At 49.5% G+C, this 461,373-nt stretch carries 400 protein-coding genes, 8 tRNA genes, 2 other RNA genes and 4 pseudogenes (2 of these 414 cut by a window edge); 203 read left to right on the top strand and 211 right to left on the bottom strand.

Annotation, left to right across the window (positions count from 1 at the left end):
- The 3 genes from ACYX4J_RS04545 to ACYX4J_RS04535 all read right to left on the bottom strand — a co-directional run.
- Positions 1-244, bottom strand: partial view of an efflux RND transporter periplasmic adaptor subunit gene (locus ACYX4J_RS04545; RefSeq protein WP_152456399.1) — the beginning only. 1,106 nt of this gene lie to the left of the window's left edge; 244 of the gene's 1,350 nt are visible here — the first part of the coding sequence; its start codon is at positions 242-244; its stop codon lies off the left edge, out of view.
- A gap of 14 nt (positions 245-258) precedes the next feature.
- On the bottom strand, positions 259-1,590 hold the full coding sequence (locus ACYX4J_RS04540) for a TolC family protein (RefSeq protein ID WP_152454491.1): 1,332 nt from the start codon (positions 1,588-1,590) through the stop codon (positions 259-261).
- A 75-nt stretch (positions 1,591-1,665) separates the two neighbouring features.
- Complete coding sequence (locus ACYX4J_RS04535) at positions 1,666-2,067, bottom strand: hypothetical protein (protein ID WP_282933837.1); 402 nt, start codon at positions 2,065-2,067, stop codon at positions 1,666-1,668.
- 516 nt (positions 2,068-2,583) lie between these two features.
- On the opposite strand from ACYX4J_RS04535, the gene ACYX4J_RS04530 reads away from it, so the two are divergent.
- On the top strand, positions 2,584-3,327 hold the full coding sequence (locus ACYX4J_RS04530; RefSeq protein ID WP_152454492.1) for a transglutaminase-like domain-containing protein: 744 nt from the start codon (positions 2,584-2,586) through the stop codon (positions 3,325-3,327).
- A gap of 57 nt (positions 3,328-3,384) precedes the next feature.
- Here ACYX4J_RS04530 and ACYX4J_RS04525 read toward each other — a convergent pair.
- The 3 genes and pseudogenes from ACYX4J_RS04525 to ACYX4J_RS04515 form a co-directional block, all read right to left on the bottom strand.
- Positions 3,385-4,325 (bottom strand): annotated as a pseudogene (locus tag ACYX4J_RS04525) (IS1595 family transposase).
- A gap of 102 nt (positions 4,326-4,427) precedes the next feature.
- Positions 4,428-5,633, bottom strand: a pseudogene (locus tag ACYX4J_RS04520) (IS256 family transposase).
- A gap of 447 nt (positions 5,634-6,080) precedes the next feature.
- The gene (locus tag ACYX4J_RS04515) at positions 6,081-6,686 is read right to left on the bottom strand and encodes a 3'-5' exonuclease (protein WP_216646256.1); all 606 of its coding nucleotides are present in this window, start codon (positions 6,684-6,686) and stop codon (positions 6,081-6,083) included.
- Positions 6,687-7,013: 327 nt separating this feature from the next.
- Here ACYX4J_RS04515 and ACYX4J_RS04510 point away from each other — a divergent pair, with 327 nt between their 5' ends.
- Entirely contained in the window at positions 7,014-8,129 is a 1,116-nt protein-coding gene (locus tag ACYX4J_RS04510; protein ID WP_152454493.1) for a hypothetical protein, read from the top strand.
- 9 nt (positions 8,130-8,138) lie between these two features.
- Here the strand turns inward: ACYX4J_RS04510 and ACYX4J_RS04505 are convergent, their stop codons facing one another.
- The 6 genes from ACYX4J_RS04505 to dcd all read right to left on the bottom strand — a co-directional run bounded on the left by ACYX4J_RS04505 (position 8,139) and on the right by dcd (position 16,509).
- Positions 8,139-9,554 carry a TnsD family Tn7-like transposition protein gene (locus ACYX4J_RS04505; protein WP_152454494.1) on the bottom strand — a complete coding sequence of 472 codons (1,416 nt, stop codon included), beginning with the start codon at positions 9,552-9,554 and terminating at the stop codon, positions 8,139-8,141.
- Between the two features lie 22 nt (positions 9,555-9,576).
- The gene (locus tag ACYX4J_RS04500) at positions 9,577-10,971 is read right to left on the bottom strand and encodes an ATP-binding protein (protein ID WP_216646257.1); all 1,395 of its coding nucleotides are present in this window, start codon (positions 10,969-10,971) and stop codon (positions 9,577-9,579) included.
- A 59-nt stretch (positions 10,972-11,030) separates the two neighbouring features.
- Complete coding sequence (locus ACYX4J_RS04495) at positions 11,031-13,175, bottom strand: hypothetical protein (protein ID WP_476177983.1); 2,145 nt, start codon at positions 13,173-13,175, stop codon at positions 11,031-11,033.
- Between the two features lie 2 nt (positions 13,176-13,177).
- The gene (locus ACYX4J_RS04490; protein WP_152454496.1) at positions 13,178-13,984 is read right to left on the bottom strand and encodes a TnsA endonuclease N-terminal domain-containing protein; all 807 of its coding nucleotides are present in this window, start codon (positions 13,982-13,984) and stop codon (positions 13,178-13,180) included.
- 713 nt (positions 13,985-14,697) lie between these two features.
- Complete coding sequence (locus ACYX4J_RS04485; RefSeq protein ID WP_476177982.1) at positions 14,698-15,906, bottom strand: BaiN/RdsA family NAD(P)/FAD-dependent oxidoreductase; 1,209 nt, start codon at positions 15,904-15,906, stop codon at positions 14,698-14,700.
- A gap of 33 nt (positions 15,907-15,939) precedes the next feature.
- Positions 15,940-16,509, bottom strand: a complete 570-nt coding sequence (dcd, locus tag ACYX4J_RS04480) for a dCTP deaminase (RefSeq protein ID WP_282933840.1) — start codon at positions 16,507-16,509, stop codon at positions 15,940-15,942.
- A 205-nt stretch (positions 16,510-16,714) separates the two neighbouring features.
- On the opposite strand from dcd, the gene imuA reads away from it, so the two are divergent.
- The 3 genes from imuA to ACYX4J_RS04465 all read left to right on the top strand — a co-directional run bounded on the left by imuA (position 16,715) and on the right by ACYX4J_RS04465 (position 22,178).
- The gene (imuA, locus tag ACYX4J_RS04475; RefSeq protein ID WP_444925676.1) at positions 16,715-17,422 is read left to right on the top strand and encodes a translesion DNA synthesis-associated protein ImuA; all 708 of its coding nucleotides are present in this window, start codon (positions 16,715-16,717) and stop codon (positions 17,420-17,422) included.
- A 21-nt stretch (positions 17,423-17,443) separates the two neighbouring features.
- Complete coding sequence (locus tag ACYX4J_RS04470) at positions 17,444-18,949, top strand: Y-family DNA polymerase (RefSeq protein WP_444925677.1); 1,506 nt, start codon at positions 17,444-17,446, stop codon at positions 18,947-18,949.
- 82 nt (positions 18,950-19,031) lie between these two features.
- Complete coding sequence (locus ACYX4J_RS04465) at positions 19,032-22,178, top strand: error-prone DNA polymerase (protein ID WP_476177981.1); 3,147 nt, start codon at positions 19,032-19,034, stop codon at positions 22,176-22,178.
- Between the two features lie 89 nt (positions 22,179-22,267).
- Here the strand turns inward: ACYX4J_RS04465 and ACYX4J_RS04460 are convergent, their stop codons facing one another.
- Positions 22,268-22,684, bottom strand: a complete 417-nt coding sequence (locus ACYX4J_RS04460) for a pilin (RefSeq protein WP_476177980.1) — start codon at positions 22,682-22,684, stop codon at positions 22,268-22,270.
- A gap of 384 nt (positions 22,685-23,068) precedes the next feature.
- Between ACYX4J_RS04460 and pilB the strand changes: the two genes are divergently transcribed.
- The 5 genes from pilB to yacG all read left to right on the top strand — a co-directional run bounded on the left by pilB (position 23,069) and on the right by yacG (position 28,048).
- The gene (gene pilB, locus ACYX4J_RS04455; protein ID WP_476177979.1) at positions 23,069-24,781 is read left to right on the top strand and encodes a type IV-A pilus assembly ATPase PilB; all 1,713 of its coding nucleotides are present in this window, start codon (positions 23,069-23,071) and stop codon (positions 24,779-24,781) included.
- Between the two features lie 171 nt (positions 24,782-24,952).
- The gene (locus ACYX4J_RS04450; RefSeq protein WP_476177978.1) at positions 24,953-26,167 is read left to right on the top strand and encodes a type II secretion system F family protein; all 1,215 of its coding nucleotides are present in this window, start codon (positions 24,953-24,955) and stop codon (positions 26,165-26,167) included.
- 2 nt (positions 26,168-26,169) lie between these two features.
- Positions 26,170-27,060: a prepilin peptidase gene (locus tag ACYX4J_RS04445; RefSeq protein WP_476177977.1), complete on the top strand. Its 891-nt coding sequence runs from the start codon at positions 26,170-26,172 to the stop codon at positions 27,058-27,060.
- Between the two features lie 111 nt (positions 27,061-27,171).
- Positions 27,172-27,780, top strand: coding sequence for a dephospho-CoA kinase (gene coaE, locus ACYX4J_RS04440; RefSeq protein WP_476177976.1), 609 nt, complete (start codon positions 27,172-27,174; stop codon positions 27,778-27,780).
- Positions 27,781-27,832: 52 nt separating this feature from the next.
- Positions 27,833-28,048 (top strand): DNA gyrase inhibitor YacG, encoded by a 216-nt coding sequence (gene yacG, locus ACYX4J_RS04435; RefSeq protein ID WP_108734183.1) that lies wholly within the window; start codon positions 27,833-27,835, stop codon positions 28,046-28,048.
- Positions 28,049-28,101: 53 nt separating this feature from the next.
- Here yacG and mutT read toward each other — a convergent pair whose 3' ends face one another.
- The 21 genes from mutT to rsmI all read right to left on the bottom strand — a co-directional run bounded on the left by mutT (position 28,102) and on the right by rsmI (position 53,279).
- Positions 28,102-28,500: an 8-oxo-dGTP diphosphatase MutT gene (gene mutT / locus ACYX4J_RS04430; RefSeq protein WP_444925689.1), complete on the bottom strand. Its 399-nt coding sequence runs from the start codon at positions 28,498-28,500 to the stop codon at positions 28,102-28,104.
- Positions 28,501-28,509: 9 nt separating this feature from the next.
- Complete coding sequence (gene argJ, locus ACYX4J_RS04425) at positions 28,510-29,712, bottom strand: bifunctional glutamate N-acetyltransferase/amino-acid acetyltransferase ArgJ (protein WP_476177975.1); 1,203 nt, start codon at positions 29,710-29,712, stop codon at positions 28,510-28,512.
- A 232-nt stretch (positions 29,713-29,944) separates the two neighbouring features.
- Entirely contained in the window at positions 29,945-32,695 is a 2,751-nt protein-coding gene (gene secA / locus ACYX4J_RS04420) for a preprotein translocase subunit SecA (protein WP_476177974.1), read from the bottom strand.
- Between the two features lie 163 nt (positions 32,696-32,858).
- A complete protein-coding gene (locus tag ACYX4J_RS04415; RefSeq protein WP_413663007.1) occupies positions 32,859-33,794 on the bottom strand; it encodes a M23 family metallopeptidase in 936 nt (311 codons plus the stop codon).
- A gap of 157 nt (positions 33,795-33,951) precedes the next feature.
- Positions 33,952-34,866 (bottom strand): UDP-3-O-acyl-N-acetylglucosamine deacetylase, encoded by a 915-nt coding sequence (gene lpxC, locus ACYX4J_RS04410; RefSeq protein ID WP_282933860.1) that lies wholly within the window; start codon positions 34,864-34,866, stop codon positions 33,952-33,954.
- A 394-nt stretch (positions 34,867-35,260) separates the two neighbouring features.
- A complete protein-coding gene (ftsZ, locus tag ACYX4J_RS04405) occupies positions 35,261-36,502 on the bottom strand; it encodes a cell division protein FtsZ (RefSeq protein ID WP_413663008.1) in 1,242 nt (413 codons plus the stop codon).
- An 88-nt stretch (positions 36,503-36,590) separates the two neighbouring features.
- On the bottom strand, positions 36,591-37,826 hold the full coding sequence (ftsA, locus tag ACYX4J_RS04400; RefSeq protein WP_282933862.1) for a cell division protein FtsA: 1,236 nt from the start codon (positions 37,824-37,826) through the stop codon (positions 36,591-36,593).
- 115 nt (positions 37,827-37,941) lie between these two features.
- Positions 37,942-38,628, bottom strand: coding sequence for a cell division protein FtsQ/DivIB (locus tag ACYX4J_RS04395; RefSeq protein WP_413665884.1), 687 nt, complete (start codon positions 38,626-38,628; stop codon positions 37,942-37,944).
- Positions 38,629-38,760: 132 nt separating this feature from the next.
- The gene (murC, locus tag ACYX4J_RS04390; RefSeq protein ID WP_475709562.1) at positions 38,761-40,224 is read right to left on the bottom strand and encodes a UDP-N-acetylmuramate--L-alanine ligase; all 1,464 of its coding nucleotides are present in this window, start codon (positions 40,222-40,224) and stop codon (positions 38,761-38,763) included.
- A 29-nt stretch (positions 40,225-40,253) separates the two neighbouring features.
- The gene (gene murG / locus ACYX4J_RS04385) at positions 40,254-41,351 is read right to left on the bottom strand and encodes an undecaprenyldiphospho-muramoylpentapeptide beta-N-acetylglucosaminyltransferase (RefSeq protein ID WP_444907506.1); all 1,098 of its coding nucleotides are present in this window, start codon (positions 41,349-41,351) and stop codon (positions 40,254-40,256) included.
- The gene (ftsW, locus tag ACYX4J_RS04380) at positions 41,351-42,574 is read right to left on the bottom strand and encodes a putative lipid II flippase FtsW (protein WP_476177973.1); all 1,224 of its coding nucleotides are present in this window, start codon (positions 42,572-42,574) and stop codon (positions 41,351-41,353) included. Before ftsW ends, murG begins: the two co-directional genes overlap by 1 nt.
- A complete protein-coding gene (murD, locus tag ACYX4J_RS04375) occupies positions 42,571-43,953 on the bottom strand; it encodes a UDP-N-acetylmuramoyl-L-alanine--D-glutamate ligase (RefSeq protein WP_476177972.1) in 1,383 nt (460 codons plus the stop codon). Before murD ends, ftsW begins: the two co-directional genes overlap by 4 nt.
- 8 nt (positions 43,954-43,961) lie before the next feature.
- On the bottom strand, positions 43,962-45,047 hold the full coding sequence (gene mraY, locus ACYX4J_RS04370; RefSeq protein ID WP_444893034.1) for a phospho-N-acetylmuramoyl-pentapeptide-transferase: 1,086 nt from the start codon (positions 45,045-45,047) through the stop codon (positions 43,962-43,964).
- Entirely contained in the window at positions 45,047-46,426 is a 1,380-nt protein-coding gene (locus ACYX4J_RS04365) for a UDP-N-acetylmuramoyl-tripeptide--D-alanyl-D-alanine ligase (protein WP_444936473.1), read from the bottom strand. Before ACYX4J_RS04365 ends, mraY begins: the two co-directional genes overlap by 1 nt.
- Positions 46,419-47,951, bottom strand: a complete 1,533-nt coding sequence (locus ACYX4J_RS04360) for a UDP-N-acetylmuramoyl-L-alanyl-D-glutamate--2,6-diaminopimelate ligase (protein WP_476177971.1) — start codon at positions 47,949-47,951, stop codon at positions 46,419-46,421. The genes ACYX4J_RS04365 and ACYX4J_RS04360 overlap by 8 nt, the downstream gene beginning before the upstream one ends.
- On the bottom strand, positions 47,948-49,708 hold the full coding sequence (locus tag ACYX4J_RS04355) for a peptidoglycan D,D-transpeptidase FtsI family protein (protein WP_476177970.1): 1,761 nt from the start codon (positions 49,706-49,708) through the stop codon (positions 47,948-47,950). Before ACYX4J_RS04355 ends, ACYX4J_RS04360 begins: the two co-directional genes overlap by 4 nt.
- Positions 49,709-49,896: 188 nt before the next feature.
- Positions 49,897-50,172 (bottom strand): cell division protein FtsL, encoded by a 276-nt coding sequence (gene ftsL / locus ACYX4J_RS04350; protein WP_413663017.1) that lies wholly within the window; start codon positions 50,170-50,172, stop codon positions 49,897-49,899.
- Between the two features lie 4 nt (positions 50,173-50,176).
- Entirely contained in the window at positions 50,177-51,109 is a 933-nt protein-coding gene (rsmH, locus tag ACYX4J_RS04345; RefSeq protein ID WP_476177969.1) for a 16S rRNA (cytosine(1402)-N(4))-methyltransferase RsmH, read from the bottom strand.
- 12 nt (positions 51,110-51,121) lie between these two features.
- Positions 51,122-51,565: a division/cell wall cluster transcriptional repressor MraZ gene (gene mraZ, locus ACYX4J_RS04340; RefSeq protein ID WP_444925699.1), complete on the bottom strand. Its 444-nt coding sequence runs from the start codon at positions 51,563-51,565 to the stop codon at positions 51,122-51,124.
- Positions 51,566-52,020: 455 nt separating this feature from the next.
- Positions 52,021-52,377: RNase P RNA component class A (gene rnpB, locus ACYX4J_RS04335), an RNA gene on the bottom strand.
- Between the two features lie 59 nt (positions 52,378-52,436).
- The gene (gene rsmI, locus ACYX4J_RS04330; protein ID WP_444915744.1) at positions 52,437-53,279 is read right to left on the bottom strand and encodes a 16S rRNA (cytidine(1402)-2'-O)-methyltransferase; all 843 of its coding nucleotides are present in this window, start codon (positions 53,277-53,279) and stop codon (positions 52,437-52,439) included.
- Positions 53,280-53,318: 39 nt separating this feature from the next.
- Here rsmI and ACYX4J_RS04325 point away from each other — a divergent pair, with 39 nt between their 5' ends.
- The 4 genes from ACYX4J_RS04325 to ACYX4J_RS04310 all read left to right on the top strand — a co-directional run bounded on the left by ACYX4J_RS04325 (position 53,319) and on the right by ACYX4J_RS04310 (position 56,830).
- Positions 53,319-55,232 carry a penicillin-binding protein activator gene (locus ACYX4J_RS04325; RefSeq protein ID WP_476177968.1) on the top strand — a complete coding sequence of 638 codons (1,914 nt, stop codon included), beginning with the start codon at positions 53,319-53,321 and terminating at the stop codon, positions 55,230-55,232.
- Entirely contained in the window at positions 55,219-55,581 is a 363-nt protein-coding gene (locus ACYX4J_RS04320) for a YraN family protein (protein WP_476177967.1), read from the top strand. The genes ACYX4J_RS04325 and ACYX4J_RS04320 overlap by 14 nt, the downstream gene beginning before the upstream one ends.
- 64 nt (positions 55,582-55,645) lie before the next feature.
- Positions 55,646-56,236, top strand: coding sequence for an SIS domain-containing protein (locus tag ACYX4J_RS04315; protein ID WP_108734203.1), 591 nt, complete (start codon positions 55,646-55,648; stop codon positions 56,234-56,236).
- Between the two features lie 3 nt (positions 56,237-56,239).
- Positions 56,240-56,830, top strand: a complete 591-nt coding sequence (locus ACYX4J_RS04310; protein WP_413663022.1) for a BON domain-containing protein — start codon at positions 56,240-56,242, stop codon at positions 56,828-56,830.
- Between the two features lie 70 nt (positions 56,831-56,900).
- Here ACYX4J_RS04310 and ACYX4J_RS04305 read toward each other — a convergent pair whose 3' ends face one another.
- Positions 56,901-58,091, bottom strand: a complete 1,191-nt coding sequence (locus ACYX4J_RS04305; protein ID WP_444896362.1) for an acetyl-CoA C-acyltransferase — start codon at positions 58,089-58,091, stop codon at positions 56,901-56,903.
- 174 nt (positions 58,092-58,265) lie between these two features.
- On the opposite strand from ACYX4J_RS04305, the gene ACYX4J_RS04300 reads away from it, so the two are divergent.
- Positions 58,266-58,862, top strand: coding sequence for a LemA family protein (locus ACYX4J_RS04300; RefSeq protein ID WP_445358848.1), 597 nt, complete (start codon positions 58,266-58,268; stop codon positions 58,860-58,862).
- A gap of 2 nt (positions 58,863-58,864) precedes the next feature.
- Positions 58,865-60,772 (top strand): M48 family metallopeptidase, encoded by a 1,908-nt coding sequence (locus ACYX4J_RS04295; RefSeq protein ID WP_444896360.1) that lies wholly within the window; start codon positions 58,865-58,867, stop codon positions 60,770-60,772.
- Between the two features lie 38 nt (positions 60,773-60,810).
- Here the strand turns inward: ACYX4J_RS04295 and ACYX4J_RS04290 are convergent, their stop codons facing one another.
- From ACYX4J_RS04290 to zapE, 9 genes are all read right to left on the bottom strand, one after another.
- A complete protein-coding gene (locus ACYX4J_RS04290) occupies positions 60,811-61,434 on the bottom strand; it encodes a Yip1 family protein (protein WP_413663026.1) in 624 nt (207 codons plus the stop codon).
- Positions 61,435-61,541: 107 nt separating this feature from the next.
- The gene (locus ACYX4J_RS04285) at positions 61,542-62,729 is read right to left on the bottom strand and encodes a GGDEF domain-containing protein (protein ID WP_476177966.1); all 1,188 of its coding nucleotides are present in this window, start codon (positions 62,727-62,729) and stop codon (positions 61,542-61,544) included.
- Positions 62,730-62,863: 134 nt separating this feature from the next.
- Positions 62,864-63,259, bottom strand: a complete 396-nt coding sequence (locus tag ACYX4J_RS04280) for a ClpXP protease specificity-enhancing factor (RefSeq protein ID WP_108735312.1) — start codon at positions 63,257-63,259, stop codon at positions 62,864-62,866.
- 25 nt (positions 63,260-63,284) lie between these two features.
- Positions 63,285-63,911: a glutathione S-transferase N-terminal domain-containing protein gene (locus tag ACYX4J_RS04275; protein ID WP_476177965.1), complete on the bottom strand. Its 627-nt coding sequence runs from the start codon at positions 63,909-63,911 to the stop codon at positions 63,285-63,287.
- 107 nt (positions 63,912-64,018) lie between these two features.
- Positions 64,019-66,220: a ubiquinol-cytochrome c reductase gene (locus ACYX4J_RS04270; RefSeq protein ID WP_444896358.1), complete on the bottom strand. Its 2,202-nt coding sequence runs from the start codon at positions 66,218-66,220 to the stop codon at positions 64,019-64,021.
- The gene (gene petA / locus ACYX4J_RS04265) at positions 66,217-66,816 is read right to left on the bottom strand and encodes a ubiquinol-cytochrome c reductase iron-sulfur subunit (RefSeq protein WP_413663029.1); all 600 of its coding nucleotides are present in this window, start codon (positions 66,814-66,816) and stop codon (positions 66,217-66,219) included. Before petA ends, ACYX4J_RS04270 begins: the two co-directional genes overlap by 4 nt.
- Before the next feature lie 302 nt (positions 66,817-67,118).
- A complete protein-coding gene (gene rpsI, locus ACYX4J_RS04260) occupies positions 67,119-67,511 on the bottom strand; it encodes a 30S ribosomal protein S9 (protein WP_413663030.1) in 393 nt (130 codons plus the stop codon).
- A 15-nt stretch (positions 67,512-67,526) separates the two neighbouring features.
- Entirely contained in the window at positions 67,527-67,955 is a 429-nt protein-coding gene (rplM, locus tag ACYX4J_RS04255; protein WP_108734214.1) for a 50S ribosomal protein L13, read from the bottom strand.
- Positions 67,956-68,069: 114 nt separating this feature from the next.
- Positions 68,070-69,194 (bottom strand): cell division protein ZapE, encoded by a 1,125-nt coding sequence (gene zapE / locus ACYX4J_RS04250; RefSeq protein WP_476177964.1) that lies wholly within the window; start codon positions 69,192-69,194, stop codon positions 68,070-68,072.
- A 350-nt stretch (positions 69,195-69,544) separates the two neighbouring features.
- Here zapE and ACYX4J_RS04245 point away from each other — a divergent pair, with 350 nt between their 5' ends.
- Positions 69,545-69,985 (top strand): Z-ring associated ZapG family protein, encoded by a 441-nt coding sequence (locus tag ACYX4J_RS04245; protein ID WP_157954137.1) that lies wholly within the window; start codon positions 69,545-69,547, stop codon positions 69,983-69,985.
- A gap of 87 nt (positions 69,986-70,072) precedes the next feature.
- Here ACYX4J_RS04245 and sat read toward each other — a convergent pair whose 3' ends face one another.
- The gene (gene sat, locus ACYX4J_RS04240) at positions 70,073-71,263 is read right to left on the bottom strand and encodes a sulfate adenylyltransferase (RefSeq protein WP_476177963.1); all 1,191 of its coding nucleotides are present in this window, start codon (positions 71,261-71,263) and stop codon (positions 70,073-70,075) included.
- 391 nt (positions 71,264-71,654) lie between these two features.
- Between sat and ACYX4J_RS04235 the strand changes: the two genes are divergently transcribed.
- Entirely contained in the window at positions 71,655-72,797 is a 1,143-nt protein-coding gene (locus ACYX4J_RS04235) for a S1C family serine protease (protein WP_476177962.1), read from the top strand.
- A gap of 21 nt (positions 72,798-72,818) precedes the next feature.
- On the top strand, positions 72,819-73,247 hold the full coding sequence (locus ACYX4J_RS04230; RefSeq protein ID WP_476177961.1) for a nuclear transport factor 2 family protein: 429 nt from the start codon (positions 72,819-72,821) through the stop codon (positions 73,245-73,247).
- Between the two features lie 47 nt (positions 73,248-73,294).
- On the opposite strand, the gene hisD is transcribed toward ACYX4J_RS04230, so the two are convergent.
- The 5 genes from hisD to ACYX4J_RS04205 form a co-directional block, all read right to left on the bottom strand.
- Complete coding sequence (gene hisD / locus ACYX4J_RS04225; RefSeq protein WP_476177960.1) at positions 73,295-74,605, bottom strand: histidinol dehydrogenase; 1,311 nt, start codon at positions 74,603-74,605, stop codon at positions 73,295-73,297.
- A 14-nt stretch (positions 74,606-74,619) separates the two neighbouring features.
- Positions 74,620-75,258: an ATP phosphoribosyltransferase gene (hisG, locus tag ACYX4J_RS04220; RefSeq protein ID WP_476177959.1), complete on the bottom strand. Its 639-nt coding sequence runs from the start codon at positions 75,256-75,258 to the stop codon at positions 74,620-74,622.
- Positions 75,259-75,308: 50 nt separating this feature from the next.
- Positions 75,309-76,571: a UDP-N-acetylglucosamine 1-carboxyvinyltransferase gene (gene murA, locus ACYX4J_RS04215; RefSeq protein WP_476177958.1), complete on the bottom strand. Its 1,263-nt coding sequence runs from the start codon at positions 76,569-76,571 to the stop codon at positions 75,309-75,311.
- Positions 76,572-76,615: 44 nt separating this feature from the next.
- Positions 76,616-76,849 carry a BolA family protein gene (locus tag ACYX4J_RS04210; protein ID WP_444896351.1) on the bottom strand — a complete coding sequence of 78 codons (234 nt, stop codon included), beginning with the start codon at positions 76,847-76,849 and terminating at the stop codon, positions 76,616-76,618.
- 87 nt (positions 76,850-76,936) lie between these two features.
- Positions 76,937-77,590: an MlaC/ttg2D family ABC transporter substrate-binding protein gene (locus ACYX4J_RS04205; protein ID WP_476177957.1), complete on the bottom strand. Its 654-nt coding sequence runs from the start codon at positions 77,588-77,590 to the stop codon at positions 76,937-76,939.
- A 410-nt stretch (positions 77,591-78,000) separates the two neighbouring features.
- On the opposite strand from ACYX4J_RS04205, the gene ACYX4J_RS04200 reads away from it, so the two are divergent.
- The 12 genes from ACYX4J_RS04200 (at position 78,001) to yjgA (ending at position 87,430) form a co-directional block, all read left to right on the top strand.
- On the top strand, positions 78,001-78,972 hold the full coding sequence (locus ACYX4J_RS04200; protein WP_476177956.1) for a KpsF/GutQ family sugar-phosphate isomerase: 972 nt from the start codon (positions 78,001-78,003) through the stop codon (positions 78,970-78,972).
- Positions 78,973-79,067: 95 nt separating this feature from the next.
- Complete coding sequence (locus tag ACYX4J_RS04195; RefSeq protein ID WP_476178644.1) at positions 79,068-79,604, top strand: KdsC family phosphatase; 537 nt, start codon at positions 79,068-79,070, stop codon at positions 79,602-79,604.
- The gene (gene lptC, locus ACYX4J_RS04190; protein ID WP_476177955.1) at positions 79,604-80,170 is read left to right on the top strand and encodes an LPS export ABC transporter periplasmic protein LptC; all 567 of its coding nucleotides are present in this window, start codon (positions 79,604-79,606) and stop codon (positions 80,168-80,170) included. Before ACYX4J_RS04195 ends, lptC begins: the two co-directional genes overlap by 1 nt.
- On the top strand, positions 80,157-80,714 hold the full coding sequence (gene lptA / locus ACYX4J_RS04185; protein ID WP_476177954.1) for a lipopolysaccharide transport periplasmic protein LptA: 558 nt from the start codon (positions 80,157-80,159) through the stop codon (positions 80,712-80,714). Before lptC ends, lptA begins: the two co-directional genes overlap by 14 nt.
- Positions 80,715-80,806: 92 nt before the next feature.
- On the top strand, positions 80,807-81,532 hold the full coding sequence (lptB, locus tag ACYX4J_RS04180) for an LPS export ABC transporter ATP-binding protein (protein ID WP_444940945.1): 726 nt from the start codon (positions 80,807-80,809) through the stop codon (positions 81,530-81,532).
- Between the two features lie 194 nt (positions 81,533-81,726).
- Positions 81,727-83,193, top strand: coding sequence for an RNA polymerase factor sigma-54 (locus tag ACYX4J_RS04175; RefSeq protein WP_476177953.1), 1,467 nt, complete (start codon positions 81,727-81,729; stop codon positions 83,191-83,193).
- Between the two features lie 197 nt (positions 83,194-83,390).
- Positions 83,391-83,681, top strand: coding sequence for a ribosome hibernation-promoting factor, HPF/YfiA family (hpf, locus tag ACYX4J_RS04170; RefSeq protein ID WP_108734230.1), 291 nt, complete (start codon positions 83,391-83,393; stop codon positions 83,679-83,681).
- Between the two features lie 3 nt (positions 83,682-83,684).
- Positions 83,685-84,146: a PTS IIA-like nitrogen regulatory protein PtsN gene (gene ptsN / locus ACYX4J_RS04165; RefSeq protein ID WP_444958468.1), complete on the top strand. Its 462-nt coding sequence runs from the start codon at positions 83,685-83,687 to the stop codon at positions 84,144-84,146.
- Between the two features lie 105 nt (positions 84,147-84,251).
- Complete coding sequence (rapZ, locus tag ACYX4J_RS04160) at positions 84,252-85,112, top strand: RNase adapter RapZ (RefSeq protein ID WP_476177952.1); 861 nt, start codon at positions 84,252-84,254, stop codon at positions 85,110-85,112.
- A 19-nt stretch (positions 85,113-85,131) separates the two neighbouring features.
- The gene (locus tag ACYX4J_RS04155) at positions 85,132-85,401 is read left to right on the top strand and encodes an HPr family phosphocarrier protein (protein WP_444907482.1); all 270 of its coding nucleotides are present in this window, start codon (positions 85,132-85,134) and stop codon (positions 85,399-85,401) included.
- Between the two features lie 99 nt (positions 85,402-85,500).
- The gene (mgtE, locus tag ACYX4J_RS04150) at positions 85,501-86,868 is read left to right on the top strand and encodes a magnesium transporter (protein WP_413663049.1); all 1,368 of its coding nucleotides are present in this window, start codon (positions 85,501-85,503) and stop codon (positions 86,866-86,868) included.
- A gap of 46 nt (positions 86,869-86,914) precedes the next feature.
- A complete protein-coding gene (yjgA, locus tag ACYX4J_RS04145; protein ID WP_444958469.1) occupies positions 86,915-87,430 on the top strand; it encodes a ribosome biogenesis factor YjgA in 516 nt (171 codons plus the stop codon).
- A gap of 59 nt (positions 87,431-87,489) precedes the next feature.
- On the opposite strand, the gene msrB is transcribed toward yjgA, so the two are convergent.
- From msrB to ACYX4J_RS04110, 7 genes are all read right to left on the bottom strand, one after another.
- The gene (gene msrB, locus ACYX4J_RS04140) at positions 87,490-88,032 is read right to left on the bottom strand and encodes a peptide-methionine (R)-S-oxide reductase MsrB (protein ID WP_444958470.1); all 543 of its coding nucleotides are present in this window, start codon (positions 88,030-88,032) and stop codon (positions 87,490-87,492) included.
- A gap of 74 nt (positions 88,033-88,106) precedes the next feature.
- Complete coding sequence (locus ACYX4J_RS04135) at positions 88,107-92,309, bottom strand: YhdP family protein (protein WP_476177951.1); 4,203 nt, start codon at positions 92,307-92,309, stop codon at positions 88,107-88,109.
- Positions 92,310-92,345: 36 nt separating this feature from the next.
- The gene (gene rng / locus ACYX4J_RS04130; protein ID WP_413663053.1) at positions 92,346-93,833 is read right to left on the bottom strand and encodes a ribonuclease G; all 1,488 of its coding nucleotides are present in this window, start codon (positions 93,831-93,833) and stop codon (positions 92,346-92,348) included.
- The gene (locus ACYX4J_RS04125; protein ID WP_476177950.1) at positions 93,830-94,441 is read right to left on the bottom strand and encodes a Maf family protein; all 612 of its coding nucleotides are present in this window, start codon (positions 94,439-94,441) and stop codon (positions 93,830-93,832) included. Before ACYX4J_RS04125 ends, rng begins: the two co-directional genes overlap by 4 nt.
- 97 nt (positions 94,442-94,538) lie before the next feature.
- Positions 94,539-95,018 carry a rod shape-determining protein MreD gene (gene mreD, locus ACYX4J_RS04120; protein WP_476177949.1) on the bottom strand — a complete coding sequence of 160 codons (480 nt, stop codon included), beginning with the start codon at positions 95,016-95,018 and terminating at the stop codon, positions 94,539-94,541.
- Positions 95,005-95,847 carry a rod shape-determining protein MreC gene (mreC, locus tag ACYX4J_RS04115; protein ID WP_413663056.1) on the bottom strand — a complete coding sequence of 281 codons (843 nt, stop codon included), beginning with the start codon at positions 95,845-95,847 and terminating at the stop codon, positions 95,005-95,007. Before mreC ends, mreD begins: the two co-directional genes overlap by 14 nt.
- A 139-nt stretch (positions 95,848-95,986) precedes the next feature.
- Positions 95,987-97,021 (bottom strand): rod shape-determining protein, encoded by a 1,035-nt coding sequence (locus ACYX4J_RS04110; protein WP_020412569.1) that lies wholly within the window; start codon positions 97,019-97,021, stop codon positions 95,987-95,989.
- A 357-nt stretch (positions 97,022-97,378) separates the two neighbouring features.
- On the opposite strand from ACYX4J_RS04110, the gene gatC reads away from it, so the two are divergent.
- The 5 genes from gatC (at position 97,379) to cysZ (ending at position 101,883) form a co-directional block, all read left to right on the top strand.
- Complete coding sequence (gatC, locus tag ACYX4J_RS04105) at positions 97,379-97,666, top strand: Asp-tRNA(Asn)/Glu-tRNA(Gln) amidotransferase subunit GatC (protein WP_444907477.1); 288 nt, start codon at positions 97,379-97,381, stop codon at positions 97,664-97,666.
- A 71-nt stretch (positions 97,667-97,737) separates the two neighbouring features.
- Positions 97,738-99,183: an Asp-tRNA(Asn)/Glu-tRNA(Gln) amidotransferase subunit GatA gene (gene gatA, locus ACYX4J_RS04100; protein WP_444907476.1), complete on the top strand. Its 1,446-nt coding sequence runs from the start codon at positions 97,738-97,740 to the stop codon at positions 99,181-99,183.
- 11 nt (positions 99,184-99,194) lie between these two features.
- The gene (gene gatB, locus ACYX4J_RS04095) at positions 99,195-100,646 is read left to right on the top strand and encodes an Asp-tRNA(Asn)/Glu-tRNA(Gln) amidotransferase subunit GatB (protein ID WP_444958473.1); all 1,452 of its coding nucleotides are present in this window, start codon (positions 99,195-99,197) and stop codon (positions 100,644-100,646) included.
- A 66-nt stretch (positions 100,647-100,712) separates the two neighbouring features.
- Positions 100,713-101,009 (top strand): PA4642 family protein, encoded by a 297-nt coding sequence (locus ACYX4J_RS04090; RefSeq protein WP_444896334.1) that lies wholly within the window; start codon positions 100,713-100,715, stop codon positions 101,007-101,009.
- A 43-nt stretch (positions 101,010-101,052) separates the two neighbouring features.
- Positions 101,053-101,883 carry a sulfate transporter CysZ gene (gene cysZ / locus ACYX4J_RS04085; protein WP_444958474.1) on the top strand — a complete coding sequence of 277 codons (831 nt, stop codon included), beginning with the start codon at positions 101,053-101,055 and terminating at the stop codon, positions 101,881-101,883.
- 53 nt (positions 101,884-101,936) lie between these two features.
- Here the strand turns inward: cysZ and ACYX4J_RS04080 are convergent, their stop codons facing one another.
- The 3 genes from ACYX4J_RS04080 to ACYX4J_RS04070 form a co-directional block, all read right to left on the bottom strand.
- Positions 101,937-103,139 (bottom strand): hypothetical protein, encoded by a 1,203-nt coding sequence (locus ACYX4J_RS04080; protein ID WP_476177948.1) that lies wholly within the window; start codon positions 103,137-103,139, stop codon positions 101,937-101,939.
- 243 nt (positions 103,140-103,382) lie between these two features.
- A complete protein-coding gene (gene rhlB, locus ACYX4J_RS04075) occupies positions 103,383-104,891 on the bottom strand; it encodes an ATP-dependent RNA helicase RhlB (protein WP_444958476.1) in 1,509 nt (502 codons plus the stop codon).
- A gap of 47 nt (positions 104,892-104,938) precedes the next feature.
- On the bottom strand, positions 104,939-105,556 hold the full coding sequence (locus tag ACYX4J_RS04070) for an HvfX family Cu-binding RiPP maturation protein (RefSeq protein WP_444958477.1): 618 nt from the start codon (positions 105,554-105,556) through the stop codon (positions 104,939-104,941).
- A gap of 144 nt (positions 105,557-105,700) precedes the next feature.
- Between ACYX4J_RS04070 and ACYX4J_RS04065 the strand changes: the two genes are divergently transcribed.
- The 3 genes from ACYX4J_RS04065 to ACYX4J_RS04055 all read left to right on the top strand — a co-directional run bounded on the left by ACYX4J_RS04065 (position 105,701) and on the right by ACYX4J_RS04055 (position 109,612).
- On the top strand, positions 105,701-106,414 hold the full coding sequence (locus tag ACYX4J_RS04065; protein ID WP_476177947.1) for an alpha/beta fold hydrolase: 714 nt from the start codon (positions 105,701-105,703) through the stop codon (positions 106,412-106,414).
- A 179-nt stretch (positions 106,415-106,593) separates the two neighbouring features.
- A complete protein-coding gene (locus ACYX4J_RS04060; protein ID WP_476177946.1) occupies positions 106,594-108,024 on the top strand; it encodes an MATE family efflux transporter in 1,431 nt (476 codons plus the stop codon).
- Positions 108,025-108,145: 121 nt separating this feature from the next.
- The gene (locus ACYX4J_RS04055) at positions 108,146-109,612 is read left to right on the top strand and encodes a succinylglutamate desuccinylase (protein ID WP_444915717.1); all 1,467 of its coding nucleotides are present in this window, start codon (positions 108,146-108,148) and stop codon (positions 109,610-109,612) included.
- A gap of 11 nt (positions 109,613-109,623) precedes the next feature.
- Here the strand turns inward: ACYX4J_RS04055 and ACYX4J_RS04050 are convergent, their stop codons facing one another.
- The 4 genes from ACYX4J_RS04050 to hemA are packed head-to-tail and all read right to left on the bottom strand — an operon-like array spanning position 109,624 to position 113,799.
- Positions 109,624-110,523, bottom strand: coding sequence for a cation diffusion facilitator family transporter (locus ACYX4J_RS04050; protein ID WP_444958480.1), 900 nt, complete (start codon positions 110,521-110,523; stop codon positions 109,624-109,626).
- A 42-nt stretch (positions 110,524-110,565) separates the two neighbouring features.
- Positions 110,566-111,393: a peptide chain release factor N(5)-glutamine methyltransferase gene (gene prmC, locus ACYX4J_RS04045; protein ID WP_444892993.1), complete on the bottom strand. Its 828-nt coding sequence runs from the start codon at positions 111,391-111,393 to the stop codon at positions 110,566-110,568.
- Positions 111,394-111,442: 49 nt separating this feature from the next.
- Positions 111,443-112,525 (bottom strand): peptide chain release factor 1, encoded by a 1,083-nt coding sequence (gene prfA / locus ACYX4J_RS04040; RefSeq protein WP_444892992.1) that lies wholly within the window; start codon positions 112,523-112,525, stop codon positions 111,443-111,445.
- Positions 112,522-113,799 (bottom strand): glutamyl-tRNA reductase, encoded by a 1,278-nt coding sequence (gene hemA, locus ACYX4J_RS04035; protein WP_282933939.1) that lies wholly within the window; start codon positions 113,797-113,799, stop codon positions 112,522-112,524. Before hemA ends, prfA begins: the two co-directional genes overlap by 4 nt.
- Positions 113,800-114,036: 237 nt before the next feature.
- On the opposite strand from hemA, the gene ACYX4J_RS04030 reads away from it, so the two are divergent.
- From ACYX4J_RS04030 to ACYX4J_RS03980, 11 genes are all read left to right on the top strand, one after another.
- The gene (locus tag ACYX4J_RS04030; protein WP_476177945.1) at positions 114,037-115,854 is read left to right on the top strand and encodes a tetratricopeptide repeat protein; all 1,818 of its coding nucleotides are present in this window, start codon (positions 114,037-114,039) and stop codon (positions 115,852-115,854) included.
- Entirely contained in the window at positions 115,838-116,485 is a 648-nt protein-coding gene (gene lolB / locus ACYX4J_RS04025) for a lipoprotein insertase outer membrane protein LolB (protein ID WP_444896324.1), read from the top strand. The genes ACYX4J_RS04030 and lolB overlap by 17 nt, the downstream gene beginning before the upstream one ends.
- A gap of 86 nt (positions 116,486-116,571) precedes the next feature.
- Positions 116,572-117,477: a 4-(cytidine 5'-diphospho)-2-C-methyl-D-erythritol kinase gene (gene ispE / locus ACYX4J_RS04020; RefSeq protein WP_476177944.1), complete on the top strand. Its 906-nt coding sequence runs from the start codon at positions 116,572-116,574 to the stop codon at positions 117,475-117,477.
- An 11-nt stretch (positions 117,478-117,488) separates the two neighbouring features.
- Positions 117,489-117,563 (top strand) — tRNA-Gln (locus ACYX4J_RS04015).
- Between the two features lie 355 nt (positions 117,564-117,918).
- Positions 117,919-118,848 (top strand): ribose-phosphate pyrophosphokinase, encoded by a 930-nt coding sequence (locus ACYX4J_RS04010; protein ID WP_108735320.1) that lies wholly within the window; start codon positions 117,919-117,921, stop codon positions 118,846-118,848.
- A gap of 189 nt (positions 118,849-119,037) precedes the next feature.
- Positions 119,038-119,658: a 50S ribosomal protein L25/general stress protein Ctc gene (locus ACYX4J_RS04005; protein WP_282933942.1), complete on the top strand. Its 621-nt coding sequence runs from the start codon at positions 119,038-119,040 to the stop codon at positions 119,656-119,658.
- Between the two features lie 5 nt (positions 119,659-119,663).
- A complete protein-coding gene (pth, locus tag ACYX4J_RS04000; protein WP_444892988.1) occupies positions 119,664-120,260 on the top strand; it encodes an aminoacyl-tRNA hydrolase in 597 nt (198 codons plus the stop codon).
- 206 nt (positions 120,261-120,466) lie between these two features.
- Positions 120,467-121,558 (top strand): redox-regulated ATPase YchF, encoded by a 1,092-nt coding sequence (ychF, locus tag ACYX4J_RS03995; RefSeq protein ID WP_413663075.1) that lies wholly within the window; start codon positions 120,467-120,469, stop codon positions 121,556-121,558.
- A gap of 58 nt (positions 121,559-121,616) precedes the next feature.
- On the top strand, positions 121,617-122,570 hold the full coding sequence (locus ACYX4J_RS03990; RefSeq protein ID WP_445358861.1) for a DMT family transporter: 954 nt from the start codon (positions 121,617-121,619) through the stop codon (positions 122,568-122,570).
- Positions 122,571-122,662: 92 nt separating this feature from the next.
- A tRNA-Met gene (locus ACYX4J_RS03985) sits at positions 122,663-122,739 on the top strand.
- A gap of 39 nt (positions 122,740-122,778) precedes the next feature.
- Positions 122,779-122,853, top strand: a tRNA-Gln gene (locus ACYX4J_RS03980).
- A gap of 109 nt (positions 122,854-122,962) precedes the next feature.
- On the opposite strand, the gene ACYX4J_RS03975 is transcribed toward ACYX4J_RS03980, so the two are convergent.
- Positions 122,963-124,045, bottom strand: coding sequence for a sulfite exporter TauE/SafE family protein (locus tag ACYX4J_RS03975; RefSeq protein WP_476177943.1), 1,083 nt, complete (start codon positions 124,043-124,045; stop codon positions 122,963-122,965).
- Between the two features lie 139 nt (positions 124,046-124,184).
- Positions 124,185-124,892, bottom strand: coding sequence for a SapC family protein (locus ACYX4J_RS03970; protein WP_475709533.1), 708 nt, complete (start codon positions 124,890-124,892; stop codon positions 124,185-124,187).
- A gap of 428 nt (positions 124,893-125,320) precedes the next feature.
- On the opposite strand from ACYX4J_RS03970, the gene ACYX4J_RS03965 reads away from it, so the two are divergent.
- Positions 125,321-125,476, top strand: a complete 156-nt coding sequence (locus tag ACYX4J_RS03965) for a DUF5993 family protein (RefSeq protein WP_475709532.1) — start codon at positions 125,321-125,323, stop codon at positions 125,474-125,476.
- Between the two features lie 10 nt (positions 125,477-125,486).
- Entirely contained in the window at positions 125,487-126,047 is a 561-nt protein-coding gene (locus tag ACYX4J_RS03960) for a disulfide bond formation protein B (RefSeq protein ID WP_444933996.1), read from the top strand.
- Positions 126,048-126,128: 81 nt separating this feature from the next.
- On the opposite strand, the gene ACYX4J_RS03955 is transcribed toward ACYX4J_RS03960, so the two are convergent.
- Together ACYX4J_RS03955 and ACYX4J_RS03950 are read right to left on the bottom strand one after the other, a co-directional pair.
- Positions 126,129-126,203, bottom strand: a tRNA-Cys gene (locus ACYX4J_RS03955).
- Between the two features lie 197 nt (positions 126,204-126,400).
- Entirely contained in the window at positions 126,401-127,582 is a 1,182-nt protein-coding gene (locus ACYX4J_RS03950; protein ID WP_476177942.1) for an MFS transporter, read from the bottom strand.
- A gap of 408 nt (positions 127,583-127,990) precedes the next feature.
- Between ACYX4J_RS03950 and ACYX4J_RS03945 the strand changes: the two genes are divergently transcribed.
- From ACYX4J_RS03945 to ACYX4J_RS03935, 3 genes are all read left to right on the top strand, one after another.
- Positions 127,991-129,004, top strand: coding sequence for a Vgb family protein (locus tag ACYX4J_RS03945; protein WP_444958489.1), 1,014 nt, complete (start codon positions 127,991-127,993; stop codon positions 129,002-129,004).
- Between the two features lie 364 nt (positions 129,005-129,368).
- Positions 129,369-129,968, top strand: a complete 600-nt coding sequence (locus ACYX4J_RS03940) for a class I SAM-dependent DNA methyltransferase (RefSeq protein WP_444958490.1) — start codon at positions 129,369-129,371, stop codon at positions 129,966-129,968.
- Between the two features lie 37 nt (positions 129,969-130,005).
- Positions 130,006-130,869, top strand: coding sequence for a DUF4396 domain-containing protein (locus tag ACYX4J_RS03935; RefSeq protein WP_476177941.1), 864 nt, complete (start codon positions 130,006-130,008; stop codon positions 130,867-130,869).
- 77 nt (positions 130,870-130,946) lie between these two features.
- Here the strand turns inward: ACYX4J_RS03935 and ACYX4J_RS03930 are convergent, their stop codons facing one another.
- From ACYX4J_RS03930 to ACYX4J_RS03920, 3 genes are all read right to left on the bottom strand, one after another.
- A complete protein-coding gene (locus ACYX4J_RS03930) occupies positions 130,947-131,381 on the bottom strand; it encodes a hypothetical protein (protein ID WP_444958492.1) in 435 nt (144 codons plus the stop codon).
- Entirely contained in the window at positions 131,381-132,295 is a 915-nt protein-coding gene (locus ACYX4J_RS03925) for a zinc metalloprotease (RefSeq protein ID WP_444958493.1), read from the bottom strand. The genes ACYX4J_RS03930 and ACYX4J_RS03925 overlap by 1 nt, the downstream gene beginning before the upstream one ends.
- A 554-nt stretch (positions 132,296-132,849) precedes the next feature.
- A complete protein-coding gene (locus ACYX4J_RS03920; protein WP_476177940.1) occupies positions 132,850-133,401 on the bottom strand; it encodes a putative adhesin in 552 nt (183 codons plus the stop codon).
- 1,502 nt (positions 133,402-134,903) lie between these two features.
- Here ACYX4J_RS03920 and ACYX4J_RS03915 point away from each other — a divergent pair.
- The gene (locus ACYX4J_RS03915) at positions 134,904-135,506 is read left to right on the top strand and encodes a hypothetical protein (RefSeq protein WP_476177939.1); all 603 of its coding nucleotides are present in this window, start codon (positions 134,904-134,906) and stop codon (positions 135,504-135,506) included.
- An 84-nt stretch (positions 135,507-135,590) separates the two neighbouring features.
- Here ACYX4J_RS03915 and ACYX4J_RS03910 read toward each other — a convergent pair whose 3' ends face one another.
- A complete protein-coding gene (locus ACYX4J_RS03910) occupies positions 135,591-135,839 on the bottom strand; it encodes a hypothetical protein (RefSeq protein ID WP_445362355.1) in 249 nt (82 codons plus the stop codon).
- Positions 135,823-137,370 carry an RHS repeat domain-containing protein gene (locus ACYX4J_RS03905; RefSeq protein WP_476177938.1) on the bottom strand — a complete coding sequence of 516 codons (1,548 nt, stop codon included), beginning with the start codon at positions 137,368-137,370 and terminating at the stop codon, positions 135,823-135,825. The genes ACYX4J_RS03910 and ACYX4J_RS03905 overlap by 17 nt, the downstream gene beginning before the upstream one ends.
- A gap of 169 nt (positions 137,371-137,539) precedes the next feature.
- On the opposite strand from ACYX4J_RS03905, the gene ACYX4J_RS03900 reads away from it, so the two are divergent.
- Positions 137,540-137,722, top strand: a complete 183-nt coding sequence (locus ACYX4J_RS03900; protein WP_476177937.1) for a hypothetical protein — start codon at positions 137,540-137,542, stop codon at positions 137,720-137,722.
- A gap of 121 nt (positions 137,723-137,843) precedes the next feature.
- Positions 137,844-137,978, top strand: a complete 135-nt coding sequence (locus tag ACYX4J_RS03895; protein WP_476177936.1) for a hypothetical protein — start codon at positions 137,844-137,846, stop codon at positions 137,976-137,978.
- A gap of 254 nt (positions 137,979-138,232) precedes the next feature.
- Here the strand turns inward: ACYX4J_RS03895 and ACYX4J_RS03890 are convergent, their stop codons facing one another.
- The 8 genes from ACYX4J_RS03890 to edd form a co-directional block, all read right to left on the bottom strand.
- The gene (locus ACYX4J_RS03890; protein ID WP_444915694.1) at positions 138,233-138,679 is read right to left on the bottom strand and encodes an SMI1/KNR4 family protein; all 447 of its coding nucleotides are present in this window, start codon (positions 138,677-138,679) and stop codon (positions 138,233-138,235) included.
- Positions 138,680-138,697: 18 nt separating this feature from the next.
- Positions 138,698-140,473: an HNH endonuclease gene (locus tag ACYX4J_RS03885; protein WP_476177935.1), complete on the bottom strand. Its 1,776-nt coding sequence runs from the start codon at positions 140,471-140,473 to the stop codon at positions 138,698-138,700.
- A gap of 868 nt (positions 140,474-141,341) precedes the next feature.
- A complete protein-coding gene (pyk, locus tag ACYX4J_RS03880) occupies positions 141,342-142,778 on the bottom strand; it encodes a pyruvate kinase (RefSeq protein ID WP_444907446.1) in 1,437 nt (478 codons plus the stop codon).
- Between the two features lie 118 nt (positions 142,779-142,896).
- Positions 142,897-143,931: a type I glyceraldehyde-3-phosphate dehydrogenase gene (gap, locus tag ACYX4J_RS03875; RefSeq protein WP_444958500.1), complete on the bottom strand. Its 1,035-nt coding sequence runs from the start codon at positions 143,929-143,931 to the stop codon at positions 142,897-142,899.
- 75 nt (positions 143,932-144,006) lie between these two features.
- Entirely contained in the window at positions 144,007-144,633 is a 627-nt protein-coding gene (gene eda, locus ACYX4J_RS03870) for a bifunctional 4-hydroxy-2-oxoglutarate aldolase/2-dehydro-3-deoxy-phosphogluconate aldolase (protein ID WP_413663094.1), read from the bottom strand.
- A 21-nt stretch (positions 144,634-144,654) separates the two neighbouring features.
- Positions 144,655-145,365: a 6-phosphogluconolactonase gene (gene pgl / locus ACYX4J_RS03865; protein WP_413663095.1), complete on the bottom strand. Its 711-nt coding sequence runs from the start codon at positions 145,363-145,365 to the stop codon at positions 144,655-144,657.
- Between the two features lie 69 nt (positions 145,366-145,434).
- Positions 145,435-146,895: a glucose-6-phosphate dehydrogenase gene (gene zwf / locus ACYX4J_RS03860; protein WP_476177934.1), complete on the bottom strand. Its 1,461-nt coding sequence runs from the start codon at positions 146,893-146,895 to the stop codon at positions 145,435-145,437.
- A gap of 53 nt (positions 146,896-146,948) precedes the next feature.
- The gene (gene edd, locus ACYX4J_RS03855; RefSeq protein ID WP_445361231.1) at positions 146,949-148,769 is read right to left on the bottom strand and encodes a phosphogluconate dehydratase; all 1,821 of its coding nucleotides are present in this window, start codon (positions 148,767-148,769) and stop codon (positions 146,949-146,951) included.
- Positions 148,770-149,597: 828 nt separating this feature from the next.
- On the opposite strand from edd, the gene ACYX4J_RS03850 reads away from it, so the two are divergent.
- Positions 149,598-150,677, top strand: a complete 1,080-nt coding sequence (locus ACYX4J_RS03850; RefSeq protein ID WP_476177933.1) for a LacI family DNA-binding transcriptional regulator — start codon at positions 149,598-149,600, stop codon at positions 150,675-150,677.
- Here the strand turns inward: ACYX4J_RS03850 and nagA are convergent.
- Positions 150,674-151,804, bottom strand: a complete 1,131-nt coding sequence (gene nagA, locus ACYX4J_RS03845; RefSeq protein ID WP_476177932.1) for an N-acetylglucosamine-6-phosphate deacetylase — start codon at positions 151,802-151,804, stop codon at positions 150,674-150,676. The genes ACYX4J_RS03850 and nagA overlap by 4 nt on opposite strands.
- Before the next feature lie 32 nt (positions 151,805-151,836).
- Positions 151,837-152,835 carry a glucosamine-6-phosphate deaminase NagB-II gene (gene nagB-II, locus ACYX4J_RS03840; protein WP_413663100.1) on the bottom strand — a complete coding sequence of 333 codons (999 nt, stop codon included), beginning with the start codon at positions 152,833-152,835 and terminating at the stop codon, positions 151,837-151,839.
- A 262-nt stretch (positions 152,836-153,097) separates the two neighbouring features.
- Between nagB-II and ACYX4J_RS03835 the strand changes: the two genes are divergently transcribed.
- Together ACYX4J_RS03835 and ACYX4J_RS03830 are read left to right on the top strand one after the other, a co-directional pair.
- Positions 153,098-153,964, top strand: coding sequence for a DUF6279 family lipoprotein (locus tag ACYX4J_RS03835; RefSeq protein WP_476177931.1), 867 nt, complete (start codon positions 153,098-153,100; stop codon positions 153,962-153,964).
- Between the two features lie 191 nt (positions 153,965-154,155).
- The gene (locus tag ACYX4J_RS03830) at positions 154,156-155,430 is read left to right on the top strand and encodes an aspartate aminotransferase type Ic (protein WP_444958506.1); all 1,275 of its coding nucleotides are present in this window, start codon (positions 154,156-154,158) and stop codon (positions 155,428-155,430) included.
- Positions 155,431-155,514: 84 nt separating this feature from the next.
- Here the strand turns inward: ACYX4J_RS03830 and olsF are convergent, their stop codons facing one another.
- The 3 genes from olsF to ACYX4J_RS03815 form a co-directional block, all read right to left on the bottom strand.
- Positions 155,515-157,188 (bottom strand): bifunctional ornithine lipid synthase OlsF, encoded by a 1,674-nt coding sequence (gene olsF / locus ACYX4J_RS03825; protein ID WP_444907436.1) that lies wholly within the window; start codon positions 157,186-157,188, stop codon positions 155,515-155,517.
- A complete protein-coding gene (locus ACYX4J_RS03820; protein ID WP_476177930.1) occupies positions 157,185-157,976 on the bottom strand; it encodes a UDP-2,3-diacylglucosamine diphosphatase in 792 nt (263 codons plus the stop codon). The genes olsF and ACYX4J_RS03820 overlap by 4 nt, the downstream gene beginning before the upstream one ends.
- A 311-nt stretch (positions 157,977-158,287) precedes the next feature.
- Complete coding sequence (locus ACYX4J_RS03815; RefSeq protein ID WP_172975496.1) at positions 158,288-158,620, bottom strand: DUF1820 family protein; 333 nt, start codon at positions 158,618-158,620, stop codon at positions 158,288-158,290.
- Positions 158,621-158,800: 180 nt separating this feature from the next.
- Here ACYX4J_RS03815 and miaB point away from each other — a divergent pair, with 180 nt between their 5' ends.
- The 6 genes from miaB to ACYX4J_RS03785 all read left to right on the top strand — a co-directional run bounded on the left by miaB (position 158,801) and on the right by ACYX4J_RS03785 (position 165,531).
- Positions 158,801-160,168: a tRNA (N6-isopentenyl adenosine(37)-C2)-methylthiotransferase MiaB gene (gene miaB / locus ACYX4J_RS03810; RefSeq protein ID WP_476177929.1), complete on the top strand. Its 1,368-nt coding sequence runs from the start codon at positions 158,801-158,803 to the stop codon at positions 160,166-160,168.
- 194 nt (positions 160,169-160,362) lie between these two features.
- The gene (locus tag ACYX4J_RS03805; protein ID WP_476177928.1) at positions 160,363-161,418 is read left to right on the top strand and encodes a PhoH family protein; all 1,056 of its coding nucleotides are present in this window, start codon (positions 160,363-160,365) and stop codon (positions 161,416-161,418) included.
- Positions 161,419-161,434: 16 nt separating this feature from the next.
- Positions 161,435-161,905 carry an rRNA maturation RNase YbeY gene (gene ybeY, locus ACYX4J_RS03800; protein ID WP_476177927.1) on the top strand — a complete coding sequence of 157 codons (471 nt, stop codon included), beginning with the start codon at positions 161,435-161,437 and terminating at the stop codon, positions 161,903-161,905.
- Positions 161,906-161,976: 71 nt separating this feature from the next.
- On the top strand, positions 161,977-162,873 hold the full coding sequence (locus tag ACYX4J_RS03795) for an HlyC/CorC family transporter (RefSeq protein ID WP_413663108.1): 897 nt from the start codon (positions 161,977-161,979) through the stop codon (positions 162,871-162,873).
- Between the two features lie 60 nt (positions 162,874-162,933).
- Positions 162,934-164,499: an apolipoprotein N-acyltransferase gene (gene lnt / locus ACYX4J_RS03790; RefSeq protein WP_476177926.1), complete on the top strand. Its 1,566-nt coding sequence runs from the start codon at positions 162,934-162,936 to the stop codon at positions 164,497-164,499.
- A gap of 114 nt (positions 164,500-164,613) precedes the next feature.
- On the top strand, positions 164,614-165,531 hold the full coding sequence (locus ACYX4J_RS03785; RefSeq protein WP_476177925.1) for a TIGR01777 family oxidoreductase: 918 nt from the start codon (positions 164,614-164,616) through the stop codon (positions 165,529-165,531).
- Positions 165,532-165,541: 10 nt separating this feature from the next.
- Here the strand turns inward: ACYX4J_RS03785 and ACYX4J_RS03780 are convergent, their stop codons facing one another.
- From ACYX4J_RS03780 to ACYX4J_RS03770, 3 genes are all read right to left on the bottom strand, one after another.
- Complete coding sequence (locus ACYX4J_RS03780) at positions 165,542-165,955, bottom strand: hypothetical protein (RefSeq protein ID WP_413663111.1); 414 nt, start codon at positions 165,953-165,955, stop codon at positions 165,542-165,544.
- Between the two features lie 172 nt (positions 165,956-166,127).
- Positions 166,128-166,709, bottom strand: coding sequence for a YdcF family protein (locus tag ACYX4J_RS03775; RefSeq protein WP_444958513.1), 582 nt, complete (start codon positions 166,707-166,709; stop codon positions 166,128-166,130).
- 197 nt (positions 166,710-166,906) lie between these two features.
- On the bottom strand, positions 166,907-167,356 hold the full coding sequence (locus ACYX4J_RS03770; RefSeq protein ID WP_108734284.1) for a zinc ribbon-containing protein: 450 nt from the start codon (positions 167,354-167,356) through the stop codon (positions 166,907-166,909).
- Between the two features lie 161 nt (positions 167,357-167,517).
- On the opposite strand from ACYX4J_RS03770, the gene leuS reads away from it, so the two are divergent.
- The 3 genes from leuS to holA all read left to right on the top strand — a co-directional run bounded on the left by leuS (position 167,518) and on the right by holA (position 171,743).
- Positions 167,518-170,115 carry a leucine--tRNA ligase gene (gene leuS, locus ACYX4J_RS03765; protein WP_444934024.1) on the top strand — a complete coding sequence of 866 codons (2,598 nt, stop codon included), beginning with the start codon at positions 167,518-167,520 and terminating at the stop codon, positions 170,113-170,115.
- Positions 170,116-170,200: 85 nt separating this feature from the next.
- Positions 170,201-170,725, top strand: a complete 525-nt coding sequence (locus ACYX4J_RS03760; protein ID WP_444896284.1) for an LPS-assembly lipoprotein LptE — start codon at positions 170,201-170,203, stop codon at positions 170,723-170,725.
- A 13-nt stretch (positions 170,726-170,738) separates the two neighbouring features.
- The gene (gene holA, locus ACYX4J_RS03755; protein ID WP_476177924.1) at positions 170,739-171,743 is read left to right on the top strand and encodes a DNA polymerase III subunit delta; all 1,005 of its coding nucleotides are present in this window, start codon (positions 170,739-170,741) and stop codon (positions 171,741-171,743) included.
- Positions 171,744-171,835: 92 nt separating this feature from the next.
- Here holA and ACYX4J_RS03750 read toward each other — a convergent pair whose 3' ends face one another.
- The 6 genes from ACYX4J_RS03750 to ACYX4J_RS03725 all read right to left on the bottom strand — a co-directional run bounded on the left by ACYX4J_RS03750 (position 171,836) and on the right by ACYX4J_RS03725 (position 176,265).
- Positions 171,836-173,014, bottom strand: a complete 1,179-nt coding sequence (locus ACYX4J_RS03750; RefSeq protein WP_475709513.1) for a hypothetical protein — start codon at positions 173,012-173,014, stop codon at positions 171,836-171,838.
- A gap of 54 nt (positions 173,015-173,068) precedes the next feature.
- On the bottom strand, positions 173,069-173,554 hold the full coding sequence (locus ACYX4J_RS03745) for a hypothetical protein (RefSeq protein WP_413665886.1): 486 nt from the start codon (positions 173,552-173,554) through the stop codon (positions 173,069-173,071).
- Between the two features lie 306 nt (positions 173,555-173,860).
- A complete protein-coding gene (locus ACYX4J_RS03740; protein WP_413663117.1) occupies positions 173,861-174,706 on the bottom strand; it encodes a CsgG/HfaB family protein in 846 nt (281 codons plus the stop codon).
- A gap of 41 nt (positions 174,707-174,747) precedes the next feature.
- Positions 174,748-175,149 carry a curli assembly protein CsgF gene (locus ACYX4J_RS03735; protein WP_444907428.1) on the bottom strand — a complete coding sequence of 134 codons (402 nt, stop codon included), beginning with the start codon at positions 175,147-175,149 and terminating at the stop codon, positions 174,748-174,750.
- Positions 175,149-175,577, bottom strand: a complete 429-nt coding sequence (locus ACYX4J_RS03730; protein WP_444907427.1) for a CsgE family curli-type amyloid fiber assembly protein — start codon at positions 175,575-175,577, stop codon at positions 175,149-175,151. The genes ACYX4J_RS03735 and ACYX4J_RS03730 overlap by 1 nt, the downstream gene beginning before the upstream one ends.
- A gap of 4 nt (positions 175,578-175,581) precedes the next feature.
- Positions 175,582-176,265 (bottom strand): helix-turn-helix transcriptional regulator, encoded by a 684-nt coding sequence (locus ACYX4J_RS03725; RefSeq protein WP_444907426.1) that lies wholly within the window; start codon positions 176,263-176,265, stop codon positions 175,582-175,584.
- 691 nt (positions 176,266-176,956) lie between these two features.
- Here ACYX4J_RS03725 and ACYX4J_RS03720 point away from each other — a divergent pair.
- The gene (locus ACYX4J_RS03720; protein WP_476177923.1) at positions 176,957-178,615 is read left to right on the top strand and encodes an acyl-CoA dehydrogenase family protein; all 1,659 of its coding nucleotides are present in this window, start codon (positions 176,957-176,959) and stop codon (positions 178,613-178,615) included.
- Between the two features lie 42 nt (positions 178,616-178,657).
- Here ACYX4J_RS03720 and ACYX4J_RS03715 read toward each other — a convergent pair whose 3' ends face one another.
- The 7 genes from ACYX4J_RS03715 to ACYX4J_RS03685 form a co-directional block, all read right to left on the bottom strand.
- A complete protein-coding gene (locus ACYX4J_RS03715) occupies positions 178,658-179,398 on the bottom strand; it encodes an SDR family NAD(P)-dependent oxidoreductase (RefSeq protein ID WP_476177922.1) in 741 nt (246 codons plus the stop codon).
- Between the two features lie 31 nt (positions 179,399-179,429).
- Complete coding sequence (locus ACYX4J_RS03710) at positions 179,430-181,478, bottom strand: aminotransferase class I/II-fold pyridoxal phosphate-dependent enzyme (RefSeq protein WP_476177921.1); 2,049 nt, start codon at positions 181,476-181,478, stop codon at positions 179,430-179,432.
- Between the two features lie 247 nt (positions 181,479-181,725).
- Positions 181,726-182,130, bottom strand: coding sequence for an NUDIX hydrolase (locus tag ACYX4J_RS03705; protein WP_413663124.1), 405 nt, complete (start codon positions 182,128-182,130; stop codon positions 181,726-181,728).
- A gap of 80 nt (positions 182,131-182,210) precedes the next feature.
- Positions 182,211-183,323 (bottom strand): phospholipase A, encoded by a 1,113-nt coding sequence (locus tag ACYX4J_RS03700; protein ID WP_413663125.1) that lies wholly within the window; start codon positions 183,321-183,323, stop codon positions 182,211-182,213.
- A 236-nt stretch (positions 183,324-183,559) separates the two neighbouring features.
- On the bottom strand, positions 183,560-184,282 hold the full coding sequence (locus ACYX4J_RS03695; RefSeq protein WP_413663126.1) for a hypothetical protein: 723 nt from the start codon (positions 184,280-184,282) through the stop codon (positions 183,560-183,562).
- A gap of 1,152 nt (positions 184,283-185,434) precedes the next feature.
- Positions 185,435-185,944, bottom strand: coding sequence for a GNAT family N-acetyltransferase (locus ACYX4J_RS03690; protein WP_475709510.1), 510 nt, complete (start codon positions 185,942-185,944; stop codon positions 185,435-185,437).
- A 136-nt stretch (positions 185,945-186,080) separates the two neighbouring features.
- Positions 186,081-186,284: a hypothetical protein gene (locus ACYX4J_RS03685; RefSeq protein WP_444934032.1), complete on the bottom strand. Its 204-nt coding sequence runs from the start codon at positions 186,282-186,284 to the stop codon at positions 186,081-186,083.
- A gap of 136 nt (positions 186,285-186,420) precedes the next feature.
- On the opposite strand from ACYX4J_RS03685, the gene can reads away from it, so the two are divergent.
- The 4 genes from can to ACYX4J_RS03665 all read left to right on the top strand — a co-directional run bounded on the left by can (position 186,421) and on the right by ACYX4J_RS03665 (position 190,295).
- Complete coding sequence (gene can, locus ACYX4J_RS03680) at positions 186,421-187,077, top strand: carbonate dehydratase (protein ID WP_413663129.1); 657 nt, start codon at positions 186,421-186,423, stop codon at positions 187,075-187,077.
- Positions 187,078-187,171: 94 nt separating this feature from the next.
- The gene (locus tag ACYX4J_RS03675) at positions 187,172-188,788 is read left to right on the top strand and encodes an FAD-dependent oxidoreductase (RefSeq protein ID WP_475709508.1); all 1,617 of its coding nucleotides are present in this window, start codon (positions 187,172-187,174) and stop codon (positions 188,786-188,788) included.
- A 103-nt stretch (positions 188,789-188,891) separates the two neighbouring features.
- Complete coding sequence (locus ACYX4J_RS03670) at positions 188,892-189,404, top strand: flavin reductase family protein (RefSeq protein ID WP_475709507.1); 513 nt, start codon at positions 188,892-188,894, stop codon at positions 189,402-189,404.
- 159 nt (positions 189,405-189,563) lie between these two features.
- Complete coding sequence (locus tag ACYX4J_RS03665) at positions 189,564-190,295, top strand: glycerophosphodiester phosphodiesterase (protein ID WP_413663131.1); 732 nt, start codon at positions 189,564-189,566, stop codon at positions 190,293-190,295.
- A gap of 126 nt (positions 190,296-190,421) precedes the next feature.
- Here ACYX4J_RS03665 and ACYX4J_RS03660 read toward each other — a convergent pair whose 3' ends face one another.
- The 3 genes from ACYX4J_RS03660 to ACYX4J_RS03650 all read right to left on the bottom strand — a co-directional run bounded on the left by ACYX4J_RS03660 (position 190,422) and on the right by ACYX4J_RS03650 (position 196,866).
- A complete protein-coding gene (locus ACYX4J_RS03660) occupies positions 190,422-193,049 on the bottom strand; it encodes a TonB-dependent receptor plug domain-containing protein (protein WP_476177920.1) in 2,628 nt (875 codons plus the stop codon).
- Positions 193,050-193,406: 357 nt separating this feature from the next.
- Positions 193,407-194,972 (bottom strand): M28 family peptidase, encoded by a 1,566-nt coding sequence (locus ACYX4J_RS03655; RefSeq protein WP_476177919.1) that lies wholly within the window; start codon positions 194,970-194,972, stop codon positions 193,407-193,409.
- Between the two features lie 472 nt (positions 194,973-195,444).
- Positions 195,445-196,866 (bottom strand): amidase, encoded by a 1,422-nt coding sequence (locus ACYX4J_RS03650; protein WP_476177918.1) that lies wholly within the window; start codon positions 196,864-196,866, stop codon positions 195,445-195,447.
- Positions 196,867-197,114: 248 nt separating this feature from the next.
- Here ACYX4J_RS03650 and ACYX4J_RS03645 point away from each other — a divergent pair, with 248 nt between their 5' ends.
- Positions 197,115-197,675 (top strand): DUF2799 domain-containing protein, encoded by a 561-nt coding sequence (locus tag ACYX4J_RS03645; RefSeq protein WP_476177917.1) that lies wholly within the window; start codon positions 197,115-197,117, stop codon positions 197,673-197,675.
- A gap of 288 nt (positions 197,676-197,963) precedes the next feature.
- Here ACYX4J_RS03645 and arfB read toward each other — a convergent pair whose 3' ends face one another.
- Positions 197,964-198,383 (bottom strand): alternative ribosome rescue aminoacyl-tRNA hydrolase ArfB, encoded by a 420-nt coding sequence (arfB, locus tag ACYX4J_RS03640; RefSeq protein ID WP_413663136.1) that lies wholly within the window; start codon positions 198,381-198,383, stop codon positions 197,964-197,966.
- A 427-nt stretch (positions 198,384-198,810) separates the two neighbouring features.
- Here arfB and ACYX4J_RS03635 point away from each other — a divergent pair, with 427 nt between their 5' ends.
- The 3 genes from ACYX4J_RS03635 to ACYX4J_RS03625 all read left to right on the top strand — a co-directional run bounded on the left by ACYX4J_RS03635 (position 198,811) and on the right by ACYX4J_RS03625 (position 202,277).
- A complete protein-coding gene (locus ACYX4J_RS03635; RefSeq protein WP_476177916.1) occupies positions 198,811-201,189 on the top strand; it encodes an autotransporter domain-containing protein in 2,379 nt (792 codons plus the stop codon).
- Positions 201,190-201,308: 119 nt separating this feature from the next.
- A complete protein-coding gene (locus ACYX4J_RS03630; protein WP_476177915.1) occupies positions 201,309-201,839 on the top strand; it encodes a GNAT family N-acetyltransferase in 531 nt (176 codons plus the stop codon).
- 147 nt (positions 201,840-201,986) lie between these two features.
- Positions 201,987-202,277 carry a DUF1540 domain-containing protein gene (locus ACYX4J_RS03625; RefSeq protein ID WP_413663139.1) on the top strand — a complete coding sequence of 97 codons (291 nt, stop codon included), beginning with the start codon at positions 201,987-201,989 and terminating at the stop codon, positions 202,275-202,277.
- 70 nt (positions 202,278-202,347) lie between these two features.
- Here the strand turns inward: ACYX4J_RS03625 and ACYX4J_RS03620 are convergent, their stop codons facing one another.
- The 14 genes from ACYX4J_RS03620 to ACYX4J_RS03555 all read right to left on the bottom strand — a co-directional run bounded on the left by ACYX4J_RS03620 (position 202,348) and on the right by ACYX4J_RS03555 (position 217,253).
- Positions 202,348-204,063, bottom strand: coding sequence for an AMP-binding protein (locus ACYX4J_RS03620; RefSeq protein WP_476177914.1), 1,716 nt, complete (start codon positions 204,061-204,063; stop codon positions 202,348-202,350).
- Between the two features lie 889 nt (positions 204,064-204,952).
- The gene (gene lipA, locus ACYX4J_RS03615; RefSeq protein ID WP_476177913.1) at positions 204,953-205,936 is read right to left on the bottom strand and encodes a lipoyl synthase; all 984 of its coding nucleotides are present in this window, start codon (positions 205,934-205,936) and stop codon (positions 204,953-204,955) included.
- Positions 205,929-206,630 (bottom strand): lipoyl(octanoyl) transferase LipB, encoded by a 702-nt coding sequence (lipB, locus tag ACYX4J_RS03610; RefSeq protein WP_282931474.1) that lies wholly within the window; start codon positions 206,628-206,630, stop codon positions 205,929-205,931. Before lipB ends, lipA begins: the two co-directional genes overlap by 8 nt.
- Positions 206,630-206,911, bottom strand: coding sequence for an HP0495 family protein (locus ACYX4J_RS03605; RefSeq protein WP_282931473.1), 282 nt, complete (start codon positions 206,909-206,911; stop codon positions 206,630-206,632). Before ACYX4J_RS03605 ends, lipB begins: the two co-directional genes overlap by 1 nt.
- A gap of 167 nt (positions 206,912-207,078) precedes the next feature.
- Positions 207,079-208,224 (bottom strand): D-alanyl-D-alanine carboxypeptidase family protein, encoded by a 1,146-nt coding sequence (locus ACYX4J_RS03600; RefSeq protein WP_282931472.1) that lies wholly within the window; start codon positions 208,222-208,224, stop codon positions 207,079-207,081.
- Between the two features lie 249 nt (positions 208,225-208,473).
- On the bottom strand, positions 208,474-209,349 hold the full coding sequence (locus ACYX4J_RS03595; RefSeq protein WP_282931471.1) for a septal ring lytic transglycosylase RlpA family protein: 876 nt from the start codon (positions 209,347-209,349) through the stop codon (positions 208,474-208,476).
- A gap of 147 nt (positions 209,350-209,496) precedes the next feature.
- Entirely contained in the window at positions 209,497-210,507 is a 1,011-nt protein-coding gene (gene mltB, locus ACYX4J_RS03590) for a lytic murein transglycosylase B (RefSeq protein ID WP_444958531.1), read from the bottom strand.
- A gap of 42 nt (positions 210,508-210,549) precedes the next feature.
- Positions 210,550-211,695 (bottom strand): rod shape-determining protein RodA, encoded by a 1,146-nt coding sequence (gene rodA / locus ACYX4J_RS03585; protein ID WP_444934043.1) that lies wholly within the window; start codon positions 211,693-211,695, stop codon positions 210,550-210,552.
- Positions 211,688-213,583 carry a penicillin-binding protein 2 gene (gene mrdA, locus ACYX4J_RS03580; protein ID WP_445361212.1) on the bottom strand — a complete coding sequence of 632 codons (1,896 nt, stop codon included), beginning with the start codon at positions 213,581-213,583 and terminating at the stop codon, positions 211,688-211,690. Before mrdA ends, rodA begins: the two co-directional genes overlap by 8 nt.
- A gap of 120 nt (positions 213,584-213,703) precedes the next feature.
- Positions 213,704-214,180 (bottom strand): 23S rRNA (pseudouridine(1915)-N(3))-methyltransferase RlmH, encoded by a 477-nt coding sequence (gene rlmH / locus ACYX4J_RS03575; RefSeq protein ID WP_444896240.1) that lies wholly within the window; start codon positions 214,178-214,180, stop codon positions 213,704-213,706.
- Positions 214,181-214,185: 5 nt separating this feature from the next.
- The gene (gene rsfS, locus ACYX4J_RS03570) at positions 214,186-214,563 is read right to left on the bottom strand and encodes a ribosome silencing factor (RefSeq protein WP_413663146.1); all 378 of its coding nucleotides are present in this window, start codon (positions 214,561-214,563) and stop codon (positions 214,186-214,188) included.
- Positions 214,560-215,243 (bottom strand): nicotinate-nucleotide adenylyltransferase, encoded by a 684-nt coding sequence (nadD, locus tag ACYX4J_RS03565; protein WP_444934045.1) that lies wholly within the window; start codon positions 215,241-215,243, stop codon positions 214,560-214,562. The genes rsfS and nadD overlap by 4 nt, the downstream gene beginning before the upstream one ends.
- 48 nt (positions 215,244-215,291) lie before the next feature.
- Complete coding sequence (locus ACYX4J_RS03560) at positions 215,292-216,575, bottom strand: glutamate-5-semialdehyde dehydrogenase (protein ID WP_444934046.1); 1,284 nt, start codon at positions 216,573-216,575, stop codon at positions 215,292-215,294.
- Positions 216,576-216,671: 96 nt separating this feature from the next.
- Entirely contained in the window at positions 216,672-217,253 is a 582-nt protein-coding gene (locus tag ACYX4J_RS03555; RefSeq protein ID WP_444915651.1) for an LON peptidase substrate-binding domain-containing protein, read from the bottom strand.
- Positions 217,254-217,441: 188 nt separating this feature from the next.
- Between ACYX4J_RS03555 and ACYX4J_RS03550 the strand changes: the two genes are divergently transcribed.
- Positions 217,442-217,723, top strand: coding sequence for a peptidylprolyl isomerase (locus ACYX4J_RS03550; RefSeq protein WP_282931463.1), 282 nt, complete (start codon positions 217,442-217,444; stop codon positions 217,721-217,723).
- A gap of 72 nt (positions 217,724-217,795) precedes the next feature.
- Here ACYX4J_RS03550 and ACYX4J_RS03545 read toward each other — a convergent pair whose 3' ends face one another.
- The 4 genes from ACYX4J_RS03545 to mpl all read right to left on the bottom strand — a co-directional run bounded on the left by ACYX4J_RS03545 (position 217,796) and on the right by mpl (position 222,850).
- Positions 217,796-220,378 (bottom strand): efflux RND transporter permease subunit, encoded by a 2,583-nt coding sequence (locus ACYX4J_RS03545; RefSeq protein ID WP_444915650.1) that lies wholly within the window; start codon positions 220,376-220,378, stop codon positions 217,796-217,798.
- A gap of 118 nt (positions 220,379-220,496) precedes the next feature.
- Entirely contained in the window at positions 220,497-220,784 is a 288-nt protein-coding gene (locus tag ACYX4J_RS03540) for an Rdx family protein (RefSeq protein ID WP_282931461.1), read from the bottom strand.
- Entirely contained in the window at positions 220,774-221,436 is a 663-nt protein-coding gene (locus ACYX4J_RS03535) for a flavin prenyltransferase UbiX (protein ID WP_444891899.1), read from the bottom strand. Before ACYX4J_RS03535 ends, ACYX4J_RS03540 begins: the two co-directional genes overlap by 11 nt.
- Before the next feature lie 31 nt (positions 221,437-221,467).
- Complete coding sequence (gene mpl, locus ACYX4J_RS03530; RefSeq protein ID WP_444907407.1) at positions 221,468-222,850, bottom strand: UDP-N-acetylmuramate:L-alanyl-gamma-D-glutamyl-meso-diaminopimelate ligase; 1,383 nt, start codon at positions 222,848-222,850, stop codon at positions 221,468-221,470.
- Between the two features lie 287 nt (positions 222,851-223,137).
- Here mpl and ACYX4J_RS03525 point away from each other — a divergent pair, with 287 nt between their 5' ends.
- The gene (locus ACYX4J_RS03525) at positions 223,138-224,400 is read left to right on the top strand and encodes a 6-phosphofructokinase (RefSeq protein WP_444915648.1); all 1,263 of its coding nucleotides are present in this window, start codon (positions 223,138-223,140) and stop codon (positions 224,398-224,400) included.
- A 66-nt stretch (positions 224,401-224,466) separates the two neighbouring features.
- Here ACYX4J_RS03525 and ACYX4J_RS03520 read toward each other — a convergent pair whose 3' ends face one another.
- The 3 genes from ACYX4J_RS03520 to ACYX4J_RS03510 all read right to left on the bottom strand — a co-directional run bounded on the left by ACYX4J_RS03520 (position 224,467) and on the right by ACYX4J_RS03510 (position 228,537).
- Positions 224,467-224,829 (bottom strand): VOC family protein, encoded by a 363-nt coding sequence (locus ACYX4J_RS03520; RefSeq protein WP_444915647.1) that lies wholly within the window; start codon positions 224,827-224,829, stop codon positions 224,467-224,469.
- 30 nt (positions 224,830-224,859) lie between these two features.
- Positions 224,860-225,228, bottom strand: coding sequence for a hypothetical protein (locus ACYX4J_RS03515; protein ID WP_476177912.1), 369 nt, complete (start codon positions 225,226-225,228; stop codon positions 224,860-224,862).
- Positions 225,229-225,684: 456 nt separating this feature from the next.
- The gene (locus tag ACYX4J_RS03510; protein ID WP_476177911.1) at positions 225,685-228,537 is read right to left on the bottom strand and encodes an ExeM/NucH family extracellular endonuclease; all 2,853 of its coding nucleotides are present in this window, start codon (positions 228,535-228,537) and stop codon (positions 225,685-225,687) included.
- A gap of 264 nt (positions 228,538-228,801) precedes the next feature.
- Between ACYX4J_RS03510 and ACYX4J_RS03505 the strand changes: the two genes are divergently transcribed.
- Entirely contained in the window at positions 228,802-229,272 is a 471-nt protein-coding gene (locus ACYX4J_RS03505) for a MarR family winged helix-turn-helix transcriptional regulator (protein ID WP_444911424.1), read from the top strand.
- A 2-nt stretch (positions 229,273-229,274) separates the two neighbouring features.
- Positions 229,275-230,249 (top strand): S41 family peptidase, encoded by a 975-nt coding sequence (locus tag ACYX4J_RS03500; RefSeq protein ID WP_444911425.1) that lies wholly within the window; start codon positions 229,275-229,277, stop codon positions 230,247-230,249.
- 28 nt (positions 230,250-230,277) lie between these two features.
- On the opposite strand, the gene ACYX4J_RS03495 is transcribed toward ACYX4J_RS03500, so the two are convergent.
- On the bottom strand, positions 230,278-230,877 hold the full coding sequence (locus ACYX4J_RS03495) for a pyridoxamine 5'-phosphate oxidase family protein (protein WP_445361207.1): 600 nt from the start codon (positions 230,875-230,877) through the stop codon (positions 230,278-230,280).
- 103 nt (positions 230,878-230,980) lie between these two features.
- Here ACYX4J_RS03495 and pdxR point away from each other — a divergent pair, with 103 nt between their 5' ends.
- The 3 genes from pdxR to ACYX4J_RS03480 all read left to right on the top strand — a co-directional run bounded on the left by pdxR (position 230,981) and on the right by ACYX4J_RS03480 (position 234,638).
- Positions 230,981-232,435 carry a MocR-like pyridoxine biosynthesis transcription factor PdxR gene (gene pdxR / locus ACYX4J_RS03490; RefSeq protein ID WP_444911427.1) on the top strand — a complete coding sequence of 485 codons (1,455 nt, stop codon included), beginning with the start codon at positions 230,981-230,983 and terminating at the stop codon, positions 232,433-232,435.
- 260 nt (positions 232,436-232,695) lie between these two features.
- A complete protein-coding gene (locus tag ACYX4J_RS03485; RefSeq protein ID WP_444911428.1) occupies positions 232,696-233,505 on the top strand; it encodes a right-handed parallel beta-helix repeat-containing protein in 810 nt (269 codons plus the stop codon).
- 200 nt (positions 233,506-233,705) lie between these two features.
- The gene (locus ACYX4J_RS03480) at positions 233,706-234,638 is read left to right on the top strand and encodes an ADP-ribosylglycohydrolase family protein (protein ID WP_444959755.1); all 933 of its coding nucleotides are present in this window, start codon (positions 233,706-233,708) and stop codon (positions 234,636-234,638) included.
- Positions 234,639-234,816: 178 nt separating this feature from the next.
- Here the strand turns inward: ACYX4J_RS03480 and ACYX4J_RS03475 are convergent, their stop codons facing one another.
- The 5 genes from ACYX4J_RS03475 to ACYX4J_RS03455 form a co-directional block, all read right to left on the bottom strand.
- Positions 234,817-235,860, bottom strand: coding sequence for an alpha/beta fold hydrolase (locus ACYX4J_RS03475; RefSeq protein WP_476177910.1), 1,044 nt, complete (start codon positions 235,858-235,860; stop codon positions 234,817-234,819).
- A 25-nt stretch (positions 235,861-235,885) separates the two neighbouring features.
- Positions 235,886-236,479, bottom strand: a complete 594-nt coding sequence (msrA, locus tag ACYX4J_RS03470) for a peptide-methionine (S)-S-oxide reductase MsrA (RefSeq protein ID WP_444891909.1) — start codon at positions 236,477-236,479, stop codon at positions 235,886-235,888.
- A 62-nt stretch (positions 236,480-236,541) separates the two neighbouring features.
- A complete protein-coding gene (locus ACYX4J_RS03465) occupies positions 236,542-237,726 on the bottom strand; it encodes an iron-containing alcohol dehydrogenase (RefSeq protein ID WP_444915641.1) in 1,185 nt (394 codons plus the stop codon).
- 105 nt (positions 237,727-237,831) lie between these two features.
- Positions 237,832-239,238: an aldehyde dehydrogenase family protein gene (locus ACYX4J_RS03460; RefSeq protein WP_475709486.1), complete on the bottom strand. Its 1,407-nt coding sequence runs from the start codon at positions 239,236-239,238 to the stop codon at positions 237,832-237,834.
- A gap of 18 nt (positions 239,239-239,256) precedes the next feature.
- On the bottom strand, positions 239,257-240,630 hold the full coding sequence (locus tag ACYX4J_RS03455) for a glutamine synthetase family protein (protein WP_444907395.1): 1,374 nt from the start codon (positions 240,628-240,630) through the stop codon (positions 239,257-239,259).
- A gap of 162 nt (positions 240,631-240,792) precedes the next feature.
- Here ACYX4J_RS03455 and ppa point away from each other — a divergent pair, with 162 nt between their 5' ends.
- Positions 240,793-241,329, top strand: a complete 537-nt coding sequence (ppa, locus tag ACYX4J_RS03450) for an inorganic diphosphatase (protein WP_282931443.1) — start codon at positions 240,793-240,795, stop codon at positions 241,327-241,329.
- 83 nt (positions 241,330-241,412) lie between these two features.
- Here ppa and ACYX4J_RS03445 read toward each other — a convergent pair whose 3' ends face one another.
- The 3 genes from ACYX4J_RS03445 to ACYX4J_RS03435 all read right to left on the bottom strand — a co-directional run bounded on the left by ACYX4J_RS03445 (position 241,413) and on the right by ACYX4J_RS03435 (position 243,589).
- Positions 241,413-241,889, bottom strand: coding sequence for a hypothetical protein (locus ACYX4J_RS03445; protein ID WP_476177909.1), 477 nt, complete (start codon positions 241,887-241,889; stop codon positions 241,413-241,415).
- A gap of 18 nt (positions 241,890-241,907) precedes the next feature.
- Entirely contained in the window at positions 241,908-242,714 is an 807-nt protein-coding gene (gene cysE / locus ACYX4J_RS03440; RefSeq protein ID WP_476177908.1) for a serine O-acetyltransferase, read from the bottom strand.
- A gap of 155 nt (positions 242,715-242,869) precedes the next feature.
- Entirely contained in the window at positions 242,870-243,589 is a 720-nt protein-coding gene (locus tag ACYX4J_RS03435) for a M15 family metallopeptidase (RefSeq protein ID WP_444934063.1), read from the bottom strand.
- 246 nt (positions 243,590-243,835) lie between these two features.
- Here ACYX4J_RS03435 and ACYX4J_RS03430 point away from each other — a divergent pair, with 246 nt between their 5' ends.
- From ACYX4J_RS03430 to ACYX4J_RS03405, 6 genes are all read left to right on the top strand, one after another.
- A complete protein-coding gene (locus ACYX4J_RS03430) occupies positions 243,836-244,120 on the top strand; it encodes a TfoX/Sxy family protein (protein ID WP_476178643.1) in 285 nt (94 codons plus the stop codon).
- 174 nt (positions 244,121-244,294) lie between these two features.
- Positions 244,295-245,179, top strand: coding sequence for a protease HtpX (gene htpX / locus ACYX4J_RS03425; protein WP_282931439.1), 885 nt, complete (start codon positions 244,295-244,297; stop codon positions 245,177-245,179).
- A gap of 108 nt (positions 245,180-245,287) precedes the next feature.
- Positions 245,288-245,647, top strand: a complete 360-nt coding sequence (locus ACYX4J_RS03420; protein ID WP_476177907.1) for a hypothetical protein — start codon at positions 245,288-245,290, stop codon at positions 245,645-245,647.
- Between the two features lie 7 nt (positions 245,648-245,654).
- Positions 245,655-246,185 (top strand): hypothetical protein, encoded by a 531-nt coding sequence (locus ACYX4J_RS03415; protein WP_476177906.1) that lies wholly within the window; start codon positions 245,655-245,657, stop codon positions 246,183-246,185.
- Positions 246,186-246,470: 285 nt separating this feature from the next.
- Positions 246,471-247,526: a S1C family serine protease gene (locus ACYX4J_RS03410; RefSeq protein ID WP_282931426.1), complete on the top strand. Its 1,056-nt coding sequence runs from the start codon at positions 246,471-246,473 to the stop codon at positions 247,524-247,526.
- A gap of 48 nt (positions 247,527-247,574) precedes the next feature.
- Positions 247,575-247,919: a Rieske (2Fe-2S) protein gene (locus ACYX4J_RS03405; RefSeq protein ID WP_108734344.1), complete on the top strand. Its 345-nt coding sequence runs from the start codon at positions 247,575-247,577 to the stop codon at positions 247,917-247,919.
- An 18-nt stretch (positions 247,920-247,937) separates the two neighbouring features.
- Here the strand turns inward: ACYX4J_RS03405 and sfsA are convergent, their stop codons facing one another.
- A complete protein-coding gene (gene sfsA, locus ACYX4J_RS03400; RefSeq protein ID WP_444940859.1) occupies positions 247,938-248,639 on the bottom strand; it encodes a DNA/RNA nuclease SfsA in 702 nt (233 codons plus the stop codon).
- A 258-nt stretch (positions 248,640-248,897) separates the two neighbouring features.
- On the opposite strand from sfsA, the gene dksA reads away from it, so the two are divergent.
- The 5 genes from dksA (at position 248,898) to ACYX4J_RS03375 (ending at position 255,081) form a co-directional block, all read left to right on the top strand.
- Positions 248,898-249,335, top strand: coding sequence for an RNA polymerase-binding protein DksA (dksA, locus tag ACYX4J_RS03395; RefSeq protein ID WP_108734345.1), 438 nt, complete (start codon positions 248,898-248,900; stop codon positions 249,333-249,335).
- 29 nt (positions 249,336-249,364) lie between these two features.
- Positions 249,365-250,288, top strand: coding sequence for a tRNA glutamyl-Q(34) synthetase GluQRS (gene gluQRS / locus ACYX4J_RS03390; protein WP_476177905.1), 924 nt, complete (start codon positions 249,365-249,367; stop codon positions 250,286-250,288).
- A 142-nt stretch (positions 250,289-250,430) separates the two neighbouring features.
- Positions 250,431-250,607, top strand: a complete 177-nt coding sequence (locus tag ACYX4J_RS03385) for a hypothetical protein (RefSeq protein ID WP_169337099.1) — start codon at positions 250,431-250,433, stop codon at positions 250,605-250,607.
- Complete coding sequence (locus ACYX4J_RS03380; RefSeq protein ID WP_444937308.1) at positions 250,597-253,560, top strand: ATP-binding protein; 2,964 nt, start codon at positions 250,597-250,599, stop codon at positions 253,558-253,560. The genes ACYX4J_RS03385 and ACYX4J_RS03380 overlap by 11 nt, the downstream gene beginning before the upstream one ends.
- Before the next feature lie 129 nt (positions 253,561-253,689).
- Positions 253,690-255,081 carry a sigma-54-dependent transcriptional regulator gene (locus ACYX4J_RS03375; protein WP_475709483.1) on the top strand — a complete coding sequence of 464 codons (1,392 nt, stop codon included), beginning with the start codon at positions 253,690-253,692 and terminating at the stop codon, positions 255,079-255,081.
- Between the two features lie 182 nt (positions 255,082-255,263).
- On the opposite strand, the gene ACYX4J_RS03370 is transcribed toward ACYX4J_RS03375, so the two are convergent.
- The gene (locus ACYX4J_RS03370; protein ID WP_475711969.1) at positions 255,264-255,887 is read right to left on the bottom strand and encodes a hypothetical protein; all 624 of its coding nucleotides are present in this window, start codon (positions 255,885-255,887) and stop codon (positions 255,264-255,266) included.
- A gap of 6 nt (positions 255,888-255,893) precedes the next feature.
- On the opposite strand from ACYX4J_RS03370, the gene pcnB reads away from it, so the two are divergent.
- From pcnB to ACYX4J_RS03335, 7 genes are all read left to right on the top strand, one after another.
- On the top strand, positions 255,894-257,270 hold the full coding sequence (pcnB, locus tag ACYX4J_RS03365; RefSeq protein ID WP_444918100.1) for a polynucleotide adenylyltransferase PcnB: 1,377 nt from the start codon (positions 255,894-255,896) through the stop codon (positions 257,268-257,270).
- The gene (gene folK, locus ACYX4J_RS03360; protein ID WP_445361196.1) at positions 257,270-257,746 is read left to right on the top strand and encodes a 2-amino-4-hydroxy-6-hydroxymethyldihydropteridine diphosphokinase; all 477 of its coding nucleotides are present in this window, start codon (positions 257,270-257,272) and stop codon (positions 257,744-257,746) included. Before pcnB ends, folK begins: the two co-directional genes overlap by 1 nt.
- Before the next feature lie 101 nt (positions 257,747-257,847).
- Positions 257,848-258,534 (top strand): deoxynucleoside kinase, encoded by a 687-nt coding sequence (locus ACYX4J_RS03355; RefSeq protein ID WP_444915629.1) that lies wholly within the window; start codon positions 257,848-257,850, stop codon positions 258,532-258,534.
- Positions 258,535-258,539: 5 nt separating this feature from the next.
- Positions 258,540-259,352 carry a 3-methyl-2-oxobutanoate hydroxymethyltransferase gene (gene panB / locus ACYX4J_RS03350; protein WP_413663177.1) on the top strand — a complete coding sequence of 271 codons (813 nt, stop codon included), beginning with the start codon at positions 258,540-258,542 and terminating at the stop codon, positions 259,350-259,352.
- Between the two features lie 78 nt (positions 259,353-259,430).
- Complete coding sequence (locus ACYX4J_RS03345) at positions 259,431-260,222, top strand: acyl-CoA thioesterase (RefSeq protein WP_475711968.1); 792 nt, start codon at positions 259,431-259,433, stop codon at positions 260,220-260,222.
- Between the two features lie 398 nt (positions 260,223-260,620).
- On the top strand, positions 260,621-261,658 hold the full coding sequence (locus ACYX4J_RS03340; RefSeq protein ID WP_476177904.1) for an endonuclease/exonuclease/phosphatase family protein: 1,038 nt from the start codon (positions 260,621-260,623) through the stop codon (positions 261,656-261,658).
- A gap of 164 nt (positions 261,659-261,822) precedes the next feature.
- Positions 261,823-263,385 carry a hypothetical protein gene (locus tag ACYX4J_RS03335; protein ID WP_476177903.1) on the top strand — a complete coding sequence of 521 codons (1,563 nt, stop codon included), beginning with the start codon at positions 261,823-261,825 and terminating at the stop codon, positions 263,383-263,385.
- A gap of 55 nt (positions 263,386-263,440) precedes the next feature.
- Here ACYX4J_RS03335 and ACYX4J_RS03330 read toward each other — a convergent pair whose 3' ends face one another.
- The 14 genes from ACYX4J_RS03330 to ubiM all read right to left on the bottom strand — a co-directional run bounded on the left by ACYX4J_RS03330 (position 263,441) and on the right by ubiM (position 276,728).
- The gene (locus ACYX4J_RS03330) at positions 263,441-264,409 is read right to left on the bottom strand and encodes a zinc transporter ZntB (protein WP_444918103.1); all 969 of its coding nucleotides are present in this window, start codon (positions 264,407-264,409) and stop codon (positions 263,441-263,443) included.
- Between the two features lie 51 nt (positions 264,410-264,460).
- On the bottom strand, positions 264,461-264,865 hold the full coding sequence (locus ACYX4J_RS03325) for a GFA family protein (RefSeq protein WP_476177902.1): 405 nt from the start codon (positions 264,863-264,865) through the stop codon (positions 264,461-264,463).
- Positions 264,858-265,508, bottom strand: coding sequence for a hypothetical protein (locus ACYX4J_RS03320; RefSeq protein ID WP_476177901.1), 651 nt, complete (start codon positions 265,506-265,508; stop codon positions 264,858-264,860). The genes ACYX4J_RS03325 and ACYX4J_RS03320 overlap by 8 nt, the downstream gene beginning before the upstream one ends.
- A 114-nt stretch (positions 265,509-265,622) precedes the next feature.
- Positions 265,623-267,746 (bottom strand): polyribonucleotide nucleotidyltransferase, encoded by a 2,124-nt coding sequence (pnp, locus tag ACYX4J_RS03315; protein WP_444911446.1) that lies wholly within the window; start codon positions 267,744-267,746, stop codon positions 265,623-265,625.
- Positions 267,747-268,009: 263 nt separating this feature from the next.
- Positions 268,010-268,279 (bottom strand): 30S ribosomal protein S15, encoded by a 270-nt coding sequence (rpsO, locus tag ACYX4J_RS03310; RefSeq protein ID WP_476177900.1) that lies wholly within the window; start codon positions 268,277-268,279, stop codon positions 268,010-268,012.
- 146 nt (positions 268,280-268,425) lie between these two features.
- Entirely contained in the window at positions 268,426-269,367 is a 942-nt protein-coding gene (gene truB / locus ACYX4J_RS03305; protein WP_108734360.1) for a tRNA pseudouridine(55) synthase TruB, read from the bottom strand.
- 3 nt (positions 269,368-269,370) lie between these two features.
- Positions 269,371-269,769 (bottom strand): 30S ribosome-binding factor RbfA, encoded by a 399-nt coding sequence (rbfA, locus tag ACYX4J_RS03300; protein WP_108734361.1) that lies wholly within the window; start codon positions 269,767-269,769, stop codon positions 269,371-269,373.
- A 90-nt stretch (positions 269,770-269,859) separates the two neighbouring features.
- Entirely contained in the window at positions 269,860-272,754 is a 2,895-nt protein-coding gene (infB, locus tag ACYX4J_RS03295) for a translation initiation factor IF-2 (RefSeq protein ID WP_444940850.1), read from the bottom strand.
- A 64-nt stretch (positions 272,755-272,818) separates the two neighbouring features.
- Positions 272,819-274,321 carry a transcription termination factor NusA gene (nusA, locus tag ACYX4J_RS03290; RefSeq protein WP_413663186.1) on the bottom strand — a complete coding sequence of 501 codons (1,503 nt, stop codon included), beginning with the start codon at positions 274,319-274,321 and terminating at the stop codon, positions 272,819-272,821.
- Between the two features lie 42 nt (positions 274,322-274,363).
- Positions 274,364-274,828 (bottom strand): ribosome maturation factor RimP, encoded by a 465-nt coding sequence (rimP, locus tag ACYX4J_RS03285; RefSeq protein WP_108734364.1) that lies wholly within the window; start codon positions 274,826-274,828, stop codon positions 274,364-274,366.
- Positions 274,829-274,964: 136 nt separating this feature from the next.
- Positions 274,965-275,041 (bottom strand) — tRNA-Met (locus ACYX4J_RS03280).
- Positions 275,042-275,078: 37 nt separating this feature from the next.
- A tRNA-Met gene (locus ACYX4J_RS03275) sits at positions 275,079-275,155 on the bottom strand.
- Between the two features lie 41 nt (positions 275,156-275,196).
- Positions 275,197-275,273, bottom strand: a tRNA-Met gene (locus ACYX4J_RS03270).
- Positions 275,274-275,561: 288 nt separating this feature from the next.
- Positions 275,562-276,728: a 5-demethoxyubiquinol-8 5-hydroxylase UbiM gene (ubiM, locus tag ACYX4J_RS03265; protein ID WP_476177899.1), complete on the bottom strand. Its 1,167-nt coding sequence runs from the start codon at positions 276,726-276,728 to the stop codon at positions 275,562-275,564.
- A gap of 194 nt (positions 276,729-276,922) precedes the next feature.
- Here ubiM and ACYX4J_RS03260 point away from each other — a divergent pair, with 194 nt between their 5' ends.
- Both ACYX4J_RS03260 and ACYX4J_RS03255 read left to right on the top strand, forming a co-directional pair.
- Positions 276,923-277,714: a PhzF family phenazine biosynthesis protein gene (locus ACYX4J_RS03260; RefSeq protein ID WP_476177898.1), complete on the top strand. Its 792-nt coding sequence runs from the start codon at positions 276,923-276,925 to the stop codon at positions 277,712-277,714.
- Positions 277,715-277,796: 82 nt separating this feature from the next.
- Positions 277,797-278,219 carry a GFA family protein gene (locus tag ACYX4J_RS03255; protein WP_444896197.1) on the top strand — a complete coding sequence of 141 codons (423 nt, stop codon included), beginning with the start codon at positions 277,797-277,799 and terminating at the stop codon, positions 278,217-278,219.
- Positions 278,220-278,301: 82 nt separating this feature from the next.
- On the opposite strand, the gene ACYX4J_RS03250 is transcribed toward ACYX4J_RS03255, so the two are convergent.
- Positions 278,302-279,462 carry an NnrS family protein gene (locus ACYX4J_RS03250; protein ID WP_444907373.1) on the bottom strand — a complete coding sequence of 387 codons (1,161 nt, stop codon included), beginning with the start codon at positions 279,460-279,462 and terminating at the stop codon, positions 278,302-278,304.
- A gap of 810 nt (positions 279,463-280,272) precedes the next feature.
- Between ACYX4J_RS03250 and ACYX4J_RS03245 the strand changes: the two genes are divergently transcribed.
- The gene (locus ACYX4J_RS03245) at positions 280,273-281,484 is read left to right on the top strand and encodes a hypothetical protein (RefSeq protein ID WP_444907372.1); all 1,212 of its coding nucleotides are present in this window, start codon (positions 280,273-280,275) and stop codon (positions 281,482-281,484) included.
- Between the two features lie 35 nt (positions 281,485-281,519).
- Here the strand turns inward: ACYX4J_RS03245 and ACYX4J_RS03240 are convergent, their stop codons facing one another.
- On the bottom strand, positions 281,520-282,908 hold the full coding sequence (locus tag ACYX4J_RS03240; RefSeq protein WP_444934079.1) for an MFS transporter: 1,389 nt from the start codon (positions 282,906-282,908) through the stop codon (positions 281,520-281,522).
- A 1,307-nt stretch (positions 282,909-284,215) separates the two neighbouring features.
- Here ACYX4J_RS03240 and ACYX4J_RS03235 point away from each other — a divergent pair.
- The 5 genes from ACYX4J_RS03235 to ACYX4J_RS03215 all read left to right on the top strand — a co-directional run bounded on the left by ACYX4J_RS03235 (position 284,216) and on the right by ACYX4J_RS03215 (position 292,977).
- Positions 284,216-285,511: a hypothetical protein gene (locus tag ACYX4J_RS03235; RefSeq protein WP_476177897.1), complete on the top strand. Its 1,296-nt coding sequence runs from the start codon at positions 284,216-284,218 to the stop codon at positions 285,509-285,511.
- Between the two features lie 553 nt (positions 285,512-286,064).
- Positions 286,065-287,489 carry a hypothetical protein gene (locus ACYX4J_RS03230; protein ID WP_475709477.1) on the top strand — a complete coding sequence of 475 codons (1,425 nt, stop codon included), beginning with the start codon at positions 286,065-286,067 and terminating at the stop codon, positions 287,487-287,489.
- Between the two features lie 71 nt (positions 287,490-287,560).
- Positions 287,561-288,859 carry a hypothetical protein gene (locus tag ACYX4J_RS03225; RefSeq protein ID WP_476177896.1) on the top strand — a complete coding sequence of 433 codons (1,299 nt, stop codon included), beginning with the start codon at positions 287,561-287,563 and terminating at the stop codon, positions 288,857-288,859.
- A gap of 628 nt (positions 288,860-289,487) precedes the next feature.
- Complete coding sequence (locus ACYX4J_RS03220; RefSeq protein WP_476177895.1) at positions 289,488-290,792, top strand: hypothetical protein; 1,305 nt, start codon at positions 289,488-289,490, stop codon at positions 290,790-290,792.
- 871 nt (positions 290,793-291,663) lie between these two features.
- Complete coding sequence (locus tag ACYX4J_RS03215; protein ID WP_476177894.1) at positions 291,664-292,977, top strand: autotransporter outer membrane beta-barrel domain-containing protein; 1,314 nt, start codon at positions 291,664-291,666, stop codon at positions 292,975-292,977.
- Positions 292,978-293,822: 845 nt separating this feature from the next.
- On the opposite strand, the gene ACYX4J_RS03210 is transcribed toward ACYX4J_RS03215, so the two are convergent.
- Complete coding sequence (locus tag ACYX4J_RS03210) at positions 293,823-294,662, bottom strand: right-handed parallel beta-helix repeat-containing protein (RefSeq protein ID WP_476177893.1); 840 nt, start codon at positions 294,660-294,662, stop codon at positions 293,823-293,825.
- Positions 294,663-295,072: 410 nt separating this feature from the next.
- Between ACYX4J_RS03210 and ACYX4J_RS03205 the strand changes: the two genes are divergently transcribed.
- From ACYX4J_RS03205 to ACYX4J_RS03195, 3 genes are all read left to right on the top strand, one after another.
- Positions 295,073-295,315: a hypothetical protein gene (locus tag ACYX4J_RS03205; RefSeq protein ID WP_445355749.1), complete on the top strand. Its 243-nt coding sequence runs from the start codon at positions 295,073-295,075 to the stop codon at positions 295,313-295,315.
- Positions 295,316-296,391: 1,076 nt separating this feature from the next.
- Positions 296,392-297,750, top strand: a complete 1,359-nt coding sequence (locus ACYX4J_RS03200; RefSeq protein ID WP_476177892.1) for a hypothetical protein — start codon at positions 296,392-296,394, stop codon at positions 297,748-297,750.
- A gap of 125 nt (positions 297,751-297,875) precedes the next feature.
- Positions 297,876-299,099: a hypothetical protein gene (locus tag ACYX4J_RS03195; RefSeq protein ID WP_476177891.1), complete on the top strand. Its 1,224-nt coding sequence runs from the start codon at positions 297,876-297,878 to the stop codon at positions 299,097-299,099.
- A 127-nt stretch (positions 299,100-299,226) separates the two neighbouring features.
- On the opposite strand, the gene ACYX4J_RS03190 is transcribed toward ACYX4J_RS03195, so the two are convergent.
- Complete coding sequence (locus ACYX4J_RS03190) at positions 299,227-301,662, bottom strand: glycoside hydrolase family 19 protein (RefSeq protein ID WP_476177890.1); 2,436 nt, start codon at positions 301,660-301,662, stop codon at positions 299,227-299,229.
- An 846-nt stretch (positions 301,663-302,508) separates the two neighbouring features.
- Between ACYX4J_RS03190 and ACYX4J_RS03185 the strand changes: the two genes are divergently transcribed.
- Positions 302,509-303,462 (top strand): hypothetical protein, encoded by a 954-nt coding sequence (locus tag ACYX4J_RS03185; protein WP_413663205.1) that lies wholly within the window; start codon positions 302,509-302,511, stop codon positions 303,460-303,462.
- A gap of 376 nt (positions 303,463-303,838) precedes the next feature.
- Here ACYX4J_RS03185 and ACYX4J_RS03180 read toward each other — a convergent pair whose 3' ends face one another.
- Entirely contained in the window at positions 303,839-304,345 is a 507-nt protein-coding gene (locus ACYX4J_RS03180) for a hypothetical protein (protein WP_476177889.1), read from the bottom strand.
- A 281-nt stretch (positions 304,346-304,626) separates the two neighbouring features.
- On the bottom strand, positions 304,627-306,132 hold the full coding sequence (locus ACYX4J_RS03175; RefSeq protein ID WP_476178642.1) for an MFS transporter: 1,506 nt from the start codon (positions 306,130-306,132) through the stop codon (positions 304,627-304,629).
- Between the two features lie 28 nt (positions 306,133-306,160).
- On the opposite strand from ACYX4J_RS03175, the gene ACYX4J_RS03170 reads away from it, so the two are divergent.
- Complete coding sequence (locus tag ACYX4J_RS03170; RefSeq protein WP_282931385.1) at positions 306,161-306,595, top strand: helix-turn-helix domain-containing protein; 435 nt, start codon at positions 306,161-306,163, stop codon at positions 306,593-306,595.
- 20 nt (positions 306,596-306,615) lie between these two features.
- Here the strand turns inward: ACYX4J_RS03170 and cueO are convergent, their stop codons facing one another.
- Entirely contained in the window at positions 306,616-308,187 is a 1,572-nt protein-coding gene (gene cueO / locus ACYX4J_RS03165; protein ID WP_476177888.1) for a multicopper oxidase CueO, read from the bottom strand.
- 236 nt (positions 308,188-308,423) lie between these two features.
- Between cueO and ACYX4J_RS03160 the strand changes: the two genes are divergently transcribed.
- From ACYX4J_RS03160 to ACYX4J_RS03150, 3 genes are all read left to right on the top strand, one after another.
- Positions 308,424-309,158 carry a tetratricopeptide repeat protein gene (locus ACYX4J_RS03160; protein WP_476177887.1) on the top strand — a complete coding sequence of 245 codons (735 nt, stop codon included), beginning with the start codon at positions 308,424-308,426 and terminating at the stop codon, positions 309,156-309,158.
- Between the two features lie 26 nt (positions 309,159-309,184).
- Complete coding sequence (locus ACYX4J_RS03155; RefSeq protein WP_476177886.1) at positions 309,185-309,688, top strand: endonuclease V; 504 nt, start codon at positions 309,185-309,187, stop codon at positions 309,686-309,688.
- A 343-nt stretch (positions 309,689-310,031) separates the two neighbouring features.
- Entirely contained in the window at positions 310,032-311,390 is a 1,359-nt protein-coding gene (locus ACYX4J_RS03150) for a hypothetical protein (RefSeq protein WP_476177885.1), read from the top strand.
- 783 nt (positions 311,391-312,173) lie between these two features.
- Here ACYX4J_RS03150 and cas6e read toward each other — a convergent pair.
- The 15 genes from cas6e to rlmE form a co-directional block, all read right to left on the bottom strand.
- The gene (cas6e, locus tag ACYX4J_RS03145; RefSeq protein WP_476177884.1) at positions 312,174-312,944 is read right to left on the bottom strand and encodes a type I-E CRISPR-associated protein Cas6/Cse3/CasE; all 771 of its coding nucleotides are present in this window, start codon (positions 312,942-312,944) and stop codon (positions 312,174-312,176) included.
- Between the two features lie 10 nt (positions 312,945-312,954).
- Positions 312,955-313,713 (bottom strand): type I-E CRISPR-associated protein Cas5/CasD, encoded by a 759-nt coding sequence (cas5e, locus tag ACYX4J_RS03140; protein ID WP_476177883.1) that lies wholly within the window; start codon positions 313,711-313,713, stop codon positions 312,955-312,957.
- An 8-nt stretch (positions 313,714-313,721) separates the two neighbouring features.
- Positions 313,722-314,798 (bottom strand): type I-E CRISPR-associated protein Cas7/Cse4/CasC, encoded by a 1,077-nt coding sequence (gene cas7e / locus ACYX4J_RS03135; RefSeq protein WP_476177882.1) that lies wholly within the window; start codon positions 314,796-314,798, stop codon positions 313,722-313,724.
- Between the two features lie 183 nt (positions 314,799-314,981).
- Positions 314,982-315,560: a type I-E CRISPR-associated protein Cse2/CasB gene (casB, locus tag ACYX4J_RS03130; RefSeq protein WP_444940825.1), complete on the bottom strand. Its 579-nt coding sequence runs from the start codon at positions 315,558-315,560 to the stop codon at positions 314,982-314,984.
- Positions 315,560-317,161, bottom strand: coding sequence for a type I-E CRISPR-associated protein Cse1/CasA (gene casA / locus ACYX4J_RS03125; protein ID WP_476177881.1), 1,602 nt, complete (start codon positions 317,159-317,161; stop codon positions 315,560-315,562). The genes casB and casA overlap by 1 nt, the downstream gene beginning before the upstream one ends.
- A gap of 739 nt (positions 317,162-317,900) precedes the next feature.
- A complete protein-coding gene (locus ACYX4J_RS03120) occupies positions 317,901-318,446 on the bottom strand; it encodes a hypothetical protein (protein ID WP_476177880.1) in 546 nt (181 codons plus the stop codon).
- Between the two features lie 1,107 nt (positions 318,447-319,553).
- Positions 319,554-319,850, bottom strand: a complete 297-nt coding sequence (locus ACYX4J_RS03115) for a hypothetical protein (RefSeq protein WP_476177879.1) — start codon at positions 319,848-319,850, stop codon at positions 319,554-319,556.
- On the bottom strand, positions 319,840-322,005 hold the full coding sequence (locus tag ACYX4J_RS03110) for a hypothetical protein (protein ID WP_476177878.1): 2,166 nt from the start codon (positions 322,003-322,005) through the stop codon (positions 319,840-319,842). The genes ACYX4J_RS03115 and ACYX4J_RS03110 overlap by 11 nt, the downstream gene beginning before the upstream one ends.
- Positions 322,006-323,377: 1,372 nt before the next feature.
- A tRNA-Leu gene (locus ACYX4J_RS03105) sits at positions 323,378-323,463 on the bottom strand.
- A gap of 9 nt (positions 323,464-323,472) precedes the next feature.
- Entirely contained in the window at positions 323,473-323,907 is a 435-nt protein-coding gene (secG, locus tag ACYX4J_RS03100; protein ID WP_413663227.1) for a preprotein translocase subunit SecG, read from the bottom strand.
- A gap of 70 nt (positions 323,908-323,977) precedes the next feature.
- Positions 323,978-324,712 carry a triose-phosphate isomerase gene (gene tpiA, locus ACYX4J_RS03095; RefSeq protein ID WP_444925834.1) on the bottom strand — a complete coding sequence of 245 codons (735 nt, stop codon included), beginning with the start codon at positions 324,710-324,712 and terminating at the stop codon, positions 323,978-323,980.
- A 119-nt stretch (positions 324,713-324,831) separates the two neighbouring features.
- The gene (gene glmM, locus ACYX4J_RS03090) at positions 324,832-326,184 is read right to left on the bottom strand and encodes a phosphoglucosamine mutase (protein WP_282931361.1); all 1,353 of its coding nucleotides are present in this window, start codon (positions 326,182-326,184) and stop codon (positions 324,832-324,834) included.
- 94 nt (positions 326,185-326,278) lie between these two features.
- The gene (folP, locus tag ACYX4J_RS03085) at positions 326,279-327,124 is read right to left on the bottom strand and encodes a dihydropteroate synthase (protein WP_444915602.1); all 846 of its coding nucleotides are present in this window, start codon (positions 327,122-327,124) and stop codon (positions 326,279-326,281) included.
- Positions 327,125-327,214: 90 nt separating this feature from the next.
- Complete coding sequence (ftsH, locus tag ACYX4J_RS03080) at positions 327,215-329,134, bottom strand: ATP-dependent zinc metalloprotease FtsH (RefSeq protein ID WP_444896163.1); 1,920 nt, start codon at positions 329,132-329,134, stop codon at positions 327,215-327,217.
- A gap of 187 nt (positions 329,135-329,321) precedes the next feature.
- The gene (gene rlmE, locus ACYX4J_RS03075; protein WP_108734402.1) at positions 329,322-329,942 is read right to left on the bottom strand and encodes a 23S rRNA (uridine(2552)-2'-O)-methyltransferase RlmE; all 621 of its coding nucleotides are present in this window, start codon (positions 329,940-329,942) and stop codon (positions 329,322-329,324) included.
- A gap of 143 nt (positions 329,943-330,085) precedes the next feature.
- Between rlmE and yhbY the strand changes: the two genes are divergently transcribed.
- Positions 330,086-330,388, top strand: a complete 303-nt coding sequence (gene yhbY, locus ACYX4J_RS03070; protein ID WP_413663230.1) for a ribosome assembly RNA-binding protein YhbY — start codon at positions 330,086-330,088, stop codon at positions 330,386-330,388.
- 34 nt (positions 330,389-330,422) lie between these two features.
- Here the strand turns inward: yhbY and ACYX4J_RS03065 are convergent, their stop codons facing one another.
- The 4 genes from ACYX4J_RS03065 to ACYX4J_RS03050 form a co-directional block, all read right to left on the bottom strand.
- Positions 330,423-330,797 carry a hypothetical protein gene (locus ACYX4J_RS03065; RefSeq protein ID WP_413663231.1) on the bottom strand — a complete coding sequence of 125 codons (375 nt, stop codon included), beginning with the start codon at positions 330,795-330,797 and terminating at the stop codon, positions 330,423-330,425.
- A 1-nt stretch (position 330,798) separates the two neighbouring features.
- Positions 330,799-332,406 (bottom strand): S41 family peptidase, encoded by a 1,608-nt coding sequence (locus ACYX4J_RS03060; RefSeq protein WP_476177877.1) that lies wholly within the window; start codon positions 332,404-332,406, stop codon positions 330,799-330,801.
- Positions 332,407-332,619: 213 nt separating this feature from the next.
- A complete protein-coding gene (pntB, locus tag ACYX4J_RS03055) occupies positions 332,620-334,011 on the bottom strand; it encodes a Re/Si-specific NAD(P)(+) transhydrogenase subunit beta (protein WP_413663233.1) in 1,392 nt (463 codons plus the stop codon).
- A 15-nt stretch (positions 334,012-334,026) separates the two neighbouring features.
- Positions 334,027-335,574: a Re/Si-specific NAD(P)(+) transhydrogenase subunit alpha gene (locus ACYX4J_RS03050; RefSeq protein WP_476177876.1), complete on the bottom strand. Its 1,548-nt coding sequence runs from the start codon at positions 335,572-335,574 to the stop codon at positions 334,027-334,029.
- Positions 335,575-336,347: 773 nt separating this feature from the next.
- Here ACYX4J_RS03050 and ACYX4J_RS03045 point away from each other — a divergent pair.
- The 7 genes from ACYX4J_RS03045 (at position 336,348) to ACYX4J_RS03015 (ending at position 347,526) form a co-directional block, all read left to right on the top strand.
- Positions 336,348-336,935, top strand: coding sequence for an ANTAR domain-containing response regulator (locus tag ACYX4J_RS03045; RefSeq protein WP_444934107.1), 588 nt, complete (start codon positions 336,348-336,350; stop codon positions 336,933-336,935).
- Positions 336,936-336,942: 7 nt separating this feature from the next.
- Positions 336,943-338,007, top strand: a complete 1,065-nt coding sequence (locus tag ACYX4J_RS03040; RefSeq protein WP_476177875.1) for a CmpA/NrtA family ABC transporter substrate-binding protein — start codon at positions 336,943-336,945, stop codon at positions 338,005-338,007.
- Positions 338,008-338,187: 180 nt separating this feature from the next.
- A complete protein-coding gene (locus ACYX4J_RS03035; protein WP_444915595.1) occupies positions 338,188-339,651 on the top strand; it encodes a NarK family nitrate/nitrite MFS transporter in 1,464 nt (487 codons plus the stop codon).
- Entirely contained in the window at positions 339,641-341,422 is a 1,782-nt protein-coding gene (locus tag ACYX4J_RS03030; RefSeq protein ID WP_476177874.1) for a bifunctional protein-serine/threonine kinase/phosphatase, read from the top strand. Before ACYX4J_RS03035 ends, ACYX4J_RS03030 begins: the two co-directional genes overlap by 11 nt.
- 270 nt (positions 341,423-341,692) lie before the next feature.
- Complete coding sequence (gene nirB, locus ACYX4J_RS03025; protein WP_476177873.1) at positions 341,693-344,230, top strand: nitrite reductase large subunit NirB; 2,538 nt, start codon at positions 341,693-341,695, stop codon at positions 344,228-344,230.
- An 87-nt stretch (positions 344,231-344,317) separates the two neighbouring features.
- Positions 344,318-344,764 carry a nitrite reductase small subunit NirD gene (gene nirD / locus ACYX4J_RS03020; RefSeq protein WP_282931350.1) on the top strand — a complete coding sequence of 149 codons (447 nt, stop codon included), beginning with the start codon at positions 344,318-344,320 and terminating at the stop codon, positions 344,762-344,764.
- Positions 344,764-347,526 (top strand): nitrate reductase, encoded by a 2,763-nt coding sequence (locus ACYX4J_RS03015; RefSeq protein WP_476177872.1) that lies wholly within the window; start codon positions 344,764-344,766, stop codon positions 347,524-347,526. The genes nirD and ACYX4J_RS03015 overlap by 1 nt, the downstream gene beginning before the upstream one ends.
- A 99-nt stretch (positions 347,527-347,625) precedes the next feature.
- On the opposite strand, the gene ACYX4J_RS03010 is transcribed toward ACYX4J_RS03015, so the two are convergent.
- Positions 347,626-348,558: a LysR family transcriptional regulator gene (locus ACYX4J_RS03010; RefSeq protein ID WP_444915590.1), complete on the bottom strand. Its 933-nt coding sequence runs from the start codon at positions 348,556-348,558 to the stop codon at positions 347,626-347,628.
- Between the two features lie 375 nt (positions 348,559-348,933).
- On the opposite strand from ACYX4J_RS03010, the gene ACYX4J_RS03005 reads away from it, so the two are divergent.
- The 3 genes from ACYX4J_RS03005 (at position 348,934) to ACYX4J_RS02995 (ending at position 350,839) form a co-directional block, all read left to right on the top strand.
- Positions 348,934-349,536 (top strand): LysE family translocator, encoded by a 603-nt coding sequence (locus ACYX4J_RS03005; RefSeq protein WP_444918136.1) that lies wholly within the window; start codon positions 348,934-348,936, stop codon positions 349,534-349,536.
- Between the two features lie 83 nt (positions 349,537-349,619).
- A complete protein-coding gene (locus tag ACYX4J_RS03000; protein ID WP_282931346.1) occupies positions 349,620-350,033 on the top strand; it encodes a VOC family protein in 414 nt (137 codons plus the stop codon).
- An 80-nt stretch (positions 350,034-350,113) separates the two neighbouring features.
- Complete coding sequence (locus ACYX4J_RS02995; RefSeq protein ID WP_444940808.1) at positions 350,114-350,839, top strand: dienelactone hydrolase family protein; 726 nt, start codon at positions 350,114-350,116, stop codon at positions 350,837-350,839.
- 93 nt (positions 350,840-350,932) lie between these two features.
- Here ACYX4J_RS02995 and soxR read toward each other — a convergent pair whose 3' ends face one another.
- Positions 350,933-351,421, bottom strand: coding sequence for a redox-sensitive transcriptional activator SoxR (gene soxR / locus ACYX4J_RS02990; RefSeq protein ID WP_282931344.1), 489 nt, complete (start codon positions 351,419-351,421; stop codon positions 350,933-350,935).
- An 84-nt stretch (positions 351,422-351,505) separates the two neighbouring features.
- Between soxR and ACYX4J_RS02985 the strand changes: the two genes are divergently transcribed.
- The 5 genes from ACYX4J_RS02985 to ACYX4J_RS02965 all read left to right on the top strand — a co-directional run bounded on the left by ACYX4J_RS02985 (position 351,506) and on the right by ACYX4J_RS02965 (position 355,242).
- Positions 351,506-351,661 carry a hypothetical protein gene (locus ACYX4J_RS02985; RefSeq protein ID WP_476177871.1) on the top strand — a complete coding sequence of 52 codons (156 nt, stop codon included), beginning with the start codon at positions 351,506-351,508 and terminating at the stop codon, positions 351,659-351,661.
- Between the two features lie 18 nt (positions 351,662-351,679).
- Complete coding sequence (locus ACYX4J_RS02980; RefSeq protein ID WP_476177870.1) at positions 351,680-352,903, top strand: MFS transporter; 1,224 nt, start codon at positions 351,680-351,682, stop codon at positions 352,901-352,903.
- 92 nt (positions 352,904-352,995) lie between these two features.
- A complete protein-coding gene (locus ACYX4J_RS02975; RefSeq protein ID WP_476177869.1) occupies positions 352,996-353,961 on the top strand; it encodes an ABC transporter ATP-binding protein in 966 nt (321 codons plus the stop codon).
- Positions 353,958-354,719, top strand: a complete 762-nt coding sequence (locus tag ACYX4J_RS02970; protein WP_413663248.1) for an ABC transporter permease — start codon at positions 353,958-353,960, stop codon at positions 354,717-354,719. Before ACYX4J_RS02975 ends, ACYX4J_RS02970 begins: the two co-directional genes overlap by 4 nt.
- Positions 354,720-354,777: 58 nt before the next feature.
- Entirely contained in the window at positions 354,778-355,242 is a 465-nt protein-coding gene (locus tag ACYX4J_RS02965) for a GFA family protein (RefSeq protein ID WP_476177868.1), read from the top strand.
- Here ACYX4J_RS02965 and ACYX4J_RS02960 read toward each other — a convergent pair.
- Entirely contained in the window at positions 355,223-355,855 is a 633-nt protein-coding gene (locus tag ACYX4J_RS02960) for a TetR/AcrR family transcriptional regulator (protein WP_413663250.1), read from the bottom strand. The two genes, ACYX4J_RS02965 and ACYX4J_RS02960, sit on opposite strands and share 20 nt — an antisense overlap.
- A gap of 134 nt (positions 355,856-355,989) precedes the next feature.
- Here ACYX4J_RS02960 and ACYX4J_RS02955 point away from each other — a divergent pair, with 134 nt between their 5' ends.
- Entirely contained in the window at positions 355,990-357,108 is a 1,119-nt protein-coding gene (locus ACYX4J_RS02955) for an efflux RND transporter periplasmic adaptor subunit (protein ID WP_476177867.1), read from the top strand.
- Between the two features lie 120 nt (positions 357,109-357,228).
- Positions 357,229-360,348, top strand: coding sequence for an efflux RND transporter permease subunit (locus ACYX4J_RS02950; protein ID WP_476177866.1), 3,120 nt, complete (start codon positions 357,229-357,231; stop codon positions 360,346-360,348).
- Positions 360,349-360,412: 64 nt separating this feature from the next.
- Here ACYX4J_RS02950 and ACYX4J_RS02945 read toward each other — a convergent pair whose 3' ends face one another.
- From ACYX4J_RS02945 to ACYX4J_RS02930, 4 genes are all read right to left on the bottom strand, one after another.
- Positions 360,413-361,315, bottom strand: coding sequence for an MBL fold metallo-hydrolase (locus ACYX4J_RS02945; RefSeq protein WP_476177865.1), 903 nt, complete (start codon positions 361,313-361,315; stop codon positions 360,413-360,415).
- Positions 361,316-361,459: 144 nt separating this feature from the next.
- The gene (locus ACYX4J_RS02940; protein ID WP_476177864.1) at positions 361,460-361,768 is read right to left on the bottom strand and encodes a hypothetical protein; all 309 of its coding nucleotides are present in this window, start codon (positions 361,766-361,768) and stop codon (positions 361,460-361,462) included.
- A gap of 29 nt (positions 361,769-361,797) precedes the next feature.
- The gene (locus tag ACYX4J_RS02935; protein WP_476177863.1) at positions 361,798-362,589 is read right to left on the bottom strand and encodes a glycerophosphodiester phosphodiesterase family protein; all 792 of its coding nucleotides are present in this window, start codon (positions 362,587-362,589) and stop codon (positions 361,798-361,800) included.
- 163 nt (positions 362,590-362,752) lie between these two features.
- On the bottom strand, positions 362,753-364,189 hold the full coding sequence (locus ACYX4J_RS02930; protein WP_476177862.1) for a hypothetical protein: 1,437 nt from the start codon (positions 364,187-364,189) through the stop codon (positions 362,753-362,755).
- 868 nt (positions 364,190-365,057) lie between these two features.
- On the opposite strand from ACYX4J_RS02930, the gene ACYX4J_RS02925 reads away from it, so the two are divergent.
- The 11 genes from ACYX4J_RS02925 to ACYX4J_RS02875 all read left to right on the top strand — a co-directional run bounded on the left by ACYX4J_RS02925 (position 365,058) and on the right by ACYX4J_RS02875 (position 376,033).
- On the top strand, positions 365,058-365,489 hold the full coding sequence (locus ACYX4J_RS02925; RefSeq protein WP_282931332.1) for a response regulator transcription factor: 432 nt from the start codon (positions 365,058-365,060) through the stop codon (positions 365,487-365,489).
- The gene (locus ACYX4J_RS02920; RefSeq protein ID WP_413663257.1) at positions 365,486-365,914 is read left to right on the top strand and encodes a CsgE family curli-type amyloid fiber assembly protein; all 429 of its coding nucleotides are present in this window, start codon (positions 365,486-365,488) and stop codon (positions 365,912-365,914) included. Before ACYX4J_RS02925 ends, ACYX4J_RS02920 begins: the two co-directional genes overlap by 4 nt.
- Positions 365,914-366,333 (top strand): curli assembly protein CsgF, encoded by a 420-nt coding sequence (locus ACYX4J_RS02915; RefSeq protein ID WP_413663258.1) that lies wholly within the window; start codon positions 365,914-365,916, stop codon positions 366,331-366,333. Before ACYX4J_RS02920 ends, ACYX4J_RS02915 begins: the two co-directional genes overlap by 1 nt.
- 32 nt (positions 366,334-366,365) lie before the next feature.
- On the top strand, positions 366,366-367,238 hold the full coding sequence (locus ACYX4J_RS02910) for a CsgG/HfaB family protein (RefSeq protein ID WP_413663259.1): 873 nt from the start codon (positions 366,366-366,368) through the stop codon (positions 367,236-367,238).
- Positions 367,239-367,297: 59 nt separating this feature from the next.
- Positions 367,298-367,840 (top strand): hypothetical protein, encoded by a 543-nt coding sequence (locus ACYX4J_RS02905; protein ID WP_476177861.1) that lies wholly within the window; start codon positions 367,298-367,300, stop codon positions 367,838-367,840.
- Positions 367,841-368,308: 468 nt separating this feature from the next.
- On the top strand, positions 368,309-369,331 hold the full coding sequence (locus ACYX4J_RS02900; protein ID WP_476177860.1) for a hypothetical protein: 1,023 nt from the start codon (positions 368,309-368,311) through the stop codon (positions 369,329-369,331).
- 448 nt (positions 369,332-369,779) lie between these two features.
- Complete coding sequence (locus ACYX4J_RS02895; RefSeq protein WP_444896140.1) at positions 369,780-370,799, top strand: hypothetical protein; 1,020 nt, start codon at positions 369,780-369,782, stop codon at positions 370,797-370,799.
- 652 nt (positions 370,800-371,451) lie between these two features.
- The gene (locus tag ACYX4J_RS02890) at positions 371,452-372,336 is read left to right on the top strand and encodes a hypothetical protein (RefSeq protein WP_476177859.1); all 885 of its coding nucleotides are present in this window, start codon (positions 371,452-371,454) and stop codon (positions 372,334-372,336) included.
- 306 nt (positions 372,337-372,642) lie between these two features.
- A complete protein-coding gene (locus ACYX4J_RS02885; protein WP_476177858.1) occupies positions 372,643-373,533 on the top strand; it encodes a hypothetical protein in 891 nt (296 codons plus the stop codon).
- 295 nt (positions 373,534-373,828) lie between these two features.
- The gene (locus tag ACYX4J_RS02880; RefSeq protein WP_476177857.1) at positions 373,829-374,710 is read left to right on the top strand and encodes a hypothetical protein; all 882 of its coding nucleotides are present in this window, start codon (positions 373,829-373,831) and stop codon (positions 374,708-374,710) included.
- A gap of 447 nt (positions 374,711-375,157) precedes the next feature.
- On the top strand, positions 375,158-376,033 hold the full coding sequence (locus ACYX4J_RS02875) for a hypothetical protein (protein WP_475711914.1): 876 nt from the start codon (positions 375,158-375,160) through the stop codon (positions 376,031-376,033).
- A gap of 49 nt (positions 376,034-376,082) precedes the next feature.
- Here ACYX4J_RS02875 and greA read toward each other — a convergent pair whose 3' ends face one another.
- The 7 genes and pseudogenes from greA to dapB form a co-directional block, all read right to left on the bottom strand.
- The gene (greA, locus tag ACYX4J_RS02870) at positions 376,083-376,559 is read right to left on the bottom strand and encodes a transcription elongation factor GreA (protein WP_413663270.1); all 477 of its coding nucleotides are present in this window, start codon (positions 376,557-376,559) and stop codon (positions 376,083-376,085) included.
- Between the two features lie 87 nt (positions 376,560-376,646).
- Positions 376,647-379,874 (bottom strand): carbamoyl-phosphate synthase large subunit, encoded by a 3,228-nt coding sequence (gene carB / locus ACYX4J_RS02865; protein ID WP_444925862.1) that lies wholly within the window; start codon positions 379,872-379,874, stop codon positions 376,647-376,649.
- 380 nt (positions 379,875-380,254) lie between these two features.
- Positions 380,255-381,403 carry a glutamine-hydrolyzing carbamoyl-phosphate synthase small subunit gene (gene carA / locus ACYX4J_RS02860; protein WP_282931318.1) on the bottom strand — a complete coding sequence of 383 codons (1,149 nt, stop codon included), beginning with the start codon at positions 381,401-381,403 and terminating at the stop codon, positions 380,255-380,257.
- 330 nt (positions 381,404-381,733) lie between these two features.
- Positions 381,734-382,309, bottom strand: a complete 576-nt coding sequence (locus ACYX4J_RS02855) for a YfiR family protein (protein ID WP_444896134.1) — start codon at positions 382,307-382,309, stop codon at positions 381,734-381,736.
- Positions 382,310-382,477: 168 nt separating this feature from the next.
- A complete protein-coding gene (rimK, locus tag ACYX4J_RS02850) occupies positions 382,478-383,386 on the bottom strand; it encodes a 30S ribosomal protein S6--L-glutamate ligase (protein ID WP_413665891.1) in 909 nt (302 codons plus the stop codon).
- Between the two features lie 129 nt (positions 383,387-383,515).
- A pseudogene (locus tag ACYX4J_RS02845) lies at positions 383,516-383,800 on the bottom strand (ATP-dependent zinc protease family protein); the annotation flags it as partial.
- A gap of 224 nt (positions 383,801-384,024) precedes the next feature.
- Complete coding sequence (gene dapB / locus ACYX4J_RS02840) at positions 384,025-384,840, bottom strand: 4-hydroxy-tetrahydrodipicolinate reductase (protein WP_476177856.1); 816 nt, start codon at positions 384,838-384,840, stop codon at positions 384,025-384,027.
- Positions 384,841-385,072: 232 nt separating this feature from the next.
- Between dapB and ACYX4J_RS02835 the strand changes: the two genes are divergently transcribed.
- A complete protein-coding gene (locus ACYX4J_RS02835) occupies positions 385,073-385,522 on the top strand; it encodes a hypothetical protein (RefSeq protein WP_282931315.1) in 450 nt (149 codons plus the stop codon).
- Positions 385,523-385,647: 125 nt separating this feature from the next.
- Here ACYX4J_RS02835 and dnaJ read toward each other — a convergent pair whose 3' ends face one another.
- The 3 genes from dnaJ to grpE all read right to left on the bottom strand — a co-directional run bounded on the left by dnaJ (position 385,648) and on the right by grpE (position 389,691).
- Positions 385,648-386,772, bottom strand: a complete 1,125-nt coding sequence (dnaJ, locus tag ACYX4J_RS02830) for a molecular chaperone DnaJ (protein ID WP_282931314.1) — start codon at positions 386,770-386,772, stop codon at positions 385,648-385,650.
- Between the two features lie 228 nt (positions 386,773-387,000).
- On the bottom strand, positions 387,001-388,947 hold the full coding sequence (dnaK, locus tag ACYX4J_RS02825) for a molecular chaperone DnaK (RefSeq protein ID WP_282931313.1): 1,947 nt from the start codon (positions 388,945-388,947) through the stop codon (positions 387,001-387,003).
- A 123-nt stretch (positions 388,948-389,070) separates the two neighbouring features.
- A complete protein-coding gene (grpE, locus tag ACYX4J_RS02820) occupies positions 389,071-389,691 on the bottom strand; it encodes a nucleotide exchange factor GrpE (protein ID WP_282931312.1) in 621 nt (206 codons plus the stop codon).
- A 228-nt stretch (positions 389,692-389,919) separates the two neighbouring features.
- Here grpE and recN point away from each other — a divergent pair, with 228 nt between their 5' ends.
- A complete protein-coding gene (gene recN / locus ACYX4J_RS02815) occupies positions 389,920-391,587 on the top strand; it encodes a DNA repair protein RecN (protein WP_476177855.1) in 1,668 nt (555 codons plus the stop codon).
- A 280-nt stretch (positions 391,588-391,867) separates the two neighbouring features.
- Positions 391,868-392,467 carry a 1-acyl-sn-glycerol-3-phosphate acyltransferase gene (locus tag ACYX4J_RS02810; RefSeq protein WP_413663277.1) on the top strand — a complete coding sequence of 200 codons (600 nt, stop codon included), beginning with the start codon at positions 391,868-391,870 and terminating at the stop codon, positions 392,465-392,467.
- A gap of 50 nt (positions 392,468-392,517) precedes the next feature.
- On the opposite strand, the gene fur is transcribed toward ACYX4J_RS02810, so the two are convergent.
- The gene (gene fur, locus ACYX4J_RS02805) at positions 392,518-392,928 is read right to left on the bottom strand and encodes a ferric iron uptake transcriptional regulator (RefSeq protein ID WP_282931309.1); all 411 of its coding nucleotides are present in this window, start codon (positions 392,926-392,928) and stop codon (positions 392,518-392,520) included.
- 278 nt (positions 392,929-393,206) lie between these two features.
- On the opposite strand from fur, the gene ACYX4J_RS02800 reads away from it, so the two are divergent.
- Positions 393,207-393,551 (top strand): outer membrane protein assembly factor BamE, encoded by a 345-nt coding sequence (locus tag ACYX4J_RS02800; protein ID WP_413663278.1) that lies wholly within the window; start codon positions 393,207-393,209, stop codon positions 393,549-393,551.
- On the opposite strand, the gene ACYX4J_RS02795 is transcribed toward ACYX4J_RS02800, so the two are convergent.
- Positions 393,548-393,901, bottom strand: a complete 354-nt coding sequence (locus ACYX4J_RS02795; protein WP_413663279.1) for an RnfH family protein — start codon at positions 393,899-393,901, stop codon at positions 393,548-393,550. The genes ACYX4J_RS02800 and ACYX4J_RS02795 overlap by 4 nt on opposite strands.
- A complete protein-coding gene (locus ACYX4J_RS02790) occupies positions 393,898-394,338 on the bottom strand; it encodes a type II toxin-antitoxin system RatA family toxin (protein WP_413663280.1) in 441 nt (146 codons plus the stop codon). Before ACYX4J_RS02790 ends, ACYX4J_RS02795 begins: the two co-directional genes overlap by 4 nt.
- 190 nt (positions 394,339-394,528) lie before the next feature.
- On the opposite strand from ACYX4J_RS02790, the gene ACYX4J_RS02785 reads away from it, so the two are divergent.
- The 10 genes from ACYX4J_RS02785 (at position 394,529) to ACYX4J_RS02740 (ending at position 402,761) form a co-directional block, all read left to right on the top strand.
- Positions 394,529-395,947, top strand: a complete 1,419-nt coding sequence (locus tag ACYX4J_RS02785; RefSeq protein WP_413663281.1) for a sodium-dependent transporter — start codon at positions 394,529-394,531, stop codon at positions 395,945-395,947.
- A gap of 15 nt (positions 395,948-395,962) precedes the next feature.
- On the top strand, positions 395,963-396,442 hold the full coding sequence (gene smpB / locus ACYX4J_RS02780; RefSeq protein ID WP_282931304.1) for an SsrA-binding protein SmpB: 480 nt from the start codon (positions 395,963-395,965) through the stop codon (positions 396,440-396,442).
- Positions 396,443-396,482: 40 nt separating this feature from the next.
- A complete protein-coding gene (locus tag ACYX4J_RS02775) occupies positions 396,483-397,829 on the top strand; it encodes a sodium-dependent transporter (protein ID WP_445358945.1) in 1,347 nt (448 codons plus the stop codon).
- Between the two features lie 172 nt (positions 397,830-398,001).
- Positions 398,002-398,391, top strand: a transfer-messenger RNA (tmRNA) gene (ssrA, locus tag ACYX4J_RS02770).
- A 185-nt stretch (positions 398,392-398,576) separates the two neighbouring features.
- On the top strand, positions 398,577-399,806 hold the full coding sequence (locus tag ACYX4J_RS02765) for a tyrosine-type recombinase/integrase (RefSeq protein WP_476177854.1): 1,230 nt from the start codon (positions 398,577-398,579) through the stop codon (positions 399,804-399,806).
- A 106-nt stretch (positions 399,807-399,912) separates the two neighbouring features.
- A complete protein-coding gene (locus tag ACYX4J_RS02760; protein WP_476177853.1) occupies positions 399,913-400,596 on the top strand; it encodes a hypothetical protein in 684 nt (227 codons plus the stop codon).
- A gap of 128 nt (positions 400,597-400,724) precedes the next feature.
- Positions 400,725-400,949: a helix-turn-helix transcriptional regulator gene (locus ACYX4J_RS02755; protein WP_476177852.1), complete on the top strand. Its 225-nt coding sequence runs from the start codon at positions 400,725-400,727 to the stop codon at positions 400,947-400,949.
- A 13-nt stretch (positions 400,950-400,962) separates the two neighbouring features.
- On the top strand, positions 400,963-401,331 hold the full coding sequence (locus ACYX4J_RS02750; protein ID WP_476177851.1) for a hypothetical protein: 369 nt from the start codon (positions 400,963-400,965) through the stop codon (positions 401,329-401,331).
- Positions 401,331-401,933, top strand: coding sequence for a hypothetical protein (locus ACYX4J_RS02745; RefSeq protein WP_476177850.1), 603 nt, complete (start codon positions 401,331-401,333; stop codon positions 401,931-401,933). The genes ACYX4J_RS02750 and ACYX4J_RS02745 overlap by 1 nt, the downstream gene beginning before the upstream one ends.
- Positions 401,934-402,131: 198 nt before the next feature.
- A complete protein-coding gene (locus ACYX4J_RS02740) occupies positions 402,132-402,761 on the top strand; it encodes a hypothetical protein (protein WP_476177849.1) in 630 nt (209 codons plus the stop codon).
- A gap of 292 nt (positions 402,762-403,053) precedes the next feature.
- Here ACYX4J_RS02740 and ACYX4J_RS02735 read toward each other — a convergent pair whose 3' ends face one another.
- Positions 403,054-403,956: a putative phage abortive infection protein gene (locus ACYX4J_RS02735; protein WP_476177848.1), complete on the bottom strand. Its 903-nt coding sequence runs from the start codon at positions 403,954-403,956 to the stop codon at positions 403,054-403,056.
- Between the two features lie 484 nt (positions 403,957-404,440).
- The gene (locus ACYX4J_RS02730) at positions 404,441-405,316 is read right to left on the bottom strand and encodes a hypothetical protein (protein WP_476177847.1); all 876 of its coding nucleotides are present in this window, start codon (positions 405,314-405,316) and stop codon (positions 404,441-404,443) included.
- Between the two features lie 791 nt (positions 405,317-406,107).
- Here ACYX4J_RS02730 and ACYX4J_RS02725 point away from each other — a divergent pair.
- The 4 genes from ACYX4J_RS02725 to ACYX4J_RS02710 all read left to right on the top strand — a co-directional run bounded on the left by ACYX4J_RS02725 (position 406,108) and on the right by ACYX4J_RS02710 (position 408,304).
- Positions 406,108-406,527 (top strand): hypothetical protein, encoded by a 420-nt coding sequence (locus ACYX4J_RS02725; protein ID WP_476177846.1) that lies wholly within the window; start codon positions 406,108-406,110, stop codon positions 406,525-406,527.
- A gap of 238 nt (positions 406,528-406,765) precedes the next feature.
- Complete coding sequence (locus ACYX4J_RS02720; protein ID WP_476177845.1) at positions 406,766-407,305, top strand: hypothetical protein; 540 nt, start codon at positions 406,766-406,768, stop codon at positions 407,303-407,305.
- Positions 407,302-407,496: a hypothetical protein gene (locus ACYX4J_RS02715; protein ID WP_476177844.1), complete on the top strand. Its 195-nt coding sequence runs from the start codon at positions 407,302-407,304 to the stop codon at positions 407,494-407,496. The genes ACYX4J_RS02720 and ACYX4J_RS02715 overlap by 4 nt, the downstream gene beginning before the upstream one ends.
- Positions 407,497-407,605: 109 nt before the next feature.
- The gene (locus tag ACYX4J_RS02710; RefSeq protein ID WP_476177843.1) at positions 407,606-408,304 is read left to right on the top strand and encodes a hypothetical protein; all 699 of its coding nucleotides are present in this window, start codon (positions 407,606-407,608) and stop codon (positions 408,302-408,304) included.
- Positions 408,305-408,390: 86 nt separating this feature from the next.
- On the opposite strand, the gene ACYX4J_RS02705 is transcribed toward ACYX4J_RS02710, so the two are convergent.
- On the bottom strand, positions 408,391-409,443 hold the full coding sequence (locus ACYX4J_RS02705) for a competence protein CoiA family protein (protein WP_476177842.1): 1,053 nt from the start codon (positions 409,441-409,443) through the stop codon (positions 408,391-408,393).
- A gap of 2,381 nt (positions 409,444-411,824) precedes the next feature.
- Between ACYX4J_RS02705 and ACYX4J_RS02700 the strand changes: the two genes are divergently transcribed.
- From ACYX4J_RS02700 to ACYX4J_RS02685, 4 genes are all read left to right on the top strand, one after another.
- Positions 411,825-415,508 (top strand): S8 family peptidase, encoded by a 3,684-nt coding sequence (locus ACYX4J_RS02700; RefSeq protein ID WP_476177841.1) that lies wholly within the window; start codon positions 411,825-411,827, stop codon positions 415,506-415,508.
- A gap of 14 nt (positions 415,509-415,522) precedes the next feature.
- Complete coding sequence (locus tag ACYX4J_RS02695) at positions 415,523-415,798, top strand: hypothetical protein (RefSeq protein ID WP_476177840.1); 276 nt, start codon at positions 415,523-415,525, stop codon at positions 415,796-415,798.
- 764 nt (positions 415,799-416,562) lie between these two features.
- A complete protein-coding gene (locus tag ACYX4J_RS02690) occupies positions 416,563-417,015 on the top strand; it encodes a nucleoside deaminase (protein WP_476177839.1) in 453 nt (150 codons plus the stop codon).
- A 749-nt stretch (positions 417,016-417,764) separates the two neighbouring features.
- Complete coding sequence (locus ACYX4J_RS02685) at positions 417,765-420,326, top strand: hypothetical protein (RefSeq protein ID WP_476177838.1); 2,562 nt, start codon at positions 417,765-417,767, stop codon at positions 420,324-420,326.
- 479 nt (positions 420,327-420,805) lie between these two features.
- Here the strand turns inward: ACYX4J_RS02685 and ACYX4J_RS02680 are convergent, their stop codons facing one another.
- Complete coding sequence (locus ACYX4J_RS02680) at positions 420,806-421,693, bottom strand: LysR family transcriptional regulator (protein ID WP_476177837.1); 888 nt, start codon at positions 421,691-421,693, stop codon at positions 420,806-420,808.
- 110 nt (positions 421,694-421,803) lie between these two features.
- On the opposite strand from ACYX4J_RS02680, the gene ACYX4J_RS02675 reads away from it, so the two are divergent.
- The 8 genes from ACYX4J_RS02675 (at position 421,804) to ACYX4J_RS02640 (ending at position 429,428) form a co-directional block, all read left to right on the top strand.
- A complete protein-coding gene (locus tag ACYX4J_RS02675; protein WP_444934137.1) occupies positions 421,804-422,778 on the top strand; it encodes an MBL fold metallo-hydrolase in 975 nt (324 codons plus the stop codon).
- Positions 422,779-422,860: 82 nt separating this feature from the next.
- Positions 422,861-424,693, top strand: coding sequence for an amidohydrolase (locus tag ACYX4J_RS02670; protein ID WP_476177836.1), 1,833 nt, complete (start codon positions 422,861-422,863; stop codon positions 424,691-424,693).
- Between the two features lie 56 nt (positions 424,694-424,749).
- Positions 424,750-425,973, top strand: coding sequence for an MFS transporter (locus ACYX4J_RS02665; RefSeq protein WP_476177835.1), 1,224 nt, complete (start codon positions 424,750-424,752; stop codon positions 425,971-425,973).
- 712 nt (positions 425,974-426,685) lie between these two features.
- Complete coding sequence (locus ACYX4J_RS02660) at positions 426,686-427,051, top strand: pirin family protein (protein ID WP_476177834.1); 366 nt, start codon at positions 426,686-426,688, stop codon at positions 427,049-427,051.
- Positions 427,052-427,075: 24 nt separating this feature from the next.
- Positions 427,076-427,531, top strand: coding sequence for a pirin family protein (locus tag ACYX4J_RS02655; RefSeq protein ID WP_476177833.1), 456 nt, complete (start codon positions 427,076-427,078; stop codon positions 427,529-427,531).
- A 385-nt stretch (positions 427,532-427,916) separates the two neighbouring features.
- The gene (locus ACYX4J_RS02650; protein ID WP_476177832.1) at positions 427,917-428,099 is read left to right on the top strand and encodes a hypothetical protein; all 183 of its coding nucleotides are present in this window, start codon (positions 427,917-427,919) and stop codon (positions 428,097-428,099) included.
- A 342-nt stretch (positions 428,100-428,441) separates the two neighbouring features.
- Entirely contained in the window at positions 428,442-428,993 is a 552-nt protein-coding gene (locus ACYX4J_RS02645; RefSeq protein WP_476177831.1) for a hypothetical protein, read from the top strand.
- A 6-nt stretch (positions 428,994-428,999) separates the two neighbouring features.
- Positions 429,000-429,428 (top strand): hypothetical protein, encoded by a 429-nt coding sequence (locus ACYX4J_RS02640; protein WP_444891991.1) that lies wholly within the window; start codon positions 429,000-429,002, stop codon positions 429,426-429,428.
- Between the two features lie 237 nt (positions 429,429-429,665).
- Here ACYX4J_RS02640 and ACYX4J_RS02635 read toward each other — a convergent pair whose 3' ends face one another.
- From ACYX4J_RS02635 to ACYX4J_RS02625, 3 genes are read right to left on the bottom strand one after another with little or no spacing between them, the layout of a single operon-like run.
- Positions 429,666-432,980 carry a type I restriction endonuclease subunit R gene (locus ACYX4J_RS02635; RefSeq protein ID WP_476177830.1) on the bottom strand — a complete coding sequence of 1,105 codons (3,315 nt, stop codon included), beginning with the start codon at positions 432,978-432,980 and terminating at the stop codon, positions 429,666-429,668.
- A gap of 24 nt (positions 432,981-433,004) precedes the next feature.
- Positions 433,005-434,390 (bottom strand): restriction endonuclease subunit S, encoded by a 1,386-nt coding sequence (locus ACYX4J_RS02630; RefSeq protein WP_476177829.1) that lies wholly within the window; start codon positions 434,388-434,390, stop codon positions 433,005-433,007.
- On the bottom strand, positions 434,380-435,951 hold the full coding sequence (locus tag ACYX4J_RS02625; protein ID WP_476177828.1) for a class I SAM-dependent DNA methyltransferase: 1,572 nt from the start codon (positions 435,949-435,951) through the stop codon (positions 434,380-434,382). The genes ACYX4J_RS02630 and ACYX4J_RS02625 overlap by 11 nt, the downstream gene beginning before the upstream one ends.
- A gap of 489 nt (positions 435,952-436,440) precedes the next feature.
- Between ACYX4J_RS02625 and ACYX4J_RS02620 the strand changes: the two genes are divergently transcribed.
- The 11 genes and pseudogenes from ACYX4J_RS02620 (at position 436,441) to ACYX4J_RS02570 (ending at position 441,648) form a co-directional block, all read left to right on the top strand.
- Complete coding sequence (locus ACYX4J_RS02620; protein ID WP_476177827.1) at positions 436,441-437,430, top strand: restriction endonuclease; 990 nt, start codon at positions 436,441-436,443, stop codon at positions 437,428-437,430.
- 29 nt (positions 437,431-437,459) lie between these two features.
- Positions 437,460-437,975, top strand: a complete 516-nt coding sequence (locus ACYX4J_RS02615; protein WP_476177826.1) for a hypothetical protein — start codon at positions 437,460-437,462, stop codon at positions 437,973-437,975.
- On the top strand, positions 437,972-438,304 hold the full coding sequence (locus ACYX4J_RS02610; protein WP_476177825.1) for a hypothetical protein: 333 nt from the start codon (positions 437,972-437,974) through the stop codon (positions 438,302-438,304). The genes ACYX4J_RS02615 and ACYX4J_RS02610 overlap by 4 nt, the downstream gene beginning before the upstream one ends.
- Positions 438,294-438,962 (top strand): hypothetical protein, encoded by a 669-nt coding sequence (locus ACYX4J_RS02605; RefSeq protein WP_476177824.1) that lies wholly within the window; start codon positions 438,294-438,296, stop codon positions 438,960-438,962. The genes ACYX4J_RS02610 and ACYX4J_RS02605 overlap by 11 nt, the downstream gene beginning before the upstream one ends.
- A gap of 62 nt (positions 438,963-439,024) precedes the next feature.
- Positions 439,025-439,291, top strand: a complete 267-nt coding sequence (locus ACYX4J_RS02600) for a ParE family toxin-like protein (protein ID WP_476177823.1) — start codon at positions 439,025-439,027, stop codon at positions 439,289-439,291.
- 1 nt (position 439,292) lies between these two features.
- The gene (locus tag ACYX4J_RS02595; protein WP_476177822.1) at positions 439,293-439,493 is read left to right on the top strand and encodes a hypothetical protein; all 201 of its coding nucleotides are present in this window, start codon (positions 439,293-439,295) and stop codon (positions 439,491-439,493) included.
- A 44-nt stretch (positions 439,494-439,537) separates the two neighbouring features.
- Positions 439,538-439,756, top strand: a pseudogene (locus ACYX4J_RS02590) (restriction endonuclease); the annotation flags it as partial.
- A gap of 84 nt (positions 439,757-439,840) precedes the next feature.
- Positions 439,841-440,329, top strand: coding sequence for a hypothetical protein (locus ACYX4J_RS02585; RefSeq protein WP_476177821.1), 489 nt, complete (start codon positions 439,841-439,843; stop codon positions 440,327-440,329).
- Positions 440,326-440,619 (top strand): hypothetical protein, encoded by a 294-nt coding sequence (locus ACYX4J_RS02580; protein WP_476177820.1) that lies wholly within the window; start codon positions 440,326-440,328, stop codon positions 440,617-440,619. The genes ACYX4J_RS02585 and ACYX4J_RS02580 overlap by 4 nt, the downstream gene beginning before the upstream one ends.
- Before the next feature lie 35 nt (positions 440,620-440,654).
- A complete protein-coding gene (locus ACYX4J_RS02575; protein ID WP_476177819.1) occupies positions 440,655-441,233 on the top strand; it encodes a hypothetical protein in 579 nt (192 codons plus the stop codon).
- An 82-nt stretch (positions 441,234-441,315) separates the two neighbouring features.
- Positions 441,316-441,648, top strand: coding sequence for a hypothetical protein (locus ACYX4J_RS02570; RefSeq protein WP_476177818.1), 333 nt, complete (start codon positions 441,316-441,318; stop codon positions 441,646-441,648).
- A 69-nt stretch (positions 441,649-441,717) separates the two neighbouring features.
- Here the strand turns inward: ACYX4J_RS02570 and ACYX4J_RS02565 are convergent, their stop codons facing one another.
- Entirely contained in the window at positions 441,718-442,182 is a 465-nt protein-coding gene (locus ACYX4J_RS02565; protein ID WP_444940775.1) for a hypothetical protein, read from the bottom strand.
- Positions 442,183-442,833: 651 nt separating this feature from the next.
- Here ACYX4J_RS02565 and csrA point away from each other — a divergent pair.
- Entirely contained in the window at positions 442,834-443,043 is a 210-nt protein-coding gene (gene csrA / locus ACYX4J_RS02560) for a carbon storage regulator CsrA (RefSeq protein ID WP_413663294.1), read from the top strand.
- A 167-nt stretch (positions 443,044-443,210) separates the two neighbouring features.
- On the opposite strand, the gene ACYX4J_RS02555 is transcribed toward csrA, so the two are convergent.
- Both ACYX4J_RS02555 and ACYX4J_RS02550 read right to left on the bottom strand, forming a co-directional pair.
- Positions 443,211-444,413: a serine hydrolase domain-containing protein gene (locus ACYX4J_RS02555; protein ID WP_476177817.1), complete on the bottom strand. Its 1,203-nt coding sequence runs from the start codon at positions 444,411-444,413 to the stop codon at positions 443,211-443,213.
- Between the two features lie 49 nt (positions 444,414-444,462).
- The gene (locus tag ACYX4J_RS02550) at positions 444,463-445,308 is read right to left on the bottom strand and encodes an alpha/beta hydrolase (RefSeq protein ID WP_476177816.1); all 846 of its coding nucleotides are present in this window, start codon (positions 445,306-445,308) and stop codon (positions 444,463-444,465) included.
- 220 nt (positions 445,309-445,528) lie between these two features.
- Here ACYX4J_RS02550 and ACYX4J_RS02545 point away from each other — a divergent pair, with 220 nt between their 5' ends.
- Positions 445,529-447,694 carry a winged helix-turn-helix domain-containing protein gene (locus ACYX4J_RS02545; protein WP_476177815.1) on the top strand — a complete coding sequence of 722 codons (2,166 nt, stop codon included), beginning with the start codon at positions 445,529-445,531 and terminating at the stop codon, positions 447,692-447,694.
- Positions 447,695-447,810: 116 nt separating this feature from the next.
- Here the strand turns inward: ACYX4J_RS02545 and ACYX4J_RS02540 are convergent, their stop codons facing one another.
- A complete protein-coding gene (locus ACYX4J_RS02540; protein WP_476177814.1) occupies positions 447,811-448,767 on the bottom strand; it encodes a LysR family transcriptional regulator in 957 nt (318 codons plus the stop codon).
- A 113-nt stretch (positions 448,768-448,880) separates the two neighbouring features.
- On the opposite strand from ACYX4J_RS02540, the gene ACYX4J_RS02535 reads away from it, so the two are divergent.
- Positions 448,881-450,005: an alkene reductase gene (locus ACYX4J_RS02535; RefSeq protein ID WP_476177813.1), complete on the top strand. Its 1,125-nt coding sequence runs from the start codon at positions 448,881-448,883 to the stop codon at positions 450,003-450,005.
- A gap of 387 nt (positions 450,006-450,392) precedes the next feature.
- Here ACYX4J_RS02535 and ACYX4J_RS02530 read toward each other — a convergent pair whose 3' ends face one another.
- On the bottom strand, positions 450,393-451,385 hold the full coding sequence (locus ACYX4J_RS02530; protein ID WP_476177812.1) for a hypothetical protein: 993 nt from the start codon (positions 451,383-451,385) through the stop codon (positions 450,393-450,395).
- A gap of 391 nt (positions 451,386-451,776) precedes the next feature.
- On the opposite strand from ACYX4J_RS02530, the gene ACYX4J_RS02525 reads away from it, so the two are divergent.
- The 4 genes from ACYX4J_RS02525 (at position 451,777) to ACYX4J_RS02510 (ending at position 456,355) form a co-directional block, all read left to right on the top strand.
- On the top strand, positions 451,777-452,136 hold the full coding sequence (locus ACYX4J_RS02525; protein ID WP_476177811.1) for a hypothetical protein: 360 nt from the start codon (positions 451,777-451,779) through the stop codon (positions 452,134-452,136).
- Between the two features lie 126 nt (positions 452,137-452,262).
- A complete protein-coding gene (locus tag ACYX4J_RS02520; RefSeq protein WP_476177810.1) occupies positions 452,263-452,643 on the top strand; it encodes a DUF5329 family protein in 381 nt (126 codons plus the stop codon).
- A 26-nt stretch (positions 452,644-452,669) separates the two neighbouring features.
- Entirely contained in the window at positions 452,670-453,230 is a 561-nt protein-coding gene (locus ACYX4J_RS02515; RefSeq protein ID WP_476177809.1) for a DUF4166 domain-containing protein, read from the top strand.
- A gap of 107 nt (positions 453,231-453,337) precedes the next feature.
- A complete protein-coding gene (locus ACYX4J_RS02510; protein WP_476177808.1) occupies positions 453,338-456,355 on the top strand; it encodes a DUF2339 domain-containing protein in 3,018 nt (1,005 codons plus the stop codon).
- Between the two features lie 74 nt (positions 456,356-456,429).
- Here the strand turns inward: ACYX4J_RS02510 and ACYX4J_RS02505 are convergent, their stop codons facing one another.
- Positions 456,430-457,296 carry an alpha/beta hydrolase gene (locus tag ACYX4J_RS02505; RefSeq protein WP_476177807.1) on the bottom strand — a complete coding sequence of 289 codons (867 nt, stop codon included), beginning with the start codon at positions 457,294-457,296 and terminating at the stop codon, positions 456,430-456,432.
- A gap of 396 nt (positions 457,297-457,692) precedes the next feature.
- Between ACYX4J_RS02505 and ACYX4J_RS02500 the strand changes: the two genes are divergently transcribed.
- The 5 genes from ACYX4J_RS02500 to ACYX4J_RS02480 form a co-directional block, all read left to right on the top strand.
- Positions 457,693-458,430, top strand: a complete 738-nt coding sequence (locus ACYX4J_RS02500; protein WP_476177806.1) for an OmpW/AlkL family protein — start codon at positions 457,693-457,695, stop codon at positions 458,428-458,430.
- Between the two features lie 172 nt (positions 458,431-458,602).
- Positions 458,603-459,037: a DoxX family protein gene (locus ACYX4J_RS02495; protein ID WP_444896104.1), complete on the top strand. Its 435-nt coding sequence runs from the start codon at positions 458,603-458,605 to the stop codon at positions 459,035-459,037.
- 39 nt (positions 459,038-459,076) lie between these two features.
- On the top strand, positions 459,077-460,048 hold the full coding sequence (locus tag ACYX4J_RS02490; protein ID WP_476177805.1) for a glutathione S-transferase family protein: 972 nt from the start codon (positions 459,077-459,079) through the stop codon (positions 460,046-460,048).
- 101 nt (positions 460,049-460,149) lie between these two features.
- Positions 460,150-461,052: a LysR family transcriptional regulator gene (locus tag ACYX4J_RS02485; RefSeq protein WP_476177804.1), complete on the top strand. Its 903-nt coding sequence runs from the start codon at positions 460,150-460,152 to the stop codon at positions 461,050-461,052.
- Positions 461,053-461,161: 109 nt separating this feature from the next.
- A protein-coding gene (locus tag ACYX4J_RS02480; RefSeq protein WP_444896101.1) for a pirin family protein crosses the window boundary here: on the top strand, positions 461,162-461,373 show its start. 484 nt of this gene lie beyond the right edge of the window; only the first 212 of its 696 coding nucleotides appear in the window; it begins with the start codon at positions 461,162-461,164; the stop codon falls past the right edge of the window.

Raw genomic sequence — 461,373 nt, 5'->3', positions numbered from 1 at the left:
GGCCCTTTTCCTCCTGATGCTCATCATGTCCGCCATGGTTATCACTATGTCCATGACTAGAGAATTGTTTCCCTTCCTGTTCATCATGCTCATCATGGCTATCATTGGAGCCCAGCTCTTCATCTTGCTTAACATGTTCATCATGACCACCATTTGCATGACCCAGGCTTGCAATCCAAAATCCAGAGAAAATGAGGAGTATGGATAATATTGCCAGGCGAATTACTTTACTTAATCTGCTCATATCTAAATCCAAAATTATTTTCCGCTTCCTACACTCTCGGAACCTAAAGGCCCTGCTGTAAGCTGCTCAATCTCAGCGCCGAAAAGAAGTACAGACCGCGCTGCTTCGATTCGTGCACGTTCAGCATCGAGCAACTCTTCCCGAGCAACAATTAAGTCAAGATAAGAACTCCGGCCACGACGATAGGCACGATCTACTTCAGTCAATGCCTCGCGAAGCTTAGGGATTACAGAATCCTGCAAACTGGAGACAGTAGCCAGGGCCTGTTCGCGACCGGTTACGGCAAGAAATAGCTGAGGATAAAGTTGTAGTAATGCCGCCTCACGACGGAGCATAACCTCATCCAATTCAGTCATTGCTGTTAGCTCGGCACCACGATTGCGTTTTGCGGTAAAGAGTGGAACTTCGAAACCAGCTAAAGCTGTAGTTTCGTCAACAGCCCGATTCACGAGAAGACCTGCAAACCATCCAACATCAGGCTTTGAGTTGGACTGGGTGAGACGAAGCTGTGAAGCACTCAGTCGCTCTTCGGAAGCAAAGCGCGCTATAGCTGGGTTTTCCTGCGCACGCGCATAAAGTTCCTCAAAACTAGCGCCGGGCTCAAAACGATAGAGCTCACTGGAGTCTACTCGATAATCTATACTCGGCTGTCCCCACAGAGCCGATAGGGCATGCCTGTAGTACACTAGCATGCTCTCATCCGTCTGCTTAGCGAGGCTTGCTTTTGTCAGGGCGGACTCCGCTCGTAGGCGTTCAGAAACCGGGCTAGCAGCAGCGCTGACTCTGGCGCTGACAGCGCTTAGCGTTTCACGTGCGAGTAATACCTTCTCCCTAGCCAATACAGCTAATTCCTGGGCAGCAAGAACCTGAGCATAGCGACGGATAACTTCTGCCAGAAGATCTAGCGCCTTAGCTTGCTCATCCGCGATCAGTAAATTACGCTGGGCATTGACTACATCTATTCGAGCTCTACGTTTATCTCCTAGCTCAATTACGGAGGATAAAGTTACCGTCAACTCAAGCTCATTGTCGGCATCATCCTCGGGATCTGGCGCATTATTGGAGCCACCATCACCAAAGTTCTTGTATTGAGCCTCACCTCCTAGGCTTAACGCAGGCCGCAGTGCTGCAGTCTCTTCAGCACCATCTAGACCTCTTCTCTGTAATGGGAATACCGCAAGCTCCGGATTCTGTGCGAGCGTCAGCTCAATCGCATCTGGTAATGTCAGTAAATCCCCCTCCTGCGCGGATACTGATTGCGCAGCTAAATACATTATCGCCACCATCAACTGGAATATGGCACGACGACGAATCACACTCTCAGTGAGCGTGCAGTAAAAATCCATGGGTATCTCCCAAGTCAGTTTTTAATTGCGCAAGGGGGCCTTGTAGCTCTCCTTACTCGCGCGGCATTAGAGCAATCAGACTTGGGTTATAGGTGGGCGGAGTAGAGGGGTAAAATAACCACTGGGAACACGTGTATTGCCGAATTCTCGATAATTAACGATTCCGCTCAGAATAGAGAGTAATGATTGACCTACCAGGGCGGTAAAGGTACTTCCATGGCAATGACAGCAGTGATTACATAAATCCAGAAGAAACGAAGATTGATCAGCCTCATCCCCGCTGGAGGGGATCTGTAAGCTTAAATCAGAAGGGGAGCTGTCCGGTTGAAACGGTAAATTGCCGGGCAGATCTTCATCATGATGTAGAGACAGGTGATTCGTTACCTCCTGAACTTCTTCATGGCTATCATAGAATGCACCTGCGGTCTGAAAGACCATAAGCACAATTAATAGAAATGATAGTCGAACTACATTCATAAAAGTTACAAAGAGACCAGAATCTACTGAATGGGATTCTAGCAAGTAAATTCAGACACCTCAACTTAACTCACTGCCCTAAAGTTATCATTAACCCCAAAGTGGCTATTTGGTCACACCTTCTCTCCAAGTGAGGAGTCAGCCTCTAGAAGAGGTCAATTTACAGTTAACGACACTTACACTAGTAAGGAGTCTATCGGTCCCATAGTCCACGGAATTTGGGTTGGAAAGGTAGAGCTTTAAAAGGGCTATATTCTTCAAGTAATCGGGATGCGAGATCATAATACTAATGTTAAATTCATTAAGTAGATTAAAATTCTTTCAGGAACCGTTAACCTTGCATGAAAGTGGGGGATTAACTTTGAATAAGCAGCCCAAATAAAAGTCTATGCGACATTCATTTAGGAATGATTTTGATAAGAGAGCTTTCGTGAAGTCTTAGGAGGTTTATTCAATTATACGAGAGGGCAGAGTTTAAATAAGCCCACATTATAACTTACCTTGGAGAACAAATGAATGAAGACACTTACTCGTGAATACTTATCAGAAACCCCTATGCTTGACTTTGAGAATAAAACCATTCAGATGTTAATTGAAAATAAGAAATGGCGTAAGCTATCTCAGTATGACGCCATTGGTGCCATCTATAAGTTTGTTCGTGATGATATTTTATTTGGTTACAATAGTGATGATCGTATTCCGGCTAGCAGGGTACTGAAAGACGGGTACGGACAATGTAACACTAAAGGAACATTGCTAATGGCTTTGCTTCGCGCTGTTGGCATTCCTACACGCATTCATGGATTTACTATTTTTAAAGACCTTCAGAAAGGTGCCATACCTAGTTATCTATTCTATATCGTACCTGAACGAATTATCCACAGCTGGGTTGAAGTATATTCAAATGATAGGTGGATCAACCTTGAAGGATATATTATCGACCGCCCATACCTGAACAAAGTCCAAGAAGGGTTCCGTAATCAATGCTCTGAGTTTAAAGGCTATGGTATTGCCACAAAATGCCTACAAAACCCACCCATTGACTGGGAGGATAAAGATACATTTATACAGAAAGAAGGTATCGCAGACGATTTCGGAGTTTATACGCAACCTGATGATTTTTATCTGCTCTATGGAAGTAATTTAACTGGCATTAAGAAATTACTATTTCGCTTCGTGATCCGTCATTTAATAAATATCAATGTTAAACGGATTCGAGCAAAGGGCTTAGGTAAATGTAATACCTTAGAATTAAGCTGATAAAGTATAGCGATACCACCTCTAGCGAGGGTGTTCAAAACTCTGCCTAATTACCACCTATACTAAGCCAATTTTCAGCAGTCTTTCCGGCATTGGAGGTGTCCGAAGAGAGAAAAAAAAAGTCTTGGAATGAGTGCTGATAAGTCGAACCGTCGATTAAATCGATATTGAAATTCTGCCAAATATCGCTGCGCATATTTCGGCCTAATCGCATGGTAGGTACTACGCAGTGCACTTTTTAGATTGCCGAGTACCGTATTCACCCAATAGAACTCAGGCTCTTCAACAGAAGCTCGACCACCACCACAAACAATCTTGTCATGTACACAATTAGCCTCTGTGACAGCATTGAAGCATGCAAGGCCATCTGAGATAACCATGCTACCGCTGCAAAGATGCTTTTTGCTCCAGGTAGAAATCTCACTGCTCCTGAAGCCCTTGATAATAGAGAGCTTGATACGAGTAGGACGTCTATCTTTGGTAGTTTCAACGGCAGCCACAAAGGGAGTTTTACCCTTAGCTCCGCGCCCCGGCTTGCATCCAGTATGTTCACCACCGAGATAGGCATCATCCAATTCAATAAAACCGGATAGCTTGTACTGTTGGTCCCGCTCCATCATCACCTGCATGAGTTTCTGCTTCATACGCCAGGCAGCGTTGTAAGAGAGACCCAGATGACGAGCCAGCTCCATAGAGGAAATACCCTTCTTATCCTGGGTAATCAGAAAGATACCGAGAAACCAAGTAGTAAGGGGCAGTTTGGTGGAGTCAAATATCGTACGAGAAGTAATCGATGTCTGACGTCGACACCGGTTACATTGCTTGAGCTTGCGGTAAGCGAGGTTGCAATGTTTGTCATGTCCGCAGTGAGGGCAACAGAAGCCATTTGGCCAACGCCATTGACAGAGAGCATCGAAGCACTGCTCTTCTGTACCATAAGCTTTAAGGAATTGGGTCAAACTAATACCCTTCTGGAACTGTACCTTGTTGCGAGCCATGGTGTATTCCCTTACAGATCAACATGATAGCTGTATTTATATACAGTTACATGTGACTTAGCAAGGGTGGTAATTAGGAAACTCTGTGTCAGCCAAATAGCCTCATAGGCTGATGTATTTCTCCAGTCGATCTGGGAAGTGGATCGTCAGCTGTGATAGTGTCAGATTCCAATTTTGAATTGGGTGCGTCCAGCGTTCGGAGGCTTTTAGTATACCGGCATAGAGAAGCTTCAGTAAGCTATTCTCATTGGCGAAGCCGCCCTTGGTCTTGGTCAACTTGCGGAACTGCCTGTGTACAGCCTCCACCGCATTCGTAGTGTAGATCGGTGTGCGGACGTATTCCGGGTATTTAAAGTAGGCCGAGAGAGTCGGCCATTTACCCCGCCAGGACTTAATCACCATTGGATATTTGTCACCCCACTTGGTCTCCAGCTCGTCCAAAGCGTGCTCGGCGGCATTGAGCGTTGCCGCCTTGTAGATGCATTTGAGATCGGCCATAAAGGCCTATTGATTCTTTGAAGCTACATACTTTAGTGAGTTGCGGATCTGATGGATGATGCAGTGCTGGATCTCGGTCTTAGGGTAGATGCTCTCTATGGCCTCAGGGAAACCCTGCAGGCCATCAACACAAGCAATGAGGATATCTTTGACCCCACGGTTGTGGAGATCGGTCAGAACACTCAGCCAATGATGTGCGCCTTCTTGATCGGATAGGTAGAGCCCCAATAACTCCTTCTTGCCTTCGATATTGAGGCCAAGAATCGTGTAAATGGCCTTGCTGGCATAACGACCGTTTTCCTTGATTTTGTAATGGATAGCATCGAGCCAGACAATAGGATAGACAGCCTCCAGGTCGCGCTCACGCCAAGCTTGTAGTTCAGGCAGCAGCTTGTCAGTAACGGCATTGATGGTGCCGTTGGAAAGCTCCATTCCGTAGATATCGGCAATATGTGTGCGGATGTCCTGATAGCTGTTACCCAGGGCAAACAGGGCGGTAATCTTGCGTTCCAGTTCGTCGGTAAGCTGAGTTTGATGCTTCTTGACGATTTGAGGCTCGAAGGTGCCGGCACGATCCCGCGGCGCCTGCAGCTCGAAGCTGCCAGCGGGGCTTTTCATAGTTTTTGAGGTGGTGCCATTCTTGCGGTTGGGCTTATCCTCGCTGGCGAGGTGCTCTTCCAGCTCCGCTTTCATGGCAGCTTCAGTGAGTTGTTTGATCAGAGGGGTGAGGATGCCATCTTTGCCATTGAGGTCTTTACCCTCGCATAAGGCTTTGACGGCGGCATCCATATCGAAAGTAGGTTTGGTCATGGGTCATCTCTTTTTTGCTAATAGTAAAGAAATGACACAGAATTCTGAACACTACCCCTCTAGCTCTAGTCTGAGATCTAAATATGTAACTTAACTGCCACTATAGGAGATATGGTGGGTATCATTTCCTTTAGATACGATATCTATAATGAGTCCCAGAAAATATAAAACAATCTTTTTGAACAAACCCAGGATTACATAATCATATAAAATAATTTAACTTTCATATCAACAACCAATCAAAGCGGAGTATCTAAACAATATTAAATCGAGTACTCTTGATCTTCCCGCAATAAAAGATTAAGAGTCATAAAATACAATAGCCATCTATGAATAAATGAGACAAATTTCTATGACATGAAAGGCAGAGGTTAAGCCTCTCATACAATCAAAATTATATTTATAATAAGTACATCACCTATTCGCATCAAACCAACGATACATTTTTTAAATAGTCAAGTAAGGAAGTATTCTCGAAATATTACGTGCATCATCCACACCGCGATGCTGCTGACCTTCAAAGACAATACCGAGAGACTGTAGAGCAGATCCAAGTCCTGAACGACGCTTCTTACCTGTCTTTTCTTGCCATACTGCTTTCAGGTTGATATGCGGTTTAGCAAAAAAATCTGGCGCGCAACCGTGCCGTATCAGCTCTACTTTGATCTGCTTCCAATCGTATTCCCCCCAGCTAGCCCAGGCTTGATACTCATAATGAGATAACCATAAGTTAAGGAGACTCGTGCTTTCTCTGAAATCAGGCGCACTAGCCACCATGCTATTTTTGATACCTGTAAGTTCACTGCAAAACTTACTAAGTTTCGGATTAATCATTGGTCTAACAAATTGACTATGACTAGCTAAGATTTCACCATCCAAAGTAGTCAGTACAAGTCCGAATTCAATGACCTCCATTACCCCAACAGATAGTGGGCGATCATTCCAACAAGTTGCCTCAAGATCTACAATCAGCAGGTGCTTAATACCATTGAAGCAATTCTGAAAAACCATGCTAAACCCTATAGTATTTTTTAAAAATGAAAAAAATCCCATTAGTATACGAAAATTATAATATACATATAAACAGAGTGAGATATTTAGAACGAGCCCGTCATCAATTGACATGGCTCAATAGAGTATTGTAAATTTTTCAAGGGATATACTATATGGAAACAATAACATGTCCTTTAAGTACTTTTAATTATTAAATATTAGATTTCTTGGTATATCATTAGGTATTCATAAAAAATAATAAGCCATTTCAAAATATATGTGTGTATATTTATGAAGCTCTATAGCTCTCAGAACAAACTTATCAGCAAGCTAGATAGAGAAACTACAAACCACACAATATTTCTATCTTTACAATATGGTATAACTATGTTTAGAGCACTGCAACAGCCGGGTGAATCCATCCATTCCTTTATATTAAGAGTTTTTATAAAAGCTGGGTTTCGGAATATAAATAGCTTAATAGCTGGCGGGGGTGGATGGAGAGAGTACCCTTCAATTCCGGATACAGCCAAAAAATATTTCACTTTTTATCCCGAGAAAGTACTGATTGACATTTTTGACTCTACTTACTCTATCGGAACAGAGGACACTTTTAGCAGAAATAGATTTACACATTTTAAAGGCTTCCCGCAAATTCTTAACTACTCTCATGGACAATTTACTGGAAAACGAATACCTATTAAGTTTTGTAAAAGGTGTATTGAAGAAAAACTTGCAAATCAGGGCCATGCGTTTTTCGAAAGCAAGTGGTTATATATATCATATTGCGAAAAGCATAACTGTCCGTTATGGCAAATCAAAAGAACCCCTTCAGTAAAAAACAAAATTAAAAGCGTGATTTTAGGTGTTTTATCGGCTAACTGGGAGAAAGTATCCAGCTCAATAAAACATTTAACTTCAGAAGTTTACAATAATAAACATTATGAGGACCCCATAAGTAAGTGGAAACTTTACTTTTCTCCCTGTGCAAAACTAACCTACATAGAATATTTTGTTCAGACTTTATCCTATCAGAAAAATTACATTGGGAAATTTTCTGATAGGAGATCAGCAGAACCCACGAAGAGCGACCTGAACCTCTTAAGAGCAAGATTGAAGAGATATTGTCATATGAGTTTTTATGATGTGTACAGTAAAGAATTGCAATCAAACTATAAAATCATTAAAAACTTCGAAAAAGAAAATTTTGAAACTATAAAAGTTAAACGATGGGGAATGGAGTTCCCTATACTTAAAGATAAAAAGGGAGCCTGCGCATCTTGTTCCCGATGGAATATAGATTCTTTCACTGACTGTTCAATTTCTGGTGTTATAGCTAGCTCTCGTGAAAGCGATTATTCAAGAATGGAAATTAACAGCAATAATTATATTGACTTTACAAAAAGATGTGCTATTACTTGGCTAAACATACAGAGATATGAGTTTCGCAAGAAGTATGGTTATAAACATCCCTTAGGCCTTCCTGCACCTCTCAATCAATAAATATGTTCTCTATTTTTTAGGATACCTCCCCTTAGCCTTTAGAGGTTTAGGTAGAGCAACCTCTAGCCATTCACGATCATATAAATACAACCAATAAAAGGCTTTATTACAGTGTAACTTAATATCTTTACGAATTGCTTTAGGGTGGGATTTGTAATATTTAAGGATTTTTAGCCTATAGCGACGTCGCATTGACTCCATATGGCATCGTTTACGATAAGTTACTAGTTCAGGATGAGTTGAGATAACTTGTTCTACTGATCCTACACCAATTTTACAAATTGTAGCTATTCGATGCCGGTTCATTCTTGTATACCCAAGGTGAATAATTTCATCTCTACAAGCCTTAGATAATTTCTTTGGCTTAAGATTCAAGGGGATATCGTGGAGCGCTGCAAGTCTTTTCAGATAAGTTCTACTTTTCCCTGTAATTTTAGAGGTTTCATTAAGCGACCTGCTTCGTAGAATATCAATACATTTCCTCTCTTTCCTTTTCGTCCTCATAGCAAAATCCTTTTTACGGGTTTGGAATTCAAACTCTACACTATTATGATCCTCTAATAATTGCTGGAAGGTAGAAAAAAGCCAACTTGAGAAAAAAATGTGCTGGAAGGGATTATGGCTTGCTCCTTGAACTAAAAGTTGAGAAACATATCTGAAGTCTTCAGAAGATTTTGGGAGCGAGCTATTATAAAATGGCCGATACTGCTGTGAATATACATAAAAATTTTGCATTAATTTTAGACGCCTAATACGGCCACTATTCGTTACCAAGCCCATATTATTTAATTTAAGGCGATATTTTGAAGTAACATCTATTAACGGAATAGGCCATTTGATCTTTCTTAAAAAATCATATCCAAACTTACCTACCTTATATTCAACACTAGATGCTTCTTTAGCACAGCAGGTCACTGATGGTAACAATCCAAGGTTAATTCGTTGACGATTAAGTAAGTCAATTCTCTCTAAGAGTACTGGATGTATACCACAAGAAGAGACCCCAGGGATTTGATGCGACCTATGCCAATAAGCAACTCCATATTGATTTATATCGCTACAGGCGCACTCTTGACACCATTTCAAGCATAGCGAAGAACCTGCACCAAATGATGGGAGCTGACTTTCCCTTATTGATCTCGCGCTATCATTACTCAACATAAATTTTATTATGTTATTTGAATACTTAGGCAAATAAAATATATATATTGGAGCCAATGTCTGACCAAATAAAATTTCGTACGCTTCATCATCTGTCAGGGCTGAAAGTTTTTTTAGATTCGATGTCAAAAAGGGGTGTATGGAGGCCCTCTCCTCAGCAAGATATATTTTATTAAACTCTTTACCCTTTAATCCAGAAATAGTAGCAAAGCGAATAATTCGACTAAAGAAAAGTTCATCAGGAAAAGCTTTGGGCAGGAGCATATTGTCAAATATGGGGTGAAACTTACTTTGAGGATAGATGCTTGATCGGATTTTTAAATAAAATTTCCATTTTTTTTAACTCAGCTTCAGGATTCTCTGCAATAGATGCTCGCCTTATCAAGTCTGGATCTTTAATAAGTTCATTTAAGTCACCAATAGATTGCAAGTAAGATAGCTTCTGATGAAATTCATGGTGCTGGGGGCGATTTAAATCTCCGGGGATAATCATAACTTCTGATTTCGAAGTATCTATAGATTTAACGGAAATTTCACTAGTTTCGACCTTAGACCTATTATTACTCTTTTCCCTTCTGATACGCCGAAATTTTTCAAGCCTATTTATCCTTGCTTCATCTACAGATTTTTTGGAGAAATTTATAGCTTTTTTTGCTGCATACTCCAGGACATATTCTGTTATAGACTCGTTATCTGAACCAATTACTAAACGCTGAGACTCCCTATAAATTCTTACAGCCAGATCCATATTACCAATAGATAGATCATATAATTTGTCACTAAGAGATTTAGTTAAAGGAGTTTTTTCCTTTGTCCATTGCAACACCCAAAGTTCTTCAACAAACATGGTCCACTCCTCATCATTTTTCATCAAGTCCATAGTAAAAGAAGCTTGACTTTCTGCACGTCTTGCTGTCTTTAGAGTTTTCCCTAATAATTTGTCAAAAGGAGGGTTTGCACACAGAAGAATGGGAACTCCCAATTCATTCATAAGATTATGAAGAAACCCCAGAAATTTATCTTCGCCTCCAGCTTTTGCCAAATTTAAATGCTGCATTTCATCTATTATTATGACACCTAAAAAGCTAGACTTTATTTTAGCTTCAATTTGCTTAACAAGTAGATCACTCGTTTTTTCTGGCTTAGTCTCTTCTCCTCCAAGCTTTCTATCAATTTCCGATAAAATCTTAAGACAAAGGGCTCTGATACTTGAGTTTTCTGGGCAATCTACTTTAGCCCATACTACTTGCTTAATATATAAAGGCTCACCTTGGTATTTACGATGCTCAATAACTTCTGGAAAACAATTTAAAATCTGCTCTAGCATACAACTTTTTCCGACACCGCTTTCCCCAAGTAAAGTTATACCACTCCCGTTAGATTTGAAATAACCTGTTCTAGGAGCAACTTTAGATCGTTGGTCTACAGGGTAGTGTAAATAGTTCATGGTTGTCGGCGACAGGGGATTCTTGCTTGAATAACCTTTCTTAATCGCAATTTCAATTGCTCTAAAGCATTCTAGATATACTGGAAGAGGCTGCCTTAACTCTTCGATTCTTGTAAGGTATTCAATACGCTCGAAAGCACTCAACTTTCTCTCGTTTTCAGAAAATGAAGGATAGCTACTTAATTTTTCTACCAAATCCTCATCTTTCAATTTTTTTGGTAATGCTTCGATCAAGGGGTTCCCCCGATGCTCCGGGAGTATTGCAATGTTATACTCTGCATAATTTACACCTCTCACTGGTTCCGCCTCTTCCTTTTTATTAATGAGACAGCTTCATTTTTCCTTTTTGACTCTAAGTTCTCATCATCGGGATATAGTTCTGATTTCTCTTCTCTAATGGATTCACCGTATTCAATTCGTCTATCAAGAACCGCCTCTTTTCTTCGTGTTCTCATTCCCTTTATTCGCTCAGTCTTACTCTTATCTTGTACATCTTTTTTTGTTTCACTTTTTGCTACTTGGCTAACTAATTTACGTCTATTATGTCTTTCTATAGACTTTTTACCTGGTTTATTTTTACATTTTTCTTTCTTTTTCCAATCTTTAAAATACAATATATCAGCTTGATGCTTATCACTAAGGCTTGCAGAAAACTTCATCAAGTTGCATTTAGTGAACCCTTCGCGCTCCTTAAGGCGAACATATATGAATGAAGAGTTATCTTGATCGATACGAGCTTCCATTTTCCAGCACTTGGTAGACCTGGCAAGCACTTTCCATTCTTGAAATTCTTCCCGGTCACATTCATAGTACATATCCTCATTTAAGCGGATACCTTTACTCGTCATAGATACTTCTACCGCAGGTAGAAGTTTAGCCCTTACTTCGGACTCCTCTGATCTACTTAAAGCATGCCGATGCTTTTTTAGATGGATATTCCAATAATTAAGCGGTGTAGGGGGCAATCCATTTTGCACTAACAAGACGGATTGTGCAGCTAAACCGTCAAATAGAGAATTATTATGCTCCATAACCTCATCAATAAGTAATTTTGTTACTTCATCTAATGTATATGTTGCATCGAGACGTGGATCACGATCACCTCGAATATAATGATGTCCTCTAGTTGTCCCTAATAATTCATGGACTAGATTTTTATTCAATATTTCGAATCTTCGTTCCACAATGCCTTTAAGATCGGCGCGATAAGGTGGAGCTATACTCAGGTGACCGATTAATGGAACGGCTAATTTTTCAGCGCTCTTACATATAAACTCCCCTCGATCGCAAAGCAAACGCTGGGGGATATGATGGCAAGGCCATTCATGATCTTCGATTTCGATACCGAACCTAGAACAATAACTTTTCTTATCCGTAAAGCTATTGACAAGAGCTTGACGACCCGCACGCCAAGAAGCATATTCCATAGAAACGTGAAGCCCAACAATCATCCTGCTTTCTTTATCTACCACACAATAAACAGTAGGCCTACCTAGAACATGAGAGCGCCTAAATTCAGAGACAATATGAACATCCAGTACTGTTGAATCCAATTCAAAGCAACTTCCAGGAACTTCGGTATGATCTGTCGCAGCTCCTCTTAACCCACGCTTGTTTCTTTCAAAGTCACCCACTGTAGTTTGCTTTCGGATTATTTCATTTTTTGGGATTAATTTTTTAACCCAATATATAAAAGTACGATATGATGGAACATTCGGCAACCTAGATTCACTCTCTGCCAGTATTAGTTCTTGTGAGTATAGCTCCTTCAACATTTTTTCATAAACTTGACTAAATGGAACTCGACGCCCTTTCAAGCCATACTTCTTCATCGCTAAAATAAAATTATTCTTATCATTTTCCGAAGTGTTAACCCCTTGATGTATTTCCATGCTCGGTGTAAGCATTCTTATTGGAGCTCCACGTTTAAGACCTCCTGAGACCCTAACTCTTCCAGCTCCTCCAGAATTCTTGTAAGCAGGCAGGAGGGCATTTCTTTCTTGCCCACCCCTCCAATATTGATTTAATAACCTATATATTCTCTGAGCCCTTACCCCTTTACTTTTCGCCTGATTTACCAGAACTTTGCTTCTTTCTTCAGTAGAAATCTCAAGGAGAAAATCTGGATTTTCTATTAGCTCACTTATCAGCTCAATATTTCTATCACGTTTTTTAATATGAGCTTCAGGTATCAACCCCTCATCAGCTAGCTGATAGTAGGGAAGAGGACTAAAGTTTCTTTTCACAGCTCCTCCTTTAATCGCACACAAAAATCTGGAGCTATCAATCTTAATAGGCCTTCTTAAACCTCCAGATTCTTCAAGATTAAAAAGAACCAGAATATTTATATCATAAAAAAGTTCAAGAACACGATACACACCACTATCAACCCCATCAATATCAGTTATACTCCAAACACTGTTTCGTTCAACTCGCATGCTTACCTACCGATTGATGAAAGAATATTTGTTATATCTATAACTCCAGACTCTGCTATCGGTTTACTTAAGTCTACCTCAACTTTCTTAATAGCGATTAAATGCTTCAAAAGTACTAAAGCTTCATCGTTCTTAACATCTACATTTTTACAGAATCCATTGCATATATCTTCGATCAAATTGATCCCGACATGTAATGTCTTTATGGCTTGCTTTTCTATACTTTCCTTAAATCTACGTCCTTGTCTATATGCAGAGGTAAACCACTGAATATTTTTAGATTGAATAACCGATATTTCATTCATAGTATATATATGGAAATTTACCCCCAGAAGCTCCCACCAAATACGTTCAATTTCTAATTTTTCAGCTGTACGCTTTATTGATAGTTCTTGGGCTGATTTAACAGAGATAGCCTCATACCAAAAGTCGTGTTTATCTGTGCAAGTCAAAACAAAGTCTGTAGTCATGACATTGTATGATCCAGAACCAGGCACTTTTGGATGATTTATATCTAGATTCTTTGCAATCTTGATAGAAAAGTCTAGGGGGAGAAGGGGAAACTGTTCCCTTATATCGATTACTGAATCACAGTTTTCAACCAGATAGAAGAGACAGCTTTCGTTTTCTGAGAGGGTATGATGCTCTCTATTAACTTTAATACCCTGAATTTTTCCACTATTTCCCTTAGATTTAACATCCTGAACTCTCAGCCAGGGTTTGTATTCTTCTCCAGCTCCCAGCCCATACTTGTTTTTCAGAGCTCTTTGAAAATCAGTTAGCCTCTCTAACCTTCTGTGTCGCGCCAAAACTTTTCACCCCAATCTGATTTATGACTAAAGCATTAACATCTTAGGTCTGTAAGATTTATTAATCCGGTATCTATAGTATACATACTGAGGTCATATTTAAGTGGTTGTGTTCATCCTTATTCAAACATTATGAAATTTAGCAGATCTTACAAATTCGTAGGACCGCTACGCCTAAACCGTAGAGTGTTTCTACCTATTATAAATCTGATTTTTTTATGTTATATGATTTAAGGATTGTCTTGATAATTTCTTATAAAAAGAAAATATCTCATAAAATTTTCAGCCAAAGTAAATCTACTATGAGTCATAGAAATAGGCTCTATGACTCATTTAATGGGTATTTTGTGAGTCATAGAAATAGGCTCTATGACTCATTTAATGAGTATTTTGTGAGCCATATAAAGCCTTACACAACTTCTGAGCTTGGCTTAAAATACGGAAGGCCTTAAAAGGTGGCATTCAAATCAACAGTTTGCACTTAATATCTATATATAAGATTTGGTTTGTTATCGATTTTGAACTAGTAACGAAGGATATATTGTTATATTCATCCTCATTTATTCCTGCTGCATAGGCTGCACGACTACCTCTCCCGCTGAGTGCACTCGCAGATGTGGCAATATTCACACTTTATAATTAGTGTTCAAACTTTATTATTCAGTGTTCAAACTTTTTCTACAGTGTTCAAACTTTATTGTACCGGCACACCATTAAGCCACCTCTCCTGCAGCATGACCTGAAGCCCAAGCCCATTGGAAATTAAACCCGCCGAGCCAGCCGGTTACATCGAGAACCTCACCAATAAAATAAAGCCCCTGCCGGGTTTTACATTCCATAGTACGGGAAGAGACCTGTGCAGTATCGACTCCACCTAATGTTACCTCAGCAGTGCGATATCCCTCAGTGCCCGCCGGTACCAATTTCCAGCTTTGTAACTTTTCCCCAGCTTGCTGTAACTCCCCCTCCCCAAACTGTTTTAGGGGGCGGCTAACAATTTGCGCTCGCTGCAGGAAAAACTGTACTAACTTTTTGCTCCAAACCTCAGCCAAAACGCTGTGTAAGTGGCCATCCGGGCTCTGTTGTCGGCGCAGCGGTAACCACTCTGCCAGATTTTTCTCTGGAGCCAAGTCAAATATTACCATTTGACCTTCTCGCCAGTGGCTGGAAATTTGCAAAACCGCTGGCCCACTCAGTCCCCTGTGAGTGAACAGCATCTGCTCCTGGAAACTACCTTCAGCGCAAGAAGCAGTCACTGAAAGGGAGGTTCCAGGCAAGGTACCCTGACGCTCCAATTGCCGTTTATGCTGGGTGAATGGCACTAGCGCTGCTCGAGTTGGGACTAAATCAAGCCCAAACTGCTCAGCGATCTCATAGCCAAACCCGCTCGCCCCCATGGTGGGAATAGAAAGGCCTCCAGTAGCCACGACCAAGGATTCACAGGTAACCGTCCCCATACTGGTTTCGACCTTATACCCCTGCCCCAGAGCTTGAATTTGAGTAATGCTGCAGCGCGTGCGGATCTGTGCCTTGGCCGCACGGCATTCCGTTAGTAACAAGTCGACAATATCCCTTGATTTATTGTCGCAAAAGAGCTGACCGAGGGTTTTCTCGTGGTAGGCAACCCCGTGCTTCTCCACCAGTGCAATAAAGTCCCACTGGCTATAGCGAGCCAAGGCGGACTTACAAAAATGGGGGTTATTACTGTAGAAGTTCTCTGCACTGGTGTAGAGATTGGTAAAGTTGCAGCGGCCACCACCAGACATCAGGATTTTCTTTCCGACTTTGTTGGCGTGGTCCAGGACCAACACGTTGCGCCCGCGCTGGCCCGCTGTAGCCGCGCACATTAGTCCAGCTGCCCCAGCGCCAATGACCAATACATCGACGCTTTCCGGTAGCTGGCTGGTAGAAACCTCTGTCATAGGTAGGAAATAGTACTGCAGTAAGATCGGTGATCAGGTGCGAGGCAGGGTAACGCCGCGCTGGCCCTGGTATTTGCCACCACGATCGGCATAGGACACATCACAAACTTCATCGGATTCGAAGAACAGCATCTGTGCCACGCCCTCGTTGGCATAGATCTTCGCGGGCAAGTTAGTGGTGTTGGAGAACTCCAAAGTCACATGACCTTCCCACTCCGGCTCCAGTGGCGTCACATTGACGATAATACCGCAACGGGCATAAGTGGATTTACCCAGGCAAACCGTCAATACAGAGCGCGGGATACGGAAATACTCCACCGTACGCGCCAGGGCAAAGGAGTTTGGCGGAATAATGCAGTGGTCGCCTTCAACATCCACAAAGCTGTTTTCATCGAAGGTCTTGGGATCAACTGTCGCTGAGTGAACATTGGTGAAAATCTTAAATTCACGAGCACAGCGAACATCGTAGCCATAGCTGGAGGTGCCATAGGAGATGAGTCGATCGCCATTATCGTTATGACGCACCTGACCAGCCTCAAAAGGCTCAATCATACCGTGCTGCTCTGCCATGCGGCGAATCCACTTGTCGGACTTGATACTCACTCCGTCCCCCTGAATAGAATAATTAGTGCTCAATTAAAGAGGCGGAATCATAGCCGGTTTAGGCTGTGCAAAAAAGTGCCTATCCAATGAATTCTCACTTGTTGCCACTGGATAGATACTGTATAAATTAACAGTATCACTGTATACACATACAGATTAAGACGAAGACAGTGGCCAGATCGGACTAAAATTCAGTGGTGGAATCGTGGGCAGCGCAGAAAACTTCATAGAAAACAATCAGTTAGAAAGCCAGGCAAAACACCAGAAACTGGCACAGTTACTCACCAGAGCCGACATCTGGCAAGCAGCGAATGAACCCCGACGACAGCGAAACGGCATCGCCAGTGGTTATCCAAGCCTCGATGCCCTCCTAGCGAACCACGGCTGGCCAAGAGGGGCCACTACTGAGCTACTCATGGACCAGATGGGTATCGGTGAACTCACCTTAATACTACCGGCCCTGGCAGGCCTCACTCAGAGGGGGCAAATGGTCATACTGATCAATCCACCCCATATCCCCTATGCGCCCTCATTGGCCAACAGTGGTATCCGCCTTGAGAACCTGCTGATCCTGCACCCCCGAGGCCCCAAGGATACTCTCTGGGCGATCGAGCAGTCCCTACAGTCCGGAAGCTGTGGTGCCTTACTCAGCTGGCAGGGGCGGCAATCCCTGAACCATAAAGATCTTCGCCGCCTGCAGCTCGCTGCCCGCAATGGGGACTGTCTGCACTTCCACTTTCGCCCTCAGTGTGAAACAGCAAACCCCTCACCCGCGAGCTTGCGCCTACAGCTCACACCCAGGGAAGGAGAGCTGGTGCTAAGGCTTTTAAAACAATTGGGTGGAAACTCTGGCCAAAACCTCTATTTGGCAAGAGCAGCAAAACTGGTCCGACGGGACCAACCTATGCACTGAACGGTTTCAAGGGGTAGCTCCATGCTATGGCTTTGTATTCAATTCCCCAGGCTTCCGTTAGAAGTTCTGACCCGCGCTCAGCAACAAGGAGAAGAGGCTCTACCCCAAGTTGTGGTTGAAAAACAGTTGGTGATTGATAGAAACCCAGCGGCATCCCAATGCGGCGTTGAGACCGGACTCAGTATTGCCACTGCGTCTGCTCTCTGTGCAGATTTACAGCTGCTACAACGCGATTCCCAGCGGGAACAACAAGAGTTACAGCAACTGGCCCAGTGGGCATACAGCTTTACACCACTTGTATCACCTCAGTCCGCAGGGCCTATGAGCAATGGTGAGAGCACTCCCGCCCACCTCTACCTGGAGCTGAGCGGCTGCCTAAAGGCCAGCGGTGGCTTCAAGGCATTGATACAGCAGCTGAGCGATGAGCTTGAGCAGATGGGAATCCACAGCCTGATGGGCCTCGGCCACAGCCCCAGTGCAGCTCATATGCTAAGCCAACTGACCGAACACCGGCACTGGCTTGCGCAATCAGATTCTCCGCCCAGCCCTCAGCAGTGGAGACAGTGGATTAGCTTTGCCCCATCCAAGCTCCTTAGTTGCGACAACAAAACTATTTCCAAGCTCTACGCATGTGGTATCAAGCGAGTAAGCCAGCTGCTCGCTATTCCACTCTCTGAGGTAGGCTCTCGTTTTGGTCGCCCATTTGTGGACTACCTGGCACGCCTGAACGGAACTCGCCAAGATCCAGTCTGTAGTTATCAGCCCCCTGCACAATTCCGCAGCGAGTTATTTTTCCCCAGCCCCTTGGATAATAGCGAACAACTGCTATTTCCTATCGGTCGCCTACTAAGGGAATTATGCTCCCAGTTGCAGCGACGCCAGCTCTACACACAACAGTTAAATTGGCATATGGATTTCGGCCAAAATAAATCTCAGGAAATAACCGTAGAACTCTCCACTCCGCAGTTGGATCCTCAACGCCTAATAGCACTAACCAAGCTGCAAATGGAAAGAGTAACTCTTGATCATCCAGTGCAGTCCATTAGCTTAAATTGCAAGCATTTAATCCCCTTGGAGCAGGGATCACTGGATGAAGATTTATTTGCTGAAGGCAGCCAACATAAACGCAATCAACAGCTATTAGACAAATTAAAAGCCCGCCTCGGTCATCAAGCACTCTCGGGAATTGCCCTAAAAGAAAGCTACCTACCAGAGCAGGCCTGGCAAAATACAGATACCCTGATAATTAAAAGTAACGCTAAGGGACAGCAAATTAAGCCCATCCAAGCACCGCGCCCCAACTGGCTATTAGCTCATCCAACCAAACTGGAAAGTAGCGAACACAAATTATTTTATCAGGGAGAGCTACACCTATTACAGGGGCCAGAGCGAATTGATGGCTATTGGTGGCAGCACGGGCGTCACGGGCGGGATTACTATATCGCAAAAAATAAAAGAGATGAGTTCTACTGGGTCTTTCAGGATCTTACAACCGAAGAGTGGTTTTTACATGGCGTTTATAGCTAAGCCTAAACCCCTTTCTTAATACTGATCTTCACCAAAACCCAAATCCCATCACAATCAACAGATAGACGCCGAGAGAATCAGCATGAGGTACGCCGAACTCTTTTGTCAAAGCAACTTTTCTTTTCTGCAGGGGGCATCGCATCCGCAGGAATTAGTCCAAACTGCTTACAACCTGCAATATACAGCCCTTGCTATCACCGATGAATGTTCCCTTTCCGGAGCCGTTAGAGCCTATAAAGAACTTGAAACCATCAAGTCTACAGACTCTAAAAATCCCGAGTTTAAACTAATTTTTGGCAGTTATTTCCGGCTCCATAACAACATAGAAATAGTTCTACTGGCTCCGGACAAAACTGCCTATAGCGAGCTATGCCAGTTAATTTCAAAATCACGCTTAAGAGCGGAAAAAGGAACCTACATTACTTATCAAAGTGACCTGGTAGAGTTATGCAAAAACCTAATTGCCATCTGGATTCCAAATTTTAATGAGATAGAAATACCTGAAGAAATCAAGAAAACCTTCAGCGAACGGCTTTACATTGCCATCAACAATCACCTACACGCAGAGGAAAGCCTTAAGTCCAATAGAATTACTGAGCTTGCAAGAAGAGAGAATATTTCCTTGGTTGCAACCAATCATGTCTTGATGCACTGCTATAGCCGAAAGCCACTACAAGATGTACTCAACGCAAATTACCATAACTGTACCCTGGATAATCTAGGGTATCGTATTGAGCAAAATGCTGAACGTTATCTTCGCAGCTTAGGTGATATCCAATCGTTACACTCCAAAGAGTCTATAGACAATACCAACCTCATTGCCAAACAGTGTACTTTTTGCTTGAGTGAACTCAGTTACGAATACCCATCAGAAGTTATCCCTCAAGAAAGTAATGCGAGTAGCTATTTAAAAAAGCTAGTACAAATAGGAAGGGCTGCTCGCTGGCCACAGGGTCCTGAAAAGAGAATTGATGAGATTATCAATAAAGAACTCGCAATAATAGCAGAACTGCAATATGAGCATTACTTTCTAACCATTTACGATATAGTCCAGTTTGCCCGCGAAAATCATATCTTATACCAGGGCCGTGGCTCCGCAGCCAATTCAGTAGTTTGCTACTGTCTATTCATCACAGAGATAGATCCTCATAAAATTGGATTGCTATTTGAACGGTTTATCTCACGGGAACGCAATGAACCCCCAGATATTGATGTAGACTTTGAGCACGAACGACGTGAAGAAGTTATTCAGTATATTTACACAAAATATAGCCGCGAAAGAGCTGGACTTACCGCTAGCAAGATCACCTACCGCTTTAAAAGCGCCGTAAGGGATATTGGAAAAGCCCTTGGTATCAACGCTGCCACAATAGAACAACTTATTGCTGAACGCGCCTGGTGGGACACTCTAGATAGTTTCCCCCAGCAGATGCAGAAAGTGGGAATAGATCCGAGTAGCGCAATAGGAAAAATGTTCCCGCAGTTACTGCAGCAAATATATGGTTTTCCAAGACATCTATCGCAACATGTAGGCGGTTTTGTTATTACAGAACAACCATTATACCAGCTGGTTCCAATTGAAAATGCCGCTATGGAGGATCGCACCCTAATCCAATGGGACAAAGAGGATATCGAAGATTTAAAACTAATGAAGGTCGATGTGCTCGCCCTGGGTATGCTGACTGCACTGCGTAAATCCCTGAATTATATTGCTCTATACGGCCCCAAATTGCGATTGCAGGATATTCCCGCCGAAGATCCACAGGTCTACGAAATGATGTGTAAGGCCGACACAGTTGGAGTCTTTCAAATTGAATCTCGCGCTCAAATGAGCATGCTGCCAAGATTACAACCCCGAAATTTTTATGAGCTTACTATAGAAATCGCCATTGTCCGCCCCGGGCCAATTCAAGGCGGCATGGTACACCCCTATTTGAAACGCAAGCAGGGATTGGAGACCGTGCGCTATCCTCATAACAGTTTACGCCCAGTGCTTGAGCGCACTCTCGGTGTTCCTATATTTCAAGAACAAGTTATTCAACTTTCGATGGTCGCAGCAGGGTTTAGCGGCGGTGAAGCGGATGAGCTGCGCCGAGCCATGGCCAGCTGGGGAAAAAATGGGGACTTGTATAGATTCAGGGATAAGCTTGTGCGAGGGATGCAAAGTAATGGCTATAGGGAAAGTTTTGCTGAGCAGCTCTTCAACCAGATGAAGGGGTTCGGCTCCTATGGTTTCCCCGAATCTCACTCTGCAAGCTTTGCGCTTTTAGCCTATTTTTCTGCCTGGATTAAATACCATCATCCAGCGGCCTTTTACTGTGGGCTGCTCAATAGCCAACCGATGGGGTTCTATGCGCCGGCACAGCTGGTTTATGATGCTCAACGGCATGGGGTGAAGGTTTTGCCTATTGATATCCTCCACAGCCACTGGAATCACCGCTTGGAGCCGGGGAAAGTATCAGTTTCTCAACAGCTCCACACTGGATATAAGGACTTTTCTGCCTCCACCAGTATCTCAACAAACTCCGATAAAGAGTCAGGTTTTTCCGCTGAACTGCCTGCGCTTCGCCTGGGCATGCGCCTAGTAAAAGGATTGAAAGAAACAACGGCCAATGTAGTTAAAAGAGAGAGAAAAGAAATCGGCATTCACTCTCTAGCACAAATGCAAAAAAACACAGGAATGTCCAGTGAACAACTAGCCTGCCTAGCTAATGCAAATGTATTCCACCATTTTACTCAAAGCACTCAACAAGGTTATTGGCTGACCATTAATAACCACCAAGATAGCAACTACAATTCACTCAAGCCCCTGATAACGATTCAAAGTAGTGTAGAGCAAAATTACAACGCTATCGGATTAACTTTAAATGAACATCCAATCGCATTATTGCGTCGACGGCGGCGCTTTCAGCATTGCACCAATGCAAAAAATATCTCCACCATTCAAAACAATCATCCTATAAGTGTAATTGGTATCGTCACTTGCCGACAAAAGCCAGGCACCGCCTCAGGAGTTATGTTTCTTACTCTGGAGGATGAAACGGGCACTATAAATATCGTAATCTGGAAAACAGTCCAGGCTAAATTTAAAGCTGCGCTAATAAATGGGAGAGCTCTATGGGTTACCGGTGTAGCTGAGCACAATGTGGCAAAAAATAACAAAGCAACTACGGTGTCTCATGTTATTGCCAAGAAAATTGTAGCGGTGGAAATAGAGCCCAGGCAATAATAAGAGATCAGTACATTCAATATGGAAATTATTGCAATAAAAAACCCTGCAAAGCAGGGTTTTTTATTGCTCAATCAACTTGCTAAGAATTAGCAGTCAACCCAGCCCTCAGCACATACATCATCTCCGCCTGTGGAGTTGATAGTCCATGTCATAGAGGAAGTACCAGCAACAAACCCCGGAACGATATTAATAGTCTCATTAGTACCGTCACCATTGAGATCGGTAAGGTCCATACTAATAGTACCGTCTACGATAGCAGTCACCGCACCACTAACATTAGGTACACCATTTAAACCTGCATCGCAAGGTGTGAGATCAGCGCCATTACTTTGTGCACAAATAGCAACCGCTGTTTTAACTGCATTAGCTTCACTTGCCAGAACCTGACCAGTAGCGCCACGAGTGTAATCTTCATAGGCCGGCAGAGCTACCGCGGCCAAAATACCGATGATCGCTACTACGATCATCAATTCAATAAGAGTAAAACCCTGTTGCTTTTTCATTGTAACCGTCTCCATACAGACTTGAATAAATATGGACTCCGTGAAGAAGTCGCACTACAAGATACAAGGTTTATGCCAACTCTTGCAAGACGGTACCAAGACTGGTTTCCGCTATTGAGAAATCAATCACTCGGTGACATCAACATGCTGCTAGCTAGCACTAAGTGACAGTATCCATCACCCTGTGACAAAAATTGTCACAGGTCTCACTAGCTAGTTGAGTGTAGGCAACGACAAAGAGTAAATACCTGATTTGGCTCAATTCGGCTAATTCGTTATATTTAGTTAACCTGCACCAGCCCATTATGAGGGTCGGTCTGATTCCCGTTCGAGTAAAGCAAGCAGGCCTAACTCCTGCGATAACACAATGTGGCAACCCAATCAATGACAACTCCCGCTCTTAGTGGCCTGGCTAAACGCCTGGTTGCAGATAAAATTCTTGATGAGCCAACAGCAAAATCAGCTATCAAGGCTGCCTATCGGGAAAATCAAAGCTTCGCGCAACACGCTGTAGAAACCAAGCTTGTTTCTGCTAGGGAGCTTGCCAATATCGCCTCTCAGGCATTTGGCACGCCTATCTTTGAGCTGAGTAGCTATAACTTCGAGTTAATACCTAAAGATACAATAGCTGAAAACTTGATCAGCAAACACTTCGCACTTCCCCTCTATAAGCGCGGGAACCGCCTCTTTGTTGCCGTAGCAGACCCGACCAATCTGGCCGCCCTGGATGAGATAAACTTCAATACCGGATTAAATACCGAAGCAATATTGGTCGAAGCGGATAAGCTGAGTAAGGCTATTGAGAGCTACCTATCGCAAAATGACAACATCGGTGCCGGGCTCGATGGCGTAGACGACGAAGAGCTTGATGGCCTGGATGTTGATGGTAGTGAACCGGAGCATGACAGTGAAGGCGAACCCGGGGGGGATGAGGCCCCAATCGTCCGTTTTGTCAACAAGGTTTTATTGGATGCTATTCGCAGCGGCGCTTCAGATATTCACTTTGAGCCTTATGAAAAATCGTATCGTGTAAGATTTAGGACTGATGGGGTACTGCATGAAATCGCCAAGCCACCGATACAGTTATCCACAAGGATATCAGCCCGGCTAAAAGTAATGTCCAGAATGGACATCTCGGAAAAACGCGTACCACAAGATGGTCGCATTAAAATGAAGCTGTCCAAAACCAAGGCTATCGATTTTCGGGTTAACAGCCTGCCTACCCTGTGGGGCGAAAAGATTGTTTTACGAATCCTCGACCCCTCCTCGGCCAAACTGGGAATTGATGCACTCGGCTATGAGGATTTCCAGAAACAAATCTACATGGACGCCCTCGCTCAACCACAGGGGATGATTTTAGTTACCGGACCCACAGGGTCAGGAAAAACAGTCTCCCTCTATACAGGCCTCAACATCCTCAACACCCCAGAGCGCAATATTTCAACTGCAGAAGACCCGGTAGAAATCAATTTGGAGGGGATCAACCAGGTTAATGTTTCTACAAAAGTTGGGTTAGATTTCGCGGAGGCACTGCGCTCGTTCCTGCGACAAGATCCGGATATTGTTATGGTGGGAGAAATCCGGGACTTAGAGACAGCGGAAATTGCAATCAAGGCCGCCCAAACGGGACACTTGGTGCTATCCACCTTACACACCAACTCTGCTCCAGAGACCCTGACTCGCCTGATGAACATGGGGGTACCGACATTCAATATTGCCACTTCTGTTAGCGTAATCATTGCCCAGCGCCTGGCTAGAAGGCTATGTAACGAATGCAAGAAGCCAATTAACCTACCCGATGAGGTCTTGGAAGCCGAGGGGTTCAATACGGTTACCATTCCACAAGATGAATGGTCCATCTTTCAACCCGTAGGCTGTGAACATTGCACTAAAGGCTATAAAGGGCGCGTAGGCGTGTATGAAGTGGTTCGCATCACTGACGGCATATCCAGAATTATAATGGAGGGCGGCAACTCCATCCAGATTGCTGACAAGGCGCGTGAAGAAGGGTTTAATAACTTAAGAATTTCAGCCCTTCGAAAGGTGGTTATGGGGGTTACCAGCCTGGAAGAGGCAAACCGGGTAACCAAAGATTAATACAGCTTAACGGTTTGCCAACTTGAAAGACCACAATTATTGATTAATGAAAAGTCTTGGAAGGTATACCTTATACCCCAGTATATAAATAACAAGCCTTGAAAGAATTAAGTGTTATCTCTTGCAAGTCGAATTAACAAGTGCAAGAGACAAAGAGCAGGAAGAGCATTTATGGCCAATGCCACAGCAGTTGAATACATCTATAAAGGTGTGGACAGTAAGGGTGCCAAGGTTCAAGGGGAGATCAGTGGCACCAGCCCCGCCCTGGTCAAGGCCCAGCTACGCAAGCAAGGCATTATTGCCAACCGGGTACAAAAAAAACCCAAACCTCTCTTTGGGAGCGGCAAGAAAAAGGTTAAGCCCGCTGATATTGCACTATTTACTCGCCAAATGGCTACCATGATGAAGGCCGGTGTCCCTCTAGTTCAAAGCTTTGAAATTGTCGCCGATGGCTTAGACAACCAAAGTGTTAAAGAGCTGATATATAAAGTACGGGATGAAGTCGCCTCAGGTACAGCTTTTGCCGACGCCCTGAGAAAGCATCCCCTATATTTTGACAACCTTTTTTGCAACCTTGTAGCATCCGGGGAAGAGTCTGGCGCACTGGAAACAATGCTAGACCGCATAGCAACCTATAAGGAAAAAACAGAATCTCTTAAAGCAAAGATCAAGAAAGCCATGACCTACCCAATTGCGGTTGTTGTGGTCGCTGTGATTGTTACCTCCTTGCTTTTAATAAAAGTTGTCCCCCAATTTGCCAAAACTTTTGCCGGCTTCGGTTCTGACTTACCCTACTTTACACAAATTGTTGTAAACATGTCTGAATGGATGCAGGATTATTGGTTTATTGCATTATTTGGCACTGCTGCCACGCTGACAGGCATCATAGAATCAAAAAAACGAAGTAAAAAAGTGGCCGAGTTTTTTGACTCCTTAATACTGAAGCTACCCATCTTAGGCACCATCACTTATAACTCAATATCTGCGCGTTTTGCGCGAACCCTTTCTACCACTTTTGCTGCGGGCGTCCCTTTAATTGATGCCCTAAAGTCGGTTGCCGGAGCCACTGGTAATTCCGTCTATGAAGAAGCCACTCTAAAAATCAGGGACTCTGTTGCCACCGGTATCCCTTTGAATACTGCTCTCCGATCCTCGAACCTTTATCCTGCTATGCTAATCCAGATGACTGCTATCGGTGAAGAGTCTGGAGCCCTTGATGAAATGTTAGGAAAGGCCGCTGATTATTATGAGGAAGCGGTTGATAATATGGTCGACAATTTAACCACCCTGATTGAACCAATGATTATGGCTGTTTTGGGTGTGCTTGTCGGGGGCTTACTTATCGCTATGTACCTTCCTATATTCAATCTGGGGAAGGTTATTTAGTCATGCTACAAGAAACCACCAACACCCTGCCAATACTCATCTTGGCAGGGGCCTTTATTTTAGGGCTTCTAATAGGCAGCTTTCTCAACGTCGTAATCCTGCGCCTCCCGGTTATGATGGAGCGGGAATATAAGCGAGACTTCTATAGCTACTTTGATACAAAGCCCTCTACCGAAGAAGAGCAGAAGGAGTTAGAAAAGCCTTTCAATTTGGTACTACCTCACTCCCACTGCCCCAAATGCCAGGTTGAGATCAAGGCCTGGCAAAATATCCCGATTATTAGCTACCTGTTTCTTCGCGGTAAGTGCGGCTCCTGTGGTACCGCTATTTCCAAGCGCTACCCAATGGTAGAACTGATTACCGGCATTCTGACCGCTGTCGTTGTCTGGCAGCTGGGCTTCACTTGGCAGGCACTGGCTGGATGCTTTTTTACCTGGGCATTGGTCGCCTTAACAGGTATCGATTTTGACAAGCAACTGCTTCCAGACAGTATTACGCTGCCGCTACTCTGGGCCGGTTTAATCATCAATATTTGGGGAGTGTTTGCTTCTCTGCAGGACGCAGTAATCGGTGCTATTGCCGGCTACCTATCTCTTTGGCTAGTGTTCCACATCTTTAAGATTGTTACCGGCAAAGAAGGTATGGGGGCTGGTGACTTTAAAATCCTGGCAGCTATCGGCGCCTGGTTTGGCTGGCAGGTGCTACCGATGGTCATCCTACTTTCTGCCGTCGTGGGGGCTATCGCGGGAATTTCCTGGAGCGTTGCTGTAGGGCGGGATCGCAACTTGCCCATCGCTTTTGGCCCCTATCTGGCTGGTGCCGGCTGGATCGCTATGCTGTGGGGGGACCACATTATGAACTGGTATTTCAATATCTCTGGACTCACCGGTTAAACCGCAAGCTACCTACTCTCCATCCAATTGGATTACCATGACCCCGGCCAGCTATCTGGCCGGGGTTTTTATTTATACCGCAACCTTATTTATTCTTGGGGAGGGCAGCCATTGTTTACCGTAGGTTTAACCGGCGGGATCGGCAGCGGAAAGTCAGCAGCAGCTGGGCATTTCCATGACCTTGGCATTAATGTAGTAGATGCAGACTGGGCGGCAAGGGTTGTGGTACAACCGGGAAAGCCCGCTCTGGAACAGATAGCCCGTCACTTCGGAGCCGATGTCTTACTGGAAAATGGCGAGTTAAACCGAGGCAAACTACGCACACTAATATTTGACAATCCAAGCGATCGGCAATGGCTGGAGAGTCTATTACACCCGCTTATAAGAGAAGAGATAACTTCCTCGCTGAACGCAAGTCAGGGGCCCTACGCGATATTGGAATCCCCCCTTCTGATTGAATCAGGCCAATATGAGCTTGTTAACAGAATTTGTGTAGTCGATCTACCCGAGCCCTTGCAGCTTCAGCGCGCCAGCGCGCGCGATAACAGTCAGCAGGAGCAAATTCGCAAAATCATGGCGGCCCAACTGACAAGGGAGCAACGACTAGAGAAGGCCGATGATGTGCTGGATAACGCTAATGACTTAGCCTCACTCAAAGCTCAAGTAGAGCAGCTCCATCGGGAATACTTACGGATTACCCGGCTGGAACAATCGAACTAAGTTAATTAGAGTACAATTCCGATTCAGATCACTTTAGAGCCCAAGCTATCTTATGCCTAAATCCAGCGTAACGCCGACACTCAACTGCCCTACCTGCAAAAAGCCCATTGAATGGAGCGATAAGTTTCCCTTCAAACCTTTTTGTAGCGAACGTTGCAAGCTGATTGATCTCGGCGAATGGGCTAGTGAGGGACACAAGATTCCCGGGGAGTCAGTGTATGACGATGTGCTGAGTGATGACCTGGACCCGAACAAGCCCCGCCATTAAGGCCATCCAACCCACTTGAACAGCTGCCTGCAAGCAGCTGTTCAAGATGAAGCTTAGGAGAAACTCCCTTTTACCGCTTCAATAATTGCTTGGTTGGCATCGGGGAAGTGGAAGTTATCCAGCTCCCCAGCAGACACCCACTTGATTTCCTGCTGCTCTCGTCCTAGGGCCTCACCCGTGAACTGCGTTACCTGCCAAGTATCCAGCAGCACGGTTTTTTCAGGGTAATCGTGACGAATTTCTACCAGAGGTTGCAACTCCTGTACTTCAATGGCCACTTCTTCAAGTAGCTCCCTATAGAGCGCCTCCTGCACAGACTCATCAGCTTCCACCTTGCCACCGGGAAATTCCCAGCGCCCCCCCATATGCAAATGGTCGGGACGGCGGGCAATCAGGATCTTGCCGTCCCCCCGGGTTACTACACCGACAGCAACATGGACAACCTTACTCACTCTACTACCTCAAGTCCGATATTCTGCGTTGATGGTGACATACTCGTGAGAGAAGTCACAGGTCCAGATGTGCTCACTGCTGGCACCTCGACCCAGCTCAATACGGATTGTAAATTCAGCTTTTGAAAATACCTGCTCTCCAGCCTGCTCTTGATATCCAGATGCGCGCCCACCGGCACTTACCACCTGTACATCATCGAGGAAAATCTCCACCTTTTCGGTGTCTAACTCGCCTTGGATAGCATTGCCGATCGCCATCACCAGCCGACCCCAGTTAGGGTCTGAGGCATAAAGTGCAGTTTTCACCAGCGGAGAATCACCGACTTCAAAAGCTACTGCCAAGGCCTCTTCACTGCTGAGCGCGCCATCCACTTGTACGGTAACAAACTTGGTCGCTCCCTCACCGTCCCTGACAATGGCCTGGGCCAGCTCTATATGAATTTCCGAAATTGCTTTATACAGCTCCAGATAGCCAGTGTTCTCAGAGCTGCTGATCATCTCCCCCCGAGCACCTGTAGCCATCAAAACACAAGCATCATTCGTCGAGGTATCTCCATCTACGCTAATCCGATTAAATGAGGCCCCAACAACTTCCCGCACCATTTGATCTAGCAGGGGCTGCGTCACACCGGCATCAGTGGCGACATAGGCCAGCATGGTAGCCATGTTCGGCTGGATCATGCCGGAACCTTTGGCAATACCGACAACGGCAATCTCTTCACCATTAATCATTAACTTGCGGCTCGCAATCTTTGGCCGGGTGTCCGTAGTCATAATGGACTCGGCCGCCAATTCCCATCCGGCGGGATCAAGCTGTCCAGCAGACCCCGGGATAGCAGTGAGTAACCTCTCCATCGGCAAGTGCTCACCAATGACACCAGTACTAAAAGGCAATACTTGTTCAGCAGAAATCTTCAGTGCATCTGCCACCGCCTCGCAAGTAGCCCGGGCATCCGCCAGTCCCCTTACCCCAGTAGCGGCATTGGCATTGCCGGCATTAACCACCAGGGCTCGCACTTCTCCTTTGGCGATATGCTCTTTGGCCACCGTTACCGGAGCCGCACAAAAAGTATTCTGGGTAAAAGTGGCTGCAACTGAAGTTCCTTCAGCAAGCTCAACCAACAACAGGTCATTGCGTTCCCAGTCTTTGATCCTGGCTGGCACACTGGCGAGGCGAACCCCTTCGACAACGGATATGGATAATTCAGGCATAAGAATAACGACTTTGGGCTATCACAGCTGCAGGTAAACCTAGACCCCAGTTCACCCAAACGGAATAGCGGAAATAAATGAGCGGCCGACATTATCAAAGCCGAACCTCAGTAAGGCAAGCCAAAAATAAACTTATCTGCGGAATTAAAATCTTTTTCCGCAGATAATTCTTTTACTGGTTAAAAAAATACCCCGCTAAGCGGGGCACTTTCTGAATTCAAGCAGTAGAGAACTAGCTCTGGGTAGAGGAAGCCAGCTTGCCGTGACACTGCTTGTACTTTTTCCCGGAACCACAGGGGCAGGGATCATTGCGCCCGACCTTAGGGCCGCGACGTTCTGGTGCCGGAGTAGCCTGCTGCTGCTCCTTGGGCTCACTTTCTGGAAGTGCTGAAGCTTGAGCATGTTGCAGCTCGAGCTGTTGCTTGCGCTGCTCTTCCAGGCGACGCTGCTCCATCTCTTCCGCTTGCTCACGAGTCATCGGCTCTACGTGGGCAAGAATACGTACCACCTCATGCTTGAGGTTCTCCAGCATGCTCTGGAACAGATGGAAAGACTCGCGCTTGAATTCCTGCTTGGGGTTTTTGTTGGCGTAAGCCCGCAAACCAATACCCGCACGCAAGTGGTCCATGCTGGAAAGGTGCTCCTTCCACAACTGATCCAATACTTGCAGCATAATCTGACGCTCGATAGTCGGCATCAGATTGGCATCACCGGAAGATTCACCAATACGGGAAACTTTTGCAGCATAGGCTTCCTGCGCGGCGACAGTAATCTTTTTCCGCAGGCTCTCTTCGTGCAGAGTGCGATCTTCATCGAGCCACTGCTGAACCGGCAACTGGATACCCAATTCGCCAGAGAGCTGCTGCTCCAGGGCTGGAATATCCCACTGTTCTTCCACGCTCTGGGGAGGGATAGAACCGGAGACAATGCCGTCAACCACATCTTCGCGAATGGCAGAGATGGTATCACTGATAACCTCAGCTTCCAGCAGCTCATTGCGCTGGCCGTAAATCACCTGACGCTGGTCATTGGCCACGTCATCGTACTCCAACAACTGCTTGCGAATATCAAAGTTGCGGCCTTCAACACGGCGCTGGGCTTTTTCGATAGCGTTGGAAACCATGCGGTGCTCAATCGCCTCACCGCGCTCCATACCCAGCATCTGCATAAAATTCTTCACCCGGTCAGAGGCGAAGATGCGCATAAGGTTATCTTCCAGAGATAAGTAGAAACGAGTAACACCCGGGTCACCCTGACGACCTGCACGGCCTCGCAGCTGGTTATCAATACGGCGGGACTCATGGCGCTCAGTACCGATAATATGCAGACCGCCCGCAGCGATCACCTGCTCGTGGCGCTTATTCCAATCTTCCTTGACTTGTGCGAGCTCCGCTTCGGTCAGCTCACTACCCTTCTCCTGGGCCAGGGCTGCCGCTTCAGCCTCCCAGTTACCACCGAGAACAATGTCGGTACCGCGACCAGCCATATTGGTAGCGATAGTCACTGCACCCGGGCGACCCGCCTGAGCGATGATCTGTGCTTCGCGCTCGTGGTATTTCGCGTTGAGAACCTGGTGCTTAATTCCCGCCTTTTGCAACTTGCGGGACATTTCTTCAGAGGTTTCGATAGAAGCGGTACCTACAAGGATTGGAGCCTGCTTTTCACGACAGTGCTTCACATCCTCAATAATCGCTTCCATCTTCTCTTCCTGGCTCAGGTAAACCAGGTCATTGAGATCTTCACGTTGAATTTGCTTATTGGTGGGGATCACCACCACGTCCAGGCCATAAATTTGCTGGAATTCAAAAGCTTCTGTATCCGCAGTACCGGTCATTCCCGCAAGTTTGGGGTAGAAGCGGAACAGGTTCTGGAATGTTGTAGAAGCGAGGGTCTGGCTCTCACTCTGAATCTGCACACTCTCTTTTGCTTCCAGCGCCTGGTGCAGGCCTTCGGAGAGACGGCGACCGGGCATGGTCCGACCTGTGTGCTCATCAATTAACACCACCTGGCCGTTCTGCACGATGTAATCCACATCGCGGTTAAACAGCACATGCGCGCGCAGGGCGGCGTGCACGTGGTGCAACAGGCCCAGGTTCCCAGGGGCGTAAAGGGACTGATCTTCCTTCATCAACCCACTGCGTGACAGCAGGTCTTCGATCAACAAGTGGCCCTGCTCCGTCAGCTCAACCTGGCGAGTCTTTTCATCAACGGTGTAGTGCCCCTCCCCACCTTCTTCGGCACGCTCCAGCTGGGGAACCAACTTATTCATTGCCGTATAAAGGTGAGAAGAGTCTTCGGCGGCTCCAGAAATAATCAGCGGAGTACGCGCCTCATCGATCAGGATGGAATCCACCTCATCGACAATAGCGAAGTTCTGAGGGCGCTGGGTGCGGTCCTCTTTGCGCAACACCATGTTGTCACGCAGGTAATCAAAACCGAATTCGTTATTAGTACCGTAAGTAATATCAGCCTCATAGGCCGCTTTCTTTTCTTCCGGTGGCTGCTGGGAAACAATAACTCCCACCGTCATGCCCAGGAATTCATATACCGGGCGCATCCAATTGGCATCCCGCGAAGCGAGGTAATCGTTCACCGTAACAATATGAACGCCCTTACCTTCAAGTGCATTCAGATAGGCCGGCAGGGTTGCAACCAGGGTTTTACCTTCACCGGTACGCATCTCTGCAATACGCCCTTCATGCAGGGTCATCCCGCCGATCAGCTGAACATCGAAGTGGCGCATACCCATGGACCGGCGACCCGCTTCACGCACTGCCGCAAACGCCTCAGGCAGAATTTGATCGAGCTTTTCCCCGTCAGCGAGTCGCTGCCTAAACTCATCTGTTTTAGCCCGCAGGCCCGCATCGTCAAGCTTCTGGAAATCCTCTTCCAAAGCGTTGATCTTTCCCACGACGCGTCGCATGCGCTTCAGCTCGCGGTCATTTTTTGAACCAAAGACCGATTTAATCAGTTTGCCAATCATTATCTAGAAACCACTTATCTTATTTGCGCTGTCGGCGCTAATATCAGGCAGATCGATGCACCGACGCTCCTTTATGCGAGGGGTGCAAGTAAACAGGAAGGCGCAAGCGCTGGCAACTCTTATGCCAAGCTACCAACAATTACGCGTAAAGGAAGGATAGTTCTTATCTGCCTGTGCGGCGGATATAGCTAGCTGGATCAACCGTGCGGTTGTTCTTATATATCTCAAAGTGAACATGGGGCCCGGTAGAACGACCACTGGAACCCATCAGGGCAATAGTCTGCCCCCTCTTGACCACGTCACCCAATCCCACTTTCAGCTCACTATTGTGCCCATAGCGGGTTGAATAACCATTGCCGTGATTGATTTCTACCAACTGACCATAACCATGGCGCTCATCAGCCCAGGTGACGACACCTGCGGCTACTGAAACAACATCGGAGCCCATCTTGCCAGCAAAATCCACACCCTTATGCCAGGTCCTACGGCCAGTGAATGGATCGGTGCGATAACCATAACGGGAAGACATCCACCCCTTGCTGATCGGGCGGCCCGCTAAAAACTGCTCGTCCTCAAGCTTGAGGTTGGCCATCAGGGATTCGAGTGTGTTCAGCTGCATTTGGCGATCTTCAATCTGATGAGAGAGATCTCCTATAACATCCAGGAATTCCGGTGGCTGATACGGCAACTCCGATGCACCTGCGATTCCGGGGTCTTCCGGCCCACCGATAGCAGGTGCACTGCCAAACTCAAACTCTCCTTCATCGAGGTTGGCAACAGAGGTTAAACGCTCACCCAGTGCATCAAGGCGAGTTAAACGCGCCTGCAACTCTGCAAGCTTAACGGTAAGAGCTGCCAGCTGCTCCCGCGCCTCTCTATCTGCTTCAGCAATTTCTTCCTGCTGTTTGCGCAGTGCGCGGCTCCAGGCCTTGGCCGTTCGGGAATCAAATAGGTCAGTTTTAGTAACCGGTAAATTCGCCCCCAGCAGAAATGCACCCACAGGGAGGCTCAGCAAGCACAACCCCAACAGGGCTTTGCTCAAACTGCCAAAATTAAAGCTGCGAGTCGCACCGCGCTCATTAACCAGGATTACTTTCATAGGAGCTGTGAGGAGTTCGACATTTTTAATTTTCGTTAGTCCCCAGCTCACAAGCCGAGGTGCCAAACCAATAAGGATACCAAAAATCTATAGGCTTTCTCTGTGAAACAATCATACAAAAAAGCCGGCACTATAATGCCGGCTTCTTGCGAAAGTATCAAACTGCCAAAATAGGCTTAATATAAGAGATCGGTGCTTCTTCCTGCTCACCTTCAAAGGTGACCATTTCCCAAGCATCCTCCTGAGCCATCAGGTTGCGAAGGGATTTATTGTTCAGCGCATGGCCAGACTTAAAGGCCTTGAACTCACCAATCAGGCTGGTCCCGAGAAGATAGAGATCGCCAATCGCATCCAGAATTTTATGTTTCACAAATTCGTCTTCATAACGCAACCCGCCTTCATTCAGAATGCGGTACTGATCAATCACAATTGCGTTATCAACGGAACCACCCTGAACCAGGCCCTTGGAGCGCAGGTACTCGATTTCGTGCATAAAGCCAAAGGTACGGGCGCGACTCACTTCCTTCACAAAGGAGGTACTGGAGAAGTCCACGGATGAACTCAGGTTACGCCCCTGGAAAACCGGGTGGTCAAAGTCGATTGTGAAGGACACTTTAAAGCCATTAAAAGGCAGGAAGCTGGCAACCTTATCGCCATCCTCTACAGTTACTGGCTTCTTGATTCGCAGGAATTTCTTCGGAGCTGCTTGCTCTTGGATACCTGCAGATTGAATTAGAAATACAAATGGGCCGGCACTGCCATCCATAATGGGCACTTCTTGCGCGGATAACTCGACAACCGCGTTATCAATGCCAAGGCCCGCCATTGCCGAGAGCAGGTGCTCTACCGTAGCAATGCGAACATCACCCTTTTCCAGGGTGGTTGAAAGGAGAGTGTCGCCGACATTTTCCGCACGAGCCTCGATTTCAACTACCGGGTCCAAATCGGTTCTACGGAACACGATACCGGTGTCTACGGGCGCTGGTTTAAGGGTAAGTACAACTTTCTTGCCAGTGTGCAGACCTACGCCAGTGGCGCGAATAGCATTCTTAAGCGTGCGCTGTTTGATCATGAAACTATCTTTTCCCCGTCGGTGGACTACGCCCCTAAGGCGCAGCAAGCCATCGATACTAGCACAATTGCGACGCCAATACCAATTCTGGGCGAGTGGTCACCACAACTGTGCACCACCTACCTATATGAGGATAGATCAAGCAAAGATTGCAGCGCCAACGCATGTCGCTATGACAGCATTCTAAGATCCTAAGCTCCGCAAGCGCTGTTAATAATTGTTAATTATTTTAGATAGTTATTGCGACTCACCAGTTCTGATCAAAATCTACACAAACGGGGCAAGGGCCCACCCATTCGACAAGGTAGACCCGAGCAAAAGCCGCACCGCAGCGGCAATACCCAGCCGGAGCCGGGCAGACATGAGCGGTGTTCTGCCTCTGCGGTACCGTTTCCTAGTCTGCCTGACGGCGCAGGAAGGCTGGAATATCCAGGTACTCCATATCCGCATCAGCGGGATTCAGGGCAGGAGCCGGGCGCTTGGGGCGCTCCGCTTCAGCACGAGGGCGCGGATCAATGGCCTCGCGGCTTGCCAGTCCCGCAGAGCTGTGGCCAGCGTGAGCGCTGTGATTATCGCGAACCTCACGGGTTTCACGAACAGGCTCGCGAGGCTCTGGGCGGCGAGTATTATCCACCACCTTCGCCGGACGCGCTGCAGGAGTACCCTCTCCAAGACCTGCGGCCACAACGGTAACCCGCATCTCATCACCGAGCTTATCATCTACCGCTGTACCGATAACCACAGTAGCTTCATCGGAGGCGATTTCCTGGACAATCTCACCTACTTCAGAGTACTCACCCAGGGTCAGTTCCTGACAGCCCGCCTCTTCGCTACCGGTGATGATATTCACCAGGATACCGCGAGCACCTGCCAGGTTGACGTTATCCAGTAGCGGGCTTCGCACGGCTTTCTCAGCCGCTTCGCGCGCACGGTTTTCACCGACGGCAGAACCGGACCCCATCATCGCCATGCCCATTTCAGACATTACGGTGCGCACATCGGCGAAGTCCACGTTCATGATGCCCGGACGAATCATCAGGTCTGCAATGCCTTGTACAGCACCCAATAAAACGTTATCTGCCTCTTTGTAAGCAGATTTCATTGTGATCTTGCTACCGAGTACTTCCAGCAAACGATCGTTGGGGATAGTAATCAGAGAATCAACTTTATCACGCAGCTCAAGGATACCCTCTTCAGCTACAACTGTGCGTTTGCGCCCTTCGATCTTAAATGGGCGAGTAACTACCGCAACGGTAAGGATGCCCAGTTCTTTTGCAATCTCAGCGACAATCGGCGCACCACCGGTACCGGTACCACCGCCCATACCGGCAGTGATGAATACCATATCCGCACCGGTTAATACCTCAGCAATGCGATCGCGATCTTCAAGTGCGGACTGACGGCCAATATCCGGGTTTGCCCCTGCGCCCAAACCGCGTGTAATTGTGTTACCCAGTTGCAGGATAGTGCGGGCCTCAACATCTTTGAGGGCCTGTGCATCTGTATTTGCACAGATAAAATCTACGCCCTCAACATCATTGGCGATCATATGCTTAACAGCATTACCACCACCGCCGCCGACACCAATCACCTTGATGACAGGCTTATCCTGTACGCTATCAACTAGTTCGAACATTGCTGTTCCCCTTTCTTGCTCATGTCGAATTTTACAGCCATGCCTAAAAAAAATCCTTCACCGGATGGCTAAATCTGGTTGCACTCTATTACAAATTTCCGCGAAACCAGTGCTTTACCTTGTCCCACCACTGATTATCGTTGCGCACAGGCTGTATTTTGCCCTCTCGAGCCTCTTCCTGCTGCATCGCATACATCAATAATCCAACTCCAGTGGAATAAATTGGGTTGCTGACGATATCCGTCAAACCTGCAATACCCTGAGGCACTGCTAGGCGAACCGGCATATGAAAAATTTCCTCAGCCAGTTCAACCGCGCCCTCCATTTTTGAAGAGCCGCCGGTAAGTACTACACCCGCCGCACACAAATCTTCGAAGCCGCTGCGACGTAACTCCGCCTGTACTAATGTAAACAATTCGTCGTAGCGCGGCTCAACGACCTCGGCCAATGCCTGTCGGGATAAATCCCTGGGCGCGCGATCACCAACGCTCGGCACCTTGATGGTTTCACCTTCCCGAGCGAGCTTTGCCAATGCGCACGCATATTTGATTTTCAAATCTTCTGCGTGCGGTGTCGGTGTGCGCAAAGCCATGGCAATATCATTGGTAACCTGGTCTCCAGCAATCGGTATCACACCCGTATGCCGAATAGATCCACCAGTAAACACAGCAATATCGGTAGTTCCTCCACCAATATCTACCATGCACACTCCCAACTCTTTTTCATCTTCGGTCAGGACTGCGTAACTTGAAGCCAATTGTTCAAGAATGACATCTTCTACTTCCAGACCACAGCGACGAATACACTTTTCAATATTTTGTGCGGCATTCACCGCACCGCTGACCAAATGGACCTTTGCTTCGAGGCGAACACCAGACATTCCGAGAGGTTCTTTTACCCCTTCCTGATTATCAATCAGGTATTCCTGCGGAAGCGTGTGCAAAATCTTCTGGTCCGCAGGAATAGCGACAGCCCTGGCAGCATCAATAACACGATCGAGATCCTGCTGGGTAACCTCTCGATCCTTAATCGCAACTATACCGTGAGAGTTCAAGCTGCGAATGTGACTTCCCGCAATCCCTGCGTACACAGAGTGAATTTCACAACCCGCCATCAACTCAGCTTCTTCCACAGCGCGCTGTATAGATTGCACGGTTGATTCAATATTAACCACTACGCCCTTTTTCATTCCAGTGGAACGATGAGAGCCGATACCGACAATATTAAGTTCCCCATCACCGGAAGCTTCACCGACAATAGCGACTACTTTAGAGGTGCCTATATCCAGTCCAACAATCATGCGCTGATCGGATACCTGTGTCATTTTCGTGCCAACCCCGCTGAGCTGCATTCTGTTTCAGGTTCTGCTATCGGACCAGAACACAGCATTCGCTTTTAAACTTTTATCTATAAAACAGCCACCCGGGCTGCCTCGATGTTTACTTTTCTTCGTCTTTCCACTGAACCGCTACCGCATTGCTGTAGCGCGTATCGACGCTGACAACTTTTTGCAAGTGCGGCGCCAGTACACCCCGACTCAAATACAGAAAACGGTGTACCCGCTCCAATAAAGCATCATGGCCAAGTTTTAATTCAATTCCCGACACTAACTCCAGATGCCAACCGCTTAGGTCGTCAAATGACAACCGCTTAACCTCCATATCCCGCGTGGTCAGTAACCCCGCAAGCGCGCGGTATTGCAGCATAATCCGCTCTACCAATTCTTCATCCCCGGCAAGCTCGGGCAGGGACTGAACCCCCATATGTGACGGACGCGGCAGCAGATCCCCACTCGCTACCAACAATTTATCTTTACCCCAGGTCGCGAGAGGTTGTGCTTCAGTGATATCAACCTCAACACCCTTCGGCCAACGCCTGCTCACCGAGGCGGAAGTAATCCAGGGGTTAGACAGTAATGTCTGCTGCATCGCCTGAATGTCCGCTGAAAAAAAGCCCGCTTTCAAGTGAGGAAGAAGCACCTCTCTTAACTCTTCTTCAGTTACCGCATTAAAAGCCCCGCGTACTTCAACTTGCTCCAGGGCATCAACATTACTCAACTCAACCGATGGCACCCATCGCCATAACCAAACTGCACCATAGAGCAAAGCACTAAAGCCTGCGAACATCACCAATAAAAAAAAACACCGCTTCCAGTTCAGACGAAGCTTCTCGGGATCATCGGTTCCAAGAGGGCTCGCTCCGCGAGCTGTCTTTTTTTTCTCCCGGCTGATTTCGTTCCAGCTCCTTTCACTAGCTACTTAGCCCTCGCCGCTGCGCTCGCCCAAGCGCCAATCAGCCAACCTTTGCGAAAGTGCTCCGACGTTGCCAGCTCCCTGGGTCAGGACAATATCACCTGGCTCCAACAGATCAGCTAATACCGGGGGAACCTGATCGATAGTTTCCATAAAAATCGGATCTACCTGTCCCCTGTTGCGTAAACTTCGCGCAAGCGTTCTGCCATCGGCACCGGCAATTGGCGCTTCACCCGCACTGTATACATCCAGCAAAATCAACTTATCCACTTCAGAGAGGACCTGAACAAAGTCTTCAAACAAGTCCCGTGTACGGGTATAACGGTGGGGCTGATAAATCATTACCAAGCGACGATCCGGCCAGCCATCTCGAACTGTCTTTACAGTAGCGGCTACCTCACGTGGGTGGTGGCCGTAGTCATCTACCAACATCACCTTATCAGCTTCGGTATCATCGCTAACGGCATAATCACCGTAGATCTGGAATCGACGACCAACGCCCTGGAAGCCTATTAGACCTTGGCGAATTGCTTCATCACTAACGCCTTCATCACTAGCTACAGCAATTGCTGCAGTCGCATTGAGAACATTGTGAATACCCGGTGTATTCACAGAAACCTGCAATAGATCACCTTTGGGTCTCTGTACCGTGAAATGGCTGCGCAGAGGTTCCTGCTTTACTTCAACGATGCGGTAGTCATTACCCTCATCAAATCCATAGGTCAGAACCGGGCGGGAAAACTTGGGGATGACTTCCTGAACATTGGTATCATCCCCGCAAACTACCGCCAGACCGTAAAATGGCAGGTTGTGTACAAAATCAATAAAGATCTGTTTCACCTTTTCGAAGTCGCCACCATAAGTTTCCATATGGTCCGCATCGATATTGGTAATCACCGTCACCATCGGCTGTAAGTGAATAAAAGACGCATCGCTCTCATCAGCTTCAGCCACTAGATAGCGACTTTCGCCCAAGGCAGCATTGGCACCGGCAGCGTTGACCAGGCCACCGATAACAAAGGTCGGATCTTTTTTATCTGCTGCAAAGATTGAGGCGATTAAGCTGGTCGTGGTGGTCTTTCCGTGGGTTCCCGCCACAGCAATGCCATAGCGATAGCGCATCAGTTCACCGAGCATTTCGGCACGGCGCACAATAGGGATTCTCTTTTCTCTCGCTTCAATCAGCTCCGGGTTATCGCCATGTACGGCAGAGGAATTGACCACAACATCAACGCCGCGAACATTTTCCTCGCTGTGCCCGATTTGGACCTTAACGCCCAATTTGCGCAATCTATCAGTAACCGCAGATTCACGCAGGTCAGAACCTGAGACTTCGTAGCCCTGGTTCTGCAGTACCTCTGCAATGCCGCTCATACCGGCACCACCGATCCCAATAAAGTGGATACGGCGGATACGGCGCATGGCCGGTACCGCATAACTTTTATCTTCGTTTGTCCGCACTGAAGACATTACTTTAACCTTCGTCCACTTATTCTGTGTTACCTGGCCGAGGCCAGCTCTTCTCTGCAAGCGTTAACCACTTGCTCAGTCGCATCAGTTTTTGCCGCGCGCCGCGCGGAGGTCGCCATTTGCAATAGTTTCTGACGATCTTCTAACAGGCTTTTTAACAAGCCGGATAACTTCTGCTCGTCCATTTCCCGCTGCTGCATAACAATCGCTCCGCCAGCATTTTGCAACCACTCGCCATTACGCGTTTGATGATCATCAATTGCAAAGGGGAAAGGCACCATGATTGCACCGACTCCCGCAGCTGAAATTTCAGAAACAGTCAAAGCCCCGGAACGGCAAATAATCAGGTCCGCAGAGCGGTAGGCCTCAGCCATATCCGCAATAAAAGGGAGCACCTCTGCTTCTACTGCCGCCTCTTTATAGGCGTCTTTGGCAGCCTGAAGGTGGCGCTCTCCAGCCTGGTGGACCACTACCGGGCGCAGGGAGGGTTTCAGCAATGCGATTGCCTTAGGAACCAGTTCATTAATTGCTACAGCACCGAGGCTACCGCCCAATACCAAAAGGCGCAGAGACGACTGGCTACCAATTCGAGTTTCTGGCTCAGGCAATTCTGCAATCTCTTTGCGCACTGGATTGCCCACTTGCCTGGCACCGGGTAGCCCACTGGGAAATGCTTCAAGCACCTGGCTGGAAATCCGCGCTAACAAGCGGTTTGTCGTTCCGGCAACAGCATTTTGCTCGTGAATAATCAACGGTATCCCCCCGAGACGGGCTGCAACGCCCCCTGGGCCGGTCGCAAAGCCGCCAAAGCCGAGTACTGCATCAGGTTGTACCTGCTTAACAACTGCCCTGGCCTGAGCAATTGCCCGCAAAATTTGCAACGGGGCTTTGAGTAAGGCCAACTTTCCCTTCCCCCGAATACCCTCCACTTTAATGCAGTGCAAAGGAATATTCGCCGCAGGTATTAATCGGGATTCAATCCCACGGGCAGTACCTAACCACTCGACAACAGCTCCCTGCTCTTGCAACGCTTTAGCCACAGCCAACGCTGGGAACACATGACCGCCGGTACCACCGGCCATCAGCAAAAACTTCTTTCCAGAAAAACGCTTATTTACTTCAGACATCAAACCGTTTCTCCGTTGCTGCCCTTCACACTGGACTTGGGTGAATGGAATATTGGCAGCTGACGCAAAAGCTCAAGCCCCCCGCTTCCGTTTTCAGCAGGCTCTTTTAGTTCAGCCCGAATCCGCATCGCCAAGCCTAGTAATGCACAACATACAATCAGGCTGCTGCCACCAGAGCTGACAAATGGCAGCGTTAGCCCTTTAGTCGGCAACAGGCCTGAAGCAACACCCATATTCACGAAAGCTTGCCCTGCCAATAGCACTGCCATACCAAAAGCCAGAAGTGCAGCGAAAAACTTCTCCTGCACCAGGGCCTCTTTTACCAGGCGGAGCAGTGAGTAGGTGAGAACAACAAAAAGCCCTACCAGCACTACACCACCCAACATTCCCCATTCCTCTGCAAGAATGGCGAAAATAAAATCCGTATGGGCCTCAGGCAGGTAAAACAGTTTTTGCACACTATTGCCCAAACCAACTCCAAACCACTCTCCGCGACCAAATGCAATCAGGGACTGGGTAAGTTGGTAGCCACTGGCAAACTGATCCCCCCAAGGATCCAGAAACGTCAGCAATCGCTGTAAGCGATAGGGACTCATCAGTGCCATTAACGCCAGTCCACTCGCAGCCGCAGCTACCAATAAAAAAGTATGGGGAAGACGCGCTCCCGCTAAAAAAACCATTGCCAACACGGTGCCTGAAATTACAACCACCGAACCGAAGTCCGGCTGTAAAAGCAATAGCAGAGCAACCGTTGCGAGAATCACCACTGGCACCATAAAGCTGGTCCAGTGGCGTAGTTGCTTATTTCGACGAGTTAAAAAACTGGCGAAAAAAACTAGCAGACAGAACTTAGCCACTTCCGCAGGTTGTACAGTTATGCCGGCAAATACCAGCCAACGCCGGCTACCGTTCACCTCCCGTCCAATCCCCGGCACAAGCACGGCAATCAATAGCAGGCAGGCAAACAGTAATAATGGCCAGGACAGTCGCGACCAAATTGACAGGGGAATCTGACTAACGACAAACCCAGCTAATCCACCAAACATCAAAAAAGCCAAATGGCGCCTAAGGAAATACCAGGGATCACCATAAATATCCGTAGCAAAAGCGATAGATGCTGAAGCGACCATCACCACACCAATGCTAGCCAGAACCAGAACACTGAGTAGCAGCAGCCCATCCTGCCATTCACTACCTTGAGCCTTGATTACCTGGGCACTCACTGGGAGTCACCAGCGGTATCGCATAATTCCAGAACGGCCTGGCGAAAATCATCACCGCGGGCTTCAAAGTTCTGATACATATCAAAGCTGGCACATGCCGGTGATAACAATACATAGTCACCGCCATTGGCTAATTGTCTGGCCTCAGCGACGGCCTCTGCCATTGTGCTAACCCTGCGAATCTCGCACAGGCCATCAAAGACACCGGCTATTTTGTCTCCATCTACACCGATACAAACTAGGGCCCGGAGTGCTCCTGCACTTTTTCGTAAGGGAGCAAAATCAGCACCCTTGCCATCCCCTCCAGCAATAAGCACTATTTTACTGGTTGCCGTAGCCAAGCCATCCAATGCCGCCTGGGTTGCTCCTACATTGGTGCCTTTTGAATCGTTAACATAAACAACGTCTTCAAAATCAGCCACGCGCTCACAGCGATGTTTCAACCCGCGAAAGTTGCGTAAAACTTTTAGCATCGCCTCAGTGGGTAGGCCCAGTGCATAACCCATTGCCAGGGCTGCCAAACCATTGGCAATATTATGCTTACCCACCATAGCCAAATCGGCCACAGGCATTAAAACTTCTGTGCCTCGAGCCAACCAGTTCTGCCCCTCATGCAAGCGCAGGCCAAACTGATTGAGATCCGGCTGATCAAGCCCAAAACTCCACTCCCGTCTCTCTCGGGAAAGAGGCCCCTGGGATAATGGGTCCGCGCGATTTATCACGAACTGATCCGCTCCGCGATAAATGCGCTGCTTGGCCCGGTGGTACTCCACCATACTGGGGTAGCGGTCCATATGGTCCGCACTCATATTTAAAATGGTGGCTACAGTAGGTGCCAACGAGTAGGTGGTTTCCAATTGAAAACTGGAAAGCTCCAAAACAAAGATGTCCGGCAGAGGTTTCTCAAGTAAATCCAGCACCGGCACACCGATATTGCCACCCACACCAACTGTCAGCCCTGCCTCTTCAACCATCTCCCCCAGGAGTGTGGTCACTGTACTCTTTCCGTTGGAGCCTGTGATCGCGGCGAGCTTTGCTGTCGATTTCATCCGAGTCAGGGCCTGGGCAAATAACTCAATATCCCCAACCACAGGAATCCCATCCGCAATCGCCTGCTGCAATACGGGTTCAGCAAGCGCAACTCCCGGGCTAGCAATAATCAAGCTCGCGGCGAGTATTGTCCCCGGGCGCAATGGACCTGTTTCCACCGCAACCTCAGGGAACTCCTGACAGAAAGCTTCGAGCCCCGGCGGGTTATCGCGACTGTCTGCCACGACCGGCGTATGGCCGTGACGCAGCAGGTAGCGCACCACCGACTTTCCGGTAGCGCCAAGACCTATTACCACTTTCTGCTGTGAAGAAGTCGCGATCAGGCTCATTTATCTATTTATCGAATTTTCAGTGTTGCCAAACCAGCCAAGACCAGAATGACGGTAATAATCCAAAAGCGCACAATGACTCGAGGCTCCGGCCACCCTTTTAACTCAAAGTGGTGGTGCAGAGGCGCCATACGAAAAATTCTCTTCCCCGTTAATTTAAAGGATGCCACCTGCAAAATTACGGAAACTGTTTCCATCACAAACACACCGCCCATAATGAACAGAATAATTTCATGACGGGTAATTACCGCAATAATTCCCAGCGCCGCCCCCAGTGCCAGAGCGCCCACATCCCCCATAAACACTTGGGCCGGATAAGTGTTAAACCATAAGAATCCGAGTCCGGCACCACCGAGGGCAGCGCAGAACACCGCCAACTCCCCGGCTCCTGGAATTGCGGGAATATGCAGGTAGTCAGCAAACTCCATATGGCCGGATAGATAAGCAATCACCCCAAGTGCTCCACCCACCATCACAGTAGGCATAATCGCCAAGCCATCCAGGCCATCAGTCAGGTTAACCGCATTACTGGAGCCAACAACAACAAAATAGGTCAGCAATATAAAAGATACCGGTCCCAGGTTTATCGCAACATCTTTAAAAAAGGGAACAAAAAACTGGGTCTCTGCCGGGCTTGAAGCACTCATATACAGATAAATAGCTGCTCCCAACCCGGCAACGGATTGCCAAAAATATTTCCAGCGAGCAATAAGGCCACGGGGATTTTTGTAAACGACTTTTTTATAGTCATCCACGAAGCCCACAGCACCGAAAACAAAGGTAACTAATAAAGTAACCCACACGTAACGATTGCTGAGATCAGACCAGAGTAGGGCTGAGGCAAAAATGGAGGCGAGAATCAAGGTGCCGCCCATAGTCGGGGTGCCAGATTTACTCAAATGGCTTTGCGGACCATCATCGCGAACAGCCTGTCCCACCTGTAAATGATTCAACCAGTGAATCATGCGCGGACCCACAAGTAGTGAAATACCCAGAGCCGTCAACGCAGCAAGAATTGCGCGCACTGTCAGGTAGTTAAATACCGAAAATCCGCTGACATGTTGTTGTAATAGCTCCGCTAGCCAAAGCAGCATTACTTCTCCCCTCTGCTATTGCCAAGCAGTGCCTGCGCTACCAATTCCATACGGGCGCTGCGTGATCCTTTAACCAAAACTGTGGTTTGTTCATCCAATTGTTGAGTGAGAGCAGTAACCAGAGGTTCTCTCTCGCGATAATTGCGCAGCGACTCTTGCCTCCCCGCAGAAAAGGCCATGCTGGCGGCAGTACCCAGCGGCCCCAATGTAAACAGCGCATCCAAGCCCCGCTCTCGTGCCAAAGCTCCAACGCTTCTATGCATTTCCTCCGCGTCCGGCCCCAACTCGGCCATATCCCCCAGCACCAGAATTTTTTTCCCTGAACGCTGTGACAGCAATTCAATGGCCGCACCTACTGAACCCGGGTTCGCGTTGTAACTGTCATCAATAACGGTTGCACCGGCTATACCTGCCTGCTCCTGCAAGCGCCCAGCAACCCCGGTCACCGTGTTAAGTCCGCTGATAATTTCCACCGCAGGTATTCCCGCAGCAAAAGCACATCCAGCAGCAACCAGAGCGTTGTGAACGTTATGCTCACCAAGCAATTTCAGGCTAACGGGGTGGGCAACGCCTTCAATTACCAAGTCAAATGAAGGGCAACCGTTAGGATTCAATACAATATTATCCGCATGGATAGCACACTCATTGGATAAGCCAATACCCAGAGTCTTTACCCCTTCGGGCATATTCTCCAACCAGTAATTCGCATAGCCATCATCGGTATTGATCACCGCCGTCGCCGATACATCCAAACTGGTATAAATTTGGCCCTTGGCTTTTGCGATAGCATCAACAGAACCAAAGCCCTCGACATGCGCTGGCATTACGTTATTTACCGCCGTCACCTGCGGCTTGCCGATACTACACAGGTAGCCAATATCGTCAGGGCCGTTAGCTCCCATTTCGAGAATCAACACATCGTGTTGCACTGTCAGCCCAAACAAAGTCATAGGTAAACCGAACTGGTTGTTCAGGTTTCCCTCGGTTACACAGGGTGTATGACTCTGGGAAAAAATTGCAGACAGCATCTCCTTAACGGTGGTTTTTCCGCAGGACCCTGTGATCGCCACAACCGGACCGTCAAACTGCTCACGGCACAGTAAGCCAATTTGCCCTAATGCGACCGTCGTATCTTCAACGCGCCACTGCGGTAAACTGCAACTGGGCACTTCACGATCGACGACCAACCCCAATACCTGACCATCCAGCTCACCGACAAAGTCGTGCGCATCAAAATTTTCGCCAACCAGAGCAACAAATAAAGATTTGGGGTCCAGCTTGCGGGTATCCGTACAAACCAGTTCAAACTCCACAGAGCCATTGATTAACTCACCACCAAAACGGCTCTGCAGTTGCTGCAACGTAAGGGAATTAATCACCTTGGCTCTCCTTGCCTTCACTTGACTGGCCCGATTCATCCACGCGGGCTTTGAGAGTTGCAGCAGCTTGCTCACGATCGCAGAAGTGAATTTTTTCACTGCCGATAATTTGGTAATTCTCGTGCCCTTTACCGGCGATCAATACAATATCCCCCGGTTGTGCTGCAGATACCGCCTGAGATATCGCTGTCGCGCGATCAATTTCAACTTCGATATTACTGGCAGCCCCTTCGAGAATATCGTCGATAATTTTTTGCGGTTCCTCGCTACGCGGATTATCGCTAGTCACAATGGCACGGTCCGCCATCTCGGAGGCAATACGCCCCATCGCCGCGCGCTTACCCGTATCCCGATCACCGCCACAACCAAAAACACACCACAAATTACCACGACAGTAAGGGCGCGCTGCTGCTAAAGCCGCGCGAAGAGCATCTGGTGTATGGGCATAATCCACCAATACACCCACATCATCGGAACCCTCAACCAGGACACGCTCCATACGCCCCGGCACCGCTTTAATAGTGGGGAAAGCGGCAAGAATATCTTCAAAAGGCATGCCCTCTGCCGCTGCAGCAGCTACCACAGCCAGAGCATTGTGAATATTGAAATCGCCAATTAAGGGGGCGTGCAGCTCACCGCTGCCCCAGGGGGAATTAAGTTTTACAGAAAAACCGCGCTCATGGCGACGCAGGTCAGCAACATATAAATCGCCCGCCTGCAGCCCATAAGTAATAACGCGCAGGCCTCGTAATTTGCAGCGCTCTGCCAACTGGGCGCCAAACGGATCATCCAGGTTGATGACTCCTCGCTTCAATTTTGGCAGTCCGAAAAGCTTCTCTTTGGCTGCGCCGTAAGCGGCCATATTGCCGTGATAATCCAAATGATCGCGGCTCAAATTGGTAAAAATTGCCGTATCAAAAATCAGCCCATGCACACGTCCCTGAGAAAGTGAATGCGAAGAAACTTCCATTGCGGCAGCGGCAACGCCACTATCGCGATAATTTGCAAAGTCCGCTTGTAAACTCACCGGGTCAGGCGTTGTTAAACCCGTTTCCTGCAATTCGATTTGGTTATCTTCCCAGACACCATTACCGATGGTGCCTATCAGTGCTGCACTGCCAAAGTGGCGAGCCAGTAATTGGGAAGTCAAATAGGCGCAAGTGGTTTTACCGTTGGTGCCAGTCACTCCAACCAAGTGCATTTCACCACTGGGGTTACCGTGGAAGCGCGCGGCGATTTCCCCTACCCGCTTTGCCAGACCGGGAACACTGACCACCTGGATATCACCACGGCTTTTACATTCCAACTTGTCACCATCGGCAAGCACTACCGCAGCACCTGCAGTAATTGCCGCATCGATATATTCCCGACCATCGACCACAGAACCGCGCAAGGCCATAAATGCATCGCCCGCTTTTATCTTGCGGCTATCCAGGGCAATACCAGTGACAGAAATATCGGGAATACCGGCGTAACCCGGCACTAATTCTTTGATAGAAACAGAATGTTTTTCGCGCTGACTCACGATTTTGAACCCCTCTCGCTTAACTGCGCGGCCAATTGCCCTTCCGCCGATTCAATTTTTTCCGGCGGAACCTGCAACAGGCGCATAGCACCAGTCATCACCGCACCGAATACCGGTGCAGCAACTTCACCACCGTAATATTTGGCATGACTGGGATCATCAATAACAACTACCGCGGCAAGGCGCGGATTATCAGCGGGGATAAAGCCCGCAAATACTGAGCGATAGCGATTATCCGCATAGCCACTACTGCCAACTTTGTGCACAGTACCGGTCTTGCCGGCGACACGATAACCTTCTACAGCGGCAAGGCGTCCGGTACCCTTAGCACCAATCACCGTCTCCAACATCGCAGTAACCTGCCCAGCCAAGGACTGCTCAATAACCTGCTCAGGCTCGCCCGGAACTTTGTCACCGGATAAAACCAGGGAAACAGGACGCTTAACCCCTTCATTCGCCAGTACGCTGTAGGCTTGTGCCAGTTGCACAGCGTTAACTGTTAAACCGTAGCCGAAGGCGAAATTAGCCCGCTCGATTGGGTGCCAGCGGCTGCGACTGGGCAAGATCCCCTGTGCTTCACCGGGGAAGCCGCTGCCCACTGCCTCGCCCAGACCCAAGCGATAAAAGAGTCCCCGCAGAGAATTTGGTTCCAAATCGAGAGCAATTTTTGTAATTCCCACCTGGCTCGACTTGGTAATAATCTTGGTGAGGTCTATTTTTCCGTAATTAACCGGGTCCACCAGGGTTTTTCCCGGCACGCGAATATATCCAGGGCTGGTGTTTATTTCTGTTCTTGGGGTGTAGCGCCCGGTTTCCAAAGCCGCCAATACCGTTAAGGGTTTCACTGTAGAACCCGGCTCAAACTGGTCGATCAGCGCACGGTTGCGCATAGCCGCCGATTTAACCCCTTTGCGGTCATTGGGATTAAATGAAGGCTGGTTGGCCATGGCCAACACATCGCCACTGTGAGTATCGAGAATCACCATAAAGCCGGAAGCGGCGCCGTTTTCCGACACCGCCCGCTTTAATTCCCGGTAGGCCAAATATTGCAGGCGCATATCGATAGACAAACGCAGATCCCTGCCCGGTTGCGCTTCTTGACGAATTGCCAAATCCCTTACCGTGCGCCCTTTCAGATCTTTAATTACCTGACGTGATCCCGGCTGTCCGGACAGCCAATCGTCGTAGGCCAATTCCATTCCTTCCTGGCCGCGATCATCGATATTGGTAAAACCGAGAAGTTGGGCTACAACCTCCCCAGCAGGATAGAAGCGCCGATACTCTTTTTTACTGAAAACACCTGTAATACCCAGGTCCAGCACTTTCTCAGCCTCTTCTGGAGACAGGTGCCGGCGCAGGTACATAAATTCTTTATTGCGGTATTTCTTCAGGCGAGAGCCCAGTTTGGAAGACGGTAAATCCAGCGCGCGAGCCAGGCGCACTAAATTCGAATCGCTTATTTCACTCAACAGTTTGGGATTGGCCCACAGGCTGTGTACCGGTGTACTGACAGCGAGAAGCTCACCGTTTCGATCGACTATTGAGCCCCGATAGGCAGCAATCTCTTCGGTGCGCAAGGTGCGGGCCCGGCCCTGGTCTTGCAGGAAACGATATCCGCGCTCAGCAGCAGGCACTACCTGCAGTTTGGCCAAGTGGAACACAAGGGTAAGAGCGAGCAGGCACAGCAGGACCGCCACCAGCGCAAAGCGCCAGCGGGCTATACCCGGCTGAATATCCTTTTTTTTGACTGCGCCCATGTTTTCCCAGTTGGCGTTATCTATTTATTTTGCATCCCGGCTGAGCATGCCACTCTCCAGGGCCTGAACTCCAAAACTCAATTAACGCAAAATTCTTTATAATTATTTAAAGGCCAAAGCCCCCAAACGCAGAAACCCCACCGGGCAAGCAGTGGGGTACTTACGTCTTCATCCAAGGCGGTTAAAACTTAATCCGCCACTACCAATACCTGTTCCGAAGGTGCTGGCATATGCATTTTTAATTTTTCTCGGGCGACCTGTTCGACCCGGCTATAGGCAGACCAGGCACTTTTCTCCAAAAGGAGACGCTCCTGCTCATAGCGCAATTCATCGTGGGCTTTTTGTGCCTTACCCAGCTCAGCAGTTAACTCTCGGCTTTGTTGGGTGGTATGAATAACAGATAGCGACGACAGTATTACCGCTATCCACATTACCCCCACTCCAAGTAGAGCCTTGCCAGACATAAACTCAGCTTCCCGCCAGCTTTTCTGCCACCCGCATTACTGCACTGCGGGACCGCTGATTTTCATCCACTTCAACCGTGTTGGCTTTCACTGCCTTGCCCACCGAGCGCAGTGACTTGGCTATCTGACTATCCATAACCGGAAGGCCACGAGGCAACTGGGGACCGCGCTCTTTTTCCCGAATAAAACGCTTCACCATTCGGTCTTCAAGAGAGTGGAAACTGATAATCACCAGGCGCCCACCCGGTGCCAGCAACTGCAGGGATTTATCCAATGCGCTCTGCAGATCATCCAACTCGCCATTAATATGGATACGAATAGCCTGAAAGACTCGGGTAGCGGGATGTTTACCTTTTTCCCAAGCCGGATTCGCCTCTTTCACAACCTCGGCAAAATCGAGAGTGCGCTCAAATGGTTTTTCCAGCCGGCGCTTTACAATGGCAGCAGCCATTCGACGGGCAAAACGCTCCTCGCCGTACTCTTTAAACACCCGGGCCATTTCGGCCTCAGCCTCAGTGTTGACCCACTCCGCTGCACTGATACCCCGACTGGTATCCATACGCATATCCAGGGGGCCATCCTGCATAAAACTGAAACCGCGCTCGGCCTGATCCAGTTGCGGCGAAGACACACCCAGATCGAGCAATATTCCACTGACCTTACCGGCAGCTCGCCCGGCAGCCATTTCCATGTCGGCAAAAGACCCATGCCAAATGGAAAAACGGGATTCACCGGCAAACCGCTGCTCTGCAAATTCGACAGCCTGGGGATCTTTATCCACCCCTACCAACTGGCCATTGGGCCCCAAGTGCTCAAGGATTGAGGCGCTGTGCCCACCCCGGCCAAAGGTGCCATCGATATAAAACCCATCCGGCTCAGTCACCAGAGCGTCTACGGCCTCGCGTAACAACACACTGCGATGCAATTCTTGAGACACCCGGTACTCCCCTTATAAAGAGAGGGATGCCATTTCCTCAGGCATACCCTCTTCGTCTTCACTATCATCGAGCCAGGACATCCAGCGCTCCTCACTCCAGAGCTCCAGCTTTTTCCCCTGGCCCACTAACATCAATTTCTTTTCCAGCCCCGCGTACTCACGCAGAGTTGGCGGAATCAATACCCTGCCATTGCCATCCACCTGCAGCTCACAGGCATACCCGATCAGCAGGCGCTGAGCGCGCCGAGCCACTTTGTTAAAGCTGGGCAATGCTTCAATCTTCGGGAGAATTTGCTGCCATTGAGGCGACGGATACACCAACAAACAGCGTTCCTCTGTATGGGCAGTCACCACCAAGCACCCCTCACACTCATCCAACAGCCTATCGCGGACGCGTGCAGGTATTGCCAGACGCCCCTTGGCGTCCATATTGATTGCATGGCTGCCCAAATACACGTTTAGTGGTTCTCGCTTTGGAGATCGCGCCTCTCGCGACTCACTCCCATATGGCAGGTCAATGGAGAAAGATGTTCGACTTTAACCTGGCGGTGTGAACACCCACTTACTTATCGCAAATAAACCACAAATTTCCACGATTTTCCACTTTTTCCCACTCTCGACACTATAAAACTGGTCGACACAAAGTCAAGGAATTCGACCCCAAAGTCCCCATAACCCCTTGTAAAATCGCGGCCTCCAGAGAAGTGGCGCATATTGGCACATTGAAACTAGTCGGAACAGCACTATCTGGCACGATCGCCCCCTTAACAGTTAATCAATTTTTTTGCGCCAAGAAGAGGCTTTAGCCGAAATTAAACGAGAAGAAATAGGCGAATACAAAGAGGGCTACCGGAGCCGGGACCACCACATCAGGCAAACAAAAAAGCCCGGCAAATGCCGGGCTTTTGAAATTGTTGAGCTGGCCTGTAAGCCGGGTTCTGTCGAGGACAATCATTCATCTGGGATGCCTGTCACCAGACACCTCAAGCGACCTACCCGCCCTCAGTGCGGGTCACACCTATAGAGGGCCTATTTGGTCTTGCTCCGAACGGGGTTTACCATGCCGCGGACTGTTACCAGCCGCGCGGTGCGCTCTTACCGCACCCTTTCACCCTTACCTGTACTCCCAAAAAAGGAGCCATCGGCGGTCTACTCTCTGCTGCACTTTCCGTAGGCTCGCACCCCCCAGGCGTTACCTGGCGTTCCACCCTATGGAGCCCGGACTTTCCTCCATCGCACAAGGCGACAGCGATTGCCCGGCCAGCTCGCGGCGAAGAGTAAAGAGGCGACAGACGGATTGCAACAGGCAATTGCAGCAATCAGTGCCTTATTTTTGCTCCAGGCTCCAGTTGTACAGGACTTTCTTTTTCACTCCAGTAATTTCGGCAGCGATCGCCGCCGCCTTTTTCGGCGGCAACTCCGCCAGCAACAGCGACATTACACGCTGTGCCTCCCCATCCAGCTCGCTTTCACGAGAGCGCTCTGCACCACGTACCATCAAAACAATCTCACCGCGCTGCTGATTGCTGTCAGCTCGGACCCACTCAACCAACTCAGCCAGAGGCATCAACTGAAAAGTTTCAAAGGCCTTGCTGATCTCGCGGGCTATCACCGCCTCTCGATTACCGCCGAACACGACCGCCATTGCTTCCAGAGTGTCAGCAACCCGGTGCGGGGCCTCGTAGAACACCAGGGTACGGGTATCACCGGCCAATTCCTGCAGGGCTCGCTCACGGGCACCGGACTTAGCCGGCAGAAATCCCTCGAAACTAAACTTGTCACTGGGGAGTCCGGCGGCACTCAGTGCAGAGACAAAAGCACAAGCCCCCGGTATCGGAGAGACTTTGATTCCTCGCTCTCGGGCTTCACGCACCAGGCGATAACCGGGGTCTGAGATCAATGGGGTGCCCGCATCGGAAATCAGGGCAATGGTCTGGCCCTGCTCCAAACGCTGCAAAATCTGCTCTGTGCGCTTGTCATCCGAGTGATCGTGATATGCCATCAATGGCGTATCGATATTAAAATGGGAAAATAATCGCTGACTGTGACGTGTGTCCTCCGCCGCAACCAGATCGGCACATTGTAGAACTTCGATCGCTCGCGGTACCATATCGGCCAAATTACCAATGGGCGTAGCGACAATATAAAGCAGCGCCTGATCCGGCCCCATAGCTGTTCACTCCAAATATAAATATTGCGGGAGAAGATTATGTCCGCCTCTTCCCGGCGCACCTCTACTGTAATCACCAGAATGGCAGCTGCCTCACTGGCAGTCGCACTGGCTGCTTGCCAGACACCGGCTTCCCGGCCAAACGTTTACCAGCCGGATTATTCGGCCGGCCACACCGCAAGCCGCAGTGAAGCTGTACGTATGCTGCGCAGTGCCGACACCCTGCCGGCACCGGCGCGGGATCAACAGCGCCTGCAAGCGGCCGCTATTCTATACGAGCTGGGAGATAAAGAGACGGCAAAAGAGGCGGTAATCAAAATTACGCCCGAACAGCTGGACGACAACCTCTTCGCCAGCTATGCACAGGTCTATGGCAGCCTACTTGCCGCAGACGACGACTTCTTTGAGGCCCTCGACCTGGCAGCCTCTCCACGCCTGGAAAATGTGTGGCCGGAGTTACCACAGAAGACTGCCTTACCTCTACGCAGCCTGCGCGCTGACCTATGGGGACTTCTGGGAAATCTCGACAGCGCAATTAGTGAGCGGCGCGAAATCTCCTATATCGCACAGTCCGACGAAGCGATCACAGAGAATAACAACGGCTTTTGGCACCTCTTGACCCAGCTGCCCTCCAGTGAATTGCAGGCTCGCGCCACCCAAAGCAATGACACCCAGATGCGCGCCTGGTATCAACTCGCCCTGCTGGGCCGCGACACCCAGACGGATATCAGCTCACAGCTGACCGCCCTCAGCCGCTGGCGCGAGCGCTGGCCCGCCCATAGTGCCAATTCCCATCCGCCACAGGCATTGCAGCTGTTAGAGCGCTTGGCCGCCCAGCGGGCAGACCGCGTGGCGCTGCTCCTGCCACTGTCCGGCCCCCTGGGCAACGCTGGCAGGGCAATCCGGGATGGCTTTATGGCCGCCCACTACACCGCCCTAAATGCTGGCGGCGCAACTCCGAAAGTGATGGTTTACGACACCGGTTCCGGTCAGCCATTTGAGGAAATTTACCAGAGCGCCGTAGATGCCGGTGCGCAGATGATTGTTGGCCCACTGGATAAGAGCAAGGTAGCCAACCTGCTTGCCACAGAAAAACTGCCAGTGCCTACTCTCGCCCTCAACTACGGCGATGAGGGGCGCCTGACCACAGACCTGGTCCAGTTTGGCCTGGCAATTGAAGATGAAGCGCGGCAAATTGCCCAGCACGCTTACCGGCAAGGCAAGCGACAGGCAATGGTCCTCACCGCTGACAATAGCTGGGGGCAGCGCGGCGCTGAAGCATTTGAAGAAGAGTGGCTGCGCCTCGGTGGCTCAGTCAGCATTCGCCGGACGTTTAAGGACAACAGCAAGTTCTCAGCCCTGGTCAGCGATGCCCTGTTAATTCCCGCCAGCAACGCGCGTAAGAAGGAATTGCAGAGCCGCCTGGCTGCAAAGCTGGAATTTACCCCCAGACGCCGTGACGATGTCGATATGGTATTCCTGGCAGCACAACCCCAGCAGGCGCGCCAGCTCAACCCCATGCTGACCTACTACTACGCCAGTGACCTGCCCGTATACGCTACCTCTCATGTCTTTGGTGGCAGCATCAACCGCAATCGCGACAGGGATATGAACGGTATTCGCTTTACCGCCCTGCCCTGGCTATTTGAAAGCAATCAAACCAAGCAGGATATCGAGGAGCAGGCGTCGCCCGCACCGGCTTTTGCCAGACTGTATGCCCTAGGTGCCGATGCCTTCCGCCTCTACCCGCGCTTGCCGATGCTGCGCCAATTCCCGGAACAAAAAGTACACGGTCTCACTGGCGCATTGAGCCTGAGCGCTGATGGCCGCATAGTGCGCGAACAAATGTGGGCGCGAATCGACAAAGGGGTGCCGGTGCCCATCACTACCGTCGAGCCCCAATTGCCGCAGCGGGAGCCAATCGAATTAAGTGGGAATCGTGAGGCTTTTTAAGAGCTCAAGCGGCACTGTCGGCAGCCAAATGGAGGCTGCCGCGGCCCGCTATTTGCAGCGCGCGGGACTCACCTTATTGGAGCGCAATTATCGCAGTTCACACGGAGAGATAGACCTTATCGCCCGTGAAAGCGATACTGTCGTGTTCGTGGAGGTGCGCTTCCGCCGTAAGAGCCAATTCGGCGGGGCCGCAGCCAGCGTGGATTCACGCAAGCAAGCTAAGCTACTGGCCACTGCCAGCCGCTATTTGCAGCAACATAAACTGGACTGTCCGTGCCGCTTCGATGTCCTTGCCATAGATGGCGATGCACAAAACATCCAGTGGATTAAAAGCGCCTTCGAAGCCTGAGGCAAAACCGAGATTTACCCTGTCAAGTTATGGTGAGTTCGAGCTCACCTGAATTAAGGACACAATGGAACAGCGAGTCGTAACCCTTTTTCACCACAGCCTTGAAGCCACAATGAACGCTGGCGAGATACTGGCCCCGCTGATTGCAGAAGCCAGCGAAATGGTGGTGCATACACTCTTGGCTGAGAGCAAAGTCCTGCTCTGTGGCAATGGTGTCAGTGGCGCATTGGCGCAAAGTTTTAGCTCGCAACTGACCGGCGGCTTCCAGCGCGAACGCCCCGGCCTACCGGCTATGGCCCTCAACAGCGACGGCGTCTCCATGGGCACCGTTGCCTCGAACCACGGCGGTGCAGACACCTTCGCACACCCCGTTCGCGCCCTGGGGCAGCCCGGTGACCTTCTCGTAATTATCAGCAGCGATGGGCGCGACTCAAACCTGGTTCAGGCCATGCGTGCGGCTCGGGACCGGGATATGGGCATACTCGCACTGACCGGCGGTGATGGCGGCGACTGCGCCGCCCTGCTCGATACCCATGATATTGAACTACGGGTGCCATCCGATGTCGCAGCAGAGGTACACCAAGTACATCTTCTGACAATTTTTTGCCTGTGCGACCTAATCGACAGTAGTTTGTTTGGTGGCTACGAGGAATAAACGATGAACAACAAAAAGTTGACCCTGGGGAAATATCTCCTGGCTGCCCTTGCGGCAACCACCTTGTTAGCGGGATGCAGCACTGTATTGGAGGCCACCCATGACGGCCCCATACAACAGGACCCCGGCGAGCGATCTTTTGGCACCTATATTGATGACCAACGTATCGAGACGGTGACCACAGTCAATATCAACAAAGCTCACCCGGACCTGAAAACCTCGAATATCAATATCAATTCTTTTAATGGTGTTGTACTGCTCACCGGCCAGGTGCCCAGCCAGGAACTGCGCCTGCTTGCCGGACGCACGGCGGAACAGGTACAGAATGTTCGCCAGGTCTACAACGAAATTCAGGTGCGCGGTAAAGTCACTTTACTGGCTAGCACCAGCGATACCTGGCTAACCACCAAGGTGAAAAGCAACCTGTTTGCCAATAAGGAAGTAGACAGTGGTCGCATCAAAATCGTGACCGAGAATGGAGTTGTTTATTTGATGGGACTGCTAACTCCCGCTGAAGCGGAACGGGCAGCCGAAGTGACCCGCTCGGTAGGCGGGGTACAGAAGGTTGTGAAAGCAGTGGAATATATCAACTAATCTTTCCCGCACTACACAAACAAAAACGGAGGCAATTGCCTCCGTTTTTGTTAGCGCTCAAGCCTGTAACTTATACGCGCTCTATAGCAACCGCTGTAGCCTCACCGCCGCCAATGCAAAGGCTTGCCACGCCCTTCTTGGCGTCGCGCTTTTCCATCGCTGCCAACAGGGTAACCAGGATACGGGCACCGCTAGCACCTAGCGGGTGGCCGAGGGCACAGGCACCACCGTTAACATTGACCTTTTCCCAGGGCAAATCGAGCTCACGCATTGCAGCCATAGTCACTACCGCAAATGCCTCATTAATCTCGAATAGATCCACATCTGCCGCAGACCAACCGGCATTTTCCAGCAGCTTGTGCATAGCGCCGACCGGGGCCGTAGTGAACCACTCGGGCTCACGGGCAAACTGGGATTGCCCTTTGAGAACAGCCAGAACTTTCAAGCCGCGCTTCTCAGCTTCACTTTTGCGCATCAACACCAGCGCCGCAGCACCGTCAGAAATAGAGCTAGAGTTCGCCGCGGTTACAGTGCCGTCTTTACGGAACGCGGGCTTCAGTTGAGGGATTTTGTCTGGACGGGCATTACCTGGGGCCTCGTCAACACTCACCTCGATCTCACCTTTGCGAGAGGCAATCGTGACCGGGGCAATTTCACGGGTAAAATCTCCACTCTCAATCGCAGCCTGGGCACGCGCCAGAGATTCCAGGGCAAAAGCGTCCTGCTCTTCGCGGGTGAAATCGTACTTATCGGCAGTAGATTCGGCGAAAGTCCCCATCAGCTTGCCATCTGCAGCATTTTCCAGGCCATCCAGGAACATGGAATCTTTGACCTCTCCATGACCGAGGCGCATACCAGAGCGGGCCTTGGCCAGCAGGTAGGGGGCATTGCTCATGCTTTCCATACCACCAGCAACGATAACCTTACCCTCACCCATCAGCAGGGCATCGCGAGCCATCATCACAGTCTTCATTCCAGAGCCACACACCTTGTTAACAGTGGTGCAAGGAGTGCCAACCGGGATGCCAGCACCCAGTGATGCCTGACGTGCCGGAGCCTGACCAACACCTGCCGGGAGCACACAACCCATCAGCACTTCATCCACATCGGCAGGTGCCACACCCGCGTCCTCAAGGGCTGCGCGAATCGCCGCAGCACCCAACTGCGGGGCAGTGAGGGCTGAAAGGCTGCCCTGCATAGCGCCCATTGGCGTACGCGACATTCCGACAATCACTACTGGGTCCGAAGTTACATCACTCATTCTGGCTGCTCCAAGTTCTGTGCCGCCATCACTGTGGTGGCGGCAATTGTTTTAATGTCGCCGCATTATAGCCGAAGCCCCACCCCGCTCCGCCAGGGGTGCGGCCGGTGCGCATCAGTATCAGCCCATCGTGTTACTATTTACGCCACCAACAGGGATAAATAGGGGAGCGTTATGGGATCTACGGGACTTATTGTGCTGGTGGTAGTCATCGCACTGTTCTTTTTCATCATCAGTATCTTTAACAAACTGGTTTCACTGAAAAACCACAGCGAAAATGCTTTTGCGCAGATAGAGATACAGTTAAAGCGACGCCACGACCTGGTACCAAATCTGGTAGAGAGTGCCAGCGCATACCTGAATCACGAGAGGGAAACCCTGGAAGCGGTAATCAGTGCGCGTAATACCGCAATTTCAGACCTTAAATCTGCCGCTAAAAACCCTACCAATCCGGCCGCTATCGATAAGCTCGGCCGCGCAGAAGGCCTTCTCAACAGCGCCCTCGGCCGCCTGAATATGGTGATTGAGGCCTACCCGGAACTGAAAGCCGACCAGACCCTCCGCGAACTCAACGAGGAGTTAAACAGCACCGAAAACCGCGTGGCATTTGCACGCCAAGCTTTTAACGACTGCGTCACCAGCTACAACATCTACAAGCAGAGCTTCCCCCCAGTATTTCTGGCCGGCCTTTTTGGCCACAGAGCCAACGCCCAACTGCTTGAGTTCGCAGACTCAGAAACCTTTCAAGTCGCGCCACGTATCGAGTTTTAAATATGAACTTTTACGTTCACCAGGACAAAGCCAAGCACAGCAGTCGTTTGCTGGTTTTCCTGTTCAGCCTGGCCGTCATTACCCTAATCAGTTTGAGCACCCTGGCTACGGCAGCCATGGTGTCACTGTCTCGCGGCCAACCATTTACTCCCTTTGAAGTTGTGCAACTTCTGGGCTGGGAGAGCCTTGGCTCAATAGCCTTTGTCATCGGTACCGTCGTTATCCTGGGCAGTCTGTACAAGTTCCATCAATTATCCCCTGGGGGAAAGGCTGTGGCGGAATCCCTGGGAGGGTACAAGCTTAATACTTCCGCGCGAACTGAGCGGGAAAAGAGAGCACTCAATGTTGTGGAAGAGATCGCTATTGCAACAGGTATTCCGGTACCCGATGTCTACATCATTGAGGACAGCACCATCAATGCCTTTGCCGCTGGCCAAAACCCTACCGACGCCATTATTGGCCTGACGCGGGGCTCCTTGGAAAAGCTTACCCGGGAGGAACTACAGGGCGTTGTTGCCCACGAGTTCAGTCATATTCTCAATGGAGACATTCGTCTAAACACCCAGATCACCGGGCTGTTACATGGAATCTTAATTATTGGACTTTTGGGACAGCTCCTTGTCAGAAGCCCGGTACCCCACAGGCGCATAACCCCCGTAAGATATCCTCTACTAGGCCTGGGAATAACTCTGATTATCCTCGGCTACACCGGTACGCTAATCGGCAACCTGATCAAGGCCGCTGTCAGTCGGCAACGGGAGTTTCTTGCCGATGCCTCCGCAGTACAATTTACTCGCAACAACCTCGGTATTGCCAACGCGCTGAAAAAGATCGGTGGCCGCGATGTAGGCTCAGAACTCAGCAGCCCCAACGCAGCAGAGTTTAACCATATGTTGTTCGCGGTTGGGGTAAAACACTCTCTGCTCAGCCTTTTTGCCACTCACCCTCCACTACCGGTGCGCATAAAGAGGCTAGAACCCGCCTGGAATGGCCTATTCGCCAATACGGAAGAGCAGGTAAAAAGTGAAGCCCAGACTTTAAAACCCAGTGAGTTGCAAAATCCTCAGTTCGCCATGGCCGCTCCTACAACGCCTTTCCAGGCTGCTCTGGATGCGGTGGACAACAGCATTGCCAAGCCAGATACACATCAAGTCGAGCTTGGACATCAACTACTGAGCTCTATTCCACCCCTTATCCAGCAGGCTGCACACGAACCCTTTACCGCCCGGGCACTGGTTTACTACCTTCTTCTGCACAAGGATAAAACCGAGCGAGACAAACAGCTTAACCTCTTGGAGAAAATTGCCCACCCCGCTGTTATCCGCGAGATGAAAAAACTCACACCACATATGGAATCACTGCCGAGCAACGCTCGCCTCGCATTGATAGACCTATGTATCCCGGCCTTGCGTGCCCTAGTCCCCCAGCAGTACCAGATCTTTAAACGAAACCTTATCAAGCTTCTACACAGCGATGGGAAAGTTGAAGTTTGGGAGTGGGCCCTGTACCGGGTATTAATGCACGCGCTCGACGGCGCTCCAGATCGACAGCGCCTCTCCCACAGCAAACATGCCAACAAAGATGCTTCACGATTTATCATTGCAGCCATCGCCCATGCGGGAAACAGCCAATACCTTCCAGCAAAACGTGCTTATGAGAAGGGACTCAGTGCTCTCAGGCTTGAAATAACCCCGCTACCCGGCATCGCTGATATCACCCTACCACGACTGGACAAGGCCATTGCAATCGCCAGCCTTATCCCACCCCTGGAGAAACCCGACTTACTGAAAGCGATTGTGATCACCTTGAATCACAATGGGGTAATTAAAGCGGAGGAGATCGAACTGTTAAGGGCCGTCGCTGACAGCCTGGACTGCCCTATGCCACCGATTATCGATAAGTCTAGGTAGCCGCACAACGCCAGCACAAATGCTGGCGTTGTGAAACCTCAATGGGCGTGGTGCTGATAAACCGGCCCGATGCCCACACTCCATAAAATGACGGAGCCAATAAGCACCGTAACCATCATTACCAAGGCAACGGTTAATACTGCACAGGCATACAGAAATGCTCGATCCTTATTCATATTCATCAGGATCGGAATGCCGGCAAAGACCAGGTAAATAGAATACATCCCGGCAATGCCTACGGACGCCATCGTGAGCCAGGGGTGTGGATAAAGGACGACGATACTCGCCAGGAAGATTGGCGTAGTAATAAACACCGCAAGTGCCGTGCCTTCATAATGGCGCGTGGGCTCATCTCCCTCAACTCCGTAGGATCGCGCCATCCAGTTAATGAACTCTCCGAGGCAATAGACGCCAACCAGCAATGCAAAATAAGTAACAACCGACAGAACAGCCGCACTTTCAGGTGTCAGCTTTGCCAGATGCCCCCCAACCTGGAAGCCTACCCGGGTAACCCCAAAGTAACCGGCCACGGTAGGAATCAACGCCAGAAGCGGCACATGAGTTACAAACACCTCAAAAAAAGAATGGCGATCAGCGCGTATCGCTTTCCACTCTTTTTCCGGGTTGGTAAGAATACCTATTGTATGACTGAGTATCCGCACACCAAATCTCCCTTCCAATACCCTGCTTTGCAGTATCGGTGGCGCACAACAGATTGACCAATGCCAAAAGGGAATTAAGCGTCACTTTCAAATTTACTTGATTTATATCAGCTGTGGACAGACAGGCAATTTCGCCCGCTGCGCTTTGCTTTATAAAGCGCTTGATCAGCCGCTTTAAGGATACTCTCGGGTTTCTTTAGTTTTTTATTGCGGTGGGCAACGCCAATACTCACAGTAACTTTCACTGGCTTCCCTCCGCCCTTCCCCCTGAGCGAGGCCCCTGCGGCAAGGCGCCCCGATGACCTCAGGCGCAGTGGGTAGCTTGAGATTTTCTCCCTGATTTTTTCCAATAAAGCTTCTTTCGCCTCGCGACTGCGGCCCGGAAGATAAATAACAAACTCCTCGCCACCATAGCGAAACACGGCACCGTGAGAGTCGCGCGCGAGTTGAGCCGCAACCATTTGCAAAGCCTGATCACCCACTTGGTGCCCATAGCGATCATTCAGCTTCTTAAAATAATCGATATCAACCATGGCAAGGCTGTAATTCCATGCTGGCGTCAGCATCTGATAGCGGAAGGCCCGCCTGGAATGAAGCCCAGTCAGCTCATCGCGAAACGCCAATTCATAACTGGCCCCAAGCAGCGAAGCGACCAACAATATTCCCGCTACAGACCCGGTAAACTCGAGAGGAAAGCTCAACCAAACACTGCACAGCAGCAAAATAGAACAACTAAACAGACCCATAGCGGTGGGGCCAGGGTAGAGAAAAAGTAAGGCAAAAGCACCGAGAGCGGAGACACTGCCAATCAATTGTGGCAACGAAAATGCATCGGGAAAAAACCCGGACAACCCCCTGGGCAAATTCTCGACCGGAAATGCCAGCCTCAGCGGCGCGCAGCAATCGTAGAGCAAGACAAAACCCACCCCCTCAGCCAGCAAAAACAGGCCCCACAGCAGCCCAAAAATACTGAAGACACTGCGATCACGACTGCAAGTAAACAGAACAAGATTTACCGCAACCAGTGAGAGATATAGCGGGAGATCCCTGTGCAAGCTGGGGAGCAACTGGGAGTGAGCCGCGATGTATAGGGCCATGATAAGCAGCGCTGAAAGCGCAACCCGGCTTGAGCGAAAACCAAAACTGAGCAATGCCGCCATAGCCAATAGCAACACAGGCAGCTGTGGACTGTATAAGTGGGTCAGATCGATCCAGGGAAGATACTGCGCAACGAGAAGCACCAGAAGCATCCCTGGCAGCCAAATAAAGCGCAGCCATTGAAGGTACGGCGGCATGACATTCGCAGCAATAAAAGATAACGCGACATTATACGGACTTGGGACAAGCGTATACCCGGAACCGGGTCACAAAAGTGGAGGAAGGGAACTGGCAGGGCTTCAGAAATCTGCCCTACCAGCGAAAAGGAGCGCTATTTAACGACACGCAGAGCCGGTTTTTTCACCGATTTTTTACCCAAACTGGTGGGTGGCGTCGGTTCGGGCGGCTCTGGAGTTTCCTCGGCCTCAAATACCATCCCCTGCCCGTTTTCCCGCGCGTAGATTCCGACCACAGACCCCACTGGAACTTGGATATCTGTCGGAACCCCGCCAAAACGGGCGTTAAACCTGATGGCGTAATTATCCATAGTCAGACTGGCAACCGCTGATTCCGAGATGTTCAGCACTATCTGACCATCGTCGTTCACATGTTGTTGCGGCACCAAAACACCGGGGAGGTGCGTATCAACCAGAATATAAGGAGTGCACCGGTTATCGGTTATCCACTCGTAAAACGCCCGCAGAATATAGGGACGATTGGATGTCATGGCCGGCTTGCTCACCAGTATTCCCTCAACGCATTTCCCGTTCGTATTCGGTCAGACTCTGCTGGAATGCCTCGCGGGCAAACAGGCGGTCCATATAATCCAGCAACGGCTTAACCTGCTTGGTTTTCGGAAGGCTGATTTCAAATTGCTCGAGACGCCACAACAGCGGGGCCATGCAGCAATCCACCAGAGAAAACTCTTCATTAAAGAAGTACGGCAGGTCGGTAAACATCGGAGCGATACCAACCAGGTTGTCGCGCAGTTCTTTGCGAGCGGAGGCCGCGTCCTTACCACCGGCAAGGATCTTGTCCACCAAAGGACACCAGTCGCGCTCGATACGATACATGATCTGGCGGCTCTGCGCGCGGGCAACCGGGTAAACCGGCAGCAGCGGCGGATGCGGGAAACGCTCGTCCAGGTACTCCATCATCACTTTGGTCTCGAACAGAACCAAGTCGCGATCTACCAGGGTTGGCAGGGAGTTGTAAGGATTGAGGTCAGCGAGTTCAGCTGGTTTATCATCGGCGTCCACATCGGTGATATCGACGGAAACCCCTTTCTCTGCAAGTACGATACGTACTCGGTGGCTATAGTGGCTGCGACCATCGGAGAAGAAGGTCATCGAGGAGCGCTTGTTGGTAGGCACACCCATGTTCAAACTACCTCAAACTTTAAGCCGGCTAGAGCCGACCATTTATTCAAAATATAAAAGGGCAGTGAGTAAACCCACCACCCATTAGAGACAAACTAGCGACGGCTTTAGTGGTGCACGTCTTTCCAGTATTCGCGGTTCAGCAACCAGGCGAAGATAAAGAACACAAAAATAAACGCCAGCACATAGAAGCCAACACGTTTGCGATCTTCAGCCATCGGCTCAGCAATGTACTCCATAAAGTTGACGAGGTCATACATTGCCCCATCAAACTCTTCCGGTGTCATAGAGCCTTTCACCTTACCGACCTCCAGGCTACCACAGGCGGCATCCATAATCGGGTTGCCGAGCTCATCGCGGACAACTTTACCGTGGTCGCGCTTAGGACCAGGGGCACACTCCTGCAAGCCTTGCAGCTCCATCAGAACGTGAGGCATGGCCACACTCGGGAAGACCTTGTTATTTACCCCGGTAGCACGACTGTCGTCCTTATAGAAGCTGCGGAGGTAAGTGTAGAGCCATTCCGGTGAGCGAGAACGAGCAACCAGCGTCAGGTCCGGCGGCGCGGCGCCGAACCATACTTTGGAATCATCTGGACGCATGGAGATCGTCATCAGGTTGCCGATTTTGTCGTCACCCAAAACCAGGTTCTCCATCATCAACTCAACCGGGATATCCAGGTCAGTGGCCACACGCTCCCAACGGGAGTAATTGGCACTGTGACAACCCATGCAATAGTTGACGAAGTACTTGGCACCGCGCTGCAGAGACGGCTTGTCCCGCAGATCGATATTGATGTGATCCAGCTCCACTTCAGATTCTGCACCTACCGCTTTAATCGGGATAAAGGTCAGCAGGCCGACAACGATAATACCGATAAACAGGATGCCGAAAGTTTTACCACCAGACGGGCTGGTTACACGCTCAGGCTCAGGGTAGACCTCATCGCGATTGGTAATCCAGGGCAGCAAAGTAAAGAAGGCAGCGAGCAGCAGAGTTACAACCACCATGAAAGTATTCACGGAGTAATTAGCTACCGCCATCCACAAGAACAGCACGCCGAAGATGACACAAACAGCCCAGGAGCCAATGCCTTTCTTACTCTTCGGATTCGTCCAAACCGGCATGGTCAGGAAGAAGGCGAAGTAGAACAGCGTCGCTACCTGAGACAGGAAGTTACGATCCGGGGTCGGAGATTTAACACCCAGGTAGCCAAGGATAATAAATACTGCAGCAAACAGAAGCAGCAAGCCCTTCGGCAACCAACCCTTGTAGCGGATCGAGCGAACCGGGCTCTTGTCCAGCCAAGGCAATACAAACAGCACAGCAATAGCGGCACCCATGGCTACCAAGCCAAGGAATTTCGCAGTAAGCGGACCGATATCCATGGTAACCGCACGCAGGATTGCGTAGAACGGCGTGAAGTACCAAACCGGAGCAATATGCGGTGGTGTCTTCAGCGGGTTCGCTTCTTCGAAGTTAGCGTACTCCAGGAAGAAACCGCCCATTTCCGGGAAGAAAAACACAACAGTTGCGAAGATAAACAGGAATACCGCGATACCTACCAGGTCGTGAACAGAGTAGTAAGGGTGGAAAGCAATACCGTCTTTGGGGATGCCATTCTCATCCTTGTTCTTCTTGATCTCGATGCCGTCTGGGTTGTTGGAACCCACTTCGTGCAACGCCAGGATATGCAGAACTACCAGCAATACCAATACCAGCGGCAGTGCAATAACGTGCAGGGAGAAGAAGCGGGTCAGGGTAATACCAGAGATCAGGTAGTCTCCGCGAATCCACTCAACCAGGCTATCGCCAATACCGGGAATTGCTCCAAACAGGGAAACAATTACCTGAGCACCCCAGTAGGACATCTGGCCCCAGGGCAGTACGTAACCCATAAAGGCTTCTGCCATCAGCACCAGGTAGATACACATACCGAAGATCCACACCAGCTCGCGGGGCGGCTTATAAGAGCCGTACATCAAACCGCGGAACATATGCAAGTACACCACCACGAAGAAGGCAGACGCACCTGTGGAGTGAAGATATCGTATCAACCAACCCCACTCCACATCGCGCATGATGTACTCAACCGAGGCAAATGCCTCCTCGGCAGAGGGGTTGTAGCTCATAACGAGCCAAATACCGGTCAACAGCTGGTTGACCAGGACCAGTAGGGAGAAAACGCCGAAGAAATACCACAGGTTAAAGTTTTTGGGCGCGTAGTACTTGCCCATGTGCTTATCCCAGGCCTGGTAAATGGGTAGTCTCTGATCTACCCAATCACCGAAATCTGCGAGCCATTTCATGCGGTGCCCTCCTGGTCTACGCCAATCACGATTACATCGTCGTTTTCATAGGAATAAGGCGGCACCTCCAGGTTGGTAGGCGCGGGAACACCGGTATAAACACGGCCAGCCATATCGTATTTGGAACCGTGACAGGGACAGAAGAAGCCACCCATCCACTCATCGCCACCCAGATCGGCAGCACCCACTTCCGGGCGGTACATAGGCGCGCAGCCAAGATGCGTACACAGACCAACCAACACCAACAGCTTTGGCTTGATAGAGCGGTTTTCCGGATCTACATAAGCTGGCTGGATAGACTCCTCGGAGTTAGGGTCGCGCAGTAGAGGCTCCACTTTCTCCAGGTCTTGCAGTATTTCATCGGTACGGCGCACAACATAGACCGGCTTACCTCGCCACTCTACAGTGACCATTTGGCCCGGCTCAACTTTGCTAATGTTGTATTTAACCGGAGCACCCGCAGCTTTCGCCTTGGCACTCGGCTTCCAGGAAGCGACGAAGGGAACGGCAACCCCCACCGCACCCGCGCCACCAACAACTGAGGTGGCAGCGGTTAGAAAACGGCGCCGTCCTACATTTACACCGTCATCACTCATGACGTAGTTCTCCCATCACAGCGACCCCGATAGCCCGGAGATTCGCTGGCCCAAACCCAAAAAGTCTTGAAAGAAGTCCCGCCCCGGCAGATTGCCCGCGCGAATAAACCCCACAAATCAAGCGGATACAAATCGGCGCAATGTTAAAGAAAATGCCAATTTGATACAAGGCAATGCTATGGGGAACGTCGGGAATCACGCGGCGAAACCGCGATAAATCCAGCAAAAGTCATAAGAGCGCTGGATAACCACAGATACGGGAATATAAAAAAGCCCGGCAAAAGCCGGGCCAAAAAGAAAGCTTAACGCTTGGAGAACTGCGGCTTCTTACGCGCTTTGCGCAGACCCACTTTCTTACGCTCAACCTCACGGGCGTCGCGGGTAACATAACCAGCGGCGCGCAGCGGTTGACGCAGCGCTTCATCGTACTGCATCAGGGCACGGGTCAGGCCGTGACGGATAGCACCCGCCTGACCAAAGGAACCGCCACCTTTAACAGTAACAGTGATGTCGAATTTCTCGACCATTTCAACCTTTTCCAGCGGCTGACGCACGATCATGCGAGCCACTTCACGGCCGAAGTATTCGTCCAGAGTGCGACCGTTTACGGTGATCTTACCTTCGCCTGCTGTGAGGAATACACGAGCAGTAGAGGTCTTGCGGCGGCCGGTACCGTAGTATTGAGTAGTTGCCATCAGATTTATTCCCGTTTAGATCGCCAGTTCAATCGGCTGTTGAGCCACATGAGGATGTTCACTGCCGCTGTATACTTTCAGCTTCTTGAACATGGCACGACCCAAAGGACCTTTCGGCAGCATGCCTTTAACGGCGCTTTGAACGGTGCGCTCGGGCGCTTTTTCGATCAGCTTTTCGAAGCTGATGGATTTAAGACCACCAGGGTAGCCGGAGTGGCTGTGGTAGATCTTGTCTTTGGCCTTGTTACCGGTCACGCGAACCTTTTCTGCGTTGATTACAATGATGTAATCGCCAGTGTCCACGTGGGGCGTGTATTCAGGCTTGTGCTTGCCGCGCAGGCGGGTTGCGATCTCGGCAGCAATACGGCCGAGGGTCTTGTCCGCAGCGTCAACAATGTACCAGTCGCGTTTTACCGCCTCTGGCTTGGCACTGTAAGTCTTCATGTTATAAACACCTGTAATATGACCCCCAGAATTAGGGGCCGTCCCACAAAAGAGCGCGGATAGTACAAAAGGAGTGTATGCTTTTCAAGCGGAATTTACCCCGACTCGACAGACTTATTCGGGGCGATGGGGCCGTTCCAGATATTCGCGGGACTGCATCTCCAAAAGCCGACTCACCGTGCGCTCAAACTCAAACTTAAGATTCCGGCCGACGTACAACTCCTCAGCTGGAACCTCCGCAGAAATCACCAACTTCACGCACCGGTCGTAAAATTCATCCACTAGATTAATGAAGCGACGCGCCTGGGCATCCATACGCTCATCAAACTTGACCACCGACCCCAGAAGCACCGTATGAAACTCCCTGGCCAGCTCGATATAGTCATTTTGCGATCGCGGCCCATCGCATAGATCCACAAAATCAAACCACGCAACATCATCCGCTACTTTCAAGGCTCGAATTGGGCGCCCCTCCACTTGCAGCTGAACCTGGCTACGAGCTTCGCAGCCGCTGACACTCAGCTGTGAAAAACTCTGCTCCAGACTGCTATCCGCCTCAGGTCCCAGCGGAGAATGATATAGCTCCAATATCTCCAGGGTGCGCAGCCGGTAATCGGTACCGCTATCGACATTAACCACCTTGGTGTACTTCTCCAGCAGATCGATGGCCGGAAGGAATCGTACCCTCTGCAACCCATCTTTATATAAGCCTTTGGGCACAATGTTCGAGGTCGCCACCAGGGCCACCCCCCGGCGGAACAGCGCATCCAACAGACCGGCCAATATCATGGCATCGGCAATATCTGAGACAAAAAACTCATCAAAGCAGAGCACCCGAGCGCGGCGGGCAATCTTATCCGCCACCTTCTCCAGCGGATTCTTCTCCCCTGCGTACTCCTTTAGATCCTGGTGAACTCGACGCATAAAGCGATGAAAATGGGTGCGCTGTTTTTCCGCGAACGGCAGGGACTCAAAAAACGCATCCATTAGGTAGGTTTTTCCGCGGCCTACCCCACCCCAAAAGTAGAGCCCCTTCTCGGGCTCATTAGCACCACTGCGAATACGGGACAAAAAACTGACGATCGCACCGCGCTCAGACCGAGCCACCAGGCGCCGATGAAGATCCTGCAACTCCTCAACTGCCTGACGCTGGGATTGATCCTCAACAAAGTCCGGACGCTGAAGATCACTCTCATAACGCTCAAGAGGGGAAGAAAATAGTGGTTTGGCGGGCAACATAGAGGAAAATTTCTTCGACTACTGAATAACTGGCGCGCACTCTATCAAATTCAACCAATCTACGCATAGACCGCAGAGAGACATGGTTGGCCCCCTTTACAACAGGGCAACTACCCGAAATAGCCAGCCATCCCCGCAAACTGGAACCAGACACTAACCATTCTGCCGCAATTGACCGACAACATTAATTGTCAGCGTAATAATCGCGTATACTGGCCTCTCTATTATGAGGGGCAATAGCCACGAACGCGGGCTACCCAAAGTGCAGAAACCGGCTGGGCCAAGATTGGCAGCCTCATCTCCCCGCGAGGCGATCTGTACAATAAAAAAGCAAGTTGAGGAGGTAGTAAGTGCACTCTACATCGGTATTAATTCTAGTCGGCGTCCTCGGTATGACCCTGGGTGCATTCCTCGCATTCCTGGCTGTGCGCGGGCGTACCAGTGTGGAGCGCTCAGAGGAGCTGGAGCAAAGGCTACGTGAGGCCAACAACAAACTCGAAGACTTCCAGTTGCAGGTCAACGATCACTTCGACCAAACTTCACAACTTGTTCACAACCTCACCGAGAGCTATAAAGAGGTTCACGAATACCTGTCTAATAGCGCGCTGCGCTTATCCAGCCAGGATATTGGCCGCCAGATGCTAAAAGCCGGCAGTGGAAAATTAAAAGACAACGATGAGAAATTGCAGGATATAGAGCCGCCTCGCGACTGGGCCCCTAAGGAACCTGGCGCCAAAGGCACACTTGCTGAGGACTACGGGCTCGAAAAAGAGGCCCATGAGAGCAGCTAATAATTAATAAGCTGTACGAGATAATGAAACGCAGCTTTCCAAGAAATAGAAAAAGGCGGGTAATCACCCGCCTTTTTTATTCGGCATTTACAGGCTCTGATAGTAATCCATCAAAATCTGCGCCACTTCGGGGCGAGAAAACTCAGGAGGCGGCGCAATACCATCACCCAACATTTCACGCACTTTAGTACCTGAAAGCAGAATAAAGTCTTCTTTCGTGTGATCAGGAACATCACGCATCATCACCACCTTATTCAGTTTTTTGGAATAAGCGGTGTGGTCAGCACGGAAAATTTCAATCTCCAGAGCACCTTCTGGCACCTTTTCATCGAAGATTGTCTGAGCATCGAAAGCCCCGTAGTAATCGCCAACGCCGGCGTGATCGCGACCGACAATTAGGTGACTACAGCCACAGTTCTGGCGGAATACCGCATGCAATACCGCTTCGCGCGGGCCCGCATACAGCATATCGAAGCCGTAACCGGTAACCATCACAGTATTCGCCGGGAAGTACAGCTCTACCATCTTGCGAATGGAAGCATCGCGCACCGGAGCAGGGATATCACCAGGCTTCAGCTGGCCAAGCAGCATATGAATCAACACACCATCGGCTTCCACCCCATCGAGGGCCATCTTGCACAGCTCTTCGTGCGCGCGATGCATCGGGTTGCGAGTCTGGAAGGCTACAACCTTATTCCAGCCACGCTCCTTGAATTCATTGCGAATCTCAACCGCAGTGCGGAAAGTATCCGGGAAGTCATTCTGGAAATAGCTAAAGTTCAGCACTTCGATCGGGCCCGATATCAGAGTTCGACCCGCAGACTTAAAGGTTGCGACACCAGGGTGCTTCTCATCCAGAGTGCCAAACACCTGCTCAGCCATGGTGTCCATTTGCTCTTCTGAAATGGTTTCGATCGCCTCAACATCCATTACAGCGAGAACCGGGTTTCCCTCGACATTCGGGTCACGCAGGGCAATACGGGAGGCACCCTCAATTTCACTAGTGTCTTTAACAACATTAACAACCGGCACCGGCCAGAACAGGCCGTCTACTGTGCGCAAGGTTTCAGCAACACTCATGGCATCTGCCAGATTCATATAGCCGTGCAACGGATTGAAGTATCCCGCCCCGAGCATCACCGCGTTAGCAGCGGCTGCCGAACTGACCACGATTGACGGCAGGGACTCCGCTTCATGCATCAGCTGGTGATGCCTCTCACTGTCATATACAAAGCGTGGCTGAAGTTCAACGCTGCCATGGGGGCGGACTAGGGACATTTAGGTCTCCAAAAACAGTAGTTACCGGTTAGTCTTAAAATTTGGATTGGCCATTATACGCATGTATCGTAAGCGACCAATGTCATTGCCATACAGGAGCTAGATTATACCTCCCAAATTCCATTCCCAGAGCAACTCCAGGATCTCAACAGCCAAGTAAGCAAACCCGGGTACTGGACAATCGCTATATAGTAGAGTGAGAAATACAAGCGCCCTCCATTTAGGCTCACAAACTGCCCCTCTATCCAAGCTATTTTGTAGAGCCCTTACATGCTAATTGTTGTGACGTGAACAACCACCCCACCAAAAGAAACAATTTCCTCTAACAAACGCCATGTGCAGCGATTCCGCTTGGAGACGTGTGTATAATCAGCGCAAAGAGGAGTCACGAGTGTCCCAGAACCGATTTTTACAAGATTGGATCCTACCAACCCTGGTAGGTCTTGCCATGGCTGCCCTGCTCTTGGTTATATTCCCACAACTGCGCGGTGTCGCCCCCGAGACCAATGGAAATAATACCCAAGGTCCGGTTTCCTATGCCCACGCTGTCAATGTGGCAGGCCCAGCTGTAGTCAATATCTATACTCGAATGGCCATGCCGCAGCGCCAGCACCCTCTGTTCAATGACCCCCTTTTCAGGCGCTTGTTCGACAACATGGATGTCCCACAAAGACAGAGGATGCAATCCAATCTTGGCTCAGGTGTGATTGCCAGTGATAACGGTTATATCCTGACCAACCATCATGTGGTCGACCAGGCCGATGCCATTGTTATTCTTTTAGCTGATGGACGGGAAGCGCAAGCAAGGCTCGTCGGAAGCGATACAGATTTTGACTTGGCCGTCCTCAAAATTGACCTCGACGGCCTTACCTCCATTTCTGTCGGTGAACCCGACAGGGCACAGGTGGGCGACGTCGTCCTAGCAATCGGCAACCCTTTTGGAGTTGGGCAAACTGTGACTCAAGGCATTATCAGTGCGAAAGGCCGTCACCTTGAAAACTCAGGCACCGGCAGCTACTTACAGAACTTTTTGCAGACAGATGCTGCGGTCAACCCTGGAAACTCTGGTGGCGCACTGGTTGACTCTCAAGGGCGCCTGCTAGGCATCAACACCTCAATTCTCAATCAATCCGGCTATTCAGGCGGGATCAGCTTCGCCATTCCCGCCAATATTGCCTTCAAAGTCATGCAGGATATTATTGCTTATGGCCGCGTCGTACCCGGCTGGCTGGGCATTGAAGCTACTGGCATTAGCCCTCAAATGGCCAAGGAGTTCAATTTAAACTCTACTGGTGGCGTATTAGTAACAGCTATTTACAACGAGGGCCCCGCGCATATTGCAGGTCTTCAGCCAGGAGATGTCATCACGCATATTGATGGCCTCCCTATCGGCGATGGCAAACAGGGAGAGGCCACTATGGCCACTCTGCGCCCCGGAGATACCATCTCAATAACCTTCATTAGAGAAGGCGCTTCTCATACGGTTAATGCCACAGTTTCAGAAGAGCCACAGACAAAAACAACAATAGAGTAATCCCTTAAGAAGGAGCCCTCTATGCGCTCACTGGTTTTAGCTCTGTTTTTTACCATAACTGCAACCCCAGTGGCCGCTGGGGATCGAGAAGAATTGCATCAACTGCTGACCGACTTTATCGGCAAGGCCGCCACTGATTCCCAGGCCCATCAACGTTTCTGGGCCGAGGACCTGGTGTACACCAGCTCCGGAGGAAAACGCTTTGGAAAAAGCGAGATTATGCAAGGAATGCAAACACCTCCCGCAAAACCAGTGACAACGAGCTATGCCGCCGAGGAAATTGACATTCGGTTGCTAGGGGATACCGCAATTGTTGCATTTAAACTATCGGCTAATGACAGCAGCAAGGGCCAACAAAGCTATTACTTCAACACCGGTATGTTTGTTAAACGAGATGGTGAGTGGCGCGCTCTAGCCTGGCAGGCTACCCGCATCCCCCCTATAGAATAAGTGCGCTATGTACACCCCGCATAAAGGAATCTGTCAGGGTGCATTACTCAGAAACCCTTGACCCGAAAACCTGCAGAGCGGGCATGAGCCTCCAACCCCTCCCCGAGCGCAAGAGTATGCGCTACGCGCCCCAAGGTATCAGCACCTTTTTCAGAACAGTAGATCACCGAACTGCGCTTCTGAAAATCGTAAACTCCCAGCGGTGAGGAAAAACGGGCAGTGCCACTGGTAGGAAGGACATGATTGGGGCCAGCACAGTAGTCCCCCAATGCCTCTGCCGTATAGCGCCCAAGGAAAATGGCTCCGGCATTCCGGATCTCAGGAAGGTAAGCCTCAGGGTTATCTACTGAAACTTCCAGGTGCTCCGGCGCAATCCGATTAGAGATTTCTATCGCCTGCTGTATGGACTCCACTTGGATCAAAGCTCCACGATCAGCAAGGGAGCGGGAGGCAATCTCAGCTCGGGGTAACTCGGCTAGGTGCCTTTGGAGTGAACGTTCAACCCGATCTAGATACTCGGCATCAGGGCACAATAGAATTGACTGCGCTTGCTCATCGTGTTCAGCCTGTGACAACAGATCCATGGCAATCCAGTCGGGATCTGTTTGCCCATCGCAAATCACCAGAATTTCAGAGGGGCCAGCAATCATGTCGATAGCGACATGACCAAAAACAGCACGCTTGGCACTGGCGACAAAGATATTCCCCGGACCAACTATTTTATCCACCGCGGGGATAGACTCAGTACCATAGGCTAGCGCCGCTACTGCCTGGGCGCCGCCAATCGTAAACACCCGGTCCACCCCTGCTATTGCCGCTGCCGCCAACACCAGGTCGTTCAGTGCCCCTTTCGGAGCCGGCACCACCATATTTACGGCATCAACTCCAGCCACTTTTGCCGGAATTGCATTCATAAGCACGGAAGAAGGGTAACTCGCCTTACCTCCAGGAACATAAATGCCGACACTTTGCATTGGGGTAATCTGCTGCCCCAACACAGTCCCATCGGCCTCCGTATAGCGCCAGGACTCCTGTCTTTGATGCTCGTGGTAACGCCTCACTCTATTAGCAGCTACCTCCAGTGCCTCGCGCTCCTCGGTACTTATACGATTTAGAGCTGCGATAAGCTCGGCAGCCGGCAGAGCAAAGTCTTTCGCGCTTTCCAGGTGCCGATGATCAAAGCGGTTGGTGAACTCGATAACAGCCTTATCACCATGAGCGTGCACACGCTGCAATATTTCTGCAACGATATTTTCGACCTCTTGATTTGCCACTGCCTCCCAAGCCAGCAGCTGCTTCAATTGGCCATCGAAATCTCTATCGACCGTATTTAGCCGACGAATTACTTTGCTCGTCATAATGCTTCGGGTATCTATTTGGTTTGTGCCACAGCCGATGCCAACTTCTCAATCAAACTATTGATTGGCGTATATTTCATCTTCATGGCCGCTTTGTTGACGATCAATCGACTGCTGATTTGCGCAATGGTCTCTCGGGCTTCAAGGCCATTGGCCTTTAGCGTATTACCACTATCTACAATATCGACAATCTCGTCGGCCAAATTCATTAGCGGAGCAAGCTCCATAGCCCCATACAGCTTAATGATGTCAACCTGACGGCCAATCGAGGCATAGTGCTTTTTGGCACTTTGTACAAACTTGGTGGCAACCTTAATTCGGCCGCTGGGCAGTTGCCCGCCCTTGACACCAGCGGTCATCAGGCGGCAGCGGGCAATGCCCAAATCGAGAGGCTCGTAAATACCATCAGAACTATGCTCGAGAAGAGTGTCTTTCCCCGCCACACCAATATCTGCGGCTCCATGCTGCACATAAGTGGGCACATCCACTCCCCTCAGGAGGAGGAGATGCACCCCTTCGCGATTCGTCGGAAATATCAACTTTCGGCTTTTAGTTAGGTCTTCAGTAGGCTCCAACCCCGCCGTCTTAAGAAGCGGTAGAGTCTCCTGAAGAATCCGCCCTTTTGTCAGTGCGATTGTAATTTGTGCAGTCATTTCGATTTACGCCAGTCCGTCTTTGGCTCTTGGGGTTAACTTCTTAGCAATCAGCCGGGAACTCGCCGAATATTCGCGCCGAGCTGTCGTAGCTTTTCCTCAATGCACTCGTAGCCGCGGTCAATATGATAAATACGATCTACCATAGTAGTACCCTCCGCCACCATACCAGCTATAACCAAGCTAGCTGACGCGCGAAGGTCTGAAGCCATTACTGGAGCGCCCTTAAGCTTCTCCACCCCGGTAACAATTGCTGTATTGCCCTCCAGAGTGATATCCGCCCCCATTCGATTCAGCTCATGAACCTGGATTAAGCGGTTTTCAAAGATTGTTTCAACTACAGTTCCCTTTCCTTCGGCTACAGCATTCATTGCTGTGAACTGGGATTGCATATCTGTAGGGAAGGCTGGGTAAGGCGCTGTACGGAAGCTCACCGCTTTAGGGCGATTGCCTTTCATATCCAGCTCAATCCAATCGTCGCCACAACTGATATGAGCTCCGGCCTCTTCGAACTTAACCATAACCGCATCGAGGATATCGGCACGAGTATTGAGCAGCCGCACTTTACCCCTCGCCGCAGCAGCTGCCGCAAGGAAAGTTCCGGTTTCAATACGGTCCGGCATAACAGTGAACTTGCAGGGAGCGAGCTTAGGCACACCGTGCACACGCAGGGTGTCAGTGCCAACCCCTTCAATCTGAGCCCCCATAGCAATAAGGAACTCTGCCAAATCGACGATTTCGGGCTCGCGAGCGGCGTTGTGCAAAGTCGTAGTTCCCTCTGCCAGTGCCGCTGCCATCAACAGGTTTTCAGTGCCGCCAACTGTCACTTTCTCCATGACAATATTGGCTCCCTTAAGACGACCATTGGAGCGCGCCCGAATGAAACCACCATCGATGGTTATCTCAGCACCCATTGCCTCAAGGCCCTTCAGGTGAATATCGACTGGGCGGCTGCCAATTGCACAACCACCAGGAAAGGAGACATTCGCAACCCCATGCCTAGCCAACAGGGGCCCAAGAACCAAGATTGAGGCCCGCATCGTCTTAACCAGCTCATAGGGAGCGGTCAGGTCATTGACTGAGCGAGGGTCAATCTCAACACCCAACTTTTCATCAATAGTGACATCACACCCCATACACCGGAGCAAGGTGATCATGGTGGTAATATCATTGAGATGCGGCAAATTATCGATTTGCACAGGCCCGTCAGCCAATAAAGCAGCAGCCAATATCGGCAAGGCTGAATTCTTAGCTCCAGAAATCCGCAGAGTCCCGGAAATTGGGCTGCCGCCCTCTATTATCAACTTATCCATTCAATCTCTTTCTAGATAGCCAACACCTCAGTGGCAATGGCAAGTTAACGACTGGCTTCTTCTGGAGTCAGAGTCTGCATTTGCACGGCATGCAAGGTGCCATCGGCGATTTTTTCACCAAGAGCGGCATAGACAAGCTGTTGCTTTTTTAAACGACTCAGACCCTCAAAGGAACTGCTCACTACAGTGACCATCAGGTGACTACCTTCAAAAGCCACTTCAACAGTACTATCGGGAATTTGCCCTTCGATTAGGGCCTTGATTTCGTCTGGTTGCATAGGAGGGACTTGCGATTGGTTAAAAACAGCACGCAAGTGTACTTGAATCAAGCGGAGTGCGCAGCTACGCACTCCAAAGTTCGCGGATCAACTCACTTTATTTGCGGCATCGTCTGCCGCTGACCAATTAGAAATCACCTTGTCGATGTCCCCATAAGTCTGCATTGACTGCGAGAACTGACTGCGGAAAGTCTTACCCAGGTTGACCCCATTCAGAATCACATTGATCAACTTCCACTGGCCTGCCCGATTGCGCACCAAGGTATACGAAACTTTTGTTATACCCTCTTTGCTGCGAACTTCCTGCAGCACATTTACACGATTACCTTGAGGTGTGGTGCCGGGATTGACCACTTTTACATCCAGGTCGCCAAAATTTGCCACGCCGCGAGCAAATGTCGCTACAAGATCGCGACGAAAAGCATCCGTAAAGCGAGAGCGTTGGTCGGCAGTCGCCTGCTTGGCATAGCGCCCCATTACACCGCGAGCGATAAAGTCAAAATCAACAACCGGATTCAGCACCCCCTCAACAGCGCTGTAGTATCTTTGCGGGTCCGAATTAGCATACTGAGCACTGGTACGAATTACCCCCAATAGCTCGTCGGAAACCCCTTTAATCATTACATATGGATTTTGGGCCGCATTGGCTGCAGGCACCACTGTAGACACAAAAACAACACAAAGCGCAAATCTAATCCACCGCGACAAACCGTTTTGGCCAATCCAAAATGATGCGTTCACAAATTATCTCCAGTTAGCAAATCATTCCTTGGACGCATATGACAGAATTTAGTGCCATAGCAATACCACATATCAACCTTCCCGCAGCCCAACTGAGAGTGTGTCGATCATCCATTGAGTGACATAGCTGACAGCGGAGACGGCAAACTATACCATGGCCGCACCCGGCAGTGTGGCGGTGTACGAGCGTGTCATTTGAAACGTCCAGAAAGCATGCTGCTTTTCCCTCCGCCAGCAGCCCGCTAATATAGATTAGCACGACAGCAAAAAGGGCAAGCTCCCTTCATTTAATGGACTCTTATGACAAAAAGTATCCACGCTGTCAGATAAGCAAACATCAAGACTGTCGCATAATTAGACAGTTTTATGGCAACTTTTAAAAAGCACTAGTAAGCGATTCGAGGCAGTTGATGACACAGGATCTAATTTTGGAAGCTGGGCGACGTACCGTCCGCATGGAAGCTGACGCCGTAGCAGCACTGGAAAACAGAATAAACGAAGAATTCCAGCAAGCCTGTGAATTGATTATGCAATGTCGTGGCCGCACAATTGTTACCGGCATGGGCAAGTCAGGACATATTGGCCGCAAGATAGCCGCTACCCTTGCCAGCACTGGCACACCAAGCTTTTTTGTTCACCCCGGCGAGGCGAGTCACGGCGATCTCGGTATGATCACACGAGATGACGTTGTCATAGCCATATCAAACTCTGGCTCCTCCGCTGAAGTCCTCACGTTACTGCCGCTATTAAAACGCTTAGGTATTCCACTTATTAGCATGGCAGGCAAAACCGACTCTCCCCTCGCTCAGGCCGCAGAAGTTAATTTAGATATTTCTGTAGAAACAGAAGCCTGCCCCCTCAACCTTGCGCCTACCTCTTCAACAACTGTCACTCTCGTGATGGGAGACGCCCTTGCGGTCGCTTTACTCGAGGCTCGCGGCTTTACCGCCGAAGACTTTGCCTTCTCTCACCCCGGTGGTGCACTCGGGCGCAGGCTTTTACTGAAAACAGAAGATGTAATGCATGTCGGCAACGAACTTCCTCAAGTAACACCAGAGACATTACTATCAAAAGCCCTACTTGAGATGACTAGTAAAGGCTTTGGTATAACGACTGTAGTGAACGACGAAGGTGAACTGCTCGGGGTATTTACCGACGGAGATTTACGCAGGGTAATCGATCAAAAGATTGAGCTAGATAAAGCAATAATGGCAGAAGTCATGAGCCGCCGCCCCAAAACGGTCTCCACCGACACACTGGCAGCTGAGGCGTTACGAATTATGGAGGATTACAAAATTACTGCTCTAGTTGTAGAGGATGAAACACATCACCCGCTTGGTGTTCTTCATATGCACGATATTCTACGTGCCGGTGTTATTTGAAAGATAATGTAAAATGCGCGGAATAGGCCGCGCAACTTCAAAATGAAAAGCTTGTATTCGCGCGCAACAGTAAGTTTATAGGAATAACCCTAGTGATCCATGAGCAATTATTAAACGACTCCCTTAGAAAGGTACGCTGGCTTATATTAGACGTCGATGGCGTCCTTACAGACGGCAGACTTTATTTTGACAACAGTGGCAACGAACTCAAAACGTTTAATACCCTAGACGGTCACGGCATTAAGATACTACAAAATTCCGGAGTTCGTGTAGCAATCATAACTGGTCGACGCAGTAACGTGGTAGAACGCCGCGCACACGACTTGGGAATCAATAAATTAATCCAGGGCCGGGAAGATAAGTTTGCCGCCCTACAGGAACTGCTCTCCGAAGAGTCCTGCCGCCTGGAAGATATCGCGTATGTAGGTGACGATTACCCCGATCTATTGGTTATGACCAAAATTGGATGCCCTATTGCCCCACCCAATGCTGCTCCACCTGTGCGAGAACGGGCTTTATGGGTCACTGAAGCTCGTGGTGGTGAGGGGGCTGTGCGTGAAGTCTGCGATCGCATTATGATTGCGCAAGGAACCTTTGACGCGGCACTCGCCCCGTATATTGGAGAAATGTAATGCGCTCCTGGTTGCCTCTCATATTGGTCATCCTGCTCATCAGTGCGGGGCTCTGGTTTTCCGAGAGTCCACCTGAACAACTTCTGAGCAAAAGGCCCACCCCGCAGCAGCAAAATCGTGCTGCTGATCTTATTATAAAAGGGGCCGAAACCCGCCACTTTGACCAGACAGGCAATCTTGCTTATCGCGTAGACGCAGAACAAATTACCTATTTTCAATTTAAAAGGCGAGACCGTGCCAACCTGGAAGAACCGCGCATGCTGTTCTATGAGAACGACCAACCTAAGTGGGCAGCTCGCTCCAGGCGCGGAATCGCCTTTAATCGTGGTGAACGCATTGAGCTCGACAGCAAGGTTCAGGTTGATGAACTCCCCACCCCGGATGGCATCCAACTAAGAACGTCACGGCTTACAATCTTCCCTGACAGGGAATTCGCCGAAACCGACAAAGTTGTTACTATTAGCTCCGGCCCCAACCAAACTGAAGGAACGGGCATGCGTGCTTACCTGAAAGAAAACCGGATGGAAATCCTATCCGATGTGAAGAGTAGCTATGACACCCAATAACCGCCACCTCCCAATCTTGAAGGCACTCGCTGCAATTACATTGGCAGCCCTTGCTGCTACAGCACAAGCACTACCCGATGACCGGGCCCAGAAAATATCTGTAGGCTCGGACTCCATGTCAGCCGACCGCGCAAACAACCTGGTGGTTTATACCAACAATGTAGTCATCACCCAGGGCTCTCTGAAAATCAAGGCAGACCGGGTGGAAGTCTACTTTACCGCAAGCGATGAAATCAGCCGGGTTATCGCTGTGGGTCGCCCAGCGCACTTCCAGCAACGGATCTTGGATAGTCAAGAGCCTGTAAAGGCTCATGCTGAACGAATAGAATACGCAATCAGCTCTGAAGAGCTACAGCTCACCGGGCAAGCTTATATCGATCGCGATGGCAACACCCTAACTGCGGAGAAAATCGACTACGATCTCGCAACTGAGCAAATGAGCGCTCGCAGCCAGCCTGGCCAAGGCAGAGTTGAGATGATCTGGAAACCTGAGAGCACAGAAGCCAGCGAGCCTGCTGAAGCTAATACCGACACAGACCAGTAGTTCACCCAAGTTTCAATGCCTGTAAAACAGCGCTATTTACAATGATGTAATCCGCTGCCCCTCTCGGCCGCGGTTAGATTTCAGGACTCATTATGCCAACGCTACAAGCGTTACACCTCGCCAAACAATATAAGAAAAGAAAAGTTGTCCAAGATGTCTCTGTCAGCGTCTCAAGTGGACAGGTCGTTGGCTTACTTGGCCCCAACGGAGCTGGGAAAACCACCTGCTTCTATATGATCGCTGGGCTGGTGCAGGCCGATGCCGGGCAAGTCCTGATCGACAACGAAGATATTACTCGCCTGTCAATGCACGGGCGCGCCCGCAAAGGAATCGGCTACCTGCCCCAAGAGGCCTCTGTTTTTCGACGACTGTCAGTGCGTGACAATATTCTCGCAATCCTCGAAACCCGAAAAGGGCTCAATCGTACAGAGCGCGAAGAACAGGCCCAGGAGTTGCTCGAAGAGTTCAACATTACACACATTGAAAACAGCCTAGGAATGGCTCTATCCGGCGGAGAGCGACGCAGGGTAGAGATTGCACGAGCCCTGGCTACAGACCCAAGCTTTGTCTTGCTCGATGAACCTTTTGCTGGTGTAGACCCTATTTCAGTGAACGATATCAAACACATTATTCGCCACTTGCGGGACAGGGATATTGGCGTCTTGATCACAGACCACAACGTGAGAGAAACCTTGGATATCTGTGAAACCGCTTATATCGTTAGCGAGGGACATATTATTGCCTCAGGCACGCCCGATGATGTCCTCGCTAACCAGCAAGTGCGCGAAGTCTATTTGGGACACGAGTTCACCATTTAATGGCAAATGATGACAGGCGTAACTAAATAGGTAAAATTTCGAAAAACATATCACACTTCAGATAGAAATCGACCTCCTGGCAGGCAATAGTCGGCATGCTTATTGCTTGTAATAGTTTGAGGGCCAAGGTAGTCTGCGCCATCTCGGGTTAATTTTGACGAACCCTTTGTCGCACTGGCCTGCAACTTTAAATTATGAAGCAGTCTCTCCAGCTCAAACTCGGCGCACAGCTAACTATGACCCCCCAGTTGCAGCAGGCAATACGCCTCCTGCAGCTCTCCACACTAGATTTACAGCAAGAAGTCCAGGCAGCCCTCGACAGCAACCCGATGCTGGAAGCTGAGGGTGAAGATCTGGCTCAACAAGCAACAGCCAATACCGAGAGCAACGCACAACAAGAGCCTCCAGCCGCTGTAGGGGAGGATTTAAACCACGCAGCCGCTGAGGAAAAAGAGCTTGGTGATTCCGACTGGAACCAGGATATTCCAACAGAGCTGCCCGTTGATTCTCACTGGGACGACATTTACAGCAGCTACAGTGGTCCCGCCGAGGGCGACGACCCCAATTTTGAGCGCAACTCTTCCACCGACACACTTCAAGACCACTTGCGCTGGCAATTAAACCTGACAGCACTTTCCAGTCACGATAAATGGATCGGCGAGCACCTTATTGACGCCATCGACCCAAACGGTCTCCTCAATACCACCGTTGATGACGTGGCCAACTCCCTTCAGCTCGAAGAAGATGAGGTAGTTGCAGTCCTTAAAGCTGTACAACAATTCGAACCCGCTGGCTGCGGGGCCAGAAGCCTCCAAGAGTGCCTTCAACTCCAGCTCAAGCAGCTACCAGCGGAAACTCTGTGGCTAAACGAAGCGCAGACCATCATTGAGCGCCACTTGGAATTACTTGGAAAAAGGGATTTCAGGCAACTCACCCGACGCACACGTCTCAACGAAGCCCAGCTCGGCGAAGTAATCCGCCTTATCCAGACACTTACCCCCAATCCAGGTGAGGAGTTCAGCAGGGAACAGCCCGCTTATGTCATTCCCGATATTATTGTGTCCCGCAAGGATCACCGCTGGCTGGTCGAACTCAATCCAGAAATCACTCCAAAGATCCGGATTAATGGCCACTACGCCTCCTTGGTAAAACGGGCGGATAACTCCCGGGAAAACAATTTCATGCGGGATCACTTGCAGGAGGCCCGCTGGTTCTTGAAGAGCCTGCAGAGCCGCCACGACACTCTGCTAAAGGTCGCCACGTCCATTGTGGATAAGCAGCAAGGCTTTTTTGAGGAAGGCCCAGAGGCAATGCGACCAATGGTTCTGGCAGATATTGCTGAAACCATTGGCATGCATGAATCCACCATATCCCGAGTGACCACCCAAAAATATATGCTGACTCCGCGGGGAGTTTTCGAACTCAAATATTTCTTCTCAAGCCACGTCAGTACAGATTCCGGTGAGGATGCGTCATCCACCGCCATTCGAGCCCTGATTCGCAAGCTGATTGACACAGAAGTACCTCGAAAGCCGCTATCAGATAACAAGATCACTCAGGAGCTGGACAAGCAAGGCATCAAGGTTGCGCGCCGAACGGTAGCGAAATACCGCGAATCTATGGGTATCCCCTCCTCAAGTGAGAGAAAGAGGCTCATTTAAGTCACAACCCAAACACAGCCAATTAATCTGACCCCTAACCCACCTCCAGTCATACGCTACTGGCGCCTTCCGCCCCCAACCTGCAACCAAAATCCAAAATTTGAGTGTATCCTTCCATTCTGGCCCACTTCCTAGTAGGGTTGCGACCCGATAGGGGGTGAGCGCCGGCTTGTGATGCACCTTTCAAGGAGAAATCCATGCAGATCAATATTAGTGGCCACCACGTCGACGTTACCTCACCTATGCGCAGCTACTGCGAAAGCAAAATGGAGAAGCTGTCCAGACATTACGACAACATCACCAACGCGCAAGTAATTTTATCCGTCGAAAAACTGATCCAAAAAGCTGAGGCGACGGTACATATAAACGGTCACGACCTCTGTGCTGGATCCGAAGACAGAGATATGTACGCGGCAATTGATGCGCTCACCGATAAGCTGGACCGCCAACTGAAAAAACACAAAGAGAAGTTGCAGAACCATCGCTGAACTATGACACTGGAAGCATTACTCTCTCCCCGCCTTAGCCTTTGCCATCTGGCGGGGAGCAGCAAAAAAAAGCTACTGCTCAATATTGCCCAGGCCATTGCCGAACAATATCCCCAACACGATTCCGATACAGTTTTTAACCAACTGATCGCCCGTGAGCGCCTTGGTTCCACCGGTATCGGCGATGGTGTTGCCATTCCCCATTGCAGGCTGCCCGGCTGTGATAGCCCCATTGGGGTTCTCTGTACCACCCAGCCCGCCATTGATTTTGACTCTGTCGACCGCCAGCCTGTCGATTTGCTATTTACTCTTCTGGTCCCCGAAGATGCTGAGCAGGAACATCTGGATACGCTAGCCGAAATCGCCGCTCTGTTTTCCAGCAGCCAGGTTAGAGATAAGCTAAGGCAAGCACAAAGTAGTGATGAGCTATATGCCCTCGCTATTGATAGTACTGCAGCCGCCTAGAGGAGGTTTTGTTAGTAACTGAGTCTCAGAGCTGACATTCGCCTCGTTGTTCAGGTAGTGCAACAAGCGAAATAATAAAGACTTGATCAAAGAAAAGGGCTCTCCATGCGCTTGGTGATAATTAGTGGACGCTCCGGCTCCGGAAAAAGTTCTGCACTGCAATTACTGGAAGATGTCGGCTTCAATTGTATCGACAACCTTCCCACCAGCCTGCTCCCGGAGCTGGTTAAGAGGGTCAAGGCACAACCGCCAAAAGAAAACACACCTCTGGCCCTGGGTGTCGATGCCCGCAACCTCTGGCAAGACATTAGACAGGCTCCCAGTGTTATTGAGTCCTTGCGCGAGGCAGGGGTTCAATGTGATGTTATCTATCTCGATGCCCGCGAGCCGGTTTTAGTACAGCGATTCAGTGAGACCAGACGGAAGCACCCTCTCAGCAATGATTGCACCCATTTGCTAGAAGCTCTCAATCAGGAAAAAGAGCTGCTCACCCCTATCTCAACCATCGCAGATATGGTTATTGATACCAGCACCCTGAGTTTGCACCAACTGCGTGAACTGATTAAAAATCGTGTTGTTGGAGAACAATCAAACAGCATGGCGATTCTCTTCCAGTCCTTCGGGTTCAAGTATGGGGTTCCTGTGGATTCAGACTTGATTTTTGACTTGCGCTGTCTACCCAATCCCTACTGGGAACCAGCTCTGAGAGAAAAAACCGGTAAGGATATCGAGGTTGCTGAATTCTTGCGCTCTCACCCAGAGACCGCAAAGATGGAGGCTGATATCACCAACTTTTTGGAAAACTGGCTGCCCTCCTACCAGAAAAGTAATTGCAGCTACACCTGTGTCTCTATCGGCTGCACTGGGGGCCGACATCGATCAGTTTATATGGTTGAACAGCTGGTAAAGAAATTTTCCAAAGAGTTTGATAACGTCCAGATACGCCACAGGGAGCAACAAAAATAGATTTTTGTCGAGCAGCGCAATGCAGAAACACCAACTGACCATCATCAATAAACTCGGCTTGCACGCCCGCGCTGCAAGCAAGTTCGCGCAGACTTCCTCCAAGTTCTGCTCCAATATTAAAGTGCATTGCCAGGGTAAAGCCGTAGATGGAAAAAGTGTGATGGCCCTAATGTTACTAGCTGCAGGCAAAGGCACGGAGCTGGAACTGGAAATAGAGGGGACAGATGAAAGTGCCGCCCTGGAAGCTATCAGCACACTGATCTCCGATCGATTCGGCGAAGCTGAATAGAGGCCAGTATACTATTGCCACGAAAAGCTCACTCTAAACATTAAATCGCTAAGCTTTTACATCGCCTCCCAAATCCACCACTAGCAGTAAGGACTTGTTGTGCCCAGCTCTCCCCAAGCCGAAATCAAATTCCGCGCACAGAATCAGCTGGGTGAGCTGTATGCCGCGCTGGATAGCGGTACGGGACAAGAAGTCCGGCGCATGCTCAAGACCCTGACTCCCCAGAGTGTTGCGCAATTGCTGGAGAGCTCTCCACCGCGTATCCGCCAGGTACTTTGGAATTTGGTGGATAGGGAAATAGAGGGTGAGGTCCTGCAGGAACTCACCGACGATGTACGCAGCCAGATCCTCGCCACTATGGATACCGAGGAGATGGTGGAGGTGATGGAAGGCCTGGATGCCGACGACATCGCCGATATACTTCAGCAGCTGCCGGAGCGAGTTGTTGCCGAAGTGCTCTCATCGATGACGGAAACCGACCGCCTCCGGGTTGAAAGTGTTCTCGCCTATGATGAGAACACGGCCGGCGGTTTAATGGATACAGACACCATCTCTGTCCGCCCCAACCTGACTCTCGATGTGGTACTTCGCTACCTTAGGCGCCATGAACAACTACCGGAATCTACCGACAGCCTTTTTGTGATTAACCGGAGGGGCCAATATATCGGTCTCTTGCCACTATCCAAACTTCTCACCACAGATCCATCGGTGACAGTTCGCGAAGTGGTCAATACCGATGTGGAACCGATACCCGCAGATATGCCCGACACTGAAGTCGCGCGCTTGTTTGAGAAATATGATTGGATTACCGCACCAGTAGTCGATGAAGATAACCGCCTGCTGGGGCGAATCACCATTGACGATGTAGTAGATGTTATCCGAGAGGATGCAGATCACTCCCTGATGAGCCTTGCCGGCCTCGATGAGGAGGAAGACACCTTTGCCCCAGTTGGGCGCACTGCTCGGCGTCGGGCCGTTTGGCTGGGTATTAATCTGCTCACAGCTCTGCTTGCCTCCTGGGTGATCAGTTTGTTCCAAAATACCCTGGACAAGGTGGTAGCCCTAGCAGTCCTAATGCCCATCGTCGCCAGCATGGGGGGCGTGGCCGGTAGCCAAACGCTGACAGTGGTCATTCGCGGTATGGCCTTAGGCCAGATAGGACGCAGTAATTTAAGCTGGCTACTTTCCCGTGAGCTGGGTTCGGCGGCACTCAATGCTCTTTTGTGGGCGCTTGTGATGGGCTTGATAACCGCCATGTGGTTTGGCGACATATGGATTGCGGTAATTATCCTTGCCGCCATGATAATCAACCTATTAACCGCCGCACTCGCTGGAGCGATATTACCAGTAGCATTGCGTGCCATGAATATAGACCCGGCACTGGCCGGCGGGGTAGCCCTTACTACAGTCACCGATGTAGTAGGCTTTATGTCTTTTCTGGGCTTGGCCACTTGGTACTTTAGCTAAATCACCTCTGGACCAAGCCCCCTTATTTACCGAAAGCGAATCAAAGATGTACGAATACGACGATTACGATGACGACCTGCCGAAAAGTAAAACTCAGGTCAAAAAAGAAATGCACGAGCTGCAGGATCTCGGCAAGCAACTAACCGAGCTCTCCAAGGCCCAACTGGCTGAAGTCCCCATAGATGAGGACTTGCAGGAGGCTATTGCTACGCTACATCGGATCAAATCCAATGAAGCTCGCCGGCGCCAGATGCAGTACATCGGCAAGTTGATGCGCAGTGCCGACCAAGAGGCGATAGAAACTGTGCTGAACCGCTTTAAAGAGCGAGACCAACAGCACCTGCGTTTCGATAAAATGGCTGAAGACTGGCGCAAACGACTACTGGAAGAAGGCAATAGTGCCCAGGGTGAGTTCTTTGACCAGCATCCCGGTGTCGACCATCAACAGCTGCGCCAACTGATTAGGGACTCCCATCGAGAAATCAAAAACAATAAGCCACCAACCAATCAACGAAAATTATTCCGCTATCTTCGCGACTTCTTTATCCAGGAAGCGGAATAAGGGCTCCGGGCGCTCCAGAGTTAACTGGCTGGCAGCGCCCGCAATCTAGACACCAGAAGTTATTGCGATTTCTTATCCCCAGAAGCCGGCACAAAGTCCAGGGCGAGAGAATTTAGGCAGTAGCGTAAACCAGTGGGCTCCGGGCCATCTTTAAAAACATGCCCCAAGTGTTCCCCGCACTTTGATAACACCTCAGTCCGCTTCAATCCCCAGCTGTAATCGTCCTTTAAGATAATATTTTGTGGGTAGGCAACATCCCAAAAGCTGGGCCAACCAGTGCCCGATTCAAACTTCTGCTCAGAGCTGAAAACCGGTAAACGGCAACCCGCGGTGACATAAATCCCTTTCTCTTTGTTATTCAGAAGCTTGCCACTAAAAGCGGGCTCGGTACCTTTTTTCCAGAGAACCTTATATCGATCCTCTGGCAGGATCTGCTTCCACACAGACTTAGGGATCTGATCGAGATCAGTCCCCTCTGCAATATGCTTTTCAGCTTGAGCGACCGTCATATTCTGGTCGCGCTGATGGTCATCTGCCTCAGAACACGCCGAAAGAGTGACGGCTGCAAAAAGAAGGAGGGGCAATAATGAATGCAACGCCATCTACAGTGCTCCTTTTACAGGGGATCCTCACTAAGATTAGATGGCTATTGCACACTGCCTCTGGATATTAAAACTCAAGCTGCAGGAGGAGACCTCTCTTCAGAGCCGACCCCAACCTGTGTCTTGTTCCCCTCGTGGTCCAGAACCGCGCCCTCTCGCTTGGCGCCATCTCCATCAAACAATTTCTCAAATCGCATTTGCGGGTTTGACCAGCCACCACTAATTCGGTAACTGACACTGGCGACCTTTTTCACCTGCTTTTTAAATGCCTTACTGATCAGGTAGACACCCGCAGCTGCAGGCAAGCCACCGGCTAGCGCTGCAACCAAAGCCAGGTTATTCCCAACTGGCAAAGTAGCCACCAACGTTAAATCCAGATCTTCGCGGACTAAATTAACCCGCCCCGCCATCTGCAGTTCACTGGTGGGTCCCTCTACCTGGATGGGTACAGCGATTAAAAGCTGACCATCGCCTTCAAAGACTACTTCACCACGCACCCTATCAAAAGCCATACCACTCTTGTAAAGGTCGGTGAAATCAAGACGCAAACGTCGCGCCCAGGTATCAAAATTAAACAGTGACAATAGACGCAACACAGTAGAGCCTGTCGCACCGGTTGATCGCAGGAATCGGCCATCGCGAATATCAACCTTAAGCTCTCCGGAGAGAAGGCTTCCTTTCACCTGAGTCGGGGCCCCCTCCCACTTCAAAGCAGTTTCAAAGATCGCCGATTTACTCTCAATCAACGGCTCATGGCCCATCTTGCGCTGGATATCTGCAAGATCATCCGCCACCAATCGGCCGATAAATTGTGATGACTGCTGCCCCTCGGCATCCCTCATCCACACCAATTCTGCACCTAGCTCACCACTGTGTTTGCCCTGCCCCTCGATGCGGAACCCTCTCACCGTGCCGTGGATATCACTCACCACCAAACGATCTGCAGCTGTCCTCAACTTAAATGACCAAGGCCCCAAGGCCTCTTCACCTATTTGAAGGTTATCAGTACTAAAATCGATTTGTGGCAAACTAGTAAAATCAAACTGCGCCAAAGGATCCGCTACTACCTCCTCCGCAAAGGGGTCTAAGGGAAAAGCTTCATCACTGACTTCAGCCGGTTTCTCTGGCTGAGGCAGACGCAAATGAGCCAGTTTGAGGCGTAACGGTGTACTGCCATCCAGTAAGCCGGTTAGATTTCCTGCAATCATTTCACTGTCAAATTTGAGCTTCCAATCCGTCCCCACTCCCTCACCGGTAACATGGATATGCTCAATTTCTGCAGAGCCCAATCGAAGCTGGTCTGTACTGAGATCCAGGCGAATCGGAAGTGGCTCACTGGCACTATCCTCAGCCTCTCCTTGGTTTTCTGTGGTACTTGCAACAGAGCTGGCAGCGCTTGACTTCGCTGGTTCAGACAACTGGTAAACATCCAGTAGAGACTGCCAGCGAGACAGGTCAACAGTGGAAATATCTCCAGTGACCGTCAACTCCCGTTTGGAGGGCAAATTTGCCTCAGCATTCAAGGCGATTGCAGCCCGATCTAACTCTCCATCAATCAGCCAGAATTGCCCCTGTAAATGTTCTCCATAGTCCAAGTGGAACAAGCTGCCCTGCTCTCCAATCGGCACTCGCAATACAAAATTGGTTTCTGTTTCCGCCGTCTTGCCAAGTGGGTCAGGCAGGTTTACAGCCACACCGGCCAGGTTGGAAGTGAGTTCAAATACTGCGGCGTAAGGGGTTTCCGCTGATTTTGCAGGAATGGTCACCAGGGCTTGATAATCCATTTCTCCTTCCAGCCACTGCAGTTCTGGCCGCGAACTCCAAGCGTGTACCGACTCAACCAATGCATTGCCGTCGATAACCACCTGGGTATCCCGTGCATCCCCCTCGCCAATATGTTGGATACGAGCAGTCAGCGGGCGGCCCCACAATTTGCCATTCAGCTGGGTCCCTTCAAGGCCTGTCGCACTATCGTATTTCACCAAACCATTCAACGCAGTCGCATCGAGGCGGAGCCCTTTCAGTTGAAGGTCACCGTGCTTCAGATTGACTTCAACCTGTTGCTCGGGAACTACGGATGACTGTCCCAAGGGTAAAGTTAAGGATACAGCGCCATCCAAACTCCCAGTCAGGCTCCAATCATCAAAGGCACTTCCAAGGTGATCCCTGAGTGGTGATTCACGCAATAGTCGCAAACCATCGGCAGCCGGTCCAACCACCTCAGTTTGTACATCAAGGCGTGAGCCTCCACTCTTCTGAGGGGTTACCGCAACCAGAATATTTCCAGCATCCATATTCCAGAGCTTGGCTTTATCGGCATTGACCCGCACAATTTCATCATCGAGCAACAAACGGCCGTCCACATTCCTGACCTCAGGCCACTCACTGGCGTAGTCCAGGCTCGCATTTGAAAAATCGAGTGCCAACTGAATCGTTCTGCGCTTCTGGTGAGTCGCGAATGCTTTAAGGGTTTCTTCTTTACCCTCTTTGCTATAACTGCTGCCTCGATAGATAAAGGCCGCACTCTCAACGCGCCCTTGATTGTTCTTACCCAGGCCAGTTTTCAACCAGCTGCGCAAATCATCGCTAACCACAAATGGCACCAGCTCTTCCTGGGTAATAACCCCCGCATCTTTTATCGATAGGGAAAGCACCAGATCCACAGGTCGTGTTTGGGCGTGGAAGGGTAGTGACAGCATAAACTGACCACCGACCTGACCAAGTTCACTGCCAAGCATCAGCGGGCCCGACAATACGTTGACTTCGTTCAACGCCTTATCGACATCCCAGGCAATGGTGCCGCTGGCTTGATCGAATCCGAAAGCACTCTTATACAGACTGGGAAAGTGCGCTCCGAGGGGGGTACCGTCGAGTTCAACCCGGCCACTGGCGCCCTCAACCTGAAGATATCCACTCAACTGAGTAATTGCCGGGGCCCCTCGAAACGCCTCGACCGCAATATCTTCCAAGTTTGCGCTGATCTCTAACTGCCGGTCCGCGCCAGCTCGCAGACGCAGGCTGCGCAACCGACCTTGAGGTTTTAGTGCACGCAACCATTCATCTGCAGCCCCCTCAAGTAACGACAAGCGATTTAAGATACTGCTCCAACCAGCGAGATCGACCAGATCGGCCATCAGGGCTATACCCTCTTGGTCACTGTTAACCTGCAGGTTCAGCGACGGCATTTTCAAGCCCTGCCAATCGATTTCAATATCCTGCAGCGCTAATCGCCAGTGCTCTCCCGGCAACCAGCGGCCCGACAAGTTGCCAGAAAAAGCGCGCAACGGAGCCAGTGTATGCTCTTCTATATCTTCTCCTGCCCTTTGCATATCGGTCAGGCTTTCTACTTGGGCCAAGTCCACCTGGCCCACTATGCGATACCCACTTACGGCATCACTATGCAACCACAAGCGGCCGTCTGCCCACTTCTTCCCCTGCCAGTGAAACCGGTCGGGTAACGGGGTGAGTTCGTGAAGCAAGCTGACAATGTCTTCATCCAGTAGCAACTCATTAAGCTGCATATAGCCGCGCAGTGAGAAGTGCTCTTTATCTTTGGGATTGCCCCGCCCCTCTAACACAACCCGTAGGGTCTCTTCATCAACCTGGCTACTCTCCCCTTCACGGGAAATAAAAGCCCGTGCAGTCAGTCGGTGAAAATCCCCGCTATTTTCCAGCTGGATTTCAGGCAAATTGATTTCTGCCAGCTGCTCATCGGGAAGGCGCACAGTGATCGCTGCATCACTGATTTGAATTTTGGGGCTCAACTGGAATAGGCGGGCCGGATCTGCCGCTTCGGGATTGGGTGCAGTGCTGCCTTCAAGCTTAAGCGGGGCATCGGGAAACCCCTGTAGATACCAGAGGCCATTTTCATCGCGGTTGAGCCCGGCCGAAAACTGATTCATTTGCAGGTCTTTCCAGACCAATTCCCGGTTCCAGAGACTGGAAAGTAGATCCAGCTGGAACAGGCCGTGCCCCATTTTCAGCTCACCGTGTTCCCCCAGACGCAGTCCATCCAGCTGCAATGCAACTTCAAGGGCCTCCCAACGCAGGGAAATACGATCCATCTGTACAGGAACGCCTAGCTGCTCACTAAGCCAATGACTAATCTGGGGACGATAGTTCTCTACCTGCGGGGATAGCAGTCGGCCTGTTTGCACGATGATTGCCAGTGCAATCACCAAACTTACCGACAGTAACCAGAACTTTCTTGCAATCCAGCGTATTACAACCATCGCTATACCCTCACCACCAAACAGGCATGGACCGAGCGCTGACAATAAGCTCTCTTAGCTTGCTGGCGAGTGAATAATGGATTACACAAGAACAATGTCATATTGCTCCTGGTTGTAAATGGGCTCTACCTGGAACTGAATCGGCCGACCAATAAATTCTTCAAGATCGGCGACATTAGCCGACTCTTCATCCAGTAAAAGATCTATTACCACCTGACTGGCCAGTACCATAATTTTTTCACTATCGTAAGAGCGCGCCTCTCGAATAATCTCGCGGAAAATCTCGAAGCAAACTGTCTCCGCACTCTTTAAGGTGCCCCTACCACTGCAAACAGAGCAAGGCTCACATAAAATCTGCCCCAGTGACTCACGGGTGCGTTTGCGAGTCATTTCCACCAACCCCAGTTCGGAGACCCCGGTGATACTGGACTTGGCATGATCGCGCTCCAGGGTCTTTTCCAGGGTGCGCAAGACTTGTCGCTGGTGCTCGGGGTCTTTCATATCGATAAAATCAATAATGATAATCCCACCCAGATTCCTCAAACGCAGCTGGCGGGCAATCGCTGTAGCGGCCTCCAGGTTGGTCTTGAAGATAGTCTCTTCAAGATTTCGATGCCCAACAAAAGCACCCGTATTGACATCAATTGTACTCATCGCCTCTGTCTGCTCTACGATCAAGTAGCCGCCAGACTTCAAGGTGACTTTGTTGTGTAGTGCCCTTCTTATTTCTTCTTCAACACCGTATAAGTCAAACAGTGGGCGCTCACCGGGATAGTGTTCCAGGCGACCGGCAATTTCCGGCGCATATTTACCGGCAAATTCTGCCGCACGGCCGTGGGCCTCTCGGGAGTCTATACGAATCTTTTCGGTATAAGGGCGCGCAAGGTCACGCAATGCACGCATAAATAGTGGAAGGTCCTCATAGATAACCGAAGGCACTGGACGCTCCTTAATGCGCTCATCCAGCTCCCCCCATAATTTGTACAGAAAGGGGATATCTCTCAGCAGCTCTTCCTCACTCACCCCCTCGGCAACGGTACGCAAAATAAAGCCCCCATCGGCCGACAAACCATCTTCCGCGAGGCGTAGAGAAGCTGCTTCAACCAACTGGCGCAATCGCTCGCGTTCGTTCTCGTCTTCAATTCGATTAGAGATACCGATATGGCGCGTCTGCGGCATATACACCAGGTAACGTGCAGAAACCGACAGATGGGTAGTCAGCCGGGCACCTTTACTGCTGATAGGGTCCTTCACTACTTGGACGATCAGTGACTGCCCCTCTCTAACTAGCGCGCGGATATCCGCCACCTCGGCATCCCGCGCCTCCATACCTTCTTCGTCGAGAGGTGCAATATCCGAGGCATGGATAAAGCCCGCACGCTCGAGGCCAATGTCAACAAAAGCGGCCTGCATCCCGGGCAGTACGCGAATCACCTTTCCCTTATAGATATTTCCTACAATCCCTCGCCGCGCACTCCGCTCCAGGTAGACCTCCTGGAGCACACCATTTTCTACCAGCGCAACCCGGGTCTCAGTCGGCGCAACATTAATTAACAGCTCTTCGCTCAAGATTGGCCCTCCTGCCAATAGGGAATGCCCGCATGATCCAGCATGGGGACTACAGCTTCCAATGGGAGCCCTACAACATTGCTGTAACTGCCACTAAAAGCCTCTACTAAGGCGGCACCAAAACCCTGAATACCGTAACCGCCAGCTTTATCGACAGGCTCTCCGGTACTCCAGTAATCCGCTATTTGAACTTTGGACAAGTGACGGAACCTGACTCGAGTTTCCACTACTCGGCTAAACTGTCGATCCTGTGAACGCAAGCACACTGCCGTGAAAACAGAGTGCTCTCCTCCCGATAACGCCAGCATCATGGACTCAAAGTCAGCAAAATCTTGGGGTTTTTCCAGCAGCCTCTCACCTGCCATAACCACCGTATCCGCTCCCAAAGACCAGAGTCCCCGCGGGTTGTCAGCGGCTTGAAACCCGGCGACAGCCTTGTCGTGGGCCAAGCGTTCTATGTACTCAAGAGGGCTTTCAGCAGGTTGGCGCTGTTCTACAACAGCGGGGGACAATTGGGAGAAAGGCACCCCAATCTGGGCCAACAGTTCGGCGCGGCGCGGCGAACCAGAGGCCAAAAGAAGTCGATTTTCTGAAGCGCTTGTTGTCACTCTATTACATATTCCCTGTGGGTCAGCGGCTGATTATAGCGGCACTGTTCGAAAAATGATCGATTTTTTACACTGATTTACAGTGCCGACGAGACGGTCAACGAACGTGTAAACGCCCGGAAAGCCCCCTGAGCCACGGGGTCACCCAGGGCCAGAGCAGGGCTGTAGTCAAGGCGGGCCACAGGAAGGTCAGCCCGGGTACCGATTTCCCCTCAAGGCCGTGCACCCAGTTGCCCACCACTTGATGAATGCCCACCAGAACAAATACCCACAACAATTGCTGGGCCGGATTAAATGCCCGGGTGCGCTGGTAAGTCAGTAAGCTGAAATAGGCGAGTACCGATAGGGCCAGGGCATGGGTTCCCAAGCTCGCCCCCGTAGCCAAATCCTGGACAATACCGATCATCCAGGCGAAACCCACCCCGAAGGCCTGGGGCATTCGGGTAATCCAGAATATCACCAGCAAAGCCGGAAATGCCGGCCGAAACCAAAGCCACTGCTGTGGCAGGGGCATAACCGAGAGAAGCAGTGACAGCAGAATAGTGACCGCGATAAACCAGCGGTTATTCGCTTGCAACAGAATGTCCTCCACTGCCAATGACCGCCAATACAAAGCGGCTGCGATTCATCCGCCCCCTCGGCAACACTTCAGCCTCCGCAAAAGGTTTACCCGGGTCTCTCTGCACCGAGATAACCTCCCCGACCGGATAACCTGCGGGAAAGCGACTACCCAAGCCGGAGCTGAGCAGCAAATCGCCCTCCCGAATATCACTGGTATTAGCAAGATGGCGTAACTTCAGGCGATACAGGTCACCTGTACCCTCGGCGACGGTGCGCATACTGTTGCGCAGAACCTGGACGGGAATGGCATGACTGGAATCAGTTATCAGCAGGATACGACTATAGGAGTCGCCAGCTTCAATCACCTGCCCCAGCAATCCACTGGCATCCATTACCGGGGTACCGATATCAATGCCGTCATCGCGGCCTTTGTCAATCAGCAGCACATGCTCCAAAGGGTCCGGGGTAACGCCAATTACCTGAGCCACCAATACTCGGTCATCGACCATTTCTGCTGAGTTCATCAGCTCTTTGAGCTGAGTGTTTTCCGCTTTTACGGCCGCCAATAGCTGGCTGCGCTGCTCCAGCAGTAAAACCTGGCGCTTGAGGCGGCTATTCTCCTCTTGCAGTTCTTCGCGTGAGCGAAACTGCTCATCGGCCCAATCGCCCACACGCTCGGGGGCTCCTGTAACCCAGTACAGTGGAGCAATAACTCCTGATAAGCGTTCTCTAACAGGCTGAAACCAATTGGTGTAATGATCGGAAACGATCAGCGAGATCGCGAGTATGATGAGAAAGCCCAGGCGGTATTCGGCAGAGGGACCGCGGGTAAATAGCGGTTTCACAGGCAATCCCCTCTTAACAGGTCAATCAAAGATGGTGAGAACAGCACAAGCCACAAAAGATGACTCGCATTTTTTTATTACAAGGAGCTTGCGGATATAGCCACAAGCTCCCTAGCAGTTTTCATAATACCGATGTCTACTAGTTAGACATCAGGTAGAGACGGCTGCGATCCAACATATCCAGCGCTTTACCGCCCCCCCGCGCCACACAGGTCAGCGGGTCATCGGCAACAATTACCGGTAGGCCCGATTCTTCCATCAACAGACGATCCAGATCGCGTAACAGAGCACCACCACCAGTCAGCACCATACCGCGCTCAGCGATATCAGAAGCCAACTCGGGAGGGGATTGCTCCAGCGCACTTTTAACAGCCTGCACAATACCTGTCAGAGGCTCTTGCAGGGCTTCGAGAATTTCGTCGGAGTTCAAGGTAAAGCTGCGAGGCACGCCCTCGGCCAGATTGCGTCCGCGCACATCAATTTCGCGAACTTCACTGCCTGCATAAGCACAGCCAATTTCCTCTTTGATCCGTTCAGCAGTTGCATCACCAATCACACTGCCGTAGTTGCGACGCACGTAGTTGACGATAGCTTCATCAAAACGGTCACCGCCGATACGCACCGAATCGGAATAAACCACACCATTCAGGGAGATAATGGCGATCTCGGTAGTGCCCCCACCGATATCCACCACCATGGAGCCGCTCGCTTCCTCGACATTCAAACCTGCGCCTATGGCAGCGGCCATGGGCTCTTCGATCAGTGACACTTCGCGAGCACCTGCACCCAGGGCCGACTCGCGAATCGCGCGGCGCTCCACTTCTGTGGACTGGCAGGGAACACACACCAGCACTCTCGGACTCGGGCGCATCCAGCTATTTTCATGCACTTTCTTGATAAAGTGCTGCAACATTTTCTCGGTCACTTGGAAGTCGGCGATAACACCGTCCTTCAGCGGGCGAATAGCGGTAATATTGCCAGGAGTCCGGCCGAGCATGCGTTTGGCTTCTACTCCGACAGCCTCAACGATTTTCTGGCCATTGTAGTGACGGATTGCGACGACAGAGGGTTCGTCGAGTACTACGCCGCGATCGCGAACGTAAATCAGCGTGTTGGCAGTTCCCAGGTCGATGGAGAGATCACTGGAAAACATACCCCGCAAACGTTTAAACATGGAATTCGATTACCTTGTACTAATTATCAGCCCCCAGGTCGGGCACTGCGGGCGCGGCTTCTTTTATGGATACAAATCCTAATTAGTCCGCAAAAATAATTCTGAGTTCCGAGCCGCATTTCGAATCGGATTCTACGCAAAATACCGGAGTCTCTCATCACTCGGCAGGATTCGGCAAACTCTAACAACCGCTAGGCATCAGGGCAAGGCTGAAGGGAGGTCATTTGAGGCCCGCTATCCATTACTGCCGGAGCCGGTGAGAATATAACCCCAATGTGCTAAATTTGCCGGTTCTGCCCGCCGCAAATAATCCGGGCAGTTTTCGACTCGCAACTCAAGCTGGAGGAGTCCATCACCATGGCAGTGGATACGCAAACTGTAGAAAAACTGGCGGAACTGGCCCGTATCGCCATATCCAAAGAAACCATCGAAGAAGTCAGCAACCGCCTCGGCGATGTATTGCAACTGGTCGACCAGCTGCAATCCACCAATACCGATGGTATCGCTCCGATGGCGCACCCACTGGACGAGATCCAGGAGCTGCGTGCCGACGCAGTGACAGAGACTGACAAGCGCAAAGACTTCCTAGAATTGGCTCCCCAAACCGAAGAAGGCCTCTACCTGGTTCCCAAAGTAATTGATTAGCCGGCCCAACACTGACGAAATTCACCTAAATACCCAGCCCTCAGCCCGTCTAGAGCCTTTAAGGGAATAATATGCATCAGCTTACTATCGCCGAGATCATCCGTGGATTGCGGAGCAAAGAGTTCTCGAGTACAGAGCTAACCCGCCATTTACTCGGCCGTATCCAGCAACTGGACAGCAACTACAACAGTTTTATTACCGTCACCGAAGAGAGCGCCCTAGCGCAAGCCGCAGCCGCCGACCAACGCCTGGCCAACGGGGAGGCACCGGCACTGTGCGGTGTGCCCATCGCCCACAAAGATATTATTTGCACTAACGGCGTGCGCACCAGCTGTGCCTCAAAAATGCTGGATAATTTTATCCCTCCCTACGATGCCACGGTGGTAGATAACCTCAACGCTGCCGGAACCGTCTCCCTGGGCAAGACCAATATGGATGAATTCGCCATGGGCTCATCCAACGAAAGCAGCTTTTACGGCCCAGTAAAAAACCCTTGGAATACCCGCTGTGTGCCCGGCGGTTCCTCCGGTGGCTCAGCTGCGGCAGTTGCTGCACAACTGATACCCGGCGCCACAGCTACCGATACCGGCGGCTCTATTCGCCAGCCGGCAGCGTTGACAAATACCACCGGGCTGAAGCCCACCTACGGGCGTATTTCCCGCTATGGCATCGTAGCCTACGCCTCCAGCCTGGACCAGGCTGGCCCCATCGCCCGCAACGCAGAAGATGCGGCTTACCTGCTATCCGCCATGGCCAGCCACGACCCGAAAGATTCCACCAGCCTGAAGCAGCAGCCCACTGACTTTACCGCCGAACTGAATAACCCGATTGCCGGGCTGCGGATCGGAGTACCCCGGGAGTACTTTGGGGAAGGTCTTAACCCTGAAACCGCAAGCCGGGTTCAGGAGGCTTTGAGAGAGTTTGAAAAGCTGGGTGCGCAACTGGTCGATATCAGCCTGCCACATACCGAGTTAGCGATACCTGCTTACTATGTGATCGCCCCCGCTGAAGCCTCTGCCAACCTATCTCGATTCGATGGGGTGCGCTATGGCTACCGCTGCGAAGAGCCCAAAGACCTGCGCGATCTCTATATGCGCTCCCGCGGTGAAGGCTTCGGCGAAGAAGTGCAGCGTCGAATCCTGGTAGGCACCTACGCCCTGTCCGCCGGTTATTACGATGCTTATTACAACAAAGCCCAACAGGCCCGACGCCTGATCAAGCAGGACTTTGTCGAAGCATTCGAAAAAGTGGATGTGATTATGGGCCCCACGACCCCCTCCCCCGCTTTCGAGCTTGGCGCAAAGAGCGCTGACCCAGTAGCTATGTACCTGGAGGATATCTACACCATCGCCACCAACCTGGCGGGGCTGCCGGGTATGTCTGTACCCTGTGGCCTGGTGGACAATATGCCGGTGGGCCTGCAAATTACCGGTAATTACCTGGAAGAGGCGCGCATGCTCAACATCGCCCACCAATACCAACAGGTAACCGACTGGCACAAAGCCAGCGCCGTATAAGGAGATAAATTGTGGAATGGGAAATCGTTATCGGGTTGGAAATTCACGTCCAGCTCTCCACCCAGTCAAAACTCTTTTCCGGCGCCAGCACCCGCTTTGGCGCCGAGCCGAATACCCAGGCTTGCGCTGTGGACCTGGCTATGCCGGGCACCCTGCCAGTACCGAATGAAGAAGCATTTCGCTTTGCAGTAATGTTCGGCCTGGCGATGAACGCAGAGATCGGCAAGCGCTCTGTTTTTGAACGCAAGAATTACTTCTATCCCGACTTGCCCAAGGGCTATCAAACCACTCAATTGGAACAGCCGATTGTCGGCCCAGGTGAAGTGGAAATTCACCTGGAAGATGGCAGCAGTAAGAAGGTGCGTTTGCATCACGCTCACCTGGAGGAAGATGCCGGTAAATCCCTGCATGAAGATTTCCACGGAATGTCCGGTATCGACCTGAACCGCGCAGGTACGCCACTGATTGAGATTGTCTCTGAACCGGATATGCGCAGTGCCGCCGAGGCTGTGGCCTACCTGAAAAAAATTCACAGCATCGTAACCTACCTGGGCATTTCCGATGGTGATATGTCCCAGGGCTCACTGCGCTGTGATGCCAATGTATCCGTGCGCTTGAAAGGCGAAGAAAAACTCGGCACCCGTACAGAATTAAAAAATATCAATTCTTTCCGTTTTGTCGAGCGCGCAATTAAAGTCGAAGCTGAACGTCAGATCGATATCTTGGAAGACGGCGGCACCATTACCCAGGAAACCCGCCTCTACGACGCGGACAAAAATGAAACCCGCTCTATGCGCAGTAAAGAAGTGGCCAATGATTACCGCTACTTCCCCTGCCCGGACCTTCTGCCAGTTGTACTCACTGATGAATATGTCGAGCAACTGCGCAACATCCTGCCAGAACTGCCTGATGCAAAAGCAGCCCGCTTCCAAGCGGAATACCAGCTATCCGCTTATGATGCAGACCAGCTGACACAGGAGCGTGCCAGTGCAGACTATTTTGAAACTGTGAGTAAATCCTGTGGCGAATCCAAGCTTGCTGCCAACTGGATTAACGGTGAACTGGCAGCGCTGCTCAACCGTCGTGAACTAACTATTTCACAATCCCCGGTTTCTGCCGACCAGCTGGCTGGACTAATCGCGCGCATCAAAGACAACACCATTTCCAGCAAAATCGCCAAACAGGTATTCGAGGCTATTGCCGACGGAGAGGGCAGTGCCGACGAAGTCATCGAAAAACGTGGCCTGAAACAGGTTTCGGATACCGGCGCTATCGAAAAAATGGTGGATGAAGTGATCGCTGCAAGCGATGCCCAAGTAGAAAACTACCGCAAGGCCGATGAATCAAAGCGCCCCAAAATGATGGGGTATTTCGTCGGGCAAATTATGAAAGCGTCCAAAGGGCAGGCAAACCCACAGATGATTAATAAAATTCTCAAACAAAAATTGGACGCACTGCTTTAACCCTCAACATTTCAAGACCTGGGCCGGGCTTCGCCCGCCCCCTATTTATGTAGCAAGGATATAGTTTTGAGCCTGAAAAAAGACAAACAGAAAGTACTCGGAGAAGTTTTTGACGAGGAGCGTATTGCTGGATTCTTGATTGGCGAAGCTCCCGCAGGCGTAAACCGGGATTTTCATCTTCTCGAGCGCGCCTACCGAAGTATGAAAGCAGAGAGCTTTGCCACATTTATAAAATTATTTCTCGCTGAAGGCCTGGATCTGAACAGTCCTGGTCCCGATGGAAAAACTCTGCTGGCACGTATTGCTGAACACCGCCAGGGCGCAGAATATAGCGAGATTTTAAAAGCCGCTGGCGCCAACTGAGAACTCTGGAAATTTAGGCATCGTACCAGCGAAAGGTGAGAGTATGACTTCAAATCCCGTTCACGGTATCGACGCATTGGTGCGCGGTATCCACTTGATTACCCGGCGTGAGTTACGCCCATTTATCCTGGTGCCATTACTAATAAATCTGGTGCTGTTTATTATTATCAGTAGCATAATGATTTCACAGCTCGGAGGGCTTACCGATTATATAAGTAGCCTGCTTTCCCACACGCCGGTAAATACGGAGAATATGTCCTGGTGGGAAGCCATTATGGCCAAGGGTGCAGCATGGACCGCCAGTGTTTTTCGCTGGCTGGCCTGGATTATTGCACTAATAGTGCTTTTCCTATTTTTCCTTGCTTACGGCTATTTATTTAGCGTCATCACCAACATTATTGCCGCCCCCTTTAACGGTTTGCTCGCTGAGAAAGTAGAGGAACTGCTAACCGGTAAAGCTCCTCCTGCCGAGCCGATAATGCAAATGGTATGGCGTACCCTGGGCCGGGAATTGCGTAAGCTGGGTTACTTTATATTTTGGGGTTTGATCGTATTTATAATTGCCACCATCACCAGCTGGACCATTATTATCCCCGCAGTGCTCACCGCAGTTTGGGGCGCTTGGTGTATGGCTATTCAATACGTTGACTACCCACTGGATAACCACCAGCGGCCATTCGATGAATTAAAAACGGTACTGCGCCGCCGTAAACTCACTAGCCTTACCTTTGGTGGGACCGTGATGCTTGCCAAAATGGTGCCGATTTTAAATATCTTTATTATGCCTGCGGCAGTTGCTGGCGGTACGGCTCTGTGGATTGAAAGATTGCGTATCGAGGGGGATCCGGGAACTCAAACACCAGTACTTCAGTAACCTTACCAGTAAGAAAGGAAGCCCTCTCGTACAGAGGGCTTTTTATTTTGACACTATCTTCCCGATGTTTTCTTCTTTTTCAGTGCGCGATACCAGGGCTGCTGATCCTTGGCGATATAAGCGCTAGCCGACAGGCAATTGGCCAAATCCTCAAGCTCCTGGGTAAGCACTTCACCTGAAAATTTTTTCCTTACCATCTGCTGGAGCTTGTCTGCCAACAATGCGTCACGCAATCCCTCTGGCCTCTGAATACCTGCAGAAAGAATTTCAGGAATCCACTCAGACAGATCCCGAACCGTTATCCAATCGTTTCCCTGCTCAGGATAGCCAGAAAAATCAGTATCGAATGCCAGGCCGGAATCGTTATTAAGAAAAGTATTATTTAACAAATGGTTGGAATTTTTGAACCTCATAAAGAACTGCTTGGCATCACCCCTTGAAGGCAGCAACTGAGTGTCATCCTCCAACATCATTGGCTTCAGCTTAATCAATTCAGATTCCGCCACCCCCAATTCCAGTAATTTATGGGTCAGCAAAAACTCCTTTCTACCTACCCCCTCATTCACTCTGCGAGCAGAAAGCTCCACTCCCCCGCCAAGCAAAGCGAGAAAGTCACTCACTATTTCACCGCCATGTAAGGCTTCCCGACTGAAAAGCCTCACTCTGAGGGAATCAGCTCCAAATACATCCGCCCACAGTATTAACTTGTTAAAATAGTCGTAGTAAATTTCAATATCTTTACTGAAAGAAGGGAAAGCCCCTTCAGCGTGGCCAAGTAATTTACTCGAGGAACTCCTATTGGAAGCCGCTCCTCTAGCTCCTTGCTTCTTGAAAGATATTGCCTGTAGGTCTTGCCTGCGCAAGTAAACAATTACCACAATCTTATCGAAATACTTGCTACATACTCTCTGAATAAGCTCGATACTATCGCGCTGATACAGATAGGAAAGATGCTCAGCTGAAACTATCACTTGCTCACTGCGGCTCGCAGCAAGAAGCTCATCAAGTCGGGAATTTACCTGGAAATGGACGCGACCCTTCTCTTTGCATACATCAATACACCCTGAAGAGTTCCCCTTTTTCCCAAGGGAAAGAAATTCAAAGCCTGCCTGGTCCAGAGCCTGTACTTGCTCCTTCATTGCCAATTGAAGGGAGCTGGAGCCGGTTTTATGGAAACCAATATGTAGATAAAGGATGCGCATCCGAATGTGAACTGTAATTTTTATTGAATGAAGGATGTCAATTTCAGGCCGCAAGTAGACTCCAGTATTACCGGTGTCATCTGAAGTTGCAGGGCCTTACTTCACGTAATAGGCCAAATTTGTTTAATTTTAGGACAGATTTGAAAGTTTGAATGAAATTAAAGCCTCTACTGGTACATTCGTCACAGTTTAAACCTTAACAAAGCAAAGGAGCGGTGAATAGCAGGAGGGGGAAAAGCATTCTCGAGCAGGTAGTAAGTGCTGTAAGGGCTAACCCCCTTACAGCACACAGGAGAATCAGTGCCGACGTGGACGACGATGACCTCCAGAGCCACCGCGACGCCCATCGCGATCACCGTGACTGCGCTGAACTTTCACCTTGGGCGGTTCAACCAAAAGCTCTTCTGGCGGCACTTCGCACTTGAGCTTGCCACCGAGCAGCTGCTCAATGGGCTCCAGACGCATGGCATCATCTTCACAGGCGAAACTGATAGAGGTGCCCGTTTTACCCGCCCGACCAGTTCGGCCAATGCGGTGAACGTAATCCTCCGGCTCTTCAGGCAAGGTGAAATTCACCACGTGGCTGATGCCATCGATATGAATACCACGCCCGGCGACATCGGTAGCTACCAGCACCTTGGTTTTACCAGACTTAAAGTCATCAAGAGTGCGAACCCGCTTATTTTGTGCCACTTCACCGGACAGCAGGCCCGCAGAAATACCGTGAGCGAGAAGCTGCTCGTGTAAGCGGCGGCATTGGTCGCGGCGGTTGGCAAATACAATCAGGCTATCCACCTCTTCCCGCTGCACAATGTTGTAAAGCAAGGTGTACTTTTCTTCGCTGGCGGACAGGTAGACATGCTGCTCTACGGTATCCGTGGCAACCCTCTCCGGCTCAATCTCCACAACTACCGGATCATCCGTCCACTGCTCCACCAGATCATCCACTTCGGGAGTAAATGTGGCGGAGAAGAACATGGTTTGGCGATGGGTTTTACGCGGCGTCTGACGAACAATACGGCGCACTTGGGGGATAAAGCCCATATCCAACATGCGATCCGCCTCATCGATCACCAGGACTTCCACCTGATCCAGGAAACAATCCCGATTGCTGACAAAGTCCAGCAGGCGACCCGGCGTCGCCACCAGGATATCCACCAGCCGCTCATTCAGGTTTCTCTGCTGCTTGTCATAATCCATACCGCCCACCAGGGTATGAATCTCCAGCTCGGTGTGTTTACACAGTGCCTTGGCATCATCGGCAATCTGCATTACTAGCTCACGGGTCGGAGCGATAATCAGGGAGCGGGCTTCGCCAGCATAGCGCTCACCTTCAAACGGGTGCTTGAGCAGATCGTCAATCACTGTGATCAGGAAGGCCGCTGTCTTACCGGTACCGGTTTGTGCCTTACCCACCAGGTCGTGGCCATTGAGGGTGTGGGGAAGGGAGCGACCCTGAATTGGCGAGCAATACTGGAAACCCAGGTCGTGAATAGCGTGCATCAGCTCGTTGGGCAGTCCCAGGTCGTGGAAGCGGACCTTGCCCTCCTGTTCTGGAACCTGGAATTCATCCAGGGACCAGGGCGGTGCGGGTGCCGCTGGCTTTCTGCTGCGCTGGCGCCCTTTTTGAGCGTTTCTGCTACCGCCCCGGCGCGACTTCCCCTCCGCCTGTGCGGATTTTGTACGCCCCTTGGCAGCCTTATCAGACGGCTTTTGCCCTTCTTTTCGGCGTCCGGAGCTGTCTTCTCCCCGGCGGGAGCCCTTATCCTCTTTGGAGGAGGATCGGCGGAACAACTTTCCTATCAAGTGAAATACTCGCTCAAATGTTCAAATAATCGGCGAGTATAACATCTCTACGGGGATCCCTGCCCGCTATAGTGACGGCACAGCCAGTAATCCACACTGAAAAACCGCCCCGCCCCACTACAAAATAGCACCAGCAGCATAATGAAGTAGGTAGCTGCAAACTCAATACCATTTTTCAGGATGGTCACTCCTCCAGTTTCCACAAGCCATTCATAATTGCCGTGCTCCTTGAGTAAACCAACAATCTTCTCTTTACGCACCGAAGCTTCATCGATAAGGTCCTTGCGCCACTCCCAGGGCACACTCAAGGTTTTATCCGGCAACGCAGACCAACCGTTCTCCCAGTGGGCCGTATAGGCTGCCACTGCCATCACAAACATCAGGGGAATCGCCACCAGCCGAGTCGCTACGCCCAGCAAGATAGCGATACCACCAAAGAATTCCACCAATGCAGCTATCCACGCCATCAACATCGGCGCTGGAAGCCCCAACCCCCAATCGGGATTGCCAAACCAGGCAGCAACATCTTCGATATTATTCATCTTATTCATGCCGGCCAGGATAAAAATTGGCGCCAAATAAATCCGTAGTAATAATGGCCCCAGCCAGTCTATTTTGCGTACATAATGTACAAAGCAGTTGTACCAACCGCTCAGACTATTCATAGCTCCACTCATTTAGCTCACTCTCTTATCAGTGTCTTTGTTCACTTTAGTCGAGTGATATCGCCAACTCTTACACCGCACTATCTCAGCGCCCCAGAAAGCACATCTATGCTTGCAGAACCCAAGTAACTTGAGGGCAACCTGGTGGGGAAAACTTACGTACTGGTCCACGGGCTATTTCATGGAGGCTGGTGCTGGAGCAGAGTCGCCCACCTCTTGCAGCGTAATGGGCATCGAGTACTCACCCCCACCCATACTGGCCTGGGGGAACGCAAACACCTGCTCTCTCCCTCCGTTGGTCTGGATACCTTTATCCAGGACCTGATCAATACAATCCTCTGGGAGGAGTTGCGGCAAGTCATCCTTGTGGGCCACAGCTTTGGGGGAATGGCCGCAACCGGTGCCGCCGACGCTCTACCCGAGCGGGTACACCGATTAATCTACCTGGATGGCGCTGTTCCTGAGCCGGGGCGCCCATTTAGCAGGCAGCTCCCCAGCGGTATAGAGGAGCAGCGGCTCAAGCAGGCACAGGATATCGACGGTACTCTCTGTATTATGCCTCCACCACCAGAAGCCTTGGGGATAACCCAGCCAGATGATATCAACTGGCTAAAACGCCGTATGACCCCGCATCCCATCAAAACGCTACTGGATCCCATCCACTTAAAACGCTCTCCTGAGCAGGGCCCGCCGTGTACTTTCATTCACTGCACCCAACCCGAATACCCGCCAGCCATCTACAGTAGCCACAAGGCTAAGCAAATATCCGGATGGACATATCGGGAAGTGGAAATAAACCACGACTGCATCATCAATAAGCCCAAAATTGTAGCCAAACTACTTGAGGAAAGTCCGTAATCGGCACTGGGCGCAGGCGCCGTTTGTACCGTAGAATGTCGGACCTTTTTGCGGTTTTGCCCCGCTGCTCCCAAGCAGACTGAAAGCCTTTCCGAACTTTGACCCACCGACCGTTTTCAGCTGCCTGTGTACATTGCGAAGGTTAAGGTCTGTTAACACTCCCCCGCAGGATTAATTTTTTGTCAAAATTAGCCCAGACCCCAGAACCCTCTATCGAGATCAGTAACAAGAGCTCAGGTTTTTCTTTGTTCAAGCTTTACCGAAATGCCACTAAAACCGAACTGTCGCACCTAACCACCTTGGGAGGCCCCCTGGTGGTCAGCAACCTGGCTGTAGTGAGCATGGGAGTTGTCGATACTCTGGTAGCAGGACGCGCTGGAGAAGTAAGTCTCGCCGGGCTCGCCTTGGGAGCCAGTATTTGGGCTGTTTGCGCAGTGACACTAATCGGCCTGCTCGCTGCTATCTCCCCGGTTGTTGCACACTTGCGCGGTGGTCGCGATGAAGCCGGCTGCGCCAGGCAATTACACCAGGCGCTGTGGATCGCACTGATCGGTGGCATTCTGGTGTTTTCCGCCCTGCTTGCGGTTCCTATCTGGAGTCACTGGATAGACACGGAAGAGTCGGTTCGAAAAGTGATGGAGGGCTATGTACTGGCCCTGACTGTCGGCACCCTGCCTTTTGCACTCGGCACAGCGTTGCGCGGCTACTGTGAGGGTATGGGACAAGTGCGCCCGGTAATGCGTATCTATATCACTGCCGCAATTTTAAATATTCCCCTGGATATTCTTTTGGTGTTTGGTGCCGGCCCCATACCGGCGATGGGAGGAGCGGGATGTGGGTGGGCTACCGCAACGGTCAGCTGCCTGATCGCACTGGCACTCTTCTGGCACGCGAACACTGATCCGGTCTACCACAAGCTAAAACTTAGGCTGTTACCACCTCGCCCCCACTGGCCAACCCTGCGCCACTTGCTCGCAGTTGGCCTGCCAATTTGTGTAGGTGCGGCCAGTGAAGTTACTTTTTTTGCCAGCCTTACCATTTTGCTTGCCCCTTATGGTGCAGCCATTGTCGCCGCCCATCAGATAAGCATGAATGTGGGATCGATTTTTTACTTGGTCGCACTGGCACTGGCCCAGGCCCTAAGTATCCGCACCGCCCAACTACTCGGTCAGGGACGGCCAAAGCGCGCGCGCTTCTGTGGCAAAGTGGGCATCAGTAGCGGCCTAATCTACGCACTGGGCACCGGTGTACTCTTGATTACCCTGCGCACCCTGTTTGTTCAGGCCTACACCAGCAATGAAGAAATTATCGCGGTGGCCACCAACCTGCTATTGCTGTGTGCCGCATTCCAACTGGTGGATGTCACCCAGGCAATGACCTGGGGCGCATTGCGCGGATATAAGGACACCAGTGCGCCCATGTTTATACAGCTATTTTCCTACTGGCTGGTGGGGCTTTCTACCGCCTACTGGCTGGGAGAGAGCTTCTGGGGGGTATACGGTTATTGGACCGGTGTCTGTATCGGCCTGGGAATGGCTTCAATCCTGCTGGGAATTCGCTTTTGGCGAACCAGCCGCAGAGCCATCGAGCGAACCTACGGATACGCGTAATTCGGCGCGTATCACATTCCTCGGGAACGTATTGACTATACTGGCGCTCCAAAGTCCCAATCTGTGCCGGACACAAGGCTCTCCGGCACACCCAGATATACGAAGTTGACCGGAGTGCCGAATGATCCCGCGCCAATCCTCCCGAAGGACCCGACACCTGCTAAGCCTGGCTTTACTACTTTCATCCACCCAGGCCCTGAGCGCCGATGACAGCACTGGCGAAGAGACAGAAGCGGTCCCTCAAGCTGCCAATATGCAGCTGGACCAACCGGTGATCACAGAGCTGGGGCCACCCACCAACGCTGCCCCTACTGAAGAGCAATCCCAGTCGACAGATGCTGGTTCTGAAGAAATTTCCCTGCCCCAAGCGGAAAATCTGGAGCTGGACCAACCTATTCAGGAACTGGATAAACCGGCAGCTCCCACCGAGACTGCTCCCACTGCCGATAAAGAAACTGAAACAGTTAAACCTCAACCCGAATTACCGGAGCCCGGCACCATTTCCCTGGTTCCGGGAGAGACGGCCAAGCCTCTGCGATTATTAGGCTCAGAGGTTCCCCCTGCGACCTCTACGCGCCTAGCCTGGTCTCCCAGCCAACACTTTGAAGGGGTCTATAGCCCCACCGCTGTGTTGGTGGTTAACGGCGCCAAGCCAGGGCCGGTTCTCTGCCTTACTGCGGCAGTGCACGGTGATGAGCTGAACGGTGTGGAAACCGTGCGGCGGGTTATGTACGACCTGGACGCAGACCATTTAAGCGGTGCGGTAATTGGCGTACCCATCGTCAATCTGCAAGGCTTCCATCGAGGCTCCCGCTACCTGACTGATCGACGCGACCTGAACCGGCACTTCCCCGGCGATCCCAATGGCTCTTCGGCCTCGCGAATTGCCAATTCATTTTTCCACGAAGTGATCAGCCACTGTAACGCCGTGGTGGACTTACATACGGGTTCTTTTTATCGCACCAACTTGCCACAGTTGCGCGGCGACTTAACCAATCCCAAGGTAGTGAAAATGACCCAGGGTTTTGGCTCCACTGTGGTGCTGCACAGCGCCGGAGCCAAGGGTACCCTGCGCCGCGCCGCTGTGGAGGCAGGTATCCCCACCGTCACTCTGGAAGCCGGAGCACCGATGGTGCTGGATGAGCTATCGGTAAGTCACAGTGTGAAAGGTATACGCACTCTGCTCAACCAGCTGGGTATGGTGAGTAAATTCCGCCTCTGGGGCGATCCCGAACCGGTTTACTACACCTCCACCTGGCAGCGGACATCGACTGGCGGGGTTATCTTTAGTGAAGTCCAGCTCGGCGAGTTTGTGCGTAAAGGCGACTTACTGGGAACAGTAACCAACCCTATTACCAATGTACGCACAGAAATTCGCTCCGAGCACAACGGCCGCATTCTCGGCATGGCATTAAACCAGGTCGTGCAACCGGGGTTTGCCGCCTACCATATCGGTATCCAGGCTCCCCAGGAACAAATCAGCCAGCCCCAGGAAGTAGTAGCGGAAGAATCGGTCGCTGACAAATCAGAGAGTAAAGTACCAGCCACCCCAGAAAACCGCCAGCCGCCGACAGAAGGTGAGGAGTAAATCCTCACCTATTAATCACTGACCTTATCGATCACCGTCACTTCGGGCATTGCCAAAGGTTCCGGTTGAAGGGTTATATGGTCGATATCGAAGCGCTTGACCAGGGTTTCCCGCAAGCGCTCCAGTACGCTGGGCCAAGCCTGTAAGTCATCCACCACAATATGGGCCGATAGGGAAATAGTGCTGGAATCCAAACGCCAAATATGGAGATCGTGCACAGAGCGTACCCCGGTTACCGCCGCCAGTGTCTCGCCCACAACCGGAAGGCTCAATTCCCTGGGTACCCGCTCCATCAATACATCGATCGCATCCCTGAGCAGTCGCACGCAGGAAACCAGGATTAACAGGCAAATAAGCAGTGAAAGCAGGGGGTCGATGGGTACCCAGCCGGTAACATAAATCACAGCTCCGGAAGCCAGTGCTGCGACAGAGCCCAGCATATCGCCCATCACATGCAAAAGCGCACCGCGAATATTGAGCGTGCGCTCGCCTTTTAATAAAACCCAGGCCGCCAGAATATTAATCAGCAACCCCATGGCTGCAATCAACATCACCGTACTGCCATGCACCGGCTGGGGATTGCGCAACCTATCAATGGCCATAAAAGAAATACCGACCACGATCAGAAGCATAATCAGGCCGTTGGTTACCGCAGCTAAGACCTCCGCTCGCCCCCAGCCAAACGACAATTCCCGATCAGCGGGTTTTTTCGCCAGTACTGCGGCAATAGCCCCCAGTGCCAAGGCAAAAGTATCGGTAAGCATATGGGCAGCATCGCCGAGCAATGCCAGGGAGCCAGATAGCCAACCACCTATGGCTTCAACTATGGAAAAACTGAGAGTGAGAACCAGTGCAATAATTAATGGGCGCAAAGCCCCATTGCCGGTTCGGTGGTGGACATGATCATGCATAGGCTCCCTCCTCAAATCCCTGTGGCAGCTCCGCAGGTATCACTATTTTTGCCCTAAGGTAATTCGCTCCCAACCGGAATAATCCCTGCGACTTGAAACTTTATTCAATCCCGCCGCAGAAAAAATATCCCGCACGCTCTCGGCTTGCTGCCAACCGTGCTCCACCATTAGCCAGCCATCGTTTTCCAGGTAATCACTAGCGGTTGTGGCGATATGCTCAATATCTGCCAAACCCTGTCGCTCTGCCACCAACGCAGTGCGGGGCTCAAAGCGCACATCGCCCTGCACCAAGTGCGGGTCAGATGCATCGATATAGGGAGGGTTGCTAACGATCAGGGAAAACGGCTGTGGCTCTAAACTGGAAAACCAATCGCTCTGGATAACTTGCACATTTTGCAACTTGAGGGAGCGCCGGTTTTCCTCTGCCAGTGCTACCGCAGCGGGTGATTTCTCCGCTGCAATAATTTCCCATCCCGGTCGCTCCGACGCCAGAGCCAGTGCAATAGCACCAGTGCCAGTGCCCAGGTCCAATGCTCGCAACCTGCCCTGGGGGAAAAGCTCCAGCGCGGTCTCCACCAACAATTCAGTGTCCGGGCGGGGGATCAGGGTGGAGGAATCCACCTTTAGCGATAGGGACCAAAATTCGCGCTCACCGATAAGGTGTGCCACTGGCTCTCCCGCTTGCCGGCGCTGGAGCAACTGCTCATAGCGCACTTGTTCAGCTTCATTCAATTCGTATTCCGGCCAGGTATAGAGCCAGGTGCGCTCGCGCCCCAACACACTGCCGAGCAGAAGCTCTGCATCCAGGCGCGCGCTGTCGCTATCGGTTAATTGGGCGCAGCGTGCGATATTTTCCTTGACGCTGGTCATGGAGAAAAACCTATAAAACGCCGCTCGAGGCGGCGTAAAAAATCTGGATTTATTGGGCCAGGGCCGCCAACTGGTCGGCCTGGTATTCCGTACGCAATGGCCCGATCACCTCCCCCAGAGCCCCCTGCATAATCTCATCGAGTTTGTAGAGGGTGAGGCCGATACGGTGATCGGTAACCCGACCTTGGGGATAGTTGTAGGTACGGATTCGCTCAGAGCGATCACCGCTGCCCACCAGGCTGCGGCGGGCATCGGAAATTTCCTGGGCCGCCGCCGTTTCCTGCGCAGTATTGAGCTTCGCTTGCAACAGTGCCATTGCCTTGGCTTTGTTCTTGTGCTGGGAGCGCTCATCCTGACACTCCACCACAATTCCCGTGGGAATATGGGTTAAGCGCACAGCGGAATCGGTTTTGTTAACGTGCTGACCACCAGCACCGGATGCACGGTAGGTATCCACACGCAAATCCGCTTTATTAATTTCAATCGCATCGCGCTCATCCGGCTCCGGCATCACCGCGACCGTACAAGCCGAAGTGTGAATACGACCCTGGGATTCTGTTTCAGGAACCCTTTGTACCCGGTGCGCACCGGACTCAAATTTTAATTTTGCGTAGACATCTTCACCGGCGACGCGAGTGATAATTTCCTTGTAACCACCGTGCTCACCAAGATTTTCACTGACAATTTCTATTCGCCATCCCTGCTTCTCCGCATAGCGAGAGTACATGCGGAACAGATCGCCGGAGAAAATAGCCGCTTCATCGCCACCGGTTCCTGCGCGAATTTCTAGGAAGACATTTTTTCTGTCGTTGGGATCGCGCGGCAACAGCAAAGTCTGTAGCTCTCGCTCCAGCGGCTCCACTTGACCTTCAGCCTCGCGCAGCTCTTCCTGAGCCATTTCGCGCATTTCCGGATCATCTTCCCCCATCATCTCCCGAGCCGCGACCATATCTTCCTGTAGCTGTTTGTAAGCGCCGTAGCATTTCACCACTTCTTCCAGCTCAGAATACTCGCGGGAAAGATCGCGGAATTGATCCTGATCAGCAATTACGTCGGCGTCGCCCAACAGCGCAGATACTTCCTCGTGGCGCTCAAGCAGGGTTTCCAGTTTATTCAGTAACGATTCTTTCATTGATGCTTTTTCTCTAAATCGATATCGGTGAGATCATCCAACCCAACGACCTCCCGAGCGATACGCAAACGCTCAATATCACCCTCCGCCGTGGCTTTTTTCAGACTGACGGTGGGTGCATGAATTAATTTATTGGTGAGAGAGCGAGCGAGCTGCTCCATCAGTCGACGAGGGTCCTCGCCTTTTTCCAGCTGCAAAAGTACCCGTTCAAGTTCGGAAGTGCTCACTTCCTGGGCTCGCTGCCGGTAGCTGCGAATACTATCCACAGCCTCCAAAGAGCGGCTCTCTTTGGTAAATTCAGCCGCTGCAGCATTTACTATTTCCTGAGCGGCCTCCGCCGCTTTCTCTCGGGAGCGCTTGCCCTCATCAATAACCCCGCGCAAATCGTCCACTGTATACAGATAAACATCATCCAGCTCGCCAACTTCCGATTCGATATCACGGGGTACCGCAATATCCACCATAAACATGGGGCTGTGCCGACGCTTGCGCAGCGCCGATTCGACCGCTCCCTTACCCAGGATCGGCAGCTGGCTCGCGGTGGAACTGATAACGATATCCGCGCGCGCCAGATGCTCGGGGATATCCGCAAGCAGGATTGCCTCGGCACCAAAGCTCTCTGCGAGCAACTGGGCCCGGCTCAATGTGCGGTTGGCAACAATGACCTGCTTGATTCCCTGATCGAGCAAATGTCGGGCAACCAGCTCCACGGTCTCTCCCGCACCGATCAACAGGGCAGTCTGCTTTTTCAGGTCGGTGAAGATACGCGAAGCCAGAGAAACAGCGGCGTAGGCAACAGAAACCGGGTTTTCACCGATTGCAGTTTCGGTGCGAACCTTCTTGGCGACGGTAAACACCCGCTGGAAAACCCGGTGCAGTTCACTGCCCACACTGCCGGATTCCCGCGCCACCGCATAGGCGGACTTAATCTGGCCGAGGATCTGCGGCTCACCCAACACCAGGGAATCGAGACCACAGGCAACGCGCATCATATGGCGTACCGCTTCTTCATCGCTGTACACATAGGCACAGCCCTTGAGCTGCTCCAGGGGCACTTGGTGGTATTCAGATAGCCATTGCAACAGGGCTTCTGACTCCACATTTCCGTATATTTCGGTGCGATTGCAGGTAGACAGGATGGCCAGCTCGCGGCACCCCAGTGCTTTTCGCGCATCTCCCAGTGCGCCGGGCATCACCTCGGGGGCAAAGGCCACCCGCTCGCGCACTTCGACCGACGCGCTATCGTGGTTGATACCCAGGGTAAGAATTGGCATAGACTTCCGTTAGCATTAAATCTTAAAAGGCGGAAACCGCACTGGGAGCGCATTTTCATAGGCAGCCGTCTCCCTTGCAAGCGTAAGAGGCAGTAAAATTGCCCGCCGATTTGGCAAGAGCCCCTGCCCACCACCGTTCCAAACCCGATTCACGACTAGAATTATATGGCGATAATCGTTTAAAACACGCCAGTAATACCCCGCTTTCAGCGACAACGTAACGTATGGACACGATCTATGCTCCCACCTCGCGCACATCAGCTTCCAACCCGAATTTCCAGCCACCAGCTCAAGCTTGCCGCATTCCTTGCCGTATCCGTAATACTTGCTTCTTGTACCCAGTACCAGACGCCGGCAGCCCCCTCTACAGAAATCGCGAGCACAGCACTGGAGCCGAGCAACCTTAAGGGGAAGGAAACCACTGAGTCAGAAGGGCCGGAAGCTAAAACTTTCCCTATTGATACCTTTTACACCCTTCTGGTGGCCGAAGTCGCCGGTATCCGCGAACAGTACGATGTCGCACTGGCCAATTACTACCACCAGGCGGAGGTCACCAAAGATCCCGGGGTTGCCGCCCGCGCTACACGCATTGCCCGCTTTTTAAATGCCCGCCAGGCCGCCTTGGATTCAGCCAGGCTATGGGTAGAGCTTGAGCCACAAAACGCCGATGCACAGCTGGCCCTCACAGCCGAGCTGACTTTGTCCGGCGACTTACACGCAGCCCTGATTCACGCCAGTAAAACCCTGGAACTCGGCGGCAACCCACCCATGCAATCTCTCGCAGCAACCGCTATTGGGCACGAGCAACTCACGGAACAAGCCAAGCGGGAGTTTGCCCGACTGGCAAAAGTCTATCCCCTCGATGACGAGGTCGTGCTCGCCTATGCCATGGTACTGCGCACCGAAAGGGAATTTGCCCGCGCCCTGTCCCTGGTGCGCCGCGTCCAAGAGCACCATCCAGACCAACTGGATGCACCACTGCTGGAAAGTCATCTATTGGTTGATCAGGGCAAGCGCAAGGAAGCCATTTCCCTTCTCGAGCGACTCGTCGGCATCCATCCTTCCGAGAGCCGCCTGCGCCTTCAGTACGCCCGCCTGTTGATTCGGGAGGACCTGGCCCTGGCACGCAAGCAGTTTGCCGAACTGGTTAAGCAGCGCCCTGAAGATGGCAACCTGATTTTGTCGTTGGCCCTAATTCAGTACGAGACCGAGCAAACTGACGAGGCCAAAGTCCTCTTTACCCAACTACTTGAATTACAGCAGCACGAATCCGCTGCTTATTTTTACCTGGGCAGCATTGCAGAAAAATCTGGGGATTTTTCCCATGCAATTAAATATTTCCGCGAAGTGGGGCCCGGTAGTGATTACGTAGAAGCCATTACTCGCGGTACGGAATTACTGGCGAGCCTCGGACAGTACAACACTAACCGGGAGTGGTTTTCTGAACTGAGAAAAAAACACCCCACTCAGGAAGAACATTTTTACCTGATGGAGGTCGAATTACTTCGCAAAAGTGGTGAAGCCAGTATGGCTTTACAGCGAGTAGACGAGGCATTACAAACCAACAGCACCAGCGGTCGCTTGATGTACACTCGCGCGCTGTTGCATGACCAACTCGGCAACGCACAACAATTCGAAAAGGACTTGAGAAACCTGCTGGAAAGAAATCCCGATAACGCCACAGTTCTCAACGCGCTCGGTTATAAACTGATTGAAGATAAATCCCGGCACACAGAAGCCTACCAATTGATTAGCCGCGCTTTGGAACTCGAGCCTGAGGACCCGGCAATAATCGACAGCATGGGGTGGATAGAGTACCGTCTCGGCAATCACGAAGCTGCGGAAAAGTATCTGCGGCAGGCGATGGAAAAGTTGCCCGACCACGAAATTGCCGCACACCTCGGTGAAGTACTCTGGGTTCAGGGAAACAGAGAAGCCGCCATGAATATGTGGAGAAAAGGCCTTCTGCTGAATCCCCACAGCAAAATTATTCCGGCTGCCATGAAGCGCCTACAAATCAAAGAGTCACTGGAACAACATGCATCAGATAGCTGACAAGACAACCGCGCGAAGATTCTATCTGTTACTGCTGGCATGTCTGGCAATAATGGTTTCCGCTTGTGCCGGTCAAAAAACCAAACAGGAACCGGAGCCAGGCTCCCCCACTGAAAATCAAAATCCAACGCCGCAAACAGTAGCTGAATTTACCCAGTGGAATCTCAAGGGCAAGCTGGGTGTTCGCTCCCCCAAAGAAAACGGCAGCGCTAACCTGGCCTGGCTTCAGGGCGGTGCAGAGAATTTTCGCCTGCATCTCAGCGGTCCGCTCGGAGCGGGTACTACCGTCATCACCGGCTCAGCCGGTGGCGTCAGTTTGGTACGTGGTAGCGAGCCGCCAATTTATGCGCGCAACCCGGCACAGCTAACCCAAGAAGCACTGGGGTGGCCCCTGCCCGCCCGGGAGATGTTCTACTGGGTGCGCGGTCTTCCCGCGCCCGGCGCCAAAAGTGGTGAGCAGCGCAACGCCCAGGGCCAGCTGCAAAGCCTGCAACAATCCGGCTGGGCCTTGAGTTTTAGTGAATATCGCAGCGAAGGCTCCTTTATGCTGCCAACCCGGATCAAAGCACAAACCAACAGTCCCACTGGCCCGGTATCCGTCACCCTGGTGATTAAAGACTGGGGGTTGTAGAGAGTTTCACATAACTCCGCCAATGCCCAAATCGCAGCATGCAGGTATTATGGCGATCCTGTAATTAATTGACTCCTTTTTGCCTCATGCTGCTAACCCTGCCCGCCCCAGCAAAACTCAACCTGATTCTGCGCATTCTCGGCCGTCGCCCGGATGGCTATCACGAGTTACAAACCCTGTTCCAACTTCTCGATTTCGGCGACTTATTGGAAGTCAGTGAGCGCAGCGATGGCATTGTCAGTGTCGATGCCGGCCAGCTGGATGTAGCTGAAGAAGACAACCTGGTTTATCGCGCAGCCCAATTGCTGCGCAAACAAGCTGAGCCGGACCGACAAAATTCTCTCGGCGCCTCTATTCGGTTGATAAAGAAGTTGCCTCACGGCGGCGGCATCGGTGGAGGCAGTAGCGATGCCGCCACCACTTTGCTCGGGCTCAACCACTTATGGCAGTGCAATTTATCGATCGATAAACTGGCGGAGCTGGGACGACAATTAGGCGCCGATGTTCCAGTTTTTGTGCGCGGGCGCACCGCTTGGGCGGAAGGGGTTGGTGAAAAATTAACCCCAATAACCACCGAGCAACGCCACTACCTGGTTGTCTCAACTGGTTGCGAAGTGAGCACTGCAAAAATTTTTCGCGATTCACGTTTGACAAGAGATTCAGTCGCAATTACATTAGCGGCCCTTCGCGAGGAGCAGGCCAACGAGATGCGACTCGGCAGCGAAAAACTGGAAACATTTTCCGGTAATGACTGCCAACCATTAGTTGAGAAGCTCTACCCTGAAATACGCGATGCCAGAGAATGGCTCGAGCAATTTGCTCCGGCACAACTCACCGGCACCGGGGGCTGCGTTTTTGCAGCATTCCCTACGGCAGAGGCGGCCACTGAGGCACACGCCAAACTGCCTGAAGCGTGGCAGGGTTTTACAGCAGCGGGTGTATTGGTTTCACCGACACATCAAGCGCTAGCGAAAATCTCCTCAGATTTTTGAGGAAACATTACTGGGGCGTAGCCAAGCGGTAAGGCAGCGGGTTTTGATCCCGTCATGCGAAGGTTCGAATCCTTCCGCCCCAGCCACTTTCTTTATATGCAATGGCACAGTCAAAAACCGGTTCCGACATGATTCAGTCTACGCTGATCCAGCCGGCCCAGGCCATTCGCACAGGGCTTTACAGAGCCACCCCCCAATTTTTAAAGAATCCTGAAGGCAGACTTGAGTGCAAGCGCCCGATGGTTGTGCGAGCACGCACCCAGAGCAACCCGTTGAGCAAGGAAAAAAACTGTGGCCAAAACCCTGTTTTTATCCGCGCAACAGTGCGCCGCTCAACGCAAAAGTGTTGCAGCAAAAACCCTGACTGCTAGCAAATATGCAGGCATCTACACTTCAATTCACTTCAAGACAGAATTAAAGGAACTCGCAGTGGCTGACTTAATGGTCTTTACCGGCAACGCAAACCCGGAACTGGCACAGAAGGTTGTCGACCATATGGCGATCCCCCTGGGTGAAGCCACGGTCAAGCGCTTCTCCGACGGCGAGATTGCAGTAGAAATTACCGATAACGTGCGCGGCCGCGACGTTTTCGTGGTGCAATCCACCTGCCAACCTACCAACCGCAACCTGATGGAACTGATCCTGCTGGTAGACGCCCTGCGCCGCGCCTCCGCCGGCCGCGTTACCGCTGTAGTCCCCTACTTTGGCTACGCCCGCCAGGATCGCCGCGTAAGATCCCAGCGCGTGCCGATTTCCGCAAAAGTGGTTGCCGATATGATGGTGAGCGTCGGTATCGACCGCGTATTAACCGTCGACCTGCACGCGGAACAGATCCAGGGCTTCTTCGACGTTCCTGTGGATAACGTTTACGGCTCCTCTGTCCTGCTCGACGATATCGAGCGCCAAAAATACCAGAACCTGGTGGTGGTATCCCCGGACATCGGCGGTGTTGTACGCGCCCGGGCTGTGGCCAAGAGCCTCGACTGCGACCTGGCAATTATCGACAAGCGCCGCCCGGCCGCCAATGTTGCCGAAGTCATGAATATTATCGGTGAAGTCAGCGGCCGCACCTGCCTGCTGGTAGACGATATGGTCGACACCGCCGGCACCCTGTGTAACGCCGCCAACGCCCTGAAAGAGCACGGCGCCGAGAAAGTTGTCGCCTACTGTACCCACCCGGTACTGTCTGGCAACGCCATCACCAACCTGAACAACTCCGTTCTGGATGAGCTGGTGGTTACCGACTCCATCCCCCTGGGTGACAAAATGGAGAAGGCACCAAAAATTCGCCAGCTGACCCTGTCTGCAATGCTGGCCGAGTCCATGCGCCGTATCAGCAATGAGGAATCCCTGTCCGCAATGTTCCGCTAGGAACTTGCCGATCAAGGTATCCCCGCGCCCCGCATGCCGGGGCACTTTGCCTTTAGCGCTGATTCCCGTAGAATACGCGCCCGCCCGGCACTGCCGGGCGATTACTTTTGGGCCCAGTGCCCATTTAACATCCATGCCAGAGCGGTCCGGTCGCAGGTCACTCTGGACAGACAACCCGAGGTTTATCCCATGTCTGATATTAAATTGAACGCCATTGCCCGCAGCGATGAAGGGAAAGGTGCGAGCCGCCGCCTGCGTCGCCTGGAAGGCCGTGTACCCGGCATCATCTACGGCGGTGAAGCAGAGCCTGCTTCTATCTCCGTGCTGCACAAAGACCTGACCAAAGCTCTGGAAAACGAAGCTTTCTTCTCCTCCATGCTGACTGTTGACGTAGACGGCAAAGAAGAGAAAGTTATCCTGCGCGACCTGCAGCGTCACCCGGCTAAAGCCCTGCTGCTGCACATCGACTTCCAGCGCGTATCTGCCAACACCAAAGTACACGTTAAAGTACCTCTGCACTTCCTGAACGAAGACAGCAGCAAAGGTGTTAAGGCTGGCGGTATCGTTTCCCACACCCTGACCGAGCTGGAAGTTAACGCTCCTGCCGGCAAGCTGCCTGAGTTCATCGAAGTGGACCTGGCCGACCTGGAAATGGACGGCGTACTGCACATCTCCGACCTGAAACTGCCGGAAGGTGTTGAGTCTGTGGCACTGAGCCACGGTGCAGACCACGACCTGGTTGTAGCTTCTATCCACAAGCCTCGCGGCGCTGTAGAAGCTGAAGCCGAAGCTGGCGAAGGCGAAGAGTAATCGCCTTGGCTGCGGCACCGGATACTCCGATCCAGTTGATTGTCGGCCTGGGAAACCCCGGACCGGAATACGATCGGACGCGACACAACGCCGGTGCCGACTTTGTTGTCGAGCTGGCCCGCCAACAAGGCACCCAGCTCAGCCTCGACAGCAAGTATCACGGCCTCACTGGCCGTGTGCGGGTCGGCAGCCAGGATATCCGGCTGCTGATTCCCACCACCTATATGAATCGCAGTGGCCAATCTGTCGGCCCACTGGCGAACTTCTTCAAGATTCCCCCGGAAGCCATTCTGGTCGCTCACGATGAGCTGGACCTGGCCCCCGGTATCGCGCGTCTGAAAGCCGGCGGCGGTCACGGTGGACACAACGGCCTGCGGGATATCATTGCCGCACTGGGCAACAACCGAAACTTTATGCGCCTGCGACTCGGCATTGGCCACCCCGGCAGCTCGAGCGAAGTGGCCCGGTTTGTACTCCAGCGAGCCCCCAGGGCGGAACAGGAAACACTGGCTGATGCGATCGATCGCTCGATCGACGTTCTGCCCACCGCCGCTTCCGGCGACTGGGGCGCAGCCATGAAAACGCTGCACACCAACAAATAGATCCCACCCGCCGGCTTGCCTTTTGCCGCGGAAATCTCGATAGTGTGCTGCGCTAAATTTGCCGGTATTTTCCCGGCTGGCCCGGACCCTGTGGTGGCCGAGACACCCCGCCCATCCAAAATCCCGCCAGCGCAACCACTACCGGACCTCAAACGCAATTAGCAGAGCGCGCTGTATGCGCCTCGGGCAAACGGAAAAATATCACCATGGGTTTTACTTGCGGTATTGTCGGCCTACCTAATGTGGGCAAATCCACCCTATTCAACGCATTGACCAAAGCGGGTATCGATGCGGAAAACTTCCCCTTCTGCACCATCGAGCCCAATGCCGGTGTCGTGCCGGTACCAGATCCCCGCATCGACAAGCTGGCTGAGATCGTCAAACCGGAAAAGGTCATTCCCACCACCATGGAATTTACCGATATCGCCGGCCTGGTTGCGGGCGCCTCCAAGGGAGAAGGCCTGGGTAACAAGTTCCTCGCCAATATCCGCGAGACCGACGCTATCGCCCACGTTGTGCGCTGCTTCGAAGACGATAACGTTATCCACGTCGCCAACCAGGTACACCCGGTAGCAGATATCGAGGTAATCAACACCGAGTTAGCCCTGGCCGACCTGGACACTGTGGAAAAGGCCCTACAGCGCTTTACCCGCGCCGCCAAGGGGCAGGACAAGCACGCGATCAAGATGAAAGCGTTGCTGGAAAAAATCCAGCCACACCTGGATGAAGCCAAGCCGCTGCGCTCTTTCGAGCTTTCAGAAGACGAACTGGCAGACCTGCGCGAACTGAGCCTGCTCACTATCAAGCCCACCATGTATATCGCCAACGTGGACGAAGATGGTTTCGAGAACAATCCGCACCTGGATGCTGTAGCTGCCATCGCCGCTGAAGAAAACGCGGTACTGGTACCTATCTGCAACAAGCTCGAAGCGGAAATTGCCGAGCTGGACGACGAAGAAAAGCAGGAGTTCCTGGAAGAGCTGGGTATGGAAGAGCCGGGGCTGAACCGCGTGATCCGCGCCGGCTACCAACTGCTGGGCCTGCACACCTATTTCACCGCTGGCGTGAAGGAAGTTCGCGCCTGGACCATTCCACTGGGCGCTACCGCTCCCAACGCTGCCGGTAAAATCCACACCGATTTTGAAAAGGGTTTTATTCGCGCAGAAGTAATCAGCTACAGCGATTACATTGACAACAACGGTGAGGCCGGTGCTAAAGACGCTGGTAAATGGCGCCTGGAAGGCAAGGACTACATTGTCGCCGACGGCGACGTAATCCACTTCCGTTTTAACGTCTAACCGCCTCCCCTTTTTTTGCCTCCCCACCCCGGGGAGGCGCGCCACCCGTGTAAATTCCATGGCTCAATCAAACTGGAAAGTCGGCCTGCCCCTGGCGCTGATCACCGTATTTATGTGGGCAACCCTGCCCATCGCTCTCAAAGGGCTTCTCGAATACATCAGTCCCGGTACCGCCACCTGGTATCGCTTTGCCGGTGCAGCACTGTTAGCGGGCGTCTACTACGGACAGGCGCGCAAGTTACAGCTCAAGCCACTATTCAGTCGCGGCTTACTGCTTTTCACCTTCCTCGCCGTTGCCGGCCTCCTGGTGAACTACCTCGCCTACGCCAGTGGACTCAATTACATTACCCCTGGTGCCGCTCAGGTTGTAATCCAGCTGGCCCCCCTGCTTCTACTAATATCCAGCGTGCTTTGGCTGGGAGAGCACTTCTCGCCGCGTCAGTGGAGCGGCGTGGTATTGGTAGTAATCGGGCTGCTGCTATTTTTTAACCAGCGCCTGGGAGAGCTGACCAGTGGCGCCGGCGGCGAATACCTGCTGGGGCTCGGCTATATCCTGATCGCCGCTGTCACCTGGGCGATTTACGGCTTTTTCCAGAAGAAAATATTGAGCCGCGCAACACCCCAGGATCTACTGGTAGTAATTTATATCGCAGGGACCCTGCTCTTCCTGCCCATGGCGGAGCCAATGAAGGTTTCTCACCTGGGCTGGCTCGAGTGGGTGCTATTGGCATTTCTCACCGCCAATACGCTGATCGCCTATGGGGCTTTTAGCAAGGCACTAGCGCACTGGGAGGCATCCAGTGTCAGCGCAACCCTGTCATTAGTGCCAGTCATCACCCTATTGTTCAGTACGCTGATCAGCTCTATCTGGCCCGACTATATTGCAGTTGAGCCGCTCAACTGGGTCAGCTGGGCCGGCGCCGGCGCCGTAGTATTCGGTTCCGCCCTTGCCGCAATCAGTTCCAGGCGCGGTTCTGAGCAGTCCCGGGCATCAGATGAAAAAAATCGCTAACTATCTGAAAAGAATACAAAAAAAGTGTTGACACCCCCGGCCTATCGTTTAATAATGCGCGCCCTCGGGACAGCCGAGACAACAAAAGAAATGGCAAGGTAGCTCAGCCGGTTAGAGCGCAGCACTCATAATGCTGAGGTCGGGAGTTCGAGTCTCCCCCTTGCTACCATTTCAAATCACAGAGGCTATTCTTTGTGAAACTTGAAACTGGGGCGTAGCCAAGCGGTAAGGCAGCGGGTTTTGATCCCGTCATGCGAAGGTTCGAATCCTTCCGCCCCAGCCATCTTCCCAAATTATCTAGCAGGCCCAAGTCTGGGCAGCAATCAAAAGCCCAACCGTTTTTTATCTGATTCTGCGAATAGTTCGTCCGGCGAACGCAATCCAAAAATCAACTACTCCGGCAGCACCACACCATTAGCTTCCATAACTGTCTCTAAGGCGCTATCGGGCTCCAGGTCAGCAGTACCTGAAGTTGCTACAGGCGTTCGCACTTGTTCCCTGCGCAAACCCAGTTCCCGCAGCCACTCGAAACCCGCCAGGCAGCACAGCAATGCCAGCAGCACTAGCGGACCACCATATCCCTTCATAGCCTCACTCTCGGACATACAAGTCCACACAAGCTGCACAACGCACAGGAAGGCCACAATCAGCAGGGTCGGCTTGCGCCCCAGCAAGCTAACGACAAAAACGCCCAGAGGCGCCCCCAGGGCTACTACTGGTGCTGCCGCCAGCCAATTCCCAAACACCCCAGGCTGCCAATCTCCCGCCACCGACTTCACTATTACTCCGAGTACCGAACAAAATGCCATGATCACCACTGATGTAGGGATCGCCACCTTGAGGTCCACCCTGCTCAATAGCACAAGAGCCGCATACACCAGCATGTCCACACCCACACCGGTAACTGCCACCACGCAAAAGCCGGCAAAAGCGCCCAATAGCAAGCCGACACGAAAATCTGTTGGGCACTGAGGGTCCCCCGCGTGCTCACAATCAGTAATTTCGCTGAGGCGATACAAATGAAAAATGCCAAAACTGCCCCAGAGGACGGCAAAGGAAAGCTTCACCCAGAGTTCGGGTATCAGAGGGGCAAACAATAGGATACCGGCGGGAGTCGCCAGAAGAGAGCCCAGCAGCGCCCCCCGCAACATCGACCAGGCCAACTGCTGGCGCCGGCAGAGAATAAACAAGCTGGCACTGACCATACCTATCGACTGAACCGCAAAACTAAAGTCGCGACCCAGACTTGCCGGCATATCAAAAAACAGCACCAACACGGGAAACCCAACTGTCCCGCCGCCCATCGGCGTAGAACCTGCGGCATAGCTACCCAGCGCCATCGCCATCGCCATAGACCAATGCTCGAGCGCCAGGGCCAGGTTCTCGCCCTGTAAAATCAGGAATAACCAAACACCGTAAAACAGAACCAACCAAGCGAACCAATAGCGAAGAGAGAATCGCGCCACGTTTTTCATCTTATTATTTGTGAGCTAAAGCGTCAGAGGGAGACAATAGTGGTACGAGTGTGAGATGGGATCAAGACAAGATTTGGCGAGTTCGCCTATTCCGGTCAGGAGGGTCGCCCGACAGCCACAGCTGCCGGGCAAAGCGCGATTAGTTCAAGCGCTTCTTGCGAATCAGGTTTTGAACCTGCATAGAGGACATCATAGAGGCGTAGATTGCCGGCAGGGCGCCACGTTTACGCAGCTCCAGGAAGTCTTCATCAGACAGCTTGTTAAGCTTCTCTTCATCGATAACAAAGAAACCTGTCAGATCGTAAGGCTTGTCATCTTCGCTAACACGCAAAGTCAGCTTCTTCTGGGTCAGCAAGTCCTTGGAGACCAGGAACTCGATAAAAGACTCAGTCACTGCAACACGCTGTGCAGTTTCAACCACTGCCTGAGCACGATTCTTCAGGAAGTCAGTTTGCTCGCCTTCCCCATCGAACAGCGCTTCACCTTCAGAGTCGCTCAGCATCTTGGAGTCTTCGTCGATGCACAGAACAGCCTGATCAGCGTTGTCTGGATTCTTCACCAAAACAAACGGGTAAGTGCGCACTTGTACAGGAATGTAGCTGCCATTCCAGCCATCAGCGCCAGAGAACAGGTTTTCACCGGGGCGCAGACCGGTAAGCGCCACAACTTTAAACTGGTCAGTATTCTGGTCTTTAACGAACAGGATCGGGTAGCTCTGGGCTGCCTGTACGATTTCCTGAACCACCAGCGGCAGGACATGATTACTGCTTACATGGTCAAAAGTAATGTCTTGGGTGAGTTTCAGGTTGGCATGCGCCTTTTTGTCCAAAGCTTTGATCTGTGCCATAAGTACAACTCCTAGCTACTTTTATAGTTACTAAATTTTCAGAGATACCCTAACGTACCACTCTTCTACGCATCTACGATGACAAGTGCTTCCCGACAGTCGCCGGAAACCAAAGCCAGCATTAAACAGGGAAGAAGCCCAACTGGCAAACAAAGTCCGCCAACATTAACCTAAAGACAAATTTATTTGGTTAAGTTCACACTATTCAAGACTATCAAACCAATTAAATTCACTGCTCCCCCCTTCAAACGACTCGGCAACCTTCAAAATCAACGAATCGAGTATTAGTTAGCCAACCCTGACAGGTAGCGCATTACCTGTATCACCCCTCCCCCACCTCTACAGCTATCGTAACAAGTGGTGCTTTTTTATACGATTGAAGAAGTGGTTGGAGTGAGTTCGATGCAAAAACCGAGGGGCGCCTCATTATGATGAGCCTACTATTTCTCTTCTATCTCCTTGCAATGGCTCTAGCCGTGAAGAATTACCACACCCTAGCAACCGCAACATTCATTTTTGCCTTGATATCAAGCATCGCCTGGCTGGGCTATCACACCGGTGACAATCTCAACTTAGCCTTATAGAGGAGGGTGAATGGGGCAAACATTTCGCGAGCTTAATGCACTGGGCATACTCGCCGTATGTGCCGTACTCGTCGCCGCAGAGTACTTTCAATTAGTGAATGGAGAAATGCCCTGCCCTCTCTGTTTACTTCAACGAATTGGGCTCACAGGAGTCTTATTTGGCCTGATGCTAAATGTACTCTATGGCAACCGCCCTCTACACTACAGCTTGGCAACATTCTCAGCGCTATTTGGTGCCGCTACCGCACTGCGCCAAGTCAGCCTACATGTTATTCCCGGAACACCAGGTTATGGCGATCCATTAATGGGATATCACTATTACACCTGGGCACTAATTATCTTCTATATGACAATTATTGGCATCGCGATTATCGGTGCATTTGATAAGCAATATGGAAAACCCATATTTATCAGTTTCCGCGATCAGGGAGCTCTCGGAAAAATGGCCATAGTAACTGCATTTTCAATTACCGCACTTAATATATTTATAACTTTCGCAGAGTGTGGACCTACTGTCTGCCCGGATAATCCAGACAACTATTGGCTCTTTGGCGCTATCGACGGAATTTAAAAGCAAGCTGAGAAAAGAAAAGGGGTATGGCTATACAAAAGACAGCTTGCCAAGCATATATCCATAGATCAACAGAATAGATGGAGGCCAGGACCGGATTCGAACCGGTGAAAAACGGTTTTGCAGACCGTCGCATTTCCTCTCTGCCACCTGGCCATAAAAAAACCCGGCGCTTCCGCTCCGGGTTCTTTGACTCTACGGAAGCAAAAAACGCTTCCGAATAAATTTACAGAAGCACGCAGGTTGCCTGGCAGCAACATATAGAAAGAAGTTCTTGCGCGTATTTCATAGTAAATTGTCTTGTTCAAGTTGCCGCCAAGGATAATGGAACAAAAACTCCATTTCAACTCTTTCTAGGTAGCCCCAGAATACTGCCCAACCCTAATCTCATTACCGGGCAACGGCTGCTCTGGAACCAGCTGTGCCAACCCAAGAGAAATTAAGGCCATTAAAGACCCGGCAAAGAATACCATTGGCGGAGAGACAAGCCACAGCAAGCCAAATACTACAGGGATAACCACAGCGGCAATATGATTGATTGTAAAGCTGACTCCAGCCGAAGCCGCGATATCCCGCTCGTCGACTATCTTCTGGAAGTAGGTTTTAATCGCAATTGCCATAGAAAAGAATAAATGGTCAACAATATATAATGCCGCTGCCAGCGCAGCACTTTCTACCAGCGCATAACCCGCAAATACCAGTATCAGGCCAATATATTCCAAAGTGAGGATACGGCGCTCGCCAAACCGAACGATAAACTGTCCGATCTTCGGTGCGATATACAAATTAAGTAAATGGTTTACCGTATAGAGAGCAGCAACCTCCCCCACGCTGTATCCAAATTTCTCCACCATCAAAAAACCAGCGAATACTATAAAGATTTGCCTGCGAGCCCCACTCATCATCGTGAGCGCATAATAGAGCCAATAGCGTTTTCGCAGAATAAGCTTCTTATGCTGACTGTGGGGCTGAGCAAACTGAGGGAAAAGGACCCAGGCACCTAAAGCAATGACAATGGTCGCGCCACCACCAATTAGATAAACCCAGGAATAATCCAAACCTGCGAAGTTCATTAAACCCCACACCAAACTATAAGCCAGAAGCGCAGCAAAGGAACCAGCGGCAGCCATGCGTCCCATCCAAACTGCTGCTGTTTGTTTAGGAAACCACTGGAGTGCCAGGGAAGTCTGCAAGGTCTCATAAAAATGAAATCCCGTAGACATTAAAAGTGTAGTGAGTAACAACCCGGTCAATGATGGATACAGTCCCGTTAGCATCACTCCAAGGCCAGTTGCTACCAGTGAGATTATCGCCAGCCGCTGCTCCCTGACAAAAAGCAAAACAAAGACCACTAGGAAGGCTAAAAAGCCAGGTATCTCGCGCACACTTTGCAACAAACCAATATCTGCACCGGTAAATGCTGCCTTTTCAATAACAAAGTTATTAAGTAGCGTATTCCAAACAGCAAATGAGAGCGGCATCGAAGCTGCCAGAATAAGCAAAAGAATTTCAGGCCGGCGAAGACGTTGTAGCATAAATGACCTCCTATAGCTAAGGTCCGCAATATACGCCCTCAATATCCAACTGTAAAATTATAAAAATAGTACTGAGGAATGAGTTTTCATTGAGAATATTGCAGTTCATAAAATTAAATACTAATTAAGCCATTAAATAGAGGTAACACCGACCAACAACTTGCTCAAATGCCCGAAAAAACGGTGAATAAGACGTACCAATTGGAAAAGTAGCAAGCCATCTAATTATGTATAAATTCCCGCTAATCATGTATTTTTAATGAGATGAGTAAACTTAGTTCACTACATATAATGACTAGAATCAGACAACTCCAACCTAAATTCACCTATGCTTTAACTGCTATATGTCTAGGCGCCTTACACCACAGCATGACTGATTACCAACATAGATAACTCTTGGAGAGAAAAATGCGCATTCATTCCTGGCGAATTCATCATCTCACCTTAGTCATGCTACTTACCACACTCCCTTTTCTACTGACGAACGCCGCTGCTCAAGAAGATAACTTACCTGACAAACTTAAATTAAACGAATGGAAGGTGCCCTGGGAGGGACTCCCCAGAGACCCGCATGTAGACAGTAAAGGTAATGTCTGGTTCTGTGGACAAGCGGGTAACTACATCGGAAAGTTTACACCGACCTCTGAAGAGTTTAAGCAGTATGAAATACCTGAAGGCACTCACCCTCATAACCTGATTGTGGATTCAAACGATATTGTTTGGTATGCAGGTAATCGCAATGCGCATATTGGGCAATTAGACACCAAGAATGGGCAAATTAAACAGTATCCAATGCCTGAAGGTATCAAAGACCCACATACGTTAATCTTCAATCGAGAGGGAAATATCTGGTTCACGGCCCAGCAAAGTAACCGCATAGGCCTGCTAAATATACAAAGTGGCAAAGTTCTAAGTGCCACCCCAACAACCGCTAATGCTCGCCCCTATGGTATTAAGATTGATGCTCAGGGAAACCCCTGGGTCGCTCTATTCGGTACCAACAAGTTAGCGCGAGTAGACGCAAAAACCATGGCCATAAGTGAGGTTAACCTGCCGCGCCCAAATGCTCGCCCTCGCAGACTGGAAATCGACCCTACCGGCAATATTTGGTACGTAGATTATCCAGAAGGCTATTTGGGGCGCTATACCCCGACGACCAAGGAGTTTAAAGAGTGGAAGCTACCCAGTAAGAATCCACGCCCCTACGGAACAGCACTGGACAACAATAACCAACTTTGGCTCGCTGATACTGGAGAGGTTCCAAATATCATTTTTGCCTTTAACACAGAAAAAGAGAAATTTACAAGCAAGACCCCAGTTCCAAGTGGTGGAAATATAAGATATATGTATTTTAACAATATGGATGGAAGCTTTTGGTTTGGTGTTGATTCTGGATTTATCGACCAGGGAATACCAAAATAGAAGCATATATAGCTCTATTGACATCAATCGATGTATGGCGTCACTGCAATAGTTCTATATATCCTGATACAGGACAAACTGTTCAAATACAGACTTCCATTTAGAATTCTAATTTTTTCAGCTCTATTAACAGCCATTCACGGCGCCCTTATGAGGCAACCATTGATGGATTACCTTATTGGCAACCCACTACAAGTTACACTAGCTTAAAATGGCATGAAGTGGCTCGCGTGGATACTCATGGCGACCGTTATAATTATAGGTGTTGAAGTATTCGCCTCAAATAAATCAAACTCTAACGAATCTAAAAAACAAAAAACGTGCAGCAATCATTATATAAAACTCATAAACAGAATTTACAATTATGGAACCGAAACAAACCGGGATAGCATACGATACCATCACACATCTATGGGAACGTAAAGAGTTCAACAGGAACAACGGTATTAGCCAGTATAAGCGGGCACTTGGCTTTGTAAAAAATAGAGGCTCCGCACTAGATGTAGGGTGTGGTTGTACAGGAAGGCATATCGAGCTTCTGCTAACTGAAGGATTTTCTCCCGAGGGAATTGATGTTTCTGAGAAAATGATAGAGATCGCCAGGGATAAGCACCCTACTGTCAACTTCTATCTAGAGGATATATGTAAGTGGAAAGCCACAAGAAAATATGACTTTATAAGTGCGTGGGATAGCATCTGGCATATACCAATTGAAAAACAAGAGGAAACAATAAGGAATCTAGCGTCTTACTTAAACAAGGAAGGCGTTCTAATATTCTCCTTTGGTGGAACAGATAAAGAGGACTATCATACGAATAATGCGATGGGACCGGAATTATACTACTCTACGTTAGGCACAAATAAATTTATACAACTTCTTATTTCATCTGGTTGTATTTGTAGATATCTGGAGTACGATCAACCACCAGAATTACACGCCTACTTGATTGCTCAGAAGATATAATTGTTTTATATCGCCCCCTCAATCATGGGTAGCCTATATGTTAACCGGAGCAATGCTTGTTTGGTTTATTCTTACGAGTCTCAGCCTAGTTTTTATTATTTGGGACTCAATCACTAATGCGCCAACCAGCTGGGTTCAGCGCCTGGCTTGGGTATTAGTAATTCTTTATACCGGTGTTATCGGCTTAATCTTCTACCTACTCACCTGTCGCCGTCCTTTTCCTGGCGGCCACGATCAATTCACTCGGGCGGCATGGAAGCAAAGTGTAAATAGCGAAATGCATTGTCTTGCAGGTGATGCAACAGGGATCCTTATCGCAGCATCTATTGTACCCACACTGGGCCTCGCCAATGGATGGGACTCCATAATTGAGTACTTGGCTGGCTTTGTTTGTGGTTTGTTTATTTTTCAGGCATTGATGATGCGAAATATGTATCAGGGAAACTACTTAAAAGCAGTGGGTAAAACTTTCTTTGCTGAAACTGTATCGATGAATATGGTTATGGCTGGAATGATACCCGCTATGGTGATACTGACTTCCATATGGCCACACTCTGAAGACCCAACAAATGCTACCTTTTGGTTTCGTATGAGCTTGGCAACCATTGTTGGGGGTATCATTGCTTACCCTATTAACTATTGGCTGGTAAAAAATCACTTAAAACATGGATGTATGACTCTTCCGGGAAAAGATGGAGCCGCGCCCAATTTTGGTCATTGCTCACATGAATGCGCCTCAAATTCAGCACCGCACATCCATGCTACCTCACAAGCAGAAACGCCTAAAATGGAAATGCATTCTTTATCTTTAATGGAATCGAGTATATGGATAATGGGCACTTTTATAGCTCTTTTTCTTGCAATTTATGTCACAGATAAAATCACACCAATATACTTTTGATCTCAGAACTTTATGCACTCAAAATAATCGCTTAAGCATAAGATTCAAAAATTTCTTTCTCCGCCTATAGTAAGATTTCACTCTGAGGCTGGTTGCCAATTGATTACCGGGTTTACTCCTTCAGTATTACATAACCAAACAATCGCTTTTATGCCAACCTTAAGCTTCCCCTTAGTATCAATGAGTTTCTCCCAATCGCTGGAATGAAAAGAACGGCCATGGATGCGGAACTGCCCGAGAACCTCCTTCCAATTTGGCATAGTCAGGTTTAGAAACTCATTTGTTCCATGGTCAGTAGCAACCCAAAGCTTAATTCCATCTTTCACCCGCACAAGTTTTGTAATCTCCCCCTGCCATGAAGTTAATTGGTTTCGATCACAAGTCACGTACTCTGGAACAGCTAGCCTTTGAGCCAAAAGATTCGGGCTAGCAAAAACAAATAAGCTCAGCACTAAAAATAAATAATGTTCTTTATTCATAATTAAAGAAGGGGGGCAAGCCCCCTTAACCATTAAAGACCACGATAAGTCGCGCTTTGTTCATCCGCGCGAGTGGCTTGACCTTCAGTGAACTCGTACATACAGCTATCGTCAGTATAATCCATAAAGTTAGTTACCGGATCTTCCCCTTCAGCATTTCTTCCCCTGGTACAGGTATCCCGACCAACAGGGCAGCCATAAGCAGCCGATCTCTCCGCAGGAGTATCTGAGACGTAGTCCCCCCGGCCAAAACATCCACCTTGGAACGTATGATAAAGACCCAACCAGTGGCCAACCTCGTGAGTTAAGGTGTCCCCCTCATTGTAGGGCGCAGCATCACCTCCAGGCACAGAACCAGTTAAAATTACTACACCATCATCAAGTGGATCAGAGGAGTAACTACTTGGGAATGTAGCCCACCCAAGTAGGCCGTCACTAATTTCAGCTACATAGATATTCAAATCCCCGGCATCGCCAACTCGTAAGGAAGATTTCATTGACTGCTCAGCCGATGAATTGTAACCAACGTTATACCAAGAATTATTTGCTGTAACAGTGGTTGAAACTAAATTAAAAGTAAATGGAGTATTTGCGTAAGCATCATTCAACACATCCATTTGCGCATTAATCTCACTATTAGAAAGCGCTCCATTATTAGCTGAGTCAGTAATTACATGAAAGTAAACATCAACTTCTACAGAACCTGCGGGCCGCAATGTGTGTGCCACACTTCTATCACTTGATATACCACGCAGAGTAGAAAAATGCTGCTCTTTTAATGCAGCTTCCTGAATTGATGGGTGGTCTGTACCGCAGCGCTTTAGCCCAACGCTATTGTTGGCAGCCTCAACCGAAGAAACACTCTGAGCAAAACCTATAGTTGATGAAGCAAGCATGCACAATGATAGAGCAGTTTTTATCGAGATATTAGAAACAGTCTTTCTCATAACCTAAGCCTTAATTTTATTATTTATTTACACTCCCATAAGAGCCCGCCAACTTTCCACGCTTCCATAAACTTTTGTCAATAGCACCAATTCTTAAATTGATGATAATGACATCAAACTCTTTAATAAGGCGTAACGTTCAACAAGAAAAATGTAAATATAAAAAAATAAAAACCCAAAAAAACAAAATGCAGATACATTTTTCTCTGAAATTAGTTACATATGAAATTTATTCACGGAAAACATAAGGTGCGACTCACTTAAAAATACGAACAAAAAATTGAGGAATCTGAAATTACTGACAGGTAAAATTCCAATAAAAAATACCGAATTTTGTTTCAACAAAGCGGACAGCTATATTTTTATGATACATCATCACAAAAACAGCTCGCGCTAACTGAGGTTAACAATAAAAAGATATTCCAACCACTAGAGCACCTAATTCAAAAGGCCAATCACAAATAACAAAGGCCACTTACCTTCTGTGGCCATGGAGGTAAGCGGCCTTTATAAATTCTACAGTTTTTAAACTAAAGTGAACACTCTACTCTAAATTAACCCCACTGTTTTTGAGAGCTAAGATCATTTCCACTGCTCGGCGAGCGACAGGCGGTAAAGTGAAGCTTGTTATAACCTAGCTTATTTTCAGTAATGACTTTTAGAACATCATCTAAATGAATATGGGCCCCCTCTTCAACCAAAATCAAATCATGATCATGAAGACCACTCTGCCAAGCCTTCTTAATATTATCCACATGACCAGGGCTTTTTTCATTATATGAGAGATTATAATTATAAACACTCGCACCACCACCAGCTATAGAGTGGACTTTTCCTGACCCCATATTTAGGAACTCTAAAGTTCCAAATTTTTCTTTACTATTTTCCTCATTGGCAGGCTTACCTGTTTTTGTCAAACTCTTGACTGCATGATCAGAAGACGCCGAACCATGAAATGAGTAGAAGTATAGAGCCAAATTCTCTGGCAATTCAGCCTTACCAAAAGAGCCGTTATCAAATGAACCATGTGCGTAAAGGATCGCCTCATTACCACTGGCTTGTTCTTTTTTATGAATTATTACTTTTCCAAACTGAACAGTTTTCATCACATTCCTTATCGATCAAAGGTTGGAGAATCTTTTTTTTGACCACACCATCAAGATGCGGTCACAAATTTAAGATTATTCTTTTCAAACAAAACCCAACTGTTTTTAATGGTTACAGATAAATAAAACTAGATCAACGAAAATAAAATCTATGTAAGCGACTGAAATCCAATCTTTATTACCACCCTCTCATTCGAGCAAAACCGTAATCAAGACAAGCAAAAAAACTATGGACTGCGAAACAAGCGTCATACAAAACCCAAAAAAAACCACAAAATCTCAATTGAGGAATTTTTCATACACATTTCAAGCCAGGAGCAAATGGATTTAAAACCTGATGAACAATCTCACAAAAAATGATTATGTAACCTTCGAGAAACTGAGGCTCAATTTCGCGTGAAAAAAAGTTCTATTACAGATAAAAGACAACATTATTGGCTATTGCAACCATCATACAGTCAAGCACACCTAGCAAACTCTTTATTTAAATTTTTTTGGTTAAAATTTGAGATGAAAGGTATACCATCTCTCATCATTGCTCTAGGAAGAGAGACCAATAAGCTACAAAAGCCTAGATTGCTAACATAAGTAACACCATATGAAATACAGAGTTATTTTTTACAAATATACTAGAGAGAAATCTCTCACAGACGACTAAGACTTGAACAGCTTGACAACCCACCCTCTCAGTTGGATTACTATTTTAAGCTGAAAAGAATGAGTTGATGAGCTATGGACGAATGTCTACTCTGAAAAGAGTGGCATATGGCATGGGTAAAAATTCCTCACCAAATTAACCTCCAAAATGAAAGATATAAATCGTATGCAGGTAGAAACTGGAGGCTTTCTAGGGCGAAGAAGCGGTGGTGAGCCTAGCATCAAAACTGTTTGGCAGGGACACACTAAGCTGCTTTATTACTTGGGGGCAGCGGAGACTTTAAATCGACTTAAAGGGTCTGTATAAAATGTAGTAGTTCAGACTTGTTATGACAGTTATCAGCTTTTAAAAAGGTGCCTCATCAGGTCAAATTCAGGTTGCAAGTTTTTCCTTCCTTATACTTTTCTATCTTTAAGTGTTGCCATCTGTGTGCTGCGTGCATTTCTTTGTGTCAGAGATGCTGAATCCGGAAAAGATTACGAGCATCGACACGAATGGATTGAAAGCCATATGCATAAGTTGGTCGAGGCGTTTGCGCTAGATATTGCTGCCTATGCAGTAATAAGTAATCACTACCACATAATGCTATACATCGACACAGAATGTGATGATAAGTGGTCGTAGAGGCAAAAGCTCTTCAAAGCCTCTAGCTTTGCCCAGCGCTATCTTCGAGGCGATACCCTCGATCACGCTGAAGTAAACAGACTAAAAGAATTCTTCTCCCAATAGCGGGAACGCTTCACGGATATCAGCTGGTTTATGCGCTGTTTAAACAAATCTATCGCCTGTCAGGCCAACGCTGAAGATAATTGTACAGGCGACTTTTGGTAGTAAGTCTCAGGCATTGCTGGATGAAAGAGCCCTCACCGCCTGTATGGCCTATGTAGACCTCAATCCGGTCCGTGCCAACATCGCCAAGACACCTGAAGAATCTAATTACACTTCGATTCAACAGCGTATTCGTGTCGCAGTCTTAGGCAAGCAGCCCAAAAAGCTACCTCCATTTATCGGCGATGAGCGTTTGAATACACCAAAAGGACTACCGTTTCACCTGGACCACTATTTGGAGCTAGTAGACCCGAGTGGCCGAGATTTAGACACCAGAAAACGAGGTTATATTGCTGAAAAAACGCCTCCCGTCCTGGAGCGGCTTGACATTTCACCCAAGCACTGGCTCTATCTCAACCGGAATTTTGAAAGTTACTTTAAAGGATTGGTAGGGTTTGTAGAGGCGGTACAACAAACTTGTGCGCAATTCAATAAACGCTGGGTACACGGCTCCTCTCAGCTACGCCCTGCTAACCTGCTCCTGCCTCAAGTACTCGATAGCGCGATTATCGCCCTTGTACCCAAAAGCAGCGCCCCCCAAAATCTAACTAGCCATTCCCAGCATTTAATCTCCTTTACCTGTAAACCATTGAGAAAGTGCCGCCAGAAAGGAGGTTAGCTCTATTGCTGGCGCCTCCCTCTAGTCTTTGGCTGTCCTAGATCTTGGCACACGGTAGTGTCCAGAATAATTCATTCCTGCCATTCATCTTTTTCGCCCAGGCACGACTGACGGGATAATCCTTCTGCCTTTATACAACTCTTTATTTTGCTGAAATTCCTGCGCTAATTTAGCAGTTTCTTCCTGGCTAACTGAGACTCTAGTAATTTCTCCTTCCGTTAGTTTCACACAAATATCAACTTCAAATGGCCCTCCAGAAAAAAAAGTTAGGTACCAATCAGCGTCATCCTGAACCAATAAGTATGAATAAGGCTCTTTAAAAACTATTTTCATCTTTTTTCTTCGCGCTATCAGTTGCATCAGAGATACTCATTTCTTTATAAGATCCTATTGGTATCGCATCTGTTACGGCCTCATCATGCCCAGTCGGCAATTTTCCTCCTGGCAACCAAAGTTCATTGGCTCCACCCTCTCGACCTGTAGGTATTCTAAGATTATGGTTTGCAGGATTACTTATCTCAATAACTACCATTTCTTGACCTTGCCAAGCACCTGCAGGAATCCCCAACTCTTTTTCTACTAACGCCATATCTCCATTAGTTCTAATTAATAGATCATCTACTTGCGCTTTGGTCATAACAAACTGGCCATCTGCACGCCCAACTGGATCTCTCCCAAATTCATCTAACGCCCACTTAGGCGCAAAGTAAGCTGCACCGCCTGCAAACTTGCCTTCATGGGCATCAATATAGGACTGCGGCAAGTAAGTTGATGGATCTGGTCGTACGCCATTATCCATTGCTTGAACAGCTTTCATCTTTTGGTAAGAAGCAGCCGCTTCCGAGCTATTCGCAAAATGCCCTTTGGTATTTTTCTGAAATTCATTCCAAGAATTTACAGGCGGACAATCTTTACTCGTTAATCCATAAGGATCAACCCAAGTTACAGGGTTGGGTACATATTGGTAATTATTAACCCCACCCAACAACCCAATCGGGTCCTGCTGAGTAAACTCCCCTACTTGCGGATCATAGTACCTAAACCGGTTGTAATGCAGCCCAGTCTCTTCATCAAAATACTGTCCCTGAAAACGAATCGACTGCTCTATCTGATTCTCATGAGCTAACGCAATACTGCCATAACTCTTATAGGCAACACTCCATACGACTTCACCTTCCTGATTGGTAAGGGCATCTGGGGTTCCCAGATGATCCAGATGGTAGTGGTATACCTGCTCATCTTCTTTCAGTGCAACCGGTTTGAAAGTCCCCGGTTCAAAATAGTAAGTCCGAGTATTCAGATCTTGTTGGGTGTGGATATCAGCTTTGTTTTCGCGAAGCAGAACATCCCCATCCCAGAGGAAGCTGGTTTGTTCACTGTTAGTTACCTTACCAATACGACGGCCCAGCGGGTCGTACTGGTAGTGAATCTCTTGTTGAAGCTGTTCGCTCCCCTCTTCCACCTTGAGCTTTTCAACCCGCACCAACTGCTGGCGGCTGTTGTAGTGATAGCGGGTTTGCAGTTTCTGCCCTTTACCGCGCAGCTCGGCGATACGGTTGCCGTGGATATCGTAGCGGTAGTGGGTATCGCCACGGAAGGCTAGGCGATTGCCCTTGACTTGAGTGGCACTGGCCTGCTGTTTGGCTTCATCTTCTGATCTAGCGGCGGCCAGAATATTGTGGGCAGGGTCGTGCACAAAATATTCGGGGTTGGGCCCATCAACCTGGGTGAGGCGATCCAGGGCGTCGTAGTGGTAGCTATGTGTGCCGCGCAGGCTGTCCTCGATTTTGGCAATCTGCCCAGCTTTATTGTACTGGTAGCTGCGCTCCAGGATTGAGTTAGATTCCTGGGTCGGATCTGACACTGGACCACCGGCCTTGCCCAGGCTCAGCTTTTGCAGGCGCCCTTGGGGATAATGGTCTCGCTGGCTTTCCAGTCTATTACCGTGGTGGCGCCGACTCTCCCTGCCCTGCTCATCGAATCAGCTGATCGATCTTACCCCCCCCCACCGGGCGGCAGCACAGGCTTTGGAATTGACCTGCTGGGTTGAAGGCGAAGTTGAGGACTTCACGAGCGGGCAAAGTCGTGGCAATGCGGTTGCCAGTAGCATCATAGTTATGGGTGAGTTTATCTTTGCCCTGCCGATCCATGGTTTCGCGGTCATTGGCTTCATATCCCTAGCGTCGCTTGCAGTAAGTGTTTTCCCCCTGCGATAAACTGGCCTTTGCAATAACGGCGGAAGCCGGCATTCTCTTGCTCAAACTATTATCCAGTCTTTGCGTCCCCTAGATTTCTCTGACTTCACTTTTTAGGACTGTAATCTATAGGAGTCTAGACATGTGTATCCTGTTGTTGGAGCCACTGCCGGAACCACTACTGCTGGAGCTGGAGCTGGAGCTGGAGCTGGAGCTGGAGCTGGAGCTGGAGCTGGAATTATACGAGGATAGTCTGCCGTCATCCTTAAGCAGATAGCTTTTTGTAACTTCTCCCAACTCGATGTAAGTAAAGGGAATATACAATAACTGTCGTAAAGATAGTTTACTGGAAAACTTTCTTGACTACATCTTAATGAGCATTAGTTGGATAAAACCTGACTTAATATTAAGCACTATTGATGTTTAAATATGGTGGATAGATGCTTGGCATTCACTGCTGAAAAATAAATTGTGGACTACCAAAAAAATAACCCAATCGACTGACTGGGTTATTATTAACAACTAAATATTCTATTTCAAAGAGCATAAGAAATCATTAAAGCTATTCGCAAGGCACCTCAGATTCTTTGCGCCTTCAGCTTCATGATTCCAAAAGTAAATTTTTCCAAAATTAGCTTCATCAACACCAATGCAAAGATTATTCCCTCCTCCGGCCACCGCTATAGGGAAGTACCCTTTAGGTATCCGGGAATTATCTACATAGACCTTTTTTACCCAATCTAAACGCCGCTCTTCTTTTTCAGTGAATCCATAGAATATTCCAAGCTCTCCCTTTGGCCTATCTTCACTACCAATTTCTGAGGTATGTTTATAAAAAAATCCATAAGGATCTACAGAGCAAACATTATTCTCAATTAAAAAGTTTCTATACTCTCTTGGAAATTGATACCCCAGCTCACCCTCAAATTTAGACACCAAATCTTCGGAAGCCTTTTCAGACATTGAAAAAATTTTCACTAAAATTCTCCTCTCCATCTAGCGGTCATATGCTGGCCCAGGCAAATGCCCCAGTCTAACAAACTGATCATGAAGACTCACACCTCCTGTATGGGTAACAGGTCCATGAATTGATCTAGGCACAAGTTGCAACACTCCTAAGTCTTGATGATGATGCCATGTTAAATCATGTTCATCCCTAAAAGCTTTATTAATTCCAGCCAACTCATCCGCTGCTCTAAAGTCATCTAAGTCACTTCCCGTTAATTTGATTTTAACTGTATTCGCAGTCAAAGATTCATGTATGAATACGTGATCATTAAATACAGGAAAGCCTTCGGAATCATATCGAACCACTGTACCATTACCTAATTTTACTGAATTTGTCCAGGGAGTTTGGTTATCTATCGCATCCGCTGGACTACCACTATTAACTTCTATTATGCGGCCACTAGCAGCACTAACATTACGCCTTTGCCATGGTCTATTTAACTCACCATTTTCTAGTAGCTGTGCCCGCTGCGAATTCAGAGAATTATATACATTGTTGGTTTCATCATCGAGATTAGAAGCAAATCTAACATTTTCACCATCTAAGGGATTTGTTCGCACAGACCTGTTTGCACCTTCGGAACTACTATCGGCGATGCTGCTGCTTTGATTGGAGCTAGATCTATTAGAAGTAGCAGAGCTGGAATTGCTCGAAGGCGGTCCACTGGACCTTTGCGGCACCGTAACCTCCGAAGAGCTCAGGTCGGAGAAACTTGCACTGCCGCCTTTTGCTTTACCGCCCCTTTTCTTAAGTACCCGCTGTTGCAGCTTCTTCAGTTTAGCGAGCTCCATCATCAGCTCACCGATCTTCTTAAAGGACCTCAGTAAGCGTGCATTTTTGACCATAGATACAGCTGCACCGACGCCCCCAGTTATCGCTGCGAGGACGATAGTAAGGATAATTTCAAATGTTCCGCCACCGGCTATTTCGGTAATTTCCAGACTGTGTTGGGCTTTTACATAATCCTGGGCAAAGCGGAAGATAACCCCGCGCAGGGCCGGATCATCGTAAATAATTTGAGCAACGTCGAATGCCAAATCCAATTGCTGCCGAGTAACCTTTGAAGGGTCAAAACCGAGTACATCCACCACTTCTTTTTGCAGATCCGAAACGTACTCCTGGCCAGATTCTGCGAAGCTCTTGTCATTCCAGAAGTAATTTGCTGTGGCAACACCCAACCTATGCGACTGACGGAGAGGATTCAGCATTTGCGCCACTTCAAGCACATCTTTTGTCCATACCGCTAAGCCCCAGGCGGCATTGCCAAAACCGGTCGCGCCACTTTCAATATAGGCACCCACTTTTTCCAGCGTTGAGCGCTTCTCATGCTGCTGCTGGATTTGGGCCGCCTCTGCTCTCTCCTGGGCAATAATTTGCTGTAGGCCGATACGAATCTTGGCAATCAACTCAGCCTGTTTCTCAGCAATTACGGTAGCTGCCGTTGGCGCTTCTTCAATAATCAGTCGATTCTGGATTAAAGCGCGATAAATCTCTCGTTCAGAAAAGGACAAGTGGCCGGGCGGCTCAGATAGGGGCCCCAGGAAGATTGTGCCCGAAGTACCCGCTTGAATACTGGTACTGAGCAAATTGCAGGAGCTACCTCCCAGGCTGAAAAAGTGTTGGTAAATTTTCTCAATAACCGCATCGTCGAACATCGAAAGCAAGTGGCCGACATCGACCTGCATAGGAATTCCCAGCGGGTACGTCCACCCTACTCTCACTTCGTACTGGATGCCTTGCTTATTTTCAACACGTAGCTGCATGATAATCCTTTAAACACTTACGCCTATCTGGACCTAGTGGGGACCTAATTCAGTTAATTCTCACCCGCGAACATTAGGGAACCCCCAAAGAACTCCGGTAAGTTTTCGATTCCGTCTATTTTTCGAGCAAAATACCCTTAAGCTGAAGTCAACCAGACTTCAACTGGTGATTCCTCCGAGCTTTGTCGGCGTCGATTAAAATCGAAATCGCAAGACCAGCCAATACCACGCCATTACACAACGAAGCCGCTGAGAAGAACATTCTCTATCCAAAAAAGGGAGCTTAAGGGCTGCTGTGCTAGAAGAATACTAACGACTAGATTCTTATCCTCCTTTTCACTCTTAAGAAATTAAGAATCTAGGTGGCGCCAAATAAAACATAGGACTGAGATCTACTTCGCGAGGTTACCGCAAATTAGGTAAATACGGTAGATAGCAAGTGTTAAGCTGAGTAGCGAAGCTTTCGGGAGCAGAAATTAAAACTTCGATAACACAAAGCCGAGCCAAAGTTATCGTCGATTAATTTTTAATAAACCAATAAAAATAGTACCCGCGTATTAAAAAAATATCCCGCAATACAATTTCTATGAACAATTATTATTCATTTGTTTACCGTAATTGGATAATTTCTCTACAGCGAGTATCAATATTCCGTTATTGATAAAAGTAACTAATTGGATAGCGTTTGGCAGGCTGTGAAATTGGATCTTTAAATTTGTGACACTCATCACAAGGGTATTCCAGTTACAAGCAGGGTGAACGGGGAAATCAGCGGACGGGATTGCCTGGAACTGCAATAAAGCACGGTATGGGTTGAAGCAGGCCCAGTAACCTCATTATCAGGTGCCCGGGCCTTTTTTCAGAAAGCCTATTCGATCTCTTTGATCCGCATGGAGTTGGTATGCCCACCCATATTGAGGCGCTCCCCCTGGGTAATCAGTACCCGCTGCCCTTTCTGCAAATCGATTCTAGAGCTTAATACCTCGATAACCGCTTCGGTTAAATGTCCCAGGGGAACTGAAGCCGGATCAAAGCTCACTGTCTCTACTCCCCGTAACAGCATCAGCTGGCGCGCGATCTTAGGATGCCGGGTTAGTGCATAGATCGGCAAGCGAGTATTTGCACGGGACATCATTCTCGGTGTGCGGCCTGACTCGGTCAGTGCGGCTACAGCACAGAGATTCTCCACTCGCGTTGCAACATCAATCGCCGCTTGGGCAATCACAGTATCGATTAAAGCTGAAGAACCGTGGTCCTCTGCAGTATAGGGAACACTGCCCAAATACTGTTCAGCGCCGATAATCACTTCACTCATAGATTCCACGGCGGCAACCGGGTAATCACCCGCTGCTGTTTCCGCCGACAACATAACTGCATCAGTACCGTCCAGCACCGCATTGGCAACATCCATCACCTCGGCACGGGTGGGAGTCGGGCTGGTAATCATCGACTCCATCATTTGTGTTGCAGTGATTACGGCGCGATTGAGAGCATTTGCGCGGTTGATCAGTTTTTTCTGCACCCCGACCAGAGCGGGATCACCGATCTCTACCCCTAGGTCACCTCGAGCTACCATAATCGCATCGGAAGCCAGGATTAGGCTGTCCATTTGCTCATCATCGGCAACAGCTTCGGCCCTTTCAACTTTGGCGACGATCGCCGCTTGGCTACCAGCCTCTGCCATGGCTTTGCGAGCAGTATCCAGATCTTCTGCACAGCGCGGAAAACTGACCGCGAGGAAATCCACTTCGAGATCTGCTGCCAGCTTGATATCCCGGTAGTCTTTTTCTGTCAGAGCCGGTGCAGACAGGCCGCCGCCCAGCAAGTTGATGCCCTTGTTATTCGACAGCTTACCGCCCTGTAAAACTCGGCAATAGAGCTTGCTTGGCGTAGTGCCGGTTACTTCGAGACGAATCTTGCCGTCATCCAACAGCAGGATATTGCCGGACTGGCAGTCGCTGATCAGGCTTGGATAATCCACTCCAACGCGGTGCTCATCCCCCCCTTCAACCGGGCAATCCAGGTCGAGGGTAAATTCGTCATTGTTTTCAAGCTGTACACTGCCCTTGGCAAAACGGGCAATGCGGATTTTGGGACCCTGCAAGTCCCCCAAAACCGCAACAATTTTTCCCTGCGCTTCGGCGGCGTTGCGCACCTCTGTAACGCGGCGTCGGTGATCCTCTGCCGATCCATGAGAAAAGTTCAGACGTACAACGTTCACCCCTGCGCGAATCATTTCATCAATTACGCGAGGCTTGTCCGTACCCGGGCCTAAGGTTGCTACGATTTTTGTATGGCGAATCATAAGATCCCGTCATCTAATAATTTGAGAAGGAGGTTCAGAGGGCTATCAAACAGGAATTCTATGTCCATTTAATGGCCCTCAGTAATTGAATTACCAAAATATGGTAAATGAGGGGGGATCAGGCGGATTCAGCAACAGGCTGCTTCAACTGAAGTGACTCAGCCATTGCCAGACTGGTATCCAACATGCGGTGGGAGAAGCCCCACTCGTTATCGTACCAGGCCATGACCTTCACCAAGTTACCATTCACACGGGTGTGGTTGGCATCAAAGTGACTGGAGGCACTGGTGTGATTGAAGTCCACAGATACCAAGGGCTGATCGCAGTAAGTCAGTACACCGCCACTGGCCTGAGCAGCTTCCTGCATAATGCGGTTAACTTCTTCGGCGGTGGTGTCACGGCCGGCAATAAACTGGCAGTCCACTAGAGACACATTGCTTACCGGTACACGGACGGCCATACCATCGAGGCGACCTTTTAACTCAGGCAATACCAAACCAACCGCTGCAGCCGCACCTGTTTTGGTAGGGATCATATTATCCGCCGCCGCACGGGCACGATAAATATCTGCGTGCACCGCATCTTGGGTATTCTGGTCGTTGGTATAGGCGTGCACGGTGGTCATAAAGCCGCGCTCAATACCCAATTCACGATGCAGTGCTTGAGCTACAGGTGCCAGACAGTTGGTGGTGCAGGATGCATTGGATACCACACGGTGATCTGCAGTGAGATTGCTGTCGTTTACACCGTAAACAACTGTGAGATCCGCATCTTTTGAGGGTGCAGAAATCAGCACTGCAGCGGCACCGGCTTCAATATGGGCAGAAGCGGAAGCGCGATCGGTAAAGCGGCCAGTACACTCCAGGACTAAATCCACACCCAGTTGCTTCCAAGGCAATTTGGAAGGGTCGCGCTCCTGGCAAACCTGAACTCGATCACCACCAATAACCAGAGCATCACCATCGACTTTGACGTCTGTACCAAAGCGACCGTGAATAGTATCGAAGCGAGTCAGGTGAGCATTAGAAGCTACCGGAGCGAGATCATTAATCGCGACCAATTGAACACGATCGCTGTAGCCTGATTCGTAGATAGCTCGGGTGACATTTCTACCGATACGACCGTAACCATTAATGGCAATTTTAATTTTCATCTCGCTTTACCCTCTTTATATGCTTCTGGTTTTTCAAGTGGCACCCGCTTGCGAGTGCACCATACCGAGTGTGTGTTATTTCAATTCCGCAGCTTGTTTTGCCAGACGAGTAATCTCTGCCCAGTTCTTTTCACGAACCAGAGTGCTGCTCGCCATCCAGGAACCACCGACACAAACCACATTGTTCAGAGCCAGAAAGTCCGGGGCATTTTGAGGCCCTATACCACCGGTGGGACAAAAGCGAACGTCTTGTAGCGGACCGCCAATGGATTTCAGCATTGGCACTCCCCCTGCCGCCTGGGCTGGGAAAAATTTCTGATAGCGATAACCACGCTCGTAAAGGCGCATCACTTCTGAAACACTGGCAGCACCGGGCAGCAGCGGTACTTCACTGCCTTCAGCAGCATTCAGTAAGCGGTCGGTTGCGCCGGGGCTCACCATAAAGCTGGCGCCGGCTTCGATAGAGCGACGCAGATCATCACCATTTAGCACCGTGCCAGTTCCCACATGGGCTTCCGGCAGGTGTTTTGCAATTTGTTCAACAACTTCCAGGGCTGCCTCAGTGCGCAGGGTTACCTCAAGTACTTTCAGGCCACCTTCAATCAAAGCGCCGGCAAGAGGGAGGGCATCTTCAACTTTATCTACAACCAGTACTGGGACAACGCCAGCTACCTGCAAAATCTCGGCGATATTTTTCTGCATCAGATAATTCCAAATCTTTCGTTAAGGCGCCCAGTAAACAGTGACTGGTTTCAGCCCCTGCTTAAGAATACTGCGCACCGGCATTTCTAACTCATCACTGCCGAGCAACGCCTCGCGATAAACTTTTAGCTTCTCTTCGCCAGTGATCAATAACTTGATATTGCGCGCTTGCAAAATTGCACTCAGGGTCAAAGTCATACGCTCGGTATTGGAGCCGGTAACTTCACTTTGATTAGCAGTAATTGCCTTGCACAACTTTTGTGATTCAGGATTTAGTGCATCCTGTAAGCCCTGTGCATGGGGGAATAGTGATGCGGTGTGGCCGTCACTGCCCATACCCAGCAAACAAACATCAAACGGTTTCTGCAACTCGCCATATGCGCGCTCACAGGCCTCTTCACCTTCAGCAGCTGATGCATGTGAATTTTTCATACCCAGAAAATTGGCTTCGGCACCAAAATTCTGTAAAAGCGACTTTTCAATAAAAGCTGCGTTACTACCGCTTTCGGTTTTTTCTACCCAGCGCTCATCAACGAGGGCCGCTGTAATTTGCGACCACGGAAGCGGGCGTTTGGATAGCTCGCGATATACTGGTTCCGGCGTACTACCGCCAGATACCAGGAAACTTGCGTGATTATTTTCTTTAATACCTTTTTGCAGTTCGCAAGCACAATCGTGGGCTAGAGCCTGCACCAGGCGCTCGCGATCTTGGAAAAATTTTTCTTCAGCCATGGATTCTTCCATTTCTCTTAGTGGAAACCGGCGCGGTAAAATTAATAGCTGCGCCGGCTTTCCAAATTATTACTGCGCGTTAAACCAATGACGATCACTGCGTGACAGCAGTTTTTCTGCCTCTTCTGGCCCCCAGCTACCTGCAGGATAGGGCTGCGGCTGATTAGCCGTTTCGCGCCAATGCTCAATAATTGGATCAACCCACGCCCAGGCAGCGGCAACTTCGTCGCGGTGGATAAAGAGCGCGGGATTATTTGCTGCAGCATCCAACATCAGGCGCTTATAAGCGTCGCTGCGGAAACTGTCGTAAGTATCAGAAAGGGTTAAATTCAATTCGGCCGGTTGCAACTCAGTGGTGAGACTGTCCATTTTTTTCGCCATCAAAACCAGCTTGATACTTTCTTCCGGCTGTAAGCGAATAACCAAGCGATTGGGGACAACCTTTCCGGCTGACTCATCGTACACATGATGAGAAACATTTTTGTACTGCACTACAATTTCGGCACAGCGCTTTTCCATGCGTTTACCAGTACGCAAGTAAAACGGCACCCCTGCCCAACGCCAACTATCGATATGCGCTCGAATGGCAACGAAGGTTTCGGTTGAACTGGTTCCACCGTCGAGCTCATCGAGGTAACCAGGAACATCATTGCCATTGATTTGCCCAGCTATATACTGGCCACGCACAACGTTTTTATCGACCAAGTTTCCGGTAAGCGGGCGCAAAGCCTCAAGTACCTTAATTTTTTCTGCACGGATATTCTTCGCCGACATACTGTTGGGAGATTCCATGGCGATAAGGCACAGCAGTTGCAGCAGATGGTTTTGCACCATATCCCGCATAGCACCAGTTTCATCATAAAAACCCGCACGCCCTTCCAGGCCTACGGTTTCTGAAATACTGATCTGGATATGATCAATGGTTTTTGCATCCCAAAGATGCTCAAACAATACATTGCTAAAACGCAGTGCAAGAAGGTTTTGGACAGTTTCTTTACCCAGATAGTGATCGATACGGAAGATACTATCTTCCGGGAAGTAACTGGCAATTTTACTGTTAATTTCATCAGAGGTTTGGGCGTTATAGCCCAGTGGCTTTTCCACTACGACTCTGGAATTTCCAGTAATCAGGCCTTTTACGGAGAGGTTTTCACAACAGGGGCCGAATACCGCGGGCGGTATTGCCAAATAGAAAATACGAACCCGCTCTGAGTCGGAACCGAGAATTTCTGCCAGGTGATCCCACTGGCTATCCGGTACGGCAATGTCCAGTGCGATCGGACAAAGTAATTGGCTAAATTGGTCCCAGCTCGAAGCACTGTACTCACCCTCACGGAGATATTTTTGCAGTGCCTGGTGGGCTGTTTCGATATATTGATCAACATCTGATTGGCGGCGACACACCGGAAGGATGCGACAGCCCTCAACCAAGCTGCCCTCTCTAAATGCTCGGTAAAGTGCCGGTAGTAACTTGCGCAGTGCAAGGTCTCCGCCTCCACCAAATAACACCATATCAAAAGGGTTAATCATAAATTTTGCTCTGAGATCGTTCTTTTCTCGGAGCCTGTTTGGCTCCGTAATAATCAATAAAGAATACTTGCACCGGTCTCTGCACCGCTGGCAAGCCCACGCATATTAGCGAAAAGTTCACGGCCCGTACCACGGGCACTTTCAGACAGATCACACTGGGCCGGTTGGCGGGCATTAAATTCAGCTTCATCTACCAGCACGCGTAAAATACCGGCCTCTGAATCGAGCTCAATCATGTCGCCCTCTTGCACCTTGGCAATCGCACCGCCTTCTACGGCTTCCGGTGACATATGAATGGCAGCAGGGACTTTCCCGGAAGCGCCGGACATACGCCCATCAGTGACTAACGCCACTTTAAAGCCACGATCCTGCAGCACCCCCAACGTCGGTGTTAACTTGTGCAGTTCCGGCATACCGTTGGCACGAGGTCCCTGGAATCTCACTACAGCGACAAAGTCACGCTCTAGCTCACCGGCTTTGAATCGCTTGAGCAGGTCGTCCTGGTTATCCAGAACAATGGCCGGGGCCTTCACTTTCAGGTGCTCAGATTTAACCGCAGAGACTTTGATTACACTGCGCCCAAGATTTCCTTCGAGCAACTGCAAACCACCATGCTGGGAGAAAGGGTCTGTGGCTGGACGAATGACCGTCGTATCACCGCTCTCTTCTGGAGTGGGTTTCCAAACCACACCACCGCCAGCATCACTGTTGAGGAAGGGGTCTTCACAGTAAGGTTCGAGACCGGAATTACCGAGTACTGTGTGCACATCATCGTGTAAAAGGCCAGCGGAGCGGAGTTCGCGAATCAGGAACTGCATACCGCCGGCTGCGGCAAAGTGGTTGATATCCGCAGTACCGTTCGGGTACACATGACAAAGCAACGGCACCACTTCAGAGAGGTCGGCCATATCCTGCCAAGTCAACTGAATACCTGCTGCACGCGCCATCGCAATAAGGTGCAATGTGTGGTTTGTGGATCCGCCGGTAGCGAGCAGTCCCACCACTCCGTTGACGAATGCTTTTTCGGTGAGAATTTTAGCTACCGAAGTGTGCCGGCTCGGTTCAGTAATTTTTACCAATTGCGCCACGGCAGCTTCATTTAATGCCGAGCGCAATTCGGTACCGGGGTTTACGAAGGAACTGCCAGGCAGTTGCAGTCCCATAATTTCTACCAACATCTGGTTACTGTTGGCAGTGCCGTAAAAGGTGCAGGTGCCGGCACTGTGGTAGGAAGCACTCTCGGCTTCCAATAGTTCAGAGCGCCCTACTTTACCTTCAGCATAGAGCTGGCGAACCCGGACTTTTTCCGCATTGGACAGGCCAGTGGGCATTGGACCCGCAGGTACAAAAATTGAAGGCAAGTGGCCAAAAGAAAGAGCACCAATAACAAGGCCGGGGACAATTTTGTCGCAGATACCCAGAAATATGGCTCCTTCGAAAACATCATGCGAAAGCGCGATTGCTGTGGACATGGCAATCACATCCCGCGAAAACAGGCTGAGTTCCATCCCTGCACGCCCTTGAGTCACCCCATCGCACATTGCCGGTACACCACCGGCAACCTGGGCCGTTGCGCCATTGCGCGCAGCTGCCTCTTTCAATTGAGCAGGGTAGGCACCATAGGGCTGGTGAGCGGACAACATATCGTTATAGGCGTTGACGATACCCAGGTTCGGCCCCCGCCCAGAGGCGATCAACTGCTTATCACCTTCTGGAGATGCGGCTATTGCGTGGGCCAAGTTTCCGCAAGACACATGTGCCGCTGCCCGCCCTTCAATATGCGCTTTCTCAACCTGCGCCAGATACTCTGCACGAGTTTCTTCGCTGCGCTTAATGATGCGTTCGGTAACGGTCTGAAGCTTGCTGTGAACCATGACTATTCCGTAATAACTCTGTTGAGGTGGTCTCTAGTTACAAAAACCACCAGGGCCACATTTCAGTGGCATCAGCCACCTGTGATTATCTTTCCGTGGAGCGCCTTTCGGCGGAATGGCTCCCACTGCAACCCTTTGGTTGTAGTGCCATCAATGTCCTATTACCCAATCGTAAATCTGAAGCAGAAGGAACAAAGTTGCTTTTATCAGATCGCTGGAAACCCAATCATTCCAGCGGACCACCTTTCAGCCCACGGCAAGACTGCTGATGGAGACTCATGGGAAATCCTGTTATCGGGTAGAAATCTCACTTCCGAGCCTCTTCCCGCTCTTAGAGCTGAATGTTAGTGATCCAACAATGCCGGAACCTCCTCCCCACTGAGGTGGTAGAGACTTTGGACGCCCGGCTTGAGTAATTCACCCAATCTGTAGCCACTCAATCTTATTGATGCGCATTATGTAGTAAAACTACAAAAATTTTCAAGAGGCTTCAAATAGTGATTGAAGATGTTGACCAGGGGAGACAGGCATGTAGGGAGTATTTGGCGTAAAAGCCATCATTTTCTTTAATACTGGGAAACTTAATGCCTTCATTCAGTCACAAAGAGAAAGATTGGCCTTACTTAGGTGTAGGATTTTTACAGACAAATGATAAGGTCTGGGAATCTCAAAGAATTGGGATAAAAAACTACAAATTACCCACAAATTAAGAAAGGAGGCGCACCCCATAAGCTAATTGCAGACTCATAACTGTTAAAATCCCACCTTCCAGCAATACTTACTTGTCGATGCCAGCAAGGCCAAGGCTCAGATAGAACTAGTTGATGCATGAAAGTCACAATTAACGATGTTGCCGAGCGCGCCGGCGTATCTATCAAAACAGTGTCCAGGGTGATCAATAATGAGCCCTCTGTACGCGCAGCCACTCGGCAAAAAGTACTCGACGCAGTCAAAAGCCTGAACTACACACCCAGTCTGGCAGCGCGGAATCTGGCGGGGACACACTCCTATTCCATCGCATTTATTTATGACAACCCTAATGCCCACTACGTTATCGATATGCAAAACGGCATATTGGAAGCCTGCAGAGCAAAAGGGTATGAGCTACTTATCCATCCTTGTAATTCAAAATCTCCAGTTATCCACAGCGACCTAAATAAACTTGTCGAGCACGGCAAAGTAGCCGGATTGGTCCTGACCCCCCCTTTTTCAGAGTCACCTTCTTTTATCGATATGCTCCAATCCATGAATGTGGAATTTGTGCGAATTATTTCCTCCACCAATACAGAGAAAGCAAAGGGAAAGTCTATACAGATTGACGACCGCCAGGCCGCCTACAATATTACCCAGCACCTACTTTCACTCGGGCACAAGCGTATCGCTTATTTAAGCGGAGGCGAGGAGCACCTTTCCACATTGGGGCGCCAAAATGGATACAGCCAGGCACTCGAAGATGCAGGAATAGCAGTGGACCAACATTTGATTGTTGAAGGGAAATATTCATTTGAATCGGGCGAGATCAATGCAAGAAAGATCCTCGACAGCGACAAACCTCCCTCAGCAATATTTGCCGCTAATGACGAAATCGCAGCGGGCGCTCTATTTGCCGCCCGTATGTTAAAGATTGATGTTCCCGGGCAAGTCTCTATCGCAGGATTTGAAGACAGCCCATTTTCTCGACAAACCTGGCCCAAACTTACAACCGCACACCAACCCAATCAGGAAATCGCCCGCTCGGCAGCAGAATTACTGCTTGAGAAAATTCAGTGTAAAAGTTCAAAAGAACTTAATGGTTCTGGGCAAGAGGGTGAAACGTACCGTAGCTTCACCCCCGAGTTAATTATTCGACAATCCACTGGCCCCGCGTCCAAACAACCCCTTCAGCTTAAGAGAGATCTGGAAAGTTAATTCCGTCGATAAATTTCACGCCCCAGGCTCCAGGTCCTATTCACTTGCAGATCCTCACCTAATAAAACCATATCCGCTCGGGCCCCTTCAGTGATTACACCTGCTCCCAGACCAAGGAACTGCGCCGGATACAAACTTGCCATGCGCAGCGCTTCCGGCAATTCAATCCCACACCTGTCGCGGATATTTTTAACCGCGCCGATCATATCCAAGTGAGAACCCGCTAATTCTCCGGTACTGGAGGTCAGTTTATCCCCTTCTCGTGTAACCACTCGATCAAATAGGGGAAAACTGGTGGCATCACTGCCCACTAGCGACATTGCATCGGTTACCAGTAACAACTTACCGCGAGGTTTTGCTTTCAAAGCTAACGCCATAGCGCCGGTACTGACATGGTGGCCATCGGCAATTAATCCACACCAGGCATCTTCCCGGATCAGAGCTGTCCCCACCATACCCGGCTCACGCGAATGAAGCGGGGACATTGCATTGTATAAGTGGGTAAATCCTGTCGCTCCAGCATCCAACGCAGCTTCAACAACTTCAGCATTCGCATTCGAATGACCGAGACAAACATGAACCCCCAGGGAAACCAACTTTCGGATATCGGATACCGATACACACTCTGGCGCCAGAGTGACCAAGCGGATTCCCAGGTCTTCCCGGGCGTAGAGGGAAAGCTCCTCATGACTCAAAGAGCGGATAAACCCTCCTTCATGGGTACCCTTTTTGGCCTCACTTAAATGCGGCCCCTCAAAATGTACTCCAATCACACCCGGAACACCGCTGGACAAGGCCCCACTTACCGCATCGGCTGCCCGCTGCATCACTGGAAAGCTATCCGTAATCAAGGTGGGCAGGAAAGCACTGGTGCCAAACTGACTATGGGCTTCGCTTATTTGCTGAAGCGCATTAACTGAGGGCTCCTGATTAAACAGTACACCACCGCCACCATTGACCTGGATATCAATAAAGCCCGGCACCAACAAACCCGGTAAGCGCTCAGCATCGGAACTCACACCCCCACCCACTGCGGAAATCAGTCCGCTATCTCCAATGGTGATAGCAACATCTGCAAGTATGCGCTCGCCATCAAATAGCTTTTCAGCAATCAGGATAACCCCCACTTCCCCCTCCCAAATACTAATTTCTGTTTTATTCAGACTGTCTGAGTAACTTTCTTTAAACCCGCCGGCTCATCGGGATTAATCCCCCGACTTACCGCCACGTGGGCCACATCGATATAAAAACGCTGCAACAGCGCCAGTGGAGCCACCCTCGGGTGAACCCCCTTACTCGGCACATGCAAATTAATCAGAGCCGCCCCACGCCGCCGAATTTCATCGATCTGTTGGCTGTGTGTGGGGAATGACTCATCCTCGATTGGAACATTCACCACTGTCAATTTCCCTTCCACCAGCGTAACGGGGCCGTGCAAGAATTCCGCACTGGAATAGGACTCCGCATGGATATTGCAGACTTCTTTTAACTTCAGCGCCAGTTCCCGGGTAATCCCATAACCGGGACCCCGCCCCAAAACTACCAGATTTTGTACCGAGGCCAGGTTTTCCGGACGCAATTGAATTTCTGCCCGCACCGCAGATCTCAAAGTTTCCGGCAACTTTTCCAGAGCATTACAAAGAGCGGGATCCTGCGTCCAATTGGCGACCATCTGCAGTATCGCAGATAGGGTCGCCAGATAACTTTTCGTAGCTGCAACCGCTTTTTCCGGGCCAGCCTTTAAAGGAATTACCAAGTCAACCACATCTTTAATCGGCGCATCTTCATCGTTAAGCAAAGCGACTGTATAAGCCCCCTGCTCTCTCGCCATGCGGGCCTGGGTCAGAATATCTGGGCTTCTGCCAGACTGGGAAATGACGATAACCAGGGCCTCATCGAGCTTTAATTTGCGACCATAAACACTGGAGACCGACGGTGCGGCAGCAAAAGTAGGGGTACCAGTTTCAATCTCTATCAGATACTTGGCAAAGACGCCCGCATGATCAGAAGAACCCCTCCCCACAATCATCACAAAACGAGGAGGCTTCTGGCGCAGCCGCTCTCCCAGATGAGACATTATATTGGCATTGGAATGCAGCTGTTCAGCAATCCTATCCGGCGCCTCACGAGCCTCAGCCTCCATGACCGTGGTAACCATAATACTTCCTACCTGACTCACACAAAATATGAACCCAGTTCTCACATTAATACCGAGCTCCATCAATCAGTCTATGCCCAGCAGTACTTCACCTCAGTTAATTGACGCCATTAATCATCCTGCTTTGTTTTCAAACGCCCGCTAGCACGCCAACCCGATACCCCATTACTGTCACAACAAAACTGGAATTGGGTATACCTTTTTAATCTATGCTTAAGGCACCCCTATCAGTCGCTGCCGATCATATCTACAGGAAGGATCAATGCCCCAAACCCCGGGCAGTTGCACCACACAAAAATGGCGTTTAATCATTCTCCTTGTAGTTGCGAGCTTACTTAGCAGCTGCTCCAGCATTCAATTCGCCTATAACAACATTGATTATTGGATACGCTGGAAGCTTCGTGACTATGTCGACTTAAATTCCCAGCAAGAACTGGAGTTTCAAGGGGCTCTTAACAGCTTTTTTCACTGGCACCGCCAAACACAGCTACCAAAATATGCCGATTTCCTGAGCCAACTGGCAGATAAAGTAGATCAAGGTCAACTTGAGAATCCTCAGCTGGCTCCGGTTGAAAAAGAGGTGTACCACTTCATCGAAAGCGCCAGTAACAACGCCTTCAACTTAATGCTTCCTATTGTGGCGCAGTTAACGCCACAACAGATTGATCGCCTGCAACACAACTTGGCCAAAAAGCAGCAGAAAACACTGGAAAAATGGCAGCGCTCGCCGTGGAAAATACAACGACACCGCGATCGGCAAATTCGCCGGGAGAGCAGGCGATGGCTGGGAAGTTTAACCGAGCAACAAAAGCAGCTGATCTCAGCCTGGGTAAAGCAGGTAGAGTACAACCCTGTATTACGTAACGAACAACATATGATTTGGCAGCAACATGCCATTGAGCTTCTCCGACAGAAGCCTGATGGATACCAACAACAGTTGCGCGGTCTGCTGGAAAACCCAGACCAACTTTGGTCCGACGAATATCGCAAGGCGCAAGAGCAGCGCAAAATCCAAGCTCGCGAACTGGGAGAACAAATTCTGTCCAGTACCAGCCCCACACAACGTCGTCACCTAAGCAAAACTCTGCGCGACTATGCCCAGGACTTCCGCTCTCTATCCAGCCAATAATCAGACGCCCAGATCCCAACACCACCGCCAAGCTAATGAACGACATGAGAGCTCAAAAAGCTAGCGTATCCAGGATAAATTCCACGCAATAGATTCAAGAGAAACTAATAATCATGTGTGATTTCCTGCTGACGAAAGCAACCTAAGGCTGATAAGCTCGCCAACTCACATTACCAGCCAGGGGAATTCAAGTGCATATCGAATCCGCCACACAGGAACAATTGATCGAGTGGGAAAAAGAATTAAGCGCTCACTACAACAAGATCTGTCAACACGAGTTAAGCCTGGATATCACACGTGGAAAGCCCTCGGCGGAGCAATTAAAACTTTCCGATAAACTTGATGGAATTCTCTCCGGTGACTATCGAGCGGCAGACGGTACCGACACTCGCAACTACGGTGGCCTAATCGGTCTGACCTGCGCAAGGGAGCTGGGAGCCGAAATGCTTCAAGTGCCGGTCAGCGAAGTGATTGCCGGAGGCAACAGCTCTCTCACACTGATGTATCACGCCCTAGTCACCGGTTACCTGTTCGGCTTTGCGGGCACTACCCCCTGGCGCGAATTAAAAGCTCCCAAATTTCTCTGCCCTGTTCCCGGCTATGACCGCCATTTTACGATCTGTGAGCAGCTGGGTATCGAGATGATTAACGTGCCCATGGGAGAGCAGGGGCCCGACATGGAGCTTGTGGAAAAGCTCGTGCGTGAAGACGCAGAGATTGTTGGTATCTGGTGTGTGCCCAAGTTTTCAAATCCAACAGGAGCCACTTACAGCAAGGAAACTGTAGAAAGATTGGCGCAGCTGGGACAATTTGCCGGCGCCGGCTTCCGGATATTTTGGGACAATGCCTATTCGGTGCACGACATTGGCAACTATGTAAATCTGCCAAATATTCGCACAGCAACCCTGGAAAATGATACTGCAGACTCCGTAATACAGTTTGCCTCAACTTCAAAAGTCACCCACGCTGGCGCAGGCGTTGCGTTTGTGAGCGCCAGCCAGGTAAATCTCGATTCCCTCAAAGGCCAAATGCAGGCAATGACCATTGGTCCTGACAAAGTCAACCAATTGCGTCACTCGAGATTTTTTACCGAATACACCAGCCTGACAGAACACATGCATAAACATGCAGATATTCTTCGCCCGAAGTTCGAGTGTGTTCTGGAGCATTTACATAATGCCCTCACCGATGCAGATATGGGTACTTGGGAAAAACCTGAAGGAGGTTATTTTGTTTCCTTTAATACACTTCCCGGTTGCGCAAAAGCAGTGGTTAAAATGGCTGCGGATGCCGGAGTAAAATTAACACCTGCCGGCGCTACCTTCCCTTATGGCAAGGACCCTGAGGACAGCAATATTCGTATTGCACCCAGTTTCCCACCGCTGGAAGAACTGGATACCGCAATGTCTGTTTTCGTCCTCTGTGTCAAACTGGTGAGCCTACGTAAAAAGCTTGGCAAAATTTAACCATCCAAAATGCCAGGTGAGATTTCCTGAATCTTAAAAAAAGGCAGCTTTACGCTGCCTTTTTCATAAAGAGTCACTTCTAAGTCAGCTGGATAAATAACGTTTAGCAAACTTCTCGTCCACTTTTGATAAATCAACAACGACCAGCCCATCCACAGCATCGCAAAAATCCGGGTCAATATTAAAGGCGTGGAAACTGGTCCCTCCCGTTTTAGTAACAGAGGCATACTTTTTAAATAGGGGAGGTAGCATAACGCCCTCCTCACGCAAAATATGCTTCAATTGACGCATATCTGACACCGAATCCCCAAGTAATTCAGGCAGTTCAGATTGTGCTTCCGGAAATGGCAGTCGAGCATCCCCCAAGGAGTTTTCAGGAGCAAAATAATGGGAAAAATAGCGCACAATAACGGACTTCGCTCTCACGGAAAATGTACCGGGCATAGACACTGGGCCAAATAGGTAGCGTACCTTATTGCGCAATACCCACTGTCCAATAGCACACCAGAGCAGGTCTAACCCGCGCCCTCTCCAATATTCCGGCAGTAGGAAGCTACGCCCTAGCTCTGCAGAATCTGGCAGGCACTGCCGAGGAGGCTGCGGGTAATTAAAAAGCGTACTGCTGTATATCTGATCATCCGAGAGCGCCTCGGTCGCTGCTATGCGGTAAGCTCCTGCAATCTGTCGATTTTCTGCATCCCACAACAATAGATGGTCGTAATGAGCATCAAACGCATCCCAATCCCGGCTCTGCCCGGTCCCTTCCCCCACTGATCGAAAGGCAATCTCCCTCACTCTGGCCAATTCCCGCATGACGGGGCAATCTGCTTTCTGCCGATATAAACGCACAGAAAAATTACCCAGTTCAGAGAGTGATACACAGGACTCAACCACTCGCGCTACATCGACTTTTGGCTCAGCTTCAACAATTAATTCCGGCCCCAGAGGGGCGGGCGAACGATGTAATTGGTAGACATGTTTACGCCACAGGGCAGCCTTGGCGCGGGGTGTTAGCGGCCAGCTACGAAAGTGTTCCGCTTCCAGGGGACGTCCTATACGAATATCGATACTGCGGCTGGCCTGTTTAAACATCTCCCTAATCAACCATAAAGTCGAGAGAGGCTTGTTCAACATTGAGAGGCCATAGAACCACCAGGAATTCCTCCCTAAAACCTGCACCGGCAATATCGGCGCATTGGTTTTTTCCGCAAAACGGGCAAAGCCTGAATTCCAGCGTCCATCCCGAACCCCATGGGGGGTGAGCCTGGATACTTCGCCCGCCGGGAAAATGATGATCGCTCCCCCGTCACCTAAATGGCTATAAATACCTTCAATATCGGCTCGACGGGTACGCCCATTAAAGTTATCTACGGGCAATAAACAGGGGCGCAGGGATTTTATGTTCCATAATAGTTGGCTCGCGACAGCTCGAACATCTTTCCGTACCCGCGCCACCATATCAATCAGAGCGAGACCATCCAGGCTTCCTAAGGGGTGATTAGACACAATCACCAGCGGCCCACTAGTGGGAACCCGAGCCAACTCTGATGGATTTAATTCGTAGCGAAAATTCAAGTCATCGAATACCTGGCGAATAAAATCCAGGCCGCCAAGATGGGGGTAACTGCTGGTAAATTCCTGTAGCTGCTCCTCACAACAGATTTTCTTTACTGTGGCAGAAACCAATTTTCGCGTGGTTTTTTGTGGTGCCGCGCTGTACCAGGCGTTTTTCTGCAAAAGAGTCTCAAGATGAATCATGCCGCAACCACCTCTGTCATTATGCTGGCAATTTTTGGAGTCCGATACCAATGTAAAAGATCTAAATTGCCATCCTGTTGTTCTACAACCGCACTCATAGAATCGACCCAATCACCACAATTCGCATAGGTCGCAGTATCCCCACACACTGTTTTATTTCTAAGGGCAGGCCTATGGATATGGCCACAAATAACACCATCGAATCCCCGCGATATCGCTTCACGAGTGGCGACATCCTCAAAATCACTCATCATTTGTCGAGCGGCACCCACACGATTTTTTATCTGGCTGGCCAGCGACCACCAGGGCTTATTAAATCGATTGCGCCAATAATTGATCCAGCGATTAAAGCGCAGCATCAGGTAATAACTGCGATCGCCGATATGGTAACTGATTGGATGTATTTTAATTCGGTGTTCAAACTGATCGCCGTGGGTTACCCAAAAGCGGCGCCCATTAGAAGCAGTGTGGATATAGTCTTTTTCAATTCGGATATTGCCGAGCCGCTTTCCGGCCCAGCTGCGCATTGGCGCGTCGTGATTTCCAGGAATATAAATGACTTCAGGCGTCAGGCTACTTAATTCGGAAAGCATTTCCAGTAGCAGCGAAGAGGCCTGACACCATGTACCTCGTCCTTGAGCGAGTGCCTGCATATCAAAAATATCCCCAACCAGATAGACCGTATCGGCGCGATTCTGAGCCAGAAAATCTGCAAGTCGATGGGGCTCACTGTCTCTGCTGCCCAAATGGACATCGGAAATCCACAGTGCGCGATAGCGATTGCTCATAGCAAAGTTCCAGTCTGTACCAGTTATCAGCCCATAAAAATCAGGGCAGATACGCGGCAAAAATATAGGTCGTCGCTTGAGCTAACTTGAGAAAAATCGATAAATCCGTATTTGCTCTCTTGCTAGCAAATTGAGATCAACTAAATACAGAACGGCGTTGATCGTCAGCGCAACCACTTTGCAGCGATTTGATGACAGTCAGGAGGATTTTTATTGAAGCTTATATTGCAGAGGAAAAAAAGGTGCAGCGGATGATTTTGGCGCTAAAAACCGGGCATAGAGCCCGGCCTGATTCAGAGTAAAAATAAAGCTTACTCTGTGTCCTGGGGATGACGGATAGGCGGGGCAAAAGGAAACTTGGCAACTTTGTCACCCTTTACTTCAACAATCTTGCCGGTGCCCTCTTTTTCCACTTCATCAATACGCACGATGCTGTGCATCGGAATATAGGAACGGGTTACCGAAGCAAATTCGGTTTTCAGCTTTTCCTCACTGGGATCGACCACAAGCTGAGCCTTTTCCCCAAATACAAACTCCTCCACCTCGATAAAGCCGTACATATCACTTTGATAGATGGCCCGAGCGTAGAGTTCGTACACTTGGTTTTGATTGTGGAAAATAACTTTATAAATCGGGTTGGCCATAAGTCTCTCAGGATGGGGATGACCCCGAAGCTCAAATTGATCAAAGAACGGGCAAAGCCCGAAAAAGCGCGCAAGAATAGCACAGGTTCGCAACAGCTAATATAGCCATCTATGCAGTGCCGGGTCGTATCGCTATAATGCCCCACCCTAATTGTTGACCAGTTTTTAACCAGGCGCGATATGTCCGAAACATCGGTGAAAAAGCTATATATTAAGACCCACGGCTGCCAAATGAATGAGTACGATTCCGCGAGGATGCGCGATCTGCTCGGCGAGTCCCACGACATGGTACCTACCGACGATCCCTACGAGGCGGATGTACTATTGGTCAACACCTGTTCTATCCGCGAGAAAGCCCAGGAAAAGCTGTTCCACCAGCTGGGCCGTTGGAAGCACCTGAAGGAAAAAAATCCCGACCTGGTGATTGGTGTTGGCGGCTGTGTAGCCAGTCAGGAAGGCGAGGCGATTGCCAAGCGCGCGCCCCATGTAGACTTGATCTTTGGCCCCCAGACCCTGCATCGCCTGCCGGAGATGATGGAGACCAAGGAGCAAAAAAGCGGCGCAGTTATCGTCGATGTGAGCTTCCCGGAGATCGAGAAGTTTGATCGCCTGCCCCAGCCAGAGGCCGACGGCGCCACTGCATTTGTCTCTATTATGGAAGGCTGCTCCAAGTACTGTACTTTCTGCGTGGTTCCCTACACCCGTGGCGAAGAAGTCAGCCGCCCTGTGGCCGATGTACTCGAAGAGATCGCCCACCTGGCAGACCAGGGTGTCCGCGAGGTGAACCTGCTTGGGCAAAACGTAAACGCCTACCGCGCTACGGGAGAAGATGGCCACGAAGTAGATTTCGCCGAGCTGATCACTTATGTGGCAGCGATCGATGGCATCGACCGCATCCGCTATACCACCTCTCACCCTGTAGAGTTCTCCGATGCGCTGATCGATGTCTACGGACAGGTGCCAGAACTGGTTAGTCACCTTCACCTGCCCGTACAGAGTGGCTCCGACCGCATTCTGATGGCAATGAAACGCGGCCACACCGCCCTGGAGTACAAATCCAAGATCCGCCGCTTGAAGAAAATTCGCCCGGATATCTGCCTGTCTTCAGACTTTATTATCGGCTTCCCCGGCGAAACTGACAGGGACTTTGAAGCGACCATGAACCTGATCCAGGACGTGGGCTTCGATATTTCCTTCAGCTTTATATATTCCCCTCGCCCAGGCACTCCGGCTGCCGACTTGGCCGATGACACCCCGGAAGAGGTGAAAAAGCAGCGCCTACAGCTGCTGCAAGCGCGGATTAACCAGCAGGCTGCAGCTATTGCCCGCCGCATGGTTGGCAACACCGAGCGTGTGCTGGTAACCGGCGTTTCCAAAAAGGACCCCGGACAGCTGCAAGGCCGCACCGAGAACAACCGGGTAGTCAACTTCCGTGCGGACGATCTCGCCCTGATCGGCAAATTTGCCGATGTTGTGATTGAAGAGGCCCTGCCAAACTCCCTGCGCGGTACTTTAGTCACATCTGAGCTGGAAGAAGACCTGTTCTAAGACTTTGTGATTACCTCAAATAGCGGCAAGATGTACTTCGAAAGCACATCCTGCCGCCAAATTAGGCTCAACTTACCCCCCAAATTACGCCCCGTAATTAAAATCAGGTAAAGTTAGAACCTATTTGTAGGAATCACCTCTTTCCCCTTTAGGGAAAATGGGTATACCCTAGCAATATAACCCCTGGATTAAAGGTGCCGGAAACCAATTTGGAAACACAAACCCTCGCTCACAGCATCACTCTCGAGCCCAACGACGCACGCCGTCTCGCCAATCTCTGCGGTCAGTTCGACCAACACCTACGCCAAATAGAACAGCGCCTGGATATCGAAATTCGAAATCGTGGCAACCAGTTTTCATTTTTCGGCGATGCCAAATCGGCGCGTGCCGCTGGCGAACTACTCAGTAGGCTCTACAAGGAAACCGGTACCAAGGACTATCTCACTCCAGATGAGATTCACCTGGCTCTGCAGCAGGCGGGGGTTGAAGAACTCACCGGCCAAGATGGTAGCGGTGACTCCAGCGAAGCTGACCAAGTAGTACTGATTCGCACTAAGAAGTGCTCGGTACGCCCCAGAGGGCTCAATCAGCGTAAATACGTTAGCGCTGTGCAGACCAATGATATCAATTTCGGTATCGGACCCGCCGGTACCGGTAAAACCTACCTGGCAGTAGCCTGTGCTGTGGAGTCTCTGCTCAAGGATGAAGTTGAGCGAATCCTCCTGGTCCGCCCCGCCGTTGAAGCCGGCGAGAAATTGGGCTTCCTGCCCGGTGACTTGAGCCAAAAGGTAGACCCTTACCTCCGCCCGCTCTACGACGCCCTCTACGAAATGCTCGGTTTTGAGACTGTTGGCAAGCTGATCGAGCGCAACGTTATCGAAGTAGCTCCCCTTGCCTATATGCGCGGGCGCACCCTAAATAACGCCTTTGTTATTCTCGATGAGAGTCAAAATACCACCCGAGAGCAGATGAAAATGTTCCTCACGCGGATTGGCTTTGGCTCAACCGCCGTAATTACCGGTGACCCCAGCCAGGTCGACCTGCCCCGTGGCCAAGCTTCCGGTTTGCGCCATGCTGTTGGAGTACTGGGGCGGGTTAATGGAATCAGCTTTACCCACTTTGGAGCCAAGGATGTGGTTCGCCACCCCCTCGTGCAGCGCATTGTGGAGGCCTACGATATTCATGAAGCTGAGCTGGAAATGGCCTCGGCAGATCGAATTTCCAATAAAGCCGATGAGAATGCCGCTTAGAGTCCGCACCTGAGTTATGACTGATTTAACACTCGATGTGCAGCGGGTCAGCCGCTGCCACGACACCCCTTCCGATGAGGCTATCAGCAACTGGGTATCCAAGGCTTTGACCGGCCACCGCAACGAAGCGGAACTGTCGGTGCGAATCGTGGACGAAAGTGAGAGCCAGGAACTTAATCACCAGTATCGTGGCAAGGATAAACCCACTAACGTTTTATCCTTCCCTACAGATTTTCCTGCGGAGCTGGATCTCCCGATGCTTGGAGATCTTGTGATCTGTGCCCCAGTAGTTGAACTGGAAGCGGAGCAACAGAGCAAATCACTATCGGCGCACTGGGCACATATGGTGGTCCATGGCACACTGCACCTTCTAGGTTATGACCATATCGAAGATGCAGACGCTCAGGTTATGGAAAGCCTGGAAACGAAGTTGCTCGCCAACCTCGGCATTGCAGACCCCTACGCCCCACTGGATGAAGTGGGATGATAGCCGCTGTACCACCGAAGTAATGGCAAACTGCTACTGAATTTTATCTACAAACGAGAGAACCCCGGAGCATGGCCACTTCCATGACCACAGACGAGCCCCCAAGTAGTCACTCAGCGAGCAAATCCCGCGCGAGTGAAAAAAGTTGGCTGGAAAAGCTGTTCAGCGCCTTTTCAGCTGAACCCAAGTCTCGCGACGAATTATTGGACATCATTAAGGACGCCGCTGAAAATCAGCTGGTAGATGCTGAAGCGCTCTCTATTATCGAAGGCGCACTGGACGTTTCCAGCCAGCAAGTCCGCGAGATTATGATTCCACGCTCGCAAATGGTTGTGGTAGGCCTTCACGATAAGCCGGAAGAGTTCCTCCCCAAAATTATTGATTCGGGGCACTCCCGATTCCCTGTCGTCGGCGAAAGTGTCGATGATATACGCGGGATATTGCTCGCCAAAGACCTGCTCCCTCTCCTGTTGAAAGGTTTCGACGGATTTCAGCTCGAAGACCTGATCCGCCCAGCCAATATTATTCCCGAGAGCAAGCGCCTCAATATCCTGCTGCGCGAGTTCCGTGAGAACCGCTACCATATGGCGGTCGTGATAGACGAATACGGCGGTGTATCCGGTGTTGTGACTATTGAAGATATCCTCGAGGAAATTGTCGGTGAAATCGAAGACGAGACCGACGAGGAAGAAGCGGATAGTTATATCCGTAAAGTTGGGGAAAACGATTTTATCGTTAAAGCTCTGACTCCCATTGAAGAGTTCAATGAATTTTTCGAGAGCGCCTTTAGTGATGAAGAATTCGACACTGTCGGCGGTCTTATTATGCAATCATTCGGCCATTTGCCGGGCCGTGACGAAGTCACCCGACTGGGTGACTTTATGTTCCGGGTACTCTATGCAGACAGCCGCCAGATACACCTTTTGCGGGTTGCCCATATGCGCAAACCGCCAGAAGAAGACAGCTGAGCACTGCAAGCTTTAACACACTGATACCCTTAGAGAACGGGGTATCCTGACAACAACTTTATGCGCAGATTATTTTCTCCTCTCGCCAGCGTTGTAGCTGGCGGGTTGATGACACTTTCATTTGCCCCATTTAACTATTGGGTATGTGGCCTGCTGTCCCTGACACTATTCGCCTGGATTCTGCTCTCTGCAGCCAAAGGGCAGGTGCTACCGGGTCGCAAAAGCTTCTGGCTCGCCCTCTGCTATGGATTGGGCCTCTTCGCCAGCGGGGCTTCCTGGGTCTACGTTTCGATTACAAATTTTGGCAACTCATCGGTGCCATTAGGACTGGCCCTCACCGGAAGCTTCGTCGCTATTATGGCGCTGCTGTTAGCCGCGCCCTTCTTCATTCTGGGCCGCTTCACAGATAATAAATTCAGCTTCGCTCTGGCTTTTGCCGCATTGTGGTTTATCAGTGAATGGCTGCGCAGCTGGGCCTTTACCGGTTTCCCCTGGCTCTTCGCCGGCTATGGCCATACAGAAACCTGGCTAGCGGGCTGGGCGCCGATTTTGAGTGTCTACGGCATAGGCCTGCTATTGGCATTTACCGGCGCAGTGCTGGCCCTGGTTGTCAGTGGCCGCCTATCCCCGCTCAAGCGACACAGCCATATCATTCTACTCACTGCGGCACTGGCCCCCTGGCCAATAGGAGCTGCCCTCTCCCAAGTGGAGTGGACCTCCGCAAAAGGTCCTCTTATCAGCGTTGGGCTGGTGCAGGCTAATATTCCTCAGGAAAAGAAGTGGTTGCCAGAGTTTCGCGGGGAAACTATCAGTCGCTACCAGGAGGGTACTCGCGCCCTTAGCGATCAGGATGTAGACGTTATTATCTGGCCCGAAGCCGCCCTGCCCATGCTCTACGGGCAAGCCCCCAACCTTATGCAGGCGCTGCAACGCAATGCTGAGACTACCAACATCGATTTGATCACCGGTATTCTCTATGACACCCGGGGTTCGGCACAGGAGCGGCCGAGTATTCACAACTCCGCCGCTGTTTTTGGCCAGAGCCCCAGCGTGTATCACAAGCGCCACCTGGTCCCCTTTGGTGAGTATGTACCGTTAGAGGATTTTATTCGGGGCACTATCGAGTTTTTTAATCTCCCCACTTCCTTTATCCGCTCAGGCCCGGACGAACAATCGCCGCTCAATGCTGCTGGTGCAAGCTGGGCGCCGCTTATCTGCTATGAGATTGTCTATCCCAGGCTGGTTGCCGACTCAGCACTGTCTTCCCAGGTTTTGCTGACCATTAGCAATGATGCATGGTTCGGGACCTCTATTGGCCCCTTACAACATATGCAAATGGCGCAGATGCGCGCTTTGGAAACTGGTCGCTACCTGGTGAGGGGGACAAATACTGGTGTGACGGCAATTGTGGACCCCAAGGGGAAGGTTATTAAAAAACTCCCCCAATTCGAGCGCGCGAATATGACCGGGGATATCAGAGCGATGAGTGGCGCCACTCCGTTTATGCTAGCCGGCATCTCATTGGTATTTGCCTTGGCGCTCCCAATGCTGGCCCTGGCCCTGTTTTTACGCCGTAGGGTGGAACCCCAATCCAACTCCCCTCTCAGTGGCGAGCTACCCGATTAAAACAAGCCCTGTGGCAACTCCCTGCCGGGGTGGCCATCGGTAAGCTACCGCCACTGAATATCACTGCTATGCTCCATTCAATTTTCTAGCGAATATAAGGCAAGGTGATTCCCCATGCATTGCTTGATTAGCGGTGGCACCGGGCTTATAGGCAGACTCTTTTGTCGACGCTGGCTGGAGCGAGGCAATACTATTACGGTATTAAGCCGACATCCGGACAGGGTTCGAAACTTATGTGGCGAATCAGCCAACGCCTGCCGCGATCCCGCAGAGGTAAACCAGCCCGTAGATGTCATTGTGAACCTTGCCGGGGCCCCCATCTCCCGTCGCTGGACAGAAAAATATCGCACTGAGATTCGCAGTTCACGACTGGACACAACAGAGAAGCTGGTTCGCTGGACCCTGGGCCAAAGAGACAAGCCATCCTACTTCTTGTCCGGCTCCGCAATCGGCTATTACGGCAATCGCGGAGGGGAGTTACTGAAAGAAGACAGCGCTCCAGGAGGGGGCTTTGCCGCACAGCTGTGTCGGGACTGGGAGGCCGCCACGCTCCCGCTGCAGCACTCTGGCGTTAAGGTAGGCATTATCCGCACAGCTATCGTTCTCTCCATGCGCGGTGGCGCCCTTCCCCAAATGCTGCCACCATTTCGTTTCGGGCTTGGCGGCCCCATGGGCTCGGGCGAGCACTGGATGAGCTGGATTCACGAAGAAGACGAAGTCGGACTGATATTACACGCCATCGACAATCAACTTTGCCGTCCATTTAACGGAAGCGCACCGGAACCTGTAACCAACAACAGCTTTGCCCGAATCCTGGCCAAAGAGTTGCGTCGCCCGGCGTTTTTACGCTTACCGGCCTGGGCTTTAAAGATAGCTTTTGGAGAGATGGCTGATGAATTACTGCTAGCCAGTGATAGGGTCGAGCCCTGTACAGCACTGGAAACCGGCTATACCTTCCAATTCCCAACTCTGGAGCAAGCCCTCTCAGACCTGCTCAAGGGTGACGGCGCTACCACTAAAGCCAGCGCCTGAACAAATGAATTTAAGCGGCGGCCATATCGCTTTCGAGTGCCTGGGCTAAGTAGCGCCGGCTAGATTCGCTGGTCACCAGATCGCCATGGCACTCCATTGGCGCAGACCCCACCCACTGGGCATGCCAGCGATACCAATGGGACTCCTCAGCTTTTGAACGCAGCTCGATAAACTCCACTTCGGCGGGAGCAAAACCGAACTCCCGAACTATCTGCCCGGCAAAGGTCTCAAAATTTTTACTGAGTTGGGCGCCGCTATCGCCACCGGCACACAGAAAAACCAGTGTGCGGCCATCTTGCTCAACCCGCTTGAAGCCAATCCAAACAGCCCGGTTTAACCGGTTATGCAACTGTATCGGAGAGAAAGAAAGTGGGATGCCCTTCATCATAAGGTTATCTCGATTATTGTTATGTTTCTTATCCACAGCCGCTACTCCATATAAAAAGGTAATCAATGGGTATGTCCTGTGGCGCCAGTCATCCTAAGCCCGGTACAACTAGCAATCAAGAGCTCTCAAACATTTGGGCTCGACGCCTGATCCCTCAAATCCTGTAGGCCTCTGAGATTACATTTATCAAAAAGTTCCTTATCCATCCTCAACATTTTCTGATGGACGGTAGCGAACTCCACCGATACCAGATCCGTGCCAGTATTTCCCGCCAGTAGACCTGGGTCCTTAGCAGGGAGACAGCATTGGGCAACCAACGCCCCACACCTGTCTGAGCGCGGGGCATCAACTCTCCGGCACTCCCAACCGGCAGGGGCTGTACCTCTAAGCCAGCGCGGGTAAAAATTTCCGCTGCCCGAGGCATATGCCACCAGTGAGTGGCCAAAAAAACCGACCTCACGTTAGCACTGTGCAAAATATCAGCACTATTTACTGCATTCTCTGCAGTAGTACGACTGCAATCTTCACGCCAAGTGACCGGAGTGGAAAACTCCTCCTCCAACAACGCAGCCATTAAATCAGACTCTGCCAGCCGCTCTCCGCTGTGAACCCGACCGCCAGATACCAGAATCGGTAACTCTTCTGGTGCTTGCTCGACAGCACCGGCAACTCTTTCAAGACTCGCCGCAGAGAGTCTCTCCCTATTCGAATACCTGTCGCGATAACGCCCTGCACCAAGGATCACAACAGCCTCAGGCCTTATATGGGGTTGATAAGGTACTTTTCCCAATCGATCCCCAAGCCAGGATGAGAATGCCGGGGTCGCCCCTAACCAAAGCACACAAAAGGAAATCACAGCCAAGGGTAGAGAGCATCTCTCAAGCAGGGACCCGGATGAAGAGAATCGCAAAAGGAATGCAACCAACAGCCCCAACAATGGGGCTGCTGGAGGCATCAGAAGCGTGGCCGCCGCCGTATAGAGCCCATTCAATACTCGAGACCACCCTCAATCTGACGAAAGCATCCATAACCACACCGGTGGCAGGGAGTAATCTGGGTATTTGCCGGCGGCATAGCTCGGTATCCACAGCCCAAACACTGCAACTCCTCATCCGGCCCTACAAACTCGCCGGCCAAAGCCCAAGGCTTGCCCTCTTTGATGCATCGCATTAAGTTTGGCCAGGCGGTTTCTGTGGGGTCCGCCGCATCCAGCAGCCAATCACCACTGCGCTCCTCCAGGGTCTTCAATTCCCCACCTAGTCCCCGGATATAGTCAGCAGCCCGATGCAGGTCATCTTTCAGCCAAGCGCGCAAAAATGCCATCTTATTGGCGGTGAGATTCTCAACAGCCAGCTCACCTTCGACCAAATCTTCAAAGTCTTCGCGAAACTCATTAATCAGATCGTCCTTCGGCGGCAACTTTGGTTCCTTCGTCACGGTATCCCTCCTATAATCCCGCGTTTACGCATCGTAAAAGATGCACTGGGAGCGAAACTTGATCGCGATCAATCTTTACCGATTGACAAGCGTTCACATCCCCCAATAAACACTGAACAGTTTCCCGCAAATTTTGATCACAGAGTATAGGTCCCGAATCGATGGAAGAGCAGTACAACCCCTCCGCAGTCGAAGCTTCCGCCCAGGAATTCTGGGAGGCCGAGAAGAGCTTTGAAGTAAAGGAAGACGCCGGCAGGGAAAAGTTCTACTGCCTATCCATGTTCCCCTACCCCAGCGGCAAGCTACACATGGGGCATGTGCGCAATTACACCATTACCGATGTAATTACTCGCTATCAGCGCATGCAGGGCAGAAACGTGTTGCACCCGATGGGCTGGGATGCTTTCGGTCTGCCGGCAGAGAATGCGGCCATCCAGAACAAGACCGCTCCAGCCAAATGGACCTATGCCAATATCGAGTACATGAAAGGCCAGCTCAAGGCTCTGGGTTTTGGCTTTGACTGGTCCCGCGAACTGGCCACCTGCCAACCCTCCTACTATCGCTGGGAGCAGTGGTTCTTCACCCGCCTCTACGAAAAAGGCCTGGTCTACAAGAAAAACTCTGCAGTGAACTGGTGCCCCCACGACCAGACAGTACTGGCCAATGAGCAGGTAGAAGATGGCGCCTGCTGGCGCTGTGGCACTACCGTTGAGCGCCGCGAGCTGGCCCAGTGGTTTATCAAGATCACCGATTATGCCGAAGAGCTGCTCGAAGACCTGGACAAACTGCCCGAGTGGCCCGAGCAGGTGCGCACCATGCAGCGCAACTGGATCGGCAAGAGCCGGGGAGTAGAGCTGAGCTTTGCCCTGCCCAAGCCTATTGCGGGCATGGACCACTTCGATGTGTATACCACCCGTCCGGATACACTGATGGGCGTTACCTATGTTTCCCTCGCCGCCGAGCACCCCATCGCTCTGGAACTTGCCGAGTCCAACCCCGAACTCAAAACTTTTATCGCCGAGTGCAAAAAGCAGTCCCTATCCGAAGCCGATATGGCCACGATGGACAAGAAAGGCATGGATACCGGGCTCAAGGCGATTCACCCCATCAGTGGTGAAGAAGTCTCCGTATGGGTGGCTAACTATGTTCTGATGGATTACGGCTCAGGCGCGGTGATGGCAGTACCGGCACACGACCAGCGCGATTGGGAATTTGCGCAAAAATACCAGCTGCCCGTTATCCAGGTTATCGAGGCTGCCGACGGCGAGTCCATCAACTTGGAGAAAGAGGCCTATACGGAGAAAGGCAAACTGGTGAATTCCGGCAGTTTTGACGGCCTGGATTTTGATGGCGCCTTTACTGCGATCTCCGAAGCGCTGATTGCTGCAGGTAAGGGTCGGGTTAAGATCAACTATCGCCTGCGCGACTGGGGTGTCTCCCGCCAGCGCTACTGGGGTGCGCCCATCCCCATGTTCAACCTGGCCGACGGCGGAGAAATACCAGTACCCGCAGACAAGCTGCCGATCCTGTTGCCGGAAGATGTCGAGCTCGACGGCGTTCAATCACCTATTAAAGCCGACCCCGAATGGCGTAAAGACGAACTCAACGGCACTCCCGTAGAACGTGAAACAGATACCTTCGACACCTTTATGGAGTCCAGCTGGTACTACGCCCGTTATACCTGTCCCGATTTTGAAGAGGGCATGCTGGACCCGGACCGCGCCAACTACTGGCTGCCAGTGGACCAGTATGTCGGCGGTATTGAACATGCCATCTTGCACCTTCTCTACGCGCGCTTCTTCCACAAGCTGATGCGGGATGAGGGCCTGGTCAATAGCGATGAACCCTTCAAGAAGCTGCTGTGTCAGGGCATGGTGTTAGCCGAATCCTTCTACAAGGAAGAACACGGCCACAAGACCTGGATCAACCCCGCCGATGTGGACGTCGAGCGCGATGACAAGGGCAAGCCGACCAAAGCGATTGAGCGAGCCACCGGCGAAGAGATTATTGCCGGCGGCGTGGTAAAGATGTCCAAGTCCAAGAACAATGGCATAGACCCTCACGCTGCGGTTGAGGAGTACGGTGCCGATACCGTTCGCCTGTTCACCATGTTTGCCGCCCCTCCGGAGCAGACTCTGGAGTGGCACGATGCCGGTGTGGAAGGTGCCAGCCGCTTCCTGCGCAAACTCTGGAAGACCGTTCACGCCCATATTGCAGCGGGCTCCAGTGAAGCACAGATCGACCAGCAGTCCCTCAATGACAAGCAACAGCAGCTGCGCCGCAAAACCCACGAGACCATCCAAAAAGTGGGGGATGACTATGGCCGCCGCCAGACCTTTAATACCGCTATCGCAGCAGTAATGGAATTGCTCAATGAAGTCGGCAAGCTGGCAGATCGCAACAGTGATCAAGGACTGGCTGTAGAGAGAGAAGCCCTACAGACCGCCGTCTTGCTGTTGGCTCCGGTTACTCCTCATATCTGTCACCAACTGTGGCAGGTGCTAGGGAATACCAGTGCCCTAATCGATTCTCCTTGGCCAATGGCAGATGAAAAAGCACTGGTGCGCACCTCGATTACTTTGGTCGTCCAGGTCAATGGCAAGGTACGCGCAAAACTGGATGCGCCTGCTGATGCAGACAAAGAGAGCCTGGAAAAACTCGCCCTCGCCGATGAGAACGTTCAGAAATTTATCGGTGAAGCTACGGTGCGCAAAGTAATCGTCGTTCCTGGCAAGCTGGTTAATATTGTCGCCAAGTAGAGACCCGCAATATGATGCCGGGAGTTTCACTCCCGGCTCACTTAAGTCAGCTCGCTGTAGCCGACAAGACCAAGGCAAGTAGTTTATGAAAACAATCGCAATTCGAGCCTTTATTTTTCTTCTCGCTATCACTATTGCCGGTTGCGGCTGGCATCTAAGAGGCGCCCCTAAGAATTTTCCTCCCGGTAGTACACTCTATATATCCACAGTAGACCCTCGCAGTGATATCGCAGATCAATTAACTCGACTGCTCAATAATGCGGGGGTGCCTATGGCGGAATCACCTGCAGAAGCTGACTATACACTCATCATTCACCAGGAAACCGAGAGAAAACTAACCGTAGCTGTAGACTCTGAAGGGCGAGCATCTGAATACGAATTAATTACCAGTGCAATCTATAGCGTACGCACAGCTTCAGGCCAAGTCCTCCTAAATAAAGCACAGGCAGACGTTTACCGCACCTTGGAGTGGGATGTCGATGAAATTGTCAGTAAAAGTGAAGAGGAAAATACCTTACGCGCGGAGATGCAGCGGGAGCTTATTGGGCGCATTATCGACCGCTTACGGCGTATCGATGTGAATGCTTCATTAGAAGAAAAGAGCTACTAGGTTAGTTTTATTAATGCGCGTTAACCCCCATCAATTATCGCAAAATCTAAAAAAGGGCCTATCGCCAATTTTTATTATCACTGGTGATGAGCCCTTAATAGTACAAGAGTGCTGCGATTTAGTCCGCTCAACAGCGAAAAAGCACGGTTTCACCGAGAGAGAACTTATCCACGCAGAACATAATTTTGACTGGAGCACGCTGGTTGCTTCAGCCGGAAATATGTCTCTTTTCGCAGAAAAAAAACTCGTCGAGCTGCGTTTACCCGGAGGTAAACCGGGGGATAAGGGCAGTAAAGCCCTGCAAGAGTTTGCTTCATTGGCGAGTGAAGATCTTTTGCTTTTACTGGTATTACCGAAACTTGATAAATCGCAACTCAACAGCAAATGGGTCAAAGTCCTAGAACAATCAGGAGTACTGGTTCAGGTATGGCCTGTGACGATTCAGGAAATGCCCCGCTGGATCAACCAGCGCCTTGCATCTGCAGGCCTCTCAGCCGAACCAGAAGCAATACAAATCCTGGCAGAAAGAGTAGAGGGCAACTTACTTGCCGCAAGCCAGGAGATAGAAAAACTTAAGCTTTCCAGCCCCGGGCAAGAAATCACCCGGGAAATGATGGAGCATAGTGTTACCAGCTCCGCCCGTTACAGTGTTTTTGACCTAATTGACACAGCACTCTCTGGCAACTCAGCCAAAGCAGTCAAAACACTCGACGGATTGAGGGTCGAAGGTATTGAACCACCCATTGTACTTTGGGCAATAGCAAGAGAAATTCGCACTCTTCTCGACATCATGGAAAAACTGGATCAAGGCCAACCTCTAGCGAGATTGGTTCGGCTGCAAAAGCGACAGCCATTGGTCCAAGGAGCCCTACACAGACTTAATAGGAAGCAACTGGAAAGCTTATTAATTCGCGCTCGGGCTATAGATGTCTCTATCAAAGGTGGTAGTGGGCAGCAATCTCCATGGACAGGGCTATTAGAGCTGACTCTCAATTTTTGCGGGCAGAGAACCATTTAATCAATCTAATCTTAGAGAAGTCTCTGCAGCTATTTTATACACAAAAAAACCGCCCAATAGGGCGGTTTCTTCATGCCTGAGTCTTTTCAGAATCAGTTCTGAGTGATGGTGGCAACGTTGCTCGCACCAACCTGCTCAATGCTCGCCATATTGTATGCACTGCTCTGGCTAACAGTAGCAACATTCTCATAGCCTCCCTGTCCAACATGAGCGGAATGCTCATAACCAGTTTGAGCCACAGTAATCAGGTTATCGCCACCAAAGTCTTGGTGAACATCTGCCAGGTTCAAATCTCCCGCCTGATCAATATCTACAGTATTTGCAACACCAGCACTGTAACCATAGGCATAGTTGCTGTTGCCTGTCTGATCAATATTTGCCAGGTTTGCATCGCCATACTGACCGAAGTCAGCACTATTCATGTCACCGGTTTGAACAAGATTAGCAGTGTTATCAAAGCCGGATTGAGCCATATAACCCAAGTTATTGGTCTCATTCTGGGTGATATTGGCAACGTTGTTAGCACCTGATTGGTAACCAAAAGCAGCGTTAGCATCACCTTGCTGCAGGATAGTAGCGGTGTTGCTAATGCCGGATTGAGACAGGTCGAGCAGGTTAATATCACCGCTCTGCATCAGATTCGCAGTGTTCTCGGCACCTGACTGATAAACAGTACCTACGTTGAAGTCACCTACCTGACCACCTACAAAACCGTCAAATGAGGAGTACCAGGTGCTGTTCCAAACACCATTGTTGTCTCCTACCTGGGTACTAACGAAGTAGTTGCCATCACCTTCCTGTTGCAGAACACCCATGTTGTCATTGCCGTCTTGATACATATCGGCATAGTTAAAGTTAGAATTAGTATATTGATCCAAGTGGATCATATTCTCACTACCAAACTGAGCGGCATAGGCGCTATTGTAGGAACCGGTCCACTGGTGGATAGTTCCATTGTTGCCTTCCCCATCCTGGTAGGTCAAAGCTTCACTGCCCATTTGATCTGTTTGACTAGTGTATGCTGCGTTGCGATCGCCAAGCTGGGTCTGGTCAATGTAGTTATCATCAGCAGATGCTTGATATGCACTAGCTACGTTATCGTTACCCTCTTGCCACTGATAAGCAGCATTATTATTAGCGGCAGATACCTGGGTAACATCAGCATAGTTATTGTCACCGACCTGTACCTGATCACCGTAGTTATTGTCGGCTACAGCCTGGCCTGCGCTAGCAATCAAAGCAATAGCAGCAGCAAGTGTAATCTTTTTCATTTATCAATCTCCCTCGGAATAAAATTATAAATACAAGTAAAATAGTGCAATGCCTTAATCGTACTGCACCAGTTGCACCGCATGGTCGTCACCGAACTGCGCGACATAACCAAACAATCCATCACCATTTTGAATAATGTTTGCAGAATTTCCGTAACCAACCTGGCTAATTAAAGCCACATTATCTACGCCATTCTGTATCGCTGTAGCTTGGTTGTAGGCTCCTGACTGCGATATCGCAGCATAATTAGAATCGCCTGTTTGTTGCACCAACGCTGCATTGGAGCCACCCTCCTGGATCAGGACAGCCTGGTTGTAAAGACCAGACTGGGTAACTTCAGCAAGGTTGTAATCACCTACTTGTGAAACCTGGGCCAAGTTACCCGTAATTGAATCTTTTCTTAACAAAAGAAGATCCAGAGCACCCTGCCCAGCAGACAATTCATTGTGGTCATCTAAATCAGAAGCCCAGCACACCGAAAGCGGTAAAACCAGAAACAGAAATAAAATTGCCGTTACTCGTTTAGCTGTAGCAATCACCAACCACCTCTCCAATAAGAACGGTTAACAACTATAAGAAACAACATGGACACTATAGGTAAAAAAAAATATATCTTAAATCAGAAGAAAGATTACATTTAACCGGAAAGAGTAAGAAGAATGTAAAACTTTTGTATTAAGGTGGTGATTTAAATCAAAACACACAAAAAATAAAACAGTTCAATCCCACCAAATTACACACACAAACATGAAAACACATAGATATAATTTAATAAAATTCCATTTCACTAAATTACATATACCCCTAAATGAACATACCAATAAATTTAAATATCCGCTAAAGATTTATAATATTTTTACTGGTGTCGCAGAATATTCACTGAGGACAGACATAGGGTATTGGCTATTATCTTCCAATGCCCACAAATTAGCATTAACCCCCTGGGATATAAGATGAATTACCGCCGACTCTATCGCAGAAAGAACACATAATTGAGCTGGATCGTTAGTGGTCATCCCAGCCTCTATTTCAAGTAAGCGCTTATATTCCACAAAAGTGTAAACATCGCCTTGAACTTGCCTCGACAAGATTTTCTTGCTCGTTAAAACACTACTTAGAACTCGTCCACTTCGGACATCTACCGCACGCAGGTTTACAGTAACCTCATCTACACGATATTGTTCAGAAATACCGATACCGAAGTAACGTGCCCCCGCACCCCCTGTTTTGATGTTTGTATCGTAACCGACTATTCCACCCTCTAACATAATATTGGCTGACATAAGAGAAGGCAGATCGAATACAGGACTGGCAGGATTGTCCTGTTCTTTCAGTGCAGCTCTAATTATTTTCCTTTCGGTTAAGAGGTTTTGTAAACCCTCCCGCTCAAGAGTCACAAACCACCCAGATTCATTCAGAACCTGAACCAGCATAGCTGCAGCCCCTTGAGTCACTGCGGTCGAGAATGAGCTGGAGGGCGCTGGCCGATATTGTCCAGTTTGATCACTAAAACCGTACACTGCTGCAACTATTTTCCCTCTAGGGGCAGGCAAACTGACTAAGTCAGAATAAGTGCTCATTCTATCCGTTAAAGTTGCCTTTTGTTGTCCAGGGCCGAACAACGCCTCCTTAACAGAACTACACCCACTAATACTAAAAACAATAATTAGAATAAATATTCTCGATAACATCGCACCACCCCACAAAACCTAAGCTTGCAAATATAATTTTATTAGTTGCTTGGATTGAGACCTACAACTACAATTTCAGATATTTCACCCGTAACAGCGTCGGTGATGGTTATCGTCAATTCACCATCAATATCAACAATATTTACGATATAGTCATCAGTTACCAAAGTACCATCATTACCATTTCCCACATCTGTCAGCAGCTGTGAGAGCAGACGAGATTCTAGTGTGTCAGTAAATCTATCCAAGGAAGATGAATCAGAGTACGGCGAATCCTTAGCATCAGGATCTTTTTTACTGTTCTGTGCACTAGCATTATTCAGCAAATAATTACCATTAAGAGGATTACCTCCAAACGATGGATTCACAGGTGTGTACACCAGCTCTGTTGCAAACACCGAGCCAGAAAATAATAAAAAAGCCGTTGTAAATAAAAATCTCATTATATTTCATCCCCCGCCAAATCAACATTTTGAGACAAAAGATCCTGCAACCTCTGCTGCCTCACATTATTATTTATTTGCGAAGCAGCCTGCTCGACAATTGCACCAAACTTTCTCCGCCCAGGATAAATGACAGTCTTAAAGACTTGCTTGCTCTCAAAGGTTACCCAAACAACACTGCCCCACCTTGCCGAAGGCCTTTCATGCACGGTCAGGTTGTAGTCGAATCCTGTCAAATTAGTTGTTATATAAATTGATAGCGATCTAGCAAACTCATGACCTATACCGCTTACCGTATTATCAATTACCAATCCAGTAAGCAGGGATTCCTCAGAGCTTTGATCACTTGTTTCTTGAGCGTAACTTTTGTGAACGATACACGAAAGCGCAACTGTTAACACAGTTGCGCACAAAAATAGTGATTTCATAATATTACAAGTTTTGACTGGCCCAACTGCTTGCTTCTAACCGATTCTTACAGCCTATTTTTCTATAGATCTTATATAAATGACTTTTAACGGTGTGCTCACTAACACATAAGGTTTCGGCTATATTTGCATTGGTATTACAGTCACAGATCAACTGTAAAATTTGCCGTTCTCGCTGCGTGAGGTTTGAAGCCTTATCGCACCACTTTTTAGGCTTTCTGTGTTGCCTGAGAAAATTATGGAGAACATCTCTTGGAAACCAGTATTCTCCCGAGAATATCCTACCCAACCTCTCCATAATGACTTTTGCTTCGCACTCGGAGGGTATTAACCCCAGAACTTTTTCCCAATGCAGAACAAAATCAATATCGGCCTTCTGATCGACATTGATTAATACTAAGTTGGGAGGTGTGGGCAGGGAGTGTATCTCCCTCAAAAGATTCTCGAGATCTGAAGAGGATACATCGGCACAATCAAGAAGAAGGTATTCGGCCTTAATACCACTTAGGGATGAAAGTGTCGAGCGCTGAAGGATAGCGCAGGTAGTCTTAAACTCATCTTCAATTCGCCCTGCAAATATTGAGGATTGAAGATTGATGCATGCGGTTAAAAAGGCAACTGTAACCCCTGTTTTTTCTAACTTAGGGCTAACAACCTTTAGCGGTGCATAATCCTTATGCAAATTCATCTGGGTTCCCCCAATGTGCAGTCCTTTTATGTTTCAGCCTGTTACCAGCCTAACTATTTTTTATCAATTTTCCGCGCTCATCTTACGCTGTGAGCTAAATCTATTCGATCAACTCATTAACTGCAACCGGTAGTGATCTAGATATCAAAAATTCAATCTTAAGTGTGCCAACTTGGTTCTCTAATACCATTTTGTAATACAAAGGTATCATGGATCAGTAAACTAAAAAGAAAAATCAACATGCTTTGGTATAGATTTTCTATCGGCAATAGAACTCTATAAATATCAATTTTTTTGTACTGGTCCACATTATTAATAAATTTATTTTGAATAATTTAAGGTGAAAAAAATTGCTACCAACAATAAGACGACAAACACAAGATGATTCGAGCCTCATCGGAGACAGACTGACAAAATGGTATTCGATAGCAATAAAATATAAATTTCACCTCATTACTTTTAAGCCATATTTGATCGAGTAAAATCACCTGAGAATTCATAGGATCAGGCCCTGCAAATAAAAACGGCAAAATCACGACTTAAAATTAAACAGCTTAAATAGTAATCAGGAAAAGCTTGTTTTATGCTCATATTCGGCTATGCCTGAATTATTCCCCCTAGGGGAATTGGCAAAACCGTACAAGTTAAATTACAGCATCAAATAGAAATCTACATCCTCCAGGGTGAAGTTATGAACAGTGAGATCCACACATCAGATTGCAAAACCAATTATCAGGTTGCCAACCAGCCCTGCCCGCTTTCTGGTCATAACCTCTATATTGCTGATCAGGCGTTAAAGGAAGCCGTACATATTAATGGGGCCCATTGGGCTGAAGATGACCTGGAGCGGTATGGGGAGGTGTGTGGCAGGCCAGAAATGATTGAGCGGGGCTATGCTGCCAATGAATTTAAACCTATCTTCGAAAGTCACGATCGTTCCGGCCACCGCATTGATTTGGTTCGATACCACCCCTCTTATCACCAGCTAATGCAGCTGGCACTTTCAGAAGGTTTACACAGCTCTCCCTGGACCGACCCACGGGCTGCTGCCCATGTGGCCAGAGCTGCAAAAAATTACTTGCACACTCAGCTTGAAGCCGGTCATGGGTGTCCTATCACTATGACCTTCGCCTCAGTACCCACTATCGAGCTAAACCCTGAAATCGCCACTGAATGGATACCCAAAATAACCAGCCGCACTTACGATGGAAGTAATCGCCCATATTTTGAGAAAAACTCATTGACGATCGGTATGGGCATGACCGAAAAACAAGGGGGCTCAGATGTCAGGGCAAATACCACCGCTGCAATTCCCCTCGCCGATGGAACCTATGAATTATTAGGGCACAAATGGTTTATGTCCGCCCCTATGTGCGATGCCTTTTTAATTCTTGCCCAGGCGCCCGGCGGCTTATCCTGCTTCTTGGTTCCAAGATGGAGGCCGGATGGATCGAAGAACCAGCTGGAGATTCAACGCCTGAAGACAAAGTGTGGCAATGTTTCCAATGCTTCTTCAGAAGTTGAAATACGCGGCGCATTGGGCTGGCTAATCGGTGCAGAAGGGCGTGGGGTCAGCGCCATCATCAAGATGGTAGCGATTACACGGTTTGATTGCATGATGGGCTCATCTGCAGGGCAGCGGCAAGCTGTTATCCAGGCAATATACAATGCTAGTGAGCGTAAAGCATTTGGCAAAAAGCTGATTGATCAACCACTGATGCAAAATGTGCTTGCCGACCTGCAATTGGAGGTGGAAGGCTCAATTGCCTTTACCATGCGCATAGCCAGAGCAATGGATCAAGAGGGCAACGAACACGAAAAGATGCTACTCAGACTCGGGGCCGCGGTGGGAAAATACTGGATATGCAAACGCAGTCCTCATCACGCCTATGAGGCTATGGAGTGCCTGGGAGGTAATGGAGCTATTGAAAATTTTATTACGGCACGGCTGTACCGAGATGCTCCGATAAATGCAATCTGGGAGGGCTCAGGGAATATTCAAGCGATGGACGTGTTACGTGCCATCACTAAAACCCCTGCAGTAATTAGCCACTGGTTTGATGAATTAAACATTAGTCGAGGCATAAACACACAATTTGATACGGCAGTCGACAAGTTAAGAAACGACCTTTCCGACCTAAATCAATTTGAATACCGTGCACGTCATATTATTGATCAAATGGCCCTGACCATGCAGGCGCACCTTCTGCTACAGGGGAGTAGCCCTTGTGTAACTGATGCCTTTATCAAATCAAGAATAGGGATTAACGGCACACACAATACTGGAAGCCTACCCACCGGGATTGACATCGCCACTATTCTGGAGCGGGGAAACCCTCTTATAACTTAAGATACGATAACAGCTACTATCGCGCCTATTTCACGCTGATCGCTACCAGGGTATAAGACTTCCATCCCATGATAGTAATTTTCCGGTATCTGACGATGCCAGTTGACTCAAGACATCTACAATACGATTCGCACTTAATTCAGGGGTGTAGAGTTTATCTGGGGGCAAATTAGACTGGAAAGGCTTGGATAGTGAAGTATCTGTCGTACCTGGATGAATCGCCACCACACAACTTTCCTCCAGTTTCCGCGCCCACTCAATAGACAGGTTCTTAACCAGCATATTTAATGCGGCCTTACTACACCGGTAGCTGTACCAGCCACCGAGCTGGTTATCCGTGATACTTCCCACCTTTGCCGAAAACGACGCCCACAACAAAGGGCGTCTGCGCTTCAAGAATCCATCCAGTGCGCGCGCTAAATGTAAATGGGAAAGTACGTTGACCTGAATCGACTGCAATAACCAGTGATCATCACATTGCGATAGAGACTTCTCCGGTCCATGGAACTCATCATGTAAAATGCCACAGCAGTTGATTATCCAACCTGGAGGCTCAGAGTGTTCGGCCAAAAAATTTTCAACAATATCGATGGACTCGGCTTGCTCTAAACAAACGGATAAATGGTGTCGCTCACCGACATGGCCAGGAATCATATCAACTGTGATTCGACTCAAGGTCAATAATGTAACTTGAGGATAGCGCCGAATAATTTCGGCGCCAATGGCCTGCGCTATGCCACCGGAAGCACCGGCTATCAACACAGATTGTGGACTTTTGAGCATACCGGCCTCCATGCCGGATTATGGAGTTTTACTATTTTCCTTTCTTTTTCTCTCCAGAAGACTGCACTTTCTCAGCTTTGCCCTTGGAGGCTTCCTTAACGACCCTTAGCATCGGCTCATCAGAGCGGAAAATAAGACCGTGAATTTCTGTCGTATTCTGCCCCTGAAGTAGCTGCTGTAAAAACTGTACTATTTGGGCTGAAATTTCCTGTCCCGGCACAAGGACCGGAATACCTGGCGGATAAGGAACAATTTCATCTGCACTGGTCCGGCCAACCAGGTTCTCAATAGCTTCTGTGCCGTTGTCCATCAGCGGCAATTCTTCTGCTTCCGAAAAATAAGCATCTGCCGGTAAACATGTAAAACGGGTAAATTCTGGCAAACGCCTCGGCGACCCGATATGAATACGCTTGTGAGTATTTCCTGCCAATTGCTTAAGAGCATGAATCAAGCGAAGTAATTTGCTCTCTGTACTACCGAGGGTTACAAGCACAGTAATGGTATTGTAGGTGGTCTTTTCCACCTGGATGCCATACTGATCAAACAATTTAATCTGCATTTCATTGCCAGAGTAACCACTCTTGGAAATATCAATAGTCACCTTGGTGGGATCAAGGCGAATGTTATCACTGGCAAGTGGGTCAGCAATCAAGTCATCACGTGTTAGCGCGCGGAACACACCTGTCTCATTAACGGCATTACGTAAAATTTCCACCATCTTTAGACATTGCTTCAAACGACCATACCCCTCCATCGCCATTTGTTTCCGCGCCACATCTAGGCTCGCAATCATTGCGTACTGAGGACTGGTAGAGGCGTGCATATTCAGGTTTTCGCGAAAACGGAATTCATCAAAGTCCGGGTCTTGCACGTGGATCATACTGGCCTGGGAAAAGGCCGACAGCATTTTGTGGGTGCTTTGGGTCACATAATCTGCCCCACACTCCAGTGCTGTAGGCCGCAACTCGGGATGGAAGAAACCATGGGCAAACCAGGCTTCATCCACCAGCACTTTCACTCCACGCTCATGGGCGTAGTCGATAATTGGCTTAAGGTCGTAACGTAATCCATCATAGGTGCAGGAGGTAATTACCAATAGGCGCGCATCACTGTGCTCATCCAGGGCAGCTTCAATATCCGAACGCTTTACCGGCCCGTAAATTCCAAATTCTGGATGCAGTACAGACTTCAGGTAAACCGGCTCACAGCGATTCATCACAATCGCATGGTGAACTGATTTGTGACACGCTTGGTCAACGATAATTTTTCCGCCACCACCAAGAATTTGCTGAATAACCACTTTATTCGCGGTAGAGGTGCCGTTGGTCAGGAAAAAGGTATGGCGAGCTCCAAAAGCCTGAGCCGCTAGATCCTGCGCCTCCTGAATAACCGAGTGGGGCTCGAGTAAACTATCTAAAACTTGAACAGATACAGACAAGTCTGTATTGAAGATATGTTCACCCATAAAGCGATAAAAATCCCCCACCCAGGGACTATTGCGCAGACTGTCACCACCAGAATGGCCGGGTGTATGCCACGCATCCCGAGCTGAGAATACGTATTCTTTCAGAGTGTCGGCAAAAGGAGTCGAAGCTCTTCGAGCAATAAACGCCTGCACCAAGCGGAACATATGGTTGAAATTGCCCTCACGGCGGTCGAACAACTCATCGAAGCGGCGACGCAAATTTGACAGGGATTTTGAACTGGATTTGCCCGGCTTGGAAGTTGTTCCAGCAAAACCACTGTGGGCTACGAGGAAGATGTTAAGCTGGGAACGCAAAGCGTGAATTCGGTCAGCGAGTTCATCTGCAGCATCCAGCCTCTGCCCATCACTGCCACCATCGACAATGACCGCTTGCAGGGAATCCTCTTCTTTTGCCAACCTCTCAGCATCTGCGGGCATTACGGCTTCAAAATGAAGACCAAAAGGATTGTCGTGTACTGCTGCCGTATTATTGAGAGCGGTAATCCACTCATTGGCCAATTTGCTATCAGAACTGACCAGAGCGACCCGACACTCTAATTCAAGGCTATTTTCGTTTAGGTTGCCCAACTCAGGCATCTTCAATTCCAAACCCATAATTCTTATCCATCAGCATAGCTTGTAGGTGAGTACAACTTGCTGTATCAATTATTCAACTATTTGATTTTATTAACTTTTATAAGGCCCCCGCGAGTTGCGGTGGCTCTGGAATTCCAGGGCAATAAACACCAGGGGGCAAATACTAATGTAGGAGGGAGGGGAATTCTGCGACTACATTACATTTGGCGATTTTCGCCAAATGTACCCAGGCATACCAGATCTATTGCCAAGGAAGATAATAAAGTTAGAACTTTGCGCTACGCACAATACCATTAAACGTGAGGCAATCCTCGACCCTGTGACGCTGTACCTGGGATAATTGGTGAAGCGGAAAGTAAGCCCATTGGGAATGTTCATCAGAGAGAATATAGTCACCCTCTTTAATGAAATGGGCTCGAAAAATAAAAACATGTGAATTGAATGCGTTGTGGTAGTAGATGCCACTTAGATACTCTATTCGAACTTCTCGTCCAAGTTCCTCATGGCACTCCCGCACCAATGCCTCATGGGCAGTTTCACCCGGGTCTAATGCTCCGCCAGGCAAGCCCCAGCTACGCTCAGCATAAGTCGCTTTCAGCTGCAGTACTTCTCCACCAGTATTCGTGATTACCGCATGGGCACTCAAGCGGTAACTATCATCAAAGGCCATGAACAAACCCTGATAACAAGTCAGGTTAAGAAGGGAAAAACGAGAGCCTATTCATTGCGAGTACGCCCTCGTCGTTAAGGTTAAAACCCCTGGGCTAATACAAATCCAAATCCTAAAGTTTGCACTGATTCATCATAATCAAGGAGGCTCTCTCCGTAACCATTGAAATAGCGGATATATCCATCAACGCGTTTCCCGAGAGGGAAGCCCCAGGTCAGCTCCACTGCACCACGATTATCTGAGCGCAAATTGTTACGTAACATCAGTGAAACCGTGTGATCTCCATCGCGGTATCGCCCACCTAGTTCAAAATGCCCCAGGTAGTGCTCAATATCCGGATTATCATCATCATCCTTATCTTCAGGAACCCTGTACCAGGGCTTTAGGCTGATTGAATAATTATCCCGCTCAAAAATGAAATTCGCATATATTCTATTCCAGCTACGGGAATAGGGTTCACTACGCCCATTTGACTGGTGGTTAATCGCTACCTGGTTAGCTACATTATTCCAACCAAATAGACTCCAGTCATTGAGCCAACTCAGAATCAATTCCGGCTCGTGGTTTGTTTCACGGAAGGGAGCGGAGTCATCGGAGTTGTACGCCTGCCAAAAGCTGCGATTTGTATAGGCGACACTCAGTACAGAAGCCTGCCCCAAAAAACCCCGCCAAATAGGCACCTGCACAGAAAGCTGGAATTGAACTTCGACGTTATCCAACTCTTCTGCCTCAGCTAGGCCTTCAATGTCTGCCAGCCCTCCCTCTTCCGGGGCTGGATTGTAGACCATTGGCAGCACGTAGTTAGTTTTATGGGAAGCTAAAGTAAAAGGGTTATTGGCAGCATCCCTGATAGCCTGAGCCCTCCCCCCTAACAATACTTCATCTGTCGGAAGGTCTTCCTCATACTCGTCGACAATAAAGTCCGCTATCACCGGATCCTCTTCAAGAGTCAGTTCAGCTCTGACTCTTTCAGCGCAGATACGTCGAATTTCCCTTATCGTGACATCGGCATCCGAAACAAGAATTTGCTCGTTCAAGCAGCGCTTATGGTGGGTCTGCAGGTTTTCTCCCGCATCCATAGAAAAAGTTGATTCTGGCGCCTCTTCAGCTAAAGCTGTTGGCAACTGTGCAACTAACCCAACAGAAGAAAGTAATGTGAGCCCGGCAAAAACCCTTCTTCGATAGTAGGACAAAACGCTTTCCCCCAGTCATTTATTGCAATCGTGATGCAAGCTTACACTGGAGAGGATTACAAGTCCCACTACATAATTTTGCGATTATCGTGACAAGACAGCCAATCAGGCTAGATAAGCTCTAATTTCAGCTTAGATAGAACAGAAAACTAAATAGTGACAGGTATAGAAACAGGAATCTCCATTTGAGCCTATTTGTGTGACCAATAGTGGTTATAAAGTTTCCTCAAGCTGGGCTAAAGTAGTCCTTTTAAGCTCGACGACCACTCCAAGTCCCTCAGCCGAACCTGCCACAGGCGACCAGTACTAGATGGCCAATCGTACCCCACTAACAGGCTCCGACTATCAACATAGCAATGGGCATCTCTTTCAGCTTCATCACCCTGGTAAATGTAAGCAATAATATCGGAACCCAGTTCCTGAGCCTTCTGGCTCGAAACATCCCCCGCCATTGATCTTGCCGTGCGATGGCTCACCCTAGGAGAGAGCAACTTACCCCGCTGAGATGGATCGACGATATCAGGGGATACAACTTCCAGGCCATTTTCATGTTGTACCAACCTCGACAAGACAGGCCCCATAAAAACCCGCATCAGTGGAAACAATAGCCGCTCTTCCCCTTCGATGTTGAGTTGCTGAGGGCCATTGGGGCCTGTCCAGCTGGCTTGAATATCATCACCTATCGCAGGACTCTTTCCCTCTTCTGGAATTAACTTGTAGTGGGCGCTCACCTCATCAACTTCATCTCGCCAATGCACAACACACTCACTCACTAGCCCCCCTTCCAAAAGAGCAAATACTTCGATACCAAACCCCTGGTCCCCGACTAAGCGCCGACTGACAAGCGAGCGTCGCCCCTGCTCATCATTCCCTAACTGCCAACTATCTTGCACAGGCATTTCCCTGCCATCACAACTATAGTGATAGCGACCCTGAGCCAAAGTTGAATTTAAACGCATCGCAGGTTCCCTCCTTGCTCGCTGTACATCAGACCGGCGGTCCAGTACCCAAAAAGTATTGCACATGGAGGGAGGCTAACCTCGTTTTTTACGCCTCCTTTAGCCAAACACTATGGAGACAGTGACCAACACAAGGATTTAAAAATAGGGGAAAACTATGAAACAGCTGAAATACCTCCAAAGTGAATGACTTAACCTGAAGTAGTTGAAGAATTTTCCAGCCGGATGCACCAATAGAGTGAACGTTTTATATAAAGCACTACTGAGGTTCATTTAAGGTATCCAGAAATTAGGCTCGCCAAAATTCCAGGTAACTCCTGACCTAGAACCAACTATCAATCATTGGAAAACCTATATCTACAAAAGTACTTACAGCCTCTTCTTTTATTCTCATTCACCCAAAAGAAACTTAAGCTATTTAAGCGGAATAACGTCAAGCTGGCGCAATAAACATCAAATAACTTTTCCCACATCACATAAGCACAAAATTCCAGCTAGCAGCACAGGATTTCCGGGGGAATGATCCAAATATATTTGGTAGCCTTTAATTCTTGAGCATGACCAAAGAGAAAACTCTCGAATTTTATCATTATCCATATCACTCATCGAAACCAGTAACTTGCTGGTACAGCAAAGTGAATGGCTTTCATGGCGAGTAAAATTAGACGCAACAGCATGTCAGAAATTTGTTTGAATAGAGGATCGCTAATTCAACTACTAATTCTCTTAGAAGAGCTACGGAGACAATATCTTTAGGTATCCATGATGTTGCTGGAATACAACCATTAGATCCCTATAAATATCGCTTTCTCCTACCAGCTTTCACGTACTAGCGTCACCGAAGTCAAGAAATATGATATTGGTATTTAGGACTCTTAAAACACCCAAAACCCCAAGAAACACCCCCTTACAAAAAGCTTCTGCGTATCTACTGCTACCACCGTTTGTATGGACATTATTTTTAATATTATCAATCAGTAAAGTCTCAGGGCTACAGACCTAATCTATGGAACTAATAATTGGGGTACATCGCACTTCAGCAGCTACCAATAAAATATCTAACAGTATTGGTCAGCCGTAGCTTTCAGATCACAGCCACGGCTTATCGGAAGATAGCCCCATACAATGACTACAAATTTGAAAAGGTGAATATTAAAGATATCGCTGCCAAAATTCGGCCTGACCGAACTCCTCATCCATGGCGTACGGTTTAAACCCAGTCTTACGGTAAGCAGCCTGCGCAGTGTAATTTTTTTGTAGAACTTCCAAGGTTAACTTACAACAACCTCTGTCTTTTGCTTCTTTCTCAAGAAAACCCAGCATAGCCGTACAAACGCCCAAACCTCGTGCAGATTCACTAACAACAACATCGTGAATATTAATAAGAGGTTTACATAAAAAAGTGGAAAAACCAGTAAAGCAATTAATAAGACCAACAGCTCTACCATCTCGATATGCTAAAATACTAAAAGCTCCAGGAAATTCATTTAGTGCCGACACCAACCCTGTTCGACAATGATCAGAAAGAGCTTCACCACCACCAAATGGATGAAGTGCATACTCTTCCATTAAAGCAATTATGCTTTTTGCATCATGCAAGTCATCATAATTCGCCAAACTAATTTTTAAATCAATATCTACATTACAACCTGACAACACCATATGATTCTCTTTTTACTTTTCCATTAGCTCAACTGCTTTATTGAATGTAATTTATTAACCACTTATACAGCCAACTTATCCACCTCACTTATAGATCTCTGATGCAGCGTGGACAACAGAGGGTACAATATCGGATTTACTCCGTAACTTCAGCACCCTTCTTTTCCAGTACCGCCTCGATATTGGCTTTTTCATCCACTGGAAAATGCTGTAAATAGCTACGCAAACGCGTCCGTCTTGCAAGCAATTGACGCACTCTCAAGCGATGCCGCCCCACTGAATTCGAGTGCCTGGAAACCCTCTGCCGCCTTCTGGGAATGGCGCTTTTCTTTCTTCCCATGATCTTAGATTCCTTTTTAGACCAGGTTTTAGGCAATAGTCATCTTTTTAGATTAGACCAGATACACTTGGCGCGCACGAACAAAGTCGCTATCCTGCTGACTAATTGTCCAAACGGTCACATCAGGATAGATTCATTGCACCCGCTTAATCATTTAATAGAGAACAACCAACATTGGTCAGAGGCAACTCGCGAAGATAAGCCTGACTTTTTCCTTAAACTGTCTGAGCAGCAGAGCCCTGAATACCTCTGGATTGGCTGCGCTGATAGTCGCGTTCCCGCGAATGAAATTGTCGGCCTATTACCCGGGGAGCTTTTTGTCCACAGAAATGTTGCCAATGTAGTAGTCCACTCAGACCTGAACTGCCTTTCAGTACTGCAGTACGCTGTAGAAATCCTAAAAGTAAAACATATTATTGTCTGTGGTCATTACGGCTGCGGCGGTGTCCAGGCTGCACTTAATAACGAGCAACTTGGCCTGATCGATAACTGGCTGAGACACATTCAGGATGTCAGGGATAAGCATCACACCTTGATAGATCTTTTCCAGCAACAGCAACGCACAGACTTACTGTGCGAACTCAATGTTCTGGAACAGGTAATACACGTTTGCCAGACCACCATTGTCCGCGATGCCTGGCGTAGGGGCCAGGAACTGACCGTCAATGGGTGGGTATATGGACTCAAGGATGGCCTGGTGCACGATTTGGGTATTTCAATCAAGCACCCGGGGGAAATTGCTGATATTTATCAAAGTGCTCTCAGTAAAATCGCCCAGCGCAGCACGGAATAATACCGCCCAACCACAACTCCTTTCGTTTTTACCGCTATAAATGGGAAAGCCCCGGTATTTATTTATCGGGCTCGACCCTGCTTGGTGGAGAAACATGTCGGCATACAGAAAGTGGCAGTGCCAGAACTGCGGCTGGATATACGATGAGTCCAAAGGTTGGCCCGAGGATGGAATTCTTCCCGGTACTCGCTGGGAAGATATACCTGGAGACTGGTACTGCCCGGAGTGTGGTGCAGCCAAACAAGATTTCTCCATGCTGGAGATTGGCGCCGATACCACTCAAGCCAGCTTAGCTAGCAATGATGGCTTCCGGATCTGGGAGTGTATGGTATGTGGCTGGACATACAATGAGGCCGAGGGATGTCCACAAGATGGCATTGCTCCTGGTACTCGGTGGGAGGATATTCCCGACGAATGGAATTGCCCTCAATGCGGCGTTAGTAAACAAGAATTTGATATGGTTCTTGTAGGCCAAGCCCCCATCGCCCCGTCCCCTTCAGCCAACCAAAAAACAACCACTACAACCTCAGCACTTTTAGTTATTATTGGCACAGGGCTGGCCGGGTATAATCTGGCGCGAGAGTTTCGCAAGCTTACCCCCCAGTCTCCTCTCCTGTTAATCACTGCCGATGATGGAGCTTTTTACTCCAAGCCTTTGCTGTCAGCCTCTTTCTCTCACGGCAAGACTGCACAGCAACTCAGCACTTCCAGTGCCGAAGATATGGCTAGCGAACTCAATGCACAAATTCTGGTTCACACGCGGGTAATACATATAGATCGCCAAAACAAAACTCTGACGATTCAGCAGGATGGTGCAGAGCATGTATCCAAGATTCCCTATGGAAAGCTAGTTCTGGCAACCGGGGCCAAGTGCCGCAAACTTCCCCACTATGAGGGGGATGCCCAATCACATATCTTTCGCATAAATAATCTCAGAGACTACCACCGTTTTCGCACTGCCGTGGTGGGGCGCAAGCGCATACTACTCCTGGGCGCTGGTTTGATTGGCTGTGAATTTGCCAACGATCTGGTACAGACCGGCTTCGCAGTGGATCTGGTTGACATGGAGCAATGGCCACTGGCGACACTGCTGCCGGAAGTCGCCGGGCGCGATCTGCAGACGGCCCTGGAAGACTATGGCGTTCGCTTCCATGGGGGCTCATCATTAAAGGGTATCGAGAAATTGAGCACCGGTTTCCGGGCCCAGCTGAGTAGTGGAGAGCAAATAGAGGCGGATGTTGTTCTCGCCGCACTCGGACTTGAGGCTAACACCGGCTTAGCCTCCATGGCCGGTATAGCCGTGCAAAGAGGTATTGCTGTAGATCGATATCTGCAAACAAGCGATCCCGATATCTACGCCCTGGGGGATTGCGCAGAAATAGACGGCCATCAGCTACTCTTTGTCGCCCCCCTAATCAGCTGTGCGAAGAGTCTGGCACAAACTTTGTCAGGAAATCTGACTCCCGTTTGCTTTGGCGTTATTCCTGTGGCCGTAAAGACAACCCTGCACCCAACTACCGTTTGCCCGCCAAGCCCTGACTCCAAGGGGACTTGGCAAATCAACATAGAAGATTCAGGGGTTTGCGCCGAATTTCGCGACGAAAAGGGCAATCTACTCGGTTTTGCCCTTACCGGTGGTGCGATCGCCCTCCGGGAACGGCTCAGCCAAGAGTGCCAGCCAATTATGAACGAACAGTCAAAAAATAACTGATAATCGTACTTATTTTAATAGCTATTCGAGGTAAAGCGCGCAAACCGTTAACTTTTGCCTTAAAATGGCGGCCCTTCAAAGTTTTGGTACAAGTAGCCTTAGTATGACGACAGAGAAAAGCCGTACGATTTCCCCGTCACCCGAGCAAAGCCGGCTACTGCGGGACACCCTCGGCCACTTTGCTACCGGTGTAACTGTCATTACCACTCAGGATACCAATGACCAACCTGCCGGCATGACGGCTAACAGCTTTAATTCCGTTTCCCTGGACCCCGCCCTGGTTCTATGGAGTATCGATAAGCAGTCCATGGGCTATAAAGCATTTACCACCCGGGAGCACTTTGCCGTGCATATCCTGCGAGCAGACCAACAACATGTCTCAAACCTATTTGCTGGTCGAGGGGCAGACAAGTTTGGACAGGTCAACTGGTATGAAGGCCCCAATGGTATACCCCGCCTAGAGGAGTGTGCAGCCTATTTCCATTGCCGCCGCGCGCAGTGCATTGATGGTGGAGATCACACAATATTGCTTGGAGAGGTGCTGGAATTTGCCGCTTTTGGTGGTGAACCCCTGGTCTTTCATCAAGGCTGTTATCGTGCATTGGCTGGAGAGTAGCAGCTCACTTTTTGGAGCCTAATCACTACCCAAAGGCTATAAAAATAATTTTTTAATGCCAATTAACCAGTATTTGGCAGAAACTTTGGTGTTGCATTAGTGACCTCGTAATAATTTAAGGGCAGTCTGAAGCAAACCATGAAAATGGACTGATAAGCCATGACTTCAACTACGCTCTTCTGTTTCGCCCACCGGGGCTATCAACAGCGAGCCAGTGAAAACACTCTCCAAGCAATCGGGCATGCGTTGGAACTCAACGTCGGGGGTATCGAAATTGATGTGTGGAATATTGGTGGGCAGCTTCTCGTCAAGCATGACCGGCGACTCGGACGCCTAATCGCGGGCTCTGAACTCATCACTGAAATGCATCCCGATGCCCTGAAAGAGAGACCTCTCCCTTGCGGGAATAAGGTCCCTACATTAAGGGAAGTCCTGGAACTTGTGGGAAATAGTGCCCAACTCAATATCGAGCTGAAAGGGCCTAACTGTGCAGCCCTTTTCGCGGATGAAATCCACACCTTTACGCAGGATACTGGTGCAAGCTACGAGCAATACATCGTCTCCTCTTTTGATCACCGCCAGTTGTACCAGTGCCTGCAATTAGCTCCTGAGGTTCGGCGGGGAGTTCTGGTTTCCGGTGTTCCCCTCGATCTTGCAGCCTGCTCTGCTCCATTAAAGGCCTATTCATTACATACGAACGTAGATTTTATAAATGCAGATTTAATAGCCGATGCAAAACAGCGCGGGCTTAAGAACTACGTATTTACCGTCAACGACCCCAACGATTTGATACTGTTGGCAGCTCAAGGTATTGATGGGGTTTTCACTGATGAACCTCAAATCGTATCCGATTTTAATGCCCGTGTTGAATTCACAAAAACTGGCACTTAGACTTTGGAGAAGATCCCCTTCACCAATTAAGAGAACAGACAGTAACCCGGGACAATTACCGGGCTACTGCTGTGAGTTAAAGCAGGAAAAGACTCGAGGCTAAATAGTCTCCCCTATTTATACAGCTTAAAACTCTGCGCTAGCACGTAAATACCAATAACCACCATTAAAGCCAAATGGTGATGTGAGGGCATGACGTACCCCGAGATATCGCAACGTGGGCTCCTGCTCATCATCAGGCATTACGTCAAAGATATTCTCGCCCCCCAACGACAATTTATAATTTTCATACAGCGTAAACGTCGCTTCGATATCAACGAGAATTTCACTGCCATAACTATAGGTATCACTGGCATCCCCAGCACCAAACAACCCGCCTGTTGATTCCCAACTGCCATAGCGATTAAAACGCAGGTACCCTGCAAATAAATCACCCGTATCGAGGTCAAAAGTTAAAGTCGTTCGATCACTGGGAACTTGGTTTTCCAGGTCAAATACCCGTGAGGCATTGATGGTATTTGGCGTAACACTGGTAACTTCCTGGCGATTGTGATTGTGGCGTAAATCCACCACCAATAAACTTTCAAAAATCTCGAAATCACTGGTAACTGCCAGATCTATACCAGACACTTCCGAGTCATAAGCATTGACGAAATAGTTTGCATTGCTGCCGTTGAGTAGTGCTGCATTTTCTATACCGGCATTTTGCAACAGAATCACTTCGTCATCTCCGATGGCATTGTTGCGCAGAGCCAGGCGATCCTCGATGTCGATGTTGTAGTAATCTATTGTCACACTGGTATTGTCCAGTGGGGCAAAAACCGCACCCAAGGTGAAACTGGTGGATTCCTCCGGCTCCAGCTCAACGGCTCCGAGCGCTGACGCTACCGGATGAGCCACAGGATAGGTTCCATTGGGTATCAGGTTGCCACTGGAGTCTGTCGTAGTAGTAACATTTAAGGTGTTCACCTGTCCGGGTGTTGGCGCCCTGAAACCAGTATTTACCGTCGCTCGAAATGCCAGTTGTTCATTCACATCATACCGTGCTGACAATTTCCAATCCGATGTCGAGCCAAACTCATCATATTCCTCTAACCGTAAAGCCGCTCCCAAAGTCAGAGCCTCAGTCACATCGGCTTCAAGGTCAATATAAGCCGCAATACTCTCGCTACTGAAACTGCCCAGCGCTTCAATCGGGAAACCCTGAAAACCATCTGAACCCACACCAAAGTACGCAGCAGTTGGGCCTACCGCAGTGGACGCTGCATCCCCCCTACCAATTGAGTAAGTCTCTTCACGCCACTCAGCGCCGAATGCAAGGTTCAATGGCGAAGCAAAAGCCATGACATCAATGGGGTAGACAAAATCCGCATTGAGGCTGGACTCTTCCTGCGTGAGGGTTCCCGGCTTGAAGGAAGTAGGAGACAAAATACCCAAACTTGGATTGATTGAATTTTTCAGGACATAGTCCACTTCATTTTCAGCCAAACGTCCGCGTAGATCCCAGGAGAGACCATTGGCAAGCTCTCCACGCGCCCCGAATACAGCAGCGATATCATAAATATCTGCACCAAATTCAGGGTTGTAACCGCCGGGGAACTGAGTATAAATTGGGTTTCGCAACACGTACCCACTGTCGCTGGAAGTATCTGCTACCAGGTAATCCGAGGGGTTTAGGCCCTGCGCCAAAATAGAATCCACTAAAGACTGGGGAGCTGGGTCGGGCATGTAATCGATACTATTCGGATCAAGGGGGTCATTGGGGCTGTCTACTTGCAGGGTACCTCTCGCAGTAAACTGGTGTTCTGGGTCGAGCACCGGTCCACGATAGAAAAAGTCAGAAATTGTTTCATTTTGTGAATAACCGAAGTTTCCATAGAGCTCTACCGAATCAGAGATATCCAGGCCGCTGTTAATAAAAAACTTCAGGGACTCAACATCGGGATCACCCCATCTCTGACCCAAGCCATCCAGTGGTACTAAATTATTTCCCACAACTGATCCTACCTGTTGCGCATCTGGCCGCGCTTCGCTGCGCCAGGTTTTATCTGCGCGGGAGAATTCAACGGTGCCATTAATAAATCCTGCATTACCCAGCGCAAATCCCGTATTTGCGGCAATACTCATCCGGGTTCCATCCCCTTCAAAATACTCCCCTGTCTGAGCTGATAAGCTAAATCCCTCTGCATCATCCTTCAGGATAATGTTAACGACACCAGCAATCGCATCGGAGCCATATTGTGCTGAAGCGCCATCACGCAAAACCTCAACTCGCTCTATAGCCATAGAGGGTAGCGCCGAAAAGTCGACGGCTTGGGCACCCTGGTTAACTGTGCCCAGGGGGGCAAGCTGCAAGTTAACCAGCGCAGAGCGATGGCGGCGAGTTCCATTGACCAGTACCAAAGTTTGATCTGGGGATAAATTACGTAAAGTCACCGGGCGGATAAAAGCGGTGCCATCAGCAATTGGAAATCTCTGCGTATTAAATGAAGGGGCAATTTTTGCCAGGGACTCAGTAAGATCAAAGCTCGCTTGATCCGCAATGTCCTCTCCGCCAACCACATCTACCGGAGAAAGAGTCTCGGTGGGAGATACACCCTCTTTGCGTGTACCTGTGGTTATCACTTCCTCCATTGCCCGATCAGCAGTATTAGAGGCGCCCTCTTCCTTTTCCTCAGCAATCGCATACCCACCAGAATTAAAAATCGCAACTGCCACCGCCAATGACAAAGGTCTCAACAAGTAACGCTTCATATTCACCACCCTCTCTTCTCATTATTAACATCAAACAGAACATCACCGGATAACTCATCAAAGCAATGCACATCAAATTAGATCCGTGCAGGGGTTAAACAAAAAAAGCGGCATACTGACGTTCCGTTAAATTGCATCCATGCCAGAAATTAGTGCACGCCTGGGGTAGATCTTTTACGCGATTAAATGTCAACTTCCAACAAATCAAAAAATTAATGTCGCGATATTTATTTTAAAAGGAGGGGGTACACGTTTAGCAAATACCAAAAACTGCCAAACGTGACTTTTAGAAAGGCTGAAGCAAAAGTGACAGCAATGAATTCACTTAAAAAAATAAATAGGTGAAATCAGCACCGTCTATTGAGGTGTATAAGTAACGTCAACTTCATAATCCGATCCAAGGCGACTGTAACCCCGCACCATAAAATAGGCTTCACTCTCACCACTTGGCACGGTTAAGGAACAGTTCTCAGAGCTATCTCCCTCATAGGGACGACAATCGTAATAGCGCCAAGTAGGTGCCGCACCAAAACGGACATATAGATCGGCATCATTAGTACCGGTCATATCCGCGATAAAATCTGTACCGGGCGTTACACTGAGAGGTCCATAGTGATCCTCCGAACCTCGACCCACATCACCACTAAAGGTTTCTGTTTGTTCCTCACCGGGGTCTGGATCGGGATCGGGGTCCGGATCGGGGTCTGGGCCCGGATCATCCCCTATATAACCCTTGGCCAATTCAGCGACATAGGCAGCAGCAAGCTTTCCAAACTTCACCGCATGACTGGCATCTCCACCACTATTAGCGAGGGTATCACTTGAAGTGTGGATATAAGGGTTTGAGCCATTAAAAGTCGCCTCAAAAGGAAAGGAAACCGGATACCCCTGGTTATACCAAGATGCGTGATCAGAACACGCATAACCACAATAAGTTGTTCCAACAGTGAGGCCGCTCAGGTAGGTCTGGGCCAGATCCTCAAGAAAGCTATTCTGGGCACTATTGGTGTAATCTCCAATAATATAGATATCACTATTTGAGCCATAGTAATTAGTCATATCCAACTGCAAGGCACCTATCACATTTTTATTCTGTGATTTGTAATCGCTGGCAATATCATCTGACCCCCGCAGCCCCACTTCCTCAGCAGCATACCCCATAAAAGCCAGCGTTTTATCCGGCTTATAGTCTGTAGCGACAATTGCATTAATGACATCAGTCAATGTTGCTATGCCAGACGCATCATCGTCAGCCCCCGGCGCTCTCGTACCTTCACCAGTGCCAAAACCGACCGTAGAATCCAGGTGCGCCCCCAGCACGATAATTTCATCCGGGTCAGTTTGCCCCTGAATCGTCAAAATTACAGAGGGTTGCGCCCAACTATGGCTATAAAGTTCGACAGAAGCATCACTTCGTGAACTCGTTAATGCCTGCCACTCATCCCTGATCCACTCAGCACCATCCACGCCGGTTGAGGTGGTGTAATAGCGATTAGTAAAATTCGACAAACTTTGAATAGTCGACCGTATATTAGACTCTGAGATCTCTGCTTGCAGGGCGTTAACCACATCTGCATTATCAATAGAGTAAGCGATCACGTTATTCACTGTTGTCGTCAGCGATGAAATCTGGGCAGCTTCTGCTTCCTCCAATGAGTCATGTACCATAAAGCCGCCACAACGGTTATGGTTGATATGCATCAGAGTCGATATTTCGGAAAGATTCTTTTCATTAACTTTTAGAATAGTGACTCCGTTACGTTCCTCACCTTGAATCGAGAGTGGTTGCTTGGCAACCAGGCTACTGTTTTGCTTTAAGGTTTTATAACCATCACTACCTATAGTTATCCACAGCTCTTCTGCCATAACAGCACCGGGGAGTGCAAGAACCCCAACTAAAGACCTACTAATAATTTTTTTCATTATCTTCTCCACATTAAGTTAGCCCCCTGCGAATCCCTGATATTTCAAAAACACAGGCAGGCAATAAACACACATGCAAGAAGCCTGCACAAACAGCAGTTTTGAATCTCAATAATATTCAAATAATACAAAAATCAATGAGGATGGAACTACAGGCCATACCTATAAACAATCGCGGACAATCCAGAAATATTTTTATTATTCGAATTTCGAAAAGCGCAGAGAGAACAAACAAAACCGGATTGACCAATCCGGCAAGGAAAAGCTAGCACATTCAAATAAATACTAAAACAATTTGGCATCTTTCAGCGTAAGAGCCGCAATAAACTTTAAGTGGATCACAAATACACAAAAAACATAGAATATAAAAACACTATTAATAGCAAATAGAACTAGGAATAATTTCTGAACTAAAGGGTTTTTCAGCCCTTTATTTTAATTAGATCTACAAGAAGAATTTTAAGATTGCAACTCACACAGAATCTACCCAACCAGGAAGCCTCCTTTTTAATCCCTGCTGGTTTTGTAAAGCAGCGGCTGCACATAAAACGGTCTCATCAGCATATTTTCTGCCTACTATTTGCAGACCTACTGGCAGACCATTCCCTGAAAAACCGCAATTGATTGATATTGCCGGATGGCCTGATAAATTGAAGGGGTAGGTATAAGGTGTCCAGGAATACCATAGAGAGCCTGGATTATTATCCGGCACATTGGCCCCAGCACTAAATGCGGTAATGGGTAAAGTTGGGGTCACTAAAAGATCATATTTCAGAAAAAATTCCTGTAATCGCTCGACAAAGTTATCTCGCCACTTCAGCGCGTCGAGATAATCAGGTAAGGATAATTTGTCCGCTTGTTCTGCGACCTCCAACAATTGGGGATCCGCCAGTTGACGCCTGGTACTATCCATCGCCCTAAAGATGCTCGCTATCCCCGCGCAAAATAGACAGCCAAAAGATGCACTAGCATCATCAATACCTGGGTCAACCTCTACAACTTCAGCACCCAATTCCTGGAAGTGCATTACACTAGCAGAAACGTTGCTCACCACCATGGGATCAGGTTCTACGTAACCAAGACTGGGGCTGTAAGCAATACGCAACTTTCCTGTTCTTTCAATCAACCTTCCCTCTGTAGCTGCAAGGAAATCAATGTTCCGACGTGGTATTGCGCGGATATCCCGATGATCCGGTTCACTGATTACATTCATCATCAGTGCACAGTCTTCCACCGTCGATGCTAAGGGCCCCACATGCACTAGGGAGGAGAAGGTACCTAATGGCCAATGGGGAACCTGCCCAAAACTCGGTTTGAACCCAACTGTGCCGCAAAAGCTGGCAGGAATCCGGATAGATCCACCACCATCAGCCCCCACAGCCAGAGGGCTCAATCCCAGTGATACTGCAACAGCAGCCCCGCCACTCGAACCACCCGATGTCTTATCCCTATCCCAGGGGTTTCTCGTAATACCGTCTATGGCATTATCCGTCACCGCCTTCCAACCAAACTCCGGTGTTGTGGTTTTCCCTATTGGCGTGTACCCGTTGCGCTGTAATGCCGCAATGCAAGGGGCCGCACATCCCAGCGTCGTCTCTGGATCAATTATTTGGGAGCCGAAAACCGTTGGCCACATCGGTGTGTAGAAAACATCCTTTATTGCCACTGGCACCCCATCAAGTAACCCCCTCGCATTACCAGACATATAGCGGTGTTCAGCTTCCCGCGCATAGGAGAGGCTTGTCTCCCTGTCAATCAAACAAAAAGCCTTAACATGCCTATTAAGTCGCTCAATTTGATTGAGTAACTCCTCGGTAACCTCAACCGGTGAGAAAGACTTCTTCCTGTATCCATGCAACAGCTCAAGAGCTGTCATCCCAACGAAATCGCCCATCGAGTAAGCCTTCCAATTACTGATCCGCTAACTTCATCAGACTAGTCGTCGGTAGCTAACTACTTGCTCCACCTTCTCTTAAAAAGATCCGATGGAATAATTTTACGCAATACAGAAAGTTCAGCTTCCAGTCAGGAAATTCACAGTAAGCTTTGGTGAAATCACCGACACGGATAACCGCTGTGAAATTTCCCTCTCAAATTGCACTCCTCTTTCTTTTAGTTTCATTGATCTCGGGATGTGCCACCATGAGCGAAGATGAATGCTATGTCGCAGACTGGCAGGCAATCGGGTATGAAGACGGTGCAGCAGGTCGAGACATTTCTTATTTAGGGGGGCGTCGTGAGGCTTGTGCAAAGTACGGTGTGTCAGTCAATACAATGGCTTATCGCAATGGGCGAACTGAAGGGCTGGAGCTTTTTTGCACCGAGCTGCGCGGCTTTGATCAGGGTCGCTCTGGCAACAGCTATAACGGGGTCTGCCCCGCAGACCTCGAAGGGTTATTCTTGCGGGGATACAATTCAGGCCAGGATATTTTTCTTGCCAAATCTGCTGTCGAGGAACTGGTATCGGCAATTCATGACCTGGAACTGGCGAGAGAGCATATTCTCGATGATATGACAGAGATCGGTGCTTTATTGGTAGATGAGACAGTCGACAACTCTGAGCGGGTGACCTTGCTCGCTGATATTGCTCGCCTAAAGGTCAGGCATTCAGAACTGGGGATGGAAATTACTGGCTTGCAGTTCGAACTAATGCAACGAGAAGCCGAGTATCAGGAAGTATTGGCCCGTTCCCCCTACCTGTAACTCTGCTCTAAAATCCCATAAGAGCCAAGATTACCTCTGCGGGCCCTAATCTGCAGAGGTTAATTCCTGTCTCTATCTATTGTCGTGAATCAACCATTTCTAATCCCGGTCTCCATCACTACCAAACTGGCACCATATGATAAATGGAAAAAGTAGGCCTCCTACAAAAGGCAGGCTTGCAGCGGTTGCCCCCTATTCGACTTATAGACCACCAGGAAATTTGCACCAAAGAACCAAGTAAAAAGACAGTTTCAAGAAAAATTATTCTCTATATTTCGGGCAATTGGATCAGTGCTGGTCTTTTATCCTACCCCGCATTGACTTCACCTGAGAGCGACGACTTTTTGCTTGCAGGCGACGCTCCTTGGCACCACGACTGGGTTTTGTGGCCACGCGGAATTTTGGCTTAAATGCAGCTTTATCCACCAGTTCCTGCAGTCGCTCCAGGGCATCCAGGCGGTTTTTCTCCTGGGTTCGGAACCTCTGAGCCTTGATAACCACCACGCCATCAGAGGAGATTCGACGATCTTTTAACTTTAAAAGACCATCCTTAATCAACTGTGGAAGTGAAGAAGCCCGAATATCAAACCGCAGATGAATTGCACTGGAAACTTTATTTACATTTTGGCCACCGGCGCCTTGTGCGCGTATCGCACTCATTTCGATTTCTTCTTGAGGGACAGACACCTTCCCTTTTCCATAAACCATAAACACCCAATGCCCGAGTTACATCATTTTACTAAAAATACAAAATCTAATGACCATTCTGCCCAAATAGTGCAGCTATTAACCAGCCCCACCACACAGATACAATTCGCCATTGACAGAAATCAAATTATAAAAAAATGCTTCCTATAAAATGAGCATATCTAGGGGTAAACCTCATTTACCGGGAAACCCTCATTAAGTAATATTGCGCCAGCCGAATAAAAGCTATTAAAGGGGCCTTAAAGGCCAACCAGGATTTGCGGAATGATTTGTGACTTATTTTCAAGTCATAGTCAAATCCGCTAAGATTGCCCGGCTTCCTAGAAGTACTGGAGCAAAGAACAATAAAGACTCGCGCCCTGTAGTTTCCTCTGGACTGCTCCCGATGTCTCCGCGGGTGTGAGATTACCGCGACAAGGAGAAAACCATGCATAACGCCAAGCGTAGCCTCGCAGCGGCCATAGCACTCGCAACAATGACAAGCTCTGCGGCTTTTGCCAAAGAGGCAGCCTTTTCCCAGGTTATCGCCTTCGGTGACAGCCTGACCGATGTCGGCAACTACGATGTATTCACTAATGGGGGCGACGATCGCGAAGTAGCCATTAGTCTTTTATCCCAGAATCTGGGCCTGGGTGCCGTAACTCCGTCTTGTGCAGGTATGGAATCTTCCTTTTGCCTACCCACCGTAGACCCCTCACTGAGTGCAGAGGAACTTGAAGCTTCCGTTACTGCTCAGATTGCTGCTGGCTTGAGCAATGCCGGTACAGGCTGGGCCGTTGGCGGGCACAAAGCAGCTGATGTTCTGATGAATATCATCGGTCCCGACAACTATGCAGCCTACCTGCAGGCATATGGCCTGGAGGCTGACCCGAGCCGTCATAACCTGTTAAGCGCCCTGATGCCAACCACTGGTGACGAAGGCTTAACTCCCAGCTACCCGGACTCCGAACTCCTGACCCAATTGCTGGTACAACAGGCCACTGCAGCCCAATTAGTAGCCCAAGCCGAAGCTGCCCTGGCAGAAGGTGATACCGCAACTTATGCTGACCTGATGACCCAAGCTTCTGCTATGGGCGACGCCATTGAGGGCACCTTTGCTGATCTTATAGCCACTACTGGAACTTCCGGTAACCCACACCCACTGGGAATGGGCTACCTGGAAAGTACTCTGGGAAGTGCTGATCACAACGCTCTCTATTGGGTAAACGGCGGTGGTAACGACTTACTCAGCGGTTTCGAAGATGTCGTCGCTGGCACCTCAACCATCGAAGAAGTCACTGCGGATCTGGACGTTGCATCAACAATGCTGGCAAGCGCAGCTGGCGCCCTATCCGATGCAGGTGCCAATTACATCCTCGTATCCAATGTACCGGATGTCAGCAAAACTCCTGGCGTTTACGCTGCTGCATATGAAGCCGTTTACTCCAGCGACAATGCAGAGGCTCTGCAAGCTGCAGTTGATGCTGGACTAGTGAGCCAGGAAGATGCGGATGCCCAGCTGGCCACCGCCTTCGAAGAGATACTTTTCGAAGCAAGTAGCACTTCTGAAACCTTCAACTCAGCACTGTTAGCTAAGGCCAAGAATATCGACGGCGTTCTGATGGTTGACCAGGCAGGTATCCTGAAAGTCGCCCTCAATAACCCGACCATCTTTGGTTTGTCCTCCTCAGAGAACCAACTGTTTTGTTACGACGGCAGTGGCAACGACTGTATTGAGCATTCCGTTTATGGCATTAACGGCACCGACCCCGATGCAGACAAGCTGATCTTCAACGACAGTGTTCACCCCACTCAAATTGGTCAGGAAATCCTCGGTGACTACTACACCGCAATCGTGAATGCTGCTCAGGTTGCCGGTCAGCTGCCAGATATCGCAATCCAGGCTACTCGCACCCACACCAACAGCCTTGACGAGAGCCTGGCCAGTGTTCGTTACCGGTCCGCTCAGACTGGCGTTTTCGCCGGCAGCTCCCTGGGTAACGTCGACTACGATACCGATTACACCGCCAATGTCAGGGGAGACGGCTACTCCAATATTCTCGGCCTGACTTTTGCCGTACGCGACAATGCGGAAATCGGTTTTGCAGTAAGCCGCTCCAATATTGATGTGGATAATTCACAGCTTGCTATTGATTCCACCTCGACCAACTACAGCGTTTTTGGCCGCATGCACTACGACATTTTCTTTGTCGAAAGTAACGCGACCCTGACCGATGTAGATTACGATGACGTCAGCCGCTCTATCTCTCTGGGCGACACATATAACGGTAACCTGACCGGGAATACCTCTGGCGAGAACTTGTCTTTGGGTATTACTGCCGGTGCCAACCTGCTCAATAGCGAAACTTTCCAGTTCGGTCCATTTGTAAGCTTTACCAAGGTAACTACGGATGTAGATGGCTACACCGAAGATGCCATCGAAGGCTTTACCTATACCGACCTGAGTGGCAATGAGCTCGACCCACTGGGTATGCACTACGGTGATCAGGAGCGCCGCCTGAGAAACATGCGTTTTGGTGCTTTCGCCAATAAGAGCTGGGATACCATTAATGCCTATGCAGAAATTTGGTATGAAGACACCAACGGTACTGAAGAAGACACTATTGAAGTGGGTATAAAATCCATGGAAGGCAATATGAATGCCATGCCTAGCTATGCCAGTGTCGACGAAGGTATCTTCAACGGTGGCATGGGTATGATTGCCGGTATTCGCTGGCAAGCAGCTGACGCTATCGCTGTTAGCGCAACTGTCGCTTCCCGCCCAACGACTGAATCTGCCTCTGTCAATTTGACTTACCGCTTCTAAGTGGTAACTGTGCCCCCTGCCAGGGGGCACAGCCTCCCCTTCTATTTAATTTAACTACGATTCTTCTCACCTCAGAGCCTTCCCTCATCAGTGAAACTGAAAAAACAGGGTCCGTCCCAATGCTCCGACTAGAAACTGACAACCTGGCTATTCAAGAGCTTAATGAAGACCGGGATAACGGTTTAATGCTGGCACTACTCAATGATGCCGATTTTCTAAAGAATATTGGCGATCGCGGAGTTCGCACAAAAAGTGAGGCTCGCAACTATATCCTAAATGGTCCCATTGCCATGTATCGTGAGCACGGCTTTGGTATATACAAAGTGTCCTTGAACAATGGCACTGCAATAGGCATCTGCGGACTGGTTAAGCGAGAGGGGCTCAATGGAGCCGATATTGGTTTTGCCTTTTTACCCGATTATCGTGGCCAGGGTTTTGCTTTAGAAGCAGCCAAAGCTGTAATGACGTACGCCAGGGATATACTGGGATTAACGCGAATCCTTGCGATTGCACAACCAGAAAATAAACCCTCTATCCGATTACTGGAAAAACTCGGCCTAGCCCACGAGAAGCAAATTGTATTGCCAGGCGAGACTGAGAAACTGGCTTTAATGGCCTGGGACAAAGACGCAGCTGAAATAACAAACTAGAATAAAAACTATTTCTTAAGAAAGTAATTCTGATATACAGCGTCACTGCACCTTGATAATAAAAATACCACACAGACCCTGTGGTTTTTCATTGACATGCAACCATGCTGGTCTAGTCTCCAACTTACTATTAAGGAGAGGACTGCCATGATTATCGCAACCGATATGCCAGAAGTCAGTCGATGTGCCGCCAGCCAATGTGCTTATAACGCCAATGATGCTTGCCACGCCAGAGCAATTACCATTGGTGACGGTGCCGATCCCGACTGTGATACTTTCTTCACCAACTCCCGTCATACAAGCAGCTCCCGTACCGCCGGCGTTGGTGCCTGCAAAATGGAAGACTGTAAATTTAATGATGACTTCGAGTGCTCAGCAGAAAGCATTCAAATTGGGCTGACAGGAAAATCCCAGCACTGTCAGAGCTACACTCACTGACTAGACAACCAACAACCCAATAAAAAAGCCCGGATCAATACTCACCGGGCTTTTTATTAATCAGGGGCGATTAACTCACAGGTTCAAGTGAAGCCTCTTTTGAGCCCTCACTCACCGCAGTGCGAGGCTCCCATACAATCCCCTTGATATCCACGTGTTGTTTAAATAGAGGCTGATAATGAGCTTCAAGTACCTTTCGCTTAATCTTTAATGTCGGCGTTAGGAATTCATTGAGGGGAGTCCACTCTTCCTTGGTAATAAAGATGGTCTTAATCCGCTCATGTTGCGGTAACTTATCATTCACTGAAGTCAGTAGCTTCTGCAAATGCTCGTTAACTTCCCCACGTGGTAATTTCTCAGCGGACTCGGAGATAGTCACCAGCATTACTGGCTGATCCATACCGTGCCCCAGAACACAGAGCTGGGCCAGCATTGTCTCATTACCAAAAAATCCTTCGAGTCGGCTGGGCTGAATAAACTTGCCTTTACTGGTTTTGAAGGTTTCTGAAATACGCCCAGTGATATGTACCAGACCGTCCTTATCAATAAATCCAGAATCACCCGTGTGGTAATAACCGTCCCGTATTACCTCCGCAGTTTTTTCCGGTTCAAGATAGTATCCCTTCATCAAGGAACCGCTCTTAAAGAGTATCTCCCCTTCCTCAGAAATCTTAACTTCACAGCCGTGATAAGGCTTACCAACCGTCCCCGGCACAGGATCTTCCCCCGGCGGAGCAAAGCAACCATAAATAAAATTCTCGGTCATACCGTAGCCATCGGCCACCTTCATTCCCATACGGTGGTACCAGCGCAGTAGTTCAATGGAAATAGGGGACGCACCGCTAACCAATATTTCTGCATCATCCAACCCCAGACCATTGCGAACTTTCTTTCTTAACCAGGTATTGATTCCAGGAATACGTAGCAGTACTTCTTGCAGCGACGGCGGGATTTTTTCATCAATTCCCTCTTTAAACTTGGTCCAAAGGCGAGGAACCGAGAAGAACATCGTCGGACGCGTTCGCTTTAAATCTTCCAGGAAAGTATCCAGAGATTCGGGGAAATGAATTGGGGTACCAGAATACAAACAATGGAATTCAACCAATATCCGCTCTGCGGCATGAGCTAAGGGCAAATAAGAAAGAACACGGTCATTCTCATCCATTCCATAACCGCGAATCATATTTGGGGAGACAAAAACCACCGAAGACCAGCTATGCATAACCCCTTTTGGATTACCTGTAGTTCCAGAGGTGTACATGATCGTAAAGATATCATCCAGATCAAAGGTCGGCTTTTCCTCAAAACGCTCACTCTCTTTGATTAGGGTTTCCAGATCCTGGTCACAACGGATCTCACAGCGTTGGATAGCAACCGAGGGCAGCATATCAGCAACTTCCTGTAGAGCCGCATTATTGTCGGTGGCCCCACAGAAAAGCATCTTCGATTCAGAGTGCTGTAAAACATAAGTCATCGAGGAGACAGATTGACCTGGGTAAAGCGGCACGCTGATCATTCCCGCCAGCATGATACCCACATCCGCAATAATCCAGTCCGCACAATTTTTGCCGTGAATAGCGATGCGATCACCGGGCTCGTACTGAGCGCGCAAGTAGCCAGCAATCCTGCGAGCCCGATCCATTACCTCACCCCAGGTATAGTCTCTCCATTGCCGCTGCTGCATTTGGCGAAGAAAGACCGTATCAGCCTGCTGCGCCTCCCTCTGATAAAGAAGCTCTAAAGGTTGCAGGCCCTTCACCTTCTCGTACTTTTCTTCCGGGGTCATCGCTAGTCCTCTCTGATTATTGTGTTTTTTTTAATTATGAGCAGTATCATTTGTCCGGGCAGATTGCACCAATATGCAGCACACCCTGAGCGGAGTTACCAAGATAACTAAGCAGTAAAGCCATTAAATAACGACTTTTACCCGGCTTGGCTAGATCCGCCGAATGAATATGGCAGATGAAACACCTAAAAAGGCAGAATCTCTGACAGTTATTGTTTTACCTTAAGTTACTGAAGATCAGCTATTAGTGCAATTATTGTTATCAACCATAAAATGCGAATGGCTGGTCACAAAGGGGCAGACTCTTTGCTGCTTAATTGGGACATCAGGTCTAACAAAAGTATCCCATTTATCAGGACGCTACTTACTAATAGAACTAAAAACTAGTGCATTGTGGTACACAGTGTCACATGAATGTAATTCGAAATGACTTTTGATTTCTTAAAAATTTAATCCGCACTAATTTCTAATTTGATATCAGGCTTACAGAAAAACAACCGGAGACAACAAGCAAAAACAAATAGCAACACCCAACTTAAAAGCCCGAAAACTACAAAAACTTTCTTTTAGTAAGTGCAAGCACTCAGGTAAACAAAAAAACGACAAAAATCCACGGAGACTTAAAATCTATTTAAGGCAATTAATACATTAACCTTAATTTAATTAAGAGCATTAACAGCTCTTAAACATTGAAAATAGCCGCCTCAATACTTCAGAGAAAATAACTTTAATTTCTCAATCAAGAATATACTTTCAGAGCTCGCAACAGCGAAAGCACTGTCAGTTTTGTTTAAAAATAGATGTGTTTAACTGGGCGTTAAAAGCGAGATTGAGGAGGGAGAAATGGGGAGAGGGATGTGAAAAACACCCCCCTCTCCTACAAATTGTATTAACCTACCTTTTCTCCGTGAGCCTGCTTATCAGCATGGTAAGAAGAACGTACCAAGGGACCACAGGCCGCGTGCTTAAAGCCGATTTGCTCGGCGTAGCGGCGATACTCTTCAAACTCATCCGGATGGACGTAGCGTTGTACCGGCAAGTGTTCTTTACTCGGTTGCAGATACTGGCCGATCGTAAGCATATCGATATCATGCTCGCGCATATCGTCCATTACCTGGAAAATTTCCTCTTTCTCCTCACCCAGGCCAACCATCAACCCGGACTTGGTCAGTACGTCAGGGCGACGCTTTTTGTATTCCTGCAGCAGCTTTAAAGACCACTTGTAATTGGCACCGGGACGAGACTCTTTATACAGGCGTGGCACAGTTTCCAAATTGTGGTTAAACACATCCGGAGCTTCTTTCTCCAGAATGTCCAGCGCTACATCCATACGGCCGCGGAAATCCGGAGTGAGAATTTCCACTTGCAGGTTCGGGGATTGCGCTCTCGATTCACGAATACAATTGGTAAAATGCTCGGCGCCACCATCGCGCAAGTCATCCCGGTCAACAGAGGTGATTACCACATAGCGCAAACTCATTGCAGCAATGGCATCCGCCAGGTTCTTGGGCTCTTCCGGGTCCAGTGGATTGGGCTTACCGTGGCCTACGTCGCAGAAAGGACAGCGACGGGTACAGATTTCACCCATGATCATAAATGTCGCGGTACCGCCACTAAAGCACTCTCCCAAATTAGGGCAGCTCGCCTCTTCACAAACCGTTGACAGTTTTTGTGAGCGGAGAATATTTTTGATGCGATCCACTTCTTTTGAAGCGGGAACCTTTACGCGAATCCAGTCAGGCTTACGCAGCAGGTTATCGCTGGCAATTACCTTCACCGGGATACGCTCTACCTTATCGCCATCGCGAAGTTTCTCCCCCTGCTGGAGGCGGCGAGTGCGCTTAACGGGCACCAGGTTGGGTTTATCAGCCATTACTTAATTCCTGCTGTTCTGCGCTCAGCTGCGCAAATACTTTTTCATCAATGGGTTGCCACTGGGCGTCGGGCAACTGAAGAGTGTGGAGCAGCTCGCGTACAAAAATCTCGGCGACCTGGCTCCAACTCGGGGTTGGTTCCAATATTTCTGCCATCTGCACCATCTGCATCCCCGCATAGCCACAGGGGTTGATCCGCAGGAATGGAGCCAGATCCATATCGATATTGATGGCGATACCGTGGAAACTGCACCCTCGCCGAACTCGCAATCCGATAGAGGCAATCTTACTTCCCGCACGTGGGCCTTCAGTGAGGTAGACCCCAGGCGCATCGGCCCTGGGTGCCGCTGCAACACCAAAAGTTTCCAGCATTGCCACCGTGGCAGTCTCCAGGGCAGTGACCAGATCACGCACGCCGATTTTTGCTCTGCGTAGGTCCAACAAAGGGTACACCACCAACTGGCCGGGGCCGTGATAAGTCACCTGTCCCCCACGATCCACCTGAACCACGGGTATATCACCGGTATTCAGCAGGTGCTCGGCTTTGCCTGCCTGCCCCTGGGTGAAAACCGGCTCGTGCTCTACACACCAGATCTCGTCGACACTTTCGCCATCGCGACTATCGGTATAGCGCGACATGGCCTGCCAGACACTCTTGTAATCTCGCCGCGCAAGATCGCGAACAATGGTCATCAGAGCACCATATGCACAGCGGGGTGCTGTTTCAGTTCTTCAAATAATGCTTTGAGCTGCTCCTCACCAGTGGCGAGGATAAAGAAAGTCATTGAGGTGAATTTACCAGTACTACTGTCACGCAAGGTAACGCGCTCTTCATCCAGGCCGGGGGCATGGCGACGCATCACATCCAGTACAAATTCGTGCGCCTCATCATTGGCATCACGCACGACCTTGACCATGTAGTCTTCGCAGGGAAATTCAATTTTCGGGGCTTTTTGATTGGGATCTTGACTCATACCACTCTCCGGGGCCGGGCTGTTAGATATTGAGGAAAGCTTAGGCACAGCCGGGCGGCGATTATACAGCGGCTAAACAGCAGTGGACAGTGAGCAAAAGGGGAAGTGGACAGAGAGTGGGGAGGGATGGACAGGGATGGGAATCATTCCCACCCCTAAATCAGCAATTAGCTAAAAAAGCCCATTACAAAGCGCTTGATGGAGTCCCACATGCGCTTGAAGAAACCGGCACGCTCCACATCTTCGGCAGCAACTGCTTTAACATCGGCGACAGTCTCACCATCCAGGGTCACAACAACTTTACCCACTGGCTGGCCCTTCTGCACAGGCGCTTCCAGCTCACCATCCACAATCAGGTCGGCCTTAATGCCTTCCTCACCGCCACGGGGGATGGTAACGAATACATCTTTAGCTACGGCAATACCCACGCTGGGCTCTTTACCACCCCAAACACGCTCCGTCTGCAACTCTTCACCCTGACCATAGACCTTGTGGGTTTGGTAGTAGCGGAAGCCGTAGGCGAGCAGTTTTTGGGTCTCAGAGGCGCGCTTCTCATCACTGTCGGTGCCGACAACAATAGCAACCAGGCGCATGCCGCGCTTCATTGCAGAAGCTACCAGGCAGTACCCTGCTTCTTCCGTATGGCCGGTCTTAATTCCATCTACAGAGGAATCGCGCCACAGCAAACGGTTGCGGTTGGGCTGGTTAATGCCGGAGTAGCTGAAATACTTCTCGGAATAAATATCGTAATGCTCTGGGTGGTCCATTATCAGCGCACGCGCCAGTACACCCAGGTCATGGGCAGTCGTTACATGCCCCTCTGCAGGCCAGCCAGTGGCGTTGACAAAGTTAGTATCTTCCATGCCCAGCAGCTCTGCCTGCTGGTTCATAACTTCGGCAAAGACCTCTTCGCTACCGGAGACGTGTTCTGCCAGGGCGATACTCGCATCGTTACCGGACTGAATAATCACACCGCGCATCAAGTCGATAACCGGCACCTGGTCACCCACTTTGACAAACATCTTGGAGCCACCCTTGCGCCAGGCCTTTTCAGAGATACGAACCATATCGTTTTCTTTGATGCTCCCCTTAAGGATCTCCTCAGAAACGATATAGGCCGTCATCATCTTGGTTAGGCTTGCCGGCGGTACCGGAGTATCCGCCTCGTGCTCAACCAGGACCTGACCGGTGTTGGCATCTAAGAGCAGGTAAGACTTTGCCGCCAATTGAGGCGGTGCAGGGATAAGAGATTGCGCCTGGGCCAGGCCCGCACATAACAACAGGAAAGAACAGGCGATAATCCGTGTGATCATAGGTATATGTCTCGTCATTCCTCGTTTTCGTTGGCTTAACCTGCAACGAAATCTACAAGGTTAATCAGCGGCACTAGAGCTTGTCACCAAACGCCGCCTATCATTACAAAATTACAAAATACAAGAAAAAACGCGTCAATGCGCACTATTTTGTGAACGGGTATTCAAATGACTGCCGCCGATAGCATCAGTCACAATCATTTAAGGCAGATATCACCCTTACCTATTGATACCCAAAAGCCCACAACACTATTCGTAAACTACTTGTGGCTGTCCAAATTGCTTTTGCTCAACAGTTTCCCGCGCTGTTGCCAAAGCTCTCTGCTGGGTGAGTGGGCCAATTCGAACTCGATAATAAGTCTTGCCGCCACTCTGAACAGAACTAACAGCAACAGGATAGTCAATGGCCGCTGCCAATTGGGTGCGAATTTCCTGGGCCTGCGCGGAACTGCTATAAGCACCAACTTGCAGATAGGTATTGTCGGGCAACTTGATAGTCGTATCTTCCGCCAAACCAGCGGTGCCATCACTATTGGCCAGCACTTCATTGGCCGCCGGCAACGCGGCCGGGTCCAGAGCCTCTACCTCAACCCGAGCAATGCCTTTATCAATGTATCCGAGCTTTTGCGCAGCAGTATAACTGAGGTCGATGATGCGCCCGTGCACAAAGGGCCCCCGATCGTTTACCCGCACGATAATACTGCGGCCATTGTCGAGATTGGTGACCTTGGCATAGCTGGGCAGTGGTAGCGTTTTATGGGCAGCAGACATGGCATACATATTGTAGACCTCGCCATTTGCAGTGCGTCGGCCGTGGAATTTTGTTCCATACCAGGAAGCCTGCCCCACCTCTTTATAGCCCTTGACGTCATTGCGTACACGATACGTGACACCGTTGACCTTATAAGGGGATTTATTGCCGGCGTCGCCGATCGGCTCTCGGACAGGGATCGGCTCAGGGGCTGCTTGCATATTTACCGGAGCAGCAGGGCCACTATCCTTGATGCTATTAAAGTCCGGTTGCTTGGTGTTTTCGGTTTTCTGTGGTTTTGGCTGCGGGCCACTACAGGCCGCTAATATCAGGACCGCCAGGGCCACTCCCCAACGCGCTTTGCACTGAAACATAATCCCCCCGGCGCGCGACAACTTATTGCTGCCGTCTCCAAGCCGCTATTATCTGGAACTGCTAAATAAAATAGAAAAATATGAACGCTAAAAACCCAAATGGTTCCCTCCATTTGGGTTAAATTTAGCTGCGGGACTGAAGCCGCCTTAAGACTTGCCGCCTCTCGCTTTAACGATCTCTTGGGCCAGGTCATTGACGGCCATAGCGTAGAGACGACTGCGGTTATAGCGGGTGATAGTCGCGAAATTATTCAAACCGAGCCAATACTGTTTTCCCTGCTCAGTTTGCAGGGAGAATACGTTGGCCGGCATTTCCGGAGCCACCTGGCTAGTAGCGTTAAAGCCTTTGTCCGCCAATTCTCCAACGGTCCACTGCGGCTGCAGAGTATCGTTGACGATTGTCATGTCCGCATTCGGGCGGGGGCTGGCCAGTACCGCGACCGGTTCACCGGGCTTCCATCCATGTTTGACGAAATAGTTAGCCACACTGCCGATCGCATCGGTAGGGTTATTCCATATATCTGCCTTGCCATCGTCGCTGAAGTCCACCGCATAAGAACGGTAGCTTGAAGGCATGAATTGACCGTAGCCCATAGCCCCAGCATAAGAGCCCTTGAGAGCCAAGGGGTCCATATCCTGCTCACGAGTCAGCAGAAGGTAATTTTCTAACTCTTTGGTAAAAAACGCAGAGCGACGGGGGTAGTTAAATGCCAGCGTGGAAAGTGCATCCAAAACCCGGTAGCCGCCCATATTACCGCCGTATCGGGTTTCAATTCCGATGATGGCAACAATCATCTCTGCCGGTACACCGTATTTCTTTTCAGCCTCAGCCAGGGCCTCGGCGTTTTGATCCCAGAAGTCCACCCCACCGGCAATGCTCTGCGGGGTGAGAAACAATTTGCGATACTCGTGCCAGGGCTTGGCTTTCTCGGCTGGCCGTTTGATCGCCTTTAGAATGGAATCTTTGCGCTTGGCCTCACGCATCAGAGTCTGCATTTCTTCGCGATTAAAATCGTGCTCTTCCACCATATAATCTACGAATTCTTGCGCTTGTTTATTATTTCCATGACCCGGTTCCTGCGCACAGGCGGCGAGGGCCAGTCCCATCCCGATTAATAATCCCGAGGTCCACTTCAAAACGACCGCTCCTGTCTTCATCTCGCGTCTCTAAATCCGGTTATTGTCCCTATGCAGTGTTCCTCAAAAGTGAACTCTGCGCCGCTCAGTGCCAACAGCCATCAACAAGCCAAATCCGGCCATCAATGTAATCAAGGATGTCCCGCCGTAACTAATCACTGGCAAAGGCACCCCCACCACCGGCAACAATCCTGTAACCATACCAATGTTTACAAATACATAGACAAAAAAAGTGAGGGTAATACTCCCCGCCAACAGTCGGCCAAATACGTGCTGGGCCATAAAGCTGATGTAAATGCCGCGGGAAATAATCAGTACATATAGCAAAAGCAGCAACAGGGCGCCGCGCATACCCCACTCCTCCGACAGTACCGCGATAATAAAATCGGTATGGCTCTCCGGCAGGAAATCGAGCTGTGACTGGGTTCCCTGCAGGTAGCCTTTGCCGTAAACACCACCGGAGCCGATAGCCGCTTTGGAGTTAAATATATTCCAACCAGCACCAAAACGGTCATCATCTGGGTTGAGCAGAGTCAAAATTCGCTGCCGCTGGTAATCGTGGAGCCCCCAGTGCCAAATTGGATAGGCAGCAACCAACAGCGCCATTGCCGCGGCACTGATCATCTTCCAACTCAACCCCGCTAGATACAGGGCAAAAAGACCGGACGCCGCAATCAGGATCGAGGTCCCCAAATCCGGTTGCCGTACGATAAGAGCTGCGGGAATCGCCACAATTGCCAAAGCTCCAATCACCGTGGTCAGTGATGGCGGCAAGCGGCGTTGATGCAGGTAAGCTGCCACTGCCATGGGGACACCGAGCTTCATCACTTCCGATGGCTGGAAGCGAAACCCGCCTATCTCCAGCCAGCGCTGTGCCCCCATCGCCTTGGTACCAAAGAACAATACCCCAACCAATAGCGCACAACCGGCCAAATAGGCCCAGGGGGACCAGCGCCGATAAAAATCCAGGGGGATTTGCGCAACGATAAACATGCCCACAAAGGCCACGCACATAAAAATTGACTGGCGCCGCACATAGTTCATATCACCGCCAGAAGCGCTGTACAGCACTCCAAGTCCTACGGCGGCCAACACCAACAACAGCACCAGTAGCGGTATATCAATATGCAGGCGGCGTGAGAGACTGGCCGGTTTGCGCAGACTGCCGTGGGCATCTGACAAACGGTGGGAGAAATCGCGACTAGCCATTGCCAGCCCCCTCGCTCAAATAAGTGGTATCCGCCGTCTTCTGCGGTTCCAACTGCGGGCGTGACATCCACTCCGCAAATAGCTCTCTTGCCACCGGGGCAGCGACCTTGCCGCCGCCCTCACCATTTTCGACTAATACCGAAACAGCGATACGGGGGTTATCCACAGGCGCGAAGGCCACAAACAGGGCGTGGTCTCGGTGGCGCTCTTGCAGGGCCTCTGAGTCATAGCGCTCCCCCTGGGCAATACCGACCACCTGAGCGGTACCGGACTTACCCGCCACGCGGAAGTCCAGATCTTTACCTGCCCGTTTCCCGGTACCGGTACGGTGGTTGACTACAGCCTCCATTCCCTCGAATACCAAATCCCAGTGATCAGGGCGGGCCTCGAGGTTGTGCAGTATCTCGGGAGGTTGTTCCACCCCGTTGATCGACTTGACCATCTGCGGGCGGTAGTGGGTACCGCGATTGGCAATCGTGGCAGTCATTACTGCAAGCTGCAGTGGCGTCGCCAACACAAACCCCTGCCCCAGCACCGCATTCAAACTGTCACCGGGGAACCAGGGCATTCCGCGGGCGCCGCGCTTCCAGTCTCGGGAAGGAAATAGTCCAGAGCGCTCCATGGGCAGATCAATCCCTGTCTTGCTGCCCAAGCCAAAATGAGAGGCGATGCTGTGCATATCATCGATATCCCAGCGGTGCGCCATATCCCAAAAGTAGACGTCACAGCTCTGCGCCATGGCCTGTATCAGATCCACTTTCTCACCGTGCCCCCAGCGCACGTGGTCGCGGTAGATGCGCGGATCGTTGGGCAGCTTGTAAAAGCCGGGGTCCTTGACTGTACTCTCTCGAGTAATAATGCCCGCCTGGAGTCCACCCAGCCCCATCAACGGCTTTAAAGTGGAACCCGGTGGATACTGACCCTGCACCGCCCGATTAAACAGGGGCACATCGAGGGAATCGCTGAGGGCGCGATAGTCGGCAAAGCTGATGCCGGTCACAAACAAATTGGGGTCGAAGGACGGCTTGCTGACAAACGCCAACACGCCACCGCTATTTACATCGATCGCAACTACTGCACCGCGACGATCTCCCAGGGCATCAGAGGCGACTTGTTGCAGTTGAGCATCCAGGTTGAGCACCAGATCCGAGCCCGGTTTGGGGTCCTGGCGCTCCAGTACTCGTAAAACCCGGCCACGAGCATTAATTTCAACATTTTCATAACCGACCTCACCAAGCAGGAGGTCCTCGTAGGAGCGTTCCAACCCAACCTTACCGATGCTACGGGTACCGCGATAGCGGCGCACATCATCCTCGGTAAAGTTACTCAGGTCCCGGTCACTGATTCGCCCCACATAGCCCACACTGTGGGCAAATAAATCCCCGAGGGAGTAGTAACGCACCAACTCCGCCTCCACTGACACCCCAGGCATACGGAATTGATTAACACTGATCCGTGCGATTTCATCTTCGTTCAAACGAAACCGGAGAGGCACTGGCTCATAGGGGCGCCGGCGCTTGAGGCGTTTCTGGAATTTGGTGACATCGTTTTCATCGAGTCGCACCAGGTTACCGATCAGCTCTAGCGTGGCATCCATATCGCGAACGCGCTCGCGAACAATCGACAAGTTATAACTGGCGCGGTTATCGGCTAGCAAAATGCCGTTGCGGTCGTAGATCAATCCGCGGGTCGGCGCGACCGGGCGCACCTGGATACGGTTCTCATCAGATTGAGTGCGGTAGTCTTCGTAATTAACCACCTGGAGGTTGTAGAAACGCGCTACGAGAACACCCAGTAAAAAGATAACCCCCACAAGCGCCACCAACATACGATTGCGAAACAATCGCTGCTCGGTATGGGGGTCCTTGAGATGGTAATCGTGCGGCATCAGAATTTATTCGATGGTTTTTGACTGGCGTGCAAAAAATCTAATTCCCTACATTAACACAGGGCGAGTCAGGAGAGAGAACCGAGTCGGCAAATCTCTCCGCGACTTATCGCAAATATTTTATTTGTGGTAGGGATGGCCGGCCAATAATGTCCAGGCGCGATAAATTTGTTCAGCCAGAACCACCCTCACCAGCGGGTGCGGCAAGGTCAGTGGGGACAGAGACCAGCGCTGGCGAGCACGGGCGAGGCAGTCTTCGGATAAACCGTCGGGCCCGCCAATTAACAGGCTGATATTTTCCCCAAGCATTTGCCAATCACTTAATTGCGCCGACAACTGCTCGGTACTCCAGGGCTTGCCTTTCACATCGAGCGCTACCACGTGGTCCCGCGGTCCCAAAGCGGCGAGCATCGCCTCGCCCTCTTTTTTTCGCGCTTTTTCAATCAGGGCTGCAGAGCTCTTTTGGCCTCGTTGGCCGAGTGGAATTTCCACCATTTCCAGAGCAATTTCCCGGGGCAGGCGCTTAGCGTACTCGGCGTAGCCCTCCTGCACCCAAGCCGGCATTTTTCCACCGGCGGCAAGAATGCGGATTTTCACAGCAATTAACCCTGGTGCGGATCACTGCCATCGGCATCGTCACGGGTATTCGGAGTCATAGACCAGAGTTTTTCCAGATCGTAGAAACCGCGAACATCTGCGAGCATCACGTGAACAACCAAGTCACCGTAGTCGACTAATACCCACTCGCCCTGGTCAACACCTTCAACACCAATGGGGCGAATACCTTCTTTTTTCAGCTCGTCTACAACGTTCTCTGCCAGGGACTTAACCTGGCGGCTGGAAGTACCAGTACAGATCAGCAGATTGTCCATTACATCTGAAAGCCCGGAAACATCCAGGGAAACAATATCCTTACCTTTCAAATCTTCCAGCGCATTGAGAGCGATATCTTTAATATTTGTCATAACACCTTGATTCATTGCGGGTCGCCTGAAGCAACCTCTGTATAAAGTCGATGATCTTCTATGTACTGCAACACAGTTGCGGGCAGTAAATAGCGTGGCGACTGGCCACTTTTAATTAATTCGCGAATTTGCGTTGCGGAAATTGGCAACATGGTCTGCTCCCGCAACAGCAGGCAACCACATGCTCGTGTATGCAAGCCTGCAACCGTGCCCCGATGATTCTCCAGCAGTTCTGCCAGAGGGCCATGCTCTTCGCTATCGCGATCTGGCAGGTGCCAGCCCGGCCTTGTTACCACCACCAGATGTGCCAGCTCCAAGAGGCGCTCCCAGCGGTGCCAGCGGTGCAGACTCAATAGGGAGTCCAATCCCATGCAGAAACTGATGGAGGTTTCACCTCCCAGTTCACTGCGCAGCTCCTCCAGGGTATCTACCGTATAAGTAGCTCCGCCACGATGGAGTTCTCGCTCATCCAGGGTGAGCTCATCACACCCCTCAAGCGCCAGAGCCAGCATTTCGCTACGCTGGCGGGACGATACACCTGGCGTCTGCCGGTGGGCAGGCTGGTGGCTGGGTAGCAGGCGCATTTCATCAAATTCGAGCACCTGGCGCAGCTCCAGCGCCATGCGCAAATGACCGAGATGAATCGGATCAAAGGTTCCGCCAAACAGGGCCAACTTATGCCTTTTGCTCGCCACAATTATTTCTCGTACCCCCCGCACTCGCTGCCCCAAAGGGAAAAGTGCTTATTGCCGGATATGGCCATCTCCGAACACAATCCATTTTTGCGAAGTGAGCCCTTCCAGGCCAACCGGGCCGCGGGCGTGGATTTTATCAGTACTGATACCAATTTCCGCCCCCAAGCCGTACTCGAAACCGTCAGCAAAGCGGGTTGAGGCATTAATCATCACTGAGCTGGCATCCACAGCACTCATAAAACGGCGGCTGCGACTGTAATCCTGGGTGACAATTGCCTCGGTGTGGCCGGATCCGTAACAGGCAATATGGTCCATAGCCGCTTCCATATCCGCAACAACACGCACAGCGAGAACCGGGGCAAGGTATTCCTCACTCCAGTCATCTTCTGTCGCCGCTACACAGTGAGCAATGATTTCACGGGTCCGGTCACAACCGCGCAATTCAACCCCTTTGTCTTCGTAGGCACCAGCCAAGCGCGGCAGTATATCCGCCGCAACCATCTCGGCAACTAAAAGTGTTTCCATGGCGTTACAAACACCATAGCGATGGGTCTTGGCATTGAGGGCGATATCGAAAGCTTTGTCCAGGTCAGCCCGATCATCGATATACACATGACAAACACCGTGTAGGTGTTTGATCACCGGCACCCGGGCTTCGCGACTGACCCTTTCAATCAGGCCGGTTCCACCCCTGGGTACAATCACATCCACATATTCCGGCATAGTAATCAGGGCACCCACCGCTGCTCGATCGGTGGTATCGACAACCTGCACCGCCGTTTCCGGTAAACCCGCTTCTCGCAAGCCAGCGGTAATACAGGTGGCAATTGCCTTGTTCGAGTGCAGCGCTTCACTGCCTCCACGCAAAATTGTGGCATTGCCGGATTTTAAGCACAGGCTCGCTGCATCAATGGTCACATTGGGCCTGGACTCATAAATAATGCCCACCACCCCTAGGGGCACACGCATTTTGCCCACTTGAATACCGCTGGGGCGATAGCGTAAATCTTCAACTTCTCCCACCGGGTCGGGCAGCTCTGCCACCTGCACCAAGCCCTCGATCATGCCATCGATGCGGGCATCGTTAAGCTCCAGACGATCCAGAAGAGCCGCATCTAAGCCGCGCTCGCGACCCGCCTGCATATCCAATGCATTGGCCTTCAGTAGAGACACCCGCTGAGTCTCCAGTTGGGCAGCGATGGCTTTGAGAGCATTATTCTTGGTGGAGGTATCCGCGGCAGCTATCTGTTTGGCGGCGGTACGGGCGGCGCGCCCCATTTGTTCGAGCTTGGCGCGAGTGGATTGCTGATCAGCGGTGTCTGTGGCGGTCACTTGGCTCTCCGTGCAAAATCCGGTCGGCCGCGCAGTATAACCCAGCGAGACCCGGTTTAAAGTGCCGATTACCGGGCCGCACAGCTTTGTATCTAGCTATTCCCGCGTCCAACGGTCCAGGTTCTCGGCGATAGTAGCAAGTCGCATAAGAGGATCTTCTACCGCCAGCAGATCGGTGCGAACCTTATCCTCCAATGGCAGAAGCTGAGCCAATTGCCAGGAAAGTGAGTCCGCAGACTCCACCGGCTCAAATTTAAGTGATAGCGTCTGTGCCCGCTCCTTCAACTCCTCCAATACCGACAGAAGACCATCGCAATCCGCCGGAATCGGCTTTTCATCTTCATCTGGTATCCATTCCACCTCCCCCAGAAGCAGGTCATCTTCTGCGCGACGGGTGTGGACAATGCGAAAGCGACGCCGACCTTTAACCTCCACATTTAGCAGCCCTCCCTCACCCTGCCCCCAATCCACGATGTCGACATAAACACCGAGAGGCCATACTGAAGCGCGCCCCACTTCGCCCCCGGAGCGAATCAAAACAATGCCGAAGCCGCTATTGGTTTTCATGGACTCACTGACAAGGTGAATATAGCGCTGCTCAAAAATCCGCAGGGGCAAAGTCACGCCGGGGTATAGAGGGACACTCAGGGGAAAAAGGGGTATCTGTTGCAAAGTCATCACTCATTATTTTTTGTGTACCCTAAAGATAACATCGCCCTAGGGAACTCTGCGGCAGGTTAAGAGACTTTTTACCGCCAACCGGTTGGATTGGGAGCAAGTTTTTCCACTTTGCGGTAATTGTCGCTGGCAAGCCCAACACCCAGCCTTTAAGCTGCTGCGGTAAATTGACCAAACGGAGATTTTTCATGCCTACAGCAACCGCTCGCCATATCCTGGTTGAAAATGAACAGCAGTGCCAGGACCTGAAACAGCAAATCGAGAACGGCGCTGACTTCGGTAAAATTGCCGAGCAGTACTCCCAGTGCCCCTCTAGCCGTTCCGGCGGTGACCTGGGCTCTTTCAGCAAGGGAATGATGGTTCCCGAATTTGACAAGGTCGTATTTTCCGAAGAGCTGCACAAGGTGCATGGCCCAGTCAAAACCCAGTTTGGCTACCACCTGCTGGAAATTACCAGCCGCCAGGACTGAGTCCCGACTGTTGAGCAGACATAAAAAAAGCCGGGGTTATCCCGGCTTTTTTATATTTCAAATTTCTTCGATTCAGGCGCTGGGCGCCTCCTGCATCGGTGCCTCGGGCTCAACTTTATCAGCTTGCCTTTGACGACCGAGCGGCTTGAACATCACCAGCAACAGGGGCAGAAGTGTCAGGGAACCCAACAGTGCGGCGGACATCGCCAGCGCGGTTAGGAGGCCGAAATAGATCGACGGAACAAACTTCGACAGCGCCAAAATTGAGAAACCGACAATAATCGTGATCGCCGTGTAGAACATGGCACGGCCAATCGTTGCATGGCTACGGTGCATGGTCGCCAGGTAATTGCCATCTTTGGCAAACTCCGCGCGGAAGCGATACAGGTAGTGAATCGCGTGATCCACCCCGATACCCACGGTAATCGCGGCGATAGTGATGGTCATCATATCCAGCGGAATACCCGCGAGCCCCATACCACCAAGTACCACACAGGCCGCCAGCATATTTGGCACCAGTGCAATCAGAGCAATCCACAGAGAGCGGAATAGCACCAGGAACATCAGCAGGATTCCGACAAAGACGGCACCCAGGGTCAGGATCTGGGATTTAAACAGGCTCTGTAACATATTGTTGTACAGCACCAACAGGCCGGTCTGATGAACATTCTCTGGAGCTATGCCCATCTCATTGTGAGCGTAGTTGTAGATACGCTGGATCAGCTCATCGCGACGCAGGGTGGGGTCTGTCTCCATCACCCGCAGGGTGATACGAGCCTGGTTGTTCTCCACAGATAAATAGGGGTCTACCAGGACAGAGCGAATTTCGGCCGGCAGGCTGGTATTGGCCACCGCCAGCTCAAAGTCATTGAGGGGACCGCCATTCAGATCCACGGCAACTTTATACAGGGTCGCCAGAGATTGAACCTTGCCTATCTCCGGCTGCTCCTCCAGGTAATCATGCAGCTGCTCCAGCTTTGCCAAACCGGCAACCGTAAACCAGTAGCTCTGCTCCACTGACTCCTCTTCACCGCCAAATGGATCATCGGAGGCAAAGGGGTCCTCTTCTACAGCGAAGGGATCTTCCTCTGCTTCCATCGCAAAGGGATCTTCTTCTCCCTCGAAAGCTGCCTCCTGCTCCTCGGGCTGATCCAGAATAATATCCAAGGTCACAGTGCCACCCAAGCGGCGGTCAATCACCAGCATGCCCTGATAAATTTCCGTGGAATCATCGAAGTAATCGATAAAGCGGTTTTCCACTTTCAGCTGGGATATACCCACCACACTCACGACGGCTGCCAGCAGTGAAATACCTAGCACCACAAACTTGTGGCGCTCAGCAAAGCGGGAAAACTGCAGGGTAAATGCGTGGGAGTTATCTGCACTCACACTGCCCACACGCTTCGGCAGCACCATCAGGAAACTGGGAATAATAAGGAACGACAGCAGCAGAGCCACAGTCACACCCATCGTCATCATCCAGCCAAAATCGATAACCGGGCGAATGCCGCTCACCACCAGGGACACAAAAGCCACGATGGTGGTCAGTGCGGTATACAGGCAGGGCTTGGCCATAAAGCGTACTGTCTGCAATACCAGCTTTTCAAGATTCCAATCCGGGTTCTGGGCAATATATTCCCGGTAGCGCACCGCCAGGTGGATGGTAATTGCCAAGGTAATAATTAACAGCAGTGCGACAAAGTTGGCCGAGATCACTGTCAGTCGCCAATCCAGCCAGCCGAGTAGCCCCAGCATCACCACCGCAGTGGTAACACAAGTCATCAGCGGCAACAGCACCCAGCGCGGCTGGCGGAAAATCAGCAACAGGGTAATCACGATAAAAGCGAGGATCCCCACACCGAATACCAGCAGGTCGCTTTTAATAAATGAAATCATATCGGCGGTAATCATGGTGACACCACCGAGGAACAGCTCCGCTTCGCCGTTGTAGCCAGCCAGAATTCCGCGCACGGTATCGACGCGCTGGTGGGCAATTTTCTCTTGCTCAGTACGGTGGGCCAGATAGACCGCGCTGATCTCCTCCAGGCGAACGGCCTCTTCCGGAGTCAGCCCCTCTGTATTGCGCTTGCTGCGCAAAGCATCCCGCTCGCGCACCATCTCGATGCCGCGGCTATCCAGTTTCAGGTTCGCCAGAATGGCGGTCGTCTGCCCGTCCGGGCTCAGGATCAACTCCCGATAAATCGGGCTTGAGAGGAACTCTTGCCGGGCCATATCCCGATCGACATCGGGCCTGGCGAGCGTGCGCACCTCATCGCTGATATCGGTGAGAACCAGCTTGGGGCTGTACAGCAGTGGGACATCGAGAATGCTCTGCACACTGGACACACCATCTACCTTGGCCAATTCATCCCGCAACTTGCCCAGGGTTTCCAGGGACTCATCACTGAACAGGTCCCCAGTCTTGGAGCGGTAAGTGACAACCAGGAAGTCGCCACTGGCATAGCGCTCGGAAATCTCGCGGAAATAATCCAGGGATTTATCAGCTTCCAGAGTGAGGGAATCGGCAGAGGCGTCGATCTTCAGGCGGGACAATCCGAGGGCTGCCAGCAGGGTTAACAGGCCGATAACCACCAACACCACAGCGGGCCGCTTGGTCACCAAGTATTCATAAGACTTCTGTAAAGCTGACAGCATAAATTTCCGCTTCTTTCCAAACTAAAAACTGGCCGCATTGCGGCGCGCATATTGTTCGCCTATGCGATGAATTAGCAAACCTAAAATTTGCCACCGCACCGTTTTATTGGAACTTTTTTCAGGGATTGTCGATATGCCCCAGGTCGCGTTCGGGAAACAGGGTATCCCTGACGCGACGTTTGAGCTCCTTAGCACCGGGAAAGCCGCCGTCACGCTTGCGCTCCCAGATCAAAATTTCGCCAATCCGAATCTCGAATACTCCCCCAGTACCCGGTTGCAATGCAACCTGATTGAGGTCATCGGCGAAAGTGTGCAGCAATTCCTGGGCCATCCAGGTGGCTCGCAACATCCAGTTGCACTGCACACAGTAGTGAATCGTAATACTCGGTTTTATCTCATTGCCCATCCTGCTCTCCCCAGCTGGGCAACAGCTTCTGCTCGATGCCCAACTGGTCGAGCAACCGCGCCACCACGAAGTCCACAATATCTTCCACCGAACTGGGCCTCTGGTAAAAGCCAGGGCTGGCCGGCAGGATCATGGCCCCCATGCGGGTGAGTTTCAGCATATTTTCCAGGTGAATCTCTGAGTAAGGCGCCTCGCGGGGAACCAGAATGAGCTGGCGGCGCTCTTTCAGGGCTACATCCGCAGCCCGCTCAATCAGGTTGTTCGATGCTCCACAGGCCACCGCAGACAAGGTGCCACCACTTGCCGGGCAGATCACCATACTGGCTGGCGCCCCGGTTCCAGAAGCCACCGGGGAAAACCAATCGCGCTTGCTGAAAAGGGTCAGCTGGCCTTCCTGCGCGGCAAAACGATCGGCGAGGAAATTCTGCAACTCGCGCTCATCGCCCTCCGGCAACTGCATATCAGTTTCGGTGTTGATGACCACCTGAGCCGCCTCAGACAACAGCAACCACACGCGCACATTCGATGCCAGCAGGCATTGCAACAGGCGCAAACCATACTGAGCGCCGGAGGCCCCGGTCATAGCCAGGGTCACGGTCTTTTCGAAAGAGGATTGATGCAAAGTCGATACCTTATTAAGCCCTGCGAGCATAGGACTGCGCAGGAAACATTAGTCTTCTGACTTAGAGATCGTATTTCTGTTCCAGGGCACCGATAAGGCGCTGGTGGATACCGCCAAAGCCGCCGTTGCTCATCACTACGATATGGCTACCGGAATCGGCTAGCTGCAACACAGATTCCACACCATCTTCAATCGAATCAAAAGTTTTGGCCGGCACCGATGAGTGGTGGGCGACGTCTTCCAGGGACCAGTTAACTCCCTCAGGCTGATACCAGAGCACCATATCGGCTCCGGAGCAGGAGTCGGCCAGCTTGCCCTGGTGCACTCCCATACGCATGGTATTGGAACGCGGTTCAATCAGGGCAATGATTTTATCCTCCCCTACCTTCGCCCGCAGACCATTGAGGGTGGATTCAATCGCGGTAGGGTGATGGGCAAAATCATCGTAAACACGGATGCCGGCCACTTCTCCCAGGCACTCCATACGGCGTTTAACCCCCTGGAAGCGCGCCAGAGCTGCCGCACTCAAATCTGGGGTGACACCCACATGCCGCGCCGCAGCCATAGCCGCGAGGCCATTTTGCACATTGTGCTGCCCGGTCAGGTCCCACTCGACCCGCGCCACAGCTTCGCCTTTGAACTGAACCGTAAAACTGCTGCCATCGGCGGCAATATCCACTGCGCACCAATCACCCACTCGCACACCTTCGGCAGACTCGCTGCCAACCCGCTGCACTTCACTCCAGCAGCCTTTATCAAGCACCTGCTCTACATTCTCTTCGGCAGAGGCCACTATCAGGCCGCTAGCAGGCACAGTTCGTACCAGGTGATGGAATTGTTTCTGGATTGCCGCCAGGTCCTCAAAGATATCTGCGTGGTCAAATTCGAGATTGTTGATAATCACCGTGCGCGGGCGGTAGTGCACAAACTTGGAACGCTTGTCGAAAAAGGCAGTGTCATACTCATCCGCCTCGACAATAAAGAAGGGAGACTCTCCCAAACGAGCAGAGACACCAAAATTAGCCGGAACTCCACCAATCAGGAAGCCGGGCTGCATATCTGCCGCTTCCAAAATCCAGGCCAGCATACTGGCGGTGGTGGTTTTACCGTGGGTTCCGGAAACCGCCAATACCCAGCGGCCACCCAGGAAATGATCGCACAACCACTGGGCGCCAGAGGTGTAAGCCAACCCTTTTTCCAACACCGCCTCTACCGCCGGATTTCCCCGGGACATGGCATTACCAATAATCACCAGGTCCGGGACGGGCTCCAGCTGTGCGGGATCATAGCCCTCGGTAATTTGGATACCCGCCTGTTGCAACTGGGTGCTCATAGGTGGATAAACATTGGCGTCACTGCCGGTTACGCGGTGCCCTTCCGCCACCGCCAGTTGGGCCAAACTGCCCATAAATGTGCCGCAAATACCTAGAATATGAATATGCATAGCGGAAAAATGTACTCCTACGGGTTGCGGCGCAAGCTTAACACGGCAATTCGGGCCAGTAATTGCCAAATACCCCAGTTACCATGCAATTTACTCGCTATTCCATTAGACTCCGCCCCCGCATTGGTCGGCCTCATCCCCGGTACGGTGGTAGGAATTTTCCCGAAAGGGTCGACACCCGATACGAGCTCCCGGTTATCCCCACTGGCACAAATGTTTAAAACTAGATGCGAGGCGGACTACCGGATCGGGATACTTCTCTATATCTCTATAAGCACAGGATAACCATGTCGAAAAAGAACGCCTTTTATGCGCAGTCCGGTGGCGTTACCGCCGTGATCAACGCATCCGCCTGCGGCGTAATTGAAGCTGCGCGTGAAAACCCGGACCAGATTGGCAATGTCTACGCAGGGCTAAACGGTATTCTCGGCGCGCTGCGCGAGGAGCTGATCGACGTGAGCCAAGAGAGCGCAGAGGATATTGCTGCACTGCGCCACACCCCCTCCGGTGCCTTTGGTTCCTGCCGCTATAAGCTGAAGAGTCTGGAAGAGAACCGCGCAGAATACGAGCGCCTGATCGAAGTCTTCAAAGCGCACAATATTGGCTACTTTTTTTACAACGGTGGTGGCGACTCAGCAGACACCTGCCTGAAAGTATCCCAGCTGTCCGAGACCATGGGTTATCCAATCCAGGCCATCCATATTCCCAAAACTGTAGATAACGACCTGCCCCTGACCGACAACTGCCCGGGCTTTGGCTCCGTTGCCAAATATGTTGCCGTTTCCACCAAGGAAGCGGCCATGGACGTGGCCTCCATGTGCGCTACTTCCACCAAGGTATTTATTCTCGAGGTGATGGGCCGTCACGCGGGCTGGATTGCCGCTGCCGGCGCTCTGGCCCAGGAACAGGAAGGCGATGCACCCCACATTATCCTGTTCCCGGAAATCGCTTTCGATAAAGAGAAGTTCCTCGCCAAGGTACAAAAGACCGTAGACGAGAAAGGCTACTGCGTTATCGTCGCCTCCGAAGGCGCCCAGTACGGCGACGGCACCTTCCTTGCCGATGCCGGCACCACCGACGCCTTTGGCCACAAGCAGTTGGGCGGTGTTGCACCGACCCTGGCCAACATGGTCAAAAGCGAACTCGGCCTGAAGTACCACTGGGCCCTGGCAGATTACCTCCAGCGCGCCGCCCGCCATATCGCTTCTGCTACCGACGTTGAGCAAGCCTACGCCGTAGGTCGCGCCGCAGTGGAAATGGCTGCAGCAGGCAAAAATGCCATTATGCCTGCCATTATTCGCGCAGAAGGTGAAGAGTACAGCTGGTCCATCGCAGAGGCGCCACTGTCTGAAGTCGCCAACGTAGAAAAATTTATGCCGCGCGAATATATCAGCGAAGACGGCTTTGGAATTACTGAAGAGGGACGCAAGTACCTGCTGCCATTAATTCAAGGCGAGGATTACCCTCCTTACAAAAATGGCATTCCCCAGTACGCCACCCTGAAAAAGCAGCTGGTGGAAAAGAAGCTGGGTACCGATTTCGAAGCTTAATAGAAACGGTTGCCAGTCTCCCAAAAGCCTCCGAGTAAAATCGGGGGCTTTTTTCTGTAAACGCCTCTACGCAGACCCCACATCAGACCAAACCGCAAATTCATTGCCGCAAGGTTCCCTAAAATGGAAGCGCCTGCCACCAGGAAACGGGAAAATTGGCTTGGCTATTTCGGCTCCGCATCGCGTGACCTTCTCCAGGGTACCCTCCAGGTCGCGGCTGTATAACACCACTAATGCAGATCCATTTTCAGTAGTGCTCTGCAGCTCTGCCTTGAAAAAGCCACCGTCCAATCCCGCATTTGAAAAAGCGGTGTACTCCGGACCGTAATCGGTAAAAGTCCAATTAAAAGCCTCGGTAAAGAATGCTTTTGTCTTACCCAAATCCCTGGAGGGCAACTCAATATAATTAATTTTCTCGCACTCTCTCATAAGCTCACCATTTTCCTTATTTTTCAATTTTCAGGCTGTAGGTCGCACCGGAGTATTCACCACCTGAAAACTGCCATTTGCCAGCGCTAGTGGCCGATCCTGATAGAGAATAATGGCGCGATCCATCATCTGTACAAAATCGAGCATCGCATAAAGCACCACACCTTTTCGCCCCTGATATATATCAGGCCGATAAATCAACGCCGCCATCCTATCGTCCATGGCTTCATAGGTATATGAAGCTTCCCCAACTAACTTTCCCGACGCCGTAACGTAACAATGTGTCGCGGTTTCATTGGTTACCGTGTGGGTAGAAAGGTCGGGGAAATCACCTTGTTTTGAATAGTGTGTGCCGGTCCATTCCAGGCTTAAACCTTCCAATGTCTTAAATGCCTGCAAACTATGTCTCCCCCAGTGGTTTAATAGCTTCGCTGATCACTAGTAACTGATTTACCTGAAGCAATAAAACACACGCTGACTGAAAACGACACTCCTTGCATTAAATATTTATCTATTTTGATACGTCTCTGATAGGCCCCAATGATATATCAATACTCCAGGAAGACATCTTAGGCACTTTACTCAAGTCTTTTTCCAATTCAGGGATCGGGCACGCACAAACACTTTCCCCTCCAATGGTCCATATAAAAAAGATTTTAATGACTCGCAATGGAGCCTTGCCGGGCTACCAATATGAAAACGAGGAAGTGAAACACTCGGGCATATACCCACGAAGGTAAAGAAGAAAAATACGCAATTAACGCGGGGAGGAAAGAAAACGGCCGAATATCTCTTGCCTTAATATCCGACCGTTCAATATGTGGAGTTAATTATTTATTGTTGTTGATATCCATCTCAGTGCCAAAACGGCTTGCGAATCTCAATTTCACGGTAGGCTTTATCTTCATTACCGAAATCGTCTTTCACAGTCAGGGTAATTTCATAACTACCACCGGTGGCATAGCGATGCAGTGCCATGGGGCCGGAGCGGCTGGTGCCATCACCAAAGTCCCACTCATAGCTCAGGTTACCGTCACCATCGTAACTACTGCGCTCTTCAACCCACACCCAGCGCAGGAAACTGTGCACTTTAAAGTCAGCCTGAAGCTCAACAACTTCATCAACCTGTACAAGCTGCTCAACGGTGGAGATCGCTCCCCGGTCGTCCTCAACCTGGAGAATTACAGAATAAGTGCCTGCTGCATCGTAGCTATGACTGGGGTTTTGCTCAGTACTGGTAGTGCCATCACCAAAATCCCAGGCCCAGCTAACGATAGTGCCATCGGTATCGACGCTGCTGTCGAAGTAGTTCACTTCGAAGCCTTCAACACCCCACTCAAACCCGGCAACCGGCTCCTGGTTATCTGCCCCCAGATCCAGTTCAACCACAAGCGGATCGTGATCTGAAGCGCGGAATGCATCAGTCGAGTAGAAACTCTCCACCTGCTCATCGGTTTTATTCTCGATGTTGTAATCCAGCACCCGAGGCTCATCGGCATTGATATGCCAATCGGCCGCACCTGTTACCAGAGGAGCCAGTGATTCACTGGCGAGAGCGTGATCCAAGTAGCCGGACTCACCGCTGTAAACATAGGAGTAGGCTTCTCCTTCACCGAAAGCCTCCAACAAATCAGCGTAGCCAGCGTCCTTTAGAGTGCTAATTGGGTTTTCGCGGGCATAGCTATTGAGGTCACCGAGCACCAGAACACGATCGGTGCCGCTACCTGTCGGGTCAGAATCAATCCATGAAACCAGGGCATCTGCGGCTTCGGTGCGCAGCGAGTTCCAGCAGCCCTGTCCATCACCCAGATCATCGTTCAAACTGCCATCGTCAGGACAACTTCCCTTTGATTTGAAGTGATTGACCACCACGGCCAGCTCTTCACCACTTGATAGTTCGGCAAAAGCTTGTAGCAGTGGTTGGCGGTTACCGTCATCAAAGGGATAGCTATCAGTTGTCGCAGCAGCGCCTACAGGCATTACCCGATCGCTGCGATAAATCAGCCCCACAGAAATTTCATCGGTGCCCAGTTGAGTCAGGTCTGGATTAATAAATTGATAGTTTTCACTGCCAGTAGCCGTGTTAAGGCCATTAATTAAATCCTGAATAGCACTTTCTGAACCGTAGCCATCGTTCTCAATTTCCATTAAGCCAACTACATCGGCATCCAGGTCTAAAATAGCGGAGATAATTTTATTTCTCTGGCGCAGGAATTCTTCTTCAGTATCAGCCCCACGGGAAGTAGGGAAACCGCCGCCATAACCATCGCCATTAAAATAATTCAGAACATTAAAGCTGGCGATCTTTAAACTGCCCTTACCCGGTAATTGTGGAGCGCTTTCACGCAGGTTGGCAGCAACAAATTCTGGCGCCTCCACGGGATGTACTCGGTAGGCGCTGTAGCTATACCCCATTACACCGCGCAATCCCTCTACCGTATCACCATTGCGTAAGGTATTACTGGCACTGAGGCCAGAGACCGGGTATGGCACCGCTTCCGGGTTCTGCACACTGGAACCATCGTCCAACACAATCCTATTAAGATCGTTTGCACTTTCCTGTGCTACGGCTGCAACCCCAGGCTCATTGTTGTGGGTGGGAATATAGAGACGGCCATTGGCCAGGGTGACTTCACCATAGCGCCCCAGGTTATAGTGGTCATTCACCATCAGGGCTTGCGGGAACTCAACCAACATCCCCTCGTATTGCTCCTGCTCTTCAGCAGAACTAAACGGCAGGGAGACTTCCTGGGCAGTCACACTGTAGCCGCTACCGCAAACCGTAACGCCATCTACCTCATCTAACTCGGTAAAGTCATAGTATTCAGTAACCACACCACCGACACGAACCAAATCCCCGACTTGCACATCTACACCGAAGCCTTTGTCGTGTACAAACAGTCCCTCAGAGGTATTGATCTGGCCATCCTGATCACTGTCTTCCTCTTGCAGGAAGAAGCCGGAAAGGCCGGTGCTGGTATCTTGGAAATCACCAACAACAACGGCTTCAATTTCGTGGCGCTCATTCTCCAGAGCGCTTTCAAACTCATCACCCTGAACCTGGCTGATTAACGTAGAAGTATCTCCGCAATCGCCGAGAACAACATCGTCATCACCGCCGTCATCTCCGCCACCAGTGCCGTCTTCGCTGTGCCAGCCAAGGTTGGAAAAGTCATCCTGACCTGCGCTAGACCACTCTGAAGCTGGGTCAAAATCCGTACTGCCGTCGGCACGACCTTCACTCACACTCCAGTCACGGATTAAGGTTTGGTTCTGGGTACCCAGACTGCTATCGCCCCATTGGCTACCGGGATCAACACCGATCTGGCCGATAACATCCACATATCCATTGGGGCCACTCAGGGCAACCGCATCATCCCCATTAAACAGGCCGCTGGTATAAATCTGATCGGCTACTGACAGGATTGAGGAGTCAGCACTGGCGTGGGCGAATACGTAAACATCGCCGTCTGCCAAGCTGCCACTTAGGGCGATGATTGAAGCCGCCGCAGAGGAGCCATTGAAGTAAAGTTCAATGCTGTAGCTACTGAGGTCAACCGCTGCACCCGTGCCATTGTAAATTTCAAGGGCCTTATTGTTGCTACTGCCCTCGATATATTCAGAAATAATGAGGTCGCTGGCTTGGACCTCTTCAGCCAAAAATGGTAACCCCAGGGCTGCAAGGGCAGCCAAGCCAATCTCTTTCATAATGTTCTCTTCACTCGTACCTGACACAGATCACGCGGCGCAAAGATTGGCGGTTAATTCCTAAAGTTCGATGAATGAAATATGAAATTTAAATTTCAGCTCTTTGTTCAAAAATCCATTTCACACAGAACCCGCCAAACTCGCCACACAATGCAAAAAAAGCGCCAAAGAATTTGTACGGGGTGATGAATAGCGGCAAAGAAGCTTGAAAAGTTCGCCAAAAGTTATATAGTCACTTATATAAGTGTTTATGGAACAGCTTTTATGAAATACAGCCAACTGGGGACTCAGCTTCGTCACATTCTGGAATTACTGGATGGCGATGTAGCAGAGAGCTATAGGGCCTGTGGCCTGGAGAATTACAAACCCCGCTACACCCCGATAATGCGTGCACTTATCCACAAGAGAGATATCACCATTAGTGAGGTGGTAGCGAGCACCCACATTTCCCAGCCCGCAGTGAGTCAAACTGTAAAAGACATGATTAAGCAAGGGCTGGTACAGACCTCTTCTGGAGAGGATGCTCGCCAGCGCAAAATACGCTTGACCCGCAAAGGCAGTGCGTTGATACCCAAGTTAAAACAGCAGTGGATAGCAACTCTGGAAGCTGAGCAGTCCCTCAATAGCGAATTACCGACAGAACTATCAGAGCTGCTCAATCAAGCAATTCAAGCTTTAGAGAAACGTCCTTATTTAGAGCGGATACAAGAAAATCTATCAATAGAGGCTACATAAATATGAAACGCCAACTCAAGATGAGTTTAGCGGTATTAATCAGTTTTTTTTCCATGTCTCTCGCGGCAAGTTCCGGCGCAATGAGTTCCTGCCAGTTTGAGACAGGCCCGGTTATTAAAGCTGCTGCAGTAGCTATTCAGAAGCACTATATATTGGAGGAAAAAGGACAGGCGCTATCCGCTCAACTCAATAGCCTGGCAGAATCCAAACACTTTAATCATCTTTGTAGTGACTACCAACAATTAGCCAGCGCACTTACCAAAGAAATTCGCACCCTTTCCGGTGATAAGCATTTCTATATAGAGCATATAGATAACCAAAAAGAAGCCCACAATTGGATTGAACAGTGGCAGGCTGAAGCGCCCAGCAATAACTACGGCGTTAAGAAAATTGAGATTCTTCCCGGTAACATTGGCTACCTTTCCCTCTCTTCTTTCCACACCTATAAAAATGCCCACCAAACCCTCGCTGCGGCTTTCACCCTGCTTCGCCACAGCGAGGGCCTAATACTCGATTTACGCAGTAATGGCGGCGGAGACGAAGAAACCGCCAATGCTGTTCTGCAGTCATTTATTGACCCCCATTCTCCCTTTCCCTTTGTTATTGAAAGCCGCAAGGGGAGAGAAATACCGAAACGTATTTCACCTCAACCCTGGCCCACCTATGGGAGTGACAGACCAATGGTCATTCTGATTGATGGGAGATCCTTCTCTGCATCTGAGAGTACCGCCTTCGCACTACAACAGCTGGGCCGAGCCACGATTGTCGGTAATGCCAGCGCCGGTGGGGCACATATGATGGAGTCCCCCAAATCCCTCCCCTATGGCTTTGAAATCGGTATCCCAGATAAACGCCCGGTTTCTACGATTGCCGGCAGCCGCCCCAATTGGGAAGGACAGGGTGTTATCCCCGATATTGAAGCCGGCCAGCAGGAGATCATTCAAATCGCATTAAAAGTAGTGGCAGAGGCCCTATAAGGCTCCCTTTACTTTGCTAAATTGAGCACTAGCGAAACGGGCACACAGGCTTGACCCCGCTCCACACAGGCAGAGCCAAATCCTCTTTATTATCGGATGGCGCGCCAGTTCGGCTTTTGAAAGCCCCCTCCTCTATAGTCAGGCGCATCAAAGCTGTTCCCTTGCGCTCCTGTAGGCTGGGGAGGCGCACCTGATCCCAGCGCCCCGGCTCTATATCGTCAATAATCGCTTTAAAAACCGCATCAAATTCCCGCTGCTCTTTGACCCTCTCACCTCGGCAAAACAATACCGCAGAGCGATAATTAGCACTGTGATGATAAGCTGACTTGGCCAGTACCCACTCATCGCAGCGGGCAAATGAAATACAGACCTGTTCTCCTGCCTCCAATAGTTTTTGTAGCCGGCTCTTGTTAGCCAGGTGAAAATACAAAAACTCCCCCAGACGCCAAATGGTTAAAGGAATAATGATGACTTCACCGTCTTCAATAAAACCGACATGGCCTAGTTTTAGCTCATCGATAAGCTTATAAACATCCTCTCGCCGATAACTGGCACGCTTGGGAGCACGACGTACACGACTCTTTGCTGAGGTTGGCAATTCATCAGAGATTGGCGAATGTAAATTCATAAAACCTCCTTTAATTCACTCTGGTATGAAATAGATATCGCCAATGTAGGATCTTGCTGGTACGCTGATAAGCGCCAGTTTTAACTATTTCATGGTGCCAGTTTTGAGTGCTGCCGAGCTTACAGACCTAACTCTCGAATCAGGCCAGCCGCTACAGGAACAGTTGTATCGACAATTGGTAGATTGGATCTGCAACGGCCGGCTGGCTGCTGGTACCAAGCTCCCCTCCTCGCGCCGGTTGGCTGAATTCCTCTCTATCAGCCGCAATACGGTGACATTAGTTCTGGACCAGCTGAAAGCGGAGGGCTTCCTTACCAGCCATCCAGGGAAAGGCGTATTTGTATCTCCCGAATTGCCGGCCTACACAAAGAAAACACACAGGCAGGGTTGGCAAGCACAGAAGAGTAGGTACTTACCATCACTTTCTCACTATGGTGATTTTGCACAGACTTTATCTTGGGGTAAGAAAAGTGAAGATCAATCTCTTCCCTTCACCCCCGGCCTACCGGATCTAAGCTCATTTCCATTCACTATTTGGAATAAATTATACCGCCGCCACCAATCCAGGTTAGCTCTTGCAGGTTACGGGCAAAGCCAAGGTTATTTACCTTTGCGTTTAGCACTTACGGAATACTTGCGCAACTCCCGGGGAGTTCGCTGTAAGGCTGAACAAATTATTATTACCAATGGAGCTCAGGAGGCCCTGAATCTATGTGCACTGGTCGCGATTAACCAGGGAGACAAGGTTTATATAGAAAACCCGGGATATCGCCGTGCTCGAGTAGCTTTCCAATCTGTTGGAGCAAAGCTCGTACCAGCGAACCTGAAAGATAAGCACTTGGATGTTGATAAGCTGGTCAATAGTGCAACCCAAGCCAAGTTACTTTTTACTACGCCAACACATCAGTACCCAATGGGTGGTGTTATGCCCGCAGGTGAACGGATCAAACTGCTGGATTGGGCGACACAGGCGAGCTGCTGGATAATTGAAGATGATTACGACAGTGAGTTTTCATTCCAACATAAACCCGTCGCGGCACTCCAGGGCATGGGAGAAAATACACCTGTGTTCTACATGGGGAGCTTTAGTAAGACCTTACTACCCAGCCTACGATTGGGCTATTTAGTGGTGCCTAAATCTACAGTAGCGGCATTTACCCAAGCAAAAGAAATGTTATCTGGCCACTCCCCCTTAGTCACACAAGCTGTCGTGGCAGACTTTCTCGATGAGGGGCATTTTGTGCGACATCTTCGCAAAATGCGTTCTAGCTATATGAAGAAATGGGAACATTTCTGTCAGCTTATTCGAGAAGAAATACCACCTCCAGCCGGACTAATTGCCAGTAGTGCCGGTATGCACTTGGTTATATCCACGCCGGGACACGACGACATCACCCTTTCAAAAAAACTACGCGAATACGGATTTGGCAGCACACCACTATCGCTCTTCTATTCCAATAAAAATGAAGATTCAGGGTTGGTGCTCGGGTTTGCCAATACAACTTTCGAACAGAGGGCAGATTGCGTAAAGATTCTCGCAAAAAATCTTAAAAAGTAGCCATTGCACACCCAAACAACGCTTATTTTTATAATGCCGGCTTCTTCATTTTTCGCACCAGCATTAAGCACCTCCACCTAAAATAAAAAAGTAAATATTTTAATAGAATAAAAACAATCTATTATCACCAAAATATCAAATAAAACCCAATAAATTAGGAAAAATTTCCTATGGTTCTTTCCCAAACCTAGGTCACAATCTCCATGGCTTTGGGTGTTCACTCTCTTTTTTAATTACTCAGATAATTAGGGAAATTTGATATGAAAAATAGAAATATGAATTCTATAAAAGCATCATTGCTCGCTGTATCCGGTATTGCAGCACTATCGCTCTCCGCCGTCGCATCAGCTGTCAGCTGTGGAGATACCATTACAACCGCAGAATCACTTACCGGCGATATTCTTGGCTGCGCAAGCCATCCTGCACTCGTGATAGATGCTGGCGGATCACTCGATATGGCGGGTTACCACCTCAGCTGCGATGGCAGCGGAATTGGCATTCAATTGAAAGACAGCGATAGAGTCCTTGAGGATACTGTTGGTGGAAGCACTATCACAAACTGTAACAATGGCGTATCTGCCGAAGGCGATGGCAGCCATCAAATCTTTGATATCACTGCTTCATCAAACTCTATTGCAGGAATCGCCCTTTGGAGTTCAGGCAATACTGTTGAAGCCTCCGATGCTAGCGGCAATGGGGGTATGGGCATACGCGTTATGGGTGACGGTAATCGTGTGAGATACTCTGTTGCATCAAGTAACGGTCTCCAAGGAATAAAGATCGTTGGTGACAATACTCTCATCAGATTCAATGAGACGATTCTCAATATGTCGAGTGGGATTGTAATTGATAGTGGGGATGGCGGCATTGTTGCCAACAATCTATCAGATAATAACGGCGTTAACGGCATTATGATGTTGGGACTGGGGCAAGTCGGATACTTGATCATTGGCAATACCGCAGAAAATAATGCTGGCGCAGATCTTGCTGACCACAACCACCCTGCTTGCACTGGCAATGTATGGATTAGAAACACTTTTGGCAGTGCTAACGATGCCTGTATTAATTAAATGATATAGCGACTTTAGTGGCGAGCCGATTAGTTTTAAATATCGGCTCGCTCTCACCTAAAACAAAACCCTTCCCCTCGCGGGCCATCAACTACCAATAGATGTTTTCTAGAATAAAATTGTTACTTATAACAGCAATTAATAGTGGTCCTTATAGCTAGTAGCGACTTCCCCTGAGAGTAAGGTATAGAAATCAAAAAATGATAAAGCTCAGTAAATACAGAGGTTGCTTTAAAGGAATAGCCATCGGCGATTCCTTTGGCGCCCCGTACGAAGGCGGCATTCTAGAAAGACAACTCTGGAAAATTATCGGGAAAACCGAACAGGGTAGAAAGCGTTACACCGATGACACGCAGATGTCTATTGATATTGCAACCTCCTTTCTTGAACATAATTACCTTGATCAGGACCACATAGCCAAAAAATTTGCCCAAAGTTATCGCTGGAGCAGAGGGTATGGTCCCAGTGCAGCGAAACTACTCAAAGGCGTCAGGGATGGTAAACGCTGGCAAGATTTAAACCGAAAAAAATTTAAGCATGGTTCTATCGGCAATGGGGCCGCCATGAGAGCACCTATTATTGCCCTCTGCCACCCCCAAAATGACTATCGCCTCAAGCAATATGTACAATCGGTGTCTGAAATCACCCACGCCCATCCAGTTGCTGTCGAGGGAGCATACTTGATCGCTATCGCCATCTGTGAATCCCTGCAAGACCGTTCAAACAGAGAGATATTGAACAAACTGGAAGTAAGTTGTAAGTCCGAAATATATCGCTACAAACTGGAAAAGTGTGCGACTCTACTGTTTAACCAGAAAATCCCACATCCGCAGCAAATCAAGCAATGGCTAGGTAATGGCATTACCGCGCCAGAGTCCTGTATCACCGCTATTTACTTTGGACTTAAGTATCGAAACTCTCCTTTAACGTCTGTATTAGCTAATATTTTTTCTCTAGGTGGTGACACAGATACCTTGGGTGCCATGGCTGCTAGCATCTGGGGGGCATTAAATGGAGAAGACCGAATGGAAAGCATGGCCGACAAGGTCGAAAACATCGATTTTATTACCGAGCTTTCTGAGAAACTCTATTTCACCCAATATCAGCATGAACAAGCCTTACAACCTGCATAGCCTACTAAAAAGGGAGAAGGGAAGAATACACCGCGCTTGGACCCTATGGTGATTCTTTTCTTCCACCCCAGTAGTAAGCCTTAAACAAGTAGAGCGGATCGTAAAATAACCAAAATGTTAATTTAAAAATCTCTGACAGCTTAACCAGAGCACCATGTGGCTATTAAAAAGTGCTTTATTAGGACTGGATACTTCTCACCCTGGCCAAAAGCTTTTCGATACTATCAACAGTAGTGCGCGCCCCAATAGCGCCAACAAAGAAGAAATGGTTACCTGTAACGGTCTGTGAAAAATAAGCGGAAGACGAGCGGATAATAAGCTGTACTAGCTCCCACCTTTCCCTTGGAATCTGCTCTGGAGATGCACCCCCTAAAAGTTTACTGGCAAGAATTCGATTGCGAATAAATGCCCAATCATCAATATTACACAGCACGTTTTCCAAATCCCCCATTGAATCACTCTGAATAACAACGGGAATTGGATAGTCCAAGAAGTCAAAGGTGTTTGCCGTTTTCAATGCCCTGGAAAGATCTTCCTTAAACCCTTGCCCATCATACATTAACCCAGTGCCAATAAGTGCGATGGGAATTGCTCCAAGGAACGCCTCCTGATAGATATCTTTGGGGATAATTGTGTGTTGGTTTAAGGCATTTTGCTCATCAAGCGCGGCCAAAAAGGCAGGATATATGCCCTTTCGACTGGCCATCCCATCAACTGTCATTTCGATGGCTTTGGCATTAGCTTCGGGAAGAAAGCCCGGCAACGCGGGTTCTGCGGCCATAGCCACAAAGCATTCAATCGAAAAATTCAAGGCTTTGGCCGCCCTCGCTAGAGCCCCAGCGATTTTCCCTCCCATACTCCAGCCGCACACCACTACCGAATTTGGAAGGTTATATTCAGACAAAATCTTGGCAATAATTTCTGCAGCCTGATCTCCCCAATCTTGAATTGTAAACTCCGGGTGAGTACTGCAAAAAACCGCATTTTCCATAGGGTAAGAAATAGCAAGGAAGGGAAAACCCGCTCGATTGACCCAGTGACTTATAAAATCATCTGGGCGGCCACCGGGATAGCCGTAGAAAATACGCGCTAGATGTGCTGTGCCTGGAATAAATACCATTAGCGGATTGGTACTAACCGCCGGGATATAACGATAAAGCACTGGAAAGTCATTGATTATTTCCAGGACTTCCCCGTCAAACAAAGTGGGACTCGGTGCCATATTCACCCTGCGGAGAGGCAATCCGTTAACTTGGCGCTTTCCCCCAGACCTCCTCTAAGCGCTTATCACGCCCACAGCGGTAGCGATAATACTTGTAACGCAGGGGATTACGTTGGTAATAGTCCTGATGGTAGGCCTCTGCGGGATAAAAGGTTGCAGCGGGTTTTATTTGTGTCACCACCTTTTTACCCAACTCCGCTTCTACCTTTTTCTTGCTCTCCTCTGCTAACACCTTTTCTTCTTGATTGCCGTAAAAAATCTCGGCTCGGTACTGGTCACCGCGATCGCAAAATTGACCACCGGAATCAAAAGGGTCAACATTGTGCCAAAAAATATTCAGTAAGTCGGAATAGCTGACTTTATTCGCATCGTACTTTACCTGAACAACTTCCGCATGCCCCGTACCACCGGAAGATACCTGTTCATAGGTCGGGTTTTTGACATGGCCACCGCTGTATCCTGAGGTGGTTTCCAGGACGCCATCGACCTTGTCAAATGGCGGCTCCATGCACCAGAAACACCCTCCTGCAAAAATAGCCGTGCGAATATTCGATGAATCCTGAGCCAGGGAAATACTGGCCAATGAGAGGAACAAGAGAGCAATAATACTGCGCATCATTCAGTCCTTTACCGATTGTCGATGGAACACATTCTCTTCTGTCGTCTATTCGCAGGAATTTATTACAGGGTGACGGTACCTTCACAGGCGCGCAAGAAAATATCCCGATACTCTATCCCGTTAAAACGCATCGGGTTAGTACTAGCGGAAGGCTCCACCGATGCCATTTTCCCAACTCTGTCGGCATCAGTGTCATCAATTCCAATCTCCGACAGGCTGTGGGGAATCCCCAGCTGTTTGCGCAATCCGAGCAACCAGTTGAGTACCGCATCAAATCCGCTATCAAACATCTCATTACCGGCCAGTTGTAGATAAAGTGCCAGATGCCCCATAGGCACCTGGATGGCTGGACGGTTGGCGATAAGAACGTAGGGCATCAATATCGCATTTAACAAACCATGGTGCTTGTCATACAGGGCCCCCAATGGATGTGCCAGGGCGTGGATAGCGCCCAAGCCCCGCTGGAAAGCTGTAGCCCCCATACAGGAAGCTACCAACATTTGCTGACGCGCCTCGAGTTCTGCGCCTATAGCATAAGCTCGAGGCAAATACTCCTTGATCAGGCGCATCCCCTCCAGGGCGATTCCCTCGGCCATAGGATGGTATTGAGGGGAGTAAAAAGACTCGAGATTGTGTGACAGCGCATCCATTCCCGTCGCTGCGGTGAGGTCTGGCGGCAACCCCATTGTCAATTGAGCATCGAGAATAACGATGTCCGGCATCATGCGCGGATGGAAAATCAGCCTCTTAACCTGTGCTTTCTCATCGGTAATTACCGCAACCCGGCCAACTTCAGAACCTGTGCCAGCCGTCGTGGGAATGGCAATCAGCGGTAAAATACCCTCTGGGTCCACACGCCTGTAGTTATCGCCAATATCCTCAAAATCCCAAATACTGTGCTGCTGTCCCGCCATAAGGGCAATGGCTTTGCCCGCATCCAGGGCCGAGCCCCCGCCCAAGGCAATGACCCCATCGCACTTCTGCTCACGCAGCTTGGCTACCCCATCGGCGATATTTATCTCATTGGGATTACCTTTGATTTTGGAAAAAACGCTAACTTCCAGACCCACCTGTTGGCATGGGTTAATCGCACTATCGACCAGTGGCAATGCGGCGACTGTAGGATCAGTAACTAATAGAGGCTTGTGAATATTCAGCTCCAGGCAAGCTTCAGCCAATTCAGTAATGCGACCGGGGCCAACCCAAACGGTCGTGGGATAATTCCAATTGACATGGTATTTATCCACAATTTCCTCTCTGACGTTCTGTCACTTTTGCATATTCAAAATAGGCTGTGACCTTTCGGAAAACAGGCAGACAATTTCACTTTCTGCATCCGGCAACCGTTCCCGCTAACCATCATGTTTAAAATGAAATGACTTGGGGCGGGTTAAATTCTCAAATCCAATTTTAGAAAGCGTACATCCACGACCAGATTGCTTAACACCCGTCCAGGCCAATTCCGGATCCAGGTAATCACAACGATTTAAAAAAACAGTGCCGGCCTCTAAATACCCTCCCATCTCCATTGCTACATCTTCATCGCGGGTAAAAATAGCCGCAGTAAGACCAAATGGGCTGTTATTCATAAATTCTAGAGCTTCGCCATCATCATGCACTTTCTGCACCCCCAGCACCGGCCCAAAAGTCTCCTCGCGCATCACTCGCATATGGTGTCGCACCCGGGTTAACAGTTGCGGTGCCATATATTGGGTGCCCCGCTTGTCCATTGGGAATTCACTCACATCCAAGTGGACCTTCGCGCCCTCCGCTATCGCTTCATCCACCTGCGCGCGAACCCGATCGGCAGCTTCCGCACGCACCAAAGGCCCCAAAGTGGTCTCCACTTGATCCGGGCGCCCCAGTCGATAGTCACGCAGTAAGTCGACCGTTTGGGAAATAAACTCAGAAAAAATATCTTCATGCACATAGGCCCGCTCAATACCGCAACAGGACTGCCCGGAATTAAAATAGGCGCCGTCGACTACCGCTGCCACAGCTTGGCTAATATCGGCGTCGGCGCGAACATAGGCTGGATCTTTTCCCCCCAGTTCAAGTCCCACTTGAATAAATCGACCGGCAACTGTGCGTTCTAGATTCGCGCCAGCGCCAACCGAGCCGGTGAAGGCAACATGCTGGATTTCCCCTGCACAGGCTAATCGCTGGGTATAAGCATGATTTAAATGAAGAAACTGAAAAACACCGTAGGGCAGTCCCGCCTCGCGAAAAATCTCCACCATTCGCTCAGCACAAAGCGGTGTCTGTGCCGAGTGTTTTAAAATAACTGCATTGCCCGATAGCAGTGCCGGTACCACTGCATTAACCGCCGTCAGGTAAGGGTAATTCCACGGGGCAATTACCAGGGAGACCCCTAAGGGCTCGCGGCGGATAAACCGGGTAAAACCCGGCTTCTCAGGTAACTGAATGTCAGCAAGGGCTTCAGTAGCAAGCTGTGCCATGGTCTGCGCACGATCCATAAACCCGCTAATTTCCCCTCCTGCATAACGGATTGGACGCCCCATCATCCAACACAGCTCCCGCCCCAAACGCTCTTTTTTAACGGCAAATATTTCCACAGCCCGCTCGACAATGGCGATGCGCTCATTGAGGGGAGTTCTCCTCCATGCTTTTTGTGCTTTACTGGCCCGATCCAGCACTACACGGATTTCCACCTCTCCCGCCAGAGCGCGCTCTACATAAACACTGTTATCAATAGGGGAAATACACTGAAGATGGTGCATGATTTTTGTAGTCTTCATCGGCGTCGATACTCCCAATTAAATAATTTCGAAGTACCGCTCCAACTCCCAGTCACTCACATGGCGGCGATATTCCCGCTCCTCCCACTCGCGACTGGCAGAAAAGTGTTCAACAAAGTCGCTGCCAAATAATTCCTGTGCCGCTTCTGACGCCTTAAATTGCTGCGTGGATTCCCACAGTGTGCCCGGCAGCACTTGTTCGTTTTCCAACTCCAGCGAGTAAGCATTACCGGCGACAGGCTCACTGGGCTGCCATTGCTGCATAACACCGTAAAGACCCGAGCCCAAAGCTGCTGCCAATGCTAAATAGGGGTTGGCATCGGCGGCCCCCAAGCGGTATTCGACGCGCTGGGAAGTATCGCCGCCGGGGATAGCACGCAGTGCCGTTGTGCGGTTTTCCACCCCCCAATTGGCTCCCGTCGGCGCCCAAAAACCTGGTACCAGGCGGCGATAACTGTTAACGGTCGGTGCCATCAGGGCAAGGAATTGCGGCATCAGCCTTTGCTGCCCAGCTATGAACTGACGCATTATCTGGCTGATACCATCTGGCTGGCTCGAATCGAGAAAGGCGGAATCACCGCTGCCACTATTGCGCAGTGACAAATGAATATGCCCGCTTTGCCCCGGGTACTCACTGGACCAGCGGGACATAAAAGTAGCCATCAAACCCATCCGCTGTGCCAGCACTTTTATAAAGGTTTTAAACAGGGCAGCTTTGTCTCCAGCAGCCTCAGCACCATCCACTGCAATAGCCGCCTCTAAAACTCCCGGGCCTGTTTCCGTGTGTAAGCCCTCCAAGGGGAAATCCATGCGCTCGCTCAGCTCCAGGATTTCCCGATACAGCTCTCCGTGTACGGAATTTCGCAGTATGGAATAGCCAAACACATCGGGGGTAAAAGGCTTTAAATTACGGAAACCCTTGTTCCGCACTGAATCGGGCGTTTCATCAAACAGGAAAAATTCGTATTCCAGGGCGGCACAGGGATCAAATCCCAATGAGCGACAGCGTTCAATCACCCTGCGCAGAACTGCGCGGGGGCACAGCGCCTGGGCTCGACCATCAAACTCCGCGAGAAACAACAACATATCGCCTTCAAAAGGCACATCACGGCAGCTATCGGGGAGTATACGTACCGGGGCGTCTGGATATCCGGTATGCCAACCGGTATAACGAGTGTTGTCGTAGAGCTGATCCTTAACATCCCAGCCCAGGACCACATCACAAAACGAGAAGCCCTTTTCCAGGGATGAGAGGAATTTGGCGCGGCTCATATATTTACCACGCATTACACCATCGGTATCGAATAAGCCCACTTTGACATGACTGAGGCCTCGTTCTTCGACAATTGCGCGGGCCTCCTGAGCGGTTTTTACCTCCCGTGCCTTTACCATGACTGGTCCTGCCCCGTTGTTGTTATCTCCGAGTTACAGGATAGACCCGCCAGACGAGCTTCGACGCCATAAACCCGGCGCAGGCGTGACTTTCAGCCGAGCCCCTCAGCATATATAATCCGCGCTCCAGATTTTCAGTTATCTATTCATTCAGGACCAGCAATGAGCTTCGAAAAGATCCCGGCAGGTAAAGAACTGCCCAACGATATCAACGTAATCATCGAGATCCCTGCCAACCACGACCCGATCAAATACGAAGTGGACAAGGACTCTGACGCAGTATTTGTGGATCGTTTCGTTGCCACCCCGATGTTCTACCCAGCAAACTACGGCTACGTGCCCCAGACTCTGTCTGAAGACGGTGACCCCCTGGACGTGCTGGTTGTAGCGCCTTACCCGGTAATGGTTGGTTCTGTAATCCGCTCTCGTGTTGTTGGCGTTCTGAACATGACCGACGAATCCGGTGTTGATGCCAAACTGCTGGCCGTACCGCACACCAAGCTGACCAAGTTGTACGATCACGTTGAAGAAATCAGCGACCTGCCCGAGCTGCTGATCAAGCAGATCGAGCACTACTTCGAAAACTACAAAGCCCTGGAAGCGGGCAAGTGGGTTAAAGTAGAAGGCTGGGCTGACGCCGAAGCTGCACGCAAAGAAGTTATGGCTTCCCGCGAGCGCTACCTGAAAGAAGAAGGCTAAGCCTCACTTCTTTCAGAAGACTCTGAGCAATAAAAAAAACCGGCCTAGTGCCGGTTTTTTATTGCCTGTTAGGAGAGACCCTGTCAGTTAACTTCCCAATTGGGAACAGAGACAGGAGATAGCTCCTCCCCCTTGCGCTCACTCTCATCCAGAAGCTGGCCTTCCGCTGCACGTAAACTGAGGTGCTCTACCTCAACGCTGACCGGTTCCACCGACTTGCGTTCGTGCTCCTTTACGAGGTTTCCCTCCATGGGTGCCAAGGTCCATTGTGGGCTAGCCGCAGTTTCCGCCTTGGGCTTGGTTTGCTCGGCAACAGCTGCTCCGCTGCTCTCATCCTTAATACTGACCTGTGCGCCTATTTTGGCCAGGTTTGCACGAAACTGCTGTGCCTGGGGCAGAGATAACCCTTTCTTCAGTACCAGCGGGCGCCCACTGAACAATTTCTCTATCGCCTGGGGATTACTTTTAAACAGGCGCACCATACTGGCTTTTACATCACCAGCGGTAAAACCCGCCACCAAATCACCGCGAAAAACCAAGCTGTAGGTGGATTGCGACATCAATAATATTTCCCTGAGTTACTCTTCCGAATCCAGAGTCTGGTCCATGGTATAAGCCGGAGCCCCTTCTACACGCCCTCCTACCTGGCGGGCGGGAACACCTGCGACGGTTGTATGAGCGGGCACATCGTGCAAGACCAAGCTACCGGCGGCAATTTTGACGTCCTCTCCCACCTTAACCGGACCCAGTACTTTGGCCCCGGCGCCAATCATCACTCCGGGGCCAATTTTCGGATGGCGATCGCCACTGCCGCAGCCACTGCCACCCAATGTCACCGAGTGGAGAATCGATACATTGTCCTCTACCACACAGGTCTCCCCCACCACCAATCCAGTAGCGTGGTCAATCATAATGCCGCAGCCAAATCGCGCTGCTGGGTGAATATCCACCGAAAACTGCTCTGATACCTGGCTCTGGAAATAGAGCGCCAGGGTATGGCAACCTTGATTCCACAACCAGTGCGCTATCCGGTGGGATTGCAGGGCGTGAAAACCCTTAAAGTACAGGAAAGGCGTCAGGTACTGGTCACATGCCGGGTCACGGTCATACCAAGCGCAAATATCCTCGCCCATACAGCGGGAAATACTCGGGTCATTGGCCAGAGCCAGGGCAATCACTTCCTGAAGCGCGGTTGCCGTGAGGGCATTGTGCTCAAGCACCGAAGCCAGGTGATCAGCTATAGCATCATCCAAGGACTTGTGGCGCAAAATGGTATTGTGGAAATAACTTGCCAGGATAGGCTCACCGGCAGCTGCCTCTGAGGCTTCAGCCCGCATCGCCTGCCAGATATCCCGCTGGCCTTGAACGGCCGCTTCCTCACCCATAATTCATCTCCCTTATATTCCCCAGGGCACTCACTGCGGCGCAGCTTGGCAGGATCACTAGCCCCTTTCAAGAGGAAGCCTCCATCGCAAAGTAGCTTTCTTGCCACCCCCAATGAGGTGGTAATGAACTGTAACCAACCTATCTCAACAGGCCGCTATAGTTGCCCATTAAATGGGGGATAGCAGTGATCCGGAACCCAGATATAGCGCGTATAAATGTCCTGAAGGTGCTCGCAAACCGCAGTGCCCAGGGATAGTTCTGACTCTTGCAGCAGCTCGGACAGGCGTTCCACGCTGAGAAGTTCCTGAAGCTCTCGGGCCCTGGGGGCATAGCTCAGGTGCCAGCGTTCCGGTGCGACTCCGCCGCGATCCTCTGCATAGGGTCGGAACAGCCCATAACTATTACCCGTGCTGATTTGGTTATCCAGCCAACGGTGGAAGGCGCCAAAAGCTCCGTCGTCCGCCACCTCCTGGGGGGTAAGCTGGACTGCATAGTCAGCAGGGACCGCCGCCGCATCAATAATATCGAAATCGGTACCCCAGTGGTGACGGGATGCTCCCGGCAATGCGGACCAGCGCAGAATGGCGAAGATCAGCTCCCGCTCGCTTAACTGTTCAATATCCAGGGGAGTACCGTGACTATCGAGAACCGGGCGGTGACCCTGCGCTTTGGCATTCCAAATCAACAGTTGTCGATCAAAGGCGCGAAAACCGGAAACGATTTTAGGGGCAAACCCCTCTTCACGGGCATCCCGACTCAAGCGCTGGAAGGCGATCAGTGCTTCGGGATGTAAAAGCTGGTCAGAAGCTGGGTCGACAATGACATGCTCATCGCCGAGTCCAAATAACATACGCTTCAGCGGTGTCGATAACATTTGCATCTCATTATTAGGCGAACTCCAAAGGGCAGGCTAAATTATTCAACAGGCTATGCCTACTTTAACAGAGCGCAGACAATCGCCCTTAACTATGGCACCAAAGCAGGGGCACCAAAAGCAGGCGCGCCGCACAATAATCTGGCGGTAATGTTTGTTAGCCACCTGTTAATTTATGTTAAGTTCAAAGCCGCAGTCGAGGGGTTGGCTGCGACAACGGACGCTCAAACTGGTAGGGAAAACCGAATGCACCCGAGTCAATCAGAACTATTAAAACTAAAAAACCTGGGCCTGGCCTCGGTCAATATTCTCCACTCTATTGGCATTCGCTCCCACGATGACCTGCGCAGGATTGGGCCTGTCGAGGCCTTTATCAGTATTCGCAACCGGGGGATTAACGCCTCCAAAGTAATGCTCTATGCTCTTCAGGGCGCGCTGATGGATGTGCACTGGAACGACCTGGAGCCAGAGCTGAAACAACACCTTACCAGCGAGGTCGACCGCCTCCTTGCCACCCAAAACTCTGACTAGTAATTCCCCTCAAACACCGCAGAAAGAGTCGCAGACACACACACTCGGCGGAATCGGCACAGCAGGCCAAGCTGTGCCGATCTACAGTAAGGCAAGTTGCGCCAACCCTATCTAAACTTACCGGTGGAGCCGCGGAATAATTCCGTAAAGACACTCACTCAAAGGAGAGATCCGATGTTGCGCATTGGGCTATTCCTGCTGACCAACCTTGCTGTCCTTGTATTGGTTGGCATTATTTTCAATATTTTTGGAATTGGGGGAATTCTTCAGGCAAACGGTGTCGATCTCAACCTCGGCGCCTTGTTGCTGATGTGCGCGATTTTTGGTTTTGGCGGATCTTTTATTTCCCTGCTCTTATCGAAAACCATCGCACGGGTCAGTACCCGCACACAAATTATCGAGCAACCCCGCAGTGCTGATGAACAGTGGCTGGTAGAAACCGTACGGGAACTTTCCCGCAAGGCGGGCATCGGTATGCCAGATGTGGGGATATTTCCAATGCCCCAGGCGAATGCCTTCGCCACCGGCTGGAATCGCAACAGCGCTCTGGTCTCTGTCAGTGCCGGTCTGTTGCAGCGCTTCAGCCGAGAGGAAGCCCGCGCCGTTATTGGCCATGAAATTGGTCACGTGGCCAATGGCGATATGGTGACGCTGGCACTGATCCAGGGCGTGGTAAATACCTTTGTGATGTTCCTCGCCCGCTTGGTTGGGTTCTTCGTAGACAGGGTTATCTTGCGCAACGAAGAGGGATTGGGCATCGGCTATTTTGTCACATCCATTGTTATGGACATCATATTCGGCTTCTTCGCCATGATGATTGTCGCCTGGTTCAGTCGCCGCCGTGAATATCGGGCCGACCATGCCGGTGCCACACTGGCCAGCCCCCAATCCATGATTGCCGCGCTGCAACGGCTCAAGGTGGAGTCCGATCGCGGCCACGAGGAACCCCTACCCGGCAATATGAAAGCCTTCGGTATATTCGGTAGCATGGGAGCGCTTATGGCCACGCACCCACCACTGGATGATCGTATTCTCGCCCTGCAAAACTTCCGTAATTAGTGTCTAATTGGATAGATAAGTGATCAGAGCTGTAGTTTCAATTTCTCACAGAGCTGCCACTAAAACGTAGTTACTTTCTATGTGGACAGATGCAAAGTAAAAGCATTTATGCAAAGAAGTGTCCTGAAGTACATCCCACTACTCGTCGCCATATTTTTGATTGGCTGTTCTCCTTCATGGAGTGACGGCCCTTACGAGATTTATTGGATAGATGGCGAAAAAGCCCTTGGTTTTAATTTGGGTGACGATGCCTACATCCGCCGTATCGATAACCCACAACATATCAGTGCAAACGAGATGTTCGTCTCAGTCTACGCTTGCCCTGAGGGTGCCTGCGCTTACTATTACATAGATCGACTTAAAGACCACAAATTTGCAGATTCTTCCGAGTTTGTTTTTGGCCCCTACACAGAAAAGACCTTTGTTCAATTGGAACAAAAGCTACAACTACCAAAACTGGAGCAATAATAAAAACATGAGAAAAGCATCAAGATTTATGCCTAAATACAAAACTGAAAAGGCAAGTAAAGCTACGTTGTTTGTTTTTCTCGTAGCAGTGTTAGCTCTCCTTATTTACCAGCCAATGTTCTTTTTATCTTTAGCTGGCTTAGCATTATTGGCCATAATTTGGGGCACTGTCGAACAGCGCAAAATTGACAGGCATTTCCAACGACTATGTAACAACCGCAAAGGTTTATCCATTTGTGAATTTGCCCGGGAGTTTGATCGCAAAATTGTTGACACATGGATTATTAGAGCGGTGTATGAGCAACTACAAGCGGCACTTCCCACCAAACAACTGGTCCCAATTCAAGCATCAGATGATTTCTTTAAGACCCTAAAACTGGATGAAGATGATCTCGATCTGGACTTAATTGAGGAGATCGCACAAAGAACCGGGCGAACCCTTGAGGACTATCAAAGCAACCCCTATTTAGGCAAGGTAACAACGGTCCGGAACCTGGTACTGTTTTTTAATCACCAGGCCCGTGGCGAGGCAACCTGACAGGCCGAAACAGGTTTTGTACTACGAGACAAAACTAGCGCATATGTCACCATTAATCCCACCGCAGAAATTTCATTGCTCCAGCAGCAGTCGGCGACACTCAGCCAAAGTGAGTTCCTATTCGTAGCCCCCAGCTTTAAATCTCGCCAGCAGCCCCCAATAAACAGCCAACACCGCATAACGATTGCAAACAAGATACACTTTCAAAACAGCAACAAACAAAAAGGAAGACGACAGTTACAGACGTATCTTCCAATCCGGTAGTTCAAAGGGAGGATTGTATTAATGACTCTACTTAAAACTCTACGCGCCAGCTTAATCTCAGTCTTTTTACTGCTTACCCCGGCAATATCTGCACAGGCGGAAACCTTTGCCACCGACGACGAACGCAACACCATGCAGGTGTTCAATTTTGCCAGTCCGTCGGTGGTCTATGTCACCAATGAGACCCTGGTGCGGGATCGAAGGACCCTACGCCTCCACTCAGTGCCCAAAGGCGCCGGCAGCGGATTTATCTGGGACACTCAGGGCCATATTGTCACCAATTTCCACGTTATTGAGGGTGCGCGGCAAATCACTATTACTTTGCAGGATCGCAGCGAGTGGCCGGCCGAACTGGTGGGATCTGCGCCGGAAAAAGATCTGGCAGTTCTGAAAATTAACGCTCCCAGGGAGTTGCTAAAACCACTGGTTGTGGGCACCTCCAGCAATCTCGCGGTAGGCCGTAAAGTACTGGCTATCGGCAACCCGTTCGGCCTGGATACCACTCTCACCACCGGTGTGGTCAGCGCCCTGGGGCGGGAAATTGAAGCCGCCAACAACCGCACCATTCGCAATGTTATCCAAACAGATGCGGCTATTAATCCAGGTAACTCCGGCGGCCCATTGCTGGATTCCCAAGCGCGTTTAATCGGGGTCAACACCGCAATTTACAGCCCCAGTGGCGCCAGTGTCGGTATTGGCTTTGCGATTCCAGTGGATACGGTCAAAAAAATTGTGCCGGAACTGATCAATCACGGCCGCCTGGTGCGCCCGATTATTGGTATCGAATCCGCCCCGGACCAGTGGAGTAGCCGCTACGGCTTTGAAGGGGTCGCCGTATTGCGTACCGCTCCCGGGCTTCCCGCAGAAAAAGCCGGCTTGCGCGGTATCCACCGCACCCGGGGTGGGGGCTGGGAATTGGGCGATGTGATTGTAGAAATAGAACAACAGCCGATTCGCAGCTACGACGATTTGCTCAATGCCCTTGAAAAGCACAGTGCCGGTGACGAAATCACTATCGGCATACTGCGTGACGGGACAATTCGCTACACGTCCATTAGACTCGCGGCACCCGAATAAGCAGGCGCTTGCGCCCTGAACAAGAATTAGGCCGGGAGCCGATAACCTATGCAGAAGTACTTCCTGTGTCGCTATGACGAATTAAGCGAAGGTCAATCCAAAGGGTTCTCCCTAGGAGACACTGCCGCCGGCACTGACAATGTGTTTGCTGTGATGAAAGATGGCGAGGTCTACGCCTACAAAAACACCTGCCCCCACCGGGGCATCAACCTGGACTGGCAGGAAGACCAATTCCTCGATCCCGATGGCGCACTTATTCAGTGCGCCTCCCACGGCGCGCTATTCCTGATTGAATCTGGGGAGTGTATCGCCGGGCCCTGTACTGGTGATGCCCTGACCCCAGTACCGGTGGAATATGCACAGGACGGTCTCTACGCATTACTGGCCGACTGACAGCCCCCTGCCTTTACCTCACGGGAGAAAAGCCAGGGCCTCCACCAGCTCGACACCTTCAGCACCTAGCTTCGCGCGGTATGCAAGCACTTGCACACCAGCATCGACAGCGGAATCCAGGGCCTCAGCATAAGCGGGATCAATTTCCCGCGCCGCCTGCACCGTCTCGATACCGCTGTGTTGAACGCAGTAAAAAAGTACCGCCCGCACTCCGCTCTCAGCCAGCTTTTGCAGTTCGCGCAGGTGCTTGGCGCCCCGGGTACTTACCGCATCGGGGAAGTAACCCCGTGCCCCATCTGCCAGGGTCACATTTTTCACTTCCACGTAGCAGTCCCCATCAGCGCCAGACAACAACAGATCGATACGGCTGTTTTCCTCGCCGTAGCGCACTTCCCTGCGCAGGGATTCATAGCCCTGTAACTCGCTGACTACGCCAGACAGAATGGCCTCTTCAACCAGAGCATTGGCGCGGCCTGTGTTCACCCCCGCCAGGGCTCCATCCGGGGTCGTACAGATTTCCAGAGTGTGGCGATACTTGCGCTTGGGGTTGCCAGAATCGGAGTACCAGCAGTCTCCCCCCTCCACCCAACAATTCTTCATAGACCCCGTATTTGGGCAGTGGATGGTAAACACGTCGCCACTGGCAGATTCCACATCGGCAAGAAAGCGCTTGTATCGGCGCAAAAGTGTTGCCTTTTGCAACTGAGGGGTAAATTTCACGGGCTGGACCACTTGGCTGTAATTTCAGGCGCCACAAAATAGCAGACAACTATTTGTGGCGCGAATCGCGCAGATTTGATAGCTTCCTCGCTCTCGGTCGCCAGGGGTATCGGTACCGAGAACAGGATTAGCCTGACACCGCAGCGAATTTGATAGGTGAAAAAAGCATCACTTAGAAAGATTCCGGTCTAGGCTAGATTGAATTTGGTGGTATCGCCCCCATAAAGGGGGGCCCGTATAGAAAGAGAGGCAACGACTATGCCCAAAACTGCTGCGAGCACCGAATCTCTGCACGGCTTTGAGCCCTACAAGGAGACGCAGGGCGAAGAGTACATGAATGAGAAGCAGCAGGAGCATTTCCGCAACTTGCTGTTGGCCTGGAAGGCCGAGCTGATGGCGGAAGTGGACCGCACCGTTTCCCACATGAAAGACGAGGCCGCAAACTTCCCCGATCCCGCAGACCGCGCCAGCCAGGAAGAAGAATTTAGCCTGGAATTGCGCACCCGCGATCGCGAGCGCAAGCTGATCAAGAAGATCGATGCCACCCTGGAGCTTATCGACCAGGATGACTACGGTTTCTGCGAAGCCTGTGGTGTTGATATCGGCATTCGCCGCCTGGAAGCCCGTCCTACCGCCACTCTGTGCGTGGACTGCAAAACCCTCGCGGAAATCAAGGAACGGCAGATCTCCGGCTGATCCACAACCGATAGCGGCACGGCGTTCGCTTGCGATCGCCCTGCTCGGAGGGGGCGATCAATGTATCGCCCCTATTCATTTTGAACAGCACAACTCCCTATATTGGTCGCTTCGCACCCTCCCCGAGTGGACCGCTCCACTTCGGCTCACTGGTGTGCGCCGTCGGCAGCTACCTTGACGCCCTCGCCCATGGCGGACACTGGCTCCTGCGCATGGAAGACCTCGACCCTCCCCGGGAAGAGCCCGGCGCGGCAACCCGCATTCTGAAATCCCTGGAAGCCCACGGACTGCACTGGCACGGCCCCGTCGAATGGCAGAGCAAGCGCTACGCACTCTACGAGGAAACCCTGTCCACACTGCGCCAACGGCAACTGATTTACCCCTGCGACTGCTCACGCAGCCAGATTAAGAAAAATGGTGGACATGCGAACGACTTCTGTCGCCTTAAATACGATGTGAGCGAACCCTCAGCGCTGCGATTGCAATGCGCAGGCGGCGAGGAAAGCTTTGTGGATATTTGGCACGGAGAGCAACGGCAGCTCATCCGCGGAGACACCATTCTCAAGCGCCGCGACGGCCTCTATGCCTACCAACTGGCAGTCGTTGTCGACGATATCGACCAACAAATCAACCAGGTGGTGCGCGGCTCAGATCTATTGGATACCACCGGTGCACAACAGCGCCTGTTTAAAATCCTCGGCGCTACTCCCCCCCAGTTCGGCCATCTGCCGCTGGTGATGGGCCCTGACGACAGGCAAAAACTCAGCAAACAAAATCACGCGCCGGCTATCGACGACAACATGGCTTCCGATAACCTGTGTAAGGCCTTACAGTTCCTCGGCTTCAAACTGCCAAACACTGCCCTAACAGAATCCCCCGAGCATATTCTCAAGTGGGCTACCGCGCGCTGGCGCCGCCACCAGATAGATATGCGCAACCGCCAATTGCACTGATTCCAAGCTGCACTTACCATTTCCGCGCCAGCCGCCCTTAGGGCTCCGGCTGATAACCCGCGTTGACGATTACACAGGGATGACTTCTCACCGGTACAGTGCGCGGGCAACAAATTTCTCTAGCGGGTTTTCAAGGCGATCTATGAGTAACCGCACACTATTAATTCTGCTGGTGCTGGTGGGTTATGTATTCTCCCCCACCATCTTTACCTGGATGATCAATCCCGTCGGCGCCTGGTACCGGCCTTTTATCCTCTGGTTCGTGCTGATCCTACTGGCGATTTTTATCCAGTGGAGGCGCAAATCGAATGAGCTTTGATATTGCCCACATTGCCCTGGTGGGAGTGGCCTACATCGCCACCCTGTTTTTTGTCGCCTTCGCCACCTCCAAGGGCTGGCTGCCTTCCCGCTGGGTGCGCCACCCGCTGGTTTATGTGCTCTCCCTGGGCGTATCGTTATCGGCCTGGACTTTCTACGGTATCGTCGACCTGGCCTGGCAATATGGTTACGGGGTGCTCGCCTACTATCTGGGCACCGGCGCCATGTTCCTGTTTGCGCCAGTAGCCCTGGAGCCACTGGCGCGCCTGGCACAGCGCTACCAGCTGTACTCCCCGGCAGATCTTCTGGTGTTCCGCTATCACAGCCGCCAGGCGGGGACTCTCGCCACCCTGTTTATGCTGTTGGCGCTGCTCCCCCTGATCGCCCTGCAAATCCAGGCGGTATCCGAGACCCTGGCGCTGCTGTCGCGGGATAGTGTGGCAGCCCTGGCGCTGCCGGACAGCGGTGTATCGAGCAAAAATTTAATCGCATTTTTCTACTGCGTGCTGCTGGCGGTATTCACCAGTATGTACGGAGCTACCCGCGAGCGTGGCGAGGGCCTGGCCAGTGCCATGGCCCTGGAGTCCCTGGTAAAACTGGTGGCGCTCACCGCTGTGGGCGGCTATGCCATTTACGGCGTCTTCGGTGGGTTTTCCGGCCTGGATGAGTGGCTGCTGGAGAACCCCGATATGCACCAGCTGCTCTACACCCCCATCAAGCAGGGCTCATCCCACACCCTGCTGTTGGTGTTTATCGCCACTGCCGTGGCTATGCCACATATTTTTTACCTGAGTATTGCCGAGCGCCCCACCGGACAGGCAATGCGCACCGCCAGCTGGGGCTTCCCCCTGTTCCTGCTGCTGATGGCCCTGCCCATCTTCCCCATCATGTGGGCGGGCTTTGCCCTGGATGTGGCCGGCCCGGTGCAGTACTTCTCCCTGGCGGTTCCCCGCGCCAGTGGCTCGGCACTGCTCACCACCCTGGCCTTTATCGGCGGCCTGTCAGCAGCCACTGGCGCGCTGATTATGATCACCCTGGCCCTCGCCACCATGGTGATGAACCACTGGCTGCTGCCCGGCACCCGCTGGCATTCTGAGGACAATATGTACCGGCAGCTGGTGTGGCTGCGCCGCGCGCTGATCGCCGCTCTATTTATTGCCGGCTTTGCCTTTTACCTGTTACTCAACAACCGACTCTCCCTGTCGGACCTGGCCCTGCTGGCATTTATCGGATCACTCCAATTTCTGCCTGGGATTTTTGCTGTAATCCACTGGCCGCGAGGTAATCGACGTGGATTTGTCGGTGGCCTGCTGGCGGGCATGCTGCTTTGGGGGGGCGGCCTGTTAATTCCGTCAATTTTTGGGATTACCGGCATCACTCTGCCCGGCACCTCCCTCCAAATCCCCCTGGGGATGTCTATCTGGACACAGATCACCACCCTGTCACTGGGGGTCAATGTCCTGTTATTTGTCGGCCTATCTCTGTTCACCCGCACCAGCAGCCTGGAGCAGTACGCCGCTGACCTGTGTAGCGACGACACCATCGCCCAGGCTCTGCGCTTGGGACTGGATGTGGAATCCGCCGCAGATTTTCGCCTGCGCTTGGCTGAAAGCCTCGGAGCCGCTACTGCGAATAAAGAAGTTAAACGCGCTCTCGCCGCTCTCAATCTGCCGGACAACGAGCGCCGCCCCTACGCCCTGCGTCAACTGCGCAACAAGCTGGAGTCCAATCTCTCCGGCCTGCTGGGGCGTGTTCTGGCGGTGCAAATTATTGATCGACACTTCCCGTTCCAGAACAGCGATCAGCCGGCAAACAAGGACATTCACCTGATCGAGACCCGGTTGGGCCGTTATAAGCACCAGCTCACTGGCCTGGCCGCAGAACTCAATAACCTGCGTCTGTATCACCGCCAAATGCTGGAAGAGCTGCCGATGGCCGCTTGCTCCCTGGGGCGCGACGGAGAAGTCCTGTTGTGGAACTACGCCATGCAGGACCTCACCGGTATCAGTGCCAGCGAGGTAATCGGCTCGAAACTGGAATACTTGGCAGAACCCTGGCGCAGCCTGCTGGGGGAATTCGCCCTATCCACTGATGCCAGCCGCTTTAAGCAACAGGTGAGCCTCGACGGCAATAGCCACTGGCTCAACCTGCACAAGGCACGGCAAAAACGCAGCCGCAGCGACCGCTCCCGCGACGAGCGCGGCGATGCACAAATGTTGTTGCTGGAGGACATTACCGAAACACAGGTCTTGGAACAGGAACTTATCCACAGCGAGCGCCTGGCCTCTGTGGGTCGCCTGGCCGCCGGCGTAGCCCATGAAGTGGGTAACCCGGTAACGGGAATCGCCTGCCTGGCACAAAACCTCCAGTACGACTGTGACAACCCGGAGGTCCTGGAAACCGCCGACCAGATCTTGAGCCAGACCCAGCGCATCAGCCGTATCGTCCACTCCCTGGTCAACTTCTCTCACAGCGGCAACCAAGAAGACAGCGAGCGGGCCCCGGTAGATCTCTATGCCTGTGTGCAGGAGGCGGTCAACCTGCTGTCCCTGCAACGGGATAAGACCGAGGTCCAGTTTGAGAATCGGGTACCCGAAGACCTGATCGCCCCGGGAGACAACCAGCGCCTGATCCAGGTGTTTATCAACCTGCTCAGCAATGCCCGCGATGCCAGCCCCGATGGCGGCCAGATTCTAATTGAGGGCTATCGCAAGAGCGGCAGCGCCTGTGTCTCTGTCACCGACAGCGGACCGGGAATTTCAGCTCAGCATCGTGAACGGATTCTGGAGCCCTTCTTCACAACGAAAGAGCCCGGCGAGGGTACAGGACTGGGCCTGGCAATGGTTTACAGCATTGTCGAGGAGCACGGCGGCCAGCTGGAATTGGTCAGTCCCGCCAACCCGGAAACCGGGACTGGCGCCCGCTTTATTGTGCAACTCCCCCTGGGCGACTGAGATGGCTGGACACCCATATCGATCATTATTTGTGCAAAAATAACCCGATTAACCGTTTTTGAGTTGCATCGAAACGGCGCCCGGGTAAAACTAGGCGCTTACTGAGCATTTTGTAACCAGGCGTAACATATGAGCCACATCCTCATCGTCGAAGATGAAGCCATTATCCGAACGGCGCTGCGCAAGCTTTTAGAGCGGCACCGCTACAAAATCAGTGAAGCGGGTTCGGTAAAGGAGGCGCTCACCAAGTACCGCCTCAATGAAGTTGACCTGGTTATTTCCGATTTGCGCCTGCCCGGCGCACCGGGCACCGACCTGCTCAAGCACGCCGGTGATATTCCGGTACTGATTATGACCAGTTACGCCAGCCTCCGCTCTGCGGTGGACTCCATGCGTATGGGGGCCGCCGACTATATCGCCAAGCCCTTTGATCACGACGAAATGCTCGCAACCGTCCGCCGGGTCATAGGCAAAGCGGAGCAGAATCGCGCCCAGCCCATCAACGAGAAAGAGAATACCGGCACTATCGCCGGCATGATTGGCAGCAGCCCAGTGATGAGGGAGCTCTACGGTCGCATCCATAAAGTTGCCCCCACAGACGCCACCGTCCTGGTGCACGGTGAAACCGGCACCGGTAAGGAACTGGTCGCCCGGGCTATTCACGAGGAGAGCCGCCGGGCCAACAAACCGCTGATCTCCGTCAACTGTGCCGCGATTCCCGACACACTGATTGAATCTGAGCTGTTCGGCTACGAGAAAGGTGCATTTACCGGTGCCCAGAGTTCCCGCGAGGGACTGGTAGCGGCAGCCGATGGAGGAACCCTGTTCCTCGACGAAATCGGTGAGCTGCCCCTGGAGGCTCAGGCCCGCCTGCTGCGTGTATTGCAAGAGGGCGAAGTGCGGCCAATCGGCTCGATCGAATCCCGCAAAGTGGATGTGCGCCTGGTAACAGCCACCCACCGCAACCTGCGCCAGCTGTCAGCGGAGCGTAAATTCCGGGAAGACCTCTACTACCGCATCAATGTGGTGCAAATGACGCTTGCCCCCTTGCGCGAGCGAGGCAGAGACGTCCTAGCACTGGCAGAGCACCTGTTGGAAAAGTTCTGCACCAAGATCGAGCGCCCCTTATTGCGCCTGTCACCGGAGGCCATCCAGGCTGTTACCACCTACACCTGGCCCGGTAACGTGCGCGAATTGGAGAACGCCATCCAGCGCGCTGTAATCCTGACGGATAAGAACAGCCGCGAGATCGACCACAAAACCCTGGATATCGATCTGGACCTGGTGCCGATCGAAGAGGCCGACGGCATCCCGCGCCCCCGCAGCCTGCACACCGACCCCCGTGAGGACCTGTCCCTGGAAGACTACTTCGCCCGCTTCGTTATTGAGCACCAGGACACCATGAGTGAGACAGACCTGGCCAAGAAGCTCGGCGTCAGCCGCAAATGCCTGTGGGAACGACGCCAAAAGCTGGGCATCCCCCGCAAGAAGAGCCGCCGCAGCGCCGCCGCAGAAGCTTAAAACTAACGTTATCCCCAGGGGGCTTCGCCCCCTGCTCCCAATCCGTCCTCACCTGTCAAACTCCTTCGACCACTTTGTTACCCCACCCCCACAGGGGTTACCAACCAGAGTGTTACCCACACCCACCCAGAAGTAACAACTCTCGCACCTTCCGTAACGCAATGGCTCTCAGAAAAGTTCCGTCAAATTTCGTAAAGATCGTAACTTATTGATTTATAAGGATTTTTAAAAGTTGGCATACTAAGTGCTTTACTCTTAGTACAAAAATTGAAAACAGCCAACAATAAAAATAAATGACTGTTAAATGCCCTATAACAACTAACAATAAGCGGGGCGAAACATAATAAAAATAATGGGGCGGCCGACAATAAAAGCAATGAGTGGCCAAAACCGCAAGAACAACAATAAACAATAACAATAAAACTCAAGAAGAATAAGAATAACAACAAGCGCGTTGCAAACTGACTGAACTGTACCTGGGAGAGGGTGTTTGCTTGAAAGCAAATTGAGAGCGCAAGGAAGCCGCTGCCTTCATACTGGTAATAATAATTCCCATATTTCTTTTCCCCCGAACTTACAGGCACCCGCATATTGCGGGCGCATTCCTTTGCGTGTGTTAGAATCGCGCCCGCGAGTCCCGATCTCTGAGGATAAACAGCCACTGAGGCTCCTTTCCGGACTCGCTCCTGGGGTAGCCCAGGTATAGAGGCTCCAGCAGTGCCATCGTGAATCTCCCCAGAGGGACCACCACTTATACAGGCCGCCAACCAATGCGTGGCCAAGCACAGCGGGGCTTTCCCGGCCATCCCTAAATGGCAGCAGTCAACATAGACAGCCGTATGCTCAACAACCTGATTAGTAGTATCAAACGCTGGCGCAAGCCGGCCAGTAAAGGCCCCAGGGTTATCGCCCGCAACGACCACAGCATCTCGCGCCGAGAAATCAGCCGCGCGGCCTTAACAGTTATGAAGCGCCTTCAGGATGCCGGATACCAGGCGTATATCGTAGGTGGAGGTGTGCGCGACCTGATGCTCGGCGGCCACCCCAAGGATTTCGATGTGGCCACCGACGCCACTCCAGAGCAGGCCAAGGTGCTGTTTCGCGGCGCCCGCATTGTCGGCCGCCGCTTTCGCATCCTGCACGCCCGTATAGGCCGTGAAGTTATCGAAGTGACTACCTTCCGCGGTCACCACAGCGATGGCGAGACTCACGAAGCCAAGCAGTCCGAACACGGTATGCTGCTGCGTGACAATGTCTATGGCGACCTGGAAAGTGATGCCATGCGTCGGGATTTCACGGTCAATGCGCTCTACTACACCACCAAAGGGTTCGAAATCCACGACTACACCGGCGGTGTCGAGGATATTGAAAAGCGCCTGATTCGAATGATCGGCTCCCCGGAGGTCCGCTACAAGGAAGACCCGGTGCGCATGCTGCGCGCAGTGCGCTTCGCCGCCAAGTTGGATTTCACTATTGAAGGCAAGACGGAAGCTCCCCTGCACGAGCTGGCGCCACTGTTACGTAATATTGCCCCGGCTCGCCTGTTCGATGAGATTCTCAAGCTGCTGATGAGTGGCCACGGAGAGCGCACCTTTGAGCTGCTGCGCCAGTACCAGCTCTGGCAACACCTGTTCCCGGACAACGCCGCACAAATTGAGGCCAACAACGCGGCCCTGAAACTATCCCAGCAAGCCCTGCGCAACACGGACCAACGTATCCGCGCCGATATGCGTGTTACCCCAGCGTTCCTCTACGCCGCCCTACTCTGGCCTGCGGTGAGCACCGAGCAACAAAAGCTGATTGCCAAGGGCACCCCACCAGCGCCAGCGCTGGCCCAAGCGGCACAAAAAGTTACCAGTTCACAGCTGGCCCACACCGCTATTCCCAAGCGCTTCTCAATCCCCATGCGGGAAATCTGGGACCTGCAACAGCGCCTGCCCCAGCGCGGTGGCAGCCGGGCCCAGCGCTTACAGGAGCACCCCCGTTTCCGCGCCGCCTACGACTTCCTGTTGCTGCGGGAAGAAAGTGGCGAGATTGAAGCGGGCCTGGGCAAATGGTGGACCGACTTCCAACAGGCCGACGATGAGCAGCGCCAGCAAATGGTGCGCAAGCTACAGCGCACAGGCAGCGGTGGGCGCCGCAACCGTAACTCTCGCGGCCGCCGTCGCAAGCCGAGAGCAGAACAGTAATGGAAACGGTATACATCGGCCTGGGCAGTAACCTGGCAGAGCCCGGCAAACAACTGCGCAGCGCCCTATCGGCCATGGAACGAATCCCCAGTACAGAATTATTGGAGTGTTCGAGCTTTTACCGAAGCGCCCCAGTCGGCCCCGGCGATCAACCCGATTACATCAATGCCGTCGCAGCATTGAAAACAGCACTGTCCCCGCTAGCACTACTGGACCAGCTCCAATCTATCGAGCTGTCCCACGGGCGCGAGCGCTCCATCCGCTGGGGCGCCCGCACCCTGGACCTGGATATCCTGCTGTTTGGGGAATCTCAAATCGATGAGCCCCGCCTACAGGTCCCACACCCGCGCATGGCCGAGCGCAACTTCGTACTGCTACCCCTTTCTGAACTGGCTCCCGCGATGGAACTGCCCGGATTGGGAGCCCTGCCAGCACTCTTACAGGGCTGCCCGGAAAACCGCCTGGAAAAGGTTTGATCGACTGAGGCTCCCCAACTACTCGACGGGCGGCCCTCTCAATAGTACTTTTGCGTTTGCAACTCATCAGGGAAGACCCCAGACAAAGAGGAGTCGCTCAAGTGGTTATCGAAAAACCCGAGACCAGCACAGCTGAACTCAACCTGTCCAATAAAACACCGCCTAAGTTTATCGCGGTGGAAGGCAATATTGGTGTGGGAAAAACCACACTGGCAAAGAAGCTGGCCTCCACATTCAATTACGACACGCTGTTGGAATTACCCGAGGAGAACCCCTTTTTGGAGCGTTTCTACCGGGACCCCCAAAATGCCGCACTGCCCACCCAGCTGCACTTTCTCCTCCAGCGATCACAGCAAATCCAGGCACTGCGGCAGGACGATATCTTTGAGCCGGTGCGGGTGTCGGACTTTTTGATCGAAAAGGACCAGCTGTTTGCTGAAGTCACCCTGGATAAGGATGAGCTGCACCTGTACCAACAGGTGTACAAACATCTCACCCTGGAAGCACCCAAGCCGGACCTGGTGATCTATTTGCAAGCCCCCCTCGATGTGCTGCAAGCCCGAATCCGCAATCGGGGAATCCCGGCTGAGCAGGCGATAAGCAATGAGTACCTCGCCACCCTCAACAACGCCTACACCCGCTTTTTCCATTTTTACGATGAGGCGCCTCTACTCATCGTCAATACCGAGGAGATCGACATTGTCGATAGCCCAGAGGACTACCAACAGCTGGTCGAATATCTGTTCACGATCACCAGTGGCCGGCACTATTACAACCCAGGAAGTTAATCGTTATGTATGCACCCTCTGAATTAGAAAAGCTCGTAACCGTTCAAACCCTGCGAAAAATGAAAGCGAATGGTGAGAAGTTTATTACCGTTGCTCTCTACGATGCCCCTATGGCTGCGATGGCACAAAAGTCCGGGGTTGAGACACTGCTCGTCGGAGATTCCCTGGGCATGACCGTGCTGGGTTACGACAGCACCGTGCCAGTGACGATGGAGCAAATGATTTACCACGTCGAGGCGGTCGCGCGCGGCAATAAGAAGTCCCTGATTATGGGGGATATGCCGTTTATGACCTACGCCACCCCAGAGCAGGCACTCCAGAATGCAACCCGGATCATGCAGGCCGGTGCACATATGGTGAAGATTGAGGGAGGCGCCTGGCTCGCCGACACCGTGAAGATCCTTACTGATCGCGGTATTCCCGTTTGCGCCCACCTGGGCCTCACTCCTCAATCAGTACACAAACTGGGAGGCTATCGCGTTCAGGGGCGCGACGAAGAACACGCCAAGCAAATTCTCGAAGACGCCTTGCAACTCGACGAAGCCGGAGCTGATCTGTTGGTGCTGGAATGTGTTCCCGCCGACCTGGCAAAGCGTATTACCGAAGCCGTATCCATGCCCACCATCGGCATAGGCGCGGGCCGCGACTGCGATGCCCAGGTACTGGTAATCAATGACATCCTGGGCCTCACCCAACAGCCCCCCAAGTTTTCCAAAAACTTCCTGGTAGAGGCCGAGGATATTCCCGGGGCCCTGCGCAAATACGCCGAGGACGTCAAACAAGGCGTTTTCCCCGGCGAGGAACACATATTTAAATAATACTCCCCTCATCCGGGTGCTTCTCACCCGGTATTTTTCTGCGGCAGGTCCCACCTGCCGCTCTCAAGCGGTAACACTATGACTTTCGACCAACTAATCCAGGATTGGCTCTCGACCAATGGCGCCACTTCTGTGCCCGAAGGCTGGACCCAGGGGCGAGCTACATTTGGCGGCCTTGTAGCCGCAATGCTGTATGAGCAGATGGCTTCAGAGCTGCCTTCTGACAGCAGCTTGCGCTCTTTTACCACCTCATTCGTAGGCCCGGTTGCCCCGGGGGAGATTAACACCCGCGCGGATGTCCTTCGCGCAGGCCGCTCTGTCACTCAGGTACAGGGGCACCTCGATCAGAATGGTGCCGTTATGCTGGCGGGCCTCGCCAGTTTTGGTCGCGGCAGGGAGTCATCCGTTCTCGCCAAAGGTCCCTTAGCACCGGAGTACCCCACCCCGGATAAATGCCTGCCCCTGCCCTATATTGAAGGTGTAGTGCCGGAATTTACACAGAAGTTCGATTACCGTATCGCATGTGGGGGCCTGCCTTTCAGCGGCGCGAAAGAGAGAGTTTTAGGTGGCTGGGTACGATTTAAGGATGGCAGTGAGAGCCATACTGGTATCAGCCACTTACTCGCACTGATCGATGCCTGGCCACCGGCGACACTCCCGATGATGAAAGAGCCGGCTCCCGCCAGCTCATTAACATGGACAGTGGAGTTTATGGAGCCACTCCCAGAGCGCACCGCTTCTGACTGGTGGCAATACGAGGCCGAAGTGGAACAGGCCGAGGATGGCTACGCAGTAATACAGGCCCGCTTATGGGATGCCGATGGACGTTTAACCGCCCTCTCCCGCCAAATGGTCACTATCTTTGGTTAACCAGCACTCGTCGATCAACTATCCCTTTACCGCCACTCATTGAGTGCCTTGGCTCCACGGATGGAACCATTTAAACGGTCCTAAAGAATTTTGTAATTTTTCTACGGCCTTCAGATCACTCTAAATAATACTTCCCGATCCTGCTTAACCCGCCTAACGAATCAATTATTACCTGCATAAAAATATACAACTTTGGTGATTTTTATTATTTTTTTATGAAAAAAATAATTCGCGCCGCCCTTACAGAAAAATAAAATAAAAAAAACCTCCTTTACTCCAATTTGTAATCTACGCTATCCATCATCCCCTCCATCGAAAACAAAGGGGCCGCCAGAGAAACGCCCCAATTTTCGACCCCACTACAAAACCGTCGGTAACAACAAAGTTGGAGAGCAATAATGATAAAAAGAATACTTTTTTCACTCACACTTCTATTCAGCCATTCCGCCGCAGCAGTAGACTTTGAAGACGTTTGGGATGCAATTACTTCTTGTAACTGGTTTGAATTTATTGATGATGTCGACGATACCGGCTCAAAAGACCTGGACGGCTATGAATACGGTGACACTGAATTTGCCGATGCCAATTCAGGCAGCTTTGACATGATCGTCTACAACATGGATGGATTTTTGGAGTGTATAGGCGGCAACAGCAAGTCTGACTTCAAACAAATTATTAACACTTTTGATAATAACCCCAAAGACCTCTGGTTGATGCAGGAGGCTTGGAGCAAAACCAAGGCCAATTATCTGGACGACGACGACAAGCTCGATAACGATACAGTCCCCTATCGCTCCAAACACTGGAAAGGCACTGGTACCAGCTTTGGCAATGGCCTGCTGACCTTTTCCAAGTTTCCGTTTGACCGAGATAATCGCGATGACGACGACTACACCTTCGCCACTTATGAGGAGGAAACTTTTGATAAGTGCGCAGGTAATGACTGTGATACCGAAAAAGGCTTTACCGTAGCAAAAGTTGAAGTGACCAAAAACTTCCATGTCCATGTGTACAACACCCATATGGATGCAGGACACCAAGACGATGACCTAAATGCCAAAGCCAAGCAACTCGACCAGATTGCCGATATGATCGTCGCCCATTCTAGTAATGCCACAGTCATATTAGCCGGTGACTTCAATATGGCGTTTGATGAAAATGACGACGACTGGCGCGGTACAAACTACCAAACTTGGAAAGCATTTTTTGCCAAAACCGGCGGCAAGCATGCCTGCCAATATATGCTATCTGGCAGCGACACCAGCTTGGAAGCCTGTGCTGATGAACTTCAGGACGATACCGATCATGTCGTCGTTATTAATAACAACCCCAATTACACGCTGGACGTAACCAATTACTACATTGGCTCCGCAGAGTACATAGGGCTGAGCGACCACGACCCAGTATTTGTAGACTTCTCATGGGTTAAACACTAAACGAGCGGCACACAGCCTCTTCCGCAGGGGATCGGTAGGGGCTTAACCAATTTACCGACAAAGTGAACGACACCGGACTGAAAACCCAATCCAGCTACAATTTTGCTTATTGAGGAGAACTTTAACCCACGCATAAACCGCATGCTTGGCGGGAAGGGCTTTCAGTGGACAGGATTAAGAACCTAGTTGTCGGAAGTGGTCCTGCGAGTATCGCTACAGTCAAGGCATTGCAAGATATTGGGCAAGAAGTTGAAGTCGTTGATGTTTCATATGACCTTGAAGACGATATCAAACGCCAAGTTAATATCTTATCTCAAAAAAACGTTGATGCATGGACTCAGGAGGAAAAAGATAAACTATTTCCACACCCAATAGCCTCCCGAAAAGGCCTGGAAAGAAGATATCTATTTGGGTCTGACTTTCCATACAGAGTACCAAAACCTCTCAGCATTACGACAAAAAACTGTAATACAGAGTTCTCCCATGGCTTTGGTGGGCTTGGGAACGTATGGGGTGCAGCTATCATGCCCTACAGTGAAAGTCAGCTAGCGAATTGGCCTATTTCCTTAAATGAACTAACGCCATCCTACAAGAATGTACTCCGCTATATGCCTATAAGTGCGGAGATAGACAATCTCAACAAAAAGTATCCACTATTCCCTAATAACTTTACTGCCATCAAGAGAAATGCGCCGACAGATTTCTTATTGAAAAAATTGAAGTCTATTGAAAGTAGTCTCCAGAGGAGTGGCATTGAATTTGGTCGAGCCCGCTTAGCGGTAGATGCAAGCAAGGGGGAGTATGGATGCAGGTATTGCGGCCACTGCTTTGACGGATGCCCATACCAATCTATTTTCAACCCTAAATACTTGTTTGAAAAACTACAAAAAGACAAACTCACCATACATAAAGGTCTTCTTGTCCTGGAGATTCATGAAACAAATCAAGGAGTAGACGTGATTGCAGTTGATATAACCAATAGCAAAATAAAAAAAATTACTGCACAGAAAGTATTTCTCGCAACCGGCCAATTTGCCACAACCACAATACTGGCAAGATCCCTCAATCTATTAAACACTCCAATAAAAATAAAAAACAGCCAGTATTTTTTCTTCCCCCTCTTTCTCTACAAAGGATATCGATATGAGATCGAGTTTACCCTCGCAGAAATCTTTTTAGAGATTGACAATCCAAACATAAGCCCTGAACAAATACACCTTCAACTTTACGGTCGAAGCCAAATTATTGAAGAGCAATTAATATCTCTACTTCCCCCCCTTTTCCCAGAGCAAGTCGCCTTGGATCGCTTATACGTAATTCAGGGTTTTATGTCCTCTGAGGATTCTGACTCATTGGAACTAACTTTAACCGACAAACAAGCAGATAGCTCTTCAATAGAAATAAGAGGAATTGAAAATACGAGAGCCCGAGAAATCGCCCAAAGAACACAGTCTTTAATAAGGCGTTCACTGATAAGGCTTGGTATGGTCCCCCCCTTCTTTCTCACCGTACTACCACCAGGCAAAAGCTTCCACCTTGGTGGCAGTTTCCCGATGGGAGGAAAACATGAGATATTCCGCTCAGACCTCTTAGGAAGGCCGGCACACTTTAAAAATGTCCATATTGTGGATTCTGCCAACTTTCCCAATATTGCAGGCTCAACCATCACCTTTACCATTATGGCGAATGCTGATCGAATCGTAAGGTCTATAGGGTTTCGTGGCTGATTGGCAGCCCAGATAACTGAAATAACCTATTTAGCTAGGATACTTCAAAAGATAACTACAACCACTTTTTCCAGTAAAACAAAGCGATCTGCCCAGCCAATGCCACCACCAGCAAGATGCAAAAAGCAATAAAGCCCAATGACGACTGCCCCCAGGGAATACCGCCGACATTAATCCCAAACAATCCAGTGAGAAAGCTCAGCGGTAGAAAAACTGCCGCCACCACTGATAGTACATACATACGACTATTCAACTGATCCGAAGTGCGACTCAACAATTCCTCCTGAGCGATTGCCGCGCGCTCCCTTACTGCATCGATATCGTCGATATGGCGCTGCAACCGATCATTTACCTCTCCCAAGAGGGCGTGGCTGTGCTCATCAAACCACGATAGGGATTCCTGCTGCAAACGCCCGAGCACCTCCCGCTGCAGGCATAAGTAGCGTCGCAATACGATAGTTCTCTTGCGCAGCCGAACCAGTAGGGAAGAAAGCTCCGAACCTCCCTTATCTAATAACAGGTTTTCCAGGTCATCGATTTTTTCTTCGAAGTCTTCGGCCCGATCACACATACGCAAGACCAACAGATCTGCCAGGGACATCAAAAGAGCCGCAGTTCCACGGGGACCAAAGCCACTGCGCAAGCGAGAAAGCAAGTCATCCTCTGAAAGCAACTTCCGTCGGCCGGTACTGATAATACGGTTTTCCTCGGCCCAAATGCGAATGGCGATCATATCCTTTGCGCGCGGTTTGGATTTTCGCTCAATGCCGTACATAGCCAACATCAGCCCCTGATCCACAGTCATTACACAGGGGCGCGTTGTCTTCGCAGACAGGGTCTCTATCGCCGTAGCTGTGAGTCCACTATCCTGTTGCAGCCACTCGACGGTGTTGGTGCTGTCGTAGTCAAAATGCAGCCAGAGAATTCCCTGATCAGGTTGCCAGGATTTCACCTCTGCCCAGGAAAGCTCTCGGCCCGAGCCTTTGCGATCGAGTAAGACAGCGTAGACCAGACCAGTTTCCATAGGCTCTCATATCACCTGATATTGATTGGAGCATCACTTTCTTTGCGCGATTTATTTACTGAGATGGGCCAGCTCTGCGGCGTTCTGCTCCCAGTTTTGACCATCGAAAGGTTCTACCTCCAAGCCTCCGGGTCTCTCATCAAAACAGCGCGCATTAAGACTATAGCCATCCGGGTTGGAGCGCGGCACATAAAAAGACTTAACGCCGCAATGGCGACAAAACAGGTGCTTGGCCACTCCCGTATTAAACGTATAACAATCCAGGTCTTTTTCCCCAGACTCCAGCTTAAAGTTTTCAGCGGGAATAATGACGTGCAGAAAACCCACTTTCTCACACATCGAGCAATTGCACGCATGGGCTACCAGTTTCTCCCCTGAGTCGCGCTCGTGCCGCGCCCGATAGCGAATAGCGCCACAGTGGCAACCTCCGCGAAGTTCAGTAGTAACTTTATTCATTTGAATTATTTTCCTTTTCAAATAACGGGCGGGCAGCCAACAGTGAAAACAGCGAAAGGCCCAGCAGTAGGTGGAACCAGTTTGTACGCGCCAAGCCCAATACCCGAGGAGCCCCGGTACCCACAAACAAACCATCCATTGCAATGACTACTGCCCCTGCCCCCAATAACAAAGGGCCTGGTGGCAAGAGTCGTCGCGGTGACATCAATTCCATCATTGCAACCCACAGCCACAATAGAAGCCCCAGGGCGGAAAACACCTCAGTCACTTCCTGCGGCGATAACCTGCCACTTTCCGAGACGCCTATAGATGAGGCCAGCACCAGCACCAGCGCTACATAAGCGGGTCCCCGGGTACTCTGTCCAATACCTATCTCGAAACGTGCCCAAACCAACCCCATTCCAATTAGCAACAGCGAACTAAACCCGGATAGTTGCAGTAAAGCCCGGTGTAATTGGGTTGCCCCGGGATCAATACCGTAGCGATAGGCACCGACAATCGCGGAGACAGCGATAAATAGGAGACCCGCTATCACCAAGAGTGCAGCTGATTGGAAGCGATCATTGGTAAGACGCCAGTACTGATTGGCAATCAGCAGTGCGGCGAGGGTGAGGAGAATGTCGATCAGCCAGAAGTTGTCCAATGTTTTGCCCTTTTTTTCCAGAATTCTAATAGAAAACCGGTAATAAGCGACAATTCCGCTTCGGCAGATACAAAAAAACCCGGCTTTTAAGCCGGGTTTTTTCAGTCCGTAGACTTAAGCTTCGTCGGAAGCTTGCTTGGCTTCTTCAGCGGCAGCTGCATCGGCCTTAGCTTCCTTGATAGAAAGCTTGATACGTCCACGCTGGTCAACGTCGAGTACCTTAACCTTAATCTTCTCACCTTCACTCAGGTAATCAGTTACGGCATTTACGCGCTCTTCAGCGATCTGGGAGATATGCACCAGACCGTCTTTGCCCGGCAGGAAGTTAACGAACGCACCGAAGTCTACGATACGTACCACGGTACCTTCGTAGATAGCGCCAATCTCAGCTTCCGCAGTGATCTCCTCGATGCGGGTTACCGCCGCTTCCAGGCTCTCACCGTCTTCACCGAAGACCTTGATAGTGCCGTCATCTTCGATATCAATGGAGGCGCCGGTCTCTTCAGTGATGGAGCGGATAGTCGCACCGCCCTTACCGATCACGTCGCGGATCTTGTCCGGGTGGATCTTCAGGGTCGCGTAGCGCGGTGCGTTCTCATTCACGGTGGTACGGGAAGAGTCGATCACCTTGTTCATTTCCGCGAGGATGTGCAGACGCGCGTGCAGAGCCTGCTCCAGAGCGGTCTCCATGATCTCTTCGGTAATACCTTCGATCTTGATGTCCATCTGCAGCGCGGTCACACCAGAGGCGGTACCCGCTACTTTGAAGTCCATATCGCCGAGGTGGTCCTCGTCACCGAGGATATCGGTCAGAACCGCGTAGCCTTCTTCTTCCTTCACCAGACCCATAGCGATACCGGCTACCGGTGCCTTCAGCGGAACACCCGCATCCATCAGCGCCAGGCTGGAACCACATACGGAAGCCATGGAGCTGGAACCGTTGGATTCAGTGATCTCGGAAACTACACGCACGGTGTAGGGGAAGCTATCCGGGCTCGGCAGAACTGCAGCGATACCGCGGCGAGCGAGACGGCCGTGACCGATTTCGCGACGACCGGTAGCACCTACACGACCCGCTTCACCTACAGAGTAGGGAGGGAAGTTGTAGTGCAGCATAAAGTAGTCTTTGCGCTCACCTTCCAGGGCGTCGATGATCTGTGCATCGCCAGTGGAACCGAGGGTAGCCACTACCAGAGCCTGGGTCTCACCACGGGTGAACAGCGCAGAGCCGTGGGATTTGGGCAGAGCGCCAACTTCCACAGCGATCGAACGTACAGTTTTGCTGTCGCGACCGTCGATACGAGGCTCGCCACGCACTACAGCGCCGCGCACCAGCTTCTTCTCCAGCTTGCCGAAGTAGCTTTTTACCAGATCGGCGCTAATTTCTTCAGTAGCCAGGGCTTCAGCGGCTTCGCTGCGCAGTTCCGCCAGGCGGGTGCTGCGCTCTTGCTTGTTGGTGATGCGGTAGGCTTCGGCAACCTTTTCGCCAAACTGAGCGTCCAGGGCAGCTTTCAGCTCGGTGTTTTCCGCCGGAGCCTGCCAGTCCCACTGGGGCTTGCCCGCTTCCGCTTTCAACTCTTCACAAACCTTGATAATGGCCTGCATTTCCTGGTGTGCGTAGAGTACCGCACCCAGCATGATGTCTTCCGGCAGCTCCTGGGCTTCGGACTCCACCATCAGTACGGCGTCTTTGGTACCGGCAACGACCATGTCCAGCTCGGAGGTCTTCAGAGCTTCGTAGCCCGGGTTCAGCAGGTAGCCGTCTTGCTGGGTGTAACCCACGCGCGCAGCACCGATTGGGCCTGCGAAAGGAATACCGGAAACAGACAGCGCTGCAGAAGTGCCGATCATGGCAGCGATATCCGGGTCCATGTCCTTCTCAGCGGAGAGAACAGTACACATCACCTGAACTTCGTTCATAAAGCCGTTCGGGAACAGCGGGCGGATCGGGCGATCGATCAGACGGGAAGTCAGGGTTTCTTTTTCAGACGGGCGGCCTTCACGCTTGAAGAAACCACCGGGAATTTTGCCAGCCGCGTAGGCTTTTTCTTGATAGTGCACGGACAACGGGAAGAAGCCCTGATCTGGCTTGGCTTCTTTAGCGCCGACAACAGTACACAGGACGACAGTCTCTCCCATGCTAACCAGGGCAGCACCGGTAGCCTGGCGCGCGATACGGCCGGTCTCGATGGTGACTTGGTGTTGTCCGTATTGGAAAGTTTTGCTTACTGGATTCACTAGTTTTTTTCCTATTTCCTTACGGTTACTGGCCCATTCCAGTAACCCCTACAGTGGTTGCCTGGATAGAAGTTCCAAACCTTCAATCCAGAGCGATACGGGGATGTACCGCTACCGACCCGGGTGGCCGGTGCAAACGCAGCACATCCGCCGGGATATTTGCCCCTGGGGTTGTGTTGCGAAACTGCCGAAAAGTGACAACAGCGCCACTTTTCAGCAAGCATTAAAGAAGAAAGCCCGCCAGAGGCGGGCATTCCAGGGTCTTAGCGACGCAGGCCGAGCTTAGCGATCAGCTGTGCGTAACGGTTCAGATCCTTGCGCTTCAGGTAGTCCAGTAGCTTGCGACGCTGGTTTACCATGCGGATCAGACCACGGCGAGAGTGGTGATCCTGCTTGTGCGCAGAGAAGTGACCCTGCAGTTTGTTGATGTTGGCAGTCAGCAGGGCTACCTGGACTTCCGGAGAACCGGTGTTGCCTTCAGATTGGCCGTGCTCTTTCAGGATTGCTGCTTTTTCTACTGCAGACAGTGCCATAACGATTAACCTCGTCGTAATATGCTTTAAAAGATTCGGCTGGCCCGTGCATATTTACAGACCAGCTACTCACTGTTGTGGACTTAGTCCACTGCAATACTCTCACATCAACCGCTATCGGCTCTCACCAATATAGCGTTTTCTGCTTAAGTACTACTTACCAGACGCCGAGGCGCTACGCACCCGTCGTCAGTAATTTCTCCTACGCCCAGAAAATCGCCATTTTCCAGGAAGAGGCGCACCATATCACCTTCTTCACCGATACGGTAGACCTGCAAATCCATTACCGGCTGCCCCTGACGCACATAGTAACCAGACTCGTCCGGAAGGGTGAGTTTGGGCAGCGAGGAGGCAGGAGAATCCACCGATAACAGGTGGTGATCCAACTCCTCCGCCATGCCCTCACCGCGCTCCGCGGTGAGCTCATCCAGAGTCACTGAATCGGCCTCGACGTAGGGACCGGCTGCGCTGCGGTGCAACTCTTCCACATAGGCACCGACACCCAGGGCCTGACCCAGGTCTTCGGCAATACTGCGAATATAAGTGCCCTTGGAGCAGTGAACTTCAACTTCTGCACGGGGCTGAGCGCCCGGTGTAAAGCTCAGCAGTTCAAATTCAAAAATCTCTACTTCCCGCGCCTCGCGTTCCACTTCCAAGCCCTGTCGTGCCAACTTATACAGCGGCTGCCCCTTGTGCTTGAGGGCCGAGTACATGGACGGCACTTGCTTGATGGGACCGCGAAAGGCTTCCATCGCTTTCAGCACAGCTTCTTCGGTCAAACCGGAAGCATCTTTGGTTTCCAGTACATCGCCATCAGCATCGCCACTGGCTGTAGTCATACCGAAAACAAAAGTACTGCGATAGCGCTTGTCCGCATCGAGTAGGTACTGGGAAAACTTGGTCGCTTCGCCGAAACAGATCGGCAACACGCCGGTTGCCAGGGGGTCCAGCGCTCCGGTGTGACCGGCGCGATTGGCGAAAAAGAGTCGTTTGGCTTTTTGCAGGGCGTCATTGGCGGTAATCCCGGCGGGCTTGTTCAATAACAGCACGCCGTGAACCGGCCGGCCCCATTTTGGTCTGCGGCCCATGGATTAATCTTCGTTGGAGTCGCTATCGTCGTCTTGGTGTTTGCGATCTTCTTTAACCGCCTTGTCGATCAGGGCAGACAGCGCCTGGCCGCGCACCGAGGTCTCATCGTAGCGGAAGTGCAAACGGGGAATAGTGCGAATCTGGATTGCGCGCGCAAGCTGCGTGCGCAGAAAGCCGGCGGCTTTATTCAGCACTTCGATAGAGGTATTAATTTTGCTGCGATCATCCTCACCCACCAGGGTGACAAAAACTTTAGCAACGGTTAGGTCGCGGCTGACTTCAACATCATTGACGTTGATCATACCCAGGCGAGGATCGCGAATCTCGTGTTGGATCAGCTGGGCCAGCTCGCGGCGCATGGCGTCGGCGACGCGGTCTGCGCGATGAAATTCTCTTGCCATTGTTTACCTATTGAGAATGGCGGTTTAAAGACAGGAAAACCCGCACGACTAGCGTCGCGCGGGTTTATCCTCGATCCGCTGCGGAACTCCTTAGAGTTCGCGAGCAACCTTAACGATATCGTAAACTTCGATCTGGTCACCGGACTTAACGTCGTTGTAGTCCTTAACCCCGATACCACACTCCATGCCGTTGCGCACATCTTGCACATCGTCTTTGAAGCGACGCAGGGATTCCAGTTCGCCCTGGTAGATCACAACGTTGTCGCGCAGTACGCGGATCGGCTTGTTGCGGTAGACGGTACCTTCAGTAACCATACAACCGGCAATGGCGCCAAACTTCGGTGAGCGGAATACATCGCGAACCTGGGCAATGCCCACGATTTCTTCACGTATTTCCGGATCAAGCATACCGGACAGCGCCTGCTTCACTTCGTCGAGCAGGTTGTAGATCACGCTGTAGTAACGAATCTCTACGCCTTCTGTCTCAGCAACCTTTCGGGCAGCCACATCAGCACGGGTGTTGAAGCCCAGTACGATAGCGCCGGAGGTCAGGGCCAGGTTGATATCGTTCTCGGCGATACCACCTACACCGCTGGACACGACGTTGACAGAAACTTCTTCATTGCCGATATCCGCCAGTGCGCCCAGGATAGCTTCCAGGGAGCCGCGAACGTCCGCTTTGATAACAACCGGCAGTACTTTGCGCTCGCCGGCTTCCATGTTCGCAAACATGTTTTCCAGCTTGGCCGCCTGCTGGCGCTGCATGCGCTCACGACGCTCTTTATCACCGCGCTGTTCGGCTACTTCACGAGCTCTGCGCTCATCCGCAACCACCATGAACTCGTCACCAGCGTTGGGTGTGGTGTCCAGACCCAGCAGCTCAACCGGAGTTGAAGGGCCAGCTTCTTTAACCTGCTTGCCCAGCTCGTTGGTCATGGCGCGAACACGGCCGTAGCTCTGGCCTGCCAGTACGATATCGCCGCGCTTCAGCTCGCCGTTCTGTACCAGCAGGGTGGCCACAACACCGCGACCTTTTTCCAGACGGGATTCGATCACAACACCTGTTGCCGGTACCTTGACCTTGGCCTTCAGCTCCAACATCTCTGCTTGCAGGGAAATCGCTTCCAGCAGGTCGTCGATGCCTTCACCAGTGTGTGCAGACACATTGATAAACTGGGTATCACCGCCCCAGTCTTCAGGAATTACATCTTTCGCAGCCAGCTCGTTTTTAACACGATCGGGATCGGCAGCTTCTTTGTCGCACTTGTTGATTGCAACAACCAGCGGTACACCGGCAGCGCGGGCGTGGTTCACAGCTTCTTCAGTCTGCGGCATCACACCGTCGTCAGCAGCCACTACCAGGATAACTACGTCAGTTGCCTGGGCCCCACGGGCGCGCATTGCGGTAAAGGCGGCGTGTCCCGGGGTATCCAGGAAAGCGATCTCGCCCTGGCTGGTTTTCACACGGTAAGCACCGATGTGCTGGGTAATACCACCGGCCTCACCGGAAGCCACCTTGGTCTTACGGATGTAGTCCAGCAGGGAGGTTTTACCGTGGTCAACGTGACCCATAACGGTAACTACCGGTGCGCGGGACACCTCAGTGCCTTCACTGGCCTGGGTCTCGGCAACCAGCGCTTCCTCCAGCTCGCTCTCAGAGCGGAATACCACCTTGTGGCCCATCTCTTCGATGATCAGCTGTGCAGTTTCACGGTCCAGGCTCTGGTTGATAGTAACCATCTCGCCCATTTTCATCAGGCGCTTGATCAGGTCACCGGCTTTCACATTCATCTGTTTGGCCAGCTCGCCAACAGTGATGGTTTCGCCCAACTGTACTTCGTACACCTGTTTCTCCGTGGGCCTTTTAAAGCCGTGCGTAGGTTTAACCTTCAAGGTCGGACGAGACAGGGAGCGCGTGCTGCGCTTGGATGCTTCGTCTTCCTCAAATACTTCCAGCGCCTGTTCGTACAGAGCGGTTTTGCTGGATTTTTTCGGGCCGGACTTGGAGCGGCGACCGCGACGTTTACGCGGCTCATCCTCAGAGCGATCAGCTTCAGCGGGGGCAGTAGATGCTGCCTCCAGCTTGCGACGCAGAGCTGGCTTGACCTCAGAGGTCTTCTCAGCACTTTTTGCCGGTGCTGGCTTAGCCTTGGCTGTCTGTGCAGCTTGTGCAGCTTTCTCTTTCTTTTCCTGGGCTGCGCGTCGGTCAGCTTCTACTTTAGCTTTCTTCTCTTCAAGTTCACGCTTTTCCTGCTCAGCCTGCTGCTTGCGACGCTCCATCGCGGCAATTCGCATTGCCTCGATATCGTCTGAGTAGCTTGAGCGGATTGGTGCGGCGGGCTCTGCCTTTTTCACTACGTTTTCCGCGGTCTTATCCTCTGATTTAGCCGCATCTTGATCGGCTTTTACTTCATTGCTTGCTTTCGCTTCGGCTTCAGCCTTGGCTTTTGCTTCTGCTTCGGCCTTGGCTTTCGCTTCGGCTTCAGCCTTGGCTTTCGCCTCGGCTTCGGCTTTGGCTAGCGCCTCTTCTTCCGCCGCTAGGCGTGCAGCTTCTGCCTCGGCTTCTGCGCGAGCGCGTTCGGCTTCGGCCTCCAGTCTTTCCTGCTCATTTTGCAGGGCATCGACTGCCGCTTCCTGCTCGGGGCTGCTCGATTCTTCGCCTGCCGCTACGGTTTCAAGCTCAGCTTGAGGGCGCTTCACATAAGTGCGCTTCTTGCGCACTTCCACATTCACAGTCTTGCGGCCGGTGCCAGAGCCAGTCTTCAGCGTGCTTGTGGTTTTGCGCTTCAAGGTGATCTTGCGCGGCGCGGCGCCCTGCTCCCCGTGACTGCTTTTCAGGAAACTGAGCAAGACCTGCTTTTCCTCGTCTGACACCACTGCATCCACAGAGGTGTGAGGCAAACCCGCTTCTTTCATCTGCTTGAGCAGACGGTCTTCGGTGGCACCAACCGATTTGGCGAGTTCACTAACTGTTACTTCGGCCATTCTCTCTCCTAAAAGTCACTTGGTCGGAGGGGGTTACTTATACGTAAGTTATTTTTCGCTGCATTTAAGCTTCTTCGCCGCTGTCATCGGCAAACCAGGGCTCACGCGCCTTCATAATCAGCGCTGCAGCGCGCTCCTGGTCGAGACCTTCGATATCCAGCAGGTCATCGACAGCCTGCTCTGCCAGGTCTTCCATCGTGGAAATACCACGGCTGGCCAGTTGGAATGCCAGCTGGCGCTCCATACCGTCCATATTCAAAAGGTCTTCCTGGGGCTCAGATGCATCCAGCTTCTCTTCAGATGCCAGCGCTTGGGTCAACAGGGTGTCCTTGGCGCGGGCGCGCAGCTCCTCAGCGATATCCTCATCGAAGCCCTCAATTGCGAGCATCTCTTCGATGGGTACATAAGCTACTTCTTCAAGAGAGGCAAAGCCCTCTTCAACCAGCACACCAGCAACGTCTTCATCGATATCCAGACGATCCATAAACACCTGCATGATGGAGCTGGACTCGGCTTCCTGCTTGCTCTGCCACTCATCACTGCTCATGACATTGATCTGCCACTGGGTCAGCTCGGAGGCCAAGCGTACATTCTGGCCGCTGCGGCCGATAGCCATTGCGAGGTTTTCCTCTGCCACGGCTACATCCATAGAACCGGTGTCTTCGTCGACCACGATGGATTCAATTTCTGCTGGCGCCATCGCATTGATAACGAACTGAGCGGGGTTTTCGTCCCACAGAACGATATCTACGCGCTCACCAGACAGCTCGTTGGATACCGCCTGAACACGCGCGCCGCGCATGCCCACACAAGCACCCACCGGGTCGATGCGACCGTCGTTGGTATTTACAGCGATTTTTGCACGCAGCCCGGGATCGCGGGCCGCGCCTTTAATTTCGATTACCTGCTCGGAAATTTCCGGCACTTCAATGCGGAACAATTCGACAATCATTTCCGGGCAGGAGCGGCTCAGCATCAGCTGGGGGCCGCGGGCTTCCGGTTGGATTTCCAACAGGATTGCGCGCACGCGATCACCGAGTCGGAAAATTTCGCGACCAACCAGCTGATCGCGGGGCAGGCGCGCTTCGGCATTATTACCCAGGTCTACAGCGATAAAGTCGCGGGTCACCTTCTTCACAGTGCCGCTAACCATTTCGCCAACGCGATCGCGGTACTCGTCTACAACTTTGGCGCGCTCGGCTTCACGTACCTTTTGTACGATGACCTGCTTTGCGGTCTGTGCGGCGATGCGTCCAAATTCTACATTTTCCACCTGCTCGCGGAAAACGTCACCTGCTTTCAGGTCAGCATCTTTTTCGTGGGCTTCTTCCAGGGTGAACTGGGTACCCAACTCAGCCAAAACTTCATCACCGACCACTTCCCAGCTGCGGAAAGTCTCGTAATCGCCTGAACGACGATCAATGATAACCTCAATGGTTGAATCTTCGTCGTAGCGCTTCTTCGTGGCCGTTGCCAATGCCGCTTCGATGGCCTGGAAAATAATCTCCTGGTCAACGCCCTTCTCGTTGGATACCGCCTCGGCTACCAGCAAGATCTCTTTGTTCATGCAACTGTGCCTCAAAATCGCCTGAGCTCAGGCTCCTACAGGTTATTTGGTAAATTGGGGAATGATATTTGCTTTTTCGATACTGTCGATCGGCAAAAGGTATTCGTTTTCACTATCTACACGCAGAACCACTTCATCACCCTCTACACCGGCCAGCAGTCCGCGCCACTTACGCTGCCCATCCAGAGGCATACGCAGGCGAACTTCAATCTGGGCGCCGATAAAGCGCTCGTACTGGGCCAGCTTATAAAGAGGGCGGTCGAGCCCTGGGGAAGAGACTTCAAGTGTGTACTTACTACTGATGGGATCTTCCACATCCAGTACAGCACTGGATTGGCGGCTCACTTTCTCGCAATCCTCAACGGAAATACCGTTTTCGGAGTCGATATAAATGCGCAGCAGCGCGTTGCGACCGTGGGTTTGGTACTCAATACCCCACAACTCACACCCCAGCGATGCCACCACCGGCGCCAGAAGCTCTTCCAGCAATTCGCGTTTGCTCGCCATTCTCGTCACCACATACAAAAAATGGGCCTACGGCCCACTTCGAAAAATATCTGCAACTTTTCTTGCAGATACGAAAAAGCCCCTGACGGGGCTTTGACCGCACATTCGTGCAGTCAGTGTGCACGAATGCAAAATTTGGTAGCGGGGGCAGGATTTGAACCTACGACCTTCGGGTTATGAGCCCGACGAGCTACCAGGCTGCTCCACCCCGCAACAACGAAAGCGCAATCAAAGTTTCCCTAAGGAAAGTTGGTAGCGGGGGCAGGATTTGAACCTACGACCTTCGGGTTATGAGCCCGACGAGCTACCAGGCTGCTCCACCCCGCAACAACAAATGCGCAATCAAATATTTTACCCGAAGGTAAAATTGGTAGCGGGGGCAGGATTTGAACCTACGACCTTCGGGTTATGAGCCCGACGAGCTACCAGGCTGCTCCACCCCGCAACAACTCCAAGAAACAAAGCCTGGTTGATCTTTGTTTCCCTGCGGCGGGACCAGCCCAACCACTCAAGAGGCTGCGCATTCTATTGGTGCTGACCCGGTGAGTCAAGCCGTAATTGGCATTTGTTTTCACCGGGGGGTTAAAGCCGTCTCTACCATCTCGCAAATCAGTATAGAAAAGGAAGAAAATCCCGCAAGCAGGCCACCTTCATATACCGTCTTCTTTCTTGCACAAGTACTTTTTATAAAAAGAACGAAGAGCAAAACTCTCTTAACAAGCCTCTGGATAAGCTAGCGAGTTAACTGGTGCACTATTGCTTTTCGAATTGGGGGAAAGCGATCACTGACTCGCAACACCATTTTGCGCAGCAACTTGGCCGGCAGGCGATCGTCAGTAAACAAATCCACCACCCTATTAGTTCCAGAGTAAATCGGCTTGGATTCAACCCGGTGCAGCATCTGGTAACGGGCCAGGGCCCGAGTCAGCTTGGCCGGGTTATATAGACGGCTAACACTATCCAGTTGACGGGCCAAAGTATCCGCACCGGCCAAGCCCAAATTAAATCCATGTGCGGTCACTGGATGCATCCCCACAGCAGCATCTCCCACCAAGGCAAAGCGCTCAGTGAAAAAGTGATGTGCATAGACCGCAACCAATGGATAACAGTGGCGCTCACCAAAAGCTTCGACACCGCCGAGCTGGGACGCGCTTTCGCGGGATACGTGCCCGGCAAACTCTTCATTACCCATCGCCATAATCTGGGCAGAGAGGCTGGCGGGAACAGTAACCACGGCCGATGAAATATTTGCCTTGGGCAAAGGCAACAGCGCCAGTGTCGAGCCGTAGCGGAAACACTCCCGGGCAATACCATCGTGGGGTAATTCGGTGCGTACAGGGCCGACAATCGCCACTCGGCCAAAGTCGCGCATATCGGCGCCAATTCCCGCCATGCGTCGCACTTCAGAAAAACGGCTGTCGGCTGCAACCACCAGGGAAGCGCGCACGCCCTCCCCCTCTGCCAACTCAAGATGACGCATAGCGCCACTCAATGTCATCCCGGTAACGGTCGAGTTATCGAGCAGCGTTATATTCTCAGTCTCCAAAACTGCCTCATATAAGATTCGCCGGATTGCAGAGTTGGAGACAATAAAACCCAGAGGCCCCCTCTCTCCCGGGCTAAAGTGGAGTGTCGAAGGGGAATTGCCGTCGACTACTTCGGCAGCATTTAGCGGACTAATCTCTTCCGGGGATAATCTCTGCCAAGCCCCCAGTTCTTGCAGCAGCTTGTAGGATTTATGTGTCAGGGCAATCTCGCGGCCATCGTCAACGGGAGCGGACAGCGCCGACTTATCCTGGCGCTCAATAATTGCCACCTGACACCCTTTGCGGGCGAGCATCACCGCCAAGGAAAGTCCCGCCGGTCCAGCACCTACGATAGCTACATCAGACTCCGTCATTTTCACACCCCTGATCTGCACGCAACAAATACAAGTCACTCTAGTGACTCACATCCGGGATAAACTGATCCAGATCAGGTTAAAGCCAATCCCAAGCCGCTCTACAGAGGTATAAATTGGTGAACTTTAGGGGTATAAAATATCACGCCCGCCATCAGCGCTTCTGAAAAGCTGGAGCACCATGGAGTTCAAATATGGAACTTAAAATTCATTTCATTAACGCCTTTACCGACAAAGTCTTTCACGGAAATTCAGCCGGAGTTGTTGTTACTGAGGATTGGCTGGATGAAAATTTAATGCAGTCCATCGCTGCAGAAAATAATCTTTCCGAAACCGCGTTCCTGGTAAAACGCCCGGATACCAGTTATGGAATTCGCTGGTTTTCACCGTTAACGGAAATTGATTTTTGTGGTCATGCCACCCTGGCGTCAGCCCATGTTCTTTTTTCTCAAGACCCTCAATGTGAGCAACTCCAGCTCCATGCTGCCGCTGTGGGCAAAATGACAATAAGCCGAGGGGAAAATGGAATTATTTCCATGGACTTCCCACGAAGGGAGCCACAACCCATAGATCGCATACCGCCGGAATTACTGGAGGGGCTTTCAATAACACCAAGCCAGGTGTTACTTAACAACCAAGCTTACTTTGCCATCTACGATAGTGAGCGAGACGTTTTGGATGTGCAGCAGGATGCGAGCAGCCTGCGAAAGCTCGCCCCCTACGATGTGGTCGTTACGGCAAAATCCGATAAGTACAATTTTATCTCCCGATACTTCTGGCCATCCAATGGTGGGGCCGAAGATCCGGTGACCGGTTCTATTCACACAGGGCTCGCCCCTTACTGGTCACAAATTCTGGATAAGAAAGAGCTGATCGCCTATCAAGCCTCCAAGCGCGGCGGCCTGCTGAATTGCACCATCGCCGGGGACAGGGTCATTATCTCAGGCAAAGCAGTACCCTATTTGAGCGGGACCATACGGGTTTGATACCCCAACGCCGGGATTTCCAAAATAAATCACAGTTTCCCCTAATTACGATAAGTACAACTAAACAGAGGAGCATTGAGCAATGGAACAAAAAGGATCGTGCCTATGTGGCACTATTAACTTCGAAATTGAAGGTGACTTTGGCGGCTTCTTTCTCTGCCACTGTAGTTACTGCCGCAAAGATACCGGTTCAGCCCATGCAGCAAACCTATTCTTCGCATCAGCGAAACTTGAATGGCTATCCGGTGCAGAACAAGTCAAAACATTTAAGCTGGCAGGGACGAGGCACAGCAAAAGCTTTTGCAATCAATGCGGTTCCGCAGTGCCACGAGAAGATCCTGAAATTGGCCTCTTAGCGGTTCCTGCTGGCAGTCTGGATCGCCCAATAGATGTAAGGCCTAATGCCCATATCTTTATGGCCAGTAAAGCCGAGTGGGACCGGGAACTGGAAACAGTACCTAAAGTAGACAAACTACCCCAGGTAGCTAGTGCGGACTCTGAATAGACCAGTTAATGATGGCTTTACTCGACCACAGTTGCTGCGATGATAAGGTTTCTAGCAGCAACTGAAGATCACATAGAGAGAATTAGCCGGGATGACCGTCAACGCGCGGCTGGAAAAGCACCGGGGTGTAATACAGTAAGAAAAGCGTGTAACCGACTACCCAGGCAATAATTGCTGCGAGCAAACCACTCGGGGCGGGTGCCCAAAACACACGTGCGAGAGCAGATAACGCCAGGGCCATAAAAGCCAGGGGCATCAAGCGCGGCGCCTTCAATATCCGACCTGTGTGGCCGAGACTGACGCGACTGGTCATAGACAAGATCAATCCGCCGATACCGCCAACGGCAAATGCGTGCAAGGCGGGACTCTGCCAGGAAGGGGCAATTTGGCTCCAGGCCAGAGCCGCGAGAAAACACCCCAAAATAACCAACCAGTAGCTCACATGCAGAGACCAAACCATCGGTTCTGCCCATATTTTTGTAGGGTGCCAGCGCACCACCCGGATCACCTGCAAAATACCCAGAGAGACCGCAAAAAAGGCCCAAACCATTTGCGGCAAACCAACAGCCACCGATAGCAACAAGCCCACCGCAGCAATATGGGTACCCCACTCTACAGCCGGTATCTTATCTCTTGGGCTCAAGTGAAAGCGGCGCGCCGTAAAGAAGGGTATAACCCGCCCGCCGATTATCAGAATAATCGCCGTCACCAACAGCAAAGCCAGCAAGGCGATTCGGCTCTGTGCCCCTGGCAGCAACCAGTGGCTAGCGGACAATGCGGCAAACATCAGCATCGCAGGCAATACAAACATATTTCGCCACTGCTTGGTTCGCAACACCCTGGCTCCGAGCAAAAACGCTGAGAACAGGAAAAAGGAGACTTCAGCAATCACCGGCATCCAAATAGGAACCGCCGCCAACAGGTAACCCAAACGGGCCAAGAGCCACAGGCCGACCAAAGCAATAAGTTGGGTTCCCTTTGGCGAGGGGATACCAGTCCAGGTTTGCATGGCCGTGCCGAGAAAACCCACAACAACGGTAGCCGCGAACCCAAACAGCATCTCATGGGAGTGCCAGACTACCCCCATGCGAAAAGCCGGCATCTGCCAACCGAATAACTGCCCCTGCCAGATAACCAGGGCAACCATACTCCACAGAGCAGCTCCCCAGAAAAAAGGGCGAAACGGCATACGCCAAATAGGTGCAATAGACTCCGCGCGCGCGCGGTCAACGATAGGTATCAAAATCCATTCTCCTTACCAACTACGGGAACACCAGGCTCCCTACACAAATAATTCGCAGTACAAGACCACCCCGACAGGCCTGCTTTGCTTGGAGAATCAAAGGCGTCCTATAAAAAGCAGGACACAGGGGTTTATCTGTCCGGCGGCGCCACAACCTAGGCGAAAGCGCCGACTTTTCAGTCATCCGCATCAGTGCGGGATATCGCCCGAGATTCCATTTCCAGGGATTGGGAAAGAGCCCTATTCTCACTCAATTAACAAAAATAGTTAACAAAAAAATGAGCAGTCTGTGAATTAATCTAACTGGGATGAAGGATCTTTTTTTGTGTAGATAACCTGAAAAAACCACACGTTTTATAGGGTTATTTCTATTTTCAGGAAAAACTGGGCAAAGGTGAAGTGGACTTGAAGTATCTCACAAGTTTACTCAAATTGGGAAGCACTTCCATTTACAGAAACATACACGGAGCCACCAATAAACAAACACTCAACCAGGAATAAAGCTTGAACCTATTTCCCTAGTAATTCAGTACTTATCTCTCATATACAAACCATTATATTTTCACCATAATTTTATATGGCAATCATTACACGGTGCCCAGTGCCGGCAAGATACAGCCTAAGTTAAAGATTTACGCCAGCCTGTGCAGTGGAGGAATTATGCTCATACCAGGCTATCTTATCGCGGCATCAACCTTACTATTCTGCTGCCAGGCCCTCGCAACCAACACTTATATCCTGTCACAACAGGGTATTGGCAATCGGGCTATAGGGGACCAAAGCGACCCAACCATCATTAACAATCTCATCATGCAAACACAAGATGGTGAATTTAATAATGTGGTGGCTCAGCAATCCAACGGCAATACTGAAGGATCTATTATCCAGTTGCAGAGAGGCGTATCAAACGAGCTAATGTCAGTCCAATCCAGCAGCCTGGGTAGCACGACATCAGTCTCCCAGCTTAATGTTCTCAACAAGGCCGAAACCTCACAGACAAGTACACTGTTTAGCACTATAAGCATCAGTCAGGAACAATCCCTAAATCAAATTACGAGCATACAAAACCTTTCCACTGGTACAACTGCTAACATCTCGCAGATAGGAACCCTAAATTTTTCGGAATCTATCCAAGATGATGTTGCTCTTAGTGATGTCTCTATTAGCCAGTTAGGTAATTTTAATAGAGCTGAGATTATCGATAAAGAAAGTGGCATAGCAAACTCTGCCAGTATTATCCAAAGTGGAAGCCAGAATATTGATACTAGAATTATCCTGATACAGTCTCTGGGAACCAATAATCAAATTCAACAATTTGGCAATAACAACACTGCCCGGATAACAAATACTAACGGCGCCTTTAATACCAACTCAATAGTACAACTTACAGATTCCAGTGCTACTAGCATCCAAACAAGCAACTCTATTCAGGGATTTAACAGTTCCATCCAGCAAGGACAGAGTAATCGCGCTTCTATAATTGTTAATCTTGCTCAAAACAACCAGGCCTTTACATCTCAAAGTGGAACAAACAACGGGTCCACAATCAACCAGATAAACATCAATAATTTTTCCGAGATAACACAAACAGGAACAAGTAATAGCGCCACGTCAATACAACTCGCTATTGAAGGGGCCAGTAGTGTTGTCACACAAAGTGGATCGGATAATAGTGCTGATATTAGTCAAAGTGGATCAGCCTCTGAGGCAGCTATAGACCAGGAATTTGATCAAAATACATTAATAGCCATTCAAGATGGCTTTAGTGCAAGACTACAGTTGCTGCAACAAGGCCTACAGAATCAAGTAAGTTCAACGCAGTCTGGTTATATTGATGATGCGGACATCATTCAACTGGGTGAGCTAAACACTATCAATCTCACTCAAACCGGCAGCTTTAATAGTGCAGAGCTACTACAACTAGGTACAGACAACTTTCTCCAGGTAATTCAATTGAGTTTTGGTGCTACTATCTCCATTTCACAGATTGGCAGTAACAATTCTGCGATATACATACAGTAGAGAAAGAGGCTAAGAAAAACCATATTATTTATTGCTCAGATTTTTTCTTTCTGGGAAACATCCCCTTTCACAAACAGCAAACTTACAATCAGTGCTGCAGCAGCCAAACACGCATTAACAGTAAATGCCCGATCAATACCTTCAGATAATTCCGGAGCCATCGCAACAACCGTTGTATTCATCGCCAGACCAATAGCACCGCCGATAATTTGGAACATATAAATTAAGGCCGCCGCCAAGCTTGCCCTGGCAGGCCCCAATACCGTAACCGCAGTAGTCGTTATCGTAGGAAAATATAAGCCTAATCCTATACCGAGAGTGAGCATTCCCGGTACCAAGTGCAGATAGTGATCGCGAACCACTAGGCCAGAAAGTAAAAACATTCCCAAACCTAAAAAGAGTGCCGCTCCCGCTAAAATTAGGCGAGCCCCCAAAAATTCATATAACCACCCTGCTATATATGAGACTACCGCATAGGTAATCATCACCGGCAATAAACCCGCACCAGACCAAACTGCAGAATAGCTCAACTCCTTAATTAAAAATTGAGGAATATAAAGCAACATAGATACAAAAGTGACCGATAGAAGCAAAGTCACCAGACAGATAGAAAAAAAGCGCCAATTAGTAGCTACATCCGGGGGAATAAGTGGGTCAGAGCGAGTATGAGGCTCAACCCAGGCAAATACCAAAAAGAAAATCACCGATGTTACTAAAAGTCCAATCACTAAAGGACTTCTAAATCCTACATCGATAACAAAATCCAGAGATAACATTAAAGCCAAAAGGCTAATTGATAATGAGGCCATCCCCCAATAGTCAACCTTTTCATTGCTCTCATCGGGCTTATCATCCTCAATTACTTTCCAGCCCACCAACATTGCCGCCAAAGCGATGGGTAAGTTAATAAAAAAAATCCAGCGCCAGCTAAGAAAATCTGTAAAGAAACCACCCAACAGTGGCCCTACAGAGTTCGCAAAGCCACACACCGTCATTATCAAACCGCCTGCCTGACCGGCGCGGTCATCAGGCATGATCTGATAGGTCATGCCGAGCACAGCGGGCCACATCAGAGCACCACCAACACCCATTAATGCCCGGCTTCCCAGCAGCATCCATTCATTGACGGCCAGACCACCCAAAACTGAGAAAAAGACGAAGATTGAGGTTCCAACAAAAAATAGCCGGCGCCGACCAAACATATCCGCCAAGCGCCCGCCAGTAACTATAAAAATCCCGAACACCAATGCATAACCGTTAATCACCCACTGAAGGGTGGAGATATCTGCGTTAAAGTGTTTTTCCATTGCAGGGATAGCGACGGAGAAGGCCGTAAAATCATTGGCCACCAAAAAGACTGCCAACGACAATGCTGTTAAGCCAATAATCTGTGATCGCGATAGCGGGGTCTTTGAGGCTGCCATAAATGCCAAACTTCACACTTTGCAAGTTATGCAATGGATATATAAGCTTGGACCAATGAAGGACCAACTGCAGCGCAAATTATCAGGCAACACCAAGTAACAGCCTAGAACCAATGGGGTTCTCATAAACTTTATTACTAGAATCTCGGTGCTTTTCTCCTATATCCAGAATTACTTTCTTCCGCAATACTCTGATTAGGTCCCAGCTCAGGCATAGACAAGCATTAATGCCAACAACAATGGCTTGATGTCAGTGTAAGTCCGCAGTCTCACTAATCCTCATTCCATGTTAAGCAGATCGATCAACCCAAAAAGCAGTATCCGGTAGCAGAAGTATTTAAAGCTATCAGCCGATGATCAATCAGGATTGATCGACAGGCTTGAGCGGGGCCCCTTCTCCAATTCTTATAAATCAAAAATCAAAGACTGACAGGATTTTCCCATCAAGGTGCTATCTTTAGCCATTACCATTCTCTCGATCAATCATGGTCATCAGGCCCTGGCGAACAGTACTTACTCATCAACCAAGTAAGAACTGGCAACACTGCTACTGAATATCAAATTGAACAAACAACCACTAACAACTTAATAAATCAAGCTCAGATTGGTGATAATAATAACGTTGAAGCAACACAATTTAACGGCAACAACAATTAAATAATGCCCACGCAGGCAGGAATGAACGATAGCATCACCACTACTTAAATTGGTAATAATACCGCGATTTCTCTGCAGTAAAGCCATGTGCCTATCTCTAGAAATTTGTATGTTCAGACAGCTATCTCCCAGAATCTATCATCCAACCCTCCTCCCAGCAGCCACATCCTAACACACTAAAAATATCAGATATTTTCCGACTTTAGTCCCAGTATTTCAGTGTTTTTATCTCATTCCCCTGAGGAGTCTCATGGTCAATACTTTTTCCAAGGCTCCAATATCTGAAACGAGCTGGATTTCGACTTTTGGAGAGCCCAATCAAACGGATTACAGAGGAGAAATATCTATGACAAACGGTGAGCACTTATGCCCACCAGAATTTGGAATCATTGAGCCTTTTAGATAAAGCCGCCAATGATCACCGCCCCGGCATAGCCAGGTATTAATGCCGATGGCTTGGAGCCAGTGCAAGTCAGCAGTCTCACTACTTCTCTCACCATTTAGGGCCGATCAAATAACCTCCAATGCCCGACGGATGGTAGGTCGACGTTCGATTACACGGGATTGGATATGGATTTCACCTGTGTTGTACAGGAAGTACTGTGGACGCCATCAAAGCGCCATAGCGAGTTGAAGTAAAGGAGTTACTTGTGAAGATCTTACCTATAGCCGTTACCGCTCTATCCCTTGCCATAAGTGGCCTGGTTCATGCAGATGACAATGAATATATTCTCTATCAAGAAGGTACGGGAAATACAGCCTCAGGGGATCAAAGTGATCCCTCTATATTTAACAACCTCATCGAACAGACTCAAATTGGGGATAATAATGATGTTGAGGCCACCCAGTCTAATGGCAATACCAACGGCACTATTATTCAATTTCAAGAAGGGGATAATAACACTTCAGATGCCACTCAAGATGCCACCACTGACTCCATCATTGAGGTCATTATCTTTGGTGACGGCAATGATATGGATCCCACGCAAACATCAACCAGCAATTCCTTCATGCAATTGGATGTAACAGGGAATAATAATTCTGGAGGCGGCTCACAGGATGCCACTTCTGATACCTCATTAATATACATCATGGAAGGCAATGACAATCTTGGCTTTTCAGTTCAGAATAATGTTTCCAACAGTTCAATGAGCTTTACCTTTGTAGGTGACGATAATCTTGGCTCCTCTGTACAACAAGACTCCGATTCCGCAACTTTAGTAGCTGAAAGTTATGGTGACGATAATCTTGTTAGCACCACCCAGAATGTCAGCTCAAGCACTACGATAATGATCTTTCAAACCGGGGATAGTAATCTTGCGGCCGCTGGAGAGCAGATTGGCAGTGCGAATAATACAGCCACAATTACTCAAATTGGGAGCTCAAATATAGGTGGACTTGGTCGTTTTAATAGCTTTAGTCAAAGCACTACGTATGAGCAGTTTGGAGACGGTAACCTATTTGATAATGCAACCATTGACTCAAGCAATAGTATTGGAACGGTCCTACAGCAAGGAAATGGCAATACTAGTCTTGCCCTATTACAGACGGTATCTGATAACGCCTATTACATATCACAGATCGGTGATGGAAATATGGTATTTCTTACCCAGTCTGGATCAAGTCACACTGCTGAGATCATTCAGATGAGTGATTTAAATGAGATAAATGCAGATCAACAAAGCTTTGATAACGATCTGTACGCTCTACAAAACGGTGAGGACAACCTGATCAATTCACTGCAGGATGGGGACAGTGAAATGGCAACACTAAGTCAGGCAGGCACCCTGAATGAAATAGATCTCACCCAAAGTGGACAACAGGACACTGCCACTCTATCTCAGGACGGTAACAACAACTTTCTAAGTGTTACCCAAACCGGATTTAGCGATAGCATCAATGTTACCCAGTTGGGTGACAACAATAGTGCCACTTTTACACAATAACTAGTTAATGGAAGCCCATATACTCATATATGGGCTTCTTCTTACCATCCATATTCCATCCACTCCAAACATAAATATAAATCTGCAATGAAATTACTATATAAATCAGACTTTTTTACTAGTATCTCAGTGCTTTTATCTCATACCAATTATCTTATTTATTAACAATACTAAAAGCGATACCGTAAGTAGGGATCATTCATCACTTCACCATAGGTTGATCAACCGACAAACCAAACAGGAGCAAATTAAATGAATAGTAAAATCACCCAATACAGGTAAAAAAACAGGAATAAATATTTTACTTTAACCGAAGCAAAAATGAACATGGCCTCGGCATCTCCAAGCATTAATGCCAAAAAATGGCTTGGGATCAGTGCAAGCAAGCATTCTCACTACTTCCCTCACTATTTTGGGCCTTTAAACTTCTTACCTAGCGCTCATTAAAATTTAACTGGGCTACAGAAGTTTCATGCGTTAATTACCTTTATAGAAGCAAGAGATCTACCGCTCTTAACGCCATCCATAACTAATTAAATGAAAGGAATCATTTATGAAAACATCAGCCTTTGCAATCACTGCCTTAGCGTTAGCCATTTCCGGTATTGCATACGGTGACAATACTTATATTGTCAATCAAGAGGGAACCGGAAATATGGCCATGGGGGACCAAACTGGTGCCACTGACAGTCTAATCTCGCAGACACAGATTGGAGACAATAACGATGCCGAGGCAATACAATTCAATGCCACCAGCAATGGAACCATTATCCAAACCCAGCAGGGCAACAACAATTCCGCAGATAGTGAGCAAGATGGAAGCAGCAGTTCTTCAGCCGTCATTACTTTGATAGGTGACAATAACAACGCAGGGACGGACCAAATATCAACCAGCAACAGTGTAATGCAGAAAACCTTTATTGGTACTGATAATTTTGGCGGATCAAGACAAGAAGCTACTTCCAATACCACCATGATATATACCATGACGGGAACCAATAATGGTAGTGGCTCTATTCAGGAAAATACAACGAGTACCTTAATGAGTTTTACCATTACGGGAACAGACAATATAGGTAGTTCCTTACAGGAAAATACTTCTAATACTTCAATGATTTACACTATTAGCGGCACAAGTAGTGTTGGCAGTTCACTGCAAAGAGACTCTACCAATAGCTCGATGCAATTTACCATGATTGGCACCGATAATATTGGTTCATCGGGACAGACTAATATGGATTCGGCATTTCTGAATGTAGTTTCTATTGGCGATAGAAACGTCGGCACATCGGGTCAAACGGATAGCTTCAATAGCAGTATCAGTGTTTTTCAAATGGGTGACGATAATAGCGGTGGAGGAGGAGATGATGACGGCAGCTCAAACACTACAGTTCAAGTAACACAAGTGGGAAATTTTAATGTAGGATTTACCGTACGAAGCCAAAGTTCTGATCAATTTACTACAGTTGAGCAATATGGAAATGACAATTCCTTTAGCTCCTCAGATGACAATGCCAATAACAGTGTCGGCTCCAACCTACAGCAAGGTGATAACAATGACATTTTTGTTAACCTGCAATCTGTATCTGATAATAACTACTCCATCAGCCAAATTGGTAATGGCAATGATGCGGAATTGACACAGACCGGTTCCAACCACTCGGCTGAGATAATTCAAATGAGTGAATTAAACACTATAAATGCGGAGCAAACCAACTTAAACGCCGATCTTTACGCCTCACAAGATGGTGAGGACAACCTGATTAATTCCCTCCAAGATGGTGACAGTATTTCAGCCACGCTTAACCAGAGCGGCAATCTCAACGAAATAGATCTGACTCAAAGTGGATCGTCAGATATTGCTACATTATCCCAAGATGGCAATAGCAATTTCCTAATGGTAACGCAGACCGGCTTTAGCGATACCATTAGTGTCACCCAGCTGGGAGATAACAACAGTGCGACATATCTGCAGTAGTTATTCAAGTAGGCATACTTTTTACACGGCTACTTGATAGCAACCTAAATCGGTCTAAATATGGAATTATCATGAAGAATATACTATTAATCCCAACGCTCTTCAGCATTTGTATTAGCGCCTATGCCAACAATACATATATCGTTAATCAGGTTGGTGCAGGCAATACCGCCATTGGCGACCAGAGCGATCCAACAATCAGCAACAATTTAATTTCCCAGACTCAAATTGGAGACAATAATACCGCTGAAGCAGAACAAATCAACAGCAATGCTAATGGGGTCATTATTCATAGTCAGCAAGGTAACTTAAACAATACACTCAGCACTCAAGATAATAGTACCAATGGTACTGTTAACGCCACGCAGGTAGGGGACAACAACGAAGTTGTCACAAGCCAAATTAATGACACCTTTAATGGCAATATTATCTCACAGTTTGGGACATTAAATTCCACTAACATAATCAATAACACTTCAAGCTTTAATACCAGCATTGTATTTCAGCAAGGAACCGATAATTTCAGCTCGGTCGTCCAAAATTCAGGAGGAGCAAATAATAGCATTACAGTGACCCAAAACGGCATTCAAAATTCGGCCAGCGCAGCCAGTTTTAATAGTGCAGCAAATACATCTATAGCTATTCAGCAAACAGGTAACTTCAATTCAGTCGGCGCCTCACAGACAGACTCATCACAATTTATGAGTAGCACAATCATTCAAACTGGTGACGATAATCTTGGAAATATCTTTAGTGGAGGAAGTACTTCTGGTAGCGTGACAATGATTCAGTCTGGCAACGCCAATTTATCCTCCCCGGTGCATACCAATAGCACACTTAGCCAGGGTATTAGCAATCAAATAGGCAATGATAATATTGTTGGTGCACTTATTCAGGACGCAACCACCAATGGATTTATTAATATAACTCAGATGGGCAATCAAAACACTGGAAGTTTTGTGCAAGTTAATAGCGTCAATGATTCCGCCATGCTAGTTCAGCTTGGCGCTAGCAATGAGGCAACCGGTTTTCATTTTTTTAGTAACGATAGTGATGCAAATCTCTACCAGATTGGAGACCAAAACTTTATCTCTAGTTTCCAGACAGGATCAACCAATACTGTGGATGCAGAGCAAGTTGGCAATCAAAATACAATAGATTTAGATCAGGACGGCGATTTATTGATAGCAGATATAAATCAAGATGGTATGTTAAACACGATTAACTCAGTACAAATGGGTCAGGATAACGACGCTTTTTTCTCCCAGAATGGCAATAGTAATTTGCTGGATTCAATGCAACTGAACACTTCATCAACTGCTACAGTTTCACAAACTGGTGACAATAATAGCAGCACTATTTTGCAGTAAAATTAGATTTTGGGCAGATCTAGCGATTAGCCCACTCTCACGAAATGTCCAAACTTCTGCAAGCTAGTAATTCATCAAGGGCATTAACAGGAGCAGGTCATTAACACAACAACTCATACTTCTAACTTATAAATTTTCTTGACAGCCTTTACATCTAGAAGATAAATACAACCTTCTTCTTTGATACATATTGATTGCAAAACTTGTCACGGCCCAGAATCAAGATATCCAAAATTTATACGGATACACCTTTCACTATTAATATCTGCATTTTCAATATTTTCTTCCCAGAATTTCAGTGCTTTACTCCCATATTCAATAGCAGTGACATTGACAATACTATAATGGGCCCTCAAAGAAGGAAGCTTCATAGGGCTTATTAATTTCCGTTCAAATTAGAAATTCCACATAGGGGGAGCTTCAATTAAACATGGGAAATAATTACATCACTACAATTGTTAGTAACCGGACTCAACTGTAATGACTGCACTCTGGCACTTCAAACTTTCATTGCCAATGAAAACGTATTGAAATCATTAAAGTAAGCAGCCTCAACGATGATATTCAAACCTAAGTCACTAACTAAACCAAATCTCAACCAGAACCTAACTTGAAAAGGAATTCAACAATGAAAATCAAAGCCACTATTGTCGGGCTGTCAACCCTTGCTTTAATACAGCTAGCACAAGCGAGCAACACCTACATAGTCAATCAAAATGGTAACAATAACACTGCCATGGGGGATCAAAGTGATCCCACCGTTGCCAACAACCTAATTGTGCAAACCCAAAATGGTGATAATAATACAGCTGAGGCAGAACAAATCATAAATAGCAATAATGCAGTGATCAGTCAGACCCAGATTGGAGATGGAAACTTAGCCACAGCAAGCCAAGAAAATAGCACCAACACAATCTACTCAGTCATACAGATAGGTAACAATAACGAAGTTGATTCCTTTATGCAAAATGATACCGCGAGCACCAATTTCATTTTTCAAAGTGGTGAATTGAATTTCACCTCTACCAATAATTTTAATTCCATGTCTAATATTACCAATGTTATACAGATAGGAACAGACAATGAAACTTTTACTGCTCATGCCTTCAATTCAAGTAACAATTCCATATTGGTAAACCAAAGCGGATCTCAAAATACGAGTTCTCCAGGCGCAAGTTTCGATGCGGAGAACAACAGTATTGTCATCTTACAGGATGGATCGCTGAACAATGGGGGAGTTGGGCAAGTTAGTGGCTCTCAATTTATGACGAGCACGGTCATTCAAAGTGGCGATGATAATCTAGGGGGAGCCAGTAATTTAAATAGTAGCTTCGGCAGTACCTTTTCTAATCAAGTGGGAAGTTTAAATTTAGGAAGTTCAAGCCAAATTGATAGCACACAGAGCCATACATTTATCCAGCAAACCGGTACTGACAATTTAGGTAGCATATCGATAAACTCCAGCGATAATGTTAGCGCCTCCTTCACACAAATAGGCGACCAAAATATAGTTGGTGGCGCAGGCCATTCCTCTAGTAGTAATGGTACTGTAGAGGTCACTCAAATAGGTATTGCTAATGATGCAATTGCTTTCCAAATTATGAGCGACTCGGGATTGTTAGCTATTTCTCAAAATGGAGAACAAAATATGGCCCTGGCGGGGCAAACAGGGATATCTAACATCCTTCTTGGCGTGCAAACAGGAATACAGAACGTACTTTCTATTATTCAGGATGGTGATTCAATTTCTGCCGATACCAATCAGAGTGGCACACTTAATGAAATTGACCTTGATCAGACCGGCATGAGTAGTGTTGCCACACTTACACAAAATGGTAACAATAATTTTCTACAGGCTATGCAGGCAAATCCATCTGCCTCATCCACTGTGACGCAGTTTGGCGAAAACAATAGTGGTAATATCATGCAGTAACTCACCCACTATTAGCTCAAAGTACACAAAGTAGCGGAATACATGACCACTCATAAAGGATACACATTAGGAGAAATACTTATATCATTTATTCCGCTTAAGGCATGAATTTCTTTGTTTGAAGTCGATGATACCAAATGCTTCTATTTGGTATCATTTTTTTTCGTTAAAAACAGGGTGTAAGTTTATCCCCGGATAATCTTCCTGGATAAATCAAGGCAATAGGGTTAGCCTAACGCTTTCTTAAGCTAGGACTGCAACCTTTATCTAGACTTGAAATTATTCACAACTAGATAAATGTTACCCTACTCTAGAAGAGAATAATTCTAGTGCAAAAAATGTCATTTGCTCTAGCTCACAGGAAGTAAACTTTATCACTAGCAATTACACACTTATCTCTCATTGAAAATCCTCATGCCTCATCAATACTTTTACCAAACTTTCAACTTACTCAGGGAAACCAAAGGCAGTAATCATATATAGGCAGGGTAGAAGATTTAATAGCTCTACCCAACATTAATAGACTTCAGGAGGTTTAAAGGACAATTAGACAGTAAGCATGCATTTATTAATCGCAAAATTTTTAGTCCATATTTGATGATATCTTAAGCGTGTTTAGCTTTGATCAATAACAGGCATAGCTAAGTATTAATGCCGATTAGTCAGTTTCGGAAAGTTTCTTTTGGTGGTTCTGAAGTTTCCTCAAGCAAATATTGATCTCTATAGCGACAACCCGCTATCAGCTCCAGATAGAAATGGACATTAATGGTATTCATTTAAGCTTATACCTACTCAATTTAAATATGTAACAAGCCCATATAAACTTTTGTTTTAGGGAAATGACTACAGTAAAGAAGTCGAGGATTTATCAATGAGAATGCCTTTGCTTATTCCAGCAATCCCATGTATTTTAGCAATTAGTATCAGCGCTACAATCCAAGCTAGTAATACATATATTGTAAACCAAACCGGCAATAACAATATGGCTATGGGAGACCAAAGCGATCCCACCGTTACCAACAATTTGATTGTACAAACCCAGAATGGGGATAATAATACAGCCGAGGCGGAACAAATCATTAATAGCAGTGATGGCGTGATTATTCAGACCCAGATTGGAGATGGAAACTTAGCCAACGCGAGCCAGGAAGATAGTACAGGCACAACGCTGACAACCTTACAAGTGGGTAATACTAACGAAGTTACATCCAGTATGCTTGGTGACTCTAATAACACCAACTTTGTATCCCAAACCGGTGAAATCAATTTCACTTCGACTGTAAATTTTAACTCCAGCTCAAACAGCACAAATATTATTCAGGTTGGTACTGACAATCAATCTTCGGCTTCTCATTTCAATAATTCAAATAACAACTCCATATTTATTAGCCAGGATGGATCTGAAAATCTTAGTTCCGCATCTGCAAGCCTAAACACAGACAATACCACCTCCATAGTTTTACAAACTGGATCACTTAATAATGGGGGAATTTCCCAATTTAACAGCTCTGACTTTATGACAAGCACCGTTATTCAGAGTGGCGTAGACAACCTAGGTGGAGCCAGTAACTCGAATAGCAGTTTCGGTAGTACCTTTTCCAATCAGGATGGTAATGCAAACCAAGGAAGTTCCAGCCAAATTGATAGCACGATAAGCCAGACATTTATCCAGCAAATAGGAAATGATAATTTAGGCGGTGTATCGATAAGTTCAAGTAATAATGTAATCGGCTCTATCACTCAAATAGGTGATCAAAATGTTATCGGGGGCTCAGGGCACGCCTTTAGTAGCAATGGTACCGTAGCGGTCACTCAGATAGGCATTGCCAACGATGCAATTGCTTTCCAAATTATGAGTGATTCAGCACTATTAACCCTTTCTCAAAATGGCGAGAAAAATATGGCCTTGGCTAGCCAAACTGGGTCATCAAATAGCCTTCTAAGTACGCAAACAGGTACACAAAATGTCCTCTCTATTTTTCAGGATGGTGATTTGATTTCTGCTGATACAGACCAAAATGGTACGCTCAACGAAATCGATCTTAACCAGACAGGTATGAGTAGCTGGGCCACACTCTCACAAAGTGGAAATAATAATTTTCTACAGGCCATGCAGGCGAACCCATCTGCCTCAACTACCGTGACACAGTTTGGAGACAACAATAGCGGAAACATAATGCAATAATATGCCTGGCTTCAAGCTCACTTTAATTTCATAGAAAAATATTTAGTGATCATAAATTGGGGATTCACTGAACTGATACAATTATTGAATATATATTATTCTGTTTTGTTATCATATCTATCGTCTCAGTGCATCCCCAAAACTACTATTTCTTATAGAACCAACCATCAGCACATTGAATATCGTGGTAATACCACAAAAAGAGGCAATTTAAAATTACACCCACACTTACTCACACTCTTCGGTTTGTTTGCGCCCCCCAAATTACCGAAACACTACAGCATCGCTGCACTCACATAGTACTCTCCAAAAAAGTCCCCTCTTGAAAATTTCAAATACCTGGCTACATATACGCCATCAGACATCCATCGTATTTTAAGTGGTGAACTTAGGAATATATATTTAACATTTAGATCATGCTTACTAACCGCATACCTGCTGTTCAACTCAACATCCTATTAATGCCTAACTTTTAAAATACTCATCTAATCTTCCACATCAAAATCTCATACATGGAAACATATCAACATTTAGATGCAAATATTATTTAATTCATACAATAACATTTAAAGTGAAAAATACACGCCTGAGAGCCCTTTACAAGATACTCACCTTAGAGATATTTTTATTTTAATTAAACCTCTACCACATTTCACTATAATAGATATAAATATATTTATATTATGCTATATAAAGGAAGCTCATATATTTCATATACGAGCCCCTAATAGATTGCTGATTGATAAGTTTTATAAAAAAATTAAGTAAATCGATCTATAAAATTTCACAAAACGTTACCACCAAATTTAACAGCCCATGGAAAAGAAATTGTCTATTAAGAATTGTCAATCCAGGCAATCTGGATCTTTAGTGAGATATTCATTGTTTACCCAAATATTAGTACCACTGCAATCAGGGTCAACTGTATCCCTCAGATCAAAAGGATCATTACCAAGAGAAGAGTTCGCAGAAATAATATTGAAGTTGGAATTAGTAAAAATAAGAACTATACCACCATCTTGGCTATCACCGTTGCCATTATCGGTAGTTGTGTTCTGTGATATCACATTATTTGACGATCCTTCTATCAGAATACCAGCCCCTCCATTTCCACTTGAAGTGTTGTTAAAAACTCGTGAAAAACTATCATCCACCTGGATTCCGTCGGCAACACTACCTGTTACGGTACAGCCAGAAAAAGTATTGTAGTCATCATCCATATCGACTCCGACTCTACCACTATCAGTAATAACGCAGTCATTTATAGTATTGTAAATACTATCTATATCTATCCCATCATTAACACTATTAACAACTTCGGTACCAAGTACTTTGTGATACCCCTCTCCCTCTAAGAAAATTCCATCAAAACAGCCATCAATAACGCCTCCAGTGAGGGTGGCGCCATTACCTTCCATTCGAATTCCTGCACCACCTAGGTCTCCTCCTGTAGTACAGGTCAGGGAATAGTCGCCCATATTTAAGCTGCCACTTGGGCCGACAATAGTAAGTGCATCAGGTTCATCGGTTGTTAGATCACAAGATAAGTCCTCAGTGAGCACTTCTGCAGTTGTAATCACATCGCCACAAGCCACTTCAGCCAAGGCAATTGATGAATATGAAGACGCCGATAAAGCCATTATCGCTAATAGTGCCACCTTATCTACAGACTGCTTAATTTTCACATCCAACTCCTATCAGTTCAGAATAAAGAATACATCTCAGCACAGAGATACTGAGTCCCCTAAGTTTGGATGCAATAATAGCTTCCACCATAAGAAAAATTGCCCAAAATAATTGACGTCCGAATGTATAAAAAACTACGTCATTCTTTTGAAGAAACTAGTGCAGCTATATCGATAGCAATGATTAAATACAGAAAATTAAGCTGGCGCAATTATTTTCTGATGATTACTAGCATTTAACCCTAAACACCATACTCTGATCCAACTTTGGAAAGTACGATTTTATTCGCCAGCTAATGTATGCAGCTTAATTATGAAAAACTTAGGTTGTTTATATAAAATTTATTCATGATAGAAGTACTAACTCCGGGAAACTGTTACTTAATGTTCGGTCATAAAAAGGAGTTATCATGTACACCAAGGCTGGTATTTACGTCGCTCTATCTTTATTTGTTGCCACAAATTCTTTGGCTGAAGCAAATAGTACATCACTGTATCAGCAGGGTAGCGCTAACAGTGCCACTACTGACCAAAGCGATATTACTAGTATTCACTACCAGATTGACGATAGCAACCAGGGAAGTTCACTACAAGACTCCATTACGAACAGCGATCTTAACTATATCCAGTTAGGCCATCAAAATAACGCCTAAAGTGTTCAAACCGACTCTGAAAATGCTTCTATTTCTGTCTATTAAAAAAGGACAGAAAATTCAGACACCAGTTCACAAGATAATATTATCAATGGAGAAATGCAAGTTCATCAGATAGAACTTAATAACAAACCAACAATAATAGATTTAAACAGTGGCTCTAATAATAATACAATTTCTGTCCAAAGCGGTGATATCAATCAAAATTATGTATTTATTAGCGCGACAAACTCTACAATAGACTATATCAAGTAAGTTGGTGCGGACAACCAGTTTTTCTAACTCACAGTGATAATGATAATGACAAAGTAGAGATTATACAAGCTGGGGCCAGGCACACTATCGATATTATTTTTTTCTCTACAGCTAATAATGAGGTCATTATTAATTAACTCGGCAGTAGTAATATTGGAACAGTGAATTTAGGCGGCACAAGTAGCGAACTGCAACTACTCAAGGAGGGATATATTAATAGTGTAAACGTCACTCAGAGTGGAGAAGAGACTCATCTCTACACTCACCAAATAGGTAACCTTAATGGGCTCAGTCCAACCCAGAGTAGAAGACAAAATACTGTCAAATTCTCTCCAGTTGTTAACAATAAATTTATACACATGATCCAAACTGGGGTTAGTAGCAGTGCCGACATACTACAAATAGGTAGTGACAATAGCACGAACTAGCAGCAATAATTTAGCCCTTTCAAGGTTGTCTCGATAGATGTGCTGACCGGTGAGCTGACGTGATCATCAGGGCGCAAACTCGACTTTATTCCTAACTTTGCCAAACTAAATTCTCATAGCCACATACCAATTCATCGACAAAAATTAAAGTAGCCTTTGATTGAGCTGACGCTATAAATCAAATGGCTAACAACCCAACCTATGGCTTTAAACCATATCATCGTGTAGTAGAGTGATATTTTTTATGTATTAGCCGCCACTTAAGATTTCCAATCATTATTGACCGCACATATTTTTTCGTAGAAACACGGAAAGTACTATGCCTTTATATGGATGTTAAAGGCAGAGTATATGCTTACCACCCAAAGTCGAAATTGGTAAAGGAGTTATCCAATGAAGACCTATTCCCTTATAGCCACGGCCTTATCCCTTATGATCAGTGGGATTTCCTATGCGGAAAATACTGTCATCCAGAACCAGATGGGTACAGATAATAACGCGACAGCAGATCAAAGTGATCCGACCGTATTTGATAACCTTATTGTGCAAACACAAATTGGTGATAACAACGACGCTGATGCCAGTCAAACTAATGGCAATGTCAGCGGCGCCATTTATCAAACACAGCAGGGGGATAATAATAGTGTCACCTCGACACAAGATGCCACAACCAGCACTACGGCATCAGCACTCCAGGTCGGGGATAACAATATCGTTTTAACCAGTCAGGAAACCGCTTCAAACGGTAACAGTGAAATCCTCCAGAATGGTGACACTAACTTTGCCAGCTCTGAACAAACCTCCTCAGATTCTGATTCTATTTCAATCAGCCAGTATGGCGATCAAAACCTGGCTACTAGTACTCAGGACACGAGTTCCAGCAATGTTGTAGTCATTACCCAATCCGGTGACTTAAATATTTCAACTACATTGCAAAACACAGCAAGCTCTGGTAACAGCGCTACCACAATTCAATTCGGGCAACAAAATGCTGCTGGGATATCTCACCTTAACTCCTTTACCAATTCGGACTTGATAAGTCAGGTTGGTGATTTCAACAATGCCTCAATTAACAGAAACACCTCAAGTTCCGATAGTGCTATCGTAGTACAGTCCGGAGACTCCAATTTTGTCAGTGCTACTAGTTTTGATACGGCAGACAATACATTATCCATCTATCAATATGGTGATAATCAATCAGCGGTTGCCACACAAAGTAGTGCTTTTGAAAGTAACATTTATATTAGCCAAAGTGATGACAATAATATGGCTTTGGCAACACAATCAGGAGCCAGTGACAACATTGAAGTTTATCAGTCAGGCTCATCCAATATGGCTACAGCCTTACAGGCGTCGACTGACAATAGCTCCAATATTATTTCCCAGGACGGTACACAAAACGATGCTACTGTCACACAAAGTGGTTCATCGGATACATCCTCTGTTGAACAAATTGGAAATATGAATATGGTTTCAGCCAGCCAAACAGCCTTTAGTGGCTCCCTAGATATCATTCAAGATGGTGACGAGAACGATATTATTTCCACTCAAGATGGCGATATGGAAACTGCGTCAGTCCTACAGGCAGGCGATTTAAATACTGTTGAGCTAGCCCAGAGTGGTATGCAAAATAACGCCACCCTATCACAGGATGGCAGCAGTAATTTTCTTTCTGTTACTCAAACCGGCTTTAATGACACAATTAGTGTTACCCAACTAGGTGACGGGAATAGTGCAACCTTTATCCAATAGTTTCCTCCCAATGGATAAAGGCTACACCAAGCCTTTTCAAGTGCCCTTATGTTTTTATGTAAGGAGCTACTTCAAATAACTTCCAGAAGTGCCTTCATTAGAGATTTTGCAGTTAAGGAGTATTTATGAAAATCTCAAGTTTAGCGCTAACTCACCTTGCATTAGCTATTAGCTGTACTGCAGTTGCTGACAATAATTTTGTAATCCAGGATCAGATTGGAATTGGCAATACTGCCACAGCCAATAATGCTCAAACAGATGTTAACAACAGCACAATTATTCAAACCCAAATCGGTTTCAATAATAGTGCAGACGCCTTACAAATTGACGGTACATTCCTTAGTACTATTATTCAACTCCAAATTGGGGATACCAATGAAAGTGAAACGGCCCAAGAGAATACGACCAGCAGCAAGATAAATTCTCGACAGCTAGGGGCCAGTAACAGCGTTAATGCCGGTCAAGGGACTGTTACCGACAGCATACTCGCCGTTAACCAGTTTGGCACATCGAACACTGCCAATTCACAGCAGGTGGTAGCTGACGCAATTTTTTCACTGGCTACACAGGTAGGTATGCAGAACTCTGCTGAGATCTACCAGGAAAACCTAAATTCAGGATCTGGTACTTTACAGCAATTCGGAAGCTTAAATACTGGGAATATACTCCAGCTTGCTAGTGGTAACCCCAACGCAGCCCTACTGCAAATAGGTCTTCAAAATACGGCCAGGGTTGACCAACTGAGTGTCACCGATTCTTTTACCTTCATTAGCCAGATTGGAGAAAATAATGATGCTCAAATCAATCAAATAGATGCCGCAGCAGATAACGCCCTGATAGTTCAGGCTGGCGCAGAAAACTCAGCAGAAGCGACACAAGATATCAGCAATTTTAATACTGTTTTTATCGCTCAGGTCGGCACACTGAATACAGCCACAACCAACCAGAATATTTCAGAGAATGGTACTTTAATTGTAACCCAGGCGGGTTCGGCAAATAGTGTCGAAGCAGATCAGAATACCGATCTTAGCAGCGCAATTATTATTCAAGCCGGAGACCAAAACTCAACAGCTACAGATCAGGTGGGGGCTGATGTAAATCTGACAGTTACCCAGTTCGGCTCTAGCAATTCAGTCACTCTCCAGCAGGACGGCGCTCTCCTTGATGCGACAACAGCACAATTTGGCACAACCAATGAAGCCGTAATTGCTCAGAGTGGTTTAGGTAACACACTAACATTGTTACAAATCGGCGATGGGCACTATAAGGAAATATCACAAACCGGAGTAGACCAGTCATCCTTTACTGTTCAAATAGGCAGCTCAAACTTTGTCAGGGTTATGCAATAGTTTTAACACTGAGAGGCTTCAAACAGGGGCAGTATTAACTCTGGTACTAATAAAAAAGTGACCTGGCTGCGGGGGAGAACCAGGTCACTGAAACGGTTTGGGTGGGGGCTATTCAGCCCCCTGGTTTTTAATCTTGGTAATCGATGGTCATATCAAAGTTGCCCTCAACACACTTGGCATAGTCGCCCTCATTCAGTGCTGAGTAGGCAGTCTGGTAATTCACCAACTGACATGCGTAGCTCTCATTATTTGGGGTATCCGCAGACCACCCCCAATCTTTATCCCAGTAAATATCCAGGGATGCTGCACCACCAGTCTGGAACTGCCCCATATTGGCACAACCGAGTTCTTCATCTGCCGGAATTTCTACACCGAAGTATTCCGCCGTACTCTGGTAGTACTCGATACGATACTGTGAGCGGTAGTCTTCAGTACCAGAACTGCATTCTATCGCCCCATTAATAATATTGGTGGTAACGCCGAATCCAGAAGTCAGGTTATTGGCCAGATCCACACTGTTCGGTTCCCAGGTGCCATCGATTACATGCAATATGCTTGGCTTGGGTGGCTGTGGATAGACGAAGAAGAAGATGGAGCTTGCCAGGTTCAACCAGGTATCCGCTACCAACTCCGGTGCTTCCAGCAGGGTGTAAATATCACCGTACATCGCCTGGGAGAAGGGTCCGTAGTTATAGTTCCAGCTCAGCTGTTTAGCGCCGCGGCCGAAGTAACTCTTGTAACCACCATCACTATTGATCGCACAGGGCCATGCTTCAGCTGCCCAGCTGCTGCTGGCATCACAGGCGCCGTAGCCACCGGAAGTATCTTCTGTCCAGCCAATTTCCCGCAACCAATACAGGCCCTGGCGCCATTCCGGCACTTCCCAGCCTGTTGCGTGGGCACCGGTTTCCTGGGCGTAGTGTGCAAACATGACAGCCATCGACTTGCGACAGATCGCCTCGGCATCGCGGCCATCGGTATAGTCACCACAGAAAGCTGGGAACTTGGCTACGGCTCGGAGGAAATTGGTGTAGGTGTACTCTTCCGCTCTGAGGGCGAAAAGGTAATCCCAGTCTTCTTCAGACAGGATACTCTCAACGCGGAGGACATTTTCAGGGTTTGCACTGCGGCCAGGTTGTACTGCCTCAACCACGGCGTTGTCCCGGGTTTCGACTGTATCCTTTACTTCCTGAAGCAGGGAATCGCTACTGGTAATAGACTCTTCCGCAGCTTCCAGTTCGCTGATGCCCATCACATAGCCATCGGCTGCGGCACAGCCATCCTGGCTAATGGAGACCTCGTCCACATCACTGGCTTGAGTGGAGTCAGAGGCCGTCAGCTGGAAGGTGTAGGTTACATCGCTATATACCTCAGACAGGGTCACTGAGGTAGCGCTGCCGGTATAGTTGGTCATCTTTACAACAGGGCCACTGGTTTGGCTCCAAATGTAAGAGATATCGCTGCCGCCGGTACTGCCTGAGCCATCCAGATTAACCGTTCCACTACAGCCTACATTGATACTTGAGGCCGAGATATTTGCGGTTACTGAGCTTTCAGAACCATCGGTATTATCATCATCGTCGTCTTCATCGGTATCGTCCACCGCGAGGTTTTGCACGGTTATCTGTGCTTCTTCAGTAGTGTCACCATCACTGACGATTAGGCTAAAGACATAGCTCACATCAAAAGTGCTTGATGGTAGGGTAACAGTGGTGGATGCGCTGGTCGCAGAAGCAATATCTGCTTCAGGAGAGGCCGGGGATAATTGGGCCCAGCTGTAAGATAAGTTGCCGTCGCCACCGGAGGCACTGGCATCAAGTGTTACAGTGCCACCACCGGTAATTTGTGTCTGCGACACTGAGGCACTGATCGTAATGGGAGTGCTGTCAGAATTATCGTTGCCATCGTCACTGTTGTCGTTATTGTCGTTATCACTGCCGCCATCATTGCCACCGGTGCCGGTGTCATCATCGGAGCCGCCATCACTGGAGCAACCATCCGCTTCCTTAAGAAGCCAAGGGGAACCCCAGGTATTTTCAGCCGTTAATGCATCGGTGGGGTGGTCGTCACCATTAGCCCACCACTGGGCAACAAATAAGTCGCCGTCGTAACAAACTTCTTCGCCTTTGCGATAGTTTTGACCGGAAATATAAGTATCGGAATCATCGGAACCACCAGTGCCACCACCGCTGCCGGAATCTGTATCATCATTGTTACCAGAATCCGTATCACCGTTATTTCCGGTATCAGTATCATCATCAGAATCGGTGTTATCACCATCACCGGAATTGGAGTCATCGCCACCACTGGTATCGCACGCACCTGACTCCTCCAAAATCCAGGGGGAGTCCCAGCGGTTTTCTGCTGTCAGGGCATCCGAGGGAATTTGAGAAGCTGTTGCCCACCATTGAGCTTTATATAAGTTTCCTCCGTAGCAAACCTGGCTGCCACCGGAATAACTCTGCCCCGCAAGGTAGTCGTCGGCGGGTTGTGCCGCACTCAAACCTTGAGCGCCCAGCATCAGCGCCGATGCTATGGCTGTGCGAATAAAAATATGGCTCATAGAATCTCCAATTGTCGTTTTTAGGGTTCTATTTAAAGTTTTACGCGATGAGGCAAATACCAAACTGCCAGGTATTATTTGCAAAAATAGAGATCGAGAGCTTGTGTGAATAACGTATAACGGAAGGCATTAATAAATAGAGCAGACATTCTTGGCATAAATATTTATACACTGCCAGGATGCTCTAAATTGAAAGGAGCCCACTTCCCTTCCCCGTCTTTATTTACTCAACTGGGTGCAACTGCCCCTGCACCTTTAATAATTATCACAAACACTTACTTTATTTCTGTACGCTGTTCAAATAGCCCCATACGTACTCAGCAGTTTCGATAAATAGCAAACGGAATGGTTCCAGATTTAAACAGAATATTTCGTGACCACATCGACACAGGTCGCGTGCGCCAGTGAGCAAATGTCTAATTTCAAGATCAAAGTCACGTAAAAAGCGGAAATTATAGGCTTTTAAATCTACATAAAACCATAAAAGAGAAAAAATTTACCAATAACAATACAGGGGCAAAGTATAAGGATAATTACCTAGCCAACAAACACCGATAGAAAAGCTCATGGCGCTTTACATCGTCTAAGTGAGAAAAAGTTCCCAATCTAACCAGGAACCACCACTGATAAATGCAGTTTTTCACAATTCATGTTTCTTTCGTCAGTGACTTTTCTCTCAAAATAAAAGTACTTCTGGCCCATAGTATTTCCCTCACTCCATGGCGACACTTTAGATCGGCAATATCAGCAGTAATAAGCCGTAACTGACAGTCACTTATCCTTTGGCTAGCACCCCGTGCCCCAAGCAGGAAAGAACTCAAATTAGTTCAACAAAGGGAGATCTTTGTGAAGCCTTACCCTATCCTTTTTTCATCCACAATTCTGTTGTTAGGTACTCTTAGCCACGCGGACACAAGTACTGCCACTGTAGAGCAATACGGCGATAGCAATCTGGCAACAGCCGAGCAAGCCGACTCAACCATTGAAAATAACTTAATAGAACAAAGGCAAACGGGTAGCTCCAACTCTGCCGAAGCGATGCAATCTGTGAATTCATCCTTGGGCTACATACTTCAAATGCAAACTGGAGACAGTAACAGCGCCATCGCCAGCCAAGAAGAAAGCACTTCAACCACGGTGCAAATTGTGCAATTGGGTGATAATCAGACCGCACTCAGTACCCAGATACTTACCACTACGACTAATGGGGAAATCTATCAGGAGGGGCTATTGAATAACGGTAGACTCTTCCAAAGTGACTCCATTGGCAATACAGGCTACTTGTTCCAATCTGGACAAAGTAATATGGGGTTTGTTCGCGCCACAAGTGGTGACTTCCACTCAGGCTCACTTCTCCAAACAGGAACCTTGAATGATGGTGCCCTAATTCAACTACGCGGTACCTTCTATACCTCTACCGTGACACAAAACGGAATAGGAAATGAGGCGACCAGCTTGCAGAACTTTGGCGAGTCCCTTATTAGTGAACTCACCCAATTAGGTGATGGTAACAATGCCATTCTCTGGCAAATATTCAATGAAAACAGCTACGCCCAAACAAGTCAGATCGGATCAGACAATATCTCTTCCTCTCGACAAGAAGGTGAACTCATGAGCATCACCACCACACAGGAAGGTATGTTTAATGAGGCTGTTGCATTTCAGGAGGGTACTTCGAGTTTCGCCTTATCTCAACAGAATGGGCTGGATAATTTTATTGATATTTCACAGAGTGAAGTCAATGGAAATATATCAGCCAGTCAAGTGGGCAATGGCAATATCGGGATGATATCCCAATAATAGAGATTACGATTTTTAATCGAGAGTTTTGATTGTACTGGGCTTAGGGAGCCTCTGAATAACTCCGTGTTACCTCTGGCTTGCAGAGCGGTTCACAATCAAGGCGCGGCTTTGCAGGAATGTCTAGACCTTTCAAGAAGTCGCAACGCGGAGTGTGAATCGCTCTGCAAGCCCCGAAGGGCGGGCCTTGAAGGCCACAGCTGCTGCGTTGCAGCTCTTACAAAGGACTAGAGCCATTCGCGGCGAGCTGCGCCTAACATCTGCAGCCTTCAAGACCCGCAGAGGCATTACGGAGTTATTCAGAGGCTCCTTAGGAACTGTCCAATCGATAATTGCCCGTTAGCAACTGGCCAGCGGGCAATTGTTAAACTCTTGCTTAAGATGCAAACACCCTAAGACGTCCCTCACGCTTTTCCTCGCTAAAGTCACAGCTGGTCAATCTAAACATCAACACATACTCGGAAAGGCAACGAGTATCGTGAATATCTCCTGGTAAGAATGCACTACAGTCACCGGGCTTCATTTGATAGCAGCCCCGGCTCACCAGTTGTTCACCGCCGTCTTGATTGAGCAAACCATAGGTAGACATCTCCACATCACCATGTTGCACCGCGTAAAATACCCAGCCATTGCCATGATTATGTGGTGGACGATAGAGCCCACGAGGCTCCACATGAGCCAGCAAGATAAAACCCTTACCTTCATCCCGGTATAACTCTACACTGGGTTCTTGGCGACTGTGTAGATCAGCCAACCATGCCTCATTAGAATTTGATGCCGCCAATTTTCCCAGCGCTTCTCGACATCTCACAATTGATGAAGTATCAAGTCCCTGCCAATTCGCTTTAAGTGCTTCAACGCACTGTCTCAAAGAATTCGTCACTGATTGGTCCTCCTAAAGCTCTCTCGATATTTTGTTGAAAATTACTGCGAATCCACAAATTCAAGATACAACTTGAAGCCAGCTTTAAGTCAACCAGATCTATGCCTGAATTTTTAGCTATTGAGGTAGTGGGTGAAGTGTAAAAGCGCTGAACTGGAAAATAGGAATAAATCAGGGAGTAGACTGGGTATTAATAGCTCCAGCAGCTATTAATACCTACGAGTGCTCACTAAAACGAAGCACTCGCTAATGGGTTTACTTTATAGCTCTGGAGGTAATCTTTAATTTTGCGCTTTGGAAGCAAGCTTGCTGGCAAGAATAGACACCACCTGTATTGTTAATGCGGTTAACAAGAACACTGATGCCAGGCGATAAACGGCATTGAGACCATCCGCTATCTGCGAAGGGCTCATGTCTTGCAGGGGCTGGCTGGGTACAAGCCCTACAAAAATCACACTCATCACTGAAGCTCCGGTCAATAAACCCAATCCTCGTGAAAGGCTGAGAAACCCGGAAATACGCCCACGAACTTCGGCCCGGGCGCTATTCATGGTCATGGTATTAACTGTCGACAGGTAGGTTCCGTAACCCATTGCCATAGTAACGGAAAAAATCAGATAGCCTACCAAGCCCTGCTCCACCCTGAGCAGCCCCATTCCCATGGCTCCACAAAGTAAAATTACCAGACCCAGTAATACGATACCTCGACTATTGAATCGATCCACGGCTCGACCGGCAAGATTTGAACAAGCAGCCACCATAAATGATCCGGTTGTCATCACCAGCCCTGCGATAAAAAGGTCCAGATCCAGTGCCAGGGTCAAATAAAAAGGCCCTACAATCAGGCTACTCATTACCGATGAAGCCACCAAAAAGTTTCCTGCCACATTCGCCAAGAATGTCTGCTTCCCTGAAGGTTCCGTAAATCCTTCACGCAGGGGTTGTACTTTCTGCCTGACATAAAACAACCCCACACCAAATATCACCGATAAAGCAATAGCAATTCCATTGACTGCGGAATATCCCTCTCCCAATGGTTTAATCGCCAGGGTATAAAAAACAATGCTAAAGAACAGGAATGCCGCGGCCAGGTAGCGTTTGAATCGACTTCTGCCATCGACAACTTCGCCGACTTTATTTTCCGGCAGAGTTCGATATGCGAGGAAAAACACCCCCAATCCCACCGGCACTACCAGCCAAAAGATAGCCTGCCAATTCAGGTTTTCAACAATCAGGCCACCCACAATGGGGCCCATGCCAGTCCCAACCGCAGACAGGCTACCCAGTAATCCAATTATCTTTCCCGTTTCACTTTTATCGAAAACGTCGCTGGCAATAGCCATAGATACAGCCACAAACATCGCTGCACCGACCCCTTGTATCGCACGGAAGAAAACCAGGGTCCATACATTAAAAGACAGCGCACAAAGTAATGTCGATAAGGTGAATATCAATCCGCCGCTTAAAAACAATTTTCTGCGACCCAGCTTGTCACTGAGACTGCCGGCAATGGGTAGGGTCGCAGTCATACACATCATGTAGGCCACGGTAATCCACTGAGTATTACTAAAAGAAGCCCCTAGACTTTCAATTAATACAGGCAGTGCCATATTAATGGCGCTGACTCCCAAGGCTGCGAGCAAGGTCGCCAAACACAAGGTGACCAGGACTCCCCTTTTGGAAACCTGAGCAGCCTCTTGGGAAATTGGGTCTTCGGAATAACTTTTCGCGGTGTGCATAAGCTGAACTTTGACTTGCCAGTAATGACGCGTGAAACTAGCATACAACTTCAAGTGAGCTTGAGGTCAATAAGCGATGAATAACAGGGAAGAACTGGATATACGCGAAGTCTCCAAACTGTCGGGACTCCCCTCTTCCACACTTCGGTATTATGAGGAAAAAGGCCTGATAAAGTCATGTGGTCGTCGGGGAATTACCCGAATTTTTAAAGCCACAGTGATAGAACAGTTATCCCTTATCTCCCTTGGCCGCTACGCCGGTTTTTCCCTGGATGAAATTGGCGAGATGTTTTCCTCTAATGGCAACCCCGCTATCGACAGGGAGCAGCTCCTCGCCAGGGCCGACGATCTGGAAAAGAATATCCGCCGACTCGAAGCTATGCGCGATGGGCTACGCCATGTGGCCAACTGTCCCGAGGTCAATCAGCTGGAGTGCCCCAACTTCCAAAACCTGATCAGGAAAGCTACCAAGTTACAGCATAAGGAAGACAGGAAACAGAAGCGACGCTGACAGAATAGCAGCGAATAAAGTCAGGAGACACTAAACTCTGTCATCATTCCCGAGTCCTCGTGCTCCAAAACATGACAGTGCACCATATAGGGCATATCCGGCATCGCCGGCAGCGGGAAACGAACAAATATTTCCGCTTTGCCGCCATCGGATATGGGCATCGTATCTTTCCAGCCACGCATATAGAGTGGCGGTTCTGCATTATTGTATTTCGTGACCCGAAACTGGCAGCCATGGATATGTACCGGGTGTAGCATTCTGTCCTGTCCTTCAGAGATCTCCCAGCGCAGGTCCTTATTCCTCGCAACCTTAAACCCGGGCTCGGTAAATGCAAAGGAAACCCCATTAATCGCATTCGCAGTTAATTGCTCTTTTAACGGCAATGCCGGCCCCTCAGTAATTAGCTTCAATACCTTGGCCACCACATCGGGGTTGGTCGTACCTCCGGCAACCATCTGCGGCAGCCCCGTTGCACCAATCACTGCTTGCGCCTGCTTCTGTCGGTTCATTTGCATCACCAGCTTCTGACTGATTGGTGGCAGGTTTTGGGGAATTGTCGGCAGGGATACCAGGCTCTCCGGCAACTGTCCTTTCCCCTCGGATGTTCCAGGCACCACACTGAGAAAACTGTGAGCCTGATCAAATGGCGGCAGGCGCATTATTGGCTGGGGCACTGGCAGTGTTTGGAAGTCGAAAGGCTTGCCATCGCGGGTATCGATCATGACTTCGTAGCGCTCTCCTGCAGCAATAGGCAGTACATCTACTTTCACTGGTTCCGAGAGAAAACCGCCATCGCTGGCGATCACGTAGAGTGGTCGCTTGTCACTGGTGGCAAGCCGATAGTTCCGTCCGTTGGAGCCATCCAAAATACGAAAGCGTACCCAGCCTTTAGGTGGCCTGACCACCGGATTAATAGCGCCATTAACCAGTATGCGATCACCACAGTAGCCCGCCGCAACCGTCACTTCGTTAAAGCGATGGAAGAACTGACCATCATCGGTAAAGCGGCGATCCTGAATCACTAACGGAATGTCATCCACACCCCACCGCGAAGGTATCGGCAGTGCATCGCCTTCTTCATCATCGATAATAATCAATCCCGCCAAGCCTTTGAGTACCAACTCGGCGGTTGTCGGGTAGAGGTGGGGATGAAACCACAAGGTGGCGGCGGGCTGAATTATGTTCCAATCTACGGTCCAGGTTTCTCCAGGTTTCAATGGCATATAGGGGCCACCATCGGCATTGCCGGGTACGATTAGTCCATGCCAATGCGCAGTTACATTTTGCGGCAGATGATTGACCACGCTGACGGTTACTTTCTCGCCCTTGCGCACCCGTATCGCCGGACCTAAAAACGGACCATTGAACCCATAAGTACGTGTAGTCACCCCCGGTAGGAAAGACTGCTTGCCCGGGCGCGCTGCCAATTTAATCCGGCCTTGCCCATCTGCACGTAACTCCGGGGGAATCGGTAAAGCCTGACGGCGCCCCTTCTGTGCCTGGGCAGCTTTGGATGTCGACACCCCTGTTAGCAAGGCCGCCCCCAATGCCCAAGTGGTAAAACAAAATTCCCGTCGCGACAATTGAGCCATTGGCTCACCTCCCTATGCGCCATAGCTCCAAGTGTCTAGGGCACTGGTCATTTTTATCCCCAGAAATCTTAGACGGCTTATTCCCATGGCCCAGTAGTATATTGCGACAACTGTGCACTCAATACAGAGTGGTACCCCGGTGCACAACTCCGTGATCCACAGCTCTTGTGTTCTAAGCGAACTCGGTTAACCTTGCCCACGAAAAGTTAGTAGCGAAAATAAGAAGAGTAATCCCTATGCCGTTTCTTATTCTATCCATCCTTATTCAGGCAGCTTTTGTAATTCACGTGCTCAAAACCGGGCGCAACACCACTTGGATTTGGGTTCTGGTGATGCTGCCCATGGCCGGAGTTATTGCTTACCTGGTCCTGGAAATCCTGCCGGAATTAAACCAGTCACGCAGTGCTAAAAATGCACGCAGGACGGTGCGGGAAACTCTAAATCCCAATCGGGATATCGATCAGGCTGCGCAAGAATTGTCCCGTTCCAATAATGTGGAAAACTCTATGCGCATGGCCGATGAATGCGTGAAGCGCGGCCTTTATCACGAGGCAAAAACTCTCTATGAAAAGTGCCTTCAGGGGATTCATCAGGATGATCCTGAGCTGATGTTTGGGTTGGCACGCTGTCAGTTTGCTCTCAATCTGTTTGAACTGGCCAAGGAAACACTGGACCAATTAATCGAAAAGAACCCCGATTTTAAAAATCAGGATGCTCACTTACTTTACGCTCGTACGCTAGCGGCATTGAAGCAAGTCAAAGAGGCTTACCACGAGTATGAAACGCTGTACCAATACTACAGCGGACCAGAGGCGACTTTTTACTTTGCCTTATTCTTGAAAGATCAATCCCAGGTGGAAAAGGCCAATGTCTTGTTCAATGAAATCCTTGATAAATCCAAAACACTGGGCAAGCACTACAAAGCGACTCATAAGCAGCTGTTAAAGCAGGCAAAACTGGAAGTATCCTGAGACTCAATGGTAAAAAGGCTCCCAATATGATTTTGGCGGTAGATGTAGATTACCGGGACCCCGGAGCAATGGTAGCCGGGGTCGGCTTTGAGAATTGGTCAGCTCCTGAGCCCGAGCAACTCTATCTCAGTAAAATAGAGAGTACCCTGGCCTATGAGCCCGGTGCTTTCTACAAGAGAGAACTCCCCTGTATCCTCACCCTAATCGAGGAGCACAAGATAGAAGCAGAACTGATTGTTATCGATGGTTATGTATTTCTCGGAGGGGAACAAAAACCGGGTCTGGGTGCCCATCTCTACTCCACTCTCCAGCAGGAAGTTCCCATCATCGGTGTCGCCAAGAAACCGTTTAAGGACACCCCTGTTGAGGCGGAGCTGCTGCGGGGAAAAAGTGTAAAACCGCTGTATATCAGCAGCCTCGGTCTCCCTTTGCCGGAAGCCAAAAACTTGGTGAAAAAGATGCATGGAGACCACCGTATCCCCACTTTATTAAAACGCGTGGACCGCGAGTGTCGAAAGTCCCCACGATAATTCCCGAGAGAATGAAAGGCAGTTATCGCCGCCATTTCCCAGTCACATCCCTGGGACTTTCTTCCTACATTTTCAATACTTATTTCTCATATCCTACCCCTTCGATGCCAGCAATAATTTTTCTATTCGGCGGGAAATAGCTACTGAAAGTAAAAGCTACCTGGCATCCGTTTATCCCATAGGGTTAATTTGGCGCTTAGATAGACGGCTAGCAGTAGCTAAGATCCCATACTGATGTATTCGGCTCGTAGTTTTTGATGTCTACTTGTGAAGTACGAGTGGGCGATGTTCATTAGCAGCCCCGAATGGGCTCCTTGGAAGTTTTGTAGTAAAGGAGTTACTCATGAAATTATGCGCCAGTATTGCGACACTCGCACTGGTTGCCTTTAGCGGCAATGCGCTGGGCACCAACTCTACTGACTTGGAACAAATCGGTTCAGGTAACTCAGCAAATTCCGATCAAACTGAAGCGGGTTTCGGCAATACTATTATCAAACGCCAAATAGGTGATACTAATACCGCTACCGCCACTCAAAGTGGCGGTGTTATTAACAGTAGTATTCAGAGTTCCCAGATCGGCAGTCAAAACGAGACCACGATATCTCAATCCGGTGGTGCTTCTCTAAGCGCAACCAATACACAAATCGGATCGCAAAATACTTCCGAGATCACCCAAGAACTCTCTCTCGACAGCCAGGTATCTATTCTGCAACTCGGTACCTCCAATGCTTCCACTATCGAACAGCGCTTTGGCAGCGGTAATACCATTACCAATATCCAGGATGGAGACAGTCACTTTTTTATTGGTCGCCAAGAAGCCAGTGCTAACGGCAGCATTTTTGTATTCCAGGACGGCGAACGGCAAAGTGCCGTGGTAGAGGAAACCGCAGGCAATATAGGCAGTTCCGTTTTAATCTTCCAGTTTGATCGGGACGACTTCGCCACCGCCAGCCTGGTTGCCACAATCGATGGCACCTTGGACATACTGCAGGATGGCAGCGATATCTATGGCGGGCTCGCACAATTTGCCAGTGTCAGCAGCAGTATGACCTTACGGCAAACAAACAATCGCCACTTCGCCTTTGCGACCCAAGTAGACAGTCTGTTCAATGACCTTCTGATTATCCAAAGGCTCGGCGATGCCAATATCACCTCGATTACCCAAACCGGTGCCTTTAATACCCTTGAGTTGCGCCAAAATGGTGGGGGCAACAACGCGGCTTTAGAACAATCTGCACTGAGTAGCAGTATCGATATACGCCAGACCGGTACCACCAACCAGATTACGGGTTCCCAGCTGGGTGCCGAATTCAACTCCATGAACAGCGAACAGTTCCTGATTGATAATGTGGTTGTTATTAATCAAGGCGGCTTCCTGATCAGCGCGAGCAATGAACAAACCGGGTTGCAGAATGTTGCCAATATCGAGCAGGCTGGAACAGAGGTAGATATATTCACCCGTCAATTGGGTTTCGATAACCGAGCAACGTTCGAACAGGCTGGTGAGTCTCTTTCAATAAGCTCCCGCCAGTTTGGCGATAGTAATAACATCACCATCACCCAGAGCGGTGACTCCAACTCAGCCTTTAGCCTGCAAATTGGTAACAATCACACCAAGGAAATTACTCAGACAGGTTCTAATGGCCGCGCTTTTAACTTCCAGATCGGCGGCGAGAGTAATACTGGCGTAATCATCCAATAATTTCAGCCAAAATTCAGAAGCCCCCGGTAATACACTGCGGGGCTTTCGATTGCGAAATCTACAGGAAAAAGAAGAAGGGAAAAGTCGTTGTGCAGCCCCGCGAGAGCGGGGAACAACTAGGATGCACTCCGACAACTTCTCCATCGTCGGTTTATCCCCGAGTATTCAGGGAACACCTTGCGCAGAGCACAAAGGCCATGCCTTATCCGGTTTACCCCTGTACAAACAGGGAACAGTCGCGCAAATGGAGCGCGATCATAGCACACCCTCATTACATCCCCGAGCCTTCGGGGAAACATTTTCAGAACTAATGTCCGTGCGCTATCGGCTACGGTCCAGCCCCGCCCAGCGGGGGAACAAACTCAGGTGTCGGCACAACCCAACCCCACACTCGGTTTACCCCCGCAGCAGCGGGGAATAGCACGAATCATTACCGTGCAGCTTTGACGATTTTCCACGGTTTAACCCCGCCTGGGCGGGGAACAGCCTCGGTTAAGATCGCCTTATTGCGCAATTACCGGTGCAACTCCGCTTATGCGGAGAACCTATTCGGAAAGGAGTGTATAACAGGATACCCTCCGGTTTAGCCCCGTATATACGGGGAACAGTATGAAGCTGGTTTGACCATCATCTCACCGGTCGATTTATCTCCGCTGATGCGGGGAACTCTCTAAATCTGCCTATTTGCTATCCTCTAAAGTCTCAGTATCGTTGCCGATACTTTTGAATCCCAGCCCTCGCTCTCAAACACTTCCAGTTGTATAACAACTCTATTTATCCCAATCAGATTCGGCGGATTAACATCAATCCACAACCAAATGCTTTGGCCGGCCCCATACCCGCAAAAATATTTTTTATAAATAATTCGGGTTCAGTAACCAAAAGCTCTCCCCGGTAATCCACAGAACTGAAACCAGCACCGCGCTGCTTTTTATGTAACAAATTCCAACGATACCCATTGCAGTGAAGCTTTGGTGGGTAAATATCAAATCCGAGGCGCGTCCCCCGGTGAATTAACCAGCTGCGGGCGGCAGTTTGGCTGATATCCTGTAACCGGGTTTCAATCTGCCCCTGGTCAAACTGCTCCGGCTTTTCCTGCACCAAGCTCTGCTTCAGCTGCCCTTTGCCACCTTCAACAGGTAAACCATGCAATTCGCACTGCTCCCTCAACCAATGGTATTGGGCATCCATCAGCACATCGTGCCGCTTGCCGCGCTTTTGCCCTTCAGTTTTACGCGCCACTGTAGGGTTCGCCCGCAGGCGGAAGGCCAGCCGATCGCCGGGGTTTAAGCGGGGCTCGAAGATTTTAGTCTCTACCAAAAATATCGGATTGTCCTGCGCAGGCCGGACTTTAGACAGCAGGTAATACACCGGTAGATTGCGTTTGCTAAGCAGCTGTTCCCGCGAGGATTCCTCACGAAATAAAAAACGCTCATCACCATCAAAAAGATCCCACAAGATTTGATGAATACCGTAGCTGTTTTCGCTGAGCAACCGTGCCAGCTGCTTCTGCACCGCCAGCGAGGGAGATAGTTGAACTCTGGATAAATACATAGCCGCTCCCTTATGACTGCCAGAGATTTTCAATACGCGGCTGGAACTGCCAGCGCTTGCGAGATAAGGGCTGATCGAGACGGCTAAGCCGCTGTACAGATCCTGCTGAAAACACTCCATCTTCCGCAGAGAAATCATCCAAGCTACCCTCCCAGTAGTAACGACAACTCTCTTCAGTGGGCAACCAGCGCTCCTGCCGGGCCCATTCCGGTTGGTAATCCAGCAACTCCGGGGATTCATAATGATCCAGGGCGCTGCGGAAATTATCCGCACCGATCACCCGTGCGGCAGTGGGGGCTGAAAGTGGAAATGCTTTTCGCCCCAGGTAGAGGTGATACTTTGGCCGGGCCAGGGCTTCACACAATTCCGCCAGAGTCCAGTTAGCCTCTTCACAGGATCTCAGGGCCACTATCGCCTGCGCATCCACCAGATACTCCCTGCGGGATAACAGGGTTCCCAGACGCGCTTTCCCTACAACCAGCTCATCCCGGCGCGTATGGTAGCGGCGCTTGCCAGCGGAATCTGGGACCTGCACCGTGTGGAAATCCTTCAGCAAAGTCCCCACATTCAGCACCTTTACCGCCTGGCGATATTGCCGGGCCAGGTTCTGGTGTAAGTCCTCTCGCTCCCGGGGTATCCCCAGTGCCGCACCAAATAGTCCCGCAATAGCGGATTTACCCGGGTGGTGTGCGCTGTGGCGGGATTCCCCCACAGCCACTTCCCCCCAGGAAGCCATGGCACCGTAAAGACGAAATACTAGGTATTCCATAGCGCCACCTATTCGCTGACAAAGGCCAAAAGTTCCTCGATATTACCTTCGCCAGTTACGGCGTTGAGAACATAGCGACTATCGGCACAATCCCCGTACACCTTATCGAAACTCTGCAATTGCTTTTGCAGTGCATCAATAGCGTCATGGGCGTAATCCTCGCTATAGCGATCAACCGGCTTCAGGTAGGCCGCAGAGAGAGAGCGCGGTTGCTGGTCACCGGCTTCGGCCACGACATAAGAGGCATAGGCACGGCTGGCATAGCTGTTTTGTTTACCGCTGGGAGAAACTTTAAGGATTGTCTCAGTCAGCGCAGCTACGGCTCGATCGGCCAGGGGTTTATTCCCGCCCAGGTTTTCAATTAGCAGCTCTTTGTTAATGCAGATATAAGAATAAAATAATCCCGCAGCAAAACCCGCCTCCCCCAAGTGAGCAGCACCGGCATCCTCGCTGCGATCATTCAGGTCGTCTACCGCAGTAAAATAATCATCTTCAATCACTACAGAGTGAGCCGAGAGTGCATGGGCCACCTGGCACGCCGCTTCCACGTTATAGGTGGGCTTGGAAGCGAGCATACGGCCAAACAAGGCGATATCCACCGCCATGTTTTCCTTGCGCAATAAATCCAACTCCGCCTTCTCCGGCTCCCGCCCCTCTTCTGCCAAGGTTTTCAGTAATGCATTGATCCCGTTTTGCTCAGCACTACTGAGGTGAACTAACTGCTCGATTTCCAAATCGGCCAGTGGGTTATCTTTTTCCGGCTTTTTTAACTTACCGAATTGCTCGGCAACTTTCTGTGCCCACAATTTGGCCTTTTTCTCAGAGACACCCAGTTCCAATAAAGTCTCATAGGCCAGTACTCCCTGACGCTTGGTTCTGATGCCAATTAGGCTATCCCCCTGCTCCGTTGCCAATACCTGCTGGAACAACTCTGACGTTCGCCAGTGACGCTTAAGGCTCTGGGAAGAGATTCGCAGGCGATCACAACCTCCCATCTTCGCTGTTTTTGGCCGCCCCAAGTCATCCCGGTTCAGGTTCGCAGGGGGATAGGCGGTCAATACATGCAATTGAATAAAGCGGCTCATAAATCTCTCCTTGTTGCGACCGTCAGGCCATCACATTACTTCGATTCATTTCTCAGGTATCTGATCAACAGTCACTGTCAATCGGTCTGGCTTTGCTCTGTGCTTAGTGCTGTTATGGGAATAGCATTTAAAAATTCTTTAGGCCCCTAAGACCCCTTTAATTTGGAAACTTTTGAATTTTTCTCAATCTGGTAATACGGCGTAGTAATCAGTTGCCCAACGCACAGCCAGGCGTTCCTGTGGATGCCGTGCTGGAATCGTGCGCATCTCTCTTTGCCAGTGCAGCAAATCATTGGCAAGAGAAGCTATATTGGCTCTGCCATCCAGCAGGGCCAGGGCCCGTACTATGCGGCGATAAAACTCGGCCGTATCGCGACTTTTCTGCAACTGAAAAAAGCGCAGCTCACTTAAAGGGGGGCGCCCACCTCTCTCCCGGGGCATAGCCAGGGACCGGGCAAAACTGACATCCATAGCCTCGCTGCTATCAACATCAATTGTTTTGCTGGTGTTATCAGTTTTTACGTGTGCAATTACGGTGGCTACCAGAGCCGCATCTTCGATACGAATTTGCTCATCTTTCTGCCAGCGCTCGGGCATATCCTTTAAAAAACGGATAAAGGCGGGAGTAGGCATTACATCCATGGGCTCTACCGCACGGCGCAAACGCGCTCGGTCGGCCCGGCCAGCTTTGTCATTGAGCCAGCGGTGCCACTCGCGCAGTCGGCTCACATCTGTATCGCTAAGATATTGATATCCGGCCATCACAATTCCTCCTGTTGTTGCTCAACTTTGGCTGTATTATCCAGAGTCTTTAAACTTGCCAGGCTGGCGAGCTTACTCCTTAAAAGACGTCGTGCCCGAGTCACTCGCTGCAATTTCAGGTCTTCCGCAGAGCCCTCCATTGACCAATGGTCAAACTGCGCTAAAGCCGTTTTTCTCAGTGTGTGTGCCCAGGCAATAGCCACCGGTGCAGGTGTAAATAGGGATTTCTTGGATTCGAGGGATAACTGCTTGAGCGAGTGATAAAACTGGCTTTCCGTCGCCATCCAAAATGCCTGATCGACAAATGAAAAATCCCCTTTAGCCTCATTAGGGTTATTAAACCAGGCAGCCTTGACCCTAAAGCGCAACTCTTTCAAAGTATCTTTTGCAGCTGTTAAAAGCTGCCCTGCCAGCTGAATAAATAGCGACTGATGCTCAGGGGAAATAGGCAGTACTGGCATTTCCTGTTCATACCAGCAACGCGCTTTCATATTGTCCATGTCATAGCCAAATCCCCACAGGCGCACATCGACATTCGAATCCAGTTCTTCGAGAATTTCCGCATATTCCTCATGGAACAAGCGCACCGCCCGACTCGCTTCATCACCATTTGAATGGTCATTCCACATAAGCCCTAACCAGTGTCGATAACCGAGACCACTCTGTTGCCCCTTCAAACTCAAGGGTGGGGCTTTTTTCTTGGGGTCACATCGATAGGGCGTAAGGGGATGAATCCAGGGCCCCTCGTAATTAATGCCATAATTCTTAGTGGTATATTCCCGGATTAATTGATTCGTCTGCTCTCCACAAAGGTCGCAGTAATCCTTGCCTTCTCTCGGGATTTGGAAACGTATCCTGCGCGGCATACCCCAGTACATTTGCAGAGGATGGGTATCATTGGGAGACGTAGAGGAAGCTTGTTTGTCAGAGAGGCGGGAGGGAGCGAGCCAGGGGAAGATACAACTATCAGAGCTTTCAGACCTTGACCCAAATTCCTCTTGTGGCAGGATATTGAGCCACAATTTCTGCCAAAGGTTGGCATCTTCTGCCTCTGGCATTATCAATGTGGTCAGGGGACCACCACCACGCAAACTGGTTCTATGCCCCACGCCTCCAGAGGGGGCGTTAATTTGCAAAGTAAATAACGCACTAGCGGCACAGCTGGGACATACACCCTGCACTCTACCGCCCTTAATAAATAGATCCTGATTATCTCTGCAGGTTTTACTGCCCGGCGCCTCAATCAGTAGGGCAGCAATCGACTTTGATTCTCCCTCGCTCAATTCCAAGTCCTGCATAAATGCAGGCCCGGACTCTTGATATAATTCAAAATTGGGAGCGTAGCTTTGCAGCCGTGATTTTAGTGTTTCCTCAGTAGGCGCCTTTTTCCAGTAGACTCCCCAATCATCGACACTTTCAGGTGCAAAAGCTGTTTGCAACAGGCCGATTAAAAATTGGAACAGCGCCCCGCGAAAATCCGGTCGTACCGTACAGATATCTACGACAGGATTATCCACCTCGACAATTTGCCAAGGAGCAATTCTTTCCTGCATGCCGCATCGCCGGATAATTGGCAGCCAGGAATCTTCAACCAAATTCACCACGATCCTCCCTGATCCAGTCTCCGCCCTCTTACTCCGTTATAGCCATGCTTTTTTCAAGAGCTAGAGGGAACAGTTACACTCAGAGCAGTGCGAGCGCCTCTGCCTCATTTTTGAGTGCTCAATCTCTCAGCGTCACTGCCGGGACACTAATTCCGTTACCTTATGCCACTCTGACCAGGGAAAAATGATCTGGCTCAAGTCTGGGCATCTTTCTCACTTCCCGCACCGGAAATCAGGGTAACGCCCTCTACTTGATACAAAACAAAGTGCTCAGTTATCGCATAGACCACACACAAAATAAGGATATCTATCCCATTCCCTTCTCTATATGAGAGTATTCCTGTACAGACAGTTCTCCCGCCCTTTTAACCAGCATCAGCTATTGATATCAATTGTCAATCAACAGATACAAAAAAGCCCCTTGATGGGGCTCAAAACTAGCGACAGATTCTATTGTGAAGGAAATTTAACGAATCGGTATTCAGCTCAATATAAGCTCATCACTTTTAACCAGCCGGTAGCTATCGGCACTGAATCGCCACTACTAAGCCGTTCAACCCTTACCGACTTCAGATAAAAGAAAAGACTTTATTAACTGCTTCTGACTCTGCTACAGAGCTGACATCATTTCTATTAGATATGCGGTGATCCACTACTTTTGGTTGTATGGATATACTAGATTGGAGTTCGACTGTGAAAGTGCCGGCAATTATTACCGACACTTTCATACTATTAACTAGAAAATTTCGTAGGTGAAAACTTTTAAATTTACATCTTCAATAGCCTCTAAATCACCCTGAATATCTACTGTCAAGGTATCGCACATATCCGCGGCAATTGAACCATTATCTATCGTTAAGACTACTTCATTGCGAAAATCTGAAATGGGCACATTCGTATAAATATTTTTATCGTCCCTATCAACCCCTATTGCAGTTTGAGTACCATCTTTGGCAACACAACTTGCCGTGATCGAAACGTCATACACATAGTCAAAAATTCTAGGATGATTTCTAGTATAGCAACGCTCTCCCCTATGGGAATAACGACAAACGCCATCTGGCCTCAACCGTCCCAAACCAGATACAATCGCAGTAATATCGAAACTGATTTCTTGCGCACTATCACCCAAGATATCAATCTCAGCAATTCGCCGAGTATCCGAAGTATAAGAGTACTCAGTAATATTGTGCTTAACGCCGCTAATAAAAGTCATTTCTGCAAAAGACTGACTCGCTAACAACAAGGCAAACACCGGCAACACAGACTTCAAAAACTTCATTTTTCATCCTTAAAAAAATAATCGAGCAGGCAGTATAAATACCCAAATATTAACTAGCAAGAAGATCCAAGCAAAAAATTAAAATTATAAATACTTCAGAAATTACAGCAAAAAACCTATATATTCAGGCTGCATTCACACTCAGTATGCCTTACAAAAATCTCAAAAAATATAAATCAAAATTTAAATTAACCGATTATTTAAATCTCCATTTATCTTTACTCGCCACAAAATGACAGATCACAACACCCCAACCAAACGACAGGAAACCACTTAAAGACAAACTTAGCTTTTATTTGAATATTGCCCCGCGATTAAAAAGCAATAATTAACAAAGCAAAGGAAACATCTATCACATCGTAGACATCGACAACATGTTTAAGAACCTTATGATATTAAAAGGCCAAAACAAACAAAATAATAAAATATCAATTCAGCTAACCTAAAGCTTATTCTCGATCGAATTACAGATTAAGTACTCTTTTATTTTACTTAAAGTACACCACCTCGATTACAAGGTAGCTCCTGGGTTACCTCAAACTGGTTAAGTTGATTTCACTCACTCCAACCACTTTTCTTTATTGCTGAATCTAGCATCAATACTCTTCAATCAATTTTCTGCCACCACTTGATCTACTGGTGGAGAAGAAGTTGCAGATATTGACTCCAACTATCCACTATTTTCCTTATGATCAGCTGATGCCCTTTAGGGTTGAAACCTGGTGACCTACCATCTAAAGAGAAAACAATATCAGGGACTAGCTCCGCTTTTGAGAACCAAGTCTCTCAGCGTCACTTTAGGGGCACTTACTTTATTACCGCATGTCACCCTGATTAGAAAAAATACCTTACCCAAGTCTGGGTATCTTTTCCAGCTCACTAAGGAAGTGTATGTACGATTACTTATCAGCCAAAAATCGACTGCCATTATATAAACTGTAAAATATGCAAGGTAATTGCATCAACTTCGGTCATTATTTTGATACTTAAACCCTTTAGTGCAAAGTTATTAGAAACAAATATTAGCCAATTAATTTTAGCACCCCTGCATTTAAGCATTAAAAAAGCCCCTAAATAGGGGCTTTACGTTTACTTACTAAGAATTATTTAATCGAAATTTGGCACCAAAATAAGAGCTTCATCTTTTATCTCACCTGCATCCACAGAGACAGCCTCACCATTACTTAGCCTCTCAACCTCAACTGACTCTAGGGTAATCGAAAAGGCCTTACTTACGGGCTTTTCTTCTGGCTCAACTATATTATTCGAAGAATCAGCACAACCACCAACAAAAGCAGCGATAACTAAAACAAAGTAAAAGCGCACATTGGATTTTAAAGGTTCCATATATCCACCAATTAATAGCAGTAATTCCGAAAAACTCTCTGAGGTTTTAAAATTCATACGTCACCAGAAACTGGGGCTCACCAACGGGCAACTGAAACTTTTTGAATAAATCTAACTTCAGATAGCCATTATCAATTGAAAAGAGACCATCGCCGATCAACTCCGAATTACTGGCAATTCCATTGTTATCCATATCCAAATACAAACGCACCCTCTGTATGTCCGATACTTCATCCAACTCACCATCGGCCTTGATTGTGAGTGACTTCAGCATCGCATCAGCAGAGTCACTCTGTAGGGAGAAAGCCAACACCGGTGCCTCCTCCTCTAACTGAAACTGTGAATTCTCAAGTGCATAGGATTTTATATTTACAATAGGTTCTTTTACATTGAGGGTCGCGACAGCACCAGGATCGACAATAATGCCATTCATCTCTCCGTCATCATCGTTGAGGCCACCATCTACCAAGCTAAGCTGGATGCAAAAATGGCCCTCATGGAGCCCAGGCTGGTACTTCTCACTACCCGGCTCAGGACAATCACCCAACTGCCCCAGTGCAGAAGATACACGGTTAAATTCATCCTCAATAAAATCCACCCATCCAACACTTTGGCGATATTTCAGATAACGAGCACCTTCGAGTAAAGCGGCATTTAAAGGGACAACGATGTTAGCGCTTTCCCCAAAATCTGCATCGTAAATAACAAAGTCAAAAATACCATGCAGGAATTTATAGCTATTCTGTCCTGCCAAATTATCCTCAAAGAGATTATCTATATCCTCCAACGTAACCTGCCCCACTTGTTGACCGGCAATATAGGCACTATCACCAAGTCTCAAGCTTGTCCCTTCAGAGCTTTGCATCACTGCACCAGTTCTATTTACCGGCAGCTGGGAACGAACCGCTACCCTATCTAGATAGTCCGGTATTCGATCACCATCTAAATCTAAGAATCCCTCAAGGATGTCACTCAGCCCATCCTGATCAGCATCCTCATTATCGGACAATACAGGGGCTCTGCCATCCACTCGCAATATCAGTGTCGCAGTATCTGACAAACCACCAGAATCTGTAACAGTAACAGTAACCTCGAAAGCTCCCGACAAACCTGCTGGATCAAAGGTAAATACACTTTCACCAGAGTCGTTAAGCTGAACTAGCTTTGGGCTGTTCCAACTATAGTTAAATGGGTCCAGCTCATACTCATCTGTGACCCAGGCTTGAATCTCTGCCGGTCCCTGATCCTCATAAATTACAGCCCTGAACTGGCCAGCTTGAAATAGCTTTGCCGTAACTTTGGGGTAAAAGTTAAATGTAGCGCTAGGTATGAGAGGAATACTTGGGATTGCAACTAAACTGTCACCACCATCCCCACCCTGGAAACTAATCGTTGATCCAGTAACACAAAAGTTATTGCTGTCCTCGGAAAAATCACTCGCTCCGCACTCATCATCAACTGAAGGGAATTCAGATAAATCAATAACAAATACTTCATTACCTTCTACTGGGGATTCAAAATTAATGTAGGGTAATGCTATCTCGGTATCGGATAAATCTAAGGTCAGCACGATCGAACTTAATTCACACCCAGAACCTAAATCACTATTGGAAATAGTACTAGACTCAGCCATATCTCCCGAGCACCCTTCACTTGAACTTGCAGAGTCTTCCCCAGTAGGAATAGTGCCAATAAAAGAAACGACAGTATCAACTATAGTAAGATTACGTATTTCCGCCGATTGAATGTTTCCCAACAGACCTGTGTATTCATTCAGAACAGTTAATACCCCTCCATTGAGACTTATATATAAGTTATTGATCGAGTAACCATTACCCTCAAAGATTGTAGTAAACGGATTTTCAATCGTACCAATCGGCTCCCATCCTAAGCCCTCGTTCCAGTACTCATCATTCGCATCAACATAACTATCGCCATTGGTATCAAAATTCAGGTCTTTGGTCAGCTCAAAGCCATAACAGCCACTTTCTGGGCAACCATAGTTACTATTGTATAAAGTTGATCCGTCTAGGTTGTTACGAATCTCATTAAGGTCTTTGAAACTGCGAATCTCAATCAGACCATCATTATCAATATCAAGATCAGAAAGAGAGGCGTCAGCTGATACACCTTCCATGGACAGTAGCCCGACAAATATTACTAGCCCCCGAAGTGTCGAAAGCTTTTTGTATTTAGTGGTATAAGACTTCAATCGAAAACTCCTTTTTCTATATTTACCAAAAATTTCAGCCGATTTTTAATTCACTTTCAGAACTGGTGCCGAGAATAGGGATCACTAAAGGGAAGCAAAATAGTTACTAGCTTGATACCGAGCAACTGGAGTAATCCAGTATCCATCCCCCCAAATAAACCCGCAACCAAACCTCCCTGAAAAGCTATTACATAGAATTACAGGCCTACTAGTGAATGTTTCCTGCCTACATAATCACATCAACCACCGGTGAGCTCTGCAGATGGCTTATAAATTATTGGAGAGGCACCTGGTCTTAAATGAGTAATCCAGAAAGGGATATTCAAGGCTATGCAGGGCAATTCCTGACAAAGTGAAAGGTTAATATTTTTATTTTTTAAATAGTAAAAAGCCCGGATCAACCGGGCTTTTTGGGTGATTCTGAGCTTCTTCGTTTCTTGATCAGTGCGGGACTTGAAAAATAACTTCTAGCCAGTGGTTACGGGACGTATAGGAAAGCACAACAAAAAAGTAACACCACTTTGAATCCTCCCTCTACTGAGGCGTCTCAACGACTGAGCGTGATGCTGAAATTCAAGCGTGACTTCCCCTACCCCAAATCGACAAAGTGCGAGGTTACCTAATACTGAACAGGCAAGCCGGCTTTAGCAAAAGTGGTTCTCAAAAGACCCCAAAGGGAGTCCAGAATCGTCCCCCCCTTACAACCCTTGGTGGTTGGCAAGGTCCAGGACTTCAAACAGTATGGACCACCAAGACCGCACTATTCAGCTATGCATATGCGCGCTTGTAAAAATTTTCATTCGTCTTCGCTATACATACCAGAGTAAAGCCACGTTGAGAAACCGACGAATATTGCACCAACTACAAGATAGCCAATCACCCACAGCCATGGAAAGGCAAGAAGCCAATGCAGGACATAAATTAGGACGAGTATACTAAAACTTATAGACAAGCAACTGCGTAGGGCAGGCATAATTATTCCCTGACTAAGTCAAATAGCTAGTAGTCCATATCACTTCTTGCTGAAATGACTAGCTCTCTACTTGGCCAAAGTTGAGATCTAAAGCTGATCTCAGGGCTCAAGTTATATTGATTACATTACTTTGCGTATTGAGCACTAAGCGGAAGAGCCGCATACAGAGCTACCAGATATCCGCAAACCACTGCTTCTTGCCGCTTGGTTTGGCTGGCTTGATTTGAGTATCTGTCAGAGCCATGGTGGTGCTACCAGTTTTTAAATTGAACAAGGTAGCAGCGAATGTAGCACCGAATGACAACGAACGAGAGCGGAGGGCTGCGTACCCTCCAGATAGCAAAAAGCCCGGATTTACCGGGCTTTTTGGATGATTCCGAACTTCTTCGGATCTTGATGTGGTGCCCAGGGCGGGACTTGAACCCGCACGAGCATAGCTCACTACCCCCTCAAGATAGCGTGTCTACCAATTCCACCACCTGGGCAAAAATCTTTTACTGCTGTTCCTCACTTTCCTGGTTAGCAGCTGGCTCTTCTGAACCGGTGCTGTCTGCAGGAATCTGCGGGATATCGCCAGTTTCCAAATCTGTTTCGAGCTGCGGGATATCGCTGTCGATAGCCGGCAGTTCTTCAGCTGGGCCAATTTGCTGTACCGCTGCTGGAATTTGCGGAAGGTCCGCATCAACATTGGTGCCTGCACCTTGCTTAGCCAGGATAGCCAGGCCGAAACTGGTGACGAAGAATACCGTCGCAAAAATTGCTGTCAAGCGGGAAAAGAAATTTCCGCTACCTTGACTGCCAAAAACTGTCTGGGACGCGCCCGCACCAAAGGATGCACCGGCTTCGGCACCTTTACCTTGCTGCAACAAAATCAGGCCAATAATGCCTAATGCGGTCAAAACGTGTACAACTAATACCAATTTTTCCATTTTCTGGAAACTCTCTACCGGGGTCTAAACAACCCGTTATTCAGTATTCGCCAACCCGCGTGCTGTCAATTTAAACAGCAGCGCGACAAATCTCAGCAAACTCGCCGGCATCCAGCGAGGCTCCACCCACCAGGGCACCATCAATATCTGCCTGGGCAAAAAGCTCCCTGGCATTTGCGGATTTTACACTACCGCCATATAAAATCTGTACTTCAGCGCCCAAATCTCCCAACTGCGAGCGAATAAATGCATGTACAGCTTGGGCTTCATCAGGAGTAGCAGTTTTTCCGGTGCCAATGGCCCATACCGGCTCATAGGCAATCACGGACTGCTTCCAGCCAGCCGAATCAATGATATCGGCAACCGCTTGAAGTTGTTTTGCAACCACTTCGAGAGTGCGCTCCTGCTCGCGTTCTTCAAGGGTTTCCCCGACGCAAAGTATTGGAGTCAATCCCGCCTCTTGGGCCGCAACAAATTTTTTCGCCACTAACTCACTGGTTTCTCCATAGAGACTACGGCGCTCAGAATGCCCGACAATAACGTAACGGGTATTCCAATCCAGTAACATGCTAGCGGAAACCTCACCAGTAAACGCCCCTTTGGGCTCCTGGCTAAGGTCCTGGGCACCCAAGCTGAAACCTCCGCTCTTTTCCGCCGCATCAGCCACTAGGCCGAGATATGGAAAAGATGGGCAAACAACAACACCGGACTTCACACCTTCGAGGTTGAGTTCGGTGAAAAAACGTTCGGCAAACTCGCGGCTGCCGTTCATTTTCCAGTTTGCTGCTACTAGCGGTGTTCGCATGTGTGCTCCTTCAAGGGGCGCAAATCTTAGCGACATTGACGCCAACATACAACCAAAATTATACGAGTTTCTTCTGCGCCCCAAGAGGACCGATTTACTACGGGTTAAATCGCAGCAGATCAGTTATTTCCAATTCGCTCCACCACGGAGGAAATATCTTTGGCCAGCTGTTCCACCAAGGCGCTGTCGCGGCCTTCAACCATTACCCGGATCAGAGGCTCTGTGCCAGATGGCCGCAGCAGCACACGTCCGCTGTCTGCGAGCTGACGTTCTGCATCGACAACAATGGCCTTAACGTCTGTGTGATCGAGAACACCATCGCGATGAGCCAGTTGCACATTAATCATGTGCTGGGGGAACATTGTCATACGGGATTTAAGCTGATGCAAGGGCTCATCAAATTCACACAGGCCACGCAGTACCTGCAGTGCGGCAATGATACCATCGCCGGTGGTAGATGCATCGGCACAGATAATGTGGCCTGACGACTCGCCTCCCAGCTTCCACTGATTAGCTGACATTTTTTCAAGCACATGGCGGTCGCCCACTTTGGCTCTCTCAAACGGGATTTTGTTTTCGCGCAATGCAAGCTCAAAACCGTAATTGCTCATCAAGGTGCCGACAACACCACTACAACCGCCCAGGAATTTATGCTGGTGCATAGCGATGATATACAACAGCTGATCGCCATCGACCAATTCCCCATTGGCATCGACGAACAACACCCTGTCCCCGTCACCATCAAAGGCTATACCCAGGTCCGCACCGCGCTTAACCACGGCCCGTTGCAACTGCTGAGGTTTAGTGGAGCCGCAATCTAGATTGATATTGAGTCCATCAGGGCCCGCTCCAATTACGCTGACTTCTGCTCCCTGCTCACGAAACACCATCGGCGCTACGTGATAAGTGGCTCCATTGGCGCAGTCGAGAACAATCTTCAAACCCTCAAGGGAGAAACCCCAGGGCGTGGAAGCCTTGCAGAACTCGATGTAACGCGCGGCTGCATCATCAACTCGATAGGCGCGACCGAGATCGTCGGAAGTTTCCATCGGCAGCTCGAGAGCGGCTTCAATCTCCAATTCAACCTCATCCGGTAACTTGGAGCCTTCAGCGCTGAAAAACTTAATGCCATTGTCGTGGTAAGGATTATGGGAGGCGCTGATAACAATGCCTGCACCGGCATGGAAAGTCCGGGTCAGGTAGGCGATCGCCGGAGTCGGCATTGGCCCCAACAGGGCGACATCCACGCCAGCATTAATCAGGCCCGCCTGCAGCGCTGCCTCAAACATGTAGCCGGAGACCCGAGTGTCCTTACCGATAAGGATGCGGGGGCGCCGGTGGTGTTTAGCTTTGGAAATTCTTCCCAGTACCTTGCCCGCTGCATATCCCAGGCGCAGCATAAAATCGGGAGTAATTGCTCCCTCGCCAACGCGACCACGAATACCATCAGTGCCAAAATACTTTCTTTCCATAACGCTTCTCAATTGTGTACTTCGCCGCTTTTCTGTTCTGTCGGAAAACCACAACAGGACCCTGCGGCTTAAGGTCTCTGTAAGACATCACTCATCAAATTTCGCTGCAAACCAATTGCTGCATGCGCAACACATCCACGGTTTCCGCAACATCGTGGACACGTAAAATTCTTGCGCCCTTTTGCGCAGCCAACATGGCCAGGGCCAGGCTACCGGGGAGTCGGCCATCTACATCTCGATCGAGTAAGCGACCAATCATCGATTTCCGCGACAAGCCCGCCAGTATGGGCATATCCGCCGGCGCCAGCTGCGACAAATTACGCAACAACGCCAAATTGTGCTCATCGGTTTTGCCAAAGCCAAAACCCGGGTCGAGAATGAGCCGGTCCCGTGTCACCCCCAGCTCGATACAGAGATCGACCCGTTTCTGCAGATACCTGGCGACATCCTCTACAACATCAGTGTAAGACGGATCATCCTGCATAGTGCCGGGCTGACCCTGCATATGCATCAGGCAGATTGCCAAACCACTCTCTGCGGCTGCTTCCAGTGCTCCTGGGCGCTCCAGGGCACGAACATCATTGATCAGTCCCGCCCCTACCGCAGCTGACTCACGCATCACTGCCGGGGTACTGGTATCGACAGAGATGATCGCGTCAAAGTTCGCTTTGATCGCCTCCACCACCGGCACTACCCGATCCAGCTCCTGCTGTTCGGTGACCGACGATGCGCCAGGGCGTGTCGATTCTCCGCCAATATCCAGGATTTTCGCTCCCTCAGAGAGCATCTGTTCTGCTCTCTGCAGAGCCAGGGTCAAGTCCAGGCTACCGGAGGCATAGTAATTGCCACCGTCGGAAAAGGAGTCCGGCGTTGTATTCAGAACCCCCATAACCACCGGTTGGGAGAGGTCTAGGGTGTGGTTACCACAAATAATTTTCATTGGCTGAAATAAAAAATGCCGGATTGGAACAGGCTATCGCCCTATCCCCAACCCGGCATTTGGTTTTGTCCAGTTAGTCGCTTCGGAGAATCAGTGGCCGTTTAATGGGCCGCCGACGGTATTGCTCTTATCCGCCTCAGTTGAGGCTTCTGTGGTTTCAGTATCCTGGGTCGGGCTGTTTCCACCAGAGCCGAAGTTATTGTCTTCCCAATCCCTCGGTGCGCGAACTTTGCGGCGAGCCATCAGGTCGTCCACCTGCTCCGCATCCAGGGTTTCGTATTCCATCAGCGCATCTTTCATCGCTTCAAGAATATCTCGGTTATCCTCCAACAGCTTTTGTGCTCGCTCGTAGCAGACATCGATAATACGGCGCACCTCCACATCAATTTCATTGGAAGTCTTGCCGGAAACCGGATTGCCCTGACCGGGCTGGCCACTTTCATCTTCGCCGTAATGCAATGGGCCGAGCTTTTCGGACAAGCCCCACTTGGTCACCATACTGCGCGCCAAGTCAGTGGCCCGTTCGATGTCGTTGGAAGCGCCGGTAGTAACACCGTCGATACCCAGGGTCATTTCCTCGGCAATACGGCCGCCAAACAGGGAGCACAGTTGCGATTCAATCGCGCGCTTGGACAGGCTGTACTTGTCTTCCTCTGGCAGGAACTGGGTGACACCCAGAGCGCGGCCACGGGGAATAATAGTTACTTTGTGTACCGGGTCATGCTCGGGTACCAGTCGACCAATAATGGCGTGACCGGCCTCGTGATAGGCGGTATTCACCTTCTCCTTTTCATTCATCACCATGGACTTGCGCTCGGCACCCATCATGATCTTGTCACGGGCGCGCTCAAACTCTTCCATGGTCACGGTGCGTCTATTGGCCCGCGCAGCAAATAGGGCGGCTTCGTTGACCAGGTTAGCCAGATCGGCACCGGAGAAACCAGGGGTTCCACGGGCAATTGTCTGTGGGTTCACCTTGTCGTCCATAGGCACTTTACGCATATGAACCTTGAGGATTTGTTCGCGGCCACGAATATCCGGCAGCCCAACAAATACCTGGCGGTCAAAGCGACCTGGGCGCAGCAGGGCGTGGTCCAGTACATCCGGGCGGTTGGTCGCTGCAATTACGATCACACCCTCATTACCTTCGAAACCATCCATCTCAACCAGCAACTGGTTCAGGGTCTGCTCGCGCTCATCGTGACCACCGCCAACTCCGGCTCCACGGTGACGGCCAACAGCGTCAATCTCGTCGATAAAGATGATGCAGGGAGCCTGCTTCTTGGCCTGGTCAAACATATCCCGCACCCGGGAAGCGCCCACACCAACAAACATCTCAACAAAGTCAGAACCGGAGATGGAGAAGAAAGGTACTTTTGCTTCGCCGGCAATTGCTTTGGCAAGCAGGGTCTTACCGGTACCGGGAGGGCCACACATCAATACGCCACGGGGGATATTGCCACCCAGGCGCTGGAACTTGGTGGGATCGCGCAGGAACTCAACCAGTTCCTGCACCTCTTCCTTAGCTTCGTCTACACCGGCAACATCGGAAAAAGTTGTCTTGATCTGGTCTTCGCCCAGCAGGCGCGCCTTGCTCTTACCGAACGCCATAGGGCCTGAGCGACCGCCGGCTCCGCCCTGCATTTGGCGCATAAAGAACATAAACACAGCGATAATAATCAGGATCGGGAAGCTGGCTACCAGAAGCTGCTGCCAGATACTCGGTGACTCAGGCTCGCGACCAACGAATTGCACATTGCTGCGAACCAGCTCATTGGTGAGTTCATCGTCGATAATCTGTGGCTGGATAGTCTTGAAGCGGCTGCCATCGGCTTTTTCGCCGGTGATTACCAGACCGTCTACGATCACGTTCTTAACTTGGCCCGACTGCACATCCTGAACAAAGTCGGAGTAACTGAGAGCCTCATCCCGTGACTGCGGTTTAAAGTTTTGAAAAACCATCAGCAGTACCGCTGCGATGATCAACCACAGTACCAGGTTCTTTGCCATATCATTCAAAGGGATAGCCCTCTCGCTTTCGCAATCAAAATCCGTTCATTCCGGCAATGCCGGCCACATCAATACCGGATAAAACCAGTATAGGTGCGGGGGGTCAACAGCCTTCGCCCCCGATACAGGTATCGCTTATACCATATGGGGAGTCAGACTAGAAATACGCCGATGTTCTCAGTCGCTCTCAGCCCTTAAATCCTCGCGCCACCACGTATACTTCACGTGAACGGGGGCGGGAAGCACCAGGTTTGCGAGTTACGACGCTGTTGTAGCTCCCACGCAAGTCGCGGATCAACTCGTCGAAACCCTCTCCCTGGAATACCTTTGCAACAAATGCACCACCGGGCTTAAGTACCTGCCGGGCCATATCGACCGCCAGTTCCACCAAATACATGGAGGCGGGCTGATCAACATCGCGTATCCCACTCATATTGGGGGCCATATCGGAAATCACAAGGTCTGCCAGTTCATCGCCCATGCGCTGTAACAGTTCACTGAGCACCGACTCCTCTGTAAAGTCCCCCTGGACAAAGTCCACACCGGCCAGCGGGTCCATCGGTAATATATCTGACGCCAAAACCTTGCCTTTGTGCCCTACCAACTCCATCGCTACCTGGGACCAGCCCCCTGGAGCCGCACCCAGGTCGACAACAGTCATTCCTGGCTTGAATAAGCGGTCCTTATTTTGTAGCTCCTGCAGCTTGTAGCTGGCACGGGAGCGATAGCCCTCTTTTTGGGACTGTTTGACGTAATGGTCATTAAAATGTTCACGCAGCCAACGGTGGCTGCTCTTAGATCGGCCCATCGGGTACAATGCCTACAATCACTACAGCTTAATTATAAGAGCGGCCACTGGCCGCGATCGGGTCCGCCGAACAAACGCTGGCGACGATCGCGATCTGTGGCCGCTCCCACATCGAATTCCACAAAGTGGTAATGGAGTATTGTATGCCTTTAACCGCCGACCGCAAAAAAGCTCTTCGCTCTCTAGGTCACAACCTGAAACCTGTCGTGACCGTAGCCGGCAACGGGCTGAGCGAGGGGGTGATGGAAGAACTGAACCGTGCACTCGAAGACCACGAGCTGATCAAGGTCAAACTGATGATCGCCGACCGGGAAGTACGCCACCAAATCGTTGGTGAGCTTTGCGAAAAATCCTCATCCGAGCTGATACAGGAAATCGGCAAGATTGCCCTGATTTTCCGTGCTGCGCAAAAACCGGATATTCGCAAGTCCAACCTGCTGCGTTAAACAAAAAGGGGAGCTAATGCTCCCCTTTCTTTTCTCAACCAGTGGAAACTGGCTTACACATCACAGGCAACTCCCAGGATTCTCCATTGGACAATCGCCTCAACCAGCATTTCTCACCATTGCCGACTAGTTGAAACTTGATCGGCCGCCCCATATCCCGGCCAATCAGAGCCATCTTTTTGGGATCATTCTCAATCACCAAAATAGTATCGTCCACAAACACCCTCGGGCCCAGGGTCACATTAACCCCGCCCAGCGCTTGCGAAACTGCCACCTGCAGCTTGTCCTGAATCTCCGGGCTAGTTTCCAGTAACAGTGCCGGTTGTGCAGTTTCAATATTTTGCTGGGAGGAGCAGCCAAGACACATCAATGCAAAACCACAAAGTTTAGCCAAAGCTGCCTTTTTCATTTTATTTCACCATTATGCGGTTACTGCGAGAGACTTCCTTGGTCACTCGTGCATTGAAAGCGGGGGCACCCTCGCTTTCACCGGAAATGGAGAATGAGCTAACCGCAATATCTCCACATTCGCCAGTCTCAATGTAATTCAACGCAGTGGCAAATCGCGCTTCATCAGCATCACCCAGGAGATTGTCAAAGTCATCCCCAATCACACACCCGGGCAAATCAGCATCAGTTCCATAATTACCATTGGGTACAAAGCCATCGGAGTAATCGCCAAAGCCTTTTGCATTCACACCGGAGAACTGAATAGTGAAATAAGTGGTGCCACAGTTATCCAGGGGATAAAAACCGTAAGGCTTACCGCAAGTAGTCTCACCGATCTGAATAACTTCTACATCAATTCCGCGCAAGCCATTGATAATGGCCTCACTGGCTGAGCAGGTATTTTCACTGGTTAAGACAAACAGTCGCGACAGATTTAAAGTCGGCAATTCTTCCCCGTATAAAGACTCATCAACAAAGCCCAGACCGGTCGAGTAGAATGGAGTCCCATCCAATGGCGCTCCGGTAATTGGATTAGTTTCCGGGTGCTGGTCGTTAAACTGGGCAATTTCAAATACCTGCCCCGCAGTATTATCACCTGCGATCATATAAGCTAACTCTGCAGCGATATCGAGGTAACCACCACCGTTATAACGAAGGTCTAGTACTAAATCGTCAACAGACTCAGACTCAAGCTCGCTGACAGCATCAATCAATTCCGCTTCGGCTGTCGCAATATGATCATTGAATAACATATATCCGACTTTGCGGCCCGAATTTGTGTCCACCGTTTTAACATATTGAACAGGATCTGATTGCACTGGTGATGCGACCAAAGTGACAGTCTCAATCGTTGAAGAACCCAAAGGTCTTATTTCAAATACATGGGACTCACCATCGTTTTCCGGCCACATACCGTAATTTAAGGTATCGACATCATCACCATAAGCCAGGTCAACGCCGTCCACACTGATAACTTCTGCACCGCGGGTGATAATATCCGGCAAATTACCACCGTTTTCCTCATCCAGATAAGCGACTACCGCTTTACGTGGCGGCTTATCGGAAAGTAGGGCCCACTGGACACCATAACCTACGTACACACCAGATTCAGTTTGTGAGTACCACTCATCTGACGGAACCGTATAATGGAAGCGGTCCTTCTCTCGACCGGAGGGAGTTAGAGCGAAAGTTCTTAGCTCTTCGAAATAAGCTAAAGAATCATCGAAGCTCGCTGGATCCTGGTCTTCAATCTCGTCGTACCATAGGTAGAGCTCATTACTCATTGAGCGCAGCCAGTTATTCTCGTCCTCGCGGGTGCCCGCTACATCAGCATAAGCCGAACCCGTTGCTGGGTCTGTGCCACTGCGGGGAGCAACACACCGGCTCGCATAAGTTGAGACAGGCAGGAAGTTATCCTTTTCCCAAGTGCCGCCAACGGCAGTTGGCGTCTCAGAACCATCTTCACCATCAGAGTCAGAGCCACCTCCGCCTCCCCCACAGGCTGCCAAGCCTAAAGCTCCCAGAGTAACAACCCCTGCAAAAGCTAGCTTACGTAGACGGATTTCCATCCCCAAACTCCTATTAACCTTTTTATTAGTAAAGATATGTAAAGCGGTGGAGCCTACCACTATTTGAAAAAGGGTTCGATAACCAAGTTTTTCATCAAAAGAAATAGCTAAACCAAAATACAGAAAGGCCTGAAGAGGCACATCACAATTTGTACCCCACCAGGCCTTTCAGTACAAAATAGGTTAATTACTATTATTAACCCGAGTCAGCAACTAATTGCCGACTTTACCCAAAACCCCCTGCAAACTATCTTTTGCATCACCGAACAGCATGCGTGAGTTTTCTTTGTAAAACAGCGGGTTAGCAACTCCCGCATACCCTGAAGCCATAGAGCGCTTAAGGATAACAACCTTGCCGGCCTTCCAAACTTCCAACACCGGCATACCGGCGATAGGCGAGCCCGGTTTTTCCACTGCATCCGGGTTTACCGTGTCGTTAGCACCGATCACCAAAACCAAATCTGTAGCGGGAAAGTCTGGATTAATCTCATCCATTTCCAGAACGATATCGTAGGGCACATTAGCCTCAGCCAAGAGCACATTCATATGTCCGGGAAGACGTCCAGCTACCGGGTGAATACCAAAGCGCACTGTTTTGCCCGCTTTTCTCAAACGATCGGTCAAGTCACTAACCGCCTGCTGGGCATGGGCTACCGCCATTCCGAATCCGGGAACAATAATGATACTGTCCGCCGCATCCAGCTCATCCGCAAGCTCCTGTTGATCAATGGCAATTACTTCACCATCGACTTCCTCATCAGAGACTTCACCACCATCAGAGCCAAATCCACCGAGAATAACGCTGATAAAAGAGCGATTCATTCCCCGGCACATGATGTAACTCAGGATGGCACCGGAAGAACCCACCAAGGCGCCCACTACAATTAACAGGTCATTGCCCAGCATAAATCCGGTAGCGGCAGCGGCCCAACCGGAATAGCTGTTCAGCATGGATATAACCACCGGCATATCAGCGCCGCCAATAGCTGCCACAAGGTGAATACCTAACAGCAATGCAATTGAGGTCATTAACAGCAAGTTAATAACCGTACCCGCATGCACATCTGCCGGTACAAACAACACACCCAGAACAATACAAGCCAAAATGGCAATCAAGTTAAGCCAGTGCCGGGCCGGTAGCATTAATGGTTTCCCGGAAACCAATCCCTGCAACTTACAAAAAGCAACCAAAGAACCGGTCAGGGTAATTGCCCCAATAAATACACCCAGGTATATCTCAGTGCTGTGGACAACATGAGCAGCTCCGTGTAACTCCACAACCGGATCGAGGAAACCGCCCCAACCAATTAATACCGCAGCTAAGCCGACAAAACTGTGTAGCAAAGCCACCATTTGTGGCATTTGAGTCATAGCCACACGCTTGGCCAGCGCCAATCCAATCACCGCACCGACGATCATGGCGATGGCGACCATCCAGTAGGCCCCGGCGGCCACTCCAGCAATAGTGGCGATAATGGCAACTGCCATTCCCACCATGCCGTAAATATTTCCCCTGCGCGCAGTTTCGTGACTGGATAAACCTCCCAGGCTCAAGATAAACATCACTGCCGAGAAGAGATAAGCCATTGCAATCATACCGTTCATCACTCTCTCCTCCCCTTACCGGCGAAACATTTTCAACATACGGTAGGTCACAAAGAAACCACCGAATATATTAATACTGGCCACCAACACGCCAATGAAAGCAAGCAGGCTCACCAAACCCGAATTGGCAATCCCAAGCTGCACTAACGCACCAACAACCACTATGCCGGAAATTGCATTAGTAACACTCATTAGCGGAGTGTGTAGCGCATGAGTAACATTCCAAATCACTTGCCAGCCAACAAATATTGCCAGGACAAATACGGTAAAGTGCGAGACGAAATCAGGAGGTGCCACACGCCCCAACCACAGCAATAAGATTGCCGCGATCGCCCAAAATGCAAAAATAGATACGGGAGATTTTCGTTTCTCAGCTTTCTCCTCAACAATTTTCACTTCTTCAGTAGCTTTCGCCGATGGCTTGGGCTGAGCAGAAATTCTTGGTGCGGGTGGAGGCCAGGTAATCTCACCGGATTTAACCACTGTGGCTCCACGAATCACTTCATCATCAAAATTGAGATTAATCTCACCATCTTTCTCTGGAGTTAGCTCCCCAAGCAGGTGAGCGAGATTGGTTGAATACAGGCGCGAGGATTGTGCCGCTGCTCGACTGGGCAGATTAGTATAACCAAGAATAGTGACACCGTTCTGCTCCACTTTTTCATGAGCCACCGTATAGTCACAGTTACCGCCCATTTCTGCTGCTAAATCCACGACGACAGAACCCTTAGGCATACTGTCGACCATATCTGCAAGCCATAATTTCGGAGCGGGTTTCCCCGGAATTAAGGCAGTGGTGATCACAATATCCACTTCTTTGGCCTGCTCGCGGAACAGTGCCATTTCAGCATCAATAAATTCCTTGGACATCACCTTGGCGTAACCACCGGAGCCCGAGCCTTCCTCCTCAATTTCTACAGTAAGGAATTCAGCCCCCATGGACTCCACTTGCTCACGTACTTCAGCGCGGGTATCGAAGGCCCGCACTATAGCTCCCATGCTTTTTGCCGTACCTATTGCAGAGAGCCCCGCTACACCAGCACCAATAACAAGTACTTTTGCCGGGGGAATTTTTCCTGCTGCCGTGATCTGCCCGGTAAAGAAGCGACCGAAATTATGAGCAGCCTCCACTACTGCACGATATCCGGCAATATTCGCCATGGAGCTGAGCGCATCCATTTTTTGCGCGCGGGAAATTCTTGGAATCGACTCGACCGATAGCGCATTGATATCGCGCTCGGCAAGCTTCTGTAGGAACTCGGCATTTTGTGCCGGCTTCAGAAAGGCGATCAGCGTAGCCCCTTTGGGAATCAGGGCCAACTCTTGATCAGTTGGTGCTTGTACTTTTAATACTACGCCCGCATCAGCCAGGCACTGTTGCATATCCTCGCGGATTTCTGCACCGGCTTCAGCATAAGCTTCATCAGTAAAACTGGCCCTATTACCAGCCCCCTTCTCCACCGCTACGGAAAAACCCAAATCGCGTAATCGTCTTACGCTATCGGGAGTTGCTGCAACACGTGCCTCTCCCTCTGCGGTCTCTCTAGGTATGGCTATAATCACCGCCGTGCCCCTCTTAGTTGATTTTATGAACTTACAGCTACATCTACCTCAAAAAGTATTGGATTGCCCAATTTATAAACAGATCGAGTGTAAACGTCGTCAAAGGGGATGAAAAGAGGGATAACCTGATAGCCGTAATTGGTGAAATTAATAAGACTATATATCCTGAAATGGCTATATAGACCTGAGAGAAATAAGCAAAAATTAGTCTCGCTCGAAACCTTTTTCCTGAAGTTAAATTGCTATTTGTTCCTCCAAAATACTTGGAATTTTCCTTTTTGAATGGCCTTACCGCTCAATTCACTATGAATTTTCAATCCAAAAAAATCTCCACAGCCGAGCGAGCACCTGAAAACAAACAAAAAGCCACAAAAATTTAGGTGCTACTGAATATTTTTGAAGCCATAAACAGATCATCAAACACGCCATACTAGTAAAATATTATCGACAAATGCATCTATCACATTACACCTATAACAAAAAATAACGCGCCATATGACAGTCTATTCACGCAAACCACATATGTGCAGATAATTTTGCCTCCATAGTACCAAGTCACACTTTTCTGCCTGAAAAATATCTACCAGCCCCCTACTTGTGCAAAAAACACAATATCCGCAGAATGTCGCACCAGGAAAAAGCAGTAACATCAGATTTACCTCATGGAATTAGAGACATACATCCACTCCCCCACCTCTGCGTATTTGGCACAACTATTGATTAAAAGTTGGTAAAGCCCAATAAAAATTATTAGATGAGTGCCGCAGTAAATTGTGACTAATCCAAGCCCTGGAATCATGCTGGTCGATGACAATCCCGAGCGCGCCCAATTGGTTTGTGAGCGATTACGTGCTGCTGGCTACAGCATTCTCGCCCAGATCAACAGTGCCGAAGGCCTCCTCTTCCAGGTGGAAAAATACCGTCCAGATATTGTGCTGATAGACATCGAATCCCCGGACAGGGATATCCTGGAAAGCCTGGCCATAGTCAATCGTGAGGCGCCAACCCCAGTGGCTATGTTTTCAGGTAGCGGAAACGCAGACTTTATTAGTCGCGCGGTCGACTCCGGAGTAAGCGCTTATATGGCCGAGGGAATGACCCCTGAGCGCGTGGCACCGGCGATAGAAATCGCTATGGCACAATTTAAACATTTCCAGCAATTGCGTCAGTCTCTTGAGCGCACCCAGCAGCAACTCACAGAGCGAAAAGCGATCGAGCGGGCCAAAGGGCTATTAATGGCCAAGAAGAACCTCAGTGAAGAGGATGCCCATAAGACCTTGCGCAATCTCGCAATGAACAGCAACTCGACCATCCATACAGTTGCCGAGCAAGTAATCCAATATTTTCAGAAAGAGCATTAGAGTACCGATGTCAGCCCTTCTGTGCCCGGAAAAAAAGACCATCAAACTGCTTTACCTGCGCCTGACCGACAGCGCACCGCTGATTGTCGCCAAGGAGCTAGGCTACTTCCAAGAATATGGATTAAAGGTACAGCTGCAAAAAGAAACAAGCTGGGCCACCCTGCGAGACAAGTTAATTGCGCGCAAAGCAGATGCTGCAGCAATGCTCGCTCCTATGCCCCTGACACTGGAACAAGCGTTACCAAATTGCCACGAACACTTGTTAAGTGGATTAATTCTCAGCTGCAACGGTAACGCTATTACCCTTTCCGCAGAATTATTCGAACGTCTGCAAAATTACTGTGAAGGTGACTCACAAAGTGATATCGCCTTGGCGCTAAAGCGCTACCTTCACGACAATAAATACCCACCTACTGTCAGGCTCGCCACGGTTTATCCATTCTCCAGTCATAGCTTGCAATTAAGATACTGGTTGCGCTCTGCCGATATCAACCCGGACCGGGATATAAAACTGGTGGTATTACCGCCTGAACAAATGCTGGAAAACCTCCACAGTGGCGTTATCGATGGCTATTGTGTAGGCGAACCCTGGAACTCCCTGGCCGCCCACAAAGGGTCCGGCGTGGTTATTGCGGCTTGTAATACACTGCTGCCAGCTATGCCGGAAAAAGTGCTGACAGTCACTGAGACCTGGCACCAAGTCAACCCTGCGACCCACTTGGCCCTAAGGGCCGCTCTTCTCAAGGCCTGTACCTGGCTTGCCGCACGCGCAAACAGAGCCGAAGCTGCCAAGCTCTTGTCCCTGGGGCAATACCTCAACTTGCCTGAGGAGCTGATTCTGCGCTCCCTCAATGACCAGATTCTCTACCACCGGGACCGGGAAATTCTCGCCAATCCCGGCTGGCACCTCTTTGCCCATATTGATAACGACTGCGGGCGTCCAACTCAGGAAAAAGCACGGCAGCTGCTGGAGATGTATTCAGACCTGGGGAGCTCGACACTCCGTGCAGCAGAAGCCTATCGTCCAGACCTCTATCAGCAGACAGTGGATTTCCTGCTCGCAAAAAAATAGTGGCACATTAATTGAATGGAAATAATTCGATGATGCAATTGCCTTCCCTCAGGCGCATCAGCGCGGTGAAGCGGTTGTTCGCCGAATATAACGGGCAACGAAGTCCATCGTCTGCAGTCAAGCGGCTGCAGCTGTGGGCTTTTTTTGTGCCTGCGGAATTAGCAAACAAAGGAAATGCGCATGTCCAGTGACTCACTCAATCTATTCTCGTTCCGCGGGAAGATAAAAGTGCTCCACCTAACCTGGGTGGCCTTCTTTATCACTTTCTTTGCCTGGTTTAACCACGCACCACTGTTAATGGCAATTGCGAAAAGCCTTTCATTAACTCCAGACCAGGTCAAAACCCTACTTATTTTAAACGTGGCCCTGACAATTCCCGCGCGCATTGTAATCGGGATGCTCACTGATAAATATGGCCCCAGACTCACCTATTCGCTATTACTGGCAATCGGCAGTGTGCCTTGCTTTATTTTTGCCCTGGCAGACAACTTTGTACAGGCAGCCATTGGCCGATTCCTTTTGGGCTTTATTGGTGCAGGTTTTGTCGTAGGCATCCGAATGGTGTCCGAGTGGTTCCCGGCTCGACAGCTGGGTACCGCAGAGGGTATTTACGGGGGATGGGGAAATTTTGGCTCAGCTGCAGCAGCCATGTCCCTGCCCACTATCGCCCTGTTTTTTGGCGGTGACGACGGCTGGCGCTATGCCATTGGCCTCACTGGCGCAATCGCACTGGTTTACAGCGTAGTTTATTACTTCTCTGTGACTGATACGCCCAAGGGGTCAACCTATTTCAAGCCAAAAAAAATTGGTGCTATGGAAGTCACCAGTCCCGGGGATTTTATCCTGCTTCTGGTGATGAAAGTGCCCATGTATGCGGCACTGGCTCTGCTAACCTGGAAATTATCCAGCGGCGTTGCATTAATATCCAACCTTACTGCCAACCTGATCTATGCAGGCCTGGTATTATTGTATCTTCTGGACGCGTATAAAACCTACAGTATTAACCGTGAAGTACTCAGCAACCCACCAGCACCGGTACACCGCTATAAGTTTAAGCAAGTAGCAGTTTTGAATCTGCTCTACTTCGCGACTTTCGGTTCCGAATTGGCTGTGGTTTCCATGCTGCCCCTATTCTTCTCCGAGACCTTTACACTGGACCCGGTAAAAGCTGGCTTGCTGGCCTCCGCCTATGCCTTTATGAACCTCATGTCACGCCCTGCCGGCGGATTGATTAGCGACCGCTGGGGCCGCAAACCTACCCTGCTGATCCTCACCGCTGGCCTGGCTCTGGGTTACTTCACTATGAGCATGATCGATGCCGAGTGGCCCCTGTACCTGGCGGTCGCCGCTGCCATGGCCTGTTCCTTCTTTGTGCAAGCTGGTGAAGGCGCTGTATTCGCAGTGGTGCCCCTAATCAAACGCCGCCTAACCGGGCAGATTGCCGGCATGACTGGCGCCTACGGCAATGTCGGAGCCGTTTTCTATCTCACCGTTCTCAGCATGGTGTCTTACCAGGCCTTTTTCCTGGTAATCTGCGCTACCGCATTGCTCGGCTTTGCCGCCCTGCTTCTACTGGAAGAACCGGAGGGACAAATGGCAGAAGTACACCCCGATGGCAGCGTATCCATGATCGATGTTGCCTAATAACGATCTACCCACTGCAGCGAGCACAATAGAATCTGGGCTCGCTGCCAGTGACAGTTCGCAGGGCGATAAAGAAGATGTCCTGCAACTGTTCACTGCCTCCTGCGCCGGACTTCGCCAACACAATGACGACGCCTGCGCAGTGAGGCTTCCCGAAGGCGCTGAATTACAGCGCCACGGCAGCCTTGCCGCAGTAGCCGACGGTGTTGCCAATGCAGAAGCCGGCGGTGAAGCAGCCCGCGCTGCCATCAATGGATTCTTTTCCGATTATTACAGCACCCCGCAAACCTGGTCGACAAAGCACTCTGTTGCGCGGGTTTTGCACTCGCTCAATAGCTGGCTGTTTCGACAGAGTGGCGGCAGTGCCGAAATTAAACGGGGTTGGTTGACCACTTTTTCTGCCGTTATTTTCAAAGGCACCAGCGCACACCTGGTTCACATCGGCGACTCCCGGATCTACCGACTACGCAACAGAAAATTAGAGTGCTTGAGTAGCGATCACAGCCACAGCCTCGGACCTGGACGCACCTTTTTGAGCCGCGCCCTGGGAATGGATGCCCATATTGAAGTGGACTACCGCTGTGAGGAACTGCAACCCGGGGATATTTTCCTGGTGAGTAGCGATGGTATTCACGATTTTCTGCCTGAAACAGAGTTAATTGAGCTATTGCTTAATTTTTCCAGCTCAACCCCTCAAGGGCTTATTGATGCTGCTCTGAAAGCGGGCTCCACCGATAACCTGACTGCTGTCACTTGCCGGATAAATTATGTAGGGCTGCCCCAGTGCGATGAATTGGCTATGCGCAATCGCGAACTCCCGTTCGCACCTGACCTGCGCCCAGGCCAAAAGCTCGACAACTTCCTTGTTTTACAGGAATTACATGCCAGCAGCCGCAGCCATCTCTATCTGGCCCGAGACCTCAATACCGAAGTATTGCGGGTGATAAAAACTCCCTCAGTTAATTTCTGTGATGACCCCCACTACATCGAGCGATTTATTGCTGAGGAGTGGACCGGGCGACGAATCTCCCACCCAGGAATTATTAAAGTTTTTGCTCCCACTTCTGAAAGGCACTGTCTCTATCATATTCTCGAATATATCGAAGGACAGACTTTGCGTCAGTGGATGCAATTAAATCCACAACCTCAAATTCCCCAAGTGCGGGAGCTAATGGCACAACTGGTTAGTGCGTTGCGAAGTTTACAGCGGTTGGAGATCGTTCACGGCGATCTCAAGCCAGAGAATATTATGATGCGCAACGACGGGCGCCTGGTAATCATTGATCTCGGTGGTGCCGATGGCCCAGGGCTCAGAGAGCAATTACATCTATCTGGTGAAACAGCACCCGGCAGTAAGAATTATGCAGCTCCGGAATTCTTTTTTGGGGATAGCGCCAGCCATCGATCAGACATCTTTTCCTTGGGAATCATTGCTTATGAATTGCTCACGGGCAAATATCCCTATCCCGAGCGCTTTGGTAGCTACCACTACCGTTTAAAGAGCTATAACCAAATGCGCTTTACTCGCGCATCCGCACACCGCAAAGATATTCCCTACTGGATTGATAGCGCTCTACAAAAGGCTTGTGCTCCTGATCCTAAAAAGCGCTACAACGCATTGTCAGAATTTATCCAGGATCTGCAATCTCCCAGCCCAGATTTTAAAGCCCCCCAAAGCCGCCCCCTGCTAGAAAGAAATCCGGTTCTTGTCTGGCAGCTACTAACTTTAATTCTACTGCTCTCTCATCTGCTCTACTTCTTTTGGCGCTAATACATAAGATTTGAATAAGCACATTTACAGCGCAGAAAATTAATTAAATGCACCACTTTGTCGCAAAAATTGTGGACAATCAGGCCAAACCCCCTTTATTACTAAAAATAAAATTGGCATAGAGATTGAATGTATTTAATTACCAACAAATTATTCCCCCATTACGAGGCAACGGCGCCTGTACTCTTCGGCAGAAGAGGAGACGCCCTTGCCATTTCAGACGGGCCCTCTTCCTGCCGAATAAAACGAATTGAGACGGCAGGATTGTAAATGAAGGCAAATGTTAAACCTCAAAAGCTGATTGTGATTGGCAACGGTATGGTCGGGCACCATTTCCTGGAACAGCTCGCCAACCATCAATACGCCAAACAGTTTGATATCACCATATTCTGTGCAGAGCCCCGTCCCGCTTATGACCGGGTCCACCTTTCCGAATACTTTGCCGGACGCACAGCTGAAGACCTGTCCATGGGAAACTTGGAGCAGTATCAGCAGTGGGGTTTTAATATCCTGCTCAATGACAAGGTGGTGCAAATTGATCGGGACAATAAAACAATTACTGCGGCAAGTGGAGCCAGCCACTCTTACGACCAATTAATACTTGCCACCGGCTCCTACCCTTTTGTTCCGCCAATACCCGGTCATCAACACCAGCGCTGCTTTGTATATCGAACCCTGGAAGATCTCGATTCCATTCGCTCGATTGCCACCAGTGCAAAAAGTGGTGTAGTTGTCGGCGGTGGCCTACTAGGCCTGGAAGCTGCCAATGCCCTGAAAGCCCTGGGACTTGAAGCCCACGTTGTCGAGTTCGCCCCAGGCCTTATGGCCACTCAGTTGGATGAAGGTGGTTCAGCCCTATTAAGAACAAAAATTGAAGCACTCGGGGTTCAGGTACACACCAGTACTGCCACGGAATTGATTGAAGAAGTAGGCGGCCGCCTGCGTATGCAGTTCAAGGGAGATAAAGAACTGCTTACCGATATGATTGTTTTCTCCGCAGGCATTCGCCCCCAGGATGAACTGGCAAAATCCAGCGGGCTGGAAGTTGGCGAACGCGGCGGGATCGTAATTGACAGCAACTGCCGTACTTCAGACCCGAATATTTTCGCTATCGGCGAATGCGCGCTTTACGATCAGAAAATTTTTGGCCTGGTCGCTCCCGGTTACAGCATGGCGCGTACTGCTGTCGCTCAACTGACCGGTGGAGAGGAGAGCTTTAACGGTGCTGACATGAGCACCAAGCTGAAACTCCTGGGTGTACAGGTCGGTTCTATTGGCGATGCCCATGGTCGCACCAGCGGCGCTGCCGCTATTACTTTTGTAGACGAGCAGAGCGGTGTTTACAAACGTATGATCACCGATAGCGAGGGCAAAAAGCTGCTGGGTGCGGTGATGGTGGGGGATACGGTTGACTACGATACCCTGCTGCAATATCACCTCAACGATATTGATCTGCCCGAACACCCGGAACAATTAATTTTACCGGCAACCGATGGCGCAGCTCCCGGGCTGGGTGCCGCTACACTTCCTGCGTCGGCTACCGTGTGTTCCTGCCACAATGTAAGTAAAGGCCAGATTATCGACGCCGTTGCCGGTGGCTGCCACTCACTGGCTGATGTCAAGGATGCAACAAAAGCATCTACAGGTTGCGGTGGTTGTGCTGGGTTACTGAAAAATATTGTCGATGAAGAGCTAGCGGCGCTCGGCATGGAAGTGAACAATCACTTATGCGTGCACTTCCCCTTCTCCCGCCAGGAGTTATTCCACATTATCCAGGTGGAAGAAATAAAAACCTTTAGTGAATTATTAAGTAAACACGGTTCAGGGCGCGGCTGTGAAATTTGTAAACCTGCGGCCGCATCCATATTTGCCTCCCTGTGGAATGAACATATTCTGGAGCAGACTCATGTCGGCTTACAGGACACCAACGATACTTTTATGGCGAATATGCAGAAAAACGGCAGCTATTCTGTAGTTCCGCGTATTCCCGGCGGCGAGATCACACCGGAAAAATTAATAGTGATCGGCGAAGTGGCCAAACGCTACGACCTTTATACAAAAATTACTGGCGGCCAGCGTATCGACTTGTTTGGCGCGCGCCTGGAGCAGCTACCGGAAATTTGGCGAGAGCTGATTGATGCCGGATTTGAAACCGGCCATGCCTACGGCAAATCCCTGCGCACGGTTAAGTCCTGTGTTGGTAGCACCTGGTGTCGCTTTGGGGTTCAGGACAGCGTTTCAATGGCCCTTCAAGTAGAGAACCGCTACAAGGGATTGCGCTCTCCACACAAAATAAAAATGGCTGTCTCCGGCTGTACCCGTGAATGCGCTGAGGCTCAAAGCAAAGATGTCGGGGTTATCGCCACTGAAAAAGGTTGGAATCTATTTGTTTGTGGCAACGGCGGCATGCGCCCCCGCCATGCAGATTTGTTCGCCACTGACCTGGATGACGAAACTCTTATCCGCTATATCGACCGTTTCCTGATGTTCTATGTGCGCACCGCCGATAAATTACAGCGCACATCTGTGTGGCTGGAAAATCTTGACGGCGGCCTGGATTACCTGCGCGAAGTCATTATCGATGACAAGCTGGGGATTTGTGCTGAGCTGGAAGCCCAGATGGCCCGAGTAGTAGACACCTACCAGTGCGAATGGAAAACAGCCATTAACGATCCGGAAAAACTCAAGCGCTTCCGTCAATTCGTTAACAGCAACGAAACCGACGAAAAGATTGTTTTCGTTAAAGAGCGCGGACAACCGCGTCCGGCGACCACTGACGAGCTAGTGGAAACAGCCGAATCCGCCTAAAGCTTCACCCGGCGGCGCAAGCCGCCAGTTATACCTTTATTAATAAATTGCTTTTGAATCCTTTCCATCCATAGTGAGGAAATTATTATGAGCCTGGCTGCCCTGCAAGAAACTCCCTCAAATTCAGTTGCCATAACCCACCCCCAATGGTCTCCAATCTGTCAGCGATCAGATTTGGTCACCAACTCTGGGGTATGTGCGCTTTGGGGCGATACCTCCGTATACCCAACGAAGGCTTTGAATACAGTGACTAAAACTGTCTATCAAAGAAGCATCGCCCTGTTTTTTTTACCCGACCAGGAACAACAGCTTTATGCCGTTGACAACTGGGACCCAATCGCACAAGCTGGTGTGATTGCAAGAGGAATTATTGCGGAATTGGAAGGGGAATTAACCATTGCTTCCCCAATGTATAAAAACCATTTCCGCCTTAGCGATGGAGTCTGCATGGAAGACAGCGATATCAAGCTTGCCACCTACCCGCTGGCATTTAGTGGGAACACGGTTTACATCGGCAACAATAAGTTACAGTAATGGCAGTACAGGAATTTCTGAGCGCGCACCGCTCCTGCACTACCTGCCCCTATTGTGGTGTCGGTTGTGGGGTTTCGGTTAACAGGGAAGAGCGCGCAAATACTACAGCGATTACTGTTAGTGGCGATTCCCAGCACCCTTCAAATTTCGGCAAATTGTGCGTTAAAGGTTCTGCGCTCGGCGAAACGCTGGGCGAACACGGCCGTCTCCTGCACCCTCGCCTACACGGAAAAGATTGTGACTGGGATACCGCACTGTCTTATATGGCCGATGCCTTTAAGCAGACAATTCACGACCATGGCCCTGACTCGGTAGCTTTTTATCTGTCCGGTCAGCTTCTCACCGAAGACTACTATGTAGCCAACAAGTTAATGAAGGGATTTATTGGCTCTGCCAATATTGATACCAATTCCCGACTTTGTATGGCCTCTGCGGTGGTGGGATATAAACGCGCATTTGGTGCCGATGCAGTCCCCTGCTCCTATGAGGATCTGGAACAGGCTGAACTTATCGTGCTTGTCGGTTCCAATGCAGCCTGGACACATCCGATCTTATTCCAGCGAATGCAGGCAGGTGCTGCAAAGCTTGTCGTTATCGACCCCCGTGGCAGCGCTACCAGTGAAATGGCAGATCTGCACCTGGCAATTAAACCTGGCACTGATGCGGCACTATTCAATGGACTACTGCGTTTTCTCAGCCGGCACTATTATCTAGATACCGACTACATAAAAAATCATACACAGGGATTTGCCGATACCTTAGCTGCGGCTCAAGACTGGTCACCAGAATTAACTGCGGCCACCTGTGGCATATCTATCGAAAAACTATTGGAATTTTTTCAGGCATTTGCAGCAACAGAAAAGACCATTAGTTTTTATTCCATGGGAATCAATCAGTCCAGCAGCGGAACTGATAAAAACAACGCAATCATAAACTGCCATTTAGCCACCGGACGCGTGGGCAAAATTGGTGCAGGACCATTTTCTATTACCGGCCAACCCAACGCGATGGGTGGACGCGAGGTGGGCGGACTTGCCAATACCCTCGCCGCGCATATGGAGTTTAACGAGCAGGATATTGACCGGGTATCACGATTCTGGAATTCCGATCAAATTGCTACCAAGCCGGGAATGAAGGCTGTGGATATGTTCCGCGCGGTAGAAAGCGGAAAAATTAAAGCCATTTGGATTATGGCTACCAACCCCGCCGTCAGTATGCCCGAAGCCGATAGAGTCAAAGCCGCACTACAGAAATGCCCGTTGGTTATTGTCTCCGACTGCATTGCCAATACCGATACCGCTCGCTGTGCCGATTTGCTACTTCCTGCAACGGGCTGGGGAGAAAAAAACGGCACTGTCACCAATGCAGAACGACGTATCTCTCGGCAGCGTGGATTTTTATCCCCAGCGGGAGAAGCTCGCCACGACTGGCAAGCCCTGTGCGGGCTGGCCCAACATCTGGGCTATGGGGATCAGTTTAATTATTCACACCCCGCCGATATTTTTCGTGAGCACGCCCAGCTTTCCGGCTTCGAAAACCACGGCTCCAGGGCTTTCGATATCTCCGCACTCGCCAATATCAATCGCAGCGAATACGATGCATTGGCTCCGGTGCAGTGGCCGGTCAACCAGGAGCACCCCGCCGGGTGCAAACGCTTATTCACCAGTGGACAGTTTTTTACCCCGGACAAACGTGCGCGCTTTATCCCCATAACGCCGCAGCCTCCGGAACAGCAGATCAGTGACGACTATCCCATATGGCTCAATACTGGCCGTATGCGCGACCAGTGGCATACCATGACCCGAACCGGGCGGGTAAGGAAATTACTCGATCACAGCGAACTGCCGGAAATACAAATAAACCCCAAGGATGCCGCTCGCTTCCAGGTTAACGATGGGGAATTAGTTCGGTTAAACAGCGCCTCATCTAAAATGGTCGGCCGCGCCGCCCTCAACGGAGGACAAAAAAGCGGGGAGATCTTTGCCCCCATTCACTGGAGCGAAACCTTCTCACAGGATTCCAAGCCCAGCGCCCTGGCGGACTCCAGTATTGATCCCTATTCCGGCCAACCAGAATTCAAACAGGTTCCCGTTAGTGTCAGTCCTCTGGCAGCTGAATACTTTGCCACAATGATCTGTGCCGAAGAGACTGCCGATAGAGTATGGGATTGGTTACAGCAGCCCAACGACAGCAGTATCCTGCACTGGTATCGAGTCCCCTTGGAAAGTGGCTTTCGCTATGAAATTGCCGCGAACCAACTTATCCACGGGCGGGAACTGGCATCCAAGATAATGGTCGACCAGCCCCAATTATTCTGGCAGGAATTGGTTACCCCTAAAAGTCAGCGCTGGATCGCCTACGACGATAACTTAAAACTGCTGATTTTCTCTGGCAGAGACTGGCATCAATTACCCAGCCGACAGCACCTGGAAAACTACCTGGCCACTCCCTTGCCGGAATCACCGGGGCAACTGCTTCATCCCATAAAGCCCGGTGTGAAGATGATTTGTACCTGCCTCCAGGTTTCACGGCCACAGATAGAGGAGGCTATCGCCCAGGGCATTAACACTGTCGAAGCACTGGGTGAAACTCTTGGCTGCGGTACCAGCTGCGGTTCCTGCAAACCAGAAATCGCCAGTATTATTCGCACAGTTAATGCCTCTGAAGACACATCCATGGAGTCAACTCCGGTAAAGCAAGATCCGGTAGAAATAAGCAGTAATGCCCAAATAAATATGGTTCAGGAATTTATTCCGCAGTAAGGTTTTAAATTCCCCCATGAATAAAAGAACCTCTGCCCGCAAGTGACCAACCTTGACGGCAGAGGCCTCTACCGAGCTATTGAGAACCTTCCGGGACAATCAATCAACCGCTTCTGCAGCTAGCTTTTGCGTTAAATCACGAGGATGGCAGGCGGCCAGCTGGGTATCACTATCGGCCAAATAATCAATCAGTTTCTGTATAGGACCTTCGGAGACTCCGTTTGAAGGCCTAACTGCATAGGCGGGTAAATTCGGAAGCTGCCAGTCTGGTAATAACTCTTGTACATCATCCTGTGCGCTTATTAAAAATCGAGGTGGCGCCGATAGTCCCAGGCCGCAGCTCGTCAGTCGATAAGCCGCTTCAACGCTGTCGACAGTCGCTACCGGGGTGTAGCTAACTTCATATTCGCCCTGCTGCCGATGTAGAAATTGCCGGTGATTGGGCCGCATTGTCAGCCCAATCCAGGGCCAGACTGCAAGGTCGCGAGGATGACCCGGAAAACCATAGCGATCCAGCATATCGCCACTGGCAATTAACACCCGCTCTAATTCAAATATCTTACGCGCTTTCAAATTGCTATCAGGCATATTACCCAGGCGAATTGCCAAGTCAAAACCACCGCCAATTACATCCTCGTGCTGGTCGCTGCATTGAAGTTGTAAATGAATACCCAGATCCCGTCGGACAAAGTCCACTATTTTGCTCAGCAAGCGGCTGTGGATCAAAACGGCGGGGATTGCAATTTTAAGCCGACTGATACTGCGTTCCTCTCGCGCTTTGTATTCTCCGAGACCATCGGCGTACAAATCCAATATATTCTGTGCCGTTTTATAAATCTTTTCCCCATCTTCGGTCAGGGACAACTTGCGGGTATTGCGATACAAGAGCGCAACGTCAAGACTTTCCTCCAACCTCGCCACATAGGAACTAACGCTGGCGACAGAAATATCCAGTTCCGAAGAAGCGCCTCTAAAAGAGCCGCTTTCCACAACCTTGGCAAACACCAGTAAATAGCGAATATCCTTTAGCACAATAGCAACTCCCTATGAATTCTCTAAAGATACTTCTGGGTCAACAGGAAAGAATACACCGCTCTTACGAAGATCTGTGAATATATTGCTGTTAGCGCCTAATCAGCATCCAGTCTCATGCAGCACACTCGTCCATACTTACTACTGGGGTGGAAGGAAAGAATACACCGCACTCGAGACACGCAGTAAATACATCCCTGTAAGCTCCTAATCGGCATCCATGCCTCATAGGGTCCCGAGCGCAGTGTATTCTTTCCTTCTCCCTTTTTAGTAAGTAAATTTTTATAAACAATATATTTCAGTTTTAAGTATCTAATCATTTTCCTACCAGGCCATTAAAGTCTCCAAACAATTGATAACTGCCAGGAGCAGCGAATGTCACTACTTCTTGCTATGTTTGGGTTTTCCCTGGCTATGTCCATTACACCGGGGCCGGTGAATATGGTTATCATTTCCTCCGGGGTGAATTATGGATTTATCCGCACCTTGCCCTTTGTATCAGGAGCCACAATAGGCTTTACACTGTTACTTGCAGCTATAGGCCTTGGGCTCTATCAGGTAATAGAAATTTATCCCCAGTTACTACGATATGTCGCGATACCAGGATCAATTTATGTAGCCTATATCGGCTACCAAACAGCGGCTGCACCTACTAATCATGCGGATATTGAGCAGTTACAGAAACCACGCTTTTACCAGGGGTTTTTATTGCAATGGCTCAATCCGAAGGCCTGGATCGCCTGCCTTTCTGGAGTGGCTATTTTCTCCAGCAGCGATAACCACAGCAATTTACTCTCATTCACCCTGATTTACTTTCTGGTTTGCTATATATCATTAAGTACTTGGGCTATTGCCGGGGATCGGGCTCGCTTACTATTAGAGAGTCAATACCGGCGCAAAATATTTAACAGATCCATGGGGAGCCTTCTGATTATTTGCGCTACCTACCTGCTCTATAGCCAGGCTTTTACAGATTAACTAAAAAATCTCTAACATTTAATTCACTCGACAACTACCTTAGGGTCCACCTAGTCTTAGTAAAAATTAAGCTTGGGCCGCCTATGATTAAGCTCCACCATATTGACCATATTGTATTGCGTGTCCAATCCCTAAAACCCATGCTCGACTTTTACCAAAATATTCTTGGATGCAGCATTGTGCGCCAACGGGACGATATTGGCCTCTACCAACTCCGCGCAGGCACTTGCATGATAGATTTAGTGCCAGTTGATAAACCTATCGGCCAGAGAGGGGGAGCAGCACCAGGAAAGGAAGGGCGGAACCTGGATCATTTTTGCTTCCGGGTTGAACCCTTTAATCCGGAGAGTATTCAGGCCTTTTTAGCGCAGGAACAGGTAAAGTTTTCGCCAGCAGAAGAGCGCTTTGGTGCCGATGGAATTGGCCTGTCAATTTACATCTCGGATCCCGAAGACAATGTGATTGAGCTGAAAGGACCACCCACTGGCAACAACTGAAGTTTGTGCCACGCTTGCGGAGTAGCCGGGCCCTTACCGGTTTCCCAACGACTCTTTCTCGATCAGCCAGGCGACTCACTATGGAAGCGGAAGTAATTGACTACACCGTAAACGGAGATACTTTTTGCGGATATCTCGCATGGGATGAAAATATCAGTGAAAAACGGCCGGGGGTTTTACTGGTACACGAATGGTGGGGGCACAATGCCTTTGTTCGCGAGCAGGCGGAGAAACTGGCCAACTGCGGCTACCTCGCTTTTGCAGTGGATATGTTTGGCGCAGGCAAACAGACCGATGATCCACAAGAGGCACAACAGTTCAGGGATGAAGCCCTGAAGGACCCGGTGGCCCTTGAAGCGCGCTTCCGCACAGCATTATCACTGCTCCAGCAGCGGCCCCAAGCAGACCCGGACCAGGTCGCAGCACAGGGCTATTGTTTTGGCGGCGGAGTCGTACTCGCTATGGCTCGAGTCGGCGTGGACTTGCGCGGCGTAGTCAGTTACCACGGGGCACTGGCAAGAAGTACGCCCGCACAAAACAAACCTATTAATGCTGAAATACAGGTCTACACCGGCGGCGCCGATGTGATGGTTCCACCGGACCAGGTCGGCCAGTTTGTTACTGAGATGCAGGAATCCGAAGCCAAATTAACTCTGGTCAGTTACCCGGGGGTCCTACACGGATTTACCAACCCCTGTGCAACAGACCGGGGAGAAAAGTTCGGCCTGCCGCTGGCCTATAACCGTGAAGCCGCTGAGGACGCCTGGCGGGGAACACTGGCGTTTTACGAGAAGATTTTCTCCTGAAGTGAGCGCCGGAAAACCGCTATCAGCCTTTTAGCAATGATAAAAGTACGCCTTGGGGGTTGGTAGCAGTACTCGTGTATTGATACCACTTTCCTATTCGGTCAAATCCAAATAGCGAGCTCCCCCTCCCTGCTCCGCAGCTTCATCCCCGGGATTCCGTAAAGGGCATTTCTGCATAGACAAACAACCGCAGCCAATACATCCCTCAAGGTCATCGCGCAACTTGGTTAACTGCTGGATACGCTGATCCAACTCTTCACGCCAGTGAGAAGAGAGTGATGACCAATCCCCCGCATTGGGCGTGCGCTTATTGGGAAGCTCCCCGAAGGCCTCGCGTATTTCCGACAATGGAATCCCGGTACTCTGGGCCACCTTGATAATGGCCACTCGTCGCAACACATCCCGTGAGTAACGCCTTTGATTTCCGGAGGTCCGCCAACTGGCAATCAGGCCTTTGCTTTCATAGAAATGGAGGGCGCTGACTGCCACGCCGCTGCGCTCGGCCACCTCGCCAACAGTCAGCTCCCGCTTGATTTGCTTTGACTTTACCGCTCCTTTTTCGGCCGATTCTTCAGCTGCCATAAAAATGCCCACCAACCATTGACCTAAACATTAGTTGAGGTTTTACACTGCTGCGCAACCTAATGCAAGCGAGGGAGAAAAGTGATGGAAAAGCACCAAGCAAACGGCGTTGCGCAACCAGCCGGTCAAGCCACCCCAAACCTGTTCTTACTACTAGTGGCAGCTGCAAGCCTGAACCCCAAATTTGCTAATGAAATACGCGAGTCTGGAGATACCGCGAAGAGAAACTCTGGGACCTAGAAGCAGCGACTAATAATCATGAAGCACACGACCAGCGGGATACCGTCTCAGAGCCGTATCACATTACTGTGCCTGGCAGCACTCACTATCATGTCGGGGGCCACTGTAGCCCCGTCACTACCTGCACTGCAGCAGTATTTCTCAGGGACACCCAATAGTGATTTGTGGAGCCGACTGGTAGTGACCCTACCCGCTTTGAGCATCGCCCTCTGCGCTCCATTAGCAGGCTGGATAGCTGATCGCCATGGCCGCCTGCAATTATTGAAAGCAGCCCTGGTACTCTATGGACTATCCGGTCTACTAGCCCTATTTCAGGATAATCTCGTAGGTATCCTGACTAGCCGCCTACTATTGGGAGTTGCCGTGGCCGGAACAATGACCTCGGTAACAGCCCTGGTGGGGGATTATTTCAGCCGGGAGCAACGCCTAACTTATTTGAGCCAGCAGAGTACTTTTATCAGTATCGGTGGGGTCGTATTTCTAACCCTGGGCGGACTACTGGCCAGCTTACATTGGCGCGCCCCCTTCGCAATTTACTTGTTGGCCTTACTACTAGTTCCAGCAGTTAAAATTTTCCTTTGGGAGCCCGTGCGAATAAGGCCTTTCAAGCACAGAGCCCCAAAAAAAGAAAAGCAGGCTAACCCGCTTGCATTTTATGCACTACTGGCGGCGGCAACTTTAAATAGCCTGGCTTTTACCCTGATTCCAACTCAGATCCCGTTTTACTTGCGCGAGATAGAAATCTCCTCACCCAGCCTTATTGCTATGGCTATCGCCTCCAGTAATATTATGGGAGCCATCGCCTCATTACTGATTTACCGGCGAGCCCGGAATCAACTGGGAGTGCTCGGCGTTTTTATCGCAAGCTTTACTATTATGGCCGCCAGCTTTGGGCTGCTCGCCGGTGCTCAAAATCTGACGGAAATAGTTGCTTTTATTGCCCTCTACGGACTTGGAATGGGTACCCTGATACCACATATCTTTTCTACGGCTCTCGAGTCTGCTCCGGAGTCAAAAAGAGGGAAAACTGCGGGATTTCTGACGACTGGAATTTTTCTTGGGCAATTTATTTCGCCTTTCATCAGCCAGCCCTGGATAGATAAAATGGGATATTCCAGTGCATTCTCATCCATGGCTTTAATTTTGATGTTCACCGCCTCCAGCGCGGCTTTGATATACATCATTAAAATTAAAAAAGAATTCTCATTGGCATATACTTCCGGGCTGGGATCGGGAAACTGATCCGACAGGAAAGGTATTCCTCCTTTCTGCCCGATAAATCCACCTGACAACACACAGCCAAAGCCGTACGGTAATTTTGGCAAGGAGAAAAAGTGGAATCGATTATTTCCATCAAAGGCTTGGGAAAAACCTATGCCGAGGGGTTTACCGCCCTGAAGAATATCGACCTGGAAATTCAGCGGGGAGAACTCTTTGCCTTGCTCGGCCCCAATGGTGCGGGCAAGACAACCATGATCAGCATTATCTGCGGCATCGTAAATCCGAGCTGCGGTGAGGTCACTGTCAATGGTTACAATATTCAGCGGGACTATCGCAATGCCCGCAATGAGATTGGTCTGGTGCCCCAGGAGATATCCACCGATGCCTTTGAAACCGTTTGGGCGGCAGTGAAATTCAGCCGCGGTCTATTCGGCAAGGCTCCCAATCCCGCCTATCTGGAGAAAATTCTACGGCAGCTATCCCTATGGGAGAAAAAAGATAACAAAATTATTACGCTTTCAGGAGGAATGAAGCGCCGCCTGATGATCGCCAAAGCGCTATCCCACGAACCCAATGTACTCTTCCTCGACGAACCCACCGCCGGAGTCGATGTGGAGCTGCGCCAGGATATGTGGCAAATGGTGCGCGAACTGAAAGAGTCGGGGGTAACCGTTATCCTCACCACCCACTATATCGAAGAGGCCGAGGAAATGGCCGATCGTGTCGGTGTTATCAATCACGGCCAACTGGTTCTGGTTGAGGAGAAAAATGCACTGATGAAGAAAATGGGGGAGAAAGAACTCAGCCTGCAATTGCCCACACCACTGCAACAAATTCCAGAGAGTCTTGCTGACCTACCACTCAGTCTCAGCAGCGATGGCAGCCAGCTGGTTTATCGCTTTGATATCAAAAGCGAAGACACTGGTCTTGCGGAATTTCTGCGCCGTTTAAATGCCGCCGATATTGAATTCCGCGATTTACACACCCGGGAAAGCTCCCTGGAGGAAATTTTCGTCAACTTGGTTCACGGTGCCCGCCTTGAACCGGAAGAGCAGCTCAGTAAGGAGGCACAGGCATGAATTGGTATGGAATTGGCGCCATCTATAAGTTTGAGATGGCCCGCACCTGGCGCACCCTGATGCAGAGCATCGCCTCACCGGTGCTCTCCACATCTCTCTATTTTATTGTCTTTGGTGCGGCGATTGGATCGCGTATGGGGGATATCGACGGGGTCAGTTACGGGGCCTTTATTATTCCAGGATTGGTTATGCTGGCACTGCTCAGCGAGAGTATATCCAACGCCTCTTTCGGAATATTTTTCCCTAAGTTTTCCGGCACCATTTATGAAGTACTGTCCGCTCCCATATCCTCCTTCGAAATCGTCACCGGATATGTGGGTGCCGCAGCGACAAAGTCCATTTTATTGGGGCTGTTGATATTACTGACCGCTCGCTTTTTTGTGGATTACGAAATTGTACACCCCTGGTGGATGCTGACATTCCTCGCGCTGACTGCCGTCACTTTTAGCCTGTTCGGATTTATTATCGGAGTTTGGGCCGATGACTTTCAGAAGCTGCAAGTTATTCCGCTGATGATTATTACGCCGCTCACTTTTCTCGGCGGTGCATTTTATTCGATCAGTATGCTGCCAGAAATGTGGCAAAAAATTACCTTGTTCAACCCAGTAGTTTATTTGATCAGCGGCTTCCGCTGGGCTTTTTACGGCGTAGCCGATGTTAACCTGGGGCTGAGTATCGGCATGACTTTGCTCTTTCTGGTGCTGTGTCTCACCACCGTCTGGTGGATTTTCCGCACCGGATACCGCATCAAAACCTGATTCCTCCCCCACGCCGCTGTGCCAACCTTAGTAAAGGCGGTACAGCGGTGGACTTAGCATGGTGGAGGAATATCACGAAGGGGGCTGCGTTTGCGGGCAACTGCGCTTTCGCGCCCTCGGCTCCCCTAGCCGGGTCAGCCTGTGCTCTTGTCAGTGGTGTAGAAAGCGCAGCGGTAGTCCCATCGGCTTATCGGTCTACTTCAAAAAGAAACAAATAGCCTTTCTTCAGGGCCATTTGCAAACCTACACTCTTTACTCCGATGCCAGTCGCTGGATAAAGAGCCAGTTCTGCCCCGATTGCGGCAGCACGCTCACCTGGACACTGGAATTCCTACCCGAATATCGGGGCTTTGGCGGCGGCGCCTTTGATGCACCGGAATTTATTTATCCCGAGCGCTATGTTTACAGCCGCAACAAACCTGAGTGGCTCCAGGTCGCCAGTGATATTGTCCTATGCCCCGCGATGGCGGAGCAGCCCAAGAATACAGGCAATAATCCCAGCACTAGTGGTGGGCACACATAAAGGTTCTCACCGCCTTTTGTACGCGCTCACGACGCTCTTCCTGTGTCGACATTTGTCGGCAGCCGATCAAGACCTGCATATGGTGGCAACCCAGCAACAAACCGATAAAATCTTCCGCCGCTACGGCGGGATTATCCACCTTCAACATCTGTAACTGATTGGCTCTGCGCAATAGCTGCTCTATCTCCCCCAAAATCCGCTGGGGACCTGCATCAAAAAATAGCTGGGCCATTTCCGACTCCTGGGATGCCAGGGCACACAAAAGACGTAACAGACGCACGCTATCCTCGCTCTCCACCATCCCCATAAAAGCGTCGCCAATACGCTCCAGGACCTGCTCTACCGATTCCCCCTCTTCTAAAGCAAAGATGGGCAGGGGCATCATCATTTCGCAGCGAGAGGCAATAGCGGCGCTAAAGAGCGTCTCCTTATCGGAGAAGTGGCTGTAGACCGTAAGTTTGGATACTCCCGCGGCCGAGGCCACCGCATCCACGCTGGTAGCGGCAAAACCGTGGGATAAAAACAGGTCCCGGGCGGCATCCAGAATGGCTTGGCGTTTCACCGGATCCTTGGGGCGACCGCGCTGGGCGGCCGTCTGGGTCTGCTCAGACATAGCTCTCCATATACTAGACTCGTTAGTTCATTAAATATACTATACTCGCCAGTATAACATTGATGGCCGCCCGGCCATGCTTGACCCAGTCACGGATCTGCCTCGACGCGCCAGCGCCGGGGAAGGAAGCCAATATGTACCGAATGCTAATCCTCGCTGCGCTCTCACTCAGCCTTTTGCTGAGCGCTTGTGCCCCCTCTGAATCCCAGGAACAAGAAGCCAAACCGCGCCCCGCTGTTATGGTCCGCCCCACCCTGGCCAGCGCCCAAACCGATGTGTATCCCGGTGAAGTAAGAGCCCGCTTCGAGCCGGCACTGGCCTTCCGTATCGGCGGGAAAATCCAGCGGCGCCTGGTAAATGTCGGCGACCGTGTGGAACAGGGCCAGCCCCTGGCGGAACTGGACACTGAAGACCTGCTACTACAACTGGATTCAGCCCGCGCCAGCCATACTTCCGCCGAGGCAGACCAACGCCTGGCTAGCAGTGAACTCTCGCGCCACCGCAAGCTATTGGAAAAGCAGCTGGTGAGCCTCTCCCAATTCGATACCGTAGAAACCCAATTCGAAGCCAGTGAAGCGCGACTACAGCAGGCCAAAGCACAGCTGGATGTTGCTCGCAACCAGGCTGCCTACGCCGTACTTAAGGCGCCGGAAAGTGGCGTGATTGCCCGCCGCATGGCCGAGGCTGGGCAGGTCGTTGCCGCAGGTCAAGGCATTTTTGAGCTGGCAGCCGATGGCGAGCGAGAAGTGCGTATCGACCTGCCGGAGCAGTCCATCAGCCGCTTTAAAGTGGGCCAACCGCTAACTGTCGAGCTGTGGTCCCAACCGGGCCAATCTTTCCCCGCGCGCATCCGCGAACTATCGCCGGCAGCCGATCCCATATCCCGCACCTTTGAAGCCAGGGTCGCTTTCGAAAATAAAGTGAGCGGTGTAGAAATCGGCCAGAGTGCACGGGCATTTGTCCCCAGGGCGGAAACAACTGATGTACTGCAAGTTCCGATGTCAGCAGTCAGTGCCGACGATGGCGCCGCATTTGTATGGGTATTAAATCCAGAGACAAAAACGCTGCATAAAACCCCGGTCAGCCTGGGCCCCTACGGTGAGGAATTTGTCTCGGTATTTTCCGGGTTGGAACGCAATGACTGGGTCGTGGCCGCAGGTACCCATTTGTTGCAGGAAGGTATGGTGGTGCGCCCTGTGGACCGTATGAACCGCCCCATCGAACAGGGGCCGTCTCTCGCCCATCAGGAATAAATTAAAGACGCGGGAACAATAACGCCTGCCCGCGAAAATTAATTCCCAATAAAGCCTCGATAACAATTTCCAAAGTGCGGCCGCGAAAAGCAGAGCCGCCCTTGAAACAGAGAAACTGCCATGGGTTTTAACCTCTCCGAGTGGGCCTTAAAAAACCGCCCGCTGGTGCTTTACGCAATGATCGTCCTGGGACTGCTGGGAACCTTTTCCTATACCCAATTGGGGCAAAGTGAAGATCCACCCTTTACCTTTAAGGTGATGGTGATCAACACCGTCTGGCCCGGCGCCAGTGCCGAAGATGTGTCCCGCCAGATTACCGAACGGGTAGAAAAGAAATTACTGGAGACCGGCGATTACCAGCGTATCTCCTCTTTTTCGCGTCCGGGGCAATCCCAGGTATTGTTTGTTGCCCGGGACGATATGCACTCCCGTGACATTCCCGATCTCTGGTATGAAGTGCGCAAAAAGGTGGTGGATATTCGCCACACCCTGCCGCCGGATATCCAGGGCCCATTTTTTAACGACGAGTTTGGCACCACCTTCGGCAATATTTATGCCCTCACCGGCAGTGGCTTCGATTACGCACTGATGAAGGACTACGCTGAGCGACTGCAACTGGCCCTTCAGCGAGTTAAGGATGTAGGCAAGGTCGAGTTACTGGGATTGCAGGACGAAAAAATTTGGGTGGAGATATCCAATACCAAATTAGCTTCCATGGGCATTCCACTGTCTGCGGTTCAAAACGCCCTGCAAGCGCAAAACCAGGTCACCGATGGCGGCTTTGTGGATACCGTCAGCGACCGGGTGCGCATCCGTGTGAGCGGACAATTCACCTCCGTCAATGAAATACGCCAGTTTCCTATTACCGCAGATGGCCGCACCCAGCGCCTGGGAGATATCGCCCAGGTCCACCGCGGCTTTAGCGATCCGGCCCAGCCCCGCATGCGCTTTATGGGAGAGGATGCCATCGGCCTCGCCGTGTCCATGAAGGAAGGGGGAGATATTTTAAAGTTGGGTAAAGCCCTCGACGAAACCTTTGCCCGACTACAGGAAGATCTGCCCATAGGTATGGAACTGCGCAAGGTCTCCGACCAACCGGCGGCAGTAAAACGCGGCGTCGGCGAATTCCTGCAAGTGCTGGCCGAAGCCCTGGGTATCGTACTGCTGGTGAGTTTTTTCTCCCTCGGCAGCCGCCCGGGATTAATTGTGGCGCTGTCGATCCCACTGGTATTGGCGATGACCTTCGCGCTGATGCACTACTTCAATATCGGACTGCACAAGATCTCGCTGGGGGCACTGGTACTCGCCCTGGGCTTGATGGTGGACGATGCCATTATCGCGGTGGAGATGATGGCGATAAAAATGGAGCAGGGGCTCAGCCGGCTAAAAGCCGCCGGCTTCGCCTGGACCAGCACCGCTTTTCCCATGCTCACCGGTACACTGATTACCGCCGCCGGTTTTTTACCGATTGCCACCGCCCAATCCGGCACCGGTGAATACACCCGATCTATTTTCCAGGTGGTCACCCTGTCGCTAATCGTTTCCTGGATTGCCGCCGTGGTCTTTGTACCCTATCTGGGCCACTACCTGCTGCCAAACCTGGCGCGACACGGCCACGGCGGTGAAGTGGCAGACCCCTACCAGAAACCCTTTTACCAGCGCTTCCGCCGCTTTATTACCTGGTGCCTGCGCAATCGCAAAACCGTGATCGCGGCCACCCTGGCAATTTTTGTCGGCTCGCTCGCTCTGTTCAAACTGGTTCCGCAACAGTTCTTCCCCTCTTCCGGACGCCTCGAATTGATGGTGGACCTGAAGCTGGCCGAAGGTGCCTCGCTGAAATCCACCGAGCACCAGGCCAAAAGGTTGGAAACCCTGCTGGCGCAAAACGATCAGGTAGAAAATTACGTGGCCTATGTGGGCACCGGCTCCCCGCGCTTCTACCTGCCTTTGGACCAGCAGCTGCCCGCTGCCAGTTTCGCCCAGTTTGTTGTGATGACCCGCAGTGTCGAAGAACGCGAGCAAGTGCGCAGCTGGTTGATCAATACGATGAATGAGGAGTTCCCCACCCTGCGCAGCCGTGTGTCCCGCCTCGAGAATGGCCCGCCCGTGGGTTACCCGGTGCAATTCCGCTTGTCCGGCGAACATATTCGCGAAGTGCGCGGATTGGCCCGGGAAGTGGCCGAGCGCCTGCGGGACAATCCACAAGTGACCAACGTGCACCTGGATTGGGAAGAACCCAGTAAATCTATCAACCTCAATATCGACCAGGACCGCGCTCGCGCCATGGGCGTCAACAGTGCAACCTTGTCCCAGGCTCTGCAAAGCTCCTTGACCGGTATCACTGTGAGCCAATACCGGGAGGATAACGAGCTGATCGACGTGCGTGTGCGCGGTAATGAAGACGATCGCTATGCCCTGCGCCAGTTGGGTAACCTCGCGGTACAAACCGACAGCGGCCGCAGTGTACCGTTGAACCAGATTGCCACCCTGGAATACGGTTTTGAGGAAGGTATTATCTGGCACCGGGACCGCCTGCCCACCGTTACCGTGCGCGCTGATATTTATGGGGAAGAGTTACCGGCGACCGTCGTCAATGCCGTGTGGCCTCAGCTTCAATCCATTCGCGATAAATTACCGCCGGGCTACTTGCTGGAAGTGGGTGGTACCGTGGAAGAATCTGCGCGGGGGCAAAAATCGGTCAATGCCGGTATGCCGCTATTTGTGCTGGTGGTCTTTACCCTACTAATGCTGCAATTGCGCAGTATGTCCCTATCCACCATGGTATTCCTCACGGCTCCCCTGGGCCTGATCGGCGTTACCCTGTTCCTGCTGTTGTTTGGCAAGCCCTTTGGTTTTGTCGCCATGCTGGGCACCATCGCCCTGGCGGGAATGATTATGCGTAACTCGGTGATTTTGGTGGACCAGATACAGCAGGATATCAGCCAGGGCCTCAGCCCCTGGGATGCAATTGTCGAGTCGACGGTAAGACGCTTCAGGCCGATTGTTTTGACAGCGCTGACTGCGGTATTGGCGATGATTCCACTGTCCCGCAGTGACTTCTTTGGCCCTATGGCGGTCGCCATTATGGGCGGATTGATTGTCGCAACCGGACTCACCCTACTGTTCCTGCCAGCACTCTATGCCGCTTGGTTCCGAGTGCGGGAAGAACACAATGAAGAGGCGGTGGAAAATAGCCCTGAATTTGGCGGGCCCATGACCCCAAATGCCACTACAGATTAAAATCACCGGGTAATCCAACAAAAAAGGCGGCGCAGGCTTTCACTGCGCCGCCTTTTTTTATTTCCTAAGCTTGTGTCAGGGAGTCGTAAACAATCCCGGTCCAAATATCCGGTGTCATAAAACCCTGGCCATACTGCGCATCAAATTCCGCAGTCGGTTTTGCAGAAATCACTTCCTGCCGGGTTTTACCCTCATCCACCATCGCTTTCACTTTGTCCCTAAGCCCTGCCAGTATATTGCGCTGCTGTTGCAGTTCTGCCCGATTACTGAGAGGACCGTGACCGGGAATAATTTTGGTATCTTCCCCCGCCATCGCCAAAGCCGTGTCCATAGCTGCGATCATGCCATCCACCGAGCCGCCGGAAGAGAGATCGATAAAGGGATAGTTACCGTTAAAATAAATATCCCCCATATGAATCACATCGGCTTCGGCAAAATGCACGATGGAGTCACCATCCGTGTGGGCGGGCCCCACATGTTGGACCTTTACCCTATCGCCATTCCAGTAAAAGGTAGTGGCGTCGGTAAAGGTAATCACCGGTAATGCTTCTGGAGGAGACGGCTCAACCTTCCGCTTAAACGCCTCAATAAACTGCTCGGTACTTACCCGTTTGCGCACATTCTCGTGAGCCACAATCAGGGCGCCGCTTTTACCCAGGTTTTCGTTACCGCCGGTATGATCTCCATGCCAGTGGGTATTAATGACGAAGCGCAAAGGTTGCTTGGCTAACTCAGCTACTGCCTGTTGAATTTTTGCGGTCAAAGGCGCGTACTGGTCATCCACCATAAAGGTGCCGTCCTCTCCCACCAGTACCGCAATATTGCCCCCAGCCCCTTTGAGCATATAAACATTGCCAGACACGGCTTCACTACTAATTTCCACATTGGCAAACCGATCCTGCGCAGAGGTAAAAGATGCAGCCAATACAGAAACCGCCAGGGCGACGGAACCTACTACGTTCTTCATAAAAACTCCCAGTTGTTATTATTTCTTTCCGAAAATTATCAGAAGTTGATCTGACAACATAAAATGCGCCTGTTGCTTTTAGTATGCCAAATATTTTGGTCCGCCCTCCAATCAAACCGAAAGGCTAGACGTTCTTGCCTACTCCTATAAAGTGCTGTGGCTACCAATGGATTTAAAAAGCAGATCTCTCATCTCTGGAATACAGATAATTAGCACCAAAAACGCAAGCAAGATACAAGCTACGCAAATAACCTCTAGTGCGAGAGTCACTTTTCTCTGTTTATTGTGGTTTGGATAGTACTTTTTAAAGAGTAACGAAACCCCTGACAACTTAAGAAGTCGTGGCGCGCCAACCGCATACTTACTCAAAACAGAGATACTAATGGCAGCAGTAAGACCTGAAATGAAGCCAATAATACAAATTGTCGTAAATAGAAAAACTACGATCTCCATCAGTTGACTTATTCCTTATATCAATCGAGTCAGGCTGCCTGCTTCAATAAAGTTTCTCGCTGCTGCGCCAACATCTCTAACAGCAGATCCGGTCGGTCAGTCACAATACCGTGTACGCCCAGCTCAATATAGCGCCGGTAGTTTTCCGTGCCATTCACGGTCCATACCGCCAAGTGGACTTTCTTCTTATTAGCGGCGCGCACCATACTTTCAGTAACTACGGGAATACCTTTTTGCTCCATCGGTAGCTGCATCGCGCTATAGCGTGGGCGCAGCAGTTTCTCTGCTCGGAGTAACTGTGCAATATAAAATATCACCGCCTCTACGGTAGGCGTGCCCGTCGCCACTTGCGGACAGAGTCGACGAAACTTATTAATCACCCCTTGGTGAAATGAGGAAACAACGACCTGCTCACCTTTTCCACACTTTGCCAGCACATCCTTCAACACTTTTGCAGCGCGATACTGGCGACTTTTAATCTCCAGTATCATTGGCATATCCCCCACCATTGCCAGCGCCTCTTCCAGAGTCAACACTCGCAGGGGCTTTTCTCTATAGGGGTAATACTCTCCATCCCGAGTCCAGAGATAGGCAACATTTAACTGGCGCAGCTGCTCTAAGGTTTTATCCTCTATTAACCCCGCACCATCAGAGAACATTTCCAGCTCCCTGTCGTGAATCAACACTAAATGGCCATCAGCAGTGAGCCACAGATCCACTTCAATAGCATCCACGCCCAGTTGCACCATTTTTTCAAGGTAAATCGCCGTGTTTCCTGGGTAGAGACCATTGCCGCAGTCATTACCATGTGCGATCACCATCGGCCCCTCCCCCTGAGGAAACCACAGGGGACAAGGTTTGCCCGGTGCAGACCGGGCATAAAGAAATAGAACGACTAGGGCAATTAAAAAGAACGACAACCAAAACATGCTTCACCACACTTATTATTTTGTCAGTTTTCAAGCTGGATAGTGTTAGATTCGATTACGCCTCTTCCGCTAATTTGGCAACAGAATCAGTGTCAGCAAGCACGGTATTCTTTTTGGGCTCTTCTTTCCCCACCGGTTCTTTAGCTTCACTGCCAATTCCCTGTTTCTGACGCACATATAAAGCCTGTAACCAGAGGGGAACAAAAATAACGATGTCGTAAAAACGATTAGCCAAAACACCTAAGTGCAGTGAAGCCATCGCCAAAAACCGAAGTATTATGGTCATTCCCCGCAGGGATAAGCCCACACCAATACCAATTACCGTTCGCGCTGAACGGATAAACTGCTCCAAAGGAATTGCCAGAAAGGCCAGAATTAAGGGAAGCACAAACCCAAGTCCCATCTGTGCCAGAGGAATTGGCCAAAGCTGCTCAGAACCTAATAACTGCTGTTGCAGAATCAACTCACGTGAGAAAGCCAGGTTTCCACCGACTACAGCCAAAACCAATAAGAGTGCCAAAGCCACTCCCAGCAATAACCTGCGCGTACTCTCACCGAGGGAAGCTACCGCAGGAAACATTCGAGTAACCTGCAAGCATTCCATAATCAAAAATCCGACTGTGATCTGCAAAAAGATAACCACTGCGGCTGAAATACTGGCGAGACTATAACTGCCAAGTGAAGCTTCAGGGCCCAGTACTGCCGCCATAGGCTGTGCCAGTAACTGGAAATTCACCATAGCGCCAGCTAAAGCAACCGCTAATACCAGAGAAGCTGTCAGGAAGCGGCTGAAAGAGGATGAAGACAGCAAGTGAAGGCTTTTATCCGTTTCCTGCAAAATCTCTTCGTAGCGCTCCATATGGCCATCCAGCGCTTTGGTCCGCCGAATAACCGATTCTACATTTTTGTTAATACGTCCCAATGTCGAAAGCATTGCACGCCAACTGGGCAGCATACGTTTTAGTAATTGATGCCTCTCCCGGGTGGACTCACGATAGGACTCCAGAGCTTTGGACTCGGCCTTGCGCATAGACTGATTGATAGTATCGAGAACATCAGCTACCACAGGGTCCTCTTTACCGGGAATTTCCGAAACAGCCCGAATAGCCCTGGCCCAGTTTGACGGTTCCGGTGCTATTTCAGCGCTGCGTACATAGTCTTCATCCAAACTACTGAGTTGTTCGCAGAGCTTTCGATGCAAGGTTGGATACAGTGCCAAATCCCGCTGTACGGTTTGCTCAATACGTTCAAATTCTCTTTCAATCTGGCGCTCTGCCGTGTCCCTGCCTTCGGCAAAAAGTACTTCTCGATTGCGCTCTACCAGTCTTTGTTCTGCGGAATCAATATTACTCGCCATAAAGCGCAACGCCCGATGGCCCAGACGCGCTATTGCATATACGGCGCGATGCACAGGCTCACGGGCCAGGAACAAAACAATCAATCCCAGGATGCCCCAAAGCCAAAGTGGTAAACTTTGCATTAGTTGACTCATTTCTTCCCCCTCACTATCAGCCTAATTGGCCTCTATCCTAACAGCTGCGGACAGCACATTCGCCCAAAAGTTCACAATTTGTACAGGAGTATGACGACAGCTTTGCCATTGGGATCAGGCCCTAATATTGGAAACACAGGGAAAGCTGATATAGACGCAGGGCCGTTAAGGCGACCCAACAATACGGAACCATACAGGTGACATCATTAAGTTACCTGAAAACAGTTGTTCTTTTACATCAATTTAAGTTTATCTCGTTAGAAATTAAAAAAATATACGTCTACATCGAGTAGAGAAAATCAGCAATAAAGCACAATAGTTGCCAAAGAAAAAAAACAGCACCATATGCGAGGCACAAAATGCCAAAAAAATAAATTGCACGCATACCTTTCAAAACTTTGACTGAGAAAAACAATACATTTCCAAACTTAAAAACCACAACCAAACCAAACCAAAAATATTCAAACCCCATAAATAAGGCACATTTTTTCCTAAGCCTTACCCCTCCTACGTCTACACTCCAAACTAAATTCTCATTGAGTGAGTGTTTTTCCCTAACACGGCAGAAACAATTTTACGCTGACTCCCACGTCGTCATGGCAGATAACGTGGGGTAATTTTGGGAACCTAAACGACAGGAGTCGATGGAAGGTCAAACTCTTATTTTAAGAGAGATCTATCTGTATCAAGGAGAGGTACGAGGTATATGCCGGTTCTTTTTTTTAGCAACTCCGGCCTTCAAGGCGATCTATTATTTTCACTGTTTTCACAAGCTATTCCCATACCCTGGGAAAAATCTAGCATTGGAAAACAAAAAAACTGCCTGCAGCATTATCAGGCTATCGTGATAGATTGCTGGCAAATTGGTGTGAGCTCTGACTCAAAGCAGTTTCTTTCAGATCTAAAGAAGATTAGTCATGCAAAAGCTTTACTGATTAATCTCCCAGCCAACCTACCCATTCATATATCGGAAAAGTTACGCCAGAAAGGTTTTCACCTACTTTGTGATAGCAATACCAGTCAGGAAAACCTTATTCACAAATTGGATACCGCGATTCACAGTGCCGAGGGGCGACAACATATCAGCCCACAAAACTCCCTCCCTCTTACCCGCAGGGAACAGGAAATACTCGGACAACTCACTACCGGTGAACCTAACAGTGTGATCGCAACAAAATTGCACCTTAGCGAACACACTGTGAAAAATCACATGTATAACATTTTCCGAAAAATTGGAGTTAAAAACCGGCTGCAGGCCAGTAATTGGGCCAAGCTCAATCTCCAGGAAGAGAGGATATGAGACTAACCCTGTTGATGTTGACACTGTGTGCATCCTTGGCCTTTGGCCAGGATGACACAGAGGTCCCTCCAGCAGATACCGATTCTGGAAAACTCGAAGACGAAATCAGTGGATTCAATATTGATCGAACAATAACCCGTACCGGGCACGATTTTGCCCGCTATATGAGCGAATACAGAAACCTTAATTATCCAGATGCCACTTACAACTTAACTATTTACGAAAGACCCTCAGCACGTTGGGGAAATCTCATCTGGGTTACCTATAACGACAAAATTGTTTTCAGGCGTTTTATCAGTCCAAGCACCAATAATATTCATCGCTTGGCCGATGAGGCCGCGCAATATATTCACCAGGAAGTACTGCAAGCGCGTGTTCGCAGCTCACTCACAGACACCTTTGATTTGGGTAAGGATGAATTCTAATGAAGATCAAATCATTACTGGGTACCGCTTTTTTTTCTCTGGCGGCGTTCTCATATCATCACGTCTCGGCCACCGAATTAATCTATGAACCGGTAAACCCCAATTTTGGTGGCAACCCACTCAATGGTACTTACCTTCTGCAAAATGCGCAGTCACAAGATACTCACGAAGATCCGGATAAACCAGACAGCCTCTATGAACAACCCAGTGCTCTGGATAGGTTCAGCGACTCGCTGGAAACCCGCCTGCTAAACCAACTTCTAACCGATGTTGGTGATGGTAATAGTGGAGAACTGATTACAGACGACTTTATCGTACAAATCGTTGATAACGATGGTGTCCTGACAGTACTTATCACCGACCGCAGTACCGGAGATAAAAGCGAAATCGTTGTAAGCGGGCTAAACCCGACAAACTAACGAACGTTTAAATTTCAAAGGATTCTTTGGCAATGCGTAATGCAATAAAAAAAGTGATAGCTTTGCCCATCGTAGCGACATTAATGACGCTAAGTAGTTGTTCCGCGGTCAAAGATGTGGGCGATGCACTTTTTGGTCCGGGCATAACAGATGCAATGCTCACCCCGAGGAAAAACACCTATCGGGACCTGATCAACCTTCCGCAACCGAAGGGTAAAATATTGGTGGCGGTATACGGTTTCCGCGATCAGACTGGCCAGTACAAACCCGCACCAAACAGCAGTTTCTCTACCGCAGTCACCCAAGGTGGCGCGGCCATGCTGATGGACGTACTCAATGAGTCCGGCTGGTTTATCCCGTTGGAACGTGAAGGGCTGCAAAATCTGCTGACAGAGCGGAAGATTATCCGTGCAGGATTAACCAAGCCGGATATTCCCGTCAATAACAGTGTGCCACTTCCCACACTTGTGGCTGCAAATGTCTTATTAGAAGGCGGTATCGTTGCCTACGACCAAAATATTCAAACCGGTGGTGCAGGTGCTCGCTACTTTGGTATTGGCGCAGATGAGCAGTATCGCGTGGATCAGGTAACAGTGAATTTGCGGGCCATAGACATTCGTTCCGGACGGGTGCTCCACTCTGTATTGACTTCTAAAACTGTCTACTCCAAGGCAATCAGTGCCGATGTATTTCGCTACGTAAAATATCGGCGCCTGTTGGAATTAGAAGCTGGTACTACTTATAACGAACCCGCACAGCTTGCTATGCTTTCAGCGATGGAATCTGCTGTGATTCATTTGATCAGTGAAGGCATCGTGCACAACTCTTGGGCACTTGCCAATCCGGATGAGATTGAAAATCCGATATTGCAGTACTACCTCAATGACAGCACTGTCATTATGTAGAATCAATGACTGACAAATTAGATTTTTAAGCCCGGCTTAAAATTGGGATACTTGGAAAGATGTACCATAAATTCAGAATTATTTTTTCTGCCACCCTAGCAATGGCTGTTGTTAACCTTCCGGGTTTAGGCCATTGCTCAGACTTGGATTCCAGCAGTGAATTGGCTGTTGCGAGCGAATTAAGCGCAGCCAATCTTTACTCCGTCACAAATTTAACCGTAATCAACCAGGAAGGTGGAAACAACAACATACATACCCGCCAATCAGGTAGTAACAACTACACTTCTGCTCACCAGGACGGCAATAGAAATAGTTTATCGGTCACCCAATCTGGTGAGGATAATATTATCACATCGAGTCAGGTCGGGAATTACAACTATTCAATGTTGATACAAATAGGCTTTGAGAATTTTATAGATATCGACCAGTATGGAGTTGGCAATACCGCGGGTATATCCCAATTTGGAATACAAAATAGTGCCCATGTGGAAGAGATTGGCAGTTTTCATAACGTCAATATTTACCAAAGTGGGAATGGCCTTCACACTTCGGTCACTGTTAGCGGAACTGCTACAACAACGTATATTAGCCAATATGACTAATAAATAATAATACTTCTCTGGTTTCCCTTCATCTGATTGGACTTCTTTACTTCAATTCATGTAAGCTTATTAAGTGACAATAATGATTACAGCAACTTAGAAAATTTATCAGAAATGTAATTATTTGAACCTCGCGCCGTATAAAAGAATTTTCTGACAAGCTTTATCACCCCACCTGAAAAAAAGAACTTTCTTCCTAAAGTTTCGAGACTTCTGCCCTATAGCCGCAACACCCAAAGACGACAAAACTCTATTCAGCATCAAGCTGCTGTTAAAAATGATATTGCTAGATGTTTCACAAGGAATATGAAGGTTAGAAGCAGTCGGTTTCACTCCAGATAACTCACATACGCCTGGCACAGCCGTATCGTGTCCTGAGACAAAACACTCCCAATATCTAATGGTGCTGAATTCTTTTTATTTGCAAAAAGCTGTACAGCTATATTTGACATCCCTATGGAGTTACTGATGACTAAGTACACACCTATTGCCGCCAGTGTTCTTCTGGCGATCGCCAGTACCGGAGCCCTCGCGGCCAACAATACCGCCATTCTCAACCAAAATGGCACTGGCAATATGGCCACGGCTGATCAGAGTGATGCCACTGTATCCAACAACCTGATCACACAAAACCAAACCGGTGACAACAACGTAGTTTATGCAGAGCAAACCAGCTTTAATGATTCCGGTGTAATTACCCAGACTCAAGTCGGGGATATGAATGACGCAGAGTCCTTCCAGAATGATTCCAGCACTGCGATTGTTACTATCACCCAAATCAACGACGGTCACTTTGCAACAACTACACAAAGTTTTGTAGATACCAGCGTTGCTACTGTCACCCAAAGTGGTAGTCCGCAAGTAGCAGCAGTAACTCAAGTTTCCAGTACAAATGATAATGCTGTAGTGACTCAGTCTGGCGACGGCAATGTAGGTAATGTTATCCAAACTAACGGTTCATTTAACACCGCACTCTTAACCCAAACAGGAACCACCAATACTGCAACTTCTACTCAAACTTCCAGTACCTCGAGCACTGTTAACGCTACCCAGGCAGGTACCACAAACTCTGTAATACACATTCAAACTTTGGCCACCAACAGTACCTCTGTTTCCTTCCAGGATGGCACTTCCAACACATTCACTACATCACAGACAGCAGGTGATGGGAACTACAGCGAGGGCTTCCAAAATGGTACTACTCAGGGCTTGACTCACATTCAAGTTGGAGATGATCACTGGGCTTATACTGAGCAAGTGGGCACCACCAATATTGGCGTGATCTCCCAGACAGGCTTTGATAACTATTCTGAAGGCTACCAGGATGGAACGTTCAATAGCTTGACCGTTACCCAGCCAGGAGATTTCAATACCACTGTCGCCTCGCAGACCGGTAATAACAACGTTATTGCCGTAACTCAGGCAACCGATACCAACATGGCTACACCTACACAGGTAGGTGATTTCAACATGGCAATTATCATTCAATAGTAAAGGGGGTAGGCCGGCTTAATTGGCCGGCCTATTTTCAACTTGGTGGGCTAAGTGCAAGCTTCAATTATTATTACTAGCCCTAAATTCCCATGAAACAACCATTTCATGCATTTAATGCCACCCCCCAAATCAGCTGGCATTATTTGCCATAGCTAGTTCAAAAAAGAACTTTATTCCTAAGGTTTCGGCACTTCCGTCCTATGGCTGTAACTCCAGAAGACGACAAAACTCTAATCAGCATCAAGCTGCTGTTTAAATGGTATTGCTAGGTTTCACAAGGAATGTGAAGGTTATTAAGCAGTCGGGTTCATCCCAGTTTCCTCACATACTTCTGGCACGGTTGTAATATGCCTGAGGATGAGACTCTTCCAATATCAAATGATGCTGTTTTCTTTTTGTTTGTAAAAGCTGTACAGCGATATTTGACATCTATATGGAGTTACAGATGACCAAGTACACACCTATTGCCGCCAGTGTTCTTCTGGCGATCGCCAGCACCGGAGCCTTCGCATCGAACAATACCGCCATTCTCAATCAGAACGGTACTGGTAACATGGCAACCGCTGATCAGAGTGATCCGACGGTAACTAATAACCTGATCACCCAGACTCAAACTGGTGACAACAATGAGGTTTACGCAGAGCAAACCAGTAGTAATAACTTAGGAGTAATTACTCAAACTCAAGTAGGAGACTTGAACTTTGCGGAGTCTTTTCAAAATGATTCTAATGTTCCTGTCGCTACTATCACGCAAATAGATGATGGACAGATTGCTACAACGGTCCAGAGTTTTGTAGACACCAGTGTTGCAACTATTACCCAAAGTGGTGGATCACAACTTGCAACTACCGCTCAGACCACTAGTGCAAATGATACTCTAGTCATTAATCAGTCCGGCGATGGTAATGTTGCTGCAGGCATACAAACCGCTACATCATTAAACTCAGCGGTTATTAGTCAAACAGGTACTAATGGCACTGCTTCAGCGACACAAAGTGGCACCACATCAAGTAGCATGACGATGATTCAAGCGGGAGACACCAATGTAGTCGCCCATCAGCAAGTCTTGGCCAGTAACAGTACAACACTCTCCTTCCAGGATGGCTCTTTCAACACCATCTTCTTCAGCCAATCTGACGACGGCAATTATAGTGAAGGTTTCCAGAGCGGTACTGGCCAGACTTTGGTACACAATCAAAGTGGTGGTGATCACTGGGCTGTCACCGCACAGGTAGGGACGTCTAACGTAGCTGTTGTTACGCAGGTAGGTTTCGATAACTTTTCATCAGCAGCCCAGGACGGCACGTTCAATAACTTAACTGTGACGCAGCCTGGTGACTTTAACACCACTACGGCATCACAACTTGGCAACTTCAATACAATTACCGTTACTCAGTCTACGGATCTTAATGCAGCAGCGCCTGCTCAAGTAGGTGATTTCAACATGGCAATTATTATTCAGTAGCCAAAATTAAGGCCGACTTTTAAAGCCGGCCTTTTTATCTGAAAAAATTTATCGGTTTATATTGTGCTAAACAAGTATTAACCCCTATATACACGTAGAATCAGCCCCACAAAATCCAAACCTCTCCCGACTCAGCTTACCAAAAATGGCACGCTACAGTAGACCAGGGCGATCTCATTGCTGCGAAAAATCCAGCTGCCAAAATTAAAATTGGAGACCCCTACACATTTAATACTACCCAAAACAGTAATAATATGGGATTTATTTTTAAGCAACCCTGATTAGGGCTTTAAACAAGGGTCGCCCTATCGAGCCCCTAACTGAATTTCATTTAAGTCCACTTATCCAGCAACCTTAGTGCTCTAGCGTAAAAAACAACAACAAAGAAAATATTCCTATTTTTTAGGCACTAACTTCCCATAGCAATATTTGAGGCTTACGATAAAACTCATACCAGCATCAGGGTATTGTCAGGTACTCCAGAGATAATACCTATTAGGGATAGCAATAAAACAAGGTGTGCCAAACTCCTTGCGCAATAAATGCCATACCCTATCTATGGAGTCTTTTGTCCTTCCTAGGCTTGATGCTTCACCGCAACTGAAATCATGGGGATAAGAAAAATCCACCTTACCTTCAATCGGAGATATCGATGCGAATCCATACACCAATTTCCGTGGGCATCAGTCTATGCCTTGTCGGGTCAATTACTTATGCGGATGGAAATACAACTACCGTGGAACAAACGGGTAACAATCACCAGGTAACTGCAAACCAAGTAGACCCAACAGCAACTAACAATTTTATTGAGGTTATTCAGGCAGATGAAGCACAGGTTAGCAATAGCCTGCAAGACACTTCAACCAACTTGAGTATCATCAGACATGAACAGGTAACACTGGGGAATGAAGCTGACTCGACTCAAACTAATTTCTCAGATGATGCAGAGGTAAATATCTATCAGGAGGGCGCTGGAAATTTCGCCTCTACTTTACAGGACAGTACTTCTTCCAGCTTTGTTGACATTTCTCAGTTCAATTCTGCAAATGACATCATTTTCTCCCAAACAGACAGTAGTTTCGATACCGTCAACCTCTATCAGTCTGGTTTTGATAACCAGATGTTAGTGACTCAAACTACCACCACGTTTAACAGCCTAAATGTGTCTCAAACGGGTGATCAAAATAGCGCAGATGCCGAACAAACAGGGTTTGATAATCTATTGACCTCCTCGCAAACGGGCAATCTGAATACTTATTTTTCTATACAAACGGGTGACATCCTGGTAGCAACAAGTACCCAGATAGGAGATGGTAACATTAGTACCCAGACCCAGACGGGAGATATTTTGTTGGTTTCTACGCTACAAGATGGTACTGGCAATATGTCCATCGTGGATCAAGCTGGAGCAATGCAAACTGCAAGCAGTACCCAGATAGGAACAACTAACCTTCATACTATTACCCAAAGCATCGACAATCAAACGGCTATTGGCATTCAGAATGGTGTGTTAAACCAAGGATTTATCATGCAGTAGCGGCATATTCGTTCCGGCTGAAAGTTATTATATTTTCAATATGGATAGAGGAAAGAATGCATTTTTCAATGCCAGCTTTAATTTATGAGTCACTCACAAAGCTACCCAAAGAATGGCATTCTTTCCTTACCTGATAAAAATACTGCATCAATATTTTCTTACGTAGCAGTGGTTTCAAAATTCTTCGTCTACAGTTTTCCATGTAAACGATTTCTCACATTTTGACGTTACTCACTTCACAGGTATCACAGGCAAAAGTTTTAACGACCGGATTTACCACTAGACGGTAATACACAGGAGTTAGCCGTGCAGAAGATTACCGTAATTCCACTGGTATTGGCGATATCTGCCACCAGCTTGGGTTATGCTGCAGAAAATACTACATTAATCACCCAAAGTGGCTCCAGTAACTCAGCTGTAGCGGATCAAACTGACCCAAGCGCTATCGATAATCACCTGGAGATCAGTCAGGACGGCTCTGCTCATATTGCAGAGGCCGTACAGCAAAACGAAATTGAAAGCTCAATTATCCAAATACAAGAAGGCAGCCTCAACGACGCCTATAGCCTGCAAATGGATGGGATCGCAAATAGCGTAGAAATATTCCAATCGGGCTCTAATAATCGTGCCAATAGTTACCAATTGGCCACACAGCATGGGCAATCAACAATACGGCAGGTGGGATCGGGTAATGAAGCAGAAATCCAACAACATCTCGGTAGCGATAACGTCTCTGTTATAGAGCAAATGGGTGAGATGCATGGTGCCTTGATTGGTCAATACGCGAGCTTTAATTCTGATGCGTTGATATTCCAGCAAGGCTCAAGCCATGAAGCCATAATCAGCCAGGAAGGCACCGGGCACTACGCCAGTATCCAACAGATCGGCGCCGCCAACAGCGCAGATGTCGCCCAGTCCGATATGTACAACGAATTGGACCTCTATCAGGATGGCGAGGGCAACATGGCCACCATCGTGCAAGTATCCTGGTATAACAGTGCCTACGTCACTCAAGATGGCTACTTAAATTCCGCCAATATTATGCAGGCCGGGAATGGTGGATTAGGCGGTGGCCATATGGTGATCGTCAATCAGTCTGGCAGTATGAATGACGCAACTGTGATTCAAAATGGTTTCTCCCAATCTGCCAATATTACCCAAACCGGTACCGGTAATACGGCAGTGGTTTTACAGTAACGAAGTTATTACCAGTCGGAGTAAGGTCAACTTATTCCGACTGGATTCCTGAGGTAAAAGCACTCATTTCTTGATACTTATTTCTCATTAAATTGAGAATAAAGCCCTATAGAAACTTACTATACCGCCATCAACAATGAAAATAGCGGTAGTTGGGTCAATTCGCTTTTAGCGCTCTTAATAATTACTGTCCGGAATTTAATTTCCAGTAGTAATTTCTCTATGTTTTCCCGCCGACGCCGCACTTTAAAACCGTAATTTTCATGCTCCTTGTTATGTAGTCGTGGAGGTATTCGTGAAAAAAGTTATTTATTCGCCGGTAGTCACATTTATCGCATTTCTTTCCGTCAATTCCGCCTTTGGGAATGACCAAACCGTAGAGCAGATACAGGTTGGTATTGGCAACAATGCCGTTGCCAACCAGAGGTTTCCGCTTAATGAGGGCAACTTAATCCTGCAAGAGCAAATTGGCTTTTTTAATGACGCCACCGGCATTCAATCCATAGAAATCAACAGCACAATTTCCCAATTTCAAACTGGCCGCAATCATTTTTCCAGAGTCTCCCAATCTACTGGTAGCGACAATGCGGGACAGAGCGTACAGATTGGCTCTAATAGCAGATCGCTTACCCGGCAAGTTAACCAAATAAACGGTTTCTCCCTGCATACTCAGGATGGCCAGGGACAGGTTGCCACCACGGTACAAATTTCCGGGGCCAATAACAGCGTCAATATTGAGCAGACAGATAGAGCCAATGTCGCCGCCGTGGCACAAGTATTCAGTTTTACCGGTAATGCCTCAATCTCACAGGCGGGTTTGCTTAATTTAGGTGTCAGTGAGCAAACCGGCATCGCTCATGAATCTTCAATTACCCAGACAGGCGCACTTAACTTTTCCGAAATGGAGCAGCTGGGCACGGGGAATTCATCGTCAGCTTCACAGGAAGGGTTGTTAAATTCAGCAAATTCTTTGCAAGCTGGTGTTGGCAATACCAATCAATCAAGCCAAATTGGGCTGGAAAATAACGTTTCATTTTCTCAACTAGGTCTAAATCAAATGGCCAGTAGCACCCAGATTGGCCTATTTAACCAAGTCCAAGCCAATCAGATGAGAGCGGGAGCATCCAGCAACACCCTACAGATCGGCATTTCCAACAGCAGTCATATTTCTCAGTAAATAGGCTCGCAGCAAAATTGCCAATCAAAAAATCCGACTTAAATCCCCGCTCTATTCATAGCCACAGGCAAAAGCTATAGAGAGAGAAAAGTGAAATTAGAACTCTGCAATAGAACTTTCTTCTCAAGGATTTACAACTTCTCTCCTATAGCGACTGCCTCAATTCCCAGCAAGAATATTGAGGACGGAACGAAATTTTGGACTCCTAAGCAGTATCAGGGAAGCCATCAAAATGTATCAGTCCTACTCTCCCGCTTACCTGTTTGACTGGCGGCAATGCCTTTGCGGCAACGCTGCTCCCCCTCTTTACAGTGATACCTACCCCTCCGGCTAGGTGCACCTGCTGTAAAACCCTCGGCGCAGGATGACGTGCCACCCCCTTTCAGCCATTTAGGCTGGTATTTCACCATGTGATGCTCATTGAAGTTTGTAGTAATGGAGACACTCATGAAGACATTGACCCCTATCGCTGTAGCCCTAACCCTGGCCATCAGTGGAACCGCTTATGCGGGCGGCAACACTGCCACTCAGGACCAGAATGGCGGCCACAACAATGCCACTATCGATCAGACCGGGCCGCTGACCTGGGATAACAACGCTATGCAGGAACAGCATGGCCATAGCAATGATGCAGAGATCACTCATAGCATTGAACTCGGCAGCTATGGGTACCAGTACCAGGAAGGTGATCACCATTCAGCGGAGTTGCTGCAAAGCGGCGGTGCCGGCAACGAGTCGTTCAGCTTCCAGTCCGGCAACACCAACGTGTCTGAGACCTATCAGATTGGACAGCTGGGCAGTTACTCCGCCCATCAGCAATCTGGGGACAACCACTACGCCCTCACCTATCAGTTTGCAGGTGCTGGCAACATGGTGATGATTAGCCAGATGGACAGCCACAACACGGCAACCGCCACCCAGGTTGTTAGCGTTGGTTCTGAGACCGTTATTCGCCAGAGAGGAGAACTGCACAACGCAGATACCTTCCAGAGCGGCTTTGGCCACGATGCCGGCATGCGCCAGTCCGGTGAATCCAATGATGGTGATATTCGTCAGGTAGGTGGTGATCACTACGCCCGTATGCGTCAGCGTGGCCACAACCAGGAAGCGGATATTTCCCAGGCTGGGTATGACCACAGTGCACGCGCCCGCCAGAGAGGCCACCACAATGATGTGTACCTGGGACAGATCGGTTCTGGACACACCGCTTCGGCGCGCCAATCAGGGCACAACAACAATAGCCTGGTGGGACAGTTCGGCCTCTATGAAACTGCCACAGTAATGCAGTCTGGCCATGCTAACCAAAGTTACGTTTGGCAATAACAAGAAAAAAAAGGGCGGCCCATGGCCGCCCTTTTTTATCACCTGTAATTTACAGGTGCTCAACCGCATCGATTTCGTACTCCACCGCACCGGAAGGTGTTTGGACTACCACCACATCACCCACTTCCTTGCCGATCAACGCGCGGGCAATCGGGGAGTTCACCGAGATCTTGTGCTTTTTAACATCGGCCTCGTCGTCACCCACAATTTTGTATGTGACTTCCTTATCGTCATCCAGGTGAATAATCGTTACCGTAGTACCGAAAATTACCTTGTCACTGGGCTCGATGCTTTTCACATCAATGACCAGAGAGTGGGAAAGCTTGCTTTCGATTTCCTGGATACGGCCTTCGATAAAGCCCTGCTTTTCCCGCGCCGCGTGGTATTCGGCATTTTCCTTCAAATCACCGTGTTCGCGCGCTTCAGCAATCGCCTGTACAACGGTAGGGCGTTCAACTTTTTTCAGATTGTCCAGCTCTGAGCGCAGCGCTTCTGCGCCTTCAACGGTCATTGGTACCCGGTTCAATGTGGGACCTCCATTATTGTTACGACGAAACCGGGCCCAGTGAGATCACGGGGCCCGGTTGGATTTCACAAGTTGGTTTTAAAGCTATTAAGACAGCTTTACGACACGCTGGTGAAGGTCTTGCAGGCGGCGAACCTGTAGCGGCTGCTCCTGACGCATGGCCATCGCCATGGCCTGGGCCGCCGCCAGGGTGGTGGTGTAACACACCTGGTGGTTCTCGGCACTGCGACGGATATCCGCAGAGTCGCGAATCGCCTGGCGCCCTTCGGTAGTGTTCACTACCAGTGCAATCTCGTCGTTCTTAATCATATCGACGATATGCGGGCGACCTTCACTCATCTTGTTGACGGTTGTAACGGGAATATTGTTTTCTTGCAAGACCTTGGCGGTGCCGCGGCTGGCAATTACTTCGAAGCCAAGCTCCACCAGATCGCGAGCTACGCCCACTGCGTCGGCCTTGTCGAAGTCACGCACAGAGATAAATGCGCGTCCGGACTCCGGCAGGCGGTCGCCTGCGGCAACCAGGCCCTTGTCGAAGGCCTCTGCGAAGGTAGCGCCTACGCCCATCACTTCACCGGTGGATTTCATCTCGGGGCCGAGAATCGGGTCCACTTTCGGGAACTTGTTGAACGGGAATACAGACTCTTTAACGGAGTAGTAGTCCGGTACGATCTCTTCGGTAAAGCCCTGTTCCTGCAGGCTGATACCCGCCTGACAGCGCGCAGCCACTTTCGCCAGTGAAGTGCCGATGCACTTGGAGACGAAAGGTACGGTACGGGAAGCGCGCGGGTTCACCTCAATCACGTAGATCTCGCCATCCTGGTAGGCCAGCTGGGTGTTCATCAAGCCAACTACGCCCAGCTCGCGGGCCATGGCTTTCACTTCTTCGCGCATACGGTCCTGCACATCCGCCGGCAGGCTGTAAGGCGGCAGGGAGCAGGCGGAGTCACCGGAGTGAACACCACACTGTTCAATGTGCTGCATAATGGCGCCGATCACAACGTCCTGGCCATCGGATACCGCATCGATATCCACCTCAATGGCGGCGTTGAGGAAGTGATCCAGCAGTACCGGCGCTTCGTCGGAAACCTGTACCGCTTCTTTCATATAAGTGAGTAGCTCGTCTTCTTTGTAGACGATCTCCATCGCGCGGCCGCCCAGTACGTATGACGGGCGCACAACCAGCGGGTAGCCCACGTCTTTCGCCGCCTGGATGGCTTCGGAGACAGAGCGCACGATAGCGTTCTTCGGCTGCTTGAGGCCGAGACGCATAATCATCTGTTGGAAGCGCTCGCGGTCTTCAGCGCGGTCGATTTGCTCTGGGGTGGTACCGATAATCGGCACACCTTCGTTGGCCAGGTAGCGCGCCAGGTTCAGCGGAGTCTGGCCGCCGAACTGTACGATCACGCCTTCCGGCTTCTCTTTGGCAACAATTTCCAGCACGTCTTCCAGGGTTACCGGCTCGAAGTAGAGGCGGTCGGAAGTGTCGTAGTCGGTGGAAACAGTCTCCGGGTTACAGTTGACCATGATGGTCTCGTAACCGTCTTCGCGCATCGCCAGTGCGGCGTGTACACAGCAGTAGTCGAACTCGATGCCCTGGCCGATACGGTTGGGGCCACCGCCGAGTACCATGATTTTCTTTTTGTCAGACGGCTGCGCTTCGCACTCCTCATCGTAGGTGGAGTACATGTAAGCAGTAGAGGTGCTGAACTCAGCAGCACAGGTGTCCACGCGCTTGTAAGACGGGAATACACCCAGCTTGTGACGGAATTCGCGCACAGTCTTCTGGCTCACCCCCAGCAGGTCCGCCAGGCGGCGATCGGAGAAGCCTTTGCGCTTGAGGAAGCGCATTTGCTCAGTAGTCAGCGCCGAGGTAGGCAGTGACTTGAGCGGCTCTTCGATTTTGATCAGCTCTTCAATCTGTACCAGGAACCAGGGATCGATACCGGACAGGTCGTAAACTTCGCCGACGCTCATGCCCATACGGAAGGCGTCGCCCACGTACCAGATGCGCTCGGCACCCGGAACGGAGAGTTCGCTGCGCAGACGGGTCTCAGCGCCGTCTTTGCTCGGGTCAATCTTGCTTTCCAGGCCGAAGCTGCCCACTTCCAGACCACGTAGGGCTTTCTGCATGGACTCCTGGAAGGTGCGGCCGATCGCCATCACTTCACCCACAGACTTCATTTGGGTGGTCAGGCGCGCATCGGCTTCACCGAATTTCTCAAAGGTGAAGCGCGGGATCTTGGTGACAACGTAATCGATAGACGGCTCGAAGGACGCCGGGGTAGCACCGCCAGTGATATCGTTCTGCAACTCGTCCAGGGTGTAACCCACCGCCAGCTTGGCCGCGACCTTGGCGATCGGGAAGCCGGTGGCCTTGGAGGCCAGTGCGGAGGAGCGGGATACCCGGGGGTTCATCTCGATCACAACTACGCGGCCAGTCTTCGGGCAAACGCCGAACTGTACGTTGGAGCCGCCAGTCTCAACGCCGATCTCGCGCAGTACCGCGATAGAAGCATTGCGCATCAGCTGGTATTCCTTGTCGGTCAGCGTCTGCGCCGGGGCAACGGTGATGGAGTCACCGGTGTGTACGCCCATCGGGTCGAAGTTCTCGATGGAACATACGATGATGCAGTTGTCGTTCTTATCGCGAACCACTTCCATCTCGTACTCTTTCCAGCCGAGCAGGGATTCGTCGATCAGCAGTTCGTTGGTGGGGGAGAGGTCGAGACCGCGCTTACAGATCTCTTCAAACTCCGGCCAGTTGTAGGCCACACCGCCACCGGAACCACCCATGGTGAAAGACGGACGGATAATTACCGGGAAGCCAAACTCTTCCGGCACCTTCTTCGCCTCTTCCATGGAGTGGACGATCTTGGCGCGCGGAGTTTCCAGGCCGATCGCCTTCATCGCCTTGTCGAACAGATCGCGGTCTTCCGCTTTCTCGATAGCGTCTTTGTCCGCACCGATCAACTCGACATTGAATTCCTTCAGGACACCGTGCTTGTCCAGGTCCAGGGCGCAGTTCAATGCAGTCTGGCCGCCCATGGTAGGCAGGATAGCGTCGGGGCGCTCCTGCTCGATAATCTTGGCAACCGTGCGCCACTCTACCGGCTCGATGTAAGTGGCATCGGCCATGGCCGGGTCGGTCATGATGGTGGCCGGGTTGGAGTTCACCAGGATCACCCGGTAACCCTCTTCGCGCAGCGCCTTACAGGCCTGGGCGCCGGAGTAGTCAAATTCGCACGCCTGGCCGATCACGATGGGGCCTGCGCCGATAATCAGAATGCTTTGGATATCTGTGCGTTTTGGCATCTTTCTTCCGTTCTACTACCGGCAAAGGCCGGCTGCGCTAAATTTCATTCGTTTTTTGTTAAGGAGACTCTAAACAACTCCGTGATGCCTCTGGCTTGCAGAGCGGTTCACAATCAAGGCGCGGCTTCGCAGGAATGTCTAGACCTTTCAAGAAGTCGCAACGCGGAGTGTGAATCGCTCTGCAAGCCCCGAAGGGCGGTCCTTGAAGGCTACAGCTGCTGCGTTGCAGCTCTTGCCAAGGGCTATGGCCATTCGCGGCGAGCTGCGCCTAACATCTGCAGCCTTCAAGGACCCGCAGAGGTATTACGGCGTTATTCAGAGTCTCCTTAAAACCGCCGCAAAAGCGGCGGTTAATTGCCCTACCCTGGGCGGCTACGCCCTTAGGCGCGCTCTTTCATCAAATCGATAAAGTGGTCGAACAACGGCGCCACATCGTGTGGGCCCGGGCTCGCTTCCGGGTGTCCCTGAAAGCTGAAGGCCGGCTTGTCCTTCAGGTGAATACCCTGCAAGGTACCGTCGAACAGGGACTTGTGGGTAACTTCCACATTGTCCGGCAGGCTATCGGCGTCCACTTCGAAACCGTGGTTCTGCGCGGTGATCATCACCTTGGTGCTGTTCAGGTCTTGTACCGGGTGGTTACCACCGTGGTGACCGAACTTCATCTTGGCAGTTTTACCGCCCACCGCCAGGCCCAACAACTGGTGGCCCAGGCAGATGCCGTAGGTGGGGATGCCAGCGTCCAGGATTTCGCGAATAGCGGTGATCGCGTATTCACAGGGCTCGGGGTCGCCGGGGCCATTGGACAGGAATACACCGTTGGGATTCATCGCCAGTACTTCGGAAGCCGGAGTCTCCGCCGGTACTACGGTGATGTCACAGCCGCGATCCACCAGCATACGCAGGATATTGCGCTTCACACCGAAGTCGTAAGCCACCACTTTGAAGGGCTGTTCCGGCGCGGCCTTGTGGCCTTCGCCCAGTTCCCAGGTACCTTCGCTAAAGGGGTAGGCTTCCTTGGTGCTCACTACCTTGGCCAGGTCCATCCCTTTCAGACCGGCAAATTCCTTGGCCTTGGCCAGGGCTTCTTCGCGGTCGATATTATCACCGGCAACGATGCAACCGCTCTGCGCACCTTTGTCGCGCAGCAGGCGCGTCAGGCGACGGGTGTCGATATCGGCGATACCAACGATATTGCGCTCGCGCAGGTAGTCCTCCAGGGACTGCTCGTTGCGGAAGCTGCTGGCCAGCAGCGGCAGGTCGCGGATTACCAGGCCGGCGGCCCAGATATCAGCGCACTCTTCGTCTTCCTGGTTGGTGCCAGTATTGCCGATGTGCGGGTAGGTCAGAGTCACAATCTGGCGGGCGTAGGAGGGATCGGTGAGGATCTCCTGGTAGCCGGTCATGGATGTGTTGAACACGACCTCGCCAACAGAACTGCCATGGGCACCGATTGCGCGTCCTTCAAAGACACTACCATCTGCGAGCACCAGCAGCGCGGGAGTTGTACTCTGCATAAAGTTGTGGGGCATGAAAGCCTCCGACGTAGGGACAGCTTTAGTCAAATTGAACTCCAATCTTCAGAACTGCTTCCGGGCGGGGTTTGCGGGCTTCGGAGCACGCGGGCTCCTGACTGGTGCGCGCATAAAAAAGCGAGATGAAACATCGCAGCTTCATCTCGCTTTAAAAATCTGTTCACGCGTGATTCTCACAAAGTGGCCGACGGTTGCCGCCAGCTTTTTAGTAGGCTCACGCTGCGCGATTCAGCTTCGCGGCACCGGCCCAAATCGGGCGCAGATTCTACGCGAATTCACCTCTGGACGCTAGTGCAAAAATACGCCAGGCTACTTTCCCTGAAAATCTCACTCCGGCTTGCGTCCCAACCGGAAAAGACTGCTGCCCATTTTCAGCTCCGCCTTCTCCAGCATGGTCTTATTCATACGCAGGGCCACCTCCCGGCCGCTGTCGGCAAACTCGATCATACCGCCAGTGGCGGCAAAGCGCTCGGCATCGCTAACCGTCAGTACCGGGAAAAACTCCAGTGCCACCAACGCCTTGAGCAGTGTGGGGCGATCCAGGGTACTCAGCACCACAATCTGGCACTTGCGCGCCCGCAGCATCTCCTTGACCTCAATTTTCTCAAGCTCCACATCCCGCCCATCAATACGCTGATTCTTGAATCGGGCCGCCAGTGGCTCACCGAGAGAATCCCCACCCATTAGGCACACCTTGAACGGGGCACTACTGTTGGCAAAGGCATTGACCGGCCACTGTAGGTGGTAGGCGAAGTGCACTATGTAATCCACCATTACCCGCCGCCCCAAAGGCGTATCGGAGAGCTGCACCGCAGCCTGGGCACCCACACCGGTGAAAAGTACTGTCAGGAAAAGTATCAGGGCGGGAATAGTGCGGAGTGAACCTGGGCTGGATATCGTCATAGAAGCTCAAACCCTGTGGTTTGCATCTCCCGAAAGGAAGCTGCGGTGGGCTGTTACCCGCAGCGGCCAAAGCTCGCTGCGGCTCTATTTGCGCGCCAGCGAAAAGCCCGGCCACCTACTCAGGTTAGCCCAACGCAAAGGCCCCCGCCGGGACCAGAGTTACAGCGCCTAAAGATCCTCCCCCGGCAATATCGGGCGCCACTTCAACGCCTTTTCGATAGATATGATCATGGCTCCAGCCACATCCTTGCGTGTAGCGCTCTCGATGCCTTCAAGTCCCGGTGAGGAATTTACCTCCAATAACAGCGGCCCCTTGCGGGAGCGAATAATATCCACACCCGCCACCTTGAGCCCCAACACCTTGGCGGCCTTGACCGCCAGGCGCTTCTCCTCGGCGGTGACCTTCACTACTGAAGCCGTACCGCCCTGGTGAATATTGGCACGAAATTCCCCAGGTGCCGCCTCGCGCTGGATCGAGGCCACCACACGGCCATCGATAACAAATAGGCGAAGATCCTTACCCTCCGCTTCGCGAATAAACTCCTGCACCAGAAGATTGGCCTTGAGGGACTTAAACGCATTAATCACCGACTCCCCAGCCTTGCGGGTTTCCGCCAGAACGACACCGCGCCCCTGGGTTCCCTCCAGCAACTTCACCACCAGTGGCGCACCGCCCACCATTTCGATCAACTCATTGGTATCCACTGGGGAATTGGCAAACCCAGAGGTTGGAATATTTAGTCCACTTTGTTGCAGCAACTGCAGGGAAAATAATTTATCCCGGGACTGACTGATAGCGGCAGAGCCATTCAGGGCAAAAATATCCAGGCTCTCAAAGTGCCGCGTCAGCGCACAACCGTAAAAAGTCTGGCTGGGGCGAATGCGGGGAATAACTGCATCCAGGCTATTGAGTATGCGGCCATCCCGGTAATGCACTTCCGGCTCATCAGGGTCGAGCTTCATATAGCACTGGCGGATATCGAGAAAACTCATACGATGTCCGCGCTCGGCTCCCGCTTCCATAATGCGCCGGTTGCTATAGAGATCCGGATTCGATGCCAGCAGCCCGATGCGCAGGCCGGTACCGGCAATATGGTGCTCATCCCGATAATATTCATCCAACTGGCTTTTCGGGATATCGCCAATACAGAAGCTCTCTGCCGGATCTACCAGCATTCGCCCAATCATGGCTTCGCGCCCCAGCAACATGCGATAGCCCATGCTGTCCCGATTGGTCAGGGTCAGTTCGATATCCCAGACACTGCCACCAATGGAAATAGAGGTACGAATTACCGGGCGTTTTTCGCTTTCACCGGAGGAGCTGCGCACCAGCCTTTTATCCAAAAGCCGCGCCTCACAGCGCACTGAAGGGCGGCGCTGGTGCTGCAGTGGATGCGCCTCAAAACTCACCCAGGGTTCGCCATCGCGCTTGAAGGTATGGATGTTGTAAGCGTGCAAACAGGAAGTTTTAGCCCCGGAGTCCACACGCACCTTAATCGCCGGGACGCCGAGTGCGGGAAGTCCGCACCACTCTTCGCTGCCGACAATCAGCTTTCTTTCCAATCGAGATTCCTCAAAGGAAGATTACAGGGTGACCGGTCGAACGAATGTTGCCGGCCTTTTAGTTTTACCCGCAAAAATGGCGGGCAAATGAAAATCGAAAATTTCTTTCACAGCGCCCCTGCAGGCGCTGAATTTATTTACTCTAAGTAAGATTAGTTAAGGCCGAGCACATCGCGCATATCGTAGTGCCCCGGTGCCCGCGCACTCCCTTCCTCTCCCATCATCCACAGTGCCGCGCGCACAGCACCGCGAGCAAAAGAGAGCCTGCTGCTGGCGCGGTGGCTAATTTCGACCCGCTCACCTTCCGCCAGGAACATCACCGAATGCTCACCTACCACATCACCACCGCGCACTGTGGCAAAACCGATAGTATCCCGATCTCGGGCACCGGTTTGACCTTCGCGGCCGTAAACTGCCACTTTATCCAGGTCGCGCCCCAGAGTTTCCGCAATCACTTCTCCCATACTCAGTGCTGTGCCGGAAGGTGCATCCACTTTGTGGCGATGATGGGCTTCGACAATCTCGATATCGGCCTCTTCCGCCATTACCCGCGCAGCAGTTTCCAACAATTTAAAGCACAGGTTTACCCCGGTGGAAAAATTACTGGCGAGGCACAGCGGCACCTGATCCACATAAGCCAATACTTTATTTTTTTGCTCGCTATCAAAGCCCGTGGTGCCGATTACAATGGGGACATTTTTCTCCGCACAATAGGCAGTATTTTCCACAGTCGCTTTAGGGGCTGTGAAATCAATAAGTACATCAAAGTCTGCCTTATCGAGGCTGTCCACAATAGCGAGGCCGCTGCGGCCCAGACCGGCAACTTCGCCGGCATCGGCGCCGACCAAGCTGGAGCCAGGCCGCACTATAGCCGCTGACAGTTCGGCCTTATCAGACAGGGACAAAGCCTCCGCCAACGCTCGTCCCATTCGACCACCAAATCCCGTCACCGCCACTTTTACCGCCATCACAGCACTCCAGTCCAAATCTATAAGGTTCTGGATTCTACAACGCACCCGGTAGAGCGCATAGATACCAGTAAGCCAGTATTAGCGAGTCTAAAAATCGCTAATCACTTCGCAAAAGTAAAACAAAAAGAAATATCCACATATTTTTAAATTACCAAGAGGATACTTGCGCAAAACGCGATATCAGGGGCCACTGCTACGCTTTACTGTGAGGGGTAAATGGAGCGCCAATATGCGACTGATGATCCTGTCCAACCATCTACCACACATCATGGTGGTAGTGATCTCTCTGAGCCTGGCTTTTGGCAGCACGCCGGCATCTGCCCAGCAGCAAAATGCCAATCCAGACTTTTGGGAGAAGTATGATGATATTACCGATTGGGTGACGCTGCGTTTGCAGCTCACCCCGGGACAGGAAAAAACCGTATTACCCATTATGCAAAAGAGCTTCGCAGAGAAAAAAGCGGTGCTGGAAAAATACGGTTTACTCAGTGGTGAAAAGGTCGCCCTAACCCCCAAGCAACGCGGCGAAATTGGCGCTCAATTCGCAGCTATCAGTCTGGAAACACACAAAGAATTGGAAGGTATTTTAAATAAGGAGCAACTGCGCAAAGCGCAAAAAATTCAACAGGAATTCCTGAGTGAATTCGCAGCCCGCTTGAGAACCAAAACTTCCCAATAGAAGGCATTCTATTGGGGGGATAAAACTCACCCGGAAACAAAAAAGGCCCGAAAGCTAATGCTCTCGAGCCTTTTTAAATAGGCAACCCGCAAAAAAATTTAAGGTTTTGCCGGTGCCAACAGCGATTAAAGCTTCATATCACCAAAGAAGTTTTTCACCCCTTCAAACCAACCGGTCTGGCGCGGTGAATTTTTCTTTTCGCTGAGGGTATTAGAGAACTCTTGCAGCAAGTCTTTTTGCTTGCCGGACAAATTCACTGGAGTTTCTACCACAACGCGACACAGCAAGTCGCCGGTTGCACCACCGCGAACCGGGGAAACACCCTTGCCGCGCAGGCGGAACAGCTTGCCGGTCTGGCTTTCCGCAGGAATCTTCAGCTTCACTTTACCGTCGAGAGTCGGCACTTCCAGCTCACCACCGAGGGCAGCGGAAACGAAACTAATCGGCACTTCGCAGTAGAGGTTCTTGCCATCGCGCTGGAACAGATCGTGCTCTTTTACCACTACCTGTACATAGAGGTCACCAGCGGGGCCGCCATCGGGCCCGGCTTCACCTTCACCAGACAGGCGAATGCGATCACCGGTATCCACACCGGGCGGTACCTTAACGGACAGGGTTTTGGTTTCCTCTACGCGACCGCGACCGTGACAGCTGCCACAGGGATCGGAGATAGTGGTACCGCGACCGCGACAGTTGGGGCAGGTTTGCTGAACAGAGAAGAAACCCTGCTGCATACGCACCTGGCCAGCACCACCACAGGTGCCACAGGTTTGCGGAGAGGAACCGGGCTTGGCCCCGGAACCGCTACAGGTACCACAGGCTGCCAGAGTCGGAACGCGAATCTTGACCGTGGTGCCGCGCACCGCGTCTTCCAGGTCCAATTCCAGGTCATAGCGCAGATCGGAACCGCGAGCAGGGCCGCCGCGACGGCCACCGCCGCCACCACCGAAGATATCGCCGAACACATCACCGAAAATATCGGAGAAGCCACCGAATCCACCAGCGCCGCCACCGCCCATCTGGCCTTCCACACCGGCGTGGCCAAACTGGTCATAAGCTGCGCGTTTCTCGGAATCCGACAAAACCTCGTAGGCCTCATTGGCCTCCTTGAATTTGTTCTCCGATTCCTTGTCATCGGGGTTACGGTCCGGGTGAAACTTCATTGCCACCCGGCGGTAGGCTTTTTTCAGCTCTGCATCCGAAGCGCCGCGCTCGACGCCGAGGACTTCGTAATAATCGCGTTTCGACATAAAACTATGTTCTCTGGTCCGGCATCAAGAACGGCCAAACTCTCTTTCTACTTCTCGGTTTCTAACTAAGCCCCGCGAACGGAGCACCACCAAAACTGCGAAAACTCGGCAAATATTGGCAGATACCTGAAACAACACAGGGCGCGGGCCTCTGAAAGTAAGGCGCCGCGCCCCTGAAGTTCTCCGGCGGCCACTTTAAAAGCTGCCACCGGAATTGCAAGCGAACGCTTACTTACCTTCTTTTTTGTCGTCCTTAACTTCTTCGAACTCTGCGTCTACCGCGTCGTCGCCAGCGGAGGACTGCTGCTCGCCCTGGGCACCAGCGCCAGCGGCACCTTCAGCACCAGCGGCTTGAGCCTGCTCGGCGTACATCTTCTGAGCAACCGGACCGGAAGCTTCAGTCAGCTTGGTAGTTGCAGCTTCCATCGCAGCTTTGTCGTTGCCTTTAACGGCTTCTTCCGCTTCGGTAACAGCCGCTTCAATAGCTGCTTTCTCTTCAGCGGTAGCTTTGTCGCCAGCTTCTTCCAGAGTTTTCTTGGTCGCAGAAATCAGGCCGTCGAGCGTGTTACGAGTCTGCACCAGCTCTTCGAACTGCTTGTCCGCTTCAGCATTAGCTTCAGCGTCCTGAACCATCTTATCGATCTCGTCCTCGGACAGGCCGGAGGAAGCCTGGATCACAATGGACTGCTCTTTACCAGTGGCCTTGTCCTTCGCGTGTACGTGCAGGATACCGTTGGCATCGATGTCGAAGGTTACTTCGATCTGTGGCATGCCGCGCGGTGCCGGTGGGATATCGGCCAGGTCGAAACGACCCAGGGATTTGTTCTGTGCAGCCTGCTTGCGCTCACCCTGAACCACGTGAATAGTTACCGCAGTCTGGTTGTCATCCGCAGTGGAGAAAACCTGGGACTTCTTGGTGGGGATAGTGGTGTTCTTGTCGATCAGCGGAGTCGCAACGCCACCCATGGTTTCGATACCCAGGGTCAGCGGGGTTACGTCAAGCAGCAGTACGTCTTTAACGTCACCGGACAGTACGGCACCCTGGATAGCAGCGCCCATGGCAACGGCTTCGTCGGGGTTAACGTCTTTGCGCGGCTCTTTGCCGAAGAACTCGGTTACTTTCTGCTGAACCATTGGCATACGGGTCTGACCGCCTACCAGGATCACTTCGTCTACACCGGAAGCGGACAGGTCGGCGTCTTGCAGAGCGATTTTTACCGGCTCCAGGGAGCGGGTAACCAGCTCTTCTACCAGGCTTTCCAGCTTGGCGCGGGTCAGTTTAACCACCAAGTGCTTGGGACCAGTAGCGTCTGCAGTGATGTACGGCAGGTTGACTTCGGTCTGCTGGCTGGAGGACAGCTCGATCTTGGCTTTTTCTGCAGCTTCTTTCAGGCGCTGCATTGCCAGGGGGTCACCTTTCAGGTCGATGCCCTGGTCTTTCTTGAACTCGTCTGCGAGGTATTCGATCAGTCGCAGGTCGAAGTCTTCACCACCGAGGAAAGTGTCACCGTTGGTGGACAGTACTTCGAACTGCTTCTCGCCGTCTACGTCGGCAATTTCGATGATGGAGATATCGAAGGTACCACCACCCAGGTCGTATACCGCTACAGTGCGGTCACCGCCCTGCTTGTCCAGACCGTATGCCAGTGCAGCGGCAGTCGGCTCGTTGATAATACGCTTAACGTCCAGGCCCGCGATGCGGCCGGCGTCTTTAGTGGCCTGACGCTGGGAGTCGTTGAAGTAAGCCGGTACGGTAATTACTGCAGCTTCTACTTTCTCGCCGAGGAAGTCTTCCGCAGTCTTTTTCATTTTCTTCAGGACTTCGGCAGAGATCTGCGGCGGAGCTTTTTTATCGCCTTTCACTTCTACCCAAGCGTCGCCGTTGTCAGCTTCAGTGATGGTGTAAGGAACCATCTTGATATCTTTCTGGACAACGTCGTCTTTGAATTTACGGCCGATCAAACGCTTAACCGCAAACAGAGTATTTTGGGGATTGGTCACCGCCTGACGCTTGGCAGACTGACCTACCAGAATTTCGTTGTCGTCAGTGAAGGCAACAATAGAAGGTGTAGTGCGATCGCCTTCGGCGTTTTCGATTACACGCGCTTTGTCACCATCCAGTACCGCTACACAGCTGTTAGTGGTACCCAGGTCGATGCCGATAATTTTTCCCATCTGTAAAATCCTCTTTTGATGCGCGCTGCCAGCTATGTTCTGTTTACACCGCGCGAATAATTCTTGATGTCAGCTATATTGGTGCCGGCCGCTAAATTTCAAGGCCGCTTTACACTTCTGCCGTTACGGCGCTTTGCTGACCACCACCATGGCCGGGCGAACCAGGCGGCCATTGAGGCGATAACCTTTCTGAAACACATCCAGAACCGTGTTCGGCTCCACCTCGCCGTTGGGCACCTGGGTCATAGCCTGGTGCAGCTCTGGGTCGAAGGGCTCACCGGCCGGATCGACAACTTCCACAGCATTTTTCGTCAGGGTTTCAACGAAAGATTTGTGGGTCAGCTCGATACCTTCTACCAAGGCCTTGTTGGCTTCGTCGGCCGTATCGATCGTCGCCAGTGCACGCTCGAGGTTGTCCACTACAGGCAGCAAGTCCTGTAGCAACTTCTCTACCGCAAATTTGCGCGCGCGCTCGATATCCTGTTGCGCGCGGCGACGGGCGTTCTGCTCTTCCGCCTGGGCGCGCAGGGCCATATCCTTGTGCGCTGCCAGCTGCTCCTGCAACTTGATAATTTCCTCGTGCAGGGCATCGGCACCTTCGGCCTCTTCCCGCAGGGCTTCCTCGGCAAGTTCGCTTTCTATAGATGAAGGGTCTTCAATCTCTGCTGAAACGCCCTCGTCTGTAGCTGGTGCGTGCTCCGCCCCCTCTTTAATCTGATCTTCTTCGCTGCGCTCTCTGGCCACTGCTTTCTCCGTCGCGTCGACTCTGTCAGTAATGTGAGTTGAGCCCGTCTCTCGGGCACTGGAGCCTATATGGGGACATCCCCGCACAGTTCAAGTGGTTTTTCGCGCTAGCGCACATCCTCAGAGTAATGTGGCCCCGCCCCTATAGCTAACCGGGAACGAATACTGTATAAATAACCACTAATTGGGCCGGGCGCCCGCCGATTAGCAAGGACACAAGCGATCTCTATGCTGCTGCATCTGTCTATCAGCCAATTCACCCTGGTGGACCAACTGGAGTTGGAGTTTGGTCCCGGTACCAGCACCCTGACCGGCGAGACCGGCGCGGGTAAGTCAATCACCTTGGATGCCCTCGGCCTGGCGCTGGGCGGTCGCGGCAGCGCTGAGCTTGTGCGCACCGGCGCCAATCGCGCCGACATCAGCGCCACATTTGATATCGCCGAGCACCCCAGCGCCGCCAGCTGGCTCGAGTCCCAGGAGCTGGACGCCGGGCAGGAAGTCATTCTGCGCCGCACTATTGGCGCCGATGGCCGCTCCCGCGCCTATATCAACGGCCAACCGGTCACGCTATTGCAGCTACGCGCCCTCGGCGAGCAGCTAATTGATATCCACAGCCAGCACGAACACCAATCCCTGCTGAAGAAAGAAACACACCTGCGCCTGCTGGATGAATACGCCCAGGCCCAGGAACTCGCCGCAGAGACCCGCAGCCGCTTCAAAACCTGGCGGGATCACTATCGCCGCTATCGCACCCTGGCTGACAGCGCCGAGGAAGCCGAAGCCCGCCGCCATTTGCTGGAATACCAGCTTAAGGAGCTGGATCAACTTGGCTTGAGCGAAGGGGAAATAGAGTCCCTCGAGAGCGAACAGCAACAGCTGGCCAATGCCGGGGAAATCCTCAGTGGCAGCTACCAGTTGGCCGCTTTCTTGTCCGGCGGTGAAGGCGATATCGCCGAACAACTGCACCGCGCCCTGCAACTGCTGTCCTCCATGCCCGGACAGGCTCCGGCCTTAGTGGAAGTGGCACAGATGCTCGACAGCGCGCGCATCCAGGTAGATGAGGCCGCAGCCACCCTCTCCCGACATATCGATCGCTTCGAGATGGACCCGGAGCGACTCTCCGAGGTTGAAGACAGGCTCAGCGCCATCTACCAGGCGGCGCGCAAACACCGAGTCCAACCGCAGGAGCTGCCGGCTCTGCAGCAACAGTTACAGGCAGAGCTGGACGATATCGGCAGCCCAGATGCCCTGGATCGCCTTGCCGCAGATTGTGAACAACTGGAGAAGCAGTACAGAAAAGTTGCCGGCAAGCTCAGCAAACTGCGCAGTAAAGCGGCAACTTCGCTGGCGGAGGCCGTAAACGGCCAGCTGGCCGACCTGGCCATGCCTCACGCTCGAGTAGAGCTATCACTACAAGAGCTGGATACGCCCAATAGCCAGGGACTTGAAGAAGCGGAGATATTAATTTCCACCAACCCGGGCCAACCGCCTCGCCCCCTGGGCAAGATTGCCTCCGGCGGTGAACTCTCCCGGGTCAGTCTGGCAATCCAGGTGGTAACTGCGCAAACCTCCCGCACCCCCACCCTGGTATTCGACGAGGTGGATGTGGGTATCGGCGGTGCCACCGGTGATGTGGTGGGCCGCCTGCTGCGTCAACTGGGGGAAACCCGCAATGGCCGCAGCGGCCAGGTGATCTGTGTGACCCACTTGGCCCAGGTAGCGGCGCGAGCCCACCGCCAATACCTGGTGGAGAAGCACAGCGATGGCGAAAGTGTTTTTGTGGCACTGCGCGAACTCACCAACGGCGAGCGCCGCGAAGAAGTGGCGCGCATGCTCGGCGGCGCCCCCACCGCCCAATCCCTGGCTCATGCCGAGGAAATGCTGGAGAGAAATTAACTCTCCAACCCCTCTCTCGGGCTGGCTATGGAGTCAGCCCCACCTCCTTCATACGATTCCAGCGCCAAATGTCACCAAAGGGCAAAAATGGTGCATTTTGGTAAGCAATCTTATACCGTAGATCAATAAATGACCGCCACACAATCCGGTATACCACCCCTTTCGTCGGATATATGTGCCGATTTAGGACAAACGCACAAATATGACTGGGAGCGGCGGCTAAAGTCACCATATACTTGGCGGCTTATTTTTCGATGTATGAGTAGTCCCGGCCGAGGTTATGCAGAGAACGATTTTCAACACCCCTATTGTCACCCCAATCCTCCGCTTGGTTGCACGGGTGCTACTGAAGTTGCACGGCTGGCGTGTCAAAGCTGACGAGCAGTCTCTCAAACTAAAGCAGTACGTATTGATCGGCGCCCCCCATACCACTAACTGGGATGGCTATTACTTTATTCTCGCCGCACTCAAACTGAAGATGACCCCGCAGTGGATGGGCAAAGACAAGCTATTTACCTTCCCGCTGGGTGGCCCCATGCGCTGGTTCGGCGGTATCGCCGTAGACCGCAGCAAAGCCAACAACCTGGTGGATGCCACCGCCAGGCAGTTCAAACTGCGCAAAGAACTGGTTATCGCTATTCCCCCCGAGGGCACTCGCGGTTTGGCGGAACGTTGGAAGACCGGCTTTTACCATATCGCCCGCAACGCCAGGGTGCCGGTAGTGCTGGGCTATATCAGCTTCCCCAAAAAAGAAGTGGGCATAGGCCCGATAGCGCAATTCAGTGAAAACCTGGAAGCCGAGCTGTTGAAGCTCAAGGAATTTTACGCTGATAAAATTGGCAAGTTCCCAGAGCTTTACACCCCACCCTGCCAGTCGTAACACTCAGCGTAAGCATTTGAAGGGTGCGGTGAATACCGCACCCGGAAGAATCACTTCTCTTTTTCTGTCACATACAGAACCAGGCTGTGGCCAGTCAGCTCATAGCCGTGCTCTTCAGCGATCTGGCGCTGTAGCTCCTCAATCTCTTCATTGTGGAACTCGATAACCTTACCGGTATCGGTGCAGACCATATGGTCGTGGTGATCGCCTCGATCCAACTCAAATACAGAGTGGCCGCCATCGAAGTTGTGGCGCACAACCAGGCCCGCGCTCTCAAACTGGGTCAATACCCGGTACACAGTAGCTAGGCCGACATCCTCTCCCGCCTCCAGCAACAGCTTATAGACATCCTCAGCACTCAAATGCTGCTCACTAGTGCTTTCGAGCAATTGCAGAATCTTCACCCGCGGCAGAGTGACCTTGAGGCCAGCCTTGCGCAATTCCTGGTTTTCGTTCGACATGTATCAATATTTCCCGGCAGGATTTTAAAAGTTATCCGAAGTTGCCCAAACCCACAGCGGCCATTTATAAAGGATTCCGACCCTGGAGTCCCGTCTGTCAGCGAGCCAACTCTTCAGGTATTATCCCATGCCCTACGGAGTCAGAGAAACCCCGTACTGCTCACTTAGGGCAGAACTGGTAAGTGGAGGAACTTTTTTTCTCCACTTGAGACTAAACTGACTGTTTGTAAGAAATCAGCGTGAGCGCTGCCGTTTGAAACCGAATAATGGAGCAATGAATGCCGCCTAGTCTGAGATTTCTCACTATCGCCTTCCTGTGCAGCTTGCTGGGAGCTTGCACACTCGTAAAATTCCCCGGTGTACACCGTATTGAGGTGCAGCAGGGCAATATCATTACCCAGGAGATGGTGGATCAGCTAAAACCAGGGATGACGCGACGCCAGGTACAGTTTGTTCTGGGCACTCCGCTGCTGGAAGATACTTACAACCCCAACCGCTGGGATTACGTCAATCGCCTTCGCGATAAGAAAGGCAATATCACCCAAAAGACCTTTAGCGTTTACTTTGATGAAGACTCCCTGGTAGCCACCAGCGGCGACTGGCAGCCCACAGGCTGGCCCTAAGCAGAAGTCCCCTCGGCGCCTTTCTTCTTCTCAGCCATACGCTTGGCTTTCTCGGCGCGCTGCTTGCGCGCCTCTTTGGGATCGGCGATCAAGGGGCGATATACCTCAACCCGGTCCCCGGGTTGCAGGACATAACTTTCCGCCGGCGGCAGCCCCTTACTCCCCAGCACCTGGGCAAAAATACCCATCTTTGCCGTATCCGGATCGACTTCAGGATACTCCTTGGGAATTCCCGAGCGAATTAGCGCCTCCCGCGCAGTAGTACCCTCAGATACCAACAAACGCATTAATCGCTGTTCGTGGGGCAGCGCGTACACCACCTCCACCGAGATTGTTTTCTCTTCTGTCATTGGGGTTTCCCGTAAACTTCTTCCGCGCGCTCACACATAACCGCGACCATCTGGTTGGCCAGGTCACTGAAAATTTTTCCCGCAGCCGCCGCGATCAATCGATTTTTCATCGAAAACGAAAGGGTAAAACTCACTTTACAGGCATTTTCAGCCAGTGGAGTAAATTCCCACAGTCCCTCGAACTGCTCGAAAGGACCATCCACCAGCTTGAGCGTCATCGACTTGGGACGCACCAGCTGATTGCGGGTCACAAAGCTCTGCTTTATACCCGCGCGCGACAAATCCAGGCGCGCCTCTAAAGTGGTGTCATCGCTGTGGATAATCTCCGCAGCGCGACAGCCGGGTAAAAATTGTGGGTAACTGGCCACATCGTTGACCAGATCAAACATTTGTTCCGCGCTGTACATCACCAGCGCACTGCGTTCTATTTCAGTCATTCCTACTGTCTAACCCAGTCCATCAGGCAAAATTACCTGGGATTACCGTTGAACGGCTAATTTTGCCAGTCGGCGCTACTCAAGCAAGACAATTCCTGCAACAATCGCATTTTTTACCGGTGGGCCACACTTAGCCCCAGCCGCAGTAACAAAAACTACAAGCATTCAAAAAATAATAGCGAGAGTACTTATGACCGCAGTGAGAGAGCATTTTGGGTCAAGGCTGGGCTTTATCCTGGCCGCAGCAGGTTCCGCCGTCGGTATTGGCAACCTGGTCGCATTCCCTGTAGCAGCCACCAAGAGCGGGGGCGGCGCCTTCTTACTGGTCTACGCTCTCTTCGTATTTCTGATCTGTCTGCCGGTGATGATGGCCGAACTCGCTATGGGGCGCCGTTCAGATAAAGACCCCGTCGGGGCCTATCGGCAGATATCCAAGGGCTCCACGCTGTGGAGTATTCCCGGCTGGCTGGCCCTGATCACGCCATTTATGATCGCGGTTTTTTATCTGGTAGTCACCGTATGGGTAATGGGATACCTGGTAGAGATCTTCTCCGGCAACCTGGATAAGCTCGCCACTCCGGATTTCTTTATCCACTTTATCAATACACCCACGGTATTTATTTACCTGGTTGTCCTGATGCTGATCATCAATGCCATTCTCGCTATGGGCGTTAAAGACGGTATCGAGCGGGCCGCAAAAACCCTGATGCCCATGCTGTTTGTCATGTTATTGGGATTGGTGTTCTTTGTACTGACTCTGGATAACGCCGCCCTCGGTTTGCAGTACTACCTGGTACCCGACTTCAGCAAAATTGATGGCAACGTAATCAGTAAAGCCATGGCCCAGGCCTTCTTCTCCCTGTCTCTGGGAATGGGCATCATGATTACCTACGGCTCCTATATGAAGAAGAAGGACTCCATTCCCGGCTCTTCCCGCGCCGTAGCGATTACTGACACTTTGGTAGCCTTTACTGCTGGCCTGCTGATTTTGCCGAGTATTTTCCACTTTAACCCGCAGATTGATCCGACAGAGCTGAGCGACTCATCCGCCGGTATGATCTTCCTGTTCCTGCCGAAGATATTCCTCGCTTTGCAAGACGGAATCGGCTACATGGGCGCCAGCGCCGTAGCGGCCATCTTCTTCTTCCTGGTACTGGTTGCCGCCATTACCTCACTGGTTTCCATTATTGAGGTGCCTATCGCCACCCTGCGCGACGAGCGCAACATGGAGCGTAAGAAGGCTATCTACATCGTTGCGGCAGTTCAATTTGTACTGGCCATCGCTTGCGCCGTATCATTCGGTATGGCCACTTGGTTTACAGAGTTTGTACAACTGGCCGGCGCAAACAAGTCGTTCTTTGATTTGGTGGAGATCATCTTCTACGACACCATCCTGCCTCTAAACGGCCTGCTGGTATGTCTGTTCGTGATCTACAAATGGAAGAAATCCAATTTTGATAAAGAGCTGCAAGAAGGTGACAGCAACTTTGCAGGCTCGTTTTCGCAAAAATACGTTAACTTCTCCCTGGGCACTTTTATCCCATTGATACTGCTGCTTATCTTTATCAATACCGTGGCCCTGAAGTTTTTTGGACACAGTTTTATATAGTCACTCGTAGTTTTCATGGCCAAGAAAAAGAAAGCACAAACATCCAATACCATCGCCCTCAACAAGAAGGCCCGCCACGACTATTTCATTGAAGAAAAGTTTGAGGCGGGCGTTGAGATGAAAGGCTGGGAAGTCAAAAGCTGTCGGGAGGGCAAAGCCCAGCTGACCGACAGCTATGTCATTTTCAAAAACGGTGAAGCCTGGCTGCTGGGTGCCAACATCCAGCCGCTGCCCAGTGCCTCCACCCACTTTGTTACCGAGCCCGACCGCACCCGTCGCCTGCTGCTCACCAAGCGCGAACTTTCCAAGCTGATCGCCGCTGTTGAGCAGAAGGGCCACACCGTGGTTGCCACAGCCATGTACTGGAAAGGGCATCTGGTGAAGTGCGAAGTCTGCCTTGCTAAAGGTAAGGCGAGCCATGACAAACGCGAGACTGAGAAGAAGCGCGATTGGAACCGCGAAAAGCAGCGCCTAATGCGCTCGGCGCACAAATAGTGCACAGTGAACTATTAGAAGAATAATTACGGGATTTACCATGAGTGCACCGCGAGGACAGTTCAGCTCGAATATTGGCTTTTTGATGGCTGCGGCGGGTTCCGCCGTTGGTCTCGGCAATATTTGGGGCTTTCCAACCAAGGCCGCCAGTAACGGCGGCGCCGCCTTTGTAGTCGCCTACTTATTTCTAGCCTTTGCGCTCGCCTACCCGGCCCTGATGGCCGAACTCACCATCGGCCGCCACGCGCGCCGCAATATGGTGCAGGCGCTGCGTTCCATTTCCAACGGTCCCATCAGCCGCTTTTTCGGGGGCCTGACCGGCTTCGGCGGTATCCTGGTGGCCTCCCTGATCCTGAGCTTCTACGCCATTGTGGCGGGCTGGATGGTGGCCCACCTGGCCGAACCTTTCGCCAGCCTGTTCGGTGCCCAGGAAGCGGCCCAGTGGTTGGCCGGAAACAGCACCGATCGCAATATGATCATGACTGCCATCTTCAGTGGCCTCACCATGTTGATTATCGCCAGTGGTGTTGAGAAAGGGATCGAGCGCTGGTCCACCCTGTTGATGCCATCGCTGATCATCCTGTTATTGCTGTTGATCTGCTACGTGCTCACCCAGCCCGGCGCCCTGACCGGCCTGGAAGTGTACCTGATGCCCAACTTCGACCACTTCACCCCGGATCTGCTGATCTCCGCCATGGGCCAGGCCTTTTTCTCCCTATCCCTGGGTGTAGGCACCATGCTGATTTACGGCTCCTACCTGAGCCAGCAGGAAAGCCTGCCGCGCCTCGGCGCCCTGGTAACCCTGATTGATGTGGGCATCGCCTTCACAGCGGGCTTGCTAATCCTGCCCGCCATGTATGTAGCCCAGGAAGCCGGTACCCAGATCTTCTCTGCCGACGGTTCCCTGATCGCCGGCCCGAGCCTGATCCTGCAAGTTCTGCCCGCGCTGTTCGACACCATGGGGGAAGCCGGGATATTCGTCGCCATCGCCTTCTTCGCACTGATGGTTATCGCCTCCCTCACCTCCTCCATTTCCATGCTGGAAGTGCCGGTGGCATTCTCTATCGAGAACCTGAATATCCCCCGCCGCATCGCCACCCCGATCGTTGGCCTGATCATCTTCGGCGTGAGCTGCGGCATCATCTACAACTTCGACGCCCTCTTCGGACTGGCAGTCAGTATCAGTACTGAATATGGCCAGCCCCTGCTCGGCATTGCACTATGTATCTTTGCCGGCTGGATCTGGCGCCGCGACCAGCTGCTGAGCGAACTCAAGAAAGGCCATGAAGATATCGAAAACACCCTGTTCTGGAAGATCTGGCCCTGGTACGTGCGCATCGTCTGCCCACTGCTAATCCTGACCGCTTTCGTACAGTCCATTCGCTAAACTGATCTCCCCCCGGCGGTACCTCACCGCCGGGAACTCCCTTCCCACCTAAGCCCTCCCTCAAAGCGCCTGACTAAAGCGACTCTGATCGCTCAAATGCCAATTACATAAAATTTATTGCTAACGTGAATTTTGAGGTATACTTAGGTGACACACATGAGTGTTTCTTATCGGGGATGACTTGGATTCGACGCCGGTTACGAAACCTTGGGTGCATGCCGAGATGGCAGCGAATCTCGTAAATCCAAAGCTGTATTTTATTAGTTGCCAACGACGACAACTACGGTGCCCAACTCGCTGCGTAAGCAGCTTGTGAAGCGCTAACTAAGGGTTCGTCCCTTAGCAGTCTTCAGCAAGGTTCCAGTATCGCGCTGTAGACTGTTATACAGAACTGGATCGCCGCAAGCCATACCCGTGGGTAAGCGGTTAAACAAATTTCGGGATCGCCCTATACGTCCTGACCGCCGGGCTGTAATGGGTTAAATCAATAGACGGAGCTAAGCATGTAGAGCCTCTGGCAGAGTGCTGACGGACGCGGGTTCGACTCCCGCCATCTCCACCAAATTGCTGTCTCAGACAGCCCACGAAAGCCCCGCAAACCTAGTGTTTCCGGGGTTTTTGCTTATCTGGACCATCCCAGTTAATCTAAGCTAACCCGTCCAAATCCAGCCTCAAGTGGACGGGTTATTGGACGGGTTGATAGCAGTGCCACCGTCCAACCCGTCCAAAATCCATGGAAGGTGAGCTATGCCGCTGTCTGACACCAAGGTCCGCGCCCTCAAGCCACGCGACAAGAAGTACATCGAGTCCGATGAGAAAGGGCTGGCAATCGAAGTGACCCCGACCGGGGCCAAGCGTTGGGTATTCCGTTTCCGCCTGCATGGCAAACGCCCAGAAATGGCACTCGGGCTCTACCCAGATGTAAGCCTGAAGCGTGCCCGTGAAATCCGGGATGAAGCCCGCCAGCATGTAGCCGAAGGTGTCGACCCTCGCGATATAAAACGCGCCCGCAAAGAGTCCGCCCTGGAAGCCAATCGCAACAGCTTCGCCGCCGTTAGTGATGAGTGGTTCGCCGCCAAGATGGCGCACCTATCCAGCTCATCAAAGGACCGCGCCACCCTCGCACTAGAGCGTGACCTAAAGCCCTATTTGGGTAAGCGTCCTATCTCCGAGATAGGCCCGCCGGAAGTGCTGCGGTGCCTGCGCCGTATCGAAAGCCGGGGAACCCTGGAGACTGCCCACCGGGTAAAGCGAGTAGCCAGCCAAGTTTTCCGCTTTGCCGTGGCCACCGGAAGGGCCGACCGCGACCCCACGACAGACCTGACCGGCGCGCTCACCCCCACCAAGAAGAAACATCTGGCAGCTATTACTGACCCCACTGAAGTTGGGCGCCTGCTAACCGCCATAGAGGAATACCAAGGCACCCCAGTAGTGAGAGCCGCCCTCAAACTATCCCCTCTCCTATTCTGCCGCCCTGGAGAATTGCGCAAACTGGAGTGGGCCGAAATTAACTGGGAGGCCAAGCAAATAGAGCTGCCCAGCGAAAAAATGAAAATGGGCCAGCCACATATCATCCCGCTGGCAGAGCAATCTCTAGCGCTACTGCAAGAACTGGAGCCGCTAACAGGCCGTGGCAAATATGTTTTCCCATCAGCCAGAGGGCAAAGCCGTCCACTCTCCGATAACGGCGTGAGAACCGCACTCAGGTCACTGGGCTATGACAATGAAACCATGACTGCCCACGGCTTCCGCGCTATGGCTCGCACCCTGCTGGATGAAGTTCTGGGCTTCCGTGTGGATTACATAGAACACCAGCTGGCCCATGAAGTGAAAGACACGCTGGGACGCGCTTACAATCGTACAAAGCACCTAGAGCAGCGGGCAGCAATGATGCAGAAGTGGGCGGATTACCTGGATAGCCTTAAAGCTGGCGAAAAAGCAGGGAATGTCATCGCAGCGAACTTTAGTAATCGATAACGGACAATCGAATTTCAGCGCCTAGGGTAGCTCCCGAAAAGCCGCAACCCTTAGCGGCCTGGTGCTGAATCTAATCAGGGATTTCTCTTTTAAAGGGAGAGAGAAAGTGACACTAGAGACGTTAACTCAAGCTAATGACCCGGAATTCCTATGGGGAGGATTAGAGCAGTATTTAAAAACACCTTTCTGGCATAAAAGCCAAGTTCCGTTCCTATTAGTAGGGTTATGCCCGAAATACAGTGATATGAATTACATTTTTTTACCTGGTCGTACGGCTGTATTTCCGAGTGGCCGAAGGTACTGTCCTGAAGACTTAGACCCTGACAGTTGGGCCTTTGATACCGAACCAGACCCGAAGTATAAAGAAGTTGAAGAGGCCTTCGAGCGAGCTAATAGCCTGTGGAAGTGCCAAGAATTGCCCCTAAATGTGGGCGGGGATTATTATTTAATCCAAGATTGTCTCAAGTGGGCAAAGACACATGACTTCGATGTCCCTTGGCTTAACTGGGCAATAGCTAGTAAGCATTTATCAGAAGATTTATCCCCCACTCCTCCGAACTGCGACCACCCAGCAAAAGACCCCTCCCACCCGGATTATGCACCGGAACTACATGCAGCACTTGAGGTGTGGGAATCACTATATCTTAAAGGTGAGAAACCGGAGCACCTTGAGCACAGCCCGTCCGCTGGGTACTGGCTTAATAAAAATAGGCAAGAAATGGGAGCATCGCAGAAAACACGCATTACCCGCGTAGCGAATCCCGGAAAAAACAAAAACTCCGGCAAGTAAAACGCCCATTTTATGGGGTGACACCTCAGAGGTGACACCACAATTTCATGTGACACCTCTGGACTGACACCCACCTCTTTTACATATCTTCCGTATCAGCCTCAACAAACCCATAGGAGAGCTGATACGTGCAGACCAACCTATCCAACCAACACTCAATAAATCCTTCCGCCATGTACCGGGCTCGAGATTGCGCCCAGTTTTACTCCATTGGTTTATCCACCTGGTGGAATTGGACCAAAACAGGCAAGGCCAAACGCGGCACAAAGTTAGGGCCAAAAACCACCGTATGGGAGGGAGCCTACTTGCTTGAGCTGAAGCAAAAACTAATCACTGAAGCTGAAAGCTGCTAAGAGGGAGATAACTATGGAAATAATCAGAACCGCCCCGGCAGAGAGCGGCCCCGACACACAACATAAGCCCGGCAATATTAACAACAACACCCAAACCACAGAACACTCAGCCAGTAAGATTTGGCGCCCCCTATCACCCCGCCAGGCACGAGCACTGGAAATATTGCTCACTGGCCCATACAGCCGGGAAAAGCTCGACAGAGTGACGGGGGCCAGCAATGGCCCGAATGTAATCATGCAGCTCAGAAAGCGGGGCATAAGTATTCAGTGCCGCATGGAGGGCCACATAGACCGCGATGGTATTGCGGGGCGGCACGGCGTTTACTGGTTGCCTGATAGCGAGCGCCTGCGTATCGACTCCCTTAAATTGCTGGGGGGCTAATGGCTGAATCTGCTAGAGAGCTTTTGCAATGGCTTCTAGCGCGCGGTGATGGTATAGCGGTCGATAATGGCCGCCTTACCTTAACCCCTGCCAGTGGCCGCCCTGTGCCCGCTGAGTGGCTTTCCGAGCATGAGCGGCCCCTTATCACCGAGGCAGCCCGTTTAGCTGGTATGGAGCCCCTGGAGTATATCGGCCATTCAGTGGGAAATTACGGCCCCCGCAAAGATGGGGGTGTCACTATCCAATTCCGCAGCCTTATCGATGGGCGCGACTGGTATGCAATATTCAATGCTTACACAACGCGAGCCCGCACCACCAAGCATGGCAAAGCCGGGAGCCCTCTACCCAAAGGGCGCTTCCGAATGGGCAAGCGCTCTAGTTTCTTAAAGTTCTGGAATCGCACCGGGCAGAAGATGCCAAAGAGCCTCGACGCCTTTAGCGATTACATGGGCAAATTACGGAGCCAAATATTTACTGGGCATCAGTCAAAAGGCGAACGCTTGGAAGCCGCAACGCTTGCGCCACTCTGTATTGAGCAACAGGAATTGGCAGCCCACTACCATGTGAATATTCCGGGTAAAGTCCGGGTAACTTCCGGGTAACTTCCGGGTTAATTCCGGGTAAGGTCCGGGTAAATGTTCCGGGTAAGGAATTGGCTCACCCCCAACAACCACGGGACCTACAGCCAAATCAAACTACGGGTGATGCAAACTACGGTAATACGGTAATAAGGGAACACGGGTATAAGGGAATACCCATATCCCCCCAAGAACAATCTAATGAGGAGTGGTTAGCCAGTTATGAAAGCACCGGGTAATTTAAATAATCAAAGCACTCCACCCAAAATTGGACAGCCAAACATCACAGTAAAATATTGGCAGGCCATTCGACGCACAGCATTGAAAGGCTTTACACTGGGCAAGCATACTGGATGCGTTGCGGCAAAATCCGTAACCGGGATTGGAACCCCGAAACTATCAGGCGCCCCGAAGCCGCCTACCCTGTATGCGGTTTTTTTGTGCCCAGACCTCTATGGTCTCACCCTGTTATGGTGGGCTTTCTGGGGGGCCTTGTGCCCGCCGTTCCTGATAGCGGTAGTTCCAACCCAGTCAGCCCGCCGCCCAATTGAGATTGGAACCTCAAGGGCAGCGGCTCACCCAATATCAGGAGCCCAGACCATGGCAAACCAAGCCCCTGCTGTATCTATCCCTCAAGCCGATAACCTTATTGTTCGCTCACTCGACCTCGCAAATCTCAGCCTGAAATCACTGAGCAAGCTGCGCACCCTCTTTCACAGCATCAGCCAGGTTTCCGAAAAGAACACCACTAGCCAAGAGCTGGCCGTTATCGGCGCCCACCTTGCCGATGAGTGGGCAAACCTAATCGATTGTGAACGGGAAGACTTGGAGCGCCTGGATGGCAAGCAGTAAGCGTGGGGGCTGCTTACGCTCAAATTATTAAGAAATATTAGGGTGGTATCGAGAGTGAGCAGCCTCAGCAGGGGTGCAGAGTGATTGAGATGCCTTCCTGGCTACATAAAATTACTGAGAAATACTGAGGTGACATCTTAGTTCCGCTGAGGCGGCTCCCAAGGCCAATAAAACGGCTCATGGGGCCACAGAGGCCCTCTCAGTAGAGTAATGTCACATGAGCATTCAGCCGGGAATAGTAGCCCTGCGAAGAATTAGCCTAGGAGGCCACTGGAAAATTTCTATTTAGCCTCTAAAAGGGCATTTCGGCCTCTTTAGGAATGGACTGATAAGCCTCAGATAACTGCTGGTTCGTTTTCAACTGCCCCCCATATGCCTCCATATCGTAAAGTGAAACACAAGGCTTTAATTCATCACCCGCCGACATGGGGTCAAATTCAGAAAACAAAGAGTGCCGTTCAGCCAAGGCCCTAAACTCCAACCCTTTACTCAAATACAGCCCCCAATAGAAAAGTAGTGCAAATTCATCGTGAGATATCTGAGACTTAACTGTTCGAATATATATTTCTTTCTCTTTGGTATCACTCTCATCAATAAACTTTAGGATATTAGTTATACCGGCAAAGTAGTGCTCAACTTTGTAGCTCTTAAGAGTGTCCATAACAGCTTTTTCAATTGCATCAGCTGGAGTAGTGGAATCATTCAAGCTCTTTTTAAATATAGTGTTCAATCCACGATACACTTTCGTAAGGTAAGCACGCCCTTTAACAAAGGATGTCGAGTTTTCCCTCCCATAACTCAAGCTTTCTATAACATCATTATGAAACTTTATTAGCTGGAAAAAAGTATGCTCGAAATTCTGTCTTTTTAAAGATTCACTTTGTTCCTTTAGAGCATCTGCTGAGTTTCTAAGCTCCTTAGTAGAGTTGCTTAATTCCTCACTCTGCATTGAGATTGTAAGCAAAAGAGCCAAAAGCCCCGTAAAACCAAAAATAGGGTTCAGGACCCCACCCATGAAGTCTCCAAAGGCGCCCCAGACACTATTATCAGTGGATAGTCCTCCGTTAAACGTGAATGCGTACATCACCCCAGCGCAAACGGCAATGATGAGTGACACTACAATTAACCGCTTGAAATCTCTAATGAGTGACTGCCATTTTGGAGACGTATCTATCTGATTGGTATCTACTTCCATTCTGAGAACTCCCTTACTAATCAGCTATACCTTTATTTATGACATAAACGCCCCTAGTCTTGAGGCTTGTTTACATCACTTGCCACAAGAAAACAGATATGTGGCATGTGTGCCAGAAACCCAGAGGTTAATCCGGATGTGGAACCGTGTCGATTTGCCTGACTCATTAAAACAATCAAAGGGAAGATTTTTGCAGCTCAATTAGCAAGCCCGGGACATGATATGTACGAACGTGTCAATAATGGTATTCGTACGTAATTTTTACTGAGAAATATTGAGGCGCTTCCTGAGCGTTACTGAGGCGGACCAACACATCTAGACCTTCAGGGCCAGCAAAGCAGCTCAGAGGGCCGCAGAGGCCCTTTCAGAAGTGAGTATGCATTTGCTTCATGCACTTCGGAGTTTGCGAGCAGTAAGCGTACGAAGCATAAAGCGTGGCTCTCGCAAGCAATATTACCCTTCTAGAGTTGCAAGTAGCCCAACTCTAATGACCTTCCTTACCACCTTTTAAGTCACGTATGTGTACATCTACTCTTTCGGTCAGCTCCTGGCACATACCCATTAATTCATTGATAGATTCACTTGAAACCAACACTTGTTTTCCGCTCTTGTCATACCCTGCCCTATGGGCGCAATCATGGCGAGTTTCAACAGCCTTAAAAAGCCAATCTATCTTTCCGAAGTCAAAACCAAGCACTTTAAGGTACATTTTTCGAACAACATCAAATTTATGAAATATCAGCGAGTTAAGGTGATTGGCAACCGTTACATTAAGCCTTTCATGCTCTAAATATATTTCACTGAAGGTGAACTTATCCTTTTTGAATTGTGGTGTAGTTTCGACTAACTTTCTAAGCAGCTCTTTTGAACTTGTGACCTCATGTATAAAAACCGAAGAAACATAACGTTCCAGCGCGGCAATAACATGAGCATGAAGCATTACGAGCAGGTTGAATCTTGTTTCCCCTTGTAAGTCAACTTGCAAGAGGTCTCTCGTAGACTTCAAGTGAGCATTGAAGGTTTCGAGCTGAGTTGATTCTGACTCAGAAAGCTCCCACTCAAGTTCTTGCGTATCAAGTAAGTCCCATCCTTCATCATCCTCAAATGTACCTACAGGAATCTCTATACGTCCATCAGTACCGCAATCAAATGAATCATGCAGCTTTTTCAGAACTTCTTCATCACATCCATCATCAAGCACCATCCAATGACAGTAGAGAAATCCATCATCATTCCTGTCTTCCTCTATGTCATACTCGAGTAATTCTAGCTCCTCAGGTGAAATACCCAAATAATTAGCAAGCTTTTCATTTACTTCGGATGACTGTTTTTCGAACAGCATCTCTTTTGCAATTCCCAACTTCCTACTCCACAAATTGAAAAAGATATTTAACCCACCCCACCCTATACCCCTGCTCATCCATCGGGTGCGCTCAAGACTGAAATATATTTATGGGGACGAATTACAGTTTTGCGACCAAAATATTCAAAAGACTTCACGTATGCATTAAGACCGGAGCGGGCACGCTACGTATCCCGTAGGCGTAAGCTGAAATACCCATGCTTTGGCGAGAATGAAGGTTTTCTGCAAGTTAATGGAGAGTTTACCTCCATACATTGGACTATCGTGCGGAGTGCACCCTAAAAATACCTGAGCCCTCCACCGGCCAGACCCGAAATCTCAGTCCTTTTTAGGACTGAAAAAATAAATAATCGCAGAGGTGTCTCCCTGCCCTCCCAGGGCCTGCTTATCTAGGGGCACCAATCAATGCCCCCCAACGGAGTTTTGCGACCAGTACGCGCGGGGGAGTAGCTAAAGGCGGTTATTGAATAGCGCTGACAGGATGAACTGCCTAGATAGGTTTCTGTTCCTGGCCGAAATACCATGGCTATCTGTAATCCTGACTAGAATGAAGGTTTTTCGGAAGTCATCTGTGGCGGTTGATTGCACTTATCGACCGCTTTCAAGGTAGGGGGTCATGTCTGACATGCCATTGATATTTATGGTAAATCACAAGATGAAGCCAAAGAGTTTTGAGGGATGGCTCTAGCCTAGCTACCGGCAACAACTAGACATCCTCAGAAGTGAGGTCCTACTTGGAATGCTATTGGTATGGGTGCAGCTAGAATCTGAAAGGAGCCAATAAAGCCATGAAAAAGGTCTACACCTTCTTGGCCATAGCTGCATCAACGCCTTTTATTGTTTACGGGTTGATATTCTATAAGCCGCTGAAATATGAAAAGGCGCAAGGCCTGTCAGAGGAGGATTTCAACTGCGGCCGTGGCTTTGCCCAAGTTGTACATGACAATCCTATCGAAAGGATTCCCCTGTATAAGGTCCTAGTAGAGAGGAGGGAAAAAACAGGCTTGATGGCCACCTCATACTTTTTCTGGGGTGGGGTATACCGAGAGATATACATCGAGGAAGATTGCAGTGGTACAAGAGCAAAGCCAATCTACTGCAGCACCCTGCGCGAGCAGAAACCTATGAGGTTTCGACAGATGTTGGCCGTCCAACGCAAGTATCGAGCAAAAATGCCGGCGCCCTACCACCCCCATGGTCTGAGTTAGGCTTCACATCTTGGTTTCAACTACCTAGAGCCTAGAAGTGGTGAAAATACCAAATTCCCAGTAGCTATTGTTTCACCACTCAGCGCTATAGCAATTTCGTACGCCCGCTCCAGTCAACTTATTGGCGTCATTTTCTACCGAACTTATCTTCTACAGGCCCTACAATCCCGCGCCAGGACAAGAATGAACTTCCTATATCCCATGCATGGGGTTTATCAGTTAGCAGCAAGGAGGACAAATGCTAGCGACTCATAGTGATGCAGAATCACGATACGAATCATATCGTCAAATAGTCCGGGAGCATGTTAAAGAAGCCATCCCCTATGGAGATGCAAGCCAAATACATCTTTCAGGATTAGATTCCAGGGCAATCAATCAAGCGAAGCTGTGGGACACCATTCCAGAGCGTAGAACCAACTTCGACTGGGAGACCGATACAAGAATTTACAGGAAGATGTACCCTAAGCGCTTTGAGTTAGCTATTTGGTATCAAAACCGTCTCGAATCCCTTTCTCTTGGACGTCCATCATTCAAAGGAACAAGGCTACGCCTAGAACTAATTGAGCGGGTTGCCGGATATAGTATGCTCAAGGGCAGAAGCTTCGCTATTACCGAGTTAGCCTTGATTGCGTACGCCAACCTACTAGGTGCTGATGAGATTCGTATAATGCAGCCCATAAATGCGGCCGTAAGAGACTTTTACGTACAGAAGGGCTATAGCTATATACCATCAACAGGTGCCCGCCATTTCCCTGACTACTGCGTGAAAAAGATATGAAGAAGTCCAATGATTTCAATGAAAGAATGAAGAGGATGAAGTCTTCCATCAAGGAAAATAAGCATATCCTTGAGGGTGACACCCTTGATGATGTCACCATCATTGGAAATCCAGACCTTATTAAAGACCCTAAAATTTTGGATGAACAGGAAGCCGAAGAGGACAAGACATGTCAGAAAAGCAAGAAGTAAAATCAATGCAAGAGGCTAAAGAGAGACTGAAGGACTTGGTCACTCCTGAAAAGCTGGCAATACGCCCCAAGTCAGTTGATTCCGCCACCAAACAAAGACCGCGGGATAAGTGATTAAGATAAGCAGCCTCGGTCATGAGCAACAAAAAGCAAAGGCAGCCTTCGACCCCGGAGAAATCAGGAAAAAGGCAAAGCAAATTTTCCGAGAGAACCCAATCCACGTAGAAAATGAGCCTCTCGTTATAGGTTTGCCAAGCATGCTAACGGCGGAATTCTATCAAGTATTTGAAGATGACAATAACTACATGACCGTCTACTTGGACCCTGATGAGGTTGAAGATAAGCGCGGTGATGATGATTTCACTATCTTCACAACTCCCCAAACCTACGCAAGCGACTGGGTGCCACTGGAGTTGAGCATTAAAGCCTGTGACTCCCCTCCCGTGATTCCCACAATATCTACATGGCTTAACTACCTTGTGCTGCACGAGTCAGCGTACAAGGCCCTTGAGGGTATTCTGGGCCCATTCGGGGAGTTTCTGTCTTGCACCTATCAGGGAGCCAAGTTCTATCTGTTTAACCCACTTACAATCGCTGAAGACCTCGACGCTGTAGTGCCAGGCTCTGTCACGAAAGATGACGGCTTGCTCGCAAGCATTGCTTTTGATGAGGAAAAGTTAAAAGACGTTCCGGTATTTAGGACCAAAGAGTCATATATCTGTATCTATTGCACCGAGACGTTTAAGAACACTGTTGAGTCTGAAAAGCTTAACGGCCTACTGTTCAGCACCAACCTTACTCACTACTAGTCAGCCTAACGACCATCTAGCAGACCCAATCGGTGAAGGCTGCAACAGCCGCAAGATATGGGCCTTAGCCTGAGAATACCTGAGCTTCATTTTTTTGCTGAGACACCACAGTTCAGGCATGTTTTTACAGTGCGTGCCCCATCACAGTCATGACACGTAGTCCTGGTATATTCGTTTGGAGAACAAGAGGAGCACTTCTGAACAACAAGTTTATGCTTACAAACTGGACAGTAGCTTTGAGTATTAGGCCATTCACCTTCTAATAACCGTCTTCTAGATTCTTTTTCTTTTCTTTCTTCTTCTTGAACCCTTCTTCTCATTGCTTCATGAGTATACTTATCACTAGGAACTTTAGGGGGGGTAACTCCCTGATGCGCGCGTGTCCCAATATAATTATTTACGCGCTTTGATGTTCGGCTTCGTTCGCGGAACATATTTTTCAAATAAGCTATCTCATTATCAAGTCTTACATTTAGGGTCTCTCTTAGCTCATCAAGCTTCCTCTCTTTTCTTTTGTGATTGAGCCATCCTTTAGCTACAGCCTCTTCAGTTACCCATCTCCACATAGCAGCCTTATAGGTAATTCCGCTAAATTCTTTACTTTTTAGTGAAGATAGATAGCTTGACACGTCAAGCTCCAAGTGGCCTGACACTTTATCAGGATAATCATCAAGGCTTATTGCCACACGCTCTCTGTGTGTGATATCGAGAAGCAGCTTATGATTTTGTATCGTTGCTATGAGCGTATACGGAATCGAAAACTCTTTGTACTCACTCACTGAATTGGTTGAGGCTTCAGTTACTTCGATTGAATCACTACAAGTAACTCCATCTTTATTCAGGCTCAAAAGCTCCTTATATGCTGGAAGCGCTAGAGGTTCATTCTTCGCGCCAAGAAGCATCTGCCTTAGCATTTGCGCACAAACCAATTCGAAAGATAGCTTGCATTCCTTTTCAGCCACCACTTCAGCGCGGCTATCATGGGCAAAGTGCCACTCCACCTTTTCACCACGTCGAGCGATAACGCTCTGCCCACAAGAGGGACAGACACAATTACAACTGCGTCCACGCGGCACATCTTCAACACCACAAAGTTCGCCACTTTCCCTATTTATCGCAAATGGTATTAGTGTACTCATAATCCTATGACTCATAATCCCTTATCTGTCGCCAATTATTACAAATAAGCTCATCTTGAAACTACAGCTGGGAAACCTGAATCTTGGCTCTTTTTATGGACTAAAAAAACTAGGCACCATCAAGGGGAAGATTTTTCCACAATCAGTTGCCTCGCCTTATCTGAGGGCTCTCTCACTGCCAGGACGGTTTATGCGGGGTCAGACCGGAACAGGACACCAGCACAAAGAGGAGCAGCGCTCACCTGTTGACAAATGTTGACATCAGCGAAGGTTTTGTTCGCGTCAGTACGGGGCTCAGGGAAGCCTTCCGGCGCATACCACATTGGGCCAACCAGGGGCACAACAGAGCTAGGTAACTGACGCGCCAAACTGGGGTTACTTTGCTCTAGTGGACGGGTTTATTGACGGGTTTTGAAAAGCAGAAAATATTTAATCTTTATTTATCAATTGGTTATAGCTATTTTTCGACTCCCGCCATCTCCACCAAATTGTTGTCTCAGACAGCCCTATTCATTCAGAGGGACTAGAAAAATAAGAAAATCAGTATGGAACTCCAGCATTTATGAGTTACCCAGAGCCGTTAAACATGACTTCTTGATCAAATTTGCCCTAAACATCGGTGATGATCAGCTTATCGAGAACATCAAACAGTTTCTTACCGGTTATAGAAAGGAGCACCCCATCAAGCAACCTCTAGTAGGGAATAGGAGAGAAAAAATACTGAGAGGCGTTCGAGCACAAAAGGAAATTCTCCATCAGACCTTAATATATTCTTCAATACAGAGGAAAACGTCGCGGCAATCTTGACTAAAAATGCCCCTAATTTTTATAGGCGCTCCAAATGATTAGAAAAGGGACTCGTGAATGCAAAAAGTTCCTTTCCTGACTTGCCATTACAATAAAGCTAACTAATCGCTCGCGAAAATGCCGCCAAGCATTATGACACCAAGACTAGATAATATAGGATATAGCCATTTCGACTAATTTTTGCTATTTCTGGTCAAAGCACTCAGGAATAATCATGCTCACGGAAATTAACCGGTACTGGAAAACTAACTTTTTGGTGCTGAGCCTCTTGATCAACTTGCCCCATCAGACCCACTACTACGCTCAAAAGCGGCCCCGGATAGGCCTTAATCTCACTTTCTGAGACTATTATTCTGACAAAAAATGATACGTCAGCACCCCAATCGCCTTCTCATCAGTTTACTTATTCTGAAACAAGTGGAAAGTGTGAGTTACGAGCATTATATGCTTCAATGGAAACGCCCCACTACCAAGCCTTCTGTGATTTATAGTTTTTCCAGAGTAAAGCCCCCTACCACTCCATAGAATTGGTACATTTTCGCAGCCGCACTGGTAGTTTCAGTATTGAAAAAACTTTCAAGATACCGGTGTAAACCCAAACCAACCCTATTGAAATTGAAATCGCAAATAGCGATACCACAGTACTAGATAATTTTATTTAAGACTTACCCATCTGATGATAAACTCGCGATCAATATTATTAAATACCTTTTATAAAAAGTTAAAAATAATGATTTTCAACAGCGCCGAACCTATGCACAGGAAAAATAACTTAAACTAAATTTATCTCCTCACATCAAGAAGCGCTGAAACCAGAAAAATTATAAAATGCCAGCATACTATAGTAGGCATTCTTTTGCGGATATTGAGAAGAAAATTTCTGGAGTCTTTTATATACCTGTCAGGGTGGTTTCCACCATCTAAACGTGTCTTGAAAAAGCAGAAAAATTATAAAAAAAATCTATAGTTTACACACATCACAGGTGTACTGTATCACCTAGGGCAAGGGTCTTAAAGCATATAAATATGACAGCAAGCTTCTACTTTCTCTACCTTGAAAAATAGCATTACTCTAATTACTGTGAATCACCACGAAAACATTCAAGGCAGCAAGAACTTAAATTAAGTGATTAGCAACGTCAGAGAGTCCTAGGTTGAATAGGCCATATGTGATCAGGACTATCGAAAAAGGCGATGGCCCAGGTGCGACAATAGTTTTGGCCAGACTTTTACTGAAAAAAATAATCACTACCAGTGAGAAAAGAGGGGAAAAATGTTGGCATTGAGAAGCAACTGATCCGTTAATTGGGCTCTTAAAATCTGACTTTCTGCGACCAAGAAACTTCCTTAAAGGCGCCCTCGGTGATGTGTTCAATCTTTTCATGGCCTCATGCACCTGACATTTAAGAAAATGAATGATTAAGGTACTTTCACAGTTTTTTAAGCCTTAAACTCACGCTCGCTGACAATATGGCTCTTTTGCATACGCCTTGAAAGCTGAAAATCCATGCTCCCCCGTAATAGAGATGAGTGTTTGTTTCTTTAGGGTCGACTACTTAAAAAGGAGGTTAACTATGCGTGTAAAACCGATTCTGCAGTATCTGACAGTGACCACTTTGGTTGCATTACTGCAGCCCGCGGCAGCCGACCCGGGGGAAAAAGCTTCAGAGCCTCACTCTCTGCAATTGAGCGTTTCCCCCGAAGGCCTGCCTAGGGCAGAGAGCAACAGGCAAACCAGGCCGGAGGTTATCAGATATCGTTCAGATGAAGAGGTGCGCATTATCATCGAACTGCACGGACCTTCCGCTGCGGAGCAAGCTGGCTTGCAAGCATCGGACGCTGTCGGCACACAGCGGGATATGCGCGCTTTCGCCGCCCGGCAACAGGAGCTAGGTCTGCACCAGCAACAAATGGTCGCCAAACTTCAACAACACAAACTGATTTCAAGCCACCGCCACCGCTTCACTCGTGCAGTCAACGCTATCAGCGCAACCGCCAGGGTGGATCTGCTGCCCGCTATTGCCGCCATGCCTGAGGTGCGCGCCGTAACGCGAGACCGGCAGGTACGCGCTTTTCAGACCGGCAGTCCACAGCAGGTACGCGCCCCCGAGGTATGGGCTATGCGCGACGTGCAGGACAGGGCCATCAAAGGACATGGAACCAGCATTGCTATTATCGATACCGGTATCGATTACACCCACGAAGATCTGGGAGGCTGTTTCGGCAGCGGTTGCCGCGTGGCTGGTGGCTACGATTTCGTGAACGGTGATAGTGATCCGATGGATGACGACTTCCATGGCACCATGGTGGCCGGCGTGGCTGCGGCGGTGGCACCCGAAGCCAAGCTCTACGCCTACAAGGCGCTGAATAGCAATGGCTTTGGTAGCGAGAGCGACATCATCGCCGCCATTGAGGCTGCGCTGGACCCAGACGGAGATCCGCAAACGGACGACGCAGTGGACGTGATAAATCTGAGCCTGGGTGGCGCCGGTGGAAACAACTCGGCTGTGTCCGTCGCTGCCAACAATGCCATGCGCGCCGGTGTTGTAGTGGTCGCCGCCGCCGGCAACGACGGCCCCCGTCTCAACTCCATTGGCAGTCCCGGTTCCGCAGAGGAAGTAATTACCGTGGGCGCGGTGGATGGGGCGGGCAACTTGGCGGACTTCAGTTCTCGAGGCATGTTCGGTACCAGCCTGGACCTGAGCAGCAATAGCATCAAGCCGGAGATGCTCGCACCGGGTGTAGACATCACCAGTGCCAACCTGGGCGGTGGCCTCCGCACCGAATCCGGTACTTCTTTTGCCGCGCCCCATGTGGCAGGAGCCGCAGCACTACTGCGCCAGCTGCATCCTGAACTAACCAGCGCCGAGATCAAGACGCTACTGGTCAACCGCGCCTCGCAAGTGGCCGGCAAAATGGCCGAGGTGGGCAACGGGCAGCTAGATGCCTTCGCGGCTGCAAGCGCTCGTTTTCTAGTCAGCCCGCCAACTCTCTATGCAGGGCACTTTGGACAGGGCGCTCACAGCCAGAGATCCCTGCAGGTGACAATTAAAAACCTAAGCGCTCCTGTAGAATTCACAGTTGCCGACGGGGATACTTTTCCCGAGGGCGCCGACTTGGATCTTTCCACCGACCAGTTCGATTTGGAAGTGGGTTCGAGCAGAGTCGAGCTCGTCGACCTAATTGTCGATCACGGTCAGGTGCCCTACCATGAACCGCTGGAAGCCGCATACGATTCAACGCTTGAATATTTATCTGGCGATGAGCAAGTGCGCCTGCCTGTGGCCTTTCATCGCGCAGGGGTGCTAGCCATGCGTGAATCTGAAGCGCCAGGGGACCTCTGGTACTATTCTGCACATTTGTTCAATGAGAGCTGGTCTGCTTGGGGACAGCTCTCCGATTTCGAAAGTGCTGAACCAGTCCTATATATGGCGGTGCGTGACGAGCCTATCAATATTCTATTCCGTACGTACGTTTTTGCTGATGAAGAGCAGTATGACGTCTGGCACGCATTTGAGAATCGACACCCCTCGGATGGTGAATTGGTAGTGCCTGCAAGAGTTAAAGGGGCAGGTATTCCCCCTCTGCAAACAGAAAGCGGTGAGACACTCCTGTTTATGGATCAGGCACTTGAACTCACCTACCCCGAAATTCCCGAATTCGCTTTACACCTGAATTACAGTGGGGATGTGCCGATGGCAACCCTACGCAACCTATCCGACAACTTCCATGTTAACTATATGGGCCTGGCGGAAGAAGGGAGCGCCCCCCCCCAGGACCGCAAGCTGTATACGGTTAAGCACGGACAACAGGGCATGTCCGAAGATCTGCACTTCGATCTCAGTAATCCCGGTAGTGTGCAGTTGCTAATCGGCAACCCACTCTGGAATCAGGAGGGCTATGCCATAGGTTACGGGCTCCCTATGTACAAAGCATTTATTAACTGGTGGACGACACCGAGTGAGCTGACCCATAAATCATCGCTGCTTACCTTGCATGGACGCGAGGAGGATATTGCCGCTTGGCCCACATTTTTGAATTTGCATGTACCTTTAGGGGAAAATTGGACTACGGAGACCCACAGCTACGATATTTCCATTGGCCGCACGGTCTACCGCAAGCTGCGGCGTAGCGATGAAGACTTCACTATCCCCGAAGTAATACTGGAGCGGTCCAGTGGAATCATGCTTATGGGCCAGGGGCCCATGTATTTTTCCGGCGGTCTGCGCAATAACGGCGGCAATCACCGCTTGCTCCCCAGCAACAATGGCAACCTTTTTTCAAGCTGGATAATGGACAGCTGGGGAAACGGCTATAGACCAGAGTCCAAATACCGCGCCCTTTGCCTGCCCGGTGAAAGTGAATTGAGTAGCGACGACTTTATTCCAGAGTACCTTTTCTTCGCCGACAGCCAATGCACCTCGGTGCAGATGGATGTCGAATACACCACGTCTCTCGGTGAAGATGAATACACTTCCAGCGCCCGGATACAACTCAACAACCTAGACAATGCCACCGCGCCGCGCATCGCCATGCTGGAACTGCTGGACGACGGCGTAATTTCGCACTATGCGCGCCATAACGCCAAGCTGTATTTGTCCTTCGAAAGCCAATTGCCGCTCGACTCTGTGACCACCGAGATGGCGCTGAACGGGGGTGATTGGTTACCGCTGGAAACCGCACCAGAAGACGGTCGCTACCTTACCCTGCTGCCCGAAGTGTCGGAATCCTCCGTCGTCGACCTGCGCATTGCCGCCACAGACAATGCCGGCAACAGTGTTCAGAACACGATTCGCGGCGCCTTTGTACTGGGCTTAGATGCGGCAACGGTAGTGGATACCGATAATGACGGCGCTGTAGACAGCGAAGATGCCCAACCCTTTAACCCCCGCTTCCAGCAGGGATCGAGTTCCGGTGTGAAGTTTAATTCGGGAACTGCGAGCGATCTCGAGGCAAGTCCCGGCGAGAAGGATGTGGTGGTACAGGCATTTAGCCTGGAGACGGACGTGCAATCGGAACTCAACAGCCTGACCTTACAAGCATCCGGCAGCGGAGATGACGGACTGGAGATCGCCCAAGCAAAACTCTACCTGGATAAAAACAGCGACGGAGTCCTGAATGAGAGTGACACCATGCTTGCCAGCAGCAAGTTTGAAGCAGATGACAGCGAGCTGACTTTCCAAGTCGACCTGCCGGGACCGCTGGCGCTGGAGTCTGGCGTGAGCCATTTCATCGTCACTTATGATTTTGTGCAATGAAGGAGCGCAAACTAATGAACGGGAAAAGCTTCATACTCAAATCTGCGGTCTCCGCTCTGCTGCTATTAGCCCTGAGTGCTTGTGGCGGCGGGGGCGGGGGCAGTTCCAGTAGTTCCAACAGCAGCGGCAGTTCCGGTGGTTCCGGTGGTTCCGGTGGTTCCGGTGGTTCCGAATCCAAAACCTTCTCTAGCAGCATTACCGCCGTGAATATTAGCCGAAAAGATAGCGGTGATTCGCTGCCAGTATCTGGATTACCTGGTGAAGGTGCAGAAATTACGCTAAGCGAATGAATTGCTTTTGGGTATAGGGGGCTGAAAACCCTTTTTGACACCTATGAGCAAACGCCAGCTGTAGCATTCCACTTTGGATTCTGTCGCAAACTTTGCGACAGAATCCAACAATAGTCACTCTATAAGCCACCCTTATACTTTGCTCAAAGATATCTTTAGCTGTTTAGAGTTTCTTAGCCTTCTCACCACAGGTAGTTAGTACACCACAATCAAAGGCTTATTATTTCGTTAACCTGAGTAGAAACCTTATCAAAGAAGGGGCTTGGATACCCCAACTACTGGGCCAGGCCAGCTCTCAGGAGCATCAGCCAATCAGCACCCTATACAACTCGCACCTGCACAAAAATAGTCCCCAACTCCCGTAGTTTGCTCTATTGGGTAGACTCATTAACGGGCTATCAAATGCACGAAATTTTTAATTAATATTTACCAAAAAATAAAAAAATATTTTCAACCGTTAACATCTCCTCTAAAGCGAAAAAGGCCAGCCGCTAGGTTAGCCTTTTCTATCACTTGCCAGTGCTCGACTCCAAGCCCCCCTCGTCCTCACGCAAAATCTTTTCGGGTAATTCTTTCACGTTTTAGGTACTACTTAGCGATAAATTCCAGAATTAAATTTACCACCTAGGGTAAGAGCCGCACTAGTGAAAAACCCAAATCTATTAATAATAGACTTTGCCATCACCTTGGCTGTCAGTGATATATCAATAAAGCTCTACACTCTATACTTCAAGCACCCTTAAAAACTTAAATAAAGGACTGCCATGAGCAAGTCTGAGCACGAAGCGTTTATGCAAGCAGCCATTGAGGAAGCGTGCAAGGGCTTGGCCGCAGGAGGTGTTCCCACCGGCTGTGTAGTAGTGCGTGATGGAGAAATTATCGGCAGAGGCCACAATCAGCGTATCCAACAGGATAGTGTTATCAAGCATGCTGAAATGGACGCATTGGAAAAGACTGGAAGGTTACGAGCGGTCGAATATCAAAAGTGCACGCTTTATACGACCCTTTCGCCCTGCCCTATGTGCAGCGGAGCCATACGTCTATACGGCATTAGGAATATTGTTATCGGTGAAAACAAAACCTTTCAGGGAGATGAACTATTACTCAGATCTGAAGGCATAAGCCTAACCATCCTAAATAATTCTGACTGTATTAATCTTATGAATGAATTTATCCAGCAGCACCCTGAGATCTGGCATGAAGATATTGGCGAGTAAAAAATATTAAAATATTGAATGAAAGTGGAATTAAATCAAAAACAATAAAAGAATTATTTCTGTACATAGAGAGTGAGCATTCAACCCCTCGATTTTATGAGTACCCCACTATCCAAAGCCTCGCTACAGAGCGAGCTAGAAATACGTGATTAAAAGATAACCCAGCTAACACAGAGCCGGCATGCATTAGCTCAGTTTATTGGCGAACTTCTACCAGATAGGGGTTAGCTTTTTTCTTTTATCATTTAGACCAGAGTCGTGCGGGTTTCCCGTCATGAATATCGTGCCACATCGCATTTTCATCCCCACCAAAAAGCCCAGTCTTATCCGGCTCTTCAAAATCTGATAACAGCTTTTGGCACGTTATTTAGCCCTCTCCTTCCTCCGCTTTTCATATCCAAGGGAACGTTTTTGATCTGTCACACAATACTCATCCAGTAGCAATAACCTCAAGAGCAATGGATAAAACCTTTGCTGCTGCAATAGTCCCGTAACTTTTCACCGAAAGGCTCCATTTAGAACATCCCAATAACGGCGCAAAAAATGTTATCAAAAAAAAGACTTCAACATTTTCCCTGATAATGCCTTCGACTTTGTTGGCTGGTGCCTTTTTAAAGAGTAACTTAGGGCGGGTGGCAATTTTCTAGTAGGCCTGATGTTCGATTGCCGCATCAAAGAGGGCTCGTGGTGTTACCCGGCCACTCGCCTTTTCAAAAAAATCAAACTAATGAAGATTACGGAGCATCATCATGGAAGAGACTCTCACACTCTCTCCCGACAGCCTGCAGCGCCGCCTCAAAAAGCAAACCGCGTCCCTCACACTCTCTCCTGACGACCTGCAGCGCCTGCTAGGCAAGCAAGCCACACAATTAGATAGTTCGACATCTCTCTCTTTCGAATTCACGCCAACACCTCAAGCAGACCCACTGCGACGCGACCCCGTCCTGGGCAACCTCTTGCAACATGAAGCTCGTATGCTCGAGTGGCTCGGTGAATCTGAAGGCAATGCACGCCAATTCGCGCTCGACCCAATTGCGACCTTTCAGCGGGTATGCGACCCGAGCCCCGAGCTGGTCGAGGAGCTACGCGGCCTGTTTGACCGAGAAGAGCCAAGCGACTTAATTGAAGAAGAAATTGAAGAGCAGCAAGGTCTGCAAGAAGTTGAATCCTCACCAGATCCAGACCTTTCGCAAGGCTGGGATTTGATCAGTGCCTCAACCCAAGGAGCGGTCAACAATTGGATTAGCGAGCTCTTCGAAGGCGACTCCGGCCAATGGTCCTTCAGCGGAAGTGTCGGCAAGGGCCCCGCCAAGGTTCGCTACGAGTTCGCATTTGATTGTCCCGCCTTCATCGCTCCCGAAGACCAAAAGGCGACGCTCGACCTGCCCATCACAGGGTTCATCAAGTTCCCAGGTATCACAAGCAATATCGAAGATGCGCAGGGCCAAAGCCCCGGTCACGCCCGGCTCGTTCTTGACCTCGACAAAATGCAAGCCAGCGCCAGCATCAACCACTATGGGCAAGTCACCGTGACCATCCAGAAGCCCAACTGGGACATGATGGAACTTGACCTCAGCGATATTCAACTCTCAAAGTCGATCAAGGGCCTCGACATTACCGACGCGATGAAAGGAGCAGTCGACCAACTCATCTCAAGTTTTGATTGGCCCATCAAGTACACGGTTGCTCAACACACCCCCCTGCCCGCCGGGAACCTGGATATCGGGGTGATGTATACAGCCTTTGATGGCAACTCCGACTCAAACCTGTTCGGACTTGGGATATGCCGTGGGAATCGCCAGCCAATAGACGCGCTTCTACCACAGACTATCCCTAGCAACTGTACATCCGCACTCATCGTATCCAACGACATCATTTTGACTTCGGTGGCTGCGGCGATTGCTGAAGCAACGCCACTGACCTCTTCGCAGCTGACGGTGACCGATACCTACCCCGAAAAAATGTACCTCAACACCGACGTCGAGGATGTGATTGAGGGTGCGCATATCAAAATCAAAGAAAATAACCTCCAAGCGGCGTTCAACAACGACGGCGATCTCGTTATCAGTGCCGACATCAGAGTGAAGCGTGGGGCCATGACCCTGTGGGTCTACCAGACCCTAAAGCTCTCTGCGACGATAAGCTTCAACGCCTATGACGATGTGCTCAACATTCAGGTGAAAACAAAAGCGAAGCTACCCTTCTGGTGGGCGTTCGTACCGCTTGGCTGGGTCCTTCAATTGATCATCTCGATTCTGAGCTCGAAGAAAGGGAGTGTCGACATCGCGATTCCCGGCTTCCAGGTCAAGAAGACGAATTCGCCCGCTTATCTCCAGATTGGTGGTGATTGGGCCTATATGCCAATCAAGCTTCATTCCACCCCAGTCGCGCCTCCGAATATTCAGATGATGCAGATCAATCAGCAGCTGGATGAAAACGGCGGAAGGTTCCGGTTTGACTTCAGCAAATACGGTTCAGAAGTGACGAGCTTTATCGTTGCCGCCACCTACTGGTTCTTCAAGTACGAAGGAGGTACGGACCACCAGACGCAAACGCTGGGCCTGTCACTCACCCAGGTTCACAACAAGAATGCCGTCCTAACCGTCACTCCTGACGCCACTTTGTACGGCCAGAAGAAAGGCTTAAGCCCCTCAGCCTCCCAATTGACATTGTCGTGCATCGCAGTGGTCGACGGCCCCAAAGACGGTGTGATCTTACCGAGAACCATCACCGGTATCCCCGATGAATCAACCAGCCCATACATCCCCCTCGATGAGCCAGAGGCTTATGCTGCCCTTGGAGGCTGGGCGTGCGAGTACCACAAGGACAACGACCCGAGCGAACCCCCAAAGTCACACCACGTTCGCACCATTGAGCTCGATGCAACCACCGCGGTTCCTAACAACTACGAAGTGGGTATCCAATCGACTGCACAGATGCACGATGACTCGGGCAACAATGCCATTGCATCGATTGATGGCAATCTCATTGAGCTGAGCAAGAGCCCCCCTCTGATCGCAAAGTACGTGACAAACCTCCAAAAAACGAGTGATGACGCGTATGTCGAGATGGGCCAGCCCATAAGCGACGCGGCAGTGTTCCTGTCTGGCTATCGCGTCCACTACGACAGCAGTGACCACGACATCCGGCAAGTCGGCGGAGGTTCGGAAACCTACTCCACGTCAGGCTCGCAGGTCATACTGCACAATCCACACGCACTCATCGGCGACGGCGATTCGGGAAACAGCAAGCACACTCAAGAAAACAGCGAATCACACGTATCGTTTCTAATTATCGCGGTGCCGGAGTAATTCGGCGCGGTTGCTCGGGTGGCCATTGCACGCCCGGGCAACCCATGCGATACCTGGCGACCGCTAGGCTGGTATTTGGTGGCACTCGACTGCTAGGGAGCCTCTGAATAACTCCGTAATGCCTCTGCGAGTCTTCAAGGCCAGCCCTTCGGAGCTTGCAGAGTTATTCAGAGGCTCCCTAGACATTCTCAAGAGGAAGGTTTACTCGTATCAGTAGCAGCTATCTATTCAGGTTGGAGTATCAGCCTAAATTTACACAATAATTTACCACTTTCTACCGGATAACTGATTAGGCTCCCCCGCATAATAAAGTTTTTGATCATCGCTATCCTCAGTGACATTGCGGAAGCAATCCACATATGTCTATAGCTTCTTTATTAATCATTCTAAATTTAAGGATGGTAAATGATTGATAATGCTTTTACATTTACAAGCGAATAGCTAAAGGACTTCTGGTTGACTATAAGATCGAATTAAAATCAGCAACTTTTAATTTGATAATTTTTTACCATTTCGAACAAAATTTTTGAAAATAGCTTGACTGAATTATTCTGTGCTTTATTACCTACAGTTAAATAAAGAGACACTGTATAGGAAAATCCATGAATCATATCAATTTTACATAGCTTATTTGACTGAACATCCTCGGCAACCATGTGCACCGGCAACCTGCCATAACCAAGCCCCCCCTTTACAAGGCGATAGGCCTCGTTCAAGTTGGAAACGGAGCATTTCACATTTGGTGAAAGCCAACCGAAAGAAACATCCATCGACCCGGAGTCTGCTACTAGAACTTGAGTCTCTCTCTTCAGTTCATAATAAGAAACATTTTTTTGGTTAGATAAGCTATGTTCTGGGCTACACACTAAGATAAATTCAACATCTAGCAATTTATCGCTTAAGAAACCGGGGGGTGGAGTCATACCGATACATAAATCCACCGCATTATTAAGAAGTAACGCATTAGTTCCAGACATCGCTTGCTCCTTTATAGACAAGCGGACATTTTTTTGCTGGCTGTGAAACAATTTCAAAGTAGTATCGAGAATACTCTTTGGAAATGAAGTATCTACTGCAATACTCAACGTAGCTGCCGCCCCCTGTTTTAGCTGGCCAGCTAGATTCTCAATGTCATAATGTTGCCTCAATAACACCTCAACTTGCTCACTCAAAAGTAAACCGGCATGATTTAATTTGGTTTTCCTTCCATCTTTTTCAACCAGAGTTAAACCTAAGATATCTTGAAGTTCTTGTAGCGTATAACTAATTGTGGATTGACTCTTGCCAAGTTGATCAGCAGCTTTTGATACTGAGCCTTCCTTCCTTAAAGCATCCAAAGCTTCTAACTGTTCGAGCGTGGTTTTCACGGAAGTACACCATATATCGATAGATTCGATCCATATTATCTTTGCCGTAACTACTAAGCAAACATGATGTAGGATTTCTCGCGTTTTAATAATTACCGGAAATGTCTACAATGCTTAAATCCATTACTACACTGCTGGCTGGTGTAGCTTTTACTGTGAACGCGATTGCCCAAGAGCCCGTGTGGGATGGCAATACAGTCATCCTTGAATCTCAAAAGGTTTCAGATGGCATATATGCTGTAATACCTTCAGACGCCTCTGAAAAAGCTGGCAATGGCTATCCTATTGCAACAAGTGGCGGATTTGTTATCGGCGAAAACTCTGTTCTGGTGATAGAGTCAATGATAAATGAGCGCCTTGCCGAACAAATGATATCGTTGGTCAAGGCTGAAACAGATAAACCCATCAAGTATTTAGTTAATACAAGTTATCACGGTGATCACTCATATGGAAACTATGTTTTTCCAAGCAGTGTATCTATTATCCAGCATGAAAGTGCAAAGGATTATGTAGATAACTACTTCGAGCAAGATACTGCGTTCATGATTAGTAACTTCGGTGAAGGCAGGGGAATTGAGGATGTAATACCCAAAACCGGCGATATCTTAGTCCCCAAAAACGGAAGTATTTCTATTGATTTAGGAGGCAAAACTGTAGACATAGATGATTTTGGTTTTGCTCAAACTGGCGGCGATCTATTCGTCTCCGTTAAAGGAGAGAACATACTTTGGACAGGTAATCCCGTAGTCTCTACCAAACCTGCCTTACCTTGGCTGCTTGATGGCCATCTATTAGAAACATTAGCAACCATGAAATATGTATATGGAGCAATAAATGAATCTACATTAGTTATCCCTGGTCATGGCCCAATTACAAACCGTTCAGCAATAAAATGGCATATTGATTACTTGACTGCACTTAAAAATAAAGTGGAAAAGGCAATTGCAAGAGGACTATCCCTTGAGGAGACGGTTGAGAAAGTTCAACTGCCAAAATACCAAGGGTATGCCCTTCACGAGTGGGTTCACTCTGGATTGAATGTCCCCGCAGCATATAAAGAGCTTTCCTCTTCTAAAGTTAAATAACCCTCTGATCTCATTCCTCCATAAGCGCTTACTATACCTCCTGAGTAGGTAGGTAAGCGCTTTCAAATCTAAGAAATCTAGTATGTCATATTCAAAATATGTATGGCGAAAACGCCTAATCTTAATGGGTGCCGCCACGGTTTTGGCTGCATGTAAAAACGCAACCATCGCAAATGAGGGGGTGATAGAAAATTTCGACAGCGCCGTTTATGCGGATATGATCATTATAAATGCAAAGGTAACGACCCAAGATAAGAACAAGCCAGTTGCCCAGGCCATAGCGGTTAGAGACGGAAAGATTCTGGATGTAGACACCGATGAAATAATACATCAGTACAGAGGTAAAACGACTGAAGTTATTGATGCGAAGAATAGACGAGTTATACCGGGCTTGATCGACTCTCATTCACACTTCTTGCGTAGCGGATTAGCTTATACGAGGGAGTTACGTTGGGACGGTGTGCCCGATCTAAAGACAGCATTAAACATGTTATCGGAGCAAGCAAGTAGAACACCAAAAGGTGAATGGGTAAGAATTATAGGTGGCTGGTCTCCATGGCAATTCAAGGAAAAACGGTTGCCAACTATTGCTGAAATTAATAAGGCAGCTCCCGACACCCCAGTATATATCCAATATTTCTATAGTGTTGGAATGCTTAACCAAGTGGGTATGGATAAACTTGGAATCAACAGCAATACGGAAGATCCAAAGGGCGGAAAATTCGTACGTGACTCACATGGAACACCCACAGGGTTAATGCTAGCACAGCCACATCCTGGAATTTTTTACGGCAAGATCGCAGCTCTGCCAGACACTTCAGAAGAAGTAAAAGTAAATTCAACAATTCACTTATTTCACGAACTGGCAAAATTTGGTTTAACGTCTGTTATTGACGCTGGAGGTGGCGGGTTCGGTTATCCCGATGGATATAGTGTCGCAGAAAAACTGGCCACAGAAGGAAAACTACCACTGAGAACATCCTTCTATTTATTTGCACAGAATCCAGGGAAAGAGCTGGAAGACTACCACAATTGGACAAGGGGAAATAAAGCGGGGACAAACACTGACAGTACTAAAGAGCACGGCTTTGAAATTGATGGAGGAGGTGAGTATCTACTATGGAAAGCTGGAGACTTTGAAAATTTTAGATCCGACAGACCAGTGTTGGATGCCGATATGGAAAAAGATCTAACACCAATTATTGAGTTACTGGTAGAGCGTAGATGGCCATTTAGGATTCATGCAACCTATGATGAATCAATTACCAGGATTTTAGACGTTATTGAAGACGTAAATAGCTATAAACCGCTACGCGGACTTCGATGGTCGATTGAACATGCCGAAACAATAGGCCTGAATAATATCGAGCGTATAAAGTCACTTGGTGGCGGCGTTGCCATTCAAAGTCGTATGGTATTCCTTGGTGATGATTTTTCTGAGCGGTATGGAGCTGAAAAGGCAAAAGCTACACCTCCATTGAGAATGCTTGTCGATAAAGGCATCCCTATTGGTATGGGTACTGATGCAACACGGGGCTCAACCTTTAATCCCTGGATAGGCCTACATTATTTAGTCACTGGTGAAACCGCCAGTGGCCGCAAGCTCTATGACTCATCAAATCTTTTAACGCGAGAAGAAGCGCTCAGACTTTATACAATTGGCAGTGCCTGGTTCTCAGGAGAAGAGCATATCAAAGGAAGGTTGTCTAAAGGTCAATTAGCAGATTTTGCAATTTTGTCGAAAGATTACATGGAAGTCCCCCTGAAAGAAATCAAGTCAATCAGATCTGTACTAACTGTTGTAGATGGAGAGGTTGTATATGGAGATGGGGATTATCAGTCTTTATCACCAAAACTAGACCCCCTTCTGCCTAGTTGGTCACCTGTAAAATTCTATGGCAGCTACTGGCCATAAATAGCTTCCACAGAAAGGCCACTTTAAGTAGTGGCCTTTATAAAGAGAGTTAAGCCTTGACTTCCCTTGCCCCATTCAAAAATAAACTGTTTTTGATCATTTGGACTGCAACATTAATCTCAAATACAGGAACATGGATTCATGAGATTGGTGCAAATTGGCTAATGATTTCACTAACCTCATCACCATTTTGGATCGCTATGGTTCAATCTGCAGCATCCTTACCCACACTATTTCTTGCGATTCCAGCTGGTGCCTTCGCAGATATTGTCGACAAGAAAAGATATTTAATAATATTACAAATATGGATGTTCCTGCTTACCTCCATATTATGCCTTCTTACAGCAACCGGATCGACATCTATTTTATCGTTACTGACGTTAACCTTTTTAATTGGTATCGGAACTGCATTAATGGTGCCAGTCTGGTCTTCTATAACACCACTAATAGTAACCAAAGCAGACTTACCCCAATCCATAGCCCTAAATAGCATGGGAATTAATCTGGCAAGAGTGATTGGTCCAATACTCGGCGGAGTACTTTTGATCTATTTTAACCTGGAGGTACTTTTCGCTTTAAACGCTATTTCTTTCTTATGTGTCATAATGGCTCTTAGCTATTGGACACCGAATAGAAACGGTGCAACAAATCAACATAGTGAGAATTTCGTATCAGCAATAAAAAATAGTCTGAAATACATAAAGCGAGAATCAAAACTTCAACACGCACTGGCTCGAGCGTTGTCGTTTTTTATTTTTGCTAGTGCTCTATGGGCGTTACTCCCCACTTTTTCATCTCAATTATATACAGACGACCCAAAAGCATACAGTTTATTAATGTCATTTTTAGGGCTCGGTGCGGTATGTGCTGTGTTTTTCACCAATAAGCTCCGCACAATCTTAAAAGTAGATAATTTACTGTGTATCGCATCTATTGGCTATGCTACATCCATGTTATTACTGTCATTTCTAACCAGCTATATCCATGTGTCAGTAGCAATGTTCACTGCGGGATTTTGCTGGTTACTCTTTTTATCTCCGCTTATTCTGGCTACTCAGGAAATGCTACCAAATTGGATTAGGGCAAGAGGAATGTCATTTTTTATGGCAACATATATGGGAGCTATGGCCGTAGGAAGTATGCTCTGGGGAAAAATAGCTTCCTACGCAGGAATATCAAATACGCTGCTAATTGCCTCATGTTTTTTGCTTGTCGCAACGGTATTTGTAAGAAATCAGCTTGTAGGCCCTGTAGACCAGGAGGCCTTGTATATCCCCTAGCAGAGTAGACCTAAAACTCTTATTTTAATAACTTGTGATACCAATAAGGAACTCCCACTATAGCCTTGAAAAATCAACTGTCATTAAGCTTGAAAAAAGTAAACCCATAATAGCTATTCTCAAAGGCACAGAAAGCACCCATGGAAGGGATATAAGCTTTTAATCCCGATTGAGACAAAACACTCATAAACACCATTAAACTCTAATCCACAACTGCAAAAAAAAACCTAAAGACAAGCAACTCACTATAGTATTTATCACAAGAACAGTTGAGTCCAATACATATTAGTTTTCTAACTGTTATCTAATTTAGCCTTCCCGCAAGACAACTAAAAACCAATATAAGCCCACTTATTGGAACAATAAAACAGATACGACGTTGTAAACCGGCACCTCATTTTAACATCTCCTCAAAATATAATATTCCACTCTATTATTTTTGTATCAACATATCTAACAATGACTGTAATCCACTTAACCCAGCCAGCCTCCTCTGACTATTCTGATAAATCGAACGAATAAATCTATCTATTCATATTTTACCACTGTCGATATGGCTTTAAACTTCCCCACATGGGTCTTTATCTGAACTATGTTCGTCAATAGTCTTCCTTTGAAATTTAAAAGTGGAGCATGAATAGACACAATCAATCTGATGAAGCCTTTGATCCTACCCACCAACAACGAAACCGATTAATTCAAGGAATTTACTATGTCAAAAGGTATTAGAGAATTAAAGTTCTCAACATCTGGTGAACAGGGTTCTGATGGAGCCGGAGTAAAGCTAACTCGCTTGATTGGGACACAAAACCTGGAAATGCTGGACCCCTTTCTTCTATTGGATTCATTTGAAAGCGACAACCCCAATGAATATATTGGAGGCTTTCCCAACCATCCGCATAGAGGTTTTGAAACTGTAACTTACATGATAAATGGAAAAATTAGACATAAAGACAATATGGGAAATGAAGGTGTTATAGAGCCAAATGGCGTGCAATGGATGACTGCAGGTAAAGGTGTCATACATTCGGAAATGCCTGAGCAAAAAGATGGATTGTTAAGGGGCCTTCAACTATAGGTTAATTTGCCTAAAGATAAGAAAATGATTGATCCTGACTACCAGGAGTTTGAAGAAAGTCAAATTTCGTCTGAAGCAACTACAAAAGGCCAAAACATCAAAGTAATTGCAGGGGCAACTAATTTAGGCACAGAAGGTGTTGTGGAAAATAGATACGTTTACCCCACCTATATTGATGTAACCTTGGCGCAAGACCATAAATTTGTACAGAATCTAGAAGAAACACATAATGCATTTATTTATGTAATTGAAGGTTCTCTAAATACGGGATCAAAGAAGTCAAAGTTGGCTGAGCGTCAACTAGGCATTTTAACAAAAGGAAGCCAAGTTTTAATCGAAGCCGGTGGTAAAGGTAGCCGCTTCATACTGGTTGCGGGGAAACCTCTAAATGAGCCGCTAGTTAGGGGCGGCCCTTTCGTAATGAATACAAAGGAAGAGCTTTTTCAAGCATTTTATGATTTCAATAATAACAAATTTTAGAATTATCAATTAGTTTTGCTGGTAAGGGGGTAATATCCTAGATATATAACAATAAAAAGGGTACTTTTTAGAGGTCTGAAAAACCTGAAGTTAATTCTCTAAAGCTGGTCAAGATATCACTAGAGGTATTCTGTTAGATTTGAGCACAACATTTAAAGCTATCGATAGAGTTCGGAATCCAGCATTCGAGGATTTCATGCAATATTTTTATAGGCCGTAAAATAGCACAAGTACATGCCACTATATTTGGAGCTGACGAAATCAGAACATAAGGCCTACCTCAAGAAAAATCACACCCACCATGAAGTACAGAGGTACCAATATATCAGCACTACGCACAAACCTTCCCTACAGGATTACTGTGTTTTTAAATTAAGGTGAATTTATGAACGACCGGATAACAAAAGCGCTTAAGGATGCTGAAAAACGGCTGGATGAGCTATTGCCTGATATAGAAAAGCGTCACAACGAATCAACCCAGAACAGTCCAGATGAACCAGACAACCTGAAAGAAGGTGTCGTAGATGATCTGGAAATCCCAAGAGCTATAAAGCACCCCCCTAAATAGATAACAACAAACGAAAACAATTTTAGTCGTAATAATCATTCAAAAATCGTAATGGGCCCCCATGGCCCAGCTGTAGGCCTGCATCATATGGACAAGAAGCAGTTTTTCCGAAGCGGATATCATCACAAAATGTATCCTCCCCTATTAAGTAAGCTGACTTGAACCAGCACAACCAGCTGATATCCTCTGAACCAAGCCAAATGTTCCTCTACTCAAGAGGTAGCCGACCAGAGAAATACAGATCAATCATAACTGACACATATTTCTACCAGAATATTAGTTCCTGATTGACCGATATCGTGGAATTTTGTACGCTCCGGCAAAATTCTCTCGGAGAGTCGGATGTCGGAATCTTTACAGGAGTTGCTTCCACTTGAAATATCCGCACCTTCTCCAAACAATAAAGACCAACAAATATCACTTCGAATTGATCGAGAATTAGTTCAAAACTATGCTGATATTGGCGCCAAGACTGAGCTTTATCAGCTTTTCTATAATGTTTGTGGCTTAATACCGCCGGTCAACAATATCGGCTACCATGAAGAACTGAACACTCAGGGTACACTTATCTTTCCCGATGCCTCAAAAGGGCTGGAAAGCAGTTCCGCGCTATTTCGGGGCTTAAGACGTCCATGCTTTGGTCAAGAGGGCGAGAAAGATGTCTTCATTTACATAGTGAACCCCACTTATGTTTATGAGTATGTTCCACATATGGTATGTATGGCAAAACGTGAACTTGCACCGGAAAATGCTGTCTTTGCAGTGTATGTTGTTTTTGATGATGATCAACTCATCAAAGGGAAGGTGGTACAGTTTGAGTTAGTTAGGGCAGATCAGAACAAACCCCACCTACCTAAAGATTATATAAATCGATATGATGAACAAATCTGGTAACTCAAAATGGAAAGACTAAACGAATTTCTAGCTAATCATTTTGATACGCAAGCTTCTGAAAACTTTGTTAAGAAAGCTTGTTATTACTCAAGCATGGATCATATTGAGTACTTATCCAGAGATACAATTACAATCTCTGATCGAATAGATGAATTTTTAACAGTGATCTGGGATAGACGATACGAACATATTATTGGGTTCAAACTGAAAGGCTTTAAAGCAGCATTTGAGAAAGTAAAACTTTTAAAAAAATTTAAGGGTGATGAATTCAATCCCCTCATCCAAATATTAGAGCTTTTTATAACTGAGACCGCTGAAGACATACTATGTAATTTATCTGAAGCCAATGAACGCATGAATACTTATATAGACGTAAAAGAATTTATAATTAAAGAAAATATAAGCCTAGATGAAAGCTTTGCCAAAGCAGCATAATATAACAACACTTACCAACACAAAAAATGGCTCGTAGCGAGCCATTTTTATTAGATAACTTTTACCAGAAATGCCTTCTCAGCCCCAAAACAAAGTCTTTTTTGGTCCCTAATCTCGCACAGAGAAACTTCGATTTTTTGATGTCATGTACACCGTAGTCGGTATAGCAGACCTGACCAAATCAAGGTACCGTTATTCGTTATTCGTTATTCGTTATTCGTTATTGCTAGAGTACTACTAATCCACCAACTCCACCTGATGCTTCTTAAAGTTCTCCGCCTGCTCCAGAATCTCTTTAAACACATCATCATTGGCAATTGGTGGATAGCCAAACTCCGCTAACAGCAGAATCAGCTTCACTTGCAGCTCTGCCTTAATATCATCCCGCTGATTCCAGGCGGGGAAGCTGGCGACACTGTCGACTTCTTGTTTGGCTCGTTTAGCCAATTCGACCAGCTTGTCTTCCGGGTAAGAAAAGTCGTACTTTACCGAGAGGGATTTGAGGATATCGTAGAAGGCTTTTTCCTCGTAATTGATCCCCATATCCGCGAATGAGGTCATTTCCGTTTTTAGGTCTTGGTAGAGGTCAATAATCTCGTTGGAGAAGTCCTCCAGTACACTGCTGACCAGTACATCCTCTTCCTTGCGCTCATTGTACTTTTCTACCAAGGCTTTGAACTTCTTACTAAAGTCGACACTTTGCATCTTATTGGTTTTGGCCACCTCGCCGATGGCTTTTTCCAGCAACTTCTGTAACAGCTTGATCTTGGTATTCGGCAGTTTGATTTTTTCGATTTTGGCTAAATAGTCTTCATCGAAAATGTCGATGGGGCCACCGCCCTTTTCCTCACCGAGTTTAAAGATCTCCTCTACCCCGTCGCTGCGAATCGCTTCGGCGATCATCTCGCGGACTTTGACGTTCATCTGTGCGGTATCTGGGGCGTCACCCCGGATGAGTTTAAAAATAATGGAGCGGATGGCCAAATAAAAGTGGATCTGGTCCCGCTCTTTTTGCGTTATTTCCTCATTGCCACAGCAGATGTCATAGGCCGCCTTTAAGCGCTTGGCGATATCCATAAAGCGCTTTTGGGTCTTCTCGGTTTGCAAGGCATACTCGGCCGCTTCATTGAGGCAGTTGAGCTGGCTGACCGGGTCACCGCTAAAGTAACCGCTGCTGTCGAAGTGGTGGAAAGCCATATTGAGCAAATCCAGATGGTTGCGCACCTCTACAATCGAAGCCGCAATATCTTCAAAGTTGTCATCACTGCTGCCGCCGAAAGTTTTTAGCGCTTTATTCATATTGGTTTTGATACCAATATAATCCACCACCAGCCCTTTGCTCTTACCCTCAAATTTGCGGTTTACCCGTGAAATTGTCTGGATCAGGTTGTGCTTTGATACCGGCTTATCGAGATACAAGGTATCGAGAAACGGCACATCAAAGCCGGTGAGCCACATATCCACCACAATGGCGATTTTGAAGTTGGATTTGGCCTGCTTGAATTGGCGGTCCAGTTCTTTGCGATCTTCCTTGGTGCCGAGCTTGTCCCACAGCACCTTGTCATCGTCTTTGTTGCGGGTCATCACCATACGGACCCGCTCGGAGGGTTTTAGCTCCTTGCGCTCTTTCTCCGTTAACTGCTCACCCTCGGCACAGGCCAGTACCTCAAACCACTCTGGGCGCAGGGCTTCCAACTCTTGATAGAATTGATAGGCAATTGGGCGGGAGCTGCTCACAAGCATCGCTTTACCGGCCACGGTGGAGCCCTCTGCCAGGCGGTTTTCGTAGTGGGCGACAAAGTCCTTGGCCAGGGCGCGGATACGATTCTCGTCCCCCAGTATGGCGTTCATACTGGCCATGGCTTTTTTGCTTTCGTCTATTTGATACTCGTTGGCGCCGTCTTTCTCACACTCCGCGTAGTACTCCTCAATTTCCTTGAGCTTGTCGTTATCCAGAATCACCTTCGCCGCGCGGCCCTCATACACAATGCGCACGGTGATTTCATCTTTCACCGATTCATTCATGGTGTAGCGATCCACCGTGGGGCCGAACACATCCAGGGTGGCGTCGATGGGGGTTCCGGTAAAACCGACATAGGTGGCGTTGGGCAGTGAATCGTGCAGGTACTTGGCAAAACCGTAAGTTTTCTTAACCCCTTTATTAATCCCGGTTTCTACCACCGTGATTTTTTGATCCAGGTTAATCTGGCTGCGGTGGGCCTCATCGCTGATACAGATCACATTGCAGCGCTCAGTCAGCAGCTCAATATCTTCGGTAAATTTATGGATAGTGGTTAAAAAGACACCACCGCTCTGGCGACCCTGCAATTTTTCACGCAGATCCGCACGGGAAGTTACGCTCTCTACGATCTGATCGCCAATATACGTTTTGGCATTGGTAAATTGCTGTGACAGCTGGTCGTCCAGGTCGGTACGATCGGTAATCAGCACAATGGTGGGGCTTTCGAAGGCGGCGCTTTTCATCAGCAGGCGGGTTAGGAACTGCATGGTAAAACTTTTACCGCAGCCGGTGGCACCAAAGTAGGTACCGCCCTTACCATCGCCGCTGTAGCCCCCTTTGCCATCGGGCCTTTTTAGGTGTGAATAAATATTCTGGTAGAGCTTGGTGGCCGCGTAGTACTGGGGGTAGCGGCAGACGATTTTGATTTCCTGATGGGTTTTATCGGGGAAAAAGATAAAGTGGCGCAATACCTCGCGCAGGCGGCGCTGGTCGAACAGCCCCTGCAATAAAGTGGTGAGGGAATCCAAGCCATCTTTGCTGAGGGTTTCCTCACCGGTGATTTTTCGCCAACCGTAGTAAAACTCATAGGGCGCAAACAGGGTGCCCATTTTATTGTTGACGCCGTCACTAATCACACACAGGGCGTTATACACAAACAGCTGCGGAATATCCCGGCGGTAGCGGGTGCAGATTTGGGTATAGGCGTGGTGGATGGTGGCCTCAGGCCGAATGGCACTTTTAAATTCAAACAGCACCAGGGGCAGGCCGTTGATATACAAAATGCCATCGGGGATACGCCGCTCGCCACCGCTGGCCGAGGCCACACCCTCAATTTCCAGCTGGTTAACGATCTTATAGATATTGGTCGCACCTGTTCTGTAGCCCGCGTCCCCCTCTTTGACAGGTGTGGTTGGCAGTGTATCCACCTCACCCTCAGTGGGGATACGCATCTCGGTCAGGTCGCTGTAATCAATCAGCTGGATATAGAGATCTTTTTGTGTGTGATCTTCCCGCTTAAACAAGAAGCCATCACTGAGCCATTTGCAGAACTTTTTATTGCTGTCATACAAATCGCTGGGGGAGAGCAGCTCCAGTTGGCGAATAATGCGCTCCACCTCGCTTGCAGTAATACCTTCCGTCGCATACTTCCTGCTCAAAAAACTGCGCAGATCTTCCTTGATCAAGACTTCCGTCGCCCCTCGGGGCCCATCGATACTTTGGGAGAGCGCCTCCCCGGCAATATGGGGATAACCTTGCTGTCCCAGTAGCTGAATTATGGCGTTTTCTAACTGGACTTCGGTAAACTTCATTGAAAATCCTTTTTCATTCTGCCTTTAGGCTACTGCATCGCTCACTTCTTTTTCTACATCTGGGATACGTAACTCTCCTGTAATCAACCTTGGTAGAAGAGTGTCACGTAGATTACTTAAAGAACTTATCTCAGCATCAAGAGTTCTCATGCGAGAAAACCAATCGTGACTATTACTACAAAACGCACTCAACACGTCTAAATTCGGAACCAAAATAGGCATTGATTTGATGATTTTAGAATTAACTGCTGTAGCAATTGAAGAAGTACTGCCAAGACTCTGAAAATTAAAGTTTTTCAAATAACAGTAAACATACTCTTTTCTCAACCCCTCTCTAGGGTTCGTAAAATGTGCGATAGCCTCATTAGTAGTGAGCTCACATGTAGCGATAGAAACACGCCCTAAAGTTAGCTTGAAACTCAGTAGCACTGAATCTTGTGGTACAACCTTTATTCTAAACTTATCTACAGCTTCGCTCGTCAAATACTCACTACTATTTGATACATGAGCTCCCACACTTCCCATATCTCGAATCGAAACCCAGATATGATTACCTTCCTTTTTTACAGAAAACCACTCAGCTTGTTTCCTAGGAGGGGTCTTACCTATTCCAACATCGAAAACCTGATCAGCAGCCAGATACCGCCACCCCTTCGGCACCCAACCCAAAGCCTCAGTTTGTTCAAACTCACAGGGGAATAGCTGGCGAAACTCTTTCGGCAGGGGTTTATGATCCGGCTTGGCCAGTTGTTGCTGGCGGCGTTGGGCGCGGGCTTGCAAGGCATCGGGTATGGGGTTGCCTGCGGCGAGGGCGTTATCGATAACCGGGTCAAAATCCACAAACCAACTTTTAAACAGGGCCTGGGCCATTTGTTCTAGGGTTTGGTTGGTTTGGCGGTTGAGTTGGATTTTTTTATCTAGAGCACCAAGACAGTTAGAAATATTTTCCTGTATATCTAGAGGTGGGATAGGAATCTGAAGATTTGCAAGTGCTTTCCCTGTTAAATGCTGGATAGTTGTCCCTGTGAAATGAGAATCTAATTGTCCAGTTTTTCCTGCCCACAAGAACCAATAAAACAAAAACCTGTTATTCAAGTTATTGTGTGGACGGATACGATGTAGAGCTTTTTGAATTTTCATGCTGGGAACTTGACCTTCCCATATTGCACACCTGCCTGGTTCTCCGCCTTCGCAGACAATTAAATCGCCAGCTTCTAATCCGTAACGTTCAAGCTCATGCTCCTGAAACGGCATTTGTGCTAGCTCATCAAATTCAAAACTGCCCCATCGGACATTTTTATTTCCCAAATATGGTAGTAAATCACCTTTATTCTTCTTCTTATCCAACATCTTACCTAAGCAAGAATCTACATGATCACCTAAACGCCCTACCTGCCACTCACTCGCCATAACCCAGCACCTCCAGATTCTGGCGAATAGCTTTATCCAGTGCTTCGGCTTCACTCATCTGTTGATATAATGTCTGACTTAACGCCTTCATTTTCACTTCGAAAGGAATACCATCGTCTTCCAGCTCGGCGGCCCCCACATAGCGCCCCGGAGTCAAGACATAGTCGTTGGCTTTAATCTCTTTGAGGCTGGCGGCTTTGCAGTAACCGGCAATATCCTCATAGTCACCGTCTTTTTCCTCGCCGCGCCAAGCGTGGTAGGTTTGCGCAATTTTGGCGATATCGTCAGTGGTGAGCTCTTTGTGAATACGGCTGGCCATAGTGCCCATCTGGCGGGCGTCGATAAATAGGGTTTCACCTTTGCGCGCCCGGTAGCCATGCACCTTGTCTTCCCCTTTATTTTTGGTAAGGAACCACAGGCACACGGGAATTTGTGTGGTGTAAAAAAGCTGGCCCGGCAGGGCGATCATGCAGTCCACATGGTCGTTATCGATAATCTCCTGGCGAATGGTGCCTTCACCACTGGTATTGGAACTCATAGAGCCGTTGGCCAATACAAAGCCGGCGGTGCCGCTCTCGCTCAGCTTGCTTAACATATGCAAGATCCAGGCGTAGTTGGCATTGCCAGTAGGCGGCACGGTATAGCCGCCCCAGCGGGGATCATCGGTAAGCTCATTATCCGCACGCCATTGTTTTTGGTTAAACGGCGGGTTGGCCATAATATAATCGGCCTTCAGGTTCGGGTGCTGGTCTTTAAAAAATGTATCCCCAGCCACTTCCCCCAGGTTGCCACTAATACCGCGAATGGCCAGGTTCATTTTTGCCAGCTTATAAGTGGTGCTGGTGTATTCCTGCCCGTAGATAGAAATATCTTTTTGGTTGCCGTTGTGGCTGTTCACAAATTTAATGGACTGTACAAACATACCGCCGGAGCCGCAACAGGGGTCGTAGATCTTGCCCTTGAAGGGTTCGAGCATTTCCGCCAGCAGTGCCACTACCGATTTGGGTGTATAGAACTCGCCACCGCCCTTGCCTTCAGATGCGGCAAACTTACCCAGGAAGTATTCGTAAACCCGGCCCACCAGATCCTCTTCACTGATATGGCACTCGTTGGCGAGGGTCTCGATATTGTTAATAGTATCCAGCAGTGCCGCCAGCTTGCTGGCTTCCAGGCCCAGGCGGGAGAAATAGTTATCCGGCAGTGCGCCGGCCAGGGATTTATTGGCCTTTTCAATGGTGTGCAAGGCGGTATCGATTTTAAGGCCGATATCGTCCTGCTTGCTGTGCTTGATAATGTAATCCCAGCGCGCGGCTTCCTCCAGGTAGAAGACATTGCTCTGGGTGTAAAACGGCACTGTATCGACAAACGCCTCTTTGCCATCGTCAATCAGCGCCTGGCGGTGGGCCTCAAACTTATCACTGATAAACTTGAGGAAGATCAGGCTCAGGACGATATGTTTGTATTCGGAGGACTCTACCGAGCCGCGCAGCTTGTTGGCGCTGTCCCAGAGGGACTCTTCAAAAGAGACGGTTTGCTTGGGTTTTGCGGACTTCTTGGCCATGTACAGCGTATTCCTTGGTGTTTTCGCCCTCCCCGGCATCATGTTTGGGCAAGGCTACAGATCTTATTGCGCCTAATTTTGCCCGATTAAGGGGGGACTGTCGCCCTGTACAAAAGTCAGTCTCTCCAGTCATTAAGGCCCTACTTATCGCCATACAGTATTGGCACATTGGTACCCGGTCATATTCCATCAGGCGATCGCGGCCTTTCAGGTCTGCCGCTTCTAACCAATACCGATAGCCATACGCCGATTGTGTAAATTTTCGACAGGATCATTTGGACTTTTACCTTTGGGGTTCGCCTGATTGGTAGCCACTCACTTTTAACCCTCCTTTCATTTCGGGCCAGGCTTCGGCCTTGACACACCTACAGCGAGTTTCATTGAATGCTTCTAGCAGCCACTTCAGCAGCACCCCATGTGCAAGCCAGGCAAAGGGCACCGCGCAACGGCCAACGGGTTAAAAGAATTAGATAATAAGGAAATCGAAGTATGACCAACGCATGGATGATCCGCGCCGGGCGCGGTGGTATTTACAGTGAAGACTTCGAGAAAGGCTTTGCCGCAGTGGGTTGGTCCCAGCTGGGAGACCTCAGCCAATACTCAAGCACCGAGCGCTTGCGGGACGAATACATCAAGATTTACGGCAATGACAAGCCTGCGGCTACCGGCAATGCACTCGCTATGATCCTGAAGTTTCGCGATCAGATTGCCGCAGGCGATTATATTGTGAGCTACAACCCGGAGACTCGGAACTACTTGCTGGGGGTCGATAAAGGGGAATACCTCTACCAGCCAGATATTATCGGTGACTATGCAAACCTGCGTAAGGTGGAATGGCTCGGAAAAGTCAGCCGTGACCAGCTGCCCCAGAAAGCAAAGAACTCCCTCGGCTCCACCCTCACCCTCTTCTCCCTAAGCCAGGAAACCATAGAGGCCTTCCTAACCATATTCGAGGGCCGTACGCTAACGCCGCAGGAAGACGAAGCTGCAGAAACTGATAGCGCACAGCTCAAAGACGAAACCGTGGCCCAGAGCCACGAACTCATCAAAGACAAGATCGCCGCACTGCTGCCCGAGGAAATGGAGGAGTTGGTTGCAGCGATACTGCGCGCAATGGGCTTTAAGGCCAAGGTATCCCCCAAGGGACCGGATCGCGGTGTGGATGTGATCGCCTCACCGGACGGCCTGGGCCTTACCCAACCGCGCATTAAAGCCGAAGTGAAACATCGCGATGGCTCCATGGGCGCCCCCGCCATACGCGGCTTTATCGGCGCCCTACGGGAAGGAGACTCCGGCCTGTTCGTCAGCACCGGCGGCTTCACCCGCGAAGCCCGCTACGAAGCCGACCGCTCCACCTTCCCCCTCACTCTAGTGGACCTCGATGACCTAGCCGACCTTATCGTCAGCCACTATGAAAGCTTCGATTTGGAAGGCCGGGCACTAATGCCGCTGGTGCGGATTTATTGGCCGGTGGATTAACTCAAAGAAACAAACTTGGAAGGATACAAGTGACAAGTAATAGCTCTACTCAAAACACTCGACACAGGGCAAAAACCATCTCATTGTTTTTTGGCCAGAGCCTACTATTTTTCCTGGGGCTAATTTCATTGATTTACATTTTTGTTGAATTTTTCGAAGGCAACTTTAGCTTTTCGGAACTATCCACACAGGAAATGCTATTTGGTTTTCTACTGTTTTCACTCATTAACTACCATCTTACAGCCTCTAAGGAAGCGGGTTTAAAATGGACCAGCATATTATACCGCCCCCTAAGAAATATCGGCTGGTATACCCTAATAGGGTCATTATTTTTTCTGTCAATTCCTTTTATTGCCCTATTAATTACAAAAAATAGTATAGATGTCGATGAGTTTATCCTGCTCATTGGAAAATACGACAGCTACTTGCAGCTGATGGATTTGATTATAGTTCTAATTTGTTTTTACTGGGCAATACCAAAAACTAGCAGTATCCCCAAGCAAGCAACTGGGGAAGATACAGCAACAGAAGGATTGGCCCGATGAAAAAGCACCTCTTAACATTATTAGCCTTTATCTCCACAAATAGTTTTGCCACAGAAGTAGATAGCAAAACGCTGATTCACAGCTGCAAAGAGTATGTCGCTATCTACAATCGTCGGGGAGAAAAGGGCCTAATCGCAGGTATTTCAACCTCGGTGGCCGAGGCGATGAGAGCGGGTATATGCCGTGGCACACTGGAAGAACACACCAAGCATGAACCCTATAGCTGCGGTAGCCAGTGGTATCAACAGGCCCTATATATCGCCAAGCAAGACTCGGAAACCTATCAGGGCAGTAGAGAGCAGCTACTGGAGGAAGCCTGTGGGAGTTAAAGCCAATGAGGGTTTTACGATAGCAGAGGCCATCAAAAAGCTCTTTTCGATAAAACTGTCGGAACATGAGGGGCTCAGAAATAAGATCAATTCACTGAACCGCAATGGCCTGTTCGACTGCGAGGGTCAATTAATCGTCCAGCGTCAATCAAAGAGAGTTCTTCCGGATCAGCTAACCACTCTATATAACGCCGTTATTCTTATGTCGCTACTACCCGAACCCAAGAAGGTCAAAAGGGTCTTTGAGGACAAGGCCTTTCGTCATGACATTACTCCGGTGTTTGGGGCACTGTTACTGGAACGGCGCTCTATCATCGATATAGCGCTACTTAAACCTGAGGTCTCAAAGTTTCTTGAGGTTCTATCCGGCACAGAAAATTTGCGGGAAATAAAGCTAGCCAACCCTTTCGAGACGCTACCGCTACTTGTCCTAGATGGTCCACTAGACTTGATTCAGGCAATACTGGCACAGAACACTAGCTTATCAAATGGTGATGCCATGATGGCCCATTATCTGGAAGGCGATATTGAGGCGGCGTGGCGATCTGCTCAGAAAATAAACACTAAAGATCCCAGACTACTGCAATATGCCCGCTTGATCGAGCGGGCATACCGCGAAGCACAAGAATTTGACGACCTGTTGGATATTCTCCAATAAACCCTTTTTAGTGCATTGCACGAAAACATACTGGCTCCGAACTTAAGTAACGGAGCCAAATTGTGCATTCACTACAAGCTATCCTGACTAAATGCCCCCACCAGATCCACGACTGCCACAGATTGCGGGCTATCGCGTTGCATCAACAACTCTCTGAGGGTATCCCTTTCACTCTTTTGGGGGGCAAGCGTATCAAGCAAAGCTCCCAGATTATCCGCTTTAAGATCGGGCGCGACTGGCGCCTCCTCTATCGTGAACAAGCTAACAGCTTGACCCCCTACTGTTTGATTTCGCGCCAGTGTTTTGACCAAGTTATTCAGCGAAGGTGATATGCAATCGCATTCACACAACTTGTTATTGTTAAAAAGGAATACAAATATGAGCAAGAAATCATCAAAACCCATGACCCAAAGCGCAGCTTCACGTATCACCAGCGCCGCCGCAAAGAAGACTGGAGGTGGCGTCGAAAAAGGAAGCTTTGCCGCACGGGCAACGAGCGCTGCCGACCGCAATAAAAACGCCAAGAAGTAACAGTATCAGCGCGGGCATCAAGCCCGCGCTATTTAACTAAATTACTTATTTTAACCAGTACCATAGAAGAGAATTCCGGCCTGTTTGTCAGTACTGGCGGCTTCACCCGCGAAGCCCGCTACGAAGCCCACCGCTCCACCTTCCCCCTCACCCTGGTGGACCTGGACGACCTAGCCGACTTAATCGTCAGCCACTATGAGAGCTTCGATTTGGAAAGCCGGTCACTGATGCCTCTGGTTCGTATTTACTGGCCTGTGGATTAAAGTTACTTTTTGCTTGATTTCAACTGGTCCTGGATTTATAAGGCAACATAAAGGGAAAATTGAATTAGTAGGTAAACGGAAGCAATGACTAAGCAATACATCCACCAGTTTAGAACTATGGAGGACCTTCGGGAAATCATTAAAGAATTTCAGGGGTTCGTTGCACGACCTACCGTCGGAGAAAACCATCCCACACTCTATGACCCGAAGAATACTCCCCCTGGAGAGAAACTGGTACAGGGGCTTAGAGTAAAAGATTGGTACCTATCTCCCGACTATCAATGGGTTTTACCCCACCCGCAAATGGGTCTTTCATTTTCTTCAAACTGGCAACACTTGAAGGGTCTGCATAAAATGATGCAGAAACACAACCCTAGTACGGCAGTGCATGTTTACTGGGTATTGGAGGCAGCGGACATTCCTCCAGGCTTAAAGTTTGTGCCAGATCAAAAGAAGAAAGGACACCACTTTCTTACTGTTACGGACAAAATGCTAGTGCATCAGCTAGTGGAAAAGTTAAATTGGATCGCAGACCGAATGTCGGTCATTAAAGATGCGGGGTTCACACTATGATCGAATATAGATATCCAGAAGAAAAAATCGTCGCTAAATATTTTGCCGAAATCCTAGAAGACATTAAGGCAATCGAGATTATCGAACGTGGATACGTTACATCTGCAGAAGAAGCCACTCATCTAAGTAAATTCTTCTGGGCCATGATTGAAAAATCGGCCCAGGGTGTTGAAATTCCCTGTGAGGAAAGCTCTGAATACTGGACTGAAAAGCTTTACAACACGCTCGGTGGCTACCTGGAAGAAGCAGGCTATGAGAAACAGTGGGATGATGAAGTTGATAATGCTTAAAATCCTACCCTCCCATATATAAGGTGAATAATGGGATGGCCGAAGTGACCTATAAAATCGGCTTTAATTACACGGATTTCTATAACTTAGATTTAGACCTTGAAGAACTTGGGAATACTCTTGATGAAACTCTGGGTGAAGATGAGTTCTACAGTTATAGCTGGGACAATATCTCTCTTAAAGATTATTGGGTAGATATAGGCGCAAAGTTTGTAGACGTCGGGCTTAACAACAATGCAAACCCCGATATTACAACATGGAATGGCGCAAACTTAGTATTATCGCCGCATGCCTATGACAAACTGAAAAACTACCTCAGCTCACTGGGGGAGTTTCTACCACTCACCATCAACAATCAGACTTATTTTGTTTTCAACTGCCTAAATACTGTACAGGCGGACAAAAGTGTAAGCGAAGCAGACATTGTGGATAATTTATGGATGGGAGTGAAAAGCATAGGATTTGATGAAAGTAGCGTTAAAGACAACCTAATTTTCAAGAGCAAGTTTGACCGCTGTTCAGAGCTCTATTGTGGAGATAAGTTCAAAAATTTAGTAGCAGAGCTAGGCCTTAAGGGGCTTATATTCAATAAAGACCTCCTAACCTCTTTTTAATTTATACGTTAGTGGCACAGTCAATTGGAAAGTAAATCCGTACAAGATAATTAGTATATTGAGTAAAATGAATACCTAACATTTGCAAGCGATGATTGAGTTTAGCGAGCACGAAAACACTTTCAAAGGTGTGGCATTATATTATTCCAGAGAATTAGAAAATCAATTTGCCGAGGATCTCATACTCGGAATAAATGATATCAATTCCGCTAACGAAGCCAGAAAGCTCACCCAGTTTTTCTGGGACATGGCAGACCAAGCAGCTGAAGATTACCAGGCCGACGAAGAGTTAGAGTTTGAAGTAGATCTTGAGAGCTGCATGGAAAGATTAATGAATATTTTCATCGGCTATACCAAAAGAGCAGGCTTTAACCAACAATGGGTTGAAGAATCCAATAAGACTAACAGCACTTAAAGTTGTTTTCACCATCGAGTCCAATGCCAGCTATTACCGGCCTTTCATCTATCCGCTTCTCTAGCGCTATTATTCTCGGCGGCTCAATAAAACTGGCCAACAGTTTCCCGCCATCAGTGAACTAAAATCATCAATAATTCTTCTATCTATTTTTTCTTCATAGACATAATAGACAATAAATCTCGGCTGCTTACCAGTGCCTAACTTTGACTCTTCATAAAAACAGAAGGAAAAGTGTTGAATAACCTCATCACCGTCTACATCTTCATAAGCCACAGTAAGAGAGTCCCATGAAGGCGAAGATATACCCTTAAGTAATTCTTTTTGGGCACGCACATTATGGTCCTTGTAAGCAACAGTCAAACCTGCAAGCTGGTTGCTGGACACATGGAAAGACAGTTTCGTATCACCAAATGTTTCCGGTAGAGAATACATAAAATCTGCTTTATCCGCTTTTAATACGTCAGGAACTCCTGCCTGCGCAATCATAGAAAAAGAGGCTAGCAGCAATATTAAAATTCCACTTTTCATCATCCACCTTTCAGCTCTTTTGATAAAACCGCCCTACCTCATCAAAGACGCAAGAAATTCTAGCAAGTTAAAAATACAAATCACATCAACTAGAAAAAATCTACAGACCAATATACCAATCACCTGTGAGATATAGAACCAGACAACCAATAAAATATAGGCGCACAAATAATCTTATTGGATTTTATTAAGTTTTCTTCAGCGTCAAAGCTGCGTAGAATCGAAAGATATTTATCAATATTTTGGGCCGTGATCAAATCGGCTTCGACAAGCCAGCAGCCCAAGATAAAACAAGAACATCAAGAGTTATATAAAAGACCCACTCTCAAAGGAGAACGGTAGCGTGACGTAAGAGTAAGTAAAAGGCGCTGACCCAGGGTGCGGCAACACCCGGGGCCAGCTAACCAAATTGATACCATAGTTATCAAAGTGGCTCCATGAATGGTACGCTAGAAACCCGCTCGTCTTCAATAAAAGGTTGCAAATTCAGTAACCTGAGGCGATTCCCCAAGCACTGGGAGTCTAGCGCCCGCCTTTTCTTCTTTTACGCCTACCGTTCTCGCGCCCCTCCTAATGCCTGCAACCGATATTACTTTCCTGGCCTTCCCGTTGCGGGAGGTTTGCCATTGCTTTGCGTCTCATTAGGAAACCAATATGTTGATTTTAAACCGCCGTACAGGCGAGAACCTCAGGATTGGGGAAAATGTCTCAATCACAATATTAGAAGTTAAAGGTAATCAGGTGCGGGTAGGTATAATCGCCCCCAAGACCTTACCGGTTCACCGTGAAGAGATTTATAGGAGAATCAAAAGACAACAGAGGCAAGACAATGGGGATAAAAAGCAAATTTTCCCAGTAGAGTGAGCCCTAACAATCCTGCTTTGGTCCTACTACTTCAAAAACGATAACTACCGCAACCCTTGTGTAATCGAACAATCTGTACAGCATTTAGGGCTTCCTTATTCCAAAGGCCCCAAATGCTGGACAGAAAACTTTAACACTGCTTAGGCAAGGTCAATAAATGTAACAATTTAGCCAGCTGTACCAGTTAATGCAGAAGATACAAAAGCTGGCAAAATACGTTGTTCTATCAAGCCCAGGGTTTTGTCATCATCTCTGTGGCCGGTGATAGCAATCACCAAGTCAAGATCTTCAATGGAGACCACATACTGGCCACCACCGCCCCAGCCAAACTTTGCGATATATTTCTTGTTGCCAACCTTCAAAGGCGTTCGCCAGAAGAAGTAGCCGTATGAAAAATTGGTATAGTCAAACTCATCATCTGTGGGAACAGCTACCTTTCCAGTGGCCTTGGCAATATACGCTTCCGGAATTAATTGCTGACCATTCCATTTGCCTTTATTGAGCACTAAAGTGCCCCACTTAACCATACTGCGCGATGTCATCATGGCTCTTGACCCTGCCTGGGGCACCCCACTAACGGCTTCCTTCCAGTGATAGATATCTATCCCCATCTTCTCTAGCAGCTCTTTTTTAATAAAGTCGCTGGCGGAAACGGGAACCACGGCATCCAGAACCAACATTGCAATCATTGGATCTGAGCCTTGGTATAAATAGGTTTGCGAATCAGAAGTGATCGGCTTACTGTGACTCAGATAGACTTGGGCTAGCTTTTTCCCGGTTAACTGCTTTTTGTCTTCCAGTAAGGCATCGAGTTTTTCCTCTGCAATACGGATTCCTGACTGCATGCTCATGGCATGATTCAGTGTGATAAGGTCTGCGCCTTTAACAAGCTGCTTCCTATCCAATCCTTTCAGGAAGGAAGTGACAGGCTTGTCTAGGTCTTCCATGGTCAAATAACCTAACTGTATCGCCCTCCCAATTGCCAGGGCTGTATAGGCCTTGGTGGCAGATGCTTGTGGGTGAGGAAAATTAACGCGACCAAGGGAATAGTAGGATTCAAAAACCAGTTTGTTGTTTTGAGCAATTAGCAAACTGTCGTAAGGTGTATGTTGGTTATCAGCTATTTCTAGTGCCAGCTGTTGCAAACTCTCCTTGATTACATCTATCTCTCCAACAGGAATACCGTCTTTTCTATCCGCTGGAGCTGTATCAATAAATGCTTTTTTAAGCTTTGGTATTGATCTCTCCAGGCCTGTGAGGTCACTACCATAGTCGGCCATATTTATTTCTGGAGCATGTAAGTCTCCTGCGCCCGCAGTGGCGCTTATGCCGTACATTAAGCCGATTGTGATTAGCTTTTTAATAATCATCTTTGAGCCCAAATTTATTTATAATTAATATGATTCGATATTCCATTGATTAGTGTTTCAGCTTATCGGCAAGCCAATAAATACTGCGCACGGATGTCTTTGGGAATGCTGTAGTGTGATTCGCCGATTCGATAACCGCAGGCTCCAGAGTTAAGTTAGCTAATTCTTGGTCCTTTAACTCACTAACGAACCTTTCTACCGTAGCGCCCAGCTCCTTCTCTAATGCACCGTAAGCAATAAATACGTTTGTTTGCTTGGCTAGTTCCATCAATGGTTTGTTAGGCTCTGATTCAAGTCGGGAATCCATATAAGTGCCTATCAATCTTGATGGGCTACCGATAATGTAGTTTTGAAAAGTATCCGGTTGGCTTATTAAGGCATAAACCCCAAAGAGCCCCCCGAATGAGTAACCGAAATAAGTACGGTTATCTGGATTCGCGCGGTAATTGCTTTCGATATACTTAATAACGTCATTTCTTATAAAGGCAAGATGCTGATGGGCCTCTCCTTTATAGGTTTTTTTATCTTTATTATCTGAGGGTAGTACTGGCTTAAAGTCCCGATATCGACTCGACCATTCATTTTCATCAGCTGGCATATCTTTCTGCCAACCAATACCCACCAAAATGGCATCTTCCAGTGCGTATTCAGTAGTGGCCGATAGTATCTCAACTGCCCATAAAGCATCTGTATAGTAAATAACCGGGTGCTTCTTAGTATCACTCTCCTCGTATTTCTCGGGCAGCTTAATAAACAGCTCGTATTCTCTATTACTGCTGGAGTCCTGAATGGGTATTACTTGGATTGTGGATAACTCCAGGGCCTTATGCTCACCTGCTTCAAGGGCAGCGATAGGTAGCAACAGGAGAAAGGCGACTAGTAAACGCTTTTTCATATCAGTATTTATACCGTTACATGTGATCGGAGAAGCGTTCAATCTAAACAAGGAGCCTATGAAACACCTGAAGTGCACCTGACTTTTGAATGACTTTGTTCTGTTACTATAAAGTGCTTATTTATCAACAAGTTACAAAGTCTGCTTTAGCTGTAATCAGGGTTTATGCTAGTATCCATTGCCAAAATTTAGCTCATATTTTGTTCAGGTAGATACATCAATGACTTCACAATATTGGGTAGGTGACTTCTTTGTTGATTTATCCAGAAACCAGATCACCCGACATGAGCACTCGCAAACTGTCCCCCCTAAAGCCCTTGCTGTCTTAACCCACTTAGCAAGACATCAGCGAAAAGTGGTGAGCCAGGATGAGTTACTGTCTGAGGTCTGGCCGGATACAATAGTCACACCCAATACGCTGCAAAGAAGTATTGCGCAACTTAGAAAAGCCTTTGGGGAAGATCGGAAGCAGCAGTCTTATATTAGGACCCATGCGAAACAGGGTTATAGCCTGGAATGCGATATTGTTTGGCAAGATGGTGATTCTATTCCACAGGGTAAGACAGCACCGGAAGAGGAAGCTCCCTCCCCTACTCCCCCTGAGCATGAAATAGATATAACACCGGTTAATCCAAACCACCAAACCCAGACGATCAAACCAAATCGATTTCCAATCTTTGCACTTGTCGGGTTGGTGTTATTAGTATTTGTTATATTTAAACACTCTCCGCCCGAGCAAAGCTCTCAGCTTGTATTTGATCGATTACAGGCGGTAACTGCAACTGACCGTAAAGAGTTTAGCCCCTCTTATTCGCCTGACGGTGAATATATTATATTTAATCGTTACTTAGATAAGCTCTGCGTTAATAAAATCTGGGCCAGAAATATTCATACACAGAAGGAAACAGAGTTAACTCCAGAATGGGGTACTTATGGCCGCCATACACTATCACCGGATGGCAAGAAACTGGTATTTATTTCTGAAGAAGACTGCACCATACCGCTAACCCAAAATACTTGTTACAACTTGGTAAGCCTGGATTTTCAAAAGGCATTAGCCAGCCCACAACAGCCAAATGTATTAATGCGCTGTAGAAATTCCGCGATTAAGAACCCGGTATGGCTAAATAATAATGATCTCGCTATTTTGCACAAAGAGACTGACCGTTGGCGGTTGATCAACTATTCAGTCAAGGATAATGCCAGTCGAGTCCTTTATGACCTGGAGAATGGAAATCTGGCCTATTTTGATTACTCAATAAGTGATGGATTAATAGCCGTAACCAGCCATCATCAAGATGGCCAGCTTTATATCGATATGCTGGATTCCAAGGGGGCGCTTTTATCCAGCCACCCGATAGACTATCCGGATGAAATCCCCCAGCGCAGGACCATATCCCCTAACTTTTCACCGCTTACAGATGAGTTAATCTTTAGCACAGGGCGGCGACTCTTCTCTCTCACTTATGATGGAAAGGTCAGTAAGCTTGATTTACCCCTGGATCAGTCTGCCAGCTCGCCGGAATTCCACCCAAATGGGCAGAGGGCACTTCTGATTAAGGGCCGATACGATAGTGACATTGCATCAATACCGCTTAACCAACCTGAGTCAATCGATACACCTTCGGACGAAGATGTCAGCGAACTCTACCCAAGCACAACACGGTCGATTTTGGGAGAAGATGATGGCATTTTCCAACCCAATGGCAACCTGATTGCATTTACATCCAGGCGCTCTGGTGAAGATCAGGTGTGGATAACTGATGGCAGCGATTTACGGCAAGTCAGCCAGTTTCCAATGGATACCAATATCTACGGCATCAACTGGTCTGCCGACGGCCAAAGCATACTGGCGAGTGCCAATCAGATACTGACTAAGATCTCCCTGGACGATAGCAGAGAAACCTTCTCACTAGCCCATCCAGTTGACCGACTGTTCCAGTGGGATAGCGTGAGTAACCTCGCACTGTTAACTCTAACGGTGAAAGGTGTTACAAAGTTTGCAGAAGTAAACCTGGATAATCTCGAAGTAAGCATTATCAACGATACCCAAGTTAACTGGGCCCAAAGAAGCGAGGATGGCCGGCTGATCTATATGGATCATATGAACCGCTTCTGGCAGCCCGGCCCTGCGGAAGACCAGCTTATTGAAGAGCTGATTAATCAGGGCAGTGAAAAAAGGTTTGTGATCAAAGAGAATGTGATTTACTCAATCAATCGAGATGACCAGCTGTGGTCATACGATCTCAGCACTGGTGACTTTTCTATCTTGAGGGAAGTGCATAGGGATATCGATTACCTGACCGATATTAATCAGGAAAACCTTATGATTACCTATGTTGTTGCCGCCAAAAAGGAAGTGGCAGAGTTATTCTTACGGGAATAGAAATATAGCCTATTTTAGTTTTCAAAAATAAGATGGTTAGCTATAAACCATCTTACTTCCCAACCGCGATTTAATTCAAGATATCACTCTTATTTTCTATCAACTAAATTGCATGGCTACTTAAAAAGTTTCATAAGCTGTTCAACCATCCACATATGAAGCTGGCTATGGTTAGATCGACAATGCCATGCTGCTATAACTTCAAATTTTGGTGTTTGCGTGTCCAACTTAAGGGGAACAACTTTTTTGTTGGGCAGTAATCTTGAGGGGTAAAAGGCAATTGTGTCTGTAGCTGCGATGATATCTGGGGCGGCAGAAAAGCTGGGTATCGACATAACAATATTGCGTTTTAGCCCCTGCATCGCAAACCACTCATCGTGTGATCCTTTGAGGTTTGCCCGTGATGGTGAAATGATCAGTTGCGGAAGCTCGGCTACATCTGCCAATGTTAATGACTTACCCTTCAGTGGAGACTTTTTTCCCGCTATACAGACATGCTGTTCCTCAAATAACAGCTTGTATGGCAGATCATCCGGAATGAAATCAGGAAAGGTGAGCGCTAAGTCGATCTCACCAGCCACCATTAATTGATTGAGATTATCTGTTTCAAAGTCCCTGACGATAACTTTAAGTTCTGGGGCAGATTTACGGACGACCTCTAATAGCTGGGGCAGTACCGATTGAATCGCATAATCCGTGGCACTAATACTAAAAATCCCTCTATAAGTTGCCGGATCAAACGCTATTGGGGTTAGCAGTGACTCTACATCCTTCAAAATACTGCTGATCCTGCCTCCCAGTTGCTCAGCAACAGGGGTAGGCACCATTCCGTTGCCTTGCCGGATAAACAGCCGGTCATCAAACACTTCTCTCAGCTTACGCAACTGTTCGCTTATCGCTTGCTGGGTTAACCCCACCTTTTCGGCTACCCGGGATAGATTTCTCTCTTGAAGCAGTGCTTCCAGTATACGTAGCTGTTTTAGGTCCAGGCGGCTTATACCATTCATAGTTGTAACCAAGACAAAGAGTAGTTGTTTCAAATTGTATCCTTGCACCTCTAGTATTCCCACCATTACAAGGCACAGCCAAAACTGCCTGGGGCTATTCAGTTGCCCTTATCACCGCTGCTTTTTACCTGTGTCTTTTCAAACACTCACTGCAGTCAGGTTTTAACAGGAAGGTCATTATGAAAAACGAGTCACTATTCAGTGAGATCAACCTGGGCCCTTACACCCTGAAAAACCGTATTGTTCTGCCACCCCTGACCCGATCACGCAGTAGCCAGCCTGGAAATATTGCCAATGACTTGATGGCTAACTATTACTCACAGCGTGCTGGTGCTGGGTTTATGGTTACAGAAGGCACACAAATCGAACCAAGAGGCCAAGGCTACGCTTGGACACCCGGAATCTATTCGAAGGAACAGATCGAAGGCTGGAAAAAAGTAACCAAAGCCGTGCACGATCAAGGCGGTATCATCTTTGCCCAGCTATGGCACGTTGGGCGTGTATCCCACACTTCATTACAGCCTGGCAGCGCAGCGCCCGTTGCGCCCTCTGCTATCCGCGCAGACGCAGTTAAGGTATTTATCGAAACGGGGCCTGGGGCCGGCGCATTGGCGGACCCCAGTGAACCCCGCGCGCTGACAATAGAAGAAGTTAAAGAACTGGTCCAGATGTATGCTCAAGCTGCACGCAATGCTATGGAAGCAGGCTTCGACGGCGTTGAGCTGCACTGTGCCAACGGTTACCTTGTGAACCAGTTTATTTCAGAACATACCAATCATCGCGATGATGAGTATGGTGGTAGTTTAGAAAATCGTCTGCGTTTCCTTAAAGAAATTGTTGCAGCGGTATCAAAAGAAGTTGGCGGCGAACGGCTCGGTGTTCGATTTGCACCGCTTTTCGAAAGTACCGATGAGGACAGAGTCTACCTTGGTCTGGTAGAGAGTGATCCCCACAAGACTTATATCGAGGCTATCAAGCTGCTAAACGAAGCTGGAATTGCCTATCTGTCACTGGCCGAGGCGGACTGGGATAATGCACCAGATTTGCCTGAGAATTTCTATCGAGAAGTACGTGAAGTCTTTAGCGGGCGCATCATGTATGCAGGAAAGTATTCCCCCGAAAAAGCTTTGCGGGTGCTTGACGCTGGTAACGGAGATATCTTTGGCTTTGGCCGACCTTTTATTGCCAACCCGGATCTTCCCACACGTATTCGCAATGAATGGCCACTCAATCAGGTTGATCCAAGCACTATGTATGGCGGTACCGAAGTAGGATATACGGACTACCCCCCATACCAGCCGTGATCTAATGTAGGTTGGGCTCGTTCATTATGAATTGCTAGCTGTAAGTTATATTTCTATAAATATTTCTAAAGTCTATCAGCGCTATTTAAAAGGCATAAGCGCTTATTGATTAGAAATAGATAGCCTCAGAGAATTCTATTTTCTGGGGCTTCTTTTTCCAGACAACTCATAAGAGATAATATTTTTAAGCCTTAAAGCTATACCTTTATCTTATGCAAACACTCATTACCCTGAAAAAAAATAGATTTATAGCATCAGGTCGATGAGTAGACCGAACTAGACTTAGGTAAAATGTAAAACCCGAAAATTTAATAAGCCTCAAGTTTACAAGTATCTTAAGGCACCGTAAAACCATCAATATTACTAATTAGTTATATTAGTATAAGATCAAGCAGCCTTCTTTGATAAAGCTACCGCAATATTACTTATCGCAACTTCCATAGAAACTTTTCCATCCAAGTAAGGCTTCCAATACTTATCAAGAAGTACTTTGTAGTCCCAATGCCCGCTATACAGGCCACGTATTTCGGCATAAGGTACATACTCAGAGTCATCCTCGAATATCACTTTCTTAACTATTTCTCCAACGGTATAGAACTGTATCGGATGCCAAATTCCTTTATGACTGTCCAGCCCCAGCCGACTAAATTCTGTATTAATGACCCGCTGCAACTTACTATTTCGACCTACTCCATTAGCATGAGAGATTTCATGGAAAAACATCTCAAACGCATACCAGTCAGTATAATCTGAGTAGGTACTATTAATAATCGTTTGAAAGCTTCTCCCGGAAGTGGTAGCGCCCTGGCGCATTCCAGGTTTGTAAACAATATTTACCGTATGCTCATCAAGAACCAGCTTTTCATCAAATAGCTTTTCCAAGCTGCTAGAAACCCTATCTCCATAAACATCAAGTTTACTTTTCAAATTCAGGTACCAACTAAGATTTCTCGCTTGATGGGCCGGCCACAACTTTGCTTTATAAATGGTTGATAGGTTATTTATATGTGCATATAGAACATTTTCCACAGAACCTTGCTTAACGGCGTGATGTGATAACAAGAGTGCAGTTAAATCTGAAATCTCAGAATTAGACCTGATGATATGTATATTTTTGTCAGCGCCATATTTCCTATACTCGCTAATTACCAGGTCAAAAATCTCTAGCTCCTCAACAGAAAGAGTTCCCCCCTTTTTTAAATCATTATGTAAATCTTTATCTCTCGCTAACTCATATAAATAGAGGTGTAAATTTAGCAACAGCTCATTTTTAAATTTAACCGAATGCCAATTTTTCACTCCATTGACAAATGGGCTCTCAGCAAGAACAGAACAAGACAGAGCGGAAATTACTAGAGCTAAGAATAAAAGTCGAAACATAACAATAGTACCATTTATTTTTAGTATATTTATATTTCAGAGATCATCAGATACTAATAAAAACACATAGTTCAAAATATTAGCCGATATATAAACACGCTAACTTAACCTATGTGGATACTCAAATGCAGCTTATAAAAAATAGCTTTTATCCTGCGGTTAACACTTTTCAAAACTATCTATCTCAGCCAGAGGGATACTTTCACAAGTAATACTTTAATTGATAGGCTAGTTTTTGGACAAAAAGTCCACTAAATAGCCAAGCAATCGCTTACCCTTATTGCTATAAAGGCCACTTGTAGGACTCGTTGTTATTCTTCATGTAAAATACCTTAACCCAGTACACTGTACTGTTTTAAAGAAAACTACAATTTCCAGAGCCCAAAAAGAAATGAAGAACCTCTTGAGCATTATTACACTAGCCCTTGCTACTGCTTCTTGTGTGAAACTCGAGGTACAACCCGGCAACGTGATCGGGGACACTGTAGATGCGGGTAAAGAGGCGTTCCAAAGCATCAAAAGAAGCCGTAATGGTGAAGAAGAGAGAGACTTCTCTCACAAAATCAGCTATGACCCAGCTGTTTCTAATGCCTTCAACATCACCAACTGTAAGAAGGAAATGATGGAGGTGATTTCTGCCTCTGAACTTACCGTCTCACAAATTTTGACTGAATCTTCTGAAGTTGTTGGAGAGGAAGATAGCAAGAGCGTACAGTGCACAGTAAAAGCGGTAGTCACTAAGAACAGCTAATACACCGAGCTCCAAGTCCAGAGAGCCGTGATTTTAGCTTCTTGTAGAGCCACTCCAGGCTCTACTTCACTTCTCTCATACCCTCTATCGGGCTTTCTGAATATCACACAGCCAAGGAATGGGAAAATGATTAAAAGTCTCTCAACTTTACTTACCATTATCTCGCTAAGTATGTCCTCTATCCTGGCTCAGGCAGATACTCCTATCAACGAAATAAACCACCTAATGGAGTTTGTCTCTGCTTCAGAGTGTACCTTTATCCGCAACGATAGTGAGCACACCAGTCAGGAAGCAGTGGAGCATATGGAGAAGAAATATAAGTATTTCTCCAACAAAATTGATAGCGCGGAGGATTTTATTAGGCTAAGTGCGACCAAGAGCACCTTTAGTGGTAAGCCCTACCATATTCAGTGTGCCGATGAGCCTAAAGAAGAATCCCAAAGGTGGCTTCTGAACGAATTAGCACGCTACCGTGAAACGACACGGCTAAGATCCAATGCTAATTGAGAAACTAGCAATTCAATCAAAATAGCATGGTAAATGCCGTCACCAGTTGGTTTGGCTCCGACTTCAACAAGCTAAACCCGCTACTACAACGCCTACATACAAAAGGGGCAAAGCTCTCCGGGGAAGTTAAAGTTCAGTTCGGCTCTGGATTAGCTGGAATTATAGGCAAACGAATTGCTGGAAAGCTGGGTGTCCCAAAAAATACAAAGGAATCTCCTTTTTCAGTAAATATTCAGCACACCCAGCATAAATTAGTCTGGTCTCGTACTTTCTCAAATAGCCATTCAATGATTTCAGAATTTGTACCTATAGGGACAAGAGAAAAAGCTGGTTATTGGATTGAAAAAACAGGGATAATTAATATCCGACTTGGCGTTTCCATAGAGGAAGGAAACTGGTTTTGGGTCCCACAGTCAGTTTCTATTCTTCATATCCCAATTCCCTCTGCCTTGAGACCCAGGATCACTGCGGGCAAATCAATCATCAGCAATCAATATCACTTTGAGGTATCGATTTCGTTACCCATTCTAGGGTTTTCATTTGGCTATTCGGGCATATTGCGTGAACAACTCCCTGAAACTAGATAGTTGTGCGATTAACCTCTGGTAAAAGGTCTTTCAAAAACCTTGATTACATATACTTGTAGCCGAGCGTAACGAGAGATAATCTCACTAAAAACAATAGTGAAAGATATATGGAAAGTGAACTGCAATCACTTCGCGCGGAACTAGCCCTGCTGGAGCGAGACAATCGCCGTCGCATTGAGATATTCGAACAGCGGTTATCGGCTTTAGAAGCGCAGATACAGCAAGATACTGGGGATCAGTTAGCAAGTCAGCTCCCGACAGTGGATGAGCCTGAAGATGAACTATCCCAATTGATGGGGACTCATCCCTCCAGATCCCCATCGACAGAGCAGGCTACTCCCCCTCTTCCTGAAACTCCAACCCAGCCGGTAAGCACTATCACCACTGCTCCTAATATAGCCAGAAAGCCTAGTAGACAGGCCAAATGGCTATCTGAAGAGCTACCGAGCCTATTGGAACCTGCTCTGGAACCCATTAGCCGAGTATGGGGCTCCCTGATGAGTTTCTACCGGCACTACCAAAGCCAAGGGAAGGCTCCTGTCTTCTTTATGACCGCTGCCGGTATCCTGGCGCTGGTGTTTGGCTTTGCTTACCTGCTGCAGTTTTCCTTCAATGCCTATTTGGGGCCTGTAGGTAAAGTGACTTTGGGCTTCCTGGTAGCAGCGGCGACTACTACAGGTGGGGTCATGTTCAGGCGGCGCATGCCCAACATGGCAGACTACGGCTCAGGACTGATCGCTCTCGGGGTCATACTGCTTTACTTATGTGGTTACTTTGCTGGGCCTTACTATCAGTTGGTTCCGATTCCTATCGGTGTGGGGCTGCTTGTAGTAACTACCGGAGTTGCTTATTTACTCGCCCTACTATTCGAGACCCGGGTTGTTTCCATGGTGACTCTGCTGGGTGGAGCCACCATGCCCTTGGTGGCCAATCATTTTGATCCATCCGCAGTTATTTATCTCAGCTACTTGTTGGTACTCGCGCTCGCAATGCTGCGTTTGTCCAAGTTGATTCAATGGCCTCAGCTGGCAGTGGTCACCATGGCGCTCAGCGCAGGGATGTTCGAGTTTTCAGTCGCAAACTTGGGGGAGTCTAACTCAAACTGGGGGCTGCTAATGATACTGCATGGTTTCTTTTATGGGTTTGCCCTTTACATACTGGGTGGACTTAGTGGCAAGGAAATGGATAAGAAGCGCCTCGGTTTGCTGGTAGCAAACCTGGTGCTATTTATTCATATTAGCTGGTCTCTAGCACCCACTGCTAATGCATTAGGTGTGGTTTGGTTACTCAACCTAATACCCTGGACCGCGCTCGCCATCTACTCACGCCACCTGTTCGGCTACGGTATTAATAGTGCCTCGGCCCGCAGTACCCTCGCAATGGCTTTACTCCATGGGGGCTTGTTAACAGGCCTGGCAATTCTGGCACTCTGCAGCCCTGAATTTTTGGGCATTGTATGGTGCCTGGAAGGCCTTCTGCTGACTTACCTTGGAATACATTTTGGTTTTATCAGTGTGCGAACTGAGGGCTATATCGCTCTAGCCCTCGCCGGCGTAACCTTATTCTTGCAAGCTCTCGTATGGGTGGCTGAGAGCTTGGTTCCTGCGCCACAACTATTATCCTTAGAGGTGAGTGCAGGTTGGACTAACTGGCTGACCCTCAGTGCTGGTGCCTTTGCGCTCACCCAGCTATTACGCCGTAGTGCCGGTAAAATCACTCCCGCAGAGCAACGTTTCGCTTATATCGCAGATAATGCCTTCGGACTGCTTTTATCTGCGAGCTTCCTGCTATCGGTGGGTATTATCTGGCCGCAAGGGATGTGGTTGCTGGCACCACTGCCAATGACTTTCCTGATCTGGCGTAGCCAGCGCATGAATTCAGCATTTAGCGAGTGGCTCGGTCTCTGGCATTACCTTCTGTTGTTTGTCCCACTGTTAGCCAGTGCATCGGTTGTAGGCAACCTTCATTTCTACGATCAAATCCCCTACGGAAAAATCGCCAGTATTGAAGCTTTCCTGGGACTTTGGTTGCTCGCAGAGCTTTATCACCAGCTGAAAATACAATCACCAGGGCAGAAGCTGGCATTGGCACTGCGTAAACTCTTTTACGCTTTACTGCCCATTATTGCCTTACCTACCATACTGTATAAGGCCAGTGACTACTTCACTGTTGCTATGTGGTTCTCGTGTGGTATTGCCCTATTCCTCTACACATGGCTGCGGATGGAACATCTAAAACAAGAAGTTCGCATTTTGATTTCTGCTGCAAGCCTTATCACTATCGGCGGTTGTCTCCTACAAGAGTTTGTCGGCTGGCAGGGCAAGGCGATGGAGGGGCTATTACTGGGAGTCGCCAGCTTCATAGGGCTCATATGGCTTGGCCAGGGCTTAAAGCGATACCCCGCAGGTAGGGAGTGGCAGCATGCTATTCACTGGGCACTGAAGCCTGTATTCCCGATGGCCTTCTACTATTTTGCGGCAGTACTGATAGCTGTCAGTTACACTTTAACTCATGACTTTGTCCTGTCATTACTACTCACCCAGCTCTATTTTGGAAGCCTCTTTTTCAGCCAACCCAAGCTGGCACCAGTACGCAACCAACTTACGCCCTTCTACATGCTGACACTGGGTGTTTTTGAATTAATCACACTGATTCAAGTCGGAGCTGTCATTGTGAAATCGCACAATGCAGAGTGGATTGGAGCCTATAACCTGGTCTCTCTTGGCATCGCTGTCCTACTGGCTTACCACAAAACCCTGCCTACGAGAGCCGTTTGGTCTGGTCATCGAATGGCAAATATGTGGCTGGTGCATGTTACCGCGATTATTGTTTACGTAGCTCTATTAGCACAGCTATTTGATGCCATGTGGCTACCGGCAGTTTCTTTCGTTCTCGTTGTCCATGCAACCCTACTATTGTTCCAGACATTAAAGCCCGAAACCCAGAAGTTACTTAAGTTGTCACTAATTATCTACGGCATAGCTGCACTGAAGATTGTGCTCTGGGATATGCAGGACTTCTCACTAATACAGAAGATAGTCGTTTGTATGTTAGTGGGATTGTGTATGCTGGGGGCGGCCTATCAATATCAAAAATTTTTGGCAGCCCAAAATAGTAAATCCTAAACGTAGCTCTCTTTCACACAAATAAAAATGGGCCTTTCAGGCCCATTTTTATAAGATGAAGACTTTATCAGTATTCAAGCTATTTTATTTAAAGTACCTTTGACTACTATTTTTTTACTCTTCTGCTGCTGAAGGAAGTTATTTACAAGCTCTATCACTTCAACATCCCAAACTATTTTCCGATGCCCGACGCCGCTAATTTTGATCATCTCCGCTGCGGGCCAGGTTTTATGTATTCTCTCTCCATGAAAAATCGGCACTTCATCGTCTTCAGTATCGTAAATCATTAAGAGCGGGGTATCTTCTGGGGTATACATTTTGCACTGCAACAACTCCTGCCAAGAGTACCCTATTTGATTGGCTATCTTGTCTTGGCATAGCTCTGCTGTTCCAGGGCTCACCTTCAGCATATTTTTCATAATTTCTATAATGGGCAGGGGAGCACTCGGTGAGCCAAGTATTGCGTAGCACTGGGCTTTAAGCCCAAACTCTCGCGCACGCATTGTCATCATTCCGCCCATCGAGTGACCGACGATGGCAAATATTTCCGAAAACTGGCTGGCTAGAGAGCAGATATCTTTCGCCATAATATCGAAATTACAAACCTTGCCCTCAGAGTGGCCATGAGCGGTAGCATCGATGGCTACCGCTTGGAAACCCTGATCGGCAATTGCCATTGCTAGGGTTGCCATTTTTGCGGCTTTGGCCTCCCAGCCGTGGCATAGAATCACTACGGGGCCCTCACCCCAGGACCAGGCTGTGTTTTCTGTGCCTAAAGCACCCCGGTAGGTAATCTTCTTGGCTTGGGCCAGCTGCGATCTCTCACGCTCGGAGTCAGCATAGCGTCTGGGTCGTGAAGACAGATACATTGCAATATTTGCCGATAACTTTGGGGATAGTCGCCCTGTGAGCTGCATTGCTCCCTGTATTATCTTAAGCATGTTATTAAATCTCTAGCCTGGTGTCTTATATGATCATTGATAGTGAGTTTTACTGCACATCAAGCAAAATACACTGATCAGGAATCGCTAAATACATATCAACGTAAAAACACAAAATAATACAGGGCAATTTCACTCAATAAATTAACCGATTCTACAATTATCCGCGCAATAGGAAACCAAACCCTTTTCTGGGCAATCTTTCTCAGAAAATAGGAATTTATTCCCAGCAGAAGCGTACAAAGTTATACCAATCAATTACTGCGCCTCAGCTCTTGCTATCTATAAACCCAGAACTCCAAGACATCTACACTAATAATCTAGCGATAGATTACAGTATTCCTGTAGCTATCAACCCTCCTACATATTTTCAGTCGTACTTCTGGAAAGTTGGGCATGAAAAGAATCAATCTGACATTAGTTTTTTGCACGGTACTATTGCTTACCGGTCAGTCGGTTGCGGACTATAAAAAGGGAGATTTTATCGTTCGCGTTGGCGCTGCTGCAGTCGATCCAAACGACGACTCTGGCAGACTTCGCTTAAATGGCACCCCCTTGGACTACACCCGGGTCTACGTGGATACAGGCTACTCCGCTAGCATCACGGGTACCTGGTTATTTGCAGACCATTGGGGACTGGAATTACTGGCAGCTGTACCTTTCCGGCACGATCTTGATGTGCGCGGTTTACCGGACCCGGATACCGGTGATCCACTGGGTCGGGTATCCCTGGGTGACATCAAGCACCTTCCCCCAACCCTCAGCGTACAGTGGTATCCGGTATGCACCGAGTCCTGGGTACAGCCATATATTGGTGTGGGAATTAACTACACCCATTTCTTCGATGAAGATATCAGCCGCACGGCACAAAACTACTTCGATACGGTCCTGGGTGCAGACTCAAGAGCATCCCTGAGCCTGAGCAATTCCTGGGGCCTGGCAGGGGAAGTGGGCATAGATATTGCCTTTGGACGAGAGAGCAACTGGCTGTTTAATGCGGCCATCTGGTACTTGAGCATCGATACCAAGGCCAAAATTCGCTTCCGCACAGAAGATAACGACTACGACCGCATCAATGTCGATGTGGATATCGACCCCTGGGTTTACTCGGTGGGCATCGGTTACCATTTCTGAACTAAGGCCCTATTGCACCTAATGATAAGATAGGCTCAACAACCATTCTATTTTTTCGAATGGTTTGGTCGAATTTAACCAATTTTCATTCTATCGATCCTCTGTAAACTGCCTATTACTCACAGCAGCGGCTACTGAGTAGCGCAAAATTCACAGTTTTAGGAGCGATACCATGAGCACATCTACTTTATCCACAAGCGCCAATATCGACGGCAGCTCCCTGTTTTCCGCAAGTGCTGACTTGGCTGGCCGTATCAGCTTGGCGGCGATCTTCCTGTTGGCGGGAATGAACAAGATCCAAAATTATGAGGGCAGTGCACAGTACCTAGCCTATGGCGGTCTGCCAGAATTTCTGCTGCCCCTTGTTATTCTGTTTGAAATAGGTGGTGCGCTCGCACTAGTCGCCGGCTTCCAGGTTCGCCTGACCGCCTTGGCGTTTGCTGGCTTTAGCTTAGTTACTGCTGCCTTGTTCCATAACAATCTGGGCGATCAGATGCAGTTTTTGATGTTCTTCAAAAACCTAGCGATTGCCGGCGGCTTTTTGGTAGTGGCAGCCCATGGCGCCGGGCGTTTCAGCTTGGATCACCGCAAAAGCACCAAGCAATAAATTCCTCTGGACCAGAAAATACCGATTGTGGAGTAAAAAATGGGACTGTTAGTCAATGGCCAGTGGCACGACCAGTGGTACGACACCGAGAATTCCGGTGGGAACTTCAAGCGCGAGGCGGCGCAACTGCGCAATTGGGTGACTGCTGATGGCAGTTCAGGTCCCAGCGGTGACAGCGGCTTTAAGGCGGAGTCTGGCCGCTATCACCTATATGTTTCACTGGCCTGCCCTTGGGCCCATCGCACCCTTATTTTCCGCAAGCTGAAGAAACTGGAAGAGCATATCGATGTTTCGGTAGTAAGCCCCGATATGCTCGATCAGGGATGGAGCTTTAACGTCGACGAAGGTAGCAGCGGGGACACTCTGTTTAGCTATCAGTTTATGCACCAAGTATACACTCGTAACAAGTCTGACTACTCGGGCCGGGTGACGGTACCAGTACTCTGGGATAAACAAAAAAACTGTATCGTTAGCAATGAGTCCTCTGAACTTATCCGCATGTTCAACAGCGCGTTTAATACCATTACCGGCGATACACAGGACTTTTTCCCCGAAGAGAAGCAGCAGGATATAGATACCATTAATCAACTGGTCTATGAGAACATAAACAATGGAGTTTATCGCTGCGGCTTTGCCACAACCCAGGAAGCCTACGAGAGTGCTTACTATAATTTATTCTCTGCTTTAGACCAGGTTGAGAAAATTTTAGGGGAACAGCGCTATCTGGTCGGAACAGAAATTACCGAGGCAGATTGGCGACTGTTCACTACCCTTATTCGCTTTGATGCTGTCTATCATGGACACTTCAAGTGCAACCGCCAGCGACTGGAGGACTTTCCTAATCTGCGTAACTATGTACGCGAGCTATACCAGTGGCCGAAAGTTGCTGAAACAGTAAATTTCCACCATATTAAACGTCATTACTACTTTAGCCATACATCGATCAACCCAACCCAGGTTGTACCTGTAGGGCCGGAAATCGATTACAACAACTCTCACAACCGCAGCTAAAAACCCTTGCCTATCCAGCCTGGGCCAGTCAGGATATTCAGGGCTGCCCCAGGCTCCTTAAACCTTGGAACAGCCCTTCGCAGCCTTCAAAGAGTACCCAGATGCAAAAAACCACTCTGGAACAGTGGCGAATGTTTAAAGCTGTCGCAGATGCCGGCGGCTTTAATCAGGCCTCTTCCCACGTTCACAAAAGCCAGTCCAGTATTCACAATGCAGTTAGCAATCTGGAAGCTGCACTCGGCGTAAAATTGTTTGAAGTCTCGGGTAGAAAAGTGGTAATTACTGAAGCCGGTAATTTAATGCTACGCCGGGGCCAATACCTGCTGGATGAAGTCTCACGTATTGAGGATATTGCCGGCTCCCTTAACCAGGGAGTGGAATCCGAGCTGCGTATTGCCGTAGATGGCGCCTTTCCCCAAAGTGTCGTTTTTCAGGCTCTGGAGAGAGTTTCCGCAATTTATCCACAAGTGAATATTGATATCGTTGATACCGTACTATCCGGCACTAATGAGTTGATTCAGGAGGGGCTGGTAGATCTGGGACTTTCCGCCTTCCGCATGAAGAATGCCCTCAACGATGAGATTTGTCGCATCGAATTTGTGGCTGTAGCCCATAAGAACCATCCACTACATCAGCTGGGATACGAGCTGAGCTATGAAGACTTGAAGTCCTATCGCCAGATTATTGTGCGGGACTCCGCACTGCAGACCAATAGGGATTCCGGCTGGCTGGGGGCAGAGCAACGCTGGAAAGTGGGCAGTTTACGGGCATCCGTGGATTTAATTGTACAGGGGCTGGGGTTCGCCTGGCTGCCACTGCCAATGGTCTCAAAGCTACTCGAGAATGGCACTCTAAATCGACTCCCCTTGAAAAATGGCGGAGTGCGCTCCAGCAGTTTTTACCTGAACTTTAAAGACCAGGATAAATTAGGCCCCGTGGCGAGGGAGTTTATTGGCGAGCTTCGATTACTCACTTTAGATATGCCCACTTCTGAGGAAGGCTGAGTATTCTATTGATACGAATGGTAAGATTCTTTTTACCCAATATTCCCTTATACCGCAAAAGACTATCATAGCCCTAACATTCTATTTACTGCACTAATAGGAGCTGGCTATGTATTACTTCAGACCGTCACATGAACGCGGTCAAGCCCGATTTGGCTGGCTGGACAGCAAGCACACCTTTTCATTTGGGCACTATTACGACCCAAAACACATGGGTTTTTCTGCACTGCGCGTTATCAACGATGATACAGTAAAAGCAGGGGCCGGATTTGACACCCATGGACATCGGGATATGGAAATTATTTCCTATATTCTTGAAGG

This window comes from Microbulbifer sp. ABM4_008, from assembly GCF_056311705.1.
This window is presented reverse-complemented; position numbering and strand designations above follow the sequence as displayed.

Bases quoted from the DNA above. Each gene is read 5' to 3' on its own strand.
- ACYX4J_RS03605 (WP_282931473.1), bottom strand. From the start codon at position 206,911: ATGAGTCAAGATCCCAATCAAAAAGCCCCGAAAATTGAATTTCCCTGC.
- ACYX4J_RS03535 (WP_444891899.1), bottom strand. From the start codon at position 221,436: ATGCTCGCAGGGCTTAATAAGGTATCGACTTTGCATCAATCCTCTTTC.
- rpsO (WP_476177900.1), bottom strand. From the start codon at position 268,279: ATGGCACTGTCTGCAGTAGAAAAAGCAGCAATCCTGAAAGAGCACGGC.
- ACYX4J_RS04210 (WP_444896351.1), bottom strand. From the start codon at position 76,849: ATGCAACCAGACGAAATCAAGGCCCTAATCGAAGGGCAAATTCCCGAT.
- ACYX4J_RS03215 (WP_476177894.1), top strand. From the start codon at position 291,664: ATGAGAATGCCTTTGCTTATTCCAGCAATCCCATGTATTTTAGCAATT.
- eda (WP_413663094.1), bottom strand. From the start codon at position 144,633: ATGCAGAAAAATATCGCCGAGATTTTGCAGGTAGCTGGCGTTGTCCCA.
- gatA (WP_444907476.1), top strand. From the start codon at position 97,738: ATGCATCAGCTTACTATCGCCGAGATCATCCGTGGATTGCGGAGCAAA.
- ACYX4J_RS03170 (WP_282931385.1), top strand. From the start codon at position 306,161: ATGAATAACAGGGAAGAACTGGATATACGCGAAGTCTCCAAACTGTCG.
- ACYX4J_RS04325 (WP_476177968.1), top strand. From the start codon at position 53,319: ATGTCCGCCTCTTCCCGGCGCACCTCTACTGTAATCACCAGAATGGCA.
- ACYX4J_RS04530 (WP_152454492.1), top strand. From the start codon at position 2,584: ATGAAGACACTTACTCGTGAATACTTATCAGAAACCCCTATGCTTGAC.
- ACYX4J_RS02915 (WP_413663258.1), top strand. From the start codon at position 365,914: ATGAAGATCAAATCATTACTGGGTACCGCTTTTTTTTCTCTGGCGGCG.
- ACYX4J_RS04310 (WP_413663022.1), top strand. From the start codon at position 56,240: ATGAACAACAAAAAGTTGACCCTGGGGAAATATCTCCTGGCTGCCCTT.
- ACYX4J_RS02500 (WP_476177806.1), top strand. From the start codon at position 457,693: ATGAAAAGAATCAATCTGACATTAGTTTTTTGCACGGTACTATTGCTT.
- rpsI (WP_413663030.1), bottom strand. From the start codon at position 67,511: ATGGCAACTACTCAATACTACGGTACCGGCCGCCGCAAGACCTCTACT.
- ACYX4J_RS04485 (WP_476177982.1), bottom strand. From the start codon at position 15,906: ATGACAGAGGTTTCTACCAGCCAGCTACCGGAAAGCGTCGATGTATTG.
- ACYX4J_RS03660 (WP_476177920.1), bottom strand. From the start codon at position 193,049: ATGAAGCGTTACTTGTTGAGACCTTTGTCATTGGCGGTGGCAGTTGCG.
- ACYX4J_RS03220 (WP_476177895.1), top strand. From the start codon at position 289,488: ATGAAAATCAAAGCCACTATTGTCGGGCTGTCAACCCTTGCTTTAATA.
- ACYX4J_RS03060 (WP_476177877.1), bottom strand. From the start codon at position 332,406: ATGGAAATCCGTCTACGTAAGCTAGCTTTTGCAGGGGTTGTTACTCTG.
- yacG (WP_108734183.1), top strand. From the start codon at position 27,833: ATGCCTAAATCCAGCGTAACGCCGACACTCAACTGCCCTACCTGCAAA.
- ACYX4J_RS04010 (WP_108735320.1), top strand. From the start codon at position 117,919: ATGGTCTTTACCGGCAACGCAAACCCGGAACTGGCACAGAAGGTTGTC.
- cysE (WP_476177908.1), bottom strand. From the start codon at position 242,714: ATGGGTGAGGAAGCGGCCGTTCAAGGCCAGCGGGATATCTGGCAGGCG.
- ACYX4J_RS03675 (WP_475709508.1), top strand. From the start codon at position 187,172: ATGTCGGCATACAGAAAGTGGCAGTGCCAGAACTGCGGCTGGATATAC.
- gap (WP_444958500.1), bottom strand. From the start codon at position 143,931: ATGAAAATTAAAATTGCCATTAATGGTTACGGTCGTATCGGTAGAAAT.
- ACYX4J_RS04030 (WP_476177945.1), top strand. From the start codon at position 114,037: ATGCTCCCACCTCGCGCACATCAGCTTCCAACCCGAATTTCCAGCCAC.
- lptA (WP_476177954.1), top strand. From the start codon at position 80,157: ATGACACCCAATAACCGCCACCTCCCAATCTTGAAGGCACTCGCTGCA.
- ACYX4J_RS03730 (WP_444907427.1), bottom strand. From the start codon at position 175,577: ATGAAATCACTATTTTTGTGCGCAACTGTGTTAACAGTTGCGCTTTCG.
- ACYX4J_RS04295 (WP_444896360.1), top strand. From the start codon at position 58,865: ATGAACTTTTACGTTCACCAGGACAAAGCCAAGCACAGCAGTCGTTTG.
- glmM (WP_282931361.1), bottom strand. From the start codon at position 326,184: ATGGAAAGAAAGTATTTTGGCACTGATGGTATTCGTGGTCGCGTTGGC.
- cueO (WP_476177888.1), bottom strand. From the start codon at position 308,187: ATGGCTCAATTGTCGCGACGGGAATTTTGTTTTACCACTTGGGCATTG.
- ACYX4J_RS02715 (WP_476177844.1), top strand. From the start codon at position 407,302: ATGAAGAAGTCCAATGATTTCAATGAAAGAATGAAGAGGATGAAGTCT.
- ACYX4J_RS04445 (WP_476177977.1), top strand. From the start codon at position 26,170: ATGCTACAAGAAACCACCAACACCCTGCCAATACTCATCTTGGCAGGG.
- ACYX4J_RS03325 (WP_476177902.1), bottom strand. From the start codon at position 264,865: ATGAATAAAGTTACTACTGAACTTCGCGGAGGTTGCCACTGTGGCGCT.
- nirB (WP_476177873.1), top strand. From the start codon at position 341,693: ATGAAGGCAAATGTTAAACCTCAAAAGCTGATTGTGATTGGCAACGGT.
- dapB (WP_476177856.1), bottom strand. From the start codon at position 384,840: ATGGCGGTAAAAGTGGCGGTGACGGGATTTGGTGGTCGAATGGGACGA.
- gatC (WP_444907477.1), top strand. From the start codon at position 97,379: ATGGCAGTGGATACGCAAACTGTAGAAAAACTGGCGGAACTGGCCCGT.
- ACYX4J_RS02585 (WP_476177821.1), top strand. From the start codon at position 439,841: ATGACTAAGCAATACATCCACCAGTTTAGAACTATGGAGGACCTTCGG.
- ACYX4J_RS03935 (WP_476177941.1), top strand. From the start codon at position 130,006: ATGTTAACCGGAGCAATGCTTGTTTGGTTTATTCTTACGAGTCTCAGC.
- ACYX4J_RS02595 (WP_476177822.1), top strand. From the start codon at position 439,293: ATGCAATCGCATTCACACAACTTGTTATTGTTAAAAAGGAATACAAAT.
- ACYX4J_RS03925 (WP_444958493.1), bottom strand. From the start codon at position 132,295: ATGAGAAAGACTGTTTCTAATATCTCGATAAAAACTGCTCTATCATTG.
- ACYX4J_RS03205 (WP_445355749.1), top strand. From the start codon at position 295,073: ATGTACACCAAGGCTGGTATTTACGTCGCTCTATCTTTATTTGTTGCC.
- ACYX4J_RS03760 (WP_444896284.1), top strand. From the start codon at position 170,201: ATGAAAACAATCGCAATTCGAGCCTTTATTTTTCTTCTCGCTATCACT.
- ACYX4J_RS03230 (WP_475709477.1), top strand. From the start codon at position 286,065: ATGAAAACATCAGCCTTTGCAATCACTGCCTTAGCGTTAGCCATTTCC.
- ACYX4J_RS03430 (WP_476178643.1), top strand. From the start codon at position 243,836: ATGCACCCGAGTCAATCAGAACTATTAAAACTAAAAAACCTGGGCCTG.
- soxR (WP_282931344.1), bottom strand. From the start codon at position 351,421: ATGGCAGCTGAAGAATCGGCCGAAAAAGGAGCGGTAAAGTCAAAGCAA.
- ACYX4J_RS03950 (WP_476177942.1), bottom strand. From the start codon at position 127,582: ATGCTACAACGTCTTCGCCGGCCTGAAATTCTTTTGCTTATTCTGGCA.
- ACYX4J_RS02985 (WP_476177871.1), top strand. From the start codon at position 351,506: ATGGAAAAGCACCAAGCAAACGGCGTTGCGCAACCAGCCGGTCAAGCC.
- murG (WP_444907506.1), bottom strand. From the start codon at position 41,351: ATGTCTGAAGTAAATAAGCGTTTTTCTGGAAAGAAGTTTTTGCTGATG.
- edd (WP_445361231.1), bottom strand. From the start codon at position 148,769: ATGGTTCACAGCAAGCTTCAGACCGTTACCGAACGCATCATTAAGCGC.
- ACYX4J_RS03005 (WP_444918136.1), top strand. From the start codon at position 348,934: ATGTCACTACTTCTTGCTATGTTTGGGTTTTCCCTGGCTATGTCCATT.
- ACYX4J_RS03920 (WP_476177940.1), bottom strand. From the start codon at position 133,401: ATGAAAACTGTTCAGTTTGGAAAAGTAATAATTCATAAAAAAGAACAA.
- rplM (WP_108734214.1), bottom strand. From the start codon at position 67,955: ATGAAGACTTACAGTGCCAAGCCAGAGGCGGTAAAACGCGACTGGTAC.
- rlmE (WP_108734402.1), bottom strand. From the start codon at position 329,942: ATGGGCCGATCTAAGAGCAGCCACCGTTGGCTGCGTGAACATTTTAAT.
- ACYX4J_RS02580 (WP_476177820.1), top strand. From the start codon at position 440,326: ATGATCGAATATAGATATCCAGAAGAAAAAATCGTCGCTAAATATTTT.
- ACYX4J_RS02640 (WP_444891991.1), top strand. From the start codon at position 429,000: ATGGAAAGACTAAACGAATTTCTAGCTAATCATTTTGATACGCAAGCT.
- ACYX4J_RS02660 (WP_476177834.1), top strand. From the start codon at position 426,686: ATGTCAAAAGGTATTAGAGAATTAAAGTTCTCAACATCTGGTGAACAG.
- ACYX4J_RS03750 (WP_475709513.1), bottom strand. From the start codon at position 173,014: ATGAAAAAGATTACACTTGCTGCTGCTATTGCTTTGATTGCTAGCGCA.
- recN (WP_476177855.1), top strand. From the start codon at position 389,920: ATGCTGCTGCATCTGTCTATCAGCCAATTCACCCTGGTGGACCAACTG.
- rbfA (WP_108734361.1), bottom strand. From the start codon at position 269,769: ATGGCAAGAGAATTTCATCGCGCAGACCGCGTCGCCGACGCCATGCGC.
- ACYX4J_RS04175 (WP_476177953.1), top strand. From the start codon at position 81,727: ATGAAGCAGTCTCTCCAGCTCAAACTCGGCGCACAGCTAACTATGACC.
- ACYX4J_RS03480 (WP_444959755.1), top strand. From the start codon at position 233,706: ATGATAAAGCTCAGTAAATACAGAGGTTGCTTTAAAGGAATAGCCATC.
- infB (WP_444940850.1), bottom strand. From the start codon at position 272,754: ATGGCCGAAGTAACAGTTAGTGAACTCGCCAAATCGGTTGGTGCCACC.
- ACYX4J_RS02725 (WP_476177846.1), top strand. From the start codon at position 406,108: ATGAAAAAGGTCTACACCTTCTTGGCCATAGCTGCATCAACGCCTTTT.
- ACYX4J_RS03420 (WP_476177907.1), top strand. From the start codon at position 245,288: ATGCAAAGAAGTGTCCTGAAGTACATCCCACTACTCGTCGCCATATTT.
- ACYX4J_RS03435 (WP_444934063.1), bottom strand. From the start codon at position 243,589: ATGTTATCGACACCGCTGAAGCGTATGTTATTTGGACTCGGCGATGAG.
- lptC (WP_476177955.1), top strand. From the start codon at position 79,604: ATGCGCTCCTGGTTGCCTCTCATATTGGTCATCCTGCTCATCAGTGCG.
- ACYX4J_RS03710 (WP_476177921.1), bottom strand. From the start codon at position 181,478: ATGGGTTTGGAATTGAAGATGCCTGAGTTGGGCAACCTAAACGAAAAT.
- zwf (WP_476177934.1), bottom strand. From the start codon at position 146,895: ATGATTAACCCTTTTGATATGGTGTTATTTGGTGGAGGCGGAGACCTT.
- ACYX4J_RS02775 (WP_445358945.1), top strand. From the start codon at position 396,483: ATGAGTGCACCGCGAGGACAGTTCAGCTCGAATATTGGCTTTTTGATG.
- ACYX4J_RS03255 (WP_444896197.1), top strand. From the start codon at position 277,797: ATGGAACAAAAAGGATCGTGCCTATGTGGCACTATTAACTTCGAAATT.
- ACYX4J_RS02940 (WP_476177864.1), bottom strand. From the start codon at position 361,768: ATGGAGATCGTAGTTTTTCTATTTACGACAATTTGTATTATTGGCTTC.
- ACYX4J_RS02625 (WP_476177828.1), bottom strand. From the start codon at position 435,951: ATGGCCAAGAAGTCCGCAAAACCCAAGCAAACCGTCTCTTTTGAAGAG.
- ACYX4J_RS04275 (WP_476177965.1), bottom strand. From the start codon at position 63,911: ATGGGTGTGCCTACCAACAAGCGCTCCTCGATGACCTTCTTCTCCGAT.
- ACYX4J_RS02810 (WP_413663277.1), top strand. From the start codon at position 391,868: ATGCAGAGAACGATTTTCAACACCCCTATTGTCACCCCAATCCTCCGC.
- ACYX4J_RS03785 (WP_476177925.1), top strand. From the start codon at position 164,614: ATGCATTGCTTGATTAGCGGTGGCACCGGGCTTATAGGCAGACTCTTT.
- ACYX4J_RS04450 (WP_476177978.1), top strand. From the start codon at position 24,953: ATGGCCAATGCCACAGCAGTTGAATACATCTATAAAGGTGTGGACAGT.
- ACYX4J_RS02945 (WP_476177865.1), bottom strand. From the start codon at position 361,315: ATGAAGAACGTAGTAGGTTCCGTCGCCCTGGCGGTTTCTGTATTGGCT.
- ACYX4J_RS03645 (WP_476177917.1), top strand. From the start codon at position 197,115: ATGAGCGAAGATGAATGCTATGTCGCAGACTGGCAGGCAATCGGGTAT.
- lipA (WP_476177913.1), bottom strand. From the start codon at position 205,936: ATGGCTGATAAACCCAACCTGGTGCCCGTTAAGCGCACTCGCCGCCTC.
- rodA (WP_444934043.1), bottom strand. From the start codon at position 211,695: ATGGCTAGTCGCGATTTCTCCCACCGTTTGTCAGATGCCCACGGCAGT.
- yhbY (WP_413663230.1), top strand. From the start codon at position 330,086: ATGCCTTTAACCGCCGACCGCAAAAAAGCTCTTCGCTCTCTAGGTCAC.
- ACYX4J_RS03895 (WP_476177936.1), top strand. From the start codon at position 137,844: ATGTGTATCCTGTTGTTGGAGCCACTGCCGGAACCACTACTGCTGGAG.
- ACYX4J_RS04230 (WP_476177961.1), top strand. From the start codon at position 72,819: ATGCGCTCACTGGTTTTAGCTCTGTTTTTTACCATAACTGCAACCCCA.
- ACYX4J_RS04280 (WP_108735312.1), bottom strand. From the start codon at position 63,259: ATGACATCCAATCGTCCCTATATTCTGCGGGCGTTTTACGAGTGGATA.
- ACYX4J_RS02965 (WP_476177868.1), top strand. From the start codon at position 354,778: ATGGTGGAGGAATATCACGAAGGGGGCTGCGTTTGCGGGCAACTGCGC.
- ACYX4J_RS03460 (WP_475709486.1), bottom strand. From the start codon at position 239,238: ATGAAGACTACAAAAATCATGCACCATCTTCAGTGTATTTCCCCTATT.
- mrdA (WP_445361212.1), bottom strand. From the start codon at position 213,583: ATGCCGCACGATTACCATCTCAAGGACCCCCATACCGAGCAGCGATTG.
- ACYX4J_RS03970 (WP_475709533.1), bottom strand. From the start codon at position 124,892: ATGGCACAGATCAAAGCTTTGGACAAAAAGGCGCATGCCAACCTGAAA.
- pilB (WP_476177979.1), top strand. From the start codon at position 23,069: ATGACAACTCCCGCTCTTAGTGGCCTGGCTAAACGCCTGGTTGCAGAT.
- ACYX4J_RS04305 (WP_444896362.1), bottom strand. From the start codon at position 58,091: ATGAGTGATGTAACTTCGGACCCAGTAGTGATTGTCGGAATGTCGCGT.
- ACYX4J_RS02495 (WP_444896104.1), top strand. From the start codon at position 458,603: ATGAGCACATCTACTTTATCCACAAGCGCCAATATCGACGGCAGCTCC.
- ACYX4J_RS03655 (WP_476177919.1), bottom strand. From the start codon at position 194,972: ATGAAAAAAATTATTAGTAGGTCTTTAGTTGGGGTTCTTGCACTCCCC.
- ACYX4J_RS02635 (WP_476177830.1), bottom strand. From the start codon at position 432,980: ATGAAGTTTACCGAAGTCCAGTTAGAAAACGCCATAATTCAGCTACTG.
- ACYX4J_RS03410 (WP_282931426.1), top strand. From the start codon at position 246,471: ATGACTCTACTTAAAACTCTACGCGCCAGCTTAATCTCAGTCTTTTTA.
- msrB (WP_444958470.1), bottom strand. From the start codon at position 88,032: ATGGCGTTGCATTCATTATTGCCCCTCCTTCTTTTTGCAGCCGTCACT.
- ACYX4J_RS02700 (WP_476177841.1), top strand. From the start codon at position 411,825: ATGCGTGTAAAACCGATTCTGCAGTATCTGACAGTGACCACTTTGGTT.
- ACYX4J_RS02875 (WP_475711914.1), top strand. From the start codon at position 375,158: ATGAAGACATTGACCCCTATCGCTGTAGCCCTAACCCTGGCCATCAGT.
- pcnB (WP_444918100.1), top strand. From the start codon at position 255,894: ATGGCAGCAGTCAACATAGACAGCCGTATGCTCAACAACCTGATTAGT.
- ACYX4J_RS03040 (WP_476177875.1), top strand. From the start codon at position 336,943: ATGTCAGCCCTTCTGTGCCCGGAAAAAAAGACCATCAAACTGCTTTAC.
- ftsL (WP_413663017.1), bottom strand. From the start codon at position 50,172: ATGTCTGGCAAGGCTCTACTTGGAGTGGGGGTAATGTGGATAGCGGTA.
- ACYX4J_RS03550 (WP_282931463.1), top strand. From the start codon at position 217,442: ATGCCTACAGCAACCGCTCGCCATATCCTGGTTGAAAATGAACAGCAG.
- rsfS (WP_413663146.1), bottom strand. From the start codon at position 214,563: ATGAATCAAGGTGTTATGACAAATATTAAAGATATCGCTCTCAATGCG.
- zapE (WP_476177964.1), bottom strand. From the start codon at position 69,194: ATGTTGCCCGCCAAACCACTATTTTCTTCCCCTCTTGAGCGTTATGAG.
- ACYX4J_RS03510 (WP_476177911.1), bottom strand. From the start codon at position 228,537: ATGAAAGAGATTGGCTTGGCTGCCCTTGCAGCCCTGGGGTTACCATTT.
- cas6e (WP_476177884.1), bottom strand. From the start codon at position 312,944: ATGTATTTATCCAGAGTTCAACTATCTCCCTCGCTGGCGGTGCAGAAG.
- ACYX4J_RS02610 (WP_476177825.1), top strand. From the start codon at position 437,972: ATGAAAAAGCACCTCTTAACATTATTAGCCTTTATCTCCACAAATAGT.
- lptB (WP_444940945.1), top strand. From the start codon at position 80,807: ATGCCAACGCTACAAGCGTTACACCTCGCCAAACAATATAAGAAAAGA.
- ACYX4J_RS03820 (WP_476177930.1), bottom strand. From the start codon at position 157,976: ATGAGCAATCGCTATCGCGCACTGTGGATTTCCGATGTCCATTTGGGC.
- ACYX4J_RS03115 (WP_476177879.1), bottom strand. From the start codon at position 319,850: ATGAATTTTAAAACCTCAGAGAGTTTTTCGGAATTACTGCTATTAATT.
- ACYX4J_RS02705 (WP_476177842.1), bottom strand. From the start codon at position 409,443: ATGAGTACACTAATACCATTTGCGATAAATAGGGAAAGTGGCGAACTT.
- hemA (WP_282933939.1), bottom strand. From the start codon at position 113,799: ATGCCAATTCTTACCCTGGGTATCAACCACGATAGCGCGTCGGTCGAA.
- pyk (WP_444907446.1), bottom strand. From the start codon at position 142,778: ATGATTCGCCATACAAAAATCGTAGCAACCTTAGGCCCGGGTACGGAC.
- rimP (WP_108734364.1), bottom strand. From the start codon at position 274,828: ATGGCGAGCAAACGCGAATTGCTGGAAGAGCTTCTGGCGCCGGTGGTG.
- ACYX4J_RS03885 (WP_476177935.1), bottom strand. From the start codon at position 140,473: ATGCAGCTACGTGTTGAAAATAAGCAAGGCATCCAGTACGAAGTGAGA.
- ACYX4J_RS03960 (WP_444933996.1), top strand. From the start codon at position 125,487: ATGGGGCAAACATTTCGCGAGCTTAATGCACTGGGCATACTCGCCGTA.
- ACYX4J_RS02650 (WP_476177832.1), top strand. From the start codon at position 427,917: ATGAACGACCGGATAACAAAAGCGCTTAAGGATGCTGAAAAACGGCTG.
- lpxC (WP_282933860.1), bottom strand. From the start codon at position 34,866: ATGATCAAACAGCGCACGCTTAAGAATGCTATTCGCGCCACTGGCGTA.
- ACYX4J_RS03940 (WP_444958490.1), top strand. From the start codon at position 129,369: ATGGAACCGAAACAAACCGGGATAGCATACGATACCATCACACATCTA.
- ACYX4J_RS02935 (WP_476177863.1), bottom strand. From the start codon at position 362,589: ATGGTGATCGCACATGGTAATGACTGCGGCAATGGTCTCTACCCAGGA.
- ACYX4J_RS04470 (WP_444925677.1), top strand. From the start codon at position 17,444: ATGCTATGGCTTTGTATTCAATTCCCCAGGCTTCCGTTAGAAGTTCTG.
- ACYX4J_RS02695 (WP_476177840.1), top strand. From the start codon at position 415,523: ATGAACGGGAAAAGCTTCATACTCAAATCTGCGGTCTCCGCTCTGCTG.
- ACYX4J_RS03595 (WP_282931471.1), bottom strand. From the start codon at position 209,349: ATGTTTCAGTGCAAAGCGCGTTGGGGAGTGGCCCTGGCGGTCCTGATA.
- pntB (WP_413663233.1), bottom strand. From the start codon at position 334,011: ATGAACGGTATGATTGCAATGGCTTATCTCTTCTCGGCAGTGATGTTT.
- prmC (WP_444892993.1), bottom strand. From the start codon at position 111,393: ATGACCAGCGTCAAGGAAAATATCGCACGCTGCGCCCAATTAACCGAT.
- ACYX4J_RS02900 (WP_476177860.1), top strand. From the start codon at position 368,309: ATGACTAAGTACACACCTATTGCCGCCAGTGTTCTTCTGGCGATCGCC.
- ACYX4J_RS03120 (WP_476177880.1), bottom strand. From the start codon at position 318,446: ATGAAGTTTTTGAAGTCTGTGTTGCCGGTGTTTGCCTTGTTGTTAGCG.
- ACYX4J_RS03620 (WP_476177914.1), bottom strand. From the start codon at position 204,063: ATGACCCCGGAAGAAAAGTACGAGAAGGTGAAGGGCCTGCAACCTTTA.
- msrA (WP_444891909.1), bottom strand. From the start codon at position 236,479: ATGATGCGCAGTATTATTGCTCTCTTGTTCCTCTCATTGGCCAGTATT.
- ACYX4J_RS02555 (WP_476177817.1), bottom strand. From the start codon at position 444,413: ATGATTATTAAAAAGCTAATCACAATCGGCTTAATGTACGGCATAAGC.
- ACYX4J_RS02685 (WP_476177838.1), top strand. From the start codon at position 417,765: ATGGAAGAGACTCTCACACTCTCTCCCGACAGCCTGCAGCGCCGCCTC.
- ACYX4J_RS03340 (WP_476177904.1), top strand. From the start codon at position 260,621: ATGATAAAAAGAATACTTTTTTCACTCACACTTCTATTCAGCCATTCC.
- ACYX4J_RS03155 (WP_476177886.1), top strand. From the start codon at position 309,185: ATGATTTTGGCGGTAGATGTAGATTACCGGGACCCCGGAGCAATGGTA.
- ACYX4J_RS04415 (WP_413663007.1), bottom strand. From the start codon at position 33,794: ATGAAAGTAATCCTGGTTAATGAGCGCGGTGCGACTCGCAGCTTTAAT.
- ACYX4J_RS04315 (WP_108734203.1), top strand. From the start codon at position 55,646: ATGGAACAGCGAGTCGTAACCCTTTTTCACCACAGCCTTGAAGCCACA.
- ACYX4J_RS03725 (WP_444907426.1), bottom strand. From the start codon at position 176,265: ATGAATTTGCATAAGGATTATGCACCGCTAAAGGTTGTTAGCCCTAAG.
- ptsN (WP_444958468.1), top strand. From the start codon at position 83,685: ATGACACTGGAAGCATTACTCTCTCCCCGCCTTAGCCTTTGCCATCTG.
- holA (WP_476177924.1), top strand. From the start codon at position 170,739: ATGCGCGTTAACCCCCATCAATTATCGCAAAATCTAAAAAAGGGCCTA.
- ACYX4J_RS04005 (WP_282933942.1), top strand. From the start codon at position 119,038: ATGTCTGATATTAAATTGAACGCCATTGCCCGCAGCGATGAAGGGAAA.
- ACYX4J_RS02645 (WP_476177831.1), top strand. From the start codon at position 428,442: ATGTCGGAATCTTTACAGGAGTTGCTTCCACTTGAAATATCCGCACCT.
- ACYX4J_RS02565 (WP_444940775.1), bottom strand. From the start codon at position 442,182: ATGATGAAAAGTGGAATTTTAATATTGCTGCTAGCCTCTTTTTCTATG.
- tpiA (WP_444925834.1), bottom strand. From the start codon at position 324,712: ATGCGAACACCGCTAGTAGCAGCAAACTGGAAAATGAACGGCAGCCGC.
- ACYX4J_RS02790 (WP_413663280.1), bottom strand. From the start codon at position 394,338: ATGACTGAAATAGAACGCAGTGCGCTGGTGATGTACAGCGCGGAACAA.
- ACYX4J_RS02540 (WP_476177814.1), bottom strand. From the start codon at position 448,767: ATGGTGGGAATACTAGAGGTGCAAGGATACAATTTGAAACAACTACTC.
- ACYX4J_RS04270 (WP_444896358.1), bottom strand. From the start codon at position 66,220: ATGAAATGGCTCGCAGATTTCGGTGATTGGGTAGATCAGAGACTACCC.
- ACYX4J_RS02930 (WP_476177862.1), bottom strand. From the start codon at position 364,189: ATGAGTCAACTAATGCAAAGTTTACCACTTTGGCTTTGGGGCATCCTG.
- ACYX4J_RS02690 (WP_476177839.1), top strand. From the start codon at position 416,563: ATGAGCAAGTCTGAGCACGAAGCGTTTATGCAAGCAGCCATTGAGGAA.
- ppa (WP_282931443.1), top strand. From the start codon at position 240,793: ATGAGCTTCGAAAAGATCCCGGCAGGTAAAGAACTGCCCAACGATATC.
- mraY (WP_444893034.1), bottom strand. From the start codon at position 45,047: ATGCTGCTTTGGCTAGCGGAGCTATTACAACAACATGTCAGCGGATTT.
- ACYX4J_RS03195 (WP_476177891.1), top strand. From the start codon at position 297,876: ATGAAAATCTCAAGTTTAGCGCTAACTCACCTTGCATTAGCTATTAGC.
- arfB (WP_413663136.1), bottom strand. From the start codon at position 198,383: ATGGTTTATGGAAAAGGGAAGGTGTCTGTCCCTCAAGAAGAAATCGAA.
- ACYX4J_RS02530 (WP_476177812.1), bottom strand. From the start codon at position 451,385: ATGTTTCGACTTTTATTCTTAGCTCTAGTAATTTCCGCTCTGTCTTGT.
- ACYX4J_RS03415 (WP_476177906.1), top strand. From the start codon at position 245,655: ATGAGAAAAGCATCAAGATTTATGCCTAAATACAAAACTGAAAAGGCA.
- ACYX4J_RS04155 (WP_444907482.1), top strand. From the start codon at position 85,132: ATGCAGAAACACCAACTGACCATCATCAATAAACTCGGCTTGCACGCC.
- ACYX4J_RS02630 (WP_476177829.1), bottom strand. From the start codon at position 434,390: ATGGCGAGTGAGTGGCAGGTAGGGCGTTTAGGTGATCATGTAGATTCT.
- panB (WP_413663177.1), top strand. From the start codon at position 258,540: ATGTATGCACCCTCTGAATTAGAAAAGCTCGTAACCGTTCAAACCCTG.
- ACYX4J_RS03030 (WP_476177874.1), top strand. From the start codon at position 339,641: ATGTTGCCTAATAACGATCTACCCACTGCAGCGAGCACAATAGAATCT.
- lolB (WP_444896324.1), top strand. From the start codon at position 115,838: ATGCATCAGATAGCTGACAAGACAACCGCGCGAAGATTCTATCTGTTA.
- ACYX4J_RS03240 (WP_444934079.1), bottom strand. From the start codon at position 282,908: ATGGCAGCCTCAAAGACCCCGCTATCGCGATCACAGATTATTGGCTTA.
- ACYX4J_RS03975 (WP_476177943.1), bottom strand. From the start codon at position 124,045: ATGAAAAACGTGGCGCGATTCTCTCTTCGCTATTGGTTCGCTTGGTTG.
- truB (WP_108734360.1), bottom strand. From the start codon at position 269,367: ATGGGCCGCAGACCAAAATGGGGCCGGCCGGTTCACGGCGTGCTGTTA.
- ACYX4J_RS03485 (WP_444911428.1), top strand. From the start codon at position 232,696: ATGAAAAATAGAAATATGAATTCTATAAAAGCATCATTGCTCGCTGTA.
- ftsZ (WP_413663008.1), bottom strand. From the start codon at position 36,502: ATGTTCGAACTAGTTGATAGCGTACAGGATAAGCCTGTCATCAAGGTG.
- ACYX4J_RS04110 (WP_020412569.1), bottom strand. From the start codon at position 97,021: ATGTTTAAACGTTTGCGGGGTATGTTTTCCAGTGATCTCTCCATCGAC.
- ACYX4J_RS03635 (WP_476177916.1), top strand. From the start codon at position 198,811: ATGCATAACGCCAAGCGTAGCCTCGCAGCGGCCATAGCACTCGCAACA.
- ACYX4J_RS04515 (WP_216646256.1), bottom strand. From the start codon at position 6,686: ATGGGATTTTTTTCATTTTTAAAAAATACTATAGGGTTTAGCATGGTT.
- ACYX4J_RS02800 (WP_413663278.1), top strand. From the start codon at position 393,207: ATGCCGCCTAGTCTGAGATTTCTCACTATCGCCTTCCTGTGCAGCTTG.
- dnaJ (WP_282931314.1), bottom strand. From the start codon at position 386,772: ATGTCGAAACGCGATTATTACGAAGTCCTCGGCGTCGAGCGCGGCGCT.
- ACYX4J_RS03500 (WP_444911425.1), top strand. From the start codon at position 229,275: ATGAAACGCCAACTCAAGATGAGTTTAGCGGTATTAATCAGTTTTTTT.
- ACYX4J_RS02505 (WP_476177807.1), bottom strand. From the start codon at position 457,296: ATGCTTAAGATAATACAGGGAGCAATGCAGCTCACAGGGCGACTATCC.
- pgl (WP_413663095.1), bottom strand. From the start codon at position 145,365: ATGGCTGAAGAAAAATTTTTCCAAGATCGCGAGCGCCTGGTGCAGGCT.
- ACYX4J_RS04460 (WP_476177980.1), bottom strand. From the start codon at position 22,684: ATGAAAAAGCAACAGGGTTTTACTCTTATTGAATTGATGATCGTAGTA.
- ftsH (WP_444896163.1), bottom strand. From the start codon at position 329,134: ATGGCAAAGAACCTGGTACTGTGGTTGATCATCGCAGCGGTACTGCTG.
- ybeY (WP_476177927.1), top strand. From the start codon at position 161,435: ATGACTGATTTAACACTCGATGTGCAGCGGGTCAGCCGCTGCCACGAC.
- ACYX4J_RS02910 (WP_413663259.1), top strand. From the start codon at position 366,366: ATGCGTAATGCAATAAAAAAAGTGATAGCTTTGCCCATCGTAGCGACA.
- ACYX4J_RS03910 (WP_445362355.1), bottom strand. From the start codon at position 135,839: ATGAAAATAGTTTTTAAAGAGCCTTATTCATACTTATTGGTTCAGGAT.
- rsmI (WP_444915744.1), bottom strand. From the start codon at position 53,279: ATGGGGCCGGATCAGGCGCTGCTTTATATTGTCGCTACGCCCATTGGT.
- lipB (WP_282931474.1), bottom strand. From the start codon at position 206,630: ATGACCATTGTTCGCGATCTTGCGCGGCGAGATTACAAGAGTGTCTGG.
- nusA (WP_413663186.1), bottom strand. From the start codon at position 274,321: ATGAACAAAGAGATCTTGCTGGTAGCCGAGGCGGTATCCAACGAGAAG.
- ychF (WP_413663075.1), top strand. From the start codon at position 120,467: ATGGGTTTTACTTGCGGTATTGTCGGCCTACCTAATGTGGGCAAATCC.
- ACYX4J_RS02960 (WP_413663250.1), bottom strand. From the start codon at position 355,855: ATGTCTGAGCAGACCCAGACGGCCGCCCAGCGCGGTCGCCCCAAGGAT.
- ACYX4J_RS02765 (WP_476177854.1), top strand. From the start codon at position 398,577: ATGCCGCTGTCTGACACCAAGGTCCGCGCCCTCAAGCCACGCGACAAG.
- hisG (WP_476177959.1), bottom strand. From the start codon at position 75,258: ATGACTGCACAAATTACAATCGCACTGACAAAAGGGCGGATTCTTCAG.
- ACYX4J_RS03385 (WP_169337099.1), top strand. From the start codon at position 250,431: ATGAGTAACCGCACACTATTAATTCTGCTGGTGCTGGTGGGTTATGTA.
- ACYX4J_RS02720 (WP_476177845.1), top strand. From the start codon at position 406,766: ATGCTAGCGACTCATAGTGATGCAGAATCACGATACGAATCATATCGT.
- petA (WP_413663029.1), bottom strand. From the start codon at position 66,816: ATGAGTGATGACGGTGTAAATGTAGGACGGCGCCGTTTTCTAACCGCT.
- prfA (WP_444892992.1), bottom strand. From the start codon at position 112,525: ATGAAAGAATCGTTACTGAATAAACTGGAAACCCTGCTTGAGCGCCAC.
- ACYX4J_RS04465 (WP_476177981.1), top strand. From the start codon at position 19,032: ATGAGGTACGCCGAACTCTTTTGTCAAAGCAACTTTTCTTTTCTGCAG.
- ACYX4J_RS02550 (WP_476177816.1), bottom strand. From the start codon at position 445,308: ATGAAAAAGCGTTTACTAGTCGCCTTTCTCCTGTTGCTACCTATCGCT.
- ACYX4J_RS02485 (WP_476177804.1), top strand. From the start codon at position 460,150: ATGCAAAAAACCACTCTGGAACAGTGGCGAATGTTTAAAGCTGTCGCA.
- murA (WP_476177958.1), bottom strand. From the start codon at position 76,571: ATGGATAAGTTGATAATAGAGGGCGGCAGCCCAATTTCCGGGACTCTG.
- ACYX4J_RS04050 (WP_444958480.1), bottom strand. From the start codon at position 110,523: ATGCATGATCATGTCCACCACCGAACCGGCAATGGGGCTTTGCGCCCA.
- ACYX4J_RS04395 (WP_413665884.1), bottom strand. From the start codon at position 38,628: ATGTTCGCAGGCTTTAGTGCTTTGCTCTATGGTGCAGTTTGGTTATGG.
- ACYX4J_RS03715 (WP_476177922.1), bottom strand. From the start codon at position 179,398: ATGCTCAAAAGTCCACAATCTGTGTTGATAGCCGGTGCTTCCGGTGGC.
- ACYX4J_RS03015 (WP_476177872.1), top strand. From the start codon at position 344,764: ATGGCAGTACAGGAATTTCTGAGCGCGCACCGCTCCTGCACTACCTGC.
- nirD (WP_282931350.1), top strand. From the start codon at position 344,318: ATGAGCCTGGCTGCCCTGCAAGAAACTCCCTCAAATTCAGTTGCCATA.
- ACYX4J_RS02545 (WP_476177815.1), top strand. From the start codon at position 445,529: ATGACTTCACAATATTGGGTAGGTGACTTCTTTGTTGATTTATCCAGA.
- ACYX4J_RS02520 (WP_476177810.1), top strand. From the start codon at position 452,263: ATGATTAAAAGTCTCTCAACTTTACTTACCATTATCTCGCTAAGTATG.
- ACYX4J_RS02490 (WP_476177805.1), top strand. From the start codon at position 459,077: ATGGGACTGTTAGTCAATGGCCAGTGGCACGACCAGTGGTACGACACC.
- ACYX4J_RS04535 (WP_282933837.1), bottom strand. From the start codon at position 2,067: ATGAATGTAGTTCGACTATCATTTCTATTAATTGTGCTTATGGTCTTT.
- ACYX4J_RS02995 (WP_444940808.1), top strand. From the start codon at position 350,114: ATGGAAGCGGAAGTAATTGACTACACCGTAAACGGAGATACTTTTTGC.
- murD (WP_476177972.1), bottom strand. From the start codon at position 43,953: ATGAGCCTGATCGCGACTTCTTCACAGCAGAAAGTGGTAATAGGTCTT.
- ACYX4J_RS03625 (WP_413663139.1), top strand. From the start codon at position 201,987: ATGATTATCGCAACCGATATGCCAGAAGTCAGTCGATGTGCCGCCAGC.
- ACYX4J_RS02920 (WP_413663257.1), top strand. From the start codon at position 365,486: ATGAGACTAACCCTGTTGATGTTGACACTGTGTGCATCCTTGGCCTTT.
- ACYX4J_RS02980 (WP_476177870.1), top strand. From the start codon at position 351,680: ATGAAGCACACGACCAGCGGGATACCGTCTCAGAGCCGTATCACATTA.
- olsF (WP_444907436.1), bottom strand. From the start codon at position 157,188: ATGATTCATCTTGAGACTCTTTTGCAGAAAAACGCCTGGTACAGCGCG.
- cysZ (WP_444958474.1), top strand. From the start codon at position 101,053: ATGACTTCAAATCCCGTTCACGGTATCGACGCATTGGTGCGCGGTATC.
- argJ (WP_476177975.1), bottom strand. From the start codon at position 29,712: ATGCCTGAATTATCCATATCCGTTGTCGAAGGGGTTCGCCTCGCCAGT.
- ispE (WP_476177944.1), top strand. From the start codon at position 116,572: ATGCTGCTAACCCTGCCCGCCCCAGCAAAACTCAACCTGATTCTGCGC.
- ACYX4J_RS03160 (WP_476177887.1), top strand. From the start codon at position 308,424: ATGCCGTTTCTTATTCTATCCATCCTTATTCAGGCAGCTTTTGTAATT.
- ACYX4J_RS03260 (WP_476177898.1), top strand. From the start codon at position 276,923: ATGGAACTTAAAATTCATTTCATTAACGCCTTTACCGACAAAGTCTTT.
- rapZ (WP_476177952.1), top strand. From the start codon at position 84,252: ATGCGCTTGGTGATAATTAGTGGACGCTCCGGCTCCGGAAAAAGTTCT.
- ACYX4J_RS04300 (WP_445358848.1), top strand. From the start codon at position 58,266: ATGGGATCTACGGGACTTATTGTGCTGGTGGTAGTCATCGCACTGTTC.
- ACYX4J_RS04055 (WP_444915717.1), top strand. From the start codon at position 108,146: ATGATCCCGCGCCAATCCTCCCGAAGGACCCGACACCTGCTAAGCCTG.
- hpf (WP_108734230.1), top strand. From the start codon at position 83,391: ATGCAGATCAATATTAGTGGCCACCACGTCGACGTTACCTCACCTATG.
- ACYX4J_RS04495 (WP_476177983.1), bottom strand. From the start codon at position 13,175: ATGCGAGTTGAACGAAACAGTGTTTGGAGTATAACTGATATTGATGGG.
- ACYX4J_RS03540 (WP_282931461.1), bottom strand. From the start codon at position 220,784: ATGGGCAATGAGATAAAACCGAGTATTACGATTCACTACTGTGTGCAG.
- ACYX4J_RS02855 (WP_444896134.1), bottom strand. From the start codon at position 382,309: ATGACGATATCCAGCCCAGGTTCACTCCGCACTATTCCCGCCCTGATA.
- ACYX4J_RS02795 (WP_413663279.1), bottom strand. From the start codon at position 393,901: ATGACAGAAGAGAAAACAATCTCGGTGGAGGTGGTGTACGCGCTGCCC.
- ACYX4J_RS03520 (WP_444915647.1), bottom strand. From the start codon at position 224,829: ATGAGAGAGTGCGAGAAAATTAATTATATTGAGTTGCCCTCCAGGGAT.
- ACYX4J_RS03735 (WP_444907428.1), bottom strand. From the start codon at position 175,149: ATGAGATTTTTATTTACAACGGCTTTTTTATTATTTTCTGGCTCGGTG.
- ACYX4J_RS02670 (WP_476177836.1), top strand. From the start codon at position 422,861: ATGTCATATTCAAAATATGTATGGCGAAAACGCCTAATCTTAATGGGT.
- ACYX4J_RS03505 (WP_444911424.1), top strand. From the start codon at position 228,802: ATGAAATACAGCCAACTGGGGACTCAGCTTCGTCACATTCTGGAATTA.
- ACYX4J_RS02745 (WP_476177850.1), top strand. From the start codon at position 401,331: ATGGCTGAATCTGCTAGAGAGCTTTTGCAATGGCTTCTAGCGCGCGGT.
- ACYX4J_RS03405 (WP_108734344.1), top strand. From the start codon at position 247,575: ATGCAGAAGTACTTCCTGTGTCGCTATGACGAATTAAGCGAAGGTCAA.
- ACYX4J_RS03945 (WP_444958489.1), top strand. From the start codon at position 127,991: ATGCGCATTCATTCCTGGCGAATTCATCATCTCACCTTAGTCATGCTA.
- ACYX4J_RS04200 (WP_476177956.1), top strand. From the start codon at position 78,001: ATGACACAGGATCTAATTTTGGAAGCTGGGCGACGTACCGTCCGCATG.
- ACYX4J_RS02905 (WP_476177861.1), top strand. From the start codon at position 367,298: ATGTACCATAAATTCAGAATTATTTTTTCTGCCACCCTAGCAATGGCT.
- ACYX4J_RS02750 (WP_476177851.1), top strand. From the start codon at position 400,963: ATGGAAATAATCAGAACCGCCCCGGCAGAGAGCGGCCCCGACACACAA.
- ACYX4J_RS03545 (WP_444915650.1), bottom strand. From the start codon at position 220,378: ATGCTGTCAGCTTTACAGAAGTCTTATGAATACTTGGTGACCAAGCGG.
- ACYX4J_RS04505 (WP_152454494.1), bottom strand. From the start codon at position 9,554: ATGCTCCTGCCCAAAGCTTTTCCTGATGAACTTTTCTTTAGTCGAATT.
- yjgA (WP_444958469.1), top strand. From the start codon at position 86,915: ATGTACGAATACGACGATTACGATGACGACCTGCCGAAAAGTAAAACT.
- ACYX4J_RS04070 (WP_444958477.1), bottom strand. From the start codon at position 105,556: ATGAATAGTCTGAGCGGTTGGTACAACTGCTTTGTACATTATGTACGC.
- ACYX4J_RS02835 (WP_282931315.1), top strand. From the start codon at position 385,073: ATGCGACTGATGATCCTGTCCAACCATCTACCACACATCATGGTGGTA.
- ACYX4J_RS02895 (WP_444896140.1), top strand. From the start codon at position 369,780: ATGACCAAGTACACACCTATTGCCGCCAGTGTTCTTCTGGCGATCGCC.
- ftsA (WP_282933862.1), bottom strand. From the start codon at position 37,826: ATGACACAGGTATCCGATCAGCGCATGATTGTTGGACTGGATATAGGC.
- ACYX4J_RS04510 (WP_152454493.1), top strand. From the start codon at position 7,014: ATGTTTAGAGCACTGCAACAGCCGGGTGAATCCATCCATTCCTTTATA.
- ACYX4J_RS03600 (WP_282931472.1), bottom strand. From the start codon at position 208,224: ATGATCACACGGATTATCGCCTGTTCTTTCCTGTTGTTATGTGCGGGC.
- cas7e (WP_476177882.1), bottom strand. From the start codon at position 314,798: ATGAGCCGCTTTATTCAATTGCATGTATTGACCGCCTATCCCCCTGCG.
- ACYX4J_RS02740 (WP_476177849.1), top strand. From the start codon at position 402,132: ATGAAAGCACCGGGTAATTTAAATAATCAAAGCACTCCACCCAAAATT.
- mltB (WP_444958531.1), bottom strand. From the start codon at position 210,507: ATGAAGACAGGAGCGGTCGTTTTGAAGTGGACCTCGGGATTATTAATC.
- ACYX4J_RS04355 (WP_476177970.1), bottom strand. From the start codon at position 49,708: ATGGGCGCAGTCAAAAAAAAGGATATTCAGCCGGGTATAGCCCGCTGG.
- ACYX4J_RS02735 (WP_476177848.1), bottom strand. From the start codon at position 403,956: ATGGAAGTAGATACCAATCAGATAGATACGTCTCCAAAATGGCAGTCA.
- ACYX4J_RS03475 (WP_476177910.1), bottom strand. From the start codon at position 235,860: ATGGCACCGAGTCCCACTTTGTTTGACGGGGAAGTCCTGGAAATAATC.
- ACYX4J_RS03245 (WP_444907372.1), top strand. From the start codon at position 280,273: ATGCAAACACAAGATGGTGAATTTAATAATGTGGTGGCTCAGCAATCC.
- ACYX4J_RS03990 (WP_445358861.1), top strand. From the start codon at position 121,617: ATGGCTCAATCAAACTGGAAAGTCGGCCTGCCCCTGGCGCTGATCACC.
- ACYX4J_RS03720 (WP_476177923.1), top strand. From the start codon at position 176,957: ATGAACAGTGAGATCCACACATCAGATTGCAAAACCAATTATCAGGTT.
- folP (WP_444915602.1), bottom strand. From the start codon at position 327,124: ATGAAAATTATTTGTGGTAACCACACCCTAGACCTCTCCCAACCGGTG.
- ACYX4J_RS02515 (WP_476177809.1), top strand. From the start codon at position 452,670: ATGGTAAATGCCGTCACCAGTTGGTTTGGCTCCGACTTCAACAAGCTA.
- ACYX4J_RS02675 (WP_444934137.1), top strand. From the start codon at position 421,804: ATGCTTAAATCCATTACTACACTGCTGGCTGGTGTAGCTTTTACTGTG.
- cas5e (WP_476177883.1), bottom strand. From the start codon at position 313,713: ATGGAATACCTAGTATTTCGTCTTTACGGTGCCATGGCTTCCTGGGGG.
- ACYX4J_RS03965 (WP_475709532.1), top strand. From the start codon at position 125,321: ATGATGAGCCTACTATTTCTCTTCTATCTCCTTGCAATGGCTCTAGCC.
- ACYX4J_RS03330 (WP_444918103.1), bottom strand. From the start codon at position 264,409: ATGGAAACTGGTCTGGTCTACGCTGTCTTACTCGATCGCAAAGGCTCG.
- ACYX4J_RS03525 (WP_444915648.1), top strand. From the start codon at position 223,138: ATGTCGAAAAAGAACGCCTTTTATGCGCAGTCCGGTGGCGTTACCGCC.
- hisD (WP_476177960.1), bottom strand. From the start codon at position 74,605: ATGACGAGCAAAGTAATTCGTCGGCTAAATACGGTCGATAGAGATTTC.
- ACYX4J_RS02575 (WP_476177819.1), top strand. From the start codon at position 440,655: ATGGCCGAAGTGACCTATAAAATCGGCTTTAATTACACGGATTTCTAT.
- ACYX4J_RS02655 (WP_476177833.1), top strand. From the start codon at position 427,076: ATGATTGATCCTGACTACCAGGAGTTTGAAGAAAGTCAAATTTCGTCT.
- ACYX4J_RS03690 (WP_475709510.1), bottom strand. From the start codon at position 185,944: ATGGTGTTGTCAGGTTGTAATGTAGATATTGATTTAAAAATTAGTTTG.
- ACYX4J_RS03000 (WP_282931346.1), top strand. From the start codon at position 349,620: ATGATTAAGCTCCACCATATTGACCATATTGTATTGCGTGTCCAATCC.
- ACYX4J_RS04285 (WP_476177966.1), bottom strand. From the start codon at position 62,729: ATGCCGCCGTACCTTCAATGGCTGCGCTTTATTTGGCTGCCAGGGATG.
- ACYX4J_RS03345 (WP_475711968.1), top strand. From the start codon at position 259,431: ATGACTTTCGACCAACTAATCCAGGATTGGCTCTCGACCAATGGCGCC.
- ACYX4J_RS03815 (WP_172975496.1), bottom strand. From the start codon at position 158,620: ATGGCCAACCCGATTTATAAAGTTATTTTCCACAATCAAAACCAAGTG.
- murC (WP_475709562.1), bottom strand. From the start codon at position 40,224: ATGTCTTCAGTGCGGACAAACGAAGATAAAAGTTATGCGGTACCGGCC.
- ACYX4J_RS03380 (WP_444937308.1), top strand. From the start codon at position 250,597: ATGAGCTTTGATATTGCCCACATTGCCCTGGTGGGAGTGGCCTACATC.
- sat (WP_476177963.1), bottom strand. From the start codon at position 71,263: ATGTCCCTAGTCCGCCCCCATGGCAGCGTTGAACTTCAGCCACGCTTT.
- ACYX4J_RS02510 (WP_476177808.1), top strand. From the start codon at position 453,338: ATGGAAAGTGAACTGCAATCACTTCGCGCGGAACTAGCCCTGCTGGAG.
- htpX (WP_282931439.1), top strand. From the start codon at position 244,295: ATGTTGCGCATTGGGCTATTCCTGCTGACCAACCTTGCTGTCCTTGTA.
- ACYX4J_RS03370 (WP_475711969.1), bottom strand. From the start codon at position 255,887: ATGGCCGGGAAAGCCCCGCTGTGCTTGGCCACGCATTGGTTGGCGGCC.
- ACYX4J_RS02950 (WP_476177866.1), top strand. From the start codon at position 357,229: ATGGGTTTTAACCTCTCCGAGTGGGCCTTAAAAAACCGCCCGCTGGTG.
- ACYX4J_RS02620 (WP_476177827.1), top strand. From the start codon at position 436,441: ATGACCAACGCATGGATGATCCGCGCCGGGCGCGGTGGTATTTACAGT.
- ACYX4J_RS03375 (WP_475709483.1), top strand. From the start codon at position 253,690: ATGAGCCACATCCTCATCGTCGAAGATGAAGCCATTATCCGAACGGCG.
- dnaK (WP_282931313.1), bottom strand. From the start codon at position 388,947: ATGGGAAAAATTATCGGCATCGACCTGGGTACCACTAACAGCTGTGTA.
- secA (WP_476177974.1), bottom strand. From the start codon at position 32,695: ATGATTGGCAAACTGATTAAATCGGTCTTTGGTTCAAAAAATGACCGC.
- lnt (WP_476177926.1), top strand. From the start codon at position 162,934: ATGCGCAGATTATTTTCTCCTCTCGCCAGCGTTGTAGCTGGCGGGTTG.
- ACYX4J_RS02970 (WP_413663248.1), top strand. From the start codon at position 353,958: ATGAATTGGTATGGAATTGGCGCCATCTATAAGTTTGAGATGGCCCGC.
- carA (WP_282931318.1), bottom strand. From the start codon at position 381,403: ATGCCCCACAACTTTATGCAGAGTACAACTCCCGCGCTGCTGGTGCTC.
- carB (WP_444925862.1), bottom strand. From the start codon at position 379,874: ATGCCAAAACGCACAGATATCCAAAGCATTCTGATTATCGGCGCAGGC.
- ACYX4J_RS02785 (WP_413663281.1), top strand. From the start codon at position 394,529: ATGACCGCAGTGAGAGAGCATTTTGGGTCAAGGCTGGGCTTTATCCTG.
- ACYX4J_RS03225 (WP_476177896.1), top strand. From the start codon at position 287,561: ATGAAGAATATACTATTAATCCCAACGCTCTTCAGCATTTGTATTAGC.
- ACYX4J_RS02890 (WP_476177859.1), top strand. From the start codon at position 371,452: ATGCGAATCCATACACCAATTTCCGTGGGCATCAGTCTATGCCTTGTC.
- miaB (WP_476177929.1), top strand. From the start codon at position 158,801: ATGTCCGAAACATCGGTGAAAAAGCTATATATTAAGACCCACGGCTGC.
- secG (WP_413663227.1), bottom strand. From the start codon at position 323,907: ATGGAAAAATTGGTATTAGTTGTACACGTTTTGACCGCATTAGGCATT.
- fur (WP_282931309.1), bottom strand. From the start codon at position 392,928: ATGTCGAACGAAAACCAGGAATTGCGCAAGGCTGGCCTCAAGGTCACT.
- ACYX4J_RS03740 (WP_413663117.1), bottom strand. From the start codon at position 174,706: ATGTTATCGAGAATATTTATTCTAATTATTGTTTTTAGTATTAGTGGG.
- ACYX4J_RS03445 (WP_476177909.1), bottom strand. From the start codon at position 241,889: ATGTCGCAATCCACCTACAGCTTGGTTTTTCGCGGTGATTTGGTGGCG.
- ACYX4J_RS03695 (WP_413663126.1), bottom strand. From the start codon at position 184,282: ATGCGTTTAAATTCAACTTTGGCTCAGGGTCGCTATCACTATAGTTGT.
- dksA (WP_108734345.1), top strand. From the start codon at position 248,898: ATGCCCAAAACTGCTGCGAGCACCGAATCTCTGCACGGCTTTGAGCCC.
- ACYX4J_RS03035 (WP_444915595.1), top strand. From the start codon at position 338,188: ATGTCCAGTGACTCACTCAATCTATTCTCGTTCCGCGGGAAGATAAAA.
- ACYX4J_RS03795 (WP_413663108.1), top strand. From the start codon at position 161,977: ATGGCCACTTCCATGACCACAGACGAGCCCCCAAGTAGTCACTCAGCG.
- ACYX4J_RS04540 (WP_152454491.1), bottom strand. From the start codon at position 1,590: ATGGATTTTTACTGCACGCTCACTGAGAGTGTGATTCGTCGTCGTGCC.
- ACYX4J_RS03065 (WP_413663231.1), bottom strand. From the start codon at position 330,797: ATGAAAAAGGCAGCTTTGGCTAAACTTTGTGGTTTTGCATTGATGTGT.
- ACYX4J_RS03930 (WP_444958492.1), bottom strand. From the start codon at position 131,381: ATGGTTAAGGGGGCTTGCCCCCCTTCTTTAATTATGAATAAAGAACAT.
- ACYX4J_RS03685 (WP_444934032.1), bottom strand. From the start codon at position 186,284: ATGGGAAGAAAGAAAAGCGCCATTCCCAGAAGGCGGCAGAGGGTTTCC.
- ACYX4J_RS03555 (WP_444915651.1), bottom strand. From the start codon at position 217,253: ATGACTTTGCAACAGATACCCCTTTTTCCCCTGAGTGTCCCTCTATAC.
- ACYX4J_RS03835 (WP_476177931.1), top strand. From the start codon at position 153,098: ATGCCCCAAACCCCGGGCAGTTGCACCACACAAAAATGGCGTTTAATC.
- ACYX4J_RS03150 (WP_476177885.1), top strand. From the start codon at position 310,032: ATGAAATTATGCGCCAGTATTGCGACACTCGCACTGGTTGCCTTTAGC.
- ACYX4J_RS03665 (WP_413663131.1), top strand. From the start codon at position 189,564: ATGACTTCAACTACGCTCTTCTGTTTCGCCCACCGGGGCTATCAACAG.
- nagB-II (WP_413663100.1), bottom strand. From the start codon at position 152,835: ATGGTTACCACGGTCATGGAGGCTGAGGCTCGTGAGGCGCCGGATAGG.
- ACYX4J_RS02955 (WP_476177867.1), top strand. From the start codon at position 355,990: ATGTACCGAATGCTAATCCTCGCTGCGCTCTCACTCAGCCTTTTGCTG.
- ACYX4J_RS03670 (WP_475709507.1), top strand. From the start codon at position 188,892: ATGACGACAGAGAAAAGCCGTACGATTTCCCCGTCACCCGAGCAAAGC.
- ACYX4J_RS03650 (WP_476177918.1), bottom strand. From the start codon at position 196,866: ATGGGCGATTTCGTTGGGATGACAGCTCTTGAGCTGTTGCATGGATAC.
- ACYX4J_RS03850 (WP_476177933.1), top strand. From the start codon at position 149,598: ATGAAAGTCACAATTAACGATGTTGCCGAGCGCGCCGGCGTATCTATC.
- ACYX4J_RS03630 (WP_476177915.1), top strand. From the start codon at position 201,309: ATGCTCCGACTAGAAACTGACAACCTGGCTATTCAAGAGCTTAATGAA.
- casB (WP_444940825.1), bottom strand. From the start codon at position 315,560: ATGGCCGGATATCAATATCTTAGCGATACAGATGTGAGCCGACTGCGC.
- ACYX4J_RS03455 (WP_444907395.1), bottom strand. From the start codon at position 240,630: ATGGTAAAGGCACGGGAGGTAAAAACCGCTCAGGAGGCCCGCGCAATT.
- ACYX4J_RS02525 (WP_476177811.1), top strand. From the start codon at position 451,777: ATGAAGAACCTCTTGAGCATTATTACACTAGCCCTTGCTACTGCTTCT.
- ACYX4J_RS03190 (WP_476177890.1), bottom strand. From the start codon at position 301,662: ATGAGCCATATTTTTATTCGCACAGCCATAGCATCGGCGCTGATGCTG.
- csrA (WP_413663294.1), top strand. From the start codon at position 442,834: ATGTTGATTTTAAACCGCCGTACAGGCGAGAACCTCAGGATTGGGGAA.
- ACYX4J_RS03495 (WP_445361207.1), bottom strand. From the start codon at position 230,877: ATGAATTTACATTCGCCAATCTCTGATGAATTGCCAACCTCAGCAAAG.
- ACYX4J_RS03200 (WP_476177892.1), top strand. From the start codon at position 296,392: ATGAAGACCTATTCCCTTATAGCCACGGCCTTATCCCTTATGATCAGT.
- folK (WP_445361196.1), top strand. From the start codon at position 257,270: ATGGAAACGGTATACATCGGCCTGGGCAGTAACCTGGCAGAGCCCGGC.
- ACYX4J_RS03705 (WP_413663124.1), bottom strand. From the start codon at position 182,130: ATGGCCTTTGATGATAGTTACCGCTTGAGTGCCCATGCGGTAATCACG.
- leuS (WP_444934024.1), top strand. From the start codon at position 167,518: ATGGAAGAGCAGTACAACCCCTCCGCAGTCGAAGCTTCCGCCCAGGAA.
- ubiM (WP_476177899.1), bottom strand. From the start codon at position 276,728: ATGACGGAGTCTGATGTAGCTATCGTAGGTGCTGGACCGGCGGGACTT.
- ACYX4J_RS02535 (WP_476177813.1), top strand. From the start codon at position 448,881: ATGAAAAACGAGTCACTATTCAGTGAGATCAACCTGGGCCCTTACACC.
- mpl (WP_444907407.1), bottom strand. From the start codon at position 222,850: ATGCATATTCATATTCTAGGTATTTGCGGCACATTTATGGGCAGTTTG.
- smpB (WP_282931304.1), top strand. From the start codon at position 395,963: ATGGCCAAGAAAAAGAAAGCACAAACATCCAATACCATCGCCCTCAAC.